Raw genomic sequence first — 448,840 nt, forward strand, 5'->3', positions numbered from 1 at the left:
TCGAAGCCCATGGACTGTTGACGTCGCGCCGCCGCGTGGGAATCGTCGTCCGCCCGCGCGAGGAGTGGGACATCCTGGGCGCCGACATCATCGAATGGTCGCTCGACAGCTCGAGTCGTCGGGCCGTGCTGATCGAGCTCACCGAGCTGCGCATCGCCGTCGAGCCGGTCGCCGCCCGCCTCGCCGCGGAACGCGCGACGGCGTCTGACCGCGAGGAACTCCTTCGATGGGCGACTGTGCTGAGTGATCTCGGCGGGCAGGGCCTCGGGGATTCGGACGAGTACCTCGAGGCCGACATCGCGTACCACCGGCTCCTGCTGCGCGCGTCGGGGAACCCGCTGTTCCTGAAGCTGAGCGAGCCCATCGCTGAGATCCTTCGCGGTCGGTCGGTGCGGGGACTGACGCCGGGGATGCCGCGGGTCGGCACGCTCGAAGCGCACCTCGCGACGGCGCAAGCGATCCACGACGGGCGCGGCGCGGATGCCGAGGCGTCGGCGCGCGAGCACCTGACGCTCGTGTCGGACGAGGTCGAAGGGGCCTGACCCGGACTGGGCGCGGCAGCGGCATCCGCTCGCCCGTCGCAAAGTGCGGCTCCGCGCGGCGCGTCGTGACAGGGGAAGGGATGCCGTGACCCCAGACGCCTTGACGCGCATACCCTAGGGGGGTACCGTATCCGGCGTGAACGGTTACGACGCGAACAAGGACGACCTGCAGAAGCGGCTGCGCCGCGTCGAGGGACAGGTGCGCGGCATCGCCCGCATGGTCGACGAGGACAAGTACTGCATCGACATCCTCACGCAGGTGTCCGCGGCGACGAAGGCGCTCGAAACCGTCGCGCTCTCGCTGCTCGCCGACCACCTCAGCCACTGCGTCGCCGAGGCGAGCGCCGAAGGCGGGCAGGTCGCTGCCGACAAGATCCGCGAGGCGAACGACGCGATCGCCCGTCTCGTCCGCTCCTGAACTCGCTCCTGAACCTGGAGGAAACACCATGACCGAACGCATCCAGCTGGGCCTCACCGACGTCTCCGCATCCGCGACGCCTGCCGCCCCGGCATCCGCTGTCACCGAGGAACTGCTCGTCACCGGTATGACCTGCGGCCACTGCGCCGCGAGCGTCCGCGAGGAGCTCTCCGAGATCGACGGCGTCGAGGCCGTGACCGTCGACCTCGTCGCCGGCGGCACCTCGCACGTCACCGTGCACAGCGCGACCCCCCTCGACGACGACGCCCTGACCGCCGCCATCGAGGAGGCCGGATACATCCGGGTGTCGGCGTGAGCACCACCGACGTCGAACTAGACATCTCCGGGATGACGTGCGCCTCGTGCGCCACCCGGATCGAGCGGAAACTCAACAAGCTCCCGGGCGTCGAGGCATCCGTCAACTACGCCACCGAGAAGGCGCGCGTGCGTGCCGAGGGTATCGACACGGCGCAGCTCATCGCGACCGTCGAGGCCGCCGGGTACGCGGCGGCGGTGCCCGCACCGGAGCCCGAGACGACGGAGGCGGATGACGAGACGAGGCCGCTCCGTCAGCGTCTGCTGATCAGCGCGGCGCTGTCGCTGCCGGTGGCGCTGATGTCGATGATCCCGGCGCTGCAGTTCGAGTACTGGCAGTGGCTCGCGCTGACCCTCGCGGCTCCCGTCGCGGTGTGGGGCGCGTGGCCGTTCCACCGGGCCGCGGCCGTCAACCTGCGCCACGGCGCCGCGACGATGGACACCCTCATCAGCCTCGGCGTCATCGCCTCGTTCGGCTGGTCGCTGTACGCGCTGTTCCTCGGCGGCGCGGGCATGCCGGGCATGACGATGTCCTTCACGCTCGTCGGCGCGCCGCGGGCGGGCGGGCACGAGATCTACCTCGAGGTCGCCGCGCTCGTCACCGTCTTCATCCTCGCCGGGCGCTACATCGAGGCCCGCGCGAAGCGCGCGTCGTCCGAGGCGCTGCGCGCGCTGCTCGAACTCGGGGCGACGGATGCCGCGAAGCTGCAGAACGGTGTCGAGACGCGCGTGCCGGTCTCGCAGCTCGCCGTCGGCGACACGGTCGTCGTGCGTCCGGGCGAGAAGATCCCGTCGGACGGTCTCGTCACCGCGGGGATGAGCAGCGTCGACGCGAGCATGCTGACGGGTGAATCGATGCCCGTCGAGGTCGCGGAGGGTTCGCGGGTCGTCGGCGCGACGATCAACGTCGGCGGACGCCTCGAGGTGCAGATCACCCGGGTGGGTGCCGACACCGAGTTGGCGCGGATGCGGCGGCTCATGGAAGAGGCGCAGACCGGCAAGGCCGAGGTGCAGCGCCTCGCCGACCGGGTCTCGGCCGTCTTCGTCCCCGTCGTGATCGGCCTCGCGCTCGTCGCCCTCGCCGGCTGGACGGTCGCCGGTGCGCCATGGGAGCTCGCGTTCACCGCCGCCGTCGCGACGCTCATCATCGCGTGCCCGTGCGCGCTGGGTCTCGCGACCCCGACCGCGCTGCTGGTGGGGACCGGGCGCGGGTCGCAGCTCGGCATCCTGATCCGTGGACCTCAGGTGCTCGAGCAGACCCGCACCGTCGACACGATCGTGCTCGACAAGACCGGCACCGTCACGACCGGACGCATGAGCGTGACCGAGGTACTGCCCTCGGGCGTCTCGCGCGAGGAGCTGCTCGCCGTCGCGGCGGCGGTGGAGTCGGGGTCGGAGCACCCCGTCGCCCGCGCGATCGTCGCGACGTCGGCTTCGGGGAGTGTCGAGTCGTTCCAGTCGCACGCCGGGTTCGGGGTGCAGGGTGTCGTGGACGGAGCGGCGGTCGTCGCCGGGCGTCCGTCGTGGCTCGCGGAGCAGTGGGCAGTCGCCGTACCTGCGGATCTGCCCGAGGGCACGGTCGTCGCCGTCGCCCGGGACGGGGAGTACCTCGGTGCGATCGTCGTCGCCGACACGGTGAAGCCCACGAGCGCCGCGGCGATCGCCCGCTTCCGCGAGCTCGGGCTAGAGCCGATCCTGCTGACCGGCGACACCGCCTCCTCGGCAGCGCGGGTCGCCGCCGAGGTCGGGATCTCCCGCGTCGAGGCCGGGGTGACTCCGGCGGGCAAGCTCGACGCGATCCGCCGGCTGCAGGGCGAGGGCCGGGTCGTGGCGATGGTCGGCGACGGTGTCAATGACGCCGCGGCGCTCGCCGCCGCCGACCTCGGGATCGCGATGGGTGGCGGGACGGATGCGGCGATCGCGGCATCCGACATCACCGTCGTCTCGGGCGATCCCCTCGTCGTCGCCGATGCGGTGCGGCTCGCGCGGCGGACCCTCGGGATCATCAAGGGCAACCTGTTCTGGGCGTTCGCGTACAACGTCGCCGCGATCCCGCTGGCGATGGCGGCGCTGCTCAACCCGCTCGTGGCCGCCGCCGCGATGGCGCTGTCGTCGGTGTTCGTGGTGACGAACAGCCTGCGCCTGCGCGGGTTTCAGGGGGTCGCGCGGGGCTGAGGCCGGCGGTCGCGTGCGTCCGTGTGTTCGCGGATGCAATGGATGCCGCGCGACACGTCGCGCCGCGGCATCCCTCCCCGGCGTGTCGCGGCCGATCCGTTGCATCGGATGACGGCAGCCGCGCCCTTCGGTGTGCCACGGTGGAGGGATGGCGATCACCGATCTCTCCTGGCCGCACCCGGATGCGACCAGGTCGCGCATCCGGCTCGATGCCGTACCGGCCGAGCTCATTCACGCGCTGGCGCGGGGCGAGGCGCACGATCCTCGCGCGACGCCCTACCTGGCCGGCCCCGACTTCGAAGGGCTGTGGCGCATCCGCAGCGCGCAGATCGCCGCGACGCCGGCGGACATCCCCTGGGTGACCCGGTTCCTCGTCGACCCCGACCTCCCCACGCCTGTCGGCGTCGCCGGTTTCCACGGCGGACCGGACGAGTCCGGCATGGTCGAGGTCGGCTACAGCGTCGATCCCGCCTGGCGACGCCGCGGCTACGCGCGGAGCGCTCTGGAGATCCTCATCGCCCAGGCGCAGAGCCACCCTTCGGTCCGGACCATCCGCGCGACGATCGGCCCCGACAATCTGGCGTCCATCGCGCTCGTCACGGCCTACGGGTTCACCGAGAACGGCGAGCAGTGGGACGACGAGGACGGGCGCGAGATCATCTACGAGATCGCGGCGGGCTGAGGCAGGTCGACGCGCTGTGCGCGGATGCAACGGATGCCGCGCGACACGCCGCGCTCCGGCATCCGCTCCCGGCGTGGCGCGGCAGATCCATCGCATCGGTCCACACCGGCGGCGCCCTCTGTCCCCGCATCCGACCTAGGGTGAGGGGATGTTCACCGTCGCCGAGTCCGTCACGATCGATCGCTCGGTGGACGAGGTGTTCGCCTTCTTCACCGAGGGCCGCGCGCAATGGGACGAATCGGTCGTCTCAGAAGAGCTCACGTCGCCTCCGCCCGTCGGCGTCGGTTCGACGCTGCACACGCGGATGCGGGCGGTCGGGCGCGAGTTCTCCTTCGAATGGCGCGTCACGGCCTACGAACCCGGTTCCCGCATGGCCGTGACCAGTACGAGCGGGATCATGCCGACCTCATCCGAGCTGATGTTCGCCGACGCGAACGGAGCCACGCTCGTCAAGGTTCGCATCGAGGCGGAACCGACCGGGATGATGCGCCTTGCGCAGGGGATGATCGCCGGCGAGGTCCGATCGACGCTCGAGACGTCGCTCGCGAAGGCGAAGCGGATCCTCGAGCAGGGCTGACTCAGGTCAACGACTTCCGCGGAGCGGCGCGAGAGGGTCGCTCTCCTCTTCGTCGCCACCCAGTGCCTGACCCACTCGGTTCTTCGCGCTCGCGAGATGTGAACGGAACAGGGCGGCAAGAGCGTCGTCGTCCCCGTTCCGGAGGGCGGCGATCATCTCGCGATGCTCCTCATCGGCCTGGCCGCGCCCGCCGAGCTGATCGATGTTCTCGTGCGAGTACGGCTGCACCGCGGCGAGCAGGCTGCGCAGGATCTCCGCCGTCCGCGGTCGGCGAGCAGCGTCGTACAGCCGCGTGTGGAACTCGAAGTTCGCACGCATCCAGCGGGAGATCTCCTGCGTCGACGCCATCTCCTCCGCCCGCTTCTCGAGGGCATCGACCTCCGCGCGCGTGATGTGCGTGACGATGTCCGCAGCGATCGTCGGCTCGATCATGATCCGCAGGTCGTAGAGCTCGTCGAGCTCATCCCGATCAAGGGTGCGCACGAAGGTGCCCCCGCCGGGGGTCATCTCCACCACGCCCTCGGTGGCGAGGATCCGCAGTGCCTCCCGCACCGGGCTGCGGCTCACGTCGAAGCGTCGCGCGAGATCCTCCTGCACGAGGGCTGCGCCCGGCGGGATGACCTTCTCGCGAATGGCCAGAGCGATCCGCGAGGCGATCACCTCGGGGCTCATCGATGCCGCCATCACGTCTCCTCGCGTTGCTCGCGCCTGTTCCGAGGATAGGACCCCGCTCCTTGCGCATCCATTGGATGCACTGTATACAGTGTATGCGGGTCTCGCCGACACCGCGACTCGAACCCCGACGATGGAGTTTCTGCAATGACGCACACCTTCCGCCCCACCCGGCACCTGCGCCGGGCGTTGCCCGTGGCTGCGCTGGCGATGACATCCGCGCTCGTCCTCGGCGCCTGCGCTGCAGGAGAGGCGCCGAACGCCGGCCCCTCCTCGAACAGCGAGCCCCAGATGGGCGGCACGCTGACGGTGGCCCTGTCCGCCACGCCGTCGATCATCGACCCGTTCGCGACGAGTCTGCAGGCCGACTGGGTTATCGCCCGTCAGGTCTGCGAGCCGCTGTTCGACGTCTCGACCTCGTACCAGATCGGCCCGGTTCTCGCGAAGGACCTCGTCGACAACGGCGACGGCACGTACACGCTCACGCTGCGCGACGGCCTCACGTTCCAGAGCGGCGCACCGTTCACCGCCGACGACGTCCTCGCGAGTCTCAACCGGTACTTCCAGACGCCGGGCAACGGTTCCATCCTGGCGTCGCTGGTCTCGTCGATCGACGTGGTAAACGAGACCACACTGACGATCTCGTTGAACACCCCCAGCCCGCTGCTCCCGACACTGCTCACGACGGCGTACATGATGCCGGCGAGCGTCGTGAAGGACAGGCCGATCACCGACCCGGTCACCGAGCTCGACTGCACCGGTCCGTACACGCTGAAGAGCTACACACCCGACGGTGATGTCGTCCTCGAGCGCTGGGACGACTACCAGAAGCTGGACGAGCCCGGCGATGGGGGCCTCGGCGCGAAGAACGCGTACGCCGACGAGATCGTCTTCACGCCCATGCCGGAGCCGTCCACGCGACGCCAGGCGACCGAGGCGGGCCAGGTCGACATCGGCGGTTCGCTCTCGTACGACGACTACGACTCGGTGAGCACCGGCGGCGCGGCACAGGCCCTGCTCCTCAGCCCGACCTCGGGATCGACCGTCGTGTTCAACAAGGCCGAGGGCATCATGGCTGACGTCCGGATGCGGCAAGCGTTCCTCTCCGCGCTGAACATGGACGACATCATGCTCGCCGCCTTCGGCAACCCGGACTTCTATTCGGTCGACGGCAGCTTCATCCCCGCCGTGAACGAGGTGTGGGCGACGGATGCCGGCACCGAGAACTTCAACAAGCCGGACATGGACCGCGTGAAGGAACTCCTCGACGAGGCCGGATACAACGGCGAGCCGATCCGCTGGCTGACAACCAAGGAAGACCCGTCCTGGTACGGACCCTCGCTCCCGGCGCAGCAGCAGCTGAAGGAAGCCGGGATCAACATCGACCTTCAGGTGATCGATCGTGCCAGCGTCATCGAGCGGCGCACCGATCCGACGGCGTTCGACCTGTTCTCCTCCGGCATCCCCACCTACGCAGACCCCGTCCTGCTCCCTTACCTGCAGGAGACGTTCCCGGGAACGTGGGTGTCGCCGGAACGCGATGAACTGATCGGCAAGCTGTCGACGGAGGCCGATGCGTCTGCTCGCCGCGCGACCTGGGAGCAGCTCCAGACGGTCGTGTACGACCAGCTGCCGTTCCTGAAGTTCGGCACGTCCCGCCCGCTGCTGATCGCGTCCAACCGTGTGCACAGCGAGCACCCGGACGAACTCGCGGGCTGGTACTACAACACCTGGCTTGACCAGTCCTGACGGACCTGACGACGGAGCGTGACAGAGGAGTCCGATGTCCGAGATGACCGCACCCACGACCGCGTCGATCCAGGAGGCGGTGTCGCGCACCACACGGCCGCGCGTGTGGCGCCGCCTCCTGCGGCGTCCCCTCGCGGTGGCGGCGCTCGCGATCCTCGCTGTGATGGCGGGAGCATCCCTGCTCGCTCCCGCCATCGCCGGCGATCCGAACTCCTTCGTCGCCGTCGAACGCCTGCTCGCCCCGTCGGGCACCCACATCTTCGGAACCGACAACCTCGGCCGCGATGTGTACGCCCGGACGGTCTTCGGCGCACAGGCGTCGCTGACGGTCGGCATCGTCACCGCGACCATCACCACGGCCGCGGGCGTCGTGATCGGGATCATGGCGGGGATGTTCCGCTGGTTCGACGCTGTCGTGATGCGCGTCGTCGACGGCGTCATGTCCTTCCCGATCATCGTGCTCGCCCTGGCGATGACCGCGATCCTCGGCCCGGGTCTCGGTACCGTCATCCTCGCGCTCACCATCGTCTTCGTCCCGGGGATGACACGTGTGGTCCGCAGCTCGGCGCTCATCGCCAGCGAGCTGCCGATGGTCGAATCTGCACGTGCGATCGGGGCGGGCGGCATCCGCATCTTCTGGCGCTACATCCTGCCGCAGTGCACCACCCCCGTCCTGGTGCAGGCCGCCATCACCTTCACCACTGCCGTCCTCGTCGAGTCGGCTCTGAGCTTCATCGGCGCAGGACTCCCCCCGAACGTCCCCAGCTGGGGCGCCTCGCTGTCCGAGGCTCGGAGCTACCTGACCACCGCGCCGTGGATGTGGGGATTCCCCGGGCTGGCCCTCATCCTCACCGTCCTCGCGATGAACATCCTGATCGACAACGTGCGCGACATCCTCGACCCGCGAGCCGGAGGCCGCTGACATGCTCCGCTATCTCGGACAGCGTCTGCTGGCGCTCCTGCCCACCGTGGCCGTCCCCCTGATCCTCGTCTTCCTGCTGCTTCGGCTCGCGCCCGGCGACCCCGCCGCCATCCTCCTCGGTGACTCCGCGACGCCGGAACAGGTCGCAGAACTGCGGGAACAGCTCGGTCTGAACGCACCGATCTGGGCGCAGTTCGGCCGGTTCGTGCTCGACGTGGTCACCTTCCAGCTGGGCGACAGCATCTTCCTCGCCAAGCCCGTCGTCGATGTGATCCCGGCCTATGCGATCGTCACGCTCGAGATCAGCCTCATCGCCCTCGTCGTCGCCCTCGTCCTCGGTGTCGGCTTCGGTGCCCTCGCCGCCTTCCGCGACGGTCGCCCCGCGGGGCGCATAGCGACCGCCACGGGAATCATCGGCATCTCCGTGCCCCAGTTCGTCGTCGCGCTGATCCTGATCGTGGTCTTCGCCGCCGGTCTGCGCTGGTTCAACGTCGGCGGCTTCGTCCCCCTGTCTCAGGGATTCCTGCCGCACCTGCGATCGATCACCCTCCCCGCCCTCGCGCTGGGGATCGCGGAATCGGCTTTCGTCGCCCGCATCACCCGAGGTGCGATCCTCGACGTCATCCGCGAACCGTTCGTCACCACGGCGCGCTCGCTGGGCGTCGCCCCGGCGCGGATCGGTGCAGTGCACGTCGTGCGCGTCGCGGCTCTGCCCATCATCACCGTCGCCGGTCTCCTGGTCGCGAGTCTGCTGTCGGGGAGCGCCGTCATCGAGACGATCTTCGGTGTCCCGGGCATGGGCCGTCTCCTCCTGGATGCCGTCGGTCGCCGTGATTACTCGCTCGTCCAGGGCATCGTCCTGTTCACCGGTGTCTTCGTCATCCTCGTGAACCTCCTGGTCGATCTCTATTACGCGGTCGTCGATCCCCGCGTCCGCCTCGGAAGGAAGAGCGCATGACCGCCCCCCTCCTCGAGGTCTCGGACCTCTCCATCACCGCTGAGACCGCGAACGGGACCTACGACGCGGTGCGATCCGTCGACATCACTCTGCCGCGGGGCGAGGCGCTCGCCGTGGTGGGGGAGTCCGGAAGCGGCAAGTCCCTCACAGCGCTCGCCGTCGCCGGACTCCTGGGCGAGAAGCTGACGCCGACCGGCTCCGTCCGCTTCGACGGGCGGGAGCTCCTCGGGATGAAGCCCGCGGAACGGCGTGCGATGGCGGGACGACGCATCGGGTTCGTCTTCCAGGAGCCGATGTCGTCTCTGCATCCGATCCTCACCGTCGGACAGCAGCTGGAGGAGGGCCTGCGGGCTCACTACGACATGAACCGCCGGCAACGGGCCGACCGGGTGCGCGAGCTCCTCGACATCGTCGGTCTCGGGAAGTCGCGCGACATCGCGGGTGACCGTATCGGTCAGCTCTCGGGCGGGATGCGGCAGCGCGTCATGATCGCGATGGCGATCTCGTGCGAGCCGGAGCTGGTCATCGCCGACGAGCCGACGACGGCGCTGGACGTCACCCTGCAGCGTCAGGTGATCGATCTCCTCGCCACGCTGCGCGAACGCCTCGGTCTCTCACTCCTTCTCATCACGCACGACCTGGGTGTGGTCGCCGAGACGTGCGACCGCGCGGTGGTCATGTACGGCGGCCAGGTGGTCGAGACCGGCCCGACGGCCACCCTGCTGCACGACCCCGCGCATGACTACACGCGGGCGCTGCTCATGTCGATCCCCGTCCTCGGCGACGAGCGGCCGCGACTGCCGACGGTCGCGTCCATTGCGCCGTGGTTGCGCGACACACGCCTCGACCCGCGGGAACGACGCCCGCTCAGCCGACTCGTCGAGCTCGCACCGGGTCATCAGGTGCGCCAGGACGCCGAAGGAGCCGCCGCATGACCGCCTTGCTCGAGGTCGAGGACCTCACGAAGACCTTCACCGTCTCGCGACGCCGTTCGGTCGCGGCTGTGAAGGGAGTGTCGTTCCGCATCGAAGAAGGGCAGACGTACGGCCTCGTCGGTGAATCCGGCAGCGGTAAGTCGACGGTCGCCCGCATGGTCGCGCGTCTCACGGAGCCGACGTCGGGAACGGTGCGCTTCGCGGGGCGCGATGTCACGAGACTCGATCGCGCGTCGAGGCAGCAGTACCGGCGCGACGTCCAGATCGTCTTCCAAGACCCGTTCGGAGCCTTGAACCCGCGGATGACCGTAGGCGATCTGATCATGGAGCCTCTTCAGGTGCACCGACGGGGGACCGGTCGCGATCAACGTGCGAGAGCGCGCGAGCTCGTCGACCACGTGGGACTCGGCGTGGCCGCGCTCGAGAAGAAGCCGGTCGACTTCTCGGGCGGTCAGCGTCAACGCATCATGATCGCGAGGGCCCTCGCGTTGCAGCCGCGGCTCATCGTCGCGGATGAGCCCGTGTCGGCGCTCGACGTCTCCGTGCAGGCGCAGGTCCTCAATCTGCTGAAGGACCTGCAGGAGGCGTTCGGGCTCTCCTACCTGTTCATCTCGCACGACCTCTCCGTCGTCGAGTTCATCTCAGACCGCATCGGCGTCATGTACCTCGGTGACCTCATCGAAGAGGGGGACAAGGCGGACATCTACGCGCACCCGCAGCAGGAGTACACGCGAACGCTCATCGACGCGATCCCGACGATCGAAGGTCGGTCGTGACCTCCCCGGCCGTGAGGGCCTGGCTCGGCCTACCGTTCGCGGCGCTCGCGCACCCTTTCGCCGCTCCTGAGCGGATCGCTCCGCCGATCGCGCCGCTCCCCGGTGGATCCTTCGGACCCGCGCCTGCGCAGCGACCGGTCGAGGGTTTTGATCTCACGAGCGGGCAGTCGACGACCGACTGCCTCACGGTGAACGTCTGGGCGCCGAAGGACGCCGCGAACGCGCCCGTCGCAGTCTGGCTCTTCGGGGGTGGCTTCGAGATGGGCACCGCCTCCACGCCGTGGTTCGACGGTGCCGCGCTGGCCGCGGCATCCGACAGCGTCGTGGTGACCGTGAACTACCGTGTCGGCGCGTTCGGCTTCGGTCATTTCCACCGACCGGGAGGTCCGCTCGCGGACGCGCACGACCTCGGTCTGCGGGACGTCATCGCCGCACTCCACTGGGTGGATGCCGCTGCGGAGACCTTCGGCGGCGATCCCGCCCGGGTGACCCTCATCGGCCAGAGCGCTGGAGCCTTCCTCGCTGCGGCCGCAGCCGTCGCCCCGGACGTGCCGAGGCCGCGTGCTCTCGCGTGCTTCTCGGGCGGCGCCTCCCGGATCGTCGCGGAGCCGGATGCGACCGATTTCGCCGATGCGATCCTCGCCGAACTGGGCATCCTGGGCGAGCCTCAGCGCCTTCTCGATCTCGATCCGGACCGGATCCTCGCGGCGCAGGCTGCCGTCGCCCCCCGTGACCTCGCCGTCCGGAACGGGCACCGTCCCGTCGGGTTCGGTGTCGCCGTCGACGCGGCCGCGGGGTCGCCGGTCGTGCCGAGGCATCCGCTCGATGCCATCGCCGCGGGCGCACTCGTGGACACCTTCGTGCTCGTCGCGGCGGGCACCGACGAGATGGCCGGATTCGGCGCCGGCGTGGTCCCTGCGCTGAGCGGGTCCCTCGGCGACGCTCTCGAGCGGCTTGCCGGAACCTCACCCGCCGCTGTATCCGACGCGTACGCAGGCGAGGATGCGGATTGTGAGTGGATTCGCTTGCTCGGGGACTACATCTACCGGCTCCCCGCGGCGCGGCTCGCGGCAGCGCAGGCGGCGGCCGGCGGGGGTGCGTCGTATCTCGAGGTCGGACGAACGGGCGACGAACCCGGCGGACACGGGGCGGAGCTACCGGGCATCTTCGCCCGCGGCGGAGACGAACGGACACACGCGGTCACGGATGCCGTCGTCGCACTGATCCGGGATGGCCGTGTCGGCGGTGACCTCGCGGCCCCGTTGTCGGCCGGCGAGATCCCGGCCGAATCGATTGCGCCCGCAGACCTGCTCCGCGTCTGGGAGGGGGTGGCCCGGCCATGACCACGTATCGAGTGGGCGCCGGCAGCGGGTTCGCCGGCGATCGGATGGAGCCGGCACAGATTCTCGCCGAGCGGGGCGAGCTCGACGCGCTCGTCTTCGAGTGCCTCGCCGAGCGCACGATCGGGCTTGCGCAGCAGCGCGCATCCGAGGCGAACGGCGCCGGATACGACCGCCTCTTCCTCGAACGTCTCGCCGGAGCGCTTCCACACCTCGCTCCGCACGCGCTCGTGCTCACCAACGCCGGCGCCGCCGATCCCGTCGGTCTGGCCCGACGCGTCGCCGAGCTGACCCGGGACCGCGCCGTCTCGAGGGCGGTCGCCGCCGTTGTGGGCGACGACGTCATGGCTGCGTTGCCTCGCGATGCCCGGGTCACCGGTACGGATTCGACGATCGCGGACCTGGGCGACCGCGTCGTGTCGGCCAACGCGTACATCGGCGCCGGGGCTGCCATGCGTGCTATCGAAAAGGGCGCCGACATCGTCGTGACCGGCCGGATGGGGGACGCCGCCCTCTTCGCGGCCCCGATCGCGGTGCACCATGGCTTCTCCGACTTCTCGCCGGACCAGATGGCGGCGCCGACGCTCATCGGCCACCTCCTCGAGTGCGCGGGGCAGCTCACCGGCGGCTACTTCGCCGACGGCGACCGCAAGGTGGTGCCTGGCCTCGCGACCCTCGGCTTCCCGTTCGCGGACGTTGCAGCCGACGGGACCGCTGAGTTCGGCAAGGTCGACGGCACCGGCGGCCTCCTCTCTCGCGCGACAGTGCTGGAACAGTTGCTGTACGAGATCGACGACCCGGCGCAGTACAAGACGCCCGACGCCACCCTTGACCTCGGGAGTGTACGGATCGACGAGGTCGGCACCGATCGGGTGCGGGTGGCGGCGGCATCCGCACAGGGCAGGCCGGAGCGTCTCAAGGTGAGCGTCGGCGTGCGCGACGGTCTGCTCGCCACCGGCAGCATCGCCTACGCGGGGAGCGGAGCGCTTCGCCGCGCGCAGCTGGCGCTGGAGATCGTCCGCGAACGGTGGGAGGTCGTCCACCGACGGGACCCCGAAGAACTGCGCCTCGACGTCGAGGGGCACAACGCATTGCGACCTTGGTGGACACCGGAGACCGAGCCCGCCGAGGCGCGCGCCCGGGTCGCCGTCCGCACCTTCGACCGAGCCGCCACGAGTCTCCTGCACCGCGAGGTGGAGTCTCTCTATACGAACGGGCCGGCAGGCGGCGGTGGTGTGGAACTGAACCTCAAGGAAACGGTGGGCATCGTGTCGACCTTCATCGATCGTGACGCCGTCCAGCCGCGTGTGGAGATGATCCGATGACGACTCTCGGCACGCTCGCACACGCCCGTGCCGGCGACAAAGGCGACACGTCGATCCTCGTCGTCGCCCCGTTCGAGGCCGCGGACTTCACGAGAGTGGATGCCGCGCTTCAACACGCACGTGTCGCGCAGCACTTCGGAGTCACGACGGAAGCGGTGACCGTGCACGCCGTCCCCGGGTTGGTGGCGTTCACGGTCGTCATCCGGGGACGACTGGACGGAGGAGTCACGCGCTCGCGGGCCGCGGACCCGCACGGCAAGACACTCTCCGGCCACCTCCTGGACCTGCCTCTGTGACCCGACATCATCCTTCCGGCGGACACGGATGCCTCGCGAGGCCGATGATCGCGGCGCGGCATCCCCGTAGACAGGAAGCATGAACCGCGCACTCGCCGCCCTGTCCCTCGCCCTCCTCGCCGCCGGCCTGACCACAGCGTGCGCGCCGACGTCGAGCGACATCGAGGAGCGTGTGCTCGGCACGGTCGCGGCGGGGTCGACCCTCACCGTGACCGACCTGCTCCCCGAGGAGGGGGCGAAGCGGTTCACGGTCGCCTGTCCGTACGAGAGCGCCGCGGATGTCGCCGCCCGGCTCGACGTCGATGGGAAGGCGGTTCCCGACCTCTCCGACCGCGACGACGCCCAGGCGCTCGTTGTCGTGACGTCGGACGGGATCGACGCAGGTGAACTCCCGCGCGATCGGGTCGACTTCTGCTCGACGGGCGGCGCGTGGCCGGTCTATTCGGGCGACGCCGATGACAGCCTCGCCGTCACGCGGAACGACGACGACGTCTACGTCGTGACCCGCTGACCTACTTCACGAGCGGGCGGATCGTGGTGAACCCGCCGTCGACCGGGATCACCTGACCGGTGATGCGGGCGGCATCCGCCGACAGCAGCCAGTCCATGACCGCCGCCACGTCGTCGGCGCTCTGCACCCCGCCCAGCGGGTACTGCTTCTCGGCGCCCTCCCGCTGCATCGGGACGCTCAGCATCCCGGCCGTCATGGGGGTGTCGGTCATGCCCGGAGCGACCGCGTTGACCCGGATGCCGCGGCTCGCATACGTCGCGGCGGCGCTGCGAACGAGCGCCTCGACGCCGCCCTTCGCCGCCGCGATCGCCTCGTGGTTCGCGACACCGATGCGGGCCACGACGGAGCTTGCGAACACTGCGGCGCCAGGCTCCTTGCCGGTCGCCTCGAGCCACGCCTGCAGCATCCAGATGCTGCTCTCGAGGTTCACCCGCAGGATGTCGCGCGCCGCGTCGGCCTTCGTGCGGTGCAGCGGCGTGATGAGCGTGCTGCCGACCGCGTGCGCGAGCCAGGCCGGCGCGTCACCCAGCTCGGACCGGCATCCCTCGAGTGCGGCGGCGGCACCCTCGGGCGTCGTCACGTCGGCCTCGATGTGCGCGTCCGCCCCGACGGCGGTGAGGGATGCGGCATCCCGCCCCACCGCGGCGACCCGCAGCCCGCGTGCCCGCAGCCGGGCGACGAGGGCGCTGCCGACGCCGCCGCGGGCACCGGTCACGAGGGCGATGTCGGACGAGGTCATGATGTCTCCCTGCTCGGGTCGGATCAGTTGTGCGGAAAGGGGACGTCGCCGCGGCGGATCGCGTCAGCGCGTTCCTGGATGCCGGTGATCTCGTCGTCGTCCAGGCGTGAGACGTTCTTCACCTGCAGCGACATGCGGTGGTTGGCGGCGAGCGGCTCCTCGTGCCGGATGAGGTAGTCCCAGTACAGGGTCGTGAACGGGCACGCGTCGTCGCCGACCCGCTTCGCGGGATCGAACGGGCACGTCTTGCAGTACGGGCTCATACGGTCGATGTACTTGCCGGTCGCGGCATACGGCTTGCTGCCCATCAGCCCGCCGTCCGCGTACTGGCTCATCCCGAGGGTGTTCGGCAGTTCCGCCCACTCGACCGCGTCGACGTACACCGCGAGGTACCAGGCGTGGACTTCTTTCGGGTCGACGCCGAGCAGCATTGCGTACAGACCCGTCACCATGAGGCGTTGGATGTGGTGCGCATACCCGTTCTCGAGCGTCGTGCTGATAGCGTCCTGCAGGCACGCCATCGCGGTGTCGCCGGTCCAGTAAAAGTCCGGTAGCGGCTCGAACGCCTCGAACGCATTCCGTTCGAGGTATCCGGGCATCTGCGTCCAGTAGATCCCGCGGACGTACTCGCGCCAGCCGAGGATCTGGCGGATGAACCCTTCGACGGCCGCGAGCGGCGCCTTCTTCGCGCGATACGCCGCCTCGGCCGCGGCGACGACCTCGCGCGGAGTCAGCATCTTGAGGTTCATCGACGACGACAGGTGCGCGTGCCACAGCCACGGCTCGCCCGGCCACATCGCGTCCTGCGTCTCGCCGAAGCCCGGCAGCCGCTCGGCGACGAACAGGTCGAGCGCCTCGAGCGCCTGCGCGCGGGTCACCGGCCACGCGAACGAGTCGAGCGAGCCGGGGTGGTCGCCGAACCGCTTCTCGACGAGGGCGATGACGTCGCCGGTGATGTCGTCGGGCTCGAATCGCGCGCGCGGCGGTACGAGCCCCGGACCCTGCTTCGGAAAGGCCTTTCGGTTGTCGGCGTCGTAGTTCCACTGCCCGCCGACGGGCTGGCCGTGCGTCGTCATCAGCACGTCGTGCTTCTTGCGCATCTCGCGGTAGAAGTACTCCATCCGCAGCGACGTGCGCCCCTCGGCGTGCGCGGCGAACTCCGCGACGGTGCTGAAGAAGTGCCGATCCTCACGGATCTCCAGCGGGATGCCGGTGGTCTCGGCGACCTCGCGGAGCGCCTCCCGCACACGCCACTCCCCGGGCTCCGTCACGATGAGCGCCTCGGGCTTCAGCGTGGTCAGATCGGCGGCGAGCTGCTCGGCGAGTGACCCCCGGGTCCCGCGGGCGTCGAGCTTCGCGTAGTGGAGGGGGCGCCCGGCATCCGTCAGTTCGGCGGCGAAATGGCGCATGGCGGCGAGGAAGACGGCGGTGCGCTGCTTCGTGCTCCACACGTGCTCGGATTCCTCGGCGACCTCCGCCATCCAGACGGCATCGTGGGTCGCGTCGAAGTCGTCGAACGCGCTCGACTCGTGGTCGAGCTGGTCGCCCAGCACGATGACGAGGTGGCGCAGCATGGCGCCAGCGTAGGAACGGCGCGGATCGATCCCCACCGCTTGTGCGCGGTGCGGCCCTGCGCTAGCGGCGCGCGCGACCTGGCATCCTGGGGGCATGCCCGCGACAGAGGACGCCCCCGACGTCGACGTCGAGCACGTCGGCCACGGCGATCGCCGCACGCGGGTCACGCGGGTCGAGACCACCGCGGGCGACGGCGGCCGCCCGTTCGTGCTGGTCGCGGGGGTCGGGGTCGCGCCGACCTACTTCGAGTTCCTCGCGCCGTCGCTCGCCGAGCACGGCGACGTGTTCGCCCTCGACCTGCCGGGTTTCGCCGGGATGCCGCGCCCCGGCGACCAGCCCACGGCCGAGTTCTTCGCTGATCGGGTCGAGGAGGTGCTCGACCACTACGGGCTCGATGACCCCGTGATCATCGGCCACTCGATGGGCACGCAGGTCGTCACCGAGGTCCTGATCCGTCGACCGCAGCTGCGGCACGCCGTGCTCGTCAGCCCGGTCGTGAACGACCAGGAGTCGTCGCTCCCGATCGTCGCGCTGCGGTTCGCGCAGTCCGCCACCCGCGAGACGTTCCACCTCGCCATGACGGCGCTGTCGGCGTACGTCCTCTGCGGCTTCGTCTACTTCGTGCAGGTGTTGCCGCACATGCTCCGGTACCGGCTGATCGAGCGGATGCCGCTCGTCGAGGCATCCGTCCTGTTGATCCGCGGCGAGTACAACGCGACGTCCCCGCGCCGGTTCCACTCGCGGCTGGTCGCGGCGGCGAAGAACGCGCGCCGCTGGGAGATCCGGGGAGCTGCGCACTCGATCATCAACGCGCACGCCGTGGGTGCCGCCGACCTCGTCGTGAAGCACGCGAACGACTCACTCGCCCCGAAGGGACGGATGCCGGCCGAGAAGGCGGTCGTCCCCCCGCCGCCGCACGCGGGACTCGACATCGTGCTCAGCGCGATGCGCGAGCGCTTCGCCGAGTGGTGGTCCGCCGCCCGCGGCGACGAGGCGGGCGTCGAGCGCGCGAAGGAGCGCCACGCGCGCATCCTCTGGCGCGCCTACACCCGCTCGGGCCAGGACCCCCGCCGCGGCGCACGCTGACACCACCCGCGCCGCGCGCTGCTCAGCCGGCGGCGCCCCACACGTCGAGCACCCGCTCGCGGGCCGATGCGACGGCGGCGGCGACCGCACCGGTCACGACGACCTCGCCGCCGAGCGTCGAGGCGACGAGCTCGGGCGCGGGCAGGTCGAGGTCGGTCGGCAGCGAGCGCCGCGCGGCGGCGACCACCTCGGCGACGCCGTCGGCGATCGCGCCCGAGACCACCACCCGCTCGGGGTCGAACATGCTGCCCAGCACGCTGACGATGCGGGCGAGCGCGAGGCCCACCCGGTCGACGATGCGCAGGGCATCGGCATCCCCCTGCGCGGCCATCGCGAGAACCGTCCGCGCGTCGAGCGATTCCGGCGCGACGTCGCGGAACCCCGCCGTCGCCTCGCCGGACTGTGCGAGTTCGGACGCCCACGCGGCCACGCGATGACCGAGGCCCTCGGCCCCGTGCACGCCGTCGACGTGGTCGAACGCGACCATCTCGCCGACCCCGCCGTGGCTGCCGCGCAGCAGGCGACCGTCGACGACGACGCCGGCGCCCAGGCGTGATCCGGCCAGCAGCGCGATGTAGTCCTGGCATCCCTTCGCGGCGCCGACCGACCCTTCGGCGATGGCCGCGAGCGAGGCGTCGTTCTCGATGCGCACGATCGGCGCCCACGACAGCGCGTCGGCGAGGTCGGGGTTCATCCGCTCCCAGAAGCGGGTGGGATGCCGCGGCGACCGGCCCGTGCGATCGACGGGCGCGGGCACGCCCGCGCACACGGCCAGCACGTCGGTCCGCGTGACGCCCGCGGCGACGAGGGCGCGGTCGATCGTTTCCGCGACGATCGCCGCGCGTGCGGGACCGTCGTCGCGGTCCAGGACGAGGCGGGTGTCGGCATCCGCGATCCGCGTTCCGCGCAGGTCGGCGACCGTCACCGACACGTGCTCGTGGCCGGCGTCGACACCGACGACGACGGCGGCGTCCTCGCGCAGGACGAAGCGCCGGGCGGGTCGTCCCTTGCGGTAATCGCCGGCGAGGCGGGCGTTCGGCAGCTCGCGCAGCAGGCCGCGTGCGACGAGCGCGTCGGTCGCTTCGATCGTGGTCGACCGCGTCAACCCCGTGGACTGCAAGGCCTCTGTCGCGGTGAACTCCGAGGAGTCCCACGCGAAAGCGAGCACGGCGTCCTGGCTGGCAGGCCGTGCCGGGGAGGAGGCGAGTGTCGACATCGGGGTCTTGACCTTTCGGGACGCGCCCTGCAATATTGCCTGCATCACATTGATTTGGCGACTAAATATAATCGCCGCATCAACTCCTGAGTGAGAACTTCGTCCGCAACGACGCGATCGGATACACATGTCATCGACCACTCCCCGCCGCCGGCGGGCGGCCGCCGCGCTGGCCGTCGCCGCCCTCGGCGCCGCGACCCTGGCCGGCTGTTCCGCCGACGGCCGCGAGACCATCCGCTTCACCTTCAGCAAACGCGAGGCGCTGACCTTCATGCAGGACGTCGTGAAGGACTACAACGCCTCGCAGGACGCCGTCACGGTCGAGATGGACACGTCGGGCGTCGACGTCGTCTCGGCGAGCTTCGTGCGCGGCAACCCACCCGACATCATGCTGGCCAACTACAACTACGAGGTCGCCCGCTTCGTCCAGCGATGCGCGCTCAGCGATCTCGGTGACACGGATGCCGCGGCCACCGTGCGCGAGGACCTGCAGCCGCTCATGGAGCAGTACGGCACCTGCGAGGGCCGCACGAGCGCCCTGCCGTACTCGGTGATGGCCTCGTCGGTGATCTACAACACGCAGATCTTCGAGGAGAACGGGCTCGAGGTCCCCACGACGTGGGACGAGCTGATCGCCGTGTGCGACGCGCTCGAAGCCGCCGGCGTCACGCCGTTCTACGGCACGTTCAAGGACGACTGGACGGTCGCGCAGGGCTGGTACGACTACGCGATCGGCGGCTCCATCGACGTCATCGACTTCTTCGACGGGCTGGCCGCCGAGGGCGCCGACGTCGACGGGTCCTCGGACGTATCGTTCGAGAAGGACTTCACGGAGCCGGCCGAGAAGATGCTGCAGCTGGCCACCGAGTACACCAATGAGGATGCCGACAGCCGGGCCTACGGCGACGGCAACCTCGCGTTCGGCGAGGGCCAGGCGGCGATGTACCTGCAGGGGCCCTGGGCCTTCAGCGAGATCGCGAAGACCGCGCCAGACGCGCCCCTCGGCACGTTCCCGCTGCCGATGACCGGCGACCCCGACGACCGCGCGATCCGCGTGAACATGGACCTCGCGGCCATGATCCCCGACGCCTCTACGAAGAAGGACGCGGCGCGGGACTTCCTCGAGTACCTGTACCAGCCCGAGATCATCGAGGCCTACAACGAGTCCCAGCTCGGCTTCGCTCCGACGACGGATGCCGCTCCGCCCGACGACCCGCGGGTCCAGGGCATGCAGGAGTTCTACGACTCCGGCGCCATCTACCAGGGCCCGTCCGTCCTCGTGCCGAAGACGATCCCCGTCTTCGCCTACGCGCAGGCGCTGGTGTTCGGGCAGGACCCGGCGCAGACGTTCGCCACCATGGACAGCGACTGGTCGCGGCTCGCGTTCCGCCAGCCCGTCCTCACCGACGAGGCTGAGGAGGCCACGCGATGACCACCACCACCGGGTCGACGACGACCCTCCTGACGCAGGGCGACCGCACGCGTCGGCGCAGCAGCAAACGCGTCGAACCGATCTACTACCTGTTCCTGCTGCCCACCGTGCTGCTGTTCACCCTGGCGATCACCGTCCCCGGGATCATCGGCATCTTCTTCAGCCTGACCGACTCGATCGGGCTGGGGGAGTGGAATTTCATCGGGTTCACGAACTACATCGCCCTGTTCAGCGACCCCGCGATTCTGCAGAGCTACCTGTTCACGGCCGGCTTCGCGGTGGCGACGGTCATCGTCGTCAACATCGCGGCGTTCCTGCTGGCCGTGGGGCTGACCTCCCGCATCCGCTTCAAGACGGGCCTCCGAACGATCTTCGTGATCCCGATGGTCATCTCGGGCATCATCATCGCCTACGTCTTCAACTTCCTGTTCTCGAACTCGCTGCCCTCGGCGGGGTCGGCGCTCGGGGTCCCGTGGCTGCAGGAGAGCCTGCTCGCGAACCCCGACCTCGCCTGGATCGCGATCGTCATCGTCACCGCGTGGCAGGCGATCCCGGGCACGCTCCTCATCTACATCGCAGGGCTGCTGTCAGTGCCGGGCGACGTGTACGAGGCGGCCGACATCGACGGGGCGTCCAAGCGGCAGCAGCTGCTGCGCATCACCATCCCGCTCGTCGCCGGGTACGTCGTCATCAACGTGATCCTCGGCTTCAAGGGCTTCCTCAACGCGTACGACATCATCGTCGGCCTCACCGGCGGCGGTCCCGGAACCGCGACGCGCAGCGTCGCGATGACGATCATCGCGGGCTTCAACGGAGGCGACTACGCCTACCAGATGGCCAACGCGACGATCTTCTTCATCGTCGCGGTCCTCATCTCCCTCCTGCAGCTCTCGCTCACGCGAGGAAGGAACAAGGTCTGATGTCCACCTCCCAGCCCGCGCTCGCCTTCGAGCAAGCCGACACCGTCACCGCCCCCGACCGCCCCACCCAACCGCCGCGTCGTCGGCGCAAGACGGGCGCCGAGCGCCCCAACTGGTCGGGCACCGTCATCCTCTTCCTCTGCTCGGTCACCGTGCTCCTGCCGCTGTACGTCACCATCTCGATGTCGCTCAAGACGACGGGGCAGGCCGTCGACGGCAACGCGTTCTCGCTGCCGGCCCCGTTCAGCTTCGACGGGTTCGTGCAGGCGTGGAACCTCACGCAGTTCCCCGTCGGCGCCGCGATCTCGTTCTTCGTCACGGCGGGGACGGTGGTCGCGACGATCATCCTGGCCGCGTTCGCCTCGTATGCGATCGTCCGCAACTGGGACCGCAAGCTTTTCCGCTACTCGTTCTTCTACCTGCTGGCGGCGATGTTCATCCCGTTCCCCGTCGTCGCGCTGCCGCAGATCCAGCTGACTGGGCGGCTCGGGCTCGACAACCCCGTGGGTGTCATCCTGCTCGCGACGATGTTCCAGCTGAGCTTCAGCGTGCTGCTGTTCACCGCCTTCCTGCGCTCGATCCCGCTCGAGCTCGAGGAGAGCGCCCGCATCGACGGCGCGACGACGTGGCAGACGTTCTGGAAGCTGATCTTCCCGTTGCTCGCGCCGATGAGCGCGACTGTGGGCATCTTCGCCTTCCTCTACGCGTGGAACGACTTCATGCTGCCGTCGCTGATCATCTCGGACCCGTCGATGCAGACGCTCCCGGTGCGGCAGAACCTGTTCCAGACGCAGTTCAGCAACAACTACAACGTCGCGTTCGCGTCGTACCTGATGGCCATGGCCCCCGCGATCCTCGCGTACCTCTTCACCCAGCGCTGGGTGATGGAGGGCGTGACGCAGGGCGCCGTCAAGGGCTGATCGACCACCGTAACCTCGAAAGGACCCTCGTGACCTCCGACGTGCAGACCGCACCCGAGACCGCCGACCTCACCGACGCCGAGCTGCCCGAGTGGTGGCGGCAGGCGGTCGTCTACCAGGTGTATCCCCGCAGCTTCGCGGATGCCGACGGTGACGGCATCGGCGACCTTCGCGGCATCCGCTCCCGGGTGCCCTATCTGAAGGAGCTCGGCGTCGATGCGATCTGGATGAGCCCGTTCTACCCGTCCGACCTCGCCGACGGCGGCTACGACGTGGCGGACTACCGCGACGTGGACCCGCGGCTGGGGACGCTCGACGACGCGGACGCGCTCATCGCCGCCCTCCACGAGGCGGGTATCAAGGTCGTCATCGACATCGTGCCGAACCACACCTCCGACCGGCACGCCTGGTTCCAGGAGGCGCTCGCCGCCGGGCGCGGCTCGGCGGCGCGGGCGCGGTACATCTTCCGGGACGGCAAGGGTGAGAACGGCGAGGAGCCGCCCGCGGACTGGACGTCGGCCTTCGGCGGTCCGGCGTGGGAGCGCGTCGAGGACGGGCAGTGGTACCTCCACAACTTCGCCGTGGAGCAGCCCGACCTCGACTGGTCGAACCCCGAGGTGCGGGCCGACTTCGTGCGGACCCTGCGCTTCTGGTCGGACCGGGGCGTCGACGGGTTCCGTATCGACGTCGCGCACATGCTCACGAAGGACCTGCCCGAGGAGCTTCCCACGCAGGCCGAACTCGACGCGATGCCGCGCGACGGGCAGCATCCGATGATCGACCGCGACGACGTGCACGAGGTCTACGCCGAGTGGCGTCGGGTGTTCAACTCCTACGACCCGCCGCGCACCGCCGTCGCCGAGGCGTGGGTCGACCCGTCGCGCGTGCCGCTGTACGCGAGCGCCGAGAGCCTCGGCCAGGCGTTCAACTTCGATCTGCTCGAGGCCGACTTCGACGCCGGCCAGTTCCGGCGGATCGTCGCCGACAACCTCGCGCTCGCCGCCGCGTCGGGATCGTCGACGACGTGGGTGCTGTCGAACCACGACGTCGTCCGGCACGCGACGCGGTACGGGCTGCCGCATCCGGAGCGGGATGCCTCGGGCCGCCCCTCGCGCAAGCACGGCAACGAGTGGCTGCTCTCGGGCGGCACCGAGCCTGCGCTCGACGCCGAGGCGGGACTGCGTCGCGCTCGTGCGGCGAGCATGTTCGTGCTCGGGCTGCCGGGCTCGGCCTACGTCTACCAGGGCGAGGAGCTCGGGCTGCAGGAGGTCGCGGACATCCCGGAGGCCGAGCGGCAGGACCCGACGTTCTTCCGCAGCCCCGGCGAGGACAAGGGGCGGGACGGATGCCGGGTGCCGATCCCCTGGACCGCGTCCGGCTCGTCGTTCGGCTTCGGCTCGGGCGGATCGCACCTGCCGCAGCCGGAGTGGTTCGGGGGGATGTCGGTCGAGGCGCAGGAGGACGACCCCGCGTCGACCCTGAACCTCTACCGCCGTGCGCTGGAGCTGCGGCACGAGCTGCAGACGGTCGAGGAGCTGACCTGGCTCGAGACCGGCCGCGACGACGTGCTCGCGTTCTCGCGACCGAACGGCTGGACCGTGGTCACGAACTTCGGCGACGAGCCGGCCGATCTGCCCGCGGGTGAGGTGCTGCTCGCGAGCGCCGAGCTCGAGGGCGACCGGCTGCCCGGCGCGACGACGGTCTGGCTGCGCACCGCCGGCTGACCTGACGGCGGCCCGTCTCGCACGTGCCGACGTGCTCGTGCGCGACTCCGCAGCGCCGAGTCACCACTCAACGGCCGAATCACCACCGGAATGCATGACGATGGGTGGTGATTCGGCACGCGGGTGGTGACTCGTGGTCCGGCTGGAGCGACACGGGGATAGGGAGACGGATGCCGGAGGGCGACAGTGTGTTCCGGCTGCGGCAGCGGCTGGCCGCGGCATCCGCCGGTCACACGATCGCGTCAGGTGAGCTGCGCTCGGGCAGCGCGGCGGGTACGCCGCTCGCCGGTGCCCGGATCGTCGGTTACGACACCCACGGCAAGCACCTGCTGACCCGGTTCGACACGGGGCACACGCTGCACACGCACCTGCGCATGCAGGGGACTTGGACGGTCACGCGGCCGGGTCGCCGCATCCCGTTCCGCGAGGACCACCGGGTGCGCGTACGGATGCGCCTCGACGACGGGTCGACGCTGTGGGGGATCGACCTGCCGGTCGTCGAGCTCGTGGCGACGGCGGACGAGGGCGGGCTGCTCGCGTACCTCGGTCCGGATCCGCTGCGCGACGACTGGGATGCCGCCGAGGCGGTGCGCCGGCTCGCCTCACGGCCCGAGCGTCCTCTCGTCGCGGCTCTCCTCGACCAGCGCAACCTGGCAGGGCTCGGCAACCTGTGGGTGAACGAGACCGCTTTCCTCTCCGGGGTGCACCCGTTCGCGCCGATCGGGTCGGTCGTGCTGACGGCGCTCGTCGAAAGTGCGGCGCGGATGCTGCGGATCTCGGCGACCGTCCCCGGCATGTACCAGGTGACCACCGGCTCGACACGCAAGGGAGAGTCGCATTGGGTCGTCGGGCGCGCGGGCCGGCCGTGCCTGCGCTGCGGCACCCGCATCCTCGTCCGCGACGAGGTCGCCAACGATCCCGAGCGCCGGCGCACCTGGTGGTGCCCCCGCTGTCAGCCCGAGGTGTGACGCCGTCATGTGAAGGCGCGCCGCCCGCCGAGACGGGTAGGGTCCCGGCATGGAACTCGAGGAGATCTGGCCGCTGTTCGAACTCTCGATCGGCACGCCGAATCTGACCCTGCGCCCCGTCCGTGACGTCGACCTGCCGGGATTGGTTCAGGCGGCGGCGGACGGGGTGCACGACCCGGAGCGGATGCCGTTCGGCGTCCCCTGGACCGATGCGGATCCCGCTGATCTTCCCCGGAACCTGGCCGAGTACCAATGGAGTCTTCGCACCAGAGTGAACCCTGCACACTGGACAGTCGCGTTCGCCGTCCACGCGAACGGCCATGTTGTGGGTTCGCAAGACCTGTCTGCGTATACCTTCGCCGACCGGCGAACCGTCAACACGGGCTCCTGGCTCACCAGGTCTGCTCAGGGCCGGGGCTGGGGAACCGAGATGCGGGCGGCCCTGCTGATGTTCGCGTTCGACGTTCTCGGGGCGGAATGGGCGGAATCCAGCGCAGCGTCCTGGAACGAGGCGTCCCTCGCCGTGTCCCGCAAGCTCGGGTACGAACTCAACGGCGTGACGCGCGTCGTCCCTCGGCAGGGTGAGCCCGTAGATGAACAGCGGGTTCGGTTGCATCGGGACGCCTTCATCCGACCTGACTGGTCCATCGCCGTCTCCGGCGCGGAGTCCGTCCGCGCCCATCTCGGCGTCCTGACCTGACAGGCGCGACTCGGACGGCGCAACCCCTTCGCCCGTGTCGGCTCTCCGACGTAGCGTCGCGGCATGGCTTCCACCCCGGCACCCAAGTCCTGCGCCTCGTGCGGGCGCGAGATTCAGTGGCGCAAGAAATGGGAGAAGAACTGGGACGAGGTGAAGTACTGCTCCGACGCGTGCCGGAAGCGCGGCATCCGTCCCGTCGACGAGAAGCTCACGCGAACGATCGTCGAGCTGCTGGATGCGCGGGCCGCGGCGGCGACGGTCTGCCCATCCGAGGCGGCGAGAGCGGTCGGCGGCGACGACTGGCGCGACCTCATGGAGCCCGCCCGCCGCGCCGCGCGGCGACTCGTCGCGGCCGGCGAGGTCGAGATCACGCAGCGGGGGCAGGTCGTCGACCCGTCGACCGCGAAGGGACCCATCCGCATCCGGAAGGTCCGCTGACGTGCAGACCTTCGTCCCGTACGCCGACCTCGCCCGCGGCATGGCCGCGCTCGACACGAAGCGGCTCGGCAAGCAGCGCGTCGAGACCCTGCAGGTGATGCGCGCGCTGACGATCCCGGACTACGGCTGGCGCCACCACCCGGCGGTCGCCATGTGGCGCGGGCACCGCGCGGCGCTCATGGTCTACCAGGACCTCACGGTCGACGAGTGGGTGCGGCGCGGCTTCGCCGACACGACCCGGCAGTCCACCCTCGCGACCCTCGACGAGATCCCCGAGGACGGCGCCGAGTACCGGTCCGGCACGGTACGGATGCCGCCCTGGTTCGGCCGCGAGGAGGTCCACCGCTCGCACCGGTCGAACCTGCTCCGCAAGGATCTCGAGTACTACCGCGCGCAGGGCTTCGACGACCCCGACGACCTGCCGTACGTCTGGCCGAAGGCCGAAGTCGACTGAGTCAGGCGGATGCCGCCCACGCCCGGACCCGCGCGATCAGATCCGCCTTGCGGGTGGCATCCGCGAACGACGCGGTGATCGAGTTCTCGGCGAGCTGGGCGAGTTCGGCCGCGTCGAAGCCGAGCGACGCGACGGCGGCGTAGTTGTCTCCGATGTACCCGCCGAAGTAGGACGGGTCGTCGGAGTTGATCGTCACGACGACGCCCGCATCGACGAGCCGTTGCAGCGGATGCGCCGCGAGCTCGGGCACGGCCCGCAGCCGCACGTTCGACAGGGGGCAGACCGTCAGCGGCACACGGTGCTCGGCGAGGTGGGCGAGCAGCTCGGGGTCGTCGATTGAGCGGATGCCGTGGTCCACCCGCTCGACCTCGAGCGCGCGCAGCGCCTCCCAGACGTAGGCCGCAGGCCCTTCCTCGCCGGCGTGGGCGACGCGGCGCAGGCCGAGCTCGGCGGCACGGCGGAACACGTTCTCGAAGAGCGACGGCGGGTAGCCGACCTCGGCCGAGTCCAGGCCGATGCCGAGCAGCTCGTGCGCGCGCGGCCCGATCTCGTCGAGGAGGGCTTCGGCGGAGGCGACCGGCTGGTCGCGCACGATGCAGACGATGAGGCCGCCGGTGATGCCGAAGCGCTCGGCGGCGCTGTCGAGACCGGCGCGCAGTCCGTCGATCACGGTGCCGACCGCGACGCCGTTCGCGGCGTGGACCTGCGGGTCGAAGAACATCTCGACGTGGTGCACGCCGTCCGCAGCCGCCCGCTCGAGGTAGGCGACGGCGAGGTCGGTGAAGTCCTGCTCGGTGCGCAGCACCGCCATGCACGCGTAGTAGACGTCGAGGAAGGACTGCAGGTCGGTGAAGTCGTAGCGGGTGCGCAGATCGTCGATGTCGGTGAACGGAAGATCGACGCCGTTGCGCGCGGCGAGGGAGAACGCGAGCTCAGGCTCCAGCGTCCCCTCGATGTGGAGGTGGAGTTCGGCCTTCGGGAGGGTGCGCAGGTCACGGCTCGTCACGGGGAGCCATCGTACGCACCCTCCCGTATGGGCCGGGTGGGTGAGGAGCCGGTCAGCTCAGACGCTTGCGCACATCGTGCGCGGCATCCCGGATCTTGTCGGCCAGGTCCTCCGCCGTGCCCTTCGCGGTCTTGGCGATCTTCTTGGCCGTGCGCTGCCGGTCCTTCCTCGCCTTGCGCTCCTCCCGCAGACGGACGAGCTGGTGCGGGACCGACTCGGACTTCTTCACGGTGACGGAGCGGCTGCCGATCGCGTAAGCCGCGAAGGCGATGGCGCCGATGATCAGGATCTTGTTGCGCATGTTCCGGGGTTCTCCTCGGGCGTGGATGCGTCGGATCAGGCGACGCGGGGCTCGGCCTGGTCGTCGGAGTCGTCCTCGATGTGGACGTCGTGGATCTCGACGTTCACCTCGACGACCTCGAGACCGGTGAGGCGGTGGACCGCCCCGGCGACGGAGCTGCGGACCTCGTCGGCGACGCGCGCGATCGGCGCGGGGTACTCGACGACGACCTTCAGGTCGACGGCGGCCTGCGTTTCGCCGACCTCGACCTTGACGCCCTGCGTGAGGTCGGTCGCGTTGATGGCGTCGCGGATCGCGCCGATGGCGCGCGCACCGCCGCCGCCCAGGGCGTACACGCCGCTCACTTCGCGCGCGGCGATGCCGGCGACCTTGGCCACGACGCTGTCGGCGATCGTGATGGTGCCCGCGGTGGTCGGAGCGTCAGTCCCGCGCGAGCCGGGCGCGCGGTCGACGCGCGTCGCCGGTGCTGCGACGGACGGGGTGGTGGTCTTCTGGTCCTCAGCCATGTCAGTGTCCTTTTCCGTGCCTGTGTCCAGGGGGCGGTGAGTTCCGCCTCTGCACATAGGAGGGATGCCGGGGGCGATTCGTCACAAAAAAGTCGCCGCATCCGCCACGATGGACGCACGCCCCGACCGTCCCCGGAGGAACCGATGTCCTACGCACCGCCCCCGCCGCCCTCGCCCTACGGTCGACCGATGCCTCCCGCCGCGGGTCCGGGGCAGCCGCCGCTCGAGTGGCCCCTCTACGGCGCGTCGTTCACGCAGGCCTTCGTCCGGTACTGGAAGAAGTACGCGACCTTCACCGGTCGCGCCAGCCTCAGCGAGTTCTGGTGGATGCGCCTCGCGTACTTCCTGATCGGGATGGTGCTCGTCGTGATCATGATCGGCGGCGCACTCGTCGGCGTCTCGTACGACCCGGTGACCGGGCAGAGCCGGCCCGGTCCGCTCATCGCGGTCGGCGCCATCCTGCTGGTCCTCTTCCTGCTCGCGACGATCATCCCGGACGCCGCTCTCACCTGGCGGCGGCTGCACGACGCGAACCTGCCGGGACCGCTGTTCTTCCTCGCCTTCATCCCGAGCCTCGGCTCCCTCGTCCTCCTGGTCCTGACCCTGCTGCCGACCAACCCGGCCGGGCGCCGCTTCGGCTGAGCAAGTCCCGGGCCGCGTCCGGGCGGCCTCGGTACGATGGGGGTATGACGATCGCCGCGCGCTACCGCCTCGAGCGCGCGCTGCCGTCGGCGATCGGGATCCGCGCCCTCACCGCACCGCAGCATCCGGGAACCAACGGATGGGTCAGCGAATGGGGCACCAACGCGCACGGCGAGATCGCCGGCTGCCCGCCGTCGGGGGCCTGACGCGCACCGCTCGTCGGTGCGTCCTCAGCGACCCCTGATCACCGACGCGGAAAGCGATCCGTCATGTCCACTTCCCCCTCCTCCCGCACGGCGCCGCACGAGATCTGGCGCGGCATCCGTCAGACCGTGCAGACCGACACCTTCGGCGGCATCCTGCTGCTGGCTGCGACCGTCGCGGCCCTCGTCCTCGCCAACTCGCCCGCCGCGCCCTGGTACATGGGTCTGCGCGAGACGTCGTTCGGACCCGAGGCGCTCCACCTGCACCTGACCGTCGCGCACTGGGCGGCCGACGGACTGCTCGCGATCTTCTTCTTCGTCGTGGGTCTCGAGCTCAAGGAGGAGATCGTTGCGGGGCGGCTGCGCTCGCCGCGCATCGCCGCGGTGCCCGTGATCGGCGCGCTCGGCGGTGTCATCGTCCCGGCGCTCATCTTCACGGCGTTCACGGTGACCGCGCCCGGTGACGCGGTGCGGGGCTGGGCGATCCCGACGGCGACCGACATCGCCTTCGCCATCGCGGTGTTCGCCGTCGTCGCGAAGGGGCTGCCGCCCGCGCTCCGTGTCTTCCTGCTGACCCTCGCCGTCGTCGACGACCTCTTCGCCATCACGATCATCGCCACCGTCTACACCGACGACCTGCAGCCGGTGTGGCTCGCGGCGGCGATCGTCCCGCTCGTCCTGTTCGGGCTGGCGGTGCGGCGCGGCATCCGTCATTGGTGGGTGCTGATGCCGCTCGCGATCGTCACCTGGGCGCTCGTCCACGCGTCGGGCGTGCACGCGACGATCGCCGGCGTGCTGCTGGCCTTCACCGTCCCCGCAACGGTGACGCCGCGAGCGCGGGTGCAGGTGGGGACGGATGCCGACGGCAGCCCCATCCACGATGCGTTCACCGCGCACTTCGCCGACCGCTTCGGTCCGATCTCGACGCTGGTCGCGATCCCCGTGTTCGCGTTCTTCTCCGCCGGGGTGACCGTCGGCGGCTGGGACGGGCTGGTCTCGGCCTTCGGCGATCCAGTGACCCTCGGCATCCTGGTGGGGCTCGTCGTGGGCAAGCCGGTCGGCATTCTGCTCGCGGTGTTCCTGCTCACGCGGGTGCCGTCGGTGCGGCGGACGTTCGAACTGCGATGGGGCGACATGCTCGGCGTGGGACTGCTCGCCGGCATCGGGTTCACGGTCGCGCTGCTCGTCGGCGAGTTGTCGTACGGCGTCGGATCGCTCGAGGACGACCACGCGAAGATCGGCATCCTCAGCGGGTCGGTCATCGCTGCGATCGTCGGTGGCGCCGTGCTCGCCGGGCGCGCGCGACGCGTGCGGCAGACTGAGAGCGCGTCCCCGTCCCCAGGAGCCTCATGAGCCGCACGCAGCCGACACCCGCGATGTACCAGCGCAACGCGCTCGCGCCGAGCCTGCTGGCCGCGGCGGTCCTGTTCGTCGCGCCGGCGCTGCTCGAGAGCGACTGGTTCCTCACCGTCCGGTTCGTCGCCACGATCCTCGCCCTCATCATCGGATGGTTCGCGGTGCAGGCGAGGCACTGGTGGTGGGTGCCGATCATGCTCGCTGTCGCGGTGATCTGGAACCCGATCTTCCCCTTCGCGTTCTCGGGTGCGATCTGGAGCGCTGCCCAGGTCGCGGCCGCGTTCGTCTTCCTCGCCGCCGGCGCGACGATCAAGATCCGCCGCCAGACCTGACTCAGCGGAGGTCGAGCGTGACCTGCGGGTGGTCGGCGAACACGTCGAGCACCCGTTCGAAATAGGTCAGGCCGGTCCCCGCGCGCAGGTCGTCGAGCTGACGCTGGATCGTGTCGGACTGGAATGTGCCCGGCTGTGCCAGCTTCTCGCGCAGCCATCGCTCCGTCTCGGCGACGCCGAGGGCCTGCCGGCTGCGCGCCGAATCGCGCCAGACGACCCGCGCGGAGTGGTCCTCGGCCAGCGCCCCGTACCCGCCGTGGAGCAGGTCGTCGAGCGCGTCGAGGCTGGTGCCCAATCGCCAGTCCTCCCCGGTCATGAACAGACGGTTCAGTTCGGCGTAAAGATCGGGGATGCCGCCGATGCGGCTCCCCTCGACGACGTAGTCCGCCATCCGGCTCAGGGCACCTTGTGGCCCGCCGCCGAGACGAGGCCGTACCACTCGGCGCGGGTGAGGGGGATGTCGGAGCCGGCCGCGGCATCCGTCACGCGCTGCGGCGTGGTCGTCCCGAGCACGACCTGCATGTGGGCGGGATGCCGCGTGATCCAGGCCGTGGCGATCGCGATCGGCGTCACGTCGTACTTCGCGGCGAGGCGGTCGAGCAGGTCGTTCAGCTCGGGCAGTTCAGGGGCGCCGAACATGACGCCGTCGAAGAATCCCTTCTGGAACGGCGACCACGCCTGCAGGGTGATCCCGTTGATGCGGGCGTGGTCGACGAGCCCGCCGCCGTCGCGGCTGATCGAGTCGTCCTCGCCCGCCATGTTCGCCGCGAGCCCCTGCGCGACGAGCGTCGAGTGCGTGATCGACAGCTGCACCTGATTCGCGACGATCGGTTGCGTCACGGCGGTCTTCAGCAGGTCGATCTGCCGCGGGGTGTGGTTCGAGACGCCGAACGCGCGGACCTTGCCCGACGACTCGAGGTCGTCGAAGGCGCGCGCGACCTCGTCGGGCTCGACGAGCGCGTCGGGGCGGTGCAGCAGGAGGACGTCGATCCGGTCCGTGCCCAGCGCCTGCAGCGACTCCTCGGCCGAGGCGACGATGTGCTCGTAGGAGTGGTCGAAGTGCCACTCGTCGGGGACGATGCCCGTCTTGGTCTGCAGCGTGATCTCGTCGCGCTCGGCGGAGCTCAGGTTCAGCGCCTCCGCGAAGCGGCGCTCGCAGCCGTGGCGTGAGCTGCCGTACAGGTCGGCGTGGTCGAAGAAGTCGACACCCGCCGCGCGGCAGGCGTCGAAGAGCTCGCGGATCGCCGCGTCGGACATCTCCTCGATCCGCATCGTCCCGGCGACGACGTTGGGGACCCGCTGATCGGTGGGACCCAGGGGGACGAGACGCATCATGCTCCGTTTCCGGACCGCGTCGGCGCGGTCGACTCCTCAGCCTGGCTCATGGCTGCGCGCCTGTCGAGCAGGGTGCGCGCCAGCACGGTGGACCCGGCGACCGCGGCGGGCATCGCGATGACGGCGCCGAGCGGGACGAGGAAGCACAGCTGCGTCGCGACGCCGAAGCCCAGCACCCGCGCGCGCTGACCGCGGCGCAGGTCGCGGCGGGCCGCGGCATCCAGCCCCCGCGCTGACAGCGCGCGCGAGGTGAGTTCGTCGGCGAGCAGCCAGCCCGTCAGGAAGGCGGCGACGACCGCACCCAGGGCGGTGCCGACCAGCGGGATGAGCCCGACGAGTCCGGCGACGATCGCCGCGAGGAGCCCCCGCAGGATGAGGCCGATGCTGTCGCGGATCGACCGCCAGAACCCGTAGTCCGACTCGGGCGGCGCGTCACCGAGGTGCTGCTCGACCGATCGCCAGATCCGCTCGTAGAACGGGTCGCCGACGAGCAGCGTGAGCGCGGTGAACGAGACGACCGCGAGGACGATCGCGCCGCCGAGCAGGGCCGCGCCGATGCCGAGCCGGACGAGGGATGCCGCGACCTCGGCCCAGTCTTCGGCGAACGGGGTGAGCGCGTCGACGATGTCGCGCAGGAAGACGACGAGGGTGATGACCCCCGCGAGCAGCAGGATGCCGACGATCGCCGCCGGGATGAGGCCGAGCGCCATCCGGCCGGGCAAGCGCCCCCAGAACGCGAAGCCGCGACCGAGGTCGCCGACCCCGCGGAAGAACGAGGCGACCGGGCGCGGTGCGGGCGGGGGAGTCGTCATGCCCCCATCCTGCCCGGTCGCCGACCTCGAACGCTCGACAAGGCGAGCTGTTTGTCGATATAAAGGTATCGAAAGTCGATAGATGACGAATCCGTGATCGCACTCGCCAAGGCCGGGATCGGCATCTTCCTGGTCGCTCTCCTCGCCCTGCAGCTGTGGGTCGTGCCCGAGGTGGCGGCGGGGTTCGCGCAGCTCGCTCCCGAGTTCGCCGGACTGCGGATGCCGGGGGTCGTACTCAGCGGCATCCTGCTCCTCTGCGTGCAACTCGCGCTGCTGTGCGCGTGGCGTCTGCTCGCGCGCTTCGGCGCCGGGCGTCTCTTCGAGGACGGCGCTTTCCGCTGGGTCGATGCGATGATCGGCCTGACCGTGGCGGGAATGGCGGTGGTCGCCGCGGGATGCGGGGTGATCGGCGCGGCCGGCGCGGGGAGCCCCTTCGTCCTGATCCTCACCTTCCTCGCGCTCGCCGCGGGCGCGGCGATCGCCCTCCTGCTGGGGGCGCTGCGCGAGGTGCTCAGACAGGCGGTTCTGCTGCAGGATCAGGTCGTCGGGGTCGCGCACGCACAGGAGAACCCGCCGCGATAGGGGTTGCATCCCACGCGCGGTTTCGGTTGGAGTGGTGCGATGACAAACGACACGTCGGCTCCCCTCGCCCAGGAAAAGCCCGGTCTGAAGCGCGCCGTCGGCACCTGGCTGCTCTTCGCGTTCATCGTCGGTGACACCCTCGGCGCGGGCATCTACACGCTCGTCGGCACGATGGCGACCGACGTGGGCGGTGTCATCTGGCTGCCGCTCCTCATCGCGCTCGTCGTCGCGCTGCTCACGGCCGGTACCTACGCCGAGCTGATCACCAAGTACCCCCACGCCGGCGGCGCAGCACGCTACGTCGACAAGGCGTTCGGCATCCCGTTCCTGTCGTTCCTCGTCGGCTTCCTGATGATGGCCTCGGGCATCACGACGGCCGCGGCGCTCGCCAACGCGTTCGCGGGCGACTACTTCAGTGCGTTGTTCGACATCCCGCCGATCCCGGTGGCGATCGGCTTCATCCTCGTGCTGACCCTCATCAACCTGCGCGGGGTGAAGGAGTCGCTCGCGACGAACATGGTCGCGTCGATGATCGAGGTCTCGGGACTCATCCTCGTGATCGTCATCGCCGCCATCGTGTTCGGCAGCGGGGGAGGCGAGCCGTCGCGCATCTTCGAGTTCGCGCCCGACGTCGCACCCCTGCAGGGCGCGTTCGCGGCATCCATCATCGCGTTCTTCTCCTTCCTCGGTTTCGAGGCGGCGGCGAACATGGCCGAGGAGGTCAAGAACCCGTCGCGGTCGTACCCGCGAGCACTGTTCGGCGCGATCCTCACGGCCGCCGTCGTGTACCTGCTGATCGCGATCGGCGCGGTCATCGTCGTCGAACCGTCGAAGCTCGCGACCTCATCCGGTCCGCTGCTCGAGGTCGTGACCGCGAGCGGTCTCGCGGTGCCGGGATGGCTGTTCAGCCTCATCGCGCTCGTCGCGATCGCCAACGGCGCGCTGCTCTTCATGGTGATGGCGAGCCGCGTCGCCTACGGGCTGGCCGAGTCCGGCCTCATGCCGCACGCCTTCGGCAAGGTGCTGCCGAAGCGACGGACGCCGTGGGTCTCGATCGTCGTCGTCGCCGGGGTGACGATGCTCCTCACGGTGGTCGGCGACATCTCGACGCTCGCCGAGACGACGGTGCTCCTGCTGCTCCTCGTCTTCCTCACCGCGAACGTGAGCGTGCTCGTGCTGAAGAAGGACAAGGTCGAGCACGAGCACTTCTCGGTGCCGCGCATCGTCCCCATCCTCGCCATCATCGCCAGCATCGTGCTGCTCACCCAGCAGACCGGCCTGGTCTGGCTGGCCACCGCGGGGTACGTCGTCGTCGGAGCGATCCTGTTCTTCGTCGCGCGGTTCAGCCGTCGCCGCGGCGACCGCAAGATCGCCGCGCGCACTGGCGCGATCCCGACCGTGGCGGGGTTCCGCGACTGAGCGTCGCCGCGTCTACCCGACGTGGCCGGTCGACGCTCGCGGGATGAGCGTCGGCATGGCCACCCGCATCGACGCGCCCGCGTCGGGGGCGAGCAGCATCTCGACGGCTGTGGTTGCGATCTGATCGAACGGTGTCCGTACCGAGGTGAGAGGCACCGGCAGCTGCGCCACGAGCGGAATGTCGTTGTAGCCGACGAGTGACAGGTCACGACCCGGGACGAGGCCGCGGTTCTGCGCCACGGTAAGGATCCCGAGGGCGAGGTTGTCGTTCGCCGCGAAGACGGCCGTGGGTCGATCGGACCCGTCCAGCAGGCGGTGGCCCGCATCGATGCCGTGCTCGAGTCCGTAGCCGACCGCGAGGATGCGCTCCTCGGGGAGTGCGATGCCGGCCTCGGTCGCGGCGCGCTCGGCGCCCGCGCGGCGGTCGCGCCCGCTCGAGGTGAACCACGGGCCCGTGACGACACCGATGTCGCGGTGACCCAGGTCGATGAGGTGGCGCATCGCGAGGTATCCGCCCGTCTCATCGTCTCCCAACGACGACGGGCTGACGCGGTCGGTGCGGAGCGCGAGCACGTGCGGGACGTTCCGCTCCCGCAGCGACGCCGGCAGTCCGTCGTCGATGCGCGCGGTCGCCAGCACGACGCCGTCGACGCCGCGATCGAGGAGCGTCTCGGTCGCGCGGCGCTCCTCGTCGGGGTCATCGCCGCAGGTCGCGACGACCGCGAAGTGACCGCGCTGGCGCGCGGCCCGCTCGACCGCCTCGAACATGAGCGCCATGACGGCATCCGTCAATCGCGGCACGAGGACGCCGATCGTGCCGGTCGCCCCTCGACGCAGATTCGACGCGAACACGTTGCGCCGATAGCCGAGCTCGTCGGCGACCGCGCGCACGCGCACAGCCGTTTCGGACTTCGACGGCGGGGTGCGCTCGTCCAGGATGCGGCTCACCGTCGAGATGCTCACGCCGGATGCCTCGGCCACATCGCGCAGCGTGACCGGACCTGCGTTCCCACCCGGTTTCGAGGTGATCGCCATTGCTCCCCCTTGACACGATCTGTGGTCATCAGCATACTTGCAATCGTTACTGCAAACGTTCCCGCCAACGTTTTCACCCGGCGGGTCTCAACGAAGAGAAGGAGTCAACCATGGTCCTCGACCTCCGTGGTCTCAACCCCGCACCCGTCACGCCCTTCACTGAGGACGGCGCCGTCGACTACGCCGCGATCCAGCGACTCGGCTCGTGGCTCGGGTCGATCGACGGCGTGAAGAGCCTCGTCGTGCTCGGCCACGCCGGTGAGGGCACGTTCCTCACCGAGGCCGAGCAGCTGGACGTCATCCGCGCCTTCCGCGACTCCGTCGACGACAAGCTGCCGATCATCGCCGGCATCACGAAGGAGGGGAACCTCACCGCCGCCCTCGAAGCCAAGGCCGCCGCGGATGCCGGGGCCAAGGGCGCCCTCGTCTACCCGTCGCACGGCTGGCTGCGCTTCGGCTTCCAGCCCGGAGCCCCGCAGACCCGGTACCGCGCGATCTGGGAGGAGTCCGGGCTCGAGGAGATCCTCTTCCAGTACCCCGACAACACGAAGGCCAGCTACGACCTCGACACGCAGCTCGAGATCGCGGGTCAGGAGGGTGTGAACCACACCAAGAACGGCGTCCGCAACATGCGCCGCTGGTACACCGAGATCCCGGCGCTGCGCGCGGCCTACCCCGAGCTGCAGGTCCTCTCCTGCCACGACGAGTACCTGCTGCCGACGATGTTCGACGTCGACGGCCTGCTGGTCGGGTACGGCAACATCGCCCCCGAACTGCTCGTGGAGCTCATCGCGGCCGGCAAGGCGAAGGATTACGCCGCCGCGCACGCCATCCACGAGCGCCTGCTGCCCGTCACCAAGGCGGTCTACCACCGCGGCTCGCACATGGAGGGCACGGTCGCTCTCAAGTGGGGTCTGGTGAACCGCGGCATCCTCGACCACGCGACGGTTCGCGAGCCGCTGCTCCCGCTCGAGCCCGGAGCAGATGCCGAGATCGCCGCCGCCTTCGCCTCCGCCGACCTCGGCAAGGTCAGCGTCTCCGTGTGACCCGACTCCGGGGGCCGGTCACCGCCGGTCCCCGGGGCATGGACGGCACCGCACCCGTCGATCTACCCTGCAGTGCGGCTCTTCAGTCAACGACGACTCGGCGGCAGGACCGCCCTCCCGAAGGAGCTCCCATGAGCATCGACCGCTCGCGCACCACCCGACCCCCCGCGACGCCCGGCACCGGACACGGTCGCATCTCGACCGAGACGGTGCGGACCATCGTGGAATCCAGCCACACCCGACGGACGTTCTGGCGCCAACTCGCCCTCATCGGCCCGGCCTTCGTCGCCGGCGCATGGCAGTTCGGACCCGGCAATCTGACCACCGCCATGAACGCCGGCGCGGGCTACGGGTACACCCTCATCTGGGTCATCATCGTCTCGACGATCCTCATGATCTTCCTCACCGACATGAGCGTGCGTCTCGGCATCCGCACCCCCGTCTCCCTCATCGCGTCGGTCAAGGAACGTCTCGGCGGCTGGGTCGGCGTTGTCGCCGGCTTCGGCGTCTTCCTCATCACACTGTGCTTCTCGGTCGGCAACGCCGTCGGCTCGGGAGTCGGTCTGTCGATGCTCATCCCCGGGACGTCGCCGGTCATGTGGACGATCATCTGCACCGTCGCGGTCGCGTCGATCCTGTTCCTGAAGGGGATCTACCGCATCGTCGAGAAGATCCTCATCGCCATCGTCGCCCTGATGGCGGTCTGCTTCATCGTCTCGGCGTTCGCCGCGAACCCCGACTGGGCCGCGGCCGGCGCGGGCCTCATCCCCGTCGTCCCCGACAACGCCTGGCTGCTGATCATCGGCCTGGTCGGCACGAACTTCTCGATCAACGCGGCCTTCTACACCTCCTACGGCACGAAGGCACGGGCGCGCACGAAAGAGGACTACCGCGACATCACCATCGTCGACACGATCCCCGGCATCGTGGCCCCCGGCATCATGACGGCCCTCGTCATCGTGGTCGCTGCGGCGGTCCTGAACGCGACGGGGACCGACGCGCCCGGCGCCTTCGGCGGGCTTGCTCGCATCTTCGAGCCGATCGCGGGCCCGGTCGGGGCGTGGATCTTCGCACTCGGCTTCTTCGGTGCGGCGTTCTCGTCGATGATCCCGAACTGCGTCGCGGGCGGCACGATGCTCTCCGACGCACTCGGCAAGGGGGCTTCGGCCGAGACGAAGACCGCCCGGCTCGGCAGCGGCTTGATCCTGATCTTCGGCGTCGCGATCACCCTGATCTTCTCCGGCTCGTCGCCGGTCGAGCTGATCATCCTCGCGCAAGCCCTCACCGTGCTCTTCGCGCCGATCCTGGCGGTGCTGATCATCGTGATGTCGAACGACAAGCGCCTCATGGGGCCGCTGCGCAACACCTGGTGGCAGAACGTGATGGGGCTCATCGGCCTGGTGTCGGTCATCGCGCTCTCCGTGCGTCTCGTGGTCAGCCTGATCGGTTCCTGACCCACCAACAGTGAAGGCCGCGACCCGCGCGGGTCGCGGCCTTCACTGGCGTCACTCGGCTTCGACGACCTTCACCGCGTCGATGAAGCCCGTGTTGTCACCGTCCACGGTCGTCGCCACGAACGAGATCGTGTGCTCGCCCGCGTCGAGCGTCACGGCATCCGTCTGGTGGAACTCGTAGGAGCCGCCCGCCGGAGCGTAGTGACCGAGCAGTTCGTCGTCGATGAAGACATCGAACTCCTGCAGCCCGCCGAAGTCGGCGCGGTTGGCCGTGTAGAAGGTCAACGCGAAGGTGCCCTGCGGGAACACGACGGTCTGGTCGATGCGGCTCCCCAGCCCGGAGTCGGTCTTCAGATAGGCGGTGCGCTCACCCTCGGGCGCGTCCTCCGCGGGGTTGAAGACACTGTTGTTGTGCTGGATGCCGGCACGTGCGCTGAACGTCCATCCGTTCACCATCGGTCCGTTCGCCGTTCCGCCCGTGGCGGGACTCTCGAACCCCGCGTTGAAGATCGTGACGATCGGCTCTTCTGCCGGGACCTCGGGGTTGACGAAGCACCGGTTGTCGCCACCCGGATTCGGGTTGGCCCCGAACGACGCGGCCGTGCACTCGACGCCATCGGTGAAGGTGCCGTACTCGAACAGTCCGTCGGAGCCGAATGCCACGCTCGCCTCGCCGGCGAAGGCGCAGGTCCCGCCGTCCTCGTACTGGCAGAACTCGTACCCGTCGGGGGCGTTCTGCACGTCGAGCACCTTGTAGAGCCGCGACGTGATGCCCGAGTCCTCCAGGCCCGGTGCGACGGCGATCGCCCTCAGATAGGTCGTCTGGAGCGGCTCGAGGAAGATCTGCCCGGTGTAGAGCGTCGAGTCAGCGGTGGGCTCACTGCCGTCGGTCGTGTAGCGGATCTCCGCGCCCGGTGTGCCGGACGTGATCGTGACCGCCTCGACCGACGGATACAGGCCGGGCTCGAGGCTGAACACCGGCGCCTCGACCACGCCCGCCTTCGGAGCAGGCGTCACGGTGATCTGCGCGACGCCGTAGTCACCGCTGCGCGTCGTCGCGCGGACGGCGACGGTGCGCTCACTGGTCACGTCGGGCGCGGTGAAGACGCCGCGCTTGTCGATGGTGCCGTTGCCCTTGCCGACGACCGACCAGGTGACCTTGCCCTTTCCGTCGATGATGTCGGACGAGAGCGCGACCTTCGATCCGCCCGAGATCGTCGACTCCGTCGGCGTGACGGCGACCTGGGTGGCTGCCGGTTCGGTCGTGTAGATCACGAAGCCGTGCTGGTCGTTCACGTCGCGGTCGGTGAAGGCCGACTTCTTCGCGTGCAGCGTGCCGCTGGATGCGGGCAGGATCGCGTTCGCTTCGGGCTGCGCAAGGGAATCGTCGAAGGCGATGCGCGTGAACTTATCGTTCACGCGGCCGCCCTCGAAGCGCACCGTGACGTCCTTGGCTTCGCCGCCCTTCGACTCGACCAGCACGGTGAGTTCACCGTCGGCGTCGCGGAACGCGGCCGCACGGATGTCGTCGTGCGACACCGTCGTGGCCAGCACGGTGCTGTGATCCGGGATGTAGCGCATGAGGAGCCCGGCTTCGTAGAAGGCCGCCGTCGGCTCGAGGCCGAGCACGAGGGAGTCCCACATGTTGAACGCGCCGTTGGTGTCGCCCGCGGGGTCGTGCGTCATCACGCCGTTGAGCTGCCACACGAGGTTCGAGTGGACGCCGTTGTTGGCGCTCCCGATGATGTAGTTCGCGTACCCGGTCTCCCAGACGCTCGTGCCGGGGTTCGTCCATCCCATCTCGGACAGATTCAGCGGGGCGTCGCCGATCGAGCTGCGACGCTGGTCGATCGCGTCGCCGAGGAAGTCGTACGACTCGCCGTAGAGGTGGAAGGAGTACTGGTCGAAGACGTCCGCGGCGTTGTCGGCCATGTACTGCGTCCAGTCGGGTGCGTTCACCTCTTCGGGGCCCCAGATCTGCACCTGGTCACGGAGTCCGTCCTCGACGAGCTGCTCGTGGACCTTCCGCGCCATCTCGGCGTAGTAGGCCTTCTGATCGGCCGGTCCCTCGAAGTCCCAGCTCCCGTTGGGCTCGTTGTAGAACGTCAGGTAGTCGATGTTGTCGTAGCCGCGGCTGTTGACGAGTTCATCGAGCAGGGCTGATGCCGACCGTCCATAGGCATCGAGGTCGGCCGGGGCGCTCTCATAGGGCTTCTGCACGCCGGGGTAGAGGAACCAGTCATGGACGCGCTCGCCGACCTTCCACCCGAAGTTGAGCAGGACTTCCGTCCCGGCCTGCTCGAAGGCGTCGAGGTACCGGTACACGGCCTTCATCTCAGGGCTCTCGAAGTCGTACTGTCCCTTCTCGAGCTCCATCCAGTCGATCTGGAACCAGAGGCGTGCCACCTTCGGCTGCAGGGTGAGGATGCGCTCGACATCCACCTCCCAGTCGGCATCGTCGTAGCCCAGGGAGGTGGTTCCCTCCATGAGACTCCACGGCATGACGTTGGCGCCGATGCCGAGGTAGTCCTCCTGGACGACGTCATCGAGGTCGACCGTCACCGTCCGCTGCGCGTCGGGGTCCGCGGCTGCCGCCGGGAGGGAGGGGAGGAGTGTGGCCGCGGACAGCGCTGCTGCTGCTGCGATCGCAGGCCCGGTTCGTCGTTGCACGGGGGTGCCTTCCTATCTTCGTCGATAGAACGCGGTGCGGCTGGTTCGGGAGTGTCGTCGGTGACACCAGGTAGTTGCACTACGCACTTTCCTTGTTCGAGTACGCTAACCGACGACTTTCCGGGGTTCAAGAGCCCTTGTAAAGGTAGTGTAGGTAGTGCAACTACCCATACGGGGACTCACAGGGCGGCGACGGCGCGGCGTGACAGCTCTTCGATCCGTGTGAAGTCTCCGGCCTCGAGGGCATCCGACGGCACCATCCATGAACCGCTGACGGCGAAGACCGCCGCGTGCGCGAGGTAGTCGCTCGCGTTGGCGGGGGAGACCCCGCCCGAGGGCATGAAGCACGCGTCGGGAAAGGGGCCGGCGAAGGCGCGGATCGCGTCGAGCCCGCCGATCTGCTTCGCGGGGAAGAGCTTGAGGTGCCGGAGCCCACGTCCGAGGGCCTGCTGGATCTCGGTGGCCGTCGCGACACCCGGCACGAGGGGAATCCCTCGCGCCAGGCAGCGCTCCAGCACGCGCGGATCGAAACCGGGCGAGACGGCGAATCGAGCCCCCGCGTCCACGACGTCGTCGACCTGCTCGGGGCTTAGAATTGTGCCCGCCCCCACGACGATGTCCTGGCGGTCCCGCAGCGCGTCGATCGCATCGAGGCCCGCGGCCGTCCGCAGCGTGATCTCGGCGCATCGGATGCCGCCGGCGACGAGCGCGTCAGCCAGAGGGTGCGCCGATGCGGCGTCCTGCAGGACGACGACCGGGACGATGCGGGCGCCGCCGACCGGCGAGTCCATCAGGCGTCCTGGGAGGTGGGGGCGACCACGATCTCGCGATGGCTGATGTGCTGCGGCAGCCGGTAGGCGCCGAGGATCGCGTCGGCGATGTCCTCGGGGCGGAGTCCACCCCCGATGCTGTCCTTGTACTCGAGGTAGCCCTCGAGGACGGCACCGTCGTCGGTGTTCGACAACAGCGCGGTGTTGACCATGCCGGGCGCGATCAGCAGCACGCGCACACCATGCGCGGCGTTCTCGCGCCGCATCCCCTCGGTCATGGCGTGGACGGCGTACTTCGTGCCGTTGTAGACCGTGTGGTCGGAGTACAGCTGCTTGCCTGCGATCGAGCCGATGTTGACGATCGTGCCGTGGCGGCGGTCCTGCATGCCGGGGAGCACGAGTCGGCTGTTGTTCACCAGCGCGACGCAGTTCACCTCGAACTGCTCGCGCACGAGCGCGGGGTCGGCTTCCGCGACCGGCGAGAGCGCCATCAGCCCGGCATTGTTCACCAGCAGATCGACGGGGCCGAATCGTTCCTCGGCGCGCGCGATCGCCTCGGCCACGGCCGTCGTATCCGTCACGTCCACGGCTGCGAGCTCGGCATCGGGCAGCCCCAGCGCCCGCATCGGCTCCAGGCGCCGGGCGATGAGCAGCAGAGGGTGGCCGGCGGCGGAGAAGGCGCGCGCCGTGGCGGCTCCGATACCGGAACTGGCGCCGGTGATGACGACGAGTGGGCGATCGGTCATGGGGAAACCTCCTGAGGGGCGAGCGCTGCGCTCACCGCATCGAATCGAGCCCGGGCCGCATCGTAGGACTCGGGATGCGTGGGGGTGATGGTCTCGAGGGCGCCGTGCGCGGCATCCGCTCGCGAGAAGTCCGCCCAGATGCCCGCGCCGACGAACGCGATCGTCGCTGCGCCGAGGGTCGCGGCCTGCTGGTCGACGGTGGAGCGCTGCAGCGCGGAGCCGAGGACGTCGGCGTAGATGCCGTTCCACAGGTCGGATCGCGCGCCGCCGCCCGAAACGAGGAGAGGCTCGGTCGAGCCGCTCAGCTCTCGGATGTGGCGCAGGCTGCGGTCGAGCGAGAAGGCGATGCCCTCGAGACATGCGCGGACGAGGTCGGCCGTACCGGTGCTCAGATGCAGGCCCGACAGGATGCCGCGCGCCGCGCTGCCTCCTTCGAGGGGAGTCCCGCCCGCGAGGGTCGGGACGAACGTGACGCCGCGGGCGCCGGCGGGGGATGCCGCAGCGGAGGCGATCACGTCAGCCGGATCCGCATCGGCCGCGATCAGTCGTCGCAGCCAGTCGAAGCTCGTGCCGCTGCTGAAGGTGGACAGCGCGCTGACGAACATCCCGGGAACGGCGTGGGCGAAGACGTATGGACGAGTGGCCTCGTCGAGGACCGGCCGCGAAGACGTGACCGTGATCCAGCTCGACGATCCGAGGGCGGCGTAGATCCGGCCCTCGGCCGTGCCGCGGGAGCCGAGCGCCATGGCGGCGTTGTCGACCGCCCCGGCGAAGACGGGGATGCCGGCGGGGAGGTTCAGGGCTGTCGCCGCATCGGCCGTCAGCGTCCCGACCCGATCGTGGGAGCGGACGATCGGGGCGAAGAGACCCCTGTCGAGACCCGCGGCGGCGAGGATGTCGTCGGCGTAGTCGGCCGCGCGCAGATCGTAGGCACCCGTACCGGACGCCATGGAGTGGTCGGTGGCGAGCTCACCGGTGAGCCGGAGGTTCACCCAGTCCTTCGACCCGACCAGCCGCGCCGTGCGCGCCCATCGATCGGGATCCTCCGCCCGCAGCGTCGCTGCCTTGAAGATCGGGTACAGCGGTGCGCCGAAGCCGTTGCCCGTTCGGCGGTACCACTCGCCTTCCTCGAGATGGGCGAACACATGCTCGGTCAGGCCACGGGCATCCGACCAGATCGGGGTCGTGTCGCTCAGGGGTTCGCCCCGGGGATCGAGGGCGATGACGCCGAGGCTCTGGCCCGACAGGGCGAGCCCCGCGATACGCGTCGCCGCACCAGGGACCCGGCCGAGGAGCGCGCGCGTCGAGGAGACGACGGCATTCCACCAGTCGGCGGGGCGCTGCTCATTGCGATCCGGCGATGGGTGCAGCGTCGGGTAGGGCATGACGACCTCGGCCACCTGCCGGGCGTCGGCATCCCACAGCGACGCCTTGCACCCCCCGGTGCCGAGGTCGTAGGCGAGGACGAGCTCGGTCATGGATCAGCGCGCCGAACGCGCCAGCCGGCCGAGGCGGTCGAACGCGGGGCCGGAGGTCAAGATGTCGATGTGGAACACCTCGGCGATGACCTGGGTCCACCCGTGCAGGAAGTAGATCCAGCCGTCCTCGATGTGCAACGCACGAACCTCCTCCTGCGCCCGTGCCTGGTCGAGGAAGACGAGGTCGCCGCGGTAGTTGAGGTCCCACGCCACGCCGTGGCCCGGGAAGCGTGCCGCGTCCGTGAGGGGGGATCCGGGCGCGTCCTTGCCGAGCCCGGTCGCGTTGACGACGAGCGAGCCGGCCGCGAGGTCAGCCAGCACACGGTCGTTGTCGGCGGGCGTCGGTGTGAGGACGTACTCGAATGACGTATCGGTGTCGAGCTGCCGGTGGATCCCGCGGATGTGGTCGAGACGTTCCTCGGACCGATTCGTCACGACGATGCGCCGCGGTCGATCCGCGCCGCTCTCTCGTCGCGACAGGTACCAGCTGATGGCGATCGTCGATCCGCCGGCCCCCATGCACAGCGCATCCGCGCCACCGGCCCAGTGGCCGGCCGGAACGAACGCGTCCAGCGCCAGACCGCTCGAGATCGGATCCTTCGCGTGGCACACGAGGAGTCCGTCGCGCTTGGAGATGCAGCTCGTCTCGCCCATGAGGCGTGCGAACGGATCGATCTCGTCGAAGAGGTCGGCGCACGCCGTGTAGAGATCGATCTTGTGCGTCGTCACGAGGGCACCGAGGCTGAGCGGGTCGGCGGCGATGAACTCCACGACGCGTCGGTAATCCGCCGCCGGGGCATGCAGCGGCAGGTCGATGCCCTGCAGGACCGCGTCCGTGAGACCGAGCTCCTCCGCCCAGCGCGGGAAGACCTGCTGGATCGAGGACCGGCCGGTCGTGACGCCGATGAAGTAGAGGGTCGGCGTCACCGCGGGGCGGAGGTCGGCCGAGGTCATGGTCTGGACGATCGTCATGCGTAGCTCCGGGATGCCGCGACGGCCGCGACGGCGGCGGTGGCGTTCATGCCGAACCGGGTGACGCCCAGCTCGGCCATGGTCGTGATGGTCTCGATGTCGCGGATGCCGCCCGCGGCCTTGAGCGCGGCGCGCCCGGCGGCCTGCTCCGCGATGACGCGGATGTGCTCGACCGTGGTTGGGATGCCGGACCAGCCCGTGCCCGTCTTGATCCAGGGCACGCCCGCTGCGATCGCGGCATCCACTCCGCGGCGGATCGTCGACTCCTCGAGGTGCCCGACCTCGAGGATCGCGCGAAGCGGCACTTCGCCGGCCACGATGTCGACCACCCGGCTGAGCTCATCGGTCACCGTGGCGGTGTCGCCGGAGCGCAGACGCCCGATCGAGACGACGACGTCCAGTTCTTGGGCCCCCAGGCCGAGCAGCTCGCGCGCCTCGGCCGCCTTCGTCGCCGGGGTCGCGCCCCCGCTGGGAAAAGAGACCGGCGAACCGGCGAGGACACTGCTCCCGGACAGGAGTTCCCGCAGCACGGGGAGCCAGGTGGGCAGGACGTGCGCACTGACGAAACCGCCGTCGACGGCGCGGCGCGCGAGTTCCTCGACGTCGCGCCGCGTGTGCTGCGCCTGCACGCAGCTGATGTCGATGTGTGCGGCGAGGTCGGCGAGGACCGCAGATGCGTCAGACACGGTATCCCCCATGATCCGGGTTGAGGCGGGTCGTCCAGCCGTCGCCGTCGGCGACGATCAGCTGCTTCATTCCCCCTGCGCGTTCGATGATGCCGTAGTCCTGACCGGCTTCGGTCGCGTAGGCGAAGACGGTGACGAGCAGGTCGTCGCCGACGTTCACGCTGCGGTGGACCCAGCCGCCGGGCACATGCACGGCGACGCCGGGGGAGATGGGGATGGCTCGGGCCTCGCCGTCGACGCTCTCCAGGAGCATCACGCCGCTGCCGGAGACGCCGTAGTAGAGCTCCGCGAACTCGGCCTGCGCGTGCAGGTGGCCGCGGGTCATCGCGAACTCGTCGCCGATCCGTCCGGGACGGAGCACGCTGAGTCCGATCGTGAGGGCGCCTCGCCCGCTTTCGGGGGTGCTGCTGTCGACCCAGTACACCGGGCGGCCGTCATCGTCTCGGATCGCCGAGGCGAAGGCGTCCGAGTCCCGGTAGAGCCCGTCGAGATCGGGCAGGCGCTTCTCATACCGTTCAGCGGTGCCCGTGAGGCTGCCGGCGAGCGGATCGACGGTGAGGGCGGCCGGTTCGGCCGGTCGTGCAGCGGCGCACATGTCACGTCCATTCGTTACCGATCCGGGTCTCGGATCGGTAGTAATACTACGCAGAGGCAGCCAAAACCCGCAATCGACACCGCCAGAGTGCGTCTGAGCGCGTCCTTGCGGTAGTTGTGCTACGTGAGATGGCTTGCTCCGGGACCGCGGCGGCGGATGCGCGTCAGATCCGCCAGGTGAGCCAGGTCGCCGGGTTGGTCCCGAGCACCGCAGCGATGAGCTCGGGCCCGCCCGCCGCGCGGACCCGAGGGACGAATCTGTCGCCCAGGTAGGCGAGCCCCGGCATCCCGCCGTAGGCGACGTACCGGCTGCGTCGCGCGACATCGCCGCCGAGCAGGATCCGCGTCGCGCCGCCGCGACGGGCGGTCTCGACGAGGCAGTCCACGAGTGCCGAGTCCGGCCACTCACGGGAGCGCGCTGGACCGTCGTACCCCAGGTAGGAGCCTCGCGCCGCGAGTTCGGCGTGCAGGCCCGGATCGGGATTGCGGTCGATGTGCGCGAGCGCGACCCGGTCGGCGCCCACGCCCGCCTCGTCGAGCGCGTCGAGCGCTTCATGCGCAGCCGAGCCGTGCTCCAGGTGCACCATCACGGGTGCCCCGGTCGCGCGGTGCGCCGACCCCACCGCCTCGATCGCCCGCCGCGCGGCCGCGTCGATGCGCCAGTACCCCAGGCCGACCTTCAGCACCCCCGCGCGGGGCCGACCAGCGGCCTCGGGCGTCGCGGCATCCAGTCCCTCCTCCGCACCGTCGCGCAGGTCACGCAGGAAGGCGCGCGCGAGGACATCGACGTCCGCCGTGAGGAGGGGATCGTCCGACGCATAGTGCTCGCGGCGGTGCACCCCGGTGGTCATGACGACGGACACGCCCGACTCCTCCGCGATGCGGCGGATGGCATCCGGCCGTCGGCCGAGGCCGAGGGGTGTCGCGTCGACCATCGCCGTGAACCCGGACCTCCGCAGGAGCACCGCTTCGCGGAGGGAGGCCGCCTCGTCGTCCAGATCGTCGCCGGGAAGGAGGGGGGAGCGCTGGAAGAGATGCTCGTGGTAGTCGACCGCGCCCAGAGCGGCGGCTTCCACATCACCCGTCACGGTCCGGACGAAGCCGGAACGCGCAGCGGTTTCGATCACGCCGACACCGGATGCCGGGGGGCGCGCCCCTCGAGGACCGCGCGCAGGTCCGCCGTCGCCATGCCGCCCATGCCGTCCACGCCCTCGCGGGTCTGCGCGCCGAGGTGCGGGGTGATGATGACGCGGTCGGCGAGGTCGTCAGCGAGCAGCGGCGATGCGAGGTCGCCGTGATTCTCCGTCGCGAGTGTGTCCGCGGCGTAGGCGACGACGCGGCCCGAGCGGATCGCGTCGGCGAGGGCGGGCTCGTCGACGAGGTCGGCGCGGGCCGTGTTGACGAGGATGACGGGTCGGTCGGAGGCGGCGAGCCAGTCGCGGTCGACGACCGTCCGGCCACCGGGCGCGTGGAGCGTGACGACGTCGCACGTCACCGCGAGCTCGGCTGCGTCGCAGCGCACGACGCGATCGAAGACGGGGTCGTCCTCGGGCACCCACGGATCCGCGCCGCGGACCGCACAGCCGAAGCCGTCGAGACGTTCGATCACGAGGCGTCCGATCCGCCCGAGCCCGAGCACCCCGACTGTCAGAGCCGACAGCTCGCGCGTCGACCAGCCCGACCAGTCGCCGCGGCGCACCCGTCGATCGGCGGCGGGGATCCCCCGCAGCGCGCTGAGCAGCAGGGCGAGGGTGTGCTCGGCGACGGCGGCCGAGTTGGCCCCCGGGGTGTTCGTGACGATCACACCGCGAGCACCCGCTGCCGCGACGTCGACGTTGTCCACCCCCACGCCGTAGCGCGACACCACGCGGAGCCTCGGGGCGAGATCCAGATGCTGGCCCGTCACCGGTCCGGTGCCCGCGATCCACCCGTCGACGGCCGGCAGGACGCGGGAGAGCTCCTCCAGGTCGTGCGAGGGGTCGGCGCGGACGATCTCGTAGCCCGCCGCGGTCAGTTCGCCCACCACGTCCCGGCCGCCGCCGCCGAAGGACCGGGAGGTGACGAGCACCCGACCGGTCACGACGGCGACTCCTCCGTGGTCGGGGATCCGCCCGAACGCATGGTGGCCAGCTCGCTCTTCATCCGGCGGATGGCCTCGGTGTGCTCCGGGCTCCGCCGCAGGGCGACGCCGGTGGCGAGGATGTCGATCACCACGAGGCCGGCGAGGCGGCTCGTGGACGGCGTGTAGACGTCGGTGTCCTCGAACGTGCGCGCGATGAGGGGAACCGTGGCGATGTCCGACAGCGGGCTCTGTCTGCCCGTGATCGAGATCACCGCAGCGCCGGCCTTGCGGGCCGCTTCGGCGACGATGAGCGTCTGCTCGGTGTGACCGGTGTTCGAGATCGCGACCGTGACCGACCGCGGGCCGCTCATCGTCGCCGCGATGAACTGCTGGTGGAAGTCCTCGGGCGACTGGCAGGGGACACCGAAGAGCGGGAACTTCTGCTGTGCGTCCTGCGCGATGATCCCGCTCGCGCCGAATCCCACGAAGAGGATGTCGGATGCGTCGAGGAGGAGGGAGATGGCCTGCTCGACGGATGCGGCAGCGAGGGTGCGCCGGGCGCGGTCGAGGCTCGAGATGGTGTGGTCGAAGATCTTCTCGGCGAGGTCGGCGCTGGAGTCGTCCGTCGTGATGGACGAATGCGTCACCGGCAGCCCGAGGGCGAGGGTCTGGGCGAGTTGGATGCGGAAGTCCTGGAAGCCCTCGCAGCCGACGGACGCGCAGAAGCGCATGACGGTCGGCTCGCTGACCTCCGCCGCTTCGGCGAGGCCCGCCATCGTGAACTGCACTGCGCCGACGGGGTTGTCGAGGACGATCGCGGCGACCCGCTGTTCCGATCGACGAAGGCTCGGAAGTTGTCGGGTGATGCGTTCGAGGAGGGTGTCGGTGGAATCCTCCGACGGAGCGGCGGTGCTCTGTCCGGTGTCCGTGGTCACGGGTTTCCCCTTCCATGTAGTATCGCTACAAACCATAGCGCACCACCCGGGAAAGGCCCCTGATGTACCGCGAACGGCTCGAACTGGACGGCAAGGTCGCCGTCGTCACCGGCGGATCCCGAGGCATCGGGCTCGCCTGCGTCACGGCGTTGCGGGAGTTCGGCGCCACCGTCGTCATCGCGGACCTGCTCGACGAGCTCGGCACGGAAGCCGCGGCATCCTTCCCCGATCGCGTCGAGTACACGCACCTCGACGTGACCGACGCCGATGACGTCACCGCCGTCTTCGCGGACGTCGCGGCACGGCACGGACGCCTCGACATCCTCGTCACCTCCGCAGGGATCGCGAACCACCAGGCATCCGCCGAAATCACCCGCGAGACGTGGGACCGCGTCCTCGCCGTCAACGCGACGGGCACATTCTGGTGCGCGCGCGAGGCGGCGCGACACATGACGTCCGGCGGTTCCGTCGTGGCGATCGGATCGATGTCGGGCGAGCTCGCGAACGCACCGCAGCGGCAGGCGGCCTACAACGCCTCCAAGGGTGCGGTGCACCTCGCCGTGAGATCCCTCGCTGTCGAGTACGTCGAGGCCGGCATCCGCGTGAACGCGGTCGCGCCCGGTTACGTCGGCACCGACCTCACCCGCGAGGGAGTGCCCGACGACTGGTGGGACGACTGGATCCGGCGAACCCCGATGCAGCGGGTGGGGACCCCCGAGGAGATCGCGTCGCTCGTCGCCTTCCTCGCCTCCGACGCGGCGTCCTACATGACCGGATCCGTGGTGCTCATCGACGGCGGCTACTCCACCTGGTGACGGAAGCGGTGCGTGCCGGCCCCGACGCCGACCCGCCCCGTCCCCAGCTCGACCTCGGCCGTGACGCCCACCGGGACCTCGCACGTCAATTCGACGACACCGTCCTCATCGCGTCGCCAGCGTGCGGACAACATCCCGTACGGGGTGCGGACGGCGGCGTCGGCGCTCTGCAGGGACGTGTCGAGCAGACCCGGTGACACGAGCGCTCGCCGCCATCCCGGGCTCAGGGGTCGAAGGCCGGCGACGTCGCCGTAGAGCCAGTCGTCCAGCGTGCCGAGGAAGTAGTGACCGCGCGAGCGCGACTCCGGCTTCCAGTGCTCCCACAGCGAGGTCGCGCCCTGCGTCACCCAGTACCCCCACCCGGGGTAGGTCGTCTGCAGCGCGACCGCGAGGGCGACCTCGCCGTGACCGTGACGGGTGAGTACCGGCAGCAGGTGCGGGGTGGCGAGGGCTCCGGTCCACAGGTGATGGTCCCGCTCGACGACGTCCTCCGCGAGCCGCGCGGCGGCACGGGCGCGGGCGGCCGGCGGCAGGAGGTCGTACGCCAACGCGAGCACCGCATGAGCCTGGCGGTAGCCGTCGTCGCCCTGCCCGCGGACCTCGGCCGCCCCGTCGTCCCAGAAGGCATCGACGAAGGCCGCGCGACTGACGGATGCCGCGGCTCGCCACTCCTCCGCATCCTCGCCCAGCGTCCCGGCGATGCGCGCCGCGGTGTCGCACATCGCGACCAGGAAGGCGGTGGCCGCGATGCGGGAGTCCTCGGACGGGTTGCCGCCCCCGGCATCGGTGTCGGGTGCGACCCAGTCGCCGAGCGTCGTCGTCGCGATGCCGCCCGGGCAGCGGTCGAGTTCGAAGCGGAGGTAGTCCCGGGCGTCAGGCCAGATCGACCGCAGGACCTCGGTGTCGCCCGTCTGCATGTGGATCTCCCAGGGGACGAGCAGCAGCGCGGCGTGCCACGTCGGAGCCGGGGACCAGTCCATGGACCAGCCGCCGTGCGGTGCGATGACCTGCGGCGCACCGCGGCCGTGACGGGACTGCGCGATGTCGTCCGACCACTTCGCGAGCAGCGCGTGGGTGTCGAGATTCTGCAGCATCATCCGGGCGCCCACCATCCCGTCCCCGGTCCATCCGTTCTTCTCGTACTTGGGGGTGTCGGTCGGGATGCCGTGGAGATTGTTGAGGATCGTGCGGACCGTCAGCTCGTGGACCGTGTCCAGCAGCGGCTCCGAGCTCGAGAACCGTCCCGTGCGCGGCGCCTCCGTATGGACGACGGCCGCGCGCAGCCGCGGAAGGCGTGCAGCGCGCACCTCCACGTACCGGAAGCCGTGCCAGGTGAATCGCGGATGCCAGTGCACCGGCCCGTCGGCGAGCGTCACCTTGTCCGTCTGGAACCGCCCGTCGAAATAGCCTTTCTCGTCGACGCAGTTCGGCGCGCCGTCCGCCTGCAGCGTCTCGCCGAATCGGAGCTCGATCGTCTCGCCGCTCCCACCGTCGGCTTCGACCTCCACCCACCCGGCGATGACGCGCTCGAAGGCGACGACCCATCGACCCGGCGACAGCTGCGTGACCTCGGTCGGGTCCAGCCGCTCGGCGACCACGATGGGTGGTTGGCGCTGCGGTTCGGGAACGCCGCGGGGCCCCGCGGCGATGCGGACGCGCGACCAGTTCGTGTCGTCGAACGCGGCGTCCGCGCTCCCGGCGACGACGAGTCTCGCGTCGAAGTCCTCGCCCGCATAGAGGTCATCGCTGCGGGTGGGGCCGTCCGTCACCCGCCAGCTCTCGTCGCTGCCGATCACCTGCATCCCGCGCTCCGTGCGCACCGCGACGAGCAGCCGGACGCAGGGGTCGTCGTGCCACGGTGCCCGCTCCCAGTTCCAGGTGTTGCGTCCGCGCATCCCGTAGAAGCCGCGGCCGAGTTCGGCGGTCACGACGTGACGACCGGGCGTGAGCCGCGACGTGACATCCGTGACCGTGTACTGGCTCACGATGTCGTAGTCCGTGAAGCCGGGACCGAGGACGGATCCGTCGAGCGGGTCCCCGTCGAGCTCGACCACGGCGAGACCGCCGGCTGCGACGACGGCATACGCCTCGAGCACGGGTTCGTCGATGTCGAAGACGCCGCGGACGATCGGCGCCACGGCGGACGGATGCGGGGCGCCGACCCACTGCGTGCCGTGCCACTGCCCGTCGACGACACCCGTGACGAAGGTGCCCGATCCGGAGGTCTCGCCGTCGGAGGTGCGCACGTCCACGCGCCAGGAGTAGCGCCGGAGCGACTCGAGAGGTGAGCCGCCGTAGGCGATGTCGACGCAGGTGTCGTCGTCCGCCGAGGTGGCCCAGACGACAGCGCCCGACCCGTCGGCGACGGAGATCCGCCAGCCCTGCTGCGTCGTCCCCGGGCCGGCGCCGGTGACCTGCCAGCCGAACCGCGGGCGTGCCCCGACGCCGACGGGATCACGGCGATGGTCGACCGTGAGAGCGGTGAGTCCGATCACGCGAGCGCTCGCAGAGCACGCACCTCGGGTGCGTCGCCGTACGCGTCGTCGAGGGCGGCATCGAGGTCGGGATGGGCGGCGAGGAACGTCGCGATCGGCTGCGGGCGGTCCTGCGGTCGGGTGCCCTTCTGGTTGATCTCACCGAGCAGGCTCCACCGGCGATCCCCGCTCCCGCCCGGCTCGGTCTCGGTCCCTGTGTAGTCGGTGTAGTCGAAGACCCGCACCCCCTCCTCATCCTCGAGGACCCCCAGCCGGTAGTCGGCCGTCATGAACCACGTCACCGTCTCGCCCGCCCGGGAAGCCTGCACGCCGCTCCCGGACTGCTGCAGCAGATAGGCGAGGCCCTCGTTGTCGCGATGCCGCGACCGCCACTCCTCACCGAACTCGCCGATCGTGGGGATGCGCATGTCCGGCCAGCGATCCCGGAGTCCCCTGATCCACCCCGTCCATGCGTCGAGCATGTGCGGGTCCACTGCGAGTCCCCGTGCGACCTCGCTGATCTCGTAGTTCACGGTGAGCCATCCGAGGCCGTTGCGCTCGACGTTCCGCGCGTCGAAGTGCGCTTCGCTGGTCGCTTCCAGCTCCCGCAGGGCCTCGGCACGGGGCAGCCGGTGCAGCGTCTCGATCGGGCCGAGACCGAGGCGGGAGTTGTGATCGGGCGACATCCCGGCCGCGCGTGCAGCGACCAGGTCGACCGTCCACCCGTCCAGCTGCACCGCGTCGATGCGCTCGTCTCCCCGTCCGGGAACCAGGAAGTGGGACCGGGACGGATAGTAGGGGTACGCGATCGACCCGTCGCCGTCTTGCAGGTCGATGTCGAACTGGCTCCAGATGTTCCCCTGGACGGTCCGCATCCCGCGTTCCCGGGCAGCAGCGATGTTGGCGGCGGCGAGGAAGCCGGCCACGAGCGAGCGGGGATCGCGTCCGAAGTGGTCCGAGATGAGATCGGCGGCATCGAGGATGTCCCGGCTGACCTCGTCACGGGATCCGTAGAGATTGGCGAAGAAGCCGCCGGGAACGAACGCGACGTCGTCGCCGTGGTCCCGCGTGATGCGGGCGAGCGTTGTGCGGATGTCCCGGTAGCGCGGCGAGTCATCGGTCAGCGCGCCCCACGACAGCGCCCACGTGATCCTCGCGTCGGGGACGGCCGACCGGACGGCATCCGAGAAGCGCTCGACGAGTGCCGCGGAGTGGAGCTCCGTCTCGTCTTCCCAGAGGGAGCGGGTGCGGGTCGCTTCGATCTGGTGACGGCGGATGACGGTGTTGACAGTCAGGCGACGCCCGATCGGCTGGGAGGATTCCATGACCAGACACCCTAACGAGATTCGACGGTTCAGAAGTAGTACCACTAGCCAAAATGGGCACAAACGGATCACGTTCTGATAAAAATCCCGCAAAACGTGGAGCAATGTGTAGTATCGCTACCAACACCTCAGTGTCACGCGGATACCCGACCGTGACCATCAATGAAGACAGGGAGTGGCCATGAAGAAGTGGCTCAAGGGGGCGACACTCGCCGGAGTCGCCATGGCGACAGTCGGAACTCTGGCGGGATGCGCGGGCTCGGCGGGCGGTACGTCCGACGGCCCCGTCGAGATCAGTTTCATGATGTGGGGCGACGGTGGTGACACCCAGACCGCCTATGAAGACGTCATTGATGCCTTCGAGGAGGCGAACGACGGCATCACGGTCAACGCCGAGTTCTTCAACACCAACGACTACGACAACCTGCTGAAGACGCGCCTGTCCGGTGGGGCGGGCCCGGACGTCTACGGCTTCGACCTCGGCAACATCGAGAGCTTCGTCGCGGACGGATTCGCTGCCGACCTCTCCGAGGGAGGCGAGAGCTATCTCTCGAAGCTCACCCCGGAGGCGCGCGAGGACTCCGAACGCGAGGGCGGTACGTACAACCTGCCCATCTCGCTCTCGGGCAACGGCATCATCTACAACAAGGCGCTCTTCGACAAGGCCGGCGTCACCGAAGAGCCGACCACGTATTCCGAGCTGAAGGATGCCGCCAAGAAGCTGTCCGACGCCGGCATCGTCCCGTTCGCCATGAGTGCGCAGGACAACTGGTGGCCTCAGTTCATCGTCTACTACCCGCTCGCGGAGCACGGTGCGAACGAAGAGCTCGGGGCCGAGATGGCCGCCGGCGAGACCACCTTCTCGGACAGCGACGCGTGGCGGGACTCGCTCGACATCGTTCGTGAACTGACGCCGTACTACATGCCGAACCCCGTCGGGACGAGCCAGACCGCCGCGCAGTCGGCGTTCCTCGCCGGCGATGCGGCCATGTTCCCGGCCACCTGGATCCTCTCCGACGCGCGGGCAGCCGACCTCGATGTGGACTACATGAACTTCCCGACCACCGACACGGAGTCCGACGCGCTGTGGGGCACGTACCAGGTGCGGTTCGGCCTGAACCCCAACAACGGTGACGCGAAGCTCGCCGCGGGTCAGAAGTTCCTCGACTTCTTCATGCAGGACGACGTCTACTCAGAGTTCCTCGCCAAGGTGAAGCTCTTCCCGACGACCGAGGGTGTGCAGATCGGCGAGGATGTGGACCCGCTGTTCCCCGACATGCAGGCCTCCTGGGAGGGGAAGCAGTTCGTCGCCGCCTTCTCGCCGACCGATCCGAGCATCCAGGACGCCCTGCTGGTGGGGCTCCAGGACATCATCAGCGGGTCGAAGTCGACCGATGACGTGCTGGCCGACCTCGACACCGCCCTCGAGCAGTACGTGGCCAACAACAACTGACCCGGGAATGCCCGGCTGCTCCCCGAGCGGCCGGGCAGTCGCCTGTCCAATGGGCACGTTTCGGTAGTTCAGCTACCGGATACGTGCCCATTTCGGCGTCGAGCGCGGATACGGCGGACGAAAACGCGAGATCTGTGTAGTATGGCTACACCACGACCCGAGGAAGCACGTGATGACCACCCACACGATCGAGGACGATCGGCTCCGCGTCCGCTTTGATCCGCGTACCGGCGGCCTCGTCGCTATAGATGATGGCAGGCTCGGTGCCTGGCTGGAAGGGACGCTCGCGGGTTCCCTGTTCGTCGTGGAGATCCCCCGCGGCGGCGACCGCACGGTGGTCGTGCAGACCACGGATCAGACGCTGTCGTCCGCTCATCAGGACGAGCCCGCCGCGATCGAGTTGCGCTGGGATGAGCCGGTGTCCTCCACCGGTGAGCGCCTGGATGGCCGGATCGTCGTGCGCGCTGCAGTGACGTCCGGTCGGCTGTCGTTGTCGATGGAGCTCTCGCTCGCCGAGGGCGGTGTCGAGGCGGTCCGATTCCCGTCCATCCGCGGACTCCGGGGCCCCGGCGAGCTCGAGTTGCGCGGTGTCGACTACTCGACCGGCACGCGGGTGTCGTTGCTGCCGACCTTCGACAGCAACGCCCCGTACTGGGGCACGATCTTCCCCGACTACGCCAGCGGCAACCTCCGTCCGGAACTGGTCGGAAACCCGACATCCCCCTTCATCGCGGTGACCGCAGAGCAGGGTGGGCTCACGATCATGCCGGCCGAGCCCTCGCTGGAGTTCATCGGCTGGCGAGCATCGCTCGAGCCGGGGTACGACGACAGCCTGGCCCGCACAGCACCGGGCGACGGCGCGGTGACGATCGACGCGATCCACTTCCCGGTCGAGGGACGGGACACCGTCGTGCTCCCCACCGTGGTGGTCGCACCCTACGAGGGGCCGTGGACGGCCTCGTTGGACGTCCCCCGCGAGAACCAGCGCCCGACGCGACGCAGCGCGGCCGCCTGGCTGCAGGAGCCGCGCTCCTGGCTGCAGGTGCAGCTCATGTCGACCGAGGGCGAACCGCGTTACGACTTCGACGACCTGGTCGACATCATCGAGGAGTGCGCCCGGGCGGGCATCCGCGCCGTGCAGGTCGTCGGCTGGAACGAGGGGGGTCAAGACGGCAGGGTTCCCTGGCACGTGCCCGCGAAGAAGCTCGGCGGCCTCGACGGGCTGCTGCGCGCGCTGCAGCGGGCGAAGGAGCTCGACGTCGCCACGGTGCTGTATGTCAAGTACGTCTGGGTCGAGAAGCCCGGGCCGCACTGGGACGACCTCGCCGCCTGGGTGTCGCGGGACCCGAACGGCCAGCCCTACGCACAGCCCGGACCGGTGTATCACACCGCCCGGAAGCGGTACGGCATCAGCACCCCTTGGTACGTTCCGCTCTGCTTCGGCGTCGCGGAACTGCGGCGTCGGATCGCCGACGAGGTCGCGCTGATGGCGGAGTGGGGCGCCGACGGTGTCCTCGCCGACGAGTCGCTGTACCACGGACGTGCGCTGCTGTGCTTCGCGGACGACCACGGCCACGAGCCGGGCGTCAGTGCGTTCACCTGGGATGCGGAGTGGATCGCCGGCATCCGCTCCCGACTCGGCGACCGGGCGGACACCTTCGTCATCGCTGCCGAAGGTGCCTACGACGCGCAGTTCGAGCACTACGACGTGTCGTACTTCCGCAGCGCCTCGGCGCAGCATCGCCCGGTCGGCAGGATGCTGCGGCCAGACGCTCGGATCGTGACGGCGCTGACCGGATTCGACGACCGCAGCATGGTCGCCCAGAGCGTGCTCTACGGCTACGGGATGAGTCTCGAGCCCTACAACTTCAAGGGCCGTCCGGCCGACATGCCGCTGACGGTCGCACGGGCCGCGGCTGCCGACGGCCTGCGGGCGCGGCTCGCCGATTGGCTGTGGAACGGGCACCTCGTCGTCGACGGTCGCGCGCAGCTGCGCGTGGTCGAAGGGGCTGCGGACCTCGTCAGCCACACCGAGTGGCGGGATGCCGACGACTCCGCGCGCGTCGTCGTCGTCGGCAACATGGGTGCCCACCCGGTCGACGTCATCCTGTCCGGACTGCACCGGGACTGCGCCGCGCTGGATCTGCGCGGAACGCCCACCCGACTCCACGAGGGACGCGTGACCGTCCCCGCTCACGACGCGGTCGTCGTGGCGCCGTCGCCTCTGATTGGAACACCATGAGCAGCACACGCGTCGAGGATCCCCGCGTCCTCGCCCTCGACGAGCCCGAGACGACCAGGGCGCTTCGCGCCCGCCGCCCGCTGTCGCAGCGGCTGTGGACCGGGCGGAGCTCGACCGGCAAGTTCTGGATCGCGGTGTCCCCGGCGCTGATCCTGTACCTCGTCTTCACCGTCTATCCGATGGGTCAGGTCGTCGTCGCGAGCTTCACGGATGCACGCGGGTTCAACCGTCCCTGGGAGGTCGTCGGGCTCGACAACTTCGTCCGCATCTTCTCGGGTGATCCGGTTCTGATGGAGGCGGTCGGCAACACCGCCATCTACGCGTTCTTCAAGATCGTCGTGCAGACGATCCTCGCGTTCCTCATCGCAGTGCTGCTTCACCGACAGCTCATGCTCGGCAACATCTACCGCGCCATCTTCTTCGCTCCGATGGTGATCTCGCCGGTCGCGATCGTGTTCACGTGGAGCTTCATGTACGACCCCACGTCCGGGACGTTCAACACGCTGTTGCGCAGCGTCGGGCTCGGCGGGCTCGCGCAGGACTGGCTCGGCAACTACGACCTCGCCCTCTACAGCGTCATCCTCGTCGACCTCTGGAGCGGGCTCGGCTTCAACATCGTGATCTTCCTGGCCGGATTGTCGACCATCCCGAGCGAGATCCTCGAGGCCGCCCGCGTCGACGGGGCTCGCGGATGGAAGTCCCTCCGGTACATCACGCTCCCGTTGATGATCCCCTCGATCGGCCTCGTCCTGGTGCTCTCCATCAACGGTGCGCTCCGTGCCTTCGACACCGTCTATCTCATGACCCGAGGCGGTCCCGGCAACTCGACCCAGCTCTACATGACGCAGGTCTTCCAAGAGGGCATGGTCAACAACAACTTCGGGTACGCCTCAGCGATGGCGGTGCTGGTGATCATCGTCCTGATCGCCATCGCCGCCGCGCAGAACAGACTCAACAACCGCGTCGCCGCCGAGGAGGGCAACCGATGAGCACCAGGACCGCGACGCGTCTGCTTCGGCGGGTGCCGGTGAACGTCCTTCTCATCGCGCTGAGCGTGATGATGATCTACCCGATCGTGATCATCGTGATCACGGCCTTCAAGCCGAACCTCGAGGTGCTGACGAACCCGACCGGGCTTCCCATCAACCCGACCTTCGACAATTTCGTCACCTCCTGGCGCGAGGCGGATTTCACGAACCTGTTCGCGAACTCGATCCTGCTGACCCTGGCGAGCATGACGGTCGCGACGTTCGTGGCGGCCTTGGCGTCGTACGCGATCGTGCGGCACGCGACCCGTGTGGGCTCCGGCGTCTACCTCCTGCTGGCCGCGGGCATCTTCCTGCCGATGCAGCTCGCGCTCGTCCCCCAGTTCCGTGTCGTGCGCGACCTCGGACTCATCAACAACTACGTCGGCGTCATCCTGCTGTACATCGCGGGCGCCCTGCCGTTCGGCGTGTTCCTCATGGCGGCGTTCATGCGCCAGGTCCCGAAGGAGATCGTCGAGGCCGCCACGATCGACGGGGCGGGGTACTTCCAGCTGTTCTGGCGAATCTTCCTGCCGCTGTCGAGGCCCGCCGTCGCGACCTTCTGGGTGCTGCAGGGCGTCGGTATCTGGAACGACTATCTCGTGCCTCAGCTCCTGCTGACCGATCCGGGCAAGCGCACACTGACCACCGGCGTGCTCTACTTCAAGGCGCAGTACCTCGCGGACTGGGGCAACATCATGGCGGCCGTGCTGATCATGAGTCTCCCGATCCTCCTGCTGTTCGTGTTCGCGCAGCGGTACTTCGTGAGCGGGCTCTACGCCGGTGCCGTGAAGTGAGCGACGCGTCCCTCGATGAGGTCGAACGCCGGCGGTGGCGTCAGTCGCCGCTCTGGGGGGACCGGTGGGTCGAGGCGCACGCCGCGCTGACCTCGCACCCCGCGACAGCCGTCGAGCTCGGGGCATCCGCCGTACCCGAGGCGGCGGACGAGGTCCTGTCGCTCGACGGCGAATGGCTGATGGCCAAAGCATCGCCGGGGCGGGAGTTCTCGATCGACCGGTGGGCGGGTGATCGATCGGATGCCGCGCAGCGTCGGCCGGTGTCGTGGCATCGCGAGGACACGGACCGATCGTCTTGGGTGCGCGCCACGGTGCCGGGTACGGTCCAGTCCGCCCTCGTCGACGCAGGCGTCACCCCCGATCCGTTGACCGACGACCACACCTTCAGCGAGCTCACCGCGCACGGCGAACCCTCCGAGTGGCCGTGGTTCTTCCGGCGTACCCGCATCGAGCAGCAGGAGTGGTGGTACGCGCGCCGCTTCGAGGCTCCGGCGCACTGGCTCGGCCGACGCGTGAGACTCAGCTTCGACGGGATCGACTACGCGGCATCCGTCTACGTCAACGGCGAGCCCGTCGCGCGCCACACCGGCATGTTCGGCGGGCCGGATGTCGAGGTGGGCGCGCTTCTACGCCCGGGCGACACGAACGAGGTGGTCGTCCGTATCGACCCGCCGCCGCGCGACTGGCACGGGGTCATGAAGCCGTCGCCGGGGTGGGGCTGGCACTACGGGCACCTCATCTCGATGGGGATCTGGCGCGGCGTCACCCTGACGCCGGTGCCCGACATCGAGCTGACGGACCTCGCGGTCACGGTGCACGACGCGTCGGAGGATGTGGCGCGGCTGCGGATCAGCTGGGACGCGGTCAACCCGACGTCCGAGCGCGCGGCCCGCTCCGCGCGACTGGTCGTGCGGGATCCCGGAGGTCGCTCGCTCCACACCCTCGATGCGTCCTTCGAGGCGCCCGCCGGTGTCAGCCGACATCACATCGAGATGACGGTCGACCGGCCACAGCTGTGGTGGCCCTTCGGGTACGGCGCGCAGCCCCTCTACCGCGCCGAGGTCGGCGACGGCGACACGACTCTGCAGACGAGCTTCGGCATCCGCACCGTACGGATGGCGGCGCTGCCCCGGCGGCACGGCCCGGACACCTACGATTGGCAGTTCGTCGTCAACGGGCGGCCGGTGTTCCTCAAGGGGGCGAACTGGTGCTGGACGGATCCGATGGCCCGCCGAGGGTTCGAGGTGGACCGCCACATCCTGGACCTCGTCGTCCGCGCGAACCTGCAGATGCTGCGCGCGTGGGGCGGAGGCACGGTCGAGAGCGACGAGTTCTACGAGGAGTGCGATCGTCGCGGCATCCTGGTGCTGCAGGAGTTCCCCCTGACCTTCGGACTGGATGCCACCGGCGCCGACCTCGCGACCATCGACGAGCAGGCGTCGCGCATCGTCCGGCGGCTCCGCAACCACCCCTCGTTGATCATGTGGGGCGGAGGGAACGAGAACCCGGCGACCTCGACGTCGGACGACCTCCTCACCGTCATCGGCAAGCGCGTGACGCAGTACGACCCGTCCCGGCCCTTCCACCGGACGGACCCCTGGGGCGGCAGTGAGCACTTCTACGGCGTCTATCACGAGGGCATGCCGATCGAGGCGTACGCAGATCTCCTGCCGGCCGTCTTCGGCGAGTACGGCCTGTCGAGTCAGTGCTCTCTGGAGAGCATGGGTCGGTTCCTCGATCCGACTCTGCTCGAGCAGTGGCCGCCACACCCGCACGGTGCTCTCCTGCAGCACCAGTCGCAGTTCTCGCTGTTCGACCTGTTCAAGCAGGCGCGCTATGCCGCCTACGGGCCGATCACCGACTGGCGGACCTTCATCGAGTACTCGCAGATCGCGCAGGGGGATGCGCTGCGGTTCGCGTCCGAGCGCATCCGCGCGCACAGCGGCGCCGAGACGGCCGGCTACTGGTTCTACAAGGTCGGTGAGGCGTTCCCTGGTGCGTCCTGGGCTGTGATCGACTACTACGGCGTGCCGAAGCTCTCCTACTACCGCGCGAAGCAGTTCAGCGCGCCTCGGTCCGCCTTCGCCGTCTACGACCGCACGGAGTGGGCGGCCGACGACGTCTTCCAGGCCGGCGTCCACGTCGCGAACGACACGCCTGTCGCGCTGCAGGCGGCGCGAGTGCGGGCGACGCTATTCGATGCGCAGTGGAGCGTGCTTTTCGATCAGCAGCGGACCGTCGACGTCGAGCCCGACGGGCGGCTCGACGTGTTCCGCCTGACCGCCCCTCTGACGGACGCCCGACTGTCGCCGCTGATCCTGGCGATCGAGCTGCGCGGAGCCGACGGCGGCCTCATCTCGTCACAGTGGTACCCGTTCAACCACCAGCCGAAGGACGAGGCGCTGCGCGCGCTCGAGTCGCGTCCTCTCGACGAACTGGCCGAGACACCCATAGCCGAGCTGTTGGAGCCCTACGGGCGACTGTCGTCGCCGCTCTCCTCTCAGCCTCGAACGGTGCTCCGTGCCCGCGTGGAAGCCGACGCGATCGTGATCGACAATGCGGGTGAGCATCCCGCTCCGGTGGTCCTGATCGATGGCTTCCCCCACGACGTCGGCGACGTGCTCGAGGACAACGCGTTCGGGCTGCGCGCCGGGGAGAGCCGGCGAGTGGCGTACGTCGCATCCTCGGTGCTCCGGATCCGGGTGCGGGCATGGAACGCGGATGAGGTCGAAGCCGGCTGACCCCGTCCGGGCGCGCCTAGGCTGGCACGCATGAGCGACGACGCCGGCCTCAACTGGTCCCGCAACATCCGCTACTCGGCAGAGCGCATCGTCGCCCCGACGACGGTCGACGAGCTGCGCGAAGTGGTCGCGGCATCCGCGTCCGTGAAGGCCCTGGGGTCGCGGCACTCGTTCACCCGCATCGCCGATACGACGGGCACGCTCGTGTCGACCGCCGAGCTCGACCTGCCTATCCAGGTGGATGCCGCGCAGCGCCGTGTGCGCGTCGGCGGCGGCGTCCGCTACGGCGAGCTCGCGCAGGAGCTCGACCGGCAGGGGTGGGCGCTCGCGAACCTGGCTTCGCTGCCGCACATCTCGCTCGCCGGCGCGGTGAGCACGGGCACGCACGGCTCCGGTGTCGCGAACCGGTCGTTGGCCGCGGCGGTCACGGGGCTCGAGCTCGTCACCTCGACCGGCGACCTCGTCCGGCTCAGCGAGACCGACGAGACCTTCTACGGCGCCGTTGTGGGGCTCGGCGCGCTCGGCATCGTCACGACGGTGGAACTCGCAATCGAGCCGACCTTCGAGGTCGCCCAGACGGTCTACGAGAACGTGCCCGTCGAGGCGGTCCGCAAGGCGTTCGACGTCATCGCCGCGTCGGCGTACAGCGTCTCGTTCTTCACGACCTTCCGTGAGGACATGTACGTCGACCAGGTGTGGCGCAAGGAGCGGACGGATGCCGCGGCGACACCGATCCCTGCGGCGCTGCGCGATCGCGAGGCGTCCGGGGCGCGGCATCCGCTGCCCGGGGTGTCCGCGGCGTCGTGCACGGTGCAGGGCGGCAAGGCGGGGCGCTGGCTCGACCGGCTGCCGCACTTCCGCCTGGAGTTCACGCCGTCGAACGGGGAGGAGCTGCAGTCCGAGTTCCTGCTGCCGATCGCCGACGCAGTCGCCGCGTTCGACGCGGTGCGCGAGCTCGCCGACCGGCTGAAGCCTGTGCTGCAGGTGTGCGAGGTGCGCACGATCGCCGGCGACGAGCTGTGGCTGTCGCCGAGCTCGGGCCGGGACTCCGTCGCGTTCCACTTCACATGGACCGCCGACGAGGCCGGTGTCGCCGAGGTGCTCCCCGAGCTCGAGGCCGCGCTCGCGCCGTTCGACGCGCGACCGCACTGGGGCAAGGTCTTCACGCCGCGCGACCCCGCTCAGCTGTACCCGCGCTGGGCGGACTTCGTCGCCCTGCAGCGCGAGCTCGACCCGCGCGGCGCGTTCGTGAACGACTACCTGCGCGCGCTCGGACTGTAAGTCGCTCGGGGCCGAGTGGGCGTGCGCTCGCGCGCCCGGGCATCCACGGGTGCGCGGCCGTCGCGGTGCCGTGATCGCGCGGAGACTCAGAATGGTGCGGGTCCCGCGTGTGGCGGTGGTGGTGTGGCAGGGGTGAAGGCGACGGCCGGGGTGGGTGCGTCTTCTCTGTAGGTCCTGCCGAGGGGTGAGGTCCATTCCAGGACGCCACCCATCAGTTCTCGGACCCGCCATGCGGTGAACTGCTTCATCGAGTGATGCCGCTGGCACAGATGCGCCAGGTTGGACAGTTCCGTCTTGCCGCCGAGGGCGTGGTCGTGGGTGTGGTCGACTTCGCAGCGGATCGCAGCCGTGCGGCATCCGGGGAACCGGCAATGCTGGTCTCTTGCTTGCAGGAACCTGCGCATCCCGGACGGCACCCGGTACGAGTCGGTCGCGACGGTGACACCGGTGGTCGGGTCGTGGAACAACCGCTCCCACACCCCGGTGCCGCCCGCGAGGGAGCGGGCCGTGGCGGGGTCGATGGGGGACCGTCCGGCGAGGTCGCAGGGTCCGTCATCCTCACCCGTCAGGGTCGCCGCCGGAACCAGGATCTGCACGCGGGCGCGGATCGCGCCGAGGGGTCCGGCGGTGGTGTCGCGGGTGTCGTCGAGGGCGGGTGTCCCGGCGAGAAGGAGATCCGCCAACACGTCCGCGCGGACCTGGTCCGTCGAGCGGGCGTCCGTCGCGATCGCATCGGCGGTGTCGGCGGGAGCGCCGTCGATGGAATCTTCTGCGGTGCCACCGAACGCAACACCGCGACGCGTGGCGGCGCGTTCGTCGCGGGTGTCGATGATCGCGCGTGCCTGCTGCGTGAGACGGTCGTGTATGCCCGCCGCGATCACTGTCGGCAGCGTCGCGACCAGATCGCTCATCCCGTCCCGCCCGGGTACCAATCGCACGCAGCGTCCGGCGGCGGTCTCCTCGTGGCGTTCCGCGAACGACCGCGGATGCATCCTGTGGGCGAGGATCTCCAGCTCCCCCCGCACCCGGTTGGGGGTGTCCTGCTCGCACCGGGTGATCGCGACGGTCTCGAACTCCGCCCACATCTCCGCCGGGAGCGATGTGCCGGTCTCGACGATCAAGAACGCGTGACCTCGCACGATCCGACCGGCCTCCCACGCCTCCACCGTCGCGGGGAACCCCTCGATGAGCGTCCGTGCTTCTCCGATGCGTCGTTGCACGGTCCGGTCGGTGACTCGCATGACTCCGCCGACTTCCGCGGCGATGGACCGGAGGGCCATGTCGTGCACCTGCACGCGGGCGTTGCGCTGCGCGACCTGCACCTCCGCCAGTCGCCCTGCCGCGGCGAGCATCCGGAGCTCCCGGATCTGCACCCGAGCGAGCTCGAGACCCAGGTCACCGGCGTCAGCGACGATGCCCGCCAGCGTGGCGAGATAGTGCTCGCCACCGGGGGTTTGTGCCGCATCCGTCATACCTGCACTCTGCCACCGACCACCGACATCCACCCCCGCAAAATCGGGCGAGAACGCCCGTTATGCACACCCCGAAAATGAGAGTCCTCTCATGTCGACAGGGCAAACATGGCGCCCCCGGAGACCCTGAGCGGACGGGCAGCTCGAGCCGGAGTGCGGGAACGACGGGAAGCCCGCGCGTCTGCACGGTCGCGAGCGAAATCAGCACGCATGGGCGAACACGCGCCGTGCTGGCATCATCGTCACGACCCGACATCCGCCCCCAGCCCCACACGGAGCACCCCTCGATGCCCCACTTGCACACCGCTCCCGGCGATCATGACGCGACCGTGTCGTTCTTCATCGTCCGCATCGACGGTTCCGAGCCTCGCCTCACCTTCCACCGACACCTCAAGGTGCAGAAGCTGATGATGTTCGGCGGTCACATCGAGCGCGACGAGACACCGTGGGCGGCCGTTCTGAGGGAGCTCGTCGAGGAGTCCGGTTATCAGCCGTCGCAGGTGCGGGTGCTGCAGCCGATCATCCGGGTGAGGCAGCTGACCGACGCCGCGGTGCACCCCGTCCCCGTCATGTCGTCCACGGCCTGCACCTCGACAGACCCGAGCCACTTCCACACCGACCTGCTCTACGCCCTCGTCGCCGATGAGCCCCCGGCGGCCGAACCGGAACCGGGGGAGTCCACCGACATCCGTCTGGTCACGCGGTCCGAGCTCGACGGCATCCCCGACGAGGAGGTCGTCGAGATGTGGCGTCAGGCCGGGCGGTTCATCCTCGACGAGATCCTCGATGCCTGGGAACCCGTCGACATCAGCACTTACCCACGCGCCGCGCCGCTCGTCGACTGGTGAGCTACGCCGGATCGGTCTCGATCTCGCCGTTTGCGATCGCGTCGGCGTAGGTGCGCAGGTCGGGACCCGGCTCCCAGTCGATGAACTTGTCCTTCAGCCTGCCCGTCAGTGCGGCGAACGCGTCGTCCGAGGACATTTCATTCCCGGAGCGGGCGAGGTCGACCACGGCCTCCCGCAGCACGCGATCGGCGTCGTCGAGGATCTTGCCGCGGGCTTCGTCGTTCCAGCGGATCTCTGAGCTCTTCATGCCGCGACGCTAACCCGGTGGGCGGATGCCGCATCCCGGCTTGCATTCTCGACCTCGATGCGCTTGCCCGTACCTCATCCCCGCGGCGCTGGCAACGGCATCCCGCCCGTCGACCCCAGCACGAAGGATGGACGCAGCGGCTGAAGCCCGCCTCACACGGGTCCCCCGCCCGGTCGGGCTCCCGCGGAGGAGCCGGTCGTGAGCAGCAGCACATCCCGAGGCGTGGCCGTCGTCACCGGCGGCAGCGCCGGACTCGGCCGCGCGATCGTGCGCGAACTCGCCGCCCGCGGCTGGGACGTCGCCGTCCTCGCCCGAGGATTCGAAGGAGTGGATGCCGCGGCCACCGAGGTGCGCGCCAAGGGCCGCCGCGCGCACGGCATCACCGTCGACGTCGCCGATCACGCCGCCCTCGAGCTCGCGGCGGCCGAGGTCGAGGCCGAGCTCGGCGAGATCGACCTGTGGGTGAACAACGTCATGTCCGGCTCGATCGCCCCCTTCCTCGACACGACCCCGGAGGACTACGAGCGCGCGACGCAGGTCACCTACCTCGGCACCGTCAACGGCACGCGCTCCGCGCTGCGACGGATGCGGGGGCGCGACCGCGGCCACATCATCCAGATCGGCTCGGCCCTCGCCCACCGCGGCATCCCGCTGCAGGCGGCGTACTGCGGGTCGAAGCACGCGATCCACGGCTTCACCGACTCGGTCGTGTCCGAGCTCACACACGAGGGGAGCGCCGTCGCGGTCTCGATCGTCGACATGCCGGCCCTCAACACGACGCAGTTCGGCTGGGTGAAGTCGCCGTTCTCGAAGCACCCGCAACCGGTGCCGCCGATCTACCAGCCCGAGGTGGGCGCCCGTGCGGTCGCCGACGTCGCCGACAAGCCGCGCCGCCGCACCTGGGTGGGCGAGTCGACCGTCGGTCTCGTCCTCGGCACGCGGGTGGCGGGCCGCTTCATGGACTGGTACCTCGCCAAGAACGCGTGGGAGGGTCAGTTCGCCGACGACAAGGGTTCGTCGACCACCCCGCCGAACCTCTACGAGCCGGTCACCGGCGACCACGGTGCGCACGGCGCGTTCGACGACCGCGCGCGCGGCGAGAGCCTGCAGACCCGCGCGCTGCGCCACCGGCGCGGGCTCTACACCGCGGCATCCGTCGTCGGGGCCGCCGCGGTCGCCGGCGCGGTGAAGCTCCTGCGACGCTGAACCCCGCCCCCCAGACCCCTGACCCCGGAGGTCGGCCGCGGGTAGCATCCCATCTCGTGCCCGCCTACTTCGAACGCCTCGCTTCCGAAGGTGTGAACGAGACCCGGTTCCAGCCCACCGCCTTCACCGGCGGCGCGTGGAACGTCACCGAGCAGCACGTCGCCCCGCCGATCGGCCTGCTCGCGCATGCCATCGAGGTCGACCATGCGGCGCGCAGCCCGCAGCCCATGCAGCTCTCGCGCTTATCGGTCGACATCCTCGGGGTCATCCCGATCGACGAGGTCGAGGTGACGTGTCGCGTGCTGCGGCCGGGTCGCAGCATCGAGCTTGTCGAGGCGACGCTCGCGCAGGGCGGTCGTCCCGCGCTCTCGGCACGGGCGTGGCTCCTGCACATGCGCGACACCGAGGCGCTCGCCGGCTCCGCGCACCCGGCGATGCCGCCCCGCGACGCGATCGAGCGCGTCGACCCGTCGTCGGCGTGGCCCGGCGAGTTCATCGCGACGGTCGGCGAGGTGCGCCGCCGGCAGGAGGCGCCGGGTCGCGCCTGGACCTGGATCCTGCCCGCCGTGCCGCTGCTCGAGGGCGAGCCGGTCTCGACGACGGCGCGCCTCGCGTCGCTCATCGACATCGCGAACGGCGTCACCCCGCGCGTCGATCCGCGCGAGGTCGCGTTTCCGAACCTCGACCTGACCCTCCACCTCGTCCGCGCCCCCGAGGACGGGTGGGTCGGGTTCGACACGACCGTCACGTTCGGCGCGACGGGGCTCGGGATGACGCACACCGTCCTGCACGACGAGCGCGGCGTCGTCGGCTCGGTCGTGCAGTCCCTCACCGTGAGGCCGCACCGATGACCGCGCCCCTCGCCGGGAAGACCGCCCTCGTCACCGGCGTCTCGCGCCGGCGCGGGATCGGGTACGCCGTGGCGACGCGGCTCGCGCAGCTCGGCGCGAGCGTGTTCATCCAGCACTGGCGCCCCCACGACCTGAACCGGCCGTGGGGTGGCGACGATCTCGACGCGGTGCGCACCGGCATCCGCTCGGCCCTCGTCGGCGACGCAACCTTCGGGGACGTCGAGACGGATCTGACGGATGCCGCGGCGATCCCGGGTCTCATCGACGCCGCGTCCGCGCTCACCGGCCGGCTCGACATCCTCGTCTGCAACCACGCGAAGAGCGGCGACGACGGCAGCATCCTCGACATGACCGCTGACCGGCTCGACGCGTTCTGGGACACCAACACCCGGTCGACGCTGCTGCTGACCGCGGAGTTCGCGCGTCGCCTCGCGCCGCCGCAGTCCGGTCAGCGCCGGCCGGGCGACGCGGTCGAGGGTTCGAAGCCCTACGCCGAGCCGACCGGTCGCGTGTTCTGGATGACGTCCGGGCAGGGCCACGGCGCGATGCGCGGCGAGGTCGCCTACGCGACGAGCAAGGCGGCACTCGCGGGGGTCACCCGCACCGTCGCGGCGGACCTCCTCGATCTCGGCATCGTCCTCAACACGATCAACCCGGGACCCGTGAACACCGGGTACATGGACCCCGACAGCGCCGACCGCGACACCTCGGGCCTCGACGAATGGCTGCGCACGACGGCGTTCGGCCGTGTCGGCGTGCCCAGCGACCCCGCGGCCCTCATCGGCTGGCTGTCGACCGCCGAGGGCGCATGGATCGTCGGGCAGGTGCTCACGAGCGACGGCGGGTTCAGCCTGTAACCACGGCGGTTACAGCCTCCAGCGGTGACGGATGCACGATCGGTGGGGCAGGCGTCGCTTCGCCGCGACGCGCACTAAGCGCCGGCACCGCCGGTCGTGCATCCGTGCGCGAACCCTGGCGCGAACACCCTCCGATGTGGTCGGATCACCCCATGGGTGCGGGATCTCCGATGCGGGCGGTGCTGTGGGGCGCCGCCGCGCTGCTCCTCGCGACGATCTTCCTCGCCCCGATCTTCGGTTTCGGACGCTGCCTCGACTCGCCCGATCCGGAGAAGTCCTTCTGCGAGTCGTACACCGCGTCGTACGCCGGTCTGCGCGTGGACATCGGGCCGTGGGCCGTGGTCTCTGCGGTCATCGTGGTCGTGACCGTGGTCGTCGCGGTGCGCCGACACCGCCGCCGTCGCGCCGAGCGCGCCGCATCCGCTTAGAGTCGCTTCAGCACCCGTCGGCGTCGACGGGATCGTCGAAGGGGACGTACGCATGACAACGGATGCCGCAGACGCGATCGTCGTCGGGGCGGGGCTCGCCGGGCTGGTCGCCGCATCCGAGCTGCTCGACGCGGGCAAGCGCGTGCTGATCGTCGAGCAGGAGCCCGAGGCGAGCTTCGGCGGACAGGCGTGGTGGTCGTTCGGCGGACTCTTCCTCGTCGACTCGCCGGAGCAACGCCGCCTCGGGGTGAAGGACTCGCTCGAGCTCGCGCGGCAGGACTGGTTCGGCTCGGCCGGGTTCGACCGGCCCGAGGACCGCTGGCCGCGCGCGTGGGCCGAGGCCTACCTCGAGTTCGCGGCCGGTGAGAAACGGGCGTGGCTGCGGCAACGCGGCATCCGCTTCTTCCCCATCGTGGGCTGGGCCGAGCGCGGCGGCGACCGGGCGACCGCGCACGGCAACTCGGTGCCGCGGTTCCACATCACGTGGGGCACCGGTCCGGGCGTGCTCGAGCCGTTCGTGCGCCGCGTGCTCGAGGGGGTCGCGGCAGGCCGGGCGCGCATCGCGTTCCGCCATCGCGTCGACCGTCTCGAGGTCGAGGGCGGCGCGGTCGTCGGTGTCAGCGGCGTCGTGCTCGCGCCCGACGACGCCGAGCGCGGCGCCCCGAGCAACCGCGACGAGACGGGCGCGTTCACGTTCCGGGCCGGGGCCGTCCTCGTCTCGAGCGGCGGCATCGGCGGCAACCACGACCTCGTCCGCGCGCAGTGGCCCGCACGGATGGGGCGCCCGCCCGAGACGATGCTCTCGGGCGTCCCCGCGCACGTCGACGGACGGATGCTGGGGGTCGCCGCCGAGGCGGGTGCGCACCTCATCAACGGCGACCGGATGTGGCACTACGTCGAGGGCATCCAGAACCACAGCCCGGTGTGGCCGCGCCACGGCATCCGAATCCTCCCCGGGCCGTCGTCGCTGTGGCTGGATGCCACCGGTCACCGCCTGCCCACGCCGCTGTTCCCCGGGTTCGACACGATCGGCACGCTCGAGCACATCGTCGCGACCGGGCACGACCACAGCTGGTTCGTGCTCAACCAGGCGATCCTTCAGAAGGAGTTCGCCCTGTCGGGCAGCGAACAGAACCCCGACCTCACCGGCAAGGACGTGAAGCTGCTCGCGCAGCGGCTGAAGCGCGGCCGGGCGACCGCGCCGGTCGAAGCGTTCACCGAGCGCGGGGCGGACTTCATCGTCGCCGACACGGTTCCGCAGTTGCTCGAGCGGATGCGGGCGGCATCCGCTCTGCTCGACATCGACCGCGTGCGGCTCGAACTCGAAGCGCGCGACCGCGAGATGACGAACCCGTTCACGAAGGACGCGCAGGTCACGGCCGTGCGACAGGCGCGGCGCTACCGCGGCGACAAGCTGCTGCGCGTCGCGACGCCCGGTCCGATCGCCGATCCCCGGGCCGGTCGCCTCATCGCCGTCAAGCTGCACATCATCACGCGCAAGAGTCTCGGCGGCATCGAGACCGACCTGTCCGGCCGCGCGCTCGCCGCCTCGGGCGAGCCGATCCCCGGGCTCTACGCGGCCGGCGAAGCGAGCGGCTTCGGTGGGGGCGGCGTGCACGGCTACCGCGCGCTCGAGGGCACCTTCCTCGGCGGCTGCATCTTCTCGGGCCGCGTCGCGGGCCGCGCGATGGCCGCCGCGGTGTGAGCACGCGCTCGTTCCCCTGTCGCAACACGCCGCCCCGCGCCGCAGTTCGTGACAGGCAAGCGCCGGGTCGGGGCCCTGATGCTGCTACGCGACGGCGCCGGAGACGCGCGGCAGCGTGATGGGCGAGGTCACGACGCGCGCCGCGGCCTGCAGCTGGTCGAGGGCGCCACGGGTGAGGGAGCGCACGGCGCTGAGGGTCTCTCCCGTGAGCGCGGCGATCTCGGTCTGGCTGTAGCCGCCGAAGTAGGCGAGCGCGATGACCCGCTGCTGCTCGAGGCTCATGTCGCCCAGTCGCTCCCGCGACACGGCCTCCGCCTGCGCATCGAGGGTGCGCCGGTGCGCGATCGCGTGACGGTGGGTGAGCAGCAGGACCCAGGCCCGCGGATGCCGCGCCTCGGCCTCCGCCGCGTGTTCCCACACGTGCACGTAGACCTCCCGCAGCACGCGCTGCGCCGGCTGCTCGTTCCGCAGGATGTGGGTCGCGAGCGTGTAGGCGCTCGCGCAGGTCGCGTCGTAGAGCCGCGCGAAGGCGTCCGCGTCACCGGTGGCCGTGCGGGCCAGCAGATCCGACAGCTCGGTGTCCGTCAGCGGAAGGGGGTGCGACATGACCTCATCGTGCGCCTCCCGAGCCGTTCATTCGAGCCATTGCCCCCGTCGGGAGTCGGTGCTAGCCGACATCCAGTCATCTGAATGGACGAATCGCCCGCGTGCGCGATCCGCGAACGCACGGAGCGGATGCCGCATCCGCAACGTTTCGTCAACCGGTGCCGATGACGTACCCGGCGGTGGAAAAGTAAAGCCCATGACCGTTCCCACTCTCACACTCAACGACGGACACACCATCCCCCAGCTGGGCTTCGGCGTCTTCCAGGTCGATCCCGCCGAGGCCGAGCGCATCGTCAGCGTCGCCCTCGAAGCCGGCTACCGCCACATCGACACGGCGGCGGTGTACGGCAACGAAGAGGGTGTCGGTCGCGCGATCGCGGCCTCCGGCATCCCCCGCGACGAGCTGTTCATCACCACGAAGCTGTGGAACTCCGAGCAGGGCCGCGACACCGCGCGTCCCGCGATCGAGGCGAGCCTCCAGAAGCTCGGGCTCGACTACGTCGACCTGTACCTGATCCACTGGCCGCGCCCCGACAAGGACCGCTACGTCGAGACGTGGCAGCAGTTCGAGACCTTCCAGGCCGACGGCCTGACCCGCTCCATCGGCGTCTCGAACTTCCACCAGCCGCACCTGCAGCGCCTGCTCGACGAGACCGACACCGTTCCGGCGGTCAACCAGATCGAGCTGCACCCGGCGTTCGCGCAGCGCGAGCTGCGCGCGTTCCAGGAACCGAAGGGCATCCACACCGAGTCGTGGGGCCCGCTGGGCCAGGGCAAGTACGACCTGTTCGGCGAGAAGGCGGTGGCGGATGCCGCCGAGGCCCACGGTGTGAGCCCGGCGCAGGTCGTCATCCGCTGGCACCTGCAGGAGGGCCTCATCGTCTTCCCGAAGTCGTCGACGCCCGAGCGCATCCGCACGAACTTCGACGTGTTCGGCTTCGAGCTGACGTCGGACGAGGTCGAGGCCATCAACGCGCTCGACCGCGGCCAGCGCGTCGGCGCCGACCCGGACACCGCCACGTTCTGACCCGTTCACCGAGAAGGGGCGCCGAGGAATCGGCGCCCCTTTTTTCGTGGACCCCCCTTACATCTCTCAGGAAGGGCTCGATACAATCGATCGACCTCGAATCGATTCGAACCCCCTGAAAGCCCCCATGGCCACCTCCCTCACGACGGGCCGCCCTTGGCGCGTCATCCTGCTGTTCACCCTGCCGCTCATGATCGGCAACGTGGTGCAGCAGCTGTACCACTTCGCCGACACGATCGTCGTGGGTCGGCTGCTCGGCGTCGACGCGCTCGCCGCCGTGGGAGCGACCGGCAGCCTGCTGTTCCTGCTGCTCGGTTTCGCGTGGGGTCTCACGTCCGGGTTCGCGATCCCGACGGCGCAGGCCTACGGAGCGATGAATGCCGCCGGTGTCCGCCGCTCCGTCGCCACCGGCGCCGTCCTCAGCGGCATCACGACGGTCATCCTGACCGTCGGCGCGCCGCTGCTCGCCGAGCCCGCACTCGTGGCGCTGCAGACGCCGCCCGAGCTGCTCGCGGACGCGACCGTCTTCGCCCAGGTGAGCTTCCTCGGTGCCGGGGCGCTCATGTTCTTCAACTTCCTGTCCGCCGTCATCCGTGCGATCGGCGACTCCCGGACCCCGCTCGTCTTCCTCATCGTCGCGTGCGCCCTGAACGTCGTGCTCGTGATCGCCGCGATCGCGTGGCTCGGCCTCGGTGTCGCCGGCGCGGCTCTGGCGACCGTCGTCGCCCAGGGTGTCTCGGTACTCCTGTGCCTCGAGTTCGTGCGCCGCCGCATCCCCGAGCTGCACCTGAAGCGCGAGGACTGGCGCATCACCCGCGCCGACATCGTCGCGCACCTGCGTCTCGGTCTGCCGATGGGCTTCCAGGCGTCGATCATCGCGATCGGTGCGCTGACCGTGCAGGTCGCGCTCAACACGCTCGGCGGCGAGGCGATCGCTGCGTACACCGCGGCATCCCGTGTCGACGGCCTCGCCGTCGCCCTGCTGCAGTCGATGTCGCTCGCGGTTTCGATGTACGTCGCCCAGAACTACGGCGCGGGGCGCCCCGACCGCATCCGGCGCGGCGTCGTGCAGGCGACGTGGATCGCCGTCGGAGCGGCGGTGGCCCTCGGCATCCTGCTCATCTCCCTCGGCGGCCCGATCGTCCGCATCTTCGTCGGAGACGGCGCGGACGACGTCGTGCACCTCGCGGTCTCGATGCTCGTCATCAACGGGTTCAGTTACACCGCGCTCGGCGTCCTGTTCGTCACGCGGGGTGCGCTGCAGGGGCTCGGCAACGCCGTGATCCCGACGGTGACCGGTGTCGTGGAGCTGGTCGCGCGGGCGGCGGCGGCGATCCTGTTGGGAGCCCTGTTCGGGTTCGTCGGCGTGGCGTGGTCGAACCCGCTGGCGTGGATCTCGGCGGCGATCATCCTGATCCCGGCGTACATCCGCGCGCACCGGATGCTCGCGACGATGCCGATGGCGCCGATGACCATCACCCCGACCACGCCGATCGCCGTCATCGGACCGGTCGACGGCTCGATGACGGTCGAGACGGTCGTGACGCAGCCGGTCCCGCTGCCGAAGCCGACGTCGCGGATGCGCCGCGCGCTGCGCCGCCGCGCCGGCACGTCGCGCCGCCTCGCCCGCAAGCGCTGAGGCCGAGGTCCCGATCCGGCCGGGTATCGCACCGCTGTTCCCGGCTCGATCGGGACCTCGCTCGCGTCAGCTGCGAGCCCGGGTCGCGCCGTCGTCGAGGCGTGCGCGCGCCCGGTCGTGGCGACGGCCGATCTCGACGAGTCCTGTCGCCGCGCCGAGGCCCATCGCGGGTGTGTCCACGTAGACCGACTCGGCCGCCGCGACCCGGTAGGTCTCGTGCCAGACGCCGATGGCTCCGGGGTGCTTGCGGGCGAGCCGGTTGAAGCGGGTCCACGCCGGTCGGTGTTCCTGTGCGGGGGCGGAGGCGTACGCGTACAGCTCGTCGATCGACGACCAGTACTGCACGAGGTACGGCCCCCGCCTGCCGAGGAGCATCGTCGAGCCGAGGAGGCCCGAGTCGGGGTCGCCGAGGAGCTCGGCCATCATCCGCGGCATGGCGGCGGAGACAGGCATCCACAGGTCGGGCCGCCACCACTTCCGGATGGTCATGCCGAGGTGGAAGACGACGAGTTCCCCCTCATGCGTATGGGTCATGCGCGTCATGGCGAGCCTTTCGATAGTGTCACTATCTAGAATGGATAGCCGTACTATCGAAGTCAAGGGGGAATCGATGCGGATCTCGGAACTGTCCGCCGAGACGGGTGTCCCGGTGGCGACGATCAAGTACTACCTGCGCGAGCGGCTGCTGCCCGAGGGCGAACGCACGTCGGCGACGCAGGCCGTCTACGGCGCGGCCCACGTCGAACGGCTCCGGCTGATCCGCGCGCTCGTCGATGCGGGAGTCGGCGTCGCCGCCGCCCGCCAGGTTCTCGGGGCGCTCGACGATCCCCCCGAGAACCCGAGCCACCTGCTGGGTATGGCGCACGCGGCGGTGTCGCCTTCGATCGACGGCGACCTCGATCTGACCGCGGCACAGGCGTTGATCCGGCGATGGGGATGGGATCCCGACGTGTGCGGTCCGCAGCAGATCGCGGGCGTCGCGCGAGCTCTCGACGGCATCGAAAGGGGCGGTTTCGCCGTCCCCGAGACCACCATGACGGCGTACCTCGCCGGCATCCGTCAGATGGTCGAGGCCGAGATCGACGCGATCCCCACGGCGTCCGCAGGAGACGCGGTGCGTTACGTCGTCCTCGGGACGGTCCTCGTCGAACCGCTGCTGCTCGCACTGCGCCGTGTCGCGGAGGAGCTCGTCTCGGGCGAACGCTTCGGCGCAAGCGATACCTGAGCGAAACCTGTGGGGTGCATGATCGTGGGGTGACCACCGTGTTCCCCGCGCTGACCGAGACCCCCGACCCGCAGTTCGTGATGGTGGGGGACGGCTACCGCATCGCGACGTACGAGTGGGGACCGGCGGATGCCCCGACGGTCATCCTCGTGCACGGTTTCGCCTCGAGCGCCCGCGACAACTGGGTGAACACGGGCTGGGTGCGCGACCTGCTGCGCGCGGGGTACCGCGTGCTCGCCGTCGACCAGCGCGGACACGGCGCGAGCGACAAGCCGCACGAGTCGCGGGCCTACGCCCTGCGCACGATGGTGACCGACGTCGAGGCCGTGCTCGACACCTACCTCGTCGACGAGGCGCTGTACGTCGGGTACTCGCTCGGCGCCCGCGTCGGGTGGGAGGTCGCCCGCGACCTGGAGCCCCGCATCCCCCGTGTCGTCCTCGGCGGGGTACCCGACGGCGTGCCGCTCGGGCGCCTCGACCTCGACCAGGTGCAGGCGTACGTCGACGAGGGAGAGCCGGTGACGGATGCCGTGACCCACAACTACATCACCCTCACCGAGCGGGTGCCCGGCAACGACCTGCGCGCACTGCTCGCGATCGCCCGCGGCATGCGCGCGACCGGAACGGTCGACCCCGACCCCGGCAAGGCGCCCGGCCAGCCGGTGCTCTTCGCGACGGGGACGAAGGACGGCATCATCGAGGGCTCGAAATCGCTCGCCGCCGCGACCCCGCAGGGCCGGTTCGTCGAGATCCCCGACCGCCACCACTTCAACGCGCCGGGTTCCCGCGTCTTCCGCGAGGCCGCGCTCGCCTTTCTCGCTGAGTAGCCGCGCCGCGGCATCCGTCGACGTCCCACTCCGGCCGGGAAAGGTCGCGACATACCCGGCCCGATCGGGACCTGGCCTCGCGCTACGCTCGCGCCATGACCGACCTTCCCTCGTGGGGCGTCGCGGCGGATTCGCCGACGGCGGAGCACTACCGCACCTTCGGTGCGCGCGAAGCGGCCGGATCATCGGCGACGTACGAGGACTGGGCGCTCGGGATCGCGGACGACGTCGAGATGCTCGCGCTGATCGACGAGCTCCCGCGGACGAAGCGGCAGGCGAACCTCGTCTTCGCCGCGATGCGCGTCGCCGGTGTGCCGATCATGTCGTGGACGGATGCCCGTGGTCACGCGATCGCGCACTGGTCGCGCATTCGCGAGGTCGCGCTGACCCACGCGACGCAGACGAACGAGGCCGCGCGCTGCGCCGTGCTGCTGCCGCAGCTGGTCCGCATCCCGGGACCGCTCGCCCTGCTCGAGGTCGGCGCGTCGGCGGGGCTCTGCCTCCACCCCGACCGGTACGCGTACCGCTACACCGCGGACGACGGCGCCGTCACCGCCATCGAGCCGACGACCCCGACCGACGTCGTCGTCGACTGCCGCATCGAGAACGCTACGCCCCCGACCCGCCTGCCCGAGGTGGTGTGGCGCGGTGGCATCGACCTGAACCCGCTCGATCCGGCCGACCCTGACACCCTCGCCTGGCTCGATGCCCTCGTGTGGCCCGAGCACGACGACCGCCGCGCCCGCCTCGCCGCCGCGGCGCGCATCGCGGCATCCGATCCCGCGCCGATCCGCGCCGGCGACCTGAACGACCTGATCGCGGATGCCGCGGCATCCGCCCCTCGCGATGCGACCCTCGTCGTCTTCCACACGGCGGTGCTCGCGTACCTGACCCCCGAGGACCGCGAGCGGTTCCGGCGGACGATGGCCGACACGGATGCCGTGTGGCTCTCGAACGAGGGGCTCGGCGTCTTCCCCGAGTTCGAGCGGGTCGTCCCGCCCGGTGAGCGGCACCGGTTCGTGCTGGCGGTCGACGGCGAGCCCGTCGCACTCACGCATCCGCACGGGCGAAGCTACCGCGCGCTCTGACCCCGCTCCGGGGACGCGACCCGTCGCCACGCGGCATCCCACCCGACGAAACGCGTCCCCGGAACCGCCCCCTCGCCCCGCGAGCGCGCGAGTGGCAACATCGACTCCACAGCAGGAGGGAACCACCATGGCAGGCAAGACCAGCGGGGGAGCCGGCTTCAGCGACGCCGAGAAGGCCGCGATGAAGCAGCGGGCCGATGAGCTCAAGGCGATGAAGGGCCTGAAGGGCCTCGCCAAGATCGAGAAGGAGAACCAGGCCTGCCTCGACGCGATCGAGGCGCTCGAGGGCACCGATCGCATCATCGCCGAGCGGGTGCACGTCATCGTCCTCGAAGAGGCGCCCCACCTCAACCCGAAGACGTTCTACGGCTTCCCGGCCTATGCGAAGGACGGCAAGGTCGTCGTCTTCTGGCAGCCGGCATCCAAGTTCAACACCCGTTACGGCACGGTCAGCTTCGACGAGCCCGCGCAGCTCGACGACGGTCCGATGTGGCCGGTCTCGTTCGCGGTGATCGAGATGACGGATGCCGTGGAGCAGCGCATCCGCGAACTCGTCAGGGCTGCGGCACCGCGAGACTGACGATCCGGTCGTCGCCCTCGCGGGGCGACCCCCGCCCGTCGGTGTTGTTGGTGAGCACGAACAGCGTGCCGTCGGGGCCGATGGTCACGTCGCGGAGCCGGCCGTACTCGGTGGTGAGGTCGGTCGACGTCGACGGATCCGCGACGGGAACGGCGCGGAGCACGCGGCCGCGCAGGTTCGCGATGACGATCGTGTCGTTCACGACGGCGATGCCGCTGGGGCTGGCGGCATCCGTCGGCCACGTCTGCACCGGGTCGATGAACCCGTCCGCCTCGCCGCCGGTCCCCTCGACGTACGGCCAGCCGTAGTTGCCGCCGGGCTCGATGATGTTGAGCTCGTCGCGATAGTTGCGGCCGAACTCGCTCGCGAACATCGTGCCGTCCTCGGCCCACGCGAAGCCCTGCACGTTGCGGTGACCGAGGCTGTAGACGGGGGAGTCGGGGTCGGGATTGTCCGACGGGACGCTGCCGTCGGGCGCGATCCGCAGGATCTTGCCCGCGAGCGAACCGGGGTCCTGCGAGGCGGGTTCGTCGCTCGTGTCGCCGTTCGCGATGTAGAGCATCCCGTCGGGGCCGAACGCGATGCGCCCACCGTTGTGGTGGGTGCCCGCCGGCATCCCGTCGATGACCGACTCCGGTTCGCCGAGCCCGAAAGAACCCGCAGAGCCTGTGATCGGATAGCGCTGCACCCGGTTGCCGTCGCGGGCGGTCGAGTAGACGAACAGGTCGTCGCCGTCGATCGCGAGACCCAGCAGACCGCCCTCGTCGCTGTGCACGACGCCCTCGACCGTCGCGACGACACGCGTCGCACCGTCCGCCGCGACCTCGAGGATGCGGGCGCTGTCGCGTTCGCTCACGAACACGGTGTCCCGGTGCACGGCCATCGACCACGGAGCCTCGAGCCCCGTCGCGACGGTGCGCGGCGTCACCGGGGTGGGCGTCGGGGTGGGCGTGGCCGTGGGGGTGACGGTCGGCGTCGGCGACGCGGCAGTCGGCTGCTCGGTGGTCGGCTGCCCGGGTGCCGCGCACCCCGCGAGAGCGAGGGCCGCGGCGAGGCCGAGCCCGGCGGACGAGGCGGCGGAGCGGCGGCGCGGGGACATGCGCTCAGTCAACCGCATCCTGCCGCTCCGGAGGCCGGAACCGGGCGGACGACCTAAACTGGGGGCATCCCGTCCCCGTCCCCGAGAGACAGCCTGTGCCTGACGCCGCCCCCCGTACCTTCGAGGTGCGCCACCTGCAGATGGGGCGCGCCCTCTTCGCGGCGATCGCGGCGGTCATGATCACGTTCTCGGTCGATCACTCCGCGCAGGTCGGCGGAGCCGTCTTCAGCGGGTTCGCCGTGGCCACCGCACTCATCCTGATCCTGTCGGCGTGGCTCGTGTTCCGCGCGGGTGAGCGCTGGCAGGCGGTGCTCCTCGGCATCCTGACCCTCGTCGCGGGCATGATCGCGACCCTGCCCGTCGCGCGCACCGTCGACGGATACTTCACGGTGGTTCTCGTCTGGGCGCTCGCGGCCGGTGTCGCGGAGCTCGTGATCGGCATCGTCGGCCGCCGCCGGGACGCTCCGGCCGCCCGCGAGTCCGTCTTCGTTGGCGCCCTCACGATCGTGCTGGGTGTCGCGCTGGTGTTCATCCCGCGCGGCTACACGCTCGATTACTACATCGACCAGGCTCAGCAGTCCTTCACGTTGACCGGGATCACGATCGGCGTCGGCGTGTTCGGGGGCTATGCGGCCATCGTCGCGGTGTACCTGGGGATCGCCGCGTTCTCACCTCGTCCCGCTGCGGTCCCCGCGGTGGAGACGGCCGACACGGATGCCGCTGGAGGCCGCTCATGACCGACAAGAACCCGACCCGCCGCGACCTGATGCGCCCGGTCCAGCTGCTCGGCTTCGCGCTGCTCGCGGCCTTGTTCGCCGGGATCGTGACGCTCGTCTCGATGGGGGTGCTGCAGGATCAGCGTCCGACCAGCGACGTCGACCAGCACCTGCGCGCCTGGGGCGTCGCCGCGATCGTCGCCGGGGTCACCTTCATCGCGACGCTCGTGATCATGGCGCTGTCGCTGCTGGTCGTCGACCCCGCGCAGGTCGGCAAGCAGGTCGACCGCGGCCTGCTCCTCGACCCGGAGGACGACGCCGCTCCGGACGCCCCCGGCGACGCCGGCCGCGGCCCGCGCTCCCCGCACTGACCCGCGCGCCCGCGCAGCGCCCCGCGCTCAGCGCAGCAGGTCGACGAGCCGGTCGGCGAGACCCGCGTAGCCGGCGGGGGTGAGCGCGAGCAGGCGCTGCTTCGCGGCATCCCCGATGTCGAGGCCGTTCACGAACTCGGCGAGTTCGGGCGCCCCGACGCGGCGGCCGCGGGTGAGGTCCTTCAGCAGGGCGTACGGGTCGGTGATCTGCGAGCGGCCGGCGACGATCTCGGCGCGCACGACGGTCTGGATCGCCTCGGCGAGGACCTCCCAGTTCGCATCGAGGTCGGCCAGCAGCACGTCGCGCGACAGCGAGATCTCGGTGAGCCCGCGCTGCAGGTTGTCGAGCGCGAGCAGCGAGTGGCCGAAGGCGACGCCGATATTGCGCTGCGTCGTCGAGTCGGTGAGGTCGCGCTGCTGGCGCGACGTGACGAGCGTCTGCGCGAGCGTTCCGAACAGCCCGCCCGAGATCTCGAGGTTCGCCTCGGCGTTCTCGAACCGGATCGGGTTGATCTTGTGTGGCATCGTCGACGAGCCGGTCGCACCCGCGACGGGGATCTGCGCGAAGAAGCCCATGGAGATGTAGGTCCACACGTCGGTGGCGAGGTTGTGCAGGATGCCGCCTGCGTGGCGCACGCGGTCGTACAGCTCGACCTGCCAGTCGTGCGACTCGATCTGGGTCGTCAGCTCGTTGAACCCGATGCCGAGGCCCTCGATGAAGCCGCGCGAGAGGGCGGGCCAGTCGACGTCGGGCTCGGCGGCGAGGTGCGCCGACCAGGTGCCGGTCGCGCCCGAGAACTTCGCGAGGTACTCGCCGCCTTCGATCTGGCCGGCGACCCGCTGCAGGCGCCACGCGAAGACGGCGAGCTCCTTGCCCATGGTCGAGGGCGTCGCGGGCTGACCGTGCGTGCGCGAGAGCATGACGGCATCCCGGTGCTCTTCGGCCAGCTGCGTCAGCGAGGCGATGACCGCGCGCAGCTTGGGCAGCCAGACCCGCTCGACGGCGCGCTGGACGGTGAGGGCGTACGAGGCGGAGTTGATGTCCTCGCTCGTGCACGCGAAGTGGGTGAGCTCGGCGATCGCGTCGAGTCCGAGCGACGACAGGCGGTCGCGGACGAGGTACTCGATCGCCTTCACGTCGTGCCGGGTGACGGCCTCCTTCTCGGCGAGCCAGGCGATGTCGTCGTCGCCGAAGTCGCGGTAGAGGCTGCGCAGCGACTCCTTCTGCTCATCGGTGAGCGCGGACGATCCGAACAGGCCGCGGTCGGTCAGCGTGATGATCCACTCGACCTCGACCTCGACGCGGGCCCGGTTGAGACCCGCCTCCGAGAGGTACTCGGCCAGCGGGGCGACCGCGGCGGCGTAACGACCGTCGAGCGGGCTGAGGGACATCGAGGGCAGGGAGGACACGCGACTCCGTTCGGTGGGGGGTGCGCTCACCGGCGAAGCGCGGGTTCGAGCTGCCGGAACAACGCCCGGCTGGCGCTCTCGATCATACCGAGCACCTCATCGAACATCGTGGGGCCGCCGTAGTACGGGTCGGGCACGTCGAGGGCCCCGTCGGCCCGCGCGTCGAAGCTGAGCAGCAGCGCGAGCTTGTCGACGTCGGCGGGGCTGCGCGCCCACTCCGACAGGATCCGCTCGTGCGAGCGGTCCAGCGCGATCACGAGGTCGTTGCGGTCGAAGTCCTCGCGGGAGAACTGCCGCGCGCGGTGCCGGGTGCCGTCGTACCCGCGGCGCTCCAGGGCCTCGAGCGTGCGGCTGTCGGCCCGTTCGCCGACGTGCCATTCCCCCGTGCCGGCGCTCGTCGAGACGACACGGTCGCCGAGACCCGCCTGATCGGCGAACCACCGGAACACGACCTCCGCCATCGGGGACCGGCAGATGTTGCCCGTGCACACGAACAGCACACGGAAAGCATCATCGGGCTCGGGCACCCCTCCATTGTGCTGATCGTCGGGCCTTCTGCACAGAGCGGGTCCGCTGCGCGGCATCCACCGTCCGTTCCCGACGCCCTCCGAAGAGCGGACGCCGGGGGCACAGTCGACGCATGTCCGATGTTCTCGCGCCGTCCCCGTATCTGTGGGGCGCTCCCGTGGGGGAGCGTCTCGCCGCCCTCGACGACGGGATCGCTCTGCTGCGACAAGCCGACGATCAGGTGCTCGAGTTGCTCGCCGACGTCCGGCGGATCGCGCACCTCGTCGACTGGCGCGCCGAGGCCGCCGACGCGTTCCGCGAGGCGGTGGCCGCGTGGGAGGGCGAGGTCGCCCGGTTGTCGACGGCGATCGAGGGGGCGATCGGCCAGGCGTACGGCGACCGCACCTGGGTCGAGGCGACGGGCTGATGGCGGACATCGAGATCCGCGGCGGCCGCGTCGTCGCCGTCGACACCGAGACCCTGCGCAACGCGGCGGCGCAGACCGAGCTCGCGGTCGCCGACGCCGACACGGTCCGTGCCGGATTGAGGTCGGCCGACCGACTCCTCGCGTCCGCGACGATCGGCGGGGGTGCCGCGTACCTCGCCACCGCCGCGGGCGCGGTCGTCGAGCGGGGGCAGGAGCTTGCGCGCGCACTCCGCGACACGGCGACCGCGTACGAGATCGTCGAGCTGCAGGCGCGTGCGGCGATCGCCCGGCACGGGGACGCGCGCGATCGCGGCGAGGTGGTGGACCTCGCCCGGAAGGTGGCGGAGCTCGAGGCATCCTCCCCCGCTGCGGCAGAAGCCGCGCGGCAGGCCGTCGCGGACGCGCCCGATCCCTTCGCGACGGTCGCGGGCGAGCTGTGGTGGACGACCCTCGCCTCCGGCCTCGCGCCCGTCGCAGTGGGGGCGCTCCGCTGGGGGGCGGCGGAGATCCGGGACCGCGGCACGGGAACGCTCCCCGAGGGGAGCCGTCTGCTCGGAAAGCCGGCCCGTCCCACCGTCGAGTTGGCGCGGTCCCAGCCGGGATCGGCGCCCGCGACGGTCGCCGATGTGGCGCGCCGCGTGCCCGGCGGCGGGCCGGGCACCATCCGGGTCGAGCGGTACACGATGCCGGACGGGGGACGGCGGTTCGCGCTGTACCTTTCGGGCACACGGTTCGGAGAGGACCCCGGGACGTTCGACTGGTCGTCGAACGTCGCCCTGTACGACGGGATGAGGTCGTCGTCCTATGAAGCGAGCCGCATCGCGCTCGAGAAGGCGGGAGCGAAGCCCGGCGATTCGGTGATGGTCAGCGGGCACTCCCAGGGCGCCATGGTCGCCAGCCGGATCGCGCTCGAGAAGGAGTACGAGGTGCCGATGATCGTCGGGTTCGGCAACCCCGTCCAGGCCGACGTGGGGCCAGACACCCTGCAGGTCGACTTCCGGCACCGGGACGACGTGGTGCCGCTCCTGGCGGGCGGAGGCCACGACGCCGAGATCGGCGCCCCCGGGAGCATGGTCGTCGAGCGGACCGTCGACCCGCTTCCGTGGTTGAACTCCCACCAGATGGACGAGTACACCGCGACGTCCGAGATGCTCGACGTCTCGACCGACCCGCGGATGGATGCCGTGCGCGACCGCCTCGCCGAGCTCGGCACGGCGGAGTCGGTGGAGGTGTTCGTCTACGACACCGCCGAGGGTGTCAGCGCTTCGTCTGCGGACGCAGGATGATCCCGAAGACGAAGTTGATGAGCGAGATGATCAGCGCCGCGACGACGCCCAGCCAGAACGACTCGACCGACAGACCCCAGCCCCACCACTCGGTGAACCACCCGGTCAGCCAGAACAGGAAACCGTTGATGACGAGGGAGATGAGCCCGAGCGTGAGGATGTAGAGCGGGAACGCGACGATCTTCAGGATCGTCCCGATGACGGTGTTGACGATCGCGAAGACCGCCGCGACGGCGAGCAATGACAGCACGAGTTGCAGAGTCTCGCCGGGCTCGAAGGGGGTCACCTCGACGCGCAGCGGCTCGATGAGGGTGACGACCCAGATCGCGAAGGCGTTGATCACGACGCGGACGATGAAGCGCATGCCCGCAGTCTCCCACGCCGTGCGTCCACGGGCGAGGGACGGGCCGGCGCTCCCGCTCGTAGACTCGTCGCGTGACCGACATCCCCGTCCGGGTTCGTCCCGAGATCGCCGCGCTGCCCGCCTACAAGCAGGGCAAGCAGGCCGGCGCCACCGCGTACAAGCTCTCCAGCAACGAGAACCCGTTCGACCCGCTCCCCGGCGTCGTCGCCGCGGTGCGTGACGCGGTCGCCTTCAACCGCTACCCCGATGCGCTCGCCGCCCGGCTGCGCACGCGCCTGGCGGAGCGGTTCGGGGTCACCGACGACCGCATCCACATCGCCGCCGGCTCGGTCTCGATCCTGTACCAGCTCGCGCAGGCCGTCGCCTCGGTCGGCGACGAGATCGTCCTGCCGTGGCGTTCCTTCGAGGCGTACCCGGGCATCGTGACCGTCACCGGCGCCACCCCCGTGATGGTCCCGCTGACGGATGCCGCCGCGGTCGACCTTCCCGCCCTCGCCGCCGCTGTCACCGACCGCACGCGCGCCGTCTTCGTCTGCACGCCGAACAACCCGACCGGCGCGGTCGTGACGCAGGCCGACTTCGACGCGTTCGTCGCCGCCGTGCCGAAGGACGTGCTGATCGTCCTGGACGAGGCGTACGTCGAGTTCGTGACGGATGCCGCAGCGGTCAAGGGCGAGCGGGTCATCGCCGCCGGGCACGACAACGTCGTGATCCTCCGCACCTTCTCGAAGGCGTACGGGCTCGCCGGCCTGCGCATCGGATACGCCGTCGGGCACCCCCGCATCCTCGATGCCGCCCGCAGTGCCGGCATCCCGCTGTCGGTCACGGCGCAGGCCGAAGCCGCGGCGCTCGCGAGCCTCGACGCCGAGGACGACCTGCGCGAGCGCGTCGCGGTCGTGGCGCGGCGGCGTGACCTTCTGGTCGACCGCCTGCGCGAGATCGGATGGGACGTGCCGACCGCGCAGGGCAACTTCGTCTGGCTCCCGGCCGGCGACCGCTCGCTCGAGGTCGCGGCGGCCTTCGAGGCCGCCGACCTCGTGGTCCGTCCCTTCGCCGGCGACGGCGTGCGCGTGTCGGTGGGCGAGGAGGAGTCGATCGACCGCGTGGTCGAGGTCGCGGCATCCGTTCGCCCCTGACGGCGACCCATCTGCGAGCAGGCCGTCGCGCGGCACCCCGCCCGCGCTCCCCTGTCACGACACGCCGTGCGGCTCCGCGCTTCGTGACAGGCGAGCGCCCGGCGCCGCGGCCCGCCCGCGCTCCCCTGTCACAACACGCCGCGGGGCGCCGCACGTTGTGACAGGGGAGCGCGCGGGTCAGCCCTTCGCCTTGCGGACGAACAGCGTCTCGGTCTGCTCGAGCTCCATGCCCTTCGTCTCGGGCACGCGCCAGGCGACGTAGACGAACGACAGCGCCGCGAACAGCGCGTACATGCCGTAGGTGAGGGGCAGCGACCAGCTCGACATCGCGGGGAACGACACCGTGATGAGGAAGTTCGCGATCCACTGCGCGCCGGCGGCGACGCCGAGGGCCTTGCCGCGGATGCGGCTGGGGAAGATCTCGCCGAGCAGCACCCACACGAGCGGGCCCCACGAGGCGCCGAATCCGACGACGAACAGGTTCGCCGCGATGAGCGCGACAGGCCCCCACGCGCCGGGCAGCGAGACCTCGCCGTCGACGGTGACCGCGAAGGCGAACGCGAGCGCCATGGTCGCGAGCGACAGGGTCATGAGCACCGAACCGGTCAGCAGGATCGGCTTGCGGCCGACACGGTCGACGAGCCAGATCGCGATGAGGGTCACGACGACGTTGGTGACCGAGGTGATCACGCTGATGAGCAGCGAGTTGCTCTCGTCGAAACCGACCGCCTTCCAGAGGGTGGTCGAGTAGTAGAAGATCACGTTGATGCCGACGAACTGCTGGAACGTCGACAGGATGATGCCGACCCAGACGATGCCCTGCAGGCCGAGGACCGGGCCGCGCAGCGAGGCGCCCTTGGTCTTGCGGTCCTCGTCGATGGCGTTGCGGATCTCGTTGACGGACTTGTCGAGGTCGGCTTCGGGCACGAGTCGCGCGAAGATCTCGCGGGCCTCGTCGTTGCGCCCCTTCGCGAGCAGATAGCGGGGAGACTCGGGCATGGTGAAGGCGAGGATGCCGTAGACCGCAGCCGGGACGATGCCGACGAGGAACATCCAGCGCCACGCCTCGAGGCCGAGCCACAGCTGCTCCGACGCGCCGCCGGCGGTGTTCGCGAGGACGGCGTCGGAGAGGAGCGCAGCGAAGATGCCGAGCGTGATCGCGAGCTGCTGCAGCGACGCGAGGCTGCCGCGGATCTGCCGCGGCGCGATCTCGGCGATGTAGGCGGGGGCGACGACCGAGGCGATGCCGATGCCGATGCCGCCGATCACACGCCAGACGATCAGGTCGGGGACGCTGAAGGTCAGGCCCGATCCGATGGACGACACCAGGAACATGACGGCGCCGAGCATCATCGTCTTCAGGCGGCCCCAGCGGTCGGAGAGGCCGCCCGCGAGCACCGCGCCGACGGCGCAGCCCAGCAGGGCAACGGCGACGACGAAGCCGGTGAGGACGCTGTTCAGGTCGAAGTTCGACTCGATGGAGTCGACCGCGCCATTGATGACGGACGAGTCGAATCCGAAGAGGAAGCCGCCGACCGCGGCGGCCACCGATAGGCCGATCGCTCGTCGGCCGTAGGGGCTCTTGATCGAGAAGGCGTCCGCAGGAATGGTCCCGGTAGTGCTCATGAGGTTCGAGGGTACGCCGGTGCGCGTCGGTCCTGCCCGCCCTTGCGCGCGCGACGAAAACCGATACGGGCGGTGTGCCACGATGCTCCTATGGGGCGCCCGGTCGACGAGGAACTGAGCACGTTGCGCGCCCGCGCCTACGGGCCGGCCGCCGACATCCACCTCGATCCCGCGGCGCAGCAGCGTCTCGCCGAGCTCGAGGACGCCACGCGGCCGGTCCGCGACGAGGTCGACGTCGAGGCCGACATCGCCCCCAAGGCTGCAGCGGATGAAGCGGATGCCGCGGCCGCGGTCACCTCGACGACACGGCCACCGGCCGTGGTGGAAGCCGCTCGAACGTTCTGGGAGCGCCCGCGGGTCCGGCTGGCCGTGTGGGTCGCGTCCGTCGCGGTGGCGGGCGTGGTGGGAGCCGGCGTCACCTACGGCGCCGTCGCCTTCGCCCCGGTGCCGACCTCGGACGGGGTTGCCCAGATCGACACGCTGAGACCGAGTACAACTGCGCAGATCCCGACCGGGTTCCTCGGGTACGAGGAGGGGGCGTCCGTATACGAGTACCGCGGTCTCACGATGTTCCCCCTGTCGTACAGCTACATGTACGGCGCTGCGGACGGCGAAGAGGTCCCCGACCGATGCTTCCAGGTCATTCAGACCGCCCTCATCCCGAGCGTCGAGGAGTTCGACCCGGACTCGTGGGGGTATGAGGGCAACTCTTGGGGCGGCTGTTCGCTCGGCAGCTTCCGCGCGACCGCGGCCATTCCCCTCACCGGCCGCGGCGCACCCGACGTCGACCTTCCCGAGGGCCGCGCGATCCAGTTCGTCCTCGACGGGGATCGCATCGGGGTCTACCTCGACCGCGGCTGACCCCGCGCTCGCCTGTCACAAATTGCGGCGCCGCGCGGCGTGTTGCGACAGGCGAAGGCGCGGGGAGCTCCCGCGAGGCCCCGAGCCGCGGCTCAGGCGTCGGTGAAGCCGAGCTTCTCCACGCCGCGGGCGATCCACGGATGCCGCGAGAAGGCATCCCACACCAGGGTCGACCCGAGCGCCGCGGCGCCCAGCAGCGCCGTCGCGCCCTTGTTCAGGCCGTAGCGAGGCGGGGCGTACCAGGGCTCGTCGCCCTCGAGGTTGATGCCGTCGGTCGCGCCCCACTCGTTCCAGGCGCCCGGGTGCTCGTCGCGCAGCACGCGGAGCGCGGGTGCCACGGCATCCGGCGCGAGCGGCAGCGCGCCGAACAGCGACACCGGTGGGATCGTGCCGTCGTTCCGCGGCTCGTGCGCTGCGGGCCGCGCGCCGTTGACGACGTACCCGCCGGGTCCGAGGCCTGCCGCCGGACCCCACAGCCCCGCGGCGAACGTCCGCCACGTGCCGGACTGGTCGGCGCACCACGCCCGCGACGCGAGCGACGCGTCGCGCGAGTTCGCCCACCAGTCCCGCCCGTCCTTGTCGCGCACCCGCTGGAACGGGTAGAACGCGAGCGGGAAGTGGTACGTGAACAGCGTTCCGCCCGGCTCGTACACGCACTCGTGGCCGCCGTACGATCCGACGGGCTTGTCGAACCCGTCCCACAGCGCCTGCGCGCGCTCCCGGGTGACGTCCGGATGCCCGGCGGCGAGCAGGTACATCGTCAACTGCTCCGCGGTCATGCTCCACGCGCTCACGAACCCGGACTCGTCCGCGCCCTCGGCGTAGTCGTCGCCGGCCGAGCCGACCCAGGCCATGCGCAGCACGGTCCGCCCATCCGGCCCCGTTGCCGCCAACCAGTTCCAGTCGATGCGCGCCAGCATCCGGTCCACCGCGGCCGACACGTCGGCGTCGTCGAAGAAGGATGCCGCGACCACCGCGCCGCACAGGGCCAGGGTCGTGTCGATCGTCGAGTACTCCGACCGCCCCTGCCGCGCGCCGGTCGCGGCGTCCACGAAGTGCGCGAGGAACCCGTTCTTCTCGGGCACCGTCCGCTCGAGGGTCCGCATCGTGCCGCGCACGCGCTCGAGCACCTCGGTGCGGTCGAGGATGCCGCGCTCGACACCCACGCACCACGCCGCGAGCGCGAACCCGGTCGCCGCGACGGTGGCGACGTCCGGCAGGTCGTCGCGGTCGAGCACGAGTCCGCATCCCGGACCCGAGGGTGTCGAGAACCGCCAGAGCCAGCGGATCGAGGCATCCACTTCCGTCTCGGTGAGTTCGCGGATGTCTGCGGGCAGGGTCTCCACGGCGGGGAGCGTCATGCGGCGGACCTCTTTTCGAAGGGGTTGGGGATGGCGTCGAGCAGCTGCCGCGTGTAGGCGGCCTGCGGGTTCTCGATCACCTGCTCGGCGGGGCCGGACTCGATGAGCTCGCCGTCCTTCAGGACGAGCGCGTGGTTCGCGAGGCTCTTCGCCGACAGCAGGTCGTGGGTGATGTACAGCATCCCGACGCCGTGGTCGGCGACGAGCGACTGCAGCACCTCGAGGATCTCGGCGCGGATCGACACGTCGAGGCTCGCGATCGGCTCGTCCGCGATGACGAGCCGCGGCTCGGCGGCGAGGGCGCGGGCGATGACGACGCGCTGTCGCTGACCGCCCGAGAGCTCGTGCGGCAGGCGCCCGATGAAGCGCCCCGCCGGCGTGAGCCCGACCGTCTCGAGCAGGCTCGCCGAGCGCTCGATCGCCTCGCGCCGCCCGACGTGCAGGAAGTTCACGAGCGGTCGCGCGAGCGAGTACCCGACGGTGAGCGTCGGGTTGAGCGCGGCGTAGGGATCCTGGAAGACGTACTGCACGTTGCGGCGGTACTCCCGCGCGACCTTGCCGCGCAGCGACGCGATGTCGTGCATCTGCCCATCCGCCTTGGCGGCGTAGCGCACCGACCCCGACGACGGCACGTCGATGCGGGTGAGGATGCGCGCGATCGTTGACTTGCCCGAGCCGGACTGCCCGACGAGCGCCGTCACCTCGCCCTCGCGCAGCGTGAACGAGACGTCCTTCACGGCGTCGACGTGCTCGGTCTTCATCCCCTGGCGCTTCGCGAACCGGCGGCCGAGGTCCTCGATCTCGAGCACCGTCCGCCCTTGGACGGGCGCCTCCTGCGACACCTCGTCGGGCTCCTCCAGTTCGGCGCCGGTGTAGCCGGGCACGTCCTCGCCGAGCAGCTCCGCGTACGAACCGACCAGGTGGATGGAGTACGGATGCCGCGGGCCCGGGCTCACGGCATCCGTCGCCGCGATATCCTCGACGATCTCGCCCTCGTACATGACGGCGACGCGGTCCGAGAAGTCCAGCAGCGTGCCCATGTCGTGCGTGATGAGCACGGCGCCGAAGCGCTCGCGCTCCTGCAGTTCGCGGATCTTGTCGAGGATCGACTTCTGCACGACGACGTCGAGTCCGGTCGTGGGCTCGTCGAAGAGCACGAGCTGCGGCTGCAGCGCGAGGGCGAGGGCGAGGTTCACGCGCTGCCGCATCCCGCCCGAGAGCTCGTGCGGGTACATGCCGAGGAAGCGCGTGTCGACGCTGACGAGGTCGAACAACTCCTCGCAGCGCTCGCGGATCCTCTCATCGCTGAAGTCGGTGTGCTCGTGCATGACGTCCTCGAACATGCGCCGCACCCGGACGACCGGGTTGAGCGAGTTCATGCTCGACTGGAACACCGTCGACACGTACGACCAGCGGTACGGGCGCAGGTCGTCGCCCGAGAGGTCGGTCACGTCCTGGTCGCCCCAGCGGATCGTGCCGCCGGTGATGCGCCCGGGGCTCCGCAGCAGCTTCAGCACCGCCTGCGCGAAGGTCGTCTTGCCCGAGCCGGACTCGCCGGCGAGGCCGACGAACTCGCCCGGCGCGACCTGCAGGGACGCGTTCTTCACCGCATCGACGGCGGCGCCGACTTTAGGACGGTACTGCACCGACAGGTTCTCGACCGAGAGAACGGATGCCGCAGTGGTCATCACTCCTCCTCCTCTTCGCGCAGGTGCGGGTTGCTCAGCATGTCGACGCCGAAGTTCACGAACGTCAGCGACGTCATGAGGAGCGCGAGCATGACACCGGGGGCCACGAGCCAGACCCACAGTCCCTGCACGAGGGCGCCGTTGGCGTTGGCCTGCGCGAGCATCTGTCCCCAGCTCACGGTGTTGGGATCGCCGAAGCCCATGAACGACAGGCCGGCTTCGGCGGCGATGGCCGCGGTGGCCGCCCCGATGAACCCCGAGACGATCAGGGACGACATGTTCGGCATGATCTCGCGGAACACGATGCGCAGCATCCCGTCGCCGCCGAAGCGGGCGGCCGTCACGTAGTCGCGGTTGCGCATCGAGATGATGAGCGAGCGCATCTCGCGCGAGGCGCCCGCCCAGCTGGTGATCGCGATGACGAAGACGAGGAGCGCGAGCCCGCGCGTCTCGCTGTACGCGACGATCACCATCATGAGCGGCAGGACCGGGATGACGAGGGCCAGGTTCGTCGCGAACGAGAGCACGTCGTCGAGGGCGCTGCCCTCGCGATACCCCGCGAGCAGTCCCACGACGATGGCGATGACGATCGTCGCGAGGCCGCCGAGCACGCCGATCGCGAACGAGAGGCGCGTGCCGTGGACGAGCTGCGTGCCGATGTCGTAGCCGAGCGTGTTGGTCCCCATCCAGTGGGCCCAGCTCGGGTCCTGCGACGGCGCGAAGGACGCGTCGGTCGGGCTGTACGGGGTCAGCACGTCGGCGAGGATCGCGATGAGCGCGAACACGGCGAGCATGACGATGCCGACGCGCGCCTTCTTGCTCGACCAGATGACCTGGTACCAGCGCGGCGGCCGGACGACGGCGACGACCTCTTTCGTCGAGGCATCCGCTTCGGTGATGCGGCGTCGGAACGTCCGCACCGGCTCGGTGCGATCGGGCAGGGCGCCGCCCGCCGGCTGCGGCATCGACGCCGGCTGCGGGAGGGGGGTCTCTTCAGGAGCCATGAGGGGTCACCCGGCTTTCAGACCGACGCCCGGCGGGCGCGCGGGTCGATGAGCGGATAGATGAGGTCGACGATGAAGTTCGCCGTGAGGACGATGACGATCGTCGCGAGCAGGATCGCCTGCATGAGCGGGAAGTCGCGGTTGCTCGTGGCCTCGCCCATGAGTCGGCCCATGCCGGGGTAGTCGAAGACGGTCTCGATGAGGATCGACCCGCCCATGAGCACACCGAGCGAGAGCGCGAAACCGGTGATGACCGGCAGCAATGCGTTGCGGGCGGCGTAGCCGAGGGCGAGGGTGCGCTCCTTGAGGCCGGCGGCCGAGGCGAGGCGGATGTAGTCCTCGCCGAGCACCTGCACCATCGTGTTGCGCATCGACAGGATGAAGCCGATCGGCGCGGTCACCATGAGGGTGAGCGCCGGCAGGAAGCCGTGGGCGATCACGTCGGCGACGTGATCGGGGGTGCCCGGGTCGGTGTAGCCGTACCCGCCCGTCGCGGGGAACCAGCCCAGCGAGTAGGCGAAGAGGAACACGATGATGAGCGCGATCCACACCGACTGCAGGTTGCCGACGAAGGTCGAGCCGACCGAGATCGTGGCGTCGAACCGGCTGTTGCGCCGCCACGCGGCGATCGCGCCGAGCAGGGTGCCGACGAAGAACGACAGGATCTGCGTCAGCCCGACGAGCACGAGCGTCCACGGGAGCGCCTTGCCCAGCACCTCGATCACCGGAGCGGGGAAGTACGTGAACGAGATGCCGAGGTCGCCCGCGGCCAACTGCTGCAGGTACTGCCAGTACGCGACGAACACGTTGTCGTCGCCGTAGCCGAGCATCGTCTTGATCGCGGCGACCTGCGCCGGGTCCACCTCGCCGCGGCCGGTGAGCTGGGTCACCATGATCTCGGCGGGGTCACCGGGCTGCAGCCGCGGGATGATGAAGTTCAGCGTGATCGCCGCCCACAGGGTGAGCAGGAAGTAGCCCGTCTTGCGTGCGTAGTACACCATCGGTCAGTCCTCCTCCGAAGAGGTGGATGCCGCGGCATCCCCCGGCGGCCGCAGTTCCGGCGCGATCCGGATCAGCTGGTCGACGGGGTAGGGGTTCTCGTCGCTCGGCCAGCCGACCGCGTTCTCGGTGCGGTAGATGAGCCGGTTCGGCGCGTACTGCAGGGCGATGTAGGGGAACTCCGTCATGAAGACGTCGATGACCTCCGCCTCGATCTCCTTCGCGCGGGCGGGATCGGTCGTGTTCGACCACTCGTCGACGAGCGCGTCCATCTCGGGGTCCGAGTAGCGGGCGCGGTTGAGGAGGAGCTCCTTGTCCTTCGAGATCTGCGACGACTGCAGTCGCGCACCGAGGTCCCTCGAGCGCTGGCATCCGCCGCCGACGAAGTCGACGACCATGTCGAAGTCGCCGGAGCGCTGCATCCCGTCGACCGCGTTCGGGTCGGTGGTGACCATCTTGATCTGCACGCCGACGTCCTTGGCGTTGCGGACGATCACGTCGGCCATCGCGATGATGTCCATCCAGCCGGCCTGCACGCTGAACACGAACGAGAGCGGCTCGCCGTTCTCGTCGACGCGCCACCCGTCGGCGCCGCGCTCGTAGCCGGCGGCGTCGAGCAGTTCGTTCGCCTTGTCGGGGTCGTAGGGGATGTAGGCCTTGTCGCCCTGCCACTTCTCGGGGAGGTCCTGCTCCTGGAAGGGGAGCAGGAGCATCGTCTGGCTGGCGGGCTCCATGATCCCGAACGTCGCGCGCTCGGTGATCGCCTCGCGGTCGATCGCGTACGCCAGTCCCTCACGGAACTTCGGGTCGTTCAGCACGGGCCGCTCGTTGTTGATCGCGAGCACCGTCGTCGCGTCCGGCGGGTAGAAGAAGTGCGCGTTCTCGGGGTCGGGTGCGACGACCGAACGGTTCGGGTTCGGGATGTCGCCGCGGTACAGATCGAGCGCACCGCCGCGCAGCTTCAGCGCGCCGGAGTTGGCGTCGTACTGGCCCTCCATCGAGATCTGCTGGATCTTGACCTCGTCGGCGTTCCAGTAGTTCGGGTTGCGCTCCAGGACGAGTCGGCGACCGTTGTAGTCCTTCGGCATGAAGGGGCCGGTCGCGACGCCGACCGTGTCGACGAAGAGGGTGGGGTCGCCCTGCTCGGCGTAGATGTGCTCGGGCAGGATCTTCATCGTCGAGAGGATGCCGTCGGTCTTGGGCACCGCTGCACCCGTGAACCGGATCTCGACCGTGTGGTCGTCGAGGGCGGTCACGCTCTCGGCCGGCGCGCCGAAGTACTCACCCCAGATGCCGGCGCGGTCGGCGGCGGGGAACTCCTTGCCGACCATGAACGTGTAGACGACGTCGTCGGCGGTGAACGGCTCGCCGTCGCTCCACTCCACGCCCTGGCGCAGCGTCAGCACCATGCGATCAGGTGTCGGCCACTCGTAGGAGGTGGCGAGCCACGGGATCGCCTCGCACGTGAATCGGTCGCGGATCATGAGCGGCTCGAACAGCCAGGTCTGCACGGTCGCGTTCGGCGAGAGCCAGTTGTAGTTCAGGATGCCCTGCACCGAGCCGGACGCCTCGGACGGCATCCGGATCTCCGCGATCATGCCCTCTGCCGCCGGCGGTGCCGGCTCGAGCCCGATATTCGCGCAGGCGGACGTCGCCAGCAGCGCGGACACCAGGGCGGCGCTCGCCGCGACTCTCGTGCGCTTTCTCATCGGAACCTCCTCGTTCCTCGGGTGTGGGGCGCCTCGCGCCCGGGTCTCAGTCGGTGATCGCCTCGGGGTCGGCTGCGCACCCGCACGACTCGCGGATCACGAGCCGGGTCGGCAGCACCGTGCGCGGGTCGAGGGTCTCGCCGAGGGCGCCGGCGGCGGCGCGCGCGCCGAGCTCGGCGACCGGCTGGTGCACGGTGGTCAACCGGGGCGAGGCGATCTCGGCGAGCGACTGGTCGTCGAAGCCGGTGATCGCGACGTCCTGCGGGATGCGGTGGCCGAGGCCGGGCAGCGTCGCGAGCAGACCGATCGCGAGCTCGTCGTTCGCGCAGACGAGCGCGTCGGGCAGTGCGCTCTCGTGCACCTGCCGGGCGGCGAGGGCGCCGCTGCGGACGTCGAGTCCGTAGCGCAGCGGCTCGCCGGCCTCGTCGAGCCGCGCCTCGCGCAGGGCGTCCCGGAAGCCTTCGTAGCGCAGCGTGGTGTCGGGCGATCCGGCCGGCTCGCCGACGAACGAGAGCCGGCGATGGCCGTGCACCTCGATGAGGTGGCGGGTGAGCTCCGCGGCGGCGCTGCGTCCGTCGGTCAGCACCGCCGGAGCGTCGTCGCTCTCGCCGGCGACCACCACGACGCGGCCGGCCGCGGCGAGTCGGGCGATCTCGGCATCCGGCACCGTCCCGCCGGCGATGATGAGTCCGTCGGTGCGCTCGGCGAGCTGGCGGACGGAGGCCACGGCGTCGGGGCGCAGGTGGGTGCCGAGGACGTTGATCGCGACGCCGCGCTCAACGGCGACCGACTCCGCGCCCTCGATGAGGGCGGCGAAGTACGGGCCGCCGAGGCCCGGGAGGACGATGCCGAGGGTGTTGGTGCGCTGATACGAGAGGGCGCGGCCGAGGGACGAGGGGGTGTATCCCAGGCGGTCGATCGCCTCGCGGACGCGGTCCTTCGTTTCGCCGGCGACGCGGGGGTCGTCGTGCGTCACGCGCGACACCGTCGCGACCGAGACGCCCGCGGCCCGTGCGATGTCGCGGATCGTGGGGCGGGAGCTGCCGCCGTGCGAGCGGGTGCGCGACCGGGGGGTCTGCGCGTCGTGCGTCGTCATGTCCCTCCGTCACCTCCTCGTGAGATCGGGATCCGGCGATGTAACCGGATACATCGAGCGACTGTAGCGCTGGTAACCGGTTACATCAAGACCCTGCGCCCGCAGAATGGAGGGATGAGCTCGCTTCTCGTCGTCGCGCATCCGGATCCGCAGTCCTTCACGCACCACGTCGCCGACCACCTCGCCGCCGCTCTGCCGGCGGGCGAGGTCGAGATCGCCGATCTCACGGCTGAGGGCTTCGACCCCCGCTTCACGCTCGCCGATCGGCACGCGTACGCCGTGGCGGGGGAGTACCCCGCGGACGTCGCCGCCGAGATGGCCCGCATCGACCGCGCCGACCATCTCGTGCTCGTCTTCCCGGTGTTCTGGTGGTCGATGCCCGCCCTCCTCAAGGGCTGGATCGATCGGGTGTTCGCGAACGGGTGGGCCTTCGGCGTCGGCGAGGGCGGCGGCATCCGTCCCGGACTCGGCAGGCTCACGGTGCACCTGGTGCCCGTCGCGGGCTCGGATGCCGCGCTCTACGAGCGGCGCGGGTACGACCGCGCCTTCGCGACCCAGATCGAGACCGGCATCCTCGACTACTGCGGGGTGCGTCGCGGGCTGACCGAGTTCCTCTACGACGCGGATGCCGGTGGTGCCGCCGCCGACGTCGATGCCGTCGTCGCGCGCATCGCCGCTGCCGTCCGCGCCTGACGCTGCGGGAGGGTCCCCGGGCCCGAACCGCGGGGGGAGGTCGGCTCGACGGCCCGGGGCTCCCGGACGCGTCGCCATGACAGGGGAGACGCGATTCCGCGCGGACGACCCGGGGCTGGGTTGCCCGCGACGATACGCGTGCATCCGCCCGAGCGGAAGGGGTAGGACCCGGCTGGAGGGGGGTCTCCCCCGGACCCCAGCCGGGTCGTGGTGCTGTAGCGGGGCCCGCATGCGGAAACGCCTTAGTCCCCCAGAGACCAATCCGAGTGCGGGCAAACCAGCGCCCCAAATGGTGGTCCTACAGCACGTGAGAATCTACTCATCTTGGGCGACGTTCTTGTCCCCCTTTCGGGGGACAAGCGTCGTGTGGTAAAACTTTTGGCCGCCTACGAGGATCGGCGTCGGAACGCGTCGCCGAGCCAGCGGTCGTAGGCCGCCCACGGGTCGCCTATGCGCTCTCGCACGGTGTCGATGTGCGCCGCGAGCACCCCGGTGAGCGTGAACCATTCGCCGCCCTCGCGAAGCTCGGCGAACTCGCGGTGCCGCTGCTGTTCCAGAGCGCGGTCGCCCGGTTCGAAGGCCAGCAGCTCGTCGTGCATGATCGCGGCCAACCGGCGCCGTGGCGTCGCCGACGTGCCGATCTTCACGCGGTCGCGGTACCGCAGGTAGTAGACGACGTCGATCCGCGGCGGCGGGATGTCGGGGTCGGGGGCGTCGCCCAGCCGCCATCCGCAGCGCGTGCAGTACCAGGCGTCGTCGTGGCGCTCGCCGATCGTGCCGCCGCAGACGCGGCAGCGGGAGGGCAGGGCATCGGGCACGTGAGCATGGTGGCATCGACGACCGACACCCTGTCGATGTCGACGTGCGCCCGGCCTGGATGTAACCGGATACATCGGGTACAGTCCCCGTGGTAACCGGTTACATGACCTGCGACGACGCAGAAGGAGGACGAGGGATGCCGTCATCGACGCTCGCCGATCGCCTTGACCGGATCGTGCTGTACCAGGTGTATCCGCAGAGCTTCGCGGATGCCGACGGTGACGGCATCGGCGATCTCGACGGGCTCGCGGGCCGCCTCGACCACCTGTCGTGGCTGGGCGTCGACGCCGTGTGGATCAACCCCTGCTTCGTCTCGCCCATGCGCGACGCCGGGTACGACGTCGCGGACTTCGACCACGTCGACCCGCGTTACGGAGGTGATGCCGCCCTCGACCGGCTGATCGCCGAAGCCGACCGACGTGGCATCGCCGTCCTGCTCGACCTCGTGGCCGGGCACACGTCCGACCGGCATCCCTGGTTCCAGGCGGCGATCGCCGACAACACCGATCATCGGTACGTCTTCTCCGACCGCGCCGCCGAGGGGTTCGAGCCGGTTCCCGGCCCGCGCGGCGGCTTCTACAAGCCGAACTTCTTCGCCTTCCAGCCCGCGCTGAACTTCGGGTACGCGCGACCCGCCGCCGACGAGCCCTGGCGGCAGCCCGTCGACGCCGACGGGCCGCGGCAGAACCGCGACGCCCTCGTCGACATCATCCGCCGCTGGTACGACCGCGGGGTGCAGGGGTTCCGGGTCGACATGGCCGCTTCGCTCGTGAAGGACGACGCCGGCCACGTCGAGACGGCGATGCTCTGGAACGGGATCCGATCCCGGCTCGACGCCACCCACCCGGGCCGGGTGCTCCTGTCCGAATGGGGGGACCCGGCGCGGGCGGTCCCGGCGGGCTTCCACGGCGACTTCTTCCTCCAGTTCGGCGGCGACAGCGACGGCTGGCCGCTCAAGTCCCTCTTCAACGACAACGCCGGCACCGTGCACGAGGCGTGGAACCAGGCCGAGGTGTGGGCCGGCGCCGACGGCACGGGCGACGCGGGGGACTTCGTCGCCGCGTGGCGGGAGGCCGCCGACGCGATCGAGCGCGACGGCCGCGGCGGCGTCGTCGGGCTCCCGACGGCGAACCACGACTTCACACGCATGGTCAGCGGCCCCCGCGACGCCGAGCAGGCCCGCGCCGCGCTCCTGCTCGTCCTCACCTGGCCGGCGATGCCGTCCGTCTACTACGGCGACGAGATCGGCATGCGGTACCTCCCCGGGCTCGCGCCGCACGAAGGCTCCTCGCTCGGACCGCGCTACGAGCGCGCCGGGTCGCGGACGCCCATGCAGTGGGGCGAGGTGGGCGACGGCATCCACCCCTCGCGGTACCTGCCCGAGGACCCCGACCCGGCGCGGCCGACCGTCGCAGACCAGCGCGACGACCCCGACTCGCTCCTGAGCTTCGTCCGCGCGGCGATCGCGCTGCGCCGCACCGACCCGCGGCTGTCCGCCCGCGCCGAGGTCGAGGTGCGGACGACCGCGTACCCCTTCACCTACGTGCGGAGCGGCTCGCTGCTGGTGGCGCTCAACCCGTCGCGGACGCCGCGGACGGTGACGGATGCCGGTGGCCGCCTCATCCACGGATACGCCGCGCGCCTGTCCGGCGACACCCTCCACCTCGACGCGTTCGGCTGCGCCGTCGTCGAGCTCGACCAGACCCCCGCCGCGGCACCCGCGGCATCCGATGAAAGGACCCGCGCATGACGACGCACACCGGACCGACGAGACCCGCGCCCGAGGGCTTCCTCTGGGGCGCCGCCACGGCCGCGCACCAGATCGAGGGCGGCAACGTGAACACGGCGCATTGGGAGTTCGAGCACGCGCCCGACACGACCGTCGAGGAACCCTCCGGCGACGCGTGCGACTCGTACCACCGCTACCCCGAGGACATCCGTCTGCTCGCCGAGGCGGGCCTCGACACCTACCGCTTCTCGATCGAGTGGGCGCGGATCGAACCCGAGAAGGGGATCGTCTCCCGGGCGCAGCTCGACCACTACCGGCGCATGATCGACACGTGCCGGGATGCCGGCATCACCCCGTTCGTGACGCTGCACCACTTCACCGTGCCGCGCTGGCAGGGCCGCGACGGCGGCTGGTACGCCGACGACGTCGTCGACCGGTTCCGCCGGTACACCGAGACGGCGACCCGCATCCTCGACGACGTCGAGTACGTCGTCACGATCAACGAGCCCAACATGATGGTCAACCAGACCGAGGCGAAGATCGACACCGAGCAGGGCGTCAACTTCCCCGGGCCGTCGCCGCACGTCGCGCAGGTCATCGCGCAGGCGCACCACGCCTCGCGCGAGGTGCTGTCGGGGCTCGGCCACGTGAAGAGCGGCTGGTCGGTCGCGAACCAGGTGTACCAGGCGGTGCCGGGGTACGAGAAGGAGCGCGACGAGTGGGGCTACTGGCGCGAGGACTACTACCTCGAGCAGGCTCGCGACGACGACTTCATCGGCGTGCAGTCCTACTTGCGGACGATCATCGGCCCCGACGGTCCGGTGCCCTTCCCCGACGACGTCGAGCGCACCCTCACCGGCTGGGAGTACTACCCCGAGGCCCTCGGCCACGCGCTGCGCCACACCCACGAGGTGACCGGCGGCATCCCCATGATCGTCACCGAGAACGGCATGGCGACGGCCGACGACAGCCGGCGCATCGACTACACGACCGGCGCGCTCGAGGGTGTGTCGGTCGCGCTGCGCGACGGCCTCGACGTGCGGGGGTACCTGCACTGGTCGCTGCTCGACAACTACGAGTGGGGCTCGTACCGCCCGACGTTCGGGCTGATCCACGTCGACCACGAGACCTTCGCCCGCACGCCCAAGCCGAGCCTCGCGTGGCTCGGCGACCTGGCCCGCCGCGGGGTGATCCCGGCGGTCTGAGGCTCGCGCGTCGTCGCTTCGCGAGGAGATGGAGGTTCCCGAGGATCGGATCGAGCGGATGCCTCCTCTCGAACCGAGATGTCCTCGCGAACGCACTACAGGGCGCGGACCCCGGAAGGTCTGCGCCCTGTCACGGGTGCCGCGGGGCGGCATCCGCTCAGTCGTCGAGTTCGGTCTTCAGCACCGTGCCGGACGCGTCGAGGGCGACCTCGACGATCTGACGGTCGCCCGTGAGGATCGACACGTCGAACGGGGAACGGTTGTCGTCGTCGGCGTCGATGTCGATGATGCGCCCGGGCTGCTCCGCGAGGGCCGCGTCGACCATGGCCTGCAGCGTGGCGGTGTCGAGCACGTTCTGCGGCGCGCGGTCGTCGGCGTCGGGTCCTTCCGTCTCGCGCACGACCGCCTGGCCGTCCGCGCCGACGAGGACCTCGGTCTCGGACCCGTCCGCGCCCGTGAGGGTGACGTCCCAGCTGCCGTCGCGGTTCGCGTCGATCGCGGTCGGCTCGCCGTCGGCGACGCCCTGCGCAGCCTTCGCGATGCCGTCGAGCGCTGCGGCGTCGGACGCACCGAACTCGCCGGACGCGGTCGTCGCCGCGGTGTCGTCGTCGACGTCGGACGCATCATCGTCGGTGTCGTCGACGCGCGTGCCGTCGGCCTCGCCCTGCGTTCCGGCGGCGGTGTCCTGCGTGCCGTCGGCCGCGCCCTGCTGGCTGACGGCGACGCCGTCCAGGCGGTCGTCGTCGTCGTCGAGTGCGGAGCCGATCGCGACGCCGCCGCCGACGAGCACGAGTGCGCCGAGCGCTGCGCCACCGGCGATCAGCGCGGTGCGGCCGCGCCGCTTCACCGGCTTCTCCGCCGCCGGCTCGGCGGCGGGCGTGTACGGCTGGGTGGGGGTGGACGGGTCGGGGGTGGTGGTGTTCTCGCTCATGCACCCAGAGTGCCGATCGGGCACTGAAGCCCACCTGAAGCGACCTGAAGCGGTCTTCAGGATGCCGGCATGCCAGGATCGAGGGATGTCCGAGAGCCTCTCCTGCGCCGCCTTTCCCCTCGATCGTGACGCCGCCGACCGGATGTGGGCCGACTACCGCGCCGCCCATCCCGCTGCCGCGGCGGCAGGACCGGACTACACGGTCGAGCACTTCGGCGACAGCCCGCGGCTCGCGGACCAGCTCCTCGACGCCGTGCTGAACGGCCCGAAGCGGGCGACCTCCGAACTGGTCGCGGAGTTCTTCGAGCACGGCGACCAGCTGCCGCGGATCGGTTCGCACTGGATCGCGTGCGACGGCACCGGCGCGCCGCGCATCATCATCCGCAGCACCGAACTGCGCGTCGGCCCGTTCGCGAGCGCCGACGCGGCCTTCGCGTTCGACGAGGGCGAGGACGACCGCTCCCTCGAGAGCTGGCAGCGCGAGCACCGCCGCTACTTCACGCGGGTCGCCGCCGCCCGCGGCGCGGACTGGTCCGAGGACGACGAGATCGTCTTCGAGCGGTTCGCGGTGGTCTGGCCGCCCGAGCACGCCGACTGAGCGCTCCTGCCTAGGCGCTCCTCCCTGAGCGCCACTGCCGCCCTCAGTCCGCGGCGGGCAACCGGACCGTGAAGCGCGCGCCGCCCAGCGGCGATTCGCCCACCGTCACCGTGCCTCGCGAGGCCCGCACCACGCCGGCGACGATCGCGAGGCCGAGGCCGCTGCCCCCGGCATCCCTCGCCCGACCTTCGTCGAGACGCACGAAGCGCTCGAAGACGCGCTCGCGCTCCGAGGCGGGGATGCCGCTGCCGTCGTCGTCGACCGTCAGCACCGCGTCGGCGCCGTCGCGGGCGACTCCCACCGCGATCCGGGATGCCGCGTGCCGGGCCGCGTTGTCGGCCAGGTTCCGGGTGATCCGCCCGAGCAGACGTTCGTCGCCCGTGACCTGCACCGCCGTGATCGCGGAGCCGTCGACGCTCAATCCGGCTGCGCGCAGGCGCGATACCTCGGCGAGGGCGAGGTCGTCGAGGTCCACGACACCCCGCTGCGAGGGGGCCTGCTCGTCGAGCCGGGCGAGCACCAGCAGGCCCTCGACCAGGTCCTGCATCCGCGCGCCCTCCTCGGTCACGACCTCGGCGAGGTCGTCGAGGCTCGTCGCCTCGGGGTGCGCCTGGGCGAGTTCCGCGTGCTGGCGCATGGTCGCGAGCGGCGAGCGCAGCTCGTGCGAGGCATCCGACACGAACCTGCGCTGGGCGGTGGCGGACGCGTCGAGCCGGTCGAGCATGCGGTTCATCGTGCCGGCGAGGGCCGCGATCTCATCACCCGACGACGGCTCGACGACCCGCCGGTCGAGGCGGTCGCCGGTGATCTCGTCGACTTCGCGGCGGATGCGCTCGACGGGCCGCAGGGCGCGACCGACGACCCACCAGGTGACGGCCGCGACCACGAGGGCGACGAGCAGGGTGGATGCCGCGAGCAGCCATCCGGCGGTGGCGAGGGTCGCGTCGTCGTCCTCGACGGGCACCGCCAGCACGACCCGCGCGTCGGCGGACGGCTCATCGTCATCGTCGTCGCTTTCGCGGCCGCCGTCGTCGTCGACGTCCGCCACGACGACGAGGACGCGTTCGCCGTCGTACACGACGGTCTCGCCGTCGCGGTCGGCGGGCAGCGCTCCCGCGCGGGCATCGTCCGAGGCGGCGACGACGGCACCCGCGCCGTCGACGACCTGCACGATGTCGTCGTCGAGGTCGTCGACGGCGTCGACCCCGAACTCGTCGACGCGCACGGCGATCTCCCCCGCCCGTGTCTCGGCGGTCCGGGTCGTCGCGCCGCGGATCTCCGCGCCGAGCACGGCACTGAAGCTCAGCGAGGCGAGGACCATGACGACCGCGACGATGAGGGTCGCCGCGGCGGTGATGCGCGTGCGGAGCGACCTGACCCGCGGCATCCGCTCAGCCACCGTCGGCCGCCAAGCGGTAGCCGGCGCCGCGGACGGTCTCGATCGCGTTCCGGTCGAAGGGGCGGTCGAGCTTGCGGCGCAGATGCCCGACGTAGACCTCGACGATGTTCGGGTCGCCGTCGAAGTCGTCGTCCCAGACTCCGGCGATGAGGTCGCGCTTGGAGACGACCTGGCCCTTGTGGCGGATGAGGTGCAGCAGCACGGCGAACTCGCGCGAGGTCAGCTCGACGGCCGTGTCGCCCCGGCGGACGCGGCGCGCGGCGGGGTCGACGTGCAGGTCGCCGGCCTCGAGCGCAACGGGACGTTCGACTCCGCCGCGGCGGATGAGCGCCCGCAGCCGCGCGACCAGCACGGGGTACGAGAAGGGTTTCGTGACGTAGTCGTCGGCGCCTGCGTCGAGCGCGTCGACCTGGTCCCACTCCCCGTCCTTGGCGGTCAGCATGAGGACGGGCGTCCAGTTCTCCTCGGCGCGGAGGGCCTCGCAGACCTTCCAGCCGCTCATCCCCGGCATCATCAGGTCGAGCACGATCGCGTCGTACCGCGTCTCGCGGGCGCGCCACAGCCCGTCGACGCCGTTGTGCGCGACGTCGACGGCGAACCCCTCGGCTTCGAGCCCGCGCCGCACGCCGTCCGCCAGGCGCACCTCGTCGTCGACCACCAGAACACGCATGCGCCCAGTGTGGCGTGCGCACGCTGAAGCACGGCTGAAGCGGATGCCGGGGCGAGGCCGGCTTGTCCCGAGGGAACGGCGAATCGCGGCATCCGTTGTCGACCTCATGCAGAACCGCTCATGCGTCGGGGTCTAGCGTGGGAGGGTGACCCCCTCGTTCGAGGCTCCGGCCGAAGCATCCGACGTCGTCCGCGTCCTCGCCGCCGACGGTTCGTACGACCCCTCCGACGCGGCTGAGCGCTACCTGCCGCTGATCGACGCCCTCACCGACACCGAGCTCGAGACGTTCTACCGCGACATGGTCGTGGTGCGCGCCTTCGACCGGCAGGCGACCAACCTGCAGCGTCAGGGCCAGCTCGCGTTGTGGCCGCCGTCCCTCGGGCAGGAGGCGGCGCAGGTCGGCTCGGCGAGGGCGACCCGCGCGCACGACCATGTCTTCCCGTCCTACCGGGAGCACGTCGTCGTCACGACCCGCGGCGTCGACCCGATCGACATCATCCGGTTGATGCGCGGGCTCACCCACGGCGGCTGGAACCCGGCCGAGCACCAGAACACGCACATCTACACGCTCGTCCTCGGCGCGCAGACCCTGCACGCGACGGGACTCGGCATGGGCCTCGTCTTCGACGGCCGCACCGGCACCGGCGACCCCGAGAAGGACGAGGCGGTCATCGTCTACTACGGCGACGGCGCCTCGAGCCAGGGCGACGTCCACGAGGCGATGGTGTTCGCCGCGAGCTACCGGACGCCGCAGGTCTTCTTCCTGCAGAACAACCACTGGGCGATCTCGGTCCCCGTCTCGACGCAGTCGCGCGTCCCGCTCGCCCGCCGCGGCGACGGCTACGGCATCCCCGCCGTCCGCGTCGACGGCAACGACGTCCTCGCGAGCTACGCGGTCAGCAAGGTCGCCCTCGACGAGGCGCGCGCCGGCGGCGGCCCCCGCGCGATCGAGGCGCTGACCTACCGTATGGGCGCACACACGACGAGCGACGACCCGACCAAGTACCGCACGAGCGACGAGGAGCAGTCGTGGCTGCGCCGCGACCCGATCGCGCGCATGCGGGCCTTCCTGCAGAACCGGGGCGCCTCGGCATCCTTCTTCGACGAGGTGGATGCCGCAGCCGCCGCCTACGCCGACGACGTGCGCGTGCGCACCAACGCCCTGGGCGACATCCCCACCGGCGTCATGTTCGACCACGTCTACGGCGACGCCCACCCGCTCGTGCAGGAGCAGCAGCGCTGGCTCGCCGAGTACGAGGCATCCTTCGAGGAGGGGAACGCGTGAGCGACATCCAGACCCTGCCGTTCGCGAAGGCGCTCAACGCCGGCCTCCGCGCGGCGATGACCGCGGACGACCACGTCCTGCTCATGGGCGAGGACATCGGCCCCCTCGGCGGCGTCTTCCGCGTCACCGAAGGTCTGCACGCCGAGTTCGGACCGCAGCGCGTGCTCGACACGCCGCTGGCCGAGTCGGGGATCGTCGGCACGGCGATCGGCCTGGCGATGGCGGGGTTCCGTCCCGTCATCGAGATCCAGTTCGACGGGTTCGTCTTCCCCGCGTTCGACCAGATCACGTCGCAGCTCGCGAAGCTCGCGAACCGTCACGAGGGGCACGCGCACTTCCCCCTCGTCATCCGCATTCCCTACGGCGGGCACATCGGCGCCGTCGAGCACCACCAGGAGAGCCCCGAGGCGTACTTCGCGCACACCCCGGGTCTGCGGGTCGTGTCGCCGTCGACGCCGAACGACGCGTACTGGATGATCCAGGACGCGATCGCCTCGCCCGACCCGGTCATCTTCCTCGAGCCGAAGGCGAAGTACTGGATGAAGGGCGAGGTGGATGTCGCGGAGCGGGCGCTCCCGCTGCACGCCTCCCGCGTCGTCCGCCGCGGCACCGACGTCACGCTCGTCGGTCACGGTGCGATGGTGACGACGCTCCTGCAGGCGGCCGCGCTCGCCGAGGGCGAGGGCACCTCGTGCGAGGTCATCGACATCCGCTCGCTCGCCCCGATCGACTACGAGCCGATCATCGAGTCCGTCCGCCGCACCGGCCGGATGGTCTACGCGCAGGAGGCGCCCGGCAACGTGTCGGTCGGCTCCGAGGTCGCCGCGACCGTCATGGAGAAGGCGTTCTTCGCGCTCGAGGCCCCCGTCCTGCGGGTGTCGGGCTTCGACGTGCCGTTCCCGCCCGCCAAGCTGGAGGGGCAGTACCTCCCCGACGCGGACCGCATCCTCGAGGCCGTCGACCGCGCCCTCGCCTACTGACCCCTCCGACGATGCCTCCCTACCCGCGACCCCCACACATCCGCGAGACTGCACGTGTGCATCGAGACTGCGGTTTCAGCCCGCGATTTCGGCGCGCGTCTGCAGTCTCGCGGGGATGGAGATGACATGAGCACGCAGACCTTCCACCTGCCGGACGTCGGCGAAGGCCTCACCGAGGCCGAGATCGTGCAGTGGCGCGTCGCGCCGGGCGACACGGTCGACGTGAACGACGTCCTCGTCGAGATCGAGACGGCGAAGTCGCTCGTCGAGCTGCCGTCGCCGTTCAGCGGCACGGTGGGCGACATCCTCGCCGCCGAGGGCGCGACGGTCGAGGTCGGCGCCGCGATCATCACGATCGCCGGGGGCGAGGGACAGCCGGATGCCGACATCGGCCGCTCCGAGCACGGCGAGAAGCCCGCCGAGGAGCCCGGTGGCTCGGTGCTCGTCGGCTACGGCACCGGGGGCGAGGTGAAGTCGCGCCGCCGCAAGCCGGCCGAGAAGCCGGTGACGAAGGCGGTCGGCGTCGTCGCGAAGCCGCCGATCCGCAAGCTCGCGCGCGATTTGGGTGTCGACCTGTCGGACGTGACGCCGAGCGGCGCCGCCGGCGAGGTGACCCGCGAGGACGTCGTCCGTCACGCCGAGCAGGCGTCGGTGTTCCGCAACATCGCGACGCCGGAGCTGCCCGAGGAGCGCGAGCTGTCGATCCCCGTCGCGGCACCCGCGGCATCCGTCCCCGCCCCGTCGGCGCCACCGGCGGACGCCCGCGAAGAGGCCATCACCGTCAAGGGCGTGCGCAAGGCGACCGCCAACGCGATGACCTCGAGCGCGTACACCGCGCCGCACGTGTCGGTCTGGACCGACGTCGACGCGACCCGCACGATGGAGCTCGTCAAGCGGCTGAAGGCCTCGCCCGACTTCGCCGACGTGAAGATCTCGCCGCTGCTGATCTTCTCGCGCGCGGTCATCTGGGCGCTGCGTCGCACCCCGATGATCAATGCCGCGTGGGTCGAGACCGAGAACGGCGCCGAGATCCGCGTGCGCCACTACGTGAACCTCGGCATCGCGGCGGCGACGCCGCGCGGCCTGCTCGTCCCCAACATCAAGGACGCGCAGGACCTCAACATGCGCGGCCTCGCGAAGGCGCTCGAGAAGCTCACCGTGACGGCGCGCGACGGCAAGACGACGCCCGCCGACCAGCAGGGCGGCACCTTCACCATCACGAACATCGGTGTCTTCGGGATGGATGCCGGGACCCCGATCATCAATCCGGGGGAGTCCGGCATCATCGCCATGGGCACGATCCGGCAGAAGCCGTGGGTCGTCGACGGCGAGGTGCGTCCGCGGTTCGTGACGACGGTGTCGGGCTCGTTCGACCACCGCGTCATCGACGGCGACGGCATCAGCCGCTTCATCGCCGACGTCGCCTCGGTGCTCGAGGAGCCGGCGCTGCTGCTCGACTGACGAGCCCACCGCCTCGTTGACGGCACCCCCGCGGACGCGGTAGGCATCTCCCATGGCGGTCATCAATCGCGGGTTCGGCGGTCGACGCGGCACGGGCGATCCGCGGCTGCCTCCGGGGCAGACGCTCGTCGACGACTGGCCCGTCCTGACGGCAGGCCCGACGCCCGACATCGCCCCGGAGGAATGGTCGTTCACGATCACGACCGAGACGGGCGCGCAGCACCGCTGGGACTGGGGCACCCTGCACGAGGTGGGCGTCGAGGACATCCGTACCGACATCCACTGCGTCACCCACTGGTCGCGCCTGGGAATGGCATGGCGCGGTGTCTCGGTGGACCGGCTGTTCGAGGACGTCGAGACCTCCTACGACTTCGTCATGGTGCGCACCCACGACGGCTACACGACGAACCTCCCCCTGGACGATCTGCTCGAGGGTCAGGCGTGGATCGCGACCGAGGCGGACGGCGAGCCCCTGACGGCGGAGCACGGCGGGCCGGCGCGGCTGCTCGTGCCGCATCTGTACTTCTGGAAGAGCGCCAAGTGGGTCGCCGAGATGCGGATGATGCCCACCGATGAGCCCGGGTTCTGGGAGCAGAACGGCTACCACCTCCGCGGCGACCCGTGGCGCGAGGAACGCTACTGGTGACGGAGCGGTTCCGCGCCGGGTGGCACGTGGGCCGTGTGGTCTCGCGTCGCCCCGAGACCGCGTCGGCGGTCCGTCTCGAGATCGAGGTCCCCACGTGGCCGGGGAACCACGCGGGTTCGCATCTCGACATCCGCCTCACCGCACCCGACGGCTATCAGGCGTCGCGGTCGTACTCCATCGCGTCGTCGGGACCGGCGACACGGGTCGTCCTCGCGGTCGACGAGGTGCCCTCGGGTGAGGTCTCGCCGTACCTGGTCCACGATCTCGTCGAGGGCGACGAGCTGGAAGTTCACGGACCGCTGGGTCGCTACTTCGTCTGGACGCCGGACGATCCCGACCTCGCGCCGGTGCAACTCATCGCGGGCGGTTCGGGAGTGGTGCCGCTCTACGCCATGGCCGCCGCACGGGAGCGCGAGGCGCGAGGGCCCGATTTCCGGCTGCTGTACTCGGTCCGGACGCCGGACGACGTCTTCTTCGCCGACGAACTCGCCGCACTGACGGCGACGAGCATCGACGTCGTCCACACGCGTCGCGCCCCCGCCACGGCGGCGCGGCCCCCCGGTCGGCTGACCGGGAAATCCCTCGCCGCGTCCGTCTTCCCGGCCACGGCCATGCCGCGGATCTACGTGTGCGGGCCCACGCCGTTCGTCGAGACGGTCGCCGGCTGGCTCTCGCAACTCGGCCACGACCCCGCGCGGATACGCACCGAACGCTTCGGAGGCAGTGGATGACGCACCTCGACGGCAACGCCCTCGCCGGCACCTTCGCCGACGTCTTCGGCATCGAGTTCACCGACGCGATCGGACAGTGCGCAGGATGCCGACATCGCGCCGTCCTCGCGAGGGCGCACGCCTACGTGACGGAGATGGGGGCCGTCGCGAGATGCGAGACATGCGGCGGGGTGCTCGCTGTCGTCGTGCGGACACCGACGGACGTGCTCGTCAACCTGTCGGGCCTGGCGTACGTGTCGCTCACCCGCGGCTGACCGGAGCCGGTCGGTCGGTCGAGCCGCCCGCCCTGCCGTGGAACCATCCGCCGAGGGCGTCCGCCGACTCGCGGGTCGTCGCATCGTCGTCGGCGGTCCGGAGGGCGTCGACCGCGCCGTCCGATCCGTCACCGGGGGCTGTCGGCTCGTAGCCCATGGACCACGCCGCGTACTTGCGCTCGGTCGTCTGCTCATCGAGCAGCACACGGACGTCGGTGTGGCGGGGATCGCGCCCGATGCGCTCGAGGAGTGCACGGACCGCGGCATCCGGTCCTTCGAGGATCTGGATGAAGTCGAGGTCGCGGTAGACCAGCATCCCCGTGATGCCGTCGCGGGAGTTGTTCACGCGGCTCTGGCTCAGGAGGGCGACGAGGTCGTCGTGATCGAAGGGCTCGGCCGCACGGCTCGCATAGACGATGAAGGTCAGTTGCTCGGTCATGCTCGAACTCCCCGGAGTGGTGGCGCGCCGGAGGATGCGGGTGCCCCCGGTCCGATGACAGTAACAGGCGGCGAAAACCGGCTCGGGGCTCTTGCGCAAGCCCGTGGTCATGCGCCAAGGGCCCGCGGAAGACTTGCGGGATGAGCGAGGACGAACGTCAGCGGATCACGACGGACTTCGATGAGGCGGTCAACATGACGGCGGCCGAGATCGAGAAATGGCTCGACACCGACGAATCGAAGAGCGTCGGTCAGAAGTCGGGCGGCGGCGAGTCGACCGGGCACGCGTCGGGGCGGAGGATCGTGAAGATCCTGCGGAAGAAGAAGGCCGACCTGACGGACTCCGACTACGCGCACATGAAGAAGGTGCACGGCTACGTCGCCCGCCACTCGAAGCAGCGCCCGAAGGGTGATGTCGAGGACACGGATTGGCGCTTCTCCCTGATGAACTGGGGTCATGACCCCCTCAAGTAGGGCCCTGGGAAGCAGCTCGACGATTTGAGAACGATTATCAACACCGCGTAGACTCGCGGCATGACCTCACGTGTGCCCGCACTGCTCGCCCTCTCCGTCGGATCGGTCCTCGTGCTCGCGGGCTGTGCCACCGCGACGAGCCCGGCAGCGGGCGGCGGTGACGACCGGCTGAAGGTCGTCGCGTCGACGAACGTCTACGGTTCGTTGGCCCAGGCCATCGGCGGCGACGATGTCGAGGTCACCTCGATCGTCAATTCGCTTTCGCAGGACCCGCACTCGTACGAGGCGTCGGCGCGGGACCAGCTCACCGTGTCGCAGGCCGACCTCGTCATCGAGAACGGCGGCGGCTACGACGCGTTCGTCGACGCGCTGATCGATGCGAGCGGCACCACCGCCCCCGTCATCACCGCCGTCGAGTACTCGCACGACTACCCCGGCAACGAGGGGCACTCCGACGACGCGCACGCCGAGGGCGACTCCCACGCCGAGGAGGATGACCACGCCGAGGGCGACGACCACGCGGGCCACGACCACATCGAAGGCTTCAACGAGCACGTCTGGTATGACCCGCACACGATGGAGCACGTCGTCGAGGACATCGCCCACGAACTGGGTGACCTGGATGCCGCCAAGGCCGGCACCTTCGAGGCGAACGCGAAGAAGCTCATCGACGGCATCGCCGGCCTCGAGACCTCTCTCGAGAAGATCAAGGCCGACCACGCGGGCGAGAAGATCTTCGTGACCGAGCCGGTCCCGCTGTACCTCACGGCCGCGGCCGGGCTCGAGAACGCGACCCCCGAGGCGTTCAGCGAAGCCGTCGAAGAGGGCCAGGACGTCCCGCCCGCGACCATGCTCGAGGCGACGAAGATCCTCGGCTCGGGCGAGGTCCGCACCGTCATCGTCAACGCCCAGACCGGCGGCGCCGAGACGAGCGAGGTGGAGGGCCTCGCGACGAAGGCCGACATCCCGGTGCTGAAGTTCACCGAGCTCCTGCCCGACGGGCTGACCTACCTCGAGTGGATGCAGCAGAACATCGACGAGCTGGCCGGTAGCCTGACTCGGTGACCCGCCCCCACGACATCCCCCTCCGCATCCGGGGCGCCGCGCTCCGCCGCGGCGGGCGGGAGCTCTGGAGCGGCCTCGACCTCGACGTGCAGCCGGGCGAGCTGATCGCCGTCCTCGGCCCCAGCGGGTCGGGTAAGACGACCCTGCTCCGCGCGATCCTCGGCCTCGAGGACCTGAGCGAGGGCACGGTCGAGGTGGGCGGCAAGCGCGTCCACCGCGCCGGCAACCGGGGCATCGGGTACCTCCCGCAGACCCGGCCGTTGCCGCGCGACACGGCTTTGCGCGGACGCGACCTCGTCGCGCTCGGGGTCAACGGGCACCGCTTCGGTCCGCCGATCCCGCGCCGCAAGGACCGCGAGCGGGTCGACCAACTGATCGCCGCCGTCGGCGCGACGGAGTTCGCCGACCGGCCCGTCGGCATCCTCTCCGGCGGTGAACAGCAGCGCCTGCGGGTCGGGCAGGCCCTCGCCGACGACCCGCGGCTGCTCCTGTGCGACGAACCGCTGACGAGCCTCGACCTCGCCAACCAGCAGGCCGTCGTCGGGCTCATCGACCGGCACCGCCGCAGCGGGGCCGCGGTCCTGCTCGTCACCCACGACATCAACCCGCTGCTCGGCAAGGTCGACCGCATCCTCTACATCGCGAACGGCCGCTTCACGCTCGGGAAGCCGAAGGACGTCCTCACCTCGCCGGTGCTCACGGACCTCTACGGCGCGCCGGTCTTCGTGCTGCGCGCCGGCGACCGTCTGGTCGTGGTCGGCGCGCCCGACGCCGAGGCATCCCACCACCATCACGAGGACCACGCATGAACTGGGACGACATCGCGAACGCCATGTTCGGCGGCGTGCCGGTCTACGGCGAGATCCTCGCGCTGGTGCAGAACTCGGTGTGGGCCGGGTCGATCCTCGGCCTCGTCGGCGGCCTCATCGGGGTGTTCGTGCTGCAGCGCGACATGGCGTTCGCCGTCCACGGCATCAGCGAGCTCTCGTTCGCGGGGGCGGCCGCCGCGCTGCTGATCGGAGCCGACGTCGTCACCGGGTCGATCGTCGGGTCGATGGTCGCCGCCGCCCTCATCGGGTGGCTCGGCGCGCGCGCCCGCGACCGCAACTCGATCATCGGGGTGCTCATGCCGTTCGGTCTGGGCCTCGGCATCCTCTTCCTCGCCCTCTACGACGGGCGCAGCGCGAACCGGTTCAGCCTGCTGACCGGGCAGATCGTCTCGGTGCAGTCCGACCAGCTCACGTGGCTGATCGTCATCTCCGCCGTCGTGCTCGTCGCGCTGCTGCTCATCTGGCGACCGCTGCGCTTCGACTCGCTCGACCCGCAGTCGGCGGCCGCCCGCGGCGTCCCGACGGGGCTGATCTCGCTCGCCTTCATGCTGCTGCTCGGTCTCGCCGTCGCCGTCGCCGTGCACATCATCGGCGCGCTGCTCGTCCTCGCCCTGCTCGTGACGCCCGCCGCGGCCGCCGCCCGCATCGCGCACGGTCCCGTCGCCGTGCCGCTGCTGGCCGCCCTCTTCGGCGTGGTCTCGGCGGTCGGCGGCATCCTGCTCGCCGTCGCAGGCACCCTCCCCGTCAGCCCCTACATCACGACGATCTCGTTCGTCATCTACCTCGTCTGCCGCGTCGTCGGCGACCGTCGGGGGCGGGTGCAGCGGACGGATGCCGCCCACGGCGCCCAGGCCGTCGCCAGCACACGGGCGTAGAATCCGGCCATGGCCCAGCGCAACACCTGGCAGCGCGAGCGCGTGCGTTCGGCGCTGTCCGACGCCCCCGGATTCGTGAGCGCCCAGGACCTGCACGCCGCCCTGCGCGACGAGAACACCGGCATCGGGCTCGCGACCGTCTACCGCGCCCTGGCCACCCTCGCCGCGAGCGGCGAAGCCGACCAGCTGCAGTCGCCCGACGGCGAGGCGATCTACCGCGCGTGCGCCAGCACGGGACACCACCACCACCTCATCTGCCGTGTCTGCGGCAAGGCCGTCGAGATCCAGGCCGACGAGGTCGAGACGTGGGCAAAGCGCATCGCCGCGGCGAACGGGTTCACCGACGCCGAGCACGTCGTCGACATCTTCGGCACGTGCGCGGACTGCGCCCGCACAGCGGCATCCGGGGCCCGTGCGGACTGAGGCCCGCCCCGCGGAGCCGCGTTCGACGTCGACCTCCCCCGCGGGGTCGGCCGGTCGCGGCGCGCTCTGGCTGGGGGTCGGGTTCCTCGCCGTCCTCGCGCTGATCGGGGTGGCGCTGTGGAGCCCGTCGCCCGAGCTCCCGACCCGCGCGCAGGACGGGCTGACGCTCGCCCTCAGCGTGCTCATCGAGTCGCTGCCGTTCGTCGTGCTCGGCGTGATCCTCTCGATCGTCGTGCAGGTGTGGGTGCCGCCGGGTGTCATCGAACGGTGGATGCCGCGCAACCCCTGGGGCCGTCGCGCCGTCCTCTCCCTGCTCGGCATGCTGATCCCGGTGTGCGAGTGCGGCAATGTGCCCTTCGCGCGCGGGCTCATGATGCGCGGCTTCTCGGTCGCCGAGACGCTGACCTTCCTGGTCGCGGCGCCGATCGTCAACCCGATCGTGATCATCACGACCCACCAGGCATTCGGGTTCGATGACGGCATCCTGGTCGCCCGCCTGCTCGGCGGCTACCTCATCGCGAACGTCATCGGGTGGCTGTACAGCCGGCATCCCGATCAGAACGCCCTCGTCACCGACCGCTTCCGCGACGCGTGCCTCGCCGAGCAGGGCGTGACTGGCGACCGCGGGCGGCGCAGCCTCGCCCAGTTCGTCGTCGAGCTGCGCGCGGTCATGCCGGCGCTCATCATCGGGTCGGCGGTCGCCGGAGCCGTGCAGGTCGTCGTGCCGCGCGACGTGCTGCTGTCGATCGGATCGAACCCCGCGCTGTCGATCGCGGCGATGATCCTGCTCGCGATGATCGTGTCGATCTGCTCGAACGTCGACTCGTTCTTCGCGCTGTCGTTCGCCTCGACGTTCACCCCGGGCGCGATCGTCGCGTTCCTGCTCGTCGGGCCCCTCGTCGACGTCAAGATGCTCGCCCTCCTGCGGACGACCTTCCGCACCCGCGTCCTCGGTGTGCTGGTGGTCGCCGTCGTCCTCGCGGCCGCCGCGATCGGAGGGGTGGTGAACCTCCTTGCGTGACACGGTCTGGTTCCGGATGCTGGGCGTCGGCGCCGTGGCATCCGTCGCCGCCCTGACGATCGCCCTCGCGGTCACCGGTCGGCTCGGGCTCTACATCAACCCCGACTCGTCGTGGTTCGCCGTGTCGATGGCGGTGCTCGTGCTCGTGGGCGTCGTGCTCAGCGTCCTGCTGCCGCTCGGCGCCGCCGAGGATCACGGCCACGACCACGGCGACGAACCGGCGCACGACCACGACCACGACCAGCACGCCCCGCGCTCGCCCCGCCGGCTCGCGGGCACCGTGGCGACCACCGCGGGCGGGGTGCTCGCGCTCGGCTTCGCGGGCACGATGCTGGTCGTCCCGCCGGCGACGCTCTCGGCCGAGCTCGCCGCGTCGCGCGACACCGGCGCTGCTCCGCTGTTCCAGGGTGCCGACACCGTCGCGCTCGCGATCACCGGCGACACCGCGTCGTTCGGCATCGGCGACTGGGCGAGCGTGTTCGCGACCGCGACCGATCCCGAGGTGTTCGACGGCACCGAGATCTCGCTCACCGGTTTCGCCGCGCCCGGCGACGACGGCTTCGACCTGACGCGCCTGATCATCACGCACTGCGTCATCGACGCCCAGCCGGCGAGTCTGCCGGTCGCGACGGGCGAGATCCCGAGCGACGGCCAGTGGGTCACGGTCACCGGCACCATCCGCGACGTGGACGGGCAGTTGCGGGTGGATGCGGCATCCGTCACCCCCGTCGACGAGCCCGAGGACCCGTATGAGTTCTGACGGCCGCCGGGCCCAGCGCCGTCGTCGTCTGGCCCGCGGGTTCTCGCTGCGCGTCGTCGCCGTCGTGATCGTGCTCGGCGTCGTCGCCGTCGCCGCCGGGGTCGTGACGACGCTGCAGGGGCCGCGGGTGACCTCGGTGCAGTCCGATGCGACCGCCGCGGTCTCGTCGGCGGGGTCGCGGTTCATCTTCGAGACGACGCAGTCGCTGCAGGAGGTGGATGCCGCCCAGGTCACCGTCACGCCGGCGGCATCCTTCTCCGTCGACACCTCGGGGCGCAGCGTCGGCATCCGCTTCACCGACCCGCTGTGGGACGAGACGACCTACACGATCCGGATCGACGGGCTCGCGGGTGTCGGCGGCGGACCGACCTCGACGATCGAGGAGTCGTTCACGACCCCGAAGCTGCACGCCTTCGTCCTGCAGCGCAGCGAGGGCGGCGACAAGATCTACCGCGTCGACCTCGCTGGCGACGCGACCCCGGTGTTCGAGGCCGACCACATCGAGGACTTCCGCTCGACCGCGGGGCACCTCGTCGTCTCGACCCTCGAGGACGGCACCTCGCACCTCGTCGTCACGCGCGCCGACGGGTCGCACCCGCAGGAGCTGACCCTGCCCGGCACCGGGATCGTCACCAACCTGCAGAGCGCCGAGCGCGGCAACACGATCGGGTACACGTACACGGATGCCGACCTCTCGGCATCCGGCGGACGCGAGAGTCTGCTCTTCACGGGGTCGACGGCCGACCCGAGCGCGAAGCCCGCCGAGATCGCGGTGTCGGGCGCCGACCCGCGCGTCGAGGACTGGCGGTTCGTGCCCGGCACCGACAGCATCCTCATGCTCACCTTCGACGGCGCGCTCAGCCTCGTCTCGCCCTCCGGCGGGGCGCCCGTCGAGCTCGGCAACGCGATCGGCATCGACGACCTCGCTGGAACGACCGCCTTCATCGAGCGCGTCGACGGCCCCGCGGTGGTGGACCTGACCACCGCGGACGAGAAGCCGTTGCCGCCGACGCCCGCCGACCTCGGCCAGACCGGGTCGGTGACCGCGCTCGCCGACGGCTCCACCCTCCGCGCCCTCACGCCCTTCGACGGCATGACGCCGCTCGCGACGACGGTCACACGAGTGGATGCCGACGGTGCCGCCACCCCCGTGGCCGAGGTCGCGCCGACCGACGCGCTGCTGCAGACGTGCGTGTCGCCGAGCGGCCGGTACGCCGCCCTCGTCGTCGCGCCCGACATCGTCACCGACACGTACGACGGGTACCTGCTGCCGCTGCCCACGAAGCTCGAGACCCGGATCTACACGCTCGACGGCACGCAGGTCGTGGCGCTGCGCGGATTCGACATCTCCTGGTGTCGCAAGGCCCCGGCGCTGTGAGTGCCCTCGTCCCCGCCACCCGCGAGGCCCTGGAGGGGCTCCCGGCCGACGTCGCGCCGACGCTGCTCGGTGGGGAGCTGCGGGTGACGACGGCGGGCGGGCTCGTCGCGCTGCGGATCACCGAGGTCGAGGCGTACCACGGGCGCGGCACCGGCGTGCTCGCCGACCCGGGCTCGCACGCGCGCATGGGTCCGACCGCCCGCAACGCGACGATGTGGGGCGAACCCGGCCACCTGTACGTGTACTTGAGCCACGGCATCCATTCGTGCGTCAACGTCGTGTGCGGCCCCGAGGGTGTCGCCGGCGGAATCCTGCTGCGCGCGGGCGAGGTCGTCGAGGGGCAGGATGCCGCGCACGCCCGCCGTCCCGCCGCGCGCCTCGCGCGCGACCTGGCCCGCGGACCGGGTCGGCTCGGCGACGCGGTGGGGCTGCGGCATCCGATCCACGACGGCATCGACGCCGTCACCGGCGCGGAGCAGGCCGGCGCGCGTGCGCGGCTCTTCGTGCGCGCGGAGCCGCTCGGCGGGATCGCGACCGGACCCCGCGTCGGGGTCGCGGGCGTCGCCGGGACGGACGCGTTCCCGTGGCGCTTCTGGATCCCGGGCGACCCGACGGTGTCGGCGTTCCGCTGGGGGCGCGGCGCGCGCGAGGCCGCCGGCGGTTGAGCCGGTGCCGGTTGCCGAGGAGATGACGGTTATCGAGGAGCGGATGCCGCGGCTCGGCCCGCGGGAGCCTCCATCTCCTCGCGAAGCGACGGCTAGGCGGCGCAGGTCGCGAGGATCGCGTCGAGCAGCGCGCGCACGTGCGGTCGGCGCGTGGCGCTGCGCCCGGCGGTGAGCGACACCGTCCACGGCGGGACGGGGTCGGACAGCGGCACCGTGACGCAGCCCGCGGTGTCGACGACGTCGGGCACGACGGCGACCCCGAGGCCGGCGGCGACATAGCGCGGCACGTCGGGCAGCTCGCCGAGCTCGGCCGAGACGCGGCGGCTGATGCCTCGCCGCGCCAGCTCGGTCTCGAGCTGCACGCGGTTGCCGTACCCGGGCAGCACGTCGACCCAGTCGTCACCCGCCAGGTCGGCGAGGGCGAGCGCGCGGTCCGCGGCGCGCGCATGCCCGGGCGGCAGCAGCGCGACGTAGGGGTAGGCGCCGAGTTCCCAGGCGCTCATGCCGGCCGGGGGAGTGACCGCGGTGAGCGCGAGGTCGAGCCGGTCGCGCTGCAGGTCGTCGAGCAGGCCGACCGACCCCGTCGGCGACACGCTCAGCCGGATGTCGACGAGCGGATGCGACCGGCGGAAGCCGCCGAGGAACCCCGGCAGGTCGATGATCCGCAGGCCCGCGAACGTCCCGATGCGGATGCGGCCGCGCAGCCCCGTCCCGGATTCGCCGGCGACCTGGCGCACGGCGGCGACGTCGTCGAGCACGGCGCGGGCGAGGGGCAGCAGCGTCTCACCCGCGGGCGTCAGCTGCACCGCCTTCGTGGTCCGCTCGAGCAGTCGCACCCCGAGATCGCGCTCGAGGCTCTGCAGACCGGCCGAGACCGTGGACTGCGCCGCGAACAGACGAGCGGATGCCGCGGTCACACTCCGCTCGTCGGCGACGGTCACGAAGTACTCGAGCAGCCGGGTCTCCATGCCGCGATCATAGAGCGCGTCGATGACTGCGTTCGAACAGATTCGTTGGACTCGATGCGTGATGTTGCCGCATCATCGACGCATGACCAGCACGATCGACATCCGCTCGCTCGCCGCGCCGACCCTCGCGGTCCGGCGGCCGCGGCGTCTGTCGCATCGCGCCGGGTTCTGGGTGACGGCCGCGACCTTCTTCGCGCTCATGGCCTTCAACACGGTGCCCACCCCGCTCTACGCCGTCTACCAGGAGCGCGACGGGTTCCCGACGTTCCTCATCACGGTGATGTTCGCGGCGTACTCGGTCGGCGTGATGGTCTCGCTCTGGCTCGCCGGTCACCTCAGTGACCGGGTGGGGCGGCGTCCGCTGATCCTCGCCGCCACCGGGATCGAGATCGTCGCGGCGATCATGTTCGTGCTCTGGCAGGACACCGCCGGCATCGTCGCCTCCCGCCTCGTCGCGGGTCTCGGCATCGGCATCCTCACCGCGTCGGCGACGGCCCACCTCGCCGACCTGCGCCGCGCCCACCGGCCCGACAGCACGGCGTTCGCCGCGACGGTCGCGGGCATCGCCAACATGGGCGGTCTGGCGATCGGGCCGCTCATCGGCGGCGCGTTCGCGGAGTTCGCGCCCGCGCCGCTCGTGCTGCCGTACGTCGTGTTCGTCCTCGCGTTCCTCGGCCTCGGACTCGCGTACATGCTGGTTCCCGAGACGGTCGAGCGGCCGGCCGAGCCCTTCCGCTACCGCCCGCAGCGGGTGCGGATCCCCGCCGAGGGTCGCCGCGCGTACTGGGCGGCCGGCGTCGCCGCGTTCGCCGCCTTCGCGGTGACGGGACTGTTCGGCTCGGTCGCGCCGACGTTCCTCGCCCGCATCCTGGGGCAGACCGATCGCCTTGCTGCGGGTGCGGTCACCTTCTCGGTGTTCGGGGCGGCGGCGCTCGCGCAGGTCGTGTTCGCGCGTCTCGCGATGCGCGACCAGCTGCGCGTCGGCATCGGCGCGATGGTGGCGGGGCTCGTGTTCCTCGGCGCGGCCGACCTGGTCGGGTCGGGTGCGCTGTTCGTCGCCGGCGGGGTGGTCGCCGGTGCCGGCGTGGGGCTGCTGTTCCGCGGCGCGCTGGCGATCGCGGGTGCGCTCGCCGATGCGCGCACGCGCAGCGAGATCACCTCGGGCATCTTCCTGCTGGCCTTCGCGGGCATGACGGTCCCGCCGCTCGCCGTCGGTGCGGCGCTGCTGGTCATTCCGCTGGTCCCGGTGTTCCTGACGTTCGTCGTGCTCGTCCTGGCCCTCACCGTCTGGGCCGGCGCCGTCGTCCTGCGCGAGAGCGCCCGCTGACGCGGGCCCGGCGGCGGCGTCGTCCGCGAAGCGACGCGGGAACACGCGCGGGTGCCCGGGTGTTCGGGACAGGGTGGGATGCCGCATCCCGCCCGACTCCGTGAGGTGACCCCCATGACCGACGCTCCGATCGACGCCGCCGCCCGGCTCGAGGCCGCCCTCGCGTCGCTGGATCCGTCGGCGCGCGTGCAGGCCGCGATGACGGCGGGCACGCACCCGCGGTCGGAGTACATCCCGGTGCTGGTGGCGCAGTGCCGCATCGAGCCGCAGTTCCTCGTCCGCGAGATGCTGACCTGGGCGCTGACCCGTCACGACGCCGACGAGGTGCTCGACCTGCTGATCGGTGAGCTGCGCTCGCGCGGTGCGCAGGTGCGTGCGCAGGCGCTGCACACGATGTCGAAGATCGGGGGACCGCGGGTGTGGCCGGCCGTCACGACCGAGTTGCTGAAGGATGCCGACGACACGGTCGCGCGCACCGCATGGCGGACCGCGGCGCGGCACGTGCCGGCAGCCGAGGCATCCGCTCTCGCCGACGTGCTGGCGACGCAGTTCGCGCGCGGCGAGGACGACACCCGGCGGAGCCTGAGCGAGGCGTTCGCGACGATCGGTGAGCCGGCGCGGCCGCAGGTGGACTGGGCGCTGGCGACCGGTGGTCCGTACACGCGGGCGCACGCCGCGGTGACCGCCCGGCTGATGGACGACCCCGAGGTGACGTACGCCGAGGCGGTCGTCGCGGTGGCGGAGTCGGCCTGAGTCAAGGCGACACGCCCGGCCGTGCTAGACTGACTCTTCGTCTGCGCGCACTCCAGCACGCAGTTCGCATCCCACCTCCAGAAGACGGCTCTTGAGCCGTGTCCGCATGCGGGGTGCAGACAAGGGATCTTGGGTGGGGCCGTCCGGCTTCACGGTACTAAGGAGACATCACCATGGCAGCAGTGTGCCAGGTGACTGGAGCAGTTCCCGGCTTCGGTCACAACATCTCGCACTCGCACCGCCGGACGAAGCGCCGCTTCGACCCGAACGTGCAGAAGAAGACCTATTTCGTTCCTTCGCTTGGTCGCAAGATCACGCTGAACGTCTCGGCTAAGGGCATCAAGGTCATCGACGCCCGCGGCATCGAGTCGGTCGTGAAGGACCTCCTCGCGAAGGGTGTGAAGCTCTAATGGCGAAGAAGGCTCAGGACGTCCGTCCGATCATCAAGCTGCGCTCGACTGCCGGCACGGGGTACACCTACGTGACGCGCAAGAACCGCCGCAACAACCCCGACCGCATCGTGCTGAAGAAGTACGACCCGGTGATCCGCAAGCACGTCGAATTCCGAGAGGAGCGCTGATCTCATGGCCAAGAAGAGCAAGATCGCGCGCAACAAGCAGCGTGAGGTCATCGTCGCTCGCTACGCCGAGAAGCGTGCCGAGCTGAAGAAGACCCTCGTCGACCCGAACGCGACCGACGAGGCCCGCGAGGCCGCCCGCGTCGGCCTGCAGAAGCTTCCCCGCAACGCGTCGCCCGTGCGCCTGCGCAACCGCGACGCCATCGACGGACGCCCCCGCGGCCACCTGTCGAAGTTCGGCATCTCGCGTGTCCGCTTCCGCGAGATGGCGCACCGTGGCGAGCTGCCCGGTGTCACCAAGTCGAGCTGGTAAGCAACAGCATCCGCACGAAGCCCCCGTCCTCGGACGGGGGCTTCGTCGTTTGCCGGGAGGTGGATCCGCTCGCCGCGTCGCGGTCAGACGAGACTCGCGACGAGCTCTTCGACCCGTCCTCGGATGTCGTCTCGGACCTCCCGTACCACGTCGATGGGCTGGCCGGCGGGGTCGGTGAGCTGCCAGTCCTCGTAGCGCTTGCCGGGGAAGATGGGGCAGGCATCGCCGCATCCCATGGTGATCACGACATCGGCCTGGCGGACGGCATCGGTCGTGAGGATCTGAGGAACGGCGCCGGTGAGGTCGATGCCTTCCTCCGCCATGACGGCGACCGCGTTCGGGTTGATGGCGTTGCCGGGCTCGCTGCCGGCGGAGAACACGTCGACGCGGTCGCCCGCGATCGCGCGGAGGTAACCGGCGGCCATCTGCGATCGGCCGGCGTTGTGGACGCAGACGAAGAGGACGGCGGGCTTGGTGGTGTCGGTCATGAGTGCTCCTGCGGTGTGGTGTCGGGTCGGATGGGGACGACGGCGCGAGCGGCGGTGCGATCGGCCGTCGGGTAGAGGACGAGAAGGAGTGCGACTCCGACGGCGGCGCCGACGAGTTGCGCCAGGATGAACGGCATCGCGGAGGCGGGGGCGATCCCGCTGAACGTGTCGGTGAAGATCCGGGCGACGGTGACGGCGGGGTTCGCGAACGAGGTCGAGCTGGTGAACCAGTAGGCAGCACCGATGTAGGCCCCGACCGCCGCGGCGGTCACAGCGGTCGTGGTCGTGCGCGCGAGGGCGAACACCAGCAGCACCAGTCCCGCAGTGGCGACCACCTCGCCGACCAGCTGCCCTGCGGTCGCGCGAGGAGTGGTCGAGAGCGTCGGGGCGACGTCGAACATGACGCTCGCCAGCAGGGTGCCGGCGACACCGCCCGTGATCTGAGCGGCGACGTACGCGCCGAGGTCGGTCGACGAGAGGCCGCCGGCGCGACGGCGCGACAGCACCCAGTCGGCGAGGGAGACGGCGGGGTTGAGATGGGCTCCCGATACGGGGCCGACCAGGAGGATCAGCACGGCGAGGCCGAGGGCGGTGACGAGGCTGTTCTCGAGCAGTTGCAGGCCGACATCGTTCGGGGACAGTCGCTGCGCGGCGATCCCCGATCCGACGACGACCGTGACCAGCATCCCGGTCCCGAGGAACTCGGCGGCCAGGCGGCGCATCAACGGCGGTCGCACCGATGACGGCGGGCGCGGTCCGGCATCCATGATCAGACGGATGCCGGGGACCGGCCGACCTGCAGCAGCGCGGCGGGCGGGGCGCAGCATGCACCACCGAGCGAGGATCCGGCTGCGTCGAACAGTCCCGCACCCCCGCACACACCGGTGTCCGGCAGGGACAGCTCGACACGGCGGGCGGCCTCGCGGTCGCCGGCGAGCTCCGCCACGACGCTTCGCACCTGCTCGTAGCCGGTCAGTGCGAGGAACGTCGGCGCGCGCCCGTACGACTTCGATCCCACGAGGTAGAAGTCGGGTTCGGGCTGGGCGAGGTCCGCGGCACCGGTCGCGGCGACGGATCCGCAGGAGTGCACGTTGGGGTCGATCTCGGCGGCTATCCGGACGGGTGCCTGCAGCGTCGGGTCCAGCTCGAGCCGCAGCTCGGAGAGGAATGACAGATCGGGACGGAACCCGGTCAGCACGACCACCCGGTCCGCAGCGAGGGCGCGGCCGTCCTCAGCGACCAGGACGGCACTTTCGCCCGCGCGAGTGACACGCTCGACGCGGAACCCGGTGACGAGCGAGACGAGACCGGCGTCGACGTACTCCTTCGCCGTCTTCCCGAGCGCCCCGCGAGCGGGCAGCTCGTCGGCGTCGCCCCCGCCGAAGGTGTTGCCGGCCGTCGCTCGTCGCAGCGCCCACGTCACGGTGGTCGACGGATCGCGCCGCGCCATGCGCGCAAGGGCGAGGACAGCGGTGACGGCGGAGTGGCCGGAACCGATCACGACGGTGTGCGTGCCGGCGAACCCGGCTCGATCTCGGAAGTCCGGGATGCGGTACGAGAGCAGATCCGCTGCGGCACTCTCTCCCAGCGCCGGGAGCCCGTCAGCGCCGGCGGGGTTCGGGGTGGCCCACGTGCCGGATGCGTCGATGACGGCACGAGCCTGCAGCCGATACTCCTCCCCCTCCGCGGGGGCGACGTGAACCGTGAACGGCTGATCCCCGCGTCCCGCGTCGACGAGCCGATCCCGGCCGAGACGCGACACGCCCGTGACGCGGGCGCCGAGGCGGATGCGATCGCCCAGGGCCGCTGCGAGGGGGGCGAGGTAGGTCTCGATCCACTGCTCCCCGGTGGGGTACCCCGCGGTCGGTGCCTGCCATCCGGTGGCGCTCAGGAGGCGCGCTGCGGCCGCGTCGATGAGTTCGGGCCATTCGGAGAACAACCGGACGTGTCCCCACTCGGCGACAGCCGCGGCAGGGGAAGCGCCGGCTTCGAGCACGATGACCGGCATGCGCCGCTCGACCAGGTGTGCGGCCGCCGCCAGCCCCTGCGGGCCTGCGCCGATGACGACCACGGGCAGTGCGTTCTCCATCTGGACCTTCCGATACATATCGACGAACCTCGATGGATTGAGAATGCCCAACGCATCGACAGATGTCAATACGACGTGAGAGGATGGGCTCATGCCCACGTATCTCCCGCTTCTCGCACCCACGGACGGGGCGGTGTGCTGCGGCACGGTCACGGGCAGTGTGATCTCGGTCGCGGATGCGGAGCGTACCGCGCGGGTCTTCAAAGCCCTCGGGGACCCGACCCGCGTGCGACTGCTCTCGCTCATCGCCGCATCCGACGATGGAGAAGCCTGCATCTGCGACCTCACCGAACCGGTGGGTCTGTCCCAGCCGACCGTCTCGCATCACATGAAGCAGCTCGTCGACGCGGGACTGGCCACCCGCGAGCAGCGCGGCCGTTGGGCCTACTACCGCGTCGTCACCGACGCCCTCGACGCGGCATCCCAGGCTCTTCGCCCATGACCCACGCGACCATCCGTGCCATGACTGCGAACGACTGGCCACAGGTGGAGTCGATCTACCGCGAAGGCATCGCCGCGGGAAACGCCACGTTCGAGAGCGAGCCCCCGTCGTGGAGTGACTTCGATGCAGGAAAGCTCGGTGTCGGCAGGCTCGTCGCGGCCGACTCCGATGGCGCCGTGCTCGGCTGGATCGCCGCGTCCCGGGTCTCGGCGCGAGAGGTCTATCGAGGCGTCGTCGAACACTCCGTGTACGTCGCACATGACGCCCGCGGGCGCGGGGTCGGGAAAGATCTCCTCGCCGCGTTCCTGAGCGAGGCCGCACCCGCCGGCATCTGGACGGTTCAAGCCAGCATCTTCCCCGAGAACGCCGCCAGCCTCACTCTGCACGAGCGGGCCGGCTTCCGCCGCATCGGCCACCGCGAACGCGTCGCGTACATGACCTACGGCCCCTGGGCGGACACCTGGCGCGACACGATCCTCATCGAACGCCGGCTGGGCTGAACGGCCCCGAAACCCTCTTTGGCGGATTGTCGATGGCGGATGACGCAGCTTCTGACGACGAGCGGTGGCTCGTCATCAATGGACGTCGATGGCGGCGCACCGACCCGTCGCTGCCCGCGGAGCTCGTGGCGGCGCTGACCTCCCATCTCGGGCGCGGCAGATCAGGGGTGCGCCGCGCTCAGGGTGATCCGGATGCCTTGGCAGCCGCCCGCAGACGCGTCGACCTGGCCAAGCACGGGCTCGGCGAGCGAGGTCCCTACTGGTGGGACGAGCCGGAGAGCGAGCGGCTGCACCGAGCGAGGCAGGCGCTCGCTGAGCTGGAGGGACTCGAGGACTGACGGGTCTCGACGCGTCGGATGGGGCTAGCGATCCCCGGGAAGCGCTTGCGGGATTCCCGAGATGGGGGGCGATCCGGCGCGTTCAGCCGTTCTCGCGTCCGGGGAGCGGCGCGCCCGCGAGGAACGCCTCGTACGCAGCACGGGCGTCATCCTCGACGGTTGGAGAGTGGTGGCGGTAACGCGCGTCCGTCTGGTCGCGCTTAGGCCCGGACAGCCAGAACCGGTCTCCTGTCTCGACGTCGTAGAAGTTCGCGTCGTTGTTCGCGAATGCCGTACCCGTCACGCGATGGAGTGTCCGCCCTTGGAAGTAAGCGGTCCGCCATGTCTTGCTGAACCGAACGCGGGAGATCCAGGCCGGACCCGCGTCGATGTCGAAGCCGGTCTTCAGCTGGACGTACATGATGCGATCCCGCATGCCTGAAGGCTAACGCCCGGGTCCAGCGTTCGGCGCACCTCGCGGTTCCCTCACCGGGGTCGAGTCCGCGCCCGACGACCCGGGGCTACGCTCGAACGGTCGGAGGGAGCCCCATGCCGCTGGATCCGTTCTTCCGCGAGCGACTGCGCACGCACCGCCGCTACCTCGTGAAGAAGGCGTGGACCGAGCTGACCGCGCGGTTCCGTCCGGCGCCGCCGGCGGCGCCGGCATCCGCTTCAGCCACGAAGACGAAGCCGCTCACGCCGCGCGAGCGTCACCGTCGCGCGGCCCTCAACTGGGACCGCATGGAACTGCGCACCGCCGGCATCCCGGGTCCCGACACGGAGACGACCGAGCACACCGTGCCGGTCGACGGGTACCCCGACGTCCGCATCCGCATCTACCGCCCCGCCTCGGCCCCGACCCCGGCGCCGGCGTGCCTCGTGATCGGCGGCGGTGCGTTCCGCATCGGCGGCATCGATTACCCGACGGCGGATGCCTCGTGTCGCCGCCGCGCCGACCGTTCCGGCGTCGTGCTCGTCGCGGTCGGCTACTCGCTCGCGCCCGAGCACCGCTACCCGACGCAGGTCGAGCAGATCCACGCCGCGTGGGTGTGGCTGCACGCGCACGCCGCCGAGCTCGGCCTCGATCCGGACCGGATCGGCCTGAACGGCGCCTCGGCGGGGGGATGCCTCGCGGCATCCCTCACGCTCATGAACCGCGACCGCGGGACCCGACAGGCGACCCTGCAGATCCTCGAAGTCCCCGTCACCGACCTCACCGGCCGCTGGATCGACCTGCGTGCGACGTACGCGCTCGGGGTGCCGGCGTTCATCGCGCTGCGCGAGCTGCGCTCGGTCGCCCGCACCTACCTCGGCGACCGGTCCCGCGCGCGCGAGCAGTACGCCTCGCCGATGCGCGCGGCGTCGCATGCGGGCTTGCCGCCCGCCGTCGTCCTCACCGCCGAGTACGACCCGCTCCGGCGCGACGGCGCGACGTACGCGGTGAAGCTCCGCGACGCCGGGGTCGACGCGAGCGCGACGCGCTACCTCGGTGTCACGCACGACACCCCTCTGTACGTGGGCGCGCTGCCGGCCGCTCGCCGCTGGGAGGACGACGTCGTCGCCGCCCTGCGCCGCATCTGACGCGGATGCCGCGACACCGACCGCGGAGTTTCGCCCCGCATCCGGCCGTCACCCCGCCCAGGCGCCCGGATTGCGCCGAATCTCCGCGGCTGTTGCCGCCGCTCCTCCGTCGCCCGCCGAGCCGCGGCCCCGCCCTCACGCCGTGGCTGCTGCACCGCGCCTGGCCCGGCAGCCGGCTGCACATCCTCGAAAAGAAGGCCACGGAGGGCACGCCTCCGCGCAACTCGCCTCGGACGCCGCCGACGAGTTCGCCCGTGCGTGACGCGGATTCGGACATGTGCGCTGGATTCGGATGCGCACGCGCTGCCGCATCCGAATCCGGCGCCGTTCTCCGAATCCGATGACAGACGACGGATGCCGACGGCACACCCGCGCGCAAAAGCAACCCCTCCCGCGGAAATCCGCGGAATCCGCCCGAATCGGCAACATCAGCCTCAAAAACCCCTTCTGACACACGACACGCCGGTCGATTACGGTCCAGATGACCGAAGATCCGCGGAATTCCGGGGTTCGTGGGTATATTCGGGACCGGTCGCAACGACCAACCGGCGGAATCCCGTCGGTCCGAGTAACTGAAGACGGCGACCCGCCGTCTGGAGGAGCACCATGGCCATCACCAAGACCGAACTCGTCGCCAGCATCGCCAGCGCCACCGGCGAGAGCCAGGCCACCGTCTCGCGCGTCGTCGACGGCCTGTTCTCGTCCGTCTCCGAGGCCGTCGCCAAGGGCGAGAAGGTCTCGATCCCGGGCTGGATCGCGTTCGAGCAGGTCGAGACCTCGGCTCGCACCGGCCGCAACCCGCAGACGGGTGCCGAGATCAACATCCCCGCCGGCAAGCGCGTCAAGGTCAGCGCCGGCTCGAAGCTGAAGGCTGCCGTCAAGTAAGACGCTGCAGACGTACGAAGGGGGATGCCGAGAGGCATCCCCCTTCGGCGTTCCCCCACCCACCCGCGCGTAGGCTTGACGGGTGAACCCGCGTGCTCTCCGCTTCGCCGGCCCGGTGATCCTCGCGGGCGCGGGTCTCGTCGCGCTCCTGCTGGGCCTGGCCTACGGCGGCGGCGCCGCGCCGCTCGTGATCGGCGACCCCGGTCCGGTCGTCCGCTGGGGTCTCCCGGTGGCGGAGCTCGTCGTCAACCTCTCGGCCGCGCTCCTCGTCGGTTCGCTCGTGCTCGCCGTGTTCGCATTCGCGTCGGGCACGAAGGAGTTCGACCTGGCATTGGATGCCGCCTCCGCCGGCGCGGCGATCCTCACCGTCTCGGCGGGCACGACGGCCTACCTCACCTTCCTCAAGGTGATCCCGGCGCGACCGAGCGCCGACGCGGCGTTCGGTGAGCAGCTCGGCCGCTTCCTCGTGGACACCGATCCGGGTCGCGCCTGGCTCATGACCACCGTGGCGGCTGCGGCGCTGACCGTCCTCGCCTTCGCCGTCCGCGGATGGCTCGCGACGCTGCTTGTCACGATCCTGGCGATCGCGGCGATGGTGCCGATGGCGACCGCCGGCCACACCGGCAGCGAGGCGAACCACAACTCGGCCGTCACCTCGCTGTCGCTCCACATCATCGCGGCGGCGGCGTGGCTCGGCGGGCTGCTGCTGATCGTGCTGCTGCGACCCGTGCTGTCGCGCGACAAGCTGGTCGTCGTCCTGCAGCGCTACTCGAGCATCGCGCTCGCCGCCTTCATCGTGGTCACCCTCTCGGGTGTCGCCCGTGCCCTCATCGGGCTCGTCAGCCCCGCGAACGTCTTCTCGCCGTACGGCGCGCTCGTCATGGTCAAAGTCGGGGCTCTGCTCGCGCTGGGTGTGCTCGGCGCGATCTACCGCCGGCGGCTGATCGCCGGCATCCGCGACACCGCCGTCGCTGCCCGCTTCTGGACCCTCGTCGCCGTCGAGGTGCTCTTCATGGGCATCGCCTCGGGTGCGGCGGTCGCGCTCTCGCTCACCCCACCGCCGGTCGACACGACGATCCCCACCGACGCGACGCCCGCAGAGGTGCTCACCGGCTCACCGCTGCCGCCCGAGCTCACCCCCCTGCGCTTCGTGACGATGTGGGACGTCGACCTCATCTGGGCCTTCGCCGTCGGGTTCGGCCTGTTCTTCTACCTCGCGGGGGTGCGCCGGCTCGCCCGTCGCGGCGACCGCTGGCCGATCGGCCGCACCGTCCTGTGGGTGACCGGGCTCCTCCTCCTGCTGTACGTGACGTGCGGACCGGTCAACGCCTACCAGGACTACCTCTTCAGCATGCACATGGTCGGGCACATGCTGCTGTCGATGGCGATCCCGATGTGCCTCGTGTTCGGCGCGCCCGTGACCCTCGCGTCCCGCGCGATCCGCAAGCGCGACGACGGCACGCGCGGCGGCCGCGAATGGATCCTCTGGGCCGTGCACAGCCCGTACGCGAAGGTCATCACGCATCCGCTCGTGGCGGCGGCCCTGTTCATCGTGTCGCTCTGGGCGTTCTACTACACCGACATCTTCCGCTGGACGCTGTACGACCACCTCGGCCACGAGTGGATGGTGCTGCACTTCCTCACGGTCGGCTACCTCTTCGTCCTCTCGCTCGTCGGCATCGACCCCGTGCCCTACCGACTGCCGCACGCCGGCCGCCTCTTGACCCTCATCGGCGTCATGGCGATGCACGCGTTCTTCGGCATCGCGATCATGATGTCGTCGGGACTGTTCGTCGCCGAGTGGTTCGGCTCGATGGGGCGGACGTGGGGCCTCGACCCCCTCGCCGACCAGTACATGGGCGGCGGCATCGCGTGGTCGATCGGCGAGATCCCGACGCTCATCCTCGCGATCGTCGTCGCCGTGCAGTGGAGCCGGTCGGACGAGCGACGCCAGCGACGCGACGACCGGCAGGCCGACCGCAGCGGCGATGCGGAGCTCGAGGCGTACAACGCCCGGCTCGCCGCGATCGCCGAACGGGATGCCCGGCGCGAAGCCGCGCGCTGAGCCCGGTCAGTCCGCGGCCGACACCGCGATCGAGGCGGTGCCGTCGGGGAGGATCGTGATCTTGCCCGTCAGGAAGAACGGGACGAGTTCGGTCACGTCGTAGATCGAGCCGTCGAAGATCGACTGGATCTGCACGTCGATCTTGGCGACCGCCTGCGTGCGCGTGATCGCCCACCCGGCGCCGTCGGGCTCGAGGGTGACGACCGGGTTCTCCTCGATCGACCAGGTGGGCGGCTCGACGATGCGGTTGCGCACGTAGTACCCGAAGGGGCATCCCGTCGGCTGCAGCACCTTCTGCGTCGCGCACTCCGCGAGGAACGCGTCGACCTCGCGCTGGACCACGCCGACGAACTCGTCGGTCGGCTCCGCCTGGAACGAGACCGGGATCTCGGCGAGCGGGGTGTCCGACAGCACGGCGACCCCGGGGCTCGTCGTCGCCGCGGTGTCGACGGTGATCGAGTAGAGCCCCGGCGAGAAGGCGAGCATCGGGATTGGCTCGAGCGGGTCGGCCTCCTCGGCCTCGGGCGAGACCTGACGCTTGTCGATCTCGAAGCCGTTCACCTCGAACTGCATCGACCCGCGGACCCCGAGCTCGATCACCGCGAGAGGGCTCTGCGCGAACCGCCAGCGGGGGAGGATGCCGCCCTCATCGTCGTCGCGCTCGACCTCGAACGTCGTCTCGCCGGCGTGACCGCCCACGCGGTAGGTGACGGTGACGGCCGTCGTGCCGTCGGCATCCGTCTTCTCCGACACCGGCTCGACGTCGGACAGCGGCGTGAGGGTGCTGCCGCGCAGCAGCGCCGCGCTGGCATCGGCCGGCAGGCCCGCGGCGGCGAGGTCCTTCGACGTGGCCGAGACGCCGGGAACGAGCAGGGCGTCGGTCGCGCGCCCGTCGGCGAGCAGGTGCAGGTAGTCGAGCACGAACGCGGTCGGGCTGTAAAGCTGGCGGTACAGGACGGCCGACGTCGCGCCGACGGCACCGAGGAAGAGGATGCCGACCACCCCCAGCACCGTCAGGTCGAACGCGAGCTTGCGGCGCCGACGGGGTCCGGCGACGGTGGCCGTGCGGGTGCGGGCCGCGGGGGCGTCGGGCGCGGCGGCATCCGCCACCGCCTCTTCCCCCTCGCGTTCCACACGCTCAGTCTAGGAAAGCCCGGCTGGTAGCTAGCATTGTTCCGGTGAGCACGCCGCCCCTGTCTCCCGAACAGGACGCGCTCTTCCGTCTCATCGAGGACACCCGCGAACACGTGTTCGTCACGGGTCGTGCCGGCACCGGCAAGTCCACGCTGCTGCAGCACCTCGCGTGGAACACGAACAAGCAGATCGCCGTCTGCGCACCCACCGGCGTCGCCGCGCTCAACGTCGAGGGTCAGACGATCCACTCGCTGTTCAAGCTGCCGATCGGCCTCATCGCCGACAGCGAGATCGAGCAGACCGACGCGACGCGCAAGATCCTCAACGCCATCGACACGCTCATCATCGACGAGGTGTCGATGGTCAACGCCGACGTCATGGACGCGATCGACCGGTCGCTGCGCCAGGCCCGCCGCCGACGCGCCGAGGCGTTCGGCGGGGTGCAGGTGGTCATGTTCGGCGACCCGTACCAGCTCTCCCCGGTGCCGCCCCGCGGCGACGAGCTGCGCTACATCCAGGACCACTACCGCTCGTTCTGGTTCTTCGACGCGCAGGTGTGGGCAGGACCCCGAGCGGATGCCGGGGCGATCCGCTCGGACGGGCTGCTCGACCTCGGCCGGGTCGGCGCTCCGCTGCACATCGCCGAGCTGCGCGACATCCACCGCCAGTCCGACGACGCGTTCAAGGCGATGCTCAACGCCGTGCGCCACGGGATCGTGACGGCCGACATCGCAGGGGCCCTCAACGCGGCGGGAGCCCGCAAGCCCCCCGAGCCCGCCGCCGGCGAGGTGCCGATCATCACCCTCGCGACCCGCAACGACATCGTCTCGCGCATCAACCAGCGCCACCTCGACGCGCTGCCCGGTCCTGCCCAGACCGCTCGTGCCGAGATCAGCGGCGACTTCGGGCGCGGCGACGCCTACCCCGCCGACCAGGAGCTGCAGCTGAAGGTCGGGGCGCAGGTGATGTTCCTGCGCAACGACATCGGCGGGTTCGGCGGCGACGGTCCGCGCTGGGTCAACGGGTCGATCGGCACCGTCACGCGGATCGCGGGCGGCACCGTCCGCGTCGAGCTCGACGGCGAGGAGCACGACGTCGAACCGACGGTGTGGGAGAAGTTCCGCTATGCCTACGACCCCGGCACCCGCAAGCTCACCCGCGAGATCGTCGCCGAGTACACGCAGTTCCCGCTGCGTCTCGCGTGGGCGGTCACGATCCACAAGTCGCAGGGCAAGACCTACGACCGCGCGATCGTCGACCTCGGCAACGGGGCGTTCGCGCCGGGGCAGACCTACGTCGCGCTCTCGCGGCTGACCTCGCTCGAGGGGCTCTACCTGTCGCGGCCGCTGCGCCCCGCCGACATCCTCGTCGACCGCGATGTCCGGCGCTTCATGGCCGGGGTGCGGGCGGCGCAGAACGCGGGGTGAGCCGCGGCATCCGTTCGTCGGGTCAGGCGGCAGAGGTGCGTTTCGCGGCCGCGAGGTCGGCGAACAGCTCGGTGTTGAAACGGTAGGCGAGGAGGACCTCGTCGATCACGCGCTCGCGCTCGGCGGCATCCCACGGCACCGCGTCGAGCTGCTCGCGGTAGACGTCCTTGAACGCGGCGGGGTCGGCGATGTCGTCGAAGACGTAGAAGCCGATGCCGTTGGTCTCGAAGCCGAACCGGCGCGACATGACCCGCGCGATGAACTGACCGCCCGACAGGTCGCCGAGGTAGCGCGTGTAGTGATGGGCGACGAAGCCGCCCGGCCAGGTCGCACCGACCTCGGCGATGCGTGCGACGTAGCGGGCGGTCGTCGCCAGCGGCGCGATGCGCTCGCGCCAGTCGGTGCCGATGAGGAACTCCAGATCGGCCTCGAGGGCGGGCAGGCGGGTCAGCTTGTCGCTGAGGAACCGGGATGCCACGGGGTCGCCGCTCATGCGGGCGGCCGCTGTCTCGAGCGCCTCGTAGATGAACCAGTGCTGCGCTACGAGGGCGACGTAGTCCTCGCGGGAACCCTCGCCGCGCATGAGGTCCGACATGAAGTCGGCGCCCTCGCTCGACGAGTGGGCGCCGGCGGAGCGGGCGCGGACGGCGGCGGAGAAGGGGGCGGGCTCGGACATGGCCCCGAGCGTACAGTAAGCCTCAGCTAACCTGAAGGTCGGATCTCCTAGGAATGCGGGCGGGGCTCCACGCCGAGCCGGGCGCAGGCCGCGTCGTAGAGCGCGACGATCTCGCGCCGGACCTCGGCGCGCTCGGTGATCGCGCCGCCGGGCCAGGGGATGCGGATGACGTCCTCCGCCCCGTCCGCGGTGATCACGTGCCACTGACCTGCCTCCCCGTCGAAGGTCGTCATCGTCGCCGCGATGACGTCGGGGAGCGGCGAGAACGCGCGTGCGATGAGCACGTTGTCGTCGGTGTGGTCGGCGTTCATGTGGTGGAGCACGGCGCGCTGCACGGAGTCGTCGAAGACGGCGGTCATGCGCACAGCCTAGGAGGGTGCGGTCGGGCGAACGGGAGGCGGCCGACGGGTGTGCTGTAATCATGGGACGGGAAAAAACGGGGGTGATCTGCGCGTGGCAGGACGAGTGTCGAGGCGAGTGGTCGCAGCAGTGACGGCGCTCGGTCTCGCGATCGGTCTCGGAGCGTGCTCACCCGAACCCGCGCGGATCGACATCGGCGTCGACCAGGTCGACGGGGCGCTCCCGTCGGATCTGACCGACCAGATGCAGACCCTGACCGAGACGGCGATGACCGCCGTCGGCGCGAGCGGGGCCATCGTCTCGGTGTCGGTGCCCTGGTCGGGGCAGTGGGTCGCCGGTGTCGGCACCTCGGGTGAGGGCGGCCCGAAGGTCGACCCCGCGATGACCTTCAAAGCCGTGAACGTCACCCGCGCGATGACCTGCGACGTCTTGTACGCCCTCGTCGAGAAGGGCACCGTCGCCCTCGACGACAGCATCGCGGAGTACGTCGACTCCTACCCGGCCGAGAGCGACATCACCCTCGGCGAGCTCTGCGACAGCACGAGCGGACTGCACGGATACCTCGGTGCGATCTTCGAACGGGTCCTCGCGACGCCCGAGCGCACCTGGAACCCGCGCGAGCTCGTCGCCTATGGCCTCGGCCAGCCGCGCGCCTTCGAGCCCGGCGCGCGCTTCGCGGAGTCCGACACCGGGTACGTGCTGCTCGGCATCGTGCTCGAGCGTGCCGCGAACACGCCGCTGAACGAGCTCTTCGACGAGTACGTCTTCCAGCCGCTCGGGATGACCTCCAGCTCCTTGCCCGCCGGGGTCGGCGGGGGCGACCGGCTGAAGGGCTCGTACCTCGCGTCCGGTGAGGACGGCAAGGCCGACTGCAGCGCCCCGACGGACATGACGGACCTCACCTCGAGCGTCGGCGCAGCGGCGGCCGGCGCCGTGTCGAGCGTCGCGGACCTCTCGACCTACGTCCGCGCCCTGGCCGTCGGCGCCCGCCCCTACGACGTGGAGCAGCGCCTCGCGGACGCCCGTCCCGTCGCCGACTCACAGCCCACCTGGTTCACGGCCAAGGGCGGCACGTATCAGGGCGACAGCCTCGTCGGGCAGTACGGCTCCCTCCCGGGCTACATGGTCGCGGCGTTCGCCGACCGCGAGACCGGGATGTCGGTCGTCGTCGTGCTCAACGACTCGCGCGCGTCGTCGAACGTCGCGCGCCTGCTCGCCTGGCAGCTCGCCGCCCTCGCGTCGAAGGCTCCTGCCGCCGACGGTCGCACGGCTCCCGAGCTGGGCCTGCCGTGGACGGTCGAGAGCCTGGGCGAGGAGCTCGCCGGCTACGCCATCTGCGGCGAGTGACCGCACGCACCGCCCCGACGACCGCGGTCGTCCTGGTGGTCGTCGGCCTCTGCTGCCAGGAGGTCGGTGCCTCGCTCGCCGTCCTGCTGTTCCCGCAGGTCGGCCCGCTCGGGATGGTGATGCTGCGCCTCGTGTTCTCGGCGCTCATCCTGTGGCTCATCGCCCGCCCGTCGCTGCGCGGGCACAGCCGCGCCGCGTGGACCGCCGTCGTGCAGCTCGGCGTCGCGCTCGCCGTCATGAACGGCTTCTTCTACCTCGCGCTCGAACGGCTCGCGCTCGGCGTGACGGTCACGATCGAGATCCTCGGACCGCTGGCGCTCTCGATCATCGCGAGCCGGCGCGCGTCGGCGTGGCTGTGGGCAGGGTTGGCGCTCGTCGGCGTCGTCGCGCTCGGCGGCGGCGGCTTCGACCGGCTCGATCCGCTCGGGGTCGTCTTCGCCCTGGGCGCCGCCGTCAGCTGGGCGTTCTACATCCTCGCCTCGGCGAAGGTGGGCGCCGCCATCCCCAAGCTCGACGGCCTGGCGCTCGCGATGGCGGTCGGTGCCGTCCTGTCGCTGCCCTTCGGGATCGTGGATGCCGGTGCGTCGCTGCTCCGCCTCGACCTCGTCGCGCTCGGCGCCGCCGTCGCGGTGCTGTCGTCGACCATCCCGTACGCGCTCGAACTCATCGCGCTGCGCCGCCTGCCCGCGGCGGCGTTCTCGATCCTCATGGCCTTGGCCCCCGCGACGGCGTCGCTCGCCGGGTTCCTGCTGCTCGGCCAGCACCTGAGCCTGCTCGAGGTCGCGGGCATCGCGCTGGTGATCGTCGCGTCGATCGGCGCCGTTCGCGTCGCCGGCCGCCGCGCACGCGACGTCGCCGAGCCCGTCGGCTGACGCGCCGGGGGTTCCCGCGCCGGGCGCGGCGTGCGCCGCGAGAGCGTGGGTCGCTGCCGAGCGCGCCGGTTGGAGAGCGTGCGGGGCAGGCGCTCTCGGCACGGAGAGGCGCTTTCGCGGGCGGCGCGGAGCGGATGCGGCGCGCGGGGTGGGTCAGGCGGCGCGGGTGAGCGGGGCGGCGGCGGCGAGGTAGCGCTCGACGACGACCCGGGCGACGAGGTCGTCGGGCGCCAGCGGCGCGGTGACGAGGTCGGCGCCGGATCGGGCGATGACGTCGGCGAAGAAGCCGGGGGCGAGGACGTAGCTCGCGGCCACGACGCGGGGGGCACCGGCATCCCGCGCCGCAGCGACGGCGGCCCCGATGCGGGTTCCCGCGCCCGCGGCGAAGCCGACCGACACCGGGCCGTCGACGCGCTCGCGCAGCAGGTCGGCCATCGCGACGACGTCGACGGATGCTGCGGGGTCGGTCGATCCCGCCGCCGCGAGCACCACCGCGTCGCCGGGAGCCGTCCCCGCCTCGCGCAGTCGCGTCGCGAGCAGGTCGGCGAGCAGCGGATGCGGCCCGAGCGGCGCCGTGGCGGAGGCGCGGCCCCCGGCATCCGTCACCGCGCGGGCGATGTCGACCTTCGTGTGGAACCCCGTCGACAGCAGGAGGGGGACCACGACCGCGGCGCGCGGGGCGGTCGCCCGCACGACGTCGTCGATCTCGGGTTGCTGCACGTCGACGAACGCTTCCTCGACGGCGACGTGCGGAAGGAGCAGCCGCACCTTCTCGACGAGGGCCGAGATGGCGGTGCGTCCGGCGAGCGAACTGGTCCCGTGCGAGCAGGCGATGAGGACGGGCGTCACGGTAATCCTTCCGGGGCGAAGACGTCGAGGCGGTACCCGCGCTTGACGACGGTGCGGATGAGGGTCGGGATGCCGAGGGCTTCGCGCGTGCGCGCGATCGCCACGTCGACGGCGTGGGCGCTGTCGGCACCCGAGCGCGGCAGGGCGGCGGCGAGTTCGGCCCGCCCGACGACGCCGCCGCGGGCGGCGAAGAGCATCGCGAGGATCGATGCCGACGTGCGCGACAGGGGCAACACGGCACCGTCGAGGACGGCGGCGCCGCTGCGCAGCTCGAGGCGCCCGGCGGGCGTGGCGAGCGACGGCGCGCCCCCGCCGCCGAAGTGGGTGACGACGGCGCGGACGAGCGAGCCGAGCCGGCCGCGCTCGGCGATGAGCGGCGAGGCTCCCACCGCGACGAGGGGGCCTGCAGTGATCGGGCCGACGGCCGCCAGCAGGAGGGTGTCGTCGGCCGAGCGCTGCACGACGTCCTCGAGCACGCCCTCGCGTCGCGCGGTCTCGATCCACTCCGCGGCCCCCGGCGCCGAGGTGAACAGCACGGCGTCGACCTCGCCCTGCGCGGTCTGGACCACCGAGCGCGCGACCGCGGCGGCATCGGGCGGCGGCCCCCAGCGGTAGACCGTCAGGCTCACGACGTCGGCGCCCGCCTCGGTGAACAGCTCGTCGAGGCCGTCTGCGCCCGAGCCGTGGTGCTGCACCGCGACGCGGCGCCCCTCGAGACCCTCGGCGAGCAGGAAGGCCCCGAGCTCCTCGGAGGTCTCGGACTCGGCGACCCAATCCGCCGTCAACCCGGCCTGCTGGATCGCGCCGCGCGCCTTGGGGCCGCGTGCAACGATCTGCGCCCCCGCGAGCGCCTCGTGCAGGGCGCCCTGCAGGCCCGCCTCGTCGGCGGCCTCCATCCACCCGCGGAACCCGACCCCCGTCGTGGCCACGACGATGTCGGGCGGGGTGTCGATGAGCTGCTGCGTCGCCCCGATGAGCGCCTCGTCGTCGATGTGCGACACGATCGTGAGCGCCGGAGCGTGGCGGACGATCGCCCCGTGCCGCTCCAACGCCGACGCGAGCTCGGCAGATCGACGATCGACGGCGATGACGATCGTGCAGCCGCCGAGCGCGGCCGAGAGGGCGGGGCGAGGGGTCGTCACCGGTCGGGATCCCCTCCACCCGCCGAGACCGCGGCCGCGTCGGGCAGGAGCAGGCCCGCGGCGGCGACCTCGCCCACCACGATGACGGCAGGGTTGCTCACACCGGCGGCCGCGGCATCCGTCACCGCGGCCGACAGGGTCGTACGGGTCGTCCGCTGCGTCGGGGTGTGACCCCGTTCGACGATCGCGACGGGCCGGTGCGCGGGCGCCCCGGCCGCGAGCGCGGCGGCGACGAGCTTCGGCAGGGCGGCGACGCCCATGAGCACGACGGTCGTGACGGTGTCGTCGGCCAGCGCGGCGCGGGTCGCCGCCGACACCGGGCCCTGCCCCATCGTCACGTGCAAACCCGCGGCGGTGCCGCGGTGGGTGACCGGGATGCCGGCGGCCTGGGGCACCGACACGACACTCGTCAGCCCGGGCACCACCTCGACGGGCACGCCCGCCGCGAGACACGCGGCGACCTCCTCGCCGCCGCGGCCGTAGACGAACGGGTCGCCGCCCTTCAGGCGGACGACGCGCTTGCCCGCGCGTGCGTGTGCGACGAGGATCGCGTTGATCTCGTCCTGCGGCACGGGGTGGTGTCCGGGTGCTTTGCCGACGTCGATCACCTCGACGCCGGGGTCGAGTTCGGCGAGGACGGCGGTCGGCCCGAGCCGGTCGGCGACGACGACATCGGCCTCGGCGAGCAGCCGGCGACCGCGGACGGTCATGAGGTCGGCGGGGCCGGGGCCGCCGCCGACGAGGTCGACACGGCCGGCGGCGGTGCGACGGCGTCGCAGGGGCAGCATCCCGTCGCGCAGCGCCGCCGCGATCGCGTCGCGCAGCCGCGCGGAGCGGCGCGGGTCGACGCCGGCGTCGGACGCGACGGCGACGATGACGTCGCCCGATCGGGTCTCGGCACTCAGGCGGGCCGACCCGTGGGCGCCGTCCGACGCGTTGACGCAGAACACGCGCACGGCGTCGCACCACGCCGCGACGGCGGTGTCGACGGATGCGTCGCCCGTCGCGGTGTGGACGAGCCAGGCATCCGTCACGTCGTCCTGACGGGCGGGGCGCGGGACCCACGTCACGCGGCCGGCGGCGACGTGCGCGCGCAGGGCGTCGCCGAGCGCCGGGGCCACGACGGTCACGAGCGCTCCCTCATCGAGGAAGCGGCCCACGCGCCGCCCGGCGACGGCGCCGCCGCCGACGAACACGACGCGTCGTCCCGTCAGGGAGAGACCCAAGAGGGTGGTCATCGCTGCTCCTCCCGGACGTAGACGATCCCGCCCTCGACGGCGGCGGGCCACACCCGCAGCGTCTTCGCGTCCTTACCCTGCGTCTCAAGGCAGACCCCGGTGCGCAGGTCGAAGACCTGCTTGTACATCGGCGACGCCACCGTCGGGACCTCGCCCCGGGTGCCGACGATGCCGCGCGAGATCACGTGCGCGCCGCTGTACGGGTCGAGGTTCTGCACCGCGTGCACGCGGCCGGCGTGCGTGACGAAGAGGGCGATCTGGTCGTCGCCGAGCAGCGCAGCGCGCCCCCGCTCGACCTCAAGGTCGGCGAGGGCGCAGACCGCGGTCCAGCCGGCCGGCACCGCGGCATCCGTTTCGTGCACCATCATCGTCATCGCCGCACCTCCAGGGTCGTCCCCGCGATGAGGACGCGGCCGTCCTCGCGCTCCTCCGCCGTCGCCGGACGCGCCTGCCCGCGCTCGACCGTGTAGGCGAGCGAAGGGTCGGGCGTCGTCGGAGCGTTGACGAACGAGGCGAAGCGGCGGAGCTTCTCGGGGTCGTCGAGGGTCGCCTTCCACTCGTCCTCGTAGTTGTCGAGGTGGCGGGCCATGGCGGCATCCAGATCCGCGCAGATCCCGAGCGAGTCGTCGAAGATCACGCGGCGCAGCTCGTCGATGCCGCCCTCGAGGTCCTCGAACCAGGGGGCGGTGCGCTGCAGGCGGTCGGCCGTGAACACGTAGTACATGAGGAACCGGTCGATCGCCTGCAGCAGCCCGGCGTCGTCGAGTCCCTCGGCCAGGAGCACCGCGTGGCGGGGCGTGAAGCCGCCGTTGCCGCCGACGTACATGTTCCAGCCCGCCTCGGTCGCGATGACGCCGACGTCCTTGCCGCGGGCCTCGGCGCACTCGCGGGCGCAGCCCGAGACGCCGAGCTTGATCTTGTGCGGCGAGCGCAGCCCGCGGTAGCGCAGCTCGAGCTGCACCGCCATGCCGACCGAGTCCTGCACGCCGTAGCGGCACCACGTCGACCCGACGCACGACTTCACCGTGCGGAGCGACTTGCCGTAGGCGTGGCCCGACTCGAAGCCCGCGTCGACCAGTCGCTTCCAGATCTCGGGCAGCTGCTCGAGCCTCGCGCCGAACATGTCGATGCGTTGGCCGCCGGTGATCTTCGTGTACAGCCCGAAGTCCTGCGCGACCTGCCCGATGACGACCAGTCCCTCGGGGGTGATCTCGCCGCCCGGGATGCGCGGGACGACCGAGTAGCTGCCGTCCTTCTGCATGTTGGCCATGACGTGGTCGTTGGTGTCCTGCAGGGTCGCGTTCTCGCCGTCGAGCACGTGCCGGCCGGTGAGGGTCGACAGGATGCTGGCCAGCACCGGCTTGCATATGTCGCAGCCGCGGCCGGTGCCGAACCGGTCGATGACGGCGCTGAAGGTCGACAGTCCGGACACGCGGACCGCGTCGAAGAGCTGCCGGCGCGACATCGCGAAGTGCTCGCACAGCGCGGTGCTGAGCGCGGCGCCGGTCTTCGCGAGCTCGCTGCCGAGGAGCTTCGTGATCATGCCGACGCACGACCCGCACGCCGCACCCGCCTTCGTGCAGGCCTTGATGCCCTTCACGTCGGTGCAGCCCTCGTCGTGGACGGCCGAGCGGATGCCGCCGGCCGTGACGCTGTTGCAGGAGCACACGAGCGCCTCATCGGGCAGGTCGCCCGTGGGGGCGGCGACACCGTCGGAGGGTAGGAGGTAGGCGACGGGGTCGCCGCCGAGGGCGCCGCCGACGAGGGGACGGAGCGACCCGTAGGCCGACGCGTCGCCGACGAGGATGCCGCCGAGCAGCGTCTTCGCGTCGTCCGAGACGACGAGCTTCTTGTAGACCCCCGCGATCGGGTCGGCGTAGACGACGTCGAGGGCGCCGGGCGTCTCGGCGAACGCGTCGCCGAAGCTCGCGACGTCGACGCCCGAGAGCTTGAGCTTCGTCGACGCGTCGAAGCCCGCGAACGAGGCTTCGAGTCCCAGCAGGCGCGCCGCGGCGACTTCGGCCATGGCGTAGCCGGGGGCGACGAGACCGACGCACTGGCCCTCGAAGCTGGCGACCTCGCCGATCGCGAGGATCGCCGGGTCGGAGGTGTCGCAGCCGGCATCGATGACGACACCGCCGCGCGGGTCGACGGCGAGCCCGGCCGTGCGGGCCAGTTCGTCGCGCGGGCGGACGCCGACGGTGAAGACGACGACGTCGGTGCGCTCCCACGACCCGTCCCGGAACTCGAGCCCGACGACCTGCCCGCTGCGGTCGGCGTCGAGGCGCGTCGTGATCGCCGACGTGCGCACGCCGATCCCGCGCTGCTCGATGAGCCGGCGCAGGGCGTCGCCGGCGGGCAGGTCGAGCTGCGCCGACATGAGCCGGTCGGAGGACTGCACGACGGTGCAGTCGACGTCGAGGCCCTGCAACGCGCCGGCGGCCTCGAGGCCGAGCAGCCCGCCCCCGATCACCGTGCCGACGAGCCGGCGGCCGAGCTCGGCCGACCGGCGCTTCACGAACCGCCCGAGGGCCTCGACGTCGTCGAGCGTGCGGTAGACGAAGCAGCCGTCGTGGTCGTACCCGTCGACCGCGAGCCGGGCGGCGTACGAACCGGTCGCGAGCACCAGCCGGTCGTAGGCGATGCGCTCGCCGCGGTCGGTGACGACCTCGGCGCGCTCGCGCTCGATCCGCGTGACGGCGACGCCGCGCAGGAACCGCACCCGTTCGTCCGAGAGCGGACCCTCGTCGAGGGCGAGGTCGTCGGCCGAGGCCCCGGCGAAGAACGACGTGAGGCCGACCCGGTCGTAGGGATGCCGCTGCTCCTCGCCGATCACGGTGACCCGCCACGGCTCGTCGGTGCGGCTGAGCAGGCTCTCGACGAAGCGGTGCGCGACCATCCCGGCACCGACCACGACCACGTGGGGCGGGGTGGGGCCGGTGGAGCTCATGTCGTGACGGTATGCGGGCGAGGTTGCCTGGGTGGTCACGTCGTGTTGCGGTCTCTTTACGATGCCGGCCACGTCGGTCACCGGGTGGGGACGGCGGAGCCCGCGGCGACGGCCCGAGCGGCGGCGGCTTCGCGACGCGACGGGCGCACGCGGCGGGGGGCGGCGGGGCGGCCGTAGGTCACGTACAGCGGGATGCCGACGAAGAGCAGTCCGCCCACGAGGTTGCCGAGCACCGTCGGGATCTCGTTCCAGATCAGGTAGTCGCCGATCGTGAAGTCGCCGCCCAGAAGCAGCCCCGACGGGAAGAGGAACATGTTCACGATGGAGTGCTCGAAACCCATGAAGAAGAACAGCATGATCGGCATCCACATCGCGACGATCTTGCCGATCACGTCCTTCGACACCATCGCGAGGACGACTCCGGTGGCGACCATGGCGTTGCAGAGCACGGCGCGGACGAAGAGGGTCAGCATCCCGTTGGCACCGTGTTCGGCGTAGCCGACCGTGCGGCCCTCGCCGATGTGGCCGATCGCCTGACCGACCTCGTTCGGCGGGGTCGAGAAGCCGTTCGTGAAGACGATTGCCATGAGCAGCGCGATCGAGAACGCGCCGATGAAGTTGCCGAGGAAGACGAGTCCCCAGTTGCGCAGGATGCCGCCGAGCGTGACGCCCGGGCGCTTGTCGAGCCACGCGAGGGGTGCGAGCACGAACACGCCGGTGAGCAGGTCGTAGCCGAGCAGGTAGAGCATCACGAACCCGATGGGGAAGAGTACGGCGCCCAGCAGCGGCATGCCGGTGGTGACGCTGACCGTGACGGCGAACGCCGCCGCGAGCGTGAGCAGCGCGCCGCCCATGATGGAGCGGACGAGGGTGTCACGGGTGGAGAGCATGACCTTCGACGCGCCGGCGTCGATCACGGTCTGGACGAGCTCGGTGGGCTTGACGTACGTCATCGCAGATCCCTTTCAGTCGTGGAGCCGGGTGTGAGGCTCGACGCTAAAGGGCGGGTGTTTCCCCCGACCGCACCGGGATCGACCGCTTTGGTTACCTCTTCCTCTCTTCGGAGGGAGGCGCGATGTGAGATCGGATGCGTCCGGTCGTCGGCCTCCGGAGCAGAGACCGATGGTTGACTGAGCGCATGACCGTCGTCGTGTGCGGGCCCGCCACCTGGAACCACCTGATCGAACTCGATCGGCTCCCCGAGCCGGCACCCCACATGCAGTTCGCCACCGGATCGGTGCGGACGGTCGGCGGAACATCGGCGGGCAAAGCGGTCCACCTTGCGGAGCTCGGCCTGGACGTGAGATTGCACGCGCTTCTCGGAGCGGATGCCGAGGGCGCCGCCGTCGCGAGCGGGCTCGCGAGTGCGGGCGTGCGTCTGGCGCGCCACGCGTCCGACGCCACGGAGCAGCATGTCAATCTGATGACTCGGGCGGGCGAGCGGGTCTCCCTGTACGTCGCGACGCCCTCGGCAGCAGATCCGGCGGTCGTCGCGGAGATCGGTGATGATCTGGACTCCGCCGCTGTCGCGGTCGTGGATCTCAGCGCGCTCGGGGCCGAGCTCGTGGCGCGCGGCATCGACGCCCCGGTCTGGACGGACCTCCACGACTACGACGGGAAGGCCGCATTCCACGAGCCGTTCCTGCGCGCCGCGGAGGTCGTGTTCATGAACGACGATGCCGTCGATGACCCGTGGCGGCTGCTGGAGTCGTGCCTCGAGCGTGGCCCCCGTCTCGCCGTGTGCACGCGCGGAGCGTCAGGGGCGATCGCGATGGACGCCGCTCGCCGTCGGTACGCGGTCGCCGCGGTGGAGGTCGATGTCGTCGACAGCAACGGGGCCGGAGACGCCTTCTTCGCCGGATTCCTCGCGGCGCACCGCGCGGGCTCGGACGTCGAAGCGAGCCTTGCGGCCGGTGCGCGACAGGCTGCGGTGGCCCTCGCGTCGCCCCATCTGCATCCGGCGCTCAGCGAGCCGGACGCGGGCACGCGGACCGGCTGAAGACTGCCGCGAGAGGTCAGTCGACGTCGGTCTCCTCGTGGCCGACGGAGCGGGCTTCGAGGTAGGCGCAGAGCTCCGCGGCGACGGACAGCTCGACCGCCATGCCGTGCAACTGATGGCTGTTGAGGGTCGTTGTATCGGGCTGCGGTTCGAGCGTCACGCGCCACGACGCCTCCCCGATGGCCGCCGGCTCCATGAAGATCGTGACGGTGGCGTTCTGCAGGGGGACGACGACCAGTCCCGTGTCGCTTCCTTCCGAACCGTCCTGCACGATCACCTTGACCAGCTCGCCCGCGCCGCGGGCTTCGTGGAAGTCCGCCACCCAGCGTTCAAGGGTCTCTTTGCTGCGGAACGGCATGGGCTTCCCTTCTCGGCGGCGGGAGAGTAGCGGATCCGGAGACACGTGGCTACTGGCGGCTGTCCGCCTGTTCCCATCACCTATTCTCGACGATGTCGTCGCATTTCGGCGCGACGAGCAGGGAGTGGATGTGGCGGAGGGCGAGCACACGGCCGGCTATTGGTACGACGAGTCGCCCGGCGAGCGCGATCGCGCTCGCCGTGTCCTCGAAGCCCTGCGCACGTACCGGGCTGCGGAGGCGGCGATGCGCCGCCGGACGCGGGACTCCATGGCGATGGGCGAGAACGAGCTGCTCGCCCTGCGGTACCTCATCCGCCAGCCGGGCCACTCCGCCCGTCCCGCCGAGCTCGTCAAGTACCTCGGGGTGACATCGGCCTCGATCACGACGATGCTCGACCGGCTCGAGAAGACCGGTCGTGTCGAGCGCATCGCGAACCCGAGCGACCGGCGCAGCATCTTCGTACGGGCCACCCCGCACGCCAACGAAGAGGTGCGTGAGACCCTCGGGCGCATGCACGGGCTGATGTACGACGTCGCGGTCGGGATGACCCCCGACGAGCAGGAGCACGTCGTCGCCTTCCTGCAGAAGATGACGGATGCGGTGGACGACGTCGCGCCCGTGACCGCCGAGGCCTGACCGCGGCATCCGCTGTACCCGCCGCGGAGCGGGAACGCAACCATTCCCGTGATTCCGTTCCGACGCCCATAGTGGGCATATGAGATGCATCACGTACGCCGGCGAGACCGTGGTCACGACCGATGACGTCGCGGAGGCTCTCGTCACGTTGACGGCCGCCGTCGCAGAGCGCGGACGGGCCGATGCCGTCACGATCCCGATCGTCTTCGAGAAGAGCGGGGAGATCGGCGAGGCATCCCTCGTCATCGGCGTCGGCAACGACGTGCTTTCGGTCGCGACGGAGTGGGACCGCCCAGAGCCCGACTTCTCGTTCGCTGCCGCGCAGCTGCGCCACCACCAGCATTTCCCTCGCGCCGACGGCGGCTCGGGTGACAGTGTGTACGACGAGGGGCCCGAAGCGTACTGGGACCCCGACCTCGACGGGTTCGGCCGGGCCTGACGCGAGCGGTCAGTCGTCGACCCCCGGCGGAGGTGTCCCGAGCGACTCGACCACGTCGAAGAACGTGTCGGGGACGTCCGCGTTGATGAGGGGGCCGAGGGCGTCGAGGCGGGCGGTCGAGGTAATCCCGACGACGGTCGCGTCGACGAGGGGACTGCGCATCGAGAACTGCAGCGCCGCGGCGGCGAGGTCGACCCCGTGCTCGTCGGCGAGGCTGCGGACGCGACCGACATGGGCGGCGAAGTCGGCGGGCATCGGGCGGTAACCGAACGAGCCGTCGCCGTTGGCGAGCGTGCCCCCGCCGAACGGCGCCGCATTGAAGACCGTCATGCCCTGCGCGCGGGCCGCCTCGAAGACGGGCTCGGCGGTGCGCGTCACGAGCGTGTAGCGGTTGTGAGAGAGGACGACGTCGAACGCACCGGTGTCGACGTACTCCCGCACCTGCGACAGCGTGCCCGATGCGATGCCGATCGCGCCGATCACGCCCTGGTCGCGGAGCTCGATCAGGGCGGGGACGGCACCGCCCTTGCCCATCGCCTCGGCGAGCGTCAGGCCGTAGGGGTCGTGCAGCTGGTACAGCGGCAGGCGGTCGAGCCCGAGGCGGGTCAGCGACTCGTCAAGCGAACGCCTCACCCGGTCGCCGTCGAAGACGCCCGTGTCGGGGTCGCTGTCGGCCTTCGAGTAGATCCGCGACGGTCCGGGCAGTCCGCCGGCGCGCCGGATCGCGTCGCCGAGCGCCTGCTCGCTGCGTCCGCCGGCGTAGTTGTTGCTCGTGTCGACGTCGCCGAGGTCCGAGCGGATCAGGGCGTCGGCGAGCTCGGCCGCCCCCGGGCGGTCGCCGAGACGCGAGGCCCCGAGGATGACGGGGGTGGGGGAGAGGGTGTTCATCGGTGCCTCCCGGCTTCGGTGCGCGGTCGCCTCCGACGATACCCACGGTCGCGCGCGTAGCGTGTGACAGGACGGATGCGGCGACCCGCGGCATCCGTCGATCGATCAGCAAGGAGAACCCATGCCCACCGTCGCCGCGTACGCAGCCCCTTCGGCAACCGACCCCCTCATCCGCACGACGATCGAGCGTCGCGAGACGGGACCGCGCGATGTGCTCATCGCCATCCGTTACGCGGGGATCTGCCACTCCGACATCCACACCGTCCGGGGCGACTGGGGTCCGGTGACCTACCCGCAGGTCGTGGGGCACGAGATCGCCGGCGAGGTCGTCGAGGTCGGATCCGAGGTCACGGGTTTCGCGGCCGGTGACCGCGTGGGCGTCGGCTGCATGGTGAACTCGTGCCGCGAGTGCGAGAACTGCCGGGCCGGCATGGAGAATTACTGCCTGAAGGGCAACACGCAGACGTACGCGTCGGTCGACCGCGACGGCACGATCACGCAGGGCGGCTACTCGACCCACGTCGTCGTCGATCAGGACTTCGTGCTCCGCATCCCCGAGACGCTCCCGTACGAGTCGGTCGCACCTCTGCTGTGCGCCGGCATCACGACCTACTCCCCGCTCGCGCATCGGAAGGTCGGCCCCGGCTCGAAGGTCGCGGTCGTCGGCATGGGCGGGCTCGGGCACCTCGCGGTCAAGATCGCGGCCGCGATGGGCGCTGAGGTGACCGTGCTGTCGCAGACCCTGTCGAAGCAGGAGGACGGCCTGCGCTTCGGTGCGTCGCACTACTTCGCGACGAGCGACGACGCCACCTTCCGGACCCTCGCCAACACGTTCGACCTCATCCTCAACACGGTGAGCGCGCCGCTGAAGCTCGACTCCTACCTGCGGATGCTGCGCCTGGACGGCACCATGGTCAACGTCGGCGCCCCGCCCGAGCCGCTGCCGCTGCGGGTGTTCACGCTGTTCGGCAACCGGCGGTCCTTCGCCGGTTCCAGCATCGGATCCATCGCCGAGACGCAGGAGATGCTTCAGTTCTGCGCCGCCCACGGCATCGTCCCCGAGACCGAGCTGATCGGCGTCGACGAGGTCAACGAGGCGTACGAGCGGGTGCTGCGATCGGACGTCCGCTACCGCTTCGTCATCGACATCGAGACCTTGAAGGACTGAGTCTGAAAACCCGGCGGGATCTGGTCACCTCGGGGTGTTACCCTCGCGTCAGAGCGTGACATCTCCCGCCGGGTCCACCGGCGCGGTCGCGCACGGGAAGACGGACACATGCCGTACCGCAGCCGCGCCACCCTCCAGCTCTGGCTCGAGGACTTCATGTCCGCGCGCGCGGACGGCGACCTCATCAAAGTCGTGATCCAGGACGATTCGTGGGGCGACGACGGCGGGCTGGTCGTCGTGCCGCTGCGCAACGCCTCGACCACGGTGTACGTGCGCCCGCCGATGGGGGAGGACTCCCGCTGGCGGGTCGTCTTCGAGCCCCAGCTCGACGAGGTCGCCCTGTCGGCCGAGGAGACGGCTGCCCTCGTGGCCGAGCTCGGGACGGCGGCCGAGCTGTGCGGCTACCTCGAGGTCCGCTCGGTCGCGCACAACGAGGCGGCACCGACGGCCTGAGGGGACCATGCGTCCGACCCGGGTCAGATGGTGGATGTCGGCCAGCTGGCGGCGGCGATCGGGTCGACCTCCGCGGCAGGGTCCGGTTCGGGGACGATCCGCAACCCGGTGGGGGAGTTCGCCGACGACATCAGCGCTTCGACCCACGCCGGGTTGATCGTCGTCCGCGCACGGGTGTCGAACCGGAAGTCGATGTCGGCAGCTGAGTGCACCCACGTGACTCCACGTGAAGACGAACGGCTCGCCCCGGCGCAGCTTCGTGACGATCACCAGTTCGAGGTGAGCGATCACCCGATCCTCGAGTTTCACTGATGCGTTGCCGATCGTTATGCGTCCCACCTCGGCAGGCTCTGCGACGGTGCCCCGCGCAGCAGGGGGTTGACTCGTCTCACATCAGCCGTGCTTCTACGCATCGTCGACGTGCATGCCGCTGATCCGATCCCATTCGAGCGACGTGAACTGCAGGAACAGTCAGAGGTCGCTGGCGACAGCCACCTCCGCCGCGATCGCCGCCAACTTCATCGGAGACAGGGTCAGATCGCCCGGGCGGGAGGTGAGCGTCGTCTCCCACCACGTGTTGTCGAGGCTAGCGGGCTGCATGTAGACCTCTGCGCCGCCATTGCCGAGATCGACGACGACCAATCCCGTGTCGCGTCCCTCCGAGCCGTCCTGAACAGCGACCTTGATCGTCATCCCGTGCGCCGCGCTCTCTGCGAGGAACTCCCTCACCCATGCTTCCAGAAGGGCCTTCGACCGCGCGGGCACCGGTGCAGGACGATCTTCCACGACTGCACCATGCCATCTGGGCGAACCGTTCGGTCATTCCCATTCCCACGGCGTGGCCGGGATCGGCTCCCAGCTCGCGGCCGTCTGCTGCGTGGCGATACTCACGCTGCTGATCGAGGTGATGAGCAGGCGCACGTCGACGGCTTCCGGTGTCTGGAAGGTGACGAACTCCGCTCCGGATCTGGCAGCCGCGGCGACACTCCTCGCCAATTCGTCCACATCGGTGTCTTCCGCGAGCCGGAAGACGGCGCCATCGACGGCGATCGTCGTCTGGGGCTTCTCCGGCTCGGTCACCCGGCGACGATACCTCATTTCGCTAGACGCCCTAGCGAAAACACCACTCTCCGGACTCTTCGGCGTTAATGCGCGCGAGCTCCCTCGGGCTGAACACCCATCGGCGGCGATCTCGTCCAGCAGACCCTCGCGCGAGAGGTCGGTCTCGATCCCCCCCGCGTTCGACACCGTTCCTGCGGGACGGGTGTCAGGATGAGGCGCATGGAGCCGCTCGAAGGATCCCGATGGGTCGTCACCGGTGCCGCAGGACTCATCGGTCGTGCGCTCCGCCAAGCTCTGCGGGACCGTGAGGTCCTGCTCGTGTGTGCGGTCGAGTTGAGCGGGAGCACGGCGGCGGAGTTGGCGCTCATGGCGAAGCGGTTCGAGCTCGCCTGGATCGCGTGAAGGACGGCTCCAGCGGCGGCGGAGTCTCCAAACCTCTTCGTAAGACGCGGTAACGGCCCGTCACGGAACGTCCCGCACCGGACGGGCCGGTGCCCCGCGGGTTAGGAATGTGTCTCAGCCACACACCCACAGCTCGCACGAAGGAACGCCGCACCATGTCCGACCAGCCCCAGCACCCACAGAACGACCTCCGGACGGCGGTCGCCGGAGAGAAGAAGCGCACTCGCGTCGTGCTCTCCGTCGCCATCGGAGTGGTCGCCGTCGCCGCCATCGTGGGCGGCGTCGTGTTCGCCACCACCGCGTTCCGCGCTCCGGCTGCCGGCGCAGCCGGTGAGCCCGCAGCTGCGGCGCAGCCCATCAGCGTCAAGATCGCCGTGTCCGAGGACAGCCCGTTCCGGGACACGATCAAGGAGGTCGCGGCCGAGAAGGGCCTCGACATCGAATGGGTCAACGTGCAGGACTGGGTGCTTCCGAACACCGAGCTCGCGGCCGGTACGGTCGACGCCAACGCCTTCCAGCACATCCTGTACCTGAGCGCGTTCAACGCCGAGAACAACGAGGACCTGACTCCTGTCTTCTCGACCCTCATCACCCAGTGGGGCATCTTCTCGGCCTCCCTGGACTCGGTCGAGGACGTGCCGGACGGCGCCAAGATCGCCATTCCGGACGACCCGTCCAACGGCGGCCGCGCGCTGAACATCCTCGAAGCAGCCGGCCTGATCGAGCTCTCGGAGGACAAGAGCGACTTCCCCTCGACCGATGACGTGACCGGCAATCCGAAGAACCTCCAGTTCGTGGAGATCGCGGCGACCTCGATCGCGCAGCAGTTCGACGACCCGAGCCTCGCGGCGGTCGTCGTGGGCACCTCCTACTTCGACCCCAGCCAGGGCATCACGACCGATGACGCACTGTTCCTCGACGACTCGCTCTCCGAGCAGAACCTCCCTTACGTGAATGTCATCGCCACGCGCGACGACAACAAGGACGACCCGGCGTGGGCGATCCTCAAGGAGGTCTACGCGGACGAGCGCGTCGCGGACGCGAATGTCGAGGAGAACGCCGACACGACGGTGCTGGTCGACGTGCCCGTCGAGAAGCTCCGCGCCAAGCTGGCCGACCTCGAGGAGCAGGCAGCCTCTCAGTAAGCCGCTGCCGCACCATCCCTCTCGGGGCCGTGGCGGACGCTCGTCCGCCACGGCCCCCTCGACCGGAGAAGAGCACCCATGAGCACCGCCATATCCTTCGAGAACGTCTCCAAGTCCTTCACGGTGAAAGGACGGACCTTCGCCGCCCTGAACGACGTCAGCCTCACGGTCGAAAGGGGCGAGATCTTCGGCATCGTCGGATTCTCCGGCGCCGGCAAGTCCACTCTCCTGCGCACCGTCAACGCTCTCGAGCGACCGACCAGCGGCCGCGTCGTCGTCGACGGTCGTGAGATCTCTGCGCTGTACGGCAAGGCGCTCTATGCCGCCCGGCAGCGCATCGGCATGGTGTTCCAGCAGTTCAACCTGCTGGAGTCGCGGAACGTCTACAAGAACATCGCCTACCCCCTGCGGCTCGCGGGGATCCCCGAGGATGAGACGCTCGACCGCGTCGAGGAGCTCCTGCGCTTCGTCGGGCTCACGGACAAAGCGCTGTCATACCCGTCGCAGCTCTCCGGCGGACAGAAGCAGCGCGTCGGCATCGCTCGCGCTCTGGCCACCCGGCCCGACGTCCTCATCTCGGACGAGGCGACCAGCGCCCTCGACCCCCAGACCACGCGCGAGGTCCTCGACCTCCTCCGCCGCGTGAACGAAGAGTACGGCGTGACGATCCTGCTCGTGACCCACGAGATCGACGTGATCCGGGAGATCGCCGACAAGGTGGCCGTCATGGAAGACGGAGAGGTCGTCGAGCACGGCAGCGTTTACGACGTCTTCTCGGCGCCGCAGCATCCGACGACTCGACGATTCGTCTCATCCGTCCTGCACCACATCCCGTCGCCCGACGCGCTCGCGAAGATCCGCGCCGTGCACCACGGCCGGCTCGTGCAGCTGCACGTCGAGGACCGGGACACCAATCATCCGTTCCTCTCCCAGGTAGCCCGAGACCACGGGGTCGACGTCAACGTCGTCTTCGGAGGTGTCGACGAGCTGCAGGGACGTCTGTTCGGCAGCCTGACCGTCGAGCTGATCGGCGCCGACGAGGCGGTGGATGCCGCGATCGCCGGACTCCGGCAAACGACGTCCGTCGCGGAGCTCGACGCGCGCGTAGCGGAGGTGGCACGTGCGTGACTTCGACCCCGATGCCTTCTTCCCGCGGCTGCGGGATGCCATCGCTGAGACCGGCCTCATGGTGACCGTCGCTTTCGCGGGCGCAGCCGTCATCGGAGTGTTGCTGGGGCTCCTGCTCTACGCGAGCCGCCCGGGCAACCTGCTGCAGAACCGATTCGTCTTCGGCGTGCTCAATTTCGTGATCAACGTGATCCGTCCAATCCCGTTCCTCATCGTCGCCATCGCGGTCATCCCGCTCACGCGCGTGATCTTCGGGACGGGCCTGGGCCCACTCCCGCAGACGATCCCGCTCATCATCGTGGCGTGCGTCGCCATCGCCCGCGTCTCGGAGTCCAACCTGGTCGCGGTCAGTCCGGGATCGATCGAGGCCGGCGCGGCGATGGGGGCGAGCCCCGCGCGGGTGCTGTTCTCCATCGTCGTCCCGGAAGCTCTCGGCCCTCTCACGCTGGGACTGACCTACATCCTCGTCGCCCTGGTCGACGCGACCGCTGTGGCCGGAGTCCTCGGCGGACGCGGGCTCGGGTCGCTCGCGATGAACTACGGCTACCAACGCTTCGACTGGATCTCGGTGGCGATCGTCGTCCTCGTCCTCATCGCGCTCGTCCAGGCGGCGCAGTTCCTCGGCAACGCTGTGGCGCGGAAGGTGATGCACCGATGAGCGTCGCCTTCGATGAGTTCGTGTCCCGCGTCGCCCCCGACGCGGCACGGCGGGAGCGCGACCGATGTCTGCTGACGGAAGAACTCGCCGAGCTGCGCGGGATCGGGTTCGGCACGTGGCGGGTGCCGGAGGCCTTCGGCGGGTCGCCCCTGCGCCTCGAGGAACTGTTCGCCCGCCTCATCCGCCTCTCCAGCGCGGACGCGAGTCTCGGCCACGTCTGGCGTGGACACATCGCCTTCGTGGAGTCGCTCCGGCAGCAGCCGGCGGACTTCGCGGCACCGTGGTTCGAACGCATCCTCGCGGGAGATTTCGTCGGCAACGCTCAGTCCGAGCGCCACGACACCGCGCGGCTCGAGACCCGCATCGATCGGTCGGAGGGGTCGCCCGTCCTGTCGGGCACGAAGTACTACACGACCGGGAGCATCTACGCCGACTGGATCCATCTCGCGGCGCTGGACGGCGACGATCGCGTCGCGGTCACGGTGTCCGCGCATCACGACGGGGTGCGGTCGACCGATGATTGGGACGGTTTCGGTCAGGTGCTCACCGGCAGCGGTACCACCGTCTTCGATCGGGTTCCGGTCGGCGAGGACAGCATCGTTCCGCCGTCGAGCGACCCCGCCGATACTCGGTGGCACCATCTCGGGTCGATCCTCCAGCTCGCGCTCATCGCCGTCATCGCAGGAATTGCGCAGCGCGCCCTCGACGACACGGTGGCCTTCGTGACGCCGCGCCGTCGCACCTTCGGATTCGCCGGCGAGACTCTGCCCCGAGAGGATGCCCTGGTCCAACTCGTCGTCGGCGAACTGAGCGTCGCCGCGGCGACCACGCGGCGTCTGGTGCTGTCTGTGGCCGCCGATCTCGGGGACGCCTCGGAGTCGGGCGCCAGCGTCGAGCGCATGCGCGACATCCAGTTCGACGTGTTCCGCCTGCAGGAGCTGGTGCCCCGGCTCGTCCTGGATGCGACGACCAGACTGTTCGAGGTCGGCGGAGCGTCGGCGGTCGGCAACGGGTATGCGCTCGACCGGCACTGGCGCAACGTCCGGACGATCGCATCCCACAACCCGGTCATGCAGCGGACCCGTGCGCTCGGGCAGTTCGCGCTGACCGGCGATCTCCCCGACTGGCAGGCGCCCGCGGCGGAACGATCGGAGGCATCCCGATGACCCTTCCCTCCATCACACTCGGCGACGGGCTCGTCGTTCCCGCTCAGGGCTTCGGGACGATGTCGCTCACGCACGCCTACGGCCCGGCGGACGAGCGGGAATCGATCGCCACCCTGCACGCCGCCATCGACGCAGGTGCAGCCCTCATCGACACGGCCGACATCTACGGCGACGGTGCGAACGAGGAGCTCGTCGGACGCGTGGTCCGCGCCCGGCGGGACGAGGTCGTCCTCGCCTCGAAGTTCGGTTTTCTGTCCGCCCCGGATGCCGACGGTCTGCGGGTCCGCGGCGACGCGCCGTACCTCCGCGCGGCCGTGGAGCGCAGCCTCCGCAGGCTCGGTGTGGAGCGCATCGATCTGTACTACTACCACCGGGTCGATCCGCGCGTGCCGATCGAGGACACCGTGGGAGCGATGGCGGACCTCGTCGCCGCCGGACTGATCGGCCATGTGGGACTGAGCGAAGCCACGGCTGCGGAGCTCGCGCGCGCACACACCGTCCATCCGATTGCGGCCGTTCAGAGCGAATGGTCGATCTGGAGCAGGGACGTCGAGGACCACGTCATCCCTGCGGCGGTCGACAGGGGAGTGGGCTTCGTCGCGTACGCGCCGCTCGGCCGCGGCTTCCTGACCGGTGCCGTCAGCGCGGATTCCCCACCGGATCCGACCGACAGCCGCCGCAACTTCCCGCGGTTCGACGCGGAACGCCTCCGCTCGAACGAGGTGGTCGTCGACGCAGTGCGTCGACGGGCAGCCGATGAAGGGGTGTCACCCGCCCGGCTCGCACTGGGCTGGCTGTACGACCGGGCAGAGAGGCTCGGTGTGGCGCTCGCAGCGATCCCCGGGACGCGACGAGCGGACCGGGTCCGCGAGAACGTCTCCGCACTCGGACACCGCCCGTCCCCGCAGACGGTCGCTGAGCTCGATCGCCTCGCTTCGCTGGTGGAGGGCGATCGGGCGCGCGACCCGCTCACGATCTCGCAGGGCCGCGAGCGGATCGGTGACGAATGAGTCGCGTCCGTGATGCTGTGCACCGGTTCACCGCCGTCTTCGACGACGTGGGGAGGGATGCCGTCACGCGCGAACGCGACCGGCGACTCCCGCACGCCGAGGTGGCTGCGCTGCGCGAGGCGGGGTTCACGAGAGTGACGCTGCCCGAGGAGTTCGGAGGGGGCGGCGAAGCGCCTTCCGTGCTGTTCGAGCTCCTCGCCGAGTTGGCTCGCCGCGACCCTAACCTCGCTCAGTTGTTCCGCTCGCACTTCTCGTTCGTCGATCGCACGGTGCTCGCCCCGCCGTCATCGCAACGCACCCGCCGTCTCGAACTGATCTCGTCGGGAGCGATCGTCGGCAACGCCAGTCATGAACGGTCGACGGCGAAGGTGGGGACTCTCGCCACGACGCTCGCAGACTCGCCGGACGGTCTCGTGCTGGACGGCACGAAGTACTACAGCACCGGCACCCTGTTCGCAGACCTCGTGTCCGTGGCCGCCCAGGATGAAGGCGGTGCTCTCGTGTCGGCGCTGGTCCCGACGAACGCGTCGGGCGTCGAGGTCATCGACGATTGGACGGGATTCGGCCAGCGCATGACCGGGAGCGGTACGACGGTCTTCCGTGCTGTCACGGTGACGGAGGATGCCGTCTCGCGCCGACTCACGGGCGGACCGTCACACGGCGGAGCCTTCGTGCAACTGGTCCTGCTCGCGACGGTCGCGGGCATCGGTCGGGCGATCGTCGACGATGCCGTCCAGTTCGTGCAGACCCGCACCCGGACCTTCAGCCACGGCTCGGCGGCCATGGCCCGCGAAGACCCGATCGTGCAGGAAACCGTCGGCAGACTGTCCGCTCTCGCATTCGCCGCCGACTCGGCGCTCGCCTCCGCCGCCGCGGGCCTGGACGAGTCGACGACGGCGCAGCAGAGCGGTGCGTCGGGAGAAGAGCTGCGTGCGATCATCGAGCCCGTGGAGGCATCCACCACTCGTGCACAACTCGTCATCCTTCCATCGGTCCTCGACGCCGCCACTCTTCTCTTCGAGGTGGGTGGGGCGAGCGCGGTCGACACGGGGCTCGCCCTCGACAGGCATTGGCGCAATGCCCGGACGATCGCGTCGCACAACCCCACCCCCTTCAAAGCCAGAGCCCTCGGCGATCTCCTACTCAACGGCATCCCCGTCCCGGGATGGTGGAGCACCGGTGAGGCATGAGGCGAACCCGGAAAGGCATTGAATGACCGAGCCCAAGAAGCTCATCCTGAACCTGTTCGAGATGAACACGGTGAGCCACATCACGCACGGTCTCTGGTCATTGCCGGAGAACAACCGGCACCGTTTCAACGACATCTCGTACTGGCTCGAACTCGCTCAGATCCTCGAGCACGGTGGGTTCGACGGTGTGTTCCTGGCCGACGTGATCGGAGCGTACGACGTGTTCCGCGGCGGCCCCGAGACGGCGATCCGCGAGGGACTCCAGATCCCGTCGAACGACCCGCTTCTGGTCATCCCCGCCATGGCGGCGGTCACGGAGAGGCTCGGGTTCGGGGTGACGTTCTCGACGAGCTACGAGCCGCCGTTCGCCTTCGCACGCCGCATGTCCACCCTGGATCACCTCACCGGAGGGCGGGTCGGGTGGAACGTCGTCACCTCGTACCTCCCGAACGCCGCGCGCAATTTCGGTCTCGCCGACGAGATCCCGCACGACCGCCGCTACGCCATCGCCGACGAGTTCCTCGACGTCGTCTACAAGCTCTGGGAAGGGTCGTGGGATGACGACGCCGTGGTCGCCGACGCGGTCGGGAAGACGTACACCGACCCCTCGAAGGTCCGGTACATCGACCATGTCGGCGAGAACTTCCGTGTCGCCGGTCCGCACCTCAGTCAGCCGTCCCCGCAGCGGACCCCGGTTCTGTATCAGGCGACCGGGTCGCCGGCGGGCATCGCCTTCGCCGGTCGTCACGCCGAGCTCGTTTTCACCGGCGGGCGGTCGACAGCGGACTTCATCCAGAATGCCGAGCGGATGCGGGAGGCCGCCGCGCGTCACGGGCGTACGGCAGACGACCTCAAGTTCATCGTGCAGGCGGGCGTCGTCGTGGGGCGCACGGAGGAGGAGGCGTCGGACAAGTGGCGCACCTATCGCGAGCAGACCAGCCTGGAAGGCATCCTCGCCCACGCCGGGTTCCCCTTCGATCCGACGGTGTTCCCGCGGGAGACCCTCGTTCGCGATGCCCTCGCGCAGGCCGGCGTCGCCGAGAAGGCGGTGCCGAGCGCGGGCCCCGACACGACGATCGGTCAGCTCATCGACGGGATCGCAGGCGGACGGGAAGGCCGGTTCTTCGTCGTCGGGACGCCGAAGGTGGTCGCCGATGAGATCGAGCGGTGGCTGGACGAGGACGGCGTCGACGGGATCAACCTGCGTCAGTACCACTCCTTCGACACGGCCCGTGACTTCGCCGAGCTCGTCGTCCCCGAGCTGCGCGCGCGCGGGCGTCTGCTCGAGGGCGGGCCGACCCTCCGGGAGCGCCTGTTCGGCCGGGGACCGCGACTGCCCGAGAATCACATCGCCGCGCGCTACCGCGGTGGAGCGAACTTGACCGTCCCGATGCCTCCCCTCTTCGGCTGAGGAGAGTGTCCGCACGCCTGGGCTGGCAGCGCGTGTGAATGAATATGACGAACCTCTACCTCGTGTTTCAGGTGTCCGTTCCGGGTCAGCGCCACCCCGGGACGATGGAGGGATGTCGCACCTGGTCACCGTCGAGGAACTCGGCACCGAGCTGTCCGTCGGTGCGCCCGTGCGCCTCCTGGATGTGCGGTGGCGGCTCAATGAGCCCGAAGGTCGTCCCGCGTACCTGGGCAGCCACATTCCGGGCGCCGTCTACGTGGACCTCGAGCGTGAGCTCTCGCGACCCGGGCACCCTGAGGAGGGACGCTACCCGCTGCCGGACCCGGTGCAGCTAGAGCAGGCGGCCCGTCGCTGGGGGATCAGCGACGGTGACCGTGTCGTCGTGTATGACGACAACGACGGGGTGGCGGCGGCCCGTGCCTGGTGGCTTCTCCGTGGACACGGGGTGCACGTACGACTCCTGGACGGCGGCTTCCCCGCATGGCTGCACTCAGGGAATCGGCTCGCACGGGGCGACCACATCTCCACTTCGGGAGATGCGACCCTCAGCGCTTCATCCCTCCGTACCATCTCGATCGACGAGGTCGCGAACGCCGTGCGCCCGGGCTTTCTCGTCGACGTGCGAGCGCCGCAGCAATATCGCGGTCAGGTCAGCGGCCTCGAGGCCGTCGCCGGGCACATTCCGGGAGCCATCAACATCCCCACGGTGACGCACATCGACTCACGCGGGCGTCTGCTGTCGCCGGACCGCATCCGCGAGACGCTGAGGTCCCACGGCCTCGAACCGAGCACCCCCGTGATCGTGTACTGCAACAACGGCATCGCGTCGGCGCACTCGACGCTCGCGTTCGAGTCGGCGGGGTATCAGCCACAGCTCTATGCCGGCGGGTGGAGCCAGTGGAGCAGCTCGCCCGGGCGTCCGATCGCCATCGGACGCACTCCTGCCGACGTCATCGTGGCGGCGTGACACTCGACGTGCGTTGATCGAGCCGTGTCCGCTCGACGAGCATCTGCTCAGTCTCGACGCCACGCTGCGCCCAGGGAGGACGTGCGGGGAATGAGTCGCGGCTCGAGGGTCACCGTCCGGTTCCGGATGGTCGGGTTCTCGATGCGCTCCAGCAAGAGGTCCGCCGCCGCGTGACCCATCTCTTCTCCGGGCTGGGCGACCGTCGAGATCGGCACGGCGCTTTCGGAAGCGAAGTGATTGTTGTCGTAGCCGGTGACGGCGATGTCTTCGGGCACCGAGAACCCAGGGGCCTCTCCGAGGAGCTGAACGAGCCCGATGGCCAGGAGGTCGGATGCCGCGATGACGGCGTCGAAGGCCTGTGACTCATCCGAAAGGAGCCGCTTCGCGACTTCGCGTCCGTGACGGATGTTGAGACCCCGGGTTTCGATGACGTCGAGCGTGGCACCGGGAACCTTGGTGACGGCTTCCCTCGCGCCGTCAAGACGAGAGGAGACCGCCGACAAGAAGAGAGGTCCACCTGTGAACAGCAGTCGCCGCCGGCCGAGAGCGAGGAGATGCTCCGCCGCCAGGCGTCCGCCGTGGCGTTCGTCGACGGTCACGCCTGAGTAGGCGAGTGCCGGCGATTCGAAGTTGACGAGCACAGTCGGAGTCGATCGCGTGGGCAGAACGCTGGATCGCGCGAGCGCGGTGTCGAGGGGGGCGAAGATGATGCCGGCGACCCTCGACCGGTCGAGCAATTCGAGGTTGTGGACCTCTCGGGTTGGTTCGATGTCCGAGTTGACGATGAGGACGTCCATCCCGCGCCGCCGCATCACGTCTTCGACCCCGCGAGCGATGTCGACGAAGAAGGAGTTGCCGAGGTCGGCGAGGACGAGTCCCACGGAGGTGCTGACGCCCGCCGCGAGGGAGCGGGCCGCGTCGTTTCTGACGAAACCCAATTCGGCTATCGAAGCCAGGACTCGTCGCCGCGTGGCTTCTCGGACCTTCTCGGGGTTGTTGAGCGTGTTCGACACGGTGCCCAGAGCGACCCCGGCATGCGCGGCAACGTCGGCCATGCTGGGCTGCGGCTTCGGTGCCGGTGACCGCTCCACGACCATGTGATCCCCTTCGCCGCGGCAAATCGGGTGACGCCGACGACTGATGTGATCTTAACGGGCGTTCACAACAAATGAAGCGTTTCATATTCGTTACCCACCGCGCGGTTGACACCCAGACACTCTGGTGCCATCGTTCGTTGGAGCGCTTCAAAACGAGGCGTCACATTCAAGGAGGAATAGTGTCCACAGCATCGCGGCGCGCCCGTCGCCTCGTTCCTGCTCTCGCCGCTCTCGGCGTAGGCGCTCTCGCGCTTGCGGCCTGTGGTCCGGCCGGAAGCCCGTCTTCCGGGGAGTCGACCGGCGAGTTCACCTACCTCGGCCAGACCGAGAACACGACGATCGTCGGCACCCTCGAGACGCTGTCCAAGGACCAGTGCGCCGCCGAGGAGGAGGCTGCTCCGCTGAAGGCGGACGACATCGCCGGTACGCAGTGGGACCAGCAGCTCCAGTTGTTGGCCAGCCAGGATGGCCTGTCGAGCATGTCGATGGCAGCGGGGACCCCCTCGCTGATGAGCCAGTTCATCGACGCGGGCCAGGTTCTCAACCTGTCCGAGACCCTCGATGAGCTCGGGGTGGCGGATCGCATCCAGCCCGCAGCCGAGTCGACGATCAAGGCTCTGTACGGTGACGGCAGCCTCTACGCCCTCCCGACAGAGTTCAACATCGAGGGTTTCTGGTACAACAAGGAGCTTCTCTCCGACAACGGCGTCGAGGTCCCGGAGACCTGGGACGACCTCGTTTCGGCAGCCGAAACCCTCGATGCCGCCGGCGTCCAGCCCTTCAGCGCGGCGGGCAAGGACGGCTGGCCCGTCACCCGTCTGGTCGGTGACTACATCTTCCGCGACCTGGGCGCCGACGCGCTCCAGAAGGTCGCCGACGGAGAAGCGAAGCTGACCGACCCCGAGTATGTCGCAGCCGCTGACGCCGTCGCCGAGCTCGGGAAGGCCGGATACTTCGGCGACGCGGTCGGGTCTGTCGACTACAACGCCGCGATGAACACCTTCCTGACCGGCAAGGCCGCCTTCTTCTACATGGGCAGCTGGGCCCTGGCGAACTTCGCCGACGAAGCCCAGAACCAGATCGGCGGACCGGACAACATCGGGTTCGCCCGCTTCCCTGCCGTCGACGGCGGCGCCGGCAGCATCGACGAGATCCCGGCCAACGTCGGCATCCCCGTGATGTTCGCGCAGAAGAACTACGGCGACGACACCGGCGCGTGGATCAAGTGCATCGCCGAGAACTACGGCGACACCGTGCTTGCCGACAGCGGTGTCGTATCCGGGTTCGTCGTCGACAACCCGCCGGCAGACCTCCCCTCGACCACTCAGGCCGTCCAGGCCGAGATCGAGGCGGCGCCCTCGAGCGTGCTCTGGTTCGAGGCGCTGTTCAGCTCGGAGGGCACCAGCGTCAGCCAGACCAACGGCGGCGGCCTCGCCACGGGCTCGGTCTCCGGTCAGCAGTTCATGGAACTGGTCCAGGCAGCCAACGACAAGGGCTGAGCCACACCACGGTCAGGGCGGGCCCTGGGCCCGCCCTGACCTCCGCTCATCCACACCCGAAAGACCCCAATGAACAAAGTCCTGGGCGACAAGCGCGCCATCTTCGTCCTCGTAGGCCCAGCCCTGTTGGTCTACTCCCTGATCATGCTGATCCCGATCGTGTGGTCGCTCTTCTACACGGTTCAGGACGGCAACCCCATCACGGGGTTCGAGTTCAACGGCGTCGACAACTTCGTCACGTTCTTCCAGGACCCCGCCGCGTGGAACGCCATCGGATTCACCCTGATATACGCCGCGATCCTGACGGTCCTCCAGGTGGGCGTCGGCTACCTGCTTGCGCTGATGTACGTCTTCTGGCTGAGGAAGGCGTCGGGCCTCATCCGGACGATCGTCTTCTTCCCGGTCGTTCTTCCCACCGTCGCCGTCGCTCTCCTGTTCCAGCGGCTCTTCGAAGCAGCACCCACCACAGGCCCCGTGAACTCCCTGCTCAACGCCTTCGGGCTGGAGTCGGTGGACTGGTTCGGGACGCCAGGAGCCGCTTTCTGGATCATCATCCTGATGGACCTGTGGCGGTCGATGGGGTTCTACGCCGTGCTCCTGTACGCAGGCCTCGTCGACATCCCCGACGAGCTCCTCGAATCCGCGCGCATCGACGGTGCCGCCGGGTGGAAGCTCGTCCGGACCATCGTCCTACCCCTGTCGCTGCCGGTGCTGCTGTCCTCGCTGATCTTCAGCATCAACGGCACCCTCAAAGTCTTCGACACCGTCGTAGCGCTCACCAACGGCGGTCCAGGCAGCGCCACCACCCCGCTCACCCTCTACATGTTCCGCACGTCCTTCACCTACGGCCAGTACGGGTACGGAAGCACGATCGCGCTCATGCTCACCATCCTCTGCCTCCTGTTCACCGTGTTCATCTTCCGGTCAACGCGCCGCGACCTCACGAAGGAGAGCTGACCATGACGACCACCAGCCTGCTGGTATCCGGCAAGCGACTCGAGACCGCGACGCGACCCCCCGCTCGCCGCCGTCGAGGCCCGAGGGACTTCTTCGGACGTCTCCCCCTACGGATCGGCATCGCGATCCTGCTGATCATCGAGATCTACCCGATGGTCTGGATGCTGCTCGGTTCCTTCAAAACGCAGAACGAGTTCCTCAACGAGCCGTTCTGGGCGCTCCCGAGCTCGTTCGGCTTCGAGAACTACGTCGAGGTGTTCACGACCGGGGAGTTCGGCAAGTACGTCCTCAACAGCGTGATCGCCGTCTTCCCATCCCTGGCGATCATCCTCGTCTTCGGCGCCGCAGCTGGCTTCGCTCTCGAGGTGATGGTGTGGAAAGGACGGGGCACGGTCCTGCTCCTCTTCCTTGCCGGGATCATGGTTCCGGCTCAGATGATTCTGCTGCCGCTGTTCACGATCTACTTCCGGACGGGCCTGAACGGATCGCTCTGGCCGCTGATCCTCACCTACACGGCGATCGGCATGCCGCTGACCGTCTTCATGATGGCCACGTTCTTCCGAGCCGTGCCCCGCGAGATCTTCGAAGCCTCCACGCTCGATGGTGCCAACATCTTCCGGTCCTTCTGGTCAGTCGGCCTCCCGCTGGTGAGGAACGCGCTGTTCACCGTGGGACTCGTCCAGTTCTTCTTCCTCTGGAACGATCTGCTCATCGCGCTGACGTTCACCAACAGCAGCGATCTCCGCACGATCCAGGTCGGATTGCTCAACTTCACCGGCCAGTACGGAGCTGTCCAATACGGGCCCACCTTCGCCGCCATCGCCGTGAATGTCTTCGGCACCCTCCTCATCTACCTCTTCCTCAACCAGCAGGTCATGAAGGGCCTCACCGCAGGATCAGTGAAAGGCTGACATGTCCACCATCACCGAGCTCTGGCTCGAGAACAGGCGCGGCGGAAAGACGATCGGCATCGGAGAAGCGGCACCCCGTATCTCCTTCACCGCCGTCGGGCCCGGACCGTTCGACCTTCGCTTCGCGCACGACGACGGCCGCGTAGAGATGACCACCGTTTCGGACACGCAGCTTGTCGCTTGGCCCTTCGCGCCGCTGAGCGCCCGGGAGGGCGGCGAACTGCGCGCCGGGTCCACCGAGGACGCCCTCTCGGTCCGGGTTGAGACAGGCCTCGGGGACGACTGGAACGTCGACTTCGTCTCACCTTCCGTCGAAGCGGACCACGAAGGACCTCGCCCTGCATGGCTCTTGCGTGCAACCTTCGACCTCGCGCGAGTCCCCGGCGACATCGCCCGCGCCCGCGTTTACGCGACGGCGCACGGAGTCTACGAACTGGAACTCAACGGCGCGCGCGTCGGGGACGACGTCCTGGCACCCGGCTGGACCAGCTACGGCCACCGGATCCGCTATCAGACGCACGATGTCACCGACGGGCTCGTCGGCGGAACGAACGTCATCGGAGCCTGGCTCGCGGACGGCTGGTACAGAGGCCATATCGGCTTCGATGGCGGGCTGTGGAACATCTACGGCACCGACGTCGCCCTGCTCGCTCAGCTCGAGGTCACCACCACCGACGGCACCATGCATCACATTCCGCTGGAGTGGGCGTGGTCCGCGTCACCCATCACGGCGGTCGGCCTGTATGAAGGGGAAACCTTCGACGCGAGGCTCCTGCCGCGCGGGTGGTCGACGCGATCCTTCGACGCCGCTGCCTGGAGCCCGGTCCAGGTTCTGCCCCGCGCCGACTTCACCGCGCGCATCGAATCACCCACGGCCCTTCCCGTACAACAGGTCGAAACCATCGCGCCGGTGTCCGCGGAGCGCCGACCGAACGGTCGCATCCGCCTGGACTTCGGTCAGAACATCTCCGGCGTCATCCGGATCCGAGTACGAGCTGAAGCCGGCCGCACTGTGCGGCTCCATCACGCCGAAGTCATCGAGAACGGCGAACTCGGAACTCGACCGCTCCGCGGCGCCACGTCCATCGACACGTACACGACGCGCGGAGGCGGGGAAGAGGTCTACACGCCGCGGTTTACCATCCACGGGTTCCAGTACGCGGAACTGGAGAACTGGCCCGGCGAACTCACTGACGGGGACGTGGAAGCCGTGGTCATCCACACCAGCATGCGTCAGACGGCCTGGTTCGAGTCATCCCATCCCGGTCTGAACAAGCTCCACTCGAACGTGCAGTGGAGCATGCGCGACAACTTCGTCGACCTCCCCACCGACTGTCCGCAACGCGATGAGCGCGTTGGCTGGACCGGCGACATCCAGGTCTTCGCACCCACCGCGCTGCGCCTCTTCGCTGCTCAGGGAACTTTGACGGGATGGCTCAGGGATCTCGCCTTCGAGCAGGCCGAGCAGGGGCATGTGCCCCAGTTCGTGCCGTGGATCGAATGCGGTTTCCCCAACTTCCCGACAGCCGCGTGGGGAGACGCCGCGGTGGTCGTGCCGTGGGAGATGTACTTCGCCGACGGCGATACCCGGATCCTCGCCGAGCAGTACGCGAGCATGTGCGCCTGGGTGGACCTGGTCGACAACCTCACCGATAATAGCGGCCTGTGGAACAGCGGCTTCCAGCTCGGCGACTGGCTTGACCCCACCGCACCGCCGGAGGACCCGGGCAAGTCCCACACCGATAAGTACCTCGTAGCGACTGCCTACCACGTACGCACCGCACGCATCCTCGCGGACACCGCAGCGCTCCTCGGCGAAGAGGAGGACGCACAGCGATATGCGGCGATCGCCGATCGCGCCACACGTGCGTTCCAGGACGAGTTCATCTCCGGATCCGGTCGGGTTGTCAGCGACACACCCACGTCCATCGCCGTCGCCCTCGTGTTCGACCTCTTCGAGAGCGACGCTCAGGCTGCACGGGCCGGAAGGCGGCTCCTCGAGCTGGTGGAGCAAGGCGGGTTCCATATCTCCACGGGATTCGTAGGCACGCCCATCATTTGCGACGCGCTCGTCCTCGCAGGAAGTGTCGACTACGCGTACCACCTGCTTCGGCAGGAGGAGTTGCCGTCGTGGCTCTACCCGGTGTCGATGGGAGCCACCACTATCTGGGAGCGGTGGGACTCGATGCTGCCGGACGGCAACATCAATCCCGGTGACATGACGTCCTTCAATCACTACGCGTTGGGCGCCGTGGCGAGCTTCTTGCACCAGTCCGTCGCCGGCCTCGCCAGCGACGCCCCCGGATGGGAGCGCGTGCGGTACCAGCCGCGACCCGGGGGCGGACTGACCCACGCATCCGCTCGCTATGACAGCGTGCGCGGCACCGCTTCCATCCGATGGACGCGCGACGGGGACGCCCTGACCATCCGCGTCGAGGTGCCCGCCGCCTCCACCGGTGTCGTCGTCCTACCCGGCAGCGGCCGGGAGATCGAGGTCGGCCCCGGCGAGCACACCTTCACCGAGTCATTCCGACCCGCCAGCGACGATCCGGCGGCACCGGTCGTCGGATGGCGCAAACCTGAACCCGTTGACGCCTGAGCGCGTTACAGAAAGACGTCCATGCAGACATCCATCAAGCCCGGCCAGGTGTGGCTCGACACCAAGGGCGAACGTATCCACGCGCACGGCGGCTCTGTGATCACCGTCGACGGTGTCCACTACTGGTACGGCGAGAACAAAGAGTTCTCCGCACCCGGAAGCGGTATCTGGCACTGGGGTGTCCGGTGCTACTCGTCGACCGACCTCTACAACTGGGAGGACCGCGGGCTGATCATCCCGCCGGTGGAAGACGATGAAGACTCTCCGCTGCACCCCACGCAGCTCGTCGACCGGCCGCACATCATCCACAACGCCGAGACGAACAAGTTCGTCGCGTGGCTCAAGATCATGACCAAGGGATCCCTGCAGCGCTCCACGGTTCTGACAGCGGATCACATCCTCGGTCCCTACGAGATCGTGCGCACCTGGCTGAAGCCGTTGGACATGAGCGCCGGCGACTTCGATCTGGTCGTCGACCCGCACGACGGCAAGGGGTACTACTACTTCGAACGCGTGCACTCGGAGATGATCTGCGCCGATCTCACCACCGACTACACCGACGTCACCGGCTATTACTCCACCCACTTCCCGCAGCCTCAGCCGCCTTTCGTCCGCGAAGCTCCCGCCCACCTGTATCGCAACCGGCTGCACTACCTCCTGACCTCGGGAACGACCGGGTACTACCCGAACCCGTCAGAAGCGGCCGTATCGCGCTCCTACCATGGTCCGTTCGAGGTGCTCGGGGACCTGCACCCGACCGACGAATCCCGCACCTCGTTCCACTCCCAGATCTCCTCCGTCTTCACGCACCCGGACAAGAAGGACCTCTACATCGCGATCGCGGACCGGTGGCTGCCGAGGTATCTAGACCACGGCGCCCGCGCCCACGACGCGTTCGTCGGGCACTTTGCCCCTGGCAAGGACGGCGATGAGCCGATGGAGGAGTTCGCCGACGTCGACACGACCATCGCGGACTACGTCTGGCTGCCCATCCGTTTCGACGGCGACCGGCCCGTCATCGAATGGCGCGACGAATGGACCATCGAGGAGTTCGACTAGATCCGCGCAACGCGGCTCCCTCGTCGCGAAGTCCTCGATGGCCGAGTAGTGGCCGACTGCCTGCGTAGCCTTCGATCGCAGGTGCAAACAAGGAGGCGTGAGAAGTCACAGTGGAGTGTCATTTCCAGAACTACTTCAGACTGTTTATGAGGGGATCGGGCTAGCTCGGACTGAAGTTCTCGCGCAGCTGATGTGACCGGGAATCGCCGGTGTCCCATGTTAGTTCGGACTTCTCATTCGCAAGAAGGCCAGGCCTCCCGCGAGATTGCTGGTTCGAATCAACTGTCTCAGCCCAAACCGAGGGGGCGCTCGCGCCTTCTCGCGATTGAGTCCTGCGTACCGCGCGCGCTCAGCTACTCGCTGAGGCGAGGTCCGATAACTGTAGCGACCGACCGAGGGCCGACTGCTCGACGGGTGAGGTGACCTCGATCAGTCGTTGGCGTACGGTCGGGCCATGAGGATTCTCACAGAGGGATGGTGTGATCGGGGTCCGTCGATTCCCGAAGCGGCGGCCGCGCTCTCCGCCCCCCGTAGAGCTTGGTGGGATTCGGACGAGTTCCGGACTGCTCCAAGCGACGACATCCGTGCCTCGATGAACTTGTGGTTCCTCACCGGATCGTTGCCTTTCCGCCGCGATGTGAAGGGAGCCGGCGATGGGCTCGTTGACCTCGTGCTCCGCCCCGTTGACGCGCCACCCGAGCCCGTCGAGATCCTCGCGACAATCGACTGGGACTATCAGGCCGCAGTTCCTCGCGCGGTGGCTCTTATTGCCGAGTTGAACGGGCATGAGCCGGTGGAATGCTACGTTCCGGTGCATCTGAAGCGCGGGTGGGAGCCGCCGCGCACCAAGGGGCGGAAGGCGCGCGGTACGGGTGACAAGTGGCGGGAGGCTGTCGAGCGGGTGCGTGAAGAAGCGCGGGCAGGCGAAATCAGCGGCGATGCCGCGGCCGCAATCGGATCAGTCTTTCCGGGGATCGAGTTCGGAGCCCCCCGCGCGGAGGCGGGGAAGTCAGGTTTCATCCTTACTTCGTGGAACGCGGCCACGACCGACTCCGCCAACGTGCCTTACCTCGAACGGCTATCCGCCTACCTTGCAAGCGAGGAACGCCCGGTCCACCACCTCGAGAAGCTGCACCGCGAGGCGATTGCCCTGGGCGCGCGGCGGCAACACCTTTACCTCCTCGTCGCGGCCGCCGGCCGGTGGGGCAACCTCCTCCCTACCTCTCCGAGTTGGTTCACTGACGGTGACTTTGTCCCGCCAGAAGGTCTGACCGATCTGTGGTTGGACGGTGGAACTGGGTACATCATGCGCTGGAGACGCGAGAGTGGATGGATCTATCACGAGGCGGGCTGAACTCACCCGCAGCTGAGATCGACTGAAAATAGTTGAGCAAAGTTGCAGATGCAGCCGAGTCATCGAGATTTCCGATTGGGTAACTGACCGCTTGCTGATCAGCGTTCGCATATGCGCGGGCGGGCGACAGCCGCCGGTGGATTTCAGCGGCGCAGTTCGGCGATGTGTGTGGCTATCGCTCGGAGCGAGTTGACTGCGTTAGTCAGGCTCGCTTCGATTGAGTTACCAGCGCGGACGGCTCCCGCGTGTGGGCCCGGCATCAGCTGTGGGTACTCGCTGAGGTCGTAATCGACCTGCTCGCGGTAGGTGCGAGTCGGCCGGCCTTCCTCTGTCCAGTCGTAGAGCAGCTCCAGTGTTGCCGCGATCGGCGCGCCCATGTCCCCGCGGGGTTGTGCGTTCTCTTGATCGGGGATGCGCCAAAACACTCGCCGACGAGTTTGGGGCGCAAGCGTGAACGGCACCGCGAATAGGCGTCCTAACGCAGGTCCGATCTGGTCATCCGCGGACTGTGCAACGAACTCGTTCGCCAGGGCCAGCCGAATGTTCGAAGCGGTCGTACGCCCGGTGTTCGCGATCACAATGTCCATCGCCGGCGCTCCGCCAATGCCTGCTACGAACTCGACCCCCAGGTAGGGTCTCGTTTGCGCCTCAACGTTTCGCTCGTTCTCGAGCGACGCTTCGCGGAGCTGCGAGCCGGTCTGTCGGATCTGCCACCAAGCCGCGACGAGGGCGCCTCCAGCAACGAGCACTCCTACGCCGGTCGCGATGGCCGTGAACCAGCCTGCGGCTAGCGACGACGCCGCGAGTTCGCCCGTCGTCATTGCGATGTTGGTCATCACACGACCATAGTGACGAGCCCCGACGTCGACTTCACACTCACACCAGAGTCCACGACCCGCGCGCGTCTCAGTTTCGCTACGGGCCCGTTTCTTCCCAGGCGTCGTCAATCTTCTTCGCGAGCCTGCGCGCTGTCTCGAGCCACGCAGAGTCCCACGACCCATCGACCGCGTAATCAGTGCACCGCTTCACCAGGCCGCTCAAGTGCTCCCATTGCGCGGCGTCTGACTTGTGTTCCTCGCCCAAGGAACGCCCAAGGATGGGCAGCCCTTGCAAGTTCATGATGTCAAGCGACATGTACTCCGCAAACGCCCGCTCGGGTATCAGTAGCGCTGTATCGGCCGCCTTGATGTAGTCGGAGTAGGGCACTACGACACCCTTCGACCTCTCGGCATAGTTCACGCGGATCGTGCGCAACATCGTTAGGGTGTCTCGAAGCGCCTCGTCCGCGCGTTCCGCCGCCTGGCGTTTCGCGTCGTGTTGCCGCTCATCTTCCAGGATCGCCCGCGTGTGTCTGCGTTCATCTTCGCGGTCTGCGAGCGCGTTGCTCCGATCATCCTTGCGCTGATCCGCGGCGAGCCGGCGCTCCTCCTTGCGATCAAGCAGGTCGGCGGCCCGTTCTCCATCTCGCCGTCTGGCATTGAATATCGCGATCCCGATACTGGCGGCCGACGTCACCAACGCTCCGGCGGCTGCTCCTCCTAAGATGGGTGCCCACTCCTGAATGTCCACGCGGGAACGTTATCCTCTCAGCTCGACCCGCGCGGCGTGTCACGCAGACCGGCGGCGGTGCTTCTCTTGTCGCGACGAAAAGGCTCGCTGTGTAGGAACCAGCGAACGCTTCCATGCCGAGCTTCGAACGCCGCCATGCAGCTCGACAAGACCCGATTGCTCTGATCGCACCAGACCGCTCGACGTCTCCGACTGGTACCTGGAATGTCTTGAATGACCCCAGCGGCGGGACTAGCGCAGCGACATCGGACAGCCGTACGAGATCGGTCTGGTCCAGGATGAAGCCGGCCGATCTGAGCCCAAGCGGCGAGGCCCAGCCGACCACCTTCCAGAACCGCAGCGGGATCTGGATGCCACGGTAAAGCGGGTCATCCGCGGCGAGCACGGGCGCTGTGAAGACGCTGACTCGCTGATCCGTAGTCCCGGCGTACCCGAGGACGTGATCTTCGAGCCCGAGCCACAAGTCCTTGCTCTGATTGAAGACAGAGGCTTGCGGGGCTGCGTTGGGGTAGCGGAAGGTCGCCTCCGTAGCTGCTCGAGCAACCGCCTCCGCGCCCCACCCCGGGTCTCGACGGCGGACAAGGTGACCGCGATCGAGGTCGTTTGAGGAGTACAGCTCGGGACCGGCTTGATCTGACGCCGGGACACGGTCATCCAGTGACCAATCCCCGAACCGAGGGACGTCTCGAAGGTCGGCGCCGTCGATGTTGACTGCCGTGACCGCTGCCAGGCGCCGATCGGTATCGAGCAGGACGGAGAAGTGGGGGTAGTCCAGGCGGATTGGGTTGCGCGCTGGGGTAGGGAGCGGAGAGGAACAGGGGGTCGTATCCGTCGGCCATGGGGGCATTCTCGCGGACACCCCTGACCTCATGAGGCCCCGATCACCGAGACTGCCAAACCCTTACCAGCTGCTACAGGCATCAGGCCGCCCGATTCGCGACATCCGCGAGGTGTGCGCATGCCACGGTGACCGCCGTGACTACGAGTCACCGCGACATCGTCGAGGCATCCCGTCCGGGAACGACGAAAGGATCCCCGTTAGGTACCCACTCCACTGGCAGCGCCGGCACGAGAGGCTGTAGCCAGCGTGCGAATGCCGCCACGCCCCACTCCTCGAGCCGCTCGTGGGAGATGCGAATGACGCCCTTCGGTGTGCCCAGGGCGTTCGCGTCCCGTACGTACTCGAAGGTGTCATATTCGGCGGTCTCGCCTAGGATCACGACGTCCGAGGCGCGCAGCGCCGGTAGCGCGGTCGGCAGCGTGTGGGCACCGATGCCGATTGTCTGCACACGCATTCCCGGGTCGCCGACCACAGTGATATTCGTGGTCTGCAAACTTGCGCTCATTTCGCGAGCAAGATCGCCCAGTGACCGCTCAGGGATCTTGATCTGCGCGGCGGAACTGTCGGGCCCCAGGAATGGACCGAAGCCCAAAGTGATCATCAGTTCGGTGAACACCGGCTCGGGTTGCATGCGGTGGAGGTGGTCGTGGATCCGCCAAACCGCCATACCGTTGTCGCCGACGAAGTCGACCTTGGCCCGGGTGACCGCGTCCTCTCGCAGGAGACCGAGTCGATCGAAGCCATACCAGGTGGCCGCCTCGTGGCTGATCACTAGGTTGTGCCCCTTCGCCGCGGCCTGCTGAAGTATCTCTAGCGTCGGTTCGAAGGTGACCGCGACGCCCACCACGCGGACGTCCGGGGAGCCGAGGATGAAACCGTCGGCATTCGATCGCTGCCAGTCGACGCCCTCGTCGGCGAGCGTCGCGACGATGCGTTCGGCGAGTTCCCGTGCGGTCAGGTCGTGCTCGCCCATCAGTGCTTCTTCACCAGTTCGATACCGGGCACCCAAGTCGGGTCGCCACTGGGCCAGTACTGCACGTCGAGTTCGGGCACGACTTGCGCCACCCATTTCGCCATCTCTCGAACGCCCGGCTCGTGCGATGGTCCGAATCCGACTGTGATCATCGAGAGGCGGCGCCCGCTCGCCCGCAGATCCTGGAAATAGGACACGCCCCCGTCGACCTCGTCCAAGATCCCGCCAGCGCCCGTGACAATGGCGTCGATCGAGGGTTCTGATAGCAGGGCGCTGAGGGACTCCACAGGGTCCGTCTCGCCGGCCAGTACCGCCACTGTGCGGACAAAAAGGTCCGTATCGCCGACGATGCGCGGCGTGCAGGACAGAGTCTCGGCTGCGACGCGGGCGAGGGCATCGACTGCGACCGGCTCGTTCAGCGTTCCCACCACGCCGCGCCGACGCAGCTGTTCCTGGTCCGGCGCAAGATCAATGCCGAGCGCGCGAGCGAGCGCAGCCGACTGTGCGCTCGGGCGGAACGTGTCCCAGGCGGATGCCTGACGATAGATGATCAGGTCGGACGCGAAGATGAGATCGCGTTTCGCTTCAACGATGAAGTCGCCGTTTAGCCCCGCCGAGGGGATCAGGTCGCGGTCGGTGCCGCCTGGACCGAGCGCGAGCATCGGGTCAACGCTCACCAACCCCTCCGCGAGATAGGCGTGATGCAGACCGCCGTGCACGAAGAACGGGTGCTCACGCGACAGGATCAGGTTTCGGCCCTCGTCGGCGGCGCGGCGAAGGATCTCGACGGTCGGCGCGTAGCACACGACGGCCCCGGTCACTGGCGACATGGGCTCTCCGACGCACAGCCCCTCTGCGGTCGCGATCGAAATCGGACTGCCAAACGCGGCGTTGAGCCGCATGTCCACGGTCCGCGCGAGCGGAACCTCTTGCGCGTAAGGCTCTTTCGTCAACGCACACCACCTCCTGAGTTCGCTTCGAATCTATCTTCATCGAATGAATAAAGTCCAGAAGCGCAACCTGCGGCTCGCAAGTCAAGCGTCGTTGTCACCGTGTCCGCGGCGGCCCGACGCTCGCGCGGGGCAAGAAGATGGGGCGAGGTGATTCTTTACGAATCACACGCCCGTGTCGTGCGACTGACGCTGCCTCGCCAGCGCTTTCGCCGATCTCGTGAACATCGTGACTGAGAGCAGCTAAAGGGGGGATAGACATCTGGCAACGGACGGAATCGTCCCACGCCACGATCGACACGTCCTCCGGCACGCGCAAGCCGCGTCCGGTGATCTCGGCTAGCCCGCCTAGGGCCATCAGGTCATTATCGAAGATGATCGCGGTAGGGGGCTCCTCGACATTAAAGAGTTCACGGACCGCTTTCACCCCCGATTGCCGCGAATAATCTCCGACGGCTTCCGTGACCACCAGTGCGCGGGCTGCACCGAGCGCGAAGAACGCGCTAGAGCGCGCCGCGGAGTGATGGAAGTGCAGCGGCCCAGACACCCGCGCGACCGAACGGTGGCCGAGGTCTTGCATGGCATCCATCGCCAACTTCATTGCTGCTGCATGGTCGTTCCAGATCACGGGCCAGTCGCCAGCGAATACGCGGTCTCCGAGGACAGTCACCTCGAGGCCATATTCCTCGAGGAGGGGCCGGCGGGTATCCGTGATCGTGAGCTCTTCGATCACCACCGACCGGATGCGCCCGTCCTCTGCCCACTGTTGGTATGTCGCGCGCTCGGCCGCTTCGTCAGGGACGACTTTGACGATGAAGGTGCCGCCCGCACGAGTTATGGCTTCGTCGAGGCCCGCAATCAGCTCTTGGGAGTAGGACTCCGCCTGCAGGTCGCGCGAAGGCCGCACCAGCGCCATGCCTACTGCCCAGCGATCCGCGCGACCGCGCGAGTCCTCATCGCTCACGGATCATCCTCCACTTTGCGTTTGACAAGCTGCGCCATTGTACTCATGATAGGACTAAGTTCGGGCACTTAAGAAAGTAAGCCGGAGCCCCTAGATTCCTTTCCACCCACCCAACGAAGTGTGAGGTCCCACATGTCTCGACCATCTCGATCCCTGGTTCGGATGACCACTGTCATCGCGACCTCCGGCCTCTTCCTCGCTATGTTGACGGGGTGCGCTGGGGCGGACGAGGGCGGAACTGCGGGCGATAAGCCGACCCTCACGATCGTCACGCCGAATCCACCACAGAGCTTGGACCCGAGCCTCTCGTCCGGAGGTCAAGAGTCGGTGTATCCCGCGACCGCGTACCAAGGCCTGCTGCACGCTGTCGGCAATGGCGAGGTGGAGCCGGGCCTTGCAAGTGACTACGAGTGGGTGGGCGACTCGAACACGCAGCTCAAGCTGACACTGCGACCCAACTTGAAGTTCTCCGACGGCGAGGTCCTGGATTCCGCCGCCGTGAAGACCTGGATCGAGCACTTTCAGCAGCAGGGAGGCAATCACGCTTATGCCGCAGCGCCGATCGAATCGGTTGACACCCCTGACGACACCACCGTAGTTCTGAACCTGAACGCGCCCACGCCGCAGATGCCGGCAGATCTCACTGAGTACACAGGTCTGGGCGCGATCGGCAGCCCTGCGGCGATCGACGCCGGCGACAACTTCGGTCAGCAGACTTTCGGGGCCGGTCCCTTCATGCTGTCGGCTGATGGCACGGTCGAGGGTTCGACTTACACCTATGTCCCGAACCCCTATTACTACGACCCGGACGCCATCGACTTCGGCAAGGTCGTCATCAAGGTCATCAGCGATGCCAGCACTGCCTTCGCCTCTGTGCAGTCCGGTCAAGTAGACGTCACGTATGGCGATGCTGCGAACATGCAGGCTGCTGAGGGGGCGGGGCTGCTGCAGGCAGCCTTCCCAGTGAATGTCGCGGGCATGTGGACGAGTGATCCCGACGGCACGATCATCCCCGCGTTCGCGGATGTCCGTGTGCGCCAGGCATTGCAGTACGCGGTCGACCGCGACGCGATCGCCGCGGCTGCAGCTCCCGGTTCCGGCACGGCAACGGTACAAGCCGTGACAGCCGGTTCGCTCGGCTATGACGAGACGCTCGAAGAGACCTACCCGTACGATCCTGCACGAGCGAAGGAGCTGCTCAGTGAGGCGGGCTACGGTGACGGCTTCGACTTCACGCTCGTCGCGGCTCCCGGCACCGATCACTCCGTTATCGCCCAAGCGATCGCCGATCAGCTCGCGAAGGTCGGCGTCAACGTAACCTTGCGCACCCCGGCGACGTTCACTGAGTTCGTCCAGGACATCTTGAGCGGTGAGTACGCCGCAATCGTGATCGGGCTCGGTCTCATTGGAATGCCGACGACGATGGACAACCTGTACGACATCCCCGGCCTTGTCAACTGGCGGGGCTCGGCGTACCCCGAGCTCGTCGAGATGGCCGCCTCTGCCGCCGCCTTGAGCAGCAAGGGAGCCGATGCCGCATGGCGGGAAGTTAACGCCGCGGCTGTCGATGCCGCATATCAGATGCCCATCGCGACAACGTCCTCGGTCTACTACTGGCGCGACACCGTCGACGGCGTCGCGGACTCCTACCTGCTCAACCCGGCCTACCTCACGTCCGCGAAGTGAACGAGCGGCGGAGACCGGCGCGTGAGCCGGTCTCCGCCGCCCTACCGAATAGATCTCTCCTATGTTGAAAGTCGTCGCGTACCGCCTGGCGATCTCTGTTCCGCTGCTGGTCATCGTCTCGCTGGTGACCTTCCTCATAGCCTCCCTCTCGCCCGGTAACGCCGCCCTGGCGATCCTCGGCCAAGGTGCGACGCCCGAGCAGATTGCCGAACTGGAGCAGGCCCTTGGCCTTAACAAGCCAGTGCTCGTGCAGTATGGCGACTGGCTCGCCGGTGCGATACGCGGCGACTTCGGCTCGTCGCTGGTCACAGGGCAGCCGGTGCTGCAGGCATTGACGCAGCGTCTGCAGCCGACTCTTTCGCTGCTCATCTCCTCAGTGGTCGTCGTCGCGATCATCGGATGCGGCCTCGGAGTTTTTGCGGCCACTCGCGGCGGCGCTCTGGCGCGGATCATCGATCTGCTGACCTTCGTCGGATTGGCCATCCCCAACTTTGTGTTCGCGCTCTACCTCATCCCGCTGTTCGCGCTGACGCTGCGCCTTCTACCGGCGAGCGGGTATTCAACCCTGGCGGAGGGGATTGGTCCATGGGCCTCATCCCTCGTGCTTCCCGTCGTGGCCATGGCCTTCGGCGCGGTCGGCACAATCGCCAAACAGACCCGCGCGTCCATGGAGGACGCGCTTGGACGCGAGTTCGTGCCCATGATGCGTGCGAATGGCTACTCTCGGCGCTCGATCGTCTACCGGCACGCTCTGAAGACGGCGGGGATGCCGATGCTCACCGCCATCGGGCTCTCCGCCGTCGGAGTGATCAGCGGCACCGTTCTGCTTGAGGCCGTCTTCGCATTCCCGGGGCTGGGCGGCCTCGCAGTGCAAGCGTCGGGGCAGGGTGACATCCCGGTCGTGCTCGGCGTGACCGTCATGTTCACCATCTTCGTCATCATCATCAATCTCCTCGTCGATCTCGGCTTCGCAGCCATCAACCCGAAGGTTCGTGCAGCATGAGCGCCCCTCGTTCCGGCGGAGTCGGCCACGCTTTGGTCACCCGACCTCTCCCGATCATCGCGGTCGCCTGGCTGGCCATTGTGTGCGTCGGCGCCCTGCTGACGCCCCTTCTCCCAATCCCGTCGCCGACGGCCCAGGATCTCGCCGCGACCCTCCAGACACCTGGCCCTGTGCACCCTCTAGGCACCGACACGCTTGGTCGCGACATCTTGTCGAGACTGCTGTACGGCGCTCGCGTCACGCTTGCGAACGCGGCGCTCGCTACGGCCGTGGCGCTCCTTCTCGGCACGACTATCGGTCTTATCGCGGGCTACTTCCGCGGCGTCATCGACACGATCACATCCGCTGTCGCAGACATCCTTCTCTCCGTCCCCTCGACGGTCATCTTGCTGACCATTGCCGTTGTGGTCGCGCGCAACCCCACCATCCTCATGATCGTGTTGGGTGTCCTGCTCTCGGCCGGGATGTTCCGCGCTGTCCGAGCCTCCACAATGGACGTCCGCGCCGAGCTGTACATCTCAGCGGCGCGAACATCAGGACTGACCGAGGGGCAGATTCTGGCGCGGCATGTGTTTCCGCGCATCCTCCCGATCACCATCGTGCAGGGGGCCGTGCTGCTGTCGCTTGCCCTCGTAATCCAGACGGGCCTCGGATTCCTCGGCATCGATGTGTCCCCGCCTAACCCCAGTTGGGGAAACATGGTGGCAGATGCCGCGTCCTCGCTCGTGATCAGCGTCTGGCCGATCGTGCCGCCCACCATCGTCATCGGGCTCACGGTTTTGGCGATCTCCGTCATCGGCGACACTGCGCAGCAGACGATCGGGGGTCGGACCCGACGTAGCGGCCTCGGTCCTAGGCGTCGCCAGGCCCCAGCGCGCAAGGGTGGCGTCGCCACTGACCCCCGACCACAGGCCGAGCGCCCGCTGCTGCGCGTGTCGGATGTGTCCATCACGGTTCCCCGGTCCGACGGGCCACTGACCCTGGTCGATCGCGTGTCGTTCGAGATCTTTGCGGGATCGATCGTCGGTCTCGTAGGGGAGTCGGGGGCCGGCAAGTCGATCACCGCTCGTTCGCTCCTCGGCATACTTCCGACCGACGCCCACATCGCGGGCGACATCTGGTTCGAGGGCCATAACATCGCCGTACTCTCGGAGCGCGAGCTCGCTCGGTTGCGCGGCACCTCCATCGCTTTCATTGGCCAGGAACCGATGTCGAGCTTGAGCCCGTCGTTCCGTATCGGCAATCAGCTCGCTGAGATCGTGCGGCAGCATCGGGGAGTGTCCCGCGCCGACGCGCGGCGCATATCGATCGAGCTTCTCGAATCCGTTGACATTCGCAACGCTCGAGACGTCGCACGCCTTTATCCCCACGAGATCTCCGGCGGGATGGCACAGCGCGTCGTGATCGCGATCGCGCTCGCAGGTGACCCGCAGCTGCTCGTGGCCGACGAACCCACCACCGCCCTCGACGTCAGCGTCCAGATGCAAGTGCTCGAGCTCTTGCGGTCGCTCTCACGCAGCCGGGGGCTCGCCGTTCTGATCGTGACTCACGACTGGGGAGTTGTCGCCGATCTGTGCGACAGCGCCATCGTCATGTACGCAGGGGAGGTAGTCGAGGCAGCCGCGATCGAGCCGATCTTTGATGCGCCCCAACACCCCTATACCCGTGCGCTCCGCGCAGCGGATCCGCACGCCCCCCGTGAAGGGGCCCGACTGAGTGCGATCCCGGGGCAAGTGCCGCCGCCGGGCAGTTGGCCTGACGGGTGCCGGTTCGCGTCCCGGTGCGCGTTCGTCACTGATTCCTGCCGCGCGTCTCAGATCCCATTACGGTCCTATGTCGCGGGCCACCCCGTGCGTTGCATTCGAGTTCAGGAGCTGAACCTTGTCGACTGAGTCATCCACTGCACCATTGCTTGAGGTCGACGGATTGACCATCGACTATGGTCGAGGCCGCTCGCGCAGGCGGGTCGTCGCAGACGTCTCGTTCTCGATCGCGGCGGGGGAGACGCTCGGCCTGGTCGGGGAGTCCGGCTCGGGCAAGTCCACCATCGGGAAGGCCATCCTCGGGCTCGTCCCGGTCGCCGGTGGCTCCATCCGCTTCGCCGGCGAAGAGATCAGCACCGCGTCGGGCCGCCGGCGCCGCCAGCTCACGCGCGAGATACAGGTGATCTATCAGGACCCCTACGGTTCGCTCAATCCGGCCCGGCGCATCGGCACAACGCTGGCCGAGCCGCTCACCGTAGGGCGGCAAAGCCTCGGACGACGCGAGGTGGCGGCTCGCGTTGCGGAGGCACTCGACCTGGTCGGGCTGCCCGCCTCCGCGGCCGACAAGCTTCCTGGTGACTTCTCTGGAGGCCAACGTCAGCGGATTGCTATCGCCCGCGCGATCATCGTGCGCCCACGCCTGATCGTCTGCGACGAAGCTGTAAGCGCGCTCGACCTGTCTATCCAGGCGCAGGTGCTGAACCTCCTGCAGGATCTCAGCGCGGAGCTCAAGATGAGCTACCTCTTCGTCTCACACGATCTCGCGGTGGTTGAGCTGCTCTCGTCGCGGATTGCCGTGCTGTACAAGGGCTCGCTCGTCGAGAACGGCGACGCCCGCGAGGTGTTCGACCATCCCCGCGACCCTTATACCCAGTTGCTTCGGGCGGCCGCGCCGGTTCCTGCCCCACGAGAGCAGGAGCTACGGCGCGACGAGTTTTTCGAGAAGCTGCGGGCACGCTCCGGCGTTTGAGGACGGTCAGCCTCGGGGTGCAAGCGCTCGTTGAAGGACGAGTGCAGAAGCGCCCACCGCCGCCGTATCGCGCGGATTATGCGCGAGTTCGACGCTGATCGGTTCGCGACCTTGACGGTTGCAAAAGCCGTCAAGCGCGGCGCGGATAGGCGTCGCGTAAATCGCGCCCGGAATAGCGAAACCCGGACCGGCGAGCACGACCATTTCCACATCGAGAATGCCGGCGAGCACCACAGTCGCATGAGCGACCTCGTCCGCGGCTGAGGAAAGGAAGGCCGATGCGGCTTCGTCTCCGCGGACAGCGCTCCGCGCCAGGGTGTCGAAGCGATCGGACGACGAGGCGCCGTGTTCGTCCGTAGTCAAACCGGCGGTGGCCGCTGCAGCAACCACGGCTTCGGGTGCGGCAGTGGCTTGCAGGCATCCGCGACCGCCGCAGCGGCACGGCGTGGTGCTGTTGCCGAACGCCAAGTGGCCGATCTCGCCAGAGTTAGAGGAAGCTCCGCGCCATACCGCGCCGGCGTTCAGGATCCCGACCCCAAACTCGTCGCCCATGTACAGGGTGACAAACGACGAGGGCTGCGCGAGCGACCCCTGCCAGAACTCCCCAACGCCGGCAGCGATGGCTTCGCGGTCGATTATGACCGGTAGCGAGATCATCGTGCTCAGCTGCGGCGCGAGCACGTCAGCGGCTTGCATCTGCTCGTGGATTGCGCGGCTCGTAGCAATCCCCACTCCCACGACAAGAGCTATCCGGATGCCCAGGTCGTCCAAGGTCTCACTGATATCCACGGCGAGAGCGCGCACCAGCGCCGACGGGTCGTCGAAGCTGCCACTGGTGGTTCTCCGCCGCCCAACGAGCCGGCCCGCCATGTCGGAGACGATGAACGTCGTGTTCTCTCGCTGCAGATGAATCCCCACCGCGTAGCGAGACTCCGGGGCGATGGAGAGGAGGGTTCGGCGCTTGCCGCCCGTCGACTCGGCGTGTCCGATCTCCTTGATGAGTTCCAGGTCCAACAGAAGTCGGACGATGTTCGTCACGGATGCGCCGGTCATGCCCGATTCCTGCGCGATCTCCACCCTGCTGATCGAGCCAGCCGCGCGGATGATATCGAGAATGCGGCCGTGGCTGGGATGTGCGAGAGCCGCGAGCTCCATCGACATCGAGACCTCCGGATCCTGACCTGCACCCACGATACCGTATTCAAGTTGTTGAGATACTTAAATGAATAAAGTAACTTTGAGCCGTTCCCAAAGAAACGAGAAGACGTGTCAATGCCGCCACAGACCTCAGGTCTCCCTTTTGATTTCGTGTTCGGCGCGGCAACCGCTGCCTACCAGATCGAGGGCGCCGTGAGCGCGGATGGGCGGGGCCCCTCGATCTGGGATGTGTTCAGCCACACGCCGGGAAAAACGCTGAATGGCGACACTGGAGATCGAGCGACGGATCACTATCACCGATGGGCGAAAGACCTCGACCTGATCGCGTCTCTTGGTTTGGATGCGTATCGATTTTCCATCGCATGGCCCCGCATCCAGCCCGATGGTCGGGGCAGTACCCGAGCGCTAGGCCTGGGATTCTACGAACGGCTCGTTGACGGCCTTCTCGAGCGGGGGATTGAGCCAGTCGCCACGCTTTATCACTGGGACCTGCCACAGGCGCTCCAGGAGGAGGGCGGGTGGCTCAACCGCGAGACGGCCTGGCGCTTCGCCGACTACGCCGGAGAAGTAGCGGCGGCGCTGGGCGACCGCGTGAGGATGTGGACGACGCTGAATGAACCGTGGTGCTCCGCGTTCCTCGGCTACGGTTCGGGAGAGATGGCACCCGGCGTGCGCGATGGCGGAGCCGCGCTCCTTGCGGCCCATCATCTGAACCTCGCCCACGGCCTGGGTGCGCAGGCCGTGCGGGCCCGGGCTGCCGACGCTGAGGTCTCCGTCACCTTGAACCTCCATCACGTACGCGATGCCCCGGGCGAGACTGGTGACGCGGCCCAACGCGTCGACGCGGTGGGCAATCGAATCTTCACTGGGCCGATGCTCCACGGCACCTACCCGGAGGACCTCCGTCGCGACACTGCGGCGCTAACCGATTGGTCCTTCGTGCGCGATGGGGACCTCGCAGAGATCGCGCAGCCGCTCGATTCGCTGGGCGTCAACTATTACCACTCCGAGCTAGTGCGGAGGCGGCTCCCGGGCGCACCCGACAAGATGGCGGCATTCCCGGGGTGCTCGGATCTGGAGTTCCTGCCCTATGCGCCACCGCTCACCGACATGGGGTGGAATATCGACCCCGACGGATTTGAACAGCTTCTCGTCACACTGCACCACGAGGCTCCGGGACTACCTCTCGTTGTGACCGAGAACGGCGCCGCCTTCCCGGACACCCTCGCCGACGGGCGAGTGCGCGACGACGACCGCATCTCCTACCTGTCCTCGCATATCGCGGCGGTCTCGCGCGCAGTGCAGCGCGGTGCCGATGTGCGGGGCTACTTCGCGTGGTCGCTGTTGGACAACTTCGAGTGGGCGCTGGGCTACTCGAAGCGATTCGGCCTCATCCACGTCGACTACGAGACATTCGAGCGCACCATCAAAGACAGTGGACATTGGTACCGAGACCTTGTGCGCGATTTCAAAGCTGCTCGCGGGTTGGCAGGAAGCGCGTGATCACCGACGCCAGAACTGGTTTTGGGGCGAGCTGAGGTCGATCCAAAGTGCTGACCGCAACAACACCCACAAGCTCGGCATCGACATGAACCAAGGGGTGCGACGCGGCCACGCTGGTCATGCCGCAGGTCGCACGAGCGGTGAAGAGAAGTGAGCAGTAGAGGTGCTCCAGTCGGCCTGGCGCATCCGGGAAACCTTCCATGAAAGTCACGGGGGCCGCGAATCTTGGCGCCATGGTCGCCGCGCGACGTAAACGCCGAGGTCTGACCCAACAGCAGCTTGCCGATGCAACAGGCGTCAGCCGTGGATGGTTAGCCCGCTTTGAGACCGGTGTTCCCGGGGCCACCTTGCACAGGGTGCTCCGGGTGATCGAAGCACTCAATATGGAGATGGAAGTGTCCGACGCAGGGTGAGCCTCTCGCTCAGAATACATTCGAGCGGATCAGCCTGGACGTTCACATCTGGCTAGACACAACGGTTGGGCGAGGGCCCCGGATCTCGTAGTCCAGGGTAAGAGGCCGACGGACCGAGGTCGGGTGGCAAGAATAGTGCGACTATCCCGCGCCGTCCTGCGGAAGGCAGCCGTCGGCTGCGAGTGCTCGCGCTCAGCGGTCCGGACTAGCTCGAGAACGTCTGAACTAGCGTGAGAAGTCACATGGAGGGGCTGACGGGAATCGAACCCGCGCTGTCTGCTTGGGAAGCAGAAGTTCTGCCATTGAACTACAGCCCCGTGCGCCCGGAGGCACCCGGCAAGCCTAGCAAGACCGGGAGCCGTTCGACCGAACGCAGACCGGGAGTGCCGGTCAGTCCGTGGCGGCGGGCGGCTGTCCCGGGCCCTGCGGCGGCTGTCCGGGGTGCGGCGGCTGCCCGGGGTGCGGCGGCTGCCCGGGGTGCGGCGGCTGGCCGCCCGGGTACCCGCCGCCGGGGTAGGGCGGCCCGGGGCGCGGCGCGAAGACCATGCCGCTCTCCTGCATCGCGCGCAGCATCCCGTTCTTCACCGCCGTCCGCTGGATGAGGTAGCCCACCCAGATCATGAGGGCGATGAAGCCCAGGTAGAGCACGATCATGAGGATCACGAAACCGGCGCCGAGCCCTGCGTACTGTCCGTAGCTGTCCATGCCCGCACCCTATCGGCGGGTGCGACATCAGTCACGCACGGCGAGCGAGCACACCACGACGAGCACGCCGAGCGCCGCGACGAGGCCCGCCAGGGCGAGCCACCCACCTGCCGTCCACGCGGCAGCGCCCACCGTGCCGATGACGCTCGAGCCCACGTAGTACGCGACGCTGTACAGCGCGACCGCGTGCTGCCGCCCCGACCCGCCCGCGCGAGCGGTGGCCGCGTTGGCGGTCGCGTGCGCGAGGAACATTCCCGCCGTGATGAGCAGGATGCCGGCGACGATCACCGCCACGCCCGATGCGATCGTCACGGCGGCGCCGACGGTCATCAGGGCGCCGCCGGCGACCAGCGGCATCCGTGTTCCCCATCGGTGGACGAGCGCGCCCGACAGGCGCGAGGTCACGGTGCCCGACAGGTACGTCAGGAACACCAGCGACACCGCCGTCGCGCTCAGGAAGTACGGCGCCACCTCGAGGCGGAACCCGATCGCGTTGAACACGGCGACCATCGCACCGACGACCATCGCCCCGATCGCGTACAGCGGCAGGGCCCGCACGTTGACCGCCTGGCGCCCGAGCGTCCGCAGACTGCTGCGCAACGGCACGACCCGGTGCGGCGCGGTCGCCGGAAGCAGCACGGCGAACAGCACCGTGAGCGCCGCCGCCAGCACCCCCATCAGCTCGAGCGACAGCCGCCACCCGACGAGCTCGCCCACCGGCGCCGCGACCAGCCGGCCGGCCAGACCGCCTACGCTCGTCGCCGCCACGTAGGCGCCCGCGGCGACGCCGGCGCGGTGCGGACCGGCCGCCTCGTGCAGGTAGGCGACCGCCAGGGCCGGGATGCCGCCGAGCGCCGCCCCGAGCAGGAACCGCCCCGCAAGCAGCCCGGCGAACCCCGGCAGCAGGGGCGACGCGATCGCGATGACGGCGGCGGCCACCGCGGCGACCTGCAGCATCCGTCGACGGCCGAACCGGTCGGCGGCCAGGGCCCACGGCACGATCGCGAGCGCGAGACCCAACGTGGCGGATGACACGACCCACGACGCGTCGGCGGCAGTCAGCCCGTAGGTTTCGGCGATGCCGGTCAGCAGCCCCTGCGGGGCGTACAGCACGCCGAAGGTCGCGATCCCCGTCGTCCACATCGCCGCACCGAGCCGACGCGGAGCGGCGGTCACGGTGGGGATGTCGAGAGTCGTCACCCACCCCACGGTAGGCATACTTCTCATCCGGATCCAATACTGGTTCTCGACGAGCGATACCATCGGCGCATGGGTCGCCTCGCCGCGCTGCTGCCGCACCTGCCCCTGCTCGACGCGCTCGGCCGCGACGAGCACGTCACCCGTGCGGCGCAGGCCCTCGGCGTCCCGCAGCCGAGCGTGAGCCGCGCGCTCCGGCAGCTCGAGGCGCAGCTGGGCGTCGCGCTCGTGGCGCCCGAGGGTCGCGGCATCCGTCTCACCCCCGCGGCGAAGCGGATGCTGCCCGGCGTCCGCGTCGCCCTCCGCGCCGCGCAGGACGCCATCGACTCGCTCGACGAGGCGCGCGCGACCGTCTCGCTCGCCTTCCAGAACTCGCTCGGCGAGAACCTGGTGCCCCGCCTCGTCCGGCGTCTGCGTGAGGAGCGCCCGAACATCCAGATCCGCCTCTGGCAGGGCGCGCGCGACGCGTGCCTCGCGGAGCTCGCCTCGGGGCGCACCGACCTCGCGATCGTCTCGGGGGCCGCCGCGGCGGGCGAGGCATCCGTCCACCTGTACGACGAGCCGCTCGTCGCCGTCGTGCCCGCCGGGCACCGCCTCGCGACCGCCCGCCGGGTCACGCTCGCCGACGTCGTCGCCGAAACACACGTGACCCTCAAGCCGGGCTACGGCCTGCGACGCACCCTTGAGCAGCTGGTCGCCGCCGAGGACGCCGAGCTGCGCATCGCCTTCGAGGGCGACGACCTGCGCACCCTCCACGGCCTCGTCGCGGCGGGCCTCGGCATCGCCGTCGGACCCGAAGTGCCGCATCCGCTCGACGGCTGCGTGCAGCGGCCCATCGACGATCCGCGCGCGGTGCGCGACATGGGCGCGGTCTTCCACCCCGGCACCCGGCCGCCCGCCGTCGACGACGTGCTGCAGGTGCTCATCGACGTCGCCCGCGGCTGACCCGCGGCCGCGGCGGCAGAATCGAGACGGACGGATGCGACGGAGGCTGCAGTGCGCGCGATGATCATGGACCGGATCGCCGGTCCCCTCACCGTCACCGAGGTGCCCGACCCGGTCGCCCCCGACGGCGGCGCGGTCGTCGAGGTGCACGCCACGGGGCTGTGCCGCAGCGACTGGCACGCGTGGGTCGGGCACGACGAAATCGCCCTGCCGCACGTCCCCGGCCACGAGCTCGCCGGCGTGGTCGCGGCGGTGGGGCGCGGTGTCGAGCGCTGGAACGTCGGCGACCGCGTCACGGTGCCGTTCGTGTGCGGGTGCGGGCGGTGCGAGTGGTGCCTGACCGGCGACGCCCAGGTGTGCCCGAACCAGGAGCAGCCGGGCTTCACCCACTGGGGGTCGTTCGCCGAGCGCGTCGTGATCCACGCCGCCGACCGTAACCTCGTCGCCGTGCCCGAGGGGATCTCGCTCGAGTCCGCTGCCGCACTCGGATGCCGCTTCGCCACCGCCTACCGCGCTCTCACCGCGCGTGCCCGCCTGCGTGCGGGGGAGTGGGTCGTCGTCGTCGGCGCCGGCGGGGTCGGTCTCAGCGCCGTCATGATCGCGACGGCGCTCGGCGCGCGGGTCGTCGCCGTCGACCGCTCCGCCGCATCCCTCGACGTCGCGCGCCGTCTGGGCGCGGAGCACGTCGTCCGCGCCGACGGCTCCGACATCCCCGCCGCGGTCCACGAGGTCACCGGCGGCGGCGCGCACGTGTCGGTCGACGCCGTCGGCAGCGAGCAGACCTGCGCTGACGCCGTCCTCAGCCTGCGCCGCCGCGGCCGACACGTGCAGGTCGGGCTGCTGCCCTCGGCATCCGGTCTCTCCGCGGTGCCCATGGCCCGGGCCATCGCGTGGGAACTCGACCTGCTCGGCAGCCACGGTATGGCAGCCGAGGACTACCCCGGGATGCTGCAGCTCATCGCCCGCGGCACGCTCCGCCCGCAGGACCTCGTCGAGCGGACGGTGTCGCTCGACGAGGCCGCCCAGCTGCTGCCCGCCATGGACACCGCGGCGCCCGCGGGGATGACGATCATCGACCCGCGGCGCTGACCGGAGTCGGCAGGAGCAGCGCATCGAGCGCGACCCGCATCGCGGCGACGGGATCGGTGCCGTCGGCCAGCCAGCGCACCTGGATGCCCTCCCACATCCCGATCGCGAGGTCGGCGAGCATGACGGCATCCGTCGTCGTCGTCAGTCTGCCGAGCGACCGGTCGTACTCGATCGCCGCGGCGTACTCGGGGATGACGTCGGCGTACCGTGCGCGCAGCCACGCGTGCGCCTCGTGGTCGGCGTGCGTGGCCTCGGCCTGCACGACCGTGAACATCCGCACGAGTTCGCGCCGACCGAGGTTGCGCTCGACGATCGCGAGGACCGTCGGGATGAAGCCGTCGCGCGCGGCGCGCTGCGAGAAGTCGGTGTCGGCGGCATCCTCCTGCGACAGGACCGCGGCCAGCAGCGACACCTTCGTCGGGAAGTGGTGCATCACCGTCGTGAGGCTGAGGTCGAGCTGCTTCGCGATCTGGCGCAGCGACCCGCCGCGGTAGCCGTGCGTGCCGAAGACGGCCGTCGCGCTCGCGATGATCTCGCTGCGCCGAGCGGCGGACTTCGCGTAGGGGCCCCGGGCGGGCGCTTCGGTCATGACGGCAGTGTAGATCGACTGAAACCGTGCAGATGCACGTTTTTGGGACTAGCGTGGTCGCGTGCAGAACTACCGCTGGGTGAAGGACGGCTCGCAGCAGCCCGGGACGATGCGCTACGGCGCCGACTACAACCCGGAGCAGTGGCCGCGCGAGGTGTGGGACGACGACGTGCGGCTCATGCGCGAGGCGGGCGTGAACATCGTCTCGCTCGGCATCTTCTCCTGGGGCCTGCTCGAACCGCGCCCCGGCGAGTACGACTTCGCGTGGCTCGACGAGATCATCGACCTGCTGTACGCGAACGGCATCGACGTCGACCTCGCGACGGCGACGGCGTCACCGCCGTCGTGGATGGCGCGCCGGCATCCCGAGATCCTTCCGCAGACCGTCGACGGGACCATCCTCTGGCCCGGAGCCCGGCAGCACTGGCGCCCGACGTCGCCCGTCTTCCGTGAGTACGCGCTGCGCCTCGTGCGCGCGCTCGCCGAGCGCTACGGTGATCACCCCGCCGTCGTCGCGTGGCACATCTCGAACGAGCTCGGATGCCATAACCTCTACGACTACTCCGATGACGCCGCCCGCGCGTTTCGCGCCTGGCTCGAAGCGCGCTACGGCACGATCGAGGCGCTCAACGACTCTTGGGGCACGGCCTTCTGGTCGCAGCACTACGAGGAGTGGGACGAGATCCTGCCGCCGCGCTCCGCGCCCACGATCCGCAACCCCGGACAGCAGCTCGACTTCGAGCGGTTCTCTTCGGATGCCGTTCGCGACCACCTGCGGGCCGAGGCCGCGGTGCTCGCCGAGGTGACCCCCGGCATCCCGCGGACGACGAACTTCATGGTCGCGCAGAACGTCCGCGACATCGACTACCCGTCGTGGGTGGGCGACGTCGACTTCGTCTCGAACGACCATTACCTGCGCCCGGGCGAGCTCGGTCGCGACGACCTGTCGTTCTGGGCGAACCTCACCGGGAACATCGCCGGCGGTCTGCCGTGGTTCCTCATGGAGCACGCGACGAGCGCCGTGAACTGGCGCGAGGTCAACCCGCCGAAGCGGTCCGGCGAGCTGGTGCGCGATGCGCTGACCCACGTCGGGCACGGCGCCGACGCGGTCTGCTACTTCCAGTGGCGGCAGTCGCGCGCCGGCGGTGAGCGGTACCACTCCGGCATGGTGCCGCACGCGGGCGAGCACAGCCGGGTGTTCCGCGACGTCGTGGCCCTCGGCGGGGCGTTGCGCGACCTCGCGCCCGTGCACGGCTCGCGGCGTGAGACTGCGCGCGTCGCGATCGTCTTCGACTATGAGTCGTGGTGGGTCAGCGGGCGCGACGCCCACCCGACCGATGCGCTCGCGTACGACGCCGAGGCGCTCGCCTGGTACCGCGCGCTGCTCGACCTCGGGGTGCGCGCCGACGTGACCCCGATCGGCGCGTCGTTCGACGGCTACGAGGTGCTCATCGCCCCGATGCTGCACGTCGTCCCCGATGAGCTGCGTTCCCGCCTGACGTCGTTCGCGGATGCCGGTGGCCACCTCGTCACAACGTACTTCTCGGGCATCGTCGACCAGAACGACCGCGTCTGGCTCGGGGGGTACCCCGGCGCACTGCGCGAGCTGCTCGGCGTGACGGTCGAGGAGTTCGTGCCGCTGCTGCCCGGCGAGCGCGTCGCGCTCGCCTCGGGTGCAGCCGCGAGTGCCTGGACCGAGCGGATCGTGCACGTCGGCGACGACGTCGAGGTGCTCGATACCTACGCCGAGGGTGACCTGGCGGGTGCGCCCGCGGTGACCCGCCGGCGGCTGCGCGCGGGTGGGTCGGCGACCTACATCTCGGCCGACATCGGCCGGGACGGTGTGCGCGGCGTGCTGGCGGGGCTCGGGCTGGCCGCGCTCTCGGGCGACCCGCGGTCGGCCGACGGCCGGCTCGACGTCATCGAGCGCGGCGACGCCGACGCGCGGTACGTCTTCCTCTCGAACCGCACCGACGACGAAGTCGTGGCGCCGGTGCACGGCGACGTGCTCGTCGGCCGCGCCTCGGCATCCGCTGTCATCGTGGCTCCGCGGGGTGTGGTGGTGGTCCGCGTCGCGCGGTGAGGCGCCGGGCGGCCAGTAGGCTGGCCGCGTGCTGCTCAGCGACCGCGACATCCGACTCGAGATCGACGGCGGCCGCATCGGCCTCGACCCGTGGGACCCGGCGATGGTCCAGCCCTCGAGCGTCGACGTGCGGCTCGACCGGTACTTCCGGCTCTTCGACAACCACAAGTACCCGTTCATCGACCCGGCCGAGGACCAGCCCGAGCTGACCCGGCTGATCGAGGTCGCCCCCGACGAGCCGTTCATCCTGCACCCGGGCGAATTCGCCCTCGGCGCGACGTTCGAGCAGATCACGCTGCCCGACGACGTCGCCGCGCGTCTCGAGGGCAAGAGCTCGCTCGGCCGCCTCGGGCTCATCACCCACTCGACGGCGGGGTTCATCGACCCCGGTTTCTCGGGTCACGTGACGCTCGAACTGGCCAACGTCGCGACGCTCCCGATCAAGCTGTGGCCGGGCATGAAGATCGGGCAGTTCTGCTTCTTCCGCCTGACCTCGCCGGCAGAGAACCCCTACGGCACCGGGCCGTACAAGAACCGGTACCAGGGGCAGCGGGGGCCGACGGCATCCCGTTCGTTCCAGAACTTCCACCGCACCGACGTCGGCACGACCGACGCCGGTGCGAAGGGCAACTGACCGCGCTCGCCGTCAGGAGCGTGCGTCCGCGGCGCTCCAGCTCGCCAGCAGGCGCAGCCGGTCGGCGGTCTCCGATCCCGGCTCGGCCCCGTAGACGACGAGGTTCTGCCCGGGGTCGGCCGGCAGGGGCATCGCTTCGAACGTCAGCTGGAGTTCGCCGACGACGGGATGCCGGATGCTCTTGGCCCCGGCGTCGTGGGTGCGGACGTCGTGCGACCGCCAGAGCTCGCCGAACTCGGGGCTGCGGCGGTTGAGCTCGTCGACGAGCTGCTCAAGCGCTCGGTTGAGCGGGTCGGTGGCGATCTCGCGCCGGAGGTTCGCGACCAGGTTGGCGGCGGCCGTGCGCCAGTCGACGAAGAACTCCTTCGCGCTCGGCTCCAGGAACGCGTAGCGCGCGGTGTTCGGGATGCCGTCGGGCGCGGCGTCGTACAGCGGCGAGTAGACGGCTCGTCCGAGAGCGTTGGCGGCGACGAGGTTGCGCGCCGCAGTCGCGACGAACGCCGGCGAGTCGCTGAGGCCGTCGAGGATCCGCTGCACGGTGGGCCGGACCGTCGTTCGCTCGGGCTGTGCGACGGGGCGGAGGGAGGCGGTGGTGCCGGTCAGGTGGAACAGGTGATCGCGTTCGGTCGACGTCAGCTGCAACGCGCGGGCGACCGCGTCGAGGACGGAGGGGGAGACGACACCCACGGCGCCGCGCTCGAGCTTCGTGTAATAGTCGACGCTCACCCCCGCGAGCATCGCGACCTCTTCACGCCGGAGCCCCGCGACGCGGCGATTGCCGCCGTAAGCGGGCAGCTTCGCCTGTTCGGGGGTGATTCGTGCGCGCCGGGAGACGAGGAACTCCCGCAGCTCGTTCTCACCGTCCATGTTCCGAGGCTACGACGGAGCCTGCACGCGAGGGTGGTTCCACGAGAGCCTGGTTCGCTCGGCCCGGCGGGCGTTCACTGGTGTCGACCCTGCGAAGGAAGGACAACGCCATGCAGTACACACGCCTCGGGAGCTCCGGCCTCACCATCAGTCGAGTCGCCCTCGGGTGCATGAGCTTCGGCGACCCCGACAGCGGCTTCGCGACGTGGGTGCTCGACGAGGAGCAGTCGGCGCCCTTCTTCCGGCAGGCCGTCGAGCTCGGCATCACGTTCTGGGACACGGCAAACGTCTACTCGAAGGGCGTGTCGGAGGAAGTCGTCGGGCGCGCGATCGACGAGTTCGCCTCGCGCGACCAGATCGTGCTGGCGACCAAGGTCTTCTTCCCGATGCACGCCGGCCCCGGCGGCAGCGGGCTGTCGCGGAAGGCGATCATGGAGCAGGTGGATGCCTCGCTGCGCCGCCTCGGCACCGACTACATCGACCTCCTGCAGATCCACCGGTTCGACCCGTCGGTTCCCGTCGAGGAGACGATGGAGGCCCTGCACGACGTCGTGAAGGCGGGCAAGGCGCGCTACCTCGGCGCGTCGGCGATGCACGCCTGGCAGTTCGCGAAGATGCAGCACGCCGCCACCATCCACGGCTGGACGCGGTTCGTCTCGATGCAGGATCAGTACAGCCTCCTGTACCGCGAGGAGGAGCGCGAGATGTTCGGTCTCCTCGCCGATCAGGGGGTCGGCAGCATCCCCTACAGCCCGCTCGCGAAGGGGAGGGTCGCCCGTCCCTTCGGCGACAAGACCAGTGCCCGGTCGCAGAACGACCCGGTGGGGACCGCGCACTTCGCGGACCCCGACGCCGAGAAGCCGGTGATCGATGCGGTCGAGCGCATCGCCGCCGACCGCGGCGTGCCCATGGCGCACATCGCCCTCGCCTGGGTGCTGGCCAACCCCGTCGTCAGCGCCCCCATCGTCGGCGCGACCGCACCGCACCACCTCAGCGACGCGTCCGCCGCGGTCGACCTCACCCTCACCGATGCCGAGATCGACCAGCTCGGCGCCCACTACGTCGTCCGCCCGCCGGCGGGCTATTGAACCCCGCGGCGACCCGCGCGGCTGCAAGGAACACCATGGGCGCGATCCCCTCCGTCACCCTGAACACCGGGGCCGAGATGCCGCTGCTCGGCTTCGGCGTCTTCCAGATCCCCGCCGACGACACCGAGCGCGCAGTGGCCGACGCGATCGCCGCCGGATACCGGCTGATCGACACCGCGGCGAGCTACGGCAATGAGGAGGCGGTCGGTCGCGGCATCGCGGCCAGCGGCATCCCGCGTGAGGAGCTCTTCATCACCACGAAGCTGTGGATCCAGCGGCGCGGCGAGCAGGGCGCCCTCGAGGCGATCGAGACGTCGATGGCGAAGCTCGGGCTCGACTACCTCGACTTGTACCTCATCCATCAGCCGTTCGGCGACTACTACGGCGGATGGCGGGCGATGCAGCGGATGCATGAGGAGGGGCGGCTCCGTGCGATCGGCGTCTCGAACTTCGCCCCCGACCGGCTCGTCGATCTCATCGAGTTCGGCGGGATCGTCCCGGCCGTGAACCAGCTGGAGGTCAACCCGTTCCACCAGCAGGCCGACTACCAGCGACTCCTCACCGACGAGGGGGTCGTCCTCGAGGCCTGGGCGCCCTTCGCCGAGGGCAGGAACGACCTCTTCGCGAACCCGGTGCTGACCGGGATCGGCAGCGCCCACGGCAAGACCCCCGCCCAGGTCGTGCTGCGCTGGCTGCTGCAGCGCGGCGTGGTGTCGCTCGCCAAGTCGGTGCGGCGCGAGCGGATGACGGAGAACTTGGCGATGCAAGACTTCGCGCTCTCGGGCGAGGAGATGGATCGCATAACGGCCCTCGAGGTCGGCCGGTCCCAGTTCTTCTCGCACGCCGACCCCGACATGGTGCGGCGGCTCGCTGCGCGCGCTGCCGGCTGAGAGACACGTCACCCCCGCCGCGCCGATGTCGGTGCGGCGGGGGTGCCGTGGGTGGGGATCAGTCCTGCTGCGCCTGCGCGTAGCCTCGGCTGAAGCCGCGCTCGTACGCCTCGGCGACGGCGGCGCCGCCCCGGTCGCCGCAGCCGCGACCGTGGTGGTCGTGGTGCGCGTGCCGCTCGTGGTGCCCGAACCGGCCGGGCTCTCCGTGGGCGAATCCGGGGTGGGGTGCGCCTCCGCCGAAGCCCGGGCCGAAGCGGTGGCCGAAGCCGCGTCCGAAGCCGCGCCCGAAGGGGCCGCGCTCGCGCCGGTGCCCCCGTCCGGGGCGGGACGGCATCGGCTGGGACTCGTCCCAGCCGAATTCGCGGGCGATCGCGTCGAGGGATCGGACCAGCGTGTCGAGGTCGTCCTGCGGGACGGCGGCGGTGATCCGGTTCTGCACGTCGGCGACGATCTCGTCGCGACGAGCGGATGCCTCGGGTCCGGCCTCGTGCATCCGCCGGTGCACCTCGCGGGAGAGCAGGCGGTGGACGAGCTTCAGTCGGAAGCCGAGGGGCAGGGTGTCGTTGTCGTGGGGGGTGTTCATGGGATGTCCTTCCGAGACGTCGTGTCATCGGCGGACTCTCCGCGATGACCATTGCATGTCAGTGTGCAAGTACATGCAGTGTGACATGCAATAATGATTCATGTCAAGTGACATGAATCGACCGTCGGGCGGTATCGTCGAGGGGTGACCGATCCGACCGGCGATCTCGACGCCCTGCTGGCGGCCTTCGCGCAGATGCGCCCCCGCGGCGGTCCGCACCGCCACCACGGCGGCGGTCCTCACGCGCACGGGCCGCACGACGGCGGCACGCCTTGGATGCGCGGCGGCCCGGGTGGCCCGGGTTTCGGTCCGGGGATGCGGCTGGCAGGCGCGCCGGCCCGCATCCGTCTTCTGGACGCCCTCGTCCACGCCGAGCACCCGCTGTCGGTCAGTGAGATCGCCGACGCGATCGGCGTCGACCAGCCGCGCGCCTCGCGCCTCGTGCAGCAGGCGGTCGAGATGGGGCTCGCGGCCCGCGAGGCCGACCCCGACGACGCGCGCCGCACCCGTATCGCGCTGACCCCCGAGGGTCGTCGCCGCGCGGGGGACTTCCGCGGCGAGCGGCGCGAGCGGCTCTCGCGTGCGCTCGCGGACTTCACCGACGCCGAGCGCGCCGAACTCGTGCGCCTGCTGGGCAAACTCGCGGCATCCTGGCCCCGCGACTGACCCGCTAACCCGGAGACCGTCGCCGGCGCAAGAAGGTGAGCGGATCAGGCCCTTCTGACACCCTGAAGGGGTGAGTACCGAGCAGAAGTCCGAGACCGATACCGCGATCGTCCCCGATGAGACGGGCAGTGGCACGAGCCCCGCAGGCTTCACGCGCGCGATCGCGCCGTGGGTGTTCTGGCCCGCCGCGGTCCTGATCCTCGGGTTCAGCCTCTTCGCCATCCTCCTCCCCGCGCAGGCGGAGGCCTTCTTCGGCGCGGTGCAGACGTCGATCGTCAACGCGTTCAACTGGTACTACGTCCTCATCGCCGCGTTCTTCGTGGCGTTCGCGCTGTTCATCGGGTTCAGTCGGTTCGGCGACATAAAGCTCGGCCGCGATGACGACGAGCCGGAGTTCTCGACCGGTGCCTGGTTCTCCTTGCTGTTCGCCGCGGGCATGGGCATCGGGCTCGTGTTCTACGGCGTGAGCGAACCACTCAGCCACTTCGTCGATCCGCGTCCCGGAGTCGACGGCACCCCGGCGCAGCTCGCGAGCAGCGCGCTGACGCAGACCTACCTCCACTGGGGCGTGCAGGCGTGGGCGATGTACGTCGTGGTCGGCGTCGCCCTCGCCTACGCCATCCACCGGCGCAAGCGTCCGATCTCGATCCGCTGGGCGCTCGAGCCACTCCTCGGCAAGCGGGTGCGCGGGGCCGCCGGCAACGCCATCGACGCCATCGCCCTCGTCGGCACCCTGTTCGGCGTCGCCACGTCCCTCGGCCTGGGCGTGACCCAGATCGGCTCGGGTCTCTCTGCGGCCGGGATGCCGGAGCTCAACGAGTTCACCGAGATCATCCTCATCTTCGTCATCTCGCTCTTCGTCCTCATGTCCGTCATCTCGGGTGTGACGAAGGGGATGAAATGGCTGTCGAGCCTCAACCTCATCCTCGCCGGGCTGCTCCTGGTGTTCCTGCTCTTCGCCGGCAGCACCGAGTACCTGCTCCGCGAGTGGGTGCAGTCCATCGGTGCCTACATCCAGAACTTCGTCGGGCTCTCGTTCACCGTCAGCGCCTTCCAGGGCACCGCTGGCGAGGAGTGGCAGGCGAGCTGGACCTCGTTCTACTGGGGCTGGTGGATCTCGTGGGCGCCGTTCGTCGGCATCTTCATCGCCCGCGTGAGCAAGGGGCGCACAGTGCGGCAGTTCGTCGCCGGCGTCCTCCTCGTCCCCACGCTCGTCGGCGTCCTGTGGTTCGCCGTCCTGGGCGGGTCCGCGATCCTGAAGGAGACCACCGACCCGGGGTCGATGCTGAACGCCGACGGTGAGGTCGATCTGCAGGGGGCGCTGTTCCAGCTGTTCTCGTACCTGCCCGGCGGCGCCATCCTGACCATCGGGGCCATCGTCCTCATCGCGGTCTTCTTCGTCACCTCCGCGGACTCCGGTGCGCTGGTCATGGGCATGATCGCGTCGGGCGGCAACCCCGAGCCGAAGCGCTGGGTGCGCGTGTTCTTCGTCGTCCTCACCGCGGTGCTCGCCAGCGCCCTCCTCATCGCCGGTGGACTCCAGGCGCTGCAGACCGCGGCGATCCTCATCGCCCTGCCGTTCTCGGTCGTGATGCTGCTCATGTGCTGGTCGACGGTGCTCGCGTTCCAGCGTGAGCGGGCAGCGTATGCGCGCGCCGAGCGGCGCCGATTCGTCGCCGACATCGGAGAGCACTACGGCCTCGAGGTCGAGGAGCCCAACGAGCGAGGGCTCAGTCTTCCCGCGTTCGTCCGGCGGGCGATGCCCGCACGACGACCGCGCGACGACTGAACCCCGTCGACTCAGACGGTCTCGAACAGGAGCGCGAACGACGCGTCGCGCGCCGGCAGGCGGTACCGGGGCAGCACGCCCGGGCCGCACGTCGCGGTGCCGACGCCCGACTGCGCGATGTCGATCGAGACGTGCGTCGCGGTCGGCTCGGGCAGCAGCGATGCGTGCGACGTGGTGCTGAGCGTCGTGCGGTCCCACGGCGACACCGTGAGTGCGACGCCCGCGTCGAGCGCCTCGCCGCCGACCACGCTCACGCGCACGCCGCCCTCGGTGGTGCGGATGACGGCCGTGCGCACCCCTCGCCGCGAGCCGCTCTCCTGCGGCCGGACGTGAGGGGTGACGAGTTCGTCGGCCGCCGCCTGGAACCACCCGAAGCGCACACCCGAGTCGGTGTCGGGGTAGCTCGGCCCCGGGCCGAGTCCGGCGAAGTCCATGCCGAGCGGCGCGCCGGCGAGGGCGACGTCGACGCCCAGGCGCGCCCAGTCGACGGTCCACGAGAACGGCGCCTTCTCGATCCACGAGTTGTCCCACGACCCGATGCTGCGCAGGTCGAGCTCGAGCAGCATCCCCTCGGGCACGCGTGACCAGCGCCACAGTGCATCGACGCCGCTGTCGAACGACGGGGCGCCGACGCGGGTGTCGACGACGAGGGCCGCGGCGTCCGCCTCGATGCTGCGGACACGGGTCTGCATCCGGTCGATCCGGGCCAGCGCCCAGCGCTCCGCCATCGGGGGCAGGGTGGGCTCGTCCCAGCCGGGGAACAGGTCGTTGTCGGTCGGCGCGCGCCAGATGCCGATGCCGGGACCCTCGACGATGTCGAGCGAACCGAGCCGCAGCGGGCGTCCGCGCCGGTCGAACCCGTCGGCGTGGGGAGCCGTGGCGGCGCCCACGAGCGGCACACCGGTGCGCACCTGCTGACCGGTCGCGACGACGTGGCCGGCCGCGGCCCAGTCGGTCGCGTCGCGCAGTGCGGCGTTGACGGTCAGCACGTCGGCGACGCGCGGCTCGCCGGTCGCGCGGGCCTCGGCCGGCAGGCCGATCCGCTCGCGCTGCCGCGGGCCGACGGCGGGGACCGCCAGCTCGCCCTGCGCGACGACCTCGCCGTCGACCTCGCGACGCCACCGGACGGTGAGGTGGTCCGTGTCGACGTGGTCGTAGCGGTTCTGCAGCAGGATGCCGCGACGGTCGGCATCCACCTCGATCACGACGGGGGCGACGATCGCGGCGTAATCGACGAGCCCGGGGCGCGGCTCGCGGTCGGCGCTGATCAGGCCGTCGATCACGAAGTTGTGGTCGTGCACCGACTCGCCGAAGTCGCCGCCGTAGCGGAACGCGCGGCGGCCCCTCTCGTCCTCGATCGCGATCGCGTGCTCGACCCACTCCCAGATGAAGCCGCCCGCGAGGCGCGGGAAGCGCTCGTAGAGCTCCCAGTACTCCTTCACGCCGCCGGGGCTGTTGCCCATGGCGTGGCCGAACTCGCAATGCACGAACGGCAGCGACCGGCGCCGCAGCTCGGCGGCGCGGATGTCGGCGGGCGGGATCTCGTCCGCCTCCTCGCCGATCCGGCGGACCTCGTCGTGCGAGGCGTACATGCGCGAGTACACGTCGGTGTCGCGGCTCGAGTGGTCGCCCTCGTAGTGGATGAGGCGGGTGTCGTCGTTCTCGCGCACCCATCGTGCCATCGCGCGGATGTTGCAGCCCGCGCCTGACTCGTTGCCGAGCGACCACATGATGACGCTCGGGTGGGTGCGGTCGCGCGTGACGGTGCGGCGGATACGGTCGACGAAGGATGCCTCCCACGCCGGGTCGTCGCTCGGGTTGCCGCGCCACGACACGTACTCGTACTCGTGGGTCTCGAGGTCGCATTCGTCGATGACGTAGAGGCCCAGCTCGTCGGTCAGGTCGAGGAACTCCGGATGCGGCGGGTAGTGCGACGTGCGCACGGCGTTGATGTTGTGCTGCTTCATCAGCACGAGGTCGCGGCGGGCGAGCTCGGTGGTGTGCACGCGTCCGCGCTCGGGGTCGTGTTCGTGACGGTTCACGCCGCGGAGCATGATCGCGCGGCCGTTGAGGGTGAGCACCCCGCCGTGCGCGCGCACGCGACGGAAGCCGATGCGCACCGAGACGGTCTCGGATGCCGTGGCGAGGGTCGCGTCGTAGAGGCGCGGCGTCTCGGCCGACCACGGCGCGACGACGCCTGCGTCGACGATGCTCCGGCCGGCGGGCACGTCGGCGCGGATCCCGAGCTCGGGCACCTCGAGCACGGCGGCCGCGGAGGTCGTCACCTCGACCGTGCCGTGCCCGGACTCGTGATCGAAGTCGCCCGTGAGGACGGCGTCGTCGATGCCGCCGACGGGGCGGGCGAGCAGGGTGACGCTCCGGAAGATGCCCGGCAGCCACCACATGTCCTGGTTCTCGAGGTAGGTGCCGTCCGAGAACTGCGCGACACGCACCGCGACGACGTCGCCGGTTCCGGTGAGCAAGCCGGTGACGTCGAACTCGTGCGTCAGGCGGCTGCCGCGGGTCGAGCCGAGGCGCGTGCCGTTGACGAACACGTCGGCGGCGGACTCGATGCCGTCGAAGCGCAGGAGTGCGCGGCCCCCGGCATCCGTCACCCGTCGGATCGCGTCGTCGACGTCGATGCGACGCACGTAGTCGCCGACCGGGTTCTCGTCGGGCGGGTAGGGCGGGTCGATGGGGAACGGGAACTGCACGTTCGAGTACGCGGGCGTGCCGAAGCCGCTCATGTTCCAGTGCGCGGGCACGGTGATCTCGTCCCAGCCCTCGGTCTCGCCACGCGCCCACTCGTCCCGCGGCGCGAGCTCCGGCGAGGGCGAGAGGCGGAACCGCCAAGCGCCGTCGAGCGACTGGGTGGGGGCGTCGCTTCGCAGACGCGTGCGCGGGGCGACGGATCCTTCGCCGGGACCGATCCGGGCGACGTCGAAGGCGGTCATCGCGCGGCCTCCGCCGGGAGCGATGCGGGGCTCAGCCGCGACGCGGCGGCGGCGTCGAGGACGAGCGTCACGCGGTCGTGGCGCTGCAGGAAGGATGCCGGCAGGTCGGCCGTCTGCGGCCCCTCGACGGCGCGGGCGACGGCCTCGGCCTTCGACTCGCCCCACGCGATCAGGACGATCTCGCGGGCGTCGAGGATGGTGCCGATGCCCTGCGTGAGCGCGTGCGTGGGGACGAGACCGGCGTCGCCGTCGAAGAAGCGGCTGTTGTCGGCGACGGTCCGCGGTGCCAGTTCGACGACGCGGGTGCGGGAGTCGGGGGCGGAGCCGGGCTCGTTGAAGCCGATGTGACCGTTGGCGCCGATGCCGAGTATCTGCAGGTCGACGCCGCCGGCGCCCGCGATCGCCGCCTCGTAGCGTGCCGCGGCCTCGGCCGGGTCGGCGGCCGCGCCCTCGGGCACGTGGACGCGCGCGGGGTCGAGTCCGAGCGGCCCGGTGACCTCGCGGGCGATGACGGAGTGGTAGCTCTCGGGGTGGTCGACGGGTAGGCCGACGTACTCGTCGAGGGCGAACGCGGCCGCGCGCGAGAGGTCGAGACCGGCCGCCACGCGTGCGGTGAGCGCGCGGTAGAGGGGCTGCGGGCTGGACCCCGTTGCCACACCGAGGACCGGGGAGGCGAGGTCGGCGACCGAGGCGGCCACGACCGCCGCGGCGATCTCGCCGGCGCCGGCGGCATCGGGGGAGAGCAGGATCCTCACGAGAGCACCTTTCGGGGGGAGAGCGAATCGCGGCGGGCGACCGCGAGGGCGAGGGCGCCGACGACGGGGGGTTCGTCGAGCACGTGGAGTCGGAGCGCACCGTCACGCCGCTGCAGTTCGGTGCGCAGGAGGTCGGCGAGCACGGGCTGGGCGGTCATGACGCCGCCCGCGGCGATGACGTCGGCGCCCCGCGCGCCGCGGCCGCGGACGGCGACGACGGCGTCGGCGAGGTGGGCGGCCGAGGCTGCGACGACCTCGTGCGCGAGCGGCGAGCCCTCGGCATCCGCCGCGAAGACCTGCGGAGCGAAACCGCCCCACGCCGCCTCGCTCGCCTCGGCCTGGAACCGCAGCGCCAGGTCGACGTGGTCGACGGCGCCGAACGCGTCGAGGAAGCGCGCCGCGAGCGGGTCGGCCATCGCCGCCGCGCCGTCGCGGTCGACGGCGCGCAGCAGGGCGACGGCGGCGCGACGGGCGATCCCGGGCGCGCTCGCGTCGTCGGCGATCAGCCAGCCGTAGCCGTCGGCGGTCACCGGTTCGCCCTCGCCGTCGAAGCCGACGATCACCGAGCCGGTGCCCGCGATGACGCAGACAGCGGCCTCGAGCCCCATGGCCGGGGCGAGGAGTACCGCATCGTTCACGACCTCGACATGGCCCGACATCCGCTCGGCCAGCAGTGCCGTCGCCTGCAGCCGCTGGCGGGTGCTGTCGATGCCGTGCGCGCCGACGATCGTCACCTCGGGCGCGGTGCCGACGGTGTCGAGGACGAGGCGGGCGAGCCGGTCGAAGTTCGCCGCGTGGTCGAAGATCGCGCCCTCGCGCCACACCTCGCTTGGGACGACGCGGTCGAGGACCGTCCCGTCGACGAGTGCGCGCAGCTGGGTCTTCGTGCCGCCGACGTCGACGCCGACGACGGGCCCGGTGGTCTCGGTGAGGTCAGGCAAGGTAGACCGCCCCCTTCACGTGGTCGATGATGAGCTGCCCGATGCCGACGAGGGCGGCATCCTCGCCCAGCGCGCCCACGACGACGGCGGGCGGGCGGGGGATGCGGCCCTCGAGGCGCCGGGTGACGCCGCCGACGAGCAGGTCGGTACGCCGCGGCAGGCGGCCGGCGAGGATGACGACGCGGCAGTCGAGGATGACCGACAGGGCGGCGACCGACATCGCGATGTGGTCGAGCAGGCGCTCGGCGTCCGCGCCGACCGACGCGCTCTCGTCGTCGAGGACGGACATGGTGGATGCCTCGGTTCCGCCGGCCCCGCCGAGGGCGAGCACCCGCGTCTCGAGGTCGCCGCCGGTCGGACGCGGCTGCGAGAACGCCTGCGGGTCGGTGATGAGGTAGCCGATCTCGCCCGCGGCGGCGCCCGCGCCGCGCACGAGGCGGTCGCCCGAGACGATCCCGGCGCCCACGCCGATTCCGAACACGAGCGCCGCGAGATCGCCCGTGCCCTGTCCCGCACCGTGCGTCCACTCGCCGATCGTCACGGCGTTGGCATCGTTCTCGACGACGACGGGCAGCCCCGTGCGTGTCTGCAGCGCGTCGCGGACGGCGACGCCGTTCCAGCCCAGCTCGACCGAGTCGCTCACCGCGCCGTCCGCGTCGACGACACCCGGGACAGACAAGCCGATCCCCTGCGCCGGGCTGCCGATCCCGGCCGCGACGCGGATGAGGCGTTCGGCGAGGACGCCGACCCCCTCGAGGCGCGACGACGCCGTCAGGAGGCCGTCGGCATCCTGCAGCTGCCGGGTCTCGGTGTGACGTGTCTCGCCGTCCAGGTCGATGAGGGCGCCGCGGGCGATCGCCGAGGTGACGTCGACGGCGACGACCGTGCGGGCCTCGCCGAGGTGGCGGTAGCGGTGGGTGGGGCGGCCGACGCCGCCGGTGTCGCGTTCGACGCCGAGCAGGCCCTCCTCGACCATGCGCGCGCACAGGCGGTGGACCGTGGCCGAGGCGAGCCCCGTGGCCGCGACGAGCTCGGCGCGACCCAGGGGTCCAGCGGTGCGGAGCGCGTCGAGGATCGCGGTGCGGTTGATGCGGGTGACGTCGGCGTTGGTCGCCGTGCCCCTGTTCCCCGCTGCGCGCACGCCGTTCACGGATTCCCTTCCGGACCTTTTCGTCTTACTCTGAGATAAAAGCAGACGGATGCCGGGGGCGCAAGGTCGCACGCGGCACCGTCTATCGTCGGAACGGTGCCCTCGCGGACGCGCGTCCCGCGCGCGAGGCCCGTTGCCCGTCGCGGCCCCGCATCCCCCCGCTGCGGCATCCGGCCGTCACCGGCCGAGAGGAAACCCCATGACCGAGCACGTGCTGTGGTACCGCCGTCCCGCCGAGACCTGGAACGAGGCCCTTCCGCTGGGCAACGGCGCCCTCGGGGCCATGTGCTTCGGCGGCGTCGCCGACGCGCTCCTGCGCCTCAACGACGAGACCGTCTGGTCGGGCAGCCCCGCCAGCGAGCTCGCCGCCCCCCTGGTGACGGCGGACGAAGCCCGCGACGCGCTCGCCGCCGCCCGCGAGGCCGTCGCCGACGAGCGCGAGGACGACGCCGACCTGCTCGTTCGCCGCCTGCAGCACCGTCACGCGCAGTCCTTCCTCCCCTTCGCCGACCTGCGGCTGCGGATCGACGGAGCGGATGCCGCCGAGCTCACCGACTACCGCCGCGAACTCGACCTGCGCACCGCGACCCACACGGCCGGCGGCGGACTCGACGGCAATCGCGTGCACCACCGCACGTGGATCAGCGCGCCCCACCGCGTGCTCGTCCACGAGCTCGAGAGCGACGACCCGATCGACGTACGCGTCGAGATCGAGACGCCGCTGCGCGAGCTCGGCCGGGTCGAGAACGACGCGGCGACGACCCTGCTCGTGCAGGTGCCGTCCGACGTGACGCCCCCGCACGACGAGGTGGACGAGCCCGTCGTCTACGAGGAGGGGGCCGCCGCGGTGCGCGGCGCGCTGCACGCCCGCATCCTCACCGACGGCACCCTCGTGCGCGGCGGCCGCGTCCTGCGCGCCACCCGCGTGACCGTCGTCCTCGCGACCGCGACGACCTTCACCGGGATGGGGCGGATGCCGGAGGGCACCGAGCGTGCCGCCGCGCGGCGCGCGACCGAGCTCGTGAACGCCGCCGTGTCAGCCGGGCTCGACGAGGTGCGCACGGCGCAGCTGCGCGACCACGCCCGCCTCTACGACCGGGCCGAGCTGACCCTCGGGGTCGCGCCGGAGTCGGCCGAGCTCGACACCGCCGAGCGTCTGCGCGCGCTCGGCGACGGCGGCTCCGTCGACGTGGCGCGCGACCCCGGCATGGCCGCGCTCCTGTTCCACTACGGCCGCTACCTGCTGCTCTGCTCGTCGCGGCCCGGCGGGCTGCCGGCGACCCTGCAGGGCATCTGGAACCAGGACGTGCGCCCCGAGTGGAGCTCGAACTACACGACGAACATCAACGTCGAGATGAACTACTGGGCCGCGCACACGACGAACCTCAGCGAGACCGAGGAGCCCCTGCTGGGACTGCTCGACGCCCTCGCCGACAGCGGCGCCGAGACCGCGCGGCGGCTCTACGACGCCCCCGGCTGGGTCGCCCACCACAACACGGATGCCTGGGGGTACACCCAGCCGGTCGGCGACGGCGAGCACGACGCCGCATGGGCGTTCTGGCCGATGGCGGGGCTCTGGCTCTGCCTGCACCTCGCCGAGCGCGAGGCGTTCGGGGTCACCGACCGCGCCGAACGCCTGCAGGCGTTCCGGCTGCTGCGCGGTGCGACGGCGTTCGCCCTCGCCTGGACGACCGTGCCGGACGACGGTGTGCGCGGCACCGCCCTGTCCACCTCGCCCGAGAACGTCTTCCGCACGGCGAGCGGCGCCCCGGCGGCCGTCTCGGAGTCGGCGACGCTCGACGTCGTGCTGCTGCGCGCGCACCTCGACGCGTTCGTCCGCGCCGCGCACCTCGTCGGGCAGGAGGACGACCCGCTCGTCGCCCAGGCGGTCGAGGCCCGTGCCGAGCTGCCCGGGATCCCGGTCGTCGACGAAACGATCGCCGAATGGCCCGGTGGTCGCGAGGCCGTCGACCCGCACCACCGCCACCTGTCGCCGCTCGTGTTCGTCTACCCCGGCACCGAGCCGCTGACCGAGGACCTCGCTGCCGCGGCATCCCGCTTCCTCGACCTGCGCGAGGACGAGTCCACCGGCTGGTCGCTCGCGTGGAAGATCGCCCTCCGCGCCCGCCTCGCCCAGCCCGAGCGCGTCGCTGCGCTCCTCGCGCTCGTCTTCCGCGACATGTCCGTCGACCGCGGCGACCACTCGGGCGGCCTGTACGACAACATGCTCGCCGCGCACCCGCCGTTCCAGATCGACGGCAACCTCGGCTACACGGCGGGTCTCGCCGAGTGCCTGCTGCAGTCGCACGGCGACGGGATCGCGCTGCTGCCGGCGCTGCCCGCCGCGCTCGGCGCCGGATCCGTGCGCGGCCTCGTCGCCCGCCCCGGCATCGAGGTCGACCTCGCGTGGGATGCCGCCGGTGCCGTCACCTCGGCGCGGGCGCGGGCCCGCGTGACCACCGCCGAGGGAACGCACGCGTTCCGGCACGGAGACCACCGGATGGAGGCCGTGATCGGCTCGGCGTGGAGCGTGCTCATCGGGGAGTGATCGGCATCCCCCAGCCCTCGTTCGGGAATGCCCACGGTCTCGCGGCGTTCCCTCGAGACATGACACACGTAGGAATCATCGGCGCAGGACACATCGGCTCGGCCATCGCACAGGTGCTGGTCGGGCAGGGCCATCAGGTCGCGATCGCGAACTCGCGCGGGCCGGAGACCCTCGCAGAGCTCGTCGCCGAGCTCGGCGATAACGCGCAGGCCATGACGGCAGCGGAGGCCGCCGCCTTCGGTGAGTGGGTCGTGGTGACCGTGCCGCTCAAGGCGATCGACGACCTGCCCGTCGCGGAGCTCGCCGGCAAGATCGTCGTCGACACCAACAACTACTACTGGGAGCGCGACGGCCGCATCGCCGAGCTCGAGGAGAAGAAGACCACGACCTCGCGGATGCTGCAGGACCGCCTGCCGCAGTCGACCGTCGTCAAGGGCTTCAACCACATCCCCGCCGCCGACATCACGACCGACGGCGCCCCCGCGGGATCGCCGAACCGCCGCGCCCTCGCGACCGCGAGCGACTCGCAGGACGGCGTGACCTTCATCACCAAGCTCTACGACGACTTCGGCTTCGACACCGTCAACGTCGGCGGCCTCGACGAGAGTTGGCGCGTCGAGCGCGACCAGCCCGCGTACGTCATCCGGCAGAACGCCGACGAGCTGCGCGCGAACCTCGCCCGGGCCGAGCGCTGACCCCGGCATCCGCTCGCGAGCCGACGCGAACGGCACTCCTCCCCGGTGGATGGATGCCGAACGCGTCGGCTCGCGGTCGTTCAGCGCAGGTGCGCGGGGCGGGGGAGCTTCACGAAGAGCATCAGCACGAGTCCCAGCACGAGGACGATCGCGATGCCCAGGATGCCCCAGTAGGTCGCCCCGAAGACGGCGATGAAGAGCGTCCACATGGCCGGCGCGAGGAAGCTCACGACGCGGCCTGTCGTCGCGTAGAGGCCGAAGACCTCGCCCTGCATGTGCTCGGGTGTGACACGGGCGAGGAGCGACCGGGTCGACGCCTGCGCGGGACCGACGAAGGCGCACAGGAGCAGCCCGAGGATCCAGAACGGCAGCTTGCCGGCGTCGTGCAGCAGGAACACCGCGAGAGCCGTCACGACGAGGCCGCCGAGCGAGGTGAGGATGATCGCCCGCGCGCCGTACCGGTCGTCGAGGCGGCCGGCGACGACCGTCGAGATTCCTGCGACGAGGTTCGCGGCGATGCCGAACAGGATCACCTCGTTCGGCGAGAACCCGAAGGCCACGGCGGCGAGGACGCCGCCGAACGCGAAGACGCCGCCGAGCCCGTCGCGGTAGACGGCGCTCGCGAGCAGGAACCACGCGGTCGGGCGGTGCGAGCGGAACAGGTTCGCGATCGAGCGGAAGAACTCGCGGAACCACGCCGCGAAGCCCAGCGGCGGCGCGCCGGCGGGAGCGGGCGGTTCGGGGACGTTGCGGAAGAGCGGGATCGCGAACACGATCGTCCACACGGCGCAGCCGACCGCGATCAGCCGGTAGGCGAGTCCGTTCGACGTGTCGAGGCCGAACCACTCGACCGCGTTCAGGACCACGACCGCGACGAGGGCCAGGATGCCGCCGATGTAGCCGAGCCCCCAGCCGAGACCCGACACCTTGCCGACCGTGCGCGGGGTCGAGACGCTCACGAGCAGTGCGTTGTAGTTGACGCCGGCGATCTCGGAGGCGACGGCGCCGAGCGAGACGAGAATCGCGCCGATCCAGAAGAACGACGGGTCGGCGAAGACGAAGAACAGGCCGAACTGCAGGAGGGCGAGCAGAGCGGTCGCGATCAGCAGCCAGCGCTTCTTGCGGCCCTTCCGATCGGCGACCTGACCGAGGATCGGCGCCAGCAGCAGGATCGCGAGCCCCGCGATCGTCGAGACGAGGCCGTAGCCGCTCGACAGATCCGCGAGGGCGGACTGCTTGAGCGGGTCGTCGTCGGCGAGGGCCGCGATGTCCGCCGGCAGGAAGGTGTCGGAGACGAGGTACAGCGACACGAAGACGAAGGTCAGGATGACCGAGTTGAACGGCTGGGTCGCCCAGTCCCACATCGCCCACGACACGACGCTCTTTCGCGCGACGGGGCGCTCCTCGAGGTCCTGGAACATCACGGGCAGGGCGCCGCTGTCGGCGGTGGCGGGGATCTCGGGCGCCCCGCCGGTGGAACGCGTCATGAGGCGCACACTACCGCGCGTGCGGTACTTCCCGGTGACGTGGGCTCACCCGGCGACGGGGGCGTCCCAGACCACCGGCGTGACGGTGCCGTCGCGCCAGTCGCGGCGCAGGATGCTGTATGCGACGGATGCCAGCAGTCGCCCGTCGTCGACGGGCCAACCCTCGCGGTAGTACGCCTCCTGCACCCAGCCGCAGCGGACGAACACGCGGCGCATCGCCACGTTGTCCTCCCGCGTCTGCCCTTCGAACCTGTTGACCTCGGGCATGGTGGTGAACACGTGGTCGGTCGCGGCGCGGAGTACTGCGGCGGCGAGCCCGCGACCGCGGTGGGCGGTGTCGAGGCGCAGATCGAACAAGGGAGCGTCGTCGCTGAGGTCCTCGAGGCGGAAGAAACCCAGGCGACCGTGCTCGTCGGAGTCGATCCAGAAGGACGCGTGATCCTCGTCCGCGTACGCGCCGTCGTCGATCGCCTGCGAGATCTGCGCCGCCGTGGGATGCGTCCGCACGTGGAACGGGAACGACTGCGAGCTCATGAACGCGATGAGGGTGTCGCGGTCGGCACCGGTCGGGTCGAGGGGAGTGAAGCGGATCGGCATCCGTTCACGCTACGACGGCGAAGACGGGTCGATCGAGTCTGCAAACTTGATATGAGTCGGCTCAAGTTGGTTTGACGCTCGGGGCAGGTCGGAGTAGCCTTGAGTCATCGCGGCTCAGGTTGTGGCCGAAGCCGCGGAAAGACTTCAGATCTACGCAAACGCCACACGAAGGAGAATCACATGGCACGTGCAGTGGGAATCGACCTCGGAACGACCAACTCGGTCGTCGCCGTCCTCGAAGGTGGCGAGCCGAAGGTCATCGCCAACGCCGAGGGTCTTCGCACGACCCCCTCGGTCGTCGCGTTCACGAAGGACGGCGAGGTGCTCGTCGGCGAGACCGCCAAGCGCCAGGCCGTCACGAACGTCGACCGCACCCTCACCTCCGTCAAGCGCCACATGGGCACCGACTGGAAGACCCAGGCGATCGACGGCAAGAACTACACGCCGCAGGAGATCTCGGCCCGCATCCTGCAGAAGCTCAAGCGCGACGCCGAGCAGTACCTCGGTGACACGGTGACGGATGCCGTCATCACCGTCCCCGCCTACTTCAACGACGCCGAGCGTCAGGCCACGAAGGAGGCCGGTGAGATCGCGGGCCTCAACGTGCTCCGCATCATCAACGAGCCGACCGCCGCCGCGCTCGCCTACGGTCTCGACAAGGGCAAGGAGGACGAGCTCATCCTCGTCTTCGACCTCGGTGGTGGAACCTTCGACGTCTCCCTGCTCGAGGTGGGCAAGGACGACGACTTCTCCACGATCCAGGTGCGCGCCACCGCCGGTGACAACCGCCTCGGCGGCGACGATTGGGACCAGCGCATCGTCGACTACCTGATCAAGCAGTTCAAGGACACCAGCGGCGTCGACGTCTCGAGCGACAAGATCGCCCTGCAGCGTCTCAAGGAGGCCGCGGAGCAGGCGAAGAAAGAGCTCTCCAGCTCGCAGTCGACCTCGATCAACCTGCCCTACCTCTCGTTGACCGACTCGGGCCCCGTGTCGCTGTCCGAGACCCTGAGCCGCGCGAAGTTCGAGGACCTCACGAAGGACCTGCTCGACCGCACCAAGAAGCCGTTCGAGGACGTCATCCGCGAGGCCGGCATCAAGGTCGCCGACATCGACCACGTCGTGCTCGTCGGTGGGTCGACGCGTATGCCCGCCGTGAGCGAGCTCGTGAAGAAGGAAGCCGGCAAGGAGCCCAACAAGGGCGTCAACCCGGACGAGGTCGTCGCCGTCGGCGCCGCCCTGCAGGCCGGTGTCCTCAAGGGTGAGCGCAAGGACGTGCTGCTCATCGACGTCACCCCGCTGAGCCTCGGCATCGAGACCAAGGGCGGCATCATGACCAAGCTCATCGAGCGCAACACGGCCATCCCGACCAAGCGCAGCGAGACCTTCACGACCGCCGACGACAACCAGCCGTCGGTCGCCATCCAGGTCTTCCAGGGCGAGCGCGACTTCACCCGCGACAACAAGCCGCTCGGCACGTTCGAGCTCACCGGCATCGCGCCGGCACCCCGCGGCATCCCGCAGATCGAGGTCACCTTCGACATCGACGCGAACGGCATCGTGCACGTGTCCGCCAAGGACAAGGGCACGGGCAAGGAGCAGTCGATGACGATCACCGGCGGCTCGTCGCTGCCGAAGGACGACATCGAGCGCATGGTGCGCGAGGCCGAGGAGCACGCGGCCGAGGACAAGAAGCGCCGTGAGGCCGCCGAGGTCCGCAACCAGGCCGAGACCCTCTCGTACTCGATCGAGAAGCTCCTGAACGAGAACGCCGACAAGCTGCCCGAGGACGTCAAGACCGAGGTCCAGGCCGACGTCGACGCCCTCAAGACGGCGCTCGCGGGCGACAACGACGACACCGTCAAGGACGCCTACGACAAGCTGAACTCCTCGCAGACGAAGATCGGCGAGGCGATCTACGCCGCCAGCCAGGCCGAGGCCGCACAGGCCCCGACCGACGCGCCGGCCGGTGAGCAGGCGGCATCCGATGAGGATGTCGTCGACGCCGAGGTCGTCGACGACGAGGACGAGAAGAAGTAAGCATGGCGGACAAGGACTTCGAGGGGCCCGACGACGGCGACGAGGTCGTGGACTCCGGGGCTGCCGACCAGGCGGCCCCGGAGGGCGCCGCCGACGGTCCCGACACGCAGCCCGAAGAGCTGACGGTCGACGACATCCTCGGCGCCGCCCAGTCCGACGAGGCTGCGGTGGCCGATGCTCCCGCCGAGGAGCATGACCTCGTCCTCGACCTCAAGCGCGTCCAGGCCGAATACGCCAACTACCGACGCCGCACCGAGGAGCAGCGCGAGGTGGAGATCGCGCGCGCCAAGGGTTCCGTCGCGAAGGGGATGCTGCCGGTCCTCGACGACCTCGACCGTGCTGAGAAGCACGGAGACCTCGAGGAGGGCACGCCGCTCGCCGCGATCGCCGACAAGATCCGCACGGTCGTCGCCCGCCTGGGCGTCGAGCGTTACGGCGAAGCCGGTGAGGCCTTCGACCCGCAGCAGCACGAGGCGATCTTCCAGGCGCCGACTCCCGGCACCACCGAGGCGACGATCCTCGAAGTGGTCGAGGTGGGCTACCGCCTGGGCGACCTCGAGCTGCGTCCCGCCAAGGTCGTCGTCGCCGTCCCGGCCGAGTAAGGGAAGGGAGGGGCAATGGCCAGTCAGGACTGGTTCGACAAGGACTTCTACAAGGTCCTCGGTGTGTCGAAGGACGTCTCGGATGCCGAGTTGAAGAAGACGTACCGCAAGCTGGCGCGCACCTACCACCCCGACTCGAACGCGGGGGATGCCGCGGCCGAGGCGAAGTTCAAGGAGATCAGCGAGGCGTACTCGGTGCTCAGCGACAAGGAGCAGCGCGCCGAGTACGACCAGCTGCGCGCCATGGGCTCGGGAGCGCGCTTCCAGCCCGGCGCGAGCGGCGGCGGGTTCGAGGACGTGTTCAGCAGGTTCTCGACCGGAGGAGGCGGCCAGCAGGCCGACTTCGACGACCTGTTCGCGATGTTCGGGCAGCAGGGCGGGGGCCGCTTCGGCTCGGGCCGCTTCGGGCAGCCGAGCGGCGGGTTCCGCGGCTTCGGCGGTCCGCAGCGCGGTGCCGACGTCACCGCCCGCACGACCCTCGACTTCACCACGGCCGTGAAGGGCGACACGATCACCCTGCAGGGCGAGGACGGCAGGCCGATCAAGGTCAAGATCCCCGCGGGGGTCTCGGACGGGCAGAAGATCAAGCTGCGCGGGCGCGGCCGGCCCTCCCCGGACGGCGGCGAGGCGGGCGACATTGTGCTGACGGTGGGCGTGCGCCCGCATCCCGTCTTCACGCGTGAAGGGCTGAATCTCCGCATCCACGTCCCCGTGACGTTCACCGAAGCGGCCCTCGGCGCCACGATCGAGGTGCCCACGCTCGGCGGCGACGTCGTCAAGCTGCGCGTGGCCCCCGGCACCCCGTCGGGGCGCGTGCTGCGCGTCAAGGGGCGGGGCGTGCAGACCGCGAAGGGCACCGGCGACCTGCTCGCCGAGGTGCAGGTCGCGGTCCCGACGCACCTGGACGGACCGGCGCGCGAGGCGCTGGAACGCTTCCACGAGCTGGAACCCAAGGAGAACCCCCGCGCCGATCTGATGGCCAAGGCGCGCGAGTGAGGTGAGAGGCATGGCGAACGAGCAGGTCGACGAAGAGGCCCCGATCCTGGCGATCGCGGTCGCGGCCGAGCTCGCCGGCATGCACCCGCAGACGCTGCGCCAGTATGACCGGCTGGGACTCGTGGTACCGGCGCGCACCCGAGGCGGGTCGCGCCGGTACTCCCTCCGGCACGTCGCGCAGCTGCGCGAGGTTGCCCAGATGTCGGCCGACGGCGTGAGCCTGCCGGCGATCTCGCGCATCATCGAGCTCGAGAACGAGGTGCGGATGCTGCGCCGCGAGGTCTCGGGACTGCAGGCGCGCCTGCGCGACGAGGTCGCCGCCCGCCGCGGTGCCCGCGTGTTCGCCGCCGGCGCGACCGGCTCGGTCGTCACGCTCCGCCAGGGCACGCGCGTGCGCCGCGCGACCGACGTCGTGCTGTGGCGCCCGCATCCGTCCCCCTCCGACGACTGACGCTTTCGGCGGTTGCCGAGGGGTCGCAGATGGTCGCCCGACGGCGTCTGAAGCGACCATCTGCGACGTCTCGAGGCTTCTCCAGGGGGTCCGACGGGCGGGCGGATGTCCACAAGGGGGCGACGGGCGGGTGGGTGACGGTGATCGCGGCGGGATCGTTGGCGGATGCCGAGTGTCCTTCCCCCGGGTCTCCCCGACCGCTTCCTCGTCGCGCACGCTCTCGACGCCGGCGTCACGCGCCGTCGGTTGCGGCATCCGTCCCTTGCGGCGCCGTTCTACGGTGTCCGTTCCCGTGAAGAGGCTCACGACGTCAGGGCGCTCGCCCTCGGCTATCTGCCCAAGCTGCGGGCCGGGGAGCATTTCTCGCACGCGACGGCGCTCGTCCTCGCGGGAGGGTGGGCTCCCGACCGACTCCGGTCCGCCCTCGATGTGACCGCGCTCCCACCGATCATTCGGGCTCGCGGGGCGGGAGTGCGCGGGCACCGTTCCCAGGCGGCCCGCCTCCGGCTGATGGACGGGATGCCGGTGGTCGAGCCGGCGGTCGCGTGGTGCCAGGCGGCATCCCTTCTCAGCGACCGTGAGCTCGTTGTCGCGGCGGATGCGCTGCTCCGTCGCCACCACCCTGTGCTCACCGTCGATGCGCTGGAGGCCGCGGTCGCCGAGCGGGACGGGTCGCGCGGCGTGCGGCGATTGCGACGTGCGCTGGAGCTTACGGAGCCGCAAACCGATTCCGTCGCGGAGACGCTCCTTCGTCTGGACGCGCGGGAGGCCGGGCTTCCGCCGTTCGAGGTGAATGCCGAGATCCGGGATGCGCACGGTCGGTTCCTCGCCTACGGCGATCTGGTCCACGCGCCGACGAAGGTGCTGCTCGAATACGACGGGCAGCAGCATCGCCTCGACGACCGTCAGTTCGCGCGCGACGTGGATCGGTTGGACGACCTCGCCGCGGCGGGGTGGCGGGTCATCCGGGTGAACCGTTGGCATCGCGGCGCCGCCCGCCGGTGGGCACTCGAGCGCACCCGCGCCGCCCTCCTCGAGCGGGGATGGCGCCCCGAGGCGTCGCAGATGGTCGCTGCGCGCCGGCGAAAGTGACCATCTGCGACGTCTCGGCGGCGGGGCGCGGATGCCGGGGGTCAGGCGGGGTCGATGCGGAGGGTGCCGGGGCCCTCGCCGACGGTCAGGTCGTCGACCAGGCGCAGCGACCGGGCGAGGGCGTCGACGGCGGGGATGACGGTGCCGAACCGCTCGCGGTCGGAGATGACCGCGGTGAGTGTCACGAGGTGGGTGCCGGTGTCCCACGTGTACGACGCGAACGGGGTCTGACGCGGGTTCGGCGGCAGCGGCATCTCGAGCTTCTCGCCGACACCCAGGGGCGAGCCGGTGAACGTGACGGTGTCGTCGTACTCGATCGGCATGCTCGCCCGCATCGTGCGCAGCTGGGGCGTGAGCTCCTGCACCTGGGCCATCGCGACGAGCAGCTCGGGATCGTCCCTCCACACCCACGCGAGCAGCCGCCCGTCGGCGCGGCGCATGAGGGCGGGGATCGCCTGGCTCATCGCCCACGCCGCCACCTTGCTACCGGGCTGTTCGCGGCCGAACGCGGCGTTCGCCTGGGCGAGCAGCATCCCGATCGCCTTCTTGCGGGCGCGTCGTCCACGGAACCCGAAGGATCCCGTGATCGGGACCCATCGCGCGGGGTCCGCCTGGGCAGAGATTCGCGTCATGCCGACAAGCGTAGGTTGCTATCATCCGCCTATGCTGCGCGTCCCCCACGCTCGCAGCGCCGTCGCAGTGATCGTCGCGATCGCGCTCGCCCTCACCCTTCCCGCCTCGCCCGCGTTCGCCGCCTCCGTCCCGCCCAAGGCCGGCCTCGTGAACTACGTCGGCGCCTCGACGACCTCGCTGACGGTCGACTGGGCCGACATCCCGGGAGCGACGAGCTACTACGTCTACGCCGGCACGAGCCACGCGCAGGTCACGCGGCCCGAGCACCCCGTCAACCAGAAGACCACGACCTCCAAGGCGACGGTCACGGGGTTGAAGCCCGGGGTCGCGTACTTCATCCAGGTGCGCGGGGTGTCGTCGGCGGGCATGGGTCCGCGCTCGTCGCCGGTCGCGCACGAGACGATCACCGCGCAGGCGACCCTGCCGGCGTCGTGGCCGAGCTATCACGCGGTGAGCTGGAACGTCTGCTCCAACGTCTGCTCGGGCATCGCCTCGCGCAAGACCGTCATCGACAAGCGCATCGCCGAGCTCGCCCCCGACATCGTCGCCCTGCAGGAGGCGTCGAAGTACACCGCCGCCCCCTCGGGCTACCGGTTGGCCTACAACGGGCAGAACGACATCCTGATCCGCAACGGCCGGTTCGCCCCCGTCGCCGCGAAGTCCGGCGGTGCGACCTCCGGCGCGACGCTCTTCCCCTCGACCTACGCGTCGGCCGGCAAGGGGATGTCGTGGGCCGCCGTGCGGCACAGTTCCGGTGCCTACCTGCTCGTCGTCAACACGCACCTCGTGGTCGGCACCTCGGCATCCGTCGTCCGTCAGCGCGAGTACGAGGCCGGCAAGCTCGCCGACGCTATCTCGGCGACCCTGACCAGGCTGAACAAGACGCATCGGTCGCTCACCGACTGGACGAAGGCGCCGGTGATCGTCCTGGGCGACTTCAACACGCACAAGTCCCGCACCGGCGACAAGACCATGGCGGTGCTCGAGCAGCGCGGCTGGCACGACGCGTACGACCAGGCGCGTGTGCTCAGCTTGCAGCACTACAACACCGCGAACCCGACCATGTCGCTCACCCCGTTCGTCAGCGTCACGTGGGGCGACCACGTCGACAAGGTGCTCGTGCGGCCGTCGCGGTCGGTCGTGTTCCGGTGGGCGAACGCGGGCAAGACGGCGGGCGGAAAGTGGATCGGACCGCTCGGGTCGGACCACCACCCGCTCTCGGTGCGCCTCGGTCTGCGCTGATCCGGGGGCGGGGCGCGCCGGGCTCCCAGCGGAGGAGTCCCCGGCCCCCGGCTAGAATCGAGGCCCGGCGCCCCCGCATCCCTGCGCCCCACCGGTGGGACCCACCACTCCCGCCATCGACGCACAGATTGGCCCGTACCCCGTGACCATGACGCCCCCGGACCATCCCGCTTCTGAACGCGGACCCCTCACCATCGTGATCGCGGCCGACACGTTCGCGCCCGACGTGAACGGCGGCGCACGCTTCACCGAACGCCTCGCCGCCGGGCTCGCCGAGCGCGGCCACCACGTGCACGTCGCGACGCCGAGCGTCGGGCACCGCAACCACGGCGTGTTCACCGAGGAGATCGAGGGGCAGAAGCTCACCGTCCACCGCCTGCCCGGCTGGCGGTACCGGCCCCACGACTGGCTGCGTTTCGTGCTGCCGTGGATGGGCAAGCACTACGCGCGGCAGATCCTCGACACGGTGGACGTCGACGTCGTGCACAGCCAGTCGCACATCGTCATCGGCCGTGCGCTGACACGCATCGCGAACCAGCGCGGCATCCCGGTCGTGGCGACGAACCACATCATGGCCGACAACATCCTCGACTTCACGCTGCTGCCGAAGTTCCTCTACGACATCTTCCTCAAGATCGCGTGGGCCGATGCGGAGCGCACCTTCAAGATGTCGCGCGCCGTGACGACCCCCACCCGCAGGGCGGCGGAGTTCCTCGAGAACACGATCGACATCCAGGGCGTCGTCCCGATCAGCTGCGGCATCCGCAAGAGCAACTACACACCGGACCTCGAGCCGCGTGAGAGGCGCCGGCGCGTCCTGTTCGTCGGACGCCTCACCACCGAGAAGCACGTCGAGGTCACTCTCGAGGCGATCGCGAAGCTGCCCGACCTCGACATCGAGTTCGAGATCGTCGGGGGCGGCGACCAGCGCAAGAACCTCGGACAGGTCACCCAGCGCCTCGGCCTCGAGGACCGGGTCACGTTCCGCGGCCGGGTCTCGGAGGAGGAGCTGCGGGCGGCCTACACGCGGGCGGACGTCTTCGTCATCGCCTCGGTCGCCGAGCTGCAGTCCATCGCCACGATGGAGGCCATGGCCTCGGGCCTGCCCGTCATCGCCGCGAACGCCGTCGCGCTGCCGCACCTCGTCCACGACGGCGAGAACGGCTACCTCTTCGAGCCCGGGAACGTCGACGAGCTCGCCGAGAAGATCCGCACCGTGCTCACCGCCGACCAGGCCGAGTACGCGCGCATGCAGCACGCGTCGCTCGACGGCGTCGTCATCCACGACATCGAGCGCACCCTCGACACGTTCGAGAAGCTGTACCGCGGCGAACCCCTCGACGCCTGACATGCGTCTGTTCTTCGACGCGCGCTACATCCGCACGGACTTCCACGACGGCATCAGTCGCTACTCGGCCGAGCTCGCGCAGGCGGTGGCGGATGCCGCATCCGCCCACCGCACCGAGGTCACCTTCCTCATCCACGACGAACGGCAGCGGGCGTTCCTGCCGAAGGGTGCGATCACCCTCACGATCCACTCGCCGACGTCGGCCAAGGAACCGTTCGCGTCGCTGCTGCTGAACCGGCACCGACCCGACGTGCTGTTCTCGCCGATGCAGACGATCGGGTCGGCGGGGCGGCGGTTCCGCCTGATCCTCACGCTGCACGACACGATCTACTACCGGCACCGCACACCGCCGCGCGCATTGCCCTGGTACGTCCGGCTCGGATGGCGGCTGTTCCACCTGTCGTACTGGCCGCAGCGCTGGACGCTCGACGCGGCCGACCTCGTCGCGACGGTGAGCGAGACGAGCGCGCGCCAGTTCGCCCGCGTGCGGCTGACGAAGCGGCCGGTCGTCGTGATCCCGAACGCCCCGCAGCGCCTCGCCGCGCTCCTGCCGGAGGGGGCGGCGGTCGGCACGGGGCCGGTGCGGAACCTCGTCTACATGGGCTCGTTCATGCCCTACAAGAACGTCGAGACGCTGGTGACGGCGATGCGTCAGCTGCCCGACCACACGCTGCACCTGCTCTCGCGCATCCCTCCGGAGCGTCGCGCCGAGCTGACCGCCCTCGCCGGCGGAGCCTCGGTCGTGTTCCACGACGGGGTGACGGATGCCGCCTACGCGGCGCTCCTCGCGGACGACGCCGCCCTCGTCACGACGAGCCTCGACGAAGGGTACGGGCTGCCGGTGGCCGAGGCGCTGGAGCTCGGCGTGCCCGCCGTCGTGACCGACATGGAGATCTTCCGCGAGGTCGCCGGCGACGGCGCGCTGTACGTCGACCCGCTCGACCCCGAAGCCGTCGTGAGCGCCGTGCGCTCGCTCGACGAGCCCGGCGTGCGCGAGCGGCTCGTCGCCGCGGGCACCGCCCACATCGGCGCGTTCGACTGGAAGCGGTCGGCGGAGATCCTGCTGTCGGCGGCGCGGAACCTCGTCAGGCGCTGATCAGATCGGGCCTCCGGCGTTGTGGCGACCGTCGACGTAGACTGCGGTCCCCTTCGCGAGGCGCGCCTGCGACTCGGCTTCCCGCCGCGCGGCCGCGCCCGGTCCCTCGGCGTCGACGACTGCGCGGTCGCGTCGTGAGCGACGCGCCGCCACGAACAGGCTCGTGGCGATGACGGCGGCGACAGCGACGGCGAATCCGATCTCCATGGTCGGAGCGTAACCGACCCGGGGTCAGTAGAGGGCGGAGCCGATCGTGGATGAGGCGAAGCTCAGCACGGTGCCGACGATCTGCGCGGCGGCGAGACCGATCGCGATCCCGCCCAGGAGGCGGTTGCCGAGGTTCCGTCGCGCGGCGAGGATGCCGAGGACGAGCGCGACGGCCGCGACCAGGCAGGTGAACAGCGCGAAGGCGGCGTTGACGACACCGGCGAGGGTGTAATTCGACGACGTGTAGAGCGAGATCGAGATCGCGGGCCACAGCCCGCCGAGGAGGATCGGCACAGCGCCGACGATGACGGCCGCGACGGCGAGGCCCCGAGCAGGCGCCGGCGGTGCCGTGCGGTAGGGCTGCTGCGGATAGGGCGGTTGCGACGGCGGGATGGGGACGCTCATGGGGTTCCTCTCGCGAGGCCCCGAGTCTAGGGGAGGCGGGGAGCGCGCGGGCAGGTCGGCTGGCGACGGTAGCCGTCGAGGGCGACGAGGCGGATTGCGCCGATGACGGCGGCCACGATGACGAACAGAAGGGCGATGAGGAGGAGTGCGGCGGTCATGGCAGAAACGCTATGATTGGCGGTATCCTGCCACGAGTGGCCGTGGAGACATCGGTCGCAGGAATTCTGCCAACGCCTGTCCCGGAGGTCCGTCGTGATCCGCACCGTCGCCTGCATCGTCCAGTCCGGGTTCGCTCCGTTCGAGTTCGGACTCGCGTGCGAGGCCTTCGGGCTCGACCGTAGCGACGACGGCATCCCGAACTTCGACTTCCGGATCGTGACGCCCGATCCCGGCGCCGTGCCGAGCAACCTGGCGTTCTCGATCAACGTCGATGAGGACCTGGCCTTCGCCGACGAGGCGGATGTCGTCGTCGTCACCCCGATCCCGCGCGAGGCCTGGGGCAACGTAGACGAGCGCGTGCTCGATGTCATCCGGCGCGCGGTCGACCGGGGTGCGTGGGTGCTCACGGTGTGCAGCGGGTCGTTCGCGGTCGCGGCCGCCGGCGTCCTGTCGGGGCGGCGCGCCACGACGCACTGGCGGTACGCCGACACGATGGCGAGCATGTACCCCGACATCGAGGTCGACCCGAACGTGCTCTACGTGCAGTCGGACCGCATCATCACGAGCGCGGGGACGGCGGCCGGGCTCGACGCGTGCCTGCACCTGCTGCGGATCGAGCTCGGCGCCGAGGCGGCGAACACGATCGCGCGGCGGATGGTCGTGCCGCCGCAGCGCGACGGCGGGCAGGCGCAGTTCATCGCGACGCCGTTGCCCGTGTCGGCGTCGCTGTCGCTGACCCCGGTGACCGATTGGATGCTCGAGAACCTGCGACTCGACCTGTCGGTCGACCAGTTGGCGGCCAAGGCGCACATGTCGCCGCGGACGTTCGCGCGCCGGTTCAAGGCCGACTACGGCACGACACCGGGTGCCTGGCTGGGGCGGCAGCGGATCCTGCACGCGCAGCGGCTGCTCGAGCAGACCGATCTCGGCCTCGATGCGATCGCCTACGAGTGCGGGTTCGGATCCGCAGCCGTGCTTCGGCAGAACTTCTCGCGGGTGCTCGGCACGACGCCGACGGCGTACCGCGCGCGGTTCGCCTGCGCGGACGATCTCGTCGGAGCCGGTGAGATGGCGTCGTGATAAACTTGAGTCACTCCGGCTCAAGTTTGGACCGACCCTTCAGGAGCAGATGATGAACGCACAAGCCGCCCCCGGGCAGGACGATCAGGGCAGCGCCCTCGAGCAGTTCGGCATCAACCTCACCGATCGCGCCCGGCAGGGCAAACTCGACCCCGTCATCGGTCGCGACGGCGAGATCCGCCGGGTCAGCCAGGTGCTCACGCGCCGCACGAAGAACAACCCCGTGCTCATCGGTGAGCCCGGCGTCGGCAAGACCGCCGTCGTCGAGGGGCTGGCGCAGCGCATCGTCGCGGGCGACGTCGCCGAGTCGCTGAAGGGCAAGGAGCTCATCGCGCTCGACATCTCGGCACTGGTCGCCGGCGCGATGTACCGCGGCCAGTTCGAGGAGCGGCTGAAGAGCGTCCTCAAGGAGATCACCGAGTCCGAGGGACGGGTCATCACCTTCATCGACGAGCTGCACACGCTGATGGGTGCCGGCGGCGGCGAGGGGTCGGTCGCGGCATCCAACATGCTCAAGCCCATGCTCGCCCGCGGCGAGCTGCGCCTGATCGGGGCGACGACGCTCGACGAGTACCGCGAGTTCATCGAGAAGGATGCCGCGCTGGAGCGCCGCTTCCAGCAGGTGTACGTCGGCGAGCCGAGCGTCGAGGACACGATCGCGATCCTCCGCGGGCTCAAGGAGCGGTACGAAGCGCACCACAAGGTCGCGATCTCGGACGGTGCGCTGGTGGCCGCCGCGGCGCTGTCGAACCGGTACATCCCGGCGCGACAGCTGCCCGACAAGGCGATCGACCTCATCGACGAGGCCGCGTCGCGGCTGCGCATGGAGATCGACTCGGCGCCGCTGGAGATCGACGAGCTGCGCCGGCACGCCGACCGGCTGAAGCTCGAGGAGCTCGCGCTGAAGAAGGAGAAGGACGACGCCTCGAAGGAGCGCCTCGCGGCGCTCCGCGACCAGCTCGTGAAGGTGCAGCAGGAGCTCGACGACCTGCAGGCGCGGTGGGAGCGCGAGCGCGCGTCGCTGAACGCCGTCGGCGACTACAAGACGCGGCTGGACGCGCTCCGCGTCGAGGCCGAGCGCGCACAGCGCGAGGGCGATCTCGAAAGGGCGTCACGGCTGCTCTACGCCGAGATCCCGGCCCTTGAGCGCAAGCTCGCCGAGGCGGAGTTGGCCGAGGGTGCCGTCGGTGACGGAGCCGAGCGGATGGTGGGCGACCGGGTGACCGAAGAGGACATCGCGGAGGTCATCGCGGCGTGGACCGGCATCCCGGTCGGAAAACTGTTGCAGAGCGAGAGCGCTCGACTGGTGCATCTGGAGTCCGAGCTCGGCAAGCGGCTGATCGGGCAGAAGGCGGCCGTGAAGACGGTGTCGGATGCCGTGCGTCGCTCCCGCGCCGGGATCAGCGACCCGAACCGGCCGACCGGCTCGTTCCTGTTCCTCGGGCCGACGGGTGTGGGCAAGACCGAGCTCGCGAAGGCGCTTGCGGAGTTCCTGTTCGACGACGAGCGGGCGATGGTGCGCATCGACATGAGCGAGTACGGCGAGAAGCACGCCGTCGCGCGGCTCGTCGGTGCCCCTCCCGGGTACGTCGGGTACGAGCAGGGCGGCCAGCTGACCGAGGCGGTGCGGCGCCGGCCGTATTCGGTGGTGCTGCTCGATGAGGTCGAGAAGGCGCACCCCGAGGTGTTCGACGTGCTGCTGCAGGTGCTCGACGACGGACGGTTGACCGACGGCCAGGGGCGGACGGTGGACTTCACGAACACGATCCTCGTGCTGACGAGCAACATCGGGTCGCCGGTGCTCATCGATCCGACGCTGGCGGACGAGACGAAGCGCGAGCAGGTGATGACGATGGTGCGGCAGGTGTTCCGCCCCGAGTTCCTGAACCGACTCGACGACGTCGTGATGTTCTCGCCGCTGAGCGAGTCCGATCTCGCGCAGATCGTCGAGCTCGCCGTGGATGCGTTGCAGCGCCGCCTGCGCGATCGTCGACTGACGCTTGCGGTGACGCCGGACGCCCGCGCCTGGCTCGCCGAACGCGGGTACGACCCGCTGTTCGGTGCGCGGCCGCTGCGGCGGCTGATCCAGTCGGAGATCCAGGACCGGCTCGCGATGGCGCTGCTGTCGGGCGGTGTGCACGACGGTGACGTGGTGCGCGTGGACGTCGCGGTCGACGGGTCGCAGCTGGTGCTCACGAGCAGCGGTCCAGCGCCGGCCGAACCGGGCGAGGATGACGTGATCGAGGCGGAGCTGCTCGACGGATGACCTCGCTCGGTGCCGGGGTGACGCTGCGAGAGCCGGCGGTGACGGATGCCGCGGCCCTCGCCGACGCGTACCGCCGGAACCGCGAGCGCCTCGCGCCGTGGGAGCCGGTGCGGGCGGAGTCGTTCTTCACCGAGGCGGGCCAGCGGGCCGAGCTCGAGGCGGTGCTGCGGGACCGCGATGCCGGGGTCGCTGCGCCGTTCGTGCTGGTGGCGGGGGAACGCCTCGTCGGTCGGGTGAACCTGTCGGGCATCGTCCGCGGCGCGTTCCAGAGCGCCAACCTCGGGTACTGGATCGACGGCGGGTTCGCGGGTCGCGGCGTCATGACCGCGGCGGTGGATGCCGTGGTGCGCGCCGCCGCCGAGGAGTGGGGCCTGCATCGGGTGCAGGCCGGCACGCTGCTGCACAACGCGGCGTCGCAGGCGGTGCTGCGGCGGTGCGGGTTCACCGAGATCGGCGTCGCGCCGGGGTACTTGAAGATCGCGGGGCGCTGGCAGGACCATCTGCTGTTCCAGCGGATCCTCGGGGGCTGAGGCGGTGGCGGGCTGAGGCGGTGGCGGGCTGAGGCGGTGGTCGGCTGAGGGCGGTGGCGGGCTGAAGGCTCAGAGCGGCGGCTAACGGGTGAGGGCGCTCCGACGCGCACCCCGTGCGCGGTGCGTCATCTGCGCTCGACGCACTCCAGGTGGGGGCGAGCGGCCAGGCGTGCGTCCGACCCTTCTGGAGGATGCGTGCAGCGCGGCGCGCAGGGCGCTCTCTTGTTTCAGAAGGGTGCGGGTCCCGCTGGAGCCCGCGGCGCGGGTGGAGGTGGTGCGGCAGGGGTGAAGGCGACGGCCGGGGTGGGGGCGTCTTCGCGGTAGGTCCTGCCGAGGGGTGAGGTCCATTCGAGGACGCCACCCTTCAGTTGTCGGACCCGCCAGGCGGTGAACTGCTTCATCGAGTGATGCCGCTGGCACAGGTGCGCCAGGTTGGTGAGTTCGGTTCGCCCGCCGAGCGCGTGATCGTGGGTGTGGTCGACTTCGCAGCGGATCGCAGCCGTGCGGCATCCGGGGAACCGACAATGCTGGTCTCTTGCTTGCAGGAACCTGCGCATCCCGGACGGCACCCGGTACGAGTCGGTCGCGACGGTGACACCGGTGGTCGGGTCGTGGAACAACCGCTCCCACACCCCGGTGCCGCCCGCGAGGGAGCGGGCCGTGGCGGGGTCGATGGGGGAGCGCCCGGCGAGGTCGCTCGGTCCGTCGTCCTCGCCCGTGAGGGTGGCGGCGGGGATGAGGATCTGCACGCGGGCGCGGATCGCGCCGAGCGGACCGGCGGTGGTGTCGCGGGTGTCGTCGAGGGCCGGGGTCCCCGCAAGAAGCAGGTCGGCGAACACGTCCGCGCGGACCTGATCGGTGGAGCGGTTGTCAGTGGCGACGATAGCGGCAGCGTCCTCGCTGTCGGCGTCGCCGTGGCCATCGCCGACCTCCGCGCGCGTCGCGGCAGCTTCCCCGAACGCGGCACCCGCTCCGTCATGCGCGGCGGCGCGCTCGTCGCGGGTGTCGATGATCGCGCGCGCCTGCTGCGTCAGCCGGTCGTGGATGCCCTCCGCAACCACCGTCGGCAACGTCGCGATCACGTCGGACATCCCGTCCCGTCCCGGCACGATCCGCACGCACCGCCCAGCAGCGGCCTCCTCGTGTCGTTCCGCGAACGAGCGCGGGTGCATCCGGTGTGCGAGGATCTCGAGCTCGCCTCGCACCCGGTTCGGGGTGTCCCGTTCGCACCGGGTGATCGCGACCTGTTCGAACTCGGACCACATCTCGGCCGGCAGACTCGTCCCGGTCTCGACGATCGCGATCGCGTGGCCCCGAACGATCCGCCCGTGCTCCCATGCCTCGACGGTCGCGGGAAACCCTTCGATCAACGTCCGCGCCTCACCGATCCGGCGTTGCACGGTCCGGTCGGTGACCCGCATGACCCCGCCGACCTCGGCCGCGATCGACCGCAACGCCATGTCGTGGACCTGGACCCGCGCGTTGCGTTGCGCGGTTTGGGCTTCGGCGAGACGGCCGGCGGCGGCCAGTGCACGCAGCTCCTCGATCTGCGCGGCGGCGATCCGCCGGGCCGCGGAGTCGACGTCCGCAACGACCCCCGCCAAGGTGGCGAGATAGTCCTCGCCACCGGGGGTTTCCGCCGCATCCGTCATACCTGCACTCTGCCACTGGCCACCGACATCCACCCCGGAAAAACGGGCCCGGAACACACGTTGTGCACACCCAAGGAATGAGAGTCCTCTCATCCTCGCGGCGGCGCGTCCTCCGTGACCGAAGTCAATGCGCCATGCCCCGCAGCTCGTGCGGTTGATTGTGGCATCCGCCCAACCGTGGGGGACGATCATCCTCTGAGCCCGCGCCTCGCGCTCCACTGCCGGAGGTCCGCCGCACAGACTCGGCGTGAAAGGATCGAGCATGCGAACCGCGCGGGCCCTGTGGGGCGCCACCCACCCCGGGCCGTCGCTCGTGGTGACCGCGCTCTCGCTGGCCCTCGGCCTCGCCGCCGGGCTCGAGCCGTGGCGCCTCGTCATCCTCGTCGTCGCGGTGTTCGCGGGGCAGGTGTCGGTCGGCCTGTCGAACGATGCGATCGACCTGTTCCGCGACGCCACGGTGGGCCGCTCCGACAAGCCGCTCGTCCGCGGCGACACCCGCGTGCGCACCGCGTGGATCGCGGCGTTCGCCTCGCTGGGCGTCGCGATCGTGCTCTCCGCCGTCCTCGGCTGGGGGATGCTGCTCGCCCACGTCGTCGCGCTCGTCTCGGCGTGGAGCTACAACGCCGGGCTCAAGGCGACCCCCGCGTCGCTCGCACCGTTCCTCGTGAGCTTCGGCATCTTCCCGTCGCTCGCCACCCTCTCGGCGCCCGACCCGCAGCCCGCCGCGCTCTGGGCGACCATCGCGGGAGCGGTACTCGGCGCCGCCGTGCACCTGACGAACGTCCTCCCCGATCTCGACGACGACCGCCGCACCGGGGTTCGCGGACTGCCGCATCGGCTCGGAGCCGCGGCATCCGTCGTCCTCGCCGTCGCCGGTATCGTCCTCGCCGCGGTCGCGGTGCTCGTGGGCAGCCTCGCCGAGGGCGCACCGGCGGCCGCGATGATCCCGTTCGCCGTCGTCGTCGCCATCATCGCGGGTGCGGTGCTGCTCCGGATGCGGCGCCGCGGCCCGGACCGCACGGGGTTCCGGCTCGTGATGGCCGCCGCGCTGGTCCTCGCCGCGCAGCTCGTGGTGGGCTCGAGCCTGTCCTGACCCCGGGGCGGGCGGTTCCAGGGACGCGACGTGTCGCCGGGAGGTCGATCGGGCGACGGGATGCGTCCCTGGAGCGGCGGATGCAGACGGGTCGCGGCCCGGCCCGACGCTTCCGGGGACCCAACGTGTCGCGAAGCGGCGGCGCGGGCGGCAGGACGCGTCCCTCGAACCGCGAGCGCCGACGAGCCGCGCCCCGCCCGACGCTCCGGGGACCCGAGATGTCGCGCGGGGGCTGCTCACCCGACGACTCGCGTCCCCGGAACCGCGCCGCGGCCGACCCCTCAGCGGCTCGCGCGATCGAGGCCCATCGCGTAGGCGTGCGGGACGAGCCCGCCGGTCGCGGCGAGCACCGAACCCAGCACGCGCGAGCGCAGCGCGTGCACAGCGCCCGAGACGGGTCGGCCGAGCGCCATGTTGACCGCGGCGAGGCGGCCGGCGACCCGTGCGGAGCGCACGCGGTCACGCTCCCACTCCGCGAGGTCGGCCTCGGGCGCCGACCCCGACCGGATCCATGCGGCGAGCAGGGGAGCGAGGGTCGCGGCATCCAACAGTCCGAGGTTCATGCCCTGGCCGCCGATCGGACTGACCTCGTGCGCCGCGTCGCCGATCACGAACACGCGGTCCCGACGCATCGCGGGCGCGAGCACCCGCCGCACCCCGAACTCCGTCGCCTCGGTCACCGCCTCGGCAGCCTCCGCCTCGCCCCGCTCGCGCATAGCCCGGCGCAACCGATCCGCCCGCGACGCGGCACTCCCACCGGCGTCCCACGCGACGAAGCGACGCCGTCCGCCGGGCAGCGGGAACGACTCGAGCACGCCGCCGGGGGCCAGGTGCACCACGGCGGTCTCGGCGTCGGCGCGGGGCGGCACGGCGGCATCCGTCATCAGATACCGATCGGCGTATGCAGTCCGCCGCAGCGCCTCCGGACGGTAGACGAGGTTGCGCGCACCGACCCCGCCCGCGACCACCACGATCGGCGCGGCCCGGTCTCCGCGGTCGGTCTCGACCCACATTCGGGCGCCGTCGGGGGCGACCCGCGCTACCGTCGTGCCCCGCTCGGGCTCGGGTCCGTCGCCCCGCAGCGCGCGTTCGGTTTCGACCTGGGGCAGGGTCGCGACGTACGGATGCCGCACATCCAGGCGCCCGAAGTCGACCGCCCCGATCGCCCGTCCGTCGCTGCGCGCCTCGCCCCGGCGCACCCGCACGGCGCTGCTCAACAGGCGCTCGGTCGCCCCGCCGGCCTCCAGCGCCGCGAGGACGGGAGCGTGCACCCCGATGGCGCGCGAACCGCCGCCCGCCGCCTCGCGCCGCTCGACGATCGCGACCTCGACGCCGAACCGCGTCAGCTCGGCCGCCAGCAGCGTGCCGACGGGACCCGCCCCGACGACGAGGACCTCAGCCATCGCCGTCCGCCACCGCGAGCAGCCGGAACGGCGCCGGCGACGCGACGCGCCACGGCGCCCCGAGCGCCGCGGCGAGCTCGTCCGCGCGATAGCTCCGCCGGATCGAGCGCAGTCCGTCGGTCCGCAGGAACGTCCCCCGCTCCAGCGCCGTGATGCCTATGCCGTAGAGCGCATACGCCAGTGCGCTGCGCTCGATGTCGGCGTGCAGCACCGCCCCGGTCGCGAGCGCGCGCGTGTCGGCGGCGAAGGCAGTGAGCTCCGCATCGCTCAGATGGTGCAGCACGTGGTTCGACAGCACCAGGTCGAACCGCTCGCCGGCCGCGCGGAGACCGGCGGCATCCGTCGCGGCGAACGATACCCGCGCGCTCCCGCGCTGCCGCGCCACCTCGAGCGCCCGCGGGTCGGGGTCGATCCCGAGCCACTGCACGTCGAGCCCGTCGCGCTCGGCCCAGGCCGCGAGACGCGCGAGCACGTCGCCGCCGCCGCTGCCCACGTCGAGCACCCGCGCCGGACGACCCAGCCGCAGCAGCCGGGGACGGATGCCGCGCCGCCAGACCCGGCCCCACCCGCCGATCGCGCGGTTCACGAGGTCGAACCTCCGCAGCGTCTCGGCCAGCATCGCCGGGTCGCAGTCCGGATCGTCCATCAGCTCGCGGAGAGCGGTGTCGCGCACGGCGAGGTTCACGCGGCCCCCGTCCGGAACGTCAGCCGCGCGGCTTCGAGGGTGAGCCCGGGCCCGAAGGCGAGCGTCGCCACCCGGTCGCCGTCGTCGAGGCCCGCGGCCAGGAGCGCGCCGAGGATGAAGAGGATTGTCGCGCTCGACATGTTGCCGTAGTCGCGCAGCACGTCGCGCGACACCGTCAGGGCGTCGGCGGGCAGCTCGAGCCCGGCCTCGACCCGGTCGAGCACGCTGCGCCCGCCGGGGTGCACCGCCCACGTGTCGACGCCGTCGTCGCCGAGGAACGTCTCGACCGCGCCGCGGATCTCGCGCCCGATGATGCGCGGCACCTCGGCCGACAGCACCATCTCGAAGCCGGTGTCACCGATCGTCCAGGCCATGTCCTTCTCGCCCTCGTCCGTGAGCACCGTTGCGAAGCGGTCGAGCTCGAACGACGCCCCCGTCGCGCGCGACGGGTCTGCGCTCACGACCGCCGCCGCCGCGCCGTCGGCGAACACGGACGCCGCGACGATCTCGTCGTGGTCGGCCGGCGTCCGCACGTGCAACGAGCACAGCTCGGCGCAGACGACGAGGACCACGGCGGTCGGGTCGGCCGCGCACGTCTGGGCCGCCGTCCGCAGCGCCGGCACCGCCGCCGCGCACCCCATGAACCCGAGGTGCGCGCGGGCGACCGTGGTCGGCAGCTCCAGGTCGCGCACGAGGCGGTAGTCGGGACCGGGCGCGAACATGCCCGTGCACGAGACCGTGACGACGTGGGTCACCTCGGCCGCGGTGACGGATGCCGCGGCGAGCGCCTTCCGCGCCGCCTCGGCGAACAGCGGGGGTGCGAGCCGGATGTAGGCGTCGTTGCGGGCGCCGGTGGAGGGGGCGAGCAACGAACCGGCGTCGGTGACCGTCGGCATCCGCTCGTCACCGGCGGGTGCGGAGGCCGCGGCCGCGGCGGCCAGGTCGTCGAGCACGGTGTGCCGGGTCTCGATCGCCGAGGCGTCGAACGCGGCGCCGATGAGCCGCCGCGTGAGCCGGTCGGCACCCGGCTGCCCCGCGAACAGATCGCGCACCTGATCCTGTCGGAGACGGGCCTCGGGCACGGCGGTGCCGATGGACAGGATGCGGGTGGTCATGCCTCACCGTAACCGGCGCGCGATCGGTCGAGGCTGCGGGTTGACCATGACCCGGTCGTGTGTGAACCCGCGAAGGCTCACCTGCTGCCGACCCACACCTCCACGCCCGCCCCCGTGAGGGTGAAGTTCAGGGCGGTGCCGAGCGGGTACGCGGCGCGCGCCGCGTCGGGGCTCTGCTCGCTGACGACCGCCGTCACCGCGACGGGGAACGGTGCCGAGCCGCACACTGACAAGCTGTCGTCGGCGGCTTCGGCGGGGCTCACGACGCTGAGGCACTCGACGTCGGGACGGTCGACGTTGCTGGCCGTGAACGCGAACACCGAGTAGCCGCGGAAGTCGCTGTATCTCCGTCCGGCCGACGAGTCCTCGGGCGCACTGCCGCCGTCGATGACGGCGAGGGTCGCGACGCGCTCCGCGCCGGGGTAGCGCGGGGTGTCCTCGGGGACCGCCCGAGTGATCGCGACGGTCGCCGTCACGAGTACGGCCGCGGCGACGACGGCGCCGGCCGCGACGCGCCACCCCGGCGCACGCCGGCGGGGTCGATCCTGGGGCGGCGCCTCCGCGGCGGCGCGCTCGGAAGCGGCGGGCGCAGTGGGCGCGACGGGCGCGACCTCTTCCCCAGCCCGCGTGTCATCGCCCGCGGGCGCATCCCGCCGCGCGGCGCGGGTCTCGAGCTCCCGCAGGCGCGCCAGGGCGGCGGCATCCCCTGCGATGTCGGGGGTGCGCCCGTAGGCGCGCTCGCGCAGTCGGGCGAGCTCGGCGGCCTCGTCGTCGTCCATCGGGATCACTCAACCAACACATCGACGGGATGCGGGCCGAATCGGCATTCGCCGCGCCGGATCAGTCGTCGACGAGCAGCGAGTCGGCGACCGGACGCCGCTCCCGCGGGGCGTTCTCGCGCGCCTGCAGTTCCTCGGATGCCGCGTCGAGGTCGCCCACCGGTCCGACGGCCATGACGGTCAGGGCACGCTGCGTGTCGGTGAGGCCGAACGATTCGGCGATCCGGTCGGCGTGGAAGCCGCCCATCTGGTGCGTCCCGAGGTCGTTCGCATGCGCCTGCACGGTGAAGTGCGCCGCGGCCTGGCCGACGTCGTACGCGGCCCAGCGCAGGGCCTTGCCGTCCTGCTCGGTCGTCGCGACGAACACGACGAGCGCGGCCGCGTCGGCCGCCCACGAGCGGTTGAACCCCATCAGGCTGTCGACGACGGCGGCGTGGGATGCCGACCCCCGCCGCGCGACGATGAACCGCCATGGCTGCGTGTTCGACGCCGACGGTGACCAGCGCGCCGCCTCGAGGGCGGACCGCAGGGCCTGCTCGTCGATCGCTGCGGACGCATCGAAGATGCGGGTGCTCCAGCGCTCGCTGAGCACGTCGAGGAGGGGGGCGTCGGTCGTGGCGGTGCGGTTCGGCATCCGTCCATTCCATCACCGCCTCCCTGGGTGCGGGGTCGATGCGTCAGGACGTCGGCCAGTCGGCCGGGCCCGCCGTGCCCGCGGCGTACTCGTCCATCGGCACGCGGCCGTCCCGCCACGCGTCGACGACCGGCTGCACGATGTGCCAGCAGTCGACGGCGGCGTCCCCGCGCACCGAGAGCATGGCGTCGCCGTCGAGGATGCCCGAGAGGACCTCGGCGTACGCCTTCAGCGACCCCTCGCCCAGGTGGGCCTCGAGGGTCGCGCGCTCGAGCTCGAGCGGGTCGGCCTCTCCGTTGACGTTCAGTCCGAGCGAGATCGAGTCGGGCCCGAGCGAGAAGCTGAGGACGGTGGGGCCGGGGTCGCCCGTGAAGCCGCGCGGCAGGTGCCGCACCGGGTGGAAGCGCACCTCGACCTTCGCCTCGGCGTGCCCCAGGCCCTTGCCCGAGCGCAGCGTGATCGGCACGCCCTGCCAGCGGGCGTTGCGCACCTCGACGGTCATCTCCGCGAGGGTCTCGGTGCCGCGCGCCGGGTCGACGCCCGGCTCGTCGACGTACGACGGGAACTCGCGTCCGTCCACGGTGCCCGCCGTGTACCGCGCCCGTCGCGACGAGGCGACGGGGTCGTCGCCCCAGACGGCCGTCGCGCGGAGTGCCGCGCCCGTCGCGTCGCGGAGGTCGCGCTCGTCGAGGGATGCCGGGGGTTCCATCGTCACGAACGCCATCACCTGCAGCAGGTGGCTCTGGATCATGTCGGTCAGCGCGCCGGCCTTGTCGTAGTAGCCCGCACGGCCTTCGAGACCCAGCGGCTCGTCGAACTGCACGAGGATCGACGCGATGTGGTCGGCCGACCACGCCGGTTCGATGAGCCGGTTCGCGAAGCGCACCCCGAGCAGGTTGAGGACCGTCGAGCGGCCGAGGAAGTGGTCGACGCGGAAGACATGGCTCTCGGGGACGAGGTCGGCGAGGGTCGCGTTGAGGCGTTCGGCGCTGGCGGCATCCGACCCGAAGGGCTTCTCGAGCGCGAGGATCGTGCCGTCCGGGATCGTGACCGACCGCAGGGCCTCGCACGCCTTCGCGGCGACGGCGGGCGGCACGGCGAAGTAGAGCGCGGGGCGGCCCTCGGCGGCATCCAGCAGCGTCTGCAGCTGACCCGGGTCGGTGATGTCGGCCTGCGTGTAGGTCGTGTCGGAGAGCCGGTCGAAGGCGGACTCCGCATCGGTCGTCGCGAACGCCTTCCGGACCGTCTCGCGCCAGGCGTCGTCGGTCCACTCGTCGACGCCGGCGCCCGCGAGGCGCACGTTGCGGTCGGGCTCGCGCGCGAGCAGCTGCCCGAGCGCGGGCAGGAGCAGGCGCGAGGTGAGGTCGCCGGAGGCGCCGAGGATGAGCAGGGTCGTGTCGGCCGTCATGCGCGTCACCCTAGCCCCGCGGTGCGCGCGAACCGGAGTCGGGTGCCGTCTCTTGCCCCGACCGTGCGCGAGGGCGACAATGACGACGATGCCTGCCCCGATCGAGTCCTACGCCCTGCTCAGCAACTGTCGGACGGCGGCCCTGGTTTCGGATGCCGGCAGCATCGACTGGCTCTGCCTCCCCCGCTACGACGCGGCGTCGATCTTCGGTGCGCTGCTCGGCGACGAGGAGCACGGCCGGTGGAGCCTGCGGCCCGCCGATCCCGAGGCCACCGCCGCGCGGCGCTACGACGGCGACACGTTCGTGCTCGTCACGCGCTGGACGACGTCCACCGGCGTCGCCGACGTCATCGAGTTCCTGCCGATCGACGAGGACGTCGTCGTGCGGCGGGTGGTCGGCGTCGAGGGGACGGTCGCCTTCGAGAGCGAGTTGCGCCTGCGGTTCGACTACGCGCGGGCGCTGCCGTGGGTGCGGCAGATCGGCGACGACGACGCGGCGGCCGTGCTGCTCGCGATCGCGGGGCCCGACGCCGTCGTGGTCCGCGGTCCGCGGCTGCGCCCGGACGGGACGACCCACCGCGGATCGTTCACGGCCCGGCCGGGGACGACGGTCGACTCGGTGCTCGCGTGGGACCGGTCGTACCACCCGCATCCGGTCGCGTGCGACGTCGACACCGCGCTCGACGCGACCCGCCGGTGGTGGACCGAGTGGGCGTCCCGCGTCGAAGGGCATGGACGCTGGGCCGACCATGTGATGCGGTCGATGCTCGTGCTGCGCGCCCTCACCCACCCCGACACGGGCGGCATCGTCGCGGCGGCGACGACGTCCCTCCCCGAGGACCCGGGCGGGTCGCGCAACTGGGACTACCGCTTCGTGTGGCTGCGCGACGCCGCGCTCACACTCGAGGCCTACCTCGCCCACGGCTACACGGCCGCGGCCGAGCGTTGGCGCGGATGGTTGCTGCGGGCGGTCGCCGGCGACCCGGCCGACGTGCAGATCATGTACGGCCTCGGCGGTGAGCGCGACCTGCCCGAGCGCGAGCTGACGAGCCTGCCGGGGTACCGGGGCTCGGCGCCGGTGCGGATCGGCAACGGCGCGGTCGACCAGTACCAGGGCGACGTGATCGGCGAGGTGCTCGTCGCCCTCGAGGCGGCGCGCCTGGCGGGAGTCGCCGAGACGCCGTCGTCGTGGTCGCTGCAGCGTGCGCTGCTGGCGCAGGTCGTCGAGTGGGTCGACCGCCCCGACCACGGCATCTGGGAGATGCGCGGCGACCTGCACCACTTCACCCACTCGCGCGCCATGGTGTGGGCCGCGCTCGACCGCGGCGTCCGCGCGGTGCGCGAGCACGGACTCGAGGGCGACGCCGACGTCTGGGAGCGACTGCGCGACCGCGTGCGCGCCGAGATCGATGCGACCGGAGTGGATGCCGCGGGCGGCCACTTCACGCAGCACGACACCACCGACGAGGTCGACGCCTCGCTGCTGCTCCTGCCGCTCGTCGGGTTCTGCGCGGCCGACGACCCGCGGATGCTCGCCACCGTCGCCCGCATCGAGCGCGACCTCCTGCGCGACGGCTTCGTCATGCGGTACCGTACCGCCGCCGGCACCGACGGACTGCCCGGCGACGAGCATCCCTTCCTCGCCTGCTCGTTCTGGCTCGTCGAGCAGTACGCGGCGACCGGCCGCATCGACGACGCGACGCGCCTCATGGACCGCCTCTGCGCCGTCGCCAACGGCGTCGGCCTGCTCTCGGAGGAGTACGACCCCGCCACCGGACACCACATCGGCAACACCCCGCAGGCGCTCTCGCATCTCGCCCTCGTCGGCGCGGCCGACGCGCTCGCCGGCCACGTCGGCCGCGCGGCGCACCGGACGTAGCCGCTCCGTCAAGGGACTGCGGGGGAGTGGATGCCGGGGGTAGCGTCGTAGACGGGACCGCTGACCCGGGCGGAGGAGGAGACGATGACGGACGCACCCGAGCCGCTCGTCGGCGACACTCTGGCGGATCGTTACCGGCTGATCGCGCAGGTCGGTCAGGGCGGCATGGCGCGGGTCTTCCGCGCGGACGACACCGCGCTCGGGCGGACGGTCGCCGTCAAGGTGCTGCGCCCCGGCGTCGAGGGGGTCGCCGGAGCGCCCGAGCGCGCCCGGAGCGAGGTGACCCTCCTCGCCTCGCTCAACCACCCGTCGCTCGTGACCCTCTTCGACGCGCACCTGACCGGATCGCCCGAATACCTCGTGATGGAGTTCGTCGACGGGCCGACCCTCAGCTCCCGGATCGCCGAGGGGCCGCTGCCCCCGGCCGAGGTCGCCGCGCTCGCCGCGGAGCTCGGCGAAGCCCTCCACGTCGTGCACGCGTCGGGGGTCGTGCACCGCGACATGAAGCCGTCGAACGTGCTGCTCGCCCCGCCGCACCTGCCGGGCGGGCGGCCCCGCGCGAAGCTCGCCGACTTCGGCATCGCCCTGCTCCTCGACAGCGCCCGGCTGACGACGCCCGGCACGATCATCGGGACGGCCGCCTATCTCGCCCCGGAGCAGGTGCAGGGCGGCGACCCGGCTCCGCCCGCCGACGTGTACGCGCTCGGCCTGGTGCTGCTCGAAGCCCTCACCGGCGAGCGCGCGTACCCGCACACCGACGGGGTCGGCGCCGCCCTGGCCCGCCTCACCACGCCGCCGACGATCCCCGACGCGCTCGGCCCCGCCTGGACGTCGCTGCTGTCGCGCATGACCGCTACCCGCCCCGAGGAGCGTCCGACCGCGCTCGCGGTCGTCGAGGCTGCCGAGCGGCTGCGCACCGCGCCGGTCGACGGTGCGCCCCCGCTGCCGCCGGTGCGCGCGGCGGTGGCCGCCGGCATCCCGATCGCGGCGACGACCCCCGCCGACACGCCGGCGACGCAGGCGGAGCCTCGCGACGACGACGCCCCGGCCGTGCTCGAGCCGGCGGCCACCCGCACGGCGGGCGATGCCCCGACGCGCCGCTACCCGACGGCGGCGACGGTGGCCTTCGGGTCGGCGCCGGCTCCGGCATCCAGCGAGGCGGACTCACGTCGCCGGTCCCGCCGTCCGCTCGTCATCGGGCTCGCCGTCGCGGTCGTCGCCCTGCTCGCCGGGGCCAGCATCTGGGCGGCGTCGCTCTTCGGCGGACAGCAGTCCGGAACGACCGACCCCGCGCAGACCGAGCCGACGCCCGCCCGGACGGCGGAGGTGACGCCGACCGCCACCCCGACGCCCACGGTCTCGACGGTCGACGACTCGGGCACCGATGACGCCCCTGCCGACGACAAGGGCGGCGGCAAACCCGACAAGCAGGACAAGCCCGACAAGCAGGACAAGCCCGACAAACCCGGCAAGGACAAGCCCGGCAAGGGCGGCCCCGGACGCGGCTGAACCGCCCCGCCGCGGGTGCGGACGGAGCGGTTCAGCGGATGCCGCGGTGCGGCAGGATCAGCGCGACAGGGCCTCGCGCAGCTTGACGCGCGCCCCCATGCGCAGGAGCGAGTTCTCGTAGATCTTCGCGCCGAGGAGGATCGCCCCGATGCACGCGGCGAGCATGACGGCCAGCGCGAGCAGGGGCTCCCACCACTGCGCCTCGCCGACGAAGATGCGCACCGGCATCCCCACCGGGGCCGAGAACGGCACGTACGACATGATCGTCAGCACGACGGGGTTGTCGTTGAAGAAGATGACGAGGAAGTACGGCGCCATCACGATGTAGGTGAGCGGCGTGATCGTCGGTCCGATGTCCTCCTGTCGCGAGACCATCGCGCCCGCCGCGGCGAACAGCGCGGCCAGCAGGACGAACCCGAAGAGGAAGAACACCGCGAACCACGCGATCGGACCGCCGAGCCCCGCGATGAGGAAGTCCTGACCTGTCACCGTCAGGCCGATGATCGCGACCGCGGCGATACCGACGATCTGCCCCATCGCGAGCACCGTGTTGCCGAGCACCTTGCCGGCCAGGAGGGCGCGGGTCGGGATCGCCGAGATGAGCAGCTCGACCACGCGGGTCTGCTTCTCCTCGACGACGCTCGTCGCGATGGTCGTGCCGAAGGTGAGCGCCGCGGCGAAGAAGACGCCGCCGAACGCGATCGCGATGATGTAGCGCAGGAACCCGTCGGTGCTCGCGGGTTCGAGGATCTCGACCTCGGGCGCGATGCTCAGCTGCTGCAGCAGGCTGTTGGAGACCTGCTCGTCGAACACCACGGTGTAGCCGAGGGGCTCGGCGCCGCCCGGGATGACGGCGGCGTCGACCTCGCCGTCGCGGACGAGTTCGCGTGCCTCGTCGGCGGTCGCGACATCCGTCACGTCGAAGGCGTCGGGGTCGGTGAGGGCTGAGGCGGTCTCGGAGGTGACCGCGATCGGCGTGCGGTTGTCGCTCTGCGCCGTGAAGCCGGCCCAGAGGACCGCGGCCAGCACGATCACGAACATGACGACGGTCGAGATGATGAAGGACTTCGAGCGCAGCTTCGAGCCGATCTCCCGCTCGGTGACGAGCCAGACGCTCTGGCCGAAGGACGGTGACGTGTTCACTGGATGACCTCCGTGAAGATCTGGGCGAGGGTGGGGCGGCGGGGGGCGAAGCTCGTGACGGCGCCGTGGGTGACGGCGCGCTGCAGGACGCGCTGGACGGTCTCGTCCGAGTCGGCCTCGAATACCGCGTATCCGCCGTCGAAGTCGACGACCTCGACGCCCGGCTCATCGCGCAGCCAGCCGGCGTCGGTGGCCGAGACGAGTTCGAAGCGCCGCGAGGCGTGCTCGGCGCGCAGGCCGTCGCGGGTGCCGGCCGCGCGGATCGTGCCGCCGGCGATGATGACGAGGTCGTCGCACAGGCGCTCGACGACGTCGAGCTGGTGCGACGAGAAGAGCACCGAGACGCCCTGCGCGGCGCGGGTCTGCAGCACCTCGGCCACGACGTCGACCGCGAGCGGGTCGAGGCCCGAGAACGGCTCGTCGAGGATGAGCACCTCGGGGTCGTGCACGAGCGCCGCGGCGATCTGGGCGCGCTGCTGGTTGCCGAGCGAGAGCGTCTCGACGTTGTCGTCCAGGCGCTCCCCGAGCCCGAGCTCCTGCAGCAGCGCCGTCGCGCGGGTCGTGGCATCCGCCTTCGAGAACCCGTGCAGACGGGCGAGGTAGACGATGTGCTCGAGCACCTTCATCTTCGGGTACAGGCCGCGCTCTTCGGGCATGTACCCGAAGCGGCGGCGGTCGGCGGTCGTGACGGGCGCGCCGTTCAGCGTGACCTCGCCGCTGTCGCGGCCCAGCACGCCGAGCATGATGCGCATCGTGGTGGTCTTGCCGGCGCCGTTGCCGCCGACGAACCCGGTCAGGCGGCCGGGGGCGACATCGAACGCGACGTCGTCGAGCACCCGCCGCGAGCCGTAGCTCTTGGTGATCCCGCGTAGCTGCAGCATCCGTTCCTCCTGTGATCCTGTTCCACCGGCGGTGGCACGTGTTCCACGTTAGGAAGATCGGGTGCCGGGGGCCTCCCCCCGGCGGGTGATCCGGGATCCCCGCCGCGAGGGGGAGCGTGACGTCTTATTGCATTCACAGGAATAGGGATGCCGGGGGTCCCGTTGGACTCCACGGTGCCGAACGGCATCCGTTTCGACTCTTTTGGAGGACCCATGACGAACCGCACCATCGGCTACATCGTCGGCAGCATCTCGTCGACGTCGATCAACCGCCGCCTCGCCAAGGCGCTCGAGCGCCTCGCACCCGAGGGCACCACGTTGGTCGAGATCCCGATCAAGGACCTGCCGTTCTACTCGGTCGACCACGACGCGGACTTCCCGCAGGTCGCCGTCGACTTCAAGCAGGCGATCGCGGACGTCGATGGCGTCATCATCGTGACTCCCGAGTACAGCCGCTCGATCCCGGGCGTGCTGAAGAACGCGCTCGACTGGGCCGCTCGCCCCTACGGCCAGAACGCGTTCAACCTCAAGCCCACCGCCGTCATCGGCACCTCGGGCAGCGGCATCGGCACCGCCGCCGCGCAGCAGCACCTGAAGGCGATCCTCAGCCACTTCAACGCCCCCACGCTCGGCCAGCCCGAAGGCTACGTGCAGAGCACGCCCGGCCTGTTCGGCGAGGACGGCGAGGTCACCAGCGACGAGACCGCCGGCTTCCTGACCGGCTACCTCGAGGCGTTCGGCGACCTGATCGACCGCTACGCCAAGGTCCCCGCGGACGTCTGACCCGCGTCACGGCTGGAACGGCCCCGCCCCGACTCGGGCGGGGCCGTTCCGCGTGCGGGGCGGCTCAGGCCAGGCCGTGCCGGTAGGCCCAGACCACGGCGGCGACGCGGTCGCGGGCGCCGAGCTTCTGCAGCACGTTCGACACGTGCGTCTTGACCGTCGCCTCGCCGATGTAGAGCTCCTGGGCGATCTCGCCGTTGCTCATCGCACGCGCGAGCAGACGCAGCACCTCGGCCTCGCGCTCGGTGAGCTCCACCGGCAGGGTGGGCGCGGCATCCGTCGTCCGGGGGAGGGATGCCGCCGGTGCCGCCTCCGCCTGCGCGAACCGCTCGATCACCCGGCGCGTCACCGACGGCGCGAGCAGCGCGTCGCCGGAGTGGGCGACCCGCACGGCGTTCGTGAGCTCCTCAGGCCCGGCGTTCTTGAGAAGGAACCCGCTCGCCCCCGCCGACAGCGCCTGGAACAGGTAGTCGTCGCGGTCGAAGGTCGTCACGATGACGACGGATGCCGCGACCTCGGCATCCGCCACGATCCGCCGCGTCGCCTCGAGGCCGTCCATGTCGGGCATCTGCACGTCCATGCAGATCACGTCGGGGCGCAGCTCGCGCGCGGCCGCGACGGCGGCGCGACCGTCGCCCGCCTCGCCGACGACCTCGATGTCGCCCGCGGCCTCGAGGATCATGCGGAACCCGGTGCGCATGACGGCGTGGTCGTCGACCAGCAGCACGCGGATCATGCCGGCACCGCCTGCGTCAGCGGCATGCGCGCCCGAACGAGGAAGCCGCCCCGGTCGCGGGCGCGCGCCTCGAGCGTTCCTCCGGAGGAAGCGGCGCGTTCGCGCATCCCGACCAGGCCGAGGCCCGCGCGTCCGGAGATCGGCGCGCGTCCGGTGTTCGAGACCTCGAGTTCGACGGCGTCGTCGGCGTAGCGCAGGCGCACGTCGGCCGTCGCGCCGGGGCCGCCGTGACGGCGGGCGTTCGTGAGCGCCTCCTGCGCGATCCGGTATAGGTTCACCTGCACGAGGTCGGAGGTCGGCACCGCGTCGCCGACGACGGACAGCGTCGTCGGCAGGCCGTTCTCGTTCGCGTGGGCGACGAGCGTCGGCAGCGCGTCGAGGTGCAGCGTCGACCCGCCGAGCGCGTCGGTGTCGGATGCGTCGGTGTCGGGCGTCCGCAGCGTCTCGAGCAGCTGGCGCAGTTCGGTCAGTGCCTCGCGCGCGGAGGACTCGATGCCGGTGAGCGCGGTGCGCGCGGCATCCGGGTTCTGCTCGAACACCGTCCGCGCGGCACCCGCCTGCACCCCCATCGCCGAGACGTGGTGGGCGACGACGTCGTGCAGCTCGCGTGCGATGCGCACGCGGTCGAGGGCGACGGCCTGTGCCGCCGTCCGTTCGCGCTCGCGTTCGAGTTCGGCGGTGCGCTGCTCGAGCGCCGCGCGCTCCATCGCACCCGTGTAGGCGCGCTCGCCGAACAGGTAGGCACCGCCGAAGAAGGCCACGTTGACGAGGAACTGGATCAGCGCGAACGCCGCGAAGGGGGAGAACGGCCCCTGCTGCGAGAGTCCGTCGTCGGAGGCCGCCGACTGGAACATGGTGATGAGCAGCCACACGAACATCGCGACGATCAGCAGGATGCGGACGAGCGCCGCACGGCGCCGGTCGGCGACCCAGGCGCCCACCGTGTACATCGCGATGAACAGCGACACGTTGCCGACGTACACCTCGGGGATACCCGCCGACATGCCCACGAAGAAGGCCGCGGACACGACGACCAGCACCGTGCCGGGGAACCGGCGTCGAAGGGCGAGGGGGACCGTGATCGCCGCGGCGTAGAGCAGCCCCCAGTGCAGAGCCGGGCCGTTGCCGCCGTAGATGTTCGAGACCGTGCCGAGGGCGGTGCTGATCAGGCCGGCGACCAGCATCCCGGCGGCGAGCCAGGCGTCGTGACGCCGTTCGGCGGGGGTGACGGCGCGGCGGAGCGTCGAGTCGGACATGCCTTCCACGCTAGAGGGGCGGATGCGGCGCGGCATCCGTCCTGCGGGGGAGAGCCTTCGGCGTCAGAAGATCATCGGACGGTCGTCGTCGTCCTCGCCGCCGAGGTCGAGGTCGACGACCACCGGCACGTGGTCGCTGGGGATCTCGCCCTTGCGCTCGTCGCGGTGGATGGATGCCCCGACGACACCGTCGGCGAAGGCCGCCGAACCGAGGATGAAGTCGATGCGCAGGCCTTCGTTGCGGGGGAAGCGCAGCTGCTTGTAGTCCCAGTAGGTGTAGCCGGTCGGGACGAGCGGGCGGACAGTGTCGGTGAGCCCGGCGTCGAGCAGGGACTGGAAGGCGGCGCGCTCCTCGGGCGAGACGTGCGTCGTCACGCCCTCGACGACCGTCGGGTCGCCGTTGTCGGCGTCGGTCGGGGCGATGTTGAAGTCGCCGACGAGGGCCAGCGGCAGGCCGGGCTGCGCGGCGAGCGTCGACTGCGTGTAGGCACGGAGCGCCTCGAGCCAGTGCAGTTTGTACGCGAAGTGCGGGTCGTCGAGACCGCGGCCGTTGGGGACGTAGAGGCTCCAGACCTTGACGCCGTCGATCGTCGCGCCGAGCGCGCGGGCCTCCTGCGGGGCATCCGGACCCTCGTGGCCCTTCAGGAACCCCGGCATGTCGGGGAAGGCGTACTCGACCTCGGTGATCGGCTCACGACTCGCGATCGCGACGCCATTCCACTGGTTCAGGCCGTGCGCCTCGACGTGGTAGCCCGCCTCTTCGAACGCCTCGTAGGGGAACTGCTCGGGCTTGCACTTGATCTCCTGCATCGCGAGCACGTCGATGTTCTCGCGCACGGCGAACTCGACGGTGCGCACGACGCGCGCGCGGATGGAGTTGACGTTCCAGGTGGCAAGCCGCATGGTTCCCAGCCTAGATCGGGCGTCCGACGCCGCCGGTCGTAGACTCGGAGCCGTGACCGTCGCCTCCACGCCCGCACTCGAAGCCGACCGCCAGAGCCTCATCTCGCTCATCCAGGAGGAGGCCGTGTTCCACGGCGACTTCACCCTGTCGAGCGGCAAGAAGGCGACCTACTACGTCGACATGCGAAAGCTCACGCTCGACCACCGCGCGGCGCCCGCCATCGGGCGCATCATGCTCGACCTCATCCGCGACGTCGACGGCATCGTCGCGGTCGGCGGGCTCACCCTCGGCGCCGACCCCATCGCGAACGCCGTCATGCACGAGTCCGCGCGCACCGACACGCCGCTCGACGCGTTCGTCGTCCGCAAGGAGCCCAAGGACCACGGCCGCGGTCGTCAGGTCGAAGGAGCGGATGTCGCGGGCAAGCGCGTCGTCGTCGTCGAGGACACCTCGACCACCGGTCAGTCGGCGCTCAAGGCCGTCGAGGCGCTGCGCCGCGAGGGCGCCGAGCCCGTCGCGGTCGCCGTGATCGTCGATCGCAAGACCGGCGCGCAGGCCGCCGTCGAGGCGGCGGGTCTCACCTGGCTCGCCGCGATCGACCTCGACGACCTGGGCCTGCAGCCGCAGTAATCCCGCCGGCGCGAGCCCTACTTGGGTTCGAGGTCGTCCCACGGCTTGCGGCCGCGGCGGTCGTCGCCGCGCCGTCGGAACCCGCGGACGACGATGAGCACGAGCGAGGTCAGCAGCGACAGCCCGACGACGCTGTACAGCAGGTTCTGCTCGAGCTCGTTCATGCGTCCACTCTCGCACGGAACCCGGACGCGACGCCGAGCGCAAGAGGATGCCGCGCACAGGTGCCGAGCGTAGGGTCGAGCATGTGGCGCGCGATGACTGGGACCCGGACGATCTCCCCGATCTGAGCGGTCGTCGTTACCTCGTCACCGGCTCGAACACGGGTGTCGGATTCTTCAGCTGTCTGCAGCTCGCCGCGGCCGGTGCCCACGTCGTCATGACGGCCCGAAACCCCTCGCGGCTGTCGCGCGCGCGGGCCGCGATCCTCGACCAGGTGCCGGATGCCGACCTCGAGACCCTCGCGCTCGACACGAGCAACCTGGGCTCGGTCCGCGCCGCCGCGGCGACCGTCCGCGGACGCGTCGGACTGCACGGCGCCCTCTTCAACGCGGGTATCGTCCACCCGCCGAAGGAGCGCGAGGTGACCCGCGACGGGCACGAGCTCGTCATCGCCACGAACGCGCTCGGCCACTACGCGCTCGCCGGTGCCGTGCTGCCCGCGCTCGCCGCCGCCCGCGGCCGCATGGTCTGGCTCGGCTCGATCGCGACCAAGCTCTTCCCGTGGGACCCGATCGACCCCGAACTCGTCGACGACTACACGCCGTGGCGGGCGTACGTGCAGTCGAAGGTCGCCACCGCGGCGCTCGGTTTCGAAGCGGACCGGAGGCTGCGTGCGGCATCCGTCCCCGTCCAGAGCCTCGTCGCGCATCCCGGCTACTCGCTCGGCGGGCGGACGCGACGGATCCCCGGCGTCAGTGCGCCGTCGCGGCGCAAGCGCCTGCTCGGCGGTCTGCAGGCCGCCGTCGCGCAGTCGAAGGAGCGGGGGGCGTGGGCGCCGGTGCGCGCGCTCGTCGACCCCGACGCCGAGGGCGGCCAGTACTGGGGTCCCGCGCGGACGTACACCGGGGCGCCGGTGCTCGAGCGCGCGCCGCGGATCGCGATCGACCCCGACGTCGGCGCCCGCATGTGGCACTACGCCGAGCACGCGACACGCACCGAATGGCCGTACCTGAAGGGCCGGCGGCTGCGCCTGCGCTGAGCTCTCGCGGCCGGGTGCGGTGAGCTCTCGCGGCCGGGTGCGGTGCCGGATGCACGACCGCTGGGGCGGGAGTGGACCCGGACCCCCGCGCGGTGCGACAGCAGCACCGGCGGTGGTGCGGACGTGCGGTGCTTGCCGTCCTGGACCCGGGACCGCTAGGGATGAGAGATGGCTGACATGGTGCGGACGACCCCCGAGGTGCGCGAGATCCTCGATGAGGCGCGCACGATCATCGGTGACCGCGCCGTGCGCGAGATCGCGATGTTCGGCGCCGTCGCCCTCATGGTCGACGATGCGATGGCCGTCGCGGTCTTCAAGAACGAGTCGCTGTTGGTGCGGGTGAGGGACGACGAGGATCCCGCGCTGCTGGCCGAACCCGACGCGGAACGCTCGTTCATGGGCGAGCGCTCGATGGGGCTGAGCTGGCTGCGGATCGCGCTCGACCCCGAGCACTCCCGGCTGGAGTTCTGGGTGCGGGCGGCGCTCCGCCGCCCCGGCAAGAGCGCGCGCTGACTCAGGCCGCCGCGGCCGGCGACGTTTGTCCTCCGAAGAGGGGACAGTGCGCGACCGAGGCGTCTGATTAGGCTCGAAGCGTTCGGCAAGGTGATGGACGAAGTCCCGCATCCGGTCGGGCGTCCCCACTCTCGACCATGTCTTCGCGGGCCCCCACCCGCGCCTTCGTCCGCCCCCATCGGATTCGGCTTCCCCACATGACCGACGTTCGTCGCGCCCGCACATCGCGGGCCAGCACCGTCCACCACGCGCGGGTGTCCGTCGTGTCCGCGTTGGTTGCCGTCCTCGCGTTGTGCTGCCTGGGGAGCCCCGCAGGCGCTGCCGCGTCACCCGCACCGTCGCCGGAGGTCTCGGACACGCCACTCACGGAGCCCACCCCGGAGCCCACCCCCGCGACGACCCCGGAGCCCACCCCCGAGCCCACCCCTGAAGCGGAACCGTCCCCCTCACCCTCGCCGTCCGCACCGGTGACGGACGACAATCCCCCCGTCGCCCCTCCCGTTGCTTCCGACGATCCGGGCGAGGTGGCAGATGACGACGGCTCGAGCACCGCCGAGAAGGACGGCGAGAAGGTGGAGTCCGCCGAGGACGAGGAACCCGGGACGCCGCCCCCCGCGGAGGAGTCGACGGAGACGGCGCCGGGTTCGGGTCCCCCACCGGGCGAGGCTCGAGCGCCACCCGCCGCACGGATCGGCATCCTCGCCGCAGGCATCCCCGAGGCGCCCCGACAGGTGTGGATCGAGCCCTTCGAGCAGGGACTGACGACGACCGCTCCCAGTGCTCTGACCGCCTACGCGTCGAGCCGGTACGGTGCCTCGACGGGCTGGGCGACCGGCACCTCCTGCACCGGTGTGCTCGTGAACTTCACCGCCCCCTACCCCAACTCCTCGTTCTGCCCCACACAGCCCTACCTCGTCGCCGGTCAGTCGTCGCTGGCCGCGCGCGAGACCCGTCGCATCGCCGACGCACTCGGCCAGGTCGCGGCGGGCGTGTCCGGAGGTACCGCCGCGAACGCCCCGGTGAACGGATCGACCGCCGGCTCATCGGGATCCCAGGCGAATCACGCTCTCATCGGATACCCGTACACGACCGTGACCGGCGGCACGACCGTCGCACAGTCCACCGCCGGCATCGGCGTCACCGCGCCGGGATCGCGTTTCTACGCCCTCCGTTTCGACGCGGCCGGCGCCCAATGCGGCACGAACAACGCCGCGCTGTCGATGTCGCTGTTCACCGGCGCCACCTCCCTCCTCGCAGGGTTTCCGTCAGCGGCCGTCCCCTGCGCCGCGACAGGGAGCGTCTTCTACGCCTCTCCCACTCAGGCGACGCTCCCGAACCTCGGTGGGATCGTCGATCCGGCCATCTCGGCGTCCGCACGGGCCGCCACGTTCACCGGCACGGGGACCGCGCTGCTGACGCCCGCACAGATCGCGGGTGCCCAGGTCCGCGTCACGAACACGACGACGGGTGCCGGCAGCGCCTTCGGCATCGACAACCTCCGGGTACTGGACGTCTCTCCGGCCCTGGATGCCGCATTCTCCCCGTCTCCGGCCGTCGCGACGACGCCGACGACCCTGACCTACACGGTCACCAACACTGCCGACCTGCTCGCGAAGACGGACTGGAACTTCACCGCGACGCTGCCGACCGGGCTCGTGGTCGCGCCCGCACCGTCGGTCGCCGGGACCTGCACGAACACCGCCGGCACGGCGTTCGCGGTGGCGGCCGCAGCGGGATCGGGCTCGATCGCCGTGACCGGCGGCGATCTCGCCTCGGGGAGCACGTCGTGCACCGTGACTGTCAACGTCGTCGCCGCCAGTGCGGGCACGTACTCGAGCGGCACGGTGACCTCGAACGGGCTCATCGTCTCCCCGGCGACCACGGTCACGGTCCAGCCGGCGACGACGATCACGCTGCGGAAGGACGTCACCGCTCGAACCGCCCCCGGGGACCAGTGGACGCTTTCGGTGCGGAACGGGTCGACGGTCCTCGCCTCGGCGACGACCTCGGGCACAGCGGTCGGTGTCCAGCCCGCGCAGGTCGGGCCTCTCACGGTGACCGCCGGTGCCACGGTGACCATCTACGAGGCACCGACAAGCGGTGCCGGGCTGGGTTACGCCGCGAGCTACGAATGCGTGCGAGACGGCACCGTGATCGCGGCGGGCACGTCGCCGTCGGGTTCGCTGACGCTGCCGAGCGAGCAAGGGGCGCAGGTCGTCTGCACCTTCGTCAACACGCCGCAGGCCACCCAGCTGCAGTGCGACACGAATCACTACTACGCGCTGACCGGGGACGGTGCCCTGGTCCAGGGCGACATCGTCACCGGCGCGACGGCCACCGTCGGCACGTGGAACACCGGGACGAACGCCAACGGGTTGGGCATCGCGCCCTCCGGCACGGTCGCCTATGCACTCCAGCGATCGTCCGACGCGACCGACGTGACGGCGATCCTGAAGTGGACTCCCACGACGGGGTTCCAGACCCTCGCGGGAACCGCGTACACCACCGTGGCGGGGGGCACGGAGACGGCCGGGTCGCTCGTGGCCGGCGCTGTCGACCCCCGCTCGGGGCGGTACGTCTTCGGCAAGTACAGCGGCTCCACCTTCCACCTGTGGAGCTTCACGGAGTCGGCGCCGGCCGCGTCTCGATTCTCGTACCTCGGGAACTTCGCGACCACGGGCTCTCCCGACGGCAACGGCGACCTCGCCTTCGATTCCCGTGGCAACCTCTACGTGCTGGGCGCGGCCGTCGACGCCAACAACCAGAGTTCCGCGGTCATCTTCACGCTCACCGCGGAGAGCATCGCAGCCGCGAACGGCGGCGCACTCCCCGTCGGCGCGGCGAATTCCCGCACCCTGTCGGGACTCGACACCACCCCTGCCTTCGGCGCGGCCAACGGTCTCGCCTTCTCGCCTCGGGGAACGGCGTACGTGTCGAGCGCGACCGTGGCTTACGAATTCGACGCGAGCACGTGGGCGCGTATCCCCGGATCGTCCCGGACGACGATCGCCCACACCGACCTCGCCTCGTGCACGTCGCCCTCATCGATCACCGTCCTGAAGAACGTCGTCGGACGCGCCGCCGCTGCGGACCAGTTCACGCTCTCCCTCTCGAACGGGAGCGTCGCCGTCGCGAGCACGACGACCGCGGGATCGGCGACCGGTCGCCAGGGCCGCCAGATCGGTCCTCTGCCGGCAAGCGTCGGGACCACCTTCAGCTTCACCGAGGCGATGGCGTCGGGTTCGACGTCGACGATCGGCGTGTACACCGTCGTCAACGAGTGCTGGGCGGACGGTGTGCGACTGAGCAACGCAGCCTCCCCATCGGGGTCGGTCACGATCCCGAACAGGCAGAGCGTGAACGTCGTCTGCACCATCTTCAACTCACCACGACCGGCGACCAGCGTCACGCTCACCAAGCTCGTGGCTGACCCCCTGTCGGGTGCGACATCGCCCGCAGCCGATTGGACTTTGGGTGCAGCGGTCGTCGCCACGACGGGTTCGGCCACCGTGCTGCCGTCGGAGGCCCCGCGCCAGCAAACGGACAGTTCAGGTCGAGCGGTGTGGAGCATCCTTTTCGGTTCGACGGCCTCACGCGCGACCCTCACGATCAGCGAGGAGCAACGCACCGGGTACGTCTTCGACCGGGGATCGTGCACCGTCAACGGCACCGCGACGCCCGTGACGTTCACCACGACGGGCAGCATCGTGTCGGCATCCCTCACCGGTATCGCGTCCGGGGGATCCGTCGCTTGCACGATCGTCAACCGCCCGGCGGCCAACCTCACGCTCCAGAAGGTCGTGTCCTTCGGATCTGCCGTACCGAGCGACTGGGTGCTGTCGGCGACCGCGCCCGCCGGCTCGAGCGCGCTCACCGGCCCCCGCGGTCGCGGCGGCACCGGAGCGGTGTCGTCCGTGCCGGTCACCCCCGGCGTGGCCTACCGTCTGGCCGAAACCGGTCCGCGGGCGACGTACATCCAGACCGGCGCATGGCAGTGCGTCGATCAGACCGGCGCCGCCATCGCCGTCAGCGCGGCATCGGACGTCGTCCTCCCGGCGGGCGCGAACGCGACGTGCACCGTCACCAACGCGACCTCGACGATCACCGTGGTGAAGGACGTCGTGGGCGCTGCCGACGGGTTCCGCCCCGCGGATTGGACGATCACCGCGACACCGGACGTCCTCGCAGGCGCCTCGCTGCCGACGGAGAGCCGGGTGGGGGCCGCCTACGCAGGCACCGCCAACTCGGCGAGCACGTTCGAGGCCCGGCCGGGTCACGGCTACACGCTCACCGAAGACACGACCCGACCCGGCTCGCGACTCGCCTACCAGACCCTTCGACTCGAACGTCTGGTCGGATCGACGTGGACGACGGTGCCCTCGGCCACGATCGTCGCGCCTGCCGCCGGCGGAAGCGCTGTCTACCGGTTCGTGAACGCACCTGTGCAGCCGACGACGCTGCCGCTGACCGGAGGGACCGGCGCCGACGCCTTCACCCTCGCGGGCGGCGGAATGCTCCTGCTCGTCGCTGTCCTCGCCCTCCTCCGCGCCCAGCGAAGGAGGAAGCCGACCTGATCCTTCCCCTACGTCGCCGCCGACCGGTGGCGATCATCCCTCGCATCACTTCGCCCTTCCAGACAGGAGAAACCATGTCCAGCATCCGCAAGCGAGTGAGTGCCGTGCTCGGCGCCCTCGCCATCGGGGCCGCCGCGGCGCTCGTCGCGGTCACACCGGCTCACGCCGAACCCGGGAACATTGATCCCGACATCCCTCGCTCGCTCACCGTGCACAAGTACGCGCTGAGCCCGTCGAGCCCGCAGGAGATCGGCACCGGGCAGGAGCTCGGCACGCCGCCGGCGGGCACCCCGCTGGCCGGAGCCGAGTTCACGGCGGCGCTCGTCGCCGACGTCGATCTCACCACCCCGACGGGGTGGTCGACCGCCGGTAACCTGACCCCCGCGGCCGCCGCCGGCCGTCTGTCGGGGACGACGTTCACCTCGACGCCTTCGGCACCCGGCACCGGCATCGCAACGTTCCCCGCTGACATGCCGATCGGTCTGTACCTGGTCACCGAGACCGTCCTGCCGGACGAGGCGACCAACCCGTCGGCGCCGTTCCTCGTGACGCTCCCGTTCCCGACCGGACCGGGAGGCGCCCCCGCGAACGAGTGGATCTACGACGTGCACGTGTATCCCAAGAACGCGGTGACCGACGTGACCAAGACCCGTGTCCCCGCTCCGGCGAACTCGGCCGAGGCGCGCAACCCCGACCTGATCCGGTGGGCGATCGCCTCGGCGATCCCGACCCTCGCGGCGGGGGACAGCATCGACACCTTCGAGCTGGCCGACACCATCCCGTCGCAGCTCGTGTACGTCGAGGACCCGCCCACCGGGGTCGCGCCGACGAACGTCGTCGTCACGAACACCGCCGGTCTGACGCAGACCTTCACGGAGGGCGCGGACTACAACCTCGTCGAGGACGGCAGCACGCTGACGCTCGAGTTCACCTCCAGCGGGCTCACCCGGTTGACGGGGCTGCAGGGCGGCGTCGTGACGTTCAACGTGCTCACCCGGGCCGTCGCGATCCCCGCCGACGGTCGCATCGTGAACACCGCGACCGGCACGATCAACGGCGCGACTGAAACGGTCACCGGTGTGACGCCGATCGGTCAGCTCACGGTCTTCGCCTACGAAGGGCCCGCGAACGATCGCGTGCCGCTGGCCGGCGCGGTCTACCAGGTGTTCCTGAACGAGGCGGACGCCACCCGTGGCGTCAACCCGATCCTCATCGACGGGATCTCGCAGTGGACGACGGGCGCCGACGGCTACGTCGAGATCCCGATCATCACACCCGGCAACTACTGGGTCCGCGAGATCACGCCGCCCGCCGGGTTCCAGCTGCCCTCGCCCGATCGCATCTTCACGCAGGTGGTCGCGGGTGAGACCTCGACGGTGCCGCCGATCTCGAACTACGTCGAGTTCGCGCACAACCAGGTGCCCGCGTGGCAGCTTCCCCTCACGGGTGGCGACGGAGCGCGCTGGTTCGGCATCGCCGGCGGGGCGCTGCTCATGACCATGCTCGGCGCGGCACTGCTCCTCTCGCGCCGTCGCGCCGCGGCGGCTCGCGCCACGGTGTGACCTGGCGGACGTGACGGCGACGGCGGAGCTCCCCTCGCGGGGGGAGCTCCGTCGTCGTGCGCGGTGGCGGTTGTCCGCAGTGTCGCTGCTGATCGGGATCGGAGCGCTCATCGCGGTCGGGCTGCTCCTCTACCCGTCCGCGGCGGCCTGGTTCAGCCAGTACGAGCAGTCGCAGCGCATCGACGGGTACGGCGATCAAGTTCAGGACCTGGGTGCGGGGACGATCGAGCAGAAGCTCCAGGACGCGCGGGAGTACAACGCCGGGCTCGCGCAGTCCGGTGCGCAGATCGGCGCCAACGAGCGCCTGCCCATCGCCGACGACCCTGACCAGGGCGACGCGTACGCGTCGCAGCTGCGGGGTGCCGACGGCGGCCTCATGGCGCGGCTCCGCATCCCCGTCATCGACCTGGACCTGCCGATCTATCACGGCACCAGCGAAGCGGTGCTCCATGCGGGGGTCGGCCACCTCGAGGGCACGGCGCTCCCCGTGGGCGGACCGAGCACGCACTCGGTTTTGACAGCCCACAGAGGGTTGGCGTCGGCCGAACTGTTCACCCATCTCGACCAGGTGTCCGTCGACGACACCTTCACGGTCGAGGTCTTCGGCGACGTGCTGTCGTACCGGGTGATCGAGACGCGCGTCGTCGAGCCGGAGGACACCCGATCGCTGTTCCCGCGCGTCGGCGAGGACCTGATGACGCTCGTGACCTGCACGCCGCTCGGGGTGAACAGCCACCGCATCCTCGTCACCGCGGAACGGATCATCCCGACACCGCAGAAGGATCTGGATGCCGCGGGCGAGCGTCCCGAGATCCCTCGCTTCGCCTGGTGGGCCGTGGGCGCGGGCGGCGCGGTCCTCATCGTCGGCCTCTACATCTGGTGGTCGGGCCGACCCGTGCGACCTGTGCCGGGGCCGGCGCCCGTCGAGTCGGAGATCGGCTGACTCAGGCGGTCAGCCAGACCGCCTGTGCGGCGGCCGGCGGCAGCTCGATCGTCGGACCGCCGTCGATCTGCACGGCGTCGCGCCCCGTCGCCGTCAGGGTGTGGCCGACGTCGATGCCGATCTCTTCGAGCGAGCGCAGGAGCGCGGGGTCGCGGTCCGAGACGCGCAGCACGCGGCCGGTGTGCCCGATCGTCGCCTCGGCGAGCAGCACGAACGGCTCGCGCTCGACACTGCCGTCGGGCCCCGGGATCGCGTCGCCGTGCGGGTCGAACCGCGGGTGGCCGAGCCGTGCGTCGATGCCCGCCAGCAGGCGGTCGCTGATCGTGTGCTCGAGCACCTCGGCCTCGTCGTGCACCTCGTCCCATGCGTAGCCGAACTCGCGCACGAGCCACGTCTCGATGAGGCGGTGGCGGCGGATCACCGCGGTCGCGCGGCGGGTCCCGGCATCCGTCAGCGAGATCGGTCCGTACGGGCGGTGCGCCACGAGGCCCTGCGCGGCGAGCTTCTTGACCATCTCGGTGACCGACGACGGCGCGAGTCCGAGTTCGGCGGCGAGCACCGACGGGGTGACGGGATCGGTCTGCCACTCGGTGTGGTGGTAGATCGTCTTCAGGTAATCGTCGACCGTGGACACGGAGGCGGGCACGGACCCCAGATTATCCGCCGAAGAGGGTCAGCCAGAGCAGCAGGGCGTTGAGCGTCACGAGGAAGACCGAGGCCAGGATGCCTGCGGCCGTCGTCCACACCCGGTTGCGGTACCCGCCGAGCACGTCGCGCTTCGCGGTGAGCGCGACGAGGGGGATGAGCGCGAACGGGATGCCGAAGCTCAGGATCACCTGGCTGAGGATGAGCGCGAACGTCGGGTCGACGCCGAGGGCGAGGATCGCGAGCGCGGGGACGAGCGTCACGAGGCGGCGGGCGAGGAGCGGGATGCGGACGCGCAGGAGCCCGTGCATGATCTCCGCCCCGGCGTAGGCGCCGACCGCGCTGCTGGCCAGTCCGCTCGCGAGCAGGCCGACGGCGAACAGCGTCGCGACGACCGGTCCGATGCCGTCCTGCAGCGCCGCGTAGGCGCCCTCGAGGCTGTCGGTGCCGGGGACCCCGGCGAGGTTCGCCGCCGCCAGCAGCAGGATGCAGAGGTTCACGGTGCCGGCGATCGCGAGCGCGATCGTCACGTCCCACCGGGTGGCGCGGAGGATGCGGCGGGTGTCGATCGCGGCGTCTGCGGCCGCGGCATCCGTCCTCTTACGCTCCTCGGCGGGACGGAAGCGGTCGCGGGCGAGCGAGCTGTGCGCGTAGATCGCGTGCGGCATGATCGTCGCCCCGAGGATGGATGCCGCCAGCAGCACCGAGTCGGTGCCGTCGAACCGGGGGAGGAGGCCCCGGGCGACGCCGGCGGACTCGGGCGGTCCGATGAAGACGCCGTAGGTGAAGCCGAGGGCGATGATCGCTATGAGCCCGATGATGACGAACTCGAAGCTGCGCGCCCCGCCACGGGACTGGATCAGCAGGAGCGCGATCGAGACCGCGCCGGTGATGAGCCCGCCCCACAGCAGGGGGACGCCGAACAGCAGCCACAGCGCGACGGCGCCGCCGATGATCTCGGCGACGTCGGTGGCCATCGCGACGAGTTCGGCCTGCAGCCAGTAGGCGCGACGCGCCGTGTTGGTGCGGATGCGGCTGCCGAGCACCTCGGGCAGGCTCTGCCCGGTGACGATGCCGAGCTTCGCCGACAGGTACTGGATGAGCCACGCCATGACGTTGCCCAGCACGACGACCCAGACGAGCAGGTAGCCGTAGCGGGCGCCCGCGGTCATGTTGCTCGCGACGTTGCCCGGGTCGAGGTAGGCGACCCCGGCGACCAGTGCAGGTCCCAGCAGCCAGGCCGCGCGCGTGCGCGTGTCTGCAGGCGCTAGATTTTTCGGCATACCGAAAAATCTAGCGCACCGGGTGCGATCCGGTGCTCGTGCTGCTGCGCGCGTGGCACGGCGCGCGTGCGGCGTCGCCCCCTGGGCCGAATCACCACTCGGCTGCCGAGTCACCATTCGAATGCGCGCATTCCGATGGTGATTCGGCACGCGGCTGGTGATTCGGCGACGAACGGGTGCACGGGGCGCACGGCGCCGCGCGCGGCTAGCCTGGACCGGTGCCCGAGCAGACCGATCCGTCAGACGCGGAAGCGCAGCTCCCCGTCGGCGTCGGTCCGTGGCCGGGCGGCTCGGGCGCCTGGCCCGACGACCCGCGGTACGACCGCGACCTGCTCGCGGGCGGCGACCGCCGCAACGTGATCGACCGCTACCGCTACTGGACGATGGCGGCGATCGTGGCGGACCTCGACGAGAAGCGGCATCCGTTCCACGTCGCGATCGAGAACTGGCAGCACGACATGAACATCGGCTCGATCGTGCGCAGCGCCAACGCGTTCGGGGCGGCCGAGGTGCACATCATCGGCAAACGGCGCTGGAACCGTCGCGGGGCCATGGTGACCGACCGGTACCAGCACGTCCGCCATCACGAGGACGTCGCGGCCTTCGCTGCCTGGGCGGATGCCGCCGGGCTCCCGATCCTCGCGATCGACAACGTCGACGGCTCGGTGCCGGTCGACCGCTCGGACCTGCCCGAGCGGTGCGTCCTCCTGTTCGGCCAGGAGGGGCCGGGGCTGTCGCCCGAGGCGCTCGCCGCGGCATCCGGAGTCGTCGAGATCACCCAGTACGGGTCGACCCGGTCGATCAACGCCTCGGCCGCCGCGGCGGTCGTCATGTACGAGTGGTGCCGGCGCTACGCGTGACGCTCAGGCGATGACCGTCGGGCGGCGCCCGTCGCGCACGACGAAGAACGCCAGCGCGAGCGTCAGGGCGAGCGCCGGGAGCGCGATCACCGCACCCACCAGCAGGAGCATGGCGGCGCCGATGTTCGCGAAGCCGCCCTGCCCCGCGTCGTGCAGGGTGGCCGCCGCGCCGACGGTGAGGATGGCGCCCGCGAGCAGGTAGCCGAGCGTCGCGAGGATGGAGACGACGACGCGGATGCGGTGCAGCCACACCCCCGCGATGCCGGCGACCGTCGCCGTCCCTGCGCCGCCGACGACGATCGCGAGCTCGGTCGTGGTGCTGTCGGATGTAACGAGATAGGTCGCGAGGGCGCCGGCGGCGACGAGCACACCGAGCCCTGAGACCACCACCAGGATCGTTCCGAGCGTCGTCGTGCGGTGCGGCTTCGTCATCTGTCCGGTCCCCCGATCGGTCGCCGCAGCCGAAGGTGCGGGCGTTCCGCCACCGTAGTGTGCGGGTGTCGCCGTCGTCCACACCGTCGGCACCCCCGCCGGTGGTCAGTCCTCGATCGTGAGGGCGACGGTGTAGGTGGCGTCGGTTCGGCCGACGACCAGCAGGGCGAACCCGGGTCGCGCATCGGCGGGGACGGTGACCTCCGTGTCGAGGCGGCCGTCCTCGATCGACGCGGTGCCGAGCGCACGGGATGCGCCGTCCTGGCGCAGCTCGACGGTCACCTCCCGCCAGGGTGCCTCGCCCGAGGGGTCGTTCGGAGTGTCGCTGCAGACGGTCCACCCGGCGCCGGTCACGGCGACGGTCTCGCCGGGCGCCGCCGTCTCGGGTGACACCGTCAGCGTCGGCGCCTCGCACGCCCCTTGCGCCGTGCTCCCTGCCAGGATGCTGCCGCCGCTGCAGCCGGCAAGGGCGACGGCCACGACGGTCGCCACGAGCACCGACCCCCGCCGGCGCATCAGCCGAACATCCCGAACTCCGCGGACCCGTGCCCACCGGTGGCCTGCGCGTCGGCCGCCGCGTCGCCGCCGAACAGCACGCGCGAGATGCCGCGGGTGTCCTCGAGCATCGCGTCGAGCGCCACGGCGAGGTCGTCGTCGGTCACGTCGCGGTCGTCGCTGACGGCGCGCAGCACCGCCCGGCGGATGACCTCCTTGACGAAGGATGCCGTGACCCCCTCGGCGCGCTCGGCGGCCGTCGCGAGCGCCTCGGCCGACAGCGGCAGGCCGCCGCCGTAGACCTGGAACAGCTGCTGCCGCGCCGGCAGGTCGGGCAGCGGGATCTCGAGCGCGAGGTCCACGCGGCCGGGGCGGGCGGCCAGCGCCGGCTCGAGGATCTCGGCCCGGTTCGTGGTGAGGACGAATGCGACATCGGCGTCGCCGTCGAGGCCGTCGAGCGCGTCGAGCACCTCGAACAGCAGCGGCTGCAGACCGAAGTCGCCGCGGTCGGCGGCGACGAGGTCGACGTCCTCGAGCACGACGAGCGCGGGGCTCATCGCCCGGGCGAGCGCCGCCGCCTCGCCGATCAGTCCGAGCGCCGCGCCCTGCAGCAGCACGACCGTCGTGCCCGGCGTCTCGTGGATGAGGTGGCGGATCGTCAGCGTCTTGCCCGTGCCGGGAGGGCCGTACAGCAGCACGCCGCGCTTGAGGTGCTGCCCGCGCGCACGGAGGTCGCCCGCCCTGCCGCCGATGTCGACGACGTGCGCACGGATGCGGTCGAGCAGCCCGTCGGGCAGGATCACCTGATCGGCGGTCACGGTCGGTCGCTCGAGGAACGTCATCTTGCCGATGCCGTGGTGCCCGAACTCGCCGCGCGCGAAGCTCACGACGTTGCCGCGGACGACGCTGAGCTCGGCCATCAGTCGGCGCACCTCCGCGAGCAGGCCCGACGCGACCGCGGGCGACGCCGCCACGACGTCGAGCGTCGCGGTCTCGCGACCCGTCTGCGGGTCGGCCGCGCGCTGCAGGGCGGCCACCGGCATCCCGTCGACACGGAAGAGGCGGAGCGCCGTCGACTTGGTCTGCCGGCTCGTGTCGGGCCCGGTCGGGACCGACACGTACTCGACCGGTCCCGGCTGGATGCGGGCGTAGGGCGACGCGAGCAGGCCGGCGAACTCCTCGTGGCGAAGGTGCCGGCCGCCGCGCAGGCCGAGCACCTCCGCGTCGTCGCCGGCGAGGGCGTCGAGGGCGAGGTCGAGGTCGACGAGCCGGTGCGGCGGAACCGACTCCGACACCATCGGGAGCCCGGTCGGGTCGGCGCCGAGGTGGTCGGCTACCCGCTCGCCGAGCGGGGTCAGTGGGGCGTCCTCGGCCTCCGGCATCCGGTTCAACCGCTGCACCAGGCGGTGCAGGTCCTTCAGGAAGTCGTCGTCGCGCGGGTCCATGCCCGCACTCTAGGGGACGGCGGTGACGTCACACCGCGACGGTCAGCCATTCGGCCCGCCGCACCCGCCAGCCCAGCGTCACGAGGCGCGCGAGCATGTAGACGCCGAAGAAGCAGACCGCGAGCCACGCGAGCCCGCCCGATCCGGCCGGGTGCACGGCGATCAGGATCACCAGCACCGGCAGGTACGGCACGAGGTTCAGGCCGCCGGCGATCGCGAGGTACTTCGCGTCGCCGGCTCCCATGAGCACGCCGTCGAGCACGAAGACCACGCCGCAGATCGGCTGCGCGAGGGCGAGGACCAGGAGCGCCGGCTGGATGAGGGCGGCGAGCTCCGGATCGCCGGTGAACGCGAGACCGATGACCCCCGACAGGCCCGCGATCAGTGCGCCGACGATGACCCCGAACCAGGCGCCCCACGCGACCGTGCGGCCGAGCACGCGGCGCACGAACGGTTCGTCCTTCGCGCCGAGCCCGCGGCCGATCAGCGCCTGCGCCGCGATCGCGAGCGCGTCGAGGGCGAAGGCCGCCGTCGAGAAGATCGTGAACGCGACCTGCCATCCGGCCAGCTCGTCGGTGCCGAGACCCGTCGCGACGCCGACGGTCGCGAGGAGCGCCGCACGCAGCGACACCGTCCGCAGGAACAGCCACCCGCCCGACCGCGCCGACCCCCGCACGCCCTCGCGCTGGGGCAGGACGGATGCCGAGTGCCGCCGCGCGAGGCGTCCGATGACCACGGCGTACGCGGCGACCATGCCCCACTGCGCGGCGACCGTGCCGGCGGCCGACCCCGCGATGCCCCACCCGAACCCGTAGATGAACAGCCAGTTCAGGAGCGCGTTGGCGCCGAACCCGAGGCCCGCGATCCACAGCGGGGTGACCGTGTCCTGCATGCCGCGGAGCAGCCCCGTCGCGGCGAAGACGATGAGCATGGCGGGCAGGCCCCACATCGACAGGGCGAGGTAGGTCACCGCCTGCTCGGCGACGTCGCGCGTCGGACCGAAGAGGTCGACGAGCCACGGCGTCGCGAGCGAGCCGGCGAGGGCGAGCAGCGCCCCGAGCCCGAGGGCGAGCCACAGCCCGTCGATCCCGACGCTGACGGCGCTGCGACTGTCGCCCGCACCGAAGCGCCTCGCGACGGCGGGCGTCGTCGAGTAGGCGAGGAAGATCATCAGTCCGACGATCGTCTGCAGCACGGCGCTCGCGATCCCGAGCCCCGCGAGCGGCACGACACCGAGGTGGCCGATCAGGGCGGCATCCACGATCAGGAACATCGGCTCGGCCACGAGCGCCCCCAGCGCGGGGACGGCCAGGCGCAGGATCTCGCGGTTCAGGGTCTGCGCGGCCATGATTTTCAGCCTAGGGGTGGGCGGCGACGCAGCCCGCCCTCAGCCGGTGCGCGGCTCGTACCGGCGCGGCAGGTGCGTGCGGGCGACGAGGTCGCGGAGCGCCTCGAGCGAGCCGGACACGAGGCCCGCCGCGCGCGCCTGCACGAGGATGTTGCCGAGCGCGGTCGCCTCGACGGGGCCGGCGAGCACCGGCACGCCCGCGCGATCGGCGGTCCGCTGGCACAGCAGTTCGTTCAGCGCGCCGCCGCCGACGACGTGGATGACGCGCACGTCGACTCCGCCGACGCGGCCCGCCGCGTGCGCCACGTCGGCGAACGCCTGCGCGAGCGACTCGACGATGCTGCGGGCGATCTCGGCGCGACTCCGCGGCGCGGCCACGCCGTGCTCGTCGCACCACGCGGCGATGCGCGCGGGCATGTCGCCCGGCGGGAGGAAGCGGGGGTCGTCGACGTCGAAGACCGCGACGGGCTGCCGCACCGCCGCAGCGGCCTCCAGCAGGTCGCCGAGCTCGACGGCCTCGCCCTCGCGCTGCCAACCGCGCACGGTCTCGCTGAGGATCCAGAGCCCCATGACGTTGCGCAGCAGACGGATGCGGCCGTCCACACCGCCCTCGTTCGTGAACCTCGCCTCGCGGGCCGTCTCCGTCAGCACGGGGCGCTCGACCTCGACACCGACGAGGCCCCACGTGCCGCAGGAGATGTAGGCAGCGTCCCGCGACGCCAGGGGCACGGCGACGACGGCGGATGCCGTGTCGTGCGACCCGACGGCCGTGACCGTGGCCTGCGCGCCGAGGGCGTCGGCGACCTCCGCCGACAGGTCGCCGACCGTCTCACCCGGCGAGACGAGCGGTGCGAGCAGACGCGGCGACAGGCCGAGCGCGGCGATCAGGTCGGCATCCCACTCACCCGTGTCGGCGCGGAGCAGCCCCGTCGTCGACGCGTTCGTGCGCTCGGTGCGCGCCTGCCCGGTGAGCCAGAACCCGATCAGGTCGGGGATGAGGAGCGCGTGATCGGCGAGCGCGAGCAGGTCGCGGTCCTCGGCGGCGAGCTGGTACAGCGTGTTGAACGGCAGGAACTGCAGCCCGTTGCGGGCGAACAGCACCTCGTGCGGGTGCGTCCGGTGCACCGCCTCGACGCCGCGCGCGGTGCGCTCGTCGCGATAGTGGAAGGGTTCGCCCAGCAGGCGCGACCTCGCGACGAGGCCGTAGTCGACGGCCCACGAGTCCACGCCGATGCTCGCGACGTTCGCGTCGCCGCGCAGGGCCTCGCGCAGTCCGGCGAGGACCGATCCGTAGAGGCCGAGCAGGTTCCAGTGCAGGCCGTCGGGCAGGCGTACCGGCTCGTTCGCGAAGCGCGCGACGGTGGTCGTCTCGAGAGTGTCGGCGCCGACGCGGCCGACGATCACCCGTCCGCTCGTGGCGCCCAGGTCGACGGCCGCGACCGTCCCCGGTGCGCCGCTCACGAGGACAGTGCCGCGAGCCGTGCGGCGAAGCGAGCGAGGGTGAGGGATGCGGCATCCCCCTCGTCCGGACGGTTCAAGTGCCCGTGGTCGGTGCCCGGTTCGATGACGTGCTCGACTTCGCGGCCGGCGGCGGCCAGGGTGCGCGCGAAGTGCTCGCTCGAGACCCGCAGTTCGTCCACGTCGCCCGCGACGATGAGCGTCGGCGGGAACTCGGCGAGCTCGTCGGCCGTCGCGAGGCCCGGGATCGCGGCCAGCGGAGCGCCCACGACCGATCCGCCGAGGTAGTTCTCGTACATGCCGAGCACGGCGTCGCGGCCGAACCGGTCCGCCTCGGGCTGTGCGTCGAGTGCGGCGCGAAGCGCCTCGTCGGGGTCGGGCTGCTCGGCGAGCAGCGTCGGATAGGCCAGCAGCACGAGCGCCGGCAGCGCGCGGTCGTTCGCGATGAGGCGCAGCACGGCGCCGGCCGCGATGTTGGCTCCGGCGCTCGCCCCGCCGATCGCGAGGCGCGCCGGGTCGACCCCGAGGGTGGCCGCCTCGGCGTGCAGCCAGTCCCACACCGCGAGGGTGTCATCGGATGCCGCGGGGAACCCGGCACGCTCGCGCCCGGGCTCGGCGGCAGGAGGCTCCCACCCGTCCGGCAGGGGCGCGAGACGGTAGTCGACGGAGAGGACCGTGGTCCCGGCATCCGCCAACGTCCGTGCGACGTGATCGGCCTCGGGCATGTCGATGTCGCCGGCGGCGAACCCGCCGCCGTGCAGCCAGACGAGTCCGGGCGTGGGGCGCTCGATCACGCGCGCGGGGTAGACGCGGACGAGTCCGCCGGCGGCGCCGTAGGGGGTGGGGGTGTCGCTCATCGGTCGATCATGCACCCCAGCCGGCCTGCGTGCCGCCGACGCGCTCGGCGGCGATCTTCTGCAGGTGACCGGATGCCGCATACGCGGCCATAGGGTCGGCGGGAAGTCCGCGCGAGGCTCGCCACTCGGCGAGGGCGGGGCGGACATCGGTGTAGAAGGCGTCCATCAGGATGCCGTTGGCTCCGAGGACGTCGTTGGCCTGCTGCGCGGCGTCGAGCGCGGCGCGGTCGACGAGGAGGGCGCGGGCCGTCATCTCCTGGACGTTGAGCACCGAGCGGATCTGGCCGGGGATCTTGTCCTCGATGTTGTGGCACTGGTCGAGCATGAAGGCGACGTCGGGGTTGTTCAGCCCCCCGCCGCGCACGACCTCGACGAGGATGCGGAACAGCTGGAACGGATCGGCGGCGCCCACGATGAGGTCGTCGTCGGCGTAGAAGCGCGAGTTGAAGTCGAACGAGCCGAGCTTTCCGAGGCGCAGCAGCTGCATGACGATGAACTCGATGTTCGTGCCGGGGGCGTGGTGGCCGGTGTCGAGGCAGACCATCGCGCGGTCGCCGAGGGCGGCCACCTGCGCGTACGACGTGCCCCAGTCGGGGACGTCGGTGTGGTAGAACGACGGCTCGAAGAACTTGTACTCGAGTACGAGGCGCTGGTCGTCGTCGAGGCGCGCGTAGATCTGCTGCAGCGAGTCCTGCAGGCGGTCCTGACGGCCGCGCATGTCGTTCTGGCCCGGGTAGTTCGACCCCTCGGCGAGCCAGATCTTGAGGTCGCGCGAGCCCGTCTCGTGCATGATGTCGATGCACTCGAGGTGGTGGTCGATCGCCTTGCGGCGGATGCTTTCGTCGTGGTGGGTCAGCGCGCCGAACTTGTAGTCCTCGTCCTGGAACGTGTTCGAGTTGATCGTGCCCAGCTGCACCCCGAGGTCCTCCGCGTGGCGGCGGAGCGCCGCGTAGTCGTCGACCTTGTCCCACGGGATGTGCAGCGCGACGCTCGGAGCGAGCGCGGTGTAGCGGTTGACCTCGGCGGCATCCGCGATCTTCTCGAACGGGTCGCGCGGGGTGCCGGCCGTCGCGAACACGCGGAACCGGGTCCCGGAGTTGCCGAACGCCCAGCTGGGCAGCTCGATGCCCTGGCCTTCGAGCTGGGTGAGGATCTCGGGGGAGAGCGTGGTCATGACGGGTCGCTTTCTGAAGGGGCGTCGGCGGCGGCCGCCAACTGGTCGTGCAGGTTGAAGACTTCGACGAGCGGTGTCGCCGCTTGGTCGGGACGGCCCTCGAGGCCGACGAAGAAGCGGCTCATCTCCGCCTCCCACCGCGCGGCGACGGGCGAGGCGGCGAGGTAGGCCTGCGCGGCCGTGTCGTCGTCGACCTCGTAGTAGCCGAACAGGCGACCGCCGTCGCCGAGGAAGAGCGAGTAGTTGCGACGACCCGCGGCGGCGATCTCGGCGAGCATCTCGGGCCAGACCGGGGTGTGGCGGGCGACGTACTCGTCGATCAGTGCGGGGTCGATCTGCAGCTGGAAGGCGACGCGGGGCATGTCACTCCTTCGTGAGCGCGGGTCGTTGATCGGGGAAGCGTTCTATGAAACGATTCAAGAATCAGAACAGTAACGTGGGTCCGAAGCATCCGTCAAGGCAGGTCACGTGGCAGTCAGTGTGAAGGACGTCGCTCGCACCGCGGGCGTCTCGGTGGGGACCGTCTCGAACGTCCTCAACCGTCCGGCGAAGGTCGCCCCGGCGACCGTCGAACGCGTGCACGCCGCGATCTCGGAGCTCGGCTTCGTCCGCAACGACGCCGCCCGGCAGCTGCGCGCCGGCCGTAGCCGCACGATCGGGCTGGTCGTGCTGGACTCGGCCAACCCGTTCTTCGCCGAGGTCGCCCGCGGCGCCGAGGAACGCGCCGCCGAGCACGGGGTGATCGTCCTCTTCGGCAGCAGCGGACAGGATGCCGCCCGCGAGAACACGTACCTGGACCTGTTCCGCGAGCAGCGCGTCAACGGCGTGCTGCTGACCCCGATCGCGCTCGACGAGACGCGCGCCGCGATGCTCGAGACCGCCGGGGTGCCCGTCGTGCTCCTCGACGCCGAAGCCGACGGTGACCTGCCCTCGGTGGCCGTCGACGACGTCGAAGGCGGATACCTGGCCGTGCAGCACCTGTTGCAGCAGGGGCGCCGCCGCATCCTGTTCGCCGGGGGCCTGGCATCCGTCCGCCAGGTGGCGGACCGCCTCGACGGTGCCCGACGCGCGCTCGCCGAGGTGCCGGACGCCACGCTCGAGGTCGCTCCGACCGACGAGCTCACGGTGCTCGCGGGGCGGCTCGTCGGCGAGGAGCTCGCCCACCGCGCGGGGGTCGACCGGCCCGACGGCGTGTTCTGCGCCAACGACCTGGTGGCCGTCGGGGTCCTGCAGGGTGCCGGCATCCTCGGATCGCTGCGCGTGCCCGAGGACCTCGCCCTCATCGGCTACGACGACATCGACTTCGCCCAGTCGACGGTCGTGCCGCTCAGCTCGATCCGCCAGCCCGCGCGCGAGATCGGCGCCGCCGCCGTCGACGCGCTGTTCGCCGCGCTGGAGGACCCGGATGCCGCGCCGCAGCGCATCCGCTTCCGCCCCGAGCTCGTCGTCCGGGCCTCGACCGGGGGGTAAGCCTCGGCGGGGCACTGTCGTCGTCGGCGGGCCTGCGGCGGGTCGGGCGGCGGGGCTGAGCTTCGGCGCGCGGCACTGTCCGCGGAGATCGACGCTGTCCGCGGCGTGTCGGGCGGAATCCGAGCGAGTTTCCCCGCGAATCTCCGCGGTTCGTGCCGCAGGGCTGTGGGCGGGATGCCGAGAGGGGCGAGGCGCCGGAGCGCTCGCGCCTGCGTGATCCGGACGTCGGTGAGGCGTCGCGCCGCACCAATCGCGGGGTTTTGGCGCAGCCGGCGGCGTGCGGCGCTGCCTCGGCCGCGTTCCGCTCGGATATCCGCGGTTCGTGCCGCGCGGCTGAGGGGGGATGCGGGCATCCGTTGACACGATTCAACACCGCGCCTAGGCTCGGGGTGCGCACGGGGGAAAGCGCATTCCATCGAGAGTTCAAGGATGAACAGCATGAGAAGACCCGTCCGCACGTCCGTCGTCGCCGCGCTCGCCGCCGCGGCCCTCCTGGTCCCGGCGCAGGCCGCGATCGCCCACCCGGGACACGGTCCCGGCAAGCCGAATCCCGGCGCCTCGCCGCAGCTCGAGAAGCTCGACCGCGGCCTCGTCGCGCTGCCGGGCGAAGGCGGCATCCACCTCACGTGGCGCCTCTTCAAGAACGAGGCGACCGGCGCCTCTGCGACCGGCCTCACCGGCACCGACTTCGTCGTGAAGCGCGACGGCAAGCGCATCGCGACCGTCACCGACTCGACGACCTATGTCGACCCGGACGGCACCGATCGCTCGCGCTACACGGTCTCGCCGCTGCAGGGCAAGCGCGAGGGCAAGCCGTCCGAGAAGGTGACGGTGCAGGGGTCGCCGTTCCTCGACATCCCCCTCACGAAGCCCGCCGACGGCGTTACGCCGGCCGGCGAGGCATACACCTACTCCGCGAACGACGTGTCGGTCGGCGACGTGGACGGCGACGGTGCGTACGAGTACGTCGTCAAGTGGGACCCCTCGAACTCGAAGGACGTCTCGCAGGTCGGCTATACCGGGCCCGTCTACATCGACACGTACGAGCTCGACGGCACGCTGCTGAACCGCATCGACCTCGGTGTGAACATCCGCGCCGGTGCGCACTACACGCAGTTCCTCGTCTACGACTTCGACGGTGACGGCAAGGCCGAGATCATGATGAAGACGGCGCCGGGTACGAAGAGCACGGAGTACAAGAAGGGCAAGGCCAAGAAGGCCGAGTACGTCACGATGCCGAAGGCCGACCGCAAGGCCGGTTACTCACACTCCGACGACTACCGGCTGAGCGCCGAGGACTACGCCTCGCACCTTGCCGATGTCTTCCAGGGCTGGTCGGAGCGGCCCGAGGTCGTCTCGGGCCAGTGGCCCGCGACGCTCGAGGAGGCCTTCGGCACGGAGCCGCGGTACGACTACCCGCTCAGCCGCGCCGACGCGGAGGAGCTCGTCGACTACTTCATCGACGTCTACGCGCCGTCGCGCTCCGCGCGCAACGTGCTGCGCAACTTCGAGGGCTTCATCGTCGACGGTCCCGAGTACCTCACGGTGTTCGAGGGCAAGACCGGCAAGGAGCTCGAGACGGTCCGCTACGAACCGGGTCGCGGTGACGACGGCCTGCTGTGGGGCGACTACGCGATGTCGCGCATCGAGCCCGGCAACCGCGTCGACCGCTTCCTCTCTGGCGTCGCGTACCTCGACGGGAAGCGTCCGTCCGCGGTGTTCGCCCGCGGCTACTACACGCGCTCGACCGTCGCGACGTACGACTGGAACGGCAAGCACCTCGTGAAGCGCTGGTTCGTCGACAGCGGTCACGTGCCGATGACGAACCCGTTCAACGACGGCCCGCACGGGCGCGACGGCACCGACCCGGAGTACGGCACGCTCACCACGCAGGGCTTCCACAGCCTGAGCGCCGCCGACGTCGACGGCGACGGCAAGCAGGAGATCGTCTACGGCTCCGCGACCCTCGACGACGACGGTGGGCTGCTGTACTCCTCGTTCGACACGATGCCCGCGGGCAGCGCGACGCCCGGCGAGAACGTGCGCCTCGGACACGGCGACGCGATGCACGTCGGCGATTTCGACCCGAACCGCCCCGGCAAGGAGATCTTCACCGTGCACGAGGGCGGCGCGTACGCCCCGTACGGGACGGCGATGCGGGATGCCGCGACGGGCGAGGTGCTCTTCGGCGCCTACTCCGGTCGCGACACCGGCCGCGGCATGGTCGGCGACGTCCGCCCCGACGTCTCGGGTGTCGAGGCCTGGTCGAGCATGCCCGCAGGGACGGATGCCTCGGGTCTCCTCTCCGCCGACGGCGACATCCTGCAGCCCACGAACCCCGGCACGAACATGTCGATCCGCTGGGCCGGCGACCTGACGACGCAGATCGTGAACGGCGCGCAGACCGTGACCCCCACGATCGACGACTGGACGCGCGGGACGATGCTCACGGCATCCGGAACCCTCACCAACAACGGCACGAAGGGCAACCCGTCCCTCGTGGCCGACGTGCTGGGGGACTGGCGCGAGGAGCTGCTCGTGCGCACGGCGGACTCGTCGGCGCTGCGTATCTACGTCTCGACGGAGCCGACGGAGCACAAGCTCTACACGCTCATGCACGACCCGCAGTACCGGGCCGAGATCGCGCGTCAGCAGACGACGTACAACCAGCCCGCGTACACGGACTTCTACCTGGCGTCCGACATGTCGTTCGCGGAGGTGCCGCTGCGCTGATCGGTGACGTGAGAAGGGGCGGATGCCGGTGGCATCCGCCCCTTCTTCGTTGCGGGAGCTCCGTCAGCGCGCGCGCACGAGCGCGTTCACGCGCTGCTGCCAGTCGCGCAGCTGCCACATCGGGTGGTGCGGGGCGGCGTTCGAGCAGAGGACGACGCCCCACACGCCGCGGTCCAGTGCGGTGCGGATGCCGTGTTCCGCCAGCTCGCGACCGGTCGCCGACTCCTCGAACCCGCCGTGCAGCGGCGTGTAGCCGACCCAGCCCTCGCCGACCAGCGCCGGCACACCCTGCCAGCGCGCCCACTCCGCGATCGCGATGACGCGGGACTCGATCTCGCGCCGCATCACCTCGGCGTATCGGGGATACTCGGCGTCGAGCCACGCGTCCCAGGCGGTGGCATCCACCCAGTCGTAGCCGTAGATCATCTGGTCGGTGACGACCGTCGCGCGCAGCTTCCACTCGGCGGGGCGACCGTACTCCGCGGGCGTGGGGGCGTCGGCGCGCAGCAGGGCGCGCAATCCGGCGTTCGGGAAGTCGTCGCTGCCCTCCGAGCGGATGTCGATGCGCTTCTGCAGCTCGTCGAGCACACCATAGCTGTAGACATGGCATTGCGCGGCGCCGAGCCCGGCGGGCAGCTGATGCATCGCCAGGTGAGGAGGCTTGCCGATGCTCGCCGTGACGATCAGGTCCGGATGCCGCGCCCGCAGCCGTTCCACCTCGGTCGCCCCGCCGTCGGTCACCGCGGGCACGATCGAGAAGTCGACCTCGTTGTGGATCTCGACGAGGGCGACGAGGTCGCGCGCGTCTTGCTCGTCGATCCAGGCGAGCATCCGGTCCCACGCGTCCGCGAGCACACGGTAGCGATCCTCGAACGGCACGGCGTCGATCGCCTCGAACCACCGAGGCGACGCGGCGAAGGCGCAGGACTGCTGGTACTCCCAGCTCGACAGGATCAGGACGAGCCCGTGCCGCCGCGCGGCGACAAGAAGCGCGGCGAGATGTGCATGCACGTCGATCGTGTAGCCGCCGGGGGTGTCGTACCAGCGCGTCCGCTGCCCGTAGTACCCGCCGGATGCCGCGGCTCCGAGCCCCTCTATCGAGAGGTTGCGGGCGAGGTCGTCGAGTCCGAGGTCGCCGAACAGCAGCAGGGGAGCGGCGCAGATGCGGATCGCGTTGTAGCCCAGCGCTGCGGCGTCGGCGCACGCGACATCCAGGTCGGCGTACACGTCGCCTTCGCCGGCGCGGGTGTACCAGGAGAAGTCCCACAGCGTGATCGCGAGGCGATCGGGCAGATGCGCGGGGATCGGTCCGGTCGGTCCGTACGGGGTCTCGGGCAGGTTCCCCGACCCCAGGTAGCGATCCGTCATGACGTCATCCTCTCGTTCGCTGTGGCACGGCCGGCGGCTGCCAGGTCGCGCAGGTGCGCCGCCTCGGCCCGCCGGCGTTCGGCGGTGTCGAGATCGAACACGAGCAGCTCCGGAAGCGACGTCGCGAAGTAGTCGACCTCGTCGGGCGCGGCTTCGAGCCGCGCCGCCCGCGCGTCAAGCGCCGACCACACCGCGTCCGCGGCGGCCCCGTCGCCGAGGCGGGCGTGCGCGATCCCGATCCAGAACGTCGCCTCATCGGCGGGCCGAGGTGCGACCGCGAGCGGTGTCGTCGCGCACGCCCGCTCCCATGCCGAGCGGGCGGCCGCCTCGTCCCCGGCGAGCAGGTGCGCGTCGCCGAGCGCGACGAAGCGCTCCGCCTGCGGGACGGCGGGATGCCGCCCCTCGCCCAGATTCGCCGGAGCGTCGATCCCTCCGGTCAGCAGCGCCACGGCGGCATCCGGTCGTCCGTCGTCGCAGGCCCGGCGCGCGAGCAGGCACGCGGCGCGGTCGTAGGCGGCGATCACGACACCCTCGCCGCCCTCGAAGGGGCGGAAGGCGCGCGTCGTGAGGATCCGCCACGCGTCGTCGAGCCGTCCCGCGTCCAGCAGCAGGCTGATGCGAGCGACGGCGAGGTCGTCGCGGGCGTCGAGCGCGGCGGGATGGCGTTCGAGCAGCGCGAGGCGGGTGGCGGCATCCGTCCCCGTCAGCTGCGCGAGCAGATCGCGCTCGAGCACGAGACGCGGATCGGCGCGACGGGCGAGTGCGTCCTCGTACAGGGCGACGGCGTCGTCGGGGCTGCCGCCGGCGCGGACGGTCGCGAGGGCGAGGTTCCGCAGCGCGACGGGGTCCTCGCTGCCGAGCTCCCGCGCCCCCAGGAGCGTCGCCCGGGCGTCCGCGTCCCGCCCGGCATCGAGCAGCCAGGCGCCGAGCATCCCCGCGGCGGCGGCCGAACCAGCGGCGGCGCCGGCGACCAGGGCGTCGTGCTGGTCGAGCCCGGCGGGGAACGCACCGCCGAGACCGAGGGCGTCGGCTGCCGCGCGCTCGGCGACGGCAAGGTCCGTGAGCCCCGCGGCATCCGCCCATGCAGCACGGACGACGCGGCGGACCGGCTCGAGACGGCCGAAGCCCGCGACGCCGCCCGCCGCTGTCGCCGTCGCCGCGAGCGCGGCGTCGAACTCGCCCGAGCGCGCGAACTCGGCGCCCGCGTCGAGCGCCGCGCGCGGATCGGCAGGTGGCTCCCCGCCCGCGAGGAGGACCGTGAGCGGGTCGAGCGGGTCGGCGGCGACGAGGGCCTGCAGCAGCGCCGTCGCCTCGTCCGCGCGGCCGAGCCGCCGCAGCGCGAGCACCCGCAGTCGACGTGCCTCGGGGATCGCCCCGGCGGCATCCGCGAGGCGCAGCGCGTCCGCCGGTCGTCCCCCACCGAGCGCCAGTCGAGCACGGGCGAGGGATGCCGGAGCCGCCCAAGCCGCGTTCCACGCCGCGCGCGCGAATCGCCGGTCGGCGTCGGTGCGCTCGCCGAGACGCTCGAGCGCGAGCCCGAGCAGGTAGAGCGCCTCGCCGTCGCGCGGGTTGAGGTTGCGACGGGTCTCGCGCGCGACGGCCGCCTCGAGGTGCTCGCGCGCCGCCTCGTATTCCGCCCGCGCGAGGTGCCACGCACCGAGCATCGTATGGGCGCGCGCGTCGCCGGGATCGCGGCGCAGCGCCTCGCGCAGGTAGGGGAGGGGAGACCGGGTCGGATGCCGGTACTGCAGCAGATGCGTCGCGGTGAGCAGCAGCTCGTCGGCGCCCGCGATGTGCTCCGGTGGCTCGGGCGCCGTGGCGGCCCACGGCTCGCCGGCGTCGGTGTCGCGACGGACCCAGCGCACGAGCTCTTCGTCCCCTGCGACCACCGAGACCGCCCGGGCGGTGCCGGCGACCTCGACCACCGCGGGCGCGTCGGGCCCGATCGACACGTCGACGCTCTCACGACCGCCGCCCTCGACCTCGACCTCGACGCGAGCCGCTCCGTGCGCGCGCGTGGCGAGGACGCCGATGCGCGAGCGGTCGCCCTCGATCGTGACCGAGACCGCGGCATCCGTCGTCGCCTGTCGCACCGGACCGATCGCGTGGATCGGGTACCAGTGCTGGGTGAACGCCTTCGTCTCGCCGGGCAGGAGCCACGCGAAGTCGGGCTGGTTGTCGGTGTAGACGCCGGCCATGAGTTCGACGTACGGGCCGTCGGTGTCGGTGAGCTGGTCGTCCCAGGCGCGGCCGACGGGGCCGTCGCCCCACGTCCACTGTTTCTTGCCGGGCGAGATCGCCGAGTCGGCCCAGTGGACGAAGCCGGCGTCGGCGGCGTGGTCGTAGCCGCCGAAGAAGCCGTCCTCGGTGTCGGTGATCATGTACGAGGTCGGCACCGGGATGTTGCTGTAGACGTCGATGCGGTCCGCTTGCGCTCGCTCGGCGGCGAGGGCGGGGTAGTCGACGCCGTAATAGGGCCGGTCCGCGCGGGGGAACGCGGTGATCGCGCGACGGGCGTGGTCGGCGACGTAGCGGACGTCGTCGGGGAAGAACGACTGGTACCGCTCGTGCGACCGGGCGGCGACGTTCGCCCACCACAGGAACGTCTGCGGCACGTCGGTGCGGTTGTGCAGGCGCACGTCGAGCTCGACGCGCGACGATCCCGGGCGCAGCCGCACGCCGTGGACGCCCCGCATGCGCTGCAGTGGGTCGAGATCGCTGTGCCAGACGACCGCGGCGCCGTCGTCCTCTCGCTCGATGCGGCTGTCGACGGGCAGGAACGTCGCCGGCCGGTGGTGCTGCGGCCAATTCAACTCGACGCCGCCCGAGATCCACGGGCCGGCGAGACCGACGAGCGCGGGCTTGATGACGTTGTTGCGGTAGAAGAAGTCGTAGCCGGCGACCTTGTCGTAGCCGGTGTGGATGCGGCCGCCGAGCTCGGGCAGCAGCATGAGCCTCACGTACGCGTTCTCGAGGTGGATCGCCCGCCACGCGCGGGGCTGCTTCTCGTGCGAGATCGACTCGACCATCGGCAGCGGGTAGACCCGCCCGCTCGAGCCCTGGTAGACGCGGCGGTCGAGGAAGGCCGGGTAGGGGTCGGGGTCGCCCGGCTCGTACGTGTCGATGATGACGTCCTCGGCCCAGCACGCCACGCCGCCGGCCTCGAGCAGCGCCCGCTGGTCGGCGGGGGCGTCGGGAAGATGGATGCGGCTGGGCGCGGCGGCGTCGTCGGTCACGGTGCGAATCTACGTCCCGGTCGCGCGGCGGGCCATGGCCGATCACGGCACGGACATGGACGATCCGACGATCAGCTGCGCCATGATGGGGACATGGAGCGCGCGGACGGTTTCGAGCATCAGCGACTCAGTGTCGTGCCCCGCCCCCTCGTCGAGGCCGCCCTGTCGCGCCCCGTCACCCGGCGCATCGTCGTGACCGATGCGGGCTACTTCCCCCGGGCATCGGAGCACGGGCGGCACCGGCCAGCCGGGGCCGCCGAGACGATCGTGATCGTCTGCGTCGCGGGATCGGGCTGGGTCGAGACCGATGGCCAGCGGATGCGGGTGGGCACCGCCACCGCGATCGTGCTGCCGGGCGGCATCCCTCATTCCTATGGTGCCGACAGGGACGATCCCTGGACGATCTGGTGGTGTCACGTCCGCGGGACGGACGTCGGCGACCTGCTGGAGGCGGCCGGGGTGACGGCGGAGAGGGTGACGCTGTCGCTCCGCGGTGTGGAGCGGGTCACGGCGCTGCTGGACGAGATCTCGACGTCGCTCGCGCGCGACACCACGCCGGCGCGGCTGATCGCGGCATCCGGGATGGCGTGGCGTCTGTTCACGCAACTCGCCGTCGATCGGCTGCTGCCCGAGCACGGCACCCCGCTCGAGCGCGCCCTGCGCTACCTCGAGGAGCGTGTCGACGGGAACGTCCACGTCGGGGAACTCGCCGCGATGGTCGGCGTCTCGCCCTCGCACCTCGCCGCCCTCTTCCGCGACGCGACCGGCGGCGGCGTGATCGCGCACCACCTCGCCCTGAAGATGGCGCGCGCGCGTCATCTGCTGGACACGACGGATCTGCCGGTGGCCGAGGTGGGGCGCCGCGTCGGTATCGACGACCCGTTCTACTTCTCGCGGCGGTTCCGCCTCACCCACGGCGTCGCGCCGAGCGCGTACCGCGAGCAGCGGAAGGGATGAGCGGGGTCAGCCCTTCGTGGCGCCGGCGGTGACCCCGTCCACATCCGCCTGCTCATGCTGCAGCTGTTCCGCCGCAGGGCTCGTCGACCACACCCGGTCGAGCCGTCCGTCGCGCGTCGTGTACACACCGATTCCCGGGACGCCCCAGTTGGCGAGGACGGCGCTGGTCTCGTCCCCGTCGGAGGAGACGGTGGTGGTCGAGCCGACGGAGCCGACCGTGAGGGTCAGGTCGCCGTCGAGCGCGATCGTGGACCCGACGAGATCGCAACCGGGTTCACCGACGGCGGCGAGGTCCTCGATCGCGATCGTGGTGACCGGACAGGCGTCGAGGTCGTCGCCCCCGGCCGGGACCGGCACGCCCCGTCCGCCCGTGCAGCCGACGAGGACGAGAGCGAGTCCGACCGAGGCGGATGCCGAAAGCAGAGGACGGGCAGGCACCGCCTCAGGTTATCGGGGCGATCCGAACCGATCTCGTCAACTCTCCGACCGGCCGCGCACGCGACTCGGCATCCGGACGGGCTGTTGCGTGCCGGCATCCGCCCCGTGCTCGGTCTCGAAGGCCGCGACGGCTGCCCGGTGCTTCGCGAGCTGCCGGAAACCCACAGCCATCCATCCGATCGTGAGCCCCAGGAACGCGAAGCCCGAGATGTCGGAGGGGTCGGCGGCGAGCAGCAGAACGGAGAGGACGAGCCAGAACGCCCCGCCGATCAGCAGGAAGCGCCCCCACGTCCGCGTGCGGTCGATCCGCATGCGCTGGAGGATGAGTGACTCCATGAGGCCGATCGTGCCACCTGCCGCGTCTCGCGTCGAGGGGCTCGCACCCCCCCCGACCGTCCACATCATGTGCTCGCAACGAGAGCACAGGTCGTGAACCGTTCATATCGTGTGGTCTCGGCGAGATCACATGATGTGGACAGGATGCCGGGTGGCCCCGCACGCGAAAGCGCGCCCCCGCGCCCGTCAGCGCCCCGCGACCACCGCGTTGTCGAGCGCGTCGAGGTCGACGCCGGGGCGCGAGACGGCGTTGGTGAGCAGCACCCAGGTGACGCCCGCACCGGGGTGCACCCAGAACTCGGTGCCGGCCCAGCCGCCGTGGCCGTAGACGTCCCGGTCGATGAGGCCGGGCGCGCGCGTGCGGAGGTTCCAGGCGAAGCCCCAGTCCTGCCCGCTCTCGGCGGGGTACGGCTCCAGCCGCGGGATGTCGCCCGTCAGCGGGCGGCGCATCATCGCCAGCGTCGCCGGCTGCAGGATGCGGCCGGTCGCCCCGCCCTCGATGCGCAGCAGCTCGGATCCCAGCCGCAGCAGGTCCTCCGCGCGGCCGACCATGCCCGCGCCCGGATGCCGCAGAGCGGCGAACCGCGCCATGTCGACACCCGACGCCTCCGCGTCGACGACCTCGATCGAGCGCGTGTGGTCGAGGCTGAGCCCGTCGGCGCCGATCTCGCCGGCCCACTGCGCCACGGCATCCGCCCACCCCTGCCCGGTCGCGTGCTCGACGAGCGCGGCGATGCCCTCGAACGCGAGCGACGAGTACCGTGAGGCGCTGCCCGCGACGAAGTCCCGTCCCCGCGTGACGAGCTCGGTCCGCAGCGGCGTCACCGGGTCGAGGGGCGGCTCGGCGATGCCCGCGGTGTGCGACACGAGGTGCCGCAGCAGCACGGTGTCGTCGCGCCCCGAGCCGAACTCCGGCACGGCGGCCCGAAGCGGCGTCTCGGTCGTCAGCAGCCCGCGCTCGATCGCCCGCGCAGCCGCGATCCCGAGCAGCGGCTTGGTGATCGAGAAGAGCGGGTACCGAGCGGATGCCGCGGCCCCGAACCCCTCCAGCGAAACCGTCCCGTCGGCCGTGGCCACGCCGAGCACGGCCGACGGCAGACGGCCCGCCTCGACGTGCCCGCGGACGAGGTCGAACGCCGCGCTCATGCGGTGGGCACCTGCAGCACGCCGTTGCGGCGGTGCGGCAGTCGCGCCAGCGAGGCGTCGCGCAGCGGCTCGGGCAGCAGTGCCTCGGGCGCGTCCTGGAACACGACCGGGCGCAGGAACCGGCGGATCGCGGTCGCGCCGACAGAGGTGTGCAGCGACGTCGTCGCGGGCCACGGCCCGCCGTGCTGCTGCGACCACGTCACCGCGACGCCCGTCGGCCAGCCCGCGAAGAGCACCCGACCGGCGCGCAGCTGCAGCAGCTCGAGCACCTCGGCGACGTCCTCGCCCGCCTCGCTGTGCAGCGTTGCGGTGAGACTGCCCGGCACCGCGTGCAGCGCGCGGAGCAGCTCGGCCTCGTCGCCGTAGCGGACGAGCAGGGTCACGGGTCCGAAGACCTCGGCGAGCAGGGTTTCCGCCCGCTCGGCGACGGCGGCGGCATCCGTCGTCAACACCACGGGACGCGCGCCGTCGGGCGTCTCAGCACCGTGGGCGAGCACCTCGACCGACGCGTCGGCCTCGAGGTCGCGGATGCCGTCGGGGAACGCGGTCGTGATGCGATCGGTCAGCAGCGGTCCACCGGCCGTGCCGGCGACGGCGTCGGCCACGAGCTGCTCGATGCCGGTATCCCGCGGGATGAAGACGACTCCCGGCTTCGTGCAGAACTGGCCGGCTCCCAGGGTGAACGAGCCGACGAGGCCCGACGCGAGCGCGTCGCCGCGAGCCGCTGCCGCATCGGTCGTGACGACGACCGGGTTCACACTGCCGAGCTCGCCGTAGAACGGGATCGGGTCGGGCCGTCCGCTCGCCAGGTCGAACAGCGCGCGTCCGCCCGAGAGCGACCCGGTGAAGCCGGCGGCCTGGATGACGGGGTGCTGCACGAGCGCGTTCCCCGCCTCGCGGCCCTCGATCAGGGCGAGCGATCCGTCGGGCGCGCCGGTCGCGGCGAGCGCCTCGATCGCGATCGCGGCGGTGCGCTCCGACAGCTCGGGGTGGCCTGAGTGCGCCTTCACGATGACGGGGTTGCCGGCCGCGAGGGCCGAGGCCGTGTCGCCGCCGCAGACCGAGAACGCGAACGGGAAGTTGGATGCCGAGAACACGGCGACCGGGCCGACACCGACCAGCAGACGACGCAGCTCGGGGCGGGGTGGGGTGGCGGCGGCATCCGCGTCGTCGACCGTCAGCTCGAGGTACGAACCCTCGCGGACGACCGAGGCGAACAGGCGCAGCTGACCGGTCGTGCGCCCGACCTCGCCGCGCAGGCGCACGGCGCCGAGGCGGGTCTCGCGGTCGGCGATCGCGACGAGCTCGTCGGCGTTCGCGTCGAGCGCGTCGGCGATCGCGCTCAGCCAGCGGGCGCGGTCGTCGGCGGACGAGGTGCGCCAGATCGGGGCGGCGGCCGCGGCGGCGTCGGTGAGGCGGGTGAGCTCTTCGGGAGACGTGGTCATCTCAGTCCTTCCGGTGGGTGAAGCGCAGTCCGAGGCCCTCGTGGGGCACCTCGGTCAGGGTTCCGTCCGCGATCGCGACGGGGGAGGGGCCCTCGAGCGCACCGAGGGCGCCGAACGCGGCATCCTCGATGTCCTCGACGAGGACCTCCTGCGGCAGGGTCAGGGCGAGCTGGCCCGAGAGCTCGGGCAGCAGGTGCGGGTGCAGGTCGACGCCGGCGGCGTGCGCGTCGCCGGCGATCTCGAGGAACGGGGTGATCCCGCCGACCCGCACGATGTTCGGCTGCACGACCTGCGCCGCGCCCGAGCGCACGAAGTCGTCGAAGCGGTAGCGGGTGTGCACGTTCTCGCCGAGCGCGATCGGCACACCCGATCCGGCCCGCAGGCGCCTCGCGAGCTCGATGTGCCCGGCGAGGTCGTCGGCGCGCAGCGGCTCTTCGATCCACGCGATGCCGGATGCCGCGAGTGCCTCGACGGCGGTCGTCGCTCGGTCGAGGTCCCACCGCTGGTTCGCGTCGACCATGAGCGCGCGGTCGGGTCCGATCACGTCGCGCACGGCGGCGACGCGCTCGACGTCGCGCGCGAGGTCGGGGCTGCCGACCTTCATCTTCACGGCGCCGAAGCCGGCATCGACCCAGCGCCGCGCCTGCGCGAGCAGGTCGTCGAGCTCGTAGTGCAGGTTGATTCCGCTGCCGTAGGACCGCACCGACTCGCGGCGGCGACCGATCAGGGTCGAGACCGGGGCTCCGGCGGCGCGGGCCGCGGCATCCCACAGGGCGAGGTCGAGCCCCGCGATCGCGATCGTCGTGAGCCCACCGCCGCCCGCCTCGTGCAGGTGGCGCCAGAGCTCGGGCCAGATCTCTGCCGGGTCGGCCGAGCGGCCGACGGCGAAGGCGGGGATGTCTTGCTGCAGCAGGGCGAGCACCGCCTCGGCGCCGATCTGCGGGGTCCAGGAGAAGCCCCACCCCTCGGCGCCGTCCGCGCGCATCACGTGGGTCGCGACGACGCCCACCGAGGTGACGTCGGCGGCCCACGGGCGCGTCAGCGGCACCCGGATGAGCCGGGCGTCGAACGAGGAGATCGTGGTCACAGCAGTGCGCGACCCGCGGCGAGGATCTCGGCGAGGCGGGCCTCCTGCGCGGGCGTCGGGTCGACGAGCGGCGCGCGCACCGAGCCGACCGGCAGGCCCTCGAGGCGGAGCCCGGCCTTGATGAGCGAGACGCCGAAGCCCGGGGTCTCGTCGCGGAGTGCGACGAGCGGGGCGTAGAAGCCGTCGAGGATCGCCAGGCGACGCACCTCGTCGCCGTCGACGTACGCGCGGTAGTACGCGTTCGCGACGTCGGGGATCATCGCGAAGGCCGCCGACGAGTACAGCGGCACGCCGATCCCGCGGTACGCGCCCTGGGTCAGTTCGGCGGTCAGCAAGCCGTTGAAGAAGGCGAAGTCCTCACGCCCGGCATCCGCCACGGCGCGGACGATCAGCTGCGTCGCGCCGATGTCGCCGACGCCGTCCTTGAAGCCGACCACCTTCGGGTTCGCGGCGAGCGTGCGGATAGAGTCCGCCGTGAACGCCGCCGAGCCGCGGTGGTAGACGATGACGGGTAGATCGGATGCCGCGGCGATCGCCTCGACGTAGGCGACGAGCCCGCGCTGCGGGGCGCCCACGAGGTACGGCGGCAGGACGAGGAGCGCGTCGGCGCCGGCGTCGGCGGCGGAGCGCGCGACCTCGACCGCGTGGCCCAGCGGGCCGCCCGCTCCCGCGACGACGGGGACGCGGCCGGCGACGGCCTCGACCGCCGTGCGCACCACGAGTGCCGACTCGCTCGCGGACAGGGCGTGGAACTCGCCCGTGCCGCACGCGGGGAAGACGCCGCCGGCACCGGCATCCACTCCGGCACGGACGTGCTGGGTCAGGAGGTCGGTCTCGACGCGGTCGGCCGGGTCGAAGGGGGTGACGGGGAAGAAGAGGATGCCGCGGAAGTTCATACCGGCACGTCCTTTCGATCGAGGGTGGACGAGGCTGCGGCGATCTCGCCGCGCCAGGAATGCTGCGGCCGCCAGCCGAGCACGCGCGCCGCCTTCGCGTTCGAGAATGCCGGCGAGGTGCCGGTGAGGGTGCGGGCGAGGTCGTCGGTCCCGGGAACGAAGCGCGGCAGGAGCTCGGCCAGGGGAGCGTCGGCCAGCGCATCGTCGGCGCCGACGAAGAACACCTCGGCGTTCGGGATGTTGGGGAGCGCCCCCAGCAGCAGGTCGGCGAACGACGCCACGTCGCGCGCGTCGACGTAGTTGAACAGCGCCGGGGCCGACAGTGCCGGGTCGGCGATGCGCTCGGCGACCGTGTGGCCCTGCTGGGTCGGGGCGCCGGCCCACTCCTCGGGGGCAATGACGTAGCAGGGGCGGAACGTCGCGTACCGGACGTCGTCACCGGTGCGCCGGTGCAGCATCGTCACGGTCTGCTCGATCATGAGCTTCGACAGCGCGTACGCGTTCCACGGCCGTGCCGGCGTCTCCTCGTCGAGGGGGAGCGCGTCGGGCAGCCAGCCGGACGGGTTGCCGTAGCCGAGGACGGTGGGGCTGGATGCCGCGACGATGCGCCCGATGCCCGCCTCGACCGCGCCGCCCAGCACCGAGACGGCGAGTCCGGTGTTCGTGCGCATGATGACGTCTTCGGGGGCGCTGAACGGCACCGCGATCGCGGCGAGGTGGACGAGGGAGTCCGCCTTCGTGCGGGCGAGCAGGTCACGGGTCGCCGCCGCGTCGAGGAGGTCGATCGAGATCTGCTCGACCCCGTCGATGCGCAGGTCGTCGGAGGGGGCGCGGTCGAGCGAGACGACCTCGTGCCCGCGCGCGGCGAGCCCGGCGACGAGGTTGCGGCCGAGCCGGCCGGAGCCGCCCGTGACGACGACGCGGCTCATTCGGTGTCCTGCAGGATCGTGACGCCGAGGTCGGCGATCCGCACGGGCAGGCCCGTCTCGAGCGAGCGGTTGCCGGCGATGCCGACCGCGATCGAGCGCACGCCGTCGGTCCAGTCCGCGGGGCGACCCAGCGGGTCGTCGACAGGCCCGGCGAAGACGTCGGCCAGCAGGAGGGCGTCGCCGCCGCCGTGGGCGGACTCGCCCGAGACGATCGGTACCTCGACGGCCTCCTCCCAGTGGCGCTGGACCAGCAGACGCTCGCCCATGGGACGCAGGCTCGAGCGGTCGGCATCCTGCACCGCGCTCGGGTCGACGACCGGGTGCAGGCCGTCGCCGACGAGGACGGCGCCCCGCTCGACGACCTCGAGCTCGGCGCGGCCCTCGGTGCCGTTGATCGCGACGCGGTACCCCTCCCAGGGGGCGTGGGCGTTCAGCGAGTACGACAGGGTGGCGCCGCCGGAGTAGTCGACGATGAGGGCGAGGTTGTCCTCGATCGTGATGCCGGGGCCGAACACGTCGCGGTCGCGGACGTAGCCGTCGTGCTGCTCGGCGTCGAGGTACAGCGCCCGCAGGCGCTCGTCGCCGCGCAGGTCGAGCTCGAACGGGTCGCGGTCGCCGTCGTGCGTGCCGCGGTCGGGCCGGTCGCCGAGGCCCCGGGCCGCCGCATTCTCGGCGCCGTAGAAGCGGAGGGCGCCGGACGCGAACACGCGGCGGGGGCGCTGCGCGATCCACCAGTTGACGAGGTCGAAGTGGTGGCTCGACTTGTGCACGAGGAGGCCGCCGGAGTGCTCCTTCTCGCGGTGCCAGCGGCGGAAGTAGTCGGCGCCGTGCTGGGTGTCGAGCATCCAGGAGAAGTCGATCGAGGTGACGCGGCCGATGCGTCCCTCGGCGATGACCTGGCGGAGGGCCGTGTTGCGCGGGGCGTAGCGGTAGTTGAACGTCAGGACGACGGAGCGTCCGGTGCGCTCGGCGGCCGCCTCGATGGCGGCGGCGCTCGGTGCGTCGATCGTGAGGGGCTTCTCGACGACGACGTCGGCCCCGGCATCCATCGATCGGACGATCAGCTCGGCGTGCAGGTCATCGCGCGCGGTCACGATGACCCGCTCGATGCGCTCGGCGCGGATCATCTCCTCGAGCTGGTCGGGCTGCCAGGTGGTGGGGGCGGCGAGGCCGTGACCGACGAGGCGGTCGACGTAGAACTGCGCGCGCGTCGGGTTCGGCTCGCAGATCGCGACGAGTTCGGCGCGGTCGCGGTAGTCGTCGGCGATGGCGTCCACGTACATCTGTGCGCGGTGGCCTGCGCCGACGAGGGCGTACCGGGTGGTCATGGCTCTCCTTCGTGCCGGACTCCTCCGAGCCGGGAAACCGGCTCAGGAAACGTTTTCTCGACGGTAGCACGGAACCTGCTGGCACCGCGAGGAGCGATCTTCGATCGTTTCAGCGCGCGGGCGCGGCGGTCGTGCCGCGGAGGATGACCTCGGGCACGACGGTGTGCGTCGCCTCGGGCGACTCGCCCTGCAGCAGCGCGCGGAGGGCGCGCCACGCGAGCGCGCCGAGCTCGGCGGTCGGGACGGCGGCCGTCGTCAGGGCGGGGGAGGTGTAGCGCGCGAACGGGATGTCGTCGAAGCCGGCGATCGACAGGTCGCCGGGCACGCTCAGGCCGCGCTCGGTGGCAGCGCTCAGCAGACCCATCGCGGACAGGTCGTTGAACGCGAGCACCGCGGTCGCGCCGGAGTCGAGGACCGCGTCCAGGGAATCGGCGCCCGCGGCGAAGTCGACGCCCGCGGGGATCTCGAGGATCTCGCAGCCGTCGAGCGTCGTGCGGGCGTCGTCGAGGGCGGCGAGGCGCTGGGCGTTCGACGCGCTGCGCTTGGCGCCGGCGAGGTAGGCGATGCGGCGATGACCCAGGCCGTAGAGGTGGTCGATGACCTCTCGGAGCGGGGTGCGGTAGTCGGCGGCGACGCTCGGGGCGTCGCCCGCGCGGTTGACGAGCACGACGGGGGCGACCTCGGCGAGGACCTCCGCCAGGGCGGCATCCGACATACGTGGAGCGCAGAGCACGAGACCGTCGGACCGGCGGCGGGACTCGAGGGCGAGCAGGCGTTCCTGCTCCTCGTGCTCATCCGAGTCGGCGACGAGCACGTGGTAGCCGTCGGCGACGGCGGCGCGGCTGAGGCCGCGGAGCATGCCCTGGAACGTCGGGTTGGACAGGTCGGGGACGACGACCGAGATCGTCTGCGTCTTTCCGAGGACGAGGCTGCGGGCGAGCGGATTGGCGGAGTAGCCGAGCTCGGTGGCCGAGGCGCGGACCCGCTCGGCGAGGGCCGGGTCGACGGTCGCGTTGCCGTTCATGACGCGCGAGACGGTCGCCAGTGAGACACCGGCGTGCTTGGCGACGTCGGTGATCGTCGTCTGCTTGGCCCCTGCCATCGGCTCCCCCTCGCGCCTGACCGGCGTGCGCGTCGCGCGTGTCGGTGTGGCCATACTATGCGAGGAAACGTTTTATGACGGGAGACGATGATGTCCGGATCTGCTGCCGACCGCGCCGCGAAACGCGCGCGGGTCGAGGCGGTGCGACGGGATGCCGGTGGTCGCCCGCTCGTGCTCTCGTCGCACGAAGCCCTCGCCTGGTACCTCGAGGGTGCGCGGACGCACGTATCGCTCGCCGGTCCGCCCGTGCTCGCGGTGCGGGTGGACGACGAGGGCGACACGCTGTTCGTGAGCGCGAACGAGGCCGACCGGCTGATCGCCGAGGAGCTGCTGCCGGAGGATGCCGAGCGAGTCGTGCGCGTGCCCTGGCATCAGCCGGTGCTCGAGGCGGCGGGCGCCGGGCTGACCGAGGCGGAGGTCGCCCCCACATTGCGCGCGGCGCGGGCGTCGCTGCTGCCCGCGGAGGCCGATCGTTACCGCGAGCTCGGGCGGGAGACGGCGGAGGTTCTGACGGCGGTCGCCGCCGGTCTTCGCGCGTCGACATCCGAGCGGTCGGCCGCGGCCGCGCTCGCCGAGGGTCTCGTCGCGCGGGGAATCGATCCGCTCGTGATCCTCGTCGCGGGCGAGGAGCGGCTGCCCCACCGGCATCCGCTCCCCACCGAGGGGGTGCTCGGGCGTCGGGCGATGCTCGTGGTCTGCGGGCGCCGCCATGGCCTGATCGCCAACGCGACCCGCTGGGTCGGCGAGGCGGGGGCCGACGACGAGCGGATCCTCGCGGTCGAGGCGGCGTTCTTCGCCGCGACGCGTCCGGGCGCGCGGCTCGACGAGGTCTTCGCGGCCGGGACGGTCGGGTACGCGGCATCCGGTTTCGACGCGGACGAGTGGACGAAGCACCATCAGGGCGGACCGACCGGGTACGCCGGCCGGGACCCCCGCGCGACGACGCTGACGACGGATGCCGTGGTGCCCGGGCACGCGTTCGCCTGGAACCCGAGCGCGCCCGGCGCGAAGGTCGAGGACACCGTGCTCGTGACCGAGGCTGGCATTGAGGTGCTGACGTTGGACCCGGCGTGGCCGACCGTCGATTTCGCGGGGCTGCGGAGGCCGGTGGCGCGCGCGTTCGGCTGAGGCAGGGTGCTGGCGAATTCGGACATGTGCGTCGGATTCGGCGTGTGCCTGGAGTGTGATCCGAATCCGGTGACGGTCTCCGAAGTCGGTGCGTTTGCGTGTGAGCGGTGCGGCGCGTGTGCGGATCCCGACCCTCCTGCGAGATGAGAGGACTCTCATTTTCGGGGTGTGCATAACGGGTGTTCTCGCCCGATTTTGCGGGGGTGGATGTCGGTGGTCGGTGGCAGAGTGAGGGTATGACGGATGCCGCGGAAACCCCCGGTGGCGAGGACTATCTCGCCACGCTGGCGGGCATCGTCGCGGACGCGGGTGACCTTGGTCTCGAGCTTGCTCGCGTGCAGATCCGCGAGCTCCGGATGCTCGCCGCAGCGGGCCGGTTAGCGGAGGCGCAGACCGCGCAGCGCAACGCCCGCGTGCAGGTCCACGACATGGCCCTCCGATCAATCGCTGCGGAGGTCGGCGGGGTCATGCGGGTCACCGACCGGACCGTGCAGCGACGCATCGGCGAGGCGCGGACACTGATCGAAGGGTTTCCTGCCACGGTCGAGGCGTGGGAGCAGGGCCGGATCATTCGGGGGCACGCGTTCCTGATCGTCGAGACCGGGACATCGATCCCGGCGGAGATGTGGGCGGAGTTCGAGACCGTCGCGATCACCCGGTGTGAGCAGGACACCCCGAATCGGGTGCGGGGTGAGCTTGAGATCCTCGCTCATCGGATGCACCCCCGCTTGTTCGCGGAACGCCACGAGGAAGCCGCCGCCGGGCGCTGCGTGCGGCTGGTTCCCGGGCGGGACGGGATGAGCGACCTGGTCGCGACCCTCCCGACGGTGATCGCCGAGGGCATCCACGACCGACTCACGCAACAGGCGCGGGCGATCATCGACACGCGCGACGAACGCGCAGCAACGCAGGCAGACTCCGCTGATGTGATTGCGACGGACGCCCGCTCGACGGACCAGGTGCGCGCGGACGTGTTGGCGGATCTCCTTCTCGCCGGGACACCCGCCCTCGATGACACGCGCGACACCACCGCAGGGCCCCTCGGCGCGATCCGCGCCCGCGTGCAGATCCTGGTTCCGGCGTCGACCCTGACGGGTGAGGATGACGGACCGTGCGACCTCGCCGGCCGCACCCCCATCGACCCGGCCACGGCCCGCACCCTCGCAGGCGGCACCGGGGTGTGGGAACGGCTGTTCCACGACCCCACCACCCGGGTCACCGTCGCCACCGACTCCTACCGGGTCCCGTCCGGGATGCGACGATTCCTGCAAGCCCGCGACCAGCACTGCCGGTTCCCCGGATGCCGCATCGCCGCGATCCGCTGCGAAGTCGACCACACCCACGACCACGCCCTCGGCGGACGAACCGAGCTCACCAACTTGGCGCACCTGTGCCAGCGGCATCACTCGATGAAGCAGTTCACCGCATGGCGGGTCCGACAACTGATGGGTGGCGTCCTGGAATGGACCTCACCCCTCGGCAGGACCTACAGAGAAGACGCACCCACCCCGGCCGTCGCCTTCACCCCTGCCGCACCACCACCGCCAGCGTCGAACGCATCCGCGGGACCTCCACCGTTCTGACGCATGGTCGCCCGCGTCGTCACACATGGGATCATGCGCTGCACCTCGACGTGCCGGCCCTGCCTCATCTACAGCGCACGCGCCACGAAGATCATCACGCGCGACGTCCCGTCGAAGGGTGTGCCGTCCCACTCGCCGGCGACGCGGTCCACGGAGAAACCCGCTGCCGTCAGATCAGACGTGATCTCGCCTCGGTCACGGAAGACGAGCGATTGCTCCTCGACGACGGTTTCGCCCGTCGCGAAGCGGTTGTGAGCGCGGAACCGCACGACGCGGTCGTCGACCACCTCGACATCCATCCACTCGGTCAGGATCCCGTGCGGAGTGTCGCGATGCGTGGGCGCCGCGGACCACGACTCCCACTCGCCAAAGGCCGGATTGCGGCTCTCGAACGACAGCGTCCCGCCCGGTCGCATCCGCGCGCGCAGGTCGCGGAGGGTGCGTCCCCAATCTGCGTCGGGGATGTGCTGCACCGCATTGCCGGTCATCAGGGCGAGATCGAACGGCCCCGACGGTGCCACGCGGCTGTCGCCCTCGACCCACTCGACCTCGTCCCCACCGTCGCGGCGGCGCGCGACCTCGAGCATCGCGTGAGACGGGTCGACCCCCACCGCCCGGCGCCCGGCGCGGGCCACGGTGACCGTCAGCATTCCGGTCCCGCATCCGAGATCAAGGATGCTCTGCGCCCCGCACTGATCGGCCAACGCCCGGTAGAAGTCGTGATCAGGACCGTCGGGATTGTCGACGTCGTAGAGGTCGACGATTCGGGGGTCGTAATCCGTCACGCCCCCAGCGTAGGCAGCGCCCCCTCACGCCGTGAACGTCGACCCCTTCGCCGGCTGATCCCCGTCGCGACGCTCCATGGCGCGCAGACTCTGCGCGACGAACCGCGCGATGCGCCGCGCGCCCTCGATCCGAAAGTGCGTGTCGTCGACGAGCCCGTCCGGCCACGCCGTCGTTTCGCCCGGCGCATAGTGCGACAGGAGCCGAGCGGATGCCGCATCCCCCAGATCCTCGTAGAGCCAGGTCGTGAACACCGTCAGGTCGATCAGGTCGACGCCCTCGGCGGCGGCGAGGTCGCGCACCGCGTTCGGATAGTCGCCGTGCGTCGGCGTCACGCGATCCCCGGCGAACCAGCGACGCTCGCACGACGTGCACAGCACCGGCCGAGCCCCGCGCGCGCGGACCTCCGTGACCATGCGCCGCAACCGATCCGTGTACCCACCGCGAGACGCGAGCAGCTCCGGCTCCTTCTGATCGTTGTGGCCGAACTGGATCACCACCGTGTCGCCCTCGGCCACGTCGGCGACCAACCGCGCCCACGTCCCGCTCGCCAGGAACGACTCGGTCGTCGCCCCGCCGAACGCGTGGTTGCGCACCGACGCCCCGACGAACTCGTCGAGGCACTCGCCCCAGCCCGCCATCGGCTCCTCGCCGGCCGTCATCGGCGCGACCGTCGAGTCGCCGGCCAGGTGATAGGTCATCCGCATCCTCCAATGCTCCCGGACATGGCGATGCGGCGGCCGGGAGATCCCGACCGCCGCATCCGTCTGTCAGCTCGCGGCGAGCGCCGTGTCGACCTGCGAGATGAGCTCCTTGGCGGCATCCGCCGGAGTCGTCTTGCCGAACGTGACGTCGTCGAGCAGCTTCGTGATGATCGGGCCGAGCTGCGAGGTCGGCAGCGCGATCGGGTTCTGCGGCGTGCCGCCGGCCTGCGACAGCCGGTCGATGAAGGCCACCTGCTCCTTCTCGGAATCGGTCAGGTCGGGCGTGATCGCCTCGAGCACCGTCGGGTCGGCCGGGATGCCGAGGGTCAGCTTGTTGAGCGGGCCCGCCTCCTCGCTGTTCAGCAGGAAGTCGATCAGCATGGCCGCTTCCTTCGGGTGCTTCGACTTCGAGTACACCGCGTACTGGACGGTCGGCTGGATGACGAGACCCACCTTGCCGGCGCTGTCACCGGGCACGTTGAGGATCTTCAGCTCCTGACCCGAGGCGCCCGCGTAGATGCCGATGAAGTTCAGCGGCGCGAACGTCATGCCGATCTTGCCCTGACCCATGAGGCTCTGCTCGAGGGACGCCGACGCGTCCTCCGCGGCTGTCGACGCGTCGGGTGAACCGCCCGAGTCCTGCAGATCCTTCGAGAACTCGAAGAACTTCTGCGCCGTCGCCTCGCTCACACCGAACTTGCCGTCGGCCGTGTACAGGTCCTCGCCGTTCTGGCGCGCGAACGCCATGAGCGACTGATCGTTCGAGATCGCGGATGACCCGTAGACGCCGTCGCCGGACTTGTCGGAGATCTCCTTGGCGATCTCGATGTAGTCGTCCCACGTCCACGACGTGTCGTCGGGGATCGCGACCCCCGCCGCCTCGAACACGGCCGGGTTGACGATGATGCCGCGCGAACCGACACCGGTCGGCAGCGCGTACAACTTGCCGTCGATGATGCCCGCGTCGAGCGACCCGGCCTGGAAGGTGTCCTGGTCGACGTCGGCGCTGATGTCGGCGATCGCGTTCTTGCTGACGTAGAGCGGCAGTGCGTCGTACGTGATCTGCAACGCGTCGGGGGCGCCGCCGCCGGCGACCTGCGTCGCGAGCTTGTCGTAGTAGCCGTTGTACTCGCTCGGCTCACCCTCGACGGTGATGTTCGGGTGGGCCTTCTCGAACAGCTTGATCTGCTCGTCCTTGATGGCGTTCAGTTCGTCGCTGCCCCACCACGCGAAGCGGAGGGTGATCTTCTCGTCGCCGTTGCCGGCGCCGGAGCCACCGCCGCAACCGGTCAGTGTGACAGCCAGCGCCACGCCGGCAGCGGCGAGGGCGAGGAGGCGTCGGTTCTTCATGGGGTTCCTCTCAGACGGTGCGGCGGCGGAGGGCGCGCAGCAGGACAGGGGTGATCCGGGCGGAGCGGAGGGTCGATCGACCGGTGGCCGGGTGATCGTGTCGGGTCGGGCCGAAGGTGATCGAGGTCATGCCGCTCCTTCGCGGATCAAACGTTTTCTCGGCTGTTCTCTCACCACTGAGAAAACGCTTACTGACGGACCGTAGCGTCGTCGCGTCGAGATTGTCAACGATCGTTGTGTCTCGCTTGGGTCACGCCGCGAGCGTCGCCGCGAAGAAGGCCCGCGCCTCGTTCTGCATCGCGACGCTCGACACATGACCGTCGTCGAAGAACGAGCCGCGGTAGCCGGGCGTGCCCGCGAGGGCCCGGTCGGCATCCCGCATGCCCCCGATCGGGAACAGCGGATCCCGCTCGCCGTACTGCACCAGCAGGTCGCGCGGAGCAGCGGATGCCGCGATCTCCGGCAGGTCGCCGGCGGCACGGATGCCGGGGCTGTTCAGCAACCACGAGTGGGTGTCGAGCTCGCTCGGCACGATCGACGCGAAGGTCGCCATCATGCACGTGACGACACTCGCGCGGACGCGGTCGTCGAGGGCGCGCAGCAGCACGGCGCGCCCCCCGCCGCCCGAGAGTCCGAACGTGCCGAGGCGCGCGGCATCCACCCCCTCGAAGCCGGCGAGCACGTCGAACGCGGCCAGGTCGTCGGTCGCGACGGCCCCGGCGAACGAGGTGCCGAGCATGCCGGCCGCCTTCGCGAGGGAGTCCTCGTGCAGCGACGCGATCGCGTCGAACCGCTCGGCGTCGGTCGGGGCGACGCCCTCCTCGCGCCAGAGCGCCTCGCGCGCCGCGATGAGCCCGGCCAGCCGCGGCGTCGGATGCGAGAGGTCGAACGCCCGGCTGCCCCACGAGAACGTGTCGTGCGCCAGCACGACGAAACCGTCGCGGGCGAGGTCGTTCGCGACGGCCCGCCCGCCGTAGACCGCGTCGCGCAGACGGGATGCCGAAGGGTGCGGCTGGCGGTCGGTCTCGACCAGCTGCTCCGCGCCGACCGAACGCACGCCGCCGTGGCAGTGCAGCCCCAGCAGTCCGGGCAGGGGGCGGCCGTCGTCGTCGGGGCGCAGCAGCCAGGCCCGTGTGCGGGGACCGTAGGGCAGCTGCCAGGTGAGTTCGCGGCCGTGGATGCCGTCCGTCCGCCACTCGCGCTCGACCCGCAGATCGCTCGCCACCGCCCGCCGCAGCCCGAGCGCGCGAGCGAGGGCCGGACGGGGCCCGGGACCGTCCGCCGGCACGTCTTCGCGGGCGAGGAACGCGGGCCAGTCGCCGTAGCCGGCGATCGGTCCAAGGCTCTGCGGCTGCTCGTCGTGACGGGCGGGATCGGCCATCGCGGCTCCTCGTCTTCGGGGATCGCCTTGTGCGCTCCGCTCGATAGTGTATCGTCGCAGAAAGCGCTTTCTGAGCGTGATGACGGCGGTCGCAGACGACCGTCGGAAGTGTCGAGGAGGACCCGGATGAGCGCGATCAGCGAGCTGTCCCAGCTGCGCCGCGGCGGCGGCAAACGCGGGCCGCGCGAGCGACCGAAGGACACGAAGGCGGCACTCGTCTTCCTGGCCCCGTGGCTGCTCGGCCTGATCCTCGTGACGGTGCTGCCGATCCTGGCATCCCTCTACCTGTCGTTCACGAAGTACGACCTCTTCAACGCCCCCGAGTGGATCGGGCTTGACAACTACGTGCGCATGGCGCAGGACCCGCGGCTCGCGGCATCCCTCGGCGTGACCTTCGTCTACGTGCTCGTCGGGGTCCCGCTCGCGATGGCTGCGGCCCTCGGCGTCGCGCTGCTGCTCGACAAGGGGCTGCGCGGACTCGCGTTCTACCGCTCGATGTTCTACCTGCCGTCGCTGCTCGGCTCGTCGGTCGCCGTCGCGATCCTGTGGAAGCAGATCTTCGGCGTCGACGGCATCGTCAACCAGTTCCTCGCGGTCTTCGGCATCGAGGGGCCGGGGTGGATCTCGAACCCCGACACCGCGCTGTCGACCATCATCCTGCTGAGCGTCTGGGGCTTCGGCGCCCCGATGGTGATCTTCCTCGCCGGCCTCCGACAGATCCCGGTCATGTACTACGAGGCGGCATCCGTCGACGGCGCCGGCCCCGTGCGGCAGTTCTTCTCCATCACGCTGCCGCTGCTGAGCCCCATCGTCTTCTTCAACCTCGTGCTGTCGATGATCGGGGCGTTCCAGGCCTTCACGCAGGCCTTCATCATCTCGGGCGGCTCCGGCGGCCCGTCGGACTCGACCCTCTTCTACACGCTGTACCTCTACCAGAAGGGGTTCACGGCCTTCGACATGGGCTACGCCTCGGCGATGGCCTGGCTGCTCGTCGCCATCATCGCGGGCTTCACCGCCGTGAACTTCGCTCTCTCCAAGCTGTGGGTGTTCTATGACGACTGAACTGATCACGACCCGCGACCGGCGCTTCGCCCAGGAGCGGCAGCGCATCCGTCGCCGGCAGTCCGCCGCCCTCGGCGGTCGCTCGAAGGTGAGCGTCGTCGCCCGGCACGTCTTCCTGATCGCGACGTCCGCGCTGATGCTCTACCCGCTGCTGTGGATGGTCGTCAGCTCGCTGCGCCCCAACGACGAGATCTTCCGTCTGCCGGGCCTCTGGCCGCTGTCGTTCGAGATCTCGAACTACACCGAGGGCTGGAACGCCCTGTCGCCCTCGTTCGGCACCTACCTCTGGAACTCGATCGTCGTGGTCGCCGGATCGATCGTCGGCAACCTGATCTCGTGCTCGATGGCGGCCTACGCCTTCGCGCGGCTGAACTTCCACTTCAAGCGCACGATGTTCGCGATCATGCTCGTCACGATCATGCTGCCCGTGCACATCGTGATCGTGCCGCAGTACATCATGTTCAGCCAGCTCGGCATGGTGAACACGTTCTGGCCGCTCATCCTGCCCAAGGCCCTGGCGACCGACGCGTTCTTCATCTTCCTGATGGTGCAGTTCATCCGCGGCATCCCCCGCGACCTCGACGAGGCGGCCCGCATCGACGGCGCCGGTCACGCCCGCATCTTCCTGCAGATCCTGCTGCCGATGATGACGCCCGCCCTCGCGACGACGGCGATCTTCACCTTCGTCTGGGTGTGGAATGACTTCTTCGGCGCCCTCATCTACCTGAACAACCCCGACCTGTTCACGGTCCCGCTGGCGCTCCGGCAGTTCATGTCGGCGCAGGGGGCGTCGAACTTCGGCGGCATGTTCGCGATGTCGGTGGTCTCGCTCGTGCCGGTGTTCCTGGCGTTCCTCTTCGGGCAGCGCTTCCTCATCCGCGGCATCGCCACGACCGGCATCAAGTAAGACGTCTGCGCGAAGGCGGCGGCCGCGGGGTCGCCGCCTTCGTCGCGCGCGGGCGTTGCGTGCCGGCATCCGCTCGTCGCGTGCGGGCGTTGCGTGCCGGCATCCGCTCGTCGCGTGCACGCGAAAGCGCGCGTCCGTGCCGAGAGCGCCGGTTGTTGCCGCGCATTGGGGGGCGCTTTCGGCACCGCGTGGCGCTTTCGCGCTACCAGCAGCCGCCGCCGCGGGTCAGCCGAGCCGCAGGGCGGCGACGACCTCGTCGTCCGACAGGCGGCCGTCGGCGACGAGCAGGCGGTACGAGCGCGACACCGGGATGCCGGGGGCCAGCGTGACCGCGCGATCCCACGCGAGCGCCGCGCCGATCCCGGGGTAGCCCGCGACGCGGACGAACCACGGGTCGGCGGCCGAGGCCTCGTCGAGCGGCGCCATCGCGACCGTCGCAGGGCCGCCCTCGAACTGCGCGGACCAGGCGAGCCAGGGGGCGACGGTGCCGTGCACCGCCTCCTCCCCGCGCGCCGCCGAGGTGCGGACGTCGACGTCGGTCGCGGCCGGCAGGCGCCACGACAGCCCGCCGTAGCCGCCGCCGACGCGGCCGTTGCTGCCCGGGCCGCCGAGGTGCAGCGTGCCCGCCCGCGTGGTGAGCTCGAACGACAGGTCGATCGTGGTCGCACCGGGCCCGGCCTCGGCCACCGTCATCCGTCGGCACTCAGTCAGCATGTGCGCGCCGTCGCGACCGATCCACGCGAACTCGGCCTCGAGAGCGGATGCCGCCCCCTCGACGCGCGTCGCGACGATGCGCCCGTGGTCGTCGCGCCAGACGTAGTCGCGTCCGGGGGTGTAGGTGCGACCGCCCCAGAAGTTGACGCCCGAGACGTCCTGCAGCGTGACGCTGATGCCCAGGTGCCAGTCGTGGTCGGCCGGGTGGGTGTCGGTCACGACGACGCCTCCGGGGGTGCGGACGGGGTGGAGGTAGGGCCGCGGGCTCGACGAGCGGGTCACGTCGGCGCCGTCGACGAGGACGGCGACCGGATGCGGTGCCGCGTCCGACGCGGCGAGGTCCGCCAGCACGGCGGGTTCGGTCTGCGCAGCCCACGGCAGGTGCAGCTCCGCGAAGGTCGCCTCGGCGTCGACGGCGCGCTCGACCGCGTCGCGGACGCCGGCGAGCACGATCCGCGGGGAGGGGCCGGACTCGTTCCAGGTCACGTGCGCCGCGTCGATCGCGACGGGTTCGGTGTCGGCGACGGCATCCATCACCCGGACGAACGCGCCGGTCTCGTGCAGGGGCGCGAGCATCGGCGCGCCGTGGTCGCGGTGGTCGAGCAGGTTCTCGACGAGGTCGATGCGGCCGAACTCGACGCGACGGTCGGCGGTCTCGACGACGTCCTCGGTGTAGAAGAACTTCGCGGATCCGCGGGTGCCGCGGATGAGGACGTACGGGTCCTCGTCCTGCTCGGCGCAGAGGGTGAGGGCGGAGGTGACGCGGATGCCGCGGCCGGTCGACAGGCGGATGACGCTCGTGTCGTCGCCCTCGATGTCGTTGGCGCGGTAGAGGTCGGCGGTGACCTGGTTCACGTCCGACGCCGAGGTCGACTGCGCGACGGCGAGGGCGGTCGCGGTGGCGTGCGCGAGCGGGTTGGCGACGACGCCGTCGAGCACGGGGAAACCGTCGAGGGTGCGGCGGCCCGCCCAGCGGCTGCGCGCCCAGTACGCCTGATCGCGGCACCAGAGCCCGACCGCACCGATCGCCTGGATGGGGCCGAGTCCGAACTCGTCGGCGATGAGGGCGGGGATCGCGAGCGAGCCGAGACTCTGGAACCCGACCTGGATCCGCGACCCCGAGGCGGCGGCCGCCTCGGCCAGCAGGGCGAAGTCGCTCGACGAGAGCACCGGCGGCTTCTCCAGGTACAGGTCGATGCCGCGCGAGACGACCAGTCCCGCGAGCGCCGCGTGCGTGTGCAGCGGCGTCGCGACGATGACGACGTGGACGTCGTCGACGGCGTCGAGCGCGTCGGCGAGCGAGGCGAACGCCTGCGTGCCGGCGGGCAGGTTCTCGGGCGGCACGGGGGTCGGGTCGGCGACGGCGACAAGCTCGACGCGGTCGCCGAGGCGGCGCAGGTTCTCGAGGTGGACGGTGCCGAAGCCCTGGGCTCCGGCGAGGACGATGCGGGTTCGTCGGGGGACGGTCACGGGGACTCCTTCGTCGGCTCCTTCGAGTATGCCAGCAAGCGCTTTCCCTTTGTCGTTCCGCGGCGAATCGCGGTCGTCAGCCGATGAGGAGTCGGCCGAGCGCGATGCCGAGAAGCCCCGCTCCGACGGCGAGCACCAGCATCCCGACCGCGTTCATCGCGCCGAGCGCGTACCGGCGCTCCTGCACGAGGCGCACCGTCTCGAAGCTCGCCGTACTGAACGTCGTGAACCCGCCGCACAGGCCCGTGCCGATGACGAGCCGCCACACGTCGTCGACGACGCCGGCCAGCGCGAGCTCGGTCACGAAGCCGAGCACGAGCGAGCCGGCCACGTTGATCAGGAGCGTGCCGACCGGCAGCGCCGTGCGAACACGCGCCTTCACGGCGCCGTCGACCACGAGGCGCAGAGCCGCGCCGACACCGCCGGCGAGAGACACTGCGAGGAACAGGAGTGGCGTCATCGGGTCACGGCCCTGCGGTGCCGGGCCGCGCCGAGCGCGATGCCGGCCACGGTCGCGAGCGCGCCGACGACGACGGTTCCGATCGCGTACAGGACGCCGACCACCAGGTCGCCGCCCGTCAACAGCAGGCCGCTGTCGACGGCGAGCGCACTGTACGTCGTGAATCCGCCCGCGAATCCCGTGCCGAGGAGCAGGCGCAGCGCGCGGCGGCGACCGAGGTCGGGCCCGCGTCGCGCGAGGGCCTCGAGGAGTGCGCCGAGGAAGAGTGCGCCGACGATGTTGATCGCAAGGATCGCGACGGGGATGCCGCCGACCGAGGGAATTGCGAGTGAGAGTCCCTCGCGGGCCGCCGTGCCCATGGACCCGCCGACGAGCACGAGCAGGATCGACGACCACGCGAGGTGCACCGGCCGCGCGGCACCGGCATTGTCGCCGTCGATCGGGAGTTCGCCGTGCGGGTCGGGCGCGGGGCCGGGCGTGGTCATCGCGTCCACGATAGTCCCGGCCGCGGGCGGCGACCGTGCCAGGGGGTTCCCGCCCACGACGCCCGCACCTACGATGGATCCCATGACGCGGAAAACGCTTTCCGACCTGACTGGCCTCATCGACGGAGCCCGGCCGGCCCGGTCGGTGCTGCGACTGCTCGCGCGGCGTCCCGGTCGCATGGTCGTCGCGATCCTCGCGTTCGCGGCGAAGGAGATCCCGCTGTGGTTCTTGCCGGTGATCACGGCCGCGGTCATCGACATCGTCGCGGGGCGGGGCCAGGTCTCCGACGTCATCTGGTGGTTCGTCGTGGCCGCCGTCCTGCTCCTGCAGAACTACCCGAACCACATCCTCTACACCCGCAGCTTCATGACGGTCGTCCGCGACACCGGCGCGGATCTCCGCAACGCCCTCGCCGAACGGCTGCAGACCCTCTCGATCGGCTACCACACGCGTATCAGCTCGTCGATCGTGCAGACCAAGGTGGTCCGCGACGTCGAGAACGTCGAACTCATGCTGCAGCAGGTCACGCATCCGCTCCTGTCGGCGACCATGGTCATGATCGGTGCCCTCACGATGACCGCAATCGCCGTCCCGCAATTCCTCCCGGTCTACGCGCTCGCCGTGCCGATCGCGATCGGCATCCGCTACGCCATGCGCCGTCGCTCGCACGACCGCAACGCGGTGTTCCGGCGCGAGGTCGAGACCCTCTCGGCGCGCGTGGGCGAGATGGCGTCGCTCATCCCGGTCACCCGTGCGCACGGGCTCGAGCAGACCGCCGTGACGCGTGTCGCGACCGGCGCCGACGGCGTCCGCCGAGCCGGACTGCACCTCGACATGCTCAACGGCCACGTCGCGTCGGTGTCGTGGGTCGCGATGCAGGTGCTCGGAGTGGGATGCCTCGTCCTCGCCGCGATCTTCTCCCTGACCGGCATCCTGCCCATCACCCCGGGTGAGGTCGTCCTGCTGTCGACGTACTTCACGCTGCTGACGCAGGGGCTCACGCAGCTGCTCATGCTGATCCCGGTCGGCGCCCGTGGCCTCGAGTCGGTCCGCTCGATCGCCGAGGTGCTGCAGGAGCCCGACCTCGAGCAGAACGCCGGCAAGCGTCGGGTCGACGGGGTGGTCGGCGACCTCACCCTCGCGCGGGTGTCGCACCGCTACCCCGGCGCCCACGAGGACGCAGTGCACGCCGTCGACCTCCACATCCCCGCCGGCGCGACCGTCGCCTTCGTCGGATCGTCGGGGTCGGGCAAGTCGACGATGCTGAACCTGATCCTCGGCTTCCTCCGGCCGTCCTCGGGTCGCATCCTCGTCGACGGGGACGACATGCAAGAACTGGATCTGCGCACAGTGCGCCGGTTCGTCTCGGTCGTGCCGCAGGAGTCCGTCCTGTTCGAGGGCACGATCCGAGAGAACGTCGCCTACGGGCTCGGCGACGTCGGCGACGAGCGCATCGAGCGCGCCCTCCGCGACGCGAACGCGTGGGACTTCGTGCAGGACCAGCCGCAGGGGTGGGACACCGTCGTCGGCGAGCGGGGAGCCCGCCTGTCAGGCGGCCAGCGCCAGCGCCTCGCGATCGCCCGCGCCCTCATCCGCGACCCGCGCATCCTGCTGCTCGACGAGGCCACGAGCGCCCTCGACCCCGAGTCCGAGGAACTCGTGAAGGATGCCCTCGGTCGCCTCATGACGGGACGCACCACCCTGGTCGTCGCCCACCGTCTCTCGACCGTGCGACAGGCCGACCTCATCGTGGTGTTCGAGCGGGGCCGGATCGTCGAGCGCGGCTCGCACGACGAGCTCCTCGAGCGCGGCGGCCGGTACGCCCAGCTGCACCTCACCCAGGCAGGACTCGCATGATCGAGGTGTACCGCGACCCCGTCTACGACGGCGCGACCGATCCGCTCGTCGTGATCGCGGCACCGGGCGACTGGTGGATGTTCTACACCCAGCGCCGCGCGACGCACCCCGACCCGGGTCCCGGCGTCGCCTGGGTGCACGGCAGCCGCATCGGCGTCGCGCGGTCGACCGACGGCATCCGCTGGTCGTACGCCGGAACCCTCGAGCCGACCGCCCGCGGATTGGAGGTGGATGCCGCCGGCCCGCCCGCGAGCACGGATCGCACCCACTGGGCCCCCGAGGTCGTGAACGACGGCGTCGGTTGGCGGATGTACCTCACCGAGATCGACGGGGTGCCCGACCGGTGGCCGGGGCACGCCCGTCGCATCGTCGAGTACCGTTCCACCGACCTCGCCCGGTGGCGCCGGATCGGCCCGCTCGATCTCGACAGCGATCGGGTCATCGATGCCGGCGTCGGTCGGACGCCCGACGGTCGGTGGCGCCTCTGGTACAAGGACGAGGCCGCCGATTCCGTCACCAAGGTCGCGGTCTCCGACGCCCTCGCCGATTGGCGATCGGAGGGCACGGCCATCGCCGGCCGCCCGCACGAGGGCCCGACGGCGTTCGAGCTCGACGGCTCCTGGTGGATGATCGTCGACGAGTGGCGCGGAATGGGGGTGTACCGCTCGGCCGACGCGGTCTCGTGGCAGCGGCAGGGCGGAGCGGATGCCGTCATCCTCGGCGCCGGCGAGGTGCCGGGATCGGGCCTCGGCCACCACGGCGCACCGGTGCGCGAAGGCGACAGGGTGTGGTTCTACTTCTTCACGCACCCGGGAGTCTCCGACGATCGCCGCAGCGCCGTCCTCCGGGTCGAGCTCGTCGTGCGCGACGGCTTACTCGCCGCCGTCTAGCCCGGCAGGCGGTCCCCGATCAGCGCGAGGTTCTGGATCGCGTACCCTGGGACCGGTCACAGCATTGCCCTTGAAAAACGTTTCAATCCGGACTACAGTGCAAGGCAAGCGCTTTCCCGCGGAGTTGATCCGATGCACCGAGAGCGCGCGATCACGGACCATGACGTCCACCGGCACTCGCAACACGGACGTTCGAGAGAGGACAAAGATGTTCATCAGCAAACGCGCGCTCGCCGCCGTCGCACTGGCGACCGGCTCGGCCATCGCCCTCGCAGGCTGCGCCGGCTCACCCGAGCCCGCCGGCACCTACGACCCGGACGAGAAGGTCTCGATTGATCTCGCGTTCTGGGGCAACGACGTCCGCGCCGATCTCTACAACAAGGCGATCGAAGCGTTCAACGAGAAGTACCCGAACATCACGGTCAACTCGAGCTTCCTCGCCTTCCCCGAGTTCTGGGAGAAGCGCCAGACCGAGGCTGCGGGCAAGAACCTGCCCGACGTCATGCAGTTCGACTACTCGTACCTGCGTCAGTACTCCGAGAACGGTCTCCTTCTCGATCTCGACCCGTACCTGGGCGGCATCATCGAGACCGATCCGCTGCCGCAGAACATCCTCGACATCGGCGTCGTGAACGACACGACGTACGGGATCGCGACCTCGACGAACGCGTGGGGCCTGTTCACCAACCCCGTCCTGCTCGAGCAGGCAGGCGTCGACGAGTTCGCCGGTGGTTCCTGGGACGACTACACCGCCTGGATGAGCGAGATCACCGACGCGAGCGGTGGCGAGTTCTGGGGTGGCAGCGACTACACCGGCCGCATCCAGAACTTCGAACTGCAGCTGCGCTCGGAGGGAGGCGAACTCTTCACCGAGGAGGGTGAGCCCGGCTTCGACGAAGCGCGGCTGAAGGCCTTCTGGGAAGAGGGTCAGTCGATCCGCGACGGCATCGGCGTCCCGCAGCAGACCGTCGAGGAGGCCCTCCCGCTGGGCGGGTTCGACACGGCGCTGACCGCGAGCGAGCTCACCTGGGACAACTTCGGCGCCGGTTACCTCGGCAACCTGGGCGAGGGGTACACCGAGCTCGGTCTCGTCGCCCCGCCCGTGACGGAGGACGGGGCGAAGGACCTGTACCTCAAGCCCTCGATGCTGCACTCCATCGCCGCAAACACCGACGAGCCGGAGGCTGCCGCCACCCTCGTGAACTTCCTCGTCAACTCCCCGGAATCCGGCGAGATCTTCGGGACGAACCGCGGCCTGCCCGCCTCCGAGACGGCCCTGGCCGCCGCGGAGCTCGACCCGCTGAGCCAGCAGGTCAAGGACTACGAGGCATCCATCGCCGACCGCCTCGGCGACGCTCCTCCCGTCCCCATCGTCGGCTACGGCACCCTCGAGGAGAAGTTCCGTCAGCTCGGCGTGGAGCTGAACTTCGGCACCATGACCGTCGACGAAGCCGTCTCCCAGTTCTTCACCGAGATGGACGTCGTCCTCAACCAGTGACCGACCGTGGGTCCGGGTGCCGCGGCACCCGGACCCACGCCGTCCGACCGTCCCGACACCTGGAGCAGCCCGTGAGCACCACCGCGACGAGGGTCATCGTCACCGGAGACAAGCGACGTCGCGCCCTCGCGAACAGCCGCCGCCCCGAGAACCTCAGCCGTCCCACCCAGCGCGCCCGCGCCCGGCGGGAGACCCTCGCCGGGTACGGGTTCCTCGTCCCGTGGCTCATCGGCTTCTTCGGGCTGACGATCCTCCCGATGGCGTACTCGCTGTACCTGTCGTTCACGCGGTACAACATCTTCCAGCCGCCGCGCTGGATCGGCATCGACAACTACGTCCGACTCTTCACGAACGACCCGCAGTTCATGCAGTCGGCGCAGATCACTCTGATCTACGTCCTCGTGGGCACCCCGATCACCCTCATCGCCGCACTCCTCGTCGCGATGCTGCTGAACTTCCGCGACAAGGGCTCTGGGTTCTTCCGCTCCGCCTTCTACGCCCCGTCCCTCATCGGCGGATCCGTGTCGGTCGCGATCGTCTGGCGTGCGATGTTCGGGTCCGACGGTCCCGTCGACTCGTCGCTGTCGTTCCTGGGCATCGACCTCGGCGGCTGGATCGGCAACCCCGGCCTCGTCCTGCCCGCGATGATCATCCTCTCGATCTGGCAGTTCGGCGCGACGATGGTCATCTTCCTCGCCGGCCTCAAGCAGGTGCCCAAGGAGCTCTACGAGGCCGCCGAGATGGATGGGGCCGGGCCCTGGCACCGGTTCCGCGCAGTCACGCTGCCGATGCTGTCGCCGGTCATCTTCTTCAACCTGCTGCTCGGGCTCATCGGCGCGTTCCAGGTGTTCGCCTCGGCGTACATCATCTCCAACGGCTCGGGCGGCCCCGCGGGCATGACGAACTTCATCACGCTGTACCTCTACAAGCGCGGCTTCGCCGACGGCCAGATGGGGTACGCCGCCGCGATCGCCTGGGTCCTCCTGGTCGTCGTCGCGATCATCGCCTTCATCCTCTTCCGCACCCAGCGCTCCTGGGTGCACTACGCCGGAGACAACCGATGAGCACCTCCAACGTCACCACGACCTCGGGCGCGGCGTCCACCCCCGTCTTCGCCGCGCAGCAGGTCATCGCGAACCCGCCGCGCCGCCGCGTGAAGCGCAAGACCTGGCAGACCGTCATCTGGCTGGTCGTCCTCATCGCGCTGACCGCCCTCGTGCTCTACCCGCTCGTCTGGCTCGCGGTCTCGACTCTCAAGCCGAACTCCGAGTTCGGGCAGAACTCCGGGCTGATCCCGAACTCACCGTCGCTCGACAACTACGCGAAGGTCTTCGAGGGCATCGCGGGTGTGCCGTTGAGCCAGTTCTTCTGGAACTCGCTCGTCCTCGCCGTCTCGGCGGTCGTCGGCACCGTTCTCTCGAGCGCCCTGGCCGCCTACGCGTTCGCCCGCATCCAGTTCAAGGGGCTCGGCATCCTGTTCGCGGCGATGATCGGCACGCTGCTGCTGCCGTTCCACGTCGTGATCATCCCGCAGTACATCCTGTTCAACAACCTGGGCCTCGTCGACACGTTCTGGCCGCTGATCCTGCCGAAGTTCCTCGCCACCGAGGCGTTCTTCGTGTTCCTGCTCGTCCAGTTCATGCGGCAGATGCCGCGCGACATGGATGAGGCGGCGCGCATCGACGGCGCCGGTCACGTCCGAATCTTCTGGGCGATCATCCTGCCGCTCGTGAAGCCGGCGCTGATCACGTGCGCGATCTTCGCGTTCATCTGGTCGTGGAACGACTTCCTCGGACCGCTCTTGTACCTCACGAGCCCCGAGAACTACCCGCTCCCGATCGCGCTGCGTCTCTACAACGACCAGTCCTCGACGAGCGATTTCGGTGCGACCGTGACGGCGTCGTTCCTCGCCCTCGTGCCGGTGCTGCTGTTCTTCCTCGTGTTCCAGCGCTTCCTCGTCGACGGCGTCGCGACCCAGGGCCTCAAGGGCTGATCGTGCCCGGGACCCGTGCCGACCGACGCGCCGAGCGCGCCGCCGTGCGCGCCGACCGCTCGGGAAGCGGTCCCGTCCTGGAGGAGCGTCCGCCGGCGAGGTTCCCGGGCGCCGCTGCGAAGTTCGCGCTGTTCGGCGAGGTCCTCCTCATCGGGCTCCTCGTCCTGGTCGTCGGCGCGCTGATCGTGACACTGCCGGTGGCGCTGGCCGCCGGCATCCGTCATCTCGGACGGTACGTCGCCGCCGAGGACTCGAGGCTCGGACTGTTCTGGCGCGACGTCCGCGTGGGACTGGCGGGCGGCGCCGTCGTCGGGCTCGTCGCGCTCGTCATCGCGGCGGTGCTGGGCGTAGACATCCTGCTCGCCCGCACCGGGATGCTGCCGGGCGGCGTCGTGATCGAGGCGGTCGGGTGGACGGGCCTCGCCGCGCTCGCCGTCGCGCTGCTCGTCGCGGCGGGCGCATGGGAGCCGACAGCGGGATGGCGTCAGGCGGTGCGTGACGTTCCGGCGATCATCCGTGGCGACGTCCGCGCGCTCGCCTTCTACATCGCGGCGGTCGCGCTCGTCGTGATCCTGACGTGGATGCTGCCGCCGCTGCTCCCCGCCGCGCTCGGCTGCGCCGTGCTCGCCGTCGTCGCGGTCCCGCACCGCCGCCGCTGAGTCAGCGCACGCGGCGGAGGGTGACCGTCGTGCGGCCGGGCGTGGTGCCCGTCACGTAGAGGCGCGGACCGCCGAGCGCATCGGTGCCGCCCAGGTAGTCGTAGTCCTCGCCGGGCAGGTAGCCGGCCGCGGCGGTCGAACCGGTGCCCGGTCCGACCTCGATCGCATCGGCGCCCACGCGGTAGCGGGCCGACCCCGACACGAGCACGGCGGTGCCGTCGGCGGCGGCCGTGACGTCCTCGAACGCGCCGCCCGCGCGGAAGGCGAACTCGAGGTTCCAGGCGCAGATCGGCCCGTCCGTCTCGAGCGTCACCTCGACACCGTCCTCGGTCGGCACGAGCTCGATCCGGGTGTGCAGCGGTACCTCGTGGCGCGGCCGCTCGTCGAACGACATCGCCGCCGAGAAGCGTCCCTCGTCGACGACGCGGTAGTCGCCGCCCGGGCGGCGGTGCGCGGCATCCATCGGTCCGAAGTAGGCGGGGGAGAGGTGCTCCTCGAGCACGATCCGGCCCTCGTCCACCGTCATGCGGTCGGCGCGGAACGGCCCGAGCCCGAAGAAGTGCCGCGACAGGCGCACCGACTCGAGCACGGCATCGCCCGCGAACATCCGGAGGAACGTCGGGTTGCTCGCGAGGCCCGAGCGAATGCGTCGTGCGACTGCGTAGTCCGACCCGCCGAAGACGGTCAGTTCGCGCTCGGGGGTGCGGTCGATGACGAGCCCCGAGACCGGCCAGACGTTCCGGGCCCGGTCGGCCGGCGGTGTCGCCGCCGGCAGCGGCTCGCGCAGCGCCGGGTGCAGCAGCATGTCGGCGAGCGCCGTCTGCGGGTCGATGACGGCAGCGGATGCCGCGACCCGCGCCGCCCAGGCGAGGTCGCCGCGCCCCGTCTCGAGGGCGAGCCGGCGGTAGTGCAACGCGTACGGCGCCAGCGGGAACCGGGGCTCGCGCTGATCCTGCCGGCGTGAGTGGACCGTCTCGACGGAGCCGTCCGGGTGGATGAGGCCGAGCGTCGACTCGAGGTTGCGCGCGACGACGTCGCGGAGCTCGGGCAGGTCGAGGACGTCCGAGATCAGAAGCAGCGACGGGTTCGACACGTACACCGCGTAGTTCGCGCTGCGCTCGGAGTACAGGCCGTCCGCGTCGATGTCGACGCCCTCCGCGAGCCACTCGCGTGCCCGCGCCTCGAGGCGCGGATCGGGGCGGTGGCGGTGCAGTCGGACGAGGGCCGCACTGAGCTCCCACCGGTGGTTCGGGGTGTGAACGCCGCCCGCGAGCATCGCCGGAGCCGCCCGATCGGCGATGCCGCCGAGGATCTCGGCGACCCGGTCGAGGCGGGTGTCGCCCGACCGCCGGGCCAGCTCGAGGATGTCGCCTAGGTCGTTGATCGTAAAGCCCGTGTCGGGTGGAGACTCCACGTTGTCGCCGCCGAGGAACAGGCCCGTGGGGGACTGCAGGTCGTGCAGGATCCGCGCGTACGTCTCGGCCAGCTCGACGACGGCGGGCGAACCGGCGAACGCCGACCCCTCTTCGAGGAAGACCGCCGTCAGCAGCTTCGCCCGGCGCATCGACTCGCGGTGCGGGCCGAGCGGCGCCGTCGACACGTCGGTCGGCGACTGCAGGAGCCGCGCGGCTTCGGCATCCGCCGCGGCGATCACGTCCGCGACGAAGGTGTCGGTCTGGTCGGTGTCGATGCGGTCGGGGGTCATGACGGCTCCGGTCGGTGCAGGCGGGCGCGCAGGGTGACGACCTCGAAGGCGCGCAGATCGAGGCGGACGGTGGTGTCGCCGTCCAGGTGCGCGGCCTCGGTGCGGCCGCGCCCGACGGTCTCGACGAGGTCGCACACCTCCAGCGCCCCGACGGGGACGTCGAATCGCAGGATGCCGCCGGTGCGGGCACCGCGCTGCTCGAAGACGCGCACGACGAGGTCGCCGCTGCCGTCGGCGGCGAGCTTGACGGCCGACACGACGATGCCGGGCACGGTGCTCGTCACGAGCGGGGCGACGGGCTCGGCGCCGGTGACCTCGCGCAGCGGCGACCCGACGAGCGAGCCCCAGCGGGCGGCATCCGTCGTGGTCTCGGCGGGGGCGAAGACGGACGTGAACTCGTGCACGCCCTGGTCGGCGTCGGGGTCGGGGAACCTCGGCGCGCGCAGCAGCGACTGGCGCACCGTCGTGACGGTGCCGTCCGCGTCGGTGGTGCGCGTCGCGTCGTGCCCGTACATGCCGTCGTTCACGATCGCGGCGCCGGTGCCCGGCTCGCCCACGTGCACCCAGCGGTGTGCGCAGACCTCGTAGCGCGCCTCGTCCCACGACGTGTTGGTGTGCAGGGGCCGGCGCACGTGGCCGAACTGCGTCTCGTAGGCGGCATCCTGCGCATGCACTGCGACGGGGAACGCGAGCTTCAACAGTCGATGCCGCTCGTGCCAGTCGACGCGGGTCCGGATGCGGACGGCGCCGCCCTCGGGGTGGAGGTCGATCCACTGCTCGGCGGTGCCGTTCGGCAGGGGGTGCACGACGTGGACGACACCGTCGACCAGCTCGGCGGTGCCGCCGTCGACGTCGGTGGTCGACAGGCGGTACGCGGCGTCGAGCTCCCACGCGTCCCACTTCGACGGGGCGTCGACGTGGAGCTGCAGCAGGCCGCCGCGGTGGCCGGCCGGGATGAGGTCGCGCCCGGTGGCGAGCTCGACCACGCTCCGCAGGGTGCCGTCGGGGCCCACGAGGACGTCGAGCCGGTCCGAGCGCAGCCGGAAGCCGCCCTCGACGGGCTCGGCCGTCGCCGTCGCCGGCTGCGGTGCGGGGCCCGCGCCGCCCGCGGCGATCCCGCCGACGGGGGCCGCGGCGGGGTTGAGCGCCAGGCGTTCCGAACCGTCGCCCACGAGGGCGGCGACGGCATCCGCGATGATCCGCTCGAGCCGGTCGGTCGTCTCGGCGTGCGAGCGCTCGGCCTCGCGGTGCACCCAGGCGATCGCGCTGCCGGGCAGGATGTCGTGGAACTGCAGCAGCAGCACCTCGCGCCAGAGCTCGTCGAGCTCGGCCGCGGGATAGGGGATGCCGCGCCGCACCGTGGCCGCCGAGCTCCAGTGCTCCGCCTCGACGAGCAGGGCCTCGTTGCGCCGGTTGCCGCGCTTGGTGCGCATCTGCGACGTGTAGATGCCGCGGTGGAACTGCAGGTACATCTCTCCCGACCACACCGGCGGGTCCGCCGATTCGGCGGCGGCCTCGACGAAGAACTCGCGCGGGGTGCCGAGGGCGACCGTGGGGGAGCCCTCGAGGTCCGCCTGCAGCCGGGCGTCGGTCATCATCTCGCGCGTGGGGCCGCCGCCGCCGTCGCCGAAGCCGAACGGCATGAGCGAACGGGAGCTGTCGGCGTGGTCGGCGAAGTTGCGGACGCTGCGGGCGAGCTCGGTGGGGCGCATGTCGCCGCTGTAGGTGTTGTTCGGCGGGAAGTGCGTGAAGATCCGCGAGCCGTCGAGGCCCTCCCACACGAAGGAGTGGTGCGGCATCGTGTCGACGTCGTTCCAGCACATCTTCTGCGTGAAGAACCACTCCAGGCCCGCGCCGCGCAGCAGCTGCGGGAGCCCGGCGGGGAACCCGAACGAGTCCGGCAGCCAGCCGACGTCGCTGCGCGCGCCGAAGTGCTCCTCGAAGAAGCGCGTGCCGGTCAGCAGCTGGCGGGCGAGGGATTCGCCCGAGGGCATGTTCACGTCGGATTCGACCCACATGTTGCCGACCGGGATGAAACGGCCCTCGGCGACGCGCGCCCGCACACGCTCGAACAGTTCGGGATCGCTCCGGCGCACCCATTCGAAGTGCTGCGCCGCCGAGCTGACGAAGACGGCCTCGGGGTCGGCGTCCATCAGTTCGAGCACGTTGGCGAAGGTCCGCGTGACCTTGCGCACCGTCTCGCGGGTCGGCCACAGCCACGCCGAGTCGATGTGCGCGTGTCCCGTCGCGGTGATGCGGTGAGCGGATGCGGCCGCCGGCGCCGCCAGCAGGGGAGCGAGGATGCCGCGGGCGGCCGCTGCCCCCGCGGCCGGTGCGTCGGGGTCGATCGCGTAGAGCGCGCGCTCGAGGCCGTCGAGGATGCGGGCCCGGCGCGGGTCGGAGTCGACGAGTTCGCGGGCGAGGCCGACCAGCACGATGACTTCGCGGCGGAGGCGCTCGACCGTCTCGTCGACGAGGCGCAGCTCCATGCGGCCGAGCCGATAGAGCGGATCGGCGCCCGCCGTGGCGGGGTCGCCGAGCGGCGTCGGCGCGAAGGCGAGGGGGCTCTTGAAGTCGTCGCCGCCCGAGAGATCGGGGTTCGCCGCCGCCTCGATCGTGAACGCGACCTGCTCACCGGGTGCGCTCGTCACGGGCACGTGGTGGTTGCGCGGCTCGAGCCCCTTCACCACGGTCCCGCCGGGGGTGCGGACGAGCCCTTCGCACTGGAAGCCGGGCTTGGCCTGCGAGAAGCCGAGGTCGAGCGACAGCTCGATGCGACCGGCCCGGTCGGCCCATGCGGACGGCACCTCGCCCTCGACGGTGAACCACGTCGTGCCCCAGGCGCGGCCCCAGCGGTGCCCGGGCTCGACGGGGGCGAAGGCGGCGTCCTGCCGCATCCGTTCCACTGACACCGGTTCGCCCGGCAGATCCCCGTGGTCGGGGACCTGCCAGGCCGACACCCGGAGGGGACGACGATCCGCGACGACCGCGTCATCGAGGTACTCCCCGATGAAGCGGTCGACGCGTTCCAGAACGAGGTGGTCCCGCGAGGGCATCAGTCCTTCAGTCCCGCGTTGATGTTCGACGAGGTGACGTACTTCTGGAACACCAGGTAGAGCGCCACGAGCGGGATCATCGACAGCACGGATGCCGACAGCAGGATCGTCCACTCGATGTTCTCGGCGCCGACCAACGCCCGCAGGGCGATCTGCAGCGTGAACTGCTCGGGGTCGCCGAGGATGATGAGCGGGAAGATGTAGTCGTTCCAGCGCCACTGGAAGGACATGATCGCCAGGGTCAGCGCGATGGGGCGGGCCAGGGGCAGCATGATCCGGAAGAAGATGCCGTACTCGCTCGCGCCGTCGATCCGCGCCGCCTGCATGAGCTCGTCGGGGATCGTGATGAAGAACTGGCGGAACATGAACACGCCGGTCGGGGTGACGATCGAGGGGATGATCACACCGGCGAGCTGGTTGTACAGACCGAGGTCGCGGATGACGATGAACATCGGGTTGAGGATGACCTCGCCCGGGAGCATCGTCATCGAGAGGATGAACAGGCCGAGGACGCTCAGCCAGGGGTTCTTGTACTTCGCCAGCGCGTAACCGGTCGTCGCGCAGAGGAACACGGTCAGGACCGTCGTGATCGACGCGACGAGTGCCGTGTTGAAGAAGTAGCGGGCGAAGTCGATGCGCTCGAGCGCCGCGGAGTAGCCGTCGAGCGTCCACTCCTTCGGGAAGAACGACAGCGGGTAGCTGAAGAGCTCGCTGCCGGGCTTGAACGAGGACAGGAGGAACCACGCCAGCGGGAACAGCATGAGCAGCGCGAGCACCCACAGCATGGTGGTGGGGACCACCGCGCGGCGGCGGAGATTCTTCGACCGGCGGCGCCGCTCGAAGCGCTCGCGCGTCTTCTCGTCGGGGACGGTGATGGCGTACGTGGTCACCATGAGTTGTTGCTCCTCCGGCTGATGCGCAGCTGGACGATCGCGATGACCATCAGGATCACCAGGAGGATCATCGACGCCGCGCTGGCGTAGCCGATCTCGGACTGCTTGAAGCCGGTCTCGTAGATGTACTGGACGATCAGGCGGTTCTGCGTGCCCGGTCCACCGCCGTTGAGCGACTGGATGAGGGCGAACTCCTTCATGTGCCCGAGTGTGGACAGCAGGATCACCAGGATCGAGGTCGGGGCGATCGAGGGCAGCGTGATGCTGCGGAAGCGCTGCCAGCCGTTGGCGCCGTCGAGTTCGGCCGCCTCGTAGTACGACTTCGGCACGTTGTTGAGCGCGGCGACGAACAGCAGCATGTTGAAGGCCGCGCCGCCCCACGAGGACGCCACGATGACGACCAGCAGGGAGAGGTCGGCGTTCGAGGACCAGGGCACCCGGTCTCCGCCGAACACGCTGATCATGAAGTTCACGAAGCCGAAGCTCTCGCCGAACATCCACCGCCAGATGACACCGGTGACGATGGGGGACACGAGCCAGGGCAGGAAGAAGATGATGCGCGCGGCCGTCTTGCCGCGGGCGTGCGTCGCGTTGATCGCGACGGCCATCCCGAGGGAGAGCGCGTAGCTGAGGGGCACCGAGAACAGTGCGAAGACGAAGGTGCGGCCGAGGGCCGCGTAGAAGCTCGGGTCGCTGAGCAGCTCGCGGTAGTTGTCGAGCCCGACGAAGTTGGCGTCGCCCCAGCCGCGGAAGTCGGTCAGGGAGTAGGACAGCCCGAGGACGCCCGGCCAGAGGAAGAACAGGGCGAACAGGGCCGCCGTGATGACGGTGAACAGGAAGGGCGCCATCCGGTACCGGCCGAAGGTGCGCTTGCGGCGGCGGGAGGGCGCGCCGGGCGCCCCCGCCGTGGGGGCGGAGGCGTCCGGCGTGATGGTTGCAGTCATGCGAGGTTCCCTAGGGAGGTCACTTCATCTGGTCGGTCGAGACCGTGTTGATGTTCTCGACGGTCTGCTCGAGCGTCTGCTCGCCGTTGAGGTACTTGATGGTCTCGTCCTTGAGCGGCTCGCTGTCGATCGCGAGACCCGTGTAGCTGTTCTTCAGGCCGTCGACGGTCTGGCGGGCAGCGATCTCGGGCGACGCGGCGATCTCACCGTTGTAGAGGTCGAACGCGTAGGCGTCGTCCTTGTACTCGATGTCGAGGCCCTCGAGGGCGGGCAGGCAGCCCGAGATCTCGCAGTACTCGGTGTAGTTCTCCGGCTGGTACATCCACTTCACGAAGTCGAGCGTCTCCTTCTCGACACCCGTGCCGTCGTAGGCGACGATCCAGGATGCGGCACCGTAGTTCGTCGAGCGGACCGGCTGCTGCGGCAGCGGCACGGAGATCCACTCGAAGTCCTTGATGTTGGCCTGGAAGTCGGCGATCTGCCAGACGCCCGACATGTAGCCGGCAACGCGGCCGCTCTTGAAGGTCGCGCTGGGGTCGTCACCGGCGGCCCAGACGGCCTTGGGCAGGAATCCGTCGTCGTTCAGCTTCTTGAAGTACTCGAGGGCCTTGGCGCCCTCCTCGTCGAGCGCCCACGTGCCGTCGGACTGCTCGGTGACGCCCTGGCTGCCGAACTCGAACAGGAACGCGCGCAGACGGTGCGCCGAGCTGTCGATGACGCCGCCGAACTCGGCATCCGTCTTGTCGACGACCTCGGTGGCCTTCTGGACGTACTCGTCCCACGTCCACTCCTGGTCGAGCGAGGTCGGGTACTCGACGCCGGCCTCGTCCCAGAGGGTCTTGTTGAGGAACATACCGACACCGGTGAGGGTCGTCGGGAGCGCCTTGACCTTGCCGTCCTCGGGGTCCTCGACGCGCAGGGCGGGGATGACCTTGGCCTCTTCGGCAATGTCGGTGAGGTCGAGCATGCGGTCGGTCCACGCCGGGTCGGCGTCGGGGGCGGCCGCCAGGGCGGGAAGGTCGTTGGCCTGCGATGCGGTGCGGAGGCGGGTGCGGAGGTCGTCGCCGGGAACCTCGACGACCTTGACCTTGACGCCGGTCTCCTCCTCGTACTTCTTGGCGAGCATGGCGTAGCCGCCACCCTGCGCCGCGTCGCCCGACTGGACGAACTCGAGGGTGACGTCCTCACCTGCGGTGCCGCCGCCGTTGCCCGACGACGAGCAACCGGCGAGCACGAGAGCGCCCACCGCTGCGGCGATGACTGTGGCGGTACGGATGGTGCGGGAACTCTTCACTGCTTCTCCTTCGCATGCGCTCCTCGGTGAGCGCGGGGTGAGTCATGAGCGGGTCAACCGGGTATTTGTCGGCATGTCATGACAAGGGGTGCTCATACGGTAACCCCGCGGCGGTCCGGCGGCAAGCGCTTACCTGTGTCGGATATGTAACGTCTTTGCGACAACCGCTCTCCATCCTCCCCCGAGAGGGTCCGCAGCGCCGCATCCGATCGTCCTTGCGGAAACCCCCGCCCGATGACACACTGAGGGGAAAGCGCTTACCCGTACGACGCGGGGACACCCGATGCGCGGAGAACCAGACGAAGGACCGAACGTGTCAGAGACGACCATCACCGCCCCCGCACCGGCCGCCGCCGCCGCCGCAGCCCCCGCCGTCCGCGAGATCGGCATCATCATGAACGGCGTCTCGGGCCGCATGGGCTACCGCCAGCACCTGGTGCGCTCGATCCTCGCCATCCGCGAGCAGGGCGGCATCGAGCTGCCCGACGGGTCGAAGGTCACCGTCAAGCCCCTCCTCGTCGGCCGCAGCGAGGCCAAGCTCGCCGAGCTCGCCGCGAAGCACGGCATCGAGGACTACACGACCGATCTGGATGCCGCGCTCGCCGACCCCCGCTGGGAGATCTACGCCGACTTCCTCGTCACCAAAGCGCGCGCCACGGCGCTGCGCAAGGCCATCGCCGCCGGCAAGACGATCTACACCGAGAAGCCGACCGCCGAATCCCTCGAGGAGGCCCTCGAGCTCGCGAAGCTGGCGGCCGAGGCCGGCGTCAAGACCGGTGTCGTGCACGACAAGCTCTACCTGCCGGGCCTGCAGAAGCTCAAGCGCCTCATCGACTCGGGCTTCTTCGGCCGCATCCTCTCCGTCCGCGGCGAGTTCGGCTACTGGGTCTTCGAGGGCGACTGGCAGCCGGCGCAGCGCCCCTCGTGGAACTACCGTGCCGAGGACGGCGGCGGCATCATCGTCGACATGTTCCCGCACTGGAACTACGTGCTCGAGAACCTCTTCGGCAAGGTCGACTCGGTCTACGCGCAGGCCGCCGTGCACATCGCCGACCGCTGGGACGAGAAGGGCGAGCACTACACCGCGACCGCCGAGGACGCCGCCTACGGCGTGTTCGAGCTCGAGGGCGGCGTCGTCGCGCAGATCAACTCGTCGTGGACCGTGCGGGTCAACCGCGACGAGCTCGTCGAGTTCCACGTCGACGGCACGCATGGCTCGGCCGTCGTCGGCCTGTTCGGCGCCAAGATCCAGCCCCGCAACGCCACCCCCAAGCCGGTGTGGAACCCCGACCTCGAGGACAGCCACGACTACGACGCCGACTGGCAGCAGGTGCCGACCAACGACGTCTTCATCAACGGCTTCCGTCAGCAGTGGGAGGAGTTCCTCGTCTCGTATGTCGAGGACACCGACTACGAGTTCGACCTCCTCGCCGGCGCTCGCGGCGTGCAGCTGGCCGAGGCGGGCCTGCGCTCGAGCCGCGAGGGACGCAAGATCGAGCTCGACGCGCTCTCGCTGGACTGATCGATGACCGACCTCACCCTGCTCTCGGGCGACGGCGCCCTCCGCCGCGTCCCGCTCGTCGACACGTCGGGCTACACCCGTCCCGAGGGGCCGCTGCGCAGCCGCGTCGCCTACGCGGCCGCGCACGTCGTGCCGAAGACCCACGCCGACAACACCCCGGGCCAGCCGGCCGAGATCGACTGGGACGCGACGCTCGACTTCCGTCGCAACGTCTACTCGTGGGGGCTCGGCGTCGCCGACGCCATGGACACCGCGCAGCGGAACATGGGATTGGATGCCGCGGCCACCCGCGAGCTGATCTCGCGCTCCGCCGAGGTCGCCCGTGAAGAGGGCGGCTCCGTCGTCGTCGGCGTGAACACCGACCACATCGACGAGGAGCGCATCTCGCTCGACGAGGTCGTCTCGGCCTACCTCGAGCAGCTCCACTTCACCGAGGAGCAGGGGGCGGGGCCCGTCCTCATGGCCTCCCGCCACCTCGCCCGCGTCGCCGAGAGCGCCGACGACTACCGTCGCGTCTACGACGCCGTGCTCTCGCGGGCCTCCGGACCCGTCGTGCTCCACTGGCTCGGCACGGCGTTCGACCCGCAGCTGGCGGGATACTTCGGGGCGGCCGACTGGCAGACGGCGTCGGCCGTGCTGCTGGAGGTCATCGAGGCGAACGTCGACAAGGTCGCCGGGGTCAAGATGAGCCTGCTCGACGCGGCCTCCGAGGTGTCGGTGCGCGAGCGCCTGCCCGAGTCCGTGCGCATGTTCACGGGTGACGACTTCAACTACGTCGGCCTCATCGGCGGCGCCGACGTGCCCGACGCGCCGCAGCCGGCGCGGGACCCGGCATCCGCTCGGCAGCACTCGGACGCGCTGCTGGGGGCGTTCGCCGCGCTGACGCCCGTCGCCTCGGCGGCGATCCAGGCGCTCGACGCGGGCGACCCGGCGCGCTACCTCGAGGTGCTCGCCCCGACCGAGGCGCTATCGCGCCAGGTGTTCGCGGCGCCGACGTTCTACTACAAGACGGGTGTCGCCTTCCTGGCGTGGCTCAACGGGCACCAGCCCGCCTTCCAGATGGTGGGCGGCCTGCACTCGGCGCGCAGCCTGCCGCACCTGTCCCGCATCGTCGAGCTCGCGAACGAGGCGAAGGCCTTCGAGCGTCCCGAGCTCGCCGCGCAGCGGTGGAACGGGATGCTGAGCCTGAACGGTCTCGACGCATGAGCGCCGTCGACCCGCGCCTGTCGATCAACCAGGGCACGATCAAGCACGCCGACCTCGCCACCGCGCTCCGCGTGACCGCGGAGGCCGGGGTGCAGAGCATCGGGCTCTGGCGCGAGCCGGTGCAGGAGGTCGGGCTCGCGACGGCCGCGTCGATGCTGAGCGATTCGGGCCTGCGGTTCTCGACCCACTGCCGGTCGGGCTTCTTCACCATGCCCGAGGGTCCGGCCCGCCGCGCGTCGATCGACGACAACCTCGTCGCCATCGACGAGGCCGCGACCCTCGCCGCCGCCGGTGCGCCCGGCTCGGAGGCCGTGCTCGTGCTCGTGGCCGGCGGACTGCCCGAGGGCTCCCGGGACATCGTCGGAGCGCGCGAGCGCGTCCGCGACGCGCTCGGCGAACTCGCTCCTCACGCCGCGGAGGCCGGCGTGACGCTCGCGATCGAACCGCTGCACCCGATGTACGCGACCGACCGGTGCGTCGTCTCGACCCTGGGGCAGGCGCTCGACCTCGCGGCGGACTTCGACCCGTCGGTCGTGGGTGTCGCCGTCGACACGTTCCACATCTTCTGGGACCCGGACGTGCTCGACTCGATCGCGCGCGCCGGCCGGGAGGGTCGGATCGCGACCTACCAGGTCTGCGACTGGAAGACGCCGCTCCCGGCGGATGTCCTGCTCGGCCGGCACTACCCCGGCGACGGCGTCATCGACCTCGCGGGCCTCACCCGCGCCGTCGTCGACACCGGTTACGCGGGCGACGTCGAGGTCGAGATCTTCAACGCCGACGTGTGGGCGACCGAGCCGCTCGAGGCGGTGCGCCGGACCGCGGCGGGGTTCGCGGCATCCGTCTCACCGTCTCTCAGCGGTCGATGACGGGCCGCTCCGAGCAGGCCGACGGCCGCCCGTAGACTTCGCACCATGACCGACCGCACCCTGCGTCGACCCGGGCCCTCGGGCGCGGTGACCCTCGACGACGTCGCGCGCGAGGCGGGCGTCTCGCTCGCCACGGCGTCGCGCGCCCTCAACGGCTCGACGCGCAAGGTCGCGGACTCCTATCGCGAGCGCGTCGAGGCCGCCGCGGCGCGGCTGGGCTACACCGCGAACCTCTCCGCGCAGGCGACCGCGCGGGGGACGTCGGCGATCCTCGCCCTGCTCGTCGCCGACATCGCCGACCCCTACTTCGGGCTCATCGCCTCGGGCGTCGCCCGCGGTGCCGACGAGGCCGGGCTCGTGGTGACGGTCGCGATCACCGAGCGCGACCCCGAGCGCGAGGTGCGGCTCGTGCGGGCGCTCCGCGGGCAGCGGCCCCGCGGGCTCATCCTCGCCGCGTCCCGGACCTCGGCGGGCCCGGCGCCCGAGCTCACCCGCGAACTGGACCTGCTCGGCGCGATGGGCGGCCAGGTCGTCGCCCTCGGTCCGGGGGCCGGCGGCGTGCGTTCGCTCATCCTCGACAACCGCGCGGGCGCCGAGGCCCTCGGGCGGGCGCTCGTCGAGCGCGGCTACCGCCGGGCCGTCGTCCTGGCGGCCGAAGAGGGCACGGCCACGAGCGATTCGCGCCTCGACGGCTTCCGCGCCGGCTTCACGTCGGCCGGGGGCGAGGAACCCCGCGTCTACCGCGGCGGCTTCACGCGCGAAGCGGGTTACGAGGCGATGACCCGGGCGCTCGCGGACGGCGTCGAGACCGGCACGGTCGTGTTCGGCATCAGCGACGTCGTGGCGATCGGCGCCCTGACCGCGATCCGCGCGGCGGGACGCACGGCGGGCGCCGACATCGCCCTCGCAGGGTTCGACGACATCCCGACGGGACGCGACGTGACCCCCGCCCTCACCACGGTGCACGTGCCCCTCGAAGAGGTCGGCTACCAGGCGTTCCGCGCCGCGACCGACGCCGAGTGGGAGCCGCATCCCGACGACCTGCGACTCGACGTGCTGCTGCGCGAGAGCACCCCGCCGCGCGCATGAGCGTCGTCGTCGCCCTCGACAGTCTCAAGGGCTCGCTGCCCGCCGCCGCGGCATCCGCCGCCCTCGCGGACGGGTGGCGCGAGGTCGATCCCGCGGCCGAGATCGTGCTGCGCCCCATGGCCGACGGGGGAGAGGGGACCCTCGACGCCTTCGCCGCCGCCGTGCCCGGAGCGCAGCGCCGCCCGGTGCGCGTGCGCGGCCCGCGCGGCACGCTCGTCGACGCGGCGTGGCTGCTGCTGCCGGACGGCACGGGTGTCGTCGAGCTCGCCTCGACGAGCGGCATCGAACTCCTCGGCGAGGACCGCCTGCCGTGGGATGCGGACACGACCGGGTTCGGGCAGGCGATCGCCGCCGCCCTCGACGCGGGCGTCGAGCGGCTCGTCCTCGGCATCGGCTCGTCCGCCTCGACCGACGGGGGGAGCGGGATGCTGCGCGCTCTCGGCGCGCGCATGGTCGACGCCGACGGGCGCGACGTCCCCGCCGGGGCGCGCGGGCTCGCTGCCGTGTCGGCGATCGACTTCTCGCACCTGCGGACCCCGCCGGCGGGAGGTGTCACCGTGCTCAGCGACGTGACGAACCCGCTGACCGGGCCCGCAGGCGCCGCGGCCGTGTTCGGACCGCAGAAGGGGCTGACCGCCGCCGACGTCGAGGTCGTCGACGGCGTGCTCGAGCGGTACGCAGCCTGCATCGCCCGGCGCGTGCCGGCCGCCGACCCGCTCCTGCCGGGAGCGGGGGCCGCGGGCGGCACCGGGTTCGCGCTCGCCGCGTGGGGTGCCGATCTCGTGCCCGGCGCACAGCGCATCGCCGACCTCGTGGACCTAGCCGGTGCGGTGGCCGCGGCGTCCCTCGTCGTCACGGGGGAGGGCGCGTTCGACGGGCAGTCCGCCGCCGGCAAGGTGCCCGCGTTCGTGCAGGGGCTCGCGGCGACGCACGGGGTGCCCGTCGCGGTCGTCGCCGGGCGGATCGCCGCCGACGCCGACACCGCCGGTTTCGCGCACACGATCTCGCTCACCGATCTCGCCGGTGGCGCGGCCGCGTCGATGGCCGATCCGGCGCGCTGGCTGGCCGAAGCCGGGCGCCGCCTCGCGACACGGAGCGCCTGAACGGGGCACGCGCATGGCAGCCGAGGCGGAGCAGGGACGGCGGGAGTGGTCCCGCGAGGACTGGATCGCGTACGCCGACCGGCTGCTGGATGCCGCGCGCCGGCATGCGACGCCGGGCGGCGGCCGCATCCACTTCCCGGGGACCGAGGGCGGGTACGGCCACGACGTCGACGGTCTCGAGGGCTTCGCCCGCACCCTGCTGCTGGCCGGCTTCCGGATCGCCGGTGCCCGCGGGGAGGGGGTCGACGACCTCATCGCCTTCGTGCGGCGGGGTATCGCGGCGGGCGTCGATCCGGCCGCGCCCGACCGGTGGGTGCGACCGGACGAGCACGGGCAGGCGAAGGTCGAAGCGGCATCCCTCGCCCTCGTCCTCGACCTGACCCGGCCCTGGGTGTGGGACACCCTCGACGCCGTCACCCGGGAGCGCGCGGTCGACTGGTTCTCGCCCGTGGTGGGCGACGAGGGGTACCCACGGAACAACTGGGTCTGGTTCCGCATCGTGGTGCAGACCTTCCTGCGCTCGGTGGGCGGACCGTGGTCGCCGGACGACATCGCGGCCGACCTCGCCCGCCACGACTCGTTCGTCCGCGAGGACGGCTGGCTCGCGGACGGCGACGACCGCTCGTACGACCACTACGTCGGGTGGGCGCTGCACACGTACCCGGTCCTGTGGTCCCGGATGTCGGGGGCGGCCGAGCTCGCCGCGAGCAGGACCGCGGGCGACATCGCGCGGCTGGACCGCTTCCTGGACGACGCCCTCGCGCTCGTCGGCGGTGACGGGTCGCCGCTCGTGCAGGGTCGCAGCCTCATCTACCGCTACGCGGCGGCCGCCGCCTTCTGGGTCGGGGCGATCGCCGAGGTCCCGTCGCATGCGCCCGGGCGGCTGCGGCACGCCGCCGAGGCGGTCGTCCGTCACTTCGCCGACCGAGGTGTGCCCGACGCGGAGGGCGTGCTGACGATGGGTTGGCACGGTCCGTGGCGTGCGCTCGCCCAGTCGTACTCGGGGCCGGGGTCGCCGTACTGGGCGGTCAAGGGGCTCATGGGCCTGATGCTGCCCGCCGACCACCCCGTGTGGACCGCACCCGCCGAGCCGCTGCCCGTGGAGCGGGGCGACGTCCTGCGGGCCGTGCGGTCGCCGGGCTGGATCGTGTCGGGCACGCGCGACGACGGTGTCGTCCGGGTCCTGAACCACGGCACCGACCACGCGCAGCCGGGGGCGGTCGTGACCGACTCGCCGCTCTACACCCGCATCGGCTACGCGACGGCGACGGCGCCGCTGCTCGACGCCCGCGCGTGGCACGAGCCCCTCGAGCAGTCCGTCGCCCTGCGCGACGCAGACGGGCGGGCCACGCATCGCGCCGGCATGCGCCTGCTCGACGTCCGGGTCGACGGCGCCGGTCACGATGCCGTGGGGGTCGCCTCGGCGGTGTGGGACGCCCACTGGATCACGGGGGACGTGCCCGACCGCAACCACGGCTCCGGCTTCCCCGGGGACGCGCGCCGCGCGGGACGCCTGCGCGTCGACTCGCTCGTCCGCGGCAGTCTCGAGGTGCGGCTCGTCCGTGTCGAGGACCTCGCCGCAGGACTGACCGAGGCGGACCTCCGCCTGCGCGTCGGCGGCTGGGCCGTGGCGGGGGGCGAACCCGAGCAGCACGTCGACGGGCTGGCGGCGGTCGCCGTCGCCGGGGTGCTGCGCAGCGGCATCCGCTCGCTCTCCAGAGGGAAGGCGCACGTCGTGACGAGGACGGATGCCGGTCCGCTCGGCACCTGCAGTGCGGTGCCCGTCGTCGACCTCGACGTCGCCGCCGGCCGGGTGGGTGTCGTCGTCCTCGACCTGCGGGGAGCCGGGCTGCCCGTCCGGACGGACGTGTCCGTCCGCGTGGAGGATGACGCGGTCGAGGTCGTCTGGGCGGACGGGGTGCGGACGTCTCACCGCCTCTCAGCCCGCTCATAGCAGTCGCTCAGGTCGCTCACAACCCCTACGTGGGCACCGTCCGCCGTCCCTACAGTCGGCGGCGACGCTCCGTGCGCAATCCGTTCGGGGCGTCGCACCGAATGACCTGCAGCACCACATGTCTGCAGGGCCGCGGCATCCGTCGCACCAACGGAGGGACACTCGAATGACCAGCTCACCCAACCGCCTCGTCGCCGTCATCTTCGGCGCCGTCTACATCCTCGTCGGCCTGCTCGGCTTCGCCGTCACCGGTGGGGTCGACTTCCTCGCCACCGACGGCGAGCTGCTGCTCGGCATCTTCATGGTCAACCCGCTGCACAACGTCGCGCACCTCCTGATCGGTGCGGCGCTGCTCATCGGCGGCCTGTCGAACGTCCGCGCCGCCAAGGGCGTGAACATCGTCGTCGGTGCTGCGTACCTGCTGCTCGGCGTCGTCGGCTTCTTCCTCGTGGGTACCGCCGCGAACATCCTGGCGCTGAACACGGCCGACCACTTCCTGCACCTCGCCAGCGCGCTCGTGCTGCTCGGCGTCGGCATCGCCGCCGACAAGCAGGTCTCCCCTCGCGCGGCCGTCTGATGTCGCCGTCCGTCCTGGTCCGCTCGTGGCCCGCGCTCGCTGCGTGGGGCGCAGGGCTCTTGCAGCTCGGACTGGGCGCGGGCGCGATCGTGAAGGGCGCCGATGCCGCGGACCGCGGCATCGGCGTCCTGCTCGCCGCCGTCGGGGCGGCGACCATCGCCTGGGGCGTCGCGGCGCTGATGCGGGGGCGCGTGGTTGCTCCGCCCGCGGGCGTCGGAGTCTCGCTCGCCGGTCTCGTCGCCGTGACCGCGCTGCTCGTGATCGGTCCCCCGCAGACCAGCATCTATCCCGTCGTCGTCTCCACAGCGCTGGGTCTTTCCGTCGGTGTCGTCTCGGCGATCGCGATGCGTCGCGCAGGTCGACGGCCGTCGCACCCCGCTGCGCGCACCGCCGCCCGCACGAGCGTCGGCGGCCTGATCGTCGGCGCCTTCCTGCTGGCAGGACTCGTGACCCCCGCCCTGGCCGCGACGCCCATCGGCAGCGATGCGCCCGGCGCCGAGGTCAACGAGGTCTTCCTGCACGGACACGGCGGGCACTGAGCCTCGGCGCCAGCTCCTGGGCGTCAGCGGATGCAATGGATCCGCACCGACACGCCGCTGTCCGAGCGGATGCCGCGGCGCGTCGTCCGGCATCCATTGCATCGCGTGACACCCCACGACACGCGAAACGCCCCGGCGCCGCAACGGCACCGGGGCGTTCGTCGCCTGCGGGTTACAGCCCGCGGGCGAGGCGGTAGTACGCCTGGTTCCAGCGGAGCTCCTTCTGGAACCCGCCCACCGTCGTGTCCTCGTCGATGACGAGCAGCTCGGTGCCGGCGATTTCGGCGAAGTCCCGGAAGACCTCGATGCCCACGGCCGTCGTCATGACGGTGTGGTGCGCGGCACCGGCCGCGAGCCAGCACGAGGCCGAGGTCGCGAAGTCGGGCGACGGCTTCCACACGGCGCGGCCGACCGGCAGCTTGGGCAGGTCGGGCGCGTCGACGTTCTCGACGACGTTCGCGACGAGGCGGAACCGGTCGCGCATGTCGCTCATCGCGACGACGAGGGCGGGTCCGGCGTCCGCCGTGAACACCAGGCGCACGGGGTCGGCCTTGCCGCCGATGCCCAGCTCGTGCACTTCGAGGCGAGGCTTCGAGGTCGTGAGCGACGGCGACACCTCGAGCATGTGCGCGCCGAGGATCCTCTCGTTGCCGGGCACCAGGTCGTAGGTGTAGTCCTCCATGAGGCTCGCCCCGCCGGGCAGCCCTGAACCCATGACGTTCGCGACGCGCACGAGGATCGCGGTCTTCCAGTCGCCCTCGGCGCCGAAGCCGTAGCCCTCGGCCATGAGGCGCTGCACGGCGAGACCGGGCAGCTGGGTCAGCGCGCCGAGGTCCTCGAACGACGTCGTGAACGCGCCGAAGCCACCGGCCTCGAGGAACGAGCGCAGCCCGATCTCGATCGCGGCGCCGTCGCGCAGCGACTGGTGCCGCTCCGCGCCCGGCAGCAGCTCGTCGGCCACGTCGTACGAGGAGACGTACTCCTCGACGAGGGCGTCGATCTGCGCCTCGGATGCCTGGGCCACCGCATCCGCCAACTCGTTCACACCCCACGTGTTGACCTGCACGCCGAACTGCAGCTCGGCCTCGGTCTTGTCGCCTTCGGTGACGGCGACGTAGCGCATGTTGTCGCCGAAGCGGGCGAGCTTGAGGGTCTTGACGGCCTGCCAGCCGGCGGCGGCGCGCTGCCAGTCCTCGATCTGCTGCACGACGACGGGGTTCGAGACGTGGCCGACGACGGTCTTGCGCGGCACGCCGAGGCGCGTCTGGATGTACCCGAACTCGCGGTCGCCGTGGGCGGCCTGGTTGAGGTTCATGAAGTCGAAGTCGATGTCGTTCCAGGGCAGCTCGACGTTCGCCTGCGTGTGCAGGTGCAGCAGCGGCTTGCGCAGCGCGTCGAGGCCCGAGATCCACATCTTCGCGGGGCTGAACGTGTGCATCCACGCGATGACGCCGATGACCGAGTCGTCGGCGTTCGCGTCGAGGGCGAGCCGCTTGATCGAGTCCGAGTCCTTCAGGACGGGCTTCCACTCGACCTTGACCGGAAGGCCGGCGAGGCCCGCGGCGACGGCCTGCGACTGCTCGGCGACCTGGCGCAGCGTCTCCTCGCCGTAGAGGTTCTGGCTGCCGGTGACGAACCAGACGGTGTACTGCTCGAGGCTGGTGGAGAGGGTCATGCTGTTCCTTCGTTCGATGAGCGGATGCCGCGCAGCGGCAGTGCGGTGACGGCGGCGGCCTCTGCGGCGAGTCCGGCGCGGTAGCGGGTGAGGTAATCGGCGAACCCGGCGACGTCGGCCGGGTCGGGGTCGGCGGTGACGGATGCCGCCCCCGCGAACACGTGGTCGGTGAGGTATGTCGACAGGTCGGAGCCGGTCTTCGCGGCGGCGTACGCGGCGAGCACGGCCATACCCCACGCGCCGCCCTCGGCCGCGGTGTCGCCGACCGTGACGGGCGCGTCGAGCGCCCCGGCGAGGAACCGCTGCGCGACGCCGGCCGTCCGGAAGACGCCGCCGTGCGCGAACATCGCGTCGAGCGCGACACCCTCCTCGGCGAGCGTCTGCATGCCGATCGCGAGCGTCGCGAACACGCCGTAGACCTGCGCGCGCATGACGTTGGCGAGCGAGAACTCCGCGTCGGGCGTGCGCACGACCAGCGGGCGGCCCTCGTCGAGTCCGGCGATCGGCTCGCCGCTCAGGTGGTTGTACGCGAGCACCCCACCGGCATCCGGGGCGCCGGTCAGCGCTTCGCGCAGGAGCGTCTCGTAGACGGCATCCGTCGTCAGCGACTGACCGGATGCCGCGGCGAACCGCGCGAACAGCGACGCGAACGACGCCAGCTCGCTCGCGCCGTTGTTGCAGTGCACCATCGCGACCGGGTCGCCCGCGGGTGTCGTGACGAGGTCGATCTCGGTGTGGACGCGCGCGAGCGGGCGCTCGAGGACCACCATCGCGAAGATGCTCGTCCCGGCGCTGACGTTACCCGTGCGCGGCGAGACCGCGTTCGTGGCGACCATCCCGGTGCCGGCGTCGCCCTCGGCGGGCGCGGCGACCGCGCCGGGCCGGAGCGTGCCGGTCGGGTCGAGCAGGGCGGCGCCGGCGGCGGTGAGGGTCCCGGCATCCGCTCCCGCGGGGAGCACCTCGGGCAGCAGGTCCGTGAGGCTGCGGCCGGCGAGGAACGCAGCGGCGTGCGCGTCGTACGCGGCGACGCGGTCGCGGTCGTACTGCCCGTCGGTGCCGATCGGGAACATGCCCGACGCGTCGCCGACACCCAGCGCGAAGCGACCGGTGAGCTTCTCGTGCACCCAGCCGGCGAGGGTGTTGATTTTCGCGAGCGAGGCGAGGTGCGCCTCGTCGTCGAGGATGGCCTGGTGCAGGTGGGCGATCGACCAGCGCAGCGGGATGTTGACGCCCAGGAGGTCGGTGAGCTCCGCCGCGGCGGCGCCGGTCGAGGTGTTGCGCCACGTGCGGAACGGGACGAGCAGGGTGCCGTCCTCGTCGAAGGCGAGGTAGCCGTGCATCATCGCCGAGACGCCGATGCCGGCGAGGTCGGTCAGCTCGGCGCCCTGGCGGCGGACGTCGGCGACCAGGTCGGCGTAGGCGGCCCGCAGGCCCGACCAGATCGCGTCCTCGGCGTAGGTCCAGACGCCGTCCTCGAGCGCGTTCTCCCACTCGTGGCTGCCGACGGCGAGCACGGTGGTCGGGTTGCTCGCATCGACGAGGCACGCCTTGATGCGGGTCGAGCCGAGCTCGATGCCCAAGGCCGCGCCACCGGAGGAGATGACGGATGCGGCGCTCATCGGCGGTCGTCCGAGCTCTGGCCGTACACGTTCTGGTAGCGGTTGTAGAGGGCGTCGATCTTGTCCTGCGGGATCGGGATCAGCTCGCCGCCCTGCCGGGCGAAGTGCACGGTGCGGGCGGCGTCCTCGCACATGACGGCGGCCTTGACGGCATCCTTCGCGCTGACGCCGATCGTGAACGGTCCGTGGTTCTGCATCAGGACGGCGCGCGAGCGGTGGCCCTTCAGGGTCTCGACGATGCCGCGGCCGATCGAGTCGTCGCCGATGATCGCGAACGGTCCGACCGGGATCGGGCCGCCGAACTCGTCGGCCATGCCGGTGATGACGCAGGGGATCTCCTCGCCGCGCGCCGCCCAGGCCACGGCGTAGGGGGAGTGCGTGTGCACGACACCGCCGACCTCGGGCATGTTGCGGTAGACGTAGGCGTGCGCGGCGGTGTCGCTCGAGGGCGAGCGGTCGCTGCCGGGGCTGCCGGGCACGACGTTGCCGTCGAGGTCGCAGAGGATCATGTTCTCGGGCGCGAGGTCGTCGTACGAGACGCCGGACGGCTTGATGACGAACAGGTCCGCGCCGGGGACGCGCCCCGAGACGTTGCCCCCGGTCCAGATGACGAGGCCGTAGCGGACGAGTTCGGCGTGGAGGGCGGCGACGTCCGCGCGGACGGCGGCGATCGCCTCATCGAGATCGGTCATGGGGTCGATGTTATCGGTAACATCCCGATTCCGCCACGCTCGGATGACGGATTCTCCCCGCCGGTCCGGCACCAACCGCGGAGAAAACGAACGCAGCCGCACCGGATCGCCCCGGCGGGCAGATGACGGCCGAATCTCCGCGCTTGTTGCGGGCCGAGCCCCGACCCCGAGCCCCAGCCCGAGCCCCGACCCCCGCCGACCTCAGCCGCGCGGCGCGGCGGTCGACGCGCGCGCGACGAGCACCGGTTCGGCGACCTCCGCCGTCGCCGGCAGGCCCAACGCCTCGGCGACCACGCGCCGTGCCTCGCCGGCCGTGTCGACGTGCACCGTGGTGAGCGCGGGCGTGTAGAAGGCGGCATCCGCGTTGTCGTCGAAGCCGGTGACCGAGACGTCCCGCGGCACCTGCAGCCCCTCGGCGACGAGGCCCGCGATGAGCCCGAGCGCCATCTGGTCGTTCGCCGCCGCGACCGCGGTCGGCCCGTCCTCGCGGCGCACCGCCGCGGCCACCTCGCCCGCGAGAGCCGCGCCCGTCGCCGCGCTCCAGTCCCCGCGCCACATCGCCGCGGGACGGATGCCGGCGGTCGCCAGCGCCGCCGCGGCACCCTCGTCGCGGGCCGTCGCCTCGAGCCAGTCCGCCGGTCCCGCCAGCAGCGCGATGCGGCGGTGGCCGACCGCGACGAGGTGCTCGATCGCGAGCGCCGCGCCGGCGCGCTGCCGCTCGGCGCCCGCACCGGTGTGCAGCGCGGCGAGCGGGGTCCCGCCCGCCACCTCGCGCAGCGCGGGCAGCGTGGCGGTGTGCGCGGCGACGACGATCAGCGCGTCGACCCCTTGCGACAGCAGGCGCTGGGCGGCATCGGTGACGGATGCCGGGTCCGCGGCATCCGCGTAGGCCGTCGCCAACCAGCGGTCCGCCTCGCGAGCAGCCGCGTCGAGCGCGGCGATGCCGGCGCCGGGGCCCCACAGGGTCGCGTCCGAGGCGACGACGCCGACGGTGCGGGTCGTCGAGGTGCCGAGCGCTCGGGCGGCGTTGTTGACGCGATAGCCGAGCTCGGCCATCGCCGCCTCGACGCGCGCCCGGGTCTCGGGACGCAGGTTCGGGCTGTCGTTGATGACGCGCGACACGGTCTGCGTCGACACCCCCGCCCGCGCGGCGACGTCGCGCACGCCGGCGCGTGTCGTCCCGGCCCGTCCCATGGCGCCCACTGTAGCGGGCGCCATCTCACGTCGATGCGCTCGCTGTCGAGCACTCGGGCGCATCCGGCCCACGCGGTTAACGTGGAGGTTCGACGCCGACGCACGGAGGAGGGACCGGATGCGGCTGCTGCAGCGCCTCGCGCTCGGACGCTTCTACGCGCGCCTGCCCGAGTGGGTGCGCCTGGTCGTCGCGGCCTCCGCGGTCGTGCTCGGCGTGGTCATCGTCATCCGGCCGACGACGGCGTTGGGCGTCCTCGCCTGGCTGATCGGCGGCGGCATGGTCCTCACGGGGGTCATCGAGCTGACCGGCCGCGACACGGAGGGGGTGCGTCCGCGCTGGCGCACCCTGACGGGCGGCGCGTGGCTCGTCGGCGGGCTCGTCGTCCTGCTGACCCCGGGGCTGACCGTGCGCGTCGTGGCGACCCTCGTCGGCATCCTGCTGCTCGTCGCGGGCGCGCTCGGCGTCATCGCGGTCTTCGCGAAGGGGCGCACGATCGACGCGCGCATCGCGGATGCCGCCTTCTCGGTCTCGGGCGTCATCTTCGGCGTCCTCGCGCTGTTCTGGCCCGACATCACCCTGCTCGTGGTGGCGGTCGTCTTCGGCGCGCGCCTCATCATGAGCGGGGTCGCCGACCTGTGGACGCGGGTGCGCCGTCGCCGCGACACCGAGCGGGAGCTCCGCCACCAGCCGCAGCGCCTGCGCCGCTGGGGGCGCACGGTCACGGCCCTCGTCTCCGTCGCGCTCGCCGTCACGACCGCGCTCGTCACCGTGCCGCTCCGCGAAGGATCGACCGTCGTCGACGACTTCTACGCGGCCCCTCGCGACATGCCGGGGGAGCCGGGGCGCCTCATCCGTGCCGAGCCGTTCACGAACGGCATCCCGGTGTCGGCGACGGCCTGGCGCATCCTCTACACGACCACCGGCGTCGACGGCCAGGTCCGGGTCGCGAGCGGTGTCGTCGTCGTCCCGAAAGAGGGCGACGGGCAGTGGCCGATCATCGACTGGAATCACGGCACGACCGGCTACTCCGAGCACTGCGCACCGTCGCTGCAGCCGCGCGGGCTCTGGTCGGGCGCGCTCTACAACCTGCCGACGATCATCCGGCAGGGGTGGGCCGTCGTGGCGACGGACTACATCGGGCTGGGGACCGAGGGCCCGCATCCGTACCTCATCGGTCCTCCCAGCGCGACGGCGTCGCTCGACGCGGTGCGCGCCGCCCGCGAACTGCAGGATGCCGACCTCGGCACCCGCACGGTCATCTGGGGGCACTCGCAGGGCGGCGGCGCCGCGCTGTGGGCGGGCGCGATGGCGCGGGAGTACGCGCCCGAGCTGTACGTCCAGGGCGTCGCGGCGCTCGCGCCGGCCAGTGACCCGCCCGCGCTCGTGCAGAACATCTCGAGCGTCACGGGCGGCAGCATCTTCGCGTCCTACGCCTTCGCCTCGTTCTCGTCGATCTACGACGACGTCTCGTACGACGACTACGTGCGGCCGGGCGCCGACACGGTGCTCCGGCAGATGTCGGAGCGCTGCCTGTCCGACCCGTCGATTGTCGTCTCGGTCGCGGCGGCGCTCGGCATGAGCGGCGATCCGCGCCTGTTCTCGACACCCCCGGCATCCGGCCCGCTCGGCGTCCACCTGCGCGACAACGCGGCACCGCTCCGCCAGAACGCGCCCCTGCTGGTGGCCCACGGCGGGGCCGACAGCGTCATCCCCGTCGCGACGCAGACCGCGTACGTCGATCGGATGTGCCGGGCCGGTCAGGTCGTCGACTACCGGATCTACGACGGGTACGAGCATGCGGCCGTCGTCGAGCGCCCGTCGCCGCTGCTCGACGAGCTCATCGAGTGGACCGCGGCGAGGTTCGCGGGTGACCCTGTGCCCGAGGAGTGCTCGACCACGAGGGAATGAGCCCCGGGTCGGAGAGCGCCCATAGGGTGGGACGCATGACCGAGAACACCCTTCCCTCCGGCATCCAGCTCGACGAACTGAGTGCCGACATCCGGCCGCAGGACGACCTGTTCCGCCACGTCAACGGCGCGTGGCTCGAGCGCACCGAGATCCCCGAGGACAAGGCGCGCTGGGGGTCGTTCCACCTCATCGCCGAGCAGGCCGAGAAGGACGTCCGCACGATCATCGAGGAGTCGACGGATGCCGAACCCGGCACCGAGACCCGCAAGATCGGCGACCTGTACGCGAGCTTCATGGACACCGCCGCGATCGAAGCGAAAGGCGCCGAGGCGATCGCGCCGCAGCTGACGTACGTCGACCAGGTCACCGGCATCCCGAGCCTGCTGCAGACCTCCGGAACGCTGGAACGCGAGGGTGTCGCCGGCGTGTTCAGCACGTACATCGAGCCGGACCCCGGCAACCCGCAGCGGTACATCCTCTTCCTCGTGCAGGGTGGCTTGTCGCTGCCCGACGAGAGCTACTACCGCCTCGACAACTTCGAGAAGACCCGTGCGGCCTTCCGCGCGTACGTCGCGACGGTCTTCGGTCTCGCCGGTGTCGCCGACGCGGAGGCGCAGGCGGACCGCGTGCTCGCCCTCGAGACCGAGATCGCGTCGCACCACTGGGACAACGTCCGCAGCCGTGACGCCGTCGCGACCTACAACCTGATGAGCTGGGATGCCGCGGTGCAGCTCACCGGCGTCGACCTGGCGCCCTGGCGCGACGCCGTCGCCCCCGGCAAGGCGGGCGTCATCGAAGAGGTCGACGTCAACCAGCCGAGCTTCTTCGAGGGCGTCGGCACGCTGCTCGTCGAGGATCGGCTCGAGGACTGGAAGGCGTGGCTGCGTCTGCAGGTCATCCGCGCGTCGGCGCCGTTCCTGTCGCAGGCGTTCGTCGACGCGAACTTCGCGTTCTACGGCACCGAGATGACCGGTGTGCCCGTCAACCGCGAGCGCTGGAAGCGCGGCGTTTCGCTCGTCGAGGCGGCCCTCGGCGAGGCGGTCGGCAAGGTGTACGTCGAGCGTCACTTCCCGCCGCGCGCGAAGGAGGAGATGGACGTCCTCGTCGACAACCTCATCGAGGCGTACCGGCAGTCGATCTCGTCGCTCGAGTGGATGACGCCCGCCACGCGCGAGCGCGCGCTCGAGAAGCTCGAGGCGTTCACGCCCAAGGTCGGCTACCCGGTGAAGTGGAAGGACTACTCCGACCTCGAGATCGACGCCGCCGACCTCATCGGCAACGTCCGCCGCTCGAACGCCTGGCAGCACGACCAGCAGCTCGCGAAGCTCGGCGCTCCGATCGACCGCGACGAGTGGTTCATGACGCCGCAGACGGTCAACGCCTACTACAACCCGCTGATGAACGAGATCGTGTTCCCCGCCGCGATCCTGCAGCACCCGTTCTTCGACATGGAGCGCGACCCGGCCGCCAACTACGGCGGCATCGGCGCGGTCATCGGTCACGAGATCGGTCACGGCTTCGACGACCAGGGCAGCGCCTTCGACGGCACCGGTGCCCTGAACGACTGGTGGACCGACGAGGACCGGGCCGCGTTCACCGAGCGCACCTCGACCCTCATCGAGCAGTACAACGCGCTCGTGCCGCAGGGGCTGTCGTCCGATCACACGGTCAACGGCGCGCTGACGATCGGCGAGAACATCGGCGACCTCGGCGGCCTCGGCATCGCGATCAAGGCGTACCGGCTGCACCTGAAGTCCTCGGGCTCGACGGATGCCGACGGTCCCGTGATCGACGGGCTCACCGGCATCCAGCGCCTGCTGCTGAGCTGGGGGCAGATCTGGCAGCAGAAGGGGCGGGATGCCGAGACGATCCGTCTGCTGACGATCGACCCGCACTCGCCCAACGAGTTCCGCTGCAACCAGATCGTCCGCAACATCGACGAGTTCTACGCGGCGTTCGACGTGACCCCGTCGGACGAGCTCTGGCTCGACGAGGACAAGCGCGTCACGATCTGGTGACCGTGATGCGCGGCGCGCCGGTCGTCAGTATCGAGCTCGAGTTCGATGCGGCGACCGAGCGCGCCGTGCGCGCGGAGTGGCAGGCGCTCGCCGACGCCGGGCTGTCGAGTCTCGCCGCGCACACGTCGCCCTCGAACGCGCCGCATGTGACGCTGCTCGTGCGTCCGTCGGTGTCGCTGGCGTCGGTGCCGTTGCCGGCCGCCTTCCCCGTGACTCTCGGTGCGGTGGTGCTGTTCGGCGCGGGGGAGCGGCGGGTGCTCGCACGCTCGGTCGTGCCGTCGGCCGAGCTGCTGTCGCTGCACGCCGCCGTGCACGAGGCCGCCGGTCCCGGCGACGACGCTCCGCACACCGCTCCGGGCGAGTGGATGCCGCACGTCACCTTCGCGCGCCGGCTCAAGGTCTCGGACCTCGAGCGCGCGCTGCCGCTGCTCGGTGAGCCGATCGTCGGTGTCGCTCGCGGGCTCAGGCGGTGGGATGCGGCATCCGCCACCGTCACCGAGCTGGGGGTGTTCGCACGCTGATCTGGGACCGCGCCGAAAACGTGCCGCAGAGGTTTCGGCGCGATCCGGTTTCGGTGGGGGTTTTCGGTGGATGCATCTTCGGCGTGTCGCGTTCGTCTGCGGTGCTTCGGTCGGGCGTACCGAAAACGATCGTTTTCGGCCGCGCCAATTCTCTACCGCCCGGAAGAGTCGAGGTGCGTGATCGCACGCAGCCCTTCGACCTCGGGATCCAGCACCAAGGCCAGCGCGCCGGTCATGATCACAAGCCACACGGTGACGATCAAGGTGACGATGACGATCACGGTGACGATGAGGGCGCGTCGGCTTCTGCTCGCGTTCTTGGTTTCATGCAAAGCTGCCCCGTCTCACTCGTCCCGGAAGGGAAAGCATATGAATCTTGGCGCGAAGAGAGGTACGGGAATAAAGCACGACGACCAGGATCATCATCGCGCCAGCAAGGGTGATTAAGCACCGCTGAGTGGCCGTAAGGGTTGAACCGATGTGACAGGTTGCATCACCGTCGTCGTGTGTTCATCGTCTTTGCGGCTGTGGTGCCGATTGCTGTCGTGCTCGTTCTGGGCGCGGTGCTTCGTCGCACGGCGCTGAGAAGCCCCGATGTGTGGCGGGGCATCGAGTGGCTGAGCTACTTCGTTTTCACTCCGACTCTGTTCATTTCGTCGATCGGCAGCACAGACCTGGCTTCGTTGAACGCGGTTCCGTTGCTTGCGAGCTTGGTCGTCCCGCTGAGCGCGGCGACCGCGCTGGTTCTCGCGTTGCGGCGCCCACTACGGGTCTCGGGGCCGGCGGTGACCTCGATTGTGCAGGGCAGCGTCCGCATCAACACGTATGTCGGGCTCGCGTTTGCTGCAGCCCTTCATGGGACGGAGGGGGTGGCATCGTTCGCGATCGCCAGCGCTGTCGTGGTGCCGCTGGTGAATGTGCTGTGCGTGTCCACCCTTGCCCGGTTCGGTGACGTCCCCGACTCTCAGCCACGGCCCCGGCTGCTGCGCGAGCTCGCGACGAACCCGTTGATCCTGGCGTGCGCAGTGGGGGTCGCACTGAGCCTGACCGGCGTTGGCGTACCGGCTGCCGTGGCCCCGTCGCTGGATCTGCTGTCGGCGCCGGCGCTGGTGGCGGGAACGCTTGCTGCGGGGGCTGCGATCCGATTCGATGCGCGTTGGCGCGACCTGCTGGATATCTCCCTGGCGAGCGTATTGAAGCTCGTCGCAGTCCCCTGGGCCGCCGCGTCCATCGCGATCGCTCTAGGAGTGTCCGGGGTGCCCCTGGTGGCGATCGTGCTCATCACCGCTGTCCCGACTGCCCCGTCCGCGACGGTGCTCGCAGCACGAATGGGGGGCGACACCAGGTTGATGGCATCGATCACCGCCGTGCAGACGATCCTGTCGACCGTCACCCTCCCTGCCGCGGTCGCCCTGCTGGCAGGCGCTCCCTAACCGCCGTTCCCCTGGGCACCGGTGGTGTAATCGACGTGTGCAGTTCACGCATGACAACATGACCGGGGTGACGCTCGCAGCCGACCTCGTGAACGCTGTCGCCGGAGAACCCGACGACCCTCACGCCGCGGTGACCGACGTCCTCCTCACGCATGAGATCCGGCGACCGGACCTGATGGATGAGCAGCTGCAGGCGCTGCGGTCGTGGTCGAGCCTCCTCCAAGACGTATTCATCGCAACGACCATCGATGACCGCACGCAGGCCGCGAATACCCTCCTGACACTCGGCACGGCGCGCGCCTACCTCACCACCCATGACGGGTGGAGCCCGCATCTGCACTTCACCGGCGAAGACGAAGACGTCGTCGCACGGGTCAAAGCCGTCACCGCGGGAGGGGTCGCGATCTTCCTCGTCGAAAGTGGAGGTGAGCGGCTCGGCGTGTGCGCCCGCTCACGCTGCGAACGGGTATTCGTCGACACCAGCCGAAACGGTCGACGAGAGTACTGCTCGGCGCGGTGCGGCAACACCGCGGCCGTCACCCGTCACCGTCAACGCCACGGCTGATCCCCCGCGAATCATCCCTGGTTGGTCGGCTCGTAGACCACCCCGGCGCAGGATGCCGGCAGCGCTACCGCATCGTCCTCTGTCGCTGCCGCCGGGACGGTCATCGCCCACGCGTTCATCGCATCCAGGACAGGGCGTAGCCCCTGCCCCAGATCGGTGAGTTCGTACTCGACCCGTGGAGGAATTTCCGGGTAGGAGGTTCGGGTGACGATCCCGTACGTCTCAAACCGCCGCAGCCGGTCAGTCAACGTGTGCGCACTGATCCCTGGCAAAGCATCACGGAGCTGCCCGAAACGGTGAGGACCGTTCAACAGCTCCCTGACGATCAGCGTCGCCCACGGCCCCTCCAGCAGCGACAGGAAGCGAGCGATCCCGCACTCTGGCCACGTCTGCGCGGTGAACCCCATGACATCTCCTTAGTGCACTTGAAGTAACTGGTGCATCCTATGCACTAATAGTCTCATGACAATCATCGTTCATGGTGCAACAGGCGCTCAGGGCGCTCCCCTCCTTTCTCTCCTGCAGGCCGCCGGCCACGACGCCACCGCCGCGGTGCGCGACACGACCAAGGTCGACGGGAAGGCTGTCTCCGTCGACTTCGACTCGGTGGCATCCCTCGCTGAGGCGTACGAGGGCGCGGAGGGTGTTTTCGTTCACCTGCCGCTGGGTAGCCCCGACCAGCAGGTCGCGTTCGCCACGGCGATCGGTGACGCAGTGACACAGGCCCGCCCCAAGCGTGTCGTGTTCTCCACCAGCGGCTACCCGCTGACCCTCCCTGACGGCACGACCACGGCCCACGGGATCCTTCACGACAAGCTGGAGCAGTCGGGAGTCTCCTACGCGGTCATCGCACCGAAAACGTTCCTCGAGAACCTGCTCCTGCCGATCACCCTCGAACCGGCCCGCACCGAAGGGACGCTTCGCTACCCGATCCGGGAGGACTACGCAATCTCGTGGATCTCCCACCTGGACATGGCCGACATCGCCGTGAAGCTCCTCACCGACAACGTCGACGTGCAGGGCGTTGTCACCGCCGGGGCTCTCCCAGCTCTTCTCGGCGACGACCTCGCCCGCGGATTCTCGGCTCACCTGAACAAGCCCGTCACCTTCGAAAGCCAGAACCCGGACGACTACGGCAAGCTGATCATCCCCATCTTCGGCGCAGCCGGCGTCGAACCCGTCATCGCGTCCTACCACGCCCGCTGGTCGATGCCCGATGAGCGAATCGACGAGTCCCGCTCCGCTCAAAAGCTCCTCGGCGTCACCCCCCGCTCGGTCGAGCAGTGGCTCCACGACATGCGGATCTAACCCCCTCACGGGAAGTGGCGCCGGTTTAAGGGTCGATGCCACTTCCCGTTCTGGCGTGATCCCCCGCTCGGGGCCGCGGCATCACGACGAGGCTTAGGTCGCAGTGGCGCGGATGAGGAAACCGTTGGAGGACTCGTTGTGGTAGTCGACCTCGAAGGCGGCTCGGTCGAGGTCGCGGATCACGGCCCGAGCCGACCCACCCGATTGCGGGCTCAGCGCCAACACCAGCGAGCCCGGGGCCCCGTCGACGACCTGCCGGATCCGCTGGAGCGCGCCGGGTCGGTCCGCCCAGAAATGGGCGTTGTCGATTGCCAGCACCGCGTTGAAGCTTCCGGCCTGGAAGGGCATCTGATTGGCGTCACCGACAACCAGCTCTAGCCGTCCGCCGCGAATGGCGTCCTCGTTCCGGGCTCGCGCGCGACGATGCATCAACGGCGAAGGGTCTAGGCCAGTCACATGCCCCTTGGGCACGAGCGGAACCAGCGCTCCCAAAGCCAATCCCGGGCCGAAACCGATCTCCAACACGCGCGCCGCATCGTGAAGATCGAGTGCCGCTACCGCGAGCTCGCGCAACGCAAAACCGCTGCGCTCCATCAAATCAGCGCCCCTCTCTCCGTCCGCGCCCTGCGGAACCACGAACGTGTCGAAGATGTTCATACCCACCCCTGACGTCACGCACACGCGCTCACTCGGCTAATTACCGCACACGACGCACCGGTTACTTCAAGTGCACGATCACGCGCCGAAAACGTCCGCCAAAACCCGGTTCCGGCCCGCCTTTCCGGAGGGCCTTCTGGCTACCCCGCGGACCGCGACCCAGAAACGATCGTTTTCGGCGGGAATGGTCGCGTAACTGAAGAGGGGTGGGACGACGCTCGCGCCGCCCACCCCGATCGGTTAGAGGCTGGCGAGGATGTCCTCCATTGTCGAGATCTCGGCGGTCTGGTCGTCAACGATCTTCTGCGCGAGGTCGGTCGCGTTAAAGTTCTGCCCGTTGTTGACTTCCTCGTGCGCCATCTCGATCGCACCGTTGTGGTGCTCGATCATCTGCTCCAGGAACAGCTTGGAAGCATCGGTGCCGGTGGCCGCGTCGAGGGCTTGCATGTCCTCTTCGCTCATCATCCCGCCGCCGTGATCCATGCTGTCCATTCCCATGTCGGAGGTGTCGGCGCCCCACTCCTGCAGCCAGCCGTTGAGCGTGTCGATCTCGGGCTGCTGGGCGGCTTTGATACCGTCGGCGAGGTCGATGACCCGCGGGTCGATGTCCTCCTTGCTCAGCAGCATGTCGGACATCTCAATCGCCTGCTGGTGGTGGGGGATCATCATCGTCGCGAACATGATGTCCGCGTCGTTCGCGGACGCGTCCGCGGAAGGTGCGGCGCTGCCGCTGGGGCCACCGTGGTCCATCCCTGACATAGCGCCCCCGGCGTTACCGGTGTCGGAGCAGCCGGCAAGGACGAGCGCGGTGGTCAGGGCGAGTGCGGCAGTCGCCGCGGTACGGATCTTCATGAGGTTCTCCAAAGGGGTCGTTGATTGAGGCCCGCGCCTGACGGGCGGGGTGAGCCGTGCCTGCACGAAGGCAGGCATCGGCGTCCTCAGGTGCGACTGATGCAGAGGACCGTCAGCGACGGTGGGTATGCCGGTGCGAGGCGCGCCTGCCACCAGGGTGCGGTTGGGGATCCGCGGTCGTGTTCGGTGGTCCGCCAACTCCCGCGGAGACGGGCGATGAATAGCACGGTAACGAGCAGGGCCAGCACGCACGCCATCCACGTCAGGGTGTCGTGCCCGCCGGCACAGTCACCACACTCCCCCGCGGCCGGTTCCCCGGTCACGGCGGCGTCGTGCGCGTGGCGCGAATCTGCGGTGGCGGTGGTGACGGTGTCAGCGTGGCCGGTGCTGGTGGCGTGGGTGTTCAGGGAGTGCATTGCCAGCAATCCGGCGACGATGCCCGCGATGATCGCGATCATCACCAGGAAGGTGCGGATGAGCGTGCGCGTGCGTCTCAACGCGTCCGCGAGTGAGATCAGTGCCATGCTTCCCTCCTTCCTTCCTCACCGTTCAGGGTAGGACCGTGGCCTCGGTGTGGGCTGCTACGTGCGGGTGACGGCGTCGGGGGTGAGGTCCAGTCGGCGCAGGAGCTGCGCGTTCAGCGCGACGACGATGGTCGACAGGGACATCAGGATCGCTCCGATCGACATCGGCAGGACGAATCCGATCGGGGCGAGGATGCCGGCAGCCAGGGGCACGGACAGCAGGTTGTAGCCCGCGGCCCACCACAGGTTTTGCTTCATCTTCCGGTAGCTCGCCCGTGACAGTTCGATCACCGACAGCACCGAACGCGGGTCGTCGCTGGCGAGGATGACACCGGCCGAGGCGATTGCGACATCGGTGCCGGCGCCGATGGCGATCCCGACGTCGGCTTGGGCCAGCGCGGGTGCATCGTTCACACCGTCCCCGACCATCGCGATCTTCCGGCCCTCGTCTTGCAGCTCCTTCACCTTCGACGCCTTGTCCTCGGGCCGCACCCCGGCGAAGTACCGGTCGATGCCCAGGTCCGCGGCAACGGACGCGGCGACGGCGTCCGCGTCACCGGTGATCATCACCACCTGCACGTCCCGGTCGTGAAGCGCCGTCACGGCGGCGCGAGACTCGGCACGGACCTCGTCGGCAAGACGCACCGCACCAGCGACCTTCCCGTCCAGGAGGACGTGGAGGATGATCGCACCCTCCTTGCGCCACTCATCCGCGACGGGCAGCTCGTCCGCGTGCTCCTGCTCGAGCATGTACGGGCCGCCGACCTGCACGATGTGACCGTCCACGTGGGCGCGGACGCCCACGGCGGGAGAGGACTCGAAGTCGGTCGAGGCGGGGACAGTGAGTTGCTTGTCTTTCGCGGCGTTCACAATCGCGCGGGCCAACGGGTGCTCCGAGTCGGACTCCGCACCAGCAGCCAACACCAGCAGCGCATCAGCCGAGGCGTCGCCGGCCGGTTCGATGGCGGTGACGGCGGGTGTACCCCTTGTGAGGGTGCCGGTCTTGTCGAACAGGACCGTGTTCACGGTGCGCATGCTCTCCAACGCGAGCCGATCCTTCACGAGCACACCACCACGGGCAGCACGCTCCGTCGCGATCGACACGACCAGCGGGATCGCGAGGCCCAGCGCGTGCGGGCACGCGATCACCAGAACGGTGATCGTGCGGATGACCGCATCATCGGGCAACCCCACCAGCGTCCACACCACCGCGGTGATCATTGCGGCTCCCAGCGCGAACCAGAACAGCCACGCCGCAGCACGATCCGCGACCCGCTGCGCCCGCGACGATGAGCTCTGCGCGTCCGTCACCAGCTTCTGAATCCCCGCAAGGGCAGTGTCATCTCCCACGGCGGTGATCTGCACCCGGACCCCGGAGTCGGTGGCGACCGTGCCGGCAACAACCTGGTCACCCTCACTGCGCCGTACCGGGCGGGACTCGCCGGTGATCATCGACTCGTCCATGCTCGCCGAGCCCTGCACGATCCGCCCGTCGGCGGGGATCCGCCCGCCGGGACGCACCACCACGACGTCGTCGACGACCAGGTCAGAAGGTGCGACCGTCACAACCTCGTCACCCTGGAGCTTCTCGGCCTCATCGGGTAAGAGCGCCGCGAGGGTGTCGAGCGCGGATGTCGTCTGGGCCAGGGAACGCATCTCGATCCAGTGACCGAGCAGCATGATCACGATCAGCAGCGCGAGCTCCCACCAGAAATCAAGCTCATGGTGCAGCAGCCCCACACTCGCACCCCACGACGCGAGGAACGCGACGGTAATCGCCAACGCGATCAGCAGCATCATCCCGGGCTTGCGCGCACGGAGTTCGCTGACCGCGCCGGTCAGGAACGGTGCCCCGCCCCACACGTACATCACCGTGCCCAACACCGGAGAGACCCATCCGACCCACGCGGCATCGGGCAGCGGGTAGCCGATGAGCATCGCGAACATCATCGAGAAGCCCGCGACCGGCACCGCCAGGATCAGCATGATCCAGAACAACCGGCGGAACTGGCCCACGTGATTCCCATGCCCAGCGTGACCGCCGGGGTCTGCGTGTCCGTGGGCGGAGTGCCCGGCAACGGGGGCTTGCTCGTGGTGAGCCTGCCCGGTGTGCTGATGCGCGGCCGTGGCGGTGCGCCCATCGTGGTCCGTGTGACCCCCGTGGGAGGCGTGATTGTGATGATCCTGCTGGCTCATGAGAACTCCCCTCGATAGAACCCGCGGGTCAGGCGGGCGCGCTCGCGACGGTGTAACCGGCCTCTTCGATAGCTGCCTTCACCGTCTCGGAATCAACCGGAATTGCGCTATGGATCGTGACGCGCGACGGACCACCGGCAATCAGATCCACCGAAACGCTGTCCACACCGTCGACGGCCGCCAGTTCCTCAGTAACGCTCGACACGCAATGCGAACACGTCATCCCCGACACCAACACGTCCTGCGTGATCGCGCTGCCCGAGACGACATCGGGCGCCGCGCTTGAAGCCGTCGAACAGCACGCGCACCCCGATTTCTCATCCGTCGAACCCAGCTCCGTACGGTCCACCATCTGAATCTCCCTCAACGCGGCCCCTGTCCGGACGTTCTGGTGAATGTCAACATCAGAGATACCATACCCCCCTAGGGTATGTACGTCCAGGCCCCTAGGGCGTGTTGATCAAGAAGGTGCGGGGTGGCCAGCCGCCGCGAGTTGCGCGGGAGAATGGGCGTGTGAAGATCCAGGTGCTGCATATCGAGGATTGCCCGAATTGGCAGGAGGCGGGCGATCGAGTACGGCTGGTGCTCGACTCGATCGGACGGGGCGATGTTCCGGTGGAGTTCGTGTTGATCCGCACCGAGGCTGAGGCGGTGAGCTCTGGTTTCGCGGGCTCGCCCACGATTCTTCTGGACGGTCAGGACTTGTTCCCGTCCCAGGGGAACACTGCCGACTTGGCGTGCAGGGTCTATCTGACCGAGCGCGGCTTTGCGGGTGCGCCGACGGTGGGACAGCTTGAGCGCACGCTGCAGGAGCGCGAAGCGCTCAGCGGAGATCGGTCTTGATCCAGATCAGCGCCGCGGCGAGGCTGCTGACGGCGGCTCGCGAGTTTGTCCGAGCGCATCGCGATGCCGCGCCACTGCTTGAGACGGTTGAAGCAGCGTTCTACGACGTTGCGTCCCTTGTAGCGTTCCTTCTGCTTGTCGCCGAAAGCGATCGGCCGGCCCGGCTTCTTGCGGCGGTGCGCGATCTGGTCGTCCCGCTCGGGGATGGTCGCCGCGATCCTCCGGTCGCGGAGCCAGGCGCGGTTCGCCCTTGAGGGGTACCCCTTGTCGGCGAGCACCCGGTCGGGGCGGGTGCGGGGGCGGCCCTTCCCGTCGCGGGGAACGCGGATGTTCTCCAGCACCGCGCTCATCATCGTGGTGTCGTTGATGTTCCCGGCGGTGATCATCATGCTCAGCGGCCGGCCGCGGCCGTCGCAGACCAGGTGCAGTTTGGTCGTCAGCCCGCCGCGGGAGCGTCCGATCCCGTGATCAGGCGGCTCGGACCACGGATTCTTGTGATTCGGCACAGCCCCCTGTGTCCCGGGCGAGGGTCGCGCCGTGCTGATGCACGCGCGCGATCGTGGAGTCGATCGAGACGACCCAGTCGATTTCCCCAGCGGCGTCGGCCTGCTTCTGCACCTCGGTGAGCAGCTTCTGCCAGGTGCCGTCCCCGGCCCACCGGTTGAACCGCTTGTAGATCGAGTTCCACTTCCCGAACCGTTCCGGAACGTCACGCCACGGCGCACCGGTCCGGTACTTCCACGCCATCCCCTCGATAGCGAGCCGGTGATCCGTCCACGGCCGCGACCGACCGGTCACCGTCGGCATCAACGGCTCCATCACGGCCCACACCTCGTCAGAGATCTCCTGTCGCGTCACCGTTCAAGACTCACCCACCGAGGAGCGGAACCTCTTGATCAACACGCCCTACGAACCTCGATGGAGCCAGCCGAAAACGCCCGCCGAAACCAGGATTCGGACCACCTTTCCGGAGGGCGCCTCACCCATCTCGGCGACATGGGCCCAAAAACGATCGTTTCCGGCAGGCGCGCCGCTACGCTCTCAACCGGCTGCTGAAGCCTTCGGGAGACCGCCCGCCCCCGAAGTTGGATGACCTCGGGGGCGCACGTCATCCGATCATCTCGGTAAGCCAATCCCAGGCGCGAGTGATGAGCTCGCGGACGAGCATCCCAACAGCCGTTCGGACATCTGTGGAGCGCAAGCCCTGTCCCCGCCGGACGAGGTATCTTCGTGCAGGCCGGGCGCGCGGTCACCGTCCAGGTGCCGCTCGTGGAGGGGGCTGCACTCCTCGTCCCCGCACGGTCGTGAGAGGAGGTTCTGCATGAGCACCCGTACCGTTCAGCTGGTGGGCAGCGACGAGGAGATCATCGCGGTCGCGCGTGCCGCTCACGAAGCCATCGCCGCGGACCGCGGGCTCTCCAATCGACTGCTCCCCGCCGTGATGCGCCTGTCGCGGGAGCGCCGCGACTTCATATCCGGGCCGCGCGACGCGATCCCTGTCCCGCGCCGTTCGGACCTCGGAACAGGCTCCCACGACCGTGTCTGGGGCACTGTGCTCACCTTCGCGCTGCTGGCGGTCGTGACGGCGGCGTCGATGTTCCTGCCGCCCGTTCGCGGCGTCGTCGTCGACATCGAGATCGCGCTGCCGCTCGTCACCATCGCGACGCCGATCGCCGCCGTGCTGCTGGTGGTCGTCGGGTTCCTCGCCCGGCGGGCCTCGCCCTACCCCGCATACGTGGGGATGGTGATGACGGTGATCGTCGCCGTCGTCCTCGCGCTGCTCATCGGATACCGGATGATCGTCGGCACGGCATCCCGCGGCGTGCCCTTCACGCAGGAGCAGCTGGGATTGTGGTTCGTGGCTGGGGGCATCCTGCTGGTCGAACTGGTCGCCCTGGCGGTGATCTTCGCCCGCCGGCGCGGCAGCGCGACCAGCCCCGCGCGCGGTGCCGACGCGCGCGCCGACCGCAGCCGCGACGATCAGGCGCTCCGGAAGGAAGCAGTGCGGCTGGCCGCCTTCCGCCCGGATGCCGCAGACGCCGCCGCCCTGTCATCGCGATGGGAGGCGGCGCTCACCGCCGCGGACGCCTCCGACGAGACCCGCGCGCAGGCTCGGCGACTCGGCCCGGTGCCGTGGCTCGTCTGGGCGCATTTCGATGGCGAGATCGAGCTTCGGTGAACGTGCCACTCCCCCGGCCCGCTGACCTCAACCGTGACAGCGCCGAATTCCGCGCTCTGTGGCGATCCCACGACGTGCGCACCTACGACGCCGGCATCAAAGCCATCCGCCACCCCGTCGTTGGGGAACTCCACTTGACCTTCGAGGCCATGCCCCTCCCCGCCGACCCCGGCCAGAATCTGATCATCTACGGCGCAGAACCGGGGTCAGAGACCGCCGACCGGCTCCACCTCCTCGCAAGCTGGACCGCCACGACGAGAACCCCCCGCACCGCGACCTGACACACCGCGGTCGACCGCCCGTGCGAGAGCGCCCTCACAATGCGCGACGCCGTCTTCGAGCCCGCCAAAACCCTCAGCCAGAACCCGGTTGCGACCCACCTTTTCGGGAGGGCCGTTGAGGCGCACGGCCACGAAGCGCCGGAAACGATCGTTTTAGGCTCTGCGCGGCCAGGCAGTTCGTCGGCGGCCGCAAGAGCAGGTTTCGGTGGCAGCCTCTGCACGAGGTGCTCAGATCGCCACGACGAACGAGGCGCACTCGGTTGAATACGCCGGGGCTTGACCCTCTCACGGTGTCAGACTGTGGCATGGGATCACCATGTTGAGTATCGGAGAGTTCGCCCGCCTCGCCGGCGTTTCGGTGCGGATGCTGCGTCACTACGACCAGCTCGGTCTGCTGCGTCCGCAGAGGGTCGACCCCTTCTCGGGGTACCGCTCCTACGGCGCATCGCAGCTTGACCGTGCCAATCAACTGGTCGCGCTGAAGGACCTCGGCTTCACGCTGGAGCAGGTCGGCCGCATGCTCGACGACGGGATGTCGTCGAGCGAGGTCGCCGCGCTCCTGCGCGAGCGGCGGGTCGAGCTCGCGGCCCAGATCGACGCGGACCGGCAGCGCCTGCACGAGGTCGAGACGAGGCTCCGATCGATCGAGAAGGAGAATCCCATGTCCGAGTACACCGAGACTGCGCTGCCCGAGCTGACGATCGTGCAGCTGTCGGCGAAGGTCGACGAGATGTCCCAGATCGAAGGCGAGATCAGCGGAATGTTCCAGCAAGTCGGCGCGCTGATCGAGGCGTCGGGTGCGACGCGCGTCGGCCCGGGCGTCGCCGTCTACACGACGGTCGACGACGGCATGATCGCCGCGGCGGCCGAGCAGATCGGCGATGCGCCCGTGCCCGAGGGACTCGAGCGCGCGGTGGTGCCGCGGCATCCGCGTGCCGTCTCCACCCGCTTCGACGCGGCTGACCTCAGCGGCATCCAGGCCGCATGGCAGGCGCTCGTCGCCGAGATCGAGCGCCGCGGGCTGCGGTTCGACGGCGCGGCACGCGAGATCTACGAGCAGACGCCCTACGACGGTCACGGCTCGCGCTGGATCGTCGATCTGCAGCAGCCCGTGGCCTGAGCCTGCGTCACGCCCTCCAGCCGGGCTCATCGCCGAGGCCGGTGAGGATGCGGTCGGTGATCGTCCGCAGGTGCTTCTGCTCCGCGGCGGTGAGCCGGTCGAGCACCGCCCGTCTCACCAGATCGACGTGGCCGGGGCCCGCCGCGCGACGGACCTCGGCCCCCGCATCCGTGAGGATCGCGAGGGTGTAACGGCCGTCCGCGGGGTCGGTCTCACGGCGGAGGTATCCGCGGGATTCGAGGCGGGTCGCCGCGCGGGACAAGCGCGAGAGCGAGCTGTGGGCGTACCCGGCAAGCGTGCTCATCCGCAGCCGCCCGTCCTCGGCGCGGGACAGGGCGTAGAGGATGCCGTACTCGAAGTGCGTGAGTGCGGCATCCCTCTGCAGCTGAGCGTCCAGCGCCGCGGGCAGCCACTCGAGCAGCGTCGCCAGCGACGACCAGGTCTCGAGGTCGTCGGGGGAGAGGTCGTCGTCCGCAGTCACCTTCCGAGCCTATGTCATGACTTGCCTAGTCAAGTGATCCGGGCTACCGTCACTTGCTCAGTCAAGTGAAAGGCATCATCCATGGACTTCCAGCTGCGTGACACGCGCGCTCTCATCACCGGTTCGACGCAAGGCATCGGCTTCGCGATCGCCGAAGCCCTTGCCTTCGAAGGCGCCGCGGTCATCCTCAACGGACGGGATGCCGCCCGCACGCACGCGGCTGCGGATCGGCTCCGCGCGCTCGTCCCCGGAGCGGACGTCGACGTCGCGCCCGGGGACGTCGCCGACCCGGCTGCGCTCACGGGCCTGTCCGAGGTCGACATCCTCGTCAACAACGCCGGCACGTTCGGGCTGAACGAGTTCGCCGACGCCGACGACGCGGAGTGGCAGCGTTACCTCGACGTGAACCTGACCGCCGGCGTCCGCCTCTCGCGCCGAGTGCTGCCGGGCATGCTCGAGCGCGGATGGGGCCGCATCCTCTTCATCGCGAGCGAGTCGGGCGTGAACGTCCCGGCCGACATGATCCCGTACGGCGTCTCGAAGGCGGCGACGATCGCACTCGGAAACGGCCTCGCGAAACTCACGCGGGGCACGCAGGTCACCGTCAACACCGTGCTCGGCGGGCCGACATACTCGGACGGCGTCGCGACCGTGATCGAGTCGATCGCGGCGGCGCAGGGCGTGCCGGCCGACGCCGTCGCGGCATCCGTCATCGGTCGGAACACGACGACGCTGCTGCAGCGCTTCATTCGACCCGAGGAGATCGCGGCGCTCGTCGCGTTCCTGGCGAGTCCGCGTGCGTCGGCGATCAACGGCGCCGCGCTCCGCGCCGACGGCGGGGTGCTGACCGGGACGCTGTGACCCCGGCGGTCCGGGGACGCGAACTGTCGCGTCGAGGCCGCCCGCGCGACGAATCGCGTCCCCGGAACCCGGGCAGCGCACGTTCCAGGGACGCGAACTGTCGCGTGCGCGCCGTCCGAGCGACGAATCGCGTCCCCGGAACGGCCCCCGCGCCCCCGCGTCAGAAGACGATCGTGTGGTTCCCGTGGCGGATGACGCGGTCCTCGGAGTGCCAGCGCACCGCGCGGGACAGCACCTGGCGCTCGACGTCGGCGCCGCGGCGGACGAGCTCGGCGGTCGTGTCGGCGTGCGTGACGCGGATCGTGTCCTGCTCGATGATCGGGCCCTCATCGAGGTCGCCGGTGACGTAGTGGCTCGTCGCGCCGATGAGCTTCACGCCGCGCTCCTTGGCCTTGCGGTACGGCTCGGCGCCGATGAAGGCGGGCAGGAACGAGTGGTGGATGTTGATGACCGGCACCGCGAGCTCCTCGAGGAACTCCGGCGACAGGATCTGCATGTACCGCGCCAGCACGACGAAGTCGACGTTGCCCTTGAGTAGCTCGAGGATCTTCGCCTCGGACGCCGACTTGTCGGGGCCGGGCGTCGACGGCACGTGGAAGAAAGGCACCCCGAACGAGCGGACGTCCTCGGCCGACGACGTGTGGTTGGAGATGACCATCGGGATGCTGGTGGGCAGCTCGCCGCGACGGTTGCGCCACAGCAGGTCGAGCAGGCAGTGGTCCTGCTTCGACGACAGGATCGCCATGCGCTTGGGCACCGACTGGTCCGTCAGCGACCACTCGAGCTCGAACGGGGCGAGGGTCTCGGCGATCTCCGCCTCGATCGCGGGGCGCTGCGCACCGAAGCCGGGCCGGTGGAACACGACGCGCTGGAAGTACGCGCCGCCCCGGGGATCGTCGGAGTACTGGTCGAACTGCACGATGTTGCCGTCGATCCGCGTGATCATCGCCGAGACGGCGGCGATGATCCCCGGGCTGTCCTTGCCGTGCACGATGAGGCAGGCGTGGTCGGGGTGGAGCTGCGGGGCGGGCGACGTCATCCCTCGATTCTGCCCTGTGAGATGACGGATGCCGACCGCGTGACGCGCGGCATCCGTCAGCGCACGCCCTTCATGAGCGACAGCACCGGCTTCACGCAGACGAGCAGCAGCACGCCCATCGCGATCGAGATCCCGCCGAGCGTCGCGAAGTACGGCACCTCGTTCGTCGGGTCGTACAGCGTCGCGAGCTGACCGGCGATCGCGGTGCCGAGCGACACCGAGAGGAAGAACAGCGCGACCATCTGCGTCTGGAACCGCTCCGGCGCGAGCTTCGTCGCCGCCGACAAGCCGACCGGCGAGAGCATCAGCTCCGCGATCGTGAAGACGAGCAGGATGCCGACGATCGCCAGCAGCGGCGTCGAGTTTGCCCCGCCGCCGGCGAACGGCAGGAAGAGCAGGAAAGCGACACCCATGACGGCGACACCCAGCGCGAACTTCACCGGGGTCGAGGGCTGACGCGACCCGAGCTTCGACCAGACGGCCGTGAACACACCCGCCAGCAGGATGATGAACACCGGGTTGATCGACTGCACCCACGGGATCGGCATCTCCCAGCCGAACAGGTCGCGGTTCAGGCGCTCGGCCGAGTACAGCGTCACGACCGTGAACTGCTGCTGGTAGAGCGACCAGAAGACGACAGACGTGACGAACAGCGGCAGGAAGCCCCACACGCGGCTGCGCTCCTGCGTCGTGATCTGCCGGCTCAGCAGGATGACGGCGAAGTACGCGATCGCCGCGAGGATCACTGCCCCGATCACGATCAGCGCCAGGTTGTCGGCGCGGATGACACCGGTCAGGACCAGGACCACGATGACCACGACGGCCGCCGCGCCGATCCCCGCGAACAGCGGGTAGCGCCCGCGCGGCAGCGGGTTGGGGACGACGCGCGCTTCGGCGGGCAGGCTGCGGCGGCCGAACGAGTACTGCGTGAGGCCGAGCGCCATGCCGAGGGCGGCGAGCCCGAAGCCCCAGTGGAAGCCGAGGGTCGACTGCAGCAGCCCGGTGAGCAGGGGGCCGGCGAACGCGCCGAGGTTGATGCCGAGGTAGAACAGCGAGAAACCGGCATCCCGTCGCGGATCGTCGGCGGCGTACAGGGTGCCGACGACGCTCGTGGCGGTCGCCTTGAGCCCGCCGGATCCGAAGGCGACGAGGATCAGGCCGACGGTCACGCCCGCGAAGCCGGGGAGCAGCGCGAGGGCGATGTGCCCCGCCATGATGACGATCGCGCTGAGGAACAGGACGCGCTCGGCGCCGAGGATGCGGTCGGCGATCCAGGCGCCGAGGACGGTCGACAGGTACACCGCGCCGCCGTACGCGCCGACGATGCTCGCGGCGACCGTCTTGTCGACCCCGAGCCCGCCGTCGGTGACGGAGAAGTAAAGGTACAGGAGCAGGATGCCCTGCATGCCGTAGAAGCTGAAGCGCTCCCACATCTCGACGCCGAACACGTGCGCGAGCGCGAACGGCTGGCCGAAGAATCGGGTGTCGCGCGCTGCGGTGTCGTCGGAGGACGGGAGGTCGACGGGAGGTACGTTCCGCATTCGTCCCAGGCTAGGCGCGTGTCCTGGACGAGGCGCCCAGGTTGTGCCGCACCCCACGCGGGTGTATCAGTCCGCGTCGGCGGCGCGCGTCGCGTGCCGGTCGGCGACAAGGGTGTCGCGCACGCGACGACGGAGCACCTTGCCGATGAGGGATTTCGGCAGCTCCTCCCAGACGACGTAGGTCGTCGGCCGCTTGTACTCCGCGAGCCGCTCACGAGCCAGCTCGCGCGCGGCGGCCTCGTCGAAGGCGGCACCGTCCTCCAGGACGACGACCGCCGTGACGACCTCGGCGCCACCGCCGCGGGGGATGCCGACGACCGCCGTCTCAGCGACGCCCGGCGTCCCGGTCACGACCTGCTCGACCTCCGACGGGGCGACGTTGAAGCCGCCCGTGATGATGAGCTCCTTCTTGCGGTCGACGACCGTGACGAAGCCGTCCTCGTCCTGCTGCACGAGATCGCCGGTGCGCACCCAGCCGCCCTCGAGCAGTGTCGCCGCCGTCTCCTCGGGGCGGTTCCAGTAGCCGGCGAACACCTGCGGCCCGTGGATGAGCAGCTCGCCGGTCTCGCCCTGCGCCACCTCCTGGGTCGGTTCCTCCGGGTCGACGACCTTGATGTCGGTGGAGGGGAAGGGGATGCCGATGGCCCCGATGCGGCGCGACTCGTCGAACGGGTTGGCCAGGGCGATCGGGCTCGTCTCGGTGAGGCCGTACCCCTCGTTGAGCATGCTGCCGGCGAGCTTCTCCCAGCGCGAGACGACCGCGGGCGTGAGGGTCATCGCACCCGAGATCGAATACACGACGCGGCTCAGGTCGAGGTCGCCGTCGCGGGCGACCCGGGCCAGCCGGTCGAACATCGGCGGGACGGCGGGGATGAACGTCGGGGGGAACCGCTTCGCGGCATCCACCACCAGTTCGGGGTCGAACGTCGGGAACAGGACGGCGCGCGACCCGGTCTCGACGGAGTAGATGACCGACAGCAGCAGCCCGAAGGAATGGAACATCGGCAGCAGCCCGTAGATGCTGCCCTCGCCGTGTCGGAAGTCGGGCATCCACGCGGCGCCCATGCGAGCGTTGGCCCACAGGTTGCCGTGGGTGATCATGGCGCCCTTCGGGACCCCGGTGGTCCCCGAGGTGTACTGCAGGCACGCGAGGTCGTCGCGGCTCGGCCGCGGATGGCTCGCGGCCAGGGCGGGAGAGTTCTCGAGCCGCCCGAACGGGATCGTCCCGGGTGCAGCACCCGTGAGCTTGGCGCGCGACTCCCGGGCCTTCGCCACGGGGAGGCGCAGCAGCATCCGCGTCGTCAGCGGCATCGCGGTGGTCACGTCGACCGAGACGACGTCGCGGATGCCGAGCTCGGCCGGCAGCGAATGCACGAGCGGCGCCACCTTGTCCCACGCGATGACGGTGCGCGCGCCGTGGTCGCGGAACTGCACCTCGAGCTCGTCCCGCGTGTAGAGCGGGTTGTGCTCGACGACGACGGCACCGAGCCGCAGCACCGCGTAGAAGGCGATGACGTGCTGCGGCGCGTTCGGCATGATCAGTGCGACGCGGTCGCCGGCGCCGACGCCGAGCTTCCGCAGGCCCTCGGCGACGCGCGCGACCCGCGCCCCGAGCTCGTCGTAGGTCACCGTCCGGCCGAAGAACGCGATCGCGTCGCGCTCGCCGTATTGGGCGACGCGCTGCTCGAGCAGATCGACGAGCGAGCCCGTGACGGGTTCGATGTCGACCGGCGTGCCGGCGGCGTAGAAGCGGTTCCAGGCGCGGGTCTCGTTCAACTGCACGGCGACGATCCTAGGCAGCGGAGGTGGCGAGCGCGTGCCCCTTGCTCGCGAGGGGCACGCGCGCAAGCGTTCGCGGCGACGGATGCGGCCTGCGACGCTCGAGCGATGATCACCGATGCGCACCCCGCCCCCCGGGACCACGACACCGGTTTCTTCGGCGACCTGCCCCGCACGGACTACGGGGTCGTCGTCGGCAACTGCCAGGCCGAATCGGTGCGCCTCGTCCTCGATTCCGACGAGCTGCCGCTCGTGCGCGTCCCTCCCGTGTACCTGCTGGATGCCGCCGCGACCCGCCGCCTGCACGAGGTGGTCGCGGGCGCCGCGGCGCTCATCGCGCAGCCGGTGAAGGACGACTACCACGGGCTTCCCCTGGGGACGCGGCAGCTCGCGGCATCCCTCCCGCCGTCGGGCCGGGCGGTCACCTTCCCGATCGTCCGCTTCACCGGCCTGCACCCCTTCCAGGCCGCGCTGCACGTGCCGGGCGTCGAGGAGACGCCGCCGCTCGTCGCGTACCACGACGTCCGCACGCTCGCCCTGGCGGCCGGGGCGCCCGTGCGGGAGCGGCTCGACCCCGACGGCGTCCGCGCCGAGGCCGCCGCCTCGCTCGCCGAACTCCGCCGGCGCGAGGAGACCCTCGACGTCGCGGCGTCGGATCTGTTCGCCGAGCCCCGGTTCGACCTCGTCCGCACGGTGAACCATCCGGGCAACGAGGTGATCCTCGCGCTCGGCGACCGGATCCTGCGTGCGCTCGGCCGCGACGGTGTCGCGCGCGACCCGGGCCGACCCCTCCTGAACGCGGTCCACGCGCCGCGCGAGGACTGGGTGATCGACGCGTGGGGTCTCGACGCCCACGCGGTCCCGGACTGGACGGTCGACGGGCGACGCGTCGACCCCGCCGAGGTCCGCGACGCGCACCTCGCCTGGTACCTGGAGCACCCGCAGTTCGTCCGCGGCGCGGTCGACCGGCTGCGGCCCACGCTGGAGCGCTGGCGCCGCTGATCGGCGTAGCGTGGCGGCATGGCTGACGGGCTCGACATCCGCGAACTGCACACGATCGACGAGATGGTCGCCGCGAGCGGCGTGTTCGAAGCGGTCTGGGGTTCGCCCGACGGCGGGATGCCGCCCAACCTGCTGCGCGCGCTCGAGCACTCCGGCAACTACGTCGTCGGCGTGTACGACGGCGACCGCATGATCGCGGCGTCGGCGGCGTTCTTCGGGCCCCCGGCATCCCGCAGCATGCACTCCCACGTCACGGGTGTGCTCCCCGATGCGCAGGCGCGGGGGATCGGGCGGGCGTTGAAGGCGCACCAGCGCGAGTGGGCGTTCGCGCGCGAGGTCGGCACGATCACCTGGACCTTCGACCCGCTCATCGCCCGCAACGCGCACTTCAACCTCGCGGTCCTCGGCGCGCGGGTCACCGACTACCTCGTCGACCACTACGGCGACATGGGCGACGCGATCAACAGCGGCGACGAGAGCGACCGGCTGCACGTCGCGTGGCACCTCGCCTCGCCGGTGCCCACGCCCGACGCGGCCGAGGTGGTCGCCACCGTCGCGATCCCGACCGACATCGAGGCGCTCCGTCGGACGGATCCGGATGCCGCGGCCCGGGCGCGCCACGAGGTGCGCGCCGCGTTCCGGGCGCAGCTCGACGCGGGTCTCGTCGTGGGCGGGTTCCGCACCGGCGAGGGCTACCTCTTCGTCCGGCCGTGACGCCGCGCGTAGCCTGAGCCCATGCCGCTCGCCCAGACCGCCGCATCCGTCCGCCTCGACCGACTCGAGTTGCGGATCCTGCGCATCCCGCTCGTCGCGCCGTTCACGACGTCGTTCGGGACCATGACCGACCGCGAGGTCATCGTCGTGCGCGCGCGGACCGACGCGGGTGACGGCTGGGGCGAGATCGTCACACAGAGCGCGCCGGTCTACTCGAGCGAGTACACGCAGGGCGCGTGGGACGTCGCGACCCGCTGGCTCGGCCCGGCCCTGCTGCAGCGCGGAGAGTTCGCGCCCGAGCAGGTCGCCCCGACGCTCGATCCGTTCGTCGGCCACCGCATGGCGAAGGCGGGTCTCGAGCTCGCCGTCCTCGACGCGGCGCTGCGCTCCGAGGGACGCTCGTTCGCGTCGTACCTCGGCGCCACGGCGGCGACGATCCCGTCGGGGGTGAGCGTCGGCATCCAATCCGACCCGGCGGCGCTCGTCGAGACCGTCCGCGGCTATCTCGACGAGGGGTACGTCCGCATCAAGATCAAGATCAAGCCCGGTCGCGACATCGCCGAGACGGATGCCGTGCGTTCCGCGTTCCCCGAGATCCCGCTGCAGGTCGACGCGAACTCCGCCTATACCCTCGCCGACGCCGACACCCTGGCGCAGCTCGACCGCTTCGGTCTGCTGCTCATCGAGCAGCCGCTGCAGGAGGACGACATCGTCGACCACGCCGCCCTCGCCCAGCAGCTGAAGACCCCGATCTGCCTCGACGAGTCGATCACCTCGGCGAAGGCCGCGCGTGACGCGCTGGCCCTCGGCGCGACGACCGTGATCAACGTCAAGGCGGGCCGCGTCGGCGGCTACCTCGAGGCGCTCCGCATCGCCGACCTCTGCGAGGCGGCAGGGATCCCGGTGTGGTGCGGCGGCATGCTCGAAACCGGCATCGGACGTGCCGCGAACGCGGCGCTCGCCGCGCACCCCGCGTTCACGCTGCCGGGTGACGTCTCGGCATCCGCTCGGTTCTACACGGAGGACCTCGTGACGGAGCCGGCCGTCCTCGAGGACGGGCACGTGCGGGTACCGACCGGTCCCGGGCTGGGCGTCGAGGTCGACCTCGATGCGCTCGAGCGATTCACCGTGGCGCGCGAGACGCTGCGGCGCTGAGGGCGCTCAGGTGGGCGTCACCACCAGATGCCGCCGCCGAGCGAGATCCCACCCCAGGTGAGCAGGACGAAGATGCCCGCGAAGACGACGGGCGCGATGCCCTTCCCTCGCCGGGCCAGACCCTTCAGCAGAGCGATGATGACGAGCACGGCCGCGATGAGCGACAGTCCGCCGCCGAGGATCAGCCCGATGAAGGCCGGAATCGGCATGAGGATGAGGCCGAGGAGCCCCACCCAGAAGGCGGCCCAGGCGGTCGGGTTCGAGCGGCGTTCGGTGGCGTAGGACATGGACCCATCCTCCCCTGAGGCGTCGGATGCCGCGATGGGGCTGTCCCGAAGGATCGGGCGTGCTAGTGCGCGAGCAGGTCGGCGTGCGCGGACCGACCGAGGTACAGCGCGACGGCGTCGCGGCTCTTGGTGAGGCAGGCGAGGCGGTCGTCGAGTGCCTGCAGCTCGGCGGCGAGCTCCTCGGCGAGGGCGCGGGTGCACGACGGGGGCCGGGTGGCGCGGCAGTCCGCCTCGAGGTCGAGGACGACCTTCACCATGCGCGTCGAGAGCCCTGCCTGGATCAGGCCGCGCACCCGCTGCGCGCGCTCCACCGCGTCATCGTCGTACTCGCGGTAGCCGTTGTCCGCGCGTTCCGAGGCGAGCAGGCCCTGCTCCTCGTAGTAGCGCAGCATCCGCTGCGGGATGCCGGTGCGCGCCGTGACCTCGCCGATCCTCATCGCGTCCCCGATCGCCGCTTGACCTTCACATTGATGTGAGACTCTACGCTCGAGGCATGAGCACGTCCACCGCTTCGGTCCCCACCACGGCCACCAGTGCGCCGCGGTTCCCGCTCGGAGCGCTGCTGCTGCTCAGCCTCGCCGTCTTCGTGACCGTGACGGCGGAGTCGCTCCCTGCGGGCCTCCTGCCCGAGATGGTCGCGGGGCTCCAGACCGACCCGCTCGGCGTGGGTCTGCTGATCTCGGTGTGGGCGCTGACGGTGATCGTCACGAGCATCCCGCTCGCCCGTCTGACCGCGCGGTTCGATCGGCGGCTCGTCGCCGCGGGGGCCCTCGCCGCCTTCGCGGTCGCGAACGCCGCGACCGCGCTCGCCCCGACGTACGAGGTCGCCGTCGCGACCCGCATCGCGGCGGGTGTCGCGCACGGCCTCTTCTGGGCGATCGTCATCGTCTACGCGACGTCGCTGCTGGCGCCTTCGCACCTGGGGCGCGGGCTCGCCCTGGTGACGGCGGGCGGCACGGTCGCGACGCTCGCGGGCCTTCCGGCCGGTGCGCTCATCGCGCAGCTGCTGTCGTGGCGCTGGTCGTTCGGCGTGCTCGCGCTCGTCGCGTTCGCCCTCGCCGCGGCGATCGCGATCCGGCTGCCGCGGCGGACGCCCGAGCCGGCGCTACCCCGTGCGGAGCGTCCGACCGGAGCGGATGCCTCGCTCCTCCCCATCGTGCTCTTCGCGGCGGCCGCGCTCGTGTTCGCCCTCGCCCAGTTCGGGACCTTCACCTACGTGCGCCCGCTGCTCGAGGTGGCGGCGGGGGCTCCGGCCGCCCAGATCCCGGTGCTGCTGTTCGGGTACGGCGCCGCCGGACTCCTCGGTGTCGTCGCGGCGGGCCCGTTGGCCGACCGGTGGCCGCGGGCGTCGCTCGTGGTCGCCCTCGCGGGTCTGGCGGCGGCCTTCGGCATCCTGAGTGTGGCGGCCGACACCCCGCTCATGTACGTCGCGCTCGCGGTGTGGGGTCTCACGATCGGCGCCTACTTCCCGCTGCAGCAGTCGATGCTGATGCGCATCGCGACCGATCGCACGCGGACGCTCGCCAGCGCCGGCACCGTCGTCACCTTCAATGTCGGCATCGCCGCCGGTCCCTGGCTCGGCGACCTCGTCGGCGGCGCCGCTCACCCGACGGGAGCCACCGCGCTCTCGGCCGGTGCGGTCCTGATCGCCCTCGCGCTCGTCGTCGCCGCGCTCCTCACCGCCACGCCCCGCCGCCTCGCCTGAGTGCCGGCGTCAACGGATGCAAGAGATCCGCCCCGACACGCCGTCCACCGAGCGGACGCCGCGGCGCGTCGCGCGAGATCCATTGCATCCCGTGACACCGATCGCCCGCGCCCGACGTCCGAGCGCCCCCGAACCGTCCCGTCAGCGCGGCAGCGAGGGGTGCGCTTCGTGCGGGTCGCGTCGCTGCGGGATGAACAGGGCGACGCCGAGCGCGACGACGGCGGCGCCGAGTCCCAGCGCGAACGAGACCTGGAAGGCGGCGGGTGTCGGCACGGCGACCCCGTTCTGCACGGTCGACAGTCCTGCGAGGACGGCGCCGACGACCGCGGCCGCGATCGACGTGCCGAGCGAGCGGAACAGCGCGTTCAGCCCGTTCGAGGCACCCGTCTCGCTCTGCGGCACCGAGCGCATGATGAGCATCGGCATCCCGGCGTACCCGAACCCGATGCCCACGCCGATGAGCAGGTTCGCGACGAGGATGTGCCACACCTCCGACGCCCACACCAGCGAGTACGCGTAGGCGACGATCAGCGCGCTCGCGCCCATGATGAGCAGCACGCGGGGCCCGATCGTGCGGGCGAGGCGTCCCGAGAACGGCGACAGCACCATCATCACGAGGCCCGCGGGCATGACGATGAGGCTGGCCTGGAACAGGGTGAGCCCGAATCCGCCGACGGATGCCGGCAGTTCGAGCATCTGCGGATACGACACGTTCGAGCCGAACAGCGAGAAGCCCATCGCCACCGAGGCGAGGTTCGTCAGCAGCACGGCCGGCCGCGCGGCGACCCGCAGGTCGAGGAGCGGCTCGCGGATGCGCAGCTCGAACCAGCCCCACAGCAGCAGGACCGCGAGCCCGCCGAGGCCGAGCGCGAGGGTCGCGGGCGACGTCCAGCCCCACTCGTTGCCGCGCGAGACGGCGAGCAGCACACCGGTGAGGCCGACGGCGAGCCCGGCGGCGCCGGCGAAGTCGAAGCGTCCCGCCGTGCGCAGGACGCTCGGCGGCACGATGAGGGCGACGAGCACGAACACCACCGCGCCGAGCCCCGCAGCCATCCAGAACAGCACGTGCCAGTCGCTCGTCTCGGTGATGATCGCGCTGACCGGCATGCCGACCGCGCCGCCGACACCGAGCGTCGCCGACATGAGGGCGATCGCGGCATCCACCCGGTCCTCGTGCAGCACGTCGCGCATGATCGAGATCCCGAGCGGCACGACACCCGTCACGGCACCCTGCAGCGCACGACCGACGATCACGCCGCCGATCCCGGGGGAGAGGGCGGCGATGACGGATCCCACGATGAGCAGGCCGAGCAGCACCAGCACGATGCGGCGCTTACCGTACATGTCGCCGAGGCGCCCCGCGATCGGGGTGAAGACGGCCGCGGCCAGCAGGGTCGCCGTCACCACCCACGCCGTGTCCTCGCGGCTCGCGTTCAGCAGCTCGGGCAGCTTCGACTGGATCGGCACCACGAGGGTGAACATGAACGACGACGCGAGACCCGCGATCGCCAGGACCGCGACGATCGCGCCCTGTCGTGGCATCCGGGTCAGTCTGCGTCTGTCGTCCGGGGCCATCCCTCCAGGCTATCCCCGGCGCGCGCTGCCGGACGCGCTCAGCCCGCGCTGCGCCAGGCGTCGGACTCGAGGTGCGACCCGGCCTGCGGCCCCATCTGCAGCATCCCGCCGTCGACGACCCACGTCGCCCCGGTGACGTACGACGACGCCGGCGACGCCAGGAAGGCGATCACGTCCGCGATCTCCTCCGGCTTACCCGGACGCGGGATCGGGATGCCGGGGCGATGCGTGTTCTCGGCGTCCTCGGCATCCATGTCGTTGATCGGTGTCGCGATCTCGCCGGGGGCGACCGAGTTGACCGTGATGCCCTTGGCGCCGAGCTCCTGCGCCATCGTCTTCACGAGACCCTCGAGGCCGTGCTTCGACGCGACGTACGCGGCCGACCCGACCCGCGGCTGCGAGCCGTGCACGCTCGTCACCGCGATGATTCGTCCCTCCTGACCGGCATCCGCCATCAGCGTCGCCGCCGTGTGCATCCCGACGAACGCGCCGTCGAGGTTGAGGCCGACGACCTGACGCCACCCCTCGATGTCCATCTCGAGGAAGGGGCCGCCGGTCCCGCCGCCGGCGTTGTTGACGAAGACGTCGAGCCCGCCGAGCTCGGCGGCGAGGCCCCGGATGACGCCGGGCACCGAGTCGAGGTCGGTCGCGTCGAACTGGGCGACGACGGCGTTCCGGCCGCGGCGGCGCACCTCGGCGGCGGTCTCTTCGGCGCCCTCCTGGTCGGAGTGCCACGTGACCCCGACGTCCATGCCGGCGTCGGCGAGGGCGAGGGCGGTCGCCCGTCCGATGCCGGAGTCGGAGGCGGTCACGATGGCGCGGCGAGGGGTGAAGGTCATGCCGCCGACGCTACGGACCGCGCCGCGGACAGGGGGCGGGGTTGACAGCGGCGGGCCGCCCCGCAACACCCGTCCGCGTCAGCGCCCCGCAGCCGCCTGCAGCCGCGCGACCTCGTCCTCGGACAGCAACGCACGCGGCATGACCGCGACCCCGCCGGCCCACGAGCCGACCTTCAGCAGGAGCGCGTCGCCGACCGCATCCACCCGGCGGAACGCCGTCAACCGGATCTCGCTCGTCCCGAGCGCCGACGTGGCGTGCAGCGCGTCGTCGGTGAGGGTCGCGCTGGCAACGGAGCCGACCGGGTACGCCCGGAGGATGGAGGATCGCACCGCCACCCACGACACGATGACCGTCGCGCTGATGAGGACGACGAGCGCGACGCCCACCCACGCGGCGCCGTCGCTGCCGGTCGCGGTGAGGAACACGCTCAGCGCCACGACGACGGCGGTCGCGCTCAGGAGCAGGATCCACGACGGGCGACGAAGCTGCCAGCGCAGGAACCCGCGCGCCAGTCGGGGGGCCAGGTGCTCGTCGACGACCAGCGACCTGCCCCCCTCGGCTGAGGTCACACGGCGTCCGGGGACGGCGCGGCGGGCGCGGCCGGCTCGGCGGCCGGGGCGGTCGCGGACTCGGCGACCGGCGCCGCGGGCTCCGCCGACGCACGGCGGCGCAGCGGGGCGGAAGCCTGCGCGTCCTGCTCCTGCTGCAGCCCCTGGGCGATGCCGCGGCCGGTGGCCTGGCCCTGGATGATGCCGCGCAGGTCGATGCCCGTCGCCGCCTGAACGGCGTCGAAGGTGGCGCGCATGCTCGAGGCGCTCTCGCCGGCGATGTGGCTCGACGCGCCCTCGCCGCCGAGGACCGTGATCGACCCGACCTTGTCGAAGCCGCGGGCGAACTCGGTCATGAGCGGCACGAGGGCCTCGATCGCGCGCTGCGCGAGCAGCGCCTCCTGGTTCTGCGCGATGGCCGCGGCCTCGGCCTTGATCGCCTCGGCGCGGGCCTCACCCTCGAGCCGGATCGCGTCGGCCTCGGCCTGGGCGCGAAGGCGCGTCGCCTCGGCTTCCTGGGCCGCGATCTGCGCGCGGGCCTCGGCGGCCTTGACCTGCGTGTACGCGTCGGCGTCCGCCGAGCGCTGGCGCTCGTAGAGCGACGCGTCGGCGACCTTCTTGACGTCGGCGTCGAGCTGGGCCTGACGGTTCTCGGCCTGCTGCAGGAGGACCGCCTGCTCGCGCTCGGCGCGGGCGAGGGCCTCGGCCTGCTCGGCCTCGGCGCGGGCGCGACCGACCTCGGCCGAGGCCTGGGCGGTGTTGCGGTCGTACGCGGTCTGCTCGATGAGGTTCGCCTCGTCGGTGGCGATCTGACGCGCCTTGACCTCGCGGGCCGCGTTGATGCGGGCGACCTCGGCCTCGCGGCGCACGCGCTCGACCTCGGTGGCGCCGAGGGCGTCGATGTAGCCGTTCTTGTCGGTGACGCCCTGGATCTGGAACGAGTCGAGGATGAGGCCCTGCGCGAGCAGGTCGCTCTTGATGCCCTCGGCGATCTGGTCCGACAGCTTCTGCCGGTCCTTCATGAGCTGCTCGACGGTCAGGGTCGCGACCACGCCGCGCAGCGCACCCTCGAGCTGCTCGGTGGTGAACTGCTCGATCGCGCCGTCCTGCGAGAGGAACCGCTCCGCGGCGCGACGGACGAACTCGGGGTCGGAGCCGATCTTGACGAGTGCGACACCGCTGACGTTGACGGTGACGCCGTTGGATGCCTGTGCCGTCGGCTCCATCTTGATCTGGCGCGCGCGCAGCGAGATCATCTCCGCGCGCTGCGTGAGCGGGTTGACCAGGGCGCCGCCGCCGGTGATGACGGAGATGCGCGAGGAGTCCCCCGAGGCGCTCTTCTGGTTGCGACCGACGATGACGAGCGCCTGGTCGGCCTTCGCGACCTTGTACCAGGCCCGCAGCACCACCATGAAGATGATGATGAAGACGATGACGGCGACGACGATGATGCCGCCGACCACAAACGCGCCTCCCGCGATGAGTGCATCCATAAGTGAGTTCCCCCGTGAGTCTCGATGTCCTTCGTGCGGCACGGCGAACGTGCCCACCTCGAACGTATCGGTTACTCCAGCCGCGTGACGAGGTTCGCGGCATCCCGCCCCTGCCCCCTACGCTGGCGCCATGACGATGCCGCCGCCCCCGCCGCCCGCGCAGCCCTACCCGGTCGCGCCGCCGCTGCGTCCCGAGGACGAGAAGCTGTGGGCGACGCTGACCCACCTGAGCGGCATCTTCCTCTCGTTCGTGGGCGCGCTCGTCGTCTACCTCGTACTGCGCGACCGGGGGCCGTTCATCCGCGCCCACAGCGCCGCCGCCCTCAACTTCCAGCTCACGGTGCTCATCGCCGCGTTCGTGTGCATCCCACTGTCGTTCATCGGCATCGGGTTCCTGCTGCTGCTCGCGGTTGGCGTCTACGCCCTCGTGATCGAGATCGTCGCGGCCGTGAAGGCGAGCCAGGGGCAGTGGTACACGCCGCCCCTCAGCATCCGCTTCGTCTCCTGACCCTCGTCGAGCGCCGGAACGGGCCCGGATAGACTGAGGGATGCCGCGTGTCGCGGCGTCCGCGCCCTCGCGCACCCTCTTCACGACGACCATTGGAGCCACCGTGGCCGAGCAGTCCCGTCTCGACAAAGTCATCGCCCTCGCCCGTCACCGCGGGTTCGTCTTCCAGGCGGGCGAGATCTACGGCGGGTCGCGGTCGGCGTGGGACTACGGTCCCCTCGGCACGGAGCTGAAGGAGAACATCCGGCAGCAGTGGTGGCAGACCTTCGTCCGCGGTCGCGGTGACATGGTCGGGCTCGACTCGTCGATCATCCTCCCCAAGCGCGTCTGGGAGGCGTCGGGTCACGTCGCGACCTTCACCGACCCGCTCGTGGAGTGCCTGCAGTGCCACAAGCGGTTCCGCGAGGACACGCTCATCGAGGACTTCGAGGCGCGCAAGGGACGCACGGCCGAGAACGGTCTCGGCGACGTGCCCTGCCCGAACTGCGGCACGAAGGGCCAGTACACCGAGCCGAAGTCGTTCTCGGGTCTCGTGAAGACCTACCTCGGTGTCGTCGACGACGAGAGCGGCCTCTACTTCCTTCGTCCCGAGACGGCGCAGGGCATCTTCGTGAACTTCTCGAACGTCCTCACCGCGAGCCGCAAGAAGCCGCCGTTCGGCATCGGCCAGGTCGGCAAGGCGTTCCGCAACGAGATCACCCCCGGCAACTTCATCTTCCGCACGCGCGAGTTCGAGCAGATGGAGATCGAGTTCTTCACGCCGCCGGCCGAGGCGGGCGAGTGGTTCGACCACTGGGTGCAGGCCTGCTGGAACTGGTTCATCGACCTCGGCATCGACCCCGAGAACATGCGCCAGTTCGACGTGCCCGAGGAGGACCGCGCGCACTACTCCGCCGGCACGATCGACGTCGAGTACCGCTTCGGTTTCGCCGGCAAGGAGTGGGGCGAGCTGATGGGTGTCGCCAACCGCACCGACTACGACCTGTCGAGCCACATCGAGGCCTCCGGGCAGAAGCTCACCTACTTCGATCAGGCATCCGGCGAGACCTACGTCCCGTACGTCATCGAGCCGTCGTTCGGTCTGACCCGCGCCATGATGGCGTTCCTCGTCGACGCGTACCGCGAGGAGGAGGTGCCGAACGCGAAGGGCGGCACCGACACCCGCACGGTGCTCGGCCTGGACCCGCGCCTCGCGCCCGTCAAGGTGGCGGTGCTGCCGCTCAGCCGCAACGAGCGCCTGTCGCCGCTGGCCCGCAAGGTGGCCGACGACCTGCGGGCGAACGGCTGGAACGTCGACTTCGACGACGCCGGCGCGATCGGCCGCCGCTACCGCCGTCAGGACGAGATCGGCACGCCGTTCTGCGTCACGGTCGACTTCGACTCGCTCGACGACGACGCCGTGACCATCCGCGACCGCGACTCGATGGCGCAGGAGCGCGTGGCCCTCACCGAGCTGCACGCCTACCTCGCTCCGCGCCTCCGCGGCGCCTGAGTCGGGCGCGGCGCGGTGCGGATCGTCGCGCATCTGATCGCGCTCCTCTGCGCGGTCGTGGCGATCGCGCTGTCCTTCCTCGTCGCCGTTCCGGTGACGGCAGCGGTCGAATCGGATGCCGGGGGCACCCCGCGTGCGCAGGGACTGGGAGCCCTGCTCGTCGTGCTCGGGCTGCGCGACGGTGAGATCGTCGACAGCGGCGCAGCCTGGATCGCTCGCGGGATGCTGCTCGGGATCGTCGTCGTGCTGGTCGTCGCGGTGCTCGTCGAACGCTCGGCGGGTGCGCGGAAGCGCTGAAATGCGTTCCGTCCCGCGAAGGGCCTGTCAGTCGAGGACGGTGATCGTCGCGCCCGGCAGCTCGTCGTCGACGACCCGGCGCAGGGTGTCGGAGAGGATGCCGCGCAGCACGCCCTCGTCGACCGCCGCGAGGTCCTTCACGTAGAGGCAGCCGGCGCCCGTCGTGTGCGGCCCGAGCCCCGCGAGCGCCTCCGTGTGCGCGTCGGTCCGGTCGAGGTAGATCGTCGTGGCGGCCTTGCGGGGCGAGAAGCCGAGCAGCGGCATCTCGCCCGTGGTGCCGGTCGCGTAACGGTAACGGCAGGCGCCGAAGCCGATGATCGACCCGGTCCACATCTGCGGCTCGCGCCCGGTGAGCTCCCGCAGCAGCGCGACGAGGGTCTCGGCATCCGAGCGGCGCGTCGCGGGCGTGACCTGCGCGACGAACTCGCCGACGTCGCGCCCCGTGCGCTCCACGGGTCAGCCCTTCGCGGCTTTGGCGGCGGCTTTGGCGGCGCGTTTGTGCTCGCGGACCTTCGCGAGCGACTCCGGCGAGACGATGTCGGCGACGGAGCGGAACGAGCCCTCCTCCCCGTAGGCGCCGGCGGCCTCCCGCCAGCCGGCTCCCGTGAAGCCGTACTGCTTGCCGAGGAGCGCGAGGAAGATCCGCGCCTTCTGGTCACCGAAACCCGGCAGCGCCTTGAGTCGCTTCAGCACGGTCGCGCCGTCCGGGTCGCCCTCGGTCCACAGCGCGGCGGCATCCCCGCCCCACTCGTCGACGAGTGCCTGGCACAGCGCCTGCACGCGACCGGCCATCGACCCGGGGAAGCGGTGCACGGCCGGGGTCTGACCGAACGCGGCGGCGAACTCCTCGGGGTCTGCGGCGGCGATGCCGGCGGCGTCGAGCCCGCCCGTGCGATCGCGGATCTTCAGCGGCCCGGCGAAGGCCGTCTCCATCGCGATCTGCTGGTCGAGCAGCATGCCGATCAGGAGGGCGAGCGGTTCGTCGGTGAGGAGCGCGTCGGCGGCCTCGTCGCCGGTGATGTGGAGGGCCATGCGTCCATGTTCCCACTCTCGGCTCGCGCGGGGTGGGGGAGGATGGACACCATGGATGCCGCGGCCGCCCCCGATCTCATCTCGCAGGCGCGACGTGCGCGCGTCGCCGTCGTCGGAGGCGGTGTCGCCGGGCTCGTCGCAGCGCTCGAGTGCGCCAAGCTCGGCATCCGGGTGACCCTGTTCGAGGCGGGGGACCGACTCGGCGGCATCGTCGCCGCCGCCGAGCTCGACGGCCGGCGGGTCGATGTCGCCGCTGACGGCTTCCGCGTCGCTCCGGGTGCCCTGCAGGAGCTCCTCGACGACCTCGGCCTCCGGGACGCGGTCGTGTCGGCGCGCGAGGCCGAGACCTGGGTCGCCGGACCTCACGGGGTCGCACCGCTGCCGGATGCGTCGATCCTCGGCATCCCGGCCAACCCCTTCGACGCCCGCGTGCGCCGGATCATCGGATGGTCGGGCACCTGGCGGGCCTATGTCGACCGGCTGCGGCCGCCGCTGACGATCGGCGCCCAGCGCAGCCTCGGGGCCCTCGTCGAGAGCCGGATGGGTCCGCGGGTCCTCGAGCGGATGGTCGCGCCGCTGACCTTCGGCATCCACGGCGTCCCTCCCGAGGAGGTCGACGTCGACCGAGCAGCCCGCGGCCTCAACGCCGCGCTCACGCGCACCGGTTCGCTCTCGGGCGCCGTCGCGCAGCAGCTGCCCGACGGCGACGCCGGCCCCTCGCGCGCCACGATCGAGGGCGGCATGTCGGTCTTCGTCGACGCCATCGCGCAGCGCCTCGCCGACCTCGAGGTCGACGTCCGCACCGGAACCGCGGCCACCGGGCTGCGGCGCACCGACGACGGCTGGACCGTGACGTGGACGGCGGAGGACGAGGAGCAGACCCTCGACGTCGACGCGGTCATCGTCGCGACCCCCGAGGGGCCCGCGCGGCGACTGCTCGCTCCCCACCTTCCCGGCCTCGACGGCGCCGTCCTCTCGCCGGAGGACGTCGACGTCGTGACGCTCGTCCTCGATGCCCCCGCCCTCGACGCCCGTCCGCGCGGTCACGCCGTCTACGCGGCTCCGGGCACCGCGGCGGCGATCGCGGTCGTGCACGCGACGGCGACCTGGCCGCACCGTGCGGGCGAGCCGCACATCGTCCGGGTGACGACACCGGCGAGCGACCTGGCCGACGGCGACGCGATCGCCGCGTCCACGGCCGCCGCCGCCGAGCTGCTCGGGGTCGACCTGGGCACCGTGCGCGGGACGCACCGCGCCCGCTGGTCGCGGTCGCTGCCGTCCTCCGCCCTGTCACCCGCGCGGGACGAGGTCCGCCGCGCCGTCCGGCAGGACGAGGGGCTCGGCGTCGTCGGCGCGTGGGTCGACGGCACCGGCCTCACGCGCGTCGTCGCCGATGCGAAGGACGAAGCGGAGCGCATCCGATCCGGCCTGCTGTGGCACGCGGGCGGGCAGGCTGCCTCCACCTGAGCCGCCTGTCAAGGGTGGATGCCGCGAACGGAATGCGCCGTTACGCTGGGTCCTCGGCATCACATCGCTTCGAACGTGAGGAATCGCCATGAAGGGCAAGATCGGAATCGTCGTCGGGCTCACCGCCGGCTACGTGCTCGGGGCCCGTGCGGGCCGCCAGCGCTACGAGCAGATCAAGGACGCGTACCTGCGCGTCTACAACACCCCCGCCGTCCAGAAGCAGGTCGACAAGGTCGGCGAGTTCGGCAAGTCGGCGGCCTTCGCCCTGCCGAGCGTGCTGTGGAGCAGCGCGGTGAAGATCACCCGCGCCGCCACCACGAAGGGCACCGCGGGCGACAAGCTCGACGCCGCCCTCGATGCGTCGAAGGACGCCGCGGACGACGTGAAGGATGCCGCCGAGACGACTGCCGACGCCGTGTCGAGCTCCGCCAAGCGGTCGACCGGCTCGGGCACCGCGAAGCGTTCCTCCGGCACCGGCACCAAGAAGTCCTCGTCCGCCTCATGAGCACGCCTCGCGGATTCCGCGACCGGGGTGACGACAGCCTCCTCGGTCTCGTCGGTGAGCTCCCCGAGCTCGTCAAGAACCTCATCGTCGCCGAGATCAACGCCGCGAAGGCCTGGGCGACGCGGACCGGGAAGGATGCCGGCGTCGTCGGCCTCTGGTTCGTCCTGGCGCTGTTCGTCCTGTTCTGGACCCTCCCGGCGATCGGTGCCTTCACGGTCATCGGTCTGTCCTCGTGGATGGCGCCCTGGCTGGCGGCGCTCATCCTTGTCGTGCTCGGTCTGCTGCTCGTGGTGATCTTCGGGATCCTCGGGATGCTGCGGATCAAGCGCATGAAGAACCGTGAGAACCCCGCGAAGGCCCTGTCGACCGACGCCCGAATCGTGAAGGAAGTGGCCGATGAGTTCTGACCTGCCCCGCACCGCCGTTCCGCTCGGCATCACGGACCCCGTCGAGCGCGCGCGCGCCGAGTTGAAGGCCGCGCTCGCCGCGATCGAGGAGAAGGCGAACGTCCCCAAGCGGGCCGCCCGCGCCACGCGGCGCGCCCAGGTCTCGGCCCGCGAGTTCGCGGACCGCAACCCCTCGGGTGCCGTCGTCGCCGCGGTCGGTGTCGCGGCCGCCATCGGGCTCGTCGTCTGGGGAGCCGTCCGGCTGTACACGCGCTGATCGGTGCGGCGGACCCCGTCGCCGCGACGTCGCTGACGACCGGGGGTATGCTCGGAGCAGGCAGCGGCGATGGTGCAGATGCTGCCGACGACAGGGTCCCGAACGTGCGCATCTGCGCGCATCCCTCCGCTGAGCGTCGGCCGTCTCGCTCGGGGGCGGCCACCGCCGACACGAGAGTCGAACCATGAACACACCTGCTGCGGCAGCACCGAAGCCCCTCAAGGGCTGGCGGGTGCTCGTCCCGCGCGGGGGTCCCTGGGGAGACAGCGTCGCCGCGGCGCTGCGCGCGCAGGGGGCGACGCCGGTGATCGCGCCGCTCATCAACTTCGCCCCGTCCGAGGATGCGACCGACCTCGAGTCGGCGCTCCGCGACCTCGCGTCGGGCGCCTTCGACTGGGTGACCCTCACGAGTTCGACGACCGTCGACGTCCTCCACGCCTACCGTGCGGTGATCCCTCCCACCACCCGCGTCGCCGCTGTGGGTGAGACGACCGCCGCGGCGCTCGGCGCCGTCGGCTACCGCGTCGACCTGGTCCCCGACGACGACAACTCGGCTGCGGGGATGGCGGCGCAGCTCATCGCCCTCGAGCCGAAGCCCATGCGGGTGCTGACGCTCCGCAGCGAACTGGCCAAGCCGGTCCTGACGCGGCTGCTCGTCGAGGCGGGGCACGACGTCCGCAGTGTCGTGGCGTACCGCACCGTCGGGGTGCCGGTCACCGAGAAGGTGGCCACCGACGTCCGTTCCGGGCGCATCAACGCGATCCTCGTCACCAGTGGCTCCGTCGCCGAACAGGTCCACGAGCAGTTCCCCGAGATCCCCGCGGGCACCGTGATCGCCGCGATCGGTCCCCGCACGGCGAAGGACGCCCGCCGCGCCGGGCTGGGGGTCAGCGTGATCGCGAAGGAGCAGACGGTCGCCGGGCTCATCGCCGCCGTGGCCCAGTTCCCGTTGCCGCACGCGATCGACGAGTTCGCCCCGCCGACCGGTTCGTTCCCCCGCATCCAGGGCTGAGGCGGATGGCCGAGACCGGATCGTTGCGGATGCGGCATCCGTCGTACGGGACGCGTTTGGCAGACTGATCCCATGGTGACGCTGCTGCTCGACTCGTCGCGACTGGAGGTCGCGCTCTCGGCCACCGAGCGTGCGCTGTCGTTCCGCAAGGACGCCGTCCGCGTCGAGCGCACCCACATCGCGAAGGTGCAGCTCGTCGACGACCCGTGGACGTGGCTGCGCGGGGTGCCGACACCCGGCACCGTCATCCCGCGGACCGTCGCGATGGGGCGGTGGCGCTCCGCCGGCGGCGACGATTTCGTGCTCGTGCGGCGGCGGCGCCCCTCGGTCGTGATCGACCTCGACGGCGACCCCGAGTTCCAGCGCCTCGTCATCACCACGCGACACGGGCTCGCCCTCGTCCAGGCCCTGCGCCTCGAAGCCGACGACGAGCCCGTGGATGTCGTCGAGCTCGTGACGACGGAGATCCCGGTGCAGCGACCGGATGCCGCGGCGGACGGGCCCGTGCGGGCGCCGCGTCGCCGGGCGCCACGACCCGCGCAGGCCTGACGCGCTCGGCCGGCACCGAGGATCCGGCCGGTAACGTTGCCCGGGTGAGTGAACCCGCGGCATCCCGTCTGCTCGTCCGTGCGGAGGGGAGCGTCGGACGCATCACGCTGAACCGGCCCGAGGCGATCAACGCCGTCGACCACGGCATGATCCGCGGCATCGCCGACGCGCTCGACGCGTGGGAGCATCACCCCGACATCCGCCTGATCCTGCTCGACGGCGCGGGCGAGCGGGGCTTCTGCGCGGGCGGCGACGTGCGCGCGCTGCGCGAGCAGATCCTGGCGGGCGAGGCCGAGGCGGCGATGGCGTTCTTCCGCGACGAGTACGCGCTGAACGCGAGGATCGCGGAGTACCCGAAGCAGGTCGTCGTCTTCGCCGACGGCGTGACGATGGGCGGCGGCATCGGCCTGGCGGGCCACGCCTCGGTGCGCCTGGTCACCGAGCGCTCCCGACTCGCGATGCCCGAGACCCGCATCGGCTTCACCCCCGACGTGGGCGGGTCGTGGCTGCTCGGCCGCGCGCCGGGACGGGTCGGCGAGTACCTCGCCCTGACGGGCGGGACGATGGATGCCGCCGACGCGATCCACGCCGGATTCGCCGACCACCTCGTGCCCGCCGACCGCCTCGGCGACGTGCGGCACGCCCTCGTCACGCGGGCCGACCCCGACACACCGACCGAGATCGCGATGCTGTTCGACGAGACCCCCGAACCCGGTCGTCTCGCCGCCTCGCGCGCGTGGATCGACGACGCGTTCGCCGCCGACACGGTCGCCGAGATCATCGCCCGCCTTCGCGAGCGCCCCGAAGCGGATGCCGCGGCCACGGCGGACCTGCTGGAGACCCAGGCTCCGACCGCGCTGACCGTCACCCTCGCTGCCGTGCGCTCGGCACGCGGGCTGCCGGACCTGCGCGCGGCCCTGGCGCAGGAGTACGCGCTCGTGGAATGGTTCGGCCGCACCCAGCCCGACCTCGTCGAGGGGATCCGCGCGCAACTCGTCGACAAGGACCGGGCGCCGCGCTGGCAGCCGGCCCGCCTGCACGAGGTCCCCGCTGAGACCGCCGACACCGCGCTCGCGTTCCGCCCGAGCGTCCCCCTCTGGAGCTGACGTGTTCGACAGTCCCCTCTCCGCGTCGGCGTACGAGGTCCTCGGCGTGGCCGCCGACGCGAGCGACGACGACCTGCGCAAGGCCTACCGGTTGCGTCTGCGGCAGACGCATCCCGACACCGGCGGCGACGCCGCGCAGTTCGTGCAGGTGCAGCGCGCGTGGGAGCTCGTGGGGACCGCCGAGGCCCGCGCGGCGTACGACCGCGGCCACGGCTTCGGCGAGACCGCCTCGTACGGCCCGGATCCGTCGGCCCCGATGTGGCGGCCCCCTGCCCGGCAGGCCGACACCCGGCCGCGCGCCCGCTCGTTCGGGCAGCCCGGCGGCTGGCGTCGCGAGCGGTACCTCGACCTGATCCGCGAGTGGGCGGGTCGCGGGGTGGACCTCGCCGACCCGTACGATCCCGCCCTCGTCCGCAGCGCGCCGCACGAGGTGCGACGCCTGCTCGCGGATGCGCTCGCCGAGGAGGCGACGGCGCGGATCGTCGCCGAGCTCGGCATGGGGTACACCGTGTGGCACGACGTGGCGGCCGACGCGCGGAACCCGGACGTGAAGCTCGACCACATCGTGCTGGGGCCGAGCGGCCTCTACGCCGTGCTGTCGGAGGACTTCGGCGCGCCGGTGCGCACCCGCCGCGGCGAGCTCGAGGGCGACGCGGTCGTCGGCGCTCCCGTCGCGCAGCTCGTGCTCGCGGCGCGCGCGCTCGGCCGTGCGGCGAAGGTGCGGTTCAGCGCCGCGCTCGTCGTCCTCCCCGACGACGACGTCGCGACGGCGGTGGAGGAACTCGGCAAGGTGAAGGGTCTGCCCGTCGCCGTCGTCGCCCGCAGCGTCCTCGCGACGGTCCTCCGCCGCGGCGTCAGCGGTGCGCGCGACATCGGCGGCAACGAGCTCTTCGACGTGCGGACGCGACTGCAGCAGACCGTCCGCTTCGCCTGAGTCTCAGTCGCCGCCGCCCACGAGCTGCATCGGGTGCGTGAGGCGCCACCACGGGTCGGGGCCGGAGATCGCGGTCTTCACGCTCACCGGCACCTCGACCTGGTCGGCCGGCCCCGAGAGGACGAGCGTGCCCGCATCCGCTCCGGCCGCGGCATCCGCCTCGATGTCGAAGGATGCCTCGGCCGTCGCCGTCGCACCGTTCCACAGGTGCAGCTCGGCGTCCTCGTCGGTGACGAGCGTGGTCTTCGCGCCCCAGGCCGTGGTGACCTCGGCGACCACCGTGCCGGCGGGGAGGGTGGAGGTGACGGACGCCTCCTGCGCGACGGCGTCGAGCAGGGCTTCGGTATCGTCGACGCGGGCGCCGTCCGTCGGCGCGCCGGCCACGGAGGCGAACAGGGCCGTGGGGCCGCCGCCGAGGTCGACCGTCCGCGCGGCGACGAGGTTGTAGTAGCCCGCGTAGCTGCCGGTCTTCAGACCCACGACGTCGTCGGTGCCGAGCAGGGCGTTGGTGTTCTCGAACTCGCCCGCGCCGGGCAGCTCCGCGGTCTCCGTGGCGACGATCTCGGCGATCACGGGGTTGGCGAGCGCCTTCTCGGCGAGGGCGACCATGGCCGCCGGGGTGGCGACGTTGCCGCGGTCGTAGCCGGAGGCATCCGTCACCGTGATGCCGTCGAGCCCGTTCTCGGCGAGCCACGCATTCGCGGCGGTGACGTACTCCTCGACGGAGCCGAACGCGTCGGTCGCGAGACGGTCGGCGTAGTTGCTGGCCGAGGCGATGAGCATGCCCTGAAGCATCTGGTACTCGGTCAGCGAGCCGTCGTCGGGGACGTTGAGCGCCGACTGGTTCTGCCCGACGTAGTCCCAGTACTCCAGGCGGTCGGCGTACGTGAACGCGTACTCGGGGCCCTGCTCGCCGGCGGCGAGGGGCGCCTGGTCGAGGATGACGAGGGCGGTCACCAGCTTGGTCGTGCTCGCCATCTGCGCCGGCGTCTCGGACGAGGCCGCGGGAGCGAACCCGGTGATGCCGACGGCGGATTCGCCCTCGGCGGGCCACGCGATCGCACTCGCCGCCCCCGTCAGGGCGGCGGCGTCGGTCGTCGTCGCCGAGGGCGTCACGTTGTTCAGGGGCCAGAGCAGCATGGCGCTCGTGTAGGCCGTCACGACCGCCAGGACGGCGAGGGCCGGAATGCCGAGGACGGCGAGCGGGATGCCGCGCCGCCGACGCTCGGGCGGCAGCAGTTCGAAGGTCGCGGGCTGAGCCTGGGAGGCGCTCACCGGACGCCCCTCCTCGTCGACCCACCCGAGCGCACGGTGATCGGCGGCGGGGGATGCAGGCGTCGCACCGCGCCGGCGTCGGCGCGTGCGGGAATCGGCGTCGTCCACGGTCACCGGACAACGGTAGCGCGCTCTCCCTGTGGCTATACTCGACGCACACCCACGGGAGTCCGGTGAGCCGGGCTGAGAGGAAGCGATCCACGCTTCGACCGTCGAACCTGATCCGGATCATGCCGGCGCAGGGAGGAGAGAGAAATGCACGCTGTCGCGTCCACGTCCGAGACCCGGACCACCACGTCGCCGAACCGCTCGCGTTGGCGGGTCGTCGACATCGTCGTCGCCGCCGTCCTCGGTGTCGCGGTGGGCCTGCTGTTCTGGTTCTGGAACGGCGTCGGTTACGGCTGGTTCGAGGTGATGGATGCCGCGACCCCCGGCCTCGGCGGCTTCGCCGTCGGCATCTGGCTCATCGGCGGTGTCATCGGCGGTCTCGTGATCCGGAAGCCCGGCGCCGCGCTGCTCGTCGAGGTCGTCGCCGCGGCCGTCTCGGCCACGATCGGCAACATCTGGGGCCCGTCGACGCTGCTGTCGGGCCTCGTCCAGGGCCTCGGCGCCGAGCTCATCTTCGCCGTGTTCCTCTACCGCCGCTTCGGCATCGGTGTGGCCGCGCTCGCCGGCGTCGGCGCGGGCGTCGCCGCGTGGATCTTCGAACTGTTCTTCGGCTCGACCCCGAACATCCTGAAGACGCTCGAGTTCAACCTCATCTACCTCGGCACGATCATCGTCTCGGGCGTCGTGCTCGCCGGCGTCGTGGGCTGGCTGCTCGTCCGGGCTCTCGCGAAGACCGGTGCCCTCAGCCGGTTCGCCGCGGGTCGAGAACAGGCGGACGAGGTCTGACCACCGGATCCCGCCCGGCCGGACTCCGCGCACGCGGCTGGGGGTGGCGCTACGCGGGCCGTCGCCGACCGGCCGTCGCGGACGTCGACCTCGACATCGCCCCCGGCGAGCGGGTGCTCCTGCTCGGTGCATCGGGCGCGGGCAAGTCGACGCTCCTCGCGGGGATGGCGGGGCTGCTCGGCGGTGACGAGGACGGCGAGGCGTCGGGTCGGATGACGATCGACGGCGCCGACCCGAGCACGCAGCGCGGCCGTGTCGGCCTCGTGCTGCAGGATCCCGACGCCGGGGTCGTGCTCTCCCGCGTCGGCGACGACGTGGCATTCGGTTGCGAGAACCTCGGCGTCCCGCCCGAACGCATCCCGGTGCGGGTGCGCGCCGCGCTCGACGCCGTCGGGCTCGACGTCCCGCTCGACCGCGAGACCGCGCGGCTCTCGGGCGGCCAGAAGCAGCGCCTCGCGATCGCGGGCGCCCTCGCGATGGACGCGGGTCTGCTGCTGCTCGACGAGCCGACCGCCAACCTCGACCCCGTCGGGGTCCGCGAGGTGCGCGCCGCGGTCGGACGGGCGGTGGAGGCCACGGGCGCCACCCTCGTCGTGATCGAGCACCGGACGGACGTGTGGGTGGAGCTCATGACGCGAGTCGTGGTCCTCGACGCCGAAGGGGGTCTGCTCGCGGACGGGACGCCCGCGGAGGTGTTCACCCGCCACGCGGCGACCCTGCTCGCGGCCGGGGTCTGGCTGCCGGGTCACCCCGTCGACCTGCCCGCGCTGCCGGCCGTGACGGCGGACGTCCCCGCCGCCCTCCGGGCGAGGGGGCTGGCCGTCTCGAGGGACGGGCGGACGCCGGTGCGCGAAAGGCTGGACCTCGAGGTGGCGGCGGGAGCGGCATCCGTCATCACCGGACCCAACGGCGTCGGCAAGTCCACCCTCGCACTGACCCTCGCGGGGCTCCTGCCGGAGTTCGCCGGGACCGTCGAGGCGGACACCGTGCCCGTGGGGCGTCGGGGAGCGCGGCCCTCCCGCTGGAGTTCGCGCGAACTCCTCACCCGGATCGGCACCGTGTTCCAGGATCCCGAGCACCAGTTCCTCGCCTCGACGGTGCGCGCTGAGCTCGAGGTCGGACCGCGCGCCCTCCGGCGCCCGTCCCGCGAGATCGACGCCGTCGTGGACCGGCTGCTCGACGAGCTCGGGCTCACCGCGCTCGCGCGGGCCAATCCGTTCACGCTGTCGGGCGGTCAGAAGCGGCGGCTGTCGGTGGCCACCGTCCTCGCCACATCGCCCGAGGTCATCGTCCTCGACGAGCCGACGTTCGGGCAAGACCGTCGCGGTTGGGCCGGCATCGTCTCGCTGCTGCAGGCGCAGGTCGCCGACGGGCGCGCGGTCGTCGCGGTGACGCACGACGAGGATGCGGTGCGGCTGCTCGGCGGACGGCACATCGAGCTCGCGGCGGGCGCGTCATGAACCTCGCGGCGGCCGGCACCGGGACCGCGAGGCGGGACGCGTGGCTCGACGGGGTGAACCCGGCGGTCCGCATCCTCCTCGCCTTCGTGCTGGCCATCCCGATGCTGACGACGATCGACGCGGTCAGCGCCGGTGTCGCCGTCGTGCTGATGGTGCTGTGCATCCCGCTGACCGGGATCGGGTTCGGGGCGACCCTGCGGCGGATGGCGCCGGTGCTCGTGCTGATGCCGGTCGCCGGGTTGAGCATGCTGCTGTACGCCGAGCCGGGCGGGCGCGTGTACGCCTCGTTCTGGTACGCGACGATCAGCGACGCGTCGATCGGGTTCGCGGTGGCGGTCGGGGTGCGGGTCATCGCGCTCGCGCTCCCGACAGTCCTGCTGTTCAGCCGCGTCGACCCGATCGAGCTCGCCGCGGCGCTCGCTCAGATCGTGCGGCTGCCCGCGCGACTCGTGCTCGGGGTGCTGGCCGGGACGCGCACGCTCGGGCTGTTCGTTGACGACTGGCGGGCCATGCGCCTCGCGCGGCGGGCGCGCGGCGTGGGGGACCGGAACGCCGTGCGCCGGTTCTTCTCGATGGCGTTCGTGCTCCTCGTCTTCGCAGTGCGTCGCGGCACGCGCCTCGCGACCGCGATGGAGGCGCGCGGGTTCGGCGCGCCCGTCGAACGCACCTGGGCCCGCACGTCGCGGCTGTCCCGCCGGGACGCGGTCGCCGTGGTCGGTGCGCTGGCGATCGTGGCCGTGGCGATCTCTGTCGCCGTGGCCGTCGGCTCGTTCCGCGTCGTCTGGATGTGAGTCGCCGGTCAGAGCGCGTAGGCGAAGCAGATCGAACGGGGCATCGTCTCGGCGTACGGCTCGTAGACCGGGATGCGGGTGAATCCGAGCGACTCGTAGAGGGCGACCGATTCGGGCTGCGGGATGCCGGTCTGCAGGATGACCCGATCGGCACCGCCCGCGCGTGCCCGGTCGAGCGCGGCGCCCATGAGGGTTCGCGCGATGCCGCGACCCCGCGCCGCCTCGGTGACGACGAGGCGCTTGATCTCCCACTCCTCGCCGAGGCGACGGAGGATGACGTGGCCGGTCGGTGTGCCGTCGGCATCCACCGCGATCAGGGTCGCGACGATCTCGTCGGGGTGCATCGCGAGGGCGCGGGAGCGCGCGGCCTTCCGCTCGGCGGACTCGTCGCCGTGGAACCCGTCGTAGCGGGCGCCGAGGTCGGCATCCAACTCGTCGCGTAGCGCCGCCGCGCGCGGGTCGTCCCACGCGACCTCGAGGATGCGGGACCCGGTGCTCGTCCGTTCGCTCACCGGTCGAGCCTAAGCGCCCGCGGGGCGTCGAGGCGGCGGACGAGGCGGGCGGGCGCGGTCCGGCGATACGAGGCGTCGAGGAGTTCGCCGAGCTCGGTCTCATCCGTCTCGTCGAGGTCGACGCCGAGCCAGCCGGAGGGGCCGAGGTAGGCCGGCGTCCAGAACCGCGGGTCTTGGCGCAGTGCCGGCTCGTCGTCCCGATCCGGGAGGATCATGACCGCCGCATCGTGGCGCTCGAAGTCACCGGGACCGCGTCGGACCGAGCCGCCGAAGTAGGCGAACACCTTAGTCGTGAAGAACGTCGGCCGACCGTGACTGACCTTCTCCCCGGCCTCGGGGAGGGCGAGCGCGTGACGCCGGACGAGGGCGAGCAACGGATCGTCGTCGCGGAACATCAGCGGGTGCTCGGCCACGGCTCCATCCTGGCCCTCGGGGGCATCCTCCTGCTAGCGTCCGCGACATGACGACAGCCACTCCTGCGCGCCTGCGGTGGAGCGGCGCGGGCGCCGTCCTGGCCGTCGCCGTCCTGCAGGTGGTCGCCGTCGTCGTCACTGCAGTGTTGTGGTTCTTGCGCACCGTCTTCGCTGGCGGAGCATGCACGCCCCGCTGCGACTGGGCGACAGCGGATGCCGCGGGCGTGCTCTTCGCTTCGTCGATACTCGCGAGCGTCGCCCTCACGGCCACCGCCGCGATCGTCGCAGGGTGGACAGGGCGCGACCTCGCCTGGGTCCCGCTGGTCTCGACCGCTCTGGTGGTCGTGGGCTACCTGGCCGCGGCGGCGCTCTTCGACGCTGCGATGCGCTGACGGGTCAGGTCGCGTTCCAGAGGTCGCGGTAGTAGGCGAGGCGCTCCTCGTCGGGCGCGACGCCGTACGCCTCGAGCAGCAGGCCGTCCCACCCGGGGCCGTAGTTCCAGCCGGTGCTCATCGCGGCGACGGCGATGTCTCCCCAGCGGTCGCCGAGGCCGAGCTGCCCGAGGTCGACGTGACCGCTCCACCGGCCGTCGTCCCCGATGAGCGTGTTGGGCGCGCAGGCGTCGCCGTGGCAGACCACGAGCTGCTCAATCGACGGCGCCTCGCGCAGCTCGTCGGGGACGATCACCCCGCGCGCCGCGGCGTTCGCGACGCGCGACGGCACGGTCCAGTCGAAGGGACAGGATGCAGCCGGCAGGCTCTCGTGCAGGGCGCGCAGGCCCTCGCCGATCGCCCGGACCGCGGTCTCCGGCCGCGCGACCCACGCCGGATCTACCGCCGAGAGGCCGGTGAGGGCGCGGGTCACGAGCCACTCCGTCTCGCCGTCGTCGCCCTGCTCGATCACCGTCGGCACGCGAACGTAGGGAGCTGCCCAGGCCATCCGCTCCGCCTCATCCGCCATCGAGGTCTCGAGATGGACCAGACCGATCTTGATGAACCGGTCATCGTCGGTTCGGAACGTCTGCCCGCCGAGCTTGTTCTCCCACACCGGCAGGAGTGCCGCACCGCGCGCGAGGCGGCGCGCGATCGGGGGGACGGGCGCGTCGGCGAGGGGGATGGACATCCCTCCATCCTGTCGCCCACCGTCGCGGACGGCTAGCCTGGAGGCATCCGGCTGCCGTGGCACCCAGTCGCGCGTAGGGTGGAACCCGATCCCGTTCGAAGGAGAGCGCATGGACATCGCCGCAGCATCCGCCCTCGTCACCGGCGGGGCCAGCGGACTCGGTCTCGCCACGGCCCGCCGCCTCGCCGCGCAGGGTGCGCACGTCGTCATCGTCGACCTGCCGACCTCATCCGGGTCCAACGTCGCCGCGGAGCTCGGCGGGACCTTCGCCGCCGCCGATGTGACGGATGCCGCGCAGGTGCAGGCGGCCGTGGCCGCGGCATCCGCCGTCGCCCCGCTGCGCGTCGCCGTCAACTGCGCCGGGATCGCGCCGCCCGCGAAGGTCCTCACCCGCGACGGTTCGCCAAGCCCGATCGCCGACTTCGAACGGATCATCCGCATCAACCTGATCGGCACCTACACCGTCATCGCCCACGCGGCGGCGGCGATGGCGGCGACCGAACCGACGGCATCCGGGGACCGCGGCGTCATCGTGAACACCGCGTCGGTCGCGGCCTTCGAAGGTCAGATCGGGCAGCCCGCGTACGCGGCCAGCAAGGGCGGTGTGCACGCGATGACGCTGCCGATCGCGCGCGAACTGGCGCGCTCGGCGATCCGCGTCTGCACGATCGCGCCCGGGATCATGGAGACCCCGATGCTCGCGGGGCTCCCCGAGGCGGCGCAGGAGTCGCTCGGCCAGCAGGTGCCCTACCCGGCGCGGCTCGGCAAGCCCGACGAGTACGCCGCGCTCGTGCAGCACATCGTCGAGAACGGCTATCTCAACGGCGAGACGATCCGTCTCGACGGTTCGATCCGCATGGCCCCGAAGTGAGTGGAGACCCGATGAGCGATTCGATCCTGCTGCGCCGCGAGGGCGCCCTCGCCCGGCTGACCTTCAACCGCCCGGCGTCCCTCAACGCGATGGACTTCGAGATGGGCACGCGCTGGCGCGACCTCGCGCACGAGCTGACGCGCGACGACACGGTCGGCGCGATCGTGTTGGATGCCGCGGGCCCGGCGTTCTGCGCCGGCGGCGACGTCGTGCAGATGGCGACCTCCGGCGGCAGCGGTGGCACGATCACCGAGATGGCCGGAGTGATCCACGACGGCATCAGGACTTTCGTGGAGTCGTCGATCCCGATGGTCGCGGCGGTGCAGGGAGCGGTCGCCGGCGGCGGTCTCGGTCTCATGCTGACGGCGGACTACATCGTCGCCTCGCCGCGCGCCGTGTTCGTCAGCAAGTACGCGAACATCGGGCTCACCCCCGACCTCGGCGTCTCGACGCTGCTGCCGGCGGCGGTCGGACAGCGCCGCGCGCTGCAGCTGCTGCTCACCGACACGACGATCGACGCGCCGACCGCGCTCGAGTGGGGGCTCGTCGCCGAGGTCGTCGACCAGCCCGGGGAGCGTGCCGACGAGATCGCGCGGGCCTGGCTCGACGGCGCAACCGGCGCGTTCGGGCAGGCGAAGCGCCTCGTCCGCACCGGCGCCGCGCGGCCGTTCGCCGACAACCTCGACGACGAGGCCCGCACGATCGGTGCTGCGTTCGACACCCCCGATGCGGCGACGCGGATCGCCGCGTTCGCCGCGGCATCCCGTTCGCGCCGTTCCTGACCCTCCTGGAGAACCCATGACCCTCGTCGGAAAGACCATCCTCATGTCGGGCGGCAGCCGCGGCATCGGCCTCGCGATCGCGCTGCGCGCCGCGCGCGACGGCGCGAACATCGCGCTGCTCGCCAAGACCGACACCCCGCATCCCAAGCTCGAGGGCACGGTGCACTCGGCGGCCGAGCAGATCCGCGCGGCGGGGGGTCGTGCGCTGCCGATCGTCGGCGACGTCCGCGACGACGGCGACATCACCGAGGCCGTCATGAAGACGCAGGGCGAGTTCGGCGGCATCGACATCGTCGTCAACAACGCCTCGGTCATCGACCTCTCGGGCTCGCTCGAGCTCGCCGCGAAGAAGTACGACCTCATGCAGGACGTCAACGTGCGCGGCACGTTCATGCTGTCGCGGGCGGCGCTCCCGATGCTGAAGGATGCCGCGAACCCCCACATCCTCTCGCTGTCGCCGCCCCTCAACCTCTCGCCGAAGTGGCTCGGTGCGCACACCGGCTACACCCTCGCGAAGTACGGCATGACGATGGCGACCCTCGGCATGGCGGCCGAGTTCGCGAAGGACGGCGTCGCCGCCAACACGCTGTGGCCGCAGACGACGATCGCGACGGCGGCAGTGCAGTTCGCCCTCGGCGGCGACCGGATGATGAAGGTCAGCCGCACCCCCGAGGTCTACGCCGACGCGGCGTACGCGGTGCTCTGCAAGCCGGCGCGCGAGTACACCGGGCAGACGCTCATCGTCGAGGACGTGCTGAGGGATGCCGGTGTCACCGACTTCGCGCGCTACGCCGCGACGCCCGGCACCCCCGACGCCGAGCTGTTCCCCGACATCTTCCTCGACTGAGACCCACAGCCGGACGCACGGCCGTGAACGCGCAAACGCGCGCCCGCGCGTCAGACCAGGCCGAGCTTCACGAACGCGTTCCACACACCGTCGTCGAGCACGTCGGTCGTGACGTTGCCCGCCCGCTCCTTGAGGGCGGGATCGGCGTTGCCCATGGCGACGGGGGAGCCGACGACGTCGAACATCTCGGCGTCGTTCCAGCTGTCGCCGATGCCGATCGCGTCGGCGGCGTCGAGGCCGAGGATGTCGAGCACGCGCACGATCGCCGAACCCTTGTTCGTCCCCGCCAGTCCGATCTCCCCGTTGGACCCGCCGGGGAGGGGGATGCTGCCGGGGATGACGTGGAAGCGCTCGCCGAGGTCGGCCTGGGCCTTGTCGACGCTGTCGGAGCGCTTGCTGATGAACGTGGTCTTCGCGATGGCGTCCAGGTCCGCCTCGCCGACGGGACGGTAGGTGACGATCGGCTTCGGGTCGACGGCATCGGTCTGTCCGAGCCGGCGGGCGTCCTCGAGGTGACGCTTGCGGCGCTCGGCGAAGTACTCGTCGAGCATCGCACCGACCCCGTCGCTCGCGTAGACGGCCTCGTTCGACTGCAGGAAGTAGTCGATGTCCTCCGCCTCGAAGTAGGTGATCAGCCGGTCGGTGTCCTCGCGCGGCATCGGGTCGGCGAACAGCAGCTCGTCGCCGCGCACCGCGTAGGCGCCGCCGTTGGTGATCGCGCCGTCGTAGCCGATCTCGCGGACCTTGGGGTGGATGTCGCCGGCGGCGCGTCCCGTGCAGAGGTAGACGAGGTGGCCGTTCTCGCGTGCCGCCCGGATCGCGGTGATCGTCGAGTCGGCGATGGCCGTTCCGTGCTCGAGGATGGTTCCGTCCACGTCCAGGAAAGCGATGCGCGTCATGCCTCCATTCTCCCGGATGGAGAGAGGCGGCCGGTTCAGAGCTGCTTGCGCAGGAAGACCTGCTCGGTGCCGTCGTCGCCGGGGACGCGCTCGCTCTCCTCGTACCCCTCGCGTTCATACAGGCGGATGTTCGCCTCGCTGAGCGACCCCGTGAAGAGTTCGGCCGTCGTCGCGCCGGCCTCACGGCCCCGCTCCTCGACCGCGGTGAGCAGGCTCGTGCCGAGCCCGGCACCCTGCTGGTCGGGGGCGATCGCGATGCGGCCGATGAGGAGCAGGTCGCCGTCGACGCGGGCGCGCACGCAGCCCACCATGCGCTCGCCGTCGAGGGCGACGCATCCGAGGTTGTCCTTGAGTTCGGCGCGGACCTCGTCGAGCGTCTGCGTGAGCGGCGGCATGTCGACGGCGTCGTAGATGAGCGCCTCCTGCACGAAGGCGGCCCGCTGCAGGGTGAGCACCTCGCCCGCGTCGTCGACGGAGATCGGGCGGATGCGGGGAGTCGTCACATCATTCAGCGTAATGCGGCACCGGGGACGAAGCCCCGCGCGCCTAAAGTGACCGCATGCCCGATGTCCGCGCCGCGATCGCCGACCGTCCGCTCGTCCTGGACGGCGGACTCGGGACGATGCTCGAGGCTCGGGGGCACGATCTCGCCGGCGCACTCTGGTCGGCCGGTGTCCTCATCGACGCGCCGGGCGACGTCCGCGACGTGCACGCCGAGTTCGTCGCCGCAGGCGCCGAGGTGATCACCACCGCCTCGTACCAACTCGGGTACGACAACCTCGGTGCGGCCGGGTACGACAACGCGGCCGTCGACGGGCTGCTCGGGGCGTCGGTCCGGCTCGCACGCGAGGCGGCGGCGGGACGGGCGTGGGTCGCGGCATCCGTCGGTCCCTTCGGAGCCGTGCGTGCCGACGGCAGCGAGTACACGGGCGCCTACGGGATGTCGGTCGGGGACCTCGCCCGCTGGCATCGCCGCCGCATCGAGGCGCTCGCCGGTGCCGGCCCCGACCTGCTCGCCATCGAGACCATCGCCTCTCCCGCCGAGGTCGAGGCGATCGCCCTCGCGCTCGACGGGATCGACGTGCCCGCGTGGATCTCGCTGTCGGCGGCGAGCACGGCGTTCGACGACGGCGGCTTTGCGGACGCGCTCGCCACGGCAGCCTCCGCGCCGGGCGTCGTCGCGGTCGGCGCGAACTGCTGTCCGCCCGAGCTCATCCCCGCCGTGCTCGGCGGCGTGCCGGCCGGGGTCGCCGCCGTCGTCTACCCGAACAGCGGCGAGACGTGGGATGCGGCATCCCGATCCTGGCGCGGCGAGGCGGGAGCCGCTTTCGCCGAAGCAGAGGCGTGGGTGGATGCCGGTGCCCGCCTCATCGGCGGGTGCTGCCGGACAACCCCCGCCGACATCGCGGCGCTCGCCGCCCGGCTCGCCGGCCCGGGAAACAACGATGCGGCCGTGGCGAACCACGACCGCATCGGAGGGTGAGTCAGCGCGAGAGCGATGCGCCGTTCGTGCGGATCACTTCGGCGTACCAGTCGAACGACGCCTTCTTGTAGCGCTCGAGCGAGCCCGACCCGTCGTCGTTCCGGTCGACGTAGATGAAGCCGTACCGCTTGCTGAGCTGCGCGGTCGACGCCGAGACGAGGTCGATGCAGCCCCACGTCGTGTACCCCATGAGGTCGACGCCGTCGGCGATCGCCTCACCGACCGCCTCGAGGTGCGCCTGAAGGTAGGCGATGCGGTAGTCGTCTTGGACGGTCTTCACACCGTCGACCTCGACGAGCTGGTCCTTCGCGCCCAGGCCGTTCTCGACGATGAACAGCGGCTTCTGCCAGCGGTCCCAGAACTGGTTGAGCACGAGACGCAGGCCCACGGGGTCGATCTGCCAGCCCCACTCCGACTCCGTGAGCGTCGGGTTCTTGACGCCGCCGAACAGGTTGCCTTCACCCATGATTCGCTTCGACTCGTCGGTCGTCTCGCAGATCGAGGAGTAGTAGCTGAAGGACACGAAGTCGACGGTGTTCTCCTTCAGGAGCGCACGGTCCTCGTCGGTGATGGTGAGTTCGACGCCCCGCTCGCGGAGGCTCCGCAGGTAGTAGCCGGGGTACTCGCCGCGCACGTGGATGTCGCCGAAGGCGAGGTTCACCCGCTCCGTCGTGAGTGCGGCGAACACGTCATCGGGGTTCGGGGTCAGCGGGTAGACCGGCATCGACAGCACCATGCAGCCGATCTGCGCATTCGGTGCCAGCTCGCGGGCGGCCTTCGTCGCCAGAGCGGATGCCACCAGCTCGTGGTGGATCGCCTGGTACAGGTCCGAGGGAGACAGCTCGTCCTTCGGGGTGTTGATCCCGCCCGACATGAACGGGGCGTGGACGATCGAGTTGATCTCGTTGAAGGTCAGCCAGTACTTCACCCGGGCGCCGTAGCGCGAGAAGAGCGTCCGCACGTAGCGCTCGTAGAACCCGATCATGTCGCGGTTCACCCAGCCGTCGTAGGTCTCGGCGAGGTGCAGCGGGGTCTCGTAGTGCGAGATCGTGACGAGCGGCTCGATGCCGTGGCGCTCGAGCTCGTCGAGGACGCGGTCGTAGAAGGCGAGGCCGGCCTCGTTCGGCTCGGTCTCGTCGCCCTTCGGGAAGATGCGGCTCCAGGCGATCGAGAACCGGAAGGTCTTGAACCCCATCTCGGCGAAGAGCGCGATGTCCTCCGCGTAGCGGTGGTAGAAGTCGATGGCGACCTGCTTGAGGTTGTCATCCGTCGGGCCGGCGCTCCGCGGGGTCATGATGCCCTGCGGCATCACGTCCTGGATCGAGAGTCCCTTGCCGTCTTCGAGGTACGCGCCCTCGAGCTGGTTCGCGGCGGTCGCGCCGCCCCAGAGGAAGCCGTCGGGGAACGAGATGGTGCTCATGAGTCGCTTTCGTGTCGTGTCGTGTGTCTTCGAGGGGGAGGGTGGATGCCGGGTGCCCCCGCTTCGGGTGCGGCGACACCCGGCATCCGGATCGGATCAGGCCGTGACGGCAGCGGACTCGACCGAGACCGCCGTGAACAGCGGCTCGCCGTGCGCGACCGGGCCCGAGGTGCGGCCGGTGATCGCGGGGTAGAGCTCGCCGTTGGTGACGACGATCGGCGTGGTCAGGTCGTACCCGGCCTTCTCGATCGCGTCGCCGTCGAACTCGACGAGCAGGTCGCCGGCTTTCACCTGCTGACCCGTCGTGACCTTGACGTCGAAGTGGCGGCCGCCGAGCTTGACGGTGTCGATACCGATGTGGATGAGCACCTCGGCGCCGTCGGCGTGCCGCAGTCCGATCGCGTGACCGGTCGGGAAGGCGGCGGCGATCGTCGCGTCGAAGGGGGCGTACAGCGCGCCGCTCCGGGGGAGGATCGCGACGCCGTCACCGAGGGCGCCCTCGGCGAAGGCGGCGTCGGGGGTCTCGGACAGCGGGACGACCGTGCCGTCGAGGGGGCTGAGCACCTCGAGGTCGGTCGGGGCCGTGGCGGTGGCGGGCTCAGCGTCCTCGGCCGGCTCGACGAAGCCGACGATGACGGTCAGCAGGAACGGCACGGCGATCGCGACGAGCAGACCGATGCCGAGGAACACCATGTTCCCGTTGCCGAGCAGAGCCGGCAGGGCGAGGCCCGACGGCACGACGAACGCCTTCGCGAAGACGCCGCCGATCGCGATGATCGCACCGCCGATCGCGCCACCGACGATGCCGAAGGCGAACGGGCGCTTGAGGGGCAGGTTGATGCCGTAGATCGCGGGCTCGGTGATGCCGGCGAGGAAGCCCGACAGGGTCGCGGGAGCGGCGAGCGACTTGAGGTTCTTGTTGCGGGCCCGCACCCAGACGCCGGCGACGGCGGCGGCCTGCGCGAGGACGGCGGCGAAGACGGGACCGACGAGCGAGATCTGACCCGTCGTCTGGAACTCGAGCGTGAACAGCGGCACGAGGCCCCAGTGGAGACCGAAGATGACGAAGACCTGCCACAGGCCGCCCATGATTGCGCCGCCGAGCCACGGCAGGGTCTCGAACATCCAGCCGATACCCTTGCCGAGGCCGCCGCCGAGGAGGTCCGAGATCGGCCCGATCACGACGAAGACGAGCGGGACGGCGAGGAGCACGACGATCATGGGGGTCATGAAGCGCTTCACGGCGCCGGGGAGCACGCGGTAGAGGACCTTCTCAGCGTGGCTCTGCAGCCACACGATCACGATGATCGGGATGACGCTCGAGACGTAGCTGACCATCGTGAACGGGATGCCGAAGAAGGTGAGACCCGGCTGGCCGACGAGGCCGGCCATCGTCGGGTAGACGAGCGCGCCGGCGATCGCCAGCGACGTCCACTCGTTGGCCTTGAAGTAGCGCGCCGCGGTGATCGACAGGGCGATCGGCAGGAAGTTGATGAAGGCGTCCGACAGGGCGTTGAGGACGGCGTAGGTCGAGGTGTCGGTGGCGATCCAGCCGAACGTGACGGCGGCGGCGAGGAACGCCTTCAGCAGACCGGTGCCGGCGAGGGCCCACAGCACCGGCGTGAAGATCGCCGAGATCATCGAGATGAAGCGGTTGAAGAGGTTGCCCTTCGGGGCATCCGTCGTCGCACCGTCGGCCGAGGCCGCGCCGAGCTTCGAGATCTTGCCGATCTCGGCGAAGACGTCGGGGACGTCGTTGCCAATGACCACCTGGTACTGGCCGCCGGCCTGGGCGACCGTCACGACCCCGGGGGTCGCCTTCACGGCGGCGGTGTCCGCCTTCGACTCGTCCTTCAGCACGAAGCGCAGGCGGGTGGCGCAGTGCACGAGCGAACTGACGTTCTCTTCTCCGCCGACGCCCTTCAGGACGCCGGCCGCGGTCTTCGAGTAGTCCATCGGGACACGCTCTTTCTTGCCGCATCGGCGCGGCAGTCTCGGGTGGTACACGCGGCCGGGCCGTTTCCGGACAACAAAAAAACCTGAACTCGTTCACCGCTCGTGTGAGCGATATGAGTTCAGGTTTTGCCTGCTGCCGCAGTAACAATCCGTCGCGTCGCAGGTCTGCATCGGCCTGCGAGGGGAGACGCTAGCATGCATCCGAATAGGACGCCAGCGTCATTCCTCCGCAGCGGATGCCGGCGGTGCCGCGACCTGCGACGCGAGCCGCTCGACGTGCACGATGACGTACAGCAGCTCCTCATCGGTCAGTTCGGACTCGGTCGCGGCCTTGACGTAGGCCTTGACCTCCTGGGCGATGGCGAACGAGCGCGGGTAGCTGTGCTTGGCGAACTCGAAGAACGAGCTGTCGGCGCTGCGGAGCATGGACCGCGACACCAGTCGCTGGAGCAGGAACTGGATGTGCAGCACGAACCGGGCGTAGTCGGGGCTCTCGACGTCGAGCTTCACCCCGAGCCCGTTCTCGACCGTCATCACGACGTGCTGCACGCGTCGGAACAGCAGGGCGGCCGTCCCGTTGGGTTCGTCGCGGGTCGCGTTGAGGACGTGCATCGTGAGGAAGACGGCCTCCTCGGCGGGCAGTTCGGTCTCCAGCGCGGCGGAGATCGACTCGGCCATGGTCCTGGCCGCGGAGAACTCGGCCGGGTGCAGCACGCGGAGCTCGGGCATGTTCGCGGCGGGGATCCGGATGCCCTTCTCGAGGCGCTCGAGCACGAACTGGACGTGGTCGATGACCGCCATGGTGAGCCGGCGCCCGAGGTGGTGGCCGAGCGAGCGCTCCGCCTGATCGACGGCGCGGGAGACCGCCTCGACGATCGCGTACGGGGTGTCCGCCAGCATCCGCCGTTCGCGTTCGCCGTCCTCGCCCGTCTCGAGGATGAAGGTCTTCTCGACCTTGGCGGGATCGAGGGTGTCGGACGGCTTCAGCTGGAAGCCGAGCCCGCGGCCCATGAGCACGCGCTCCCGACCCTGCTCGTCGAGGGAGATGACGACGTTGTTGTTGAGCACCTTGTGCACGACCGTCCCGCGCCGCTGCGGAGCCCCATCCGTCATGGCGACGAGTCTAGAGCCGCCCGGCATCCGCCCAGCCCGCCGCCGGTAGCCTGGAAGGCATGACCGAGTCCACTCCCGCGCGCCCTGAGGGCATGTCCGCCGTGCGCTCGACGACGCCGAAGCAGGTGCGTCCCGCGACCGAGGGGTGGACGCAGGCGAAGGATGCCGAGGGCCGCCCGCTCCTGCAGTTCGCGAGCCCCAAGCGGGGCAAGCCGCCGGTGCACCTCGCCGACCTGGATCACGACGCGCGCGTAGAGAAGCTGAAGGAGCTCGGGATGCCGGGGTTCCGCGCCGCGCAGCTCGAGAAGCACTACTTTCAGCACTACACGTCCCACCCCGCCCACATGACCGACCTGCCGGCGGCGAACCGCGACGAGCTCGTCGGCGGGCTGCTGCCGAACCTCATGACCGAGGTGCGCCGGCTCGAGACCGACGGCGGCGACACGATCAAGTTCCTCTGGCGTCTGCACGACGGCGCACTCGTCGAGTCCGTCCTGATGCGCTACACCGGGCGCATCACGCTGTGCGTGTCGAGCCAGGCCGGCTGCGGCATGAACTGCCCGTTCTGCGCCACCGGCCAGGCGGGCCTCACCCGCAACATGTCGGCGGCCGAGATCGTCGACCAGGTCGTCCGCGCCAACCGCCTCATCGCCGACGGCGGCCTGGGCGATCCCCGCAAGGTCGGCCACAAGGACGAGCGCGTCACGAACATCGTCTTCATGGGCATGGGGGAGCCCCTCGCCAACTACGCCCGCGTCATGCAGGCCGTCCGCACGATGGTCGACAAGAAGCACGGGCTCGGCATGAGCGCCCGCGGCATCACGGTCTCGACCGTCGGGCTCGTGCCGGCGATCCGCAAGCTGTCCGCCGAGGAGATCCCGGTCACCTTCGCACTGTCGCTGCACGCCCCCGACGACCACCTGCGCGACGAGCTGATCCCGGTCAACTCGCGCTGGAAGGTCGATGAGGCCCTCGACGCCGCGCGCGAGTACTTCGACAAGACCGGGCGTCGCGTCTCGATCGAGTACGCGCTCATCAAGGACATGAACGACCACGCCTGGCGCGCCGATCTCCTCGCCGAGAAGCTCAACGCGCGCGGTCGCGGCTGGGTGCACGTCAACCCGATCCCGCTGAACCCGACGCCGGGGTCGATCTGGACCTCGTCCGACGTCGACGTGCAGAACGAGTTCGTCCGCAGGCTCAACGACGCCGGCATCCCGACGACCCTCCGCGACACCCGCGGCAAGGAGATCGACGGCGCGTGCGGTCAGCTCGTCGCGACCGAAGAGGATCAGGCCGCGGCGGCATCCGTCTGACCGACCTCGTCCGGCTCAGCGAGGCGGTGCGAAGGCGATCGTCGGGCGTCCGGCCTCGACCGTGACGCGGCAGCGGACGCCGTAGACCTCCTCGATGAGGCCGTCCGTGAGGACGTCGGCCGGTGCCCCGGCGGCGACGGCGCGACCGGCCGCCATGACGAGCACCTCGTCGCAGAACATCGCCGCGAGGTTGAGGTCGTGGAGGGCCACGACGACGGTGACGGGCAGGCTCCGCACGAGGCTCAGCAGCTCGAGCTGGTGGCGGATGTCGAGGTGATTGGTCGGCTCGTCGAGCAGCAGCTCGCGGGGTTCCTGCGCGAGTGCGCGGGCGATCTGGGCGCGCTGCTGCTCGCCGCCCGACAGGGTGTGCCACCGGGCATCCGTCTTCTCGCTCAGACCCGCCTGCGCGATCGCCGCGTCGACGATCTCGTCGTCCCGTGCCCCGCCCGCACCCCACAGCGAGACGTGCGGCGTGCGGCCGAGGCGGACGACGTCGCGCACCGTCAGGTCGACCTCGGTCGTCGCGTGCTGGGTCACGGCAGCGACGGTCCGCGCCACCTCGCGACGCCCGCGATGCCGGATGTCGGAGCCGTCGAGGAGGACGCGTCCCTGGTCGGGCCTCGCGAATCCCTGCAAGAGGCGCAGGAGCGACGACTTGCCCGATCCGTTGGGGCCGAGGAGGCCCACGACGGACCCGGGCTTCGGCGCGAGCGAGACGTCGTCGACGACGAGCGTGCCGCCGCGGCGCCACGACACGTGCTCCGCGAGGAGGCTCATGCGCGCCTCCGACGTCGGACGAGGAGGGCGACGAAGACCGGGACCCCGATCAGTGCGGTGCCGACCCCCACCGGGAGCGGTGTCGGTGCGAACGCGACGCGGGACACGGCATCCACCGCGATCATGAACACCATGCCGAGACCGATCGTCACGGGGATCACGCGGGCGTGACGCGAGCCGACGAGCAGCCGCGCGGCGTGCGGCAGGACGAGACCGACGAACCCGATCGCTCCCGCGACGCTGACGAGGGTCGCGGCGATCAGCGCGGTCAGGACGAGCAGCAGCATCCGTGTCCGTGCGACGTGGATGCCGAGGGATGCCGCCACGTCGTCGCCGAACGCGAAGGCGTCGAGCGGACGCACCGAGGCGACCGCGACGACGGCGCCGACCAGGACGACGGCGGCGCAGAGGACGACGTCGTCCCAGCGGACGCCCTCGAGCGAACCGAGCAGCCAGAACATGACGCCGCGCGTCTCGTCGGAGTCGGCGAAGGCGAACACGGCGAGCGACGTGAGGGCGGAGAAGAACTGGGTCGCGGCGATGCCCGCCAGGATGAACGAGGCGGTGCCGCCGCCGGTGAAGCGCGAGACGACCAGGACGAGCCCGAACGCGACGAGCGCGCCGAGGAACGCGCCGCCCGAGAGGGTGAGCACGCCGCCGCCGATCCCGAACACGCCGAACAGGACCGCGCCGGTCGAGGCGCCGGACGAGACGCCGAGGACGAACGGATCGGCGAGGGGGTTCCGCAGCAGTGACTGCAGGATGACACCGCAGAGCCCGAGGCCCGCACCGCAGGCCGCGGCCACGAGCGCACGGGGGAGGCGCTCCTGCCAGACGATCGCGTCGGCGGCGACGCGCACCGGGATGTCGGTGAGGCCGAGATGGTTCGTGATCACGTCGCGGACGTTCACGAGCGACACGTTCGCCGGTCCGAGGGTCAATGCGACGGCGATCGTGAGGACGACGAGGCCGACCGAGAGCGCGGTGGCGACGACGGTGAGCGGGATGCGGCGGGCCCGGCGACCGGGCAGCGCCGCGGTGGCGGTCAGCGCCCCGCCTCGTTCTCGTCCCACCAGGTGCGGATCTTCGCGAGACCGTCGACGAAGCGGATCGACGGGTTCATCTCGGCCCCGTGCAACGCGATGAAGCGCTTGTACTTCACGGCGTCGAGCGAGCGCGTGACCGGGTCGCTCTCGAGGAAGGCGATCTTGTCGTCCAGACGGTCGCCGGGGAAGCGGTCGCGCTGCAGGTCGCCGAGGACGATGACGTCGGGGTCGGCCTCGACGATCGCCTCCCAGGACGTGGCCGGCCAATCGTCGGTCTGGTCAGCGAACGCCCCCGACATGCCGGTGTCCCGCGCGAGGATCGCCGGGGCGCCCATCCCGCCGGCGACGTACGGCGTGCGGGTGTCGGCGAACCAGAACACGACCTTCTCGCCGCCGAAATCGACCCCCTCGACGGCCGCTGCCGCGCGCTTCTTCAGTGAGGCGATGAGTGCGTCTCCCCGAGAGGGGACGTCGAAGATCTCGGCCAGCTCTCGGATCTCGCGGTAGAGGTCGTCGACCGTGAGGGGGGCGGTGCGCGTCCCGCCGGCGTTGACGCTCCGGTCGTCGGAGCAATCGGTCGGCGACAGGTACGAGCCGATCCCGGTCTCGTCGAGCCGGTCGCGCGTCACGACCCCGCCCTCGGCGAAGTGGCGCCCGAACGAGGCCGTGACGAAGTCCGGGTCGGCGCCGAGCACGACCTCGTACGTCGGGGCGTTGTCGGACAGACGCGGCACCTCTTCGTTCGCCTCGGCGAGTGAGGGGAGCACAGGATCGGTCCACGACGCGGTGCCGACGATGCGATCAGCGAGACCGAGCGACAGGAGGATCTCCGTCGAGTTCTGATCGAGCGAGACGACCCGCTGCGGCGCCTCGTCGACCTCGACCGCCCGCCCGCAGTTCTCGATCGTCAGCGGATACGCGGTCGATCGCTCGCCGGTCGCGGCGGCCTTCTGCGTCACGACCTCGGAGGCGCCGCACCCCGACAGGGCGAGGGCGGCGGCGGTCAGCGTAGCGAGCAGGGCGGAGCGGCGGGGGAAGGGCATCGATGGTCTCTCGTCGGGGCCGGGGACGTCGATGAGCGATCGTAGCAAGGTAAGGCTTACCTTCCCGAATCCAGCGCTCCGCCTCTCGCCGTCATTCTGCCCGCGGCGTAACGCTGTCAAGGCCTCGAGGACCCGGCAGGCGGCGGGAGTAGCGTCGTCGGCATGGTCAACTATCGATTCCTGGGCAACAGCGGCCTCAAGATCACCGAACTCACCTACGGCAACTGGCTCACCCACGGCTCGCAGGTCGAGAACGACGCGGCGATCGCAACGGTCCACAAGGCCCTCGACCTCGGCATCACCTCGTTCGACACCGCCGACGCCTACGCGAACACGGCGGCCGAGTCCGTCCTCGCCGAGGCGCTGAAGGGTCAGCGCCGCGAATCCCTCGAAATCTTCACGAAGGTCTACTGGCCGACCGGTCCCAAGGGGCCGAACGACCACGGTCTGTCGCGCAAGCACCTGCTCGAGGGCATCAACGGTTCGCTGAAGCGGTTGAACACCGACTACGTCGACCTCTACCAGGCGCACCGCTACGACTACGAGACCCCGCTCGAGGAGACGATGCAGGCCTTCGCCGACATCGTCCGTCAGGGCAAGGCGCTCTACATCGGCGTCAGCGAGTGGACCGCCGAGCAGCTGCGCGCCGGGCACGCGCTGGCGAAGGAGCTCGGCTTCCAGCTCATCTCGAACCAGCCGCAGTACTCCGCGCTGTGGCGGGTCATCGAGGGCAAGGTCGTCCCGACCTCTGCGGAGCTCGGCATCTCGCAGATCGTGTGGTCGCCGCTGGCGCAGGGCGTCCTGACGGGCAAGTACCAGCCCGGCCAGCCGGCGCCCGAAGGCTCGCGCGCGACGGACGAGAAGGGCGGATCCGACATGATCAAGCGCTTCATGAAGGACGAGACCCTCACCGCGGTGCAGAAGCTGCAGCCGATCGCCGAGGGCGCGGGCATCACGATGCCGCAGCTCGCCCTCGCGTGGGTGCTGCACAACCCGAACATCGCCGCGGCGATCATCGGGGCGTCGCGTCCCGAGCAGCTCGAGGACACCGTGAAGGCCTCGGGGATCGAGCTCGACGACGACACGTACGCCGCGATCAACGAGGCGCTGGCGCCGGTGGCGGTCACCGACCCGGAGGAGACGTACTCCGTCTCGCCGAAGTCCCGTCTGATCTGACGAGCGCCGCCCGTTCGTGGTCACGCAGAGCGCCGGCATCCTGCTCTACCGTCTCGACGGTGGGGGCGGGGTGTCGGCGTTCGTCGCTCACATGGGCGGGCCGTACTGGGCGTCGAAGGACGAGGGTGCCTGGTCGGTCCCGAAGGGTGAACTCGAGGACGGCGAAGAGACGTTGGATGCCGCGAAGCGCGAGTTCCGCGAGGAGCTCGGCGTCGCCCCTCCCGAGGCCGACTACGCCGAGCTCGGCACGTTCGCGTACTCGTCGGGCAAGCGGGTGACGGTGTTCGTCGCCGACGGTGCGGGCTTCGAGGCGGAGGGGTTCGTGTTCGGCGAGTTCGAGATGGAGTGGCCGCCGCGATCGGGCCGGACGGCATCCTTCCCCGAGGTCGACCGCGCCGAATGGATGCCGCTGGATCGCGCGCGCGAGCGGGTCGTGAAGGGGCAGCGGCCGGCGTTCGACCGCCTGGCCGAACTGCTGAGCGCCGCGGACACCTGACGGCCGCGGCAACAACCGCGGAGCATTCGCGGGGGTCGCGGGTCGGAACCGGTTGCTGAGCTCGACCTCGGCGAAGACTCCGCGGTCCGTGCCCGCACCGGCGCGCGGGTCAGCGCTTCTTCTTCGGCGCCTCGGACACGTCGAGCCTCTCGTGCAGGCCGCCGAGCGACGACCACGCCGATTCTTTGCCGGATGCCGCGTGCTCGGCGCCGCGCACGGCGCGCTCGTCGGCCCACTCGTTGAGGACGTGACCGCGGTGTCCGCGGACGTGTTCGAGGACCACGTCGGGAAGGCCCGCGGCGCGGCGAGCGTCGCGCGCGGTGATCAGCTGCTCGAGCAGGTCGACGTTCTTCGTGGGCGCGCCGGTGGACGTCTTCCAGCCGCGGCGGCGGTGACCGTCCATCCATTTCTCGTACGTGTCGATGGCGTACTTGGAGTCGGCCTGCACGACGAGCTCGCGGACATCCGCATGGTCCTCGATCGCCTTGAGGAGGCCCATCAGCTCGCCGACGTTGTTCGTGCCCTGGATGATCGAGCCCGCCGCCCAGTGGCCGTCCTCACCGACCCACGCCCAGCCCGTCGGTCCGGGATTGCCCTTGCAGGCGCCGTCGGTGGCCACGACATAGCGGGAGGATTCTGTCACCCGACCACGCTACCCGCGCGCGGCGCAGTGGCCGCGCGCGGGTCGGGGATCACGGGCGGAGGAGAACCTTGCCGACGCGGCCGGCGGTCAGGCTCGCACGGGCGGCGTCGCGCGCCTGCTCGAGCGGGAACGTCGCCGACACCGGCAGGGTCAGGACGCCGGAAGAGAGGTGCTGGGCGAGTTCGCCGAAGAGCCGGCCGCGCTTGGCGGCATCCATCTCGGTGCTCACCTTGCTTCCCCAGAAGCCCTTGATCGTGATGTGGCGGAAGATGACCGGGCCCGACGCGAGCTGCATGACGGGAGCGTCCATCGCGCCGAAGACGACGAGGGTGGCGTTCTCGCCGAGGAGCGAGAGGACGTGACCGCTCGACTCGCCGCCGACGGAGTCGACGCCGGCGATGATGGGGGCGCCTCCGGTGATCTCGGCGACCTTGTCGCGCCAGTCGTCGGTGTCGACGGCGACGACGCGGTCGATGCCCTGCTCGGCGAGCTCGGTGACGGCGGCGCTGCGGCGGACGAGGCCGAGGATGTTGAGGCCGCGGGCGCGACCCATCTGCGCGACCATGCGGCCGACGGCGCCGTTCGCGGCGTTCTGTACGATCCAGTCGCCCGGCTTCACGTCGAGGAAGTCGATGAGGCTGATGGCGCTGAACGGCATGGAGACGAGCTGAGCGGCCTGGTCGTCGGGAAGGCCCTCGGGAACGGGGATGAGAGTCGCGGCGCGGGCGATGAACTGCTCGGCCCACACGCCGAAGGTGCCGCCGGTGGCGATGCGCTGGCCGACCTGCAGGTTCTCGACGCCCTCACCGAGCTCCTCGACGACACCGACGGCCTCGGTGCCCGAACGGGCGGGGAGTTCCGGCTTGAAGCCGTAGGTGCCGCGGATGGTCCACAGGTCGTGGTTGTGGATCGGCGAGGCGAGCAGCCGCACCCGGACCTCTCCCGCACCGGGGGTGGGGTCGGGGAGCTCCGTGGTCTCGAGGACGTCGGCCGGTTCGCCGAAGACGGGGTGGGTGACTGCGCGCATGTTTTCCTCCAAGGCGTCATTTTGTAACGATCGGTCTAATATAGTACCGACGGCTGAGAGGGGCATCCATGGGACGCACGGCGACATTCGACCGCGATGACGTCGTCCGCGCTGCGCGCGACGTCTTCTGGGCGCGCGGGTACGCCGAGACCGGTGTGGCGGAACTCGAAGCGGCGACGGGGCTCAAGCGCTCGAGCCTGTACCACGCGTTCGGCAGCAAGAAGGGTCTATTCGAGGCCGTCGTCGCGCGGTACCTCGACGAGGTTGTGCGCTCCCGCATCGGCCGGCTGCAGCGATCGGATGCCGGTCCCGACGCGCTCGAGCACTACGTCGCCGAGATGCGGCGCGCGATCGCGAGCGGAACGCCGCGGGCCCAGGCGGGATGCCTGCTGCTCAACGCCGCATGCGCGCCCGTCGTCGACGACGACCCCGACGTGCGCGCGCTCGTCACGGCGTACACCGATGAGCTCCGTGCCGCGATCGCCGCGGGTGTGGATTCCGCGCGGCCGGAGATCTCGGCAGCCTCGCGCGCGGCTCTCTCGGAGGTCTGTGCGTCGCTGGTGATCGCCGCGCTCGCCGTGGCGAGGGTGGATCCGGATGCCGCTGATCGCAGCCTCGGCGTGGTCCTCACCGCTGTCGCGTCGTGGGATGTCGGCCTGACGCCTGTGTATACATAAGGCGGGGATCTACTCCTGCAACGCCTCCACCCAGGCCCACTGTGCATACACTGAGATCATGACGGATGCACCCGCGCGGTACGCCGGGGTCCGCGCGTACGAGACGCTGCTGCGCGAGATCCAGGACGGGACGCTGCCTCCCGGGGCCGTTCTGGCCGAGGTCGAGCAGGCCGCACGACTCGGCGTGAGCCGGACACCGCTCCGCGAGGCACTCCGCCGACTCGCCGCCGACGGGCTCGTCGAGCAGGCGTCCCCGCGGGTCACCGTCGTCGCCGGCATCGACGCCTCCGATATCGAGGCCCTGTTCGCCGTGCGCCGCGCGCTCGAGGAGACCGCGGCCCGGTTGGCGGCCCGAGCGGGCGGTCGCTCCGTCTTCGCTGCGCTCGCCGCCGAGTTCGCAGCGACGCAGGCGTCGGGCGGAGCGGCATCCGACGCCGACGCCTACTACGCGCTCATCGCCCGCTTCGACGCCGAACTCGACGCCGCCGTCCGCAACGACTACCTCACCTCGGCGCTGCGCACCGTCCGCACTCACCTCGTGCGCGTGCGGCGCCTGGCTCGCGACAACCCCGAACGCCTCGCCGCCTCGGTCGCCGAGCACCGCCTCATCGCGGGCGCGATCGCCGCCGGTGACGGCGACCTCGCCGCCCACGCGACGCACGTGCACCTGCACAACGCGCTCGCCTCGATCCTCGACTCCCTGTCCGACACCCCGGAGGAACCGTCATGACCGTCACCCACCACGTCCGCGTCTACCGCAGCGACGAGCCGCTGCCCCGCGAGGAGCAGCTCGCCCACAAGATCGCGCAGGTCGCCGTCGATCCGGTCCCCGTCGAGGACGACGTCGTCGACATGATCGTGAACCGGGTCATCGACAACGCGGCGGTGGCCGCGGCATCCCTCACCCGTCGTCCCGTCAGCGCAGCCCGTTCGCAGGCGCTGTCGCACCCGGTGTCGACGGGCGGCTACGGCGGCACGGTGTTCGGCGTGCCGAACGAGACGCGCACGAGCCCGGAGTGGGCGGCGTGGGCCAACGGCGTCGCCGTCCGCGAACTCGACTACCACGACACGTTCCTGGCGGCGGAGTACTCGCACCCGGGCGACAACATCCCCGCGATCCTCGCGGTCGCGCAGCACGTCGGCGCCGACGGGGCAGCCCTGGTCCGCGGGCTCGCGACCGGGTACGAGATCCAGGTCGACCTCGTCCGGGCGATCAGCCTGCACAAGCACAAGATCGATCACGTCGCGCACCTCGGCCCGTCGGCCGCCGCCGGCATCGGAACCCTCCTCGGCCTCGATGTCGACACGATCTCCCAGGCCGTCGCGCAGGCACTTCACACCACGACTGCGACGCGTCAATCGCGGAAGGGCGAGATCTCGACGTGGAAGGCGCACGCCCCCGCCTTCGCCGGGAAGATGGCGGTCGAAGCCGTCGACCGCGCGATGCGCGGCGAGACCTCGCCGTCGCCGATCTACGAGGGTGAGGACGGCGTCATCGCCTGGCTCCTCGACGGCAAGGACGCCGCCTACGAGGTGCCGCTCCCCGCCGCCGGCGAGCCGAAGCGCGGCATCCTCGACACGTACACGAAGGAGCACTCGGCCGAGTACCAGGCGCAGGCGTGGATCGACCTCGCCCGCAAGCTCGGCACCGAGCGGCCCGAACTCCGCGACCCGGCCAACATCGCCTCGATTGTCCTGCACACGAGCCACCACACGCACTACGTGATCGGCTCGGGCGCCGGCGACCCGCAGAAGTACGACCCCGCGGCATCCCGCGAGACGCTCGACCACTCGATCCCGTACATCTACGCGGTCGCGCTGCAGGACGGCGGATGGCACCACGTCGACTCGTACACGCCCGAGCGCGCCGGCCGCCCCGACACGGTGGCTCTATGGCACAAGGTGACGACCGCCGAGGATGCCGAGTGGACGCGCCGCTACCACTCGGAAGACCCAGCCGAGAAGGCGTTCGGCGGTCGCGTCGAGATCACCCTCGCCGACGGCTCCACCGTCGTCGACGAGATCGCCGTGGCCGACGCTCACCCGCTGGGGGCGAGGCCGTTCGCCCGCGAGGACTACATCCGCAAGTTCCGGCTGCTGGCCGAGCCCGTGCTCGAGCCCGCCGAGATCGAGCGGTTCCTCGCGCTCGTGCAGCGCCTGCCCGAGCTGACGCCCGACGAGGTGCGGCAGCTCGACATCGTCGCGGCGCCCGGCGTCCTCGAGACCGCACCCGCGCCGACGGGACTGTTCTGATGGAGAGCATCGTCGGCCGCGCGTTCGGTATCCAGTCCCTCCGCTCGCGAGTGCGGTCCGACGCCGGGCACGAACCGCGCGATTCCGCGGCACCCGCCCGGGGCGGCGACGCGTCGGGACGGACCACCGAACATCCCCGCGCCGAGAGGAGTGCCTGCTGATGCTGTACGCGCAGACGCCGGCGCACGAGAAGCGCCGCCTGTTCCGGGAGCGGCTCGCCTCGGGGGAGCTGCTGCGGTTCCCCGGCGCCTTCAACCCGCTGTCGGCCCGGCTCATCGAGCGCAAGGGGTTCGAGGGCGTGTACATCTCGGGCGCCGTCCTTTCGGCCGACCTGGGACTGCCCGACATCGGCCTGACGACGCTCACCGAGGTCGCCGCGCGCGGGCAGCAGATCGCCCGGACGACCGAGCTGCCCGCGATCATCGACGCCGACACGGGCTTCGGTGAGCCGATGAACGTGGCGCGGACGATCCAGACCCTCGAGGACGCCGGCATCGCCGGTGCGCACATCGAGGACCAGGTCAACCCCAAGCGCTGCGGCCACCTCGACGGCAAGGCGGTCGTCGACGAGGACACGGCGCTCAAGCGCATCCGCGCCGCGGTCGACGCACGCCGCGACCCGAACTTCCTCGTGATGGCGCGCACCGACATCCGCGCCGTCGAAGGACTGGATGCCGCGACCGACCGCGCGCGCAAGCTGGTGGACGCGGGCGCCGATGCGATCTTCCCCGAGGCCATGCGCACCCTCGAGGAGTTCGCGGCGGTGCGCGAGGCGGTCGACGTGCCGATCCTCGCGAACATGACCGAGTTCGGCAAGAGCGACCTGTTCACGGTCGACCAGCTGCGGGACGTCGGGGTGAACATCGTCATCTGGCCGGTGTCGCTCCTGCGGATGGCGATGGGCGCGGCCGAGCGTGCGCTCGATACGCTGATCGACGACGGGCACCTCACGTCCCGGCTCGGCGAGATGCAGCACCGCGCCGACCTGTACGACCTCATCGACTACGAGTCGTACAACCACTTCGACACGAACGTCTTCACCTTCCGGATCGACCGCTGACGGTCGAGGAACAGGAGCGAGCATGACCGACCCCGACATCAAGAAGGGTCTCGCCGGCGTCTACGCCGACACGACCTCGATCAGCAAGGTCAACCCCGAGACGAACTCGCTGCTCTACCGCGGCTACCCCGTGCAGGAGCTCGCCGCGACGCAGTCGTTCGAGGCGGTCGCCTACCTGCTGTGGCACGGCGAGCTGCCGACGGCCGACCAGCTCGCCGAGCTGCAGGCGGTCGAGCGCGCGAACCGCGCGCTGCCCGCCGACATCCGCTCCTTCATCGACGCGATGCCGGTCTCGGCGCATCCGATGGACGAGGCCCGGACGGTCGTGAGCGTGCTCGGGGCGTTCGAGACCGCGGGGATCGCGAACGTGTTGGATGCCGCGGGCACCCCGGCCGAGAACCTGGACCGCAGCATCCGCCTCTTCGCGATCCTGCCCGCCGTCGTCGCGTACGGCCAGCGACGCCGCCGCGGCGAGGAGATCGTCGAGCCGCGCGAGGACCTCGGGTACGCCGCGAACTTCCTCTGGATGACCTTCGGCGAGGAGCCCGACGAGGTCGTCGTCGACGCCTTCAACCGCTCGATGATCCTCTACGCCGAGCACTCGTTCAACGCCTCGACCTTCACGGCGCGCGTGATCGCCTCGACCCTCAGCGACCTGTACTCCTCGGTCGTGGGTGCGATCGGTGCCCTCAAGGGACCGCTGCACGGCGGTGCGAACGAGGCCGTCATGCACATCTTCGACGAGATCGGAACCGCCGACGCGGTCGTGCCGTGGCTCGACGAGGCCCTCGCCGCCAAGCGCAAGATCATGGGCTTCGGGCACCGCGTCTACAAGCGCGGCGACTCCCGCGTGCCGACGATGAAGGCCGCGCTCGACGCGCTCGTCGCGCACTACGACCGCCGGGACGTCGCGGAGCTGTACGAGACGCTCGAGTCCGAGTTCGTCTCGCGCAAGGGCATCTACCCGAACCTCGACTACCCGTCGGGCCCGGCGTACAGCCTGATCGGCTTCGACACCCTGACCTTCACGCCGCTGTTCATCGCGGCGCGGATCACGGGGTGGACGGCGCACATCATGGAGCAGCAGGCATCCAACGCCCTCATCCGTCCCCTGTCCGCCTACGACGGCGCGGCCGAGCGGCACATCGACGGCTACGTTCCGGATGCCGCCGAGGTCGAGGCGCTGGAGCGGCCGGAGGAGGCCGCGGGGTGACCTCTGCCGAGCGCATCGCGATCGTCGCCGGCGCGCGCACCCCGGTCGGCCGGTTCGACGGCGCGTTCCGCGACACCCCGGCCCACGAGCTGGGCGCGCAGGCGGTGACGGCGGCGCTCGGTCGATCGGGAGTCGACCCGCAGCGGGTGGGCGAGGTCGTGATCGGCACGATCGGTCAGGTCGCGGGCGACGCCTACATCGCGCGCCGCATCGCGCTGGCGGCGGGCCTCGCCGACGACACCCCTGCGTTCACGGTGAACCGGCTGTGCGGGTCGGGTCTGCAGTCGATCTGGTCGGCCGCGCAGGAGCTGCGCTGGGGCGGGATCGACGTCGCCGTCGCGGGCGGCGCCGAGAACATGACGCGGATGCCGTTCTACGACATGGACGCCCGGTCGGGGGCGACGCTCGGCCACCGGCGCCTGCTCGACGGGACGCTCGCCATGCTCACCGACCCCTTCAGCGGGAAGCACATGGGGACGACGGCCGAGACGGTAGCCGAGCGGTTCGGTGTGACGCGCGAGGAGCAGGACGCGTATGCGGTCGAGTCGCAACGACGCGCAGCGACGGATGCCGCCCGCGCGGCGTTCGCGCAGGAGATCGCCCCGACGACCACCACCGGACGCCGGCCGGTCGAGGTGACCGCCGACGAGCATCCGCGACCCGACACGACCCTCGAGGCGCTCGCCCGGCTGCGACCGGCGTTCACGACGGACGGGACGGTCACCCCGGGGAACGCCTCGGGCATCAACGACGGCGCCGCCGCGACCGTGCTCATGCGCGAGTCCGACGTGCGGGCCGAGGGGCTGTCCGCGCTGGCCACGATCGAGGCGGTCACGACCGCCGCGCTCGACCCCGCGATCATGGGGTACGCCCCGACGCTCGCGCTGAAGAAGCTCTTCGCGCAGACGGGGCTGACCCCGGCCGACATCGCGACCGTCGAGCTGAACGAGGCGTTCGCGTCCCAGGTGATCGCCGTCATGCGGGACACCGGGCTCGATCCCGAGCGGACGAACCCGTACGGCGGTGCGATCGCGCTCGGTCACCCGGTCGGGGCGACCGGGACGATCCTCACGGTCCGGGCGGCGCTGACCCTGCAGCGCACGGGTGCGGAGTACGCCGTGGTCACGATGTGCATCGGCGGCGGCCAGGCGCTCGCCGCGCTGCTGCGTCGCTGGGACGGCTGAGCGCGGCGAGCACCTGACTGGGGGTCAGGCCCGCTGCCGGCGGCGGACCACCAGGACGGCGCCCAGTGCGAGCAGGACGCCGGCTCCGCCGAGGAGCGCGACGAGCGGAGCGGCGTCGCCACCCGTGCTCGCGAGGCTCCCCGCGAGGACGACCGTGATCGGGACCCTGATGTCGTCCTCGCCCGCCGTGCTCAGCACGAGGGTGTGCGCACCGGTCGCGAAGTCGCCCGGGACAGTGACGGTGAACGCCAGGCGCCCCTCGGCATCCGCCGCGGGGATCCCGTCGATCACGAGCGGGTCGCTGAACAGCGTCGCGCCGACCCGCTGCCCCGGCGTGAGCCCCGTCAGCTCGACGCGGAACGAGTCGCCCTGCTCGACCGTCGTCGCGCTAAGTGTGACGGTCGCCCACGGGGTGTCCTCACCGGGCTCGCCGGGTTCACCGGGCTCGGTCGGTTCCGTCGGCTCGCCGGGATCGGTCGGCTGCGCCACCTTCACGGCGCGGCCGAGCGGCGCCGGGTCGACGACGTCGCGCGCGGCGAAGTAATCGACCGTAGCCGCGAGGTCGATCCGACCGGTATCGGTGGGGGTGGTGCCCTCGGCGAAGGCCGAGAAGCCGTCACCGCCGACGGCCAGGAACGAGTTGGTCACGACCGTGACGACGTCATCGGGCTCGATCTCCTCACCCCGGTACGTCATCGAGACGATCTCTCCGGCGCGTCCGACGCTCTCGCCGGGGAGCGGCGCGACCTCGGTGTACTCGTACGAGAACCCCTCGGAGACCCCCAGGTGCAGCTTGGGGCGCTCGCCGTCGGCCTTCCACTGCTGCTCGAGGACGGCCTTCAGCTGCGCGCCCGTCAGCGGCACCGTCACGAGGGTGTTCGCGAACGGCTGCACGTCGGCCGCCTCGCGGTAGCTGACGACACCGTCCTCGCCGTAGAGCAGGTCGGCGCGGAGGCCGCCCGGGTTCATGAGGGCGATCTGCGCAGGCGTGCCGCTGTAGTCCTCGTTCGACGTGGCCCAGAGGTAGACGTCCGCGACCCCGTTGCCGAGCGAGGACTCGACGCCGCGGTCCGATCCCTCGGTGCCGCCGCGGAGGATGTCGCCGCTGATGCGACCGACCTCGGTCGCACCCTCCTCGTCAGCGAACGTGGTCGCGTCGGCGACGATCTCGGCGACCTCGGGATCGGCGGTGTACTCGCCCTCGGCGAGGACCTCGGTCGTGCCGGTGATCGACAGGAGCTCCTTGCTGGACCGCTCGACCTCGAGTGACAGGCGGCCCATCGCGGTGCCATACTGCGCGGCCTGGATTACGGGTCGGGTCTCGCCGTCGGGCCCGGCGACCTCGCACGCATAGGTCTGGTGGGTGTGCGCGGACACGATCGCGTCGATCTCGTCGGTGGCGCCGCGGACCAGCTTCCCGAAGTCGGACGGGTCGGATGCCACGACGCTGCAGTCGTCCGAGGTCGCCGTGCCCGAGTGGGTCAGCAGCACGGTGACATCGGCGAGGTCCTCGTCGGCGATGCGCGTCGCGACGCGGTTCGCCGCAGCGAGCTGGTCGCCGAACTCGATGTCGGCGATGCCATCGGGGCTCACCATCGTGGCCGTGTCCGTCGTGACCGTGCCGATGAACGCGACGCGGACGCCGTCGACGGTCTTCACGCTGTACTCGCGGAGCGCCGGGGTCGTCGTCCCCTTCTCGTAGACGTTCGCGCCGAGCGCGAGCTCGTCGCTGCCGTAACGCGGGATGACGCGGTCGGTGAGGTCGGCGAAGCCGCGGTCGAACTCGTGGTTGCCGACGGCCGAGACGTCGAGGCCCGCCGCGACGAGCGCGTCGATCGTGGGCTCGTCGTCCTGGATGAACGACGTGAAGGTCGAGGCGCCGATGTTGTCGCCGGCGGAGACGAACAGCGTGTTCGGGTTCTCGGCCTCGGCGGCGTCGACCGCACCCGCGAGGACGGCAGCGCCGACCTCGTCGCCGTTCGCCTCGATGCGCCCGTGGAAGTCGTTGATCGTCAGGATGTCGATGTCGATCGGGTCGAGGGCGTCCTCGATCGCGAACAGCGTCGTCGTCCCCGACACCTCGTTGCCGACGGCCAGCATCGGGATGCCGGTGGGCGAGGAGTCCGCCGGGATGAACGCGATGCTCTCGGGGCCGAGGTCTCCCGCGGTCTCGAGGTCGCCGCCGTCCTCGACCGACTGCGAGAAGTCGCGGTTGTTGACGTAGGTGACGAAGTCGGGGGATGCCGGGTCGGTGATGTCGTACGCGGCGATGCCGCCGACGCGCTCGAAGCCGATGAACGCGTAGGTGCGCCCGCTCAGCTCACCGATGACGACGCTCTCGGGCTCGGGACCCTTGTCGTCGCTGCGGCCTTCGAGGTTCGACTCGGAGTGGTTCGAGTTGAAGAACGCCGGGTCGGCGGCGGCGGTGATCTCCTCGAAGCCCGAGCCGGAATCCCAGACGAGCTCGCCGTCCGTGCTCCAGATCGAGAAGGAGCGGCCGCCGAATGCGTAGAGCTCCTCATAGCAGTCTCGCGCCTCGTCGAGGCCGTTCTCGATGGTGACGTTGAGGCGGCCGAGGTCGGCGTCACCGAGGGATGCCGCGGCCGGGCTGTCGTCGCAGACGGGGGCGAGCCCGTCGTCGCCGAGGTCCTTCACGCGCGCCGCTTCGGCGTAGTCGCCCCACTCGCGGGCGTCGCCCTCGTTGGCGGTGACGAGGTAGGTGGTGCCGCCCGCCGTGTAGGAGTCGATCGCGTCGGGCTGGTAGATGCCCTTGAGTCCCTCGTAGGTGCGCAGGTCGACCCTGTCGTCGCGGTCGCTGGGGTCGAGGGCGTTCGCTTCGAGGCTGTGGTCCTTGAACCCGAGGGCGTGGATGTCGGTGACGGTCGCCGAAGCGAGGTCGATCGTGGCGATCGCGTTCGCCTCCTGCAGGGTCGCGTAGGCCGTGCCGCCGTCGACGGTGAGGTACTCGGGCTCGAGGTTGCGGCTGACGGGGAGGTCGGCTTCCGGCGTCGGACCGAACACGCGGACGTCGGGGTCCAGCGCGCCGTCGGCCTCGAAGGCGTGGAAGTCGGCGATGCGGACGGCGCTCTGGTCGGGCGCGGTCTTGCCGGTGGGCAGCGCGACGACACCGACCGATCCTTCGGGGTCGCTGCTGAAGTCGTCGGCGGGCTCGCCCTCGTTGGCGACCACGGCGTAGGTGCCGTCCGCCGAGATGGTAACCATGTCGGGCAGGGAGCCGACCTGCACGGTGCCGAGCACAGCGGCGTCGGCGGTCGCGGCATCCGCGTCGAAGAAGACGAGGTGACCGGGCGCGGTCTTGTCAGTCGCCTCGATGGCGACGACGCCGAGGCCGTCCTCGCGGATCGCGACGGAGTTCGCGACGCCGTCGGAGGTGATCGAGAAGAGCTTGGTGGGCTGCGCGGGGTCGGATGCGTCGAGGACGTCGACCACGCCGGCCTCGGCGTTGACGACGAAGAGGCGGTCGCCGTGGGCGGCGACGATCTCGGCGGCCGAGGCGTCGAAGACGCCGGTCTCGTACGAACCGACGGGGGTGAGGCTGAGGGCGGCGCCCTCGGCGGAGGTGCGGACGGGGTCGGGCACGACGGCCGCTGTGGCCGAGGTGGCGGCGGCGACGGCGAGTGTGCAGGTCAGGGCGGTGACGGTGCCCAGCGCGAAGGCGCGTCGAGCGGTGCTGCGGAAGGCGTGCGAAGGCATCGGATTCCTCGTGGTCGGGGTGCTGCGCGAGGTGCGCTCCTCCGTCCTATCGGCGCCGGGTGTCCGGGGCGTGTCGCCGAGTGGCCGATGGGTGAACGGAGCGTGTCGGGCGGGTGGAGGCATCCGTCTGCGAGCATGTCGACATGACCGATTACGAGACCATCGTCACCGAGACGCGCGGACGCGTCGGGTGGATCACCCTCAACCGGCCCGACGCGCTGAACGCGCTGAACGCGCAGGTGATGCACGACCTGGTGGATGCCGCGGAGGCGTTCGACGCGGATGCCGGGATCGGCGCCATCGTCGTGACCGGCAGTGAGCGGGCGTTCGCGGCGGGAGCGGACATCAAGGAAATGGAGGCGCTCAGCGGCAGCGAGATGCTGCTCGCCGACCACTTCGGCAAGTGGTCGCGGTTCGCGGCGGTGCGGACGCCGACGATCGCCGCGGTGGCGGGTTACGCGCTGGGTGGTGGGTGCGAGCTGGCGATGATGTGCGACATCATCCTCGCGGCGGATTCGGCGAGGTTCGGTCAGCCCGAGATCAACCTGGGTGTGATCCCGGGGCTGGGTGGCACGCAGCGTCTCGTGCGGGCGATCGGGTCGTTCAAGGCGGCGGAGCTGGTGCTGACGGGGCGGCAGCTGACCGCCGAGGAGGCCGATCGTGCGGGGCTCGTGTCGCGTGTGGTCCCCGCGGCGGAGCTGCGGGAGGAGGCGCAGCGGACGGCCGAGACGATCGCGTCGAAGCCGTTGCCGGCGCTGTACGCGGCGACGGCCGCGTTGGACGTCGCGCTCGAGTCGACGCTGGCGGAGGGGTTGCGGTTCGAGCGGCAGGCGTTCGCCGGGCTGTTCGACACCGCCGACCAGAAGGAGGGCATGGCGGCCTTCCGTGAGAAGCGGGCGCCGGAGTTCGGCCACCGATGAGCGCCGTGCATCTCGTGCGGTCGGATGCGCTGGCGGCGGCGCCGTACGCGTACGCGTCGCGGGTGGAACCGGGGGCGGAGCTGATCTTCCTCGCGGGGGCCTGTCCGCTGGCGGACGACGGGTCGACGGTCGCGGTGGGGGATGTGGCGGGGCAGGCGCGGCGCTGTGTCGAGAACATGCTCGTCGCGCTGGTTGCTGCGGGTGCCGGGCTCGCGGACGTCGCCTCGACGCGGGTCCTCGTCGCGTCGTCGGAGCGGCGGGATCTGGTCGCGGCCTGGGAGGTCGTGCGCGCGGCGTTCGGTGAGCACGACGTGCCGAGCACCCTGATGGGGGTGGCCGCCCTGGGCTACGAGGACCAGTTGGTGGAGGTCGAGGTCGTCGCCGCGGTGCGTCGCGGCTGATCGGCGGATGCCGCGGTCGGGGTGGGTTCCCGCGCGGCACATCGTCGCGGTGGTCGCCGGCGATGTCGAGAGCGGCTGGGCGTGGTGCCGCGACGTGCGCGGTCAGGAGGGGTGGACACGCATCGGGCGTTGGGGCCTGTGGGTTGAGGCCGGCTCGCTTTGTGGGGCGGGTCGGAGCACGCGTGGCGGCGCCGGGCGTATGGATTGCCACCGAGATGCGCCCGCGTTCATCGGGACTCGTGCGTGCTAGGTCGCGCCTCTGGCCCTGGGTCAGAAGGGTGCGGGTTCCGCTGGTGCGGGTGGTGGTGCGGCAGGGGTGAAGGCGACGGCCGGGGTGGGTGCGTCTTCGCGGTAGGTCCTGCCGAGGGGTGAGGTCCATTCGAGAACGCCACCCCCCAGTTGTCGCACTCGCCAGGCGGTGAACTGCTTTATCGAGTGATGCCGCTGGCACAGGTGCGCCAGGTTGGTGAGTTCGGTTCGTCCGCCGAGGGCGTGGTCGTGCGTGTGATCGACCTCGCACCGGATCGCGGCGACGCGGCATCCTGGGAAACGGCAGTGCTGATCACGGGCTTGCAGAAACCGGCGCATCCCGGACGGGACCCGGTACGAGTCGGTTGAGACGGCGACCCCGGTGGTGGGGTCGTGGAACAGACGCTCCCAGATATGGGTACCGCCGGCGAGCGTCCGTGCGGTCGCTGGGTCAATGGGGGACCGGCCGGTGAGGTCGCAGGGCCCGTCGTCTTCTCCGGTGAGGGTGGCGGCGGGAACGAGCACCTGCACGCGGGCGCGGATCGCGCCGAGCGGGCCGGCGGTGGTGTCGCGGGTGTCGTCGAGCGCGGGAGTGCCGGCGAGGAGGAGGTCGGCGAACACGTCGGCCCGGACCTGATCGGTGGACCGGTTGTCAGTGGCGACGATGGAGGCGGCATCATCGCTGTCGCTGTCGCTGTCGCCATGCGTCGCGGCTGCGTCCCCGAACGCGGCACCCGCGCCGCCATGCGTGGCGGCCCGTTCGTCGCGGGTGTCGATGATCGCCCTTGCCTGCTGCGTGAGCCGGTCGTGGATGCCCTCCGCAACCACCGTCGGCAACGTCGCGATCACGTCGGACATCCCGTCCCGTCCCGGCACGATCCGCACGCACCGCCCAGCAGTGGCCTCCTCGTGTCGTTCCGCGAACGAGCGCGGGTGCATCCGGTGTGCGAGGATCTCGAGCTCGCCTCGCACCCGGTTCGGGGTGTCCCGTTCACACCGGGTGATCGCGACCTGTTCGAACTCCGTCCACATCTCGGCTGGCAGACTCGTCCCGGTCTCGACGATCGCGATCGCGTGGCCCCGAACGATCCGCCCGTGCTCCCATGCCTCGACGGTCGCGGGAAACCCTTCGATCAACGTCCGCGCCTCACCGATCCGGCGTTGCACGGTCCGGTCGGTGACCCGCATGACCCCGCCGACCTCGGCCGCGATCGACCGCAACGCCATGTCGTGGACCTGGACCCGCGCGTTGCGTTGCGCGGTTTGGGCTTCGGCGAGACGGCCGGCGGCGGCCAGTGCACGCAGCTCCTCGATCTGCGCGGCGGCGATCCGCCGGGCCGCGGAGTCGACGTCCGCAACGACCCGCGCCAAGGTGGCGAGATAGCCCTCGCCACCGGGGGTTTCCGCCGCATCCGTCATACCTGCACTCTGCCACTGGCCACCGACATCCACCCCGGCAAAACCGGCCCAGAACACACGATATGCACACCCGGAAAAGGAGAGTCCTCTCATCCGCGGCGAGGGCGCCACCCGACTCCGATCCTCGCCCCGACCGGAATCGGAGAATGTCGCCAGATTCGGATCGACACCTCGCACCTGATCCGAATCCAACGCACATCTCCGAATCCGCGCCCACCCCGCCGCGCCCCCGCGCCCATCCCGCCGCACCGCGCCCTCGCGCCCCCGCGCCCACCCCCGCGCCCCGCGCCCACCGCCCCCCGCCCACCCCCTCGCGCCCACCGCACCGTGCCCCGCGCGCGGCATCCGCCCCGGCCCCGACCGTAGACTCGACACGATGCCGAGGAGGAGTCAATGAAGATCGTCGTCCTGCTGAAAGAAGTGCCGGACACCTGGGGTGATCGCACGCTCGACCTCGAGACGGGGCTCGCCGCGCGCGACGCGTCCGAGCGCGTCCTCGACGAGATCGGCGAGCGCGCCCTCGAGGCTGCGCTGACCTACTCCGAGGCGAACGAGGGCACGGAGGTCGTCGTGATGACGATGGCATCGGATGCCGCGGCCGCCTCCCTTCGCAAGGGTCTCGCGATGGGGGCTCACTCCGCCGTCCAGATCACCGACGACGCCCTGCGCGGCGCCGACCTCGGCGTGACCGCGCGGGTCCTCGCCGCCGCGCTCCGCCGCACCGGATTCGACCTCGTCATCACCGGCAACCTGTCGACCGACGGTTCCGGGGGCGTCCTGCCGGCGATGCTCGCCGAGCACCTCGGAGTGCCCCAGGCGACCGCCCTCTCGGCCCTCGAGATCTCCGCCGACGGCGTCAGCGGCACCCGCGCCACCGACTTCGGCACCGCCTCGGTCACCGCTGCGCTCCCCGCCGTCATCTCGATCACCGAGGCACTCCCCGACGCCCGCTTCGCCAACTTCAAGGGCATCATGGCGGCGAAGAAGAAGCCCTTCGAGACCCTCTCCCTCGCCGATCTCGACGTCGACGTCGACCCGGCATCCGCTCCGCAGTCGATCATGACCGCCGTCGCGCAGAAGCCGCCCCGCCAGGCAGGCACGAAGATCATCGACGAGGGGGATGCCGGCGAGAAGCTCGCGGCGTTCCTCATCGAGAACCGCCTGGCGTGAGCACCGAGGAGACCATCGTGACCGACTTCGCCCCCGACTCCGTCCTCGTCTGGCTCGACGTGACCCCCGCCGGCGACCTCGCAGCCTCGGCGGCCGGACTCCTCGGCGCCGCCGCCTCGATCGGCGCCCCCGTCGCCGTGATCGTCGCCGACGAGTCCCGCCACGGCGACCTGGCTGCCGCAGCCGGCGCCCTCGGCGCGACCACAGTACTCACGGCGGGCCTCGGCCGCGCCGACACGGCACTGACCGTGCCCGTCGTCGACGCGGTGGCCGCGGCATCCGCTCTCGTGCAGCCCGACGCGATCCTCGTGTCGAACTCGATCGAGGGTCGGGATGTCGCGGGCCGCCTCGCGGCGCGCACCTCGGCCGCCCTCTGCGCCGACGCCGTCGGCGTCTCGCGCGACGACGAGGGCGTGCTCGCGCACCACTCGGTCTACGGCGGCGCCTACAACGTGACGGCCGCCGCGACCTACGGGCCGCTCGTCGTCACCCTGCGCCAGGGATCCGTCGACGCCCGGGCGACCGCGGTCGACGCGCCGGCCGTCGCGCCCCTCGAGGTCGCCGCCTCGGGCGCTCCCGCCGCGACCATCACCGGATTCGACGAGGCGGTCGCCGTCTCGAGCCGTCCCGAGCTGCGCGGCGCCGCGAAGGTCGTCTCGGGCGGACGCGGCCTCGGCTCGGCGGAGCAGTTCGCCCTCGTCGAGCAGCTCGCCGACGTGCTCGGCGCAGCGGTCGGAGCTTCGCGCGCCGCGGTCGACGCGGGCTACGTCCCCTACTCGTACCAGGTCGGCCAGACCGGTGTCTCGGTGTCGCCGCAGCTGTATGTCGCTCTCGGCATCTCAGGCGCCATCCAGCACAAGGCGGGCATGCAGACGGCGAAGACGATCGTCGCGGTGAACAAAGATGGAGACGCACCGATCTTCGACATCGCCGACTTCGGTGTCGTCGGGGACCTGTTCACCGTCGTGCCGCAGCTGATCGCGGCGCTCGAGGCGGGGAAGAAGTAGGAGCGGATGGCGACATACGCGCGTTCCGTGCGTCGGGGGCTCCCGCGCGTCTCCGGCGGCGACCCCTGGCCGCCCGCCGGCGACCCCGTCGCGCACGCTCCGGGGACGCAAGATGTCGCGGCCGAGGTCATGTCGCGACCGGACGCGTCCCCGGAACCCGTCGCCCCCGCCGTCGAGCCCGTTCCCGGGACGACGGATGCCGCATCCGCGGACGTGTCGCGACAGGTCGGGTCCCCTGAACGGCCGACGCGCATCCGCCGGGGCCTTCCCCGCGAGGCGGGCGGCGATCCTTGGCCTCCCGTGACGGATGCCGCGCCCACCGCCGCGAGCGCGGCTGCGGGTGTCGTGCCTGCCATCGCGCCGGACGCGGCGAGCGCCGTGCCTGCACCCCTCGAGACCGCGGAACCCGCGACGTCGCCCGAGCCGCACGCACCGGCCGAGGCTCTGGCATCGTCAGAGTCGGCCCCCGCCGGGTCGATGCGACGCGGCCTGCCGCGCGCCGCCGGGGGAGACCCGTGGCCGCCCGCCGGAACGGCCCCCGTGCGTCCTGCCGAGCCGACGACCCACACCGCCGAGGCGCCCCCCGCCCCGGCATCCGCCCCTGCCCCGGCATCCCCGGCCGAGGCGCCCCCCGCCCCGGCATCCCCCGCTCCCGCCGCTGTCACCCCCGCCACCCCCGACGCCTCGCGCCCCCCGCTCGCCGAGCGCCCGCTCGCGCGCGCGGGCGTCGCCCGCCGCCCCGCGCCCCGGCCGGAACCCGCGCGCATCGGTCCGTTCACGAAGGCGCAGTGGGCGGGAGTCGTCGTCCTCGGGGGAGGCGCGATCCTCTACGCCGCGGCGATGGCGGTGCTCGCGGTGCGCTGGATCCTCAGCCTCGAGCCGCTGCAGGACTTCCTCGCCACCTACCCCGGCGAGTACCACCTGCCCGAGGGCGCGCCCGTCGGCTTCCCCGCCTGGCTGAATTGGTCGCACTTCCTCAACGCGTTCTTCATGGTGCTGATCATCCGCACCGGCCTGCAGGTCCGCTCAGAGAAGCGCCCGGCCGCCATGTGGATCTCCAAGAAGGACCGCAAGCGCCGCATGAGCCTCACGCTCTGGCTGCACCAGGCCCTCGACATCCTGTGGCTGGCCAACGGCCTGATCTTCGTCGTCCTGCTCTTCGCGACCGGTCAGTGGATGCGGGTGATCCCGACGTCGTGGGAGGTGTTCCCGAACGCGCTGTCCGCCGCCCTGCAGTACGTCTCCCTCGACTGGCCGACCGAGAATGGGTGGGTCAACTACAACGCGCTGCAGCAGCTCGCCTACTTCACGACGATCTTCATCGCCGCACCCGTCGCCGCGCTCACCGGATACCGGATGAGTGCGATGTGGCCGAAGCAGGCGGCGACGCTGAACCGCGTGTACCCCGTCGAGTGGGCCCGCAAGCTGCACTTCCCGACGATGCTCTACTTCGTCGGGTTCATCGCCGTCCACGTGCTGCTGGTGCTCTCGACCGGGGCGCTGCGCAACCTGAACCACATGTATGCGGCGCAAGGATCGACCGATCCGGAAGCCTACGCCGACAACTGGACCGGCTTCTGGCTCTTCGCCCTGTCGATCGCGGTCATCGTCGCGGCCTACGTCGCGATGCGCCCGCTCGTCGTCGCCCCGGTGGCCCGCCTGTTCGGCGAGGTCAAGAGCCGCTGAGCTCGCGCCGTGCGGCATAGCACCGGTGACGGATGCACGACGCGAGGTGCGCGTGCGGCCAGGAACCGGCGCGCGAGTTCACACCAGCCCCGGCGATCGTGCAGACGTCACGGCCCCCGACCCTCACACCCCCCGAAACGGCCGACGGCGCGGCATCCGAAACGGGATGCCGCGCCGTCGAGTCTCCGAGCGTGCGTCAGCGCACGAAGCGGACCTCCGTCAGCGTCTCGCCGAGGAAGGGTTCGGTGTGGCTCGCCCCGTCGAGGGCGAACCCGTTGCGGGTGTAGAAACGGTGGGCGCGGGGGTTGTCCTCGGCGACCCACAGGTACAGCTCGGTGTCATCCTCCGGGACGACGGCGTCGAACAGGCGCTGGCCGATGCCGGTGCCGTGCCACGCGTCGAGCAGGTAGATGAAGTAGAGCTCGCGGTTGCGGGGCGCGTCGCGGTCGCGGGCGGGGCCGGAGCCGGCGAATCCCACGATCTCGCCGCCGACGAGAGCGGCGACCATGCGGAAATCGGGACCCTGCTGGGCCCAGTGCGTCCACAGCTCGGCGAGGCGGCGGGCCGACACGTTCTCGAGCGCGGCCTTGCTGATGAGGTGGTCGTAGGTCTCGTGCCAGCACGTCGCATGCACGCGACCGAGGGCTTCGGCATCCACATCGCGAACGGGACGGACGACGATGTCGGTCTGGAGTTCGGGGTCCATGGCCAGACTCTACGCACGGCCCGACGGATCGTGAAATCGACAGGGTCGCCCCCGCGCGCACGGCCCGTCGACTGTCGGAGAGCGACAACGGATGCCGCACTGTACGCGTGACCATGACTAGGCTCGCCGCTCGTGAACGTATGGTGGCGGACCCTGCTGACCCTGATGCGCGCGCGGGTGCTGTACCGCCGCCGCGGGCCCCTCCCGCCCGACGCGGTGGGCCGGATCCGGCTGCGGACCCTGCCGACCGACATCGACCTGCTCGGCCACATGAACAACGGTCGCTACGCCTCGCTGTTCGACCTCGGCCGGTTCGACCTGCTCACCCGCACCGGCATCTGGCAGACGATGGACGAGCGCGGCTGGTACGGCGTCGTCGCGAGCGAGACGGTCACGTTCCGCAAGTCCCTGCAGCTGTGGCAGCGTTTCACGGTCGAGACGCGGATCATCGGCCACGACGACAAGTCGGTCTTCCAGATGCACCGCGCCGTCGTCGACGGTGAGATCTACGCCGAGATGGTCCTGCGTGTCCGGTTCCTCCGCAAGACCGGCGGCATCGTGCCGCTCGAGGAGCTGTTCGACGCGCTCCACCGGCCCGACACCCTGCCGGAGATCCCGCAGTGGATCCACGACTGGGCCGCGGCATCCGCTCTTCCCTCGACCCGTGCCGAGGCGCCCAGTATCTGGCCCTAGCGTGTCCCGCCCCGGCGGCCGGAGGCGCGCATAGGCTGAGCGTCATGTCGGACAGCTCTGTCGCGCCACAAGCGCCCTCCTCCGACCTCGCCGAGCGGGCCATCGCCCTCGCGGAGCGCTGGGTCGCCGAATCCGCCGAGGTCACCGTCGACCCGTCGGCCGAGCGTCTGGCGGGGGTGTTGAAGGACCCGAACGGCCTGCCGTTCACCCTCGGCTTCGTCGACGGGGTGATGCGACCGGAGTCCCTCACCGCCGCGGCCACCAACCTGCAGCGTGTCGCGCCGCTCGCCCCCGCCTTCCTGCCCTGGTACCTCCGGGCAGCCGTGCGGACGGGCGGCGTCGTCGCCCCCGTCCTCCCGACGCCCGTCGTCCCCATCGCCCGCCGCGTGCTGCGCGAGATGGTGGGACACCTCATCGTCGACGCCCGGCCCGACAAGCTCGGTCCCGCTCTGCAGACTCTGCGCGAGTCGGGGGCGCGGCTCAACCTCAACCTCCTCGGCGAGGCGGTGCTCGGCGAGGCCGAGGCCCTCCGACGCCTCGAGGGGATCCACGAGCTCGTCCGGCGCGACGACGTCGACTACGTCTCGGTGAAGGTCTCGGCGATCGCGAGCCATCTCTCGATGTGGGCGTTCGACGAGATCGTGGATCGCGTCGTCGAGCGGCTGCGCCCCCTCTACCTGTCGGCGGCCGAGGACGGCACGTTCCTCAACCTCGACATGGAGGAGTACCGCGACCTCGACCTGACGATGGCCGTGTTCATGCGGGTGCTGGACGACCCGCGCCTGAAGGGCCTCGAGGCCGGCATCGTGCTGCAGGCCTACCTGCCCGACGCCCTCCCCGCCCTCCGAACCCTCACCGCGTGGGCGCGCGAGCGCGTCGGGGCCGGCGGCGCCCGCATCAAGATCCGCCTCGTCAAGGGTGCGAACCTCGCGATGGAGCACGTCGACGCGGTCATGCACGACTGGCCCACCGCCCCCTACGACTCCAAGCTCGACACCGACGCGAACTATGTACGCTGCCTCGACGAGGCGCTGCGCCCCGAGAACACCCAGGCGGTGCGGATCGGCGTCGCCGGACACAACCTCTTCCACATCGCGTACGCGTGGCTGCTCGCCGGCGAGCGCGGGGTGCAGCGCGACGTCGAGGTCGAGATGCTCCTCGGCATGGCGCAGGGCCAGGTGCAGGCCGTCGCCCGCGAGGTCGGGCACGTGCTGCTCTACGTCCCCGTCGTGCGGCCCGACGAGTTCGACGTCGCGATCAGCTACCTCGTCCGCCGGCTCGAGGAGAACGCCTCGAGCGAGAACTTCCTCTCCGCCGCGTTCGACCTCGCCTACGACCGGGCGATGTTCGTGCGCGAGCGCGACCGGTTCGCGGCATCCATCGACCGCGCCGCCGACCGCACGCTGGTGACCGGACCCCGGCGCCGCCAGGACCGCACGGCGGCAGCCGCCGACGAGGTGACGGTGACGACGGATGCCGCGGCCCCCGCGCCCTCCGACGACGCCGCCCTCACGCAGGTCGTCCTCGGCATCGCCGCGAAGGACGCGCGCCCGGCGGACCCCGACGAGACGCAGCCGGCCGGCCTGCCCGGTGGGTTCGGCGGCGACGCGTTCGTCGAGACCGCCGTCTTCTCGCCGCGCGAGAGCGCCGCCGCCGCGGGCGCCCCCGGTTTCCGCAACGCCGCCGACACCGACCCCGCCCTCCCCGCGAACCGCGCGTGGGCGCGCGAGATCCTCGGCCGTGTCCCGTCGTCGACGGCGGGGGATGCCGCGATCGCCGCAGCCCGCATCGGCGCCGAGTCCGAGCTCGAGGCCCTGCTCGGCCGCGTGGGTTCGGCGGCCGGCGCATGGGGCTCGCTGCCCGCCGCCGATCGCGCCGAGGTCCTCCTCCGTGCGGCCGGCGCGCTCGAACGTCGCCGCGCCGAGTTGATCGAGGTCGCGGCATCCGAGACCGGCAAGACACTCGCCGAGGCCGACGTCGAGGTGAGCGAAGCCGTCGATTTCGCCCGCTACTACGCTGCGACCGCGCGCGAGCTCGACCGGGTGAGCGGTGCCGTTTTCGTCCCCGACCGGGTGACGGTCGTCACACCGCCGTGGAACTTCCCGGTCGCGATCCCCGCCGGCGGCGCGCTCGCCGCCCTCGCGGCGGGCTCGGGTGTCGTCTTCAAGCCCGCGCCTCAGGCGCGCCGCTGCGCGGCGGTGGTGGCCGAAGCGATCTGGGAGGCTTTGGACGGCGCCGCCGTCGGCCGCGACATCCTCGCCCTCGTCGATCTCGACGAAGGCGGCCTCGGCACGCAGCTCATCACCCACCCGTCGGTGGACCGCGTCATCCTCACGGGGTCCTTCGAGACGGCCGCGCTCTTCCGCTCCTGGCGTCCGGACCTCGCCCTGCAGGCCGAGACGAGCGGCAAGAACGCCATGATCGTGATGCCCTCGGCCGACCTCGACCTGGCGGCATCCGATCTCGTCCGTTCGGCGTTCGGCCACGCGGGACAGAAATGCTCCGCCGCCTCGCTCGCGATCCTCGTCGGTCCGGTCGCCCGGTCGCAGCGGTTCCGCCGTCAGTTGGTGGATGCCGCGACCTCGCTCCGCGTGGGCGCGCCCGAGGACCCGCTGACCGAGGTCGGCCCCCTCGTCGAGGCCCCGACCGGCAAGCTCGCCTGGGCGCTGACGACCCTCGACGAGGACGAGGAGTGGCTCGTCGAGCCGCGCGAACTGCCGCACCAGCGCTACGGCGGACGGCTCTGGACCCCCGGCATCCGCACCGGGGTGAAGCCGGGCTCGCGGGTGCACCTCGAGGAGTTCTTCGGCCCCGTCCTGGGGGTCATGCACGCGCGGTCGCTCGAGCACGCGATCGAGCTGCAGAACGCGGTCGACTACGGCCTCACCGCGGGGCTCTATACGCAGAACCCCGACGACCTCGCCGTGTGGCTCGACCGGGTCGAAGCGGGCAACCTCTACGTCAACCGCGGCACGACGGGTGCGATCGTCCAGCGTCAGCCGTTCGGCGGCTGGAAGCGGTCCTCCGTCGGCGGCGGCGCGAAGGCCGGCGGTCCGAACCACCTCGTCGGACTCGGTTCCTGGCGGCCGACCGCGGGGGTGGCGGCGTCGTCGACGCTGCACCTCAAGGGGCTCGACTCGTCGATCGCCGACGTCATCGAGGCGGCCCAGCCCGCCCTGGGCTACGAGGCGTTCGAGTGGCTGCGCCGTGCGGCGTTGTCCGACGCCGTCGCGTGGGACCGCACCTTCGGCAAGGTCGTCGACGTCTCGCACCTGGGCGTCGAGCGCAATCTCTTCCGGTACCGTCCGGCGAGCGTCGAGATCCGATCGACGACGGATGCCGCGCCGCAGACCCTCGTGCGCGCGATCATCGCCGCCGTCCGCGCCCGCTCGACGTTCACCGTCAGCACGCCCGCGGGACTGCCCGCCACCGTGCGACAGGCGCTCGGCGCGCTCGAGGTGGCGGTGTTCGTCGAATCGGACGAGGACTGGATCGCGCGGATGGCGGCGCCCCGCGCGGAGGGCGTTCCCGCGCGGGCCGACCGGGTGCGCCTGGTGGGGCCGCCGGAGCAGGCGGGCGACGTGCGCACCGCGCTCGCCGCGGCGATCTCGGGCGATCCGGATCTGGCCGTCTACGCCGACGAGGTCACTCAGGCCGGGCGGATCGAACTGCTCCCGTTCCTGCGCGAGCAGTCGATCACGATCACGGCGCACCGCTTCGGCAACCCCGACCGGTGGAGCGAAGCCGTCATCTGAGACCGGGCGGGGCGGCCGACGAACGATTTATCCATCCGAAGAAGAAAACAACTTATCTTTCTGGTGCGGCGTCCGTCCACCCTGTTGACTGTCCTCGTGCGCTTCTGGGGGAGGCGCACGAGAACACTCCGGGGGGAGTGTCGCCCCGGATCGAGGACCTGGCGTCCTCGGCCCGGGGCATCTTTCGTCCCAGCGGCTCAGGAGTGGTGCGGACGACGGGCGTAGGCGTCGGGGTCGGCGTCCTCCCGCGGCACCATGAACGAGTCGACGAGCGCGCGCACCGTGAGCCCCAGCAGCGTCCACTCGCCGGTCGGTGTGCCGTCCGCGCCCGACAGACGGAACGTCGGGTGCGGGATCCGTTCGAGGGACCGGATGGCGAAGCCCTCGGCCATCGCCGCCATCGCCTCGGCGAAATCGTCGATCGTCAGCCCCTCGCGCATGCGCATCCCGTAGGCGTCGATGACGTACTGGTAGAGCTCGGTGAAGGCCCGGATGGACTCGCGGTGACGCTCGTGGCTGGCCTCGGTGAGCTCCGGCCAGGTGTCCGCAGCCGTCCGCAGCGCCAAAGCCACCCGGAACGACTGCGCCTCGAGCAGATCGGTCGGGTCCTCGGTGGACAGCTCCGCGGCGAGGACGTGCTGCCGGGCCGCCTGGCGGATGATCTCCTCGCCGGTGACCTCTTCGCCGATGAGCTCCTCGACCTGGGCACGCATCGCATCGGCGGGGCCGGCCACGCGCATCCGCATCATGGCGACGGCGAGCTCGCGGTGGTAGTCGGCCTGGTCGCTCCAGAGTCGGTAGGCCGCCCCGGTGGTGAGTCCCGCGCGGCGGAGGACGTCCTGCAGTCGGATGTGCTGGACGCCGGCACTGACGCCGCGCTCGAGGAGCATCTGCATGCCGGTGCGCAGCAGGAGGGTCTTCGTCTGTTCACCCGTGCGTCTGGCCATGCTCTGCATCCTGTCATTCATCGGCATGCATCCGAGGCGCCTGTCCACCGTCGCCCTCTCGGATCGACCTGGCATGATGGATCCCGGCGTGCCCTATTCGTCGGCTTCTGCAAGCTCCGTCGGGCCTCTGGACAGCGTCCGCCGCCCCGGGAACGAGGAGCGAGAATGACGACGCAGAACGACACGGTGCCTCTGCGGATCGCCCAGCGCCGCCGCTACCTCATGTGCCGCCCCGAGCACTTCACGGTGTCGTACCGGATCAACCCCTGGATGGATCCGGCGAACCCCACCGACACCGCGAAGGCCGTGCGCCAGTGGCAGGCGCTGTACGACGCCTACGTCGCGCTCGGGCACGAGGTCGAGCTCATCGATCCGGTGCCGGGGCTGCCCGACATGGTCTACACCGCGAACGGCGGATTCATCGTCGACGGCCGCGCGTTGGGCGTCCGCTTCCGCGTCGACGAGCGTCGCGGCGAGGAGCGGCCCTTCATGGACTGGTTCGCCGTCCACGGCTTCGAGGTCGTCGAGCCCGTCGAGGTGCAGGAGGGCGAGGGTGACTTCCTGCTCGTCGGCGACACGATCCTCGCGGGCACCGGATTCCGGTCGGTCGGGGACAGTCACCGCGAACTCGCCGAGGTCTTCGGGCGCGAGGTGGTGTCACTGCGCCTCGTCGATCCGCGGTTCTACCACCTCGACACGGCCATCACCGTCCTGGATCCCGTCGAGGGCCCCACGGGAGTCGAGCGGGCGAACATCGCCTACCTGCCGTCCGCGTTCGACGAGGCGTCGCAGCGGGTGCTCGCCGAGCGCTACCCCGACGCCATCCACGTGTCGGATGCCGACGGTGCCGTCTTCGGGCTGAACGCGGCCAGCGACGGCCTCCATGTCTTCGTCTCGCCCCGCGCCACCGGCTTCGCCGCGCAGCTCGAGGAGCGCGGTTACATCCCCGTCCCCATCGATCTGTCCGAGCTCCTGCTCGGCGGCGGCGGCATCAAGTGCTGCACGCTCGAACTGCGCGGAGGTGCGCGATGACCGACGTCCGGCCCCAGACGACCCCGTCCGCAGATCTCATCGCGGGCGAAGAAGCCCACGTGGCGCACAACTACCACCCCCTGCCCGTCGTGGTCGCCGAGGGTGAGGGGTCGTGGGTCACCGACGTCGAGGGGCGGCGCTACCTCGACCTGCTGTCGGCGTACTCGGCCCTGAACTTCGGGCACCGGCATCCCGCCCTCGTCGCCGCGGCGACCGAGCAGCTCGGGCGACTGACCCTCACCAGCCGAGCGTTCCACAACGACCGCCTCGGCGCCTTCGCCGACGCGCTCGCCGCCCTCGCCGGCAAGGACATGGTCCTCCCGATGAACACGGGCGCCGAAGCCGTCGAGACCGGCATCAAGGTGGCGCGGGCGTGGGCGTACCGCGTGAAGGGGGTGCCTGACGGGGCGGCGAAGATCGTCGTCGCGGCCGGCAACTTCCACGGCCGCACGACGACCATCGTGGGTTTCAGCGACGACCCGCAGGCCCGAGACGGCTTCGGGCCGTTCGCGCCCGGGTTCGAGATCGTGCCCTACGGGGATGCCGCGGCCCTCACCGCCGCGATCGACGAGAACACCGCCGCCGTCCTCATCGAGCCGATCCAGGGCGAGGCGGGCGTCGTGATCCCGCCGGACGGATACCTCCGCGCCGTCCGCGAGGCGTGCACCGCGGCGAACGTGCTGTTCATCGCCGATGAGATCCAGTCCGGCCTCGGGCGGGTCGGCACCACGTTCGCGTGCGAGCGCGAGGGTGTCGTCCCCGATCTGTACCTGCTCGGAAAGGCGCTGGGCGGCGGCATCCTCCCCGTGTCCGCCGTCGTGGGCGATCGAGACGTGCTGGGGGTCATCCACCCCGGCGAGCACGGCTCGACCTTCGGCGGCAACCCGCTCGCGGCGGCCGTCGGTCTCGCCGTCGTCGACCTGCTCCGCACCGGCGACCTGCAGAAGCGAGCACTGTCGCTCGGCGACCACCTGCGTGCGCGGCTCGAACCTCTCCTCGGGTCGGGTGTCACCGCGATCCGCGTCGCGGGCCTCTGGGCGGGCGTCGACATCGACCCGGCCGTCGGCACCGGCCGCCAGGTCGCCGAGCGGCTGCTCGCGCGGGGAGTCCTCGTCAAGGACACGCACGGGCAGACCATCCGCATGGCGCCGCCGCTGGTCATCCGTGCCACCGAGATCGACTGGGCCGTCGAGCAGTTGCGCCTCGCCCTGGAAGGCTGACCCGCGGGGCGAAACACTCCGGCAACACCGCCCGGATTAGGCTCGTCGCATGGGTGACCTCTTCGACGGATACGGCTCCACGCTGGCGCCGCGCAAGACCCCTTCCGGCGTCCCCGCGTTCGACGAGATGTTCGCCGAGGTGGCGCATCCCGGCGAGGCGGCGCAGTCGCGTTCGACCTACCGCGAGCTCTATCAGGCCCTCGCGCAGATGACGCAGGAAGAGCTGCGGGGGCGCACCGAATCCCTCGCGAGCTCGTACCTCGCACAGGGCGTCACGTTCGACTTCGCGGGCGAGGAACGACCGTTTCCGCTGGATGCCGTGCCCCGGGTCATCGCCTACGACGAGTGGTCGCGCATCGAGAAGGGCGTGCAGCAGCGCGTCCGTGCGCTCGAGGCGTTCCTCGACGACGCGTACGGCCACCAGCACGTCGTCCGCGACGGCGTGCTGCCGGCGAAGCTGATCGCGTCGTCGCAGTACTTCTACCGGCAGGCGGCCGGCATCCGCTCCGCCAACGGCGTCCGCATCCAGGTCGCCGGCATCGACCTCATCCGCGACGAGCACGGCGAGATGCGCGTGCTGGAGGACAACGTGCGTGTGCCCTCGGGCGTGAGCTACGTCATCTCCAACCGCCGGGTCATGGCGCAGACGCTGCCCGAGCTGTTCGTCTCGATGCGGGTGCGTCCCGTCGGCGACTACCCGAACAAGCTCCTGCAGGCGCTCCGCAACTCCGCGCCTCCGGGTGTCGACGATCCGAACGTCGTCGTCCTCACCCCCGGTGTCTACAACTCCGCGTACTTCGAGCACACGCTGCTCGCCCGCCTCATGGGCGTCGAACTCGTCGAGGGGCGCGACCTCGTCTGCCAGGGCGGCAAGGTCTTCATGCGCACCACGCGCGGTCCGCGCCGGGTCGACGTCATCTACCGCCGCGTCGACGACGACTTCCTCGATCCGCTGCAGTTCCGCGCCGACTCGATGCTCGGCGCCCCGGGGCTCATGCTGGCCGCGCGCCTGGGCAACGTCACGATCGCGAACGCGGTCGGCAACGGCGTCGCCGACGACAAGCTGCTCTACACGTACGTGCCCGATCTGATCCGGTACTACCTCGCCGAGGAGCCCATCCTCAAGAACGTCGACACGTGGCGGCTCGAGGACCCGGGCGCGCTCGAAGAGGTGCTCGACCGCCTCGACGAGCTCGTCGTGAAGCCCGTCGACGGCTCGGGCGGAAAGGGCCTCGTCGTCGGCCCCGACGCGAGCCCCGCCGAGCTCGACGCCCTGCGCTCGAAGCTCCTCGCCGACCCCCGCGGCTGGATCGCGCAGCCGGTCGTCATGCTCTCGACGATCCCGACCCTGGTCGACGACGGGATGCGGCCGCGCCACGCGGACCTGCGACCGTTCGCCGTCAACAACGGCGACGAGGTCTGGGTGCTCCCCGGCGGGCTCACCCGCGTCGCGCTGCCCGAGGGGCAGCTCGTCGTCAACTCCAGCCAGGGCGGCGGGTCGAAGGACACGTGGATCGTCGGCGGCGACGCGCCGAACCGCGGCGAGTACGGGCAGTCGCAGTCCCTCGCCGGCCTCGTCGCCGAGCAGGCGACGGCGACCTCCGCCATCCCGATCATCTACGACGCCCAGGACGAGCCGGACCACTCGCCGCAGGACCGGCCCCGCGCGACGGCCGAGCAGCAGGAGCAGCAGCAGCAGGGACGCGAGACCGCGGGAGGTGAGGACGCATGCTGAGCCGCATCGCCGAGAGCCTGTTCTGGATCGGGCGCTACATCGAGCGCTCCGACGGCACCGCCCGCATCCTCGACGTCCACCTGCAGCTCCTGCTCGAGGACCCGTGGATCGACGAGGACACCGCGTGCCGCTCGCTCATGGGCGTCATGGGCACGGTGACCCCCGCCGGCGATCAGCCCGTGACGCGCGCCGCCGTGCTGACGAACCTCGCCGTCGACCGCACCAACCCGTCGTCGATCGCCTACTGCCTGCAGGCGGCGCGCGAGAACGCCCGGCGCGCCCGCGAGATCGTCTCGACCGAGCTCTGGGAGACGCTGAACACGACGTACTCGCGGATGCCGCGACGGCTCAACGACGAGAAGACGCACGAGTTCTTCCAGTGGGTGCGCGAACGGGCCGCGCTCGCTGTCGGCGTGACCGACAGCTCCACGAGCCACGACGAGGCCTGGCAGTTCTTCACGCTCGGTCGGGCCATCGAGCGCACCGACATGACGGCGCGGATGCTGGCGACGCGGTCGCTGACCGAGGCATCCGGTCCGTCCTGGACGACCATCCTGCGCTCGTGCGGGGCCTACGAGGCGTACCTGCGCACCTACCGCGGCATGCCGAGCTCGCAGAACGCGGCCGAGTTCCTGCTGCTCGACCGGCTGTTCCCGCGCTCGATCATCCACTCCATCCGCACCGCCGAGCAGTGCATGAGCGCGATCGACCCCGTCGCCGACCGCGTCGGGCACTCCAACTCGGTGCTGCGCGCGCTCGGTCGTATGCGCAACGAGCTGGAGTACCGGCCGATCGAGGAGGTCCTCGCCGAGCTCCCCGCCCACATGCAGAGCGTCCAATCGGTCACCCGGGAGGCGTCCGAGGCGATCCGCGGGCGCTTCTTCCCCACCCAGGCCGAACCCAGCTGGATCGGAGAGACCTCATGAAGCGGCTGCGCATCGAGCACACGACGGGCTTCGACTACCCGGGCGAGGTCGGGGCGTCGTACAACGAGGCACGGATGCTGCCGACGACGAGCGACAGCCAGTTCGTCCTCAGCTCGCAGCTCGACATCGAGCCCTCGACGAACGTGAACTACTACGTCGACTACTTCGGCACGCGGGTCGCGGCGTTCGACGTGCTGGCGAAGCACTCGGCGATGCACATCACGGCGCGCTCGCTCGTCGAGGTGCGCGCGCGGCCCCTCACGCACCCCGACATGTCGTGGGAGGCCCTCTCGCGCGATGCGCAGCGGTCGATCGGCACGGTCGAGATGCTGTCGCAGACGCGCCGCACCGATCCGCATCCCGAGGTCGCGGCGCTCGCGTCGGGCATCGCGGCCCAGCACGAGAACCCGTCGCACGCGGCGCTCGCGATCGCGACGGCCATCGGCGAGGCCGTCGAGTACGTGCCCGGCGCGACCGAGGTGCAGTCCACCGGTGCGGAGGCGTGGGCGGAGCGCAAGGGCGTGTGCCAGGACATGGCGCACATCGCGCTCGGCGCGCTGCGCTCGGTCGGCATTCCGGCCCGGTACGTCTCGGGGTACCTGCACCCCAACCCCACCGCCGAGGTGGGCGTGCCGGTGGTCGGCGAGTCGCACGCCTGGATCGAGTGGTACGCCGGCTCCTGGCACGGCTTCGACCCGACCAACGACGCCGAGATCGGCGACCGACACGTCACGGTGGGGCGCGGGCGCGACTACAACGACGTGCCGCCGCTGCGCGGGGTCTACGCGGGACCGTTCAAGAGCCGTCTCGAGGTGCGGGTGCTCATCACCCGCGAGGCCTGACCGCCGGGTCAGGCCGGGGAGTCGTCGGGGTCGAGCGTCTTGAGGGTGTCTTCCTCGACGGCGTTGTCGGCGTCGAGCTGCTGTTCGGTCGTCTCGTCGCCGCCGGTCGGGTCGTCCTGCTCGGGAGTGGGGGATGCGTCGCTCATGGCCGCGACGGTACGCGCGGCGACCGGCGGCATCCGACCCCTTGACAGTGCCCTCGGAGTGGTGGGGGAGTCGGGGCCCGGACTTCCCCCGAAGTCGCTGGGCCCCGAGCCGACGAGTCGAAGCCTGGCACGTCGGTTCCCCCACACGTCAACCTAGGGTGCTGGCGGCGGGTGCCACAGGGGAGCCTGCCGGGTCGTCGCCGGGTGCTCGGCGCGGAAGTGCCCGGCTGCGGGGCGAGGAGGCGGGCCGCAGCCCCGCATGCCCCGCGCATATCGGCTGTCGGGTTTCATCCGAATGAGTGACTAATGCACGGACGCCGCCGTGGATGGCCCTGCGCGGCGGCGGATCATGACAGGCTCCTGAGCGAGCGATCCGCTCCCGAGCCCCGAAAGCAGCACCGCCGATGACCCTCTCGACGCGCCCCGATCCGTCAGCGCCGGCTGCGCTGCGGGCGCCTCTCGTCCTGCTCGGGACGACGCGCGCGTCACTCCTGTTCGTGACGACGGTCTTCATCGCGACGCTCATCCAGGTGCTCGCGACGCCGACCGTCGCCCTGTGGGAGTCCCCCGACCTCGAATGGCCGCTGCCGACGTCGATCCCTGCGACCTACGGGCTGCTGGTCGCGGGGTGCGCGCTGCAGGCGGCGGCGCTGACGATGTTCTCCCGCCGCCCGGGGACGACCGTCGCGATCGTCGTCGCCGTCCACCTCGCACTCGCGGTGGGCCTGGGGGTGCCGACGTGGGTCCAGGGCATGCACATCGTCATCGCGGGCGCCCTCTTCCTCGTCGCGACCCGGGTGTCGACCGCGCGCGTGGTCGCGTGGTGCGCAGCAGTCGTGGTCGTGGAATCCGCGGTGCTGCTCTGGTTCGTGCTCGGCTCGGGTGAGTCGGTGACGGTCGGGATCGGGTGGGTCGCGGCCAACGTCGTCTCGCTCGCCGCGCCGGCGGTCGCGGGCACGGCGCTCGGGGTCTGGTGGACGACGAAGACGCGCCGGGTGCAGCAGGCCCGCGAGGAGGCGGAGCTCGCCACGCAGGAGCACGCGGACCGCGTCGCCGAGGCGCAGGAGCGCGAGCGCGCCCGCATCGCCCAGGAACTGCACGACGTCGCGGGCCAGCACCTGGCGGGGCTCATCACGCTGACCGACGCCGCCCTCACCGTCGCGCCGACGCGCGCGGACGAGGCGCTCGCCCTGCTGCAGGACGTCCGCGATGAGGGACGCTTTGCGGCGGCAGGTCTCGCGGGGGCGCTCGCCGACCTGCGGGCGGGCGGTGTCGCCCCCTCCGGCACGACGCGGGATGTCCGCAGCCTCGACGAGCTCGTCGCGTTCTGGCGGGAACGGGGCGCGACCGTCGACGCCACGATCCGCGGCGACGTCGACGCGCTCCCCGCCGTCGTCTCGACCACCGCTTTCCGGTGCGTGCAGGAGGCTCTGACGAATGCCGCCAAACACGCCCCGCGCGCGCCCGTCCGTATCGAGATCGTCCACGACGCGGACCGTCTCGTCGGCACGGTGGCCAACGCGGCGCCCGATCACGCCGGGCAGCGTCGCGCCGTGGGCCTCGGCTGGGGGCTGAGCGGCATGCGCGAACGGGTCGAGATCCTCGGGGGCACGTTCGCGGCGGGAACGGATGCCGGGGGCGGCTGGACGCTGGCGTTCGAGATCCCCGTCGGCTCGGGCGGGACGGAGCGGTCGTGACCGAGACGCGGACGCCCATCCGGGTGCTCATCGCGGACGACAACCGGTCGGTCCGCAAGGGGCTGCGCCTGCAGTTGGAGGCGGCCGGCGGCATCCGGATCGTGGGGGAGGTCGCGAACGGTGTCGACGCGGTGCGCGTGGCACGCGCCGAGGCGGTGGACGTCGTGCTCATGGACATGCAGATGCCCGGCCTGAACGGTGCGGACGCGACGCGGGAGCTGCTGGACGGCGGCGGTCCTGCCCCGGCCGTCATCGTGATGACGAGCTTCGCCGTGGACGGATACATCACCGACGCGATCGACGCCGGCGCCGTCGGGTACCTGCTCAAGAGCTACGACGCCGACCAGCTCGTGGGCGCCGTCTACGCCGCCGCGCGCGGAGAGGCGGTCGTCTCGACCCGGGCGATCACGCCGGTCCTGCGCGAGTTCGTCCGCCGCCGCGGGCCGAAGCCCGACCTGGACCTGCTCGAGTCGCTCAGCCCCGCCGAGCGTCGCGCCGTCGCGATGCTCGCGTCGGGGGTGACCGCGAACGAGGCGATCGCGGCCGCGCTGCACGTCTCGGTCCACACCGTGCGCACGCAGCTGCAGTCCGCGCTGCGCAAGACCGGCCTCGCGGACCGCACGCAGCTCGCGCTGTGGGGCGCCCGCAACCGGCTCGACGACGAGGCGGCGCGCTCGGTGTGACCGTGGGCGGTGGGGCGCGGCATCCGCTCGGTGTTCCAGGAACGCGTGTCGTCGCGCCGCCTCGGGGAAGGCGACGTCTCGCGTCCCTCCACTCGCCGCTCAGACCGCGCGGAACGTCCCGGGCTCGAGCTCGACCCGGCGCACGTCCCCCACGACCTCCAGGGTGACGGATCGCGGCCGACGGTCGAGGTTGGCGGCCAGGATCGTCGTCGCCGAGCAGCGCCGGCCGATCGCCCACACGAGCCCGTCCGGGCTGTCGCCCCACAGCAGTTCGCCGCCGTCCCCATCGCACAGGGCACGGACCGCGGCGGCGACCGGCAGATCGCCGCCGTCGGAGGAGCGGATGCCGCGGGGCCCCCACTCCTCGAAGTAGGCGAGCGATGCGACACCCGGCACCGCGAGGGCAGCGGCGCTCGCGACGGTCCAGGCGGCAAGTTCCGGCGCGCTCTGTCGCTCGTCCGGCGTGCCCGTCAGGTGGGCGCCGTAGCCCTCGGACAAGTCGGTCGCCGGGGAGGTGGGTGCGGGGCGGGTCGCGACGTTGTTGAAGCGCGGACGCAGCGAGACCGGTCCGAGGTGCACCGGGACACCCCCCGCCGCCGCGACAGCCTGCCGTGCGACGAGCCGCTGCATCTCGAGCGACTCGACGAGCTGCTCCGTGCCGGTCGCGTGGAACAGCGGCGCCACCGTCGTCGTCACGCCGTCGAGATCGCTCGGCAGGCGGTGGCGCTCCCGGTTGAGCTCGGTGAAGTGCGACCGCGAGCCGCCGACCACCGGCACCGTGACGCCGGCACGGTCGAGGGCGGCGCGCAGCGCGGCGACGGTGTCGGCATCCGAGACGTGGGCCGCGGCTCCGGCTGAGGCGAAGGCGCCCACCCTGCGGACGTCGAGCCCTCGCAGGGCGGCGGCTGCGGCATCCGTTTCTGCGGCATCCTCGATGCCGGTGAAACGGACGTCGAGCGGCGCAGCGGACCCCGCGGCGCGGGCCAGGGCGGCCCGCCAGGACGGTACGCGCAGGTCGAGCTCGACGAGCACACCGTTTTCGAGCGGCTCGACCGGTGGGGCCGGATCGGGCGCCGTCGCCGCCCCGAGGAGGATGTCAGGGAACGAGCCGCCGGGTCGGAGGGTGATCGTGTCGGATGCCGGCGGTGCGGGCGCGAGCTTCCCCGCGACCGACACCGCGACCGACTGCCGCACCCGCCCGCCGGCGCTGACGCGGTAGGGGAACGGAAGATCGAGGGGGCGGCTGTAGGTCTTGAACGAGGCGTCGGTCCAGTTGCGCTGGTCCTCCATCTCGAACACGTCGCCGTCGAACGCGACATCGACGGTCGCGCCGTCGACCTGCCACGTCAGTGCTGCGACGTCGCGCACCGGCTGATGCGGGCTGATCTCGCGGGGGAACGCGCTCCGAGTGAGGGTGCCGTCCGGATGCCGCACCTCGACTGCCGTGCCGGCGAGTGTGGGCGGGTGCAGCACGACCAGACCGGTGCGGTTCGTGGCGAACTCCGCCGCCGACTCGAGGTCGAGGATCACCCGCAGCTGCGCCTGACGCGCCTCGACCCGCACGACACCCGTGAACGACGAGCCCAGACCCGCGGACCGCACGTGCAGCATGAGGGTCTCGTCCCGCGGCTGGACCCGGTCGACGACGAGGTCGGCCGTGTCCCAATCGGCGTCCCGGACGACGGCGCGGATGCTGCGCAGCACCACTCGCCCGTCGATCGCGATGTCGGCGAGCTCGTCGCCGCGCAGCTCGAGCGACCAGCGGCCGCTGCGCCACGGCATCCCCTCGGTCCACCAGGTCATGACACGGCCCCGCGTCAGAGCGAGGTCATCCCGCCGTCGACCTGGAAGGTCGCGCCGGTCGCGAACGATCCGTCGTCGCTCGCGAGGTAGACCATGATCCCGGCGACGTCGTCGGGCGTCCCGGCGCGGCCGATCGGGATCCGGCCGACGATCGCCGCGCGCGAGGCGGGATCCTCGCTGATCGCCGAGACGAGCGGTGTCTCGGTGTAGGCGGGCTGCACCGTGTTGACCCGGATGCCGCGGTCGGCGTACGCCGCCGCGACGGTGCGCGAGAGGCCGTGCACGCCGGCCTTCGAGGCGCTGTAAGCCGTGAAGTCCCGGCCCTCGCCGTTGACGGCCGTCGGGCTGCCGGTGAGGATGATCGATCCACCGCCCAGGGTCAGCATCGTCCGCACCGCGTACTTCACGGTCAGGAAGGCGCCGGTCAGGTTGACGTCGATCGTGCGGCGCCAGACGTCGAGGTCGAGGTCGGCGGCGGGGGCGTCCTGTCCGAAGAGCTGGATGCCGGCGTTGGCCACCACCACGTTCGGTGCCCACCCCGCATCCGTTGCGGCGGCGAAGCCGGCAGCCACGGAGGCCTCATCGGAGATGTCCATCGTCACCGCCATCGCGGCGTCGCCGATGCGGTCGGCGGCGGTCTGCGCGCCCTCACCGTTGCGGTCGGCGAGGATCACGCGGGCGCCCTCGCGGGCGAAGCGTTCGGCGACGGCCGCGCCGATGCCGAGCGCGGCTCCGGTGACGAGGGCGGTCCTCCCGGCGAGTCGTGTCATGTCGGTCATCTCCGGATCAGCGCTCGATGTGGTCGAGGTGGAGCATGCGCGCGAGGTTCTTGTCGAGCTCGTCGTCCCGGAAGATCTTCTTCCAGTCCTCCTTGATGATGCTCTCGCGACCGTAGTCCATCGCGATCAGGCACGCGTCGCTGAACGGGTTGTCGCCGCGCAGGCCGTTCGCGAGCGCGACCTGGGTGTGCCCGTAGAGGATGCTGCGGGCCGCCGCCTCGGGCACGCCCATCGTGTGGATCGCCTCGTTCAACGCCTCGTCGAGAAGGGACCCGATCATGCAGGCGACTGTCTCGACCAGGGTCGGCTCGAGTTGGGCGAGCTGCTTCACGGTGACGAAGTGCACGTCGATGACCGGCGCGTAGATCGCGCGGACGGTCTCCTCGACGATGCGGGCGTGCTCGGGGTCGTCGGACTCGACGGCGGCGATCGCGTCCTGCGGTGCGGCGATTCCACCGAAGGTGTCGGCCCACTCCTCCTTCGTCGTGCGCTCGAGGAACACCGACGGGTGGCACGGGTGCGCGACGGCCTGGATGACGTCCTCGCGGGTCGTCAGAAGTCCCGCGTAGGCCGCGGCCGGGTCGAGTGTGAGGACGATGGCACCGGACGTCAGCTGGGGGACCAGGTCGGCCGTCACCGCGCCGAGGGCGAGGTCCGGTACCGCGAGCACGACGATGTCGGCGTCGGCGACCGCGGCGGATGCTTCGGTCAGCTCGCGTCCGGCGGCGATGGTCCGCTCGCGCCCGGCGGGCGAGTTCTCGACGTAGTGGACGACGTGGTCGGTCTTCACGAGGTTGTTGGACACGCGCATGCCCATCTTCCCTCCCGCGCCGATGACGGCGATGGTGTGGCTCATTCGAGGCTCCTCAGGTGGTTCAGGGTGGCGCTTGTCCAGTCCCGCTCGGTGCGGACGGTGGTCTCGGGGTCGCCCTGCCAGGGCAACCAGTGCTCGACGATCTCGTTGACGCCGCGCTCCCGCGGCCGGACGGTGTCGAGGAGGTGGTGGTAGTCGTGCAGGCCGTCGCCCATGCGGGCGCCGGAGTAGGTGAACCCGACCCAGCCCGGCTGTCGAGCGAAGGCGAAGTCCTTCGCGTGAACATTCACGACCACCTCGGCGGCCTCTTCGACGCAGGTGCGTGGCGATTCCAACCGCGCGACGACGTTCGCGGGGTCCAGGCAGATGCCGAGGTTCGGGCTGTCCGCCTCGTGCACGAGCCGCACGAGATCGGTCGTCGCGATCAGCTCGTACGTCTCGAGGGCCAGGGTCACCCCCGCTGCCTCGAAGGAGGGCAGGATGCCGCGCAGCAGCGCGTCGGCGTCGTCGAGCGTCGGGTGGGAGTCGGGGCCGAACACCATGCTGCGCACGAGGCGTGCATCGAAAACGTCGGCGATGCGGAGGAAGCGCTCGAGGTGAGCGGTCTCGATGCCCTTCGTGCCGAGTTCGATCGTGAGGCCGAGTGTGCGGGCGGCGCGGGCGGCATCCGCGATCTCCCGGTCGGTCATCCCGGTCAGGGGGGCGTAGTCGCAGATCTGGAACAGCTCGACGTCGAGCGCGCGGGTCGCCTCGAACGCTCCGATGACACTGAGCGGTTCGTCGACGCGATCGGAGTGCTGCCAGAAGAAGGCGTAGGTGCCGAGCCCGATCACGACGCGCTCCGGGCGAGCGCGTACGCCTCGTCCAGCACGTCGCCGAGCGCCTCGGGATCATGCGCGAAACGACCGAGGAAGAGGCCGTCCACCGCGCCGCCCAGCCCCGTCAAGAGGCCTGGACCCGCCGAGCCGCCATAGATGACGCGCGAGCCCGAGCGATCGCCGTCGGCAAGAAGGGCGGCGCGCAGCGAGCGTGTCACCGTCCCGATGTGGTCGATCGGTGCGGGCGCAGGGGCGCCGATGGCCCAGACGGGCTCGTACGCGACGAGCACCGGGCCGGCGGGGGCGCCGGCGAGGCTGCGCGCGAGCTGGGCGACGGTGGCCGCGGCGGCACCGGCGGCATCCGTTCGCTCCTCCTCGCCCAAGCAGAGCACGGGGGTCACCCCGTGGCGGAGGGCGGCAGCGGCCTTGGCAGCGACGTCGGCGTCGGATTCGCCGAAGAGGCGGCGCCGTTCGGCGTGACCGATCTCGGCGTAGGCGACACCGGATTCGGCGACCTCCGCGGCGGTCACCTCGCCCGTGTACGCGCCGGGCTCGAACCCGGAGACATCCTGCACACCGAGGCGGACGCGGATGCCGGCGAACGCGCCCGCGGCGTCGTCGAGCTGGAGGTAGGTGGGGATGACGAACGCCTCGACGGCGCCGGAACGCACGCCTTCGTGCGCGCGCAGCACCGCGGCCGCGCCGGCGAACCAGACGCGCGCCTGCCGGCGACCGAAGTACGCCTTCAGGCTCACCCCCACCGTGATCTGCGGCATCAGCAGGATCCGGTGCTCTCGTACTCGCCGATGACCGCGACCTTCGACGCCGACGCCGACGAGGGGTCGAACCGGTAGGTCAGCCACTCGCGCACGAGGCGGCGGGCGAGCTCGATGCCGACCACCCGCTGGCCCATCGTCAGCACCTGCGCGTCGTTCGAGAGCACGCCCCGCTCGACGGAGAACGAATCGTGCGCCGTCACAGCGCGGATGCCGGCGACCTTGTTGGCGGCGATCGCGACGCCGAGGCCGGTGCCGCAGATGAGCAGCGCTCGGTCGGCCTCGCCGCTGGCGACGCGCTCGGCCGCTGCGATGGCGACCTTCGGGTACGCCGTGTGACCGTCGGCATCCACCCCTACGTCGACCACGGAGACCACGCCGTCGTTCTGCTCGAGGTCGCGCTTGAGGATCTCCTTGTAGTCGTAACCGGCGTCGTCGCTGCCGATCACGATGCGCAGGGGTCCGGTCATGTCAGATCCTCTCGGGGGAGTCGGGCGTCGCCGACCGGCTGATGACGGGGGCGGCGGCGAGGGCCTCGCCGACCGCCGAAACGATGAGCGCGAAGGAGTGCGCGCCGGCGTCGACGGTGCCGACGGCGTGCGCGCCGTGCGTGCGGGCGCGTCCCTTCCGCGGGAGGAGGTCCGCGGTGGTGGCCGCCGCTGCGGTCGCCGATCTCGCGGCCGTGCGCCAGGCATCCGCCAGTCGCGCCCCCGCCGCGACCTCGCGGGTGAGCGTCTCGGTGAAGGGCAGGAGAGCGTCGACCATCGTCTTGTCGCCGGGTTCGGCCTTGCCGTGTGCGATCACGGCGCCGACGCCGGCCGCGACCCCGTCGGCGATGCGGGCGGCGTCGGGGCGCCCGGCGTCGCCCAGGCGGTAGGCGAGCTCGGCCAGGAGCAGCCCCCACAGGGCGCCGGAAGTCCCCCCGGCCCGGTCCGACCAGGCGTCTGCGGCGCGCGCGAGGGTGGTCGCAGCTCCCGCACCCGCCGCGGCGGCGAGCCGAGCGGCACCGACCGCGGCGCGGGAACCACGCTGCATCCCGATGCCGTGATCCCCGTCGCCCGCGACGGCGTCGATGCGACCGAGCTCGTCGACGTTCTCCTCGATCGTCCGCGCGATGGTGTCGAGGGCGGCCACGACGGTCGCCGCGAGCAGGACGGATGCCGCATCCCCGGCGATCTCGCCGGCCGCGGCGGACGGGTCGGTGCGGGCGGGATCCCGCCGTTCGGCGGCCGCGACAGCGCCGCGCCGGTACGCGGGGGTGTCGACCGGGGTCTCCCACAGGTCGGCGAGTTCGTCATCGAGCCAGAAGAGGGTGAGCGAGGTGCCGGCCATGTCGAAGCTCGTGCAGTACTCGCCGACGTGCGGGTCGACGATCTCGAGCTCGGCCTGCGCGAGCAGTGCGGCCACGCGGCGGTAGACGACGAAGAGCTCCTCGTGCTTCAACGACCCGAGACCGTTCAGCAGAGGGACGACGCGGCCGTCGGCGCCGTCCGGGAGCTCGGTGAGCAGTCGCTCGACGAGCATGTCGGCGAGACCGTCGGCGGTAGGGATGTCGGTCTCGTCGATGCCGGGTTCGCCGTGGATGCCGAGGCCCACGGCCATGCGTCCGTCGGGCACGGAGAAGAGCGGTGCCTCGGCCCCGGGAAGCGTGCAGCCCGTGAACGCGACGCCGAAGGAGCGGGTGCGCTCGTTCGCGAGCCGCCCCACGCGGGCGACACCCGCGAGGTCGTAGCCCGCCGCGGCAGCACCGGCCGTGGCGCGGAAGACGGTGAGGTCGCCGGCGATGCCGCGGCGACGCTCGCGTTCGTCGGGACCGGCGCTCGCGATGTCATCGGTCACGACGACGGTCTCGCAGTCGATGCCCTCGGCGCGCAGTCTCTCCTGGGCGGCGTCGAAGTTGAGGACGTCCCCCGCGTAGTTGCCGTAGGTGAGCAGCACGCCGCCGCCGGCGTGCGCCGCGTGCGCGACGGCGTGGACCTGCTGTGTCGAGGGCGAGGCGAAGAGGTTGCCCATCGCCGCGCCGTGGGCGAGGCCCGGGCCGACGAGCCCGCCGAAGGCGGGGTAGTGCCCCGATCCGCCGCCGATCACGACGGCGACCTGGCCGTCGGGGACGCGGGTGCTGCGGACGACGCCGCCCGTGACGCGCTCGACGTAGCGACCGTTCGCGGCGACGAAGCCGTCGATCATCTCGTCGGCGAAGTCGGCCGGGTCGTTCCACAGGCGCGTCATCGCGTGCTGCTCCTCGGGTCGCGAAAGGGGTGTCCGTTCGCCATTGTGCACAACCGGTTGACCAATTGCAAGGGCCGGCGTCTCGGCATCCGTCGTCCGCTCCCGTATGTTGAAGCCGTGCCCGCATACCCGTCCGACCGCTCCGCCGAGATCACGGCCGCCCTCGGTGCTCTGCCGTCGGGCACCCCCGTCTCCGAGGTCGCGCGGCGGCTCATGGATCTCTTCACGAGCGGGGAGATCGAGCCCGGCACGCGGCTTCCCCCCGAGCGGCAGCTCTCGCTGACCCTCGGTGTCGGCCGCTCCGCCGTGCGAGAGGCGCTCGCAGCACTCGAGATCCTCGGCATCGTCGACGTCCGCCCCGGATCCGGGACCTACCTGCGCGGCACGGCGAGCGACCTGCTGCCGCAGACCCTCCGCTGGGGGCTGCTCATCGGACGCCGCAGCACCGACGATCTGCTCGATGTCCGCTCGGGACTCGAGATCTACTGCGCGCGCCTCGCGGCATCGCGCGCCGACGGTGCCGACATCGCCCGCCTCGCGGCATCCCTCGACCGGATGCGCGGGGCTGGCACGGACCTGGCGGCCTTCGCCCGAGCGGATGCGGCCTTCCACGACGCGCTCGCCCGCGCGGCGGGCAACGACGCGCTCGTCGACCTGCTGCACGTCGTCCGCTCGCTGCTGCAGGTCTACGCCGATCGCGCCGTCCACGACGCCGACGCCGCGCGTCTCGCCGTCGCCGAGCACGACGCCGTCTTCCGGGCCGTCGAGGCGAGGGACGAGGATGCCGCGGCCTCGGCGATGGCCGTGCACATGGCGACCGCCGCCGCACGCCTCGCGGGGTCGTCGGGGGACGCCTGATCCGTCATTGCGCAAACCACTGAACGTTATTTAGTCTTTCGACGTCGGGACCGCGCCGGTTCCCGCCCGCCACGACGACGTCGCAGGAGACCGCAGTGACCGCATCCCTTTCCACCGCCCCCGACGGCACGCGTTACCGCGACCTCAACCGCAACGGCGTGATGGACCCGTACGAGGACCCGCGTCTGCCCGTCGCCGAGCGGGTCGCCGACCTCGTGTCGCGCCTCTCGCTCGAGGAGAAGGCGGGGCTCATGATCCAGACGATCGTCCCGACGACGACCGACGGCGAGGTCGACGGGCCGTCCATGATGCCCGGTCGCACCTCGGCGCAGGAGTTCGTCGAGGGCATGCACGTCACGCACCTGAACATCCACCAGATCCCCGACCCTCGGGCGATGGCGCGGTGGGTGAACGGGCTGCAGCGCGTGGCAGCCGCGTCGGGCCACGGCATCCCGGTCACCATCTCGACCGATCCGCGACACTCGTTCACCGAGAACGTCGGCGCGTCGTTCACCGCCGGCCACCTCTCGGCGTGGCCCGAGCCGCTCGGCCTCGGCGCGCTGGCCGACCCGGGGTTCGTGCGGGAGTTCGCCGACATCGCGCGGCAGGAGTACCTGGCCGTCGGCATCCGCTCGGCCCTGCACCCGATGCTCGACGTCGCGACCGAGCCGCGCTGGCCGCGCCAGTACGGCACGTTCGGACAGGATGCCGACCTCGTGGGACGCCTGGGTGTCGCCTACGTCGACGGGTTCGAGGGCGACCGGCTGACGGCGGCGAGCGTCGCGTGCATGGCCAAGCACTTCCCGGGCGGCGGGCCCGAGAAGGACGGCGAGGACCCGCACTTCCCGTACGGCACCGACCAGGTGTACCCGGGCGGCATGTTCGAGTACCACCTCGAGCCGTTCCGCCGGGTCATCGACCGGGGCGTCTCGGCGATCATGCCGTCGTACGGGATCCCGCGGGGCGTCGTCCTCGAAGGCGACCCCGTCGAGGAGGTCGCCTTCGGCTTCAACCACCAGATCATCACCGGACTGCTGCGCGAGAAGCTCGGCTTCACGGGTGTCGTCTGCACCGACTGGGGGCTCATCACCGAGTCCCGTCTGATGGGCAAGGTGCTGCCGCCGCGGTCGTGGGGCGTGGAGCACCTCAGCGAGATCGAGCGGGTGCGCAAGGCCCTCGACGCGGGTGTCGACCAGTTCGGCGGCGAGGACGACCCCGCCCTCGTGATCGAGCTCGTGCGCTCGGGCGCCGTGCCCGAGTCGCGGCTCGACGTTTCGGTCGCGCGGCTGCTGACCGTCAAGTTCGAGCTCGGCCTGTTCGACGACCCGTTCATCGACGAGGATGCCGCGGGCGAGATCGTCGGCAGCGCCGAGTTTCGGGCAGCGGGCGACCGCGCGCAGTCCCGGTCGACAGTGATCCTCCCGGGCGGGGCGGGCGAGGCGGCATCCGTCCTGCCGCTGCGGCCCGGTACCGCGGTGCACGCGCCGCAGGTCTCGGACGACGCGATCCGTGCGGCGGGGCTGGTGCCGGCCCCGTATGCCGCGGGTGCCGACGTCAGCGTGCTGCGGCTGCAGCCGCCGTTCGAGCCGCGCGACGAGTTCATGCTCGAGGCGCACTTCCACGCCGGTTCGCTGGCGTTCGACGACGCAGTCGTGGCGGGCGTCGCGGAGGTCGCCGCCGCGGCGCCGACCGTCGTCGCGGTGCACCTCGAGCGGCCCGCGCTGCTCGCGCCCGTCGCCGCGCACGCCCACGCCGTGGTCGCGACGTTCGGCGCGTCGGACGAGGCGCTGCTCGACGTGCTCACCGGCCGGGTGCCCGCCGCGGGTCGCCTGCCGTTCGAGGTCCCGCGCGACGAGGCGGCGGTCCTCGCCGGGCACTCCGATGTCCCCGGCGGCACGGTCGACCCGGTTTACGAGGCCGGCACCCCCTCCCTCGTGGTGACGACGGATGCGTGAGCGGCGCACCTCAGCCCAGGGCCGGGAGAGTCGGGAACTCATCCTGCAGACGGCGCTCGAGGTCATCGGGCGGCGCGGGTTCGGCTCGACGTCGCTCCGCGACATCGCCGCCGAGGTCGGGATGACGCAGGCCGGCATGCTCCACCACTTCGGCACGAAGGAGAACCTGCTCGTCGAGGTGCTGCGCCAGCGCGACGCCGCGACCCGCGAGGCGCTCGCCGAACAGGACGGCGACGAGCCGCCGTCGGTGCGGGTCGCGCGACGCAACGCCGAGACGCCCGCGCTCGTGCACCTGTACACGAACCTGCAGGTCGCGGCATCCGCTCCCGATCACCCCGCCCGCGCCTTCTTCGAGGAGCGTCAGCGGAGCGTGCACGCCGTCGTCGCGGCTGATGTCCGTGCACGGCAGGAGGTCGGCGGGATGCCGGCGGGGGTGGATGCAGACACCGCCGCGACCGTGCTGCTCGCCCTGTCGGACGGCCTGCAGCTGCAACAGGGCGTCGACCCGTCGATCGACATCGCCGAGATCCTCGCCTGGACCTGGGAACGGCTCAGCCGGGCGGACTGAACCCGGGGTCACCCGAACACGCAGGCGGGGCCGACGTTCCGTATCCAGTTCCCGTGCGTCATCCGCTCGTGGTCCGCCGCGGAAACACGGGCGGGCCCGAAGCATCGATCGCCGGGGAGACTGAATCCGGAACGGCGGCGGGTGGAAGACTCCGCCCGACTCACCCCACCCGCGTCACGCGGATCGCCATGAACTGGCGCCCCGGCAGGTCGACGCGCACCTGACCGCGATACGTTCCCGGCAGCTCGTCGATCGTGGTGTTCCAGGTGTCGATGACCTCGACGCGCCACTCGCCCTCATCGAGGATGACGTTGCGGAACCGCGGCCGGTTGAAACCGAAGTAGGCGACCTTGAGGCGGCCGGGGACGCCGCCCCAGGGGACGTCCCAGTCACTCGGCAGCGGGTCCCACACGCCGTCGGGCGCCTGCGACTGCAGGTGCTCGAGGAATCCGATCCGCGAGGGGGACGAACCGTGCAGCGCGCCGCCCTTCGACCACCAGAGGACCTCGTCGTCGTCGCCGACGGATGCCGCGCCCTCGAGGGCGGGCGGGTAGTAGGTCTCGCCGTGGCCGACGTAGCCGCCGCGCACGGCGCCCTCCCAGAACCGGCGCACCATCTCCTCCCCGGTGATGTTGCCCCAGCCCTGGTCGATGTCGCCCTCGTAGGCGCACTCGTCGATGACGACGGGCTTGCCCCACTCCTCGCGCCACTGGTCGGTGTTCTCGGCGGTGCGGTAGACGTCGACGCGCTGGATGCTGACGTGCGTGATCCACGGCTTCGCGTAGTCGTAGACGGGCCGGCAGTTGTGGATCGAGTTGAGGTGACCGAAGGCATCCTCTTCACCGACGATCGCCGCGAGGCGTTCCCAGTCGTCGAGGTCCTTCGACCACAGCAGGTCGTACTCGTTCGCCATCGACCACCAGACGTTCGCGAAGCCGGACAGGCGCCGCACGACGTAGCGGACGTACCGCTCGTCGACGGCGGGGCCGAGGTCGGCGAATCCCCAGCGGTCGTACGCGTGGAAGAGGATGAGGTCGGCCTGGATGCCGAGGGCCGCCAGCTCCCCGATCCGCTTCTCCAGTCGGCGGAAGTGCCCCGGGTCGAAGCGGGTGTGGTCGAAACCGTCCCCGAGGCTGCCGACGAAGGGGAAGTCGGCCGGCTCGTTCGCGTTGTAGAGGTACGACTTCGGGAAGACGCACATGCGCAGCTTCGCGAACGGTGCCTCGGTGAGCGTCTCGAGCGTCTTCTCCTGCAGCTCCTCGGGCTGGTGGGTCCAGGCGTACGCCGTCGTGCCGATCGGGCGGTGCCGTGTGCCGTCGGCGTGCCGGAAGTGGAAGCCGTCGACCCGCACCGGACCGTGCGAGCCGTCGCGCGCGCCGGTGACTTCGACCGAACCGGTGAGACCGTCGAGCGAGCGCGCCGTGGAGCGCGTCTCGAAGGTCCAGGTGCCGACGGCGTCGGCCAGTGCGCGGATCACGTACACGCCGTCGCCGTCGTAGAAGCCGCCGACCCGGATCTCGTCGCCGCCGCGCCGGAAGACCGCGTCGAGCTCGACGTCGACGAACGGGTTGCCGTGCGAGGGTCCTGCGAAGCGCAGCTCGAGCGGATCCCACAGCGGCGTCGGCTCGGGCAGCGTGACGGCCGCCGACGCCCGCGCGACGTCGTCTCCCTCGTACGCGGGGTCGGGGGCGATCGCCGGCGCGTACGGCGGACGACCCGCCCCGGACCCGACCGCGGCGAGCGCGGCGAAGAACTGCTCGCGCACCTCGAGGTCCTCGAGGGCAGGGACGATCGCGACGAGCTGGCCGAGGCGGCCGCCGCGGAACTGCGTCGCCATGGGCGAGGCGGCTACCCCCGGGAGGTACCGCTCCAGAATGACGCGGGCGTCGGGATCGTCGAGGGCCTCTCCGAAGGTGCTGGCGCGGTCGAACATGGTGTCTCCTCGGAGGGGTCAGGCGGATGCCGTGGCCCGCCGGATCGCGTCGTCGACGGACGCGAGCAGGTCGGGCGGGGTGAACATGAGCGCGGTCGTGACGGGACGTCCGGCGCCCCAGCGGGTCTCGGATCGGATCGCCTGCGCCCGATCCGGATCGACCGCGGCGATCGTGTCGATGAGGGCGGCGTACGCGCGCGGGTCGTCGATGACGTCGGCGAGCGACGCGTGCAGGCCGTCGAGCGGTGGACGTGCCGGGGTCGCGGGTGCGGGGAAGCGCCACTCGTGGCTGCCCGAACCGACCTCGTCCGGGGCGCCGGGGATCGCGACCTCGGCGCGCGTGTTGGCGGGCACGACGGCGGTCACGACGATCTCGTGGCCGTCCCGGCGCCACGCCACGGACGCCTCGCCGTAGGGCGTGAGGTGGCGCGCTGAGGCGGACGACAGGCTCTCGAGCGGCTGCGGCGCGATCCGCAGCCGTCGGTACCCCGGCGCGGCGGGGGCGAGCCCCGCGACCGTCCGGTGCAGCCAGTCGGCGACCGCGCCGAGCGCGTAGTGGTTGAACGAGGTCATCTCGCCCGGGTTGACGCTGCCGTCCGGCAGCAGGGAGTCCCATCGCTCCCAGACGGTCGTGGCCTCCTGCGTCACGGGGTACAGCCACGACGGGCACTCGGTTTGCGTGAGCAGACGTTCGGCCGCGTCGAGGTGGCCGCCCTGGGTCAGCGCGTCGGCGACGAGGGGCGTACCGACGAATCCCGTCCCGATTCGATACCCGCCCTCGCGCACGAGGGCGGCGAGGCGGTCGGCGAGCGCCGCGCGCACGGCGGGATCGGTCACGAGGTCGAACTCCAGTGCGAGCGCGTACGCGGTGGGCGCGTCGCTCATCATGCGCCCGGCGGGCGTGACGTACTCGTCGACGAAGGCCCGCCGGCTGCGCTCGGCGAGCGTGCCGTAGTGCGCGGCATCCGTCTCCAGCCCCAGCAGGCGCGCGGCCTCGGCGACCTGGCGCAGCGACCGCGCGTAGTACGCGGAGGCGACGATGTCGCTGTCGACCTTGGCCTGTCCGGGCTTGTCGGGCGGTGCCGAGGGGTCGAGCCAGTCGCCCAGCTGCATGCGGCCGGCCCAGAGCCCGCCCTCGCCGGCGTCGCGCCCCACGGCATCCACCCACGCGCGCATGCTCTCGTACTGTGCGGCGAGGATGTCGCGGTCGCCGAAGCGCTCGTGCATCACGGTCGGCACCACGGTGGCCGCGTCGCCCCAGGCGGCGGGGGAGGCACCGCCTCCGGTGAACCCGCCCAGGGCGGAGGGCACGACCACGGGAACCGATCCGTCGTTGCGGGCCTGCTCGTGCGCGAGGTCGCGCAGCCAGGAGGTCAGGAACCCTGCGCTGTCGTAGAGGAAGGATGCCGTCGGTGCGAACACCTGCAGGTCGCCCGTCCAGCCGAGGCGCTCATCGCGCTGCGGGCAGTCGGTCGGGATCGAGAGGAAGTTGCCGCGCATGCCCCACACGACGTTCTCGTGCAGCCGGTCGATGAGCGGATCGGATGCCGCGAACCACCCGGTCCGCGTCATGTCGGTGTGGAGCACGACGGCCTCGACGTCGGCGGGGTCCACCTCCGCGCCCGTGATTTGCGCGTACCGGAAGCCGTAGAAGGTGAAGCGGGATTCGAGCACGTCCTCGCCGCCGGAGAGCTCGAACGTCGCGGTCGCCGCCGCGTTGCGCAGCGGCCGGAGCGCGAGCTCGCCGTCCTCGAGCACTTCGGCGTGACGGATGGTCACGCGGGTTCCCGCGGCGCCGCGCACGCGCACGCGCAGGCGGCCGACGAGGTTCTGCCCGAGGTCGAGGATCGTGCCCCCGGACGGCGCGGCGAGGGTCTCGACGACCGGCAGGGTCTCGATCCGGCGCACGGGTGGGGCGATGCGCGCCTCGGGCGCGGGGACGTCCTCGTAGCCGGGCTTCGCAGCGGCGCCCACGCGGACGGGGGAGAACCCCGTGATCTCGCGTCGCAGATCCTGGTGCTCGCCCGCATAGATGCCGCTGTCGACGACCGGTCCGTCGGCGGCGGCCTCCCAGCCGTCGCCGGTCGCCGCCACCGTCGTGGTGGTGCCGTCGTCGAACGTCACCCGCAGCTGGGCCAGGAACGACGGTTGCGTCCCGTAGAGCCGATCGGCGAAGGCGAAGAAGCCGTACTTCTCGGTGTACCAGGCGCCCGCGAGCGTCGCAGAGAGCACGTTCTCGCCCTCCTGGACGAGTGCCGTGACGTCGACGGTCTCGTGCACGAGCCGGTCGCGGTACGCCGTCCAGCCGGGTGAGAGCACATCCTCCGACACGGGGGTGCCGTTCACCTCGGGCTCAGCGACACCCAGCGCCGTCCAGAACAGCAGCGCACGTGACACCGGTCGTCCCAGTCGGAAGCGGGTGCGCACCACCGTCGGCTGAGCGTCACGGTCGGGTTCGGCCAGCCCGACAGGCTGGGCGACCCACTCGCCGGGGGTGAGGAAGCCCGCCGCGACCACGAGCGGCTCCGACCAGGTCGTCCATGTACCGGATGCCGCCTGTGCGCGCACGCGGACCTCGCGCCGCTCCCCAGCGGCCAGCGGCGTGAAGGGCCAGGCGACCAGGGCGCTGTCCTCGCCGGTCAACGCGATGATGCCGGTGCCGTCGTCGGCCTCGGCCGCCGCCTGCATCCAGTCGGGCTCGGCGGTGTCGACCGTCCAGCTCAGCCGGGGCGAGGGCGTGGCGACGAACGGGCTGTCGTCGCGCAGCTCCGCGCGGAAGGAGGCGATGCGGGATGCAGGGGGCACGGGGTCTCCGGTCGGGGTCAGGAGAGGAAGCGGCCGAGCTCGGCGGCGAGGGCGACGGCACGCGGATCTGCGCCACCGGGCCAGGGCCCGCGCGCGATGGTCCAGGCGAAGGCGACGCCGGTGTCGGGGTCGACGCATGCGAGCGCTCCGGCCGCACCATCGTGGCCGAATGAGCGCGGACCGCCGAAGGCGAGCTGCTGCGACGGCTTCTGGAAGACGATCGCGTGGGCGCGGTCGTGCTGGTGCAGCACCTCGTCGTAGCCGCGGATCTGCTGCTGCCCGATCCTTGACACGGTGTCGGCGCTGAGGAAGGGCTCGCTGCCGTCGACGCCCGTGACGGCGGCGGCCATCAGCCGGGCGAGGCCGCGCGCGGTTCCGGTGCCACTGCCGCCCGGGTGACCATAGCGCCAGCTGCGGGGGGAGTTGCCCAGGTCGACGTCGCCGCTCATGGATCCGAAGACGAGCGGCCCGAGCGCCGAGTACTCACGGACCAGCGTGTCCGACACCGGCCGGATCATCGGGAGGACGTCCGTGCGCCGGTCCTCGAGCTCGGCGGGGAGGCCGAGGTGGAAGTCGATGCCGTGCGGCGCGCGGATCTCCTGCTCGTAGAACTCGTGGAGCGTTCGGCCGGTGACGCGGTACACGAGCTCGTCGCCGAGGTTGCCGATCGTGATGGCGTGGTAGCCGAAGGCGCTCCCCGGATGCCAGAACGGCGTCGAGTCCGCCAGCCGCGCCGCAGCCGCATGGTGGTCCAGCAGCTCGTCCCACGTGAGGTTCGTGTCGGCCTGCGGCAGACCAGCCTGGTGCGAGAGCAGCTGACGCACGGTGACGGCGCCCTTGCCCTTGGCGGCGAACTCGGGCCAGTACGTCGACACGCGCTCGTCGAGGTCCAGTTCGCCGCGTTCGACGAGCAGGCCCACCGACAGGCCGATCGTGTTCTTCGTCACCGAGTACGGCACCATGACCGAGTCCCGCCCGAGATGGGGACCTCCCCACGCGTCGAGGACGAGGTCACCCCGGTGGTACGCCGCGACCTGGAACGACAGGTCGGGGTCGGTCTGCAGCCAGCCGTCGAGACGCTCGGCGATCCCCGCGAGGCGGTCGTCGACCGTCCCCTCGAGCAGGCTCACGCGCCCGCCTCCCACTCGAGCTCGAGAGGCAGGTCCGCCACCGATGCTCCCACCCGGAGCGTGAAGGTGCCGGGCTCGACGACCCAGCCGTCCGCCCAGTGCGCGAACCGGCGTGACGGGAGGGAGACGGATGCCGTCGCGGTGGCCCCGGCATCCGCTCGGACGACGGCGTGGCCCACGAGCCACCGCACCGGACGCTCGACGGACGAGTCGGCGCGCTCGGCGTAGACCTGCACGACCTGCTTGCCGGCGCGCGCGCCGGTGTTGCGGACGGTCACCTCGAGGGTGTCGCCCTGACGGGTCGCGGACTCCCAGTCCCAGGTCGTGTAGCCCAGTCCGTGGCCGAAGGCGTACGCCGGCTCGGCGCCCGAGCGTAGCCACGCACGGTAGCCGATGTGGATGCCCTCGGTGTAGCGGAGGATGCCCTCGTCGGGCGTGACCTGCGTCACCGGCACGTCGGCGAGGGCCGCGGGCCACGTGGTGGGGAGGCGCCCGCCGGGCTCGGCGGCGCCGGTGAGGATGTCGGCGACGGCGTGCCCGAACTCCTGCCCGCCGAAGTAGCCCTGCAGGATAGCGGCGACCTCGTCCGCCCAGGGGAGGACGACGGGCGATCCTGCGTTCACGACGACGACCACCGGGGTGCCGGTCGCGGCGACGGCGCGGACGAGGTCGTCCTGGCGGCCCGGCAGGTCGAGGTCGGTGCGGTCGTACCCCTCGGACTCGACCTTCGCGTTGGTGCCGACGACCACGACGGCCACCTCGGCGGCGGTCGCCGCCTCGACGGCCCGGGCGATGAGCTCGGCGGGGTCGGTGCGCTCGGGGGCGATCCCGACGGTGGCCGACATCGCACCCGACAGTGCACCCATGTCGGCGCGGTCGAACTCGACCCGCACGTCGATCGGGGTCCCCTCCTGCACCGCGACGGTGGCGGTGAGCGAAGGCGGGTTGAGGAAGGCGGCGCCGAGGTCCGTTCCCTCGATCACGGGCGAGTCGTCCAGCAACAGGTCGCCGTTCACCAGCAGCCGTCCGGGGTTCGCGCCGGCGAACCCGAGCTCGACGTCGCCGGTGGACTCCGGGGTGTACCGGGTCTCGAACACGACCGTGCGGCTCGCGGCGATCGGAGCGTCACCGCCGAACCAGACGAGGGCGCTCGAGCGGCGGTCCTCGGTGAACAGGACCTCGCCGTCGTCGCCGAGGAAGGTGACCCGCAGGCCGGATTCGCCTGTCGCCGGGTTCGTCATGCGGTCGAGGTCGAGCTCGGCGACGCCCTCCTGGACGACCGCGCCGATCTCGTAGACCACGTCGGCCCCCCGAAGCGCCTCGCGGATGCCGTCGAGCGGCGAGACGGTGCGCTCGGGAAGGACCGTGGCCGAACCACCACCCTGCGTGCGGGCGTCGCGGGCGTTCTGGCCGATCACCGCGACGCGGCGGAGCGCGCCGGCGTCCAGAGGCAGCACGCCCTCGTTGCGCAGGAGAACGGAGCCTTCCACGGCGGCCTCGCGGACGAAGGCGACGCCGTCGACCGCGGCCGGCTCGACCGCCTCGTGGCCGGCGAGTGCGCCGACGCGCTCGGCGAGCAGCAGCATCCGCAGCACCTTGCGGTCCAGATCGGCCTCGTCGAGCCGGCCGTCGCGCACGGCGTCGGCGAGATCCGCCCAGGCCGGTGCCGGCCCGGGCATGGCGAGGTCCTGCGCGGCGGGGACGGCGTCCAGCGAGCGCACGGCGGTCCAGTCGCTGATCACGACGCCGTCGAAGCCCCACTCGCTGTTGAGCGGCGTCTCGAGCAGGTCGTTCTCGGTCATCGTGACGCCGTCGACCGAGTTGTAGGAGCTCATGATGCTCCAGGTCCCGGCCTCGACGGTGCGCTCGAACGGCGCGAGGTAGAGCTCCCGCAGCGTGCGCTCGTCGACCTGGACGTCGACGGTGAAGCGGTCGGTCTCGGAGTCGTTCGCGACGTAGTGCTTGGGGGTGGCGGCGACGCCGTTGTCCTGCAGGCCGCGCACGTAGGCGGCGCCGAGGCCTGCCGAGAGCTCGGGGTCCTCGGAGAAGCACTCGAAGTGGCGGCCGCCCAGCGGCGAGCGGTGCAGGTTGATGGTCGGACCGAGGACGACATCGACACCCTTGCGGCGGGCCTCGGCGGCGGCAGCGGCGCCGTAGCGGTGGGCGAGATCGACGTCCCAGGATGCGGCGAGTGCCGACCCCGACGGCATGTTGAGCGACGGGTCGCGCTCGTCCCAGCGGGGGCCGCGGACACCGGCGGGACCGTCCGACAGGGTCATCGCCCGCAGCCCGATCTCGGGCAGCGGCACCGTCGTCCAGAAATCCGCGCCCTGGACGAGGGCCGCCTTCTCCTCGAGCGAGAGCTTCTCGAGGAGGGGGCGGAGGTGGTCGGTGGACGCGGTCGACGTCGTCGTGTCAGTCACAGTGGTTCCTTGCAGTAGAAGAGGAGGTGGGGGATGCCGGCGCACGAGCGTCCGCGCGCCGGCATCCGATCAGGCGGCGCCGGCGACGGACGAGCCGGCCTCCGAAGCGAGGAACGCCTTGCGCGCGGCGCGGCGCTCCTCCTGCTTGTCGGGATCGGGCACGGGGGCTGCCATGAAGAGGCGCTGCGTGTAGGGGTGCTCGGGTTCGGAGGTCACGCGGTCGCCGTCGCCGTACTCGACGATCTCGCCGCGGTACATGACGGCGACGCGGTGGCTCACGTGGCGGACGACGGCGAGGTCGTGCGTCACGAAGAGGTAGGCCACGCCGGTGCGCTCCTGGATCTCGATGAAGAGGTCCAGCACCCGCGCCTGTGTCGACAGGTCGAGCGCCGAGACCGGCTCGTCGCAGACGATGAGCCTCGGCTCGAGCGCGAGCGCCCGGGCGATGGCGACGCGCTGGCGCTGACCGCCCGAGAACTCGCGGGGGAGCCGGCTCCGAGCATCCGTCGGCAGTCCCACCTGGTCGAGCAGGTCGCGCACGCGGGTGCGGGCGGTGTTCTTCGCCACCCCTGCCGCGGTCAGCGGCTCGGTGAGGATCTCCTCGATCGTCATCGACGGGTTGAGCGACGAATACGGGTCCTGGAACACCACCTGGATCTCGGAGGTCAGCGACCGGCGCTGCCGCCGCGACAGGTGTGAGATGTCGCGGCCGTCGTACGTGATCGTCCCGCCGGTGACCGGCGCGAGCCCCAGGGCGGCGCGGCCGAGGGTCGTCTTGCCGGATCCGGACTCGCCCACGAGACCGACGGTCTCCCCCGGCAGGATGTCGAGCGAGACGCCTTTCAGCGCCCGGAACGGTTCGGCGCGGAATCCTTTGCCGGGGTATTCGACGACGAGGTCCTTCACCTCGAGCAGCGGAGCGGTCATGCCCGTGCTCCCTTCGCGGCCAGCGGCGCCCGGGCGGGACCCTCGTCGAGGATCGCGTCCAGAAGCGCCTGGGTGTACGGGTGGCGTGCCTGGTGGAAGATGCTGCGCACCGGACCCTGCTCGACGAACACACCGTTCTGCATGACCGTGACGCGGTCGCAGAGGTCGGCGACGACACCGAAGTTGTGCGTGACGAGCAGCATGGCCATGTTGCGCTCGGCCTGCAGGTCGCGCAGCAGGTCGAGGACCTCGGCCTGCACCGTCACGTCGAGCGCGGTGGTCGGTTCGTCCGCCACGATCAGGTCGGGGTCGGTCGAGACCGCGCCGGCGATGAGCACGCGCTGCGCCATACCGCCCGAGACCTCGAAGGGGTAGGCGTCGAACGTCCGCTTGGGCTGCGGGATCCCGACCCGCGCCAGCAGGTCCAGCGAGCGCTCCGTCGCGTCCTTCTTCGACAGTCCGAGGTGCTTGCGCAGCGGTTCGACGAGCTGGCTGCCGATCGTGAACGACGGGTCGAGGTTGCTCATCGGCTCCTGCGGGATGTAGCCGATGCGCTTGCCGCGGATGCCCGCGTACGTGCGCTCCGATGCAGCAGCGAGCTCAGTGCCTTCGTAGAGGATCGAGCCGCCCGTGACGTGGCCGCCTCGGGGGAGGAGCCCGAGCACGGCGAAGGCGGTCTGGGTCTTGCCCGAGCCGGACTCGCCGATGAGGCCGTGCACCTCGCCCTTGCGGATGTCGAGCGAGACGCCGTGGACGACCTCGATATGCGAGCCGTCGGGCTGGTCGTAGCCGACCCGCAGGTCGCGGACCTCGAGCACCTTCTCGGTCGCCTTGCTGCGGGCATCCTCCGCGTGCCGGATGACGCCCTGGTTCTCGATGACGGGGAGCTCGTCCGGATCCTCGATGGGCTCGCCGCCGCTCGTCGACACCGACGTGGTGACGGCCGCGACCGAGCCCGTGGCCGTGGTGACGGCCCGGCGGCGCTTGCGGCGGACCGAGACGGTGCGCTCGAGCTCGTCGCGCATGACGTTGGCCAGCAGGGTCAGCGCGATACAGGTCAGAGCGATCGCGAGCGACGGCCAGATGAGCAGGAACGGTGTGCGGGCGATGTTCTTGAATCCGTCGGTGAGCATCGAGCCCCACGTCGGCGTGTTGACATCGCCGAGGCCGAGGAACTCGAGTCCCGACTGGATCGCGAGGGCGATGCCGGCGATGATCGCCGCCTGGATGATGATCGGTGCCCGCACGACCGACAGGACGTGGCGGCCGATGATGCGGGTGTCGCTGAGCCCGGACACCCGCGCCGCGTCGACGTACAGCTCACCGCGCACGGCGGTGACAGCGGCGTAGACGAGCCGGAAGAACGACGGGGCGAGCAGGATGCCGAAGATGAACATCGCGGTCCAGACCGACGGCCCCACCACGGCGCGGGCGGCGAGCAGGACGACGATGCCGGGGAGGGCCATGTTCAGTTCGGTGACCCAGGTGGCGACCGTGTTGAACCAGCCCTGGTAGTAGCCGGCGATCAGACCGCTGACGACGCCGATGACGATCGCCACGGCGACGGCCAGCAGCGCGGCGAGCACGCTCGTCTGCGTCGCGAAGAGCAGGCGCGACCAGACGTCGCGTCCGCTGCCGTCAGTGCCGAGCAGGTGCTCGGCACTGGGCGGCGCGAGGACGGCTCGGATGTCGGCATAGGTCGGGTCGAGCGGTGCGATCGCGCCGCCGATCACGGCGAGGACGGCGATCAGCAGGAGGAAGACGGCGGCGCCGACGCCCACGGGTCGCTTCAGGAGTCGACGCGCGAGGTTCATGCGCACGGGAGCTGCGTTCGTCAGGACGGGAGTGACGGGAGCTGCTTCGCTCACGAGAGCCTCACCTTCGGGTTCAGAGCGGCCTGCGCGAGGTCGATCAGGAGGTTGACGACGACGACGAGGATCGCGAACGTGATCACGAGCCCCATGACGACGGGGATGTCGCCGAGCGACGTCGAGCGGACGCTGAGCTGCCCCATGCCGGGGATCGAGAAGATCTGCTCCACGACGACCGCGCCACCGAGGAGTCCGACGAACTGCAGGGCGAGGACCGCGAGCGCAGGCCCGCCGGCGTTGCGGAGAACGTGCTTGTAGATGACGGAGCGCTCGCTGAGGCCGCGGGCGCGGAGGGTGCGGACGTAGTCGCGGGACGTCGCGTCGATGACCGACCCGCGCACCTGCACGGCGACCGACGCGATGGCCCCGATCGACAGGGCGATGATCGGCAGGGTCACCGAGGCGATCCAGCCGCTGAAGGAAGTAGCGATCGGCACGTATCCGGTCGCCTTGAACCAGTGCAGGTTGACGGCGAAGATCGACACGAGGATCAGGGCGATGAGAAAGCCCGGCACCGCGAAGCCGACGAGCGAGAGGAACTGGACGGTGCCGTCGATCGCGCCGCCGCGGCGGGCCGCGAGCACACCGATCACGATGGCGATGACCGCCGAGATGAGGGTTGCTCCGATGACGAGCGAGAGCGTGACGGCGAGGCGGTTCGCGACGCTGACGCTGACGAGTTCGCCGGTGAACCAGCTGCGGCCGAGGTTGCCCGAGACGGCCGACATCAGCCAGTCGGTGTACTGCGTGAGCAGCGGACGGTTCAGACCCAGCTCCTCGGTCTTCTTCGCGACGGTCTCGGCCGTCGCGTTCTCGCCGAGGATGCGGCGGGCGATGTCGCCGCCGCCTGCATAGAGCAGGAGGAAGGCGACGGCGGAGATGACCGCCACGAGGACGACGCCGGACACGACGCGTCGGATGATGAATGACAGCATGATGACCTTCCCGGGATGGTCGGCAGGTGGCGGCGCGGGCGCCGCCACCTGCCGGATCGATCAGTTCTTCGGCGAGAAGTCGAAGATCGACGGGTAGGCGTTGGTCGGCCAGAACTCCAGGTTCGTGTTCGCGTCGGTGGCGAACGTGCCCTGGACGCGGAAGAACGGGGCGAACCAGGCCTGGTCGACGATGTACTTGTTGAGCTCCTTGACGGCGGTCGTCGCCTCGTCCTCCGAGCCGTTCTGGATCGTCGAGATGTAGCCGTCGACGGTGTCGTCCTGGTACTTGAATGGGTTGAACGTGGCGTTCGGCGCGATCATGAAGTTGATGAGCTGCCAGTCGGGGTTCTGCTCCAGCGCCATCCACGTCGCCGGGTACTTCGGCGCGAGCATGTCGGTGATGAAGTTGCCCGTGCCGGGGTCGGTGTACTTCACGGTGATACCGATGTCCGCCAGCTGCTGCGCGACGAGGTCGAACGTCTGCTGGAAGGCCGGGGTCGACATCATGTTCAGCGTGAACCCGTTCGGGTATCCGGCCTCGGCGAGGAGGGCCTTGGCGGCATCCGGGTCGTAGGGGTAGGTGCTGTCGAGCGCCTCGTCATACGCCTCGGACGTGGCCGGGAACACCTGCTCGGTCACCGTGCCGTAGCCGCTCTGCAGCGACTGCAGCAGTGCCTCGCGGTCGAACGCCATGTTGATCGCCTGACGGACCTTCACGTCGGCCAGCTCGGGCGCCATCGTGCCGGCGCGGTCGAGCAGGAGAAGGCCCTGGAAGTCGAGCTCGTTGGACTCGATCGTCCAGCCGGCGCCCTCGACCTCGGAGATGGTGTTGTTGTCGGCGATCTTCGCGCCGTTGGCCTCGCCCGCCTTGACCGCGTTGAGGATGGCGGTGGTGTCCTCCATGACGTTGATCGTCAGGTTCTCGTAGGTGACGGCGTCCTTGTTCCAGTAGTCGGGGTTCGCCGTGTAGTTGTACGTCGTGCCCGTGACGCTCGACGCGCTGTCGAGGATGTAGGGGCCCGATCCGACCGGAGTGGTCGCGGAGTTCTCGTCGTCGAAGCTCGAAGGAGCCTGCACGAGGCCGGGCGCGATCGAGAGGAGGTTCTCGAGCGACGGGTCCGGAGCGTCCTGCGTGATGGTGACGGTCGTCGCGTCGACGGCGGCGAACTCCTTGCCGGCGAGCGTGGCCGCCTGCGGGGAGGTGCCGTCGCGGAAGCGCTCGAGGCTGCCGACGACCGCATCCGCATCGACCGCGGTGCCGTCGGTGAAGGTCGCGTCGTCACGGAGCGTGAGGGTGAGGACGGTCTTGTCGTCGTTGTATGACCACTCGGTCGCGAGATTGGGCTGGATCTCGCCGGAGGAGTCCTTGCGCAGCAGCGTGTCGAAGACCGCCTCGAAGAATTCGCTGCGGTTTCCCCACTCGGCGCCGGCGCCGATGTCGTAGCTCGTCGGGGCTGCGATCGAGATGAGGGTCAGGCGGTCAGCCTTCCCGCCCTCCCCGCTGGAGTTCGTCGTCTCTCCGCCGCCGGCGCATCCGGTCAGTGCGAGTGCTGCGACGACGGCGACGGCTGCTGTGGCCTTCCATCGGAACATCTTTGTCCTCATTTCGGGTGGCGATACCCCTGCGGATCGCTCTGCCGACGGACGCTAGCAGCAAATCCGAACGAGGACTAGGTTTTCAAAACAAAAATCTAGTCATCGCTAGGTTTTCGTTACCAAACCGTGCAAACTAGCCCGAACGATCGCTTACGGGAGCGATTGCAAGGAATCGATGAGGATGACGAACACGGACACCATCGCGACGGCGCAGGGGCGCCGACGCGGCACCTACGCCAAGACCGAGGCGACGCGTCAGGCGATCCTCGACGCCGCGCTCGAGGTGTTCTCGGGCTCCGGCTACCGGGCCGGGTCGCTGCGCGAGATCGCCGTGCGCGTGGGCATGAGCGAGGCGGGCCTCCTGCACCACTTCCGCAACAAGAGCGCGCTGCTCGAAGCGGTCCTCGAGGAGCGCGACGAACGCGCGCGGGCCGTCGTTCCCACGAATTCTGACGACGGCGCCTCGGTTTTGCGAGGCCTCGTCGAGCTGGCTGCGATCAACAGCTCGATCCCCGGCGTCGTCGAGCTGTTCGCCACCCTGTCGGCCGAGGCGACGGCGCCCGATCACCCGGCGCACGCGTACTTCGTCCGTCGCTACGACTTCACGCGCTCGACGATCGAGCGCGCGCTGACCGGACTTGAGGCCGAGGGCAGACTGCGCCACGGCATGACTCCCCACCGCGGTGCGGTGACCATCATCGCCCTCATGGACGGGCTGCAGGTGCAGTGGTTGCTGGACCGCTCGGTCGTCGACATGGCCGAGGAGCTGCGAGCCCTCCTGATGTCCTTCGCCGACATCGACTGGGATGCCGATGTCCCCGCGGAGGTCGACGTCGACGAGGCTGCGTCGTGACCCGCACGCCGTTCCACGACGGTTGGACCGCCGGTTTCAAACTCGGCCCGTTCGAATCGCCCGCCGAGGGTCGCGGACCCGTGCCGGTCGTCCTGCCGCACGACGCTCTGCGCGATCTGCCCCGCTCGGTCGACGAGGTGCAGGGCGTCCACTCCGGCTACACCCCCGGTGGGGCGTTCGAGTACGCCCGCGAGCTCGACGTCCCCGAGTCGTGGCGGGAGAAGACCGTCCGGCTCGAGTTCGACGGGGTCTACCGCGATGCGGTCGTGTTCCTGAACGGCGAGGTCGTCACCCACGAGGCGAACGGCTACGCCGGGTTCACCGCCGAGCTCGACCCCTACCTCCGCTTCGGCGAGACGAACCGCTTGACCGTCGAAGCGCGCGCCCACCGCGACAGCCGCTGGTACAGCGGCGCCGGGATCTACCGACCCGTCCACCTCGTCGTGGCCGACCCCGTGCATATCCCGACGTACGGCGTGGTCGTCACGACGCCCGACGTCGACGACGAGCGTGCCGTGATCGAGGTCGCCGTGACGGTCCGTAACGCCGCACGGCACACCCGCGAGACGCGCGTGCGCTGGGAGATCGTGGCCCCCGACGGCGAGACGGTCGCCTCCGGCACGTCTCCTGTGACCGTTCTCCCCGGGACGGATGCCGTCGCCCGCGCTCGCCTCACCGTCGCCGCCCCGGCGCGCTGGCACCCCGATCACCCGCACCTGTACGCCGCGCGGACGACCGTGACGGATGCCGCCGGTGCGGTTCTCGACGGGGAGTCGACGACCTTCGGCATCCGCACCCTGCAGGTCGACCCCGTGCGGGGCCTTCGCATCAACGGGCTGCCGGTGACGCTGCGCGGCGCCTGCGTGCATCACGACAACGGCGTGCTCGGTGCGGCAACGCACGACGACGCCGAGGATCGGCGAGTCCGCCTGCTGAAGGAGGCCGGCTTCAACGCGCTGCGGAGCGCCCACAATCCGATGAGCCGCGCGATGCTCGACGCGTGCGACCGGCACGGTGTGCTCGTCATGGACGAGCTCGCCGACGCCTGGACGCGGGCGAAGGTGCCGTTCGACGCCACGATCACCTTCCCCGAGCGCTGGGAGCGCGACATCCGCTCACTGGTCGAGAAGGACCGCAACCACCCCAGCGTCATCATGTACTCGATCGGGAATGAGATCCTCGAGCTCGGCACACCGATCGGGTCGACGTGGAGTCGGCGACTCGCCGAAGCCGTGCGCGCGGCGGATCCCACCCGCTTCGTGACGAACGGCATCAACGGCATCATCGCCAACCTGCCGCGTATGGCCGAGGCCCGCGAGCAGGTCGAGGACGCCAACACGATGATGGCGAACATGGGCGACCAGATGGGGCTCATGAACGCCTCGCCGCTCGTGAGCGCGTCGATCGAGGAGTCCGCCGCGGTGCTCGACGTCGTCGGCTTCAACTACGCCGACTCCCGGTACCGGCAGGATGCCGTCGACCACCCGAACCGCGTCATCGTCGGGTCCGAAACCTTCCCGGCGCGCATCGACGTCATGTGGGGGCTCGTCGAGGAGCTGCCGCACGTCATCGGCGACTTCACCTGGACGGGCTGGGACTACCTGGGCGAGGCCGGCATCGGCCGCGTCGACTACACCGACGAGCCCGGCTACGCCGACACGGGCACCGCGGGCCCCTTCCCGTACCGGCTCGCCGAGTCGGGCGACCTCGACATCACCGGATATCGGCGGACCATCTCGTACTACCGCGAGATCGTCTACGGCCTGCGGACCGACCCCTACATCGCCGTGCATCGCCCGCAGCACCACGGCCGCCCCACCGCGACGACGCCGTGGTCGTGGACCGACACCGTGTCGACGTGGAGCTGGGATGCCGCACCCGGCGCGCCCGTCACGGTCGACGTGTACGCGGATGCCGACGAGGTCGAACTGCTCCTCGACGGCGAGAGCCTCGGCTCGGCGCCGGTGGGCGCGGAGAAGGCGTTTGTCGCGCGCTTCGAGACCGCGTTCCGCCCCGGCGAGCTCGTGGCCGTCGCGCGCCGCGACGGCCGTGTGACCGGTCGCCACGTCCTGCGCACGGCCGGCACCCCGCGCCTGCAGGCGCACGCCGAACGCGCCGAGGTCGCGGTGGGCGGGCTCGCTTTCGTCACGATCATCCTCGCGGACGACGACGGCATCGCCGTCGCCGACCGCGACGTGCCGGTCGAGGTCGCGGTCTCGGGTCCGGGTGTCCTCGCGGGGCTCGGCTCGGGCCGTGCCCGCACCGAGGAGTCGTTCGGCGCGTCGGCGTACGCGACCTACGACGGGCGGCTGCTCGCCGTCGTCCGGGTCGACGGGCCGGGCGAGGTCGTGGTCAACGCCTCTGCGGAAGGCTACGACGAGGTCAGGACCTCGGTCGTCGGCGTCTGACCCCTGCCGTCGCGGGGGTCCCGACATCCGTTATCCCCGCGCCCCCTGCTCCGGGGACCCGATTCGTCGCCTCACGCACGCCGACCCGACACTTCGCGTCCCCGGAACTGCCGCCGGCGCCGCGCCCCAACTCAGCGCGCCCGACCTCAGCGTCCGCGTCGTGTCGCGGCATCCGCTCGCCCGGGGACGACGTCGCCGCCCTCGGGCAGTCGGATCGGCGTCGTCGCGGCGACCTCGTCGCTGAACTCCTCGGGCGCGACGACGCTGATCGGACGGGTCTCGTCGATCGTCATCGCGAAGCGGCGCGTCTCGTGGCGGTGCAGGCGTCCCGAGAACAGCAGCCAGCCGCCGCCGACGCAGAAGGCGACCAGCGCCGCAGCGGCGCCGAGCAGGATCGCAGCGCGCGGTCCGAACGCGTCGGCCACCCAGCCGACGATGGGGGCGCCGAACGGGGTGCCGCCCATGAGGATCGCCATATAGAGCGCGAGCACGCGCCCGCGCAGGGCCGGCTCGGTCGTCGTCTGCACGTAGCCGTTCGCCGTGGTGAGGGTCGTGACCGTCGCGAACCCGATGAACATGAGGGTCGCGGCGTAGGCGAGGTAGACGGGCATCGCGGCCGAGAGCACCGAGGCGATCGCGAACAGCCCGAGTCCGCCGATGACCAGGCGTAGCCGGGCGCGGTCGCGTCGCGCCGCGAGCAGGGCGCCGGCGAGCGACCCGATCGCGAGGATCGAGCTGAGCACGCCGTAGCCGTCGGCGTTCTGGCCGAACTCGAGAGCCATGGTCGAGGCGAGGATCGGGAAGTTCATGCCGAAGGCGCCGAGCAGGAACACCATGATGAACGTCACGACCAGGTCGGGTCGGCCGCCGACGTAGCGCAGCCCGTCGGCCATCCGCGCGGCGCTCCGCAGCTTCGGTCGCGGGGCGAGCTCCGCGGGTCGGATGAGCAGGAGGGCCACGAGCATCGCGAGGAACGTCAGCGCGTTGACGAGGAACACCCAGCCGGTGCCGACGGCGACGATGACGAGACCGGCGACGGCGGGTCCGATCATGCGGGCGGTGTTGAAGGATGCCGCGTTCAGGGCGACCGCGTTCGAGGCGTTCTCGCGCGCGACGAGGTCGGAGACGAACGCCTGCCGGGTCGGGTTGTCGAACGCGGCGACGACGCCGAGCGCGAAGGCGAAGGCGTACATCGTCCACAGGTTCATCGCGCCGAGCAGAAGCAGCACGCCGATCGTGAGCCCGAGCACCATGAGCGAGCCCTGGGTCACGAAGAGCAGCTTGCGGCGGTCGAAGCGGTCGGCGACGAGCCCGGTCACGCCCACGAGCAGCAGGGGCGGCGCGAACTGCAGCGCCATCGTGACACCCATGGCAGTCGCGTCGTTGTCGGTGAGCTGCGTCAGCACGACCCAGCTGAGCGCCGTCGCCTGCATCCACGCGCCCACGTTCGACACGAGGGCGCCGATGAACCAGACGCGGTAGTTGAAGACGGAGAAGGAGCGGAACATCGCGGAACTCATCGCTCGGCCACCTCCTGCATGATCGCGGCGGCCTTCACCAGGGTCGCGCGCTGGGTCGCGGTCAGGTCCTCGAAGGCGTGCTCCAGCCAGGAGTCGCGCCGCCGGACCGTCTCGACGACGACCTCCCGTCCGCTGTCGGTGAGTTCGATGACCACCTTGCGGCGGTCGTTCTCGTCGGGCGTTCGGCTCAGGTATCCGAGTTCCTCGAGGCAGTTGACGGTGCGGTTCATCGAGGGCGCCGACACCCGCTCGCGCTCCGCGAGCTCGCCGAGCGTGTGCGGACCGTGCACCTTGAGCGCCGCGAGCACGGCGAACTGACCGTCGCTCATCGTGTCGACCGCGCGCTGCGAGCGGAGGCGCCGCGCGAGCCGGAAGGTCGCCATGCGGAAATCGGATGCCGCGTGAGCGAGGTCCTGGGTCTGGTCACCGGTCGCGTCGCTCATGTTTCATTAGCATAGCTCATTAGTCTGGCTAACGGCTCGGAGCGTGGCATCCGATCGGCCCTAGGATTCGAGCCATGCCCGAGTTCATCGATGCACACGGCATCGCGATCGTCTACGACGTCCACCCCGCCGAGGGGACGCCGAGGGGCGTCGTCCAACTGCTGCACGGCGTCGGCGAGCACGCCGGCCGCTACGCCGCCCTCATCGCCGCGCTCACCGCCGACGGGTTCACCGTCTACGCCGACGACCACCGCGGCCACGGCCGCACCGGACTGCGCCAGCACGACGGCGACCACTCCCGTCTGGGTCGCCTGGGGCCGGGGGGCCTGCGCGCCGCGATCGCCGCGTGCCGGCAGTTCACCGGCATCATCCGCGGCCGCCACCCCGACCTGCCGCTCGTGCTCCTCGGGCACTCGTGGGGGTCGTTCCTCGCGCAGAAGCTCGTGAACGCCGACCCGCGCGCCTACGACGCGCTGGTGCTCTCCGGCTCGTCGCTTCTGTGGCCGGGCGCCCTCAACGCCGCGCCCCTCAACAAGCGCTGGGCGGGTGCCGACGCGACGGGTGTCGAATGGCTGTCGACGGATGCCGCGGTCGGCCGCGCGTTCCTCGATGACCCGCTCACAACGATGGTCCCGCTGCCGACGCTGTTCGGCCCGGCCGACACCGTGCGTCTCCTCGGCAAGCCGAAGCGCGACCTCGGGGTCGATCTGCCCGTCCTCCTCATGGTCGGGCGCGACGATCCCGTCGGCGGCCCGCGGAGCGTGCACCGCCTCGCCGACGCCTACCGCACCCGGTCGGGACTCACCGACGTCACGACCCTCGTCTACCCCGACGCGCGGCACGAGATCTTCAACGAACACTGCGCTGCCGAGGCGCGCGCCGACCTGCTCGCGTGGCTGGACGCGCGCATCGCGCGGCGCGACGCGGCAGCCGTCCCCGCCGACGCGACCGGGCCGGCTGCGGAGACGGGAGAATAGGACCATGCACGGCGAGTACAAGGTCCCTGGCGGCAAGCTGGTCGTGGTCGATCTCGAGGTGGCCGACGGCCGCATCGCGGACTTCCACCTGGCGGGCGACTTCTTCCTCGAGCCCGACGACGCGCTCGCCGACATCGACGCGGCGGTCACGGGGCTCCCCGTCGAGGCGGACGTCGCGACGATCGCCGCCGCCGTCCGCGGCGCGCTGCCCGAGGGCGCGCAGCTGCTCGGCTTCACGCCCGAGTCGGTCGCCACCGCGGTGCGCCGCGCGCTCATCGTCGCCCCCGGCTGGAACGAGTTCGAGTGGGAGGTCGTCCACGAGAAGGCGGTCTCGCCGGCGATGAACCTCGCCCTCGATGAGGTGCTCACGACGCGAGTCGGCGACGGGCGCCGCACGCCGACCCTGCGCATCTGGGAATGGGACGAGTCCGCCGTCGTCATCGGCTCGTTCCAGTCGTACCGCAACGAGGTCGACCCCGAGGGGGCCGCGAAGCACGGTTTCCAGGTCGTCCGCCGCATCTCCGGCGGCGGGGCCATGCTCATGGCCGCGAACTCGATCGTCACGTATTCGCTGTACGTGCCGGCATCCCTCGTCGCGGGGATGACCTTCGCGGACTCGTACGCGTTCCTCGACGACTGGGTGCTGCACGCGCTGCGCTCGCTCGGCATCGACGCGACCTACCAGCCGCTCAACGACATCGCCTCGTCGAAGGGCAAGATCGGCGGTGCGGCGCAGAAGCGCCTCGCCAACGGGGGAGTGCTGCACCACGCCACCCTCAGCTACGACATGGATGGTCAGGTCCTGACCGAGGTTCTGCGCATCGGGCGCGAGAAGCTCTCGGACAAGGGCACGGCGTCTGCCGCGAAGCGCGTCGACCCGCTGCGCAGCCAGACCGGGCTGCCCCGCGCCGAGATCATCGAGCGCTTCAAGGAGACGTTCACGTCGCTGTACGGCGCGAAGCCGGGCTCGATCTCCGAGGAGGAGTACGCCGAGGCCGAGGCGCTCGTCGAGTCGAAGTTCTCGACGGACGCCTGGCTGCGCCGCGTCCCGTGACCGTCGAGATCCATCTCGGCGACAATCTCGAGGTCGCCCGGCGCCTGCCGGACGCCTCCTTCGCGCTCGTGTACCTCGACCCGCCGTTCAACACCGGCCGCACCCAGGAGCGGGCGATCGAGTCCGCGCTGCGTGTTCAGTCCCGAGCCGATGCCGCGGCGTCGGCATCCCCGGATCCCCGCGCCCCGGGAGCCGGGCCTGCCCGGTCGGGACTGAATACCGAACACCTCGTGCCCGACCCGGACGCCCCCGCCCCGCCGGCAGGCCCCGTCAAGGGCGGGTTCCGCGGCACGTCCTACGCCCGCACGCGCGGCGCGCTACGGCTGTACGACGACCGGTTCGACGACTACTGGGGCTTCCTCGAGCCGCGGCTGCGTGAGGCGTGGCGGCTGCTGAAGGACGACGGGACGCTGTACCTGCACCTCGACTACCGCGAGGCCCACTACGCGAAGGTCATGCTCGACGCCGTCTTCGGTCGGGACTGCTTCCTCAACGAGCTGATCTGGGCCTACGACTACGGCGCGAAGTCCCGCAAGCGCTGGCCGAGCAAGCACGACACGATCCTCGTCTACGTGAAGGACCCGTCCGCCTACTTCTTCGACTCGGATGCCGTCGACCGAGAGCCCTACATGGCTCCGGGCCTCGTGACCCCCGAGAAGGCGGCGCGCGGCAAGCTGCCGACGGACGTCTGGTGGCACACGATCGTCCCCACGTCGGGGCGCGAGAAGACGGGCTACCCGACGCAGAAGCCCGAGGGGATCCTGCGGCGGATCGTGCAGGCGTCGAGCCGTCCGGGGGACCGCGTGCTCGACTTGTTCGCGGGCTCGGGGACAACCGGCGCCGTCGCCGACGCGCTCGGCCGCGACGCCGTCCTCGTCGACCACAGCGCCGACGCGCTCGCCGTCATGCGCACGCGCATCCCCGAGGCGGTCGTCGTCGGCTGATCCGGTGCCTCGACCCCGGCGCGTCAGCCCCGACGGATGCGGGGCGACATCGCGCGCAGCCGCGCGATGTCGGCGTCGTCCAGCAGTTCGCGCGGCAGGATGATCGCCGGCCCGGTCAGTCCGTGGACCCGCACCCGGACCGAGTGCGGCCCCGTCGAAATGCGCCACAGAGCGGATGCCGCGACCGTCAGGCTCGTGGCTGACGTGGTAACGGTCAGCCCGGACTCGGTGACGGCGACGGTCAGTCGGTCGCCGGCGGGGTAGAGCCCCTCGATGACGCGGGTGAGCTTCTGCGTGCCCAGGTGGCGGATCGCGACGAAGCCGATCGCGATCAGCAGTCCCCAGAACGCGGCCATGACCAGGGAGCGGACGTTCCCGTTGAGCGCGAACAGCCCGAAGCCGTAGACCAGCAGGATCAGGATGCCGCCGACCCACAGCCCCGTCTGTTTGGTCCGCTGGTGGTCGCGGGCGAGGCGCCACCTCATCCCGTGATCGATGACGATGCTCTTGCCCGTCGACGTCTCCTGCACTGCGGCATCCGTCATCGCGACCCCCTCGCTCGTGCCCTCATCGTGACACGACCCGTCCGCCGGTTCCACCATCGGATCGAGACACGGCGTCCGGGACGGAACACCGTCCCGGACGCCGTGTGCGCGGCTCAGCCCTGCAGGAACGCGAGCAGCGCCTCGTTGACCTCGGCGCCGTGGGTCCACAGCAGGCCGTGCGGCGCGCCGTCGATCTCGACGTAGGTCGCCTCGGGCAGGAGTTCCCGGAAGCGGCGCGCCGTGGCGTCGATCGGGAGGATGTTGTCCGCGGTGCCGTGCAGGATGAGCGCCGGCACGGTGACGGCGGGGATGTCGCCGCGGAAGTCGGTCGCCCACGTGAGCGGGGCGGCGGCGATCGCGGCGTTGCCGGCCTGGTTCGCGACGGCGACCGAGGCGTCGAGCGCCTCCTGCGAGATGCGGTTCCCGAGGTAGTCGTCGAGGTTGTAGAAGTCCTGGAAGAAGCCGGTCAGGAAGGCGTACCGGTCCTCGGCGACGGCTGCGGCGGTGCCGTCGAAGAAAGCCTGGTCGCCCGCGCCGTCGGGGTTCTCGTCGTTCTTCAGCAGCCACGGCTCGAGCGAGCCGAGGAAGGCGACCTTCGCGATGCGGTCGGCGCCGTAGCGCGACAGGTAGCGCGCGATCTCCCCGGTGCCCATCGAGAAGCCGACGAGGACGGCGTCGGTGAGCTCGAGTTCCTCGATGAGGGCGTGCAGGTCGGCGGCGAAGGTGTCGTAGTCAGAGCCCGACGCGGTCTTCGTCGAGGCGCCGAACCCGCGCCGGTCGTAGGCGATGACGCGGTAGCCGGCCTCGAGCAGCGCGGCCTGCTGCTTGCCCCACGACTCCCCGTTGAGGGGGAAGCCGTGGATCAGCACGACGGGCTGTCCCGACCCCTGATCCGTGTAGAAGATGTCGACGTCGACCGAGTTCTCGGTCCCCACGGTGATATACGCCACGGTGGCGCTCCTTCCCGCCGGAACGGTCGTCCGGCGACATCCCGACGCTACGGCCCCGGTCCGGTCGCGGCCAGAGCTTGACGGGATCCTTCGCCCGCCGTTCACCGTTCCCCGCCGCTAGCGTTGCCTCATGGCGGCGATCGACCTCAACGCGGACCTCGGCGAGACCGTCGACGGCGTGCCGACGGCCGACGACGAGGCGATGTTCGCCGTCGTCTCCAGCGCTTCCGTCGCGTGCGGCGGTCACGCGGGCGACGCCGATTCGATGCGGGATGCCGTCCGGCGGGCGGCGGCGCGGGGCGTCGCCGTGGGGGCGCACCCGTCCTTCGTCGACCGTGCCGGGTTCGGGCGCGTGCGGCTCGCCGTCCCGACCGAGGTCCTCCGCGACCAGGTGCGGACGCAGGTCGCCGCCCTCGTGTCCGCCGGTGCGGACCTCCGCTACGTCAAGCCGCACGGGGCGCTCTACCATGCGGTCTCCGCCGATCCGCAGACGGCGGAGGCGGTCGCCGACGCCGTCGCCGACGTGGCCGCGGACCTCGGTCGCGCGCTGCCGCTGCTCGGGATGCCGGGGGCGATCGCCGACGCGGCCGCGAGGCGCGGCATCCCGTTCCTCCTCGAGGCGTTCCTCGACCGCGGGTACCTGCCGAACGGCACCCTCGTGCCGCGCACCGACCCGGGCGGGCTGCTGCACGACGCCGAGGTCGTCGCCGCGCGCGCCGTGCGCCTCGCGACGGGCGGCGGTGTCGAGGCCGTGGACGGCTCGGTCCTCGCCGTCGACGCGGCATCACTCTGCCTCCACGGGGACACCACGGGTTCGGTCGCGATGGCGCGGGCCGTGCGCGCGGCGCTCGACGCCGCGGGGGTCGAGGTGCGCGCGCCGTGGTGATCCGCCCGTTCGGCGACAGCGCGCTGCTCGTCGAGGTCGACACGCTCGCCGAGGTGCTCGGGCTCCACGCCGCCCTGGTGGCGAGCCGGCCCCGCGGGGTGCGCGATCTCGTCCCCGCCGCGCGGACGGTGCTCATCCACGTCGACCCGGCCGCCCTCCCGCTCGCGGCCGCGCGCCGGTGGATCGAGGGAGTGGATGCCGCCGGCGCACCCGCCGCGCCCGGTGAACCGGCGCCTGCGGAGGAGATCGAGATCCCCGTCGTCTACGACGGCCCCGACCTCGACGAGACGGCGACGCTGCTCGGCATCGGCGCCGGGGAGCTCGTCGCGCGCCACCTCGCGGCGCGCTGGACGGTCGCCTTCACGGGGTTCGCCCCCGGGTTCGGGTACCTCGTCAGCGCGGACTGGCGCATCGAGGTCCCCCGCCGCGCGACCCCCCGCGCACGGGTGCCGCAGGGGTCCGTCGCCCTCGCGGGGGAGTTCACGGGCGCCTACCCGCGCGAGACCCCCGGCGGCTGGCAGCTCATCGGGGCGACCGCCGCGCCCCTGTTCGACCCGCTCGCCGACACCCCCGTGCTCCTGCGCCCCGGCGCCCGCGTGCGGTTCCGACGCGTCGCCGCCGCTGCGCTCACCGCGGGCGCGGCCTCCGCCGTCCCCCGGGTCGAGCGCCCGGCCGCCGTCGTGCAGGACCCCGGCCCGTTCGCGACGGTGCAGGATGCCGGTCGCCCCGGCGCGCTCGTCGACGGTGTCGCACGCTCCGGCGCCGCCGACCGCCCGGCGCTCGCCGCCGCGAACCGGCTCGTCGGCAACGTACCGGGCGCCGCCGCGATCGAGGTGACCCTGGGCGGCTTCCGCGCGACCGCGACCCGAGATCTCTGGATCGCCGTCACCGGGGCGTGGGGGAGCGTCCACGTCGCCGGGCGCGAGGTCGACCCGTATCGCCCGGTGCTCTGGCCCGCCGGCACCGACCTGTCGATCGGCACCTTCCGCGCCGGGGTCCGCGCGCTGCTCGCGATCCGCGGCGGCGTCGCGGGGCATCCCGTCTTCGGATCGGTCGCGACCGACACGCTCGCGGGCCTCGGACCCGCACCGCTGCGCGCGGGCGACGGCATCGCGACGGCGGATGCCGCCCGGCATCCCGTCCCACCCGTCGACCTGTGGCCGTGGACGCCGCCGCCGACCGTGATCGACGTCCCCGTCGCCGCCGGTCCCCGCGCCGACTGCTTCACCCCGGCGGCGCGGCGGGCGTTCCTCGAGACGACGTGGGTCGTCGGCGCCCGCGCCGACCGTGTCGGCATCCGTCTCGACGGTCCGCCGCTGGCGCGGACGGCGGATGCCGCCTCCCGGGAGCTCGCGAGCGAGGGGATGCTGCCCGGCGCCGTCCAGGTGCCGCCGGACGGTCTGCCGGTCGTCCTCGGGCCGGACGGACCGGTGACCGGCGGGTACCCCGTGATCGGCGTGGTGACCGCCGCGGGACGCGCGGCGCTCGCCCAGGCCCGACCCGGTTCTCACCTTCGGCTCCGCAGCGCAAGCCCTCGGCGGTGATCGCCGCCGGCGCGTAGGGTCGGCCGCATGTCGTTCCGTCGCGTCTCCGTCGCACTCGCGCTCGCCGCCGCCCTGGGATCGGCGGCCGCGGTGGGATTGACCGGATGCACCGCCGAGTCCGCGCCGCCCGCCGAAACGCAGGAGGTCTCGCCGCAGCAGACGGAAGCCGTCGAGTTCGCCCCCGCCACCGGAACGGAGGTCGCGACCGACGAGTACACGTTCCGCCTCCCCGACGGCTGGGGCTTCCCCGACGGCGCCCCCGACGGATTCGACCCCACGACGTTCGCCGCCGACCTCCAGGACGACGACGACTACCCCGACAACGTCAACATCCTCGTCTCGCCCGGCGGCGAGGTCACCTCCGACCAGGTCGAGCAGAGCGGCATCGACGAACTCGAGGGCGCCGGCGCCACCGACGTGCAGACCCTCGACCGGGTGACCGCGGCGGGCTCCGAGTCCGCGCACCTCACGGCGACCGTGTCGACGGGGGAGGTCCCGTACGTGATCGACCAGTACTACCTCGTCGACGCGGGGCAGACCTACATCGTCACCTTCTCCTCGAGCGTCGACGTGCCGCAGGAGGATCGCGACGCGCTCGCGATGTCCGTTCTCGCGACCTGGCAGTGGGTCTGAGCGGCGGAGCCGGGGGGCTGAGCGGCGCCGACCGGGCGCGAGTTATACCGCAGCATCCGAAAGTCGTCAACGATCCGACTGGACACGGCGCGTCGTCCGTCCTATAGTGGGTAGTTGCGCTCCCCTCTACTTGCCCTCATATGGTGGTCGGCTTGTGCCTGCGCCCCCGACGGTTCCCGTCGGCGCGCGCCGCAGGTGTCGGATGCGGGAGTACTCCACCTGACGACAAGGAAAACCAGCCCTCCCCGGGCTCACGGAGGTAATTCCCTTGGCTGCTGCGCGCAACGCAACTTCCACCACCACCACCAAGAACGGCCGCGGGGCATCCCGCCTCTCGTTCGCCAAGATCTCCGACACGCTGACGGTCCCCGACCTTCTGGCGCTGCAGACCGAGTCGTTCGACTGGCTCGTCGGCAACGAGGCGTGGAAGGCACGCGTCGCCGAGGCGCAGGCCGCCGGCCGC

General features: G+C 70.8%; 430 protein-coding genes, 1 tRNA gene, 2 pseudogenes and 1 riboswitch (2 of these 434 cut by a window edge). Of the genes and pseudogenes, 237 read left to right on the forward strand and 196 right to left on the reverse strand.

The window, feature by feature from the left end; all coding sequences use genetic code 11:
• From Q9S71_RS05180 to Q9S71_RS05205, 6 genes are all read left to right on the forward strand, one after another.
• Window positions 1-542 carry the 3' portion of a FadR/GntR family transcriptional regulator gene (locus Q9S71_RS05180; RefSeq protein ID WP_311860953.1) on the forward strand. The gene continues 163 nt to the left of window position 1, outside the view, so only the last 542 of its 705 coding nucleotides appear in the window; its start codon lies beyond the left edge, outside the window; the stop codon is at window positions 540-542.
• 136 nt (window positions 543-678) lie between these two features.
• The gene (locus Q9S71_RS05185; RefSeq protein ID WP_064002763.1) at window positions 679-960 is read left to right on the forward strand and encodes a metal-sensitive transcriptional regulator; all 282 of its coding nucleotides are present in this window, start codon (window positions 679-681) and stop codon (window positions 958-960) included.
• Between the two features lie 28 nt (window positions 961-988).
• Window positions 989-1,276 carry a heavy-metal-associated domain-containing protein gene (locus Q9S71_RS05190; protein WP_311860954.1) on the forward strand — a complete coding sequence of 96 codons (288 nt, stop codon included), beginning with the start codon at window positions 989-991 and terminating at the stop codon, window positions 1,274-1,276.
• Window positions 1,273-3,450, forward strand: coding sequence for a heavy metal translocating P-type ATPase (locus tag Q9S71_RS05195; RefSeq protein ID WP_311860955.1), 2,178 nt, complete (start codon window positions 1,273-1,275; stop codon window positions 3,448-3,450). The genes Q9S71_RS05190 and Q9S71_RS05195 overlap by 4 nt, the downstream gene beginning before the upstream one ends.
• A 148-nt stretch (window positions 3,451-3,598) precedes the next feature.
• Complete coding sequence (locus Q9S71_RS05200; protein ID WP_311860957.1) at window positions 3,599-4,132, forward strand: GNAT family N-acetyltransferase; 534 nt, start codon at window positions 3,599-3,601, stop codon at window positions 4,130-4,132.
• Window positions 4,133-4,280: 148 nt separating this feature from the next.
• On the forward strand, window positions 4,281-4,709 hold the full coding sequence (locus Q9S71_RS05205; protein WP_311860958.1) for an SRPBCC family protein: 429 nt from the start codon (window positions 4,281-4,283) through the stop codon (window positions 4,707-4,709).
• Window positions 4,710-4,715: 6 nt separating this feature from the next.
• On the opposite strand, the gene Q9S71_RS05210 is transcribed toward Q9S71_RS05205, so the two are convergent.
• Window positions 4,716-5,393, reverse strand: a complete 678-nt coding sequence (locus Q9S71_RS05210) for a GntR family transcriptional regulator (RefSeq protein WP_311860959.1) — start codon at window positions 5,391-5,393, stop codon at window positions 4,716-4,718.
• A gap of 135 nt (window positions 5,394-5,528) precedes the next feature.
• Here Q9S71_RS05210 and Q9S71_RS05215 point away from each other — a divergent pair, with 135 nt between their 5' ends.
• The 9 genes from Q9S71_RS05215 to Q9S71_RS05255 all read left to right on the forward strand — a co-directional run bounded on the left by Q9S71_RS05215 (window position 5,529) and on the right by Q9S71_RS05255 (window position 14,193).
• Window positions 5,529-7,130 (forward strand): ABC transporter substrate-binding protein, encoded by a 1,602-nt coding sequence (locus Q9S71_RS05215; protein WP_311860960.1) that lies wholly within the window; start codon window positions 5,529-5,531, stop codon window positions 7,128-7,130.
• A 34-nt stretch (window positions 7,131-7,164) separates the two neighbouring features.
• A complete protein-coding gene (locus Q9S71_RS05220) occupies window positions 7,165-8,052 on the forward strand; it encodes an ABC transporter permease (RefSeq protein WP_311860961.1) in 888 nt (295 codons plus the stop codon).
• Window position 8,053: 1 nt separating this feature from the next.
• Window positions 8,054-9,010, forward strand: coding sequence for an ABC transporter permease (locus tag Q9S71_RS05225; RefSeq protein ID WP_311860963.1), 957 nt, complete (start codon window positions 8,054-8,056; stop codon window positions 9,008-9,010).
• Window positions 9,007-9,945 (forward strand): ABC transporter ATP-binding protein, encoded by a 939-nt coding sequence (locus Q9S71_RS05230; RefSeq protein ID WP_311860965.1) that lies wholly within the window; start codon window positions 9,007-9,009, stop codon window positions 9,943-9,945. The genes Q9S71_RS05225 and Q9S71_RS05230 overlap by 4 nt, the downstream gene beginning before the upstream one ends.
• On the forward strand, window positions 9,942-10,721 hold the full coding sequence (locus Q9S71_RS05235) for an ATP-binding cassette domain-containing protein (protein WP_311860967.1): 780 nt from the start codon (window positions 9,942-9,944) through the stop codon (window positions 10,719-10,721). The genes Q9S71_RS05230 and Q9S71_RS05235 overlap by 4 nt, the downstream gene beginning before the upstream one ends.
• A complete protein-coding gene (locus tag Q9S71_RS05240; RefSeq protein ID WP_311860969.1) occupies window positions 10,718-12,064 on the forward strand; it encodes a carboxylesterase family protein in 1,347 nt (448 codons plus the stop codon). The genes Q9S71_RS05235 and Q9S71_RS05240 overlap by 4 nt, the downstream gene beginning before the upstream one ends.
• Window positions 12,061-13,386, forward strand: coding sequence for an acyclic terpene utilization AtuA family protein (locus Q9S71_RS05245; RefSeq protein ID WP_311860970.1), 1,326 nt, complete (start codon window positions 12,061-12,063; stop codon window positions 13,384-13,386). The genes Q9S71_RS05240 and Q9S71_RS05245 overlap by 4 nt, the downstream gene beginning before the upstream one ends.
• Complete coding sequence (locus Q9S71_RS05250; RefSeq protein ID WP_311860971.1) at window positions 13,383-13,682, forward strand: AtuA-related protein; 300 nt, start codon at window positions 13,383-13,385, stop codon at window positions 13,680-13,682. The genes Q9S71_RS05245 and Q9S71_RS05250 overlap by 4 nt, the downstream gene beginning before the upstream one ends.
• Before the next feature lie 79 nt (window positions 13,683-13,761).
• The gene (locus Q9S71_RS05255; RefSeq protein ID WP_311860972.1) at window positions 13,762-14,193 is read left to right on the forward strand and encodes a hypothetical protein; all 432 of its coding nucleotides are present in this window, start codon (window positions 13,762-13,764) and stop codon (window positions 14,191-14,193) included.
• Window position 14,194: 1 nt separating this feature from the next.
• Here the strand turns inward: Q9S71_RS05255 and Q9S71_RS05260 are convergent, their stop codons facing one another.
• Together Q9S71_RS05260 and Q9S71_RS05265 are read right to left on the reverse strand one after the other, a co-directional pair.
• Window positions 14,195-14,932, reverse strand: a complete 738-nt coding sequence (locus Q9S71_RS05260) for an SDR family NAD(P)-dependent oxidoreductase (RefSeq protein WP_311860973.1) — start codon at window positions 14,930-14,932, stop codon at window positions 14,195-14,197.
• A 23-nt stretch (window positions 14,933-14,955) separates the two neighbouring features.
• Window positions 14,956-16,506 carry a cryptochrome/photolyase family protein gene (locus Q9S71_RS05265; protein ID WP_311860974.1) on the reverse strand — a complete coding sequence of 517 codons (1,551 nt, stop codon included), beginning with the start codon at window positions 16,504-16,506 and terminating at the stop codon, window positions 14,956-14,958.
• A gap of 94 nt (window positions 16,507-16,600) precedes the next feature.
• Between Q9S71_RS05265 and Q9S71_RS05270 the strand changes: the two genes are divergently transcribed.
• Window positions 16,601-17,593 carry an alpha/beta fold hydrolase gene (locus tag Q9S71_RS05270; RefSeq protein WP_311860976.1) on the forward strand — a complete coding sequence of 331 codons (993 nt, stop codon included), beginning with the start codon at window positions 16,601-16,603 and terminating at the stop codon, window positions 17,591-17,593.
• 22 nt (window positions 17,594-17,615) lie between these two features.
• On the opposite strand, the gene Q9S71_RS05275 is transcribed toward Q9S71_RS05270, so the two are convergent.
• Window positions 17,616-18,809, reverse strand: coding sequence for an ROK family protein (locus Q9S71_RS05275; RefSeq protein ID WP_311860977.1), 1,194 nt, complete (start codon window positions 18,807-18,809; stop codon window positions 17,616-17,618).
• Between the two features lie 127 nt (window positions 18,810-18,936).
• On the opposite strand from Q9S71_RS05275, the gene Q9S71_RS05280 reads away from it, so the two are divergent.
• From Q9S71_RS05280 to Q9S71_RS05315, 8 genes are all read left to right on the forward strand, one after another.
• Window positions 18,937-20,241 (forward strand): ABC transporter substrate-binding protein, encoded by a 1,305-nt coding sequence (locus Q9S71_RS05280; RefSeq protein ID WP_311860978.1) that lies wholly within the window; start codon window positions 18,937-18,939, stop codon window positions 20,239-20,241.
• Complete coding sequence (locus tag Q9S71_RS05285) at window positions 20,238-21,161, forward strand: carbohydrate ABC transporter permease (protein ID WP_217528778.1); 924 nt, start codon at window positions 20,238-20,240, stop codon at window positions 21,159-21,161. The genes Q9S71_RS05280 and Q9S71_RS05285 overlap by 4 nt, the downstream gene beginning before the upstream one ends.
• Window positions 21,161-22,081, forward strand: coding sequence for a carbohydrate ABC transporter permease (locus tag Q9S71_RS05290; RefSeq protein WP_311860980.1), 921 nt, complete (start codon window positions 21,161-21,163; stop codon window positions 22,079-22,081). Before Q9S71_RS05285 ends, Q9S71_RS05290 begins: the two co-directional genes overlap by 1 nt.
• Before the next feature lie 29 nt (window positions 22,082-22,110).
• Window positions 22,111-23,805 (forward strand): glycoside hydrolase family 13 protein, encoded by a 1,695-nt coding sequence (locus tag Q9S71_RS05295; protein ID WP_422880330.1) that lies wholly within the window; start codon window positions 22,111-22,113, stop codon window positions 23,803-23,805.
• 170 nt (window positions 23,806-23,975) lie between these two features.
• A complete protein-coding gene (locus Q9S71_RS05300) occupies window positions 23,976-24,773 on the forward strand; it encodes an Fpg/Nei family DNA glycosylase (RefSeq protein ID WP_311860981.1) in 798 nt (265 codons plus the stop codon).
• A 49-nt stretch (window positions 24,774-24,822) separates the two neighbouring features.
• Entirely contained in the window at window positions 24,823-25,473 is a 651-nt protein-coding gene (locus Q9S71_RS05305) for a GNAT family N-acetyltransferase (protein ID WP_311860982.1), read from the forward strand.
• A 63-nt stretch (window positions 25,474-25,536) separates the two neighbouring features.
• Window positions 25,537-25,911: a DUF3253 domain-containing protein gene (locus Q9S71_RS05310; RefSeq protein WP_311860984.1), complete on the forward strand. Its 375-nt coding sequence runs from the start codon at window positions 25,537-25,539 to the stop codon at window positions 25,909-25,911.
• Window position 25,912: 1 nt separating this feature from the next.
• Window positions 25,913-26,365, forward strand: coding sequence for an MSMEG_6728 family protein (locus tag Q9S71_RS05315; RefSeq protein WP_311860985.1), 453 nt, complete (start codon window positions 25,913-25,915; stop codon window positions 26,363-26,365).
• A gap of 1 nt (window position 26,366) precedes the next feature.
• Here the strand turns inward: Q9S71_RS05315 and Q9S71_RS05320 are convergent, their stop codons facing one another.
• The 3 genes from Q9S71_RS05320 to Q9S71_RS05330 are packed head-to-tail and all read right to left on the reverse strand — an operon-like array spanning window position 26,367 to window position 28,178.
• On the reverse strand, window positions 26,367-27,371 hold the full coding sequence (locus tag Q9S71_RS05320; RefSeq protein ID WP_311860986.1) for an adenosine deaminase: 1,005 nt from the start codon (window positions 27,369-27,371) through the stop codon (window positions 26,367-26,369).
• 52 nt (window positions 27,372-27,423) lie between these two features.
• On the reverse strand, window positions 27,424-27,672 hold the full coding sequence (locus Q9S71_RS05325) for a hypothetical protein (protein ID WP_311860987.1): 249 nt from the start codon (window positions 27,670-27,672) through the stop codon (window positions 27,424-27,426).
• Window positions 27,673-27,707: 35 nt separating this feature from the next.
• Window positions 27,708-28,178 carry an Asp23/Gls24 family envelope stress response protein gene (locus Q9S71_RS05330; RefSeq protein WP_311860988.1) on the reverse strand — a complete coding sequence of 157 codons (471 nt, stop codon included), beginning with the start codon at window positions 28,176-28,178 and terminating at the stop codon, window positions 27,708-27,710.
• A gap of 189 nt (window positions 28,179-28,367) precedes the next feature.
• Between Q9S71_RS05330 and Q9S71_RS05335 the strand changes: the two genes are divergently transcribed.
• The 4 genes from Q9S71_RS05335 (at window position 28,368) to Q9S71_RS05350 (ending at window position 30,711) form a co-directional block, all read left to right on the forward strand.
• Window positions 28,368-28,820 (forward strand): DUF805 domain-containing protein, encoded by a 453-nt coding sequence (locus Q9S71_RS05335; RefSeq protein WP_311860990.1) that lies wholly within the window; start codon window positions 28,368-28,370, stop codon window positions 28,818-28,820.
• A gap of 44 nt (window positions 28,821-28,864) precedes the next feature.
• Window positions 28,865-29,026, forward strand: coding sequence for a hypothetical protein (locus Q9S71_RS05340; protein WP_311860992.1), 162 nt, complete (start codon window positions 28,865-28,867; stop codon window positions 29,024-29,026).
• Between the two features lie 63 nt (window positions 29,027-29,089).
• The gene (gene nhaA / locus Q9S71_RS05345) at window positions 29,090-30,376 is read left to right on the forward strand and encodes a Na+/H+ antiporter NhaA (protein ID WP_311860993.1); all 1,287 of its coding nucleotides are present in this window, start codon (window positions 29,090-29,092) and stop codon (window positions 30,374-30,376) included.
• Window positions 30,373-30,711: a DUF6804 family protein gene (locus Q9S71_RS05350; protein ID WP_217528765.1), complete on the forward strand. Its 339-nt coding sequence runs from the start codon at window positions 30,373-30,375 to the stop codon at window positions 30,709-30,711. The genes nhaA and Q9S71_RS05350 overlap by 4 nt, the downstream gene beginning before the upstream one ends.
• 1 nt (window position 30,712) lies before the next feature.
• On the opposite strand, the gene Q9S71_RS05355 is transcribed toward Q9S71_RS05350, so the two are convergent.
• From Q9S71_RS05355 to Q9S71_RS05365, 3 genes are read right to left on the reverse strand one after another with little or no spacing between them, the layout of a single operon-like run.
• On the reverse strand, window positions 30,713-31,102 hold the full coding sequence (locus Q9S71_RS05355; protein ID WP_311860994.1) for a barstar family protein: 390 nt from the start codon (window positions 31,100-31,102) through the stop codon (window positions 30,713-30,715).
• 5 nt (window positions 31,103-31,107) lie between these two features.
• Window positions 31,108-32,043: an aldo/keto reductase gene (locus Q9S71_RS05360; protein ID WP_311860995.1), complete on the reverse strand. Its 936-nt coding sequence runs from the start codon at window positions 32,041-32,043 to the stop codon at window positions 31,108-31,110.
• A complete protein-coding gene (locus Q9S71_RS05365) occupies window positions 32,043-32,858 on the reverse strand; it encodes an EI24 domain-containing protein (protein ID WP_311860998.1) in 816 nt (271 codons plus the stop codon). The genes Q9S71_RS05360 and Q9S71_RS05365 overlap by 1 nt, the downstream gene beginning before the upstream one ends.
• Window positions 32,859-32,951: 93 nt before the next feature.
• Here Q9S71_RS05365 and Q9S71_RS05370 point away from each other — a divergent pair, with 93 nt between their 5' ends.
• Both Q9S71_RS05370 and Q9S71_RS05375 read left to right on the forward strand, forming a co-directional pair.
• On the forward strand, window positions 32,952-33,440 hold the full coding sequence (locus Q9S71_RS05370) for a DUF2975 domain-containing protein (RefSeq protein WP_311861000.1): 489 nt from the start codon (window positions 32,952-32,954) through the stop codon (window positions 33,438-33,440).
• Window positions 33,441-33,479: 39 nt separating this feature from the next.
• Window positions 33,480-34,859 carry an APC family permease gene (locus tag Q9S71_RS05375; protein WP_311861001.1) on the forward strand — a complete coding sequence of 460 codons (1,380 nt, stop codon included), beginning with the start codon at window positions 33,480-33,482 and terminating at the stop codon, window positions 34,857-34,859.
• Window positions 34,860-34,871: 12 nt separating this feature from the next.
• Here the strand turns inward: Q9S71_RS05375 and Q9S71_RS05380 are convergent, their stop codons facing one another.
• A complete protein-coding gene (locus Q9S71_RS05380; RefSeq protein WP_311861003.1) occupies window positions 34,872-35,894 on the reverse strand; it encodes a LacI family DNA-binding transcriptional regulator in 1,023 nt (340 codons plus the stop codon).
• A 110-nt stretch (window positions 35,895-36,004) separates the two neighbouring features.
• Between Q9S71_RS05380 and Q9S71_RS05385 the strand changes: the two genes are divergently transcribed.
• Entirely contained in the window at window positions 36,005-36,940 is a 936-nt protein-coding gene (locus Q9S71_RS05385) for a dihydrodipicolinate synthase family protein (protein ID WP_311861005.1), read from the forward strand.
• A gap of 131 nt (window positions 36,941-37,071) precedes the next feature.
• Window positions 37,072-38,394: an Nramp family divalent metal transporter gene (locus tag Q9S71_RS05390; RefSeq protein WP_311861007.1), complete on the forward strand. Its 1,323-nt coding sequence runs from the start codon at window positions 37,072-37,074 to the stop codon at window positions 38,392-38,394.
• A 51-nt stretch (window positions 38,395-38,445) separates the two neighbouring features.
• Here the strand turns inward: Q9S71_RS05390 and Q9S71_RS05395 are convergent, their stop codons facing one another.
• The 10 genes from Q9S71_RS05395 to Q9S71_RS05440 form a co-directional block, all read right to left on the reverse strand.
• Window positions 38,446-41,064, reverse strand: coding sequence for a chitobiase/beta-hexosaminidase C-terminal domain-containing protein (locus Q9S71_RS05395; protein ID WP_311861009.1), 2,619 nt, complete (start codon window positions 41,062-41,064; stop codon window positions 38,446-38,448).
• A 179-nt stretch (window positions 41,065-41,243) separates the two neighbouring features.
• Window positions 41,244-41,855 (reverse strand): bifunctional 4-hydroxy-2-oxoglutarate aldolase/2-dehydro-3-deoxy-phosphogluconate aldolase, encoded by a 612-nt coding sequence (gene eda, locus Q9S71_RS05400; RefSeq protein ID WP_311861012.1) that lies wholly within the window; start codon window positions 41,853-41,855, stop codon window positions 41,244-41,246.
• Window positions 41,855-42,580, reverse strand: a complete 726-nt coding sequence (locus Q9S71_RS05405; RefSeq protein WP_311861014.1) for an SDR family oxidoreductase — start codon at window positions 42,578-42,580, stop codon at window positions 41,855-41,857. Before Q9S71_RS05405 ends, eda begins: the two co-directional genes overlap by 1 nt.
• The gene (locus Q9S71_RS05410) at window positions 42,577-44,058 is read right to left on the reverse strand and encodes a xylulokinase (protein ID WP_311861016.1); all 1,482 of its coding nucleotides are present in this window, start codon (window positions 44,056-44,058) and stop codon (window positions 42,577-42,579) included. The genes Q9S71_RS05405 and Q9S71_RS05410 overlap by 4 nt, the downstream gene beginning before the upstream one ends.
• A 3-nt stretch (window positions 44,059-44,061) precedes the next feature.
• Entirely contained in the window at window positions 44,062-45,030 is a 969-nt protein-coding gene (locus Q9S71_RS05415) for a shikimate dehydrogenase family protein (protein WP_311861017.1), read from the reverse strand.
• Window positions 45,027-45,716, reverse strand: coding sequence for a deoxyribose-phosphate aldolase (deoC, locus tag Q9S71_RS05420; protein WP_311861018.1), 690 nt, complete (start codon window positions 45,714-45,716; stop codon window positions 45,027-45,029). Before deoC ends, Q9S71_RS05415 begins: the two co-directional genes overlap by 4 nt.
• Window positions 45,709-46,311: a glucose-6-phosphate isomerase family protein gene (locus Q9S71_RS05425; protein ID WP_311861019.1), complete on the reverse strand. Its 603-nt coding sequence runs from the start codon at window positions 46,309-46,311 to the stop codon at window positions 45,709-45,711. Before Q9S71_RS05425 ends, deoC begins: the two co-directional genes overlap by 8 nt.
• Window positions 46,312-46,474: 163 nt before the next feature.
• Entirely contained in the window at window positions 46,475-47,437 is a 963-nt protein-coding gene (locus tag Q9S71_RS05430; protein ID WP_311861021.1) for a phosphotriesterase family protein, read from the reverse strand.
• Complete coding sequence (locus tag Q9S71_RS05435; protein ID WP_311861022.1) at window positions 47,434-48,390, reverse strand: NAD(P)-dependent oxidoreductase; 957 nt, start codon at window positions 48,388-48,390, stop codon at window positions 47,434-47,436. Before Q9S71_RS05435 ends, Q9S71_RS05430 begins: the two co-directional genes overlap by 4 nt.
• The gene (locus Q9S71_RS05440; RefSeq protein WP_251577166.1) at window positions 48,387-49,307 is read right to left on the reverse strand and encodes an SIS domain-containing protein; all 921 of its coding nucleotides are present in this window, start codon (window positions 49,305-49,307) and stop codon (window positions 48,387-48,389) included. The genes Q9S71_RS05435 and Q9S71_RS05440 overlap by 4 nt, the downstream gene beginning before the upstream one ends.
• Before the next feature lie 62 nt (window positions 49,308-49,369).
• Here Q9S71_RS05440 and Q9S71_RS05445 point away from each other — a divergent pair, with 62 nt between their 5' ends.
• The gene (locus Q9S71_RS05445; RefSeq protein ID WP_311861027.1) at window positions 49,370-50,122 is read left to right on the forward strand and encodes an SDR family NAD(P)-dependent oxidoreductase; all 753 of its coding nucleotides are present in this window, start codon (window positions 49,370-49,372) and stop codon (window positions 50,120-50,122) included.
• Here Q9S71_RS05445 and Q9S71_RS05450 read toward each other — a convergent pair.
• Window positions 50,107-52,617, reverse strand: coding sequence for a family 78 glycoside hydrolase catalytic domain (locus tag Q9S71_RS05450; protein ID WP_311861029.1), 2,511 nt, complete (start codon window positions 52,615-52,617; stop codon window positions 50,107-50,109). The genes Q9S71_RS05445 and Q9S71_RS05450 overlap by 16 nt on opposite strands.
• On the reverse strand, window positions 52,614-53,921 hold the full coding sequence (locus tag Q9S71_RS05455; protein ID WP_311861030.1) for a DUF3863 domain-containing protein: 1,308 nt from the start codon (window positions 53,919-53,921) through the stop codon (window positions 52,614-52,616). The genes Q9S71_RS05450 and Q9S71_RS05455 overlap by 4 nt, the downstream gene beginning before the upstream one ends.
• Before the next feature lie 181 nt (window positions 53,922-54,102).
• Between Q9S71_RS05455 and Q9S71_RS05460 the strand changes: the two genes are divergently transcribed.
• The 6 genes from Q9S71_RS05460 (at window position 54,103) to Q9S71_RS05485 (ending at window position 63,460) form a co-directional block, all read left to right on the forward strand.
• Entirely contained in the window at window positions 54,103-55,374 is a 1,272-nt protein-coding gene (locus Q9S71_RS05460; protein WP_311861032.1) for an ABC transporter substrate-binding protein, read from the forward strand.
• A 172-nt stretch (window positions 55,375-55,546) separates the two neighbouring features.
• Window positions 55,547-57,616 (forward strand): DUF6259 domain-containing protein, encoded by a 2,070-nt coding sequence (locus Q9S71_RS05465; protein ID WP_311861033.1) that lies wholly within the window; start codon window positions 55,547-55,549, stop codon window positions 57,614-57,616.
• The gene (locus Q9S71_RS05470) at window positions 57,613-58,605 is read left to right on the forward strand and encodes a carbohydrate ABC transporter permease (protein ID WP_311861034.1); all 993 of its coding nucleotides are present in this window, start codon (window positions 57,613-57,615) and stop codon (window positions 58,603-58,605) included. The genes Q9S71_RS05465 and Q9S71_RS05470 overlap by 4 nt, the downstream gene beginning before the upstream one ends.
• Window positions 58,602-59,438, forward strand: a complete 837-nt coding sequence (locus Q9S71_RS05475) for a carbohydrate ABC transporter permease (RefSeq protein WP_251577154.1) — start codon at window positions 58,602-58,604, stop codon at window positions 59,436-59,438. Before Q9S71_RS05470 ends, Q9S71_RS05475 begins: the two co-directional genes overlap by 4 nt.
• Window positions 59,435-62,179, forward strand: coding sequence for a glycoside hydrolase family 2 protein (locus Q9S71_RS05480; RefSeq protein ID WP_311861036.1), 2,745 nt, complete (start codon window positions 59,435-59,437; stop codon window positions 62,177-62,179). The genes Q9S71_RS05475 and Q9S71_RS05480 overlap by 4 nt, the downstream gene beginning before the upstream one ends.
• 30 nt (window positions 62,180-62,209) lie before the next feature.
• Window positions 62,210-63,460: an FAD-binding protein gene (locus Q9S71_RS05485; protein WP_311861037.1), complete on the forward strand. Its 1,251-nt coding sequence runs from the start codon at window positions 62,210-62,212 to the stop codon at window positions 63,458-63,460.
• A gap of 86 nt (window positions 63,461-63,546) precedes the next feature.
• Here the strand turns inward: Q9S71_RS05485 and Q9S71_RS05490 are convergent, their stop codons facing one another.
• Complete coding sequence (locus Q9S71_RS05490) at window positions 63,547-64,932, reverse strand: HNH endonuclease signature motif containing protein (RefSeq protein WP_311861039.1); 1,386 nt, start codon at window positions 64,930-64,932, stop codon at window positions 63,547-63,549.
• Between the two features lie 287 nt (window positions 64,933-65,219).
• On the opposite strand from Q9S71_RS05490, the gene Q9S71_RS05495 reads away from it, so the two are divergent.
• Window positions 65,220-65,780: an NUDIX domain-containing protein gene (locus Q9S71_RS05495; protein WP_311861040.1), complete on the forward strand. Its 561-nt coding sequence runs from the start codon at window positions 65,220-65,222 to the stop codon at window positions 65,778-65,780.
• 1 nt (window position 65,781) lies between these two features.
• Here Q9S71_RS05495 and Q9S71_RS05500 read toward each other — a convergent pair whose 3' ends face one another.
• Entirely contained in the window at window positions 65,782-66,027 is a 246-nt protein-coding gene (locus Q9S71_RS05500; protein ID WP_311861041.1) for a hypothetical protein, read from the reverse strand.
• Window positions 66,028-66,225: 198 nt separating this feature from the next.
• On the opposite strand from Q9S71_RS05500, the gene Q9S71_RS05505 reads away from it, so the two are divergent.
• The 5 genes from Q9S71_RS05505 (at window position 66,226) to Q9S71_RS05525 (ending at window position 71,074) form a co-directional block, all read left to right on the forward strand.
• Window positions 66,226-67,233: an SDR family oxidoreductase gene (locus Q9S71_RS05505; protein WP_311861043.1), complete on the forward strand. Its 1,008-nt coding sequence runs from the start codon at window positions 66,226-66,228 to the stop codon at window positions 67,231-67,233.
• A 56-nt stretch (window positions 67,234-67,289) separates the two neighbouring features.
• On the forward strand, window positions 67,290-68,084 hold the full coding sequence (locus Q9S71_RS05510) for a thioesterase family protein (RefSeq protein WP_311861044.1): 795 nt from the start codon (window positions 67,290-67,292) through the stop codon (window positions 68,082-68,084).
• Window positions 68,081-68,941: an SDR family oxidoreductase gene (locus Q9S71_RS05515; protein WP_311861045.1), complete on the forward strand. Its 861-nt coding sequence runs from the start codon at window positions 68,081-68,083 to the stop codon at window positions 68,939-68,941. Before Q9S71_RS05510 ends, Q9S71_RS05515 begins: the two co-directional genes overlap by 4 nt.
• Window positions 68,942-69,093: 152 nt before the next feature.
• The gene (locus tag Q9S71_RS05520) at window positions 69,094-69,369 is read left to right on the forward strand and encodes a hypothetical protein (RefSeq protein WP_311861046.1); all 276 of its coding nucleotides are present in this window, start codon (window positions 69,094-69,096) and stop codon (window positions 69,367-69,369) included.
• Between the two features lie 52 nt (window positions 69,370-69,421).
• Complete coding sequence (locus tag Q9S71_RS05525) at window positions 69,422-71,074, forward strand: FAD-binding dehydrogenase (RefSeq protein ID WP_311861048.1); 1,653 nt, start codon at window positions 69,422-69,424, stop codon at window positions 71,072-71,074.
• Window positions 71,075-71,158: 84 nt separating this feature from the next.
• On the opposite strand, the gene Q9S71_RS05530 is transcribed toward Q9S71_RS05525, so the two are convergent.
• Complete coding sequence (locus tag Q9S71_RS05530) at window positions 71,159-71,680, reverse strand: sigma factor-like helix-turn-helix DNA-binding protein (RefSeq protein ID WP_311861050.1); 522 nt, start codon at window positions 71,678-71,680, stop codon at window positions 71,159-71,161.
• A gap of 196 nt (window positions 71,681-71,876) precedes the next feature.
• On the opposite strand from Q9S71_RS05530, the gene Q9S71_RS05535 reads away from it, so the two are divergent.
• Together Q9S71_RS05535 and Q9S71_RS05540 are read left to right on the forward strand one after the other, a co-directional pair.
• A complete protein-coding gene (locus Q9S71_RS05535; RefSeq protein WP_311861051.1) occupies window positions 71,877-72,707 on the forward strand; it encodes an aldo/keto reductase in 831 nt (276 codons plus the stop codon).
• A 127-nt stretch (window positions 72,708-72,834) separates the two neighbouring features.
• The gene (locus Q9S71_RS05540) at window positions 72,835-74,346 is read left to right on the forward strand and encodes an MATE family efflux transporter (protein WP_311861052.1); all 1,512 of its coding nucleotides are present in this window, start codon (window positions 72,835-72,837) and stop codon (window positions 74,344-74,346) included.
• 66 nt (window positions 74,347-74,412) lie between these two features.
• Here the strand turns inward: Q9S71_RS05540 and Q9S71_RS05545 are convergent, their stop codons facing one another.
• On the reverse strand, window positions 74,413-74,889 hold the full coding sequence (locus Q9S71_RS05545; protein ID WP_311861053.1) for a DUF4188 domain-containing protein: 477 nt from the start codon (window positions 74,887-74,889) through the stop codon (window positions 74,413-74,415).
• 67 nt (window positions 74,890-74,956) lie between these two features.
• Here Q9S71_RS05545 and Q9S71_RS05550 point away from each other — a divergent pair, with 67 nt between their 5' ends.
• From Q9S71_RS05550 to Q9S71_RS05565, 4 genes are all read left to right on the forward strand, one after another.
• Window positions 74,957-75,571: a MerR family transcriptional regulator gene (locus Q9S71_RS05550; protein WP_311861054.1), complete on the forward strand. Its 615-nt coding sequence runs from the start codon at window positions 74,957-74,959 to the stop codon at window positions 75,569-75,571.
• A gap of 29 nt (window positions 75,572-75,600) precedes the next feature.
• Window positions 75,601-76,398: an alpha/beta fold hydrolase gene (locus Q9S71_RS05555; RefSeq protein ID WP_311861055.1), complete on the forward strand. Its 798-nt coding sequence runs from the start codon at window positions 75,601-75,603 to the stop codon at window positions 76,396-76,398.
• Between the two features lie 95 nt (window positions 76,399-76,493).
• On the forward strand, window positions 76,494-77,486 hold the full coding sequence (locus tag Q9S71_RS05560) for a DUF2332 domain-containing protein (protein ID WP_311861056.1): 993 nt from the start codon (window positions 76,494-76,496) through the stop codon (window positions 77,484-77,486).
• Between the two features lie 127 nt (window positions 77,487-77,613).
• Window positions 77,614-78,066 carry a hypothetical protein gene (locus tag Q9S71_RS05565; RefSeq protein ID WP_217528730.1) on the forward strand — a complete coding sequence of 151 codons (453 nt, stop codon included), beginning with the start codon at window positions 77,614-77,616 and terminating at the stop codon, window positions 78,064-78,066.
• Here Q9S71_RS05565 and Q9S71_RS05570 read toward each other — a convergent pair.
• Entirely contained in the window at window positions 78,041-79,165 is a 1,125-nt protein-coding gene (locus Q9S71_RS05570; protein ID WP_311861057.1) for a PQQ-dependent sugar dehydrogenase, read from the reverse strand. The two genes, Q9S71_RS05565 and Q9S71_RS05570, sit on opposite strands and share 26 nt — an antisense overlap.
• Before the next feature lie 95 nt (window positions 79,166-79,260).
• Between Q9S71_RS05570 and Q9S71_RS05575 the strand changes: the two genes are divergently transcribed.
• Window positions 79,261-79,902 carry a V-type ATP synthase subunit I domain-containing protein gene (locus Q9S71_RS05575; protein WP_311861059.1) on the forward strand — a complete coding sequence of 214 codons (642 nt, stop codon included), beginning with the start codon at window positions 79,261-79,263 and terminating at the stop codon, window positions 79,900-79,902.
• Window positions 79,899-80,252, forward strand: coding sequence for a hypothetical protein (locus Q9S71_RS05580; protein WP_064002711.1), 354 nt, complete (start codon window positions 79,899-79,901; stop codon window positions 80,250-80,252). Before Q9S71_RS05575 ends, Q9S71_RS05580 begins: the two co-directional genes overlap by 4 nt.
• A gap of 27 nt (window positions 80,253-80,279) precedes the next feature.
• Here the strand turns inward: Q9S71_RS05580 and purB are convergent, their stop codons facing one another.
• Complete coding sequence (gene purB / locus Q9S71_RS05585) at window positions 80,280-81,662, reverse strand: adenylosuccinate lyase (protein ID WP_217529182.1); 1,383 nt, start codon at window positions 81,660-81,662, stop codon at window positions 80,280-80,282.
• A 26-nt stretch (window positions 81,663-81,688) separates the two neighbouring features.
• On the reverse strand, window positions 81,689-82,162 hold the full coding sequence (locus Q9S71_RS05590) for a low molecular weight protein-tyrosine-phosphatase (protein ID WP_064002909.1): 474 nt from the start codon (window positions 82,160-82,162) through the stop codon (window positions 81,689-81,691).
• A gap of 140 nt (window positions 82,163-82,302) precedes the next feature.
• On the opposite strand from Q9S71_RS05590, the gene Q9S71_RS05595 reads away from it, so the two are divergent.
• Both Q9S71_RS05595 and Q9S71_RS05600 read left to right on the forward strand, forming a co-directional pair.
• Window positions 82,303-82,596, forward strand: a complete 294-nt coding sequence (locus Q9S71_RS05595; protein ID WP_311861061.1) for a hypothetical protein — start codon at window positions 82,303-82,305, stop codon at window positions 82,594-82,596.
• Entirely contained in the window at window positions 82,596-83,882 is a 1,287-nt protein-coding gene (locus tag Q9S71_RS05600) for an alpha/beta hydrolase family protein (protein ID WP_311861063.1), read from the forward strand. Before Q9S71_RS05595 ends, Q9S71_RS05600 begins: the two co-directional genes overlap by 1 nt.
• Here Q9S71_RS05600 and Q9S71_RS05605 read toward each other — a convergent pair.
• Window positions 83,854-84,246, reverse strand: coding sequence for a phage holin family protein (locus Q9S71_RS05605; RefSeq protein ID WP_217528719.1), 393 nt, complete (start codon window positions 84,244-84,246; stop codon window positions 83,854-83,856). The genes Q9S71_RS05600 and Q9S71_RS05605 overlap by 29 nt on opposite strands.
• Before the next feature lie 71 nt (window positions 84,247-84,317).
• Between Q9S71_RS05605 and Q9S71_RS05610 the strand changes: the two genes are divergently transcribed.
• Window positions 84,318-85,382, forward strand: a complete 1,065-nt coding sequence (locus tag Q9S71_RS05610; RefSeq protein WP_311861066.1) for a histidinol-phosphate transaminase — start codon at window positions 84,318-84,320, stop codon at window positions 85,380-85,382.
• Between the two features lie 177 nt (window positions 85,383-85,559).
• Here Q9S71_RS05610 and Q9S71_RS05615 read toward each other — a convergent pair whose 3' ends face one another.
• Window positions 85,560-87,008 carry a sugar porter family MFS transporter gene (locus Q9S71_RS05615; protein WP_217528715.1) on the reverse strand — a complete coding sequence of 483 codons (1,449 nt, stop codon included), beginning with the start codon at window positions 87,006-87,008 and terminating at the stop codon, window positions 85,560-85,562.
• Between the two features lie 90 nt (window positions 87,009-87,098).
• Between Q9S71_RS05615 and Q9S71_RS05620 the strand changes: the two genes are divergently transcribed.
• On the forward strand, window positions 87,099-87,869 hold the full coding sequence (locus Q9S71_RS05620; RefSeq protein WP_311861067.1) for a hypothetical protein: 771 nt from the start codon (window positions 87,099-87,101) through the stop codon (window positions 87,867-87,869).
• A 92-nt stretch (window positions 87,870-87,961) separates the two neighbouring features.
• Here Q9S71_RS05620 and Q9S71_RS05625 read toward each other — a convergent pair whose 3' ends face one another.
• Genes Q9S71_RS05625 through Q9S71_RS05650 form a run of 6 tightly spaced genes read right to left on the reverse strand, consistent with a single transcriptional unit; the run spans window position 87,962 to window position 95,726 of the window.
• The gene (locus Q9S71_RS05625; protein WP_311861069.1) at window positions 87,962-89,230 is read right to left on the reverse strand and encodes a glucoamylase family protein; all 1,269 of its coding nucleotides are present in this window, start codon (window positions 89,228-89,230) and stop codon (window positions 87,962-87,964) included.
• Window positions 89,227-90,918, reverse strand: coding sequence for an ABC transporter ATP-binding protein (locus Q9S71_RS05630; protein ID WP_311861071.1), 1,692 nt, complete (start codon window positions 90,916-90,918; stop codon window positions 89,227-89,229). Before Q9S71_RS05630 ends, Q9S71_RS05625 begins: the two co-directional genes overlap by 4 nt.
• On the reverse strand, window positions 90,918-91,922 hold the full coding sequence (locus tag Q9S71_RS05635; RefSeq protein WP_311861073.1) for an ABC transporter permease: 1,005 nt from the start codon (window positions 91,920-91,922) through the stop codon (window positions 90,918-90,920). Before Q9S71_RS05635 ends, Q9S71_RS05630 begins: the two co-directional genes overlap by 1 nt.
• A 17-nt stretch (window positions 91,923-91,939) precedes the next feature.
• Complete coding sequence (locus Q9S71_RS05640; RefSeq protein ID WP_311861075.1) at window positions 91,940-92,923, reverse strand: ABC transporter permease; 984 nt, start codon at window positions 92,921-92,923, stop codon at window positions 91,940-91,942.
• A gap of 3 nt (window positions 92,924-92,926) precedes the next feature.
• Window positions 92,927-94,630 (reverse strand): ABC transporter substrate-binding protein, encoded by a 1,704-nt coding sequence (locus tag Q9S71_RS05645; protein ID WP_311861077.1) that lies wholly within the window; start codon window positions 94,628-94,630, stop codon window positions 92,927-92,929.
• Between the two features lie 46 nt (window positions 94,631-94,676).
• Window positions 94,677-95,726 (reverse strand): LacI family DNA-binding transcriptional regulator, encoded by a 1,050-nt coding sequence (locus Q9S71_RS05650; RefSeq protein ID WP_311861080.1) that lies wholly within the window; start codon window positions 95,724-95,726, stop codon window positions 94,677-94,679.
• Between the two features lie 114 nt (window positions 95,727-95,840).
• On the opposite strand from Q9S71_RS05650, the gene Q9S71_RS05655 reads away from it, so the two are divergent.
• Window positions 95,841-96,419: an NAD(P)H-dependent oxidoreductase gene (locus tag Q9S71_RS05655; protein WP_311861082.1), complete on the forward strand. Its 579-nt coding sequence runs from the start codon at window positions 95,841-95,843 to the stop codon at window positions 96,417-96,419.
• 386 nt (window positions 96,420-96,805) lie between these two features.
• Here Q9S71_RS05655 and Q9S71_RS05660 read toward each other — a convergent pair whose 3' ends face one another.
• Entirely contained in the window at window positions 96,806-97,237 is a 432-nt protein-coding gene (locus tag Q9S71_RS05660) for a GIY-YIG nuclease family protein (protein ID WP_311861084.1), read from the reverse strand.
• Between the two features lie 137 nt (window positions 97,238-97,374).
• Here Q9S71_RS05660 and Q9S71_RS05665 point away from each other — a divergent pair, with 137 nt between their 5' ends.
• On the forward strand, window positions 97,375-98,988 hold the full coding sequence (locus Q9S71_RS05665) for an alpha-amylase family glycosyl hydrolase (RefSeq protein ID WP_311861086.1): 1,614 nt from the start codon (window positions 97,375-97,377) through the stop codon (window positions 98,986-98,988).
• A complete protein-coding gene (locus Q9S71_RS05670; RefSeq protein WP_311861088.1) occupies window positions 98,985-100,172 on the forward strand; it encodes a glycoside hydrolase family 1 protein in 1,188 nt (395 codons plus the stop codon). Before Q9S71_RS05665 ends, Q9S71_RS05670 begins: the two co-directional genes overlap by 4 nt.
• Window positions 100,173-100,329: 157 nt before the next feature.
• Here the strand turns inward: Q9S71_RS05670 and Q9S71_RS05675 are convergent, their stop codons facing one another.
• Window positions 100,330-101,103 carry a hypothetical protein gene (locus Q9S71_RS05675; RefSeq protein ID WP_311861090.1) on the reverse strand — a complete coding sequence of 258 codons (774 nt, stop codon included), beginning with the start codon at window positions 101,101-101,103 and terminating at the stop codon, window positions 100,330-100,332.
• An 85-nt stretch (window positions 101,104-101,188) separates the two neighbouring features.
• Between Q9S71_RS05675 and Q9S71_RS05680 the strand changes: the two genes are divergently transcribed.
• The gene (locus Q9S71_RS05680; RefSeq protein WP_311861091.1) at window positions 101,189-101,701 is read left to right on the forward strand and encodes an ASCH domain-containing protein; all 513 of its coding nucleotides are present in this window, start codon (window positions 101,189-101,191) and stop codon (window positions 101,699-101,701) included.
• Window positions 101,702-101,744: 43 nt separating this feature from the next.
• Here the strand turns inward: Q9S71_RS05680 and Q9S71_RS05685 are convergent, their stop codons facing one another.
• A complete protein-coding gene (locus Q9S71_RS05685) occupies window positions 101,745-103,088 on the reverse strand; it encodes a sensor histidine kinase (RefSeq protein ID WP_311861093.1) in 1,344 nt (447 codons plus the stop codon).
• A gap of 4 nt (window positions 103,089-103,092) precedes the next feature.
• Window positions 103,093-103,770, reverse strand: a complete 678-nt coding sequence (locus Q9S71_RS05690) for a response regulator transcription factor (RefSeq protein WP_311286405.1) — start codon at window positions 103,768-103,770, stop codon at window positions 103,093-103,095.
• Window positions 103,771-103,915: 145 nt separating this feature from the next.
• On the opposite strand from Q9S71_RS05690, the gene Q9S71_RS05695 reads away from it, so the two are divergent.
• From Q9S71_RS05695 to Q9S71_RS05720, 6 genes are all read left to right on the forward strand, one after another.
• Window positions 103,916-105,055 (forward strand): thiamine pyrophosphate-dependent dehydrogenase E1 component subunit alpha, encoded by a 1,140-nt coding sequence (locus tag Q9S71_RS05695; protein WP_311286404.1) that lies wholly within the window; start codon window positions 103,916-103,918, stop codon window positions 105,053-105,055.
• A gap of 56 nt (window positions 105,056-105,111) precedes the next feature.
• Window positions 105,112-106,035 carry an alpha-ketoacid dehydrogenase subunit beta gene (locus tag Q9S71_RS05700; RefSeq protein ID WP_422880347.1) on the forward strand — a complete coding sequence of 308 codons (924 nt, stop codon included), beginning with the start codon at window positions 105,112-105,114 and terminating at the stop codon, window positions 106,033-106,035.
• Window positions 106,036-106,161: 126 nt separating this feature from the next.
• Window positions 106,162-107,496: a dihydrolipoamide acetyltransferase family protein gene (locus Q9S71_RS05705; protein WP_311861099.1), complete on the forward strand. Its 1,335-nt coding sequence runs from the start codon at window positions 106,162-106,164 to the stop codon at window positions 107,494-107,496.
• A 52-nt stretch (window positions 107,497-107,548) separates the two neighbouring features.
• Window positions 107,549-108,142 carry a molybdopterin-dependent oxidoreductase gene (locus Q9S71_RS05710; protein ID WP_311861101.1) on the forward strand — a complete coding sequence of 198 codons (594 nt, stop codon included), beginning with the start codon at window positions 107,549-107,551 and terminating at the stop codon, window positions 108,140-108,142.
• Entirely contained in the window at window positions 108,139-108,873 is a 735-nt protein-coding gene (locus tag Q9S71_RS05715) for an FAD-binding oxidoreductase (RefSeq protein ID WP_311861103.1), read from the forward strand. The genes Q9S71_RS05710 and Q9S71_RS05715 overlap by 4 nt, the downstream gene beginning before the upstream one ends.
• Entirely contained in the window at window positions 108,870-109,127 is a 258-nt protein-coding gene (locus Q9S71_RS05720) for a DUF6510 family protein (RefSeq protein ID WP_311861104.1), read from the forward strand. The genes Q9S71_RS05715 and Q9S71_RS05720 overlap by 4 nt, the downstream gene beginning before the upstream one ends.
• On the opposite strand, the gene Q9S71_RS05725 is transcribed toward Q9S71_RS05720, so the two are convergent.
• Window positions 109,114-109,566: a BLUF domain-containing protein gene (locus Q9S71_RS05725; RefSeq protein WP_311861105.1), complete on the reverse strand. Its 453-nt coding sequence runs from the start codon at window positions 109,564-109,566 to the stop codon at window positions 109,114-109,116. The genes Q9S71_RS05720 and Q9S71_RS05725 overlap by 14 nt on opposite strands.
• Window positions 109,567-109,706: 140 nt before the next feature.
• On the opposite strand from Q9S71_RS05725, the gene Q9S71_RS05730 reads away from it, so the two are divergent.
• Genes Q9S71_RS05730 through Q9S71_RS05770 form a run of 9 tightly spaced genes read left to right on the forward strand, consistent with a single transcriptional unit; the run spans window position 109,707 to window position 117,056 of the window.
• Complete coding sequence (locus tag Q9S71_RS05730) at window positions 109,707-110,039, forward strand: DUF3140 domain-containing protein (protein WP_311861106.1); 333 nt, start codon at window positions 109,707-109,709, stop codon at window positions 110,037-110,039.
• 60 nt (window positions 110,040-110,099) lie between these two features.
• A complete protein-coding gene (locus Q9S71_RS05735; RefSeq protein ID WP_311861107.1) occupies window positions 110,100-111,104 on the forward strand; it encodes a metal ABC transporter solute-binding protein, Zn/Mn family in 1,005 nt (334 codons plus the stop codon).
• The gene (locus tag Q9S71_RS05740; RefSeq protein ID WP_311861108.1) at window positions 111,101-111,913 is read left to right on the forward strand and encodes a metal ABC transporter ATP-binding protein; all 813 of its coding nucleotides are present in this window, start codon (window positions 111,101-111,103) and stop codon (window positions 111,911-111,913) included. The genes Q9S71_RS05735 and Q9S71_RS05740 overlap by 4 nt, the downstream gene beginning before the upstream one ends.
• Window positions 111,910-112,809 carry a metal ABC transporter permease gene (locus Q9S71_RS05745; RefSeq protein ID WP_311861109.1) on the forward strand — a complete coding sequence of 300 codons (900 nt, stop codon included), beginning with the start codon at window positions 111,910-111,912 and terminating at the stop codon, window positions 112,807-112,809. Before Q9S71_RS05740 ends, Q9S71_RS05745 begins: the two co-directional genes overlap by 4 nt.
• A 9-nt stretch (window positions 112,810-112,818) precedes the next feature.
• Window positions 112,819-113,232, forward strand: a complete 414-nt coding sequence (locus Q9S71_RS05750) for a Fur family transcriptional regulator (protein ID WP_064002682.1) — start codon at window positions 112,819-112,821, stop codon at window positions 113,230-113,232.
• Window positions 113,222-114,253, forward strand: coding sequence for a permease (locus Q9S71_RS05755; RefSeq protein WP_311861110.1), 1,032 nt, complete (start codon window positions 113,222-113,224; stop codon window positions 114,251-114,253). Before Q9S71_RS05750 ends, Q9S71_RS05755 begins: the two co-directional genes overlap by 11 nt.
• A 16-nt stretch (window positions 114,254-114,269) precedes the next feature.
• Window positions 114,270-115,013: a TIGR03943 family putative permease subunit gene (locus Q9S71_RS05760; RefSeq protein WP_311861702.1), complete on the forward strand. Its 744-nt coding sequence runs from the start codon at window positions 114,270-114,272 to the stop codon at window positions 115,011-115,013.
• On the forward strand, window positions 115,003-116,391 hold the full coding sequence (locus Q9S71_RS05765; RefSeq protein ID WP_311861111.1) for a hypothetical protein: 1,389 nt from the start codon (window positions 115,003-115,005) through the stop codon (window positions 116,389-116,391). The genes Q9S71_RS05760 and Q9S71_RS05765 overlap by 11 nt, the downstream gene beginning before the upstream one ends.
• Window positions 116,388-117,056, forward strand: a complete 669-nt coding sequence (locus tag Q9S71_RS05770) for a DNA-3-methyladenine glycosylase (RefSeq protein ID WP_311861112.1) — start codon at window positions 116,388-116,390, stop codon at window positions 117,054-117,056. Before Q9S71_RS05765 ends, Q9S71_RS05770 begins: the two co-directional genes overlap by 4 nt.
• Window positions 117,057-117,148: 92 nt before the next feature.
• On the opposite strand, the gene Q9S71_RS05775 is transcribed toward Q9S71_RS05770, so the two are convergent.
• A complete protein-coding gene (locus Q9S71_RS05775; RefSeq protein WP_311861114.1) occupies window positions 117,149-118,024 on the reverse strand; it encodes a LysR family transcriptional regulator in 876 nt (291 codons plus the stop codon).
• Window positions 118,025-118,106: 82 nt separating this feature from the next.
• On the opposite strand from Q9S71_RS05775, the gene Q9S71_RS05780 reads away from it, so the two are divergent.
• From Q9S71_RS05780 to rpsN, 5 genes are all read left to right on the forward strand, one after another.
• Complete coding sequence (locus Q9S71_RS05780) at window positions 118,107-119,351, forward strand: MFS transporter (protein WP_311861115.1); 1,245 nt, start codon at window positions 118,107-118,109, stop codon at window positions 119,349-119,351.
• 114 nt (window positions 119,352-119,465) lie between these two features.
• Window positions 119,466-120,104: a HEAT repeat domain-containing protein gene (locus tag Q9S71_RS05785; protein ID WP_064002677.1), complete on the forward strand. Its 639-nt coding sequence runs from the start codon at window positions 119,466-119,468 to the stop codon at window positions 120,102-120,104.
• A 173-nt stretch (window positions 120,105-120,277) separates the two neighbouring features.
• Complete coding sequence (gene rpmB / locus Q9S71_RS05790) at window positions 120,278-120,514, forward strand: 50S ribosomal protein L28 (RefSeq protein WP_018187658.1); 237 nt, start codon at window positions 120,278-120,280, stop codon at window positions 120,512-120,514.
• Complete coding sequence (rpmG, locus tag Q9S71_RS05795; protein WP_005051772.1) at window positions 120,514-120,684, forward strand: 50S ribosomal protein L33; 171 nt, start codon at window positions 120,514-120,516, stop codon at window positions 120,682-120,684. The genes rpmB and rpmG overlap by 1 nt, the downstream gene beginning before the upstream one ends.
• A 4-nt stretch (window positions 120,685-120,688) precedes the next feature.
• Window positions 120,689-120,994, forward strand: a complete 306-nt coding sequence (rpsN, locus tag Q9S71_RS05800) for a 30S ribosomal protein S14 (RefSeq protein WP_217528687.1) — start codon at window positions 120,689-120,691, stop codon at window positions 120,992-120,994.
• An 83-nt stretch (window positions 120,995-121,077) separates the two neighbouring features.
• Here rpsN and Q9S71_RS05805 read toward each other — a convergent pair whose 3' ends face one another.
• The 3 genes from Q9S71_RS05805 to Q9S71_RS05815 are packed head-to-tail and all read right to left on the reverse strand — an operon-like array spanning window position 121,078 to window position 123,571.
• On the reverse strand, window positions 121,078-121,482 hold the full coding sequence (locus Q9S71_RS05805) for an arsenate reductase ArsC (protein ID WP_217528686.1): 405 nt from the start codon (window positions 121,480-121,482) through the stop codon (window positions 121,078-121,080).
• Window positions 121,479-122,204 (reverse strand): MIP/aquaporin family protein, encoded by a 726-nt coding sequence (locus tag Q9S71_RS05810; protein WP_311861704.1) that lies wholly within the window; start codon window positions 122,202-122,204, stop codon window positions 121,479-121,481. Before Q9S71_RS05810 ends, Q9S71_RS05805 begins: the two co-directional genes overlap by 4 nt.
• Window positions 122,205-122,251: 47 nt before the next feature.
• Window positions 122,252-123,571 carry an NAD(P)-binding domain-containing protein gene (locus Q9S71_RS05815; RefSeq protein ID WP_311861116.1) on the reverse strand — a complete coding sequence of 440 codons (1,320 nt, stop codon included), beginning with the start codon at window positions 123,569-123,571 and terminating at the stop codon, window positions 122,252-122,254.
• A gap of 91 nt (window positions 123,572-123,662) precedes the next feature.
• Between Q9S71_RS05815 and Q9S71_RS05820 the strand changes: the two genes are divergently transcribed.
• The 3 genes from Q9S71_RS05820 to Q9S71_RS05830 are packed head-to-tail and all read left to right on the forward strand — an operon-like array spanning window position 123,663 to window position 124,851.
• Window positions 123,663-124,013 (forward strand): ArsR/SmtB family transcription factor, encoded by a 351-nt coding sequence (locus Q9S71_RS05820; RefSeq protein WP_311861117.1) that lies wholly within the window; start codon window positions 123,663-123,665, stop codon window positions 124,011-124,013.
• Window positions 124,010-124,513, forward strand: a complete 504-nt coding sequence (locus tag Q9S71_RS05825; protein WP_311861119.1) for a GNAT family N-acetyltransferase — start codon at window positions 124,010-124,012, stop codon at window positions 124,511-124,513. Before Q9S71_RS05820 ends, Q9S71_RS05825 begins: the two co-directional genes overlap by 4 nt.
• A gap of 32 nt (window positions 124,514-124,545) precedes the next feature.
• A complete protein-coding gene (locus tag Q9S71_RS05830; RefSeq protein WP_217528681.1) occupies window positions 124,546-124,851 on the forward strand; it encodes a biopolymer transporter Tol in 306 nt (101 codons plus the stop codon).
• Between the two features lie 82 nt (window positions 124,852-124,933).
• Here Q9S71_RS05830 and Q9S71_RS05835 read toward each other — a convergent pair whose 3' ends face one another.
• A complete protein-coding gene (locus Q9S71_RS05835) occupies window positions 124,934-125,266 on the reverse strand; it encodes a hypothetical protein (protein WP_311861121.1) in 333 nt (110 codons plus the stop codon).
• A gap of 113 nt (window positions 125,267-125,379) precedes the next feature.
• Between Q9S71_RS05835 and Q9S71_RS05840 the strand changes: the two genes are divergently transcribed.
• From Q9S71_RS05840 to Q9S71_RS05850, 3 genes are all read left to right on the forward strand, one after another.
• Window positions 125,380-126,411 carry an alpha/beta hydrolase gene (locus Q9S71_RS05840; RefSeq protein ID WP_311861122.1) on the forward strand — a complete coding sequence of 344 codons (1,032 nt, stop codon included), beginning with the start codon at window positions 125,380-125,382 and terminating at the stop codon, window positions 126,409-126,411.
• 606 nt (window positions 126,412-127,017) lie between these two features.
• Window positions 127,018-127,296, forward strand: a complete 279-nt coding sequence (locus Q9S71_RS05845; RefSeq protein ID WP_064002669.1) for an HU family DNA-binding protein — start codon at window positions 127,018-127,020, stop codon at window positions 127,294-127,296.
• Window positions 127,297-127,378: 82 nt separating this feature from the next.
• Window positions 127,379-129,361 (forward strand): bifunctional copper resistance protein CopD/cytochrome c oxidase assembly protein, encoded by a 1,983-nt coding sequence (locus tag Q9S71_RS05850; RefSeq protein ID WP_311861124.1) that lies wholly within the window; start codon window positions 127,379-127,381, stop codon window positions 129,359-129,361.
• A 6-nt stretch (window positions 129,362-129,367) separates the two neighbouring features.
• Here the strand turns inward: Q9S71_RS05850 and Q9S71_RS05855 are convergent, their stop codons facing one another.
• A complete protein-coding gene (locus Q9S71_RS05855; RefSeq protein ID WP_311861125.1) occupies window positions 129,368-130,495 on the reverse strand; it encodes a hypothetical protein in 1,128 nt (375 codons plus the stop codon).
• 44 nt (window positions 130,496-130,539) lie between these two features.
• On the opposite strand from Q9S71_RS05855, the gene Q9S71_RS05860 reads away from it, so the two are divergent.
• Window positions 130,540-131,922 carry an ATP-dependent DNA helicase gene (locus Q9S71_RS05860; protein WP_197471613.1) on the forward strand — a complete coding sequence of 461 codons (1,383 nt, stop codon included), beginning with the start codon at window positions 130,540-130,542 and terminating at the stop codon, window positions 131,920-131,922.
• Between the two features lie 22 nt (window positions 131,923-131,944).
• On the opposite strand, the gene Q9S71_RS05865 is transcribed toward Q9S71_RS05860, so the two are convergent.
• Window positions 131,945-132,598, reverse strand: coding sequence for a biliverdin-producing heme oxygenase (locus Q9S71_RS05865; protein WP_311861126.1), 654 nt, complete (start codon window positions 132,596-132,598; stop codon window positions 131,945-131,947).
• A gap of 47 nt (window positions 132,599-132,645) precedes the next feature.
• The gene (locus Q9S71_RS05870) at window positions 132,646-132,957 is read right to left on the reverse strand and encodes a DUF2470 domain-containing protein (RefSeq protein WP_311286384.1); all 312 of its coding nucleotides are present in this window, start codon (window positions 132,955-132,957) and stop codon (window positions 132,646-132,648) included.
• 118 nt (window positions 132,958-133,075) lie between these two features.
• Between Q9S71_RS05870 and Q9S71_RS05875 the strand changes: the two genes are divergently transcribed.
• Together Q9S71_RS05875 and Q9S71_RS05880 are read left to right on the forward strand one after the other, a co-directional pair.
• On the forward strand, window positions 133,076-134,305 hold the full coding sequence (locus Q9S71_RS05875; protein ID WP_311861127.1) for a serine hydrolase domain-containing protein: 1,230 nt from the start codon (window positions 133,076-133,078) through the stop codon (window positions 134,303-134,305).
• Window positions 134,302-135,177: an EamA family transporter gene (locus Q9S71_RS05880; protein ID WP_311861128.1), complete on the forward strand. Its 876-nt coding sequence runs from the start codon at window positions 134,302-134,304 to the stop codon at window positions 135,175-135,177. Before Q9S71_RS05875 ends, Q9S71_RS05880 begins: the two co-directional genes overlap by 4 nt.
• Window positions 135,178-135,330: 153 nt before the next feature.
• Here the strand turns inward: Q9S71_RS05880 and Q9S71_RS05885 are convergent, their stop codons facing one another.
• The 6 genes from Q9S71_RS05885 to Q9S71_RS05910 all read right to left on the reverse strand — a co-directional run bounded on the left by Q9S71_RS05885 (window position 135,331) and on the right by Q9S71_RS05910 (window position 142,309).
• Window positions 135,331-136,026 carry a sirohydrochlorin chelatase gene (locus Q9S71_RS05885; protein ID WP_311286382.1) on the reverse strand — a complete coding sequence of 232 codons (696 nt, stop codon included), beginning with the start codon at window positions 136,024-136,026 and terminating at the stop codon, window positions 135,331-135,333.
• On the reverse strand, window positions 136,023-137,168 hold the full coding sequence (locus Q9S71_RS05890; protein ID WP_311861129.1) for a uroporphyrinogen-III synthase: 1,146 nt from the start codon (window positions 137,166-137,168) through the stop codon (window positions 136,023-136,025). Before Q9S71_RS05890 ends, Q9S71_RS05885 begins: the two co-directional genes overlap by 4 nt.
• Window positions 137,165-138,406, reverse strand: a complete 1,242-nt coding sequence (gene cobA, locus Q9S71_RS05895; RefSeq protein ID WP_311861130.1) for a uroporphyrinogen-III C-methyltransferase — start codon at window positions 138,404-138,406, stop codon at window positions 137,165-137,167. Before cobA ends, Q9S71_RS05890 begins: the two co-directional genes overlap by 4 nt.
• Window positions 138,403-138,780, reverse strand: a complete 378-nt coding sequence (nirD, locus tag Q9S71_RS05900; RefSeq protein ID WP_311861131.1) for a nitrite reductase small subunit NirD — start codon at window positions 138,778-138,780, stop codon at window positions 138,403-138,405. Before nirD ends, cobA begins: the two co-directional genes overlap by 4 nt.
• Window positions 138,777-141,356 carry a nitrite reductase large subunit NirB gene (gene nirB, locus Q9S71_RS05905; RefSeq protein WP_311861132.1) on the reverse strand — a complete coding sequence of 860 codons (2,580 nt, stop codon included), beginning with the start codon at window positions 141,354-141,356 and terminating at the stop codon, window positions 138,777-138,779. The genes nirD and nirB overlap by 4 nt, the downstream gene beginning before the upstream one ends.
• Window positions 141,357-141,433: 77 nt before the next feature.
• Window positions 141,434-142,309 (reverse strand): formate/nitrite transporter family protein, encoded by an 876-nt coding sequence (locus tag Q9S71_RS05910; protein ID WP_217528650.1) that lies wholly within the window; start codon window positions 142,307-142,309, stop codon window positions 141,434-141,436.
• Between the two features lie 185 nt (window positions 142,310-142,494).
• Here Q9S71_RS05910 and Q9S71_RS05915 point away from each other — a divergent pair, with 185 nt between their 5' ends.
• On the forward strand, window positions 142,495-143,355 hold the full coding sequence (locus Q9S71_RS05915) for a carbohydrate kinase family protein (protein WP_311861134.1): 861 nt from the start codon (window positions 142,495-142,497) through the stop codon (window positions 143,353-143,355).
• Window positions 143,356-143,371: 16 nt separating this feature from the next.
• On the opposite strand, the gene Q9S71_RS05920 is transcribed toward Q9S71_RS05915, so the two are convergent.
• Window positions 143,372-143,713, reverse strand: a complete 342-nt coding sequence (locus tag Q9S71_RS05920; RefSeq protein WP_311861135.1) for a hypothetical protein — start codon at window positions 143,711-143,713, stop codon at window positions 143,372-143,374.
• 130 nt (window positions 143,714-143,843) lie between these two features.
• Between Q9S71_RS05920 and Q9S71_RS05925 the strand changes: the two genes are divergently transcribed.
• The gene (locus tag Q9S71_RS05925) at window positions 143,844-144,350 is read left to right on the forward strand and encodes a MarR family winged helix-turn-helix transcriptional regulator (protein WP_311861136.1); all 507 of its coding nucleotides are present in this window, start codon (window positions 143,844-143,846) and stop codon (window positions 144,348-144,350) included.
• A 79-nt stretch (window positions 144,351-144,429) separates the two neighbouring features.
• Window positions 144,430-144,789, forward strand: coding sequence for a hypothetical protein (locus Q9S71_RS05930; RefSeq protein WP_311861137.1), 360 nt, complete (start codon window positions 144,430-144,432; stop codon window positions 144,787-144,789).
• 9 nt (window positions 144,790-144,798) lie between these two features.
• Here Q9S71_RS05930 and Q9S71_RS05935 read toward each other — a convergent pair whose 3' ends face one another.
• Window positions 144,799-145,677: an aldo/keto reductase gene (locus tag Q9S71_RS05935; RefSeq protein ID WP_311861138.1), complete on the reverse strand. Its 879-nt coding sequence runs from the start codon at window positions 145,675-145,677 to the stop codon at window positions 144,799-144,801.
• Window positions 145,678-145,798: 121 nt separating this feature from the next.
• Here Q9S71_RS05935 and Q9S71_RS05940 point away from each other — a divergent pair, with 121 nt between their 5' ends.
• Together Q9S71_RS05940 and Q9S71_RS05945 are read left to right on the forward strand one after the other, a co-directional pair.
• A complete protein-coding gene (locus Q9S71_RS05940; RefSeq protein WP_311861140.1) occupies window positions 145,799-146,845 on the forward strand; it encodes an NAD(P)-dependent alcohol dehydrogenase in 1,047 nt (348 codons plus the stop codon).
• A 108-nt stretch (window positions 146,846-146,953) separates the two neighbouring features.
• A complete protein-coding gene (locus Q9S71_RS05945) occupies window positions 146,954-147,298 on the forward strand; it encodes a hypothetical protein (RefSeq protein WP_311861142.1) in 345 nt (114 codons plus the stop codon).
• Window positions 147,299-147,321: 23 nt separating this feature from the next.
• Here Q9S71_RS05945 and Q9S71_RS15140 read toward each other — a convergent pair.
• The 3 genes and pseudogenes from Q9S71_RS15140 to Q9S71_RS05960 all read right to left on the reverse strand — a co-directional run bounded on the left by Q9S71_RS15140 (window position 147,322) and on the right by Q9S71_RS05960 (window position 148,378).
• Window positions 147,322-147,637 (reverse strand): annotated as a pseudogene (locus tag Q9S71_RS15140) (DUF7882 family protein).
• A 132-nt stretch (window positions 147,638-147,769) separates the two neighbouring features.
• Entirely contained in the window at window positions 147,770-147,991 is a 222-nt protein-coding gene (locus Q9S71_RS05955; RefSeq protein WP_311861144.1) for a hypothetical protein, read from the reverse strand.
• 126 nt (window positions 147,992-148,117) lie between these two features.
• Window positions 148,118-148,378 (reverse strand): hypothetical protein, encoded by a 261-nt coding sequence (locus Q9S71_RS05960; protein WP_311861146.1) that lies wholly within the window; start codon window positions 148,376-148,378, stop codon window positions 148,118-148,120.
• A gap of 201 nt (window positions 148,379-148,579) precedes the next feature.
• Between Q9S71_RS05960 and Q9S71_RS05965 the strand changes: the two genes are divergently transcribed.
• From Q9S71_RS05965 to Q9S71_RS06005, 9 genes are all read left to right on the forward strand, one after another.
• Entirely contained in the window at window positions 148,580-148,762 is a 183-nt protein-coding gene (locus Q9S71_RS05965; RefSeq protein WP_311861147.1) for a hypothetical protein, read from the forward strand.
• 155 nt (window positions 148,763-148,917) lie between these two features.
• Window positions 148,918-149,907 carry a MetQ/NlpA family ABC transporter substrate-binding protein gene (locus tag Q9S71_RS05970; RefSeq protein ID WP_311861150.1) on the forward strand — a complete coding sequence of 330 codons (990 nt, stop codon included), beginning with the start codon at window positions 148,918-148,920 and terminating at the stop codon, window positions 149,905-149,907.
• A gap of 78 nt (window positions 149,908-149,985) precedes the next feature.
• Window positions 149,986-151,035, forward strand: coding sequence for a methionine ABC transporter ATP-binding protein (locus Q9S71_RS05975; protein WP_311861151.1), 1,050 nt, complete (start codon window positions 149,986-149,988; stop codon window positions 151,033-151,035).
• Window positions 151,028-151,693, forward strand: coding sequence for a methionine ABC transporter permease (locus Q9S71_RS05980; RefSeq protein WP_311861152.1), 666 nt, complete (start codon window positions 151,028-151,030; stop codon window positions 151,691-151,693). The genes Q9S71_RS05975 and Q9S71_RS05980 overlap by 8 nt, the downstream gene beginning before the upstream one ends.
• Window positions 151,690-152,859 carry an acyl-CoA dehydrogenase family protein gene (locus tag Q9S71_RS05985; RefSeq protein WP_311861153.1) on the forward strand — a complete coding sequence of 390 codons (1,170 nt, stop codon included), beginning with the start codon at window positions 151,690-151,692 and terminating at the stop codon, window positions 152,857-152,859. Before Q9S71_RS05980 ends, Q9S71_RS05985 begins: the two co-directional genes overlap by 4 nt.
• Window positions 152,856-153,869, forward strand: coding sequence for an aldo/keto reductase (locus Q9S71_RS05990; protein WP_311861154.1), 1,014 nt, complete (start codon window positions 152,856-152,858; stop codon window positions 153,867-153,869). The genes Q9S71_RS05985 and Q9S71_RS05990 overlap by 4 nt, the downstream gene beginning before the upstream one ends.
• On the forward strand, window positions 153,866-155,059 hold the full coding sequence (locus tag Q9S71_RS05995; RefSeq protein ID WP_311861155.1) for an acyl-CoA dehydrogenase family protein: 1,194 nt from the start codon (window positions 153,866-153,868) through the stop codon (window positions 155,057-155,059). The genes Q9S71_RS05990 and Q9S71_RS05995 overlap by 4 nt, the downstream gene beginning before the upstream one ends.
• 22 nt (window positions 155,060-155,081) lie before the next feature.
• Complete coding sequence (locus Q9S71_RS06000) at window positions 155,082-156,470, forward strand: NtaA/DmoA family FMN-dependent monooxygenase (protein WP_311861156.1); 1,389 nt, start codon at window positions 155,082-155,084, stop codon at window positions 156,468-156,470.
• 112 nt (window positions 156,471-156,582) lie between these two features.
• Window positions 156,583-157,437 (forward strand): sulfurtransferase, encoded by an 855-nt coding sequence (locus Q9S71_RS06005; protein WP_311861157.1) that lies wholly within the window; start codon window positions 156,583-156,585, stop codon window positions 157,435-157,437.
• Between the two features lie 47 nt (window positions 157,438-157,484).
• On the opposite strand, the gene Q9S71_RS06010 is transcribed toward Q9S71_RS06005, so the two are convergent.
• Window positions 157,485-158,492 carry a LacI family DNA-binding transcriptional regulator gene (locus Q9S71_RS06010; protein ID WP_311861158.1) on the reverse strand — a complete coding sequence of 336 codons (1,008 nt, stop codon included), beginning with the start codon at window positions 158,490-158,492 and terminating at the stop codon, window positions 157,485-157,487.
• Window positions 158,493-158,713: 221 nt separating this feature from the next.
• On the opposite strand from Q9S71_RS06010, the gene Q9S71_RS06015 reads away from it, so the two are divergent.
• The 6 genes from Q9S71_RS06015 to Q9S71_RS06040 all read left to right on the forward strand — a co-directional run bounded on the left by Q9S71_RS06015 (window position 158,714) and on the right by Q9S71_RS06040 (window position 166,913).
• Entirely contained in the window at window positions 158,714-160,033 is a 1,320-nt protein-coding gene (locus tag Q9S71_RS06015; RefSeq protein WP_311861159.1) for an ABC transporter substrate-binding protein, read from the forward strand.
• A gap of 69 nt (window positions 160,034-160,102) precedes the next feature.
• Window positions 160,103-160,990, forward strand: coding sequence for a carbohydrate ABC transporter permease (locus Q9S71_RS06020; RefSeq protein ID WP_311861160.1), 888 nt, complete (start codon window positions 160,103-160,105; stop codon window positions 160,988-160,990).
• Window positions 160,991-160,992: 2 nt separating this feature from the next.
• Window positions 160,993-161,901 (forward strand): carbohydrate ABC transporter permease, encoded by a 909-nt coding sequence (locus Q9S71_RS06025; protein ID WP_311861161.1) that lies wholly within the window; start codon window positions 160,993-160,995, stop codon window positions 161,899-161,901.
• A gap of 1 nt (window position 161,902) precedes the next feature.
• Complete coding sequence (locus Q9S71_RS06030; protein WP_311861162.1) at window positions 161,903-164,500, forward strand: family 78 glycoside hydrolase catalytic domain; 2,598 nt, start codon at window positions 161,903-161,905, stop codon at window positions 164,498-164,500.
• A 21-nt stretch (window positions 164,501-164,521) separates the two neighbouring features.
• Window positions 164,522-165,559, forward strand: a complete 1,038-nt coding sequence (locus Q9S71_RS06035) for a family 43 glycosylhydrolase (protein WP_311861163.1) — start codon at window positions 164,522-164,524, stop codon at window positions 165,557-165,559.
• 592 nt (window positions 165,560-166,151) lie between these two features.
• Window positions 166,152-166,913, forward strand: coding sequence for a hypothetical protein (locus Q9S71_RS06040; RefSeq protein ID WP_311861164.1), 762 nt, complete (start codon window positions 166,152-166,154; stop codon window positions 166,911-166,913).
• Window positions 166,914-167,056: 143 nt separating this feature from the next.
• Here Q9S71_RS06040 and Q9S71_RS06045 read toward each other — a convergent pair whose 3' ends face one another.
• The 6 genes and pseudogenes from Q9S71_RS06045 to Q9S71_RS06070 form a co-directional block, all read right to left on the reverse strand.
• Entirely contained in the window at window positions 167,057-167,749 is a 693-nt protein-coding gene (locus Q9S71_RS06045) for a hypothetical protein (RefSeq protein WP_311861165.1), read from the reverse strand.
• A gap of 79 nt (window positions 167,750-167,828) precedes the next feature.
• Window positions 167,829-168,482 (reverse strand): hypothetical protein, encoded by a 654-nt coding sequence (locus Q9S71_RS06050; RefSeq protein ID WP_311861726.1) that lies wholly within the window; start codon window positions 168,480-168,482, stop codon window positions 167,829-167,831.
• Window positions 168,483-168,717: 235 nt separating this feature from the next.
• Window positions 168,718-169,353 (reverse strand): annotated as a pseudogene (locus tag Q9S71_RS06055) (DNA/RNA non-specific endonuclease); the annotation flags it as partial.
• 115 nt (window positions 169,354-169,468) lie between these two features.
• Window positions 169,469-170,296 (reverse strand): Nif3-like dinuclear metal center hexameric protein, encoded by an 828-nt coding sequence (locus tag Q9S71_RS06060; protein WP_311861166.1) that lies wholly within the window; start codon window positions 170,294-170,296, stop codon window positions 169,469-169,471.
• A complete protein-coding gene (locus tag Q9S71_RS06065) occupies window positions 170,296-171,249 on the reverse strand; it encodes a Nif3-like dinuclear metal center hexameric protein (protein WP_311861167.1) in 954 nt (317 codons plus the stop codon). The genes Q9S71_RS06060 and Q9S71_RS06065 overlap by 1 nt, the downstream gene beginning before the upstream one ends.
• Window positions 171,250-171,343: 94 nt before the next feature.
• Complete coding sequence (locus tag Q9S71_RS06070) at window positions 171,344-172,210, reverse strand: LacI family DNA-binding transcriptional regulator (protein ID WP_311861168.1); 867 nt, start codon at window positions 172,208-172,210, stop codon at window positions 171,344-171,346.
• A 162-nt stretch (window positions 172,211-172,372) separates the two neighbouring features.
• Between Q9S71_RS06070 and Q9S71_RS06075 the strand changes: the two genes are divergently transcribed.
• The 4 genes from Q9S71_RS06075 (at window position 172,373) to Q9S71_RS06090 (ending at window position 177,632) form a co-directional block, all read left to right on the forward strand.
• On the forward strand, window positions 172,373-173,896 hold the full coding sequence (locus Q9S71_RS06075; protein ID WP_311861169.1) for an ABC transporter substrate-binding protein: 1,524 nt from the start codon (window positions 172,373-172,375) through the stop codon (window positions 173,894-173,896).
• 61 nt (window positions 173,897-173,957) lie between these two features.
• Window positions 173,958-174,899 (forward strand): ABC transporter permease, encoded by a 942-nt coding sequence (locus Q9S71_RS06080; protein WP_311861170.1) that lies wholly within the window; start codon window positions 173,958-173,960, stop codon window positions 174,897-174,899.
• A complete protein-coding gene (locus tag Q9S71_RS06085) occupies window positions 174,896-176,791 on the forward strand; it encodes a dipeptide/oligopeptide/nickel ABC transporter permease/ATP-binding protein (protein WP_311861172.1) in 1,896 nt (631 codons plus the stop codon). Before Q9S71_RS06080 ends, Q9S71_RS06085 begins: the two co-directional genes overlap by 4 nt.
• Before the next feature lie 16 nt (window positions 176,792-176,807).
• Window positions 176,808-177,632, forward strand: a complete 825-nt coding sequence (locus Q9S71_RS06090) for an ATP-binding cassette domain-containing protein (protein ID WP_311861173.1) — start codon at window positions 176,808-176,810, stop codon at window positions 177,630-177,632.
• A 6-nt stretch (window positions 177,633-177,638) separates the two neighbouring features.
• On the opposite strand, the gene Q9S71_RS06095 is transcribed toward Q9S71_RS06090, so the two are convergent.
• The gene (locus Q9S71_RS06095) at window positions 177,639-178,793 is read right to left on the reverse strand and encodes an ROK family transcriptional regulator (protein WP_311861174.1); all 1,155 of its coding nucleotides are present in this window, start codon (window positions 178,791-178,793) and stop codon (window positions 177,639-177,641) included.
• A gap of 111 nt (window positions 178,794-178,904) precedes the next feature.
• Between Q9S71_RS06095 and Q9S71_RS06100 the strand changes: the two genes are divergently transcribed.
• Window positions 178,905-180,293 (forward strand): GH1 family beta-glucosidase, encoded by a 1,389-nt coding sequence (locus Q9S71_RS06100; RefSeq protein WP_311861176.1) that lies wholly within the window; start codon window positions 178,905-178,907, stop codon window positions 180,291-180,293.
• On the opposite strand, the gene Q9S71_RS06105 is transcribed toward Q9S71_RS06100, so the two are convergent.
• Window positions 180,259-180,504, reverse strand: coding sequence for a hypothetical protein (locus Q9S71_RS06105; RefSeq protein WP_311861177.1), 246 nt, complete (start codon window positions 180,502-180,504; stop codon window positions 180,259-180,261). The genes Q9S71_RS06100 and Q9S71_RS06105 overlap by 35 nt on opposite strands.
• 22 nt (window positions 180,505-180,526) lie before the next feature.
• On the opposite strand from Q9S71_RS06105, the gene Q9S71_RS15095 reads away from it, so the two are divergent.
• Window positions 180,527-180,706, forward strand: coding sequence for a helix-turn-helix domain-containing protein (locus Q9S71_RS15095; protein ID WP_422880331.1), 180 nt, complete (start codon window positions 180,527-180,529; stop codon window positions 180,704-180,706).
• A gap of 243 nt (window positions 180,707-180,949) precedes the next feature.
• On the opposite strand, the gene Q9S71_RS06110 is transcribed toward Q9S71_RS15095, so the two are convergent.
• The 3 genes from Q9S71_RS06110 to Q9S71_RS06120 all read right to left on the reverse strand — a co-directional run bounded on the left by Q9S71_RS06110 (window position 180,950) and on the right by Q9S71_RS06120 (window position 182,611).
• A tRNA-Gly gene (locus Q9S71_RS06110) sits at window positions 180,950-181,023 on the reverse strand.
• Between the two features lie 73 nt (window positions 181,024-181,096).
• Window positions 181,097-181,411 carry a hypothetical protein gene (locus Q9S71_RS06115; RefSeq protein ID WP_253035839.1) on the reverse strand — a complete coding sequence of 105 codons (315 nt, stop codon included), beginning with the start codon at window positions 181,409-181,411 and terminating at the stop codon, window positions 181,097-181,099.
• Between the two features lie 27 nt (window positions 181,412-181,438).
• A complete protein-coding gene (locus tag Q9S71_RS06120; RefSeq protein WP_311861178.1) occupies window positions 181,439-182,611 on the reverse strand; it encodes an MFS transporter in 1,173 nt (390 codons plus the stop codon).
• A 69-nt stretch (window positions 182,612-182,680) separates the two neighbouring features.
• Here Q9S71_RS06120 and Q9S71_RS06125 point away from each other — a divergent pair, with 69 nt between their 5' ends.
• Both Q9S71_RS06125 and Q9S71_RS06130 read left to right on the forward strand, forming a co-directional pair.
• Window positions 182,681-183,553 carry a LysR family transcriptional regulator gene (locus Q9S71_RS06125; protein ID WP_311861179.1) on the forward strand — a complete coding sequence of 291 codons (873 nt, stop codon included), beginning with the start codon at window positions 182,681-182,683 and terminating at the stop codon, window positions 183,551-183,553.
• 51 nt (window positions 183,554-183,604) lie between these two features.
• Entirely contained in the window at window positions 183,605-184,642 is a 1,038-nt protein-coding gene (locus Q9S71_RS06130; protein ID WP_311861180.1) for a zinc-dependent alcohol dehydrogenase family protein, read from the forward strand.
• Here the strand turns inward: Q9S71_RS06130 and Q9S71_RS06135 are convergent.
• Entirely contained in the window at window positions 184,623-185,231 is a 609-nt protein-coding gene (locus Q9S71_RS06135) for a TetR/AcrR family transcriptional regulator (protein ID WP_311861181.1), read from the reverse strand. The genes Q9S71_RS06130 and Q9S71_RS06135 overlap by 20 nt on opposite strands.
• A 61-nt stretch (window positions 185,232-185,292) precedes the next feature.
• Here Q9S71_RS06135 and Q9S71_RS06140 point away from each other — a divergent pair, with 61 nt between their 5' ends.
• Together Q9S71_RS06140 and dcd are read left to right on the forward strand one after the other, a co-directional pair.
• On the forward strand, window positions 185,293-187,314 hold the full coding sequence (locus Q9S71_RS06140) for a beta-galactosidase (protein WP_311861182.1): 2,022 nt from the start codon (window positions 185,293-185,295) through the stop codon (window positions 187,312-187,314).
• A 28-nt stretch (window positions 187,315-187,342) separates the two neighbouring features.
• Entirely contained in the window at window positions 187,343-187,948 is a 606-nt protein-coding gene (gene dcd / locus Q9S71_RS06145) for a dCTP deaminase (RefSeq protein WP_311861183.1), read from the forward strand.
• A 12-nt stretch (window positions 187,949-187,960) separates the two neighbouring features.
• Here the strand turns inward: dcd and Q9S71_RS06150 are convergent, their stop codons facing one another.
• Window positions 187,961-188,815, reverse strand: a complete 855-nt coding sequence (locus tag Q9S71_RS06150; protein ID WP_311861185.1) for a helix-turn-helix transcriptional regulator — start codon at window positions 188,813-188,815, stop codon at window positions 187,961-187,963.
• A 110-nt stretch (window positions 188,816-188,925) separates the two neighbouring features.
• On the opposite strand from Q9S71_RS06150, the gene Q9S71_RS06155 reads away from it, so the two are divergent.
• Together Q9S71_RS06155 and Q9S71_RS06160 are read left to right on the forward strand one after the other, a co-directional pair.
• Complete coding sequence (locus Q9S71_RS06155; protein ID WP_311861186.1) at window positions 188,926-189,903, forward strand: aldo/keto reductase; 978 nt, start codon at window positions 188,926-188,928, stop codon at window positions 189,901-189,903.
• 35 nt (window positions 189,904-189,938) lie between these two features.
• Window positions 189,939-190,793 (forward strand): aldo/keto reductase, encoded by an 855-nt coding sequence (locus Q9S71_RS06160; protein ID WP_311861187.1) that lies wholly within the window; start codon window positions 189,939-189,941, stop codon window positions 190,791-190,793.
• Between the two features lie 58 nt (window positions 190,794-190,851).
• Here the strand turns inward: Q9S71_RS06160 and Q9S71_RS06165 are convergent, their stop codons facing one another.
• The gene (locus tag Q9S71_RS06165; RefSeq protein ID WP_311861188.1) at window positions 190,852-191,376 is read right to left on the reverse strand and encodes a hypothetical protein; all 525 of its coding nucleotides are present in this window, start codon (window positions 191,374-191,376) and stop codon (window positions 190,852-190,854) included.
• A gap of 144 nt (window positions 191,377-191,520) precedes the next feature.
• Between Q9S71_RS06165 and Q9S71_RS06170 the strand changes: the two genes are divergently transcribed.
• Together Q9S71_RS06170 and Q9S71_RS06175 are read left to right on the forward strand one after the other, a co-directional pair.
• Window positions 191,521-192,042, forward strand: coding sequence for a MarR family winged helix-turn-helix transcriptional regulator (locus Q9S71_RS06170; RefSeq protein WP_311861189.1), 522 nt, complete (start codon window positions 191,521-191,523; stop codon window positions 192,040-192,042).
• 70 nt (window positions 192,043-192,112) lie between these two features.
• On the forward strand, window positions 192,113-193,831 hold the full coding sequence (locus Q9S71_RS06175; RefSeq protein WP_422880332.1) for a BCCT family transporter: 1,719 nt from the start codon (window positions 192,113-192,115) through the stop codon (window positions 193,829-193,831).
• A gap of 11 nt (window positions 193,832-193,842) precedes the next feature.
• Here the strand turns inward: Q9S71_RS06175 and Q9S71_RS06180 are convergent, their stop codons facing one another.
• The 4 genes from Q9S71_RS06180 to Q9S71_RS06195 are packed head-to-tail and all read right to left on the reverse strand — an operon-like array spanning window position 193,843 to window position 199,631.
• Window positions 193,843-196,785: a glycoside hydrolase family 2 TIM barrel-domain containing protein gene (locus tag Q9S71_RS06180; protein WP_311861190.1), complete on the reverse strand. Its 2,943-nt coding sequence runs from the start codon at window positions 196,783-196,785 to the stop codon at window positions 193,843-193,845.
• Complete coding sequence (locus tag Q9S71_RS06185; RefSeq protein WP_311861191.1) at window positions 196,782-197,540, reverse strand: glucosamine-6-phosphate deaminase; 759 nt, start codon at window positions 197,538-197,540, stop codon at window positions 196,782-196,784. Before Q9S71_RS06185 ends, Q9S71_RS06180 begins: the two co-directional genes overlap by 4 nt.
• Window positions 197,537-198,481, reverse strand: coding sequence for a BadF/BadG/BcrA/BcrD ATPase family protein (locus Q9S71_RS06190; RefSeq protein WP_311861192.1), 945 nt, complete (start codon window positions 198,479-198,481; stop codon window positions 197,537-197,539). The genes Q9S71_RS06185 and Q9S71_RS06190 overlap by 4 nt, the downstream gene beginning before the upstream one ends.
• The gene (locus Q9S71_RS06195; RefSeq protein ID WP_311861193.1) at window positions 198,474-199,631 is read right to left on the reverse strand and encodes an ROK family transcriptional regulator; all 1,158 of its coding nucleotides are present in this window, start codon (window positions 199,629-199,631) and stop codon (window positions 198,474-198,476) included. Before Q9S71_RS06195 ends, Q9S71_RS06190 begins: the two co-directional genes overlap by 8 nt.
• Before the next feature lie 199 nt (window positions 199,632-199,830).
• Here Q9S71_RS06195 and Q9S71_RS06200 point away from each other — a divergent pair, with 199 nt between their 5' ends.
• The gene (locus Q9S71_RS06200; protein ID WP_311861194.1) at window positions 199,831-202,179 is read left to right on the forward strand and encodes a glycosyl hydrolase family 95 catalytic domain-containing protein; all 2,349 of its coding nucleotides are present in this window, start codon (window positions 199,831-199,833) and stop codon (window positions 202,177-202,179) included.
• Between the two features lie 59 nt (window positions 202,180-202,238).
• Complete coding sequence (locus Q9S71_RS06205; protein WP_311861195.1) at window positions 202,239-202,874, forward strand: NADPH-dependent F420 reductase; 636 nt, start codon at window positions 202,239-202,241, stop codon at window positions 202,872-202,874.
• An 80-nt stretch (window positions 202,875-202,954) separates the two neighbouring features.
• Here Q9S71_RS06205 and Q9S71_RS06210 read toward each other — a convergent pair whose 3' ends face one another.
• Together Q9S71_RS06210 and Q9S71_RS06215 are read right to left on the reverse strand one after the other, a co-directional pair.
• Window positions 202,955-204,361, reverse strand: a complete 1,407-nt coding sequence (locus tag Q9S71_RS06210) for an MFS transporter (RefSeq protein WP_311861196.1) — start codon at window positions 204,359-204,361, stop codon at window positions 202,955-202,957.
• Window positions 204,362-204,406: 45 nt separating this feature from the next.
• Window positions 204,407-204,958 carry a GNAT family N-acetyltransferase gene (locus Q9S71_RS06215; RefSeq protein WP_311861197.1) on the reverse strand — a complete coding sequence of 184 codons (552 nt, stop codon included), beginning with the start codon at window positions 204,956-204,958 and terminating at the stop codon, window positions 204,407-204,409.
• Window positions 204,959-205,138: 180 nt separating this feature from the next.
• On the opposite strand from Q9S71_RS06215, the gene dnaK reads away from it, so the two are divergent.
• The 5 genes from dnaK (at window position 205,139) to Q9S71_RS06240 (ending at window position 210,139) form a co-directional block, all read left to right on the forward strand.
• A complete protein-coding gene (gene dnaK / locus Q9S71_RS06220) occupies window positions 205,139-206,998 on the forward strand; it encodes a molecular chaperone DnaK (protein WP_311861198.1) in 1,860 nt (619 codons plus the stop codon).
• A gap of 2 nt (window positions 206,999-207,000) precedes the next feature.
• Window positions 207,001-207,600, forward strand: a complete 600-nt coding sequence (locus tag Q9S71_RS06225; RefSeq protein ID WP_253035693.1) for a nucleotide exchange factor GrpE — start codon at window positions 207,001-207,003, stop codon at window positions 207,598-207,600.
• A 15-nt stretch (window positions 207,601-207,615) separates the two neighbouring features.
• Window positions 207,616-208,596 carry a DnaJ C-terminal domain-containing protein gene (locus tag Q9S71_RS06230; RefSeq protein ID WP_064002621.1) on the forward strand — a complete coding sequence of 327 codons (981 nt, stop codon included), beginning with the start codon at window positions 207,616-207,618 and terminating at the stop codon, window positions 208,594-208,596.
• 10 nt (window positions 208,597-208,606) lie between these two features.
• Window positions 208,607-209,047, forward strand: coding sequence for a heat shock protein transcriptional repressor HspR (locus tag Q9S71_RS06235; protein WP_064002620.1), 441 nt, complete (start codon window positions 208,607-208,609; stop codon window positions 209,045-209,047).
• A 165-nt stretch (window positions 209,048-209,212) separates the two neighbouring features.
• Window positions 209,213-210,139, forward strand: coding sequence for a hypothetical protein (locus Q9S71_RS06240; RefSeq protein ID WP_311861199.1), 927 nt, complete (start codon window positions 209,213-209,215; stop codon window positions 210,137-210,139).
• A 41-nt stretch (window positions 210,140-210,180) separates the two neighbouring features.
• On the opposite strand, the gene Q9S71_RS06245 is transcribed toward Q9S71_RS06240, so the two are convergent.
• Complete coding sequence (locus tag Q9S71_RS06245; protein WP_311861201.1) at window positions 210,181-210,771, reverse strand: hypothetical protein; 591 nt, start codon at window positions 210,769-210,771, stop codon at window positions 210,181-210,183.
• A 31-nt stretch (window positions 210,772-210,802) separates the two neighbouring features.
• On the opposite strand from Q9S71_RS06245, the gene Q9S71_RS06250 reads away from it, so the two are divergent.
• From Q9S71_RS06250 to Q9S71_RS06260, 3 genes are all read left to right on the forward strand, one after another.
• Entirely contained in the window at window positions 210,803-212,014 is a 1,212-nt protein-coding gene (locus Q9S71_RS06250; RefSeq protein WP_311861202.1) for an endonuclease/exonuclease/phosphatase family protein, read from the forward strand.
• 148 nt (window positions 212,015-212,162) lie between these two features.
• Window positions 212,163-213,362: a glycosyltransferase gene (locus Q9S71_RS06255; RefSeq protein ID WP_311861203.1), complete on the forward strand. Its 1,200-nt coding sequence runs from the start codon at window positions 212,163-212,165 to the stop codon at window positions 213,360-213,362.
• 1 nt (window position 213,363) lies between these two features.
• A complete protein-coding gene (locus Q9S71_RS06260) occupies window positions 213,364-214,458 on the forward strand; it encodes a glycosyltransferase (protein WP_311861205.1) in 1,095 nt (364 codons plus the stop codon).
• Here Q9S71_RS06260 and Q9S71_RS06265 read toward each other — a convergent pair whose 3' ends face one another.
• The 3 genes from Q9S71_RS06265 to Q9S71_RS06275 are packed head-to-tail and all read right to left on the reverse strand — an operon-like array spanning window position 214,459 to window position 215,228.
• Window positions 214,459-214,665, reverse strand: a complete 207-nt coding sequence (locus tag Q9S71_RS06265; RefSeq protein WP_253035686.1) for a hypothetical protein — start codon at window positions 214,663-214,665, stop codon at window positions 214,459-214,461.
• A 24-nt stretch (window positions 214,666-214,689) separates the two neighbouring features.
• On the reverse strand, window positions 214,690-215,070 hold the full coding sequence (locus tag Q9S71_RS06270) for a hypothetical protein (protein ID WP_311861208.1): 381 nt from the start codon (window positions 215,068-215,070) through the stop codon (window positions 214,690-214,692).
• Window positions 215,071-215,096: 26 nt separating this feature from the next.
• On the reverse strand, window positions 215,097-215,228 hold the full coding sequence (locus Q9S71_RS06275; protein WP_311861210.1) for a hypothetical protein: 132 nt from the start codon (window positions 215,226-215,228) through the stop codon (window positions 215,097-215,099).
• A gap of 97 nt (window positions 215,229-215,325) precedes the next feature.
• On the opposite strand from Q9S71_RS06275, the gene Q9S71_RS06280 reads away from it, so the two are divergent.
• From Q9S71_RS06280 to Q9S71_RS06290, 3 genes are read left to right on the forward strand one after another with little or no spacing between them, the layout of a single operon-like run.
• The gene (locus Q9S71_RS06280) at window positions 215,326-216,309 is read left to right on the forward strand and encodes a GlxA family transcriptional regulator (protein ID WP_311861710.1); all 984 of its coding nucleotides are present in this window, start codon (window positions 215,326-215,328) and stop codon (window positions 216,307-216,309) included.
• 52 nt (window positions 216,310-216,361) lie between these two features.
• Window positions 216,362-218,575 (forward strand): ATP-dependent Clp protease ATP-binding subunit, encoded by a 2,214-nt coding sequence (locus tag Q9S71_RS06285; protein ID WP_311861211.1) that lies wholly within the window; start codon window positions 216,362-216,364, stop codon window positions 218,573-218,575.
• Complete coding sequence (locus Q9S71_RS06290) at window positions 218,572-219,105, forward strand: GNAT family N-acetyltransferase (protein ID WP_311861213.1); 534 nt, start codon at window positions 218,572-218,574, stop codon at window positions 219,103-219,105. Before Q9S71_RS06285 ends, Q9S71_RS06290 begins: the two co-directional genes overlap by 4 nt.
• 227 nt (window positions 219,106-219,332) lie before the next feature.
• On the opposite strand, the gene Q9S71_RS06295 is transcribed toward Q9S71_RS06290, so the two are convergent.
• Window positions 219,333-220,757, reverse strand: a complete 1,425-nt coding sequence (locus Q9S71_RS06295) for an HNH endonuclease signature motif containing protein (RefSeq protein WP_311861214.1) — start codon at window positions 220,755-220,757, stop codon at window positions 219,333-219,335.
• A gap of 262 nt (window positions 220,758-221,019) precedes the next feature.
• On the opposite strand from Q9S71_RS06295, the gene Q9S71_RS06300 reads away from it, so the two are divergent.
• Window positions 221,020-221,850 (forward strand): UbiA family prenyltransferase, encoded by an 831-nt coding sequence (locus tag Q9S71_RS06300; RefSeq protein ID WP_311861215.1) that lies wholly within the window; start codon window positions 221,020-221,022, stop codon window positions 221,848-221,850.
• Between the two features lie 281 nt (window positions 221,851-222,131).
• On the opposite strand, the gene Q9S71_RS06305 is transcribed toward Q9S71_RS06300, so the two are convergent.
• From Q9S71_RS06305 to Q9S71_RS06330, 6 genes are all read right to left on the reverse strand, one after another.
• Entirely contained in the window at window positions 222,132-223,253 is a 1,122-nt protein-coding gene (locus Q9S71_RS06305) for an FAD-dependent oxidoreductase (RefSeq protein WP_311861217.1), read from the reverse strand.
• Entirely contained in the window at window positions 223,246-223,938 is a 693-nt protein-coding gene (locus tag Q9S71_RS06310; RefSeq protein WP_311861220.1) for a methyltransferase domain-containing protein, read from the reverse strand. Before Q9S71_RS06310 ends, Q9S71_RS06305 begins: the two co-directional genes overlap by 8 nt.
• Entirely contained in the window at window positions 223,935-225,053 is a 1,119-nt protein-coding gene (locus Q9S71_RS06315) for a type III polyketide synthase (protein WP_311861222.1), read from the reverse strand. Before Q9S71_RS06315 ends, Q9S71_RS06310 begins: the two co-directional genes overlap by 4 nt.
• Window positions 225,054-225,130: 77 nt before the next feature.
• Window positions 225,131-225,832 carry a hypothetical protein gene (locus Q9S71_RS06320; protein ID WP_311861224.1) on the reverse strand — a complete coding sequence of 234 codons (702 nt, stop codon included), beginning with the start codon at window positions 225,830-225,832 and terminating at the stop codon, window positions 225,131-225,133.
• A 61-nt stretch (window positions 225,833-225,893) separates the two neighbouring features.
• Window positions 225,894-226,466 (reverse strand): nitroreductase family protein, encoded by a 573-nt coding sequence (locus Q9S71_RS06325; RefSeq protein WP_311861226.1) that lies wholly within the window; start codon window positions 226,464-226,466, stop codon window positions 225,894-225,896.
• 43 nt (window positions 226,467-226,509) lie between these two features.
• Window positions 226,510-227,874, reverse strand: coding sequence for a glucose-6-phosphate dehydrogenase (locus Q9S71_RS06330; protein WP_311861228.1), 1,365 nt, complete (start codon window positions 227,872-227,874; stop codon window positions 226,510-226,512).
• 79 nt (window positions 227,875-227,953) lie between these two features.
• Here Q9S71_RS06330 and Q9S71_RS06335 point away from each other — a divergent pair, with 79 nt between their 5' ends.
• Together Q9S71_RS06335 and Q9S71_RS06340 are read left to right on the forward strand one after the other, a co-directional pair.
• Window positions 227,954-229,753, forward strand: a complete 1,800-nt coding sequence (locus Q9S71_RS06335) for a glycoside hydrolase family 15 protein (RefSeq protein ID WP_311861229.1) — start codon at window positions 227,954-227,956, stop codon at window positions 229,751-229,753.
• An 84-nt stretch (window positions 229,754-229,837) separates the two neighbouring features.
• Window positions 229,838-231,262 carry a serine/threonine-protein kinase gene (locus tag Q9S71_RS06340; protein ID WP_311861232.1) on the forward strand — a complete coding sequence of 475 codons (1,425 nt, stop codon included), beginning with the start codon at window positions 229,838-229,840 and terminating at the stop codon, window positions 231,260-231,262.
• A 57-nt stretch (window positions 231,263-231,319) separates the two neighbouring features.
• Here the strand turns inward: Q9S71_RS06340 and Q9S71_RS06345 are convergent, their stop codons facing one another.
• Both Q9S71_RS06345 and Q9S71_RS06350 read right to left on the reverse strand, forming a co-directional pair.
• On the reverse strand, window positions 231,320-232,405 hold the full coding sequence (locus Q9S71_RS06345; protein ID WP_311861234.1) for an ABC transporter permease: 1,086 nt from the start codon (window positions 232,403-232,405) through the stop codon (window positions 231,320-231,322).
• Complete coding sequence (locus Q9S71_RS06350) at window positions 232,402-233,286, reverse strand: ABC transporter ATP-binding protein (RefSeq protein ID WP_217532133.1); 885 nt, start codon at window positions 233,284-233,286, stop codon at window positions 232,402-232,404. Before Q9S71_RS06350 ends, Q9S71_RS06345 begins: the two co-directional genes overlap by 4 nt.
• A gap of 213 nt (window positions 233,287-233,499) precedes the next feature.
• Between Q9S71_RS06350 and Q9S71_RS06355 the strand changes: the two genes are divergently transcribed.
• Window positions 233,500-234,069, forward strand: a complete 570-nt coding sequence (locus tag Q9S71_RS06355; protein ID WP_217532135.1) for an NADPH-dependent FMN reductase — start codon at window positions 233,500-233,502, stop codon at window positions 234,067-234,069.
• 64 nt (window positions 234,070-234,133) lie between these two features.
• Here Q9S71_RS06355 and Q9S71_RS06360 read toward each other — a convergent pair whose 3' ends face one another.
• The 3 genes from Q9S71_RS06360 to Q9S71_RS06370 all read right to left on the reverse strand — a co-directional run bounded on the left by Q9S71_RS06360 (window position 234,134) and on the right by Q9S71_RS06370 (window position 236,964).
• Window positions 234,134-234,805, reverse strand: coding sequence for a response regulator transcription factor (locus Q9S71_RS06360; RefSeq protein ID WP_311861237.1), 672 nt, complete (start codon window positions 234,803-234,805; stop codon window positions 234,134-234,136).
• Window positions 234,802-236,061, reverse strand: coding sequence for a sensor histidine kinase (locus Q9S71_RS06365; protein ID WP_311861239.1), 1,260 nt, complete (start codon window positions 236,059-236,061; stop codon window positions 234,802-234,804). The genes Q9S71_RS06360 and Q9S71_RS06365 overlap by 4 nt, the downstream gene beginning before the upstream one ends.
• 63 nt (window positions 236,062-236,124) lie before the next feature.
• Window positions 236,125-236,964 (reverse strand): exodeoxyribonuclease III, encoded by an 840-nt coding sequence (locus Q9S71_RS06370; protein WP_217532159.1) that lies wholly within the window; start codon window positions 236,962-236,964, stop codon window positions 236,125-236,127.
• 52 nt (window positions 236,965-237,016) lie between these two features.
• Here Q9S71_RS06370 and pyrE point away from each other — a divergent pair, with 52 nt between their 5' ends.
• On the forward strand, window positions 237,017-237,595 hold the full coding sequence (pyrE, locus tag Q9S71_RS06375) for an orotate phosphoribosyltransferase (protein WP_311861242.1): 579 nt from the start codon (window positions 237,017-237,019) through the stop codon (window positions 237,593-237,595).
• A gap of 17 nt (window positions 237,596-237,612) precedes the next feature.
• Here the strand turns inward: pyrE and Q9S71_RS06380 are convergent, their stop codons facing one another.
• The gene (locus Q9S71_RS06380) at window positions 237,613-237,759 is read right to left on the reverse strand and encodes a hypothetical protein (protein WP_197471610.1); all 147 of its coding nucleotides are present in this window, start codon (window positions 237,757-237,759) and stop codon (window positions 237,613-237,615) included.
• Between the two features lie 83 nt (window positions 237,760-237,842).
• Between Q9S71_RS06380 and Q9S71_RS06385 the strand changes: the two genes are divergently transcribed.
• The 5 genes from Q9S71_RS06385 to Q9S71_RS06405 all read left to right on the forward strand — a co-directional run bounded on the left by Q9S71_RS06385 (window position 237,843) and on the right by Q9S71_RS06405 (window position 246,388).
• Window positions 237,843-238,796, forward strand: coding sequence for an SDR family NAD(P)-dependent oxidoreductase (locus Q9S71_RS06385; RefSeq protein ID WP_217532165.1), 954 nt, complete (start codon window positions 237,843-237,845; stop codon window positions 238,794-238,796).
• 168 nt (window positions 238,797-238,964) lie between these two features.
• A complete protein-coding gene (locus Q9S71_RS06390) occupies window positions 238,965-239,309 on the forward strand; it encodes a TfoX/Sxy family protein (protein WP_311861247.1) in 345 nt (114 codons plus the stop codon).
• A gap of 524 nt (window positions 239,310-239,833) precedes the next feature.
• Complete coding sequence (locus Q9S71_RS06395) at window positions 239,834-243,883, forward strand: beta strand repeat-containing protein (protein WP_311861248.1); 4,050 nt, start codon at window positions 239,834-239,836, stop codon at window positions 243,881-243,883.
• Window positions 243,884-243,957: 74 nt separating this feature from the next.
• Window positions 243,958-245,445, forward strand: coding sequence for a SpaH/EbpB family LPXTG-anchored major pilin (locus Q9S71_RS06400; RefSeq protein WP_311861249.1), 1,488 nt, complete (start codon window positions 243,958-243,960; stop codon window positions 245,443-245,445).
• 10 nt (window positions 245,446-245,455) lie between these two features.
• The gene (locus Q9S71_RS06405) at window positions 245,456-246,388 is read left to right on the forward strand and encodes a class C sortase (RefSeq protein WP_311861251.1); all 933 of its coding nucleotides are present in this window, start codon (window positions 245,456-245,458) and stop codon (window positions 246,386-246,388) included.
• 1 nt (window position 246,389) lies between these two features.
• On the opposite strand, the gene Q9S71_RS06410 is transcribed toward Q9S71_RS06405, so the two are convergent.
• Window positions 246,390-247,034 (reverse strand): metal-dependent transcriptional regulator, encoded by a 645-nt coding sequence (locus tag Q9S71_RS06410; RefSeq protein WP_311861253.1) that lies wholly within the window; start codon window positions 247,032-247,034, stop codon window positions 246,390-246,392.
• 10 nt (window positions 247,035-247,044) lie between these two features.
• Window positions 247,045-248,316: an Nramp family divalent metal transporter gene (locus Q9S71_RS06415; protein ID WP_311861255.1), complete on the reverse strand. Its 1,272-nt coding sequence runs from the start codon at window positions 248,314-248,316 to the stop codon at window positions 247,045-247,047.
• A gap of 218 nt (window positions 248,317-248,534) precedes the next feature.
• On the opposite strand from Q9S71_RS06415, the gene Q9S71_RS06420 reads away from it, so the two are divergent.
• A complete protein-coding gene (locus Q9S71_RS06420) occupies window positions 248,535-249,176 on the forward strand; it encodes a TrmH family RNA methyltransferase (RefSeq protein ID WP_311861257.1) in 642 nt (213 codons plus the stop codon).
• 3 nt (window positions 249,177-249,179) lie between these two features.
• On the opposite strand, the gene Q9S71_RS06425 is transcribed toward Q9S71_RS06420, so the two are convergent.
• The 8 genes from Q9S71_RS06425 to Q9S71_RS06460 form a co-directional block, all read right to left on the reverse strand.
• Window positions 249,180-249,608, reverse strand: coding sequence for a hypothetical protein (locus tag Q9S71_RS06425; protein ID WP_311861259.1), 429 nt, complete (start codon window positions 249,606-249,608; stop codon window positions 249,180-249,182).
• Window positions 249,609-249,713: 105 nt separating this feature from the next.
• Window positions 249,714-250,124, reverse strand: coding sequence for a hypothetical protein (locus tag Q9S71_RS06430; protein ID WP_311861261.1), 411 nt, complete (start codon window positions 250,122-250,124; stop codon window positions 249,714-249,716).
• Window positions 250,124-251,548, reverse strand: a complete 1,425-nt coding sequence (locus tag Q9S71_RS06435; protein ID WP_311861263.1) for an AAA family ATPase — start codon at window positions 251,546-251,548, stop codon at window positions 250,124-250,126. The genes Q9S71_RS06430 and Q9S71_RS06435 overlap by 1 nt, the downstream gene beginning before the upstream one ends.
• 28 nt (window positions 251,549-251,576) lie before the next feature.
• Window positions 251,577-252,896 carry an MATE family efflux transporter gene (locus Q9S71_RS06440; RefSeq protein WP_253035821.1) on the reverse strand — a complete coding sequence of 440 codons (1,320 nt, stop codon included), beginning with the start codon at window positions 252,894-252,896 and terminating at the stop codon, window positions 251,577-251,579.
• A 39-nt stretch (window positions 252,897-252,935) separates the two neighbouring features.
• Window positions 252,936-254,357 (reverse strand): rhamnulokinase, encoded by a 1,422-nt coding sequence (locus Q9S71_RS06445; protein WP_311861265.1) that lies wholly within the window; start codon window positions 254,355-254,357, stop codon window positions 252,936-252,938.
• The gene (locus Q9S71_RS06450) at window positions 254,354-255,211 is read right to left on the reverse strand and encodes an alpha/beta hydrolase fold domain-containing protein (RefSeq protein WP_311861267.1); all 858 of its coding nucleotides are present in this window, start codon (window positions 255,209-255,211) and stop codon (window positions 254,354-254,356) included. The genes Q9S71_RS06445 and Q9S71_RS06450 overlap by 4 nt, the downstream gene beginning before the upstream one ends.
• 7 nt (window positions 255,212-255,218) lie before the next feature.
• On the reverse strand, window positions 255,219-256,385 hold the full coding sequence (rhaI, locus tag Q9S71_RS06455) for an L-rhamnose isomerase (RefSeq protein WP_311861269.1): 1,167 nt from the start codon (window positions 256,383-256,385) through the stop codon (window positions 255,219-255,221).
• On the reverse strand, window positions 256,382-256,747 hold the full coding sequence (locus tag Q9S71_RS06460; protein WP_311861271.1) for an L-rhamnose mutarotase: 366 nt from the start codon (window positions 256,745-256,747) through the stop codon (window positions 256,382-256,384). Before Q9S71_RS06460 ends, rhaI begins: the two co-directional genes overlap by 4 nt.
• A 106-nt stretch (window positions 256,748-256,853) precedes the next feature.
• Here Q9S71_RS06460 and Q9S71_RS06465 point away from each other — a divergent pair, with 106 nt between their 5' ends.
• Together Q9S71_RS06465 and Q9S71_RS06470 are read left to right on the forward strand one after the other, a co-directional pair.
• Complete coding sequence (locus Q9S71_RS06465; RefSeq protein ID WP_311861273.1) at window positions 256,854-257,855, forward strand: LacI family DNA-binding transcriptional regulator; 1,002 nt, start codon at window positions 256,854-256,856, stop codon at window positions 257,853-257,855.
• A gap of 429 nt (window positions 257,856-258,284) precedes the next feature.
• On the forward strand, window positions 258,285-260,588 hold the full coding sequence (locus tag Q9S71_RS06470) for a rhamnogalacturonan lyase (protein WP_311861276.1): 2,304 nt from the start codon (window positions 258,285-258,287) through the stop codon (window positions 260,586-260,588).
• A gap of 63 nt (window positions 260,589-260,651) precedes the next feature.
• On the opposite strand, the gene Q9S71_RS06475 is transcribed toward Q9S71_RS06470, so the two are convergent.
• Complete coding sequence (locus Q9S71_RS06475; RefSeq protein WP_311861278.1) at window positions 260,652-261,956, reverse strand: cellulase-like family protein; 1,305 nt, start codon at window positions 261,954-261,956, stop codon at window positions 260,652-260,654.
• Window positions 261,953-265,192: a DUF5107 domain-containing protein gene (locus tag Q9S71_RS06480; protein ID WP_311861280.1), complete on the reverse strand. Its 3,240-nt coding sequence runs from the start codon at window positions 265,190-265,192 to the stop codon at window positions 261,953-261,955. Before Q9S71_RS06480 ends, Q9S71_RS06475 begins: the two co-directional genes overlap by 4 nt.
• A gap of 93 nt (window positions 265,193-265,285) precedes the next feature.
• On the opposite strand from Q9S71_RS06480, the gene Q9S71_RS06485 reads away from it, so the two are divergent.
• Window positions 265,286-266,149: an AraC family transcriptional regulator gene (locus Q9S71_RS06485; RefSeq protein WP_311861282.1), complete on the forward strand. Its 864-nt coding sequence runs from the start codon at window positions 265,286-265,288 to the stop codon at window positions 266,147-266,149.
• Between the two features lie 6 nt (window positions 266,150-266,155).
• Here the strand turns inward: Q9S71_RS06485 and Q9S71_RS06490 are convergent, their stop codons facing one another.
• The 9 genes from Q9S71_RS06490 to Q9S71_RS06530 all read right to left on the reverse strand — a co-directional run bounded on the left by Q9S71_RS06490 (window position 266,156) and on the right by Q9S71_RS06530 (window position 274,856).
• Window positions 266,156-266,587 carry a hypothetical protein gene (locus Q9S71_RS06490; protein ID WP_311861284.1) on the reverse strand — a complete coding sequence of 144 codons (432 nt, stop codon included), beginning with the start codon at window positions 266,585-266,587 and terminating at the stop codon, window positions 266,156-266,158.
• 36 nt (window positions 266,588-266,623) lie between these two features.
• Window positions 266,624-266,923 carry a hypothetical protein gene (locus Q9S71_RS06495; RefSeq protein WP_311861286.1) on the reverse strand — a complete coding sequence of 100 codons (300 nt, stop codon included), beginning with the start codon at window positions 266,921-266,923 and terminating at the stop codon, window positions 266,624-266,626.
• Between the two features lie 186 nt (window positions 266,924-267,109).
• Window positions 267,110-268,069, reverse strand: a complete 960-nt coding sequence (locus Q9S71_RS06500) for a serine hydrolase domain-containing protein (protein WP_311861288.1) — start codon at window positions 268,067-268,069, stop codon at window positions 267,110-267,112.
• Window positions 268,066-269,514 carry an aldehyde dehydrogenase (NADP(+)) gene (locus Q9S71_RS06505; protein ID WP_311861290.1) on the reverse strand — a complete coding sequence of 483 codons (1,449 nt, stop codon included), beginning with the start codon at window positions 269,512-269,514 and terminating at the stop codon, window positions 268,066-268,068. The genes Q9S71_RS06500 and Q9S71_RS06505 overlap by 4 nt, the downstream gene beginning before the upstream one ends.
• A gap of 1 nt (window position 269,515) precedes the next feature.
• Window positions 269,516-270,601: a mandelate racemase/muconate lactonizing enzyme family protein gene (locus tag Q9S71_RS06510; RefSeq protein WP_311861292.1), complete on the reverse strand. Its 1,086-nt coding sequence runs from the start codon at window positions 270,599-270,601 to the stop codon at window positions 269,516-269,518.
• On the reverse strand, window positions 270,598-271,497 hold the full coding sequence (locus Q9S71_RS06515; protein ID WP_311861293.1) for a 5-dehydro-4-deoxyglucarate dehydratase: 900 nt from the start codon (window positions 271,495-271,497) through the stop codon (window positions 270,598-270,600). The genes Q9S71_RS06510 and Q9S71_RS06515 overlap by 4 nt, the downstream gene beginning before the upstream one ends.
• Window positions 271,494-272,426 carry an NAD-dependent epimerase/dehydratase family protein gene (locus Q9S71_RS06520; RefSeq protein WP_311861294.1) on the reverse strand — a complete coding sequence of 311 codons (933 nt, stop codon included), beginning with the start codon at window positions 272,424-272,426 and terminating at the stop codon, window positions 271,494-271,496. The genes Q9S71_RS06515 and Q9S71_RS06520 overlap by 4 nt, the downstream gene beginning before the upstream one ends.
• Entirely contained in the window at window positions 272,423-273,754 is a 1,332-nt protein-coding gene (locus Q9S71_RS06525) for a Gfo/Idh/MocA family protein (RefSeq protein ID WP_311861295.1), read from the reverse strand. Before Q9S71_RS06525 ends, Q9S71_RS06520 begins: the two co-directional genes overlap by 4 nt.
• Window positions 273,755-273,863: 109 nt before the next feature.
• Entirely contained in the window at window positions 273,864-274,856 is a 993-nt protein-coding gene (locus Q9S71_RS06530) for a LacI family DNA-binding transcriptional regulator (RefSeq protein ID WP_311861297.1), read from the reverse strand.
• 171 nt (window positions 274,857-275,027) lie between these two features.
• On the opposite strand from Q9S71_RS06530, the gene Q9S71_RS06535 reads away from it, so the two are divergent.
• Together Q9S71_RS06535 and Q9S71_RS06540 are read left to right on the forward strand one after the other, a co-directional pair.
• Entirely contained in the window at window positions 275,028-275,984 is a 957-nt protein-coding gene (locus Q9S71_RS06535) for a M24 family metallopeptidase (RefSeq protein WP_311861711.1), read from the forward strand.
• Between the two features lie 236 nt (window positions 275,985-276,220).
• Complete coding sequence (locus Q9S71_RS06540; protein WP_311861299.1) at window positions 276,221-277,567, forward strand: HNH endonuclease signature motif containing protein; 1,347 nt, start codon at window positions 276,221-276,223, stop codon at window positions 277,565-277,567.
• A 68-nt stretch (window positions 277,568-277,635) separates the two neighbouring features.
• Here the strand turns inward: Q9S71_RS06540 and Q9S71_RS06545 are convergent, their stop codons facing one another.
• The 4 genes from Q9S71_RS06545 to Q9S71_RS06560 form a co-directional block, all read right to left on the reverse strand.
• Window positions 277,636-278,352 carry a class I SAM-dependent methyltransferase gene (locus Q9S71_RS06545; protein WP_311861300.1) on the reverse strand — a complete coding sequence of 239 codons (717 nt, stop codon included), beginning with the start codon at window positions 278,350-278,352 and terminating at the stop codon, window positions 277,636-277,638.
• A gap of 24 nt (window positions 278,353-278,376) precedes the next feature.
• Window positions 278,377-279,051, reverse strand: coding sequence for a rhamnogalacturonan acetylesterase (locus Q9S71_RS06550; protein WP_311861301.1), 675 nt, complete (start codon window positions 279,049-279,051; stop codon window positions 278,377-278,379).
• A gap of 69 nt (window positions 279,052-279,120) precedes the next feature.
• On the reverse strand, window positions 279,121-280,404 hold the full coding sequence (locus Q9S71_RS06555; protein WP_311861303.1) for an ABC transporter substrate-binding protein: 1,284 nt from the start codon (window positions 280,402-280,404) through the stop codon (window positions 279,121-279,123).
• Window positions 280,405-280,654: 250 nt separating this feature from the next.
• Window positions 280,655-281,785 carry a dienelactone hydrolase family protein gene (locus Q9S71_RS06560; RefSeq protein WP_311861305.1) on the reverse strand — a complete coding sequence of 377 codons (1,131 nt, stop codon included), beginning with the start codon at window positions 281,783-281,785 and terminating at the stop codon, window positions 280,655-280,657.
• A gap of 126 nt (window positions 281,786-281,911) precedes the next feature.
• Here Q9S71_RS06560 and Q9S71_RS06565 point away from each other — a divergent pair, with 126 nt between their 5' ends.
• Window positions 281,912-282,847 carry a carbohydrate ABC transporter permease gene (locus tag Q9S71_RS06565; protein WP_064002565.1) on the forward strand — a complete coding sequence of 312 codons (936 nt, stop codon included), beginning with the start codon at window positions 281,912-281,914 and terminating at the stop codon, window positions 282,845-282,847.
• On the forward strand, window positions 282,837-283,754 hold the full coding sequence (locus tag Q9S71_RS06570) for a carbohydrate ABC transporter permease (protein WP_064002564.1): 918 nt from the start codon (window positions 282,837-282,839) through the stop codon (window positions 283,752-283,754). The genes Q9S71_RS06565 and Q9S71_RS06570 overlap by 11 nt, the downstream gene beginning before the upstream one ends.
• A 225-nt stretch (window positions 283,755-283,979) precedes the next feature.
• Here Q9S71_RS06570 and Q9S71_RS06575 read toward each other — a convergent pair whose 3' ends face one another.
• The 3 genes from Q9S71_RS06575 to Q9S71_RS06585 all read right to left on the reverse strand — a co-directional run bounded on the left by Q9S71_RS06575 (window position 283,980) and on the right by Q9S71_RS06585 (window position 286,805).
• Window positions 283,980-285,938, reverse strand: coding sequence for a DUF6807 family protein (locus Q9S71_RS06575; RefSeq protein WP_311861306.1), 1,959 nt, complete (start codon window positions 285,936-285,938; stop codon window positions 283,980-283,982).
• Between the two features lie 76 nt (window positions 285,939-286,014).
• The gene (gene crcB, locus Q9S71_RS06580; protein ID WP_217532190.1) at window positions 286,015-286,398 is read right to left on the reverse strand and encodes a fluoride efflux transporter CrcB; all 384 of its coding nucleotides are present in this window, start codon (window positions 286,396-286,398) and stop codon (window positions 286,015-286,017) included.
• Entirely contained in the window at window positions 286,395-286,805 is a 411-nt protein-coding gene (locus Q9S71_RS06585) for a fluoride efflux transporter FluC (RefSeq protein ID WP_422880348.1), read from the reverse strand. The genes crcB and Q9S71_RS06585 overlap by 4 nt, the downstream gene beginning before the upstream one ends.
• A 160-nt stretch (window positions 286,806-286,965) precedes the next feature.
• Here Q9S71_RS06585 and Q9S71_RS06590 point away from each other — a divergent pair, with 160 nt between their 5' ends.
• The 6 genes from Q9S71_RS06590 to Q9S71_RS06615 all read left to right on the forward strand — a co-directional run bounded on the left by Q9S71_RS06590 (window position 286,966) and on the right by Q9S71_RS06615 (window position 293,781).
• A complete protein-coding gene (locus Q9S71_RS06590) occupies window positions 286,966-288,741 on the forward strand; it encodes an ABC transporter ATP-binding protein (RefSeq protein WP_311861309.1) in 1,776 nt (591 codons plus the stop codon).
• Window positions 288,738-289,631 (forward strand): glycoside hydrolase family protein, encoded by an 894-nt coding sequence (locus tag Q9S71_RS06595; protein WP_311861311.1) that lies wholly within the window; start codon window positions 288,738-288,740, stop codon window positions 289,629-289,631. Before Q9S71_RS06590 ends, Q9S71_RS06595 begins: the two co-directional genes overlap by 4 nt.
• A 208-nt stretch (window positions 289,632-289,839) precedes the next feature.
• On the forward strand, window positions 289,840-291,129 hold the full coding sequence (locus Q9S71_RS06600; RefSeq protein WP_311861312.1) for an ABC transporter substrate-binding protein: 1,290 nt from the start codon (window positions 289,840-289,842) through the stop codon (window positions 291,127-291,129).
• A gap of 71 nt (window positions 291,130-291,200) precedes the next feature.
• Window positions 291,201-292,193 (forward strand): carbohydrate ABC transporter permease, encoded by a 993-nt coding sequence (locus Q9S71_RS06605; RefSeq protein ID WP_311861313.1) that lies wholly within the window; start codon window positions 291,201-291,203, stop codon window positions 292,191-292,193.
• Window positions 292,190-293,122: a carbohydrate ABC transporter permease gene (locus Q9S71_RS06610; protein ID WP_064002552.1), complete on the forward strand. Its 933-nt coding sequence runs from the start codon at window positions 292,190-292,192 to the stop codon at window positions 293,120-293,122. The genes Q9S71_RS06605 and Q9S71_RS06610 overlap by 4 nt, the downstream gene beginning before the upstream one ends.
• A gap of 2 nt (window positions 293,123-293,124) precedes the next feature.
• Window positions 293,125-293,781, forward strand: coding sequence for a hypothetical protein (locus tag Q9S71_RS06615; RefSeq protein WP_311861314.1), 657 nt, complete (start codon window positions 293,125-293,127; stop codon window positions 293,779-293,781).
• A gap of 1 nt (window position 293,782) precedes the next feature.
• On the opposite strand, the gene Q9S71_RS06620 is transcribed toward Q9S71_RS06615, so the two are convergent.
• From Q9S71_RS06620 to Q9S71_RS06640, 5 genes are read right to left on the reverse strand one after another with little or no spacing between them, the layout of a single operon-like run.
• Window positions 293,783-295,486 (reverse strand): hypothetical protein, encoded by a 1,704-nt coding sequence (locus tag Q9S71_RS06620; protein ID WP_311861315.1) that lies wholly within the window; start codon window positions 295,484-295,486, stop codon window positions 293,783-293,785.
• A complete protein-coding gene (locus Q9S71_RS06625) occupies window positions 295,483-298,542 on the reverse strand; it encodes an alpha-mannosidase (protein WP_311861316.1) in 3,060 nt (1,019 codons plus the stop codon). The genes Q9S71_RS06620 and Q9S71_RS06625 overlap by 4 nt, the downstream gene beginning before the upstream one ends.
• A complete protein-coding gene (locus Q9S71_RS06630; RefSeq protein WP_064002548.1) occupies window positions 298,542-299,435 on the reverse strand; it encodes a carbohydrate ABC transporter permease in 894 nt (297 codons plus the stop codon). The genes Q9S71_RS06625 and Q9S71_RS06630 overlap by 1 nt, the downstream gene beginning before the upstream one ends.
• Window positions 299,429-300,379 carry a carbohydrate ABC transporter permease gene (locus Q9S71_RS06635; RefSeq protein ID WP_064002547.1) on the reverse strand — a complete coding sequence of 317 codons (951 nt, stop codon included), beginning with the start codon at window positions 300,377-300,379 and terminating at the stop codon, window positions 299,429-299,431. The genes Q9S71_RS06630 and Q9S71_RS06635 overlap by 7 nt, the downstream gene beginning before the upstream one ends.
• A gap of 19 nt (window positions 300,380-300,398) precedes the next feature.
• Window positions 300,399-301,673 (reverse strand): ABC transporter substrate-binding protein, encoded by a 1,275-nt coding sequence (locus tag Q9S71_RS06640; RefSeq protein WP_064002546.1) that lies wholly within the window; start codon window positions 301,671-301,673, stop codon window positions 300,399-300,401.
• Between the two features lie 394 nt (window positions 301,674-302,067).
• On the opposite strand from Q9S71_RS06640, the gene Q9S71_RS06645 reads away from it, so the two are divergent.
• From Q9S71_RS06645 to Q9S71_RS06680, 8 genes are all read left to right on the forward strand, one after another.
• Complete coding sequence (locus tag Q9S71_RS06645; protein WP_311861712.1) at window positions 302,068-303,195, forward strand: Gfo/Idh/MocA family protein; 1,128 nt, start codon at window positions 302,068-302,070, stop codon at window positions 303,193-303,195.
• A 3-nt stretch (window positions 303,196-303,198) separates the two neighbouring features.
• Window positions 303,199-304,401: a dihydrodipicolinate synthase family protein gene (locus Q9S71_RS06650; RefSeq protein WP_311861318.1), complete on the forward strand. Its 1,203-nt coding sequence runs from the start codon at window positions 303,199-303,201 to the stop codon at window positions 304,399-304,401.
• Window positions 304,398-305,270, forward strand: a complete 873-nt coding sequence (locus Q9S71_RS06655; protein ID WP_311861319.1) for a sugar phosphate isomerase/epimerase family protein — start codon at window positions 304,398-304,400, stop codon at window positions 305,268-305,270. Before Q9S71_RS06650 ends, Q9S71_RS06655 begins: the two co-directional genes overlap by 4 nt.
• Window positions 305,271-305,315: 45 nt before the next feature.
• A complete protein-coding gene (locus Q9S71_RS06660; RefSeq protein ID WP_311861320.1) occupies window positions 305,316-306,359 on the forward strand; it encodes a LacI family DNA-binding transcriptional regulator in 1,044 nt (347 codons plus the stop codon).
• Entirely contained in the window at window positions 306,356-307,462 is a 1,107-nt protein-coding gene (locus Q9S71_RS06665) for a glycerate kinase (RefSeq protein ID WP_311861321.1), read from the forward strand. The genes Q9S71_RS06660 and Q9S71_RS06665 overlap by 4 nt, the downstream gene beginning before the upstream one ends.
• Window positions 307,463-307,475: 13 nt before the next feature.
• Complete coding sequence (locus tag Q9S71_RS06670; RefSeq protein ID WP_311861322.1) at window positions 307,476-309,416, forward strand: DUF2264 domain-containing protein; 1,941 nt, start codon at window positions 307,476-307,478, stop codon at window positions 309,414-309,416.
• Window positions 309,417-309,582: 166 nt separating this feature from the next.
• Window positions 309,583-309,993: a DUF4383 domain-containing protein gene (locus Q9S71_RS06675; RefSeq protein WP_217532200.1), complete on the forward strand. Its 411-nt coding sequence runs from the start codon at window positions 309,583-309,585 to the stop codon at window positions 309,991-309,993.
• Complete coding sequence (locus tag Q9S71_RS06680; RefSeq protein WP_311861323.1) at window positions 309,993-310,532, forward strand: hypothetical protein; 540 nt, start codon at window positions 309,993-309,995, stop codon at window positions 310,530-310,532. Before Q9S71_RS06675 ends, Q9S71_RS06680 begins: the two co-directional genes overlap by 1 nt.
• A 172-nt stretch (window positions 310,533-310,704) precedes the next feature.
• Here Q9S71_RS06680 and araA read toward each other — a convergent pair whose 3' ends face one another.
• The 4 genes from araA to Q9S71_RS06700 form a co-directional block, all read right to left on the reverse strand.
• Window positions 310,705-312,207, reverse strand: coding sequence for an L-arabinose isomerase (araA, locus tag Q9S71_RS06685; RefSeq protein ID WP_311861324.1), 1,503 nt, complete (start codon window positions 312,205-312,207; stop codon window positions 310,705-310,707).
• Window positions 312,204-313,826, reverse strand: coding sequence for an FGGY-family carbohydrate kinase (locus tag Q9S71_RS06690; protein ID WP_311861325.1), 1,623 nt, complete (start codon window positions 313,824-313,826; stop codon window positions 312,204-312,206). The genes araA and Q9S71_RS06690 overlap by 4 nt, the downstream gene beginning before the upstream one ends.
• Window positions 313,823-314,518 carry an L-ribulose-5-phosphate 4-epimerase gene (locus Q9S71_RS06695; protein WP_064002525.1) on the reverse strand — a complete coding sequence of 232 codons (696 nt, stop codon included), beginning with the start codon at window positions 314,516-314,518 and terminating at the stop codon, window positions 313,823-313,825. The genes Q9S71_RS06690 and Q9S71_RS06695 overlap by 4 nt, the downstream gene beginning before the upstream one ends.
• A 201-nt stretch (window positions 314,519-314,719) precedes the next feature.
• Entirely contained in the window at window positions 314,720-315,712 is a 993-nt protein-coding gene (locus tag Q9S71_RS06700; protein WP_311861326.1) for a LacI family DNA-binding transcriptional regulator, read from the reverse strand.
• 118 nt (window positions 315,713-315,830) lie between these two features.
• Between Q9S71_RS06700 and Q9S71_RS06705 the strand changes: the two genes are divergently transcribed.
• The 3 genes from Q9S71_RS06705 to Q9S71_RS06715 are packed head-to-tail and all read left to right on the forward strand — an operon-like array spanning window position 315,831 to window position 320,160.
• The gene (locus tag Q9S71_RS06705; protein WP_311861327.1) at window positions 315,831-317,621 is read left to right on the forward strand and encodes an alpha/beta fold hydrolase; all 1,791 of its coding nucleotides are present in this window, start codon (window positions 315,831-315,833) and stop codon (window positions 317,619-317,621) included.
• A gap of 35 nt (window positions 317,622-317,656) precedes the next feature.
• Entirely contained in the window at window positions 317,657-319,639 is a 1,983-nt protein-coding gene (locus Q9S71_RS06710) for a M13 family metallopeptidase (RefSeq protein ID WP_311861328.1), read from the forward strand.
• 5 nt (window positions 319,640-319,644) lie between these two features.
• Complete coding sequence (locus Q9S71_RS06715) at window positions 319,645-320,160, forward strand: 2'-5' RNA ligase family protein (protein WP_311861714.1); 516 nt, start codon at window positions 319,645-319,647, stop codon at window positions 320,158-320,160.
• A 152-nt stretch (window positions 320,161-320,312) separates the two neighbouring features.
• Here the strand turns inward: Q9S71_RS06715 and Q9S71_RS06720 are convergent, their stop codons facing one another.
• On the reverse strand, window positions 320,313-320,441 hold the full coding sequence (locus Q9S71_RS06720) for a hypothetical protein (RefSeq protein WP_311858259.1): 129 nt from the start codon (window positions 320,439-320,441) through the stop codon (window positions 320,313-320,315).
• A 225-nt stretch (window positions 320,442-320,666) separates the two neighbouring features.
• Here Q9S71_RS06720 and Q9S71_RS06725 point away from each other — a divergent pair, with 225 nt between their 5' ends.
• The gene (locus Q9S71_RS06725) at window positions 320,667-321,593 is read left to right on the forward strand and encodes an AEC family transporter (RefSeq protein ID WP_311861329.1); all 927 of its coding nucleotides are present in this window, start codon (window positions 320,667-320,669) and stop codon (window positions 321,591-321,593) included.
• A gap of 130 nt (window positions 321,594-321,723) precedes the next feature.
• Window positions 321,724-322,158, forward strand: a complete 435-nt coding sequence (locus Q9S71_RS06730) for a CGNR zinc finger domain-containing protein (RefSeq protein ID WP_311858262.1) — start codon at window positions 321,724-321,726, stop codon at window positions 322,156-322,158.
• A gap of 11 nt (window positions 322,159-322,169) precedes the next feature.
• Here the strand turns inward: Q9S71_RS06730 and Q9S71_RS06735 are convergent, their stop codons facing one another.
• Entirely contained in the window at window positions 322,170-322,565 is a 396-nt protein-coding gene (locus tag Q9S71_RS06735; protein ID WP_311861330.1) for a winged helix-turn-helix transcriptional regulator, read from the reverse strand.
• Window positions 322,566-322,620: 55 nt separating this feature from the next.
• Between Q9S71_RS06735 and Q9S71_RS06740 the strand changes: the two genes are divergently transcribed.
• Window positions 322,621-323,466 carry an NmrA family NAD(P)-binding protein gene (locus tag Q9S71_RS06740; protein ID WP_311861331.1) on the forward strand — a complete coding sequence of 282 codons (846 nt, stop codon included), beginning with the start codon at window positions 322,621-322,623 and terminating at the stop codon, window positions 323,464-323,466.
• 93 nt (window positions 323,467-323,559) lie between these two features.
• Here the strand turns inward: Q9S71_RS06740 and Q9S71_RS06745 are convergent, their stop codons facing one another.
• From Q9S71_RS06745 to Q9S71_RS15105, 7 genes are all read right to left on the reverse strand, one after another.
• Window positions 323,560-324,123, reverse strand: a complete 564-nt coding sequence (locus Q9S71_RS06745; RefSeq protein ID WP_311858266.1) for a class I SAM-dependent methyltransferase — start codon at window positions 324,121-324,123, stop codon at window positions 323,560-323,562.
• A gap of 240 nt (window positions 324,124-324,363) precedes the next feature.
• A complete protein-coding gene (locus tag Q9S71_RS06750; protein WP_311861332.1) occupies window positions 324,364-324,975 on the reverse strand; it encodes a DUF305 domain-containing protein in 612 nt (203 codons plus the stop codon).
• Between the two features lie 86 nt (window positions 324,976-325,061).
• Window positions 325,062-325,499 carry a DUF6153 family protein gene (locus tag Q9S71_RS06755; RefSeq protein ID WP_311861333.1) on the reverse strand — a complete coding sequence of 146 codons (438 nt, stop codon included), beginning with the start codon at window positions 325,497-325,499 and terminating at the stop codon, window positions 325,062-325,064.
• 57 nt (window positions 325,500-325,556) lie between these two features.
• Entirely contained in the window at window positions 325,557-327,695 is a 2,139-nt protein-coding gene (locus Q9S71_RS06760; protein ID WP_422880333.1) for a heavy metal translocating P-type ATPase, read from the reverse strand.
• A gap of 28 nt (window positions 327,696-327,723) precedes the next feature.
• Complete coding sequence (locus Q9S71_RS06765) at window positions 327,724-328,047, reverse strand: heavy-metal-associated domain-containing protein (protein WP_311858268.1); 324 nt, start codon at window positions 328,045-328,047, stop codon at window positions 327,724-327,726.
• A 394-nt stretch (window positions 328,048-328,441) separates the two neighbouring features.
• On the reverse strand, window positions 328,442-329,044 hold the full coding sequence (locus Q9S71_RS15100) for an IS5 family transposase (RefSeq protein WP_422880334.1): 603 nt from the start codon (window positions 329,042-329,044) through the stop codon (window positions 328,442-328,444).
• Window positions 329,007-329,396 (reverse strand): IS5 family transposase, encoded by a 390-nt coding sequence (locus Q9S71_RS15105; RefSeq protein ID WP_007929259.1) that lies wholly within the window; start codon window positions 329,394-329,396, stop codon window positions 329,007-329,009. Before Q9S71_RS15105 ends, Q9S71_RS15100 begins: the two co-directional genes overlap by 38 nt.
• 463 nt (window positions 329,397-329,859) lie before the next feature.
• On the opposite strand from Q9S71_RS15105, the gene Q9S71_RS06780 reads away from it, so the two are divergent.
• The 3 genes from Q9S71_RS06780 (at window position 329,860) to Q9S71_RS06790 (ending at window position 332,118) form a co-directional block, all read left to right on the forward strand.
• Window positions 329,860-330,717, forward strand: a complete 858-nt coding sequence (locus Q9S71_RS06780) for a hypothetical protein (protein WP_311861336.1) — start codon at window positions 329,860-329,862, stop codon at window positions 330,715-330,717.
• A gap of 2 nt (window positions 330,718-330,719) precedes the next feature.
• A complete protein-coding gene (locus Q9S71_RS06785) occupies window positions 330,720-330,998 on the forward strand; it encodes an MmyB family transcriptional regulator (protein ID WP_311861337.1) in 279 nt (92 codons plus the stop codon).
• Window positions 330,999-331,314: 316 nt separating this feature from the next.
• Window positions 331,315-332,118 (forward strand): MerR family transcriptional regulator, encoded by an 804-nt coding sequence (locus Q9S71_RS06790; protein WP_311861338.1) that lies wholly within the window; start codon window positions 331,315-331,317, stop codon window positions 332,116-332,118.
• Window positions 332,119-332,125: 7 nt separating this feature from the next.
• Here Q9S71_RS06790 and Q9S71_RS06795 read toward each other — a convergent pair whose 3' ends face one another.
• A complete protein-coding gene (locus Q9S71_RS06795; protein WP_311861339.1) occupies window positions 332,126-332,599 on the reverse strand; it encodes a MarR family winged helix-turn-helix transcriptional regulator in 474 nt (157 codons plus the stop codon).
• 81 nt (window positions 332,600-332,680) lie between these two features.
• Between Q9S71_RS06795 and Q9S71_RS06800 the strand changes: the two genes are divergently transcribed.
• Complete coding sequence (locus Q9S71_RS06800; protein ID WP_311861340.1) at window positions 332,681-333,460, forward strand: SDR family NAD(P)-dependent oxidoreductase; 780 nt, start codon at window positions 332,681-332,683, stop codon at window positions 333,458-333,460.
• Between the two features lie 160 nt (window positions 333,461-333,620).
• Here Q9S71_RS06800 and purU read toward each other — a convergent pair whose 3' ends face one another.
• The 3 genes from purU to Q9S71_RS06815 form a co-directional block, all read right to left on the reverse strand.
• Window positions 333,621-334,499, reverse strand: a complete 879-nt coding sequence (gene purU, locus Q9S71_RS06805) for a formyltetrahydrofolate deformylase (protein ID WP_311861342.1) — start codon at window positions 334,497-334,499, stop codon at window positions 333,621-333,623.
• A gap of 56 nt (window positions 334,500-334,555) precedes the next feature.
• A complete protein-coding gene (locus tag Q9S71_RS06810; RefSeq protein WP_311861343.1) occupies window positions 334,556-336,040 on the reverse strand; it encodes a peptide MFS transporter in 1,485 nt (494 codons plus the stop codon).
• Window positions 336,041-336,106: 66 nt separating this feature from the next.
• Window positions 336,107-337,822, reverse strand: coding sequence for a long-chain-fatty-acid--CoA ligase (locus Q9S71_RS06815; protein ID WP_311861344.1), 1,716 nt, complete (start codon window positions 337,820-337,822; stop codon window positions 336,107-336,109).
• A 105-nt stretch (window positions 337,823-337,927) separates the two neighbouring features.
• Between Q9S71_RS06815 and Q9S71_RS06820 the strand changes: the two genes are divergently transcribed.
• Genes Q9S71_RS06820 through menC form a run of 3 tightly spaced genes read left to right on the forward strand, consistent with a single transcriptional unit; the run spans window position 337,928 to window position 340,690 of the window.
• Window positions 337,928-338,821, forward strand: a complete 894-nt coding sequence (locus tag Q9S71_RS06820) for a WcbI family polysaccharide biosynthesis putative acetyltransferase (RefSeq protein ID WP_311861345.1) — start codon at window positions 337,928-337,930, stop codon at window positions 338,819-338,821.
• Between the two features lie 18 nt (window positions 338,822-338,839).
• On the forward strand, window positions 338,840-339,535 hold the full coding sequence (locus Q9S71_RS06825) for a GNAT family N-acetyltransferase (RefSeq protein WP_217532412.1): 696 nt from the start codon (window positions 338,840-338,842) through the stop codon (window positions 339,533-339,535).
• 21 nt (window positions 339,536-339,556) lie between these two features.
• Window positions 339,557-340,690, forward strand: a complete 1,134-nt coding sequence (gene menC, locus Q9S71_RS06830; protein ID WP_311861346.1) for an o-succinylbenzoate synthase — start codon at window positions 339,557-339,559, stop codon at window positions 340,688-340,690.
• Between the two features lie 17 nt (window positions 340,691-340,707).
• Here the strand turns inward: menC and Q9S71_RS06835 are convergent, their stop codons facing one another.
• The gene (locus Q9S71_RS06835; protein ID WP_311861347.1) at window positions 340,708-340,977 is read right to left on the reverse strand and encodes a hypothetical protein; all 270 of its coding nucleotides are present in this window, start codon (window positions 340,975-340,977) and stop codon (window positions 340,708-340,710) included.
• 62 nt (window positions 340,978-341,039) lie between these two features.
• Complete coding sequence (locus Q9S71_RS06840) at window positions 341,040-341,414, reverse strand: MerR family transcriptional regulator (protein ID WP_311861348.1); 375 nt, start codon at window positions 341,412-341,414, stop codon at window positions 341,040-341,042.
• Window positions 341,415-341,470: 56 nt separating this feature from the next.
• Between Q9S71_RS06840 and Q9S71_RS06845 the strand changes: the two genes are divergently transcribed.
• Entirely contained in the window at window positions 341,471-342,682 is a 1,212-nt protein-coding gene (locus Q9S71_RS06845) for an MFS transporter (RefSeq protein WP_311861349.1), read from the forward strand.
• 141 nt (window positions 342,683-342,823) lie between these two features.
• Here the strand turns inward: Q9S71_RS06845 and Q9S71_RS06850 are convergent, their stop codons facing one another.
• The 4 genes from Q9S71_RS06850 to Q9S71_RS06865 all read right to left on the reverse strand — a co-directional run bounded on the left by Q9S71_RS06850 (window position 342,824) and on the right by Q9S71_RS06865 (window position 347,138).
• Complete coding sequence (locus Q9S71_RS06850) at window positions 342,824-344,224, reverse strand: MFS transporter (protein WP_217532420.1); 1,401 nt, start codon at window positions 344,222-344,224, stop codon at window positions 342,824-342,826.
• A gap of 71 nt (window positions 344,225-344,295) precedes the next feature.
• A complete protein-coding gene (locus Q9S71_RS06855) occupies window positions 344,296-345,096 on the reverse strand; it encodes an SDR family oxidoreductase (RefSeq protein ID WP_253036028.1) in 801 nt (266 codons plus the stop codon).
• A 78-nt stretch (window positions 345,097-345,174) separates the two neighbouring features.
• Window positions 345,175-345,666, reverse strand: a complete 492-nt coding sequence (locus Q9S71_RS06860) for a hypothetical protein (protein WP_311861351.1) — start codon at window positions 345,664-345,666, stop codon at window positions 345,175-345,177.
• Window positions 345,663-347,138, reverse strand: coding sequence for an SPFH domain-containing protein (locus tag Q9S71_RS06865; RefSeq protein WP_217532426.1), 1,476 nt, complete (start codon window positions 347,136-347,138; stop codon window positions 345,663-345,665). Before Q9S71_RS06865 ends, Q9S71_RS06860 begins: the two co-directional genes overlap by 4 nt.
• Before the next feature lie 130 nt (window positions 347,139-347,268).
• On the opposite strand from Q9S71_RS06865, the gene Q9S71_RS06870 reads away from it, so the two are divergent.
• From Q9S71_RS06870 to Q9S71_RS06880, 3 genes are all read left to right on the forward strand, one after another.
• Window positions 347,269-347,646: a DUF4870 domain-containing protein gene (locus tag Q9S71_RS06870; RefSeq protein ID WP_311861352.1), complete on the forward strand. Its 378-nt coding sequence runs from the start codon at window positions 347,269-347,271 to the stop codon at window positions 347,644-347,646.
• A 103-nt stretch (window positions 347,647-347,749) separates the two neighbouring features.
• The gene (locus tag Q9S71_RS06875) at window positions 347,750-349,138 is read left to right on the forward strand and encodes a glycine--tRNA ligase (protein WP_311861716.1); all 1,389 of its coding nucleotides are present in this window, start codon (window positions 347,750-347,752) and stop codon (window positions 349,136-349,138) included.
• A 15-nt stretch (window positions 349,139-349,153) separates the two neighbouring features.
• On the forward strand, window positions 349,154-349,435 hold the full coding sequence (locus Q9S71_RS06880; RefSeq protein WP_311861353.1) for a hypothetical protein: 282 nt from the start codon (window positions 349,154-349,156) through the stop codon (window positions 349,433-349,435).
• Between the two features lie 27 nt (window positions 349,436-349,462).
• Here Q9S71_RS06880 and Q9S71_RS06885 read toward each other — a convergent pair whose 3' ends face one another.
• Both Q9S71_RS06885 and Q9S71_RS06890 read right to left on the reverse strand, forming a co-directional pair.
• Window positions 349,463-349,888 carry a DUF1801 domain-containing protein gene (locus tag Q9S71_RS06885; RefSeq protein ID WP_311861354.1) on the reverse strand — a complete coding sequence of 142 codons (426 nt, stop codon included), beginning with the start codon at window positions 349,886-349,888 and terminating at the stop codon, window positions 349,463-349,465.
• A gap of 3 nt (window positions 349,889-349,891) precedes the next feature.
• The gene (locus Q9S71_RS06890) at window positions 349,892-350,467 is read right to left on the reverse strand and encodes an HhH-GPD-type base excision DNA repair protein (protein ID WP_217532432.1); all 576 of its coding nucleotides are present in this window, start codon (window positions 350,465-350,467) and stop codon (window positions 349,892-349,894) included.
• 51 nt (window positions 350,468-350,518) lie between these two features.
• On the opposite strand from Q9S71_RS06890, the gene Q9S71_RS06895 reads away from it, so the two are divergent.
• From Q9S71_RS06895 to Q9S71_RS06930, 8 genes are all read left to right on the forward strand, one after another.
• A complete protein-coding gene (locus Q9S71_RS06895) occupies window positions 350,519-351,934 on the forward strand; it encodes a protoporphyrinogen/coproporphyrinogen oxidase (protein ID WP_311861355.1) in 1,416 nt (471 codons plus the stop codon).
• An 88-nt stretch (window positions 351,935-352,022) separates the two neighbouring features.
• Window positions 352,023-352,439 carry a hypothetical protein gene (locus Q9S71_RS06900; protein ID WP_064003418.1) on the forward strand — a complete coding sequence of 139 codons (417 nt, stop codon included), beginning with the start codon at window positions 352,023-352,025 and terminating at the stop codon, window positions 352,437-352,439.
• Entirely contained in the window at window positions 352,436-352,846 is a 411-nt protein-coding gene (locus Q9S71_RS06905; protein WP_064003417.1) for a phage holin family protein, read from the forward strand. The genes Q9S71_RS06900 and Q9S71_RS06905 overlap by 4 nt, the downstream gene beginning before the upstream one ends.
• A complete protein-coding gene (locus Q9S71_RS06910; RefSeq protein WP_064003416.1) occupies window positions 352,836-353,102 on the forward strand; it encodes a hypothetical protein in 267 nt (88 codons plus the stop codon). Before Q9S71_RS06905 ends, Q9S71_RS06910 begins: the two co-directional genes overlap by 11 nt.
• Window positions 353,103-353,286: 184 nt before the next feature.
• The gene (locus tag Q9S71_RS06915) at window positions 353,287-354,114 is read left to right on the forward strand and encodes a uroporphyrinogen-III synthase (RefSeq protein WP_311861359.1); all 828 of its coding nucleotides are present in this window, start codon (window positions 353,287-353,289) and stop codon (window positions 354,112-354,114) included.
• Window positions 354,115-354,186: 72 nt separating this feature from the next.
• Window positions 354,187-354,663, forward strand: a complete 477-nt coding sequence (locus tag Q9S71_RS06920; RefSeq protein ID WP_253035249.1) for a hypothetical protein — start codon at window positions 354,187-354,189, stop codon at window positions 354,661-354,663.
• A 44-nt stretch (window positions 354,664-354,707) separates the two neighbouring features.
• Window positions 354,708-355,769 carry an enoyl-CoA hydratase/isomerase family protein gene (locus Q9S71_RS06925; protein ID WP_311861360.1) on the forward strand — a complete coding sequence of 354 codons (1,062 nt, stop codon included), beginning with the start codon at window positions 354,708-354,710 and terminating at the stop codon, window positions 355,767-355,769.
• Window position 355,770: 1 nt separating this feature from the next.
• Window positions 355,771-356,703 carry a J domain-containing protein gene (locus Q9S71_RS06930; protein ID WP_311861361.1) on the forward strand — a complete coding sequence of 311 codons (933 nt, stop codon included), beginning with the start codon at window positions 355,771-355,773 and terminating at the stop codon, window positions 356,701-356,703.
• A gap of 3 nt (window positions 356,704-356,706) precedes the next feature.
• On the opposite strand, the gene Q9S71_RS06935 is transcribed toward Q9S71_RS06930, so the two are convergent.
• Window positions 356,707-358,092 carry a D-alanyl-D-alanine carboxypeptidase family protein gene (locus Q9S71_RS06935; RefSeq protein ID WP_311861362.1) on the reverse strand — a complete coding sequence of 462 codons (1,386 nt, stop codon included), beginning with the start codon at window positions 358,090-358,092 and terminating at the stop codon, window positions 356,707-356,709.
• A gap of 38 nt (window positions 358,093-358,130) precedes the next feature.
• Window positions 358,131-358,241: riboswitch (TPP riboswitch) on the forward strand.
• On the opposite strand from Q9S71_RS06935, the gene Q9S71_RS06940 reads away from it, so the two are divergent.
• The 3 genes from Q9S71_RS06940 to Q9S71_RS06950 all read left to right on the forward strand — a co-directional run bounded on the left by Q9S71_RS06940 (window position 358,234) and on the right by Q9S71_RS06950 (window position 361,123).
• Entirely contained in the window at window positions 358,234-358,872 is a 639-nt protein-coding gene (locus tag Q9S71_RS06940) for an ECF transporter S component (RefSeq protein ID WP_253035253.1), read from the forward strand. (Overlaps the previous riboswitch by 8 nt.)
• Entirely contained in the window at window positions 358,869-360,332 is a 1,464-nt protein-coding gene (locus Q9S71_RS06945) for an ABC transporter ATP-binding protein (protein WP_311861717.1), read from the forward strand. Before Q9S71_RS06940 ends, Q9S71_RS06945 begins: the two co-directional genes overlap by 4 nt.
• Entirely contained in the window at window positions 360,329-361,123 is a 795-nt protein-coding gene (locus tag Q9S71_RS06950) for an energy-coupling factor transporter transmembrane component T family protein (protein ID WP_311861363.1), read from the forward strand. Before Q9S71_RS06945 ends, Q9S71_RS06950 begins: the two co-directional genes overlap by 4 nt.
• A gap of 8 nt (window positions 361,124-361,131) precedes the next feature.
• Here the strand turns inward: Q9S71_RS06950 and Q9S71_RS06955 are convergent, their stop codons facing one another.
• Together Q9S71_RS06955 and Q9S71_RS06960 are read right to left on the reverse strand one after the other, a co-directional pair.
• Complete coding sequence (locus Q9S71_RS06955) at window positions 361,132-361,635, reverse strand: GNAT family N-acetyltransferase (RefSeq protein ID WP_311861364.1); 504 nt, start codon at window positions 361,633-361,635, stop codon at window positions 361,132-361,134.
• Window positions 361,632-362,048 carry an MmcQ/YjbR family DNA-binding protein gene (locus Q9S71_RS06960; RefSeq protein WP_311861365.1) on the reverse strand — a complete coding sequence of 139 codons (417 nt, stop codon included), beginning with the start codon at window positions 362,046-362,048 and terminating at the stop codon, window positions 361,632-361,634. The genes Q9S71_RS06955 and Q9S71_RS06960 overlap by 4 nt, the downstream gene beginning before the upstream one ends.
• Window positions 362,049-362,095: 47 nt before the next feature.
• Here Q9S71_RS06960 and Q9S71_RS06965 point away from each other — a divergent pair, with 47 nt between their 5' ends.
• Window positions 362,096-362,440, forward strand: coding sequence for a hypothetical protein (locus Q9S71_RS06965; protein WP_311861366.1), 345 nt, complete (start codon window positions 362,096-362,098; stop codon window positions 362,438-362,440).
• Between the two features lie 4 nt (window positions 362,441-362,444).
• On the opposite strand, the gene Q9S71_RS06970 is transcribed toward Q9S71_RS06965, so the two are convergent.
• The gene (locus tag Q9S71_RS06970; protein WP_311861367.1) at window positions 362,445-363,170 is read right to left on the reverse strand and encodes an aminoglycoside 3'-phosphotransferase; all 726 of its coding nucleotides are present in this window, start codon (window positions 363,168-363,170) and stop codon (window positions 362,445-362,447) included.
• A gap of 109 nt (window positions 363,171-363,279) precedes the next feature.
• On the opposite strand from Q9S71_RS06970, the gene Q9S71_RS06975 reads away from it, so the two are divergent.
• From Q9S71_RS06975 to Q9S71_RS06985, 3 genes are read left to right on the forward strand one after another with little or no spacing between them, the layout of a single operon-like run.
• On the forward strand, window positions 363,280-364,041 hold the full coding sequence (locus Q9S71_RS06975; RefSeq protein ID WP_311861368.1) for an SDR family NAD(P)-dependent oxidoreductase: 762 nt from the start codon (window positions 363,280-363,282) through the stop codon (window positions 364,039-364,041).
• 11 nt (window positions 364,042-364,052) lie between these two features.
• Window positions 364,053-364,823, forward strand: coding sequence for an enoyl-CoA hydratase/isomerase family protein (locus Q9S71_RS06980; RefSeq protein ID WP_311861370.1), 771 nt, complete (start codon window positions 364,053-364,055; stop codon window positions 364,821-364,823).
• A gap of 16 nt (window positions 364,824-364,839) precedes the next feature.
• Window positions 364,840-365,670, forward strand: a complete 831-nt coding sequence (locus tag Q9S71_RS06985; RefSeq protein WP_311861371.1) for an SDR family oxidoreductase — start codon at window positions 364,840-364,842, stop codon at window positions 365,668-365,670.
• A gap of 50 nt (window positions 365,671-365,720) precedes the next feature.
• On the opposite strand, the gene Q9S71_RS06990 is transcribed toward Q9S71_RS06985, so the two are convergent.
• Window positions 365,721-366,569 carry a Cof-type HAD-IIB family hydrolase gene (locus tag Q9S71_RS06990; protein ID WP_311861372.1) on the reverse strand — a complete coding sequence of 283 codons (849 nt, stop codon included), beginning with the start codon at window positions 366,567-366,569 and terminating at the stop codon, window positions 365,721-365,723.
• 35 nt (window positions 366,570-366,604) lie between these two features.
• The gene (locus Q9S71_RS06995; protein WP_311861373.1) at window positions 366,605-367,072 is read right to left on the reverse strand and encodes a GNAT family N-acetyltransferase; all 468 of its coding nucleotides are present in this window, start codon (window positions 367,070-367,072) and stop codon (window positions 366,605-366,607) included.
• A gap of 56 nt (window positions 367,073-367,128) precedes the next feature.
• Between Q9S71_RS06995 and mmuM the strand changes: the two genes are divergently transcribed.
• Entirely contained in the window at window positions 367,129-368,052 is a 924-nt protein-coding gene (gene mmuM / locus Q9S71_RS07000; protein WP_311861374.1) for a homocysteine S-methyltransferase, read from the forward strand.
• Window position 368,053: 1 nt separating this feature from the next.
• Here mmuM and Q9S71_RS07005 read toward each other — a convergent pair whose 3' ends face one another.
• The 3 genes from Q9S71_RS07005 to Q9S71_RS07015 form a co-directional block, all read right to left on the reverse strand.
• Window positions 368,054-369,472 (reverse strand): glycoside hydrolase family 1 protein, encoded by a 1,419-nt coding sequence (locus tag Q9S71_RS07005; protein ID WP_311861375.1) that lies wholly within the window; start codon window positions 369,470-369,472, stop codon window positions 368,054-368,056.
• Window positions 369,473-369,568: 96 nt separating this feature from the next.
• Window positions 369,569-371,428, reverse strand: coding sequence for a beta-glucoside-specific PTS transporter subunit IIABC (locus Q9S71_RS07010; protein ID WP_311861377.1), 1,860 nt, complete (start codon window positions 371,426-371,428; stop codon window positions 369,569-369,571).
• Between the two features lie 219 nt (window positions 371,429-371,647).
• Complete coding sequence (locus tag Q9S71_RS07015; protein WP_311861378.1) at window positions 371,648-372,541, reverse strand: PRD domain-containing protein; 894 nt, start codon at window positions 372,539-372,541, stop codon at window positions 371,648-371,650.
• A gap of 59 nt (window positions 372,542-372,600) precedes the next feature.
• Between Q9S71_RS07015 and rlmN the strand changes: the two genes are divergently transcribed.
• Window positions 372,601-373,857 carry a dual-specificity RNA methyltransferase RlmN gene (gene rlmN / locus Q9S71_RS07020; RefSeq protein ID WP_422880335.1) on the forward strand — a complete coding sequence of 419 codons (1,257 nt, stop codon included), beginning with the start codon at window positions 372,601-372,603 and terminating at the stop codon, window positions 373,855-373,857.
• 15 nt (window positions 373,858-373,872) lie between these two features.
• On the opposite strand, the gene Q9S71_RS07025 is transcribed toward rlmN, so the two are convergent.
• The 3 genes from Q9S71_RS07025 to Q9S71_RS07035 are packed head-to-tail and all read right to left on the reverse strand — an operon-like array spanning window position 373,873 to window position 376,723.
• On the reverse strand, window positions 373,873-374,634 hold the full coding sequence (locus tag Q9S71_RS07025; protein WP_311861379.1) for an ABC transporter ATP-binding protein: 762 nt from the start codon (window positions 374,632-374,634) through the stop codon (window positions 373,873-373,875).
• On the reverse strand, window positions 374,631-375,707 hold the full coding sequence (locus Q9S71_RS07030; RefSeq protein WP_311861380.1) for a FecCD family ABC transporter permease: 1,077 nt from the start codon (window positions 375,705-375,707) through the stop codon (window positions 374,631-374,633). Before Q9S71_RS07030 ends, Q9S71_RS07025 begins: the two co-directional genes overlap by 4 nt.
• Window positions 375,680-376,723: an ABC transporter substrate-binding protein gene (locus tag Q9S71_RS07035; protein WP_311861381.1), complete on the reverse strand. Its 1,044-nt coding sequence runs from the start codon at window positions 376,721-376,723 to the stop codon at window positions 375,680-375,682. The genes Q9S71_RS07030 and Q9S71_RS07035 overlap by 28 nt, the downstream gene beginning before the upstream one ends.
• Window positions 376,724-376,885: 162 nt before the next feature.
• Between Q9S71_RS07035 and Q9S71_RS07040 the strand changes: the two genes are divergently transcribed.
• The gene (locus Q9S71_RS07040; protein WP_217532468.1) at window positions 376,886-377,899 is read left to right on the forward strand and encodes an aldo/keto reductase family protein; all 1,014 of its coding nucleotides are present in this window, start codon (window positions 376,886-376,888) and stop codon (window positions 377,897-377,899) included.
• 16 nt (window positions 377,900-377,915) lie between these two features.
• Window positions 377,916-378,395 carry an NUDIX hydrolase gene (locus Q9S71_RS07045; protein ID WP_311861382.1) on the forward strand — a complete coding sequence of 160 codons (480 nt, stop codon included), beginning with the start codon at window positions 377,916-377,918 and terminating at the stop codon, window positions 378,393-378,395.
• A gap of 109 nt (window positions 378,396-378,504) precedes the next feature.
• Here the strand turns inward: Q9S71_RS07045 and Q9S71_RS07050 are convergent, their stop codons facing one another.
• Together Q9S71_RS07050 and Q9S71_RS07055 are read right to left on the reverse strand one after the other, a co-directional pair.
• Window positions 378,505-379,038: a ribonuclease H family protein gene (locus Q9S71_RS07050; RefSeq protein ID WP_217532471.1), complete on the reverse strand. Its 534-nt coding sequence runs from the start codon at window positions 379,036-379,038 to the stop codon at window positions 378,505-378,507.
• Between the two features lie 49 nt (window positions 379,039-379,087).
• A complete protein-coding gene (locus Q9S71_RS07055; RefSeq protein ID WP_311861384.1) occupies window positions 379,088-380,065 on the reverse strand; it encodes a zinc-binding dehydrogenase in 978 nt (325 codons plus the stop codon).
• 68 nt (window positions 380,066-380,133) lie between these two features.
• Between Q9S71_RS07055 and Q9S71_RS07060 the strand changes: the two genes are divergently transcribed.
• From Q9S71_RS07060 to Q9S71_RS07085, 6 genes are all read left to right on the forward strand, one after another.
• On the forward strand, window positions 380,134-380,742 hold the full coding sequence (locus Q9S71_RS07060; RefSeq protein ID WP_311861385.1) for a TetR/AcrR family transcriptional regulator: 609 nt from the start codon (window positions 380,134-380,136) through the stop codon (window positions 380,740-380,742).
• 58 nt (window positions 380,743-380,800) lie between these two features.
• The gene (locus Q9S71_RS07065; RefSeq protein ID WP_311861386.1) at window positions 380,801-381,472 is read left to right on the forward strand and encodes a GntR family transcriptional regulator; all 672 of its coding nucleotides are present in this window, start codon (window positions 380,801-380,803) and stop codon (window positions 381,470-381,472) included.
• Window positions 381,469-382,995, forward strand: coding sequence for an MmgE/PrpD family protein (locus Q9S71_RS07070; protein WP_311861389.1), 1,527 nt, complete (start codon window positions 381,469-381,471; stop codon window positions 382,993-382,995). The genes Q9S71_RS07065 and Q9S71_RS07070 overlap by 4 nt, the downstream gene beginning before the upstream one ends.
• Window positions 382,996-383,155: 160 nt before the next feature.
• Window positions 383,156-384,055, forward strand: coding sequence for a methylisocitrate lyase (gene prpB, locus Q9S71_RS07075; protein WP_311861391.1), 900 nt, complete (start codon window positions 383,156-383,158; stop codon window positions 384,053-384,055).
• A 22-nt stretch (window positions 384,056-384,077) separates the two neighbouring features.
• Window positions 384,078-385,268: a bifunctional 2-methylcitrate synthase/citrate synthase gene (locus Q9S71_RS07080; RefSeq protein ID WP_311861393.1), complete on the forward strand. Its 1,191-nt coding sequence runs from the start codon at window positions 384,078-384,080 to the stop codon at window positions 385,266-385,268.
• The gene (locus Q9S71_RS07085) at window positions 385,265-386,452 is read left to right on the forward strand and encodes a thiolase family protein (RefSeq protein WP_311861395.1); all 1,188 of its coding nucleotides are present in this window, start codon (window positions 385,265-385,267) and stop codon (window positions 386,450-386,452) included. Before Q9S71_RS07080 ends, Q9S71_RS07085 begins: the two co-directional genes overlap by 4 nt.
• A 24-nt stretch (window positions 386,453-386,476) precedes the next feature.
• Here the strand turns inward: Q9S71_RS07085 and Q9S71_RS07090 are convergent, their stop codons facing one another.
• Complete coding sequence (locus tag Q9S71_RS07090; RefSeq protein ID WP_311861397.1) at window positions 386,477-390,166, reverse strand: choice-of-anchor I family protein; 3,690 nt, start codon at window positions 390,164-390,166, stop codon at window positions 386,477-386,479.
• Between the two features lie 143 nt (window positions 390,167-390,309).
• Here Q9S71_RS07090 and Q9S71_RS07095 point away from each other — a divergent pair, with 143 nt between their 5' ends.
• On the forward strand, window positions 390,310-391,086 hold the full coding sequence (locus Q9S71_RS07095; RefSeq protein WP_311861399.1) for an enoyl-CoA hydratase-related protein: 777 nt from the start codon (window positions 390,310-390,312) through the stop codon (window positions 391,084-391,086).
• Window positions 391,083-391,487 carry a RidA family protein gene (locus Q9S71_RS07100; protein ID WP_311861401.1) on the forward strand — a complete coding sequence of 135 codons (405 nt, stop codon included), beginning with the start codon at window positions 391,083-391,085 and terminating at the stop codon, window positions 391,485-391,487. Before Q9S71_RS07095 ends, Q9S71_RS07100 begins: the two co-directional genes overlap by 4 nt.
• Before the next feature lie 270 nt (window positions 391,488-391,757).
• Here the strand turns inward: Q9S71_RS07100 and Q9S71_RS07105 are convergent, their stop codons facing one another.
• The gene (locus Q9S71_RS07105; protein WP_311861721.1) at window positions 391,758-393,155 is read right to left on the reverse strand and encodes an HNH endonuclease; all 1,398 of its coding nucleotides are present in this window, start codon (window positions 393,153-393,155) and stop codon (window positions 391,758-391,760) included.
• A gap of 393 nt (window positions 393,156-393,548) precedes the next feature.
• Between Q9S71_RS07105 and Q9S71_RS07110 the strand changes: the two genes are divergently transcribed.
• Genes Q9S71_RS07110 through Q9S71_RS07120 form a run of 3 tightly spaced genes read left to right on the forward strand, consistent with a single transcriptional unit; the run spans window position 393,549 to window position 397,018 of the window.
• Window positions 393,549-394,325 carry an electron transfer flavoprotein subunit beta/FixA family protein gene (locus tag Q9S71_RS07110; RefSeq protein WP_311861402.1) on the forward strand — a complete coding sequence of 259 codons (777 nt, stop codon included), beginning with the start codon at window positions 393,549-393,551 and terminating at the stop codon, window positions 394,323-394,325.
• 17 nt (window positions 394,326-394,342) lie between these two features.
• Entirely contained in the window at window positions 394,343-395,332 is a 990-nt protein-coding gene (locus Q9S71_RS07115) for an electron transfer flavoprotein subunit alpha/FixB family protein (protein ID WP_311861404.1), read from the forward strand.
• A 6-nt stretch (window positions 395,333-395,338) separates the two neighbouring features.
• Window positions 395,339-397,018 carry a cytochrome b/b6 domain-containing protein gene (locus Q9S71_RS07120; RefSeq protein WP_311861406.1) on the forward strand — a complete coding sequence of 560 codons (1,680 nt, stop codon included), beginning with the start codon at window positions 395,339-395,341 and terminating at the stop codon, window positions 397,016-397,018.
• 196 nt (window positions 397,019-397,214) lie between these two features.
• Here Q9S71_RS07120 and Q9S71_RS07125 read toward each other — a convergent pair whose 3' ends face one another.
• Window positions 397,215-397,724, reverse strand: coding sequence for a GNAT family N-acetyltransferase (locus Q9S71_RS07125; protein ID WP_311861408.1), 510 nt, complete (start codon window positions 397,722-397,724; stop codon window positions 397,215-397,217).
• 132 nt (window positions 397,725-397,856) lie between these two features.
• Here Q9S71_RS07125 and Q9S71_RS07130 point away from each other — a divergent pair, with 132 nt between their 5' ends.
• Both Q9S71_RS07130 and Q9S71_RS07135 read left to right on the forward strand, forming a co-directional pair.
• On the forward strand, window positions 397,857-398,417 hold the full coding sequence (locus Q9S71_RS07130) for an acyl-CoA thioesterase (RefSeq protein WP_217528454.1): 561 nt from the start codon (window positions 397,857-397,859) through the stop codon (window positions 398,415-398,417).
• Window positions 398,418-398,461: 44 nt separating this feature from the next.
• On the forward strand, window positions 398,462-402,172 hold the full coding sequence (locus tag Q9S71_RS07135) for a proline dehydrogenase family protein (protein WP_311861411.1): 3,711 nt from the start codon (window positions 398,462-398,464) through the stop codon (window positions 402,170-402,172).
• A 197-nt stretch (window positions 402,173-402,369) separates the two neighbouring features.
• On the opposite strand, the gene Q9S71_RS07140 is transcribed toward Q9S71_RS07135, so the two are convergent.
• Window positions 402,370-403,119, reverse strand: a complete 750-nt coding sequence (locus Q9S71_RS07140; protein WP_311861413.1) for a hypothetical protein — start codon at window positions 403,117-403,119, stop codon at window positions 402,370-402,372.
• Window positions 403,120-403,284: 165 nt separating this feature from the next.
• Between Q9S71_RS07140 and ddaH the strand changes: the two genes are divergently transcribed.
• Genes ddaH through Q9S71_RS07165 form a run of 5 tightly spaced genes read left to right on the forward strand, consistent with a single transcriptional unit; the run spans window position 403,285 to window position 408,874 of the window.
• Window positions 403,285-404,151: a dimethylargininase gene (gene ddaH / locus Q9S71_RS07145; RefSeq protein ID WP_311861415.1), complete on the forward strand. Its 867-nt coding sequence runs from the start codon at window positions 403,285-403,287 to the stop codon at window positions 404,149-404,151.
• Window positions 404,148-405,371 carry an ornithine--oxo-acid transaminase gene (gene rocD / locus Q9S71_RS07150; RefSeq protein ID WP_311861416.1) on the forward strand — a complete coding sequence of 408 codons (1,224 nt, stop codon included), beginning with the start codon at window positions 404,148-404,150 and terminating at the stop codon, window positions 405,369-405,371. Before ddaH ends, rocD begins: the two co-directional genes overlap by 4 nt.
• 49 nt (window positions 405,372-405,420) lie before the next feature.
• A complete protein-coding gene (locus Q9S71_RS07155) occupies window positions 405,421-407,106 on the forward strand; it encodes a circularly permuted type 2 ATP-grasp protein (RefSeq protein ID WP_217528444.1) in 1,686 nt (561 codons plus the stop codon).
• Window positions 407,100-408,032 carry an alpha-E domain-containing protein gene (locus tag Q9S71_RS07160; RefSeq protein WP_064003372.1) on the forward strand — a complete coding sequence of 311 codons (933 nt, stop codon included), beginning with the start codon at window positions 407,100-407,102 and terminating at the stop codon, window positions 408,030-408,032. The genes Q9S71_RS07155 and Q9S71_RS07160 overlap by 7 nt, the downstream gene beginning before the upstream one ends.
• Entirely contained in the window at window positions 408,029-408,874 is an 846-nt protein-coding gene (locus Q9S71_RS07165) for a transglutaminase family protein (protein ID WP_311861418.1), read from the forward strand. The genes Q9S71_RS07160 and Q9S71_RS07165 overlap by 4 nt, the downstream gene beginning before the upstream one ends.
• Before the next feature lie 8 nt (window positions 408,875-408,882).
• Here the strand turns inward: Q9S71_RS07165 and Q9S71_RS07170 are convergent, their stop codons facing one another.
• Entirely contained in the window at window positions 408,883-409,020 is a 138-nt protein-coding gene (locus Q9S71_RS07170) for a hypothetical protein (protein WP_197471649.1), read from the reverse strand.
• 404 nt (window positions 409,021-409,424) lie between these two features.
• On the opposite strand from Q9S71_RS07170, the gene Q9S71_RS07175 reads away from it, so the two are divergent.
• Together Q9S71_RS07175 and Q9S71_RS07180 are read left to right on the forward strand one after the other, a co-directional pair.
• On the forward strand, window positions 409,425-410,717 hold the full coding sequence (locus tag Q9S71_RS07175; RefSeq protein ID WP_311861421.1) for a sensor histidine kinase: 1,293 nt from the start codon (window positions 409,425-409,427) through the stop codon (window positions 410,715-410,717).
• Window positions 410,714-411,400 (forward strand): response regulator transcription factor, encoded by a 687-nt coding sequence (locus Q9S71_RS07180; RefSeq protein WP_311861423.1) that lies wholly within the window; start codon window positions 410,714-410,716, stop codon window positions 411,398-411,400. Before Q9S71_RS07175 ends, Q9S71_RS07180 begins: the two co-directional genes overlap by 4 nt.
• 99 nt (window positions 411,401-411,499) lie before the next feature.
• Here the strand turns inward: Q9S71_RS07180 and Q9S71_RS07185 are convergent, their stop codons facing one another.
• The 7 genes from Q9S71_RS07185 to Q9S71_RS07215 are packed head-to-tail and all read right to left on the reverse strand — an operon-like array spanning window position 411,500 to window position 418,619.
• Entirely contained in the window at window positions 411,500-413,203 is a 1,704-nt protein-coding gene (locus Q9S71_RS07185) for a D-apionate lactonase family protein (RefSeq protein ID WP_311861424.1), read from the reverse strand.
• A gap of 14 nt (window positions 413,204-413,217) precedes the next feature.
• Window positions 413,218-413,973, reverse strand: a complete 756-nt coding sequence (locus tag Q9S71_RS07190) for an SDR family NAD(P)-dependent oxidoreductase (RefSeq protein WP_311861426.1) — start codon at window positions 413,971-413,973, stop codon at window positions 413,218-413,220.
• Window positions 413,974-413,989: 16 nt separating this feature from the next.
• Window positions 413,990-414,838 carry a phosphogluconate dehydrogenase C-terminal domain-containing protein gene (locus tag Q9S71_RS07195; RefSeq protein WP_311861428.1) on the reverse strand — a complete coding sequence of 283 codons (849 nt, stop codon included), beginning with the start codon at window positions 414,836-414,838 and terminating at the stop codon, window positions 413,990-413,992.
• Window positions 414,835-415,629, reverse strand: a complete 795-nt coding sequence (locus Q9S71_RS07200) for a sugar phosphate isomerase/epimerase family protein (protein WP_311861430.1) — start codon at window positions 415,627-415,629, stop codon at window positions 414,835-414,837. Before Q9S71_RS07200 ends, Q9S71_RS07195 begins: the two co-directional genes overlap by 4 nt.
• Window positions 415,626-416,390 carry a triose-phosphate isomerase gene (locus Q9S71_RS07205; protein WP_311861432.1) on the reverse strand — a complete coding sequence of 255 codons (765 nt, stop codon included), beginning with the start codon at window positions 416,388-416,390 and terminating at the stop codon, window positions 415,626-415,628. Before Q9S71_RS07205 ends, Q9S71_RS07200 begins: the two co-directional genes overlap by 4 nt.
• Window positions 416,390-416,860 carry a ribose-5-phosphate isomerase gene (locus tag Q9S71_RS07210; RefSeq protein WP_311861434.1) on the reverse strand — a complete coding sequence of 157 codons (471 nt, stop codon included), beginning with the start codon at window positions 416,858-416,860 and terminating at the stop codon, window positions 416,390-416,392. Before Q9S71_RS07210 ends, Q9S71_RS07205 begins: the two co-directional genes overlap by 1 nt.
• 1 nt (window position 416,861) lies before the next feature.
• Window positions 416,862-418,619 (reverse strand): dihydroxyacetone kinase family protein, encoded by a 1,758-nt coding sequence (locus tag Q9S71_RS07215; protein ID WP_311861436.1) that lies wholly within the window; start codon window positions 418,617-418,619, stop codon window positions 416,862-416,864.
• Between the two features lie 117 nt (window positions 418,620-418,736).
• Here Q9S71_RS07215 and Q9S71_RS07220 point away from each other — a divergent pair, with 117 nt between their 5' ends.
• From Q9S71_RS07220 to Q9S71_RS07230, 3 genes are all read left to right on the forward strand, one after another.
• Window positions 418,737-419,477: a FadR/GntR family transcriptional regulator gene (locus tag Q9S71_RS07220; protein WP_311861438.1), complete on the forward strand. Its 741-nt coding sequence runs from the start codon at window positions 418,737-418,739 to the stop codon at window positions 419,475-419,477.
• A 95-nt stretch (window positions 419,478-419,572) separates the two neighbouring features.
• A complete protein-coding gene (locus Q9S71_RS07225) occupies window positions 419,573-421,432 on the forward strand; it encodes a glycoside hydrolase family 3 protein (RefSeq protein WP_311861439.1) in 1,860 nt (619 codons plus the stop codon).
• Window positions 421,425-422,000, forward strand: a complete 576-nt coding sequence (locus Q9S71_RS07230) for a TetR/AcrR family transcriptional regulator (RefSeq protein ID WP_311861440.1) — start codon at window positions 421,425-421,427, stop codon at window positions 421,998-422,000. The genes Q9S71_RS07225 and Q9S71_RS07230 overlap by 8 nt, the downstream gene beginning before the upstream one ends.
• A gap of 160 nt (window positions 422,001-422,160) precedes the next feature.
• On the opposite strand, the gene Q9S71_RS07235 is transcribed toward Q9S71_RS07230, so the two are convergent.
• The 8 genes from Q9S71_RS07235 to Q9S71_RS07270 all read right to left on the reverse strand — a co-directional run bounded on the left by Q9S71_RS07235 (window position 422,161) and on the right by Q9S71_RS07270 (window position 435,617).
• Complete coding sequence (locus tag Q9S71_RS07235; protein WP_311861441.1) at window positions 422,161-423,933, reverse strand: DUF5605 domain-containing protein; 1,773 nt, start codon at window positions 423,931-423,933, stop codon at window positions 422,161-422,163.
• Window positions 423,934-423,951: 18 nt separating this feature from the next.
• A complete protein-coding gene (locus tag Q9S71_RS07240; protein ID WP_311861443.1) occupies window positions 423,952-426,738 on the reverse strand; it encodes an alpha-L-rhamnosidase in 2,787 nt (928 codons plus the stop codon).
• A 17-nt stretch (window positions 426,739-426,755) separates the two neighbouring features.
• Window positions 426,756-427,868: a serine hydrolase domain-containing protein gene (locus tag Q9S71_RS07245; RefSeq protein ID WP_311861444.1), complete on the reverse strand. Its 1,113-nt coding sequence runs from the start codon at window positions 427,866-427,868 to the stop codon at window positions 426,756-426,758.
• On the reverse strand, window positions 427,865-430,291 hold the full coding sequence (locus tag Q9S71_RS07250) for a beta-glucosidase family protein (RefSeq protein WP_311861446.1): 2,427 nt from the start codon (window positions 430,289-430,291) through the stop codon (window positions 427,865-427,867). The genes Q9S71_RS07245 and Q9S71_RS07250 overlap by 4 nt, the downstream gene beginning before the upstream one ends.
• A gap of 69 nt (window positions 430,292-430,360) precedes the next feature.
• Window positions 430,361-431,218: an ATP-binding cassette domain-containing protein gene (locus tag Q9S71_RS07255; RefSeq protein ID WP_311861447.1), complete on the reverse strand. Its 858-nt coding sequence runs from the start codon at window positions 431,216-431,218 to the stop codon at window positions 430,361-430,363.
• A complete protein-coding gene (locus Q9S71_RS07260; protein ID WP_311861448.1) occupies window positions 431,215-433,086 on the reverse strand; it encodes a dipeptide/oligopeptide/nickel ABC transporter permease/ATP-binding protein in 1,872 nt (623 codons plus the stop codon). Before Q9S71_RS07260 ends, Q9S71_RS07255 begins: the two co-directional genes overlap by 4 nt.
• Window positions 433,083-434,024, reverse strand: a complete 942-nt coding sequence (locus Q9S71_RS07265; RefSeq protein ID WP_064003467.1) for an ABC transporter permease — start codon at window positions 434,022-434,024, stop codon at window positions 433,083-433,085. Before Q9S71_RS07265 ends, Q9S71_RS07260 begins: the two co-directional genes overlap by 4 nt.
• 60 nt (window positions 434,025-434,084) lie before the next feature.
• Window positions 434,085-435,617, reverse strand: a complete 1,533-nt coding sequence (locus Q9S71_RS07270) for an ABC transporter substrate-binding protein (protein ID WP_311861449.1) — start codon at window positions 435,615-435,617, stop codon at window positions 434,085-434,087.
• 184 nt (window positions 435,618-435,801) lie between these two features.
• Here Q9S71_RS07270 and Q9S71_RS07275 point away from each other — a divergent pair, with 184 nt between their 5' ends.
• The gene (locus tag Q9S71_RS07275; protein WP_311861450.1) at window positions 435,802-436,473 is read left to right on the forward strand and encodes a TetR family transcriptional regulator; all 672 of its coding nucleotides are present in this window, start codon (window positions 435,802-435,804) and stop codon (window positions 436,471-436,473) included.
• A complete protein-coding gene (locus tag Q9S71_RS07280) occupies window positions 436,470-438,881 on the forward strand; it encodes a glycoside hydrolase family 2 TIM barrel-domain containing protein (protein WP_311861451.1) in 2,412 nt (803 codons plus the stop codon). Before Q9S71_RS07275 ends, Q9S71_RS07280 begins: the two co-directional genes overlap by 4 nt.
• Before the next feature lie 146 nt (window positions 438,882-439,027).
• Here the strand turns inward: Q9S71_RS07280 and Q9S71_RS07285 are convergent, their stop codons facing one another.
• Window positions 439,028-440,389, reverse strand: a complete 1,362-nt coding sequence (locus Q9S71_RS07285) for an MFS transporter (RefSeq protein WP_311861452.1) — start codon at window positions 440,387-440,389, stop codon at window positions 439,028-439,030.
• A gap of 8 nt (window positions 440,390-440,397) precedes the next feature.
• Window positions 440,398-440,844: a MarR family winged helix-turn-helix transcriptional regulator gene (locus Q9S71_RS07290; protein WP_311861453.1), complete on the reverse strand. Its 447-nt coding sequence runs from the start codon at window positions 440,842-440,844 to the stop codon at window positions 440,398-440,400.
• A 74-nt stretch (window positions 440,845-440,918) separates the two neighbouring features.
• Between Q9S71_RS07290 and Q9S71_RS07295 the strand changes: the two genes are divergently transcribed.
• From Q9S71_RS07295 to Q9S71_RS07305, 3 genes are read left to right on the forward strand one after another with little or no spacing between them, the layout of a single operon-like run.
• Entirely contained in the window at window positions 440,919-441,821 is a 903-nt protein-coding gene (locus tag Q9S71_RS07295; RefSeq protein ID WP_311861454.1) for an alpha/beta fold hydrolase, read from the forward strand.
• Between the two features lie 4 nt (window positions 441,822-441,825).
• Window positions 441,826-442,875: a lipoate-protein ligase LplAB gene (gene lplAB, locus Q9S71_RS07300; protein ID WP_311286190.1), complete on the forward strand. Its 1,050-nt coding sequence runs from the start codon at window positions 441,826-441,828 to the stop codon at window positions 442,873-442,875.
• Window positions 442,872-443,819 (forward strand): DNA-methyltransferase, encoded by a 948-nt coding sequence (locus Q9S71_RS07305; RefSeq protein WP_311861455.1) that lies wholly within the window; start codon window positions 442,872-442,874, stop codon window positions 443,817-443,819. The genes lplAB and Q9S71_RS07305 overlap by 4 nt, the downstream gene beginning before the upstream one ends.
• A 23-nt stretch (window positions 443,820-443,842) precedes the next feature.
• On the opposite strand, the gene Q9S71_RS07310 is transcribed toward Q9S71_RS07305, so the two are convergent.
• Complete coding sequence (locus tag Q9S71_RS07310; protein ID WP_311861456.1) at window positions 443,843-444,364, reverse strand: hypothetical protein; 522 nt, start codon at window positions 444,362-444,364, stop codon at window positions 443,843-443,845.
• A gap of 113 nt (window positions 444,365-444,477) precedes the next feature.
• A complete protein-coding gene (locus tag Q9S71_RS07315) occupies window positions 444,478-445,314 on the reverse strand; it encodes an alpha/beta fold hydrolase (protein WP_311861457.1) in 837 nt (278 codons plus the stop codon).
• 130 nt (window positions 445,315-445,444) lie between these two features.
• Here Q9S71_RS07315 and pxpA point away from each other — a divergent pair, with 130 nt between their 5' ends.
• The 4 genes from pxpA to rpoB form a co-directional block, all read left to right on the forward strand.
• Window positions 445,445-446,200: a 5-oxoprolinase subunit PxpA gene (gene pxpA, locus Q9S71_RS07320; protein WP_311861458.1), complete on the forward strand. Its 756-nt coding sequence runs from the start codon at window positions 445,445-445,447 to the stop codon at window positions 446,198-446,200.
• The gene (locus Q9S71_RS07325; RefSeq protein ID WP_311861460.1) at window positions 446,194-447,744 is read left to right on the forward strand and encodes a 5-oxoprolinase subunit B/C family protein; all 1,551 of its coding nucleotides are present in this window, start codon (window positions 446,194-446,196) and stop codon (window positions 447,742-447,744) included. The genes pxpA and Q9S71_RS07325 overlap by 7 nt, the downstream gene beginning before the upstream one ends.
• Window positions 447,745-447,771: 27 nt before the next feature.
• Window positions 447,772-448,377 carry a hypothetical protein gene (locus Q9S71_RS07330; protein WP_311861461.1) on the forward strand — a complete coding sequence of 202 codons (606 nt, stop codon included), beginning with the start codon at window positions 447,772-447,774 and terminating at the stop codon, window positions 448,375-448,377.
• A 268-nt stretch (window positions 448,378-448,645) separates the two neighbouring features.
• Window positions 448,646-448,840, forward strand: partial view of a DNA-directed RNA polymerase subunit beta gene (gene rpoB, locus Q9S71_RS07335; RefSeq protein ID WP_064003342.1) — the 5' portion only. 3,303 nt of this gene lie beyond the right edge of the window; only the first 195 of its 3,498 coding nucleotides appear in the window; it begins with the start codon at window positions 448,646-448,648; the stop codon falls past the right edge of the window.

The organism is Microbacterium gawkjiense (assembly GCF_031932225.1).
GTDB classification, from domain to species: Bacteria; Actinomycetota; Actinomycetes; order Actinomycetales; family Microbacteriaceae; genus Microbacterium; species Microbacterium gawkjiense.

Excerpts from the sequence above, each read along its gene's own strand:
- Q9S71_RS05190 (WP_311860954.1), top strand. The coding sequence starts at position 989 with ATGACCGAACGCATCCAGCTGGGCCTCACCGACGTCTCCGCATCCGCG.
- Q9S71_RS05200 (WP_311860957.1), top strand. The coding sequence starts at position 3,599 with ATGGCGATCACCGATCTCTCCTGGCCGCACCCGGATGCGACCAGGTCG.
- Q9S71_RS05205 (WP_311860958.1), top strand. The coding sequence starts at position 4,281 with ATGTTCACCGTCGCCGAGTCCGTCACGATCGATCGCTCGGTGGACGAG.
- Q9S71_RS05210 (WP_311860959.1), bottom strand. The coding sequence starts at position 5,393 with ATGGCGGCATCGATGAGCCCCGAGGTGATCGCCTCGCGGATCGCTCTG.
- Q9S71_RS05215 (WP_311860960.1), top strand. The coding sequence starts at position 5,529 with ATGACGCACACCTTCCGCCCCACCCGGCACCTGCGCCGGGCGTTGCCC.
- Q9S71_RS05220 (WP_311860961.1), top strand. The coding sequence starts at position 7,165 with ATGTCCGAGATGACCGCACCCACGACCGCGTCGATCCAGGAGGCGGTG.
- Q9S71_RS05225 (WP_311860963.1), top strand. The coding sequence starts at position 8,054 with ATGCTCCGCTATCTCGGACAGCGTCTGCTGGCGCTCCTGCCCACCGTG.
- Q9S71_RS05230 (WP_311860965.1), top strand. The coding sequence starts at position 9,007 with ATGACCGCCCCCCTCCTCGAGGTCTCGGACCTCTCCATCACCGCTGAG.
- Q9S71_RS05235 (WP_311860967.1), top strand. The coding sequence starts at position 9,942 with ATGACCGCCTTGCTCGAGGTCGAGGACCTCACGAAGACCTTCACCGTC.
- Q9S71_RS05245 (WP_311860970.1), top strand. The coding sequence starts at position 12,061 with ATGACCACGTATCGAGTGGGCGCCGGCAGCGGGTTCGCCGGCGATCGG.
- Q9S71_RS05250 (WP_311860971.1), top strand. The coding sequence starts at position 13,383 with ATGACGACTCTCGGCACGCTCGCACACGCCCGTGCCGGCGACAAAGGC.
- Q9S71_RS05255 (WP_311860972.1), top strand. The coding sequence starts at position 13,762 with ATGAACCGCGCACTCGCCGCCCTGTCCCTCGCCCTCCTCGCCGCCGGC.
- Q9S71_RS05260 (WP_311860973.1), bottom strand. The coding sequence starts at position 14,932 with ATGACCTCGTCCGACATCGCCCTCGTGACCGGTGCCCGCGGCGGCGTC.
- Q9S71_RS05265 (WP_311860974.1), bottom strand. The coding sequence starts at position 16,506 with ATGCTGCGCCACCTCGTCATCGTGCTGGGCGACCAGCTCGACCACGAG.
- Q9S71_RS05270 (WP_311860976.1), top strand. The coding sequence starts at position 16,601 with ATGCCCGCGACAGAGGACGCCCCCGACGTCGACGTCGAGCACGTCGGC.
- Q9S71_RS05275 (WP_311860977.1), bottom strand. The coding sequence starts at position 18,809 with ATGTCGACACTCGCCTCCTCCCCGGCACGGCCTGCCAGCCAGGACGCC.
- Q9S71_RS05280 (WP_311860978.1), top strand. The coding sequence starts at position 18,937 with ATGTCATCGACCACTCCCCGCCGCCGGCGGGCGGCCGCCGCGCTGGCC.
- Q9S71_RS05285 (WP_217528778.1), top strand. The coding sequence starts at position 20,238 with ATGACCACCACCACCGGGTCGACGACGACCCTCCTGACGCAGGGCGAC.
- Q9S71_RS05290 (WP_311860980.1), top strand. The coding sequence starts at position 21,161 with ATGTCCACCTCCCAGCCCGCGCTCGCCTTCGAGCAAGCCGACACCGTC.
- Q9S71_RS05300 (WP_311860981.1), top strand. The coding sequence starts at position 23,976 with ATGCCGGAGGGCGACAGTGTGTTCCGGCTGCGGCAGCGGCTGGCCGCG.
- Q9S71_RS05305 (WP_311860982.1), top strand. The coding sequence starts at position 24,823 with ATGGAACTCGAGGAGATCTGGCCGCTGTTCGAACTCTCGATCGGCACG.
- Q9S71_RS05310 (WP_311860984.1), top strand. The coding sequence starts at position 25,537 with ATGGCTTCCACCCCGGCACCCAAGTCCTGCGCCTCGTGCGGGCGCGAG.
- Q9S71_RS05325 (WP_311860987.1), bottom strand. The coding sequence starts at position 27,672 with ATGCGCAACAAGATCCTGATCATCGGCGCCATCGCCTTCGCGGCTTAC.
- Q9S71_RS05330 (WP_311860988.1), bottom strand. The coding sequence starts at position 28,178 with ATGGCTGAGGACCAGAAGACCACCACCCCGTCCGTCGCAGCACCGGCG.
- Q9S71_RS05335 (WP_311860990.1), top strand. The coding sequence starts at position 28,368 with ATGCCTCCCGCCGCGGGTCCGGGGCAGCCGCCGCTCGAGTGGCCCCTC.
- Q9S71_RS05340 (WP_311860992.1), top strand. The coding sequence starts at position 28,865 with ATGACGATCGCCGCGCGCTACCGCCTCGAGCGCGCGCTGCCGTCGGCG.
- nhaA (WP_311860993.1), top strand. The coding sequence starts at position 29,090 with ATGTCCACTTCCCCCTCCTCCCGCACGGCGCCGCACGAGATCTGGCGC.
- Q9S71_RS05350 (WP_217528765.1), top strand. The coding sequence starts at position 30,373 with ATGAGCCGCACGCAGCCGACACCCGCGATGTACCAGCGCAACGCGCTC.
- Q9S71_RS05355 (WP_311860994.1), bottom strand. The coding sequence starts at position 31,102 with ATGGCGGACTACGTCGTCGAGGGGAGCCGCATCGGCGGCATCCCCGAT.
- Q9S71_RS05360 (WP_311860995.1), bottom strand. The coding sequence starts at position 32,043 with ATGCGTCTCGTCCCCCTGGGTCCCACCGATCAGCGGGTCCCCAACGTC.
- Q9S71_RS05365 (WP_311860998.1), bottom strand. The coding sequence starts at position 32,858 with ATGACGACTCCCCCGCCCGCACCGCGCCCGGTCGCCTCGTTCTTCCGC.
- Q9S71_RS05375 (WP_311861001.1), top strand. The coding sequence starts at position 33,480 with ATGACAAACGACACGTCGGCTCCCCTCGCCCAGGAAAAGCCCGGTCTG.
- Q9S71_RS05380 (WP_311861003.1), bottom strand. The coding sequence starts at position 35,894 with ATGGCGATCACCTCGAAACCGGGTGGGAACGCAGGTCCGGTCACGCTG.
- Q9S71_RS05385 (WP_311861005.1), top strand. The coding sequence starts at position 36,005 with ATGGTCCTCGACCTCCGTGGTCTCAACCCCGCACCCGTCACGCCCTTC.
- Q9S71_RS05390 (WP_311861007.1), top strand. The coding sequence starts at position 37,072 with ATGAGCATCGACCGCTCGCGCACCACCCGACCCCCCGCGACGCCCGGC.
- eda (WP_311861012.1), bottom strand. The coding sequence starts at position 41,855 with ATGGACTCGCCGGTCGGCGGCGCCCGCATCGTCCCGGTCGTCGTCCTG.
- Q9S71_RS05405 (WP_311861014.1), bottom strand. The coding sequence starts at position 42,580 with ATGACCGATCGCCCACTCGTCGTCATCACCGGCGCCAGTTCCGGTATC.
- Q9S71_RS05410 (WP_311861016.1), bottom strand. The coding sequence starts at position 44,058 with ATGACCGAGCTCGTCCTCGCCTACGACCTCGGCACCGGGGGGTGCAAG.
- Q9S71_RS05415 (WP_311861017.1), bottom strand. The coding sequence starts at position 45,030 with ATGACGATCGTCCAGACCATGACCTCGGCCGACCTCCGCCCCGCGGTG.
- Q9S71_RS05425 (WP_311861019.1), bottom strand. The coding sequence starts at position 46,311 with ATGTGCGCCGCTGCACGACCGGCCGAACCGGCCGCCCTCACCGTCGAT.
- Q9S71_RS05445 (WP_311861027.1), top strand. The coding sequence starts at position 49,370 with ATGTACCGCGAACGGCTCGAACTGGACGGCAAGGTCGCCGTCGTCACC.
- Q9S71_RS05455 (WP_311861030.1), bottom strand. The coding sequence starts at position 53,921 with ATGGAATCCTCCCAGCCGATCGGGCGTCGCCTGACTGTCAACACCGTC.
- Q9S71_RS05460 (WP_311861032.1), top strand. The coding sequence starts at position 54,103 with ATGAAGAAGTGGCTCAAGGGGGCGACACTCGCCGGAGTCGCCATGGCG.
- Q9S71_RS05465 (WP_311861033.1), top strand. The coding sequence starts at position 55,547 with ATGACCACCCACACGATCGAGGACGATCGGCTCCGCGTCCGCTTTGAT.
- Q9S71_RS05470 (WP_311861034.1), top strand. The coding sequence starts at position 57,613 with ATGAGCAGCACACGCGTCGAGGATCCCCGCGTCCTCGCCCTCGACGAG.
- Q9S71_RS05475 (WP_251577154.1), top strand. The coding sequence starts at position 58,602 with ATGAGCACCAGGACCGCGACGCGTCTGCTTCGGCGGGTGCCGGTGAAC.
- Q9S71_RS05485 (WP_311861037.1), top strand. The coding sequence starts at position 62,210 with ATGAGCGACGACGCCGGCCTCAACTGGTCCCGCAACATCCGCTACTCG.
- Q9S71_RS05490 (WP_311861039.1), bottom strand. The coding sequence starts at position 64,932 with ATGACGGATGCGGCACAAACCCCCGGTGGCGAGCACTATCTCGCCACG.
- Q9S71_RS05495 (WP_311861040.1), top strand. The coding sequence starts at position 65,220 with ATGCCCCACTTGCACACCGCTCCCGGCGATCATGACGCGACCGTGTCG.
- Q9S71_RS05500 (WP_311861041.1), bottom strand. The coding sequence starts at position 66,027 with ATGAAGAGCTCAGAGATCCGCTGGAACGACGAAGCCCGCGGCAAGATC.
- Q9S71_RS05515 (WP_311861045.1), top strand. The coding sequence starts at position 68,081 with ATGACCGCGCCCCTCGCCGGGAAGACCGCCCTCGTCACCGGCGTCTCG.
- Q9S71_RS05520 (WP_311861046.1), top strand. The coding sequence starts at position 69,094 with ATGGGTGCGGGATCTCCGATGCGGGCGGTGCTGTGGGGCGCCGCCGCG.
- Q9S71_RS05525 (WP_311861048.1), top strand. The coding sequence starts at position 69,422 with ATGACAACGGATGCCGCAGACGCGATCGTCGTCGGGGCGGGGCTCGCC.
- Q9S71_RS05530 (WP_311861050.1), bottom strand. The coding sequence starts at position 71,680 with ATGTCGCACCCCCTTCCGCTGACGGACACCGAGCTGTCGGATCTGCTG.
- Q9S71_RS05535 (WP_311861051.1), top strand. The coding sequence starts at position 71,877 with ATGACCGTTCCCACTCTCACACTCAACGACGGACACACCATCCCCCAG.
- Q9S71_RS05540 (WP_311861052.1), top strand. The coding sequence starts at position 72,835 with ATGGCCACCTCCCTCACGACGGGCCGCCCTTGGCGCGTCATCCTGCTG.
- Q9S71_RS05545 (WP_311861053.1), bottom strand. The coding sequence starts at position 74,889 with ATGACGCGCATGACCCATACGCATGAGGGGGAACTCGTCGTCTTCCAC.
- Q9S71_RS05550 (WP_311861054.1), top strand. The coding sequence starts at position 74,957 with ATGCGGATCTCGGAACTGTCCGCCGAGACGGGTGTCCCGGTGGCGACG.
- Q9S71_RS05560 (WP_311861056.1), top strand. The coding sequence starts at position 76,494 with ATGACCGACCTTCCCTCGTGGGGCGTCGCGGCGGATTCGCCGACGGCG.
- Q9S71_RS05565 (WP_217528730.1), top strand. The coding sequence starts at position 77,614 with ATGGCAGGCAAGACCAGCGGGGGAGCCGGCTTCAGCGACGCCGAGAAG.
- Q9S71_RS05570 (WP_311861057.1), bottom strand. The coding sequence starts at position 79,165 with ATGTCCCCGCGCCGCCGCTCCGCCGCCTCGTCCGCCGGGCTCGGCCTC.
- Q9S71_RS05580 (WP_064002711.1), top strand. The coding sequence starts at position 79,899 with ATGACCGACAAGAACCCGACCCGCCGCGACCTGATGCGCCCGGTCCAG.
- Q9S71_RS05595 (WP_311861061.1), top strand. The coding sequence starts at position 82,303 with ATGTCCGATGTTCTCGCGCCGTCCCCGTATCTGTGGGGCGCTCCCGTG.
- Q9S71_RS05600 (WP_311861063.1), top strand. The coding sequence starts at position 82,596 with ATGGCGGACATCGAGATCCGCGGCGGCCGCGTCGTCGCCGTCGACACC.
- Q9S71_RS05605 (WP_217528719.1), bottom strand. The coding sequence starts at position 84,246 with ATGCGCTTCATCGTCCGCGTCGTGATCAACGCCTTCGCGATCTGGGTC.
- Q9S71_RS05615 (WP_217528715.1), bottom strand. The coding sequence starts at position 87,008 with ATGAGCACTACCGGGACCATTCCTGCGGACGCCTTCTCGATCAAGAGC.
- Q9S71_RS05620 (WP_311861067.1), top strand. The coding sequence starts at position 87,099 with ATGGGGCGCCCGGTCGACGAGGAACTGAGCACGTTGCGCGCCCGCGCC.
- Q9S71_RS05625 (WP_311861069.1), bottom strand. The coding sequence starts at position 89,230 with ATGACGCTCCCCGCCGTGGAGACCCTGCCCGCAGACATCCGCGAACTC.
- Q9S71_RS05630 (WP_311861071.1), bottom strand. The coding sequence starts at position 90,918 with ATGACCACTGCGGCATCCGTTCTCTCGGTCGAGAACCTGTCGGTGCAG.
- Q9S71_RS05635 (WP_311861073.1), bottom strand. The coding sequence starts at position 91,922 with ATGGCTCCTGAAGAGACCCCCCTCCCGCAGCCGGCGTCGATGCCGCAG.
- Q9S71_RS05640 (WP_311861075.1), bottom strand. The coding sequence starts at position 92,923 with ATGGTGTACTACGCACGCAAGACGGGCTACTTCCTGCTCACCCTGTGG.
- Q9S71_RS05645 (WP_311861077.1), bottom strand. The coding sequence starts at position 94,630 with ATGAGAAAGCGCACGAGAGTCGCGGCGAGCGCCGCCCTGGTGTCCGCG.
- Q9S71_RS05650 (WP_311861080.1), bottom strand. The coding sequence starts at position 95,726 with ATGACGACGCACGACGCGCAGACCCCCCGGTCGCGCACCCGCTCGCAC.
- Q9S71_RS05655 (WP_311861082.1), top strand. The coding sequence starts at position 95,841 with ATGAGCTCGCTTCTCGTCGTCGCGCATCCGGATCCGCAGTCCTTCACG.
- Q9S71_RS05665 (WP_311861086.1), top strand. The coding sequence starts at position 97,375 with ATGCCGTCATCGACGCTCGCCGATCGCCTTGACCGGATCGTGCTGTAC.
- Q9S71_RS05670 (WP_311861088.1), top strand. The coding sequence starts at position 98,985 with ATGACGACGCACACCGGACCGACGAGACCCGCGCCCGAGGGCTTCCTC.
- Q9S71_RS05675 (WP_311861090.1), bottom strand. The coding sequence starts at position 101,103 with ATGAGCGAGAACACCACCACCCCCGACCCGTCCACCCCCACCCAGCCG.
- Q9S71_RS05680 (WP_311861091.1), top strand. The coding sequence starts at position 101,189 with ATGTCCGAGAGCCTCTCCTGCGCCGCCTTTCCCCTCGATCGTGACGCC.
- Q9S71_RS05685 (WP_311861093.1), bottom strand. The coding sequence starts at position 103,088 with ATGCCGCGGGTCAGGTCGCTCCGCACGCGCATCACCGCCGCGGCGACC.
- Q9S71_RS05690 (WP_311286405.1), bottom strand. The coding sequence starts at position 103,770 with ATGCGTGTTCTGGTGGTCGACGACGAGGTGCGCCTGGCGGACGGCGTG.
- Q9S71_RS05700 (WP_422880347.1), top strand. The coding sequence starts at position 105,112 with ATGACCGCGGACGACCACGTCCTGCTCATGGGCGAGGACATCGGCCCC.
- Q9S71_RS05705 (WP_311861099.1), top strand. The coding sequence starts at position 106,162 with ATGAGCACGCAGACCTTCCACCTGCCGGACGTCGGCGAAGGCCTCACC.
- Q9S71_RS05710 (WP_311861101.1), top strand. The coding sequence starts at position 107,549 with ATGGCGGTCATCAATCGCGGGTTCGGCGGTCGACGCGGCACGGGCGAT.
- Q9S71_RS05720 (WP_311861104.1), top strand. The coding sequence starts at position 108,870 with ATGACGCACCTCGACGGCAACGCCCTCGCCGGCACCTTCGCCGACGTC.
- Q9S71_RS05725 (WP_311861105.1), bottom strand. The coding sequence starts at position 109,566 with ATGACCGAGCAACTGACCTTCATCGTCTATGCGAGCCGTGCGGCCGAG.
- Q9S71_RS05730 (WP_311861106.1), top strand. The coding sequence starts at position 109,707 with ATGAGCGAGGACGAACGTCAGCGGATCACGACGGACTTCGATGAGGCG.
- Q9S71_RS05735 (WP_311861107.1), top strand. The coding sequence starts at position 110,100 with ATGACCTCACGTGTGCCCGCACTGCTCGCCCTCTCCGTCGGATCGGTC.
- Q9S71_RS05745 (WP_311861109.1), top strand. The coding sequence starts at position 111,910 with ATGAACTGGGACGACATCGCGAACGCCATGTTCGGCGGCGTGCCGGTC.
- Q9S71_RS05750 (WP_064002682.1), top strand. The coding sequence starts at position 112,819 with ATGGCCCAGCGCAACACCTGGCAGCGCGAGCGCGTGCGTTCGGCGCTG.
- Q9S71_RS05760 (WP_311861702.1), top strand. The coding sequence starts at position 114,270 with ATGCTGGGCGTCGGCGCCGTGGCATCCGTCGCCGCCCTGACGATCGCC.
- Q9S71_RS05765 (WP_311861111.1), top strand. The coding sequence starts at position 115,003 with ATGAGTTCTGACGGCCGCCGGGCCCAGCGCCGTCGTCGTCTGGCCCGC.
- Q9S71_RS05775 (WP_311861114.1), bottom strand. The coding sequence starts at position 118,024 with ATGGAGACCCGGCTGCTCGAGTACTTCGTGACCGTCGCCGACGAGCGG.
- Q9S71_RS05780 (WP_311861115.1), top strand. The coding sequence starts at position 118,107 with ATGACCAGCACGATCGACATCCGCTCGCTCGCCGCGCCGACCCTCGCG.
- Q9S71_RS05785 (WP_064002677.1), top strand. The coding sequence starts at position 119,466 with ATGACCGACGCTCCGATCGACGCCGCCGCCCGGCTCGAGGCCGCCCTC.
- rpmB (WP_018187658.1), top strand. The coding sequence starts at position 120,278 with ATGGCAGCAGTGTGCCAGGTGACTGGAGCAGTTCCCGGCTTCGGTCAC.
- rpmG (WP_005051772.1), top strand. The coding sequence starts at position 120,514 with ATGGCGAAGAAGGCTCAGGACGTCCGTCCGATCATCAAGCTGCGCTCG.
- rpsN (WP_217528687.1), top strand. The coding sequence starts at position 120,689 with ATGGCCAAGAAGAGCAAGATCGCGCGCAACAAGCAGCGTGAGGTCATC.
- Q9S71_RS05805 (WP_217528686.1), bottom strand. The coding sequence starts at position 121,482 with ATGACCGACACCACCAAGCCCGCCGTCCTCTTCGTCTGCGTCCACAAC.
- Q9S71_RS05810 (WP_311861704.1), bottom strand. The coding sequence starts at position 122,204 with ATGCGCCGCCTGGCCGCCGAGTTCCTCGGGACCGGGATGCTGGTCACG.
- Q9S71_RS05815 (WP_311861116.1), bottom strand. The coding sequence starts at position 123,571 with ATGGAGAACGCACTGCCCGTGGTCGTCATCGGCGCAGGCCCGCAGGGG.
- Q9S71_RS05820 (WP_311861117.1), top strand. The coding sequence starts at position 123,663 with ATGCCCACGTATCTCCCGCTTCTCGCACCCACGGACGGGGCGGTGTGC.
- Q9S71_RS05825 (WP_311861119.1), top strand. The coding sequence starts at position 124,010 with ATGACCCACGCGACCATCCGTGCCATGACTGCGAACGACTGGCCACAG.
- Q9S71_RS05830 (WP_217528681.1), top strand. The coding sequence starts at position 124,546 with ATGGCGGATGACGCAGCTTCTGACGACGAGCGGTGGCTCGTCATCAAT.
- Q9S71_RS05835 (WP_311861121.1), bottom strand. The coding sequence starts at position 125,266 with ATGCGGGATCGCATCATGTACGTCCAGCTGAAGACCGGCTTCGACATC.
- Q9S71_RS05840 (WP_311861122.1), top strand. The coding sequence starts at position 125,380 with ATGCCGCTGGATCCGTTCTTCCGCGAGCGACTGCGCACGCACCGCCGC.
- Q9S71_RS05845 (WP_064002669.1), top strand. The coding sequence starts at position 127,018 with ATGGCCATCACCAAGACCGAACTCGTCGCCAGCATCGCCAGCGCCACC.
- Q9S71_RS05865 (WP_311861126.1), bottom strand. The coding sequence starts at position 132,598 with ATGTCCGAGCCCGCCCCCTTCTCCGCCGCCGTCCGCGCCCGCTCCGCC.
- Q9S71_RS05870 (WP_311286384.1), bottom strand. The coding sequence starts at position 132,957 with ATGACCGCCGTCTTCGACGACTCCGTGCAGCGCGCCGTGCTCCACCAC.
- cobA (WP_311861130.1), bottom strand. The coding sequence starts at position 138,406 with ATGACCACCCTCTTGGGTCTCTCCCTGACGGGACGACGCGTCGTGTTC.
- nirD (WP_311861131.1), bottom strand. The coding sequence starts at position 138,780 with ATGACGATGATGGTGCACGAAACGGATGCCGCGGTGCCGGCCGGCTGG.
- nirB (WP_311861132.1), bottom strand. The coding sequence starts at position 141,356 with ATGAGCTCCACCGGCCCCACCCCGCCCCACGTGGTCGTGGTCGGTGCC.
- Q9S71_RS05910 (WP_217528650.1), bottom strand. The coding sequence starts at position 142,309 with ATGACGTACGTCAAGCCCACCGAGCTCGTCCAGACCGTGATCGACGCC.
- Q9S71_RS05915 (WP_311861134.1), top strand. The coding sequence starts at position 142,495 with ATGACCGTCGTCGTGTGCGGGCCCGCCACCTGGAACCACCTGATCGAA.
- Q9S71_RS05920 (WP_311861135.1), bottom strand. The coding sequence starts at position 143,713 with ATGCCGTTCCGCAGCAAAGAGACCCTTGAACGCTGGGTGGCGGACTTC.
- Q9S71_RS05930 (WP_311861137.1), top strand. The coding sequence starts at position 144,430 with ATGAGATGCATCACGTACGCCGGCGAGACCGTGGTCACGACCGATGAC.
- Q9S71_RS05935 (WP_311861138.1), bottom strand. The coding sequence starts at position 145,677 with ATGAACACCCTCTCCCCCACCCCCGTCATCCTCGGGGCCTCGCGTCTC.
- Q9S71_RS05940 (WP_311861140.1), top strand. The coding sequence starts at position 145,799 with ATGCCCACCGTCGCCGCGTACGCAGCCCCTTCGGCAACCGACCCCCTC.
- Q9S71_RS05945 (WP_311861142.1), top strand. The coding sequence starts at position 146,954 with ATGCCGTACCGCAGCCGCGCCACCCTCCAGCTCTGGCTCGAGGACTTC.
- Q9S71_RS05955 (WP_311861144.1), bottom strand. The coding sequence starts at position 147,991 with ATGACGATCAAGGTCGCTGTTCAGGACGGCTCGGAGGGACGCGACACG.
- Q9S71_RS05965 (WP_311861147.1), top strand. The coding sequence starts at position 148,580 with ATGGAGCCGCTCGAAGGATCCCGATGGGTCGTCACCGGTGCCGCAGGA.
- Q9S71_RS05970 (WP_311861150.1), top strand. The coding sequence starts at position 148,918 with ATGTCCGACCAGCCCCAGCACCCACAGAACGACCTCCGGACGGCGGTC.
- Q9S71_RS05975 (WP_311861151.1), top strand. The coding sequence starts at position 149,986 with ATGAGCACCGCCATATCCTTCGAGAACGTCTCCAAGTCCTTCACGGTG.
- Q9S71_RS05985 (WP_311861153.1), top strand. The coding sequence starts at position 151,690 with ATGAGCGTCGCCTTCGATGAGTTCGTGTCCCGCGTCGCCCCCGACGCG.
- Q9S71_RS05990 (WP_311861154.1), top strand. The coding sequence starts at position 152,856 with ATGACCCTTCCCTCCATCACACTCGGCGACGGGCTCGTCGTTCCCGCT.
- Q9S71_RS05995 (WP_311861155.1), top strand. The coding sequence starts at position 153,866 with ATGAGTCGCGTCCGTGATGCTGTGCACCGGTTCACCGCCGTCTTCGAC.
- Q9S71_RS06000 (WP_311861156.1), top strand. The coding sequence starts at position 155,082 with ATGACCGAGCCCAAGAAGCTCATCCTGAACCTGTTCGAGATGAACACG.
- Q9S71_RS06005 (WP_311861157.1), top strand. The coding sequence starts at position 156,583 with ATGTCGCACCTGGTCACCGTCGAGGAACTCGGCACCGAGCTGTCCGTC.
- Q9S71_RS06010 (WP_311861158.1), bottom strand. The coding sequence starts at position 158,492 with ATGGCCGACGTTGCCGCGCATGCCGGGGTCGCTCTGGGCACCGTGTCG.
- Q9S71_RS06020 (WP_311861160.1), top strand. The coding sequence starts at position 160,103 with ATGAACAAAGTCCTGGGCGACAAGCGCGCCATCTTCGTCCTCGTAGGC.
- Q9S71_RS06025 (WP_311861161.1), top strand. The coding sequence starts at position 160,993 with ATGACGACCACCAGCCTGCTGGTATCCGGCAAGCGACTCGAGACCGCG.
- Q9S71_RS06030 (WP_311861162.1), top strand. The coding sequence starts at position 161,903 with ATGTCCACCATCACCGAGCTCTGGCTCGAGAACAGGCGCGGCGGAAAG.
- Q9S71_RS06035 (WP_311861163.1), top strand. The coding sequence starts at position 164,522 with ATGCAGACATCCATCAAGCCCGGCCAGGTGTGGCTCGACACCAAGGGC.
- Q9S71_RS06040 (WP_311861164.1), top strand. The coding sequence starts at position 166,152 with ATGAACTTGTGGTTCCTCACCGGATCGTTGCCTTTCCGCCGCGATGTG.
- Q9S71_RS06045 (WP_311861165.1), bottom strand. The coding sequence starts at position 167,749 with ATGACCAACATCGCAATGACGACGGGCGAACTCGCGGCGTCGTCGCTA.
- Q9S71_RS06060 (WP_311861166.1), bottom strand. The coding sequence starts at position 170,296 with ATGGGCGAGCACGACCTGACCGCACGGGAACTCGCCGAACGCATCGTC.
- Q9S71_RS06075 (WP_311861169.1), top strand. The coding sequence starts at position 172,373 with ATGACCACTGTCATCGCGACCTCCGGCCTCTTCCTCGCTATGTTGACG.
- Q9S71_RS06080 (WP_311861170.1), top strand. The coding sequence starts at position 173,958 with ATGTTGAAAGTCGTCGCGTACCGCCTGGCGATCTCTGTTCCGCTGCTG.
- Q9S71_RS06085 (WP_311861172.1), top strand. The coding sequence starts at position 174,896 with ATGAGCGCCCCTCGTTCCGGCGGAGTCGGCCACGCTTTGGTCACCCGA.
- Q9S71_RS06095 (WP_311861174.1), bottom strand. The coding sequence starts at position 178,793 with ATGTCGATGGAGCTCGCGGCTCTCGCACATCCCAGCCACGGCCGCATT.
- Q9S71_RS06100 (WP_311861176.1), top strand. The coding sequence starts at position 178,905 with ATGCCGCCACAGACCTCAGGTCTCCCTTTTGATTTCGTGTTCGGCGCG.
- Q9S71_RS15095 (WP_422880331.1), top strand. The coding sequence starts at position 180,527 with ATGGTCGCCGCGCGACGTAAACGCCGAGGTCTGACCCAACAGCAGCTT.
- Q9S71_RS06115 (WP_253035839.1), bottom strand. The coding sequence starts at position 181,411 with ATGGACAGCTACGGACAGTACGCAGGGCTCGGCGCCGGTTTCGTGATC.
- Q9S71_RS06125 (WP_311861179.1), top strand. The coding sequence starts at position 182,681 with ATGGGTCGCCTCGCCGCGCTGCTGCCGCACCTGCCCCTGCTCGACGCG.
- Q9S71_RS06135 (WP_311861181.1), bottom strand. The coding sequence starts at position 185,231 with ATGACCGAAGCGCCCGCCCGGGGCCCCTACGCGAAGTCCGCCGCTCGG.
- Q9S71_RS06150 (WP_311861185.1), bottom strand. The coding sequence starts at position 188,815 with ATGGACGGTGAGAACGAGCTGCGGGAGTTCCTCGTCTCCCGGCGCGCA.
- Q9S71_RS06155 (WP_311861186.1), top strand. The coding sequence starts at position 188,926 with ATGCAGTACACACGCCTCGGGAGCTCCGGCCTCACCATCAGTCGAGTC.
- Q9S71_RS06160 (WP_311861187.1), top strand. The coding sequence starts at position 189,939 with ATGGGCGCGATCCCCTCCGTCACCCTGAACACCGGGGCCGAGATGCCG.
- Q9S71_RS06165 (WP_311861188.1), bottom strand. The coding sequence starts at position 191,376 with ATGAACACCCCCCACGACAACGACACCCTGCCCCTCGGCTTCCGACTG.
- Q9S71_RS06180 (WP_311861190.1), bottom strand. The coding sequence starts at position 196,785 with ATGACCGCCTTCGACGTCGCCCGGATCGGTCCCGGCGAAGGATCCGTC.
- Q9S71_RS06200 (WP_311861194.1), top strand. The coding sequence starts at position 199,831 with ATGACCGAGCACGTGCTGTGGTACCGCCGTCCCGCCGAGACCTGGAAC.
- Q9S71_RS06205 (WP_311861195.1), top strand. The coding sequence starts at position 202,239 with ATGACACACGTAGGAATCATCGGCGCAGGACACATCGGCTCGGCCATC.
- Q9S71_RS06210 (WP_311861196.1), bottom strand. The coding sequence starts at position 204,361 with ATGACGCGTTCCACCGGCGGGGCGCCCGAGATCCCCGCCACCGCCGAC.
- Q9S71_RS06215 (WP_311861197.1), bottom strand. The coding sequence starts at position 204,958 with ATGCCGATCCGCTTCACTCCCCTCGACCCGACCGGTGCCGACCGCGAC.
- dnaK (WP_311861198.1), top strand. The coding sequence starts at position 205,139 with ATGGCACGTGCAGTGGGAATCGACCTCGGAACGACCAACTCGGTCGTC.
- Q9S71_RS06225 (WP_253035693.1), top strand. The coding sequence starts at position 207,001 with ATGGCGGACAAGGACTTCGAGGGGCCCGACGACGGCGACGAGGTCGTG.
- Q9S71_RS06230 (WP_064002621.1), top strand. The coding sequence starts at position 207,616 with ATGGCCAGTCAGGACTGGTTCGACAAGGACTTCTACAAGGTCCTCGGT.
- Q9S71_RS06235 (WP_064002620.1), top strand. The coding sequence starts at position 208,607 with ATGGCGAACGAGCAGGTCGACGAAGAGGCCCCGATCCTGGCGATCGCG.
- Q9S71_RS06240 (WP_311861199.1), top strand. The coding sequence starts at position 209,213 with ATGCCGAGTGTCCTTCCCCCGGGTCTCCCCGACCGCTTCCTCGTCGCG.
- Q9S71_RS06245 (WP_311861201.1), bottom strand. The coding sequence starts at position 210,771 with ATGACGCGAATCTCTGCCCAGGCGGACCCCGCGCGATGGGTCCCGATC.
- Q9S71_RS06250 (WP_311861202.1), top strand. The coding sequence starts at position 210,803 with ATGCTGCGCGTCCCCCACGCTCGCAGCGCCGTCGCAGTGATCGTCGCG.
- Q9S71_RS06255 (WP_311861203.1), top strand. The coding sequence starts at position 212,163 with ATGACGCCCCCGGACCATCCCGCTTCTGAACGCGGACCCCTCACCATC.
- Q9S71_RS06260 (WP_311861205.1), top strand. The coding sequence starts at position 213,364 with ATGCGTCTGTTCTTCGACGCGCGCTACATCCGCACGGACTTCCACGAC.
- Q9S71_RS06265 (WP_253035686.1), bottom strand. The coding sequence starts at position 214,665 with ATGGAGATCGGATTCGCCGTCGCTGTCGCCGCCGTCATCGCCACGAGC.
- Q9S71_RS06270 (WP_311861208.1), bottom strand. The coding sequence starts at position 215,070 with ATGAGCGTCCCCATCCCGCCGTCGCAACCGCCCTATCCGCAGCAGCCC.
- Q9S71_RS06275 (WP_311861210.1), bottom strand. The coding sequence starts at position 215,228 with ATGACCGCCGCACTCCTCCTCATCGCCCTTCTGTTCGTCATCGTGGCC.
- Q9S71_RS06285 (WP_311861211.1), top strand. The coding sequence starts at position 216,362 with ATGAACGCACAAGCCGCCCCCGGGCAGGACGATCAGGGCAGCGCCCTC.
- Q9S71_RS06290 (WP_311861213.1), top strand. The coding sequence starts at position 218,572 with ATGACCTCGCTCGGTGCCGGGGTGACGCTGCGAGAGCCGGCGGTGACG.
- Q9S71_RS06295 (WP_311861214.1), bottom strand. The coding sequence starts at position 220,757 with ATGACGGATGCGGCGGAAACCCCCGGTGGCGAGGACTATCTCGCCACC.
- Q9S71_RS06300 (WP_311861215.1), top strand. The coding sequence starts at position 221,020 with ATGCGAACCGCGCGGGCCCTGTGGGGCGCCACCCACCCCGGGCCGTCG.
- Q9S71_RS06305 (WP_311861217.1), bottom strand. The coding sequence starts at position 223,253 with ATGGCTGAGGTCCTCGTCGTCGGGGCGGGTCCCGTCGGCACGCTGCTG.
- Q9S71_RS06315 (WP_311861222.1), bottom strand. The coding sequence starts at position 225,053 with ATGACCACCCGCATCCTGTCCATCGGCACCGCCGTGCCCGAGGCCCGT.
- Q9S71_RS06320 (WP_311861224.1), bottom strand. The coding sequence starts at position 225,832 with ATGGACGACGACGAGGCCGCCGAGCTCGCCCGACTGCGCGAGCGCGCC.
- Q9S71_RS06325 (WP_311861226.1), bottom strand. The coding sequence starts at position 226,466 with ATGCCGAACCGCACCGCCACGACCGACGCCCCCCTCCTCGACGTGCTC.
- Q9S71_RS06330 (WP_311861228.1), bottom strand. The coding sequence starts at position 227,874 with ATGACGGCCGACACGACCCTGCTCATCCTCGGCGCCTCCGGCGACCTC.
- Q9S71_RS06335 (WP_311861229.1), top strand. The coding sequence starts at position 227,954 with ATGACGACGATGCCTGCCCCGATCGAGTCCTACGCCCTGCTCAGCAAC.
- Q9S71_RS06340 (WP_311861232.1), top strand. The coding sequence starts at position 229,838 with ATGACGGACGCACCCGAGCCGCTCGTCGGCGACACTCTGGCGGATCGT.
- Q9S71_RS06350 (WP_217532133.1), bottom strand. The coding sequence starts at position 233,286 with ATGCTGCAGCTACGCGGGATCACCAAGAGCTACGGCTCGCGGCGGGTG.
- Q9S71_RS06355 (WP_217532135.1), top strand. The coding sequence starts at position 233,500 with ATGACGAACCGCACCATCGGCTACATCGTCGGCAGCATCTCGTCGACG.
- Q9S71_RS06360 (WP_311861237.1), bottom strand. The coding sequence starts at position 234,805 with ATGATCCGCGTGCTGCTGGTCGACGACCACGCCGTCATGCGCACCGGG.
- Q9S71_RS06365 (WP_311861239.1), bottom strand. The coding sequence starts at position 236,061 with ATGTCCGACTCGACGCTCCGCCGCGCCGTCACCCCCGCCGAACGGCGT.
- Q9S71_RS06370 (WP_217532159.1), bottom strand. The coding sequence starts at position 236,964 with ATGCGGCTTGCCACCTGGAACGTCAACTCCATCCGCGCGCGCGTCGTG.
- Q9S71_RS06380 (WP_197471610.1), bottom strand. The coding sequence starts at position 237,759 with ATGAACGAGCTCGAGCAGAACCTGCTGTACAGCGTCGTCGGGCTGTCG.
- Q9S71_RS06390 (WP_311861247.1), top strand. The coding sequence starts at position 238,965 with ATGGCTGACATGGTGCGGACGACCCCCGAGGTGCGCGAGATCCTCGAT.
- Q9S71_RS06400 (WP_311861249.1), top strand. The coding sequence starts at position 243,958 with ATGTCCAGCATCCGCAAGCGAGTGAGTGCCGTGCTCGGCGCCCTCGCC.
- Q9S71_RS06415 (WP_311861255.1), bottom strand. The coding sequence starts at position 248,316 with ATGCCGAAAAATCTAGCGCCTGCAGACACGCGCACGCGCGCGGCCTGG.
- Q9S71_RS06425 (WP_311861259.1), bottom strand. The coding sequence starts at position 249,608 with ATGACGAAGCCGCACCGCACGACGACGCTCGGAACGATCCTGGTGGTG.
- Q9S71_RS06430 (WP_311861261.1), bottom strand. The coding sequence starts at position 250,124 with ATGCGCCGGCGGGGGTCGGTGCTCGTGGCGACCGTCGTGGCCGTCGCC.
- Q9S71_RS06435 (WP_311861263.1), bottom strand. The coding sequence starts at position 251,548 with ATGGACCCGCGCGACGACGACTTCCTGAAGGACCTGCACCGCCTGGTG.
- Q9S71_RS06440 (WP_253035821.1), bottom strand. The coding sequence starts at position 252,896 with ATGGCCGCGCAGACCCTGAACCGCGAGATCCTGCGCCTGGCCGTCCCC.
- Q9S71_RS06450 (WP_311861267.1), bottom strand. The coding sequence starts at position 255,211 with ATGAGCGACACCCCCACCCCCTACGGCGCCGCCGGCGGACTCGTCCGC.
- rhaI (WP_311861269.1), bottom strand. The coding sequence starts at position 256,385 with ATGACCACGCTCTCCCCCGAGATCCTCACCCAGCTCGAAGGCCAGGGC.
- Q9S71_RS06460 (WP_311861271.1), bottom strand. The coding sequence starts at position 256,747 with ATGCCCCGCGTCGCCTTCCAGCTGCAGATCGACCCCGCACTGATCGAC.
- Q9S71_RS06470 (WP_311861276.1), top strand. The coding sequence starts at position 258,285 with ATGAACAGCATGAGAAGACCCGTCCGCACGTCCGTCGTCGCCGCGCTC.
- Q9S71_RS06475 (WP_311861278.1), bottom strand. The coding sequence starts at position 261,956 with ATGACGGATCGCTACCTGGGGTCGGGGAACCTGCCCGAGACCCCGTAC.
- Q9S71_RS06485 (WP_311861282.1), top strand. The coding sequence starts at position 265,286 with ATGGAGCGCGCGGACGGTTTCGAGCATCAGCGACTCAGTGTCGTGCCC.
- Q9S71_RS06495 (WP_311861286.1), bottom strand. The coding sequence starts at position 266,923 with ATGGAGTCACTCATCCTCCAGCGCATGCGGATCGACCGCACGCGGACG.
- Q9S71_RS06500 (WP_311861288.1), bottom strand. The coding sequence starts at position 268,069 with ATGAGCGCGGCGTTCGACCTCGTCCGCGGGCACGTCGAGGCGGGCCGT.
- Q9S71_RS06505 (WP_311861290.1), bottom strand. The coding sequence starts at position 269,514 with ATGACCACGTCTCCCGAAGAGCTCACCCGCCTCACCGACGCCGCCGCG.
- Q9S71_RS06515 (WP_311861293.1), bottom strand. The coding sequence starts at position 271,497 with ATGAACTTCCGCGGCATCCTCTTCTTCCCCGTCACCCCCTTCGACCCG.
- Q9S71_RS06520 (WP_311861294.1), bottom strand. The coding sequence starts at position 272,426 with ATGAGCCGCGTCGTCGTCACGGGCGGCTCCGGCCGGCTCGGCCGCAAC.
- Q9S71_RS06525 (WP_311861295.1), bottom strand. The coding sequence starts at position 273,754 with ATGACCACCCGGTACGCCCTCGTCGGCGCAGGCCACCGCGCACAGATG.
- Q9S71_RS06530 (WP_311861297.1), bottom strand. The coding sequence starts at position 274,856 with ATGGCAGGGGCCAAGCAGACGACGATCACCGACGTCGCCAAGCACGCC.
- Q9S71_RS06540 (WP_311861299.1), top strand. The coding sequence starts at position 276,221 with ATGACGGATGCCGCGGAAACCCCCGGTGGCGAGGACTATCTCGCCACG.
- Q9S71_RS06550 (WP_311861301.1), bottom strand. The coding sequence starts at position 279,051 with ATGACCTATCACCTGGCCGGCGACTCGACGGTCGCGCCGATGACGGCC.
- Q9S71_RS06555 (WP_311861303.1), bottom strand. The coding sequence starts at position 280,404 with ATGAAGAACCGACGCCTCCTCGCCCTCGCCGCTGCCGGCGTGGCGCTG.
- Q9S71_RS06560 (WP_311861305.1), bottom strand. The coding sequence starts at position 281,785 with ATGGCCGATCCCGCCCGTCACGACGAGCAGCCGCAGAGCCTTGGACCG.
- Q9S71_RS06565 (WP_064002565.1), top strand. The coding sequence starts at position 281,912 with ATGAGCGCGATCAGCGAGCTGTCCCAGCTGCGCCGCGGCGGCGGCAAA.
- Q9S71_RS06570 (WP_064002564.1), top strand. The coding sequence starts at position 282,837 with ATGACGACTGAACTGATCACGACCCGCGACCGGCGCTTCGCCCAGGAG.
- crcB (WP_217532190.1), bottom strand. The coding sequence starts at position 286,398 with ATGACGCCACTCCTGTTCCTCGCAGTGTCTCTCGCCGGCGGTGTCGGC.
- Q9S71_RS06590 (WP_311861309.1), top strand. The coding sequence starts at position 286,966 with ATGACGCGGAAAACGCTTTCCGACCTGACTGGCCTCATCGACGGAGCC.
- Q9S71_RS06595 (WP_311861311.1), top strand. The coding sequence starts at position 288,738 with ATGATCGAGGTGTACCGCGACCCCGTCTACGACGGCGCGACCGATCCG.
- Q9S71_RS06600 (WP_311861312.1), top strand. The coding sequence starts at position 289,840 with ATGTTCATCAGCAAACGCGCGCTCGCCGCCGTCGCACTGGCGACCGGC.
- Q9S71_RS06610 (WP_064002552.1), top strand. The coding sequence starts at position 292,190 with ATGAGCACCTCCAACGTCACCACGACCTCGGGCGCGGCGTCCACCCCC.
- Q9S71_RS06620 (WP_311861315.1), bottom strand. The coding sequence starts at position 295,486 with ATGACCCCCGACCGCATCGACACCGACCAGACCGACACCTTCGTCGCG.
- Q9S71_RS06625 (WP_311861316.1), bottom strand. The coding sequence starts at position 298,542 with ATGCCCTCGCGGGACCACCTCGTTCTGGAACGCGTCGACCGCTTCATC.
- Q9S71_RS06630 (WP_064002548.1), bottom strand. The coding sequence starts at position 299,435 with ATGGTGACCACGTACGCCATCACCGTCCCCGACGAGAAGACGCGCGAG.
- Q9S71_RS06635 (WP_064002547.1), bottom strand. The coding sequence starts at position 300,379 with ATGACTGCAACCATCACGCCGGACGCCTCCGCCCCCACGGCGGGGGCG.
- Q9S71_RS06645 (WP_311861712.1), top strand. The coding sequence starts at position 302,068 with ATGAACGGCGTCTCGGGCCGCATGGGCTACCGCCAGCACCTGGTGCGC.
- Q9S71_RS06650 (WP_311861318.1), top strand. The coding sequence starts at position 303,199 with ATGACCGACCTCACCCTGCTCTCGGGCGACGGCGCCCTCCGCCGCGTC.
- Q9S71_RS06655 (WP_311861319.1), top strand. The coding sequence starts at position 304,398 with ATGAGCGCCGTCGACCCGCGCCTGTCGATCAACCAGGGCACGATCAAG.
- Q9S71_RS06660 (WP_311861320.1), top strand. The coding sequence starts at position 305,316 with ATGACCGACCGCACCCTGCGTCGACCCGGGCCCTCGGGCGCGGTGACC.
- Q9S71_RS06665 (WP_311861321.1), top strand. The coding sequence starts at position 306,356 with ATGAGCGTCGTCGTCGCCCTCGACAGTCTCAAGGGCTCGCTGCCCGCC.
- Q9S71_RS06670 (WP_311861322.1), top strand. The coding sequence starts at position 307,476 with ATGGCAGCCGAGGCGGAGCAGGGACGGCGGGAGTGGTCCCGCGAGGAC.
- Q9S71_RS06675 (WP_217532200.1), top strand. The coding sequence starts at position 309,583 with ATGACCAGCTCACCCAACCGCCTCGTCGCCGTCATCTTCGGCGCCGTC.
- Q9S71_RS06680 (WP_311861323.1), top strand. The coding sequence starts at position 309,993 with ATGTCGCCGTCCGTCCTGGTCCGCTCGTGGCCCGCGCTCGCTGCGTGG.
- araA (WP_311861324.1), bottom strand. The coding sequence starts at position 312,207 with ATGACCCTCTCCACCAGCCTCGAGCAGTACACCGTCTGGTTCGTCACC.
- Q9S71_RS06690 (WP_311861325.1), bottom strand. The coding sequence starts at position 313,826 with ATGAGCGCCGCATCCGTCATCTCCTCCGGTGGCGCGGCCTTGGGCATC.
- Q9S71_RS06695 (WP_064002525.1), bottom strand. The coding sequence starts at position 314,518 with ATGACCGATCTCGATGAGGCGATCGCCGCCGTCCGCGCGGACGTCGCC.
- Q9S71_RS06700 (WP_311861326.1), bottom strand. The coding sequence starts at position 315,712 with ATGGGACGGGCCGGGACGACACGCGCCGGCGTGCGCGACGTCGCCGCG.
- Q9S71_RS06705 (WP_311861327.1), top strand. The coding sequence starts at position 315,831 with ATGCGGCTGCTGCAGCGCCTCGCGCTCGGACGCTTCTACGCGCGCCTG.
- Q9S71_RS06710 (WP_311861328.1), top strand. The coding sequence starts at position 317,657 with ATGACCGAGAACACCCTTCCCTCCGGCATCCAGCTCGACGAACTGAGT.
- Q9S71_RS06715 (WP_311861714.1), top strand. The coding sequence starts at position 319,645 with ATGCGCGGCGCGCCGGTCGTCAGTATCGAGCTCGAGTTCGATGCGGCG.
- Q9S71_RS06735 (WP_311861330.1), bottom strand. The coding sequence starts at position 322,565 with ATGGGGTTCACCGCGCAGACGTGGCCAGAGTGCGGGATCGCTCGCTTC.
- Q9S71_RS06740 (WP_311861331.1), top strand. The coding sequence starts at position 322,621 with ATGACAATCATCGTTCATGGTGCAACAGGCGCTCAGGGCGCTCCCCTC.
- Q9S71_RS06745 (WP_311858266.1), bottom strand. The coding sequence starts at position 324,123 with ATGAACATCTTCGACACGTTCGTGGTTCCGCAGGGCGCGGACGGAGAG.
- Q9S71_RS06750 (WP_311861332.1), bottom strand. The coding sequence starts at position 324,975 with ATGAAGATCCGTACCGCGGCGACTGCCGCACTCGCCCTGACCACCGCG.
- Q9S71_RS06755 (WP_311861333.1), bottom strand. The coding sequence starts at position 325,499 with ATGGCACTGATCTCACTCGCGGACGCGTTGAGACGCACGCGCACGCTC.
- Q9S71_RS06760 (WP_422880333.1), bottom strand. The coding sequence starts at position 327,695 with ATGAGCCAGCAGGATCATCACAATCACGCCTCCCACGGGGGTCACACG.
- Q9S71_RS06765 (WP_311858268.1), bottom strand. The coding sequence starts at position 328,047 with ATGGTGGACCGTACGGAGCTGGGTTCGACGGATGAGAAATCGGGGTGC.
- Q9S71_RS06780 (WP_311861336.1), top strand. The coding sequence starts at position 329,860 with ATGAGCACCCGTACCGTTCAGCTGGTGGGCAGCGACGAGGAGATCATC.
- Q9S71_RS06790 (WP_311861338.1), top strand. The coding sequence starts at position 331,315 with ATGTTGAGTATCGGAGAGTTCGCCCGCCTCGCCGGCGTTTCGGTGCGG.
- Q9S71_RS06800 (WP_311861340.1), top strand. The coding sequence starts at position 332,681 with ATGGACTTCCAGCTGCGTGACACGCGCGCTCTCATCACCGGTTCGACG.
- purU (WP_311861342.1), bottom strand. The coding sequence starts at position 334,499 with ATGACGTCGCCCGCCCCGCAGCTCCACCCCGACCACGCCTGCCTCATC.
- Q9S71_RS06810 (WP_311861343.1), bottom strand. The coding sequence starts at position 336,040 with ATGCGGAACGTACCTCCCGTCGACCTCCCGTCCTCCGACGACACCGCA.
- Q9S71_RS06820 (WP_311861345.1), top strand. The coding sequence starts at position 337,928 with ATGATCACCGATGCGCACCCCGCCCCCCGGGACCACGACACCGGTTTC.
- Q9S71_RS06825 (WP_217532412.1), top strand. The coding sequence starts at position 338,840 with ATGGCTGACGGGCTCGACATCCGCGAACTGCACACGATCGACGAGATG.
- menC (WP_311861346.1), top strand. The coding sequence starts at position 339,557 with ATGCCGCTCGCCCAGACCGCCGCATCCGTCCGCCTCGACCGACTCGAG.
- Q9S71_RS06835 (WP_311861347.1), bottom strand. The coding sequence starts at position 340,977 with ATGTCCTACGCCACCGAACGCCGCTCGAACCCGACCGCCTGGGCCGCC.
- Q9S71_RS06840 (WP_311861348.1), bottom strand. The coding sequence starts at position 341,414 with ATGAGGATCGGCGAGGTCACGGCGCGCACCGGCATCCCGCAGCGGATG.
- Q9S71_RS06845 (WP_311861349.1), top strand. The coding sequence starts at position 341,471 with ATGAGCACGTCCACCGCTTCGGTCCCCACCACGGCCACCAGTGCGCCG.
- Q9S71_RS06850 (WP_217532420.1), bottom strand. The coding sequence starts at position 344,224 with ATGCCACGACAGGGCGCGATCGTCGCGGTCCTGGCGATCGCGGGTCTC.
- Q9S71_RS06855 (WP_253036028.1), bottom strand. The coding sequence starts at position 345,096 with ATGACCTTCACCCCTCGCCGCGCCATCGTGACCGCCTCCGACTCCGGC.
- Q9S71_RS06865 (WP_217532426.1), bottom strand. The coding sequence starts at position 347,138 with ATGGATGCACTCATCGCGGGAGGCGCGTTTGTGGTCGGCGGCATCATC.
- Q9S71_RS06870 (WP_311861352.1), top strand. The coding sequence starts at position 347,269 with ATGACGATGCCGCCGCCCCCGCCGCCCGCGCAGCCCTACCCGGTCGCG.
- Q9S71_RS06890 (WP_217532432.1), bottom strand. The coding sequence starts at position 350,467 with ATGGCCCTCCACATCACCGGCGACGAGGCCGCCGACGCGCTCCTCACC.
- Q9S71_RS06895 (WP_311861355.1), top strand. The coding sequence starts at position 350,519 with ATGGATGCCGCGGCCGCCCCCGATCTCATCTCGCAGGCGCGACGTGCG.
- Q9S71_RS06900 (WP_064003418.1), top strand. The coding sequence starts at position 352,023 with ATGAAGGGCAAGATCGGAATCGTCGTCGGGCTCACCGCCGGCTACGTG.
- Q9S71_RS06905 (WP_064003417.1), top strand. The coding sequence starts at position 352,436 with ATGAGCACGCCTCGCGGATTCCGCGACCGGGGTGACGACAGCCTCCTC.
- Q9S71_RS06910 (WP_064003416.1), top strand. The coding sequence starts at position 352,836 with ATGAGTTCTGACCTGCCCCGCACCGCCGTTCCGCTCGGCATCACGGAC.
- Q9S71_RS06915 (WP_311861359.1), top strand. The coding sequence starts at position 353,287 with ATGAACACACCTGCTGCGGCAGCACCGAAGCCCCTCAAGGGCTGGCGG.
- Q9S71_RS06920 (WP_253035249.1), top strand. The coding sequence starts at position 354,187 with ATGGTGACGCTGCTGCTCGACTCGTCGCGACTGGAGGTCGCGCTCTCG.
- Q9S71_RS06940 (WP_253035253.1), top strand. The coding sequence starts at position 358,234 with ATGCACGCTGTCGCGTCCACGTCCGAGACCCGGACCACCACGTCGCCG.
- Q9S71_RS06950 (WP_311861363.1), top strand. The coding sequence starts at position 360,329 with ATGAACCTCGCGGCGGCCGGCACCGGGACCGCGAGGCGGGACGCGTGG.
- Q9S71_RS06965 (WP_311861366.1), top strand. The coding sequence starts at position 362,096 with ATGACGACAGCCACTCCTGCGCGCCTGCGGTGGAGCGGCGCGGGCGCC.
- Q9S71_RS06970 (WP_311861367.1), bottom strand. The coding sequence starts at position 363,170 with ATGTCCATCCCCCTCGCCGACGCGCCCGTCCCCCCGATCGCGCGCCGC.
- Q9S71_RS06975 (WP_311861368.1), top strand. The coding sequence starts at position 363,280 with ATGGACATCGCCGCAGCATCCGCCCTCGTCACCGGCGGGGCCAGCGGA.
- Q9S71_RS06980 (WP_311861370.1), top strand. The coding sequence starts at position 364,053 with ATGAGCGATTCGATCCTGCTGCGCCGCGAGGGCGCCCTCGCCCGGCTG.
- Q9S71_RS06985 (WP_311861371.1), top strand. The coding sequence starts at position 364,840 with ATGACCCTCGTCGGAAAGACCATCCTCATGTCGGGCGGCAGCCGCGGC.
- Q9S71_RS06990 (WP_311861372.1), bottom strand. The coding sequence starts at position 366,569 with ATGACGCGCATCGCTTTCCTGGACGTGGACGGAACCATCCTCGAGCAC.
- mmuM (WP_311861374.1), top strand. The coding sequence starts at position 367,129 with ATGCCCGATGTCCGCGCCGCGATCGCCGACCGTCCGCTCGTCCTGGAC.
- Q9S71_RS07005 (WP_311861375.1), bottom strand. The coding sequence starts at position 369,472 with ATGAGCACCATCTCGTTCCCCGACGGCTTCCTCTGGGGCGGCGCGACC.
- Q9S71_RS07010 (WP_311861377.1), bottom strand. The coding sequence starts at position 371,428 with ATGGACTACTCGAAGACCGCGGCCGGCGTCCTGAAGGGCGTCGGCGGA.
- Q9S71_RS07015 (WP_311861378.1), bottom strand. The coding sequence starts at position 372,541 with ATGACGGATGGGGCTCCGCAGCGGCGCGGGACGGTCGTGCACAAGGTG.
- rlmN (WP_422880335.1), top strand. The coding sequence starts at position 372,601 with ATGACCGAGTCCACTCCCGCGCGCCCTGAGGGCATGTCCGCCGTGCGC.
- Q9S71_RS07025 (WP_311861379.1), bottom strand. The coding sequence starts at position 374,634 with ATGAGCCTCCTCGCGGAGCACGTGTCGTGGCGCCGCGGCGGCACGCTC.
- Q9S71_RS07035 (WP_311861381.1), bottom strand. The coding sequence starts at position 376,723 with ATGCCCTTCCCCCGCCGCTCCGCCCTGCTCGCTACGCTGACCGCCGCC.
- Q9S71_RS07040 (WP_217532468.1), top strand. The coding sequence starts at position 376,886 with ATGGTCAACTATCGATTCCTGGGCAACAGCGGCCTCAAGATCACCGAA.
- Q9S71_RS07055 (WP_311861384.1), bottom strand. The coding sequence starts at position 380,065 with ATGCGCGCAGTCACCCACCCCGTCTTCGGCGAACCGGCCGACGTCCTC.
- Q9S71_RS07060 (WP_311861385.1), top strand. The coding sequence starts at position 380,134 with ATGGGACGCACGGCGACATTCGACCGCGATGACGTCGTCCGCGCTGCG.
- Q9S71_RS07065 (WP_311861386.1), top strand. The coding sequence starts at position 380,801 with ATGACGGATGCACCCGCGCGGTACGCCGGGGTCCGCGCGTACGAGACG.
- Q9S71_RS07070 (WP_311861389.1), top strand. The coding sequence starts at position 381,469 with ATGACCGTCACCCACCACGTCCGCGTCTACCGCAGCGACGAGCCGCTG.
- prpB (WP_311861391.1), top strand. The coding sequence starts at position 383,156 with ATGCTGTACGCGCAGACGCCGGCGCACGAGAAGCGCCGCCTGTTCCGG.
- Q9S71_RS07080 (WP_311861393.1), top strand. The coding sequence starts at position 384,078 with ATGACCGACCCCGACATCAAGAAGGGTCTCGCCGGCGTCTACGCCGAC.
- Q9S71_RS07090 (WP_311861397.1), bottom strand. The coding sequence starts at position 390,166 with ATGCCTTCGCACGCCTTCCGCAGCACCGCTCGACGCGCCTTCGCGCTG.
- Q9S71_RS07095 (WP_311861399.1), top strand. The coding sequence starts at position 390,310 with ATGACCGATTACGAGACCATCGTCACCGAGACGCGCGGACGCGTCGGG.
- Q9S71_RS07100 (WP_311861401.1), top strand. The coding sequence starts at position 391,083 with ATGAGCGCCGTGCATCTCGTGCGGTCGGATGCGCTGGCGGCGGCGCCG.
- Q9S71_RS07105 (WP_311861721.1), bottom strand. The coding sequence starts at position 393,155 with ATGACGGATGCGGCGGAAACCCCCGGTGGCGAGGGCTATCTCGCCACC.
- Q9S71_RS07110 (WP_311861402.1), top strand. The coding sequence starts at position 393,549 with ATGAAGATCGTCGTCCTGCTGAAAGAAGTGCCGGACACCTGGGGTGAT.
- Q9S71_RS07120 (WP_311861406.1), top strand. The coding sequence starts at position 395,339 with ATGGCGACATACGCGCGTTCCGTGCGTCGGGGGCTCCCGCGCGTCTCC.
- Q9S71_RS07125 (WP_311861408.1), bottom strand. The coding sequence starts at position 397,724 with ATGGACCCCGAACTCCAGACCGACATCGTCGTCCGTCCCGTTCGCGAT.
- Q9S71_RS07135 (WP_311861411.1), top strand. The coding sequence starts at position 398,462 with ATGTCGGACAGCTCTGTCGCGCCACAAGCGCCCTCCTCCGACCTCGCC.
- Q9S71_RS07140 (WP_311861413.1), bottom strand. The coding sequence starts at position 403,119 with ATGGCCAGACGCACGGGTGAACAGACGAAGACCCTCCTGCTGCGCACC.
- ddaH (WP_311861415.1), top strand. The coding sequence starts at position 403,285 with ATGACGACGCAGAACGACACGGTGCCTCTGCGGATCGCCCAGCGCCGC.
- rocD (WP_311861416.1), top strand. The coding sequence starts at position 404,148 with ATGACCGACGTCCGGCCCCAGACGACCCCGTCCGCAGATCTCATCGCG.
- Q9S71_RS07155 (WP_217528444.1), top strand. The coding sequence starts at position 405,421 with ATGGGTGACCTCTTCGACGGATACGGCTCCACGCTGGCGCCGCGCAAG.
- Q9S71_RS07160 (WP_064003372.1), top strand. The coding sequence starts at position 407,100 with ATGCTGAGCCGCATCGCCGAGAGCCTGTTCTGGATCGGGCGCTACATC.
- Q9S71_RS07165 (WP_311861418.1), top strand. The coding sequence starts at position 408,029 with ATGAAGCGGCTGCGCATCGAGCACACGACGGGCTTCGACTACCCGGGC.
- Q9S71_RS07170 (WP_197471649.1), bottom strand. The coding sequence starts at position 409,020 with ATGAGCGACGCATCCCCCACTCCCGAGCAGGACGACCCGACCGGCGGC.
- Q9S71_RS07175 (WP_311861421.1), top strand. The coding sequence starts at position 409,425 with ATGACCCTCTCGACGCGCCCCGATCCGTCAGCGCCGGCTGCGCTGCGG.
- Q9S71_RS07185 (WP_311861424.1), bottom strand. The coding sequence starts at position 413,203 with ATGACCTGGTGGACCGAGGGGATGCCGTGGCGCAGCGGCCGCTGGTCG.
- Q9S71_RS07190 (WP_311861426.1), bottom strand. The coding sequence starts at position 413,973 with ATGACACGACTCGCCGGGAGGACCGCCCTCGTCACCGGAGCCGCGCTC.
- Q9S71_RS07195 (WP_311861428.1), bottom strand. The coding sequence starts at position 414,838 with ATGAGCCACACCATCGCCGTCATCGGCGCGGGAGGGAAGATGGGCATG.
- Q9S71_RS07205 (WP_311861432.1), bottom strand. The coding sequence starts at position 416,390 with ATGCCGCAGATCACGGTGGGGGTGAGCCTGAAGGCGTACTTCGGTCGC.
- Q9S71_RS07210 (WP_311861434.1), bottom strand. The coding sequence starts at position 416,860 with ATGACCGGACCCCTGCGCATCGTGATCGGCAGCGACGACGCCGGTTAC.
- Q9S71_RS07215 (WP_311861436.1), bottom strand. The coding sequence starts at position 418,619 with ATGACGCGCCTGTGGAACGACCCGGCCGACTTCGCCGACGAGATGATC.
- Q9S71_RS07230 (WP_311861440.1), top strand. The coding sequence starts at position 421,425 with ATGCGTGAGCGGCGCACCTCAGCCCAGGGCCGGGAGAGTCGGGAACTC.
- Q9S71_RS07235 (WP_311861441.1), bottom strand. The coding sequence starts at position 423,933 with ATGTTCGACCGCGCCAGCACCTTCGGAGAGGCCCTCGACGATCCCGAC.
- Q9S71_RS07255 (WP_311861447.1), bottom strand. The coding sequence starts at position 431,218 with ATGACCGCTCCGCTGCTCGAGGTGAAGGACCTCGTCGTCGAATACCCC.
- Q9S71_RS07265 (WP_064003467.1), bottom strand. The coding sequence starts at position 434,024 with ATGCTGTCATTCATCATCCGACGCGTCGTGTCCGGCGTCGTCCTCGTG.
- Q9S71_RS07270 (WP_311861449.1), bottom strand. The coding sequence starts at position 435,617 with ATGTTCCGATGGAAGGCCACAGCAGCCGTCGCCGTCGTCGCAGCACTC.
- Q9S71_RS07275 (WP_311861450.1), top strand. The coding sequence starts at position 435,802 with ATGACGAACACGGACACCATCGCGACGGCGCAGGGGCGCCGACGCGGC.
- Q9S71_RS07285 (WP_311861452.1), bottom strand. The coding sequence starts at position 440,389 with ATGTTCCGCTCCTTCTCCGTCTTCAACTACCGCGTCTGGTTCATCGGC.
- Q9S71_RS07290 (WP_311861453.1), bottom strand. The coding sequence starts at position 440,844 with ATGAGCGACGCGACCGGTGACCAGACCCAGGACCTCGCTCACGCGGCA.
- Q9S71_RS07295 (WP_311861454.1), top strand. The coding sequence starts at position 440,919 with ATGCCCGAGTTCATCGATGCACACGGCATCGCGATCGTCTACGACGTC.
- lplAB (WP_311286190.1), top strand. The coding sequence starts at position 441,826 with ATGCACGGCGAGTACAAGGTCCCTGGCGGCAAGCTGGTCGTGGTCGAT.
- Q9S71_RS07310 (WP_311861456.1), bottom strand. The coding sequence starts at position 444,364 with ATGACGGATGCCGCAGTGCAGGAGACGTCGACGGGCAAGAGCATCGTC.
- pxpA (WP_311861458.1), top strand. The coding sequence starts at position 445,445 with ATGGCGGCGATCGACCTCAACGCGGACCTCGGCGAGACCGTCGACGGC.
- Q9S71_RS07330 (WP_311861461.1), top strand. The coding sequence starts at position 447,772 with ATGTCGTTCCGTCGCGTCTCCGTCGCACTCGCGCTCGCCGCCGCCCTG.